380 protein-coding genes, 1 tRNA gene, 3 rRNA genes, 8 pseudogenes and 1 riboswitch (2 of these 393 running past the window's edge) are annotated in these 461373 nt (G+C 69.9%); of the genes and pseudogenes, 169 read left to right on the top strand and 223 right to left on the bottom strand.

The window, feature by feature from the left end; genetic code table 11:
• Nucleotides 1-184: the 3' portion of a nucleotidyltransferase domain-containing protein gene (locus tag HNR20_RS27300; protein ID WP_221309937.1), read on the top strand. 338 nt of this gene lie to the left of the window's left edge; only the last 184 of its 522 coding nucleotides appear in the window; its start codon lies off the left edge, out of view; its stop codon occupies nt 182-184.
• Between the two features lie 264 nt (nt 185-448).
• Here the strand turns inward: HNR20_RS27300 and HNR20_RS27295 are convergent, their stop codons facing one another.
• The 10 genes from HNR20_RS27295 to HNR20_RS27250 form a co-directional block, all read right to left on the bottom strand.
• Complete coding sequence (locus HNR20_RS27295; protein ID WP_184185500.1) at nt 449-1477, bottom strand: LacI family DNA-binding transcriptional regulator; 1029 nt, start codon at nt 1475-1477, stop codon at nt 449-451.
• A gap of 306 nt (nt 1478-1783) precedes the next feature.
• Nucleotides 1784-5182 carry a beta-L-arabinofuranosidase domain-containing protein gene (locus HNR20_RS27290; protein WP_184185497.1) on the bottom strand — a complete coding sequence of 1133 codons (3399 nt, stop codon included), beginning with the start codon at nt 5180-5182 and terminating at the stop codon, nt 1784-1786.
• 26 nt (nt 5183-5208) lie between these two features.
• Nucleotides 5209-6270 (bottom strand): WxL protein peptidoglycan domain-containing protein, encoded by a 1062-nt coding sequence (locus tag HNR20_RS27285; protein WP_184185494.1) that lies wholly within the window; start codon nt 6268-6270, stop codon nt 5209-5211.
• Nucleotides 6271-6335: 65 nt separating this feature from the next.
• Entirely contained in the window at nt 6336-6968 is a 633-nt protein-coding gene (locus HNR20_RS27280; protein ID WP_184185491.1) for a hypothetical protein, read from the bottom strand.
• Between the two features lie 24 nt (nt 6969-6992).
• Nucleotides 6993-10178: an OmpL47-type beta-barrel domain-containing protein gene (locus tag HNR20_RS27275; RefSeq protein WP_373291079.1), complete on the bottom strand. Its 3186-nt coding sequence runs from the start codon at nt 10176-10178 to the stop codon at nt 6993-6995.
• Nucleotides 10179-10246: 68 nt separating this feature from the next.
• Entirely contained in the window at nt 10247-14986 is a 4740-nt protein-coding gene (locus tag HNR20_RS27270; RefSeq protein ID WP_229687277.1) for a discoidin domain-containing protein, read from the bottom strand.
• A 96-nt stretch (nt 14987-15082) separates the two neighbouring features.
• Complete coding sequence (locus tag HNR20_RS27265) at nt 15083-17005, bottom strand: glycoside hydrolase family 127 protein (RefSeq protein WP_184185488.1); 1923 nt, start codon at nt 17003-17005, stop codon at nt 15083-15085.
• A 2-nt stretch (nt 17006-17007) separates the two neighbouring features.
• Nucleotides 17008-17793 carry a carbohydrate ABC transporter permease gene (locus HNR20_RS27260; protein ID WP_229687278.1) on the bottom strand — a complete coding sequence of 262 codons (786 nt, stop codon included), beginning with the start codon at nt 17791-17793 and terminating at the stop codon, nt 17008-17010.
• 131 nt (nt 17794-17924) lie between these two features.
• Nucleotides 17925-18842: a carbohydrate ABC transporter permease gene (locus HNR20_RS27255; RefSeq protein WP_184185485.1), complete on the bottom strand. Its 918-nt coding sequence runs from the start codon at nt 18840-18842 to the stop codon at nt 17925-17927.
• Between the two features lie 107 nt (nt 18843-18949).
• Nucleotides 18950-20191: an ABC transporter substrate-binding protein gene (locus HNR20_RS27250; RefSeq protein WP_229687280.1), complete on the bottom strand. Its 1242-nt coding sequence runs from the start codon at nt 20189-20191 to the stop codon at nt 18950-18952.
• A gap of 514 nt (nt 20192-20705) precedes the next feature.
• On the opposite strand from HNR20_RS27250, the gene HNR20_RS27245 reads away from it, so the two are divergent.
• Nucleotides 20706-21731: a LacI family DNA-binding transcriptional regulator gene (locus HNR20_RS27245; protein ID WP_184185479.1), complete on the top strand. Its 1026-nt coding sequence runs from the start codon at nt 20706-20708 to the stop codon at nt 21729-21731.
• A 42-nt stretch (nt 21732-21773) separates the two neighbouring features.
• Here the strand turns inward: HNR20_RS27245 and HNR20_RS27240 are convergent, their stop codons facing one another.
• The 3 genes from HNR20_RS27240 to HNR20_RS27230 form a co-directional block, all read right to left on the bottom strand.
• Nucleotides 21774-22817, bottom strand: coding sequence for a LacI family DNA-binding transcriptional regulator (locus tag HNR20_RS27240; protein ID WP_184185476.1), 1044 nt, complete (start codon nt 22815-22817; stop codon nt 21774-21776).
• Nucleotides 22818-23193: 376 nt separating this feature from the next.
• Complete coding sequence (locus HNR20_RS27235) at nt 23194-26475, bottom strand: discoidin domain-containing protein (protein WP_184185473.1); 3282 nt, start codon at nt 26473-26475, stop codon at nt 23194-23196.
• Complete coding sequence (locus HNR20_RS27230) at nt 26472-27914, bottom strand: family 43 glycosylhydrolase (protein WP_184185470.1); 1443 nt, start codon at nt 27912-27914, stop codon at nt 26472-26474. The genes HNR20_RS27235 and HNR20_RS27230 overlap by 4 nt, the downstream gene beginning before the upstream one ends.
• Before the next feature lie 459 nt (nt 27915-28373).
• On the opposite strand from HNR20_RS27230, the gene HNR20_RS27225 reads away from it, so the two are divergent.
• The 4 genes from HNR20_RS27225 to HNR20_RS27210 all read left to right on the top strand — a co-directional run bounded on the left by HNR20_RS27225 (nt 28374) and on the right by HNR20_RS27210 (nt 32084).
• The gene (locus HNR20_RS27225) at nt 28374-29351 is read left to right on the top strand and encodes an ABC transporter ATP-binding protein (protein WP_373291080.1); all 978 of its coding nucleotides are present in this window, start codon (nt 28374-28376) and stop codon (nt 29349-29351) included.
• A gap of 15 nt (nt 29352-29366) precedes the next feature.
• Complete coding sequence (locus HNR20_RS27220; protein ID WP_184185467.1) at nt 29367-30125, top strand: ABC transporter permease; 759 nt, start codon at nt 29367-29369, stop codon at nt 30123-30125.
• A 31-nt stretch (nt 30126-30156) separates the two neighbouring features.
• Nucleotides 30157-30939 (top strand): ABC transporter permease, encoded by a 783-nt coding sequence (locus tag HNR20_RS27215; protein ID WP_221309936.1) that lies wholly within the window; start codon nt 30157-30159, stop codon nt 30937-30939.
• A 581-nt stretch (nt 30940-31520) separates the two neighbouring features.
• Complete coding sequence (locus HNR20_RS27210; protein WP_184185464.1) at nt 31521-32084, top strand: hypothetical protein; 564 nt, start codon at nt 31521-31523, stop codon at nt 32082-32084.
• A gap of 155 nt (nt 32085-32239) precedes the next feature.
• Here the strand turns inward: HNR20_RS27210 and HNR20_RS27205 are convergent, their stop codons facing one another.
• Both HNR20_RS27205 and HNR20_RS27200 read right to left on the bottom strand, forming a co-directional pair.
• Entirely contained in the window at nt 32240-33418 is a 1179-nt protein-coding gene (locus HNR20_RS27205; RefSeq protein ID WP_184185461.1) for a MalY/PatB family protein, read from the bottom strand.
• An 80-nt stretch (nt 33419-33498) separates the two neighbouring features.
• Nucleotides 33499-34155 carry a TetR/AcrR family transcriptional regulator gene (locus HNR20_RS27200; protein WP_221309935.1) on the bottom strand — a complete coding sequence of 219 codons (657 nt, stop codon included), beginning with the start codon at nt 34153-34155 and terminating at the stop codon, nt 33499-33501.
• A 122-nt stretch (nt 34156-34277) separates the two neighbouring features.
• Here HNR20_RS27200 and HNR20_RS27195 point away from each other — a divergent pair, with 122 nt between their 5' ends.
• Nucleotides 34278-35186 carry a shikimate dehydrogenase gene (locus HNR20_RS27195; RefSeq protein ID WP_184185458.1) on the top strand — a complete coding sequence of 303 codons (909 nt, stop codon included), beginning with the start codon at nt 34278-34280 and terminating at the stop codon, nt 35184-35186.
• Nucleotides 35167-37965 (top strand): TIM barrel protein, encoded by a 2799-nt coding sequence (locus HNR20_RS27190; protein ID WP_184185455.1) that lies wholly within the window; start codon nt 35167-35169, stop codon nt 37963-37965. Before HNR20_RS27195 ends, HNR20_RS27190 begins: the two co-directional genes overlap by 20 nt.
• A gap of 46 nt (nt 37966-38011) precedes the next feature.
• Here the strand turns inward: HNR20_RS27190 and HNR20_RS27185 are convergent, their stop codons facing one another.
• From HNR20_RS27185 to HNR20_RS27155, 7 genes are all read right to left on the bottom strand, one after another.
• Nucleotides 38012-40153 (bottom strand): outer membrane protein assembly factor BamB family protein, encoded by a 2142-nt coding sequence (locus HNR20_RS27185; RefSeq protein WP_184185452.1) that lies wholly within the window; start codon nt 40151-40153, stop codon nt 38012-38014.
• Between the two features lie 47 nt (nt 40154-40200).
• Complete coding sequence (locus HNR20_RS27180) at nt 40201-40956, bottom strand: ABC transporter ATP-binding protein (protein ID WP_184185449.1); 756 nt, start codon at nt 40954-40956, stop codon at nt 40201-40203.
• Nucleotides 40953-42767 (bottom strand): branched-chain amino acid ABC transporter ATP-binding protein/permease, encoded by a 1815-nt coding sequence (locus tag HNR20_RS27175; protein ID WP_184185446.1) that lies wholly within the window; start codon nt 42765-42767, stop codon nt 40953-40955. The genes HNR20_RS27180 and HNR20_RS27175 overlap by 4 nt, the downstream gene beginning before the upstream one ends.
• The gene (locus HNR20_RS27170; protein WP_184185443.1) at nt 42764-43633 is read right to left on the bottom strand and encodes a branched-chain amino acid ABC transporter permease; all 870 of its coding nucleotides are present in this window, start codon (nt 43631-43633) and stop codon (nt 42764-42766) included. The genes HNR20_RS27175 and HNR20_RS27170 overlap by 4 nt, the downstream gene beginning before the upstream one ends.
• A gap of 63 nt (nt 43634-43696) precedes the next feature.
• Complete coding sequence (locus HNR20_RS27165; protein WP_184185440.1) at nt 43697-44851, bottom strand: ABC transporter substrate-binding protein; 1155 nt, start codon at nt 44849-44851, stop codon at nt 43697-43699.
• 75 nt (nt 44852-44926) lie between these two features.
• Nucleotides 44927-46702, bottom strand: coding sequence for a thiamine pyrophosphate-binding protein (locus HNR20_RS27160; RefSeq protein WP_184185437.1), 1776 nt, complete (start codon nt 46700-46702; stop codon nt 44927-44929).
• Nucleotides 46699-48477, bottom strand: a complete 1779-nt coding sequence (locus HNR20_RS27155; protein ID WP_229687282.1) for an aldehyde dehydrogenase family protein — start codon at nt 48475-48477, stop codon at nt 46699-46701. The genes HNR20_RS27160 and HNR20_RS27155 overlap by 4 nt, the downstream gene beginning before the upstream one ends.
• Here HNR20_RS27155 and HNR20_RS27150 point away from each other — a divergent pair.
• The 4 genes from HNR20_RS27150 (at nt 48440) to HNR20_RS27135 (ending at nt 52468) form a co-directional block, all read left to right on the top strand.
• Complete coding sequence (locus HNR20_RS27150) at nt 48440-49144, top strand: IclR family transcriptional regulator (protein ID WP_229687283.1); 705 nt, start codon at nt 48440-48442, stop codon at nt 49142-49144. The genes HNR20_RS27155 and HNR20_RS27150 overlap by 38 nt on opposite strands.
• A gap of 49 nt (nt 49145-49193) precedes the next feature.
• On the top strand, nt 49194-50384 hold the full coding sequence (locus HNR20_RS27145) for a CaiB/BaiF CoA transferase family protein (protein ID WP_184185428.1): 1191 nt from the start codon (nt 49194-49196) through the stop codon (nt 50382-50384).
• Nucleotides 50381-51184, top strand: coding sequence for a citryl-CoA lyase (locus tag HNR20_RS27140; RefSeq protein ID WP_184185425.1), 804 nt, complete (start codon nt 50381-50383; stop codon nt 51182-51184). Before HNR20_RS27145 ends, HNR20_RS27140 begins: the two co-directional genes overlap by 4 nt.
• Before the next feature lie 303 nt (nt 51185-51487).
• Nucleotides 51488-52468, top strand: a complete 981-nt coding sequence (locus HNR20_RS27135; protein WP_184185422.1) for a ThuA domain-containing protein — start codon at nt 51488-51490, stop codon at nt 52466-52468.
• Between the two features lie 123 nt (nt 52469-52591).
• Here the strand turns inward: HNR20_RS27135 and HNR20_RS27130 are convergent, their stop codons facing one another.
• The 4 genes from HNR20_RS27130 to HNR20_RS27120 all read right to left on the bottom strand — a co-directional run bounded on the left by HNR20_RS27130 (nt 52592) and on the right by HNR20_RS27120 (nt 55146).
• Nucleotides 52592-53527, bottom strand: coding sequence for a GNAT family N-acetyltransferase (locus HNR20_RS27130; RefSeq protein WP_184185419.1), 936 nt, complete (start codon nt 53525-53527; stop codon nt 52592-52594).
• Between the two features lie 125 nt (nt 53528-53652).
• Nucleotides 53653-54111, bottom strand: a complete 459-nt coding sequence (locus HNR20_RS31960) for a hypothetical protein (RefSeq protein ID WP_221311248.1) — start codon at nt 54109-54111, stop codon at nt 53653-53655.
• Between the two features lie 9 nt (nt 54112-54120).
• On the bottom strand, nt 54121-54528 hold the full coding sequence (locus HNR20_RS31955) for a DUF1963 domain-containing protein (protein WP_221309934.1): 408 nt from the start codon (nt 54526-54528) through the stop codon (nt 54121-54123).
• Between the two features lie 96 nt (nt 54529-54624).
• The gene (locus HNR20_RS27120; RefSeq protein WP_184185416.1) at nt 54625-55146 is read right to left on the bottom strand and encodes a nuclear transport factor 2 family protein; all 522 of its coding nucleotides are present in this window, start codon (nt 55144-55146) and stop codon (nt 54625-54627) included.
• A gap of 177 nt (nt 55147-55323) precedes the next feature.
• Here HNR20_RS27120 and HNR20_RS27115 point away from each other — a divergent pair, with 177 nt between their 5' ends.
• Entirely contained in the window at nt 55324-55779 is a 456-nt protein-coding gene (locus HNR20_RS27115) for a helix-turn-helix domain-containing protein (protein WP_184185413.1), read from the top strand.
• A 123-nt stretch (nt 55780-55902) separates the two neighbouring features.
• Here HNR20_RS27115 and HNR20_RS27110 read toward each other — a convergent pair whose 3' ends face one another.
• On the bottom strand, nt 55903-56970 hold the full coding sequence (locus tag HNR20_RS27110; protein WP_229687284.1) for a class I SAM-dependent methyltransferase: 1068 nt from the start codon (nt 56968-56970) through the stop codon (nt 55903-55905).
• 103 nt (nt 56971-57073) lie between these two features.
• On the opposite strand from HNR20_RS27110, the pseudogene HNR20_RS27105 reads away from it, so the two are divergent.
• From HNR20_RS27105 to HNR20_RS27090, 4 genes and pseudogenes are all read left to right on the top strand, one after another.
• A pseudogene (locus tag HNR20_RS27105) lies at nt 57074-57498 on the top strand (TOBE domain-containing protein).
• A complete protein-coding gene (gene modA / locus HNR20_RS27100; RefSeq protein ID WP_184185407.1) occupies nt 57495-58295 on the top strand; it encodes a molybdate ABC transporter substrate-binding protein in 801 nt (266 codons plus the stop codon). Before HNR20_RS27105 ends, modA begins: the two are co-directional and overlap by 4 nt.
• A 95-nt stretch (nt 58296-58390) precedes the next feature.
• Complete coding sequence (locus HNR20_RS27095; RefSeq protein ID WP_229687329.1) at nt 58391-59155, top strand: ABC transporter permease; 765 nt, start codon at nt 58391-58393, stop codon at nt 59153-59155.
• A complete protein-coding gene (locus HNR20_RS27090) occupies nt 59152-60270 on the top strand; it encodes an ABC transporter ATP-binding protein (RefSeq protein ID WP_184189117.1) in 1119 nt (372 codons plus the stop codon). Before HNR20_RS27095 ends, HNR20_RS27090 begins: the two co-directional genes overlap by 4 nt.
• A gap of 28 nt (nt 60271-60298) precedes the next feature.
• Here the strand turns inward: HNR20_RS27090 and yczE are convergent, their stop codons facing one another.
• On the bottom strand, nt 60299-61081 hold the full coding sequence (yczE, locus tag HNR20_RS27085) for a membrane protein YczE (RefSeq protein ID WP_221309933.1): 783 nt from the start codon (nt 61079-61081) through the stop codon (nt 60299-60301).
• A 98-nt stretch (nt 61082-61179) separates the two neighbouring features.
• Between yczE and yczR the strand changes: the two genes are divergently transcribed.
• Nucleotides 61180-62667: a MocR-like transcription factor YczR gene (gene yczR / locus HNR20_RS27080; RefSeq protein ID WP_184185404.1), complete on the top strand. Its 1488-nt coding sequence runs from the start codon at nt 61180-61182 to the stop codon at nt 62665-62667.
• A 90-nt stretch (nt 62668-62757) separates the two neighbouring features.
• Here yczR and HNR20_RS27075 read toward each other — a convergent pair whose 3' ends face one another.
• Nucleotides 62758-63039 carry a DNA polymerase ligase N-terminal domain-containing protein gene (locus HNR20_RS27075; RefSeq protein WP_311736886.1) on the bottom strand — a complete coding sequence of 94 codons (282 nt, stop codon included), beginning with the start codon at nt 63037-63039 and terminating at the stop codon, nt 62758-62760.
• A 51-nt stretch (nt 63040-63090) separates the two neighbouring features.
• On the opposite strand from HNR20_RS27075, the gene HNR20_RS27070 reads away from it, so the two are divergent.
• Together HNR20_RS27070 and HNR20_RS27065 are read left to right on the top strand one after the other, a co-directional pair.
• Nucleotides 63091-63624, top strand: coding sequence for a nuclear transport factor 2 family protein (locus tag HNR20_RS27070; protein WP_221311075.1), 534 nt, complete (start codon nt 63091-63093; stop codon nt 63622-63624).
• Between the two features lie 68 nt (nt 63625-63692).
• Nucleotides 63693-64244: an RBBP9/YdeN family alpha/beta hydrolase gene (locus tag HNR20_RS27065; protein WP_184185398.1), complete on the top strand. Its 552-nt coding sequence runs from the start codon at nt 63693-63695 to the stop codon at nt 64242-64244.
• A 22-nt stretch (nt 64245-64266) separates the two neighbouring features.
• Here HNR20_RS27065 and HNR20_RS27060 read toward each other — a convergent pair whose 3' ends face one another.
• On the bottom strand, nt 64267-65925 hold the full coding sequence (locus HNR20_RS27060; RefSeq protein ID WP_184185396.1) for a thiamine pyrophosphate-binding protein: 1659 nt from the start codon (nt 65923-65925) through the stop codon (nt 64267-64269).
• A 13-nt stretch (nt 65926-65938) separates the two neighbouring features.
• Entirely contained in the window at nt 65939-66700 is a 762-nt protein-coding gene (locus HNR20_RS27055) for a cyclase family protein (protein WP_184185393.1), read from the bottom strand.
• A gap of 237 nt (nt 66701-66937) precedes the next feature.
• Between HNR20_RS27055 and HNR20_RS27050 the strand changes: the two genes are divergently transcribed.
• Together HNR20_RS27050 and HNR20_RS27045 are read left to right on the top strand one after the other, a co-directional pair.
• Nucleotides 66938-67972, top strand: a complete 1035-nt coding sequence (locus tag HNR20_RS27050; RefSeq protein WP_184185390.1) for a LacI family DNA-binding transcriptional regulator — start codon at nt 66938-66940, stop codon at nt 67970-67972.
• A gap of 212 nt (nt 67973-68184) precedes the next feature.
• Nucleotides 68185-71841 carry a family 78 glycoside hydrolase catalytic domain gene (locus HNR20_RS27045; protein ID WP_184185387.1) on the top strand — a complete coding sequence of 1219 codons (3657 nt, stop codon included), beginning with the start codon at nt 68185-68187 and terminating at the stop codon, nt 71839-71841.
• A 64-nt stretch (nt 71842-71905) separates the two neighbouring features.
• Here the strand turns inward: HNR20_RS27045 and HNR20_RS27040 are convergent, their stop codons facing one another.
• Complete coding sequence (locus HNR20_RS27040; RefSeq protein ID WP_184185384.1) at nt 71906-72937, bottom strand: LacI family DNA-binding transcriptional regulator; 1032 nt, start codon at nt 72935-72937, stop codon at nt 71906-71908.
• A 225-nt stretch (nt 72938-73162) separates the two neighbouring features.
• On the opposite strand from HNR20_RS27040, the gene HNR20_RS27035 reads away from it, so the two are divergent.
• The 12 genes from HNR20_RS27035 (at nt 73163) to HNR20_RS26980 (ending at nt 86605) form a co-directional block, all read left to right on the top strand.
• Nucleotides 73163-74683: a sugar ABC transporter ATP-binding protein gene (locus HNR20_RS27035; protein ID WP_184185381.1), complete on the top strand. Its 1521-nt coding sequence runs from the start codon at nt 73163-73165 to the stop codon at nt 74681-74683.
• Entirely contained in the window at nt 74680-75741 is a 1062-nt protein-coding gene (locus tag HNR20_RS27030) for an ABC transporter permease (RefSeq protein ID WP_184185379.1), read from the top strand. Before HNR20_RS27035 ends, HNR20_RS27030 begins: the two co-directional genes overlap by 4 nt.
• Nucleotides 75731-76786, top strand: coding sequence for an ABC transporter permease (locus tag HNR20_RS27025; protein ID WP_184185376.1), 1056 nt, complete (start codon nt 75731-75733; stop codon nt 76784-76786). The genes HNR20_RS27030 and HNR20_RS27025 overlap by 11 nt, the downstream gene beginning before the upstream one ends.
• Nucleotides 76787-76824: 38 nt before the next feature.
• Nucleotides 76825-77907: a rhamnose ABC transporter substrate-binding protein gene (gene rhaS, locus HNR20_RS27020; RefSeq protein WP_184185373.1), complete on the top strand. Its 1083-nt coding sequence runs from the start codon at nt 76825-76827 to the stop codon at nt 77905-77907.
• 61 nt (nt 77908-77968) lie between these two features.
• Entirely contained in the window at nt 77969-78346 is a 378-nt protein-coding gene (locus HNR20_RS27015) for an L-rhamnose mutarotase (RefSeq protein WP_184185370.1), read from the top strand.
• A complete protein-coding gene (gene rhaI / locus HNR20_RS27010) occupies nt 78343-79524 on the top strand; it encodes an L-rhamnose isomerase (protein WP_184185367.1) in 1182 nt (393 codons plus the stop codon). The genes HNR20_RS27015 and rhaI overlap by 4 nt, the downstream gene beginning before the upstream one ends.
• 36 nt (nt 79525-79560) lie before the next feature.
• Entirely contained in the window at nt 79561-81594 is a 2034-nt protein-coding gene (locus tag HNR20_RS27005) for a bifunctional aldolase/short-chain dehydrogenase (protein WP_184185364.1), read from the top strand.
• The gene (locus tag HNR20_RS27000) at nt 81594-83027 is read left to right on the top strand and encodes a rhamnulokinase (protein ID WP_184185362.1); all 1434 of its coding nucleotides are present in this window, start codon (nt 81594-81596) and stop codon (nt 83025-83027) included. The genes HNR20_RS27005 and HNR20_RS27000 overlap by 1 nt, the downstream gene beginning before the upstream one ends.
• A 2-nt stretch (nt 83028-83029) precedes the next feature.
• Nucleotides 83030-83812: a (Fe-S)-binding protein gene (locus HNR20_RS26995; RefSeq protein WP_184185360.1), complete on the top strand. Its 783-nt coding sequence runs from the start codon at nt 83030-83032 to the stop codon at nt 83810-83812.
• A gap of 17 nt (nt 83813-83829) precedes the next feature.
• The gene (locus HNR20_RS26990; protein ID WP_184189108.1) at nt 83830-85263 is read left to right on the top strand and encodes a lactate utilization protein B; all 1434 of its coding nucleotides are present in this window, start codon (nt 83830-83832) and stop codon (nt 85261-85263) included.
• A complete protein-coding gene (locus HNR20_RS26985; RefSeq protein ID WP_221309932.1) occupies nt 85245-85883 on the top strand; it encodes a LutC/YkgG family protein in 639 nt (212 codons plus the stop codon). Before HNR20_RS26990 ends, HNR20_RS26985 begins: the two co-directional genes overlap by 19 nt.
• A gap of 65 nt (nt 85884-85948) precedes the next feature.
• Nucleotides 85949-86605 (top strand): GDSL-type esterase/lipase family protein, encoded by a 657-nt coding sequence (locus tag HNR20_RS26980; RefSeq protein ID WP_184185358.1) that lies wholly within the window; start codon nt 85949-85951, stop codon nt 86603-86605.
• A 99-nt stretch (nt 86606-86704) separates the two neighbouring features.
• Here the strand turns inward: HNR20_RS26980 and HNR20_RS26975 are convergent, their stop codons facing one another.
• The 3 genes from HNR20_RS26975 to HNR20_RS26965 all read right to left on the bottom strand — a co-directional run bounded on the left by HNR20_RS26975 (nt 86705) and on the right by HNR20_RS26965 (nt 91254).
• Nucleotides 86705-87241: a hypothetical protein gene (locus HNR20_RS26975; RefSeq protein ID WP_184185356.1), complete on the bottom strand. Its 537-nt coding sequence runs from the start codon at nt 87239-87241 to the stop codon at nt 86705-86707.
• Nucleotides 87208-90846, bottom strand: a complete 3639-nt coding sequence (locus HNR20_RS26970) for an ALF repeat-containing protein (RefSeq protein ID WP_229687286.1) — start codon at nt 90844-90846, stop codon at nt 87208-87210. The genes HNR20_RS26975 and HNR20_RS26970 overlap by 34 nt, the downstream gene beginning before the upstream one ends.
• A gap of 138 nt (nt 90847-90984) precedes the next feature.
• On the bottom strand, nt 90985-91254 hold the full coding sequence (locus tag HNR20_RS26965) for a hypothetical protein (protein WP_184185354.1): 270 nt from the start codon (nt 91252-91254) through the stop codon (nt 90985-90987).
• Nucleotides 91255-91726: 472 nt separating this feature from the next.
• Between HNR20_RS26965 and HNR20_RS26960 the strand changes: the two genes are divergently transcribed.
• A complete protein-coding gene (locus HNR20_RS26960) occupies nt 91727-94012 on the top strand; it encodes an FG-GAP-like repeat-containing protein (RefSeq protein ID WP_184185352.1) in 2286 nt (761 codons plus the stop codon).
• A 130-nt stretch (nt 94013-94142) separates the two neighbouring features.
• Here the strand turns inward: HNR20_RS26960 and HNR20_RS26955 are convergent, their stop codons facing one another.
• The 5 genes from HNR20_RS26955 to HNR20_RS26935 all read right to left on the bottom strand — a co-directional run bounded on the left by HNR20_RS26955 (nt 94143) and on the right by HNR20_RS26935 (nt 101029).
• Entirely contained in the window at nt 94143-96230 is a 2088-nt protein-coding gene (locus HNR20_RS26955; protein WP_184185349.1) for an NPCBM/NEW2 domain-containing protein, read from the bottom strand.
• 237 nt (nt 96231-96467) lie between these two features.
• Nucleotides 96468-97904: an RICIN domain-containing protein gene (locus HNR20_RS26950; RefSeq protein WP_229687287.1), complete on the bottom strand. Its 1437-nt coding sequence runs from the start codon at nt 97902-97904 to the stop codon at nt 96468-96470.
• Nucleotides 97905-98022: 118 nt separating this feature from the next.
• Nucleotides 98023-99462, bottom strand: a complete 1440-nt coding sequence (locus tag HNR20_RS26945; protein ID WP_184185343.1) for a glycoside hydrolase family 43 protein — start codon at nt 99460-99462, stop codon at nt 98023-98025.
• A 98-nt stretch (nt 99463-99560) separates the two neighbouring features.
• The gene (locus HNR20_RS26940; protein ID WP_221309931.1) at nt 99561-100154 is read right to left on the bottom strand and encodes a lytic polysaccharide monooxygenase auxiliary activity family 9 protein; all 594 of its coding nucleotides are present in this window, start codon (nt 100152-100154) and stop codon (nt 99561-99563) included.
• A 293-nt stretch (nt 100155-100447) separates the two neighbouring features.
• Nucleotides 100448-101029: a hypothetical protein gene (locus HNR20_RS26935; protein WP_184185340.1), complete on the bottom strand. Its 582-nt coding sequence runs from the start codon at nt 101027-101029 to the stop codon at nt 100448-100450.
• A gap of 485 nt (nt 101030-101514) precedes the next feature.
• Here HNR20_RS26935 and HNR20_RS26930 point away from each other — a divergent pair, with 485 nt between their 5' ends.
• Both HNR20_RS26930 and HNR20_RS26925 read left to right on the top strand, forming a co-directional pair.
• Nucleotides 101515-102759, top strand: coding sequence for a PQQ-dependent sugar dehydrogenase (locus tag HNR20_RS26930; RefSeq protein WP_184185337.1), 1245 nt, complete (start codon nt 101515-101517; stop codon nt 102757-102759).
• A 122-nt stretch (nt 102760-102881) separates the two neighbouring features.
• Complete coding sequence (locus HNR20_RS26925) at nt 102882-104237, top strand: carbohydrate-binding protein (RefSeq protein ID WP_184185334.1); 1356 nt, start codon at nt 102882-102884, stop codon at nt 104235-104237.
• An 87-nt stretch (nt 104238-104324) separates the two neighbouring features.
• On the opposite strand, the gene HNR20_RS26920 is transcribed toward HNR20_RS26925, so the two are convergent.
• The 6 genes from HNR20_RS26920 to uraD all read right to left on the bottom strand — a co-directional run bounded on the left by HNR20_RS26920 (nt 104325) and on the right by uraD (nt 109427).
• Nucleotides 104325-104918 carry a nucleotidyltransferase family protein gene (locus HNR20_RS26920; RefSeq protein ID WP_184185331.1) on the bottom strand — a complete coding sequence of 198 codons (594 nt, stop codon included), beginning with the start codon at nt 104916-104918 and terminating at the stop codon, nt 104325-104327.
• Nucleotides 104919-104986: 68 nt separating this feature from the next.
• Nucleotides 104987-106333, bottom strand: coding sequence for an allantoinase AllB (gene allB, locus HNR20_RS26915; protein WP_184185328.1), 1347 nt, complete (start codon nt 106331-106333; stop codon nt 104987-104989).
• Entirely contained in the window at nt 106306-107670 is a 1365-nt protein-coding gene (locus HNR20_RS26910) for an 8-oxoguanine deaminase (RefSeq protein WP_229687288.1), read from the bottom strand. The genes allB and HNR20_RS26910 overlap by 28 nt, the downstream gene beginning before the upstream one ends.
• Nucleotides 107667-108569 (bottom strand): factor-independent urate hydroxylase, encoded by a 903-nt coding sequence (gene pucL / locus HNR20_RS26905; RefSeq protein ID WP_184185325.1) that lies wholly within the window; start codon nt 108567-108569, stop codon nt 107667-107669. Before pucL ends, HNR20_RS26910 begins: the two co-directional genes overlap by 4 nt.
• 1 nt (nt 108570) lies before the next feature.
• The gene (gene uraH, locus HNR20_RS26900; protein WP_221309930.1) at nt 108571-108951 is read right to left on the bottom strand and encodes a hydroxyisourate hydrolase; all 381 of its coding nucleotides are present in this window, start codon (nt 108949-108951) and stop codon (nt 108571-108573) included.
• Nucleotides 108948-109427 carry a 2-oxo-4-hydroxy-4-carboxy-5-ureidoimidazoline decarboxylase gene (gene uraD / locus HNR20_RS26895; protein ID WP_184185322.1) on the bottom strand — a complete coding sequence of 160 codons (480 nt, stop codon included), beginning with the start codon at nt 109425-109427 and terminating at the stop codon, nt 108948-108950. The genes uraH and uraD overlap by 4 nt, the downstream gene beginning before the upstream one ends.
• A gap of 344 nt (nt 109428-109771) precedes the next feature.
• Between uraD and HNR20_RS26890 the strand changes: the two genes are divergently transcribed.
• From HNR20_RS26890 to HNR20_RS26805, 19 genes are all read left to right on the top strand, one after another.
• Nucleotides 109772-111331 carry an argininosuccinate lyase gene (locus HNR20_RS26890; protein WP_229687290.1) on the top strand — a complete coding sequence of 520 codons (1560 nt, stop codon included), beginning with the start codon at nt 109772-109774 and terminating at the stop codon, nt 111329-111331.
• Nucleotides 111273-112298 carry a GHMP family kinase ATP-binding protein gene (locus HNR20_RS26885; RefSeq protein ID WP_229687291.1) on the top strand — a complete coding sequence of 342 codons (1026 nt, stop codon included), beginning with the start codon at nt 111273-111275 and terminating at the stop codon, nt 112296-112298. Before HNR20_RS26890 ends, HNR20_RS26885 begins: the two co-directional genes overlap by 59 nt.
• Entirely contained in the window at nt 112280-113308 is a 1029-nt protein-coding gene (locus HNR20_RS31950) for a PLP-dependent cysteine synthase family protein (RefSeq protein WP_221309929.1), read from the top strand. The genes HNR20_RS26885 and HNR20_RS31950 overlap by 19 nt, the downstream gene beginning before the upstream one ends.
• On the top strand, nt 113305-114531 hold the full coding sequence (locus tag HNR20_RS31945; protein WP_221309928.1) for an ATP-grasp domain-containing protein: 1227 nt from the start codon (nt 113305-113307) through the stop codon (nt 114529-114531). The genes HNR20_RS31950 and HNR20_RS31945 overlap by 4 nt, the downstream gene beginning before the upstream one ends.
• Nucleotides 114528-115604, top strand: a complete 1077-nt coding sequence (locus HNR20_RS26875; RefSeq protein ID WP_184185316.1) for a GntG family PLP-dependent aldolase — start codon at nt 114528-114530, stop codon at nt 115602-115604. Before HNR20_RS31945 ends, HNR20_RS26875 begins: the two co-directional genes overlap by 4 nt.
• Nucleotides 115605-116264 carry an LOG family protein gene (locus tag HNR20_RS26870; RefSeq protein ID WP_184185313.1) on the top strand — a complete coding sequence of 220 codons (660 nt, stop codon included), beginning with the start codon at nt 115605-115607 and terminating at the stop codon, nt 116262-116264.
• Between the two features lie 19 nt (nt 116265-116283).
• Complete coding sequence (locus HNR20_RS26865) at nt 116284-117552, top strand: Zn-dependent hydrolase (RefSeq protein WP_184185309.1); 1269 nt, start codon at nt 116284-116286, stop codon at nt 117550-117552.
• The gene (locus HNR20_RS26860) at nt 117549-118310 is read left to right on the top strand and encodes a thioesterase II family protein (protein WP_184185306.1); all 762 of its coding nucleotides are present in this window, start codon (nt 117549-117551) and stop codon (nt 118308-118310) included. The genes HNR20_RS26865 and HNR20_RS26860 overlap by 4 nt, the downstream gene beginning before the upstream one ends.
• A 106-nt stretch (nt 118311-118416) precedes the next feature.
• The gene (locus tag HNR20_RS26855) at nt 118417-119742 is read left to right on the top strand and encodes an MFS transporter (protein WP_184185303.1); all 1326 of its coding nucleotides are present in this window, start codon (nt 118417-118419) and stop codon (nt 119740-119742) included.
• A 197-nt stretch (nt 119743-119939) separates the two neighbouring features.
• Complete coding sequence (locus HNR20_RS26850) at nt 119940-120152, top strand: MbtH family protein (protein WP_184185301.1); 213 nt, start codon at nt 119940-119942, stop codon at nt 120150-120152.
• A 21-nt stretch (nt 120153-120173) separates the two neighbouring features.
• Nucleotides 120174-127910, top strand: coding sequence for a non-ribosomal peptide synthetase (locus tag HNR20_RS26845; RefSeq protein ID WP_184185298.1), 7737 nt, complete (start codon nt 120174-120176; stop codon nt 127908-127910).
• Complete coding sequence (locus HNR20_RS26840) at nt 127907-129214, top strand: acyltransferase domain-containing protein (RefSeq protein ID WP_184185295.1); 1308 nt, start codon at nt 127907-127909, stop codon at nt 129212-129214. Before HNR20_RS26845 ends, HNR20_RS26840 begins: the two co-directional genes overlap by 4 nt.
• On the top strand, nt 129199-130356 hold the full coding sequence (locus HNR20_RS26835) for an acyl-CoA dehydrogenase family protein (RefSeq protein ID WP_184185292.1): 1158 nt from the start codon (nt 129199-129201) through the stop codon (nt 130354-130356). Before HNR20_RS26840 ends, HNR20_RS26835 begins: the two co-directional genes overlap by 16 nt.
• A 22-nt stretch (nt 130357-130378) precedes the next feature.
• On the top strand, nt 130379-131572 hold the full coding sequence (locus HNR20_RS26830; protein ID WP_184185288.1) for a class-II aminoacyl-tRNA synthetase family protein: 1194 nt from the start codon (nt 130379-130381) through the stop codon (nt 131570-131572).
• 451 nt (nt 131573-132023) lie between these two features.
• A complete protein-coding gene (locus tag HNR20_RS26825) occupies nt 132024-135089 on the top strand; it encodes an AfsR/SARP family transcriptional regulator (RefSeq protein WP_268240318.1) in 3066 nt (1021 codons plus the stop codon).
• A 568-nt stretch (nt 135090-135657) separates the two neighbouring features.
• A complete protein-coding gene (locus HNR20_RS26820; protein WP_184185283.1) occupies nt 135658-136827 on the top strand; it encodes an XdhC family protein in 1170 nt (389 codons plus the stop codon).
• Nucleotides 136828-136883: 56 nt separating this feature from the next.
• The gene (locus HNR20_RS26815; protein WP_184185280.1) at nt 136884-138647 is read left to right on the top strand and encodes a non-ribosomal peptide synthetase; all 1764 of its coding nucleotides are present in this window, start codon (nt 136884-136886) and stop codon (nt 138645-138647) included.
• Nucleotides 138648-138964: 317 nt separating this feature from the next.
• Nucleotides 138965-142159 (top strand): non-ribosomal peptide synthetase, encoded by a 3195-nt coding sequence (locus HNR20_RS26810; RefSeq protein ID WP_184185278.1) that lies wholly within the window; start codon nt 138965-138967, stop codon nt 142157-142159.
• Complete coding sequence (locus HNR20_RS26805) at nt 142152-143561, top strand: condensation domain-containing protein (RefSeq protein WP_184185275.1); 1410 nt, start codon at nt 142152-142154, stop codon at nt 143559-143561. The genes HNR20_RS26810 and HNR20_RS26805 overlap by 8 nt, the downstream gene beginning before the upstream one ends.
• 45 nt (nt 143562-143606) lie before the next feature.
• Here the strand turns inward: HNR20_RS26805 and HNR20_RS26800 are convergent, their stop codons facing one another.
• Genes HNR20_RS26800 through HNR20_RS32795 form a run of 5 tightly spaced genes read right to left on the bottom strand, consistent with a single transcriptional unit; the run spans nt 143607 to nt 153172 of the window.
• Nucleotides 143607-144338, bottom strand: coding sequence for a 4'-phosphopantetheinyl transferase family protein (locus HNR20_RS26800; RefSeq protein WP_184185272.1), 732 nt, complete (start codon nt 144336-144338; stop codon nt 143607-143609).
• On the bottom strand, nt 144338-149464 hold the full coding sequence (locus HNR20_RS26795; RefSeq protein WP_184185269.1) for a non-ribosomal peptide synthetase: 5127 nt from the start codon (nt 149462-149464) through the stop codon (nt 144338-144340). Before HNR20_RS26795 ends, HNR20_RS26800 begins: the two co-directional genes overlap by 1 nt.
• Nucleotides 149461-151800 (bottom strand): xanthine dehydrogenase subunit D, encoded by a 2340-nt coding sequence (gene pucD, locus HNR20_RS26790; RefSeq protein ID WP_184185266.1) that lies wholly within the window; start codon nt 151798-151800, stop codon nt 149461-149463. The genes HNR20_RS26795 and pucD overlap by 4 nt, the downstream gene beginning before the upstream one ends.
• Nucleotides 151797-152270, bottom strand: coding sequence for a (2Fe-2S)-binding protein (locus HNR20_RS26785; RefSeq protein ID WP_184185263.1), 474 nt, complete (start codon nt 152268-152270; stop codon nt 151797-151799). The genes pucD and HNR20_RS26785 overlap by 4 nt, the downstream gene beginning before the upstream one ends.
• Entirely contained in the window at nt 152261-153172 is a 912-nt protein-coding gene (locus tag HNR20_RS32795; RefSeq protein ID WP_221309927.1) for an FAD binding domain-containing protein, read from the bottom strand. Before HNR20_RS32795 ends, HNR20_RS26785 begins: the two co-directional genes overlap by 10 nt.
• Nucleotides 153173-153388: 216 nt before the next feature.
• Here HNR20_RS32795 and HNR20_RS26775 point away from each other — a divergent pair, with 216 nt between their 5' ends.
• From HNR20_RS26775 to HNR20_RS26740, 8 genes are all read left to right on the top strand, one after another.
• Complete coding sequence (locus HNR20_RS26775; protein WP_184185260.1) at nt 153389-153601, top strand: MbtH family protein; 213 nt, start codon at nt 153389-153391, stop codon at nt 153599-153601.
• A 146-nt stretch (nt 153602-153747) separates the two neighbouring features.
• Nucleotides 153748-154596, top strand: coding sequence for a 3-hydroxyacyl-CoA dehydrogenase family protein (locus HNR20_RS26770; protein WP_221309926.1), 849 nt, complete (start codon nt 153748-153750; stop codon nt 154594-154596).
• Between the two features lie 15 nt (nt 154597-154611).
• Nucleotides 154612-154860 (top strand): acyl carrier protein, encoded by a 249-nt coding sequence (locus tag HNR20_RS26765; RefSeq protein ID WP_184185257.1) that lies wholly within the window; start codon nt 154612-154614, stop codon nt 154858-154860.
• Nucleotides 154760-155782: an acetaldehyde dehydrogenase (acetylating) gene (locus HNR20_RS26760; protein ID WP_229687293.1), complete on the top strand. Its 1023-nt coding sequence runs from the start codon at nt 154760-154762 to the stop codon at nt 155780-155782. Before HNR20_RS26765 ends, HNR20_RS26760 begins: the two co-directional genes overlap by 101 nt.
• Nucleotides 155779-156810 (top strand): 4-hydroxy-2-oxovalerate aldolase, encoded by a 1032-nt coding sequence (gene dmpG / locus HNR20_RS26755; protein ID WP_184185254.1) that lies wholly within the window; start codon nt 155779-155781, stop codon nt 156808-156810. Before HNR20_RS26760 ends, dmpG begins: the two co-directional genes overlap by 4 nt.
• 26 nt (nt 156811-156836) lie before the next feature.
• A complete protein-coding gene (locus HNR20_RS26750; RefSeq protein WP_184185251.1) occupies nt 156837-157811 on the top strand; it encodes a methyltransferase in 975 nt (324 codons plus the stop codon).
• A gap of 20 nt (nt 157812-157831) precedes the next feature.
• Nucleotides 157832-158647, top strand: a complete 816-nt coding sequence (locus HNR20_RS26745) for a 2-keto-4-pentenoate hydratase (protein ID WP_184185248.1) — start codon at nt 157832-157834, stop codon at nt 158645-158647.
• 1271 nt (nt 158648-159918) lie between these two features.
• On the top strand, nt 159919-161046 hold the full coding sequence (locus tag HNR20_RS26740; RefSeq protein WP_184185245.1) for a hypothetical protein: 1128 nt from the start codon (nt 159919-159921) through the stop codon (nt 161044-161046).
• Between the two features lie 24 nt (nt 161047-161070).
• On the opposite strand, the gene HNR20_RS26735 is transcribed toward HNR20_RS26740, so the two are convergent.
• Nucleotides 161071-161718, bottom strand: coding sequence for a TetR/AcrR family transcriptional regulator (locus HNR20_RS26735; RefSeq protein WP_184185243.1), 648 nt, complete (start codon nt 161716-161718; stop codon nt 161071-161073).
• A 50-nt stretch (nt 161719-161768) separates the two neighbouring features.
• Between HNR20_RS26735 and HNR20_RS26730 the strand changes: the two genes are divergently transcribed.
• Nucleotides 161769-162698 (top strand): NADP-dependent oxidoreductase, encoded by a 930-nt coding sequence (locus HNR20_RS26730; protein ID WP_184185239.1) that lies wholly within the window; start codon nt 161769-161771, stop codon nt 162696-162698.
• A gap of 243 nt (nt 162699-162941) precedes the next feature.
• Here the strand turns inward: HNR20_RS26730 and HNR20_RS26725 are convergent, their stop codons facing one another.
• The 6 genes from HNR20_RS26725 to HNR20_RS26700 form a co-directional block, all read right to left on the bottom strand.
• Entirely contained in the window at nt 162942-163952 is a 1011-nt protein-coding gene (locus HNR20_RS26725) for a mechanosensitive ion channel family protein (protein WP_184185236.1), read from the bottom strand.
• Nucleotides 163953-164276: 324 nt separating this feature from the next.
• Nucleotides 164277-164759 carry an SRPBCC family protein gene (locus HNR20_RS26720; protein ID WP_184185233.1) on the bottom strand — a complete coding sequence of 161 codons (483 nt, stop codon included), beginning with the start codon at nt 164757-164759 and terminating at the stop codon, nt 164277-164279.
• Between the two features lie 2 nt (nt 164760-164761).
• On the bottom strand, nt 164762-165145 hold the full coding sequence (locus HNR20_RS26715) for an ArsR/SmtB family transcription factor (protein ID WP_184185230.1): 384 nt from the start codon (nt 165143-165145) through the stop codon (nt 164762-164764).
• Nucleotides 165146-165224: 79 nt separating this feature from the next.
• Nucleotides 165225-166001, bottom strand: a complete 777-nt coding sequence (locus HNR20_RS26710; RefSeq protein ID WP_184185227.1) for a phosphatase PAP2 family protein — start codon at nt 165999-166001, stop codon at nt 165225-165227.
• Nucleotides 166002-166117: 116 nt separating this feature from the next.
• Entirely contained in the window at nt 166118-167758 is a 1641-nt protein-coding gene (locus tag HNR20_RS26705) for an MDR family MFS transporter (RefSeq protein WP_184185223.1), read from the bottom strand.
• Nucleotides 167755-168222: a MarR family winged helix-turn-helix transcriptional regulator gene (locus tag HNR20_RS26700; RefSeq protein WP_221309925.1), complete on the bottom strand. Its 468-nt coding sequence runs from the start codon at nt 168220-168222 to the stop codon at nt 167755-167757. Before HNR20_RS26700 ends, HNR20_RS26705 begins: the two co-directional genes overlap by 4 nt.
• Nucleotides 168223-168328: 106 nt before the next feature.
• Between HNR20_RS26700 and HNR20_RS26695 the strand changes: the two genes are divergently transcribed.
• From HNR20_RS26695 to HNR20_RS26685, 3 genes are read left to right on the top strand one after another with little or no spacing between them, the layout of a single operon-like run.
• Nucleotides 168329-168925: a TetR family transcriptional regulator gene (locus tag HNR20_RS26695; RefSeq protein WP_184185217.1), complete on the top strand. Its 597-nt coding sequence runs from the start codon at nt 168329-168331 to the stop codon at nt 168923-168925.
• A 51-nt stretch (nt 168926-168976) separates the two neighbouring features.
• Complete coding sequence (locus tag HNR20_RS26690; protein WP_311736885.1) at nt 168977-169306, top strand: ArsR/SmtB family transcription factor; 330 nt, start codon at nt 168977-168979, stop codon at nt 169304-169306.
• The gene (locus HNR20_RS26685) at nt 169306-170022 is read left to right on the top strand and encodes a cation efflux transmembrane domain-containing protein (RefSeq protein WP_184185211.1); all 717 of its coding nucleotides are present in this window, start codon (nt 169306-169308) and stop codon (nt 170020-170022) included. The genes HNR20_RS26690 and HNR20_RS26685 overlap by 1 nt, the downstream gene beginning before the upstream one ends.
• Before the next feature lie 63 nt (nt 170023-170085).
• Here HNR20_RS26685 and HNR20_RS26680 read toward each other — a convergent pair whose 3' ends face one another.
• Both HNR20_RS26680 and HNR20_RS26675 read right to left on the bottom strand, forming a co-directional pair.
• On the bottom strand, nt 170086-170724 hold the full coding sequence (locus tag HNR20_RS26680; protein WP_184185208.1) for a vitamin K epoxide reductase family protein: 639 nt from the start codon (nt 170722-170724) through the stop codon (nt 170086-170088).
• Nucleotides 170721-171383, bottom strand: a complete 663-nt coding sequence (locus tag HNR20_RS26675; RefSeq protein ID WP_184185205.1) for a DsbA family protein — start codon at nt 171381-171383, stop codon at nt 170721-170723. The genes HNR20_RS26680 and HNR20_RS26675 overlap by 4 nt, the downstream gene beginning before the upstream one ends.
• Before the next feature lie 324 nt (nt 171384-171707).
• On the opposite strand from HNR20_RS26675, the gene HNR20_RS26670 reads away from it, so the two are divergent.
• Nucleotides 171708-172427: a DUF8817 family protein gene (locus tag HNR20_RS26670; RefSeq protein WP_184185201.1), complete on the top strand. Its 720-nt coding sequence runs from the start codon at nt 171708-171710 to the stop codon at nt 172425-172427.
• 49 nt (nt 172428-172476) lie between these two features.
• On the opposite strand, the gene HNR20_RS26665 is transcribed toward HNR20_RS26670, so the two are convergent.
• Entirely contained in the window at nt 172477-175296 is a 2820-nt protein-coding gene (locus HNR20_RS26665) for an AfsR/SARP family transcriptional regulator (protein ID WP_184185198.1), read from the bottom strand.
• A gap of 269 nt (nt 175297-175565) precedes the next feature.
• Here HNR20_RS26665 and HNR20_RS26660 point away from each other — a divergent pair, with 269 nt between their 5' ends.
• The 3 genes from HNR20_RS26660 to HNR20_RS26650 are packed head-to-tail and all read left to right on the top strand — an operon-like array spanning nt 175566 to nt 177643.
• Nucleotides 175566-176204, top strand: coding sequence for a sporulation delaying protein family toxin (locus HNR20_RS26660; protein ID WP_184185195.1), 639 nt, complete (start codon nt 175566-175568; stop codon nt 176202-176204).
• A 6-nt stretch (nt 176205-176210) separates the two neighbouring features.
• On the top strand, nt 176211-176729 hold the full coding sequence (locus HNR20_RS26655; RefSeq protein ID WP_184185192.1) for an SdpA family antimicrobial peptide system protein: 519 nt from the start codon (nt 176211-176213) through the stop codon (nt 176727-176729).
• Entirely contained in the window at nt 176663-177643 is a 981-nt protein-coding gene (locus HNR20_RS26650) for a sporulation-delaying protein SdpB family protein (protein WP_184185189.1), read from the top strand. The genes HNR20_RS26655 and HNR20_RS26650 overlap by 67 nt, the downstream gene beginning before the upstream one ends.
• A gap of 138 nt (nt 177644-177781) precedes the next feature.
• Here the strand turns inward: HNR20_RS26650 and HNR20_RS26645 are convergent, their stop codons facing one another.
• Nucleotides 177782-178702: an N-acetylglucosamine kinase gene (locus tag HNR20_RS26645; protein WP_184185186.1), complete on the bottom strand. Its 921-nt coding sequence runs from the start codon at nt 178700-178702 to the stop codon at nt 177782-177784.
• A 96-nt stretch (nt 178703-178798) separates the two neighbouring features.
• Between HNR20_RS26645 and HNR20_RS26640 the strand changes: the two genes are divergently transcribed.
• The 8 genes from HNR20_RS26640 (at nt 178799) to HNR20_RS26605 (ending at nt 186770) form a co-directional block, all read left to right on the top strand.
• A complete protein-coding gene (locus HNR20_RS26640) occupies nt 178799-179716 on the top strand; it encodes a MurR/RpiR family transcriptional regulator (protein ID WP_184185183.1) in 918 nt (305 codons plus the stop codon).
• Nucleotides 179713-180462 (top strand): sugar isomerase domain-containing protein, encoded by a 750-nt coding sequence (locus HNR20_RS26635; protein ID WP_184185180.1) that lies wholly within the window; start codon nt 179713-179715, stop codon nt 180460-180462. Before HNR20_RS26640 ends, HNR20_RS26635 begins: the two co-directional genes overlap by 4 nt.
• Nucleotides 180463-180478: 16 nt before the next feature.
• The gene (gene ngcE / locus HNR20_RS26630) at nt 180479-181903 is read left to right on the top strand and encodes an N-acetylglucosamine/diacetylchitobiose ABC transporter substrate-binding protein (protein ID WP_184185177.1); all 1425 of its coding nucleotides are present in this window, start codon (nt 180479-180481) and stop codon (nt 181901-181903) included.
• Entirely contained in the window at nt 181903-182811 is a 909-nt protein-coding gene (locus HNR20_RS26625) for a carbohydrate ABC transporter permease (RefSeq protein WP_184185174.1), read from the top strand. Before ngcE ends, HNR20_RS26625 begins: the two co-directional genes overlap by 1 nt.
• On the top strand, nt 182808-183695 hold the full coding sequence (locus HNR20_RS26620) for a carbohydrate ABC transporter permease (protein WP_229687295.1): 888 nt from the start codon (nt 182808-182810) through the stop codon (nt 183693-183695). Before HNR20_RS26625 ends, HNR20_RS26620 begins: the two co-directional genes overlap by 4 nt.
• 38 nt (nt 183696-183733) lie before the next feature.
• The gene (locus tag HNR20_RS26615) at nt 183734-184936 is read left to right on the top strand and encodes a glycosyl hydrolase (protein WP_184185171.1); all 1203 of its coding nucleotides are present in this window, start codon (nt 183734-183736) and stop codon (nt 184934-184936) included.
• A 170-nt stretch (nt 184937-185106) separates the two neighbouring features.
• Nucleotides 185107-185862 (top strand): formylglycine-generating enzyme family protein, encoded by a 756-nt coding sequence (locus HNR20_RS26610; protein WP_184185168.1) that lies wholly within the window; start codon nt 185107-185109, stop codon nt 185860-185862.
• 512 nt (nt 185863-186374) lie between these two features.
• Nucleotides 186375-186770: a DUF3224 domain-containing protein gene (locus HNR20_RS26605; protein ID WP_184185153.1), complete on the top strand. Its 396-nt coding sequence runs from the start codon at nt 186375-186377 to the stop codon at nt 186768-186770.
• 103 nt (nt 186771-186873) lie between these two features.
• On the opposite strand, the gene HNR20_RS26600 is transcribed toward HNR20_RS26605, so the two are convergent.
• The 6 genes and pseudogenes from HNR20_RS26600 to HNR20_RS32965 all read right to left on the bottom strand — a co-directional run.
• Complete coding sequence (locus tag HNR20_RS26600) at nt 186874-188214, bottom strand: OmpA family protein (protein ID WP_184185150.1); 1341 nt, start codon at nt 188212-188214, stop codon at nt 186874-186876.
• A gap of 350 nt (nt 188215-188564) precedes the next feature.
• Nucleotides 188565-189557: a hypothetical protein gene (locus HNR20_RS26595; protein WP_184185147.1), complete on the bottom strand. Its 993-nt coding sequence runs from the start codon at nt 189555-189557 to the stop codon at nt 188565-188567.
• A 50-nt stretch (nt 189558-189607) separates the two neighbouring features.
• Nucleotides 189608-189838 (bottom strand): hypothetical protein, encoded by a 231-nt coding sequence (locus HNR20_RS26590; RefSeq protein WP_184185144.1) that lies wholly within the window; start codon nt 189836-189838, stop codon nt 189608-189610.
• 111 nt (nt 189839-189949) lie between these two features.
• Complete coding sequence (locus HNR20_RS26585) at nt 189950-190693, bottom strand: CPBP family intramembrane glutamic endopeptidase (protein ID WP_184185141.1); 744 nt, start codon at nt 190691-190693, stop codon at nt 189950-189952.
• 393 nt (nt 190694-191086) lie between these two features.
• Nucleotides 191087-191791 (bottom strand): TetR/AcrR family transcriptional regulator, encoded by a 705-nt coding sequence (locus HNR20_RS26580; protein ID WP_229687296.1) that lies wholly within the window; start codon nt 191789-191791, stop codon nt 191087-191089.
• 51 nt (nt 191792-191842) lie between these two features.
• A pseudogene (locus HNR20_RS32965) lies at nt 191843-192052 on the bottom strand (GntR family transcriptional regulator); the annotation flags it as partial.
• Between the two features lie 137 nt (nt 192053-192189).
• Between HNR20_RS32965 and HNR20_RS26575 the strand changes: the two are divergent.
• A complete protein-coding gene (locus HNR20_RS26575; RefSeq protein ID WP_184185134.1) occupies nt 192190-193872 on the top strand; it encodes an MFS transporter in 1683 nt (560 codons plus the stop codon).
• Between the two features lie 140 nt (nt 193873-194012).
• Here the strand turns inward: HNR20_RS26575 and HNR20_RS26570 are convergent, their stop codons facing one another.
• From HNR20_RS26570 to HNR20_RS26555, 4 genes are all read right to left on the bottom strand, one after another.
• Nucleotides 194013-194591 (bottom strand): TlpA family protein disulfide reductase, encoded by a 579-nt coding sequence (locus HNR20_RS26570; RefSeq protein WP_184185131.1) that lies wholly within the window; start codon nt 194589-194591, stop codon nt 194013-194015.
• The gene (locus HNR20_RS26565; RefSeq protein ID WP_184185128.1) at nt 194588-195022 is read right to left on the bottom strand and encodes a hypothetical protein; all 435 of its coding nucleotides are present in this window, start codon (nt 195020-195022) and stop codon (nt 194588-194590) included. Before HNR20_RS26565 ends, HNR20_RS26570 begins: the two co-directional genes overlap by 4 nt.
• A gap of 84 nt (nt 195023-195106) precedes the next feature.
• Complete coding sequence (locus HNR20_RS26560; protein WP_229687297.1) at nt 195107-197149, bottom strand: M6 family metalloprotease domain-containing protein; 2043 nt, start codon at nt 197147-197149, stop codon at nt 195107-195109.
• Nucleotides 197150-197355: 206 nt separating this feature from the next.
• Nucleotides 197356-198246, bottom strand: a complete 891-nt coding sequence (locus HNR20_RS26555; protein ID WP_229687298.1) for a dihydrodipicolinate synthase family protein — start codon at nt 198244-198246, stop codon at nt 197356-197358.
• A 255-nt stretch (nt 198247-198501) separates the two neighbouring features.
• On the opposite strand from HNR20_RS26555, the gene HNR20_RS26550 reads away from it, so the two are divergent.
• Complete coding sequence (locus tag HNR20_RS26550; RefSeq protein ID WP_184185117.1) at nt 198502-199731, top strand: PucR family transcriptional regulator; 1230 nt, start codon at nt 198502-198504, stop codon at nt 199729-199731.
• Nucleotides 199732-199831: 100 nt separating this feature from the next.
• Here HNR20_RS26550 and HNR20_RS26545 read toward each other — a convergent pair whose 3' ends face one another.
• Nucleotides 199832-200467 (bottom strand): DUF4760 domain-containing protein, encoded by a 636-nt coding sequence (locus HNR20_RS26545; RefSeq protein ID WP_506280102.1) that lies wholly within the window; start codon nt 200465-200467, stop codon nt 199832-199834.
• A 77-nt stretch (nt 200468-200544) separates the two neighbouring features.
• Between HNR20_RS26545 and HNR20_RS32960 the strand changes: the two genes are divergently transcribed.
• Nucleotides 200545-201015: a V-type ATP synthase subunit E family protein gene (locus tag HNR20_RS32960; RefSeq protein ID WP_373291084.1), complete on the top strand. Its 471-nt coding sequence runs from the start codon at nt 200545-200547 to the stop codon at nt 201013-201015.
• 352 nt (nt 201016-201367) lie between these two features.
• Here the strand turns inward: HNR20_RS32960 and HNR20_RS26535 are convergent, their stop codons facing one another.
• Nucleotides 201368-202897 (bottom strand): hypothetical protein, encoded by a 1530-nt coding sequence (locus HNR20_RS26535; RefSeq protein ID WP_229687299.1) that lies wholly within the window; start codon nt 202895-202897, stop codon nt 201368-201370.
• Nucleotides 202898-203025: 128 nt separating this feature from the next.
• On the bottom strand, nt 203026-203568 hold the full coding sequence (locus HNR20_RS26530; RefSeq protein ID WP_229687300.1) for a hypothetical protein: 543 nt from the start codon (nt 203566-203568) through the stop codon (nt 203026-203028).
• A gap of 624 nt (nt 203569-204192) precedes the next feature.
• Here HNR20_RS26530 and HNR20_RS26525 point away from each other — a divergent pair.
• The 3 genes from HNR20_RS26525 to HNR20_RS26515 all read left to right on the top strand — a co-directional run bounded on the left by HNR20_RS26525 (nt 204193) and on the right by HNR20_RS26515 (nt 207845).
• Nucleotides 204193-206352, top strand: coding sequence for an amylo-alpha-1,6-glucosidase (locus HNR20_RS26525; protein WP_229687301.1), 2160 nt, complete (start codon nt 204193-204195; stop codon nt 206350-206352).
• Between the two features lie 227 nt (nt 206353-206579).
• Nucleotides 206580-207077 carry a helix-turn-helix transcriptional regulator gene (locus tag HNR20_RS26520; RefSeq protein WP_184185107.1) on the top strand — a complete coding sequence of 166 codons (498 nt, stop codon included), beginning with the start codon at nt 206580-206582 and terminating at the stop codon, nt 207075-207077.
• A 72-nt stretch (nt 207078-207149) separates the two neighbouring features.
• Complete coding sequence (locus HNR20_RS26515) at nt 207150-207845, top strand: hypothetical protein (protein WP_184185105.1); 696 nt, start codon at nt 207150-207152, stop codon at nt 207843-207845.
• A 202-nt stretch (nt 207846-208047) separates the two neighbouring features.
• Here HNR20_RS26515 and HNR20_RS26510 read toward each other — a convergent pair whose 3' ends face one another.
• Both HNR20_RS26510 and HNR20_RS26505 read right to left on the bottom strand, forming a co-directional pair.
• Nucleotides 208048-208542 carry a DNA polymerase ligase N-terminal domain-containing protein gene (locus tag HNR20_RS26510; protein ID WP_229687302.1) on the bottom strand — a complete coding sequence of 165 codons (495 nt, stop codon included), beginning with the start codon at nt 208540-208542 and terminating at the stop codon, nt 208048-208050.
• A 28-nt stretch (nt 208543-208570) separates the two neighbouring features.
• The gene (locus HNR20_RS26505; RefSeq protein ID WP_184185103.1) at nt 208571-210025 is read right to left on the bottom strand and encodes an alkaline phosphatase PhoX; all 1455 of its coding nucleotides are present in this window, start codon (nt 210023-210025) and stop codon (nt 208571-208573) included.
• Nucleotides 210026-210353: 328 nt separating this feature from the next.
• Here HNR20_RS26505 and HNR20_RS26500 point away from each other — a divergent pair, with 328 nt between their 5' ends.
• Nucleotides 210354-211283 (top strand): cation diffusion facilitator family transporter, encoded by a 930-nt coding sequence (locus HNR20_RS26500; RefSeq protein WP_184185101.1) that lies wholly within the window; start codon nt 210354-210356, stop codon nt 211281-211283.
• Nucleotides 211284-211330: 47 nt separating this feature from the next.
• Here the strand turns inward: HNR20_RS26500 and HNR20_RS26495 are convergent, their stop codons facing one another.
• Nucleotides 211331-212116, bottom strand: coding sequence for a class I SAM-dependent methyltransferase (locus HNR20_RS26495; RefSeq protein ID WP_184185099.1), 786 nt, complete (start codon nt 212114-212116; stop codon nt 211331-211333).
• A 47-nt stretch (nt 212117-212163) separates the two neighbouring features.
• Between HNR20_RS26495 and HNR20_RS26490 the strand changes: the two genes are divergently transcribed.
• Complete coding sequence (locus tag HNR20_RS26490) at nt 212164-212742, top strand: XRE family transcriptional regulator (protein WP_184185097.1); 579 nt, start codon at nt 212164-212166, stop codon at nt 212740-212742.
• A gap of 35 nt (nt 212743-212777) precedes the next feature.
• Here HNR20_RS26490 and HNR20_RS26485 read toward each other — a convergent pair whose 3' ends face one another.
• The 5 genes from HNR20_RS26485 to HNR20_RS26465 form a co-directional block, all read right to left on the bottom strand.
• A complete protein-coding gene (locus HNR20_RS26485; protein WP_184185095.1) occupies nt 212778-212942 on the bottom strand; it encodes an alpha/beta fold hydrolase in 165 nt (54 codons plus the stop codon).
• Nucleotides 212921-213049, bottom strand: coding sequence for a DUF4259 domain-containing protein (locus tag HNR20_RS33010; RefSeq protein WP_184185093.1), 129 nt, complete (start codon nt 213047-213049; stop codon nt 212921-212923). The genes HNR20_RS26485 and HNR20_RS33010 overlap by 22 nt, the downstream gene beginning before the upstream one ends.
• 157 nt (nt 213050-213206) lie before the next feature.
• Nucleotides 213207-214406: a low temperature requirement protein A gene (locus tag HNR20_RS26475; RefSeq protein WP_311736884.1), complete on the bottom strand. Its 1200-nt coding sequence runs from the start codon at nt 214404-214406 to the stop codon at nt 213207-213209.
• 133 nt (nt 214407-214539) lie between these two features.
• Nucleotides 214540-215472, bottom strand: coding sequence for a diacylglycerol/lipid kinase family protein (locus tag HNR20_RS26470; protein ID WP_184185091.1), 933 nt, complete (start codon nt 215470-215472; stop codon nt 214540-214542).
• A gap of 148 nt (nt 215473-215620) precedes the next feature.
• Nucleotides 215621-218509: an AfsR/SARP family transcriptional regulator gene (locus HNR20_RS26465; RefSeq protein WP_184185089.1), complete on the bottom strand. Its 2889-nt coding sequence runs from the start codon at nt 218507-218509 to the stop codon at nt 215621-215623.
• 150 nt (nt 218510-218659) lie between these two features.
• On the opposite strand from HNR20_RS26465, the gene HNR20_RS26460 reads away from it, so the two are divergent.
• Both HNR20_RS26460 and zwf read left to right on the top strand, forming a co-directional pair.
• Entirely contained in the window at nt 218660-219070 is a 411-nt protein-coding gene (locus HNR20_RS26460; protein WP_184185087.1) for a hypothetical protein, read from the top strand.
• A 746-nt stretch (nt 219071-219816) separates the two neighbouring features.
• Complete coding sequence (gene zwf, locus HNR20_RS26455) at nt 219817-221310, top strand: glucose-6-phosphate dehydrogenase (RefSeq protein WP_184185086.1); 1494 nt, start codon at nt 219817-219819, stop codon at nt 221308-221310.
• Nucleotides 221311-221411: 101 nt separating this feature from the next.
• Here zwf and HNR20_RS26450 read toward each other — a convergent pair whose 3' ends face one another.
• A complete protein-coding gene (locus HNR20_RS26450; protein WP_229687303.1) occupies nt 221412-224039 on the bottom strand; it encodes a tetratricopeptide repeat protein in 2628 nt (875 codons plus the stop codon).
• A gap of 435 nt (nt 224040-224474) precedes the next feature.
• On the opposite strand from HNR20_RS26450, the gene HNR20_RS26445 reads away from it, so the two are divergent.
• From HNR20_RS26445 to HNR20_RS26435, 3 genes are read left to right on the top strand one after another with little or no spacing between them, the layout of a single operon-like run.
• Nucleotides 224475-225635: a HesA/MoeB/ThiF family protein gene (locus HNR20_RS26445; RefSeq protein WP_184185084.1), complete on the top strand. Its 1161-nt coding sequence runs from the start codon at nt 224475-224477 to the stop codon at nt 225633-225635.
• Nucleotides 225632-226858: a hypothetical protein gene (locus HNR20_RS26440; RefSeq protein ID WP_184185082.1), complete on the top strand. Its 1227-nt coding sequence runs from the start codon at nt 225632-225634 to the stop codon at nt 226856-226858. The genes HNR20_RS26445 and HNR20_RS26440 overlap by 4 nt, the downstream gene beginning before the upstream one ends.
• Before the next feature lie 50 nt (nt 226859-226908).
• Nucleotides 226909-230280 carry a S8 family serine peptidase gene (locus tag HNR20_RS26435; protein WP_184185080.1) on the top strand — a complete coding sequence of 1124 codons (3372 nt, stop codon included), beginning with the start codon at nt 226909-226911 and terminating at the stop codon, nt 230278-230280.
• 51 nt (nt 230281-230331) lie between these two features.
• On the opposite strand, the gene HNR20_RS26430 is transcribed toward HNR20_RS26435, so the two are convergent.
• Nucleotides 230332-231396, bottom strand: coding sequence for a trypsin-like serine peptidase (locus tag HNR20_RS26430; RefSeq protein WP_229687304.1), 1065 nt, complete (start codon nt 231394-231396; stop codon nt 230332-230334).
• Between the two features lie 416 nt (nt 231397-231812).
• On the opposite strand from HNR20_RS26430, the gene pdxR reads away from it, so the two are divergent.
• Genes pdxR through HNR20_RS26415 form a run of 3 tightly spaced genes read left to right on the top strand, consistent with a single transcriptional unit; the run spans nt 231813 to nt 234487 of the window.
• Nucleotides 231813-233210, top strand: coding sequence for a MocR-like pyridoxine biosynthesis transcription factor PdxR (pdxR, locus tag HNR20_RS26425; protein ID WP_184185076.1), 1398 nt, complete (start codon nt 231813-231815; stop codon nt 233208-233210).
• A 41-nt stretch (nt 233211-233251) separates the two neighbouring features.
• On the top strand, nt 233252-233656 hold the full coding sequence (locus HNR20_RS26420) for a cupin domain-containing protein (protein ID WP_221309923.1): 405 nt from the start codon (nt 233252-233254) through the stop codon (nt 233654-233656).
• A 15-nt stretch (nt 233657-233671) separates the two neighbouring features.
• Nucleotides 233672-234487: an NAD-dependent epimerase/dehydratase family protein gene (locus tag HNR20_RS26415; RefSeq protein WP_184185073.1), complete on the top strand. Its 816-nt coding sequence runs from the start codon at nt 233672-233674 to the stop codon at nt 234485-234487.
• 62 nt (nt 234488-234549) lie between these two features.
• Here HNR20_RS26415 and HNR20_RS26410 read toward each other — a convergent pair whose 3' ends face one another.
• Nucleotides 234550-236778, bottom strand: coding sequence for a hypothetical protein (locus tag HNR20_RS26410; RefSeq protein WP_229687305.1), 2229 nt, complete (start codon nt 236776-236778; stop codon nt 234550-234552).
• Nucleotides 236779-237139: 361 nt separating this feature from the next.
• Between HNR20_RS26410 and HNR20_RS32490 the strand changes: the two genes are divergently transcribed.
• The 4 genes from HNR20_RS32490 (at nt 237140) to HNR20_RS26395 (ending at nt 240039) form a co-directional block, all read left to right on the top strand.
• Complete coding sequence (locus HNR20_RS32490) at nt 237140-237274, top strand: hypothetical protein (RefSeq protein WP_260321899.1); 135 nt, start codon at nt 237140-237142, stop codon at nt 237272-237274.
• A 172-nt stretch (nt 237275-237446) separates the two neighbouring features.
• Nucleotides 237447-238199, top strand: a complete 753-nt coding sequence (locus tag HNR20_RS26405; protein ID WP_184185066.1) for a hypothetical protein — start codon at nt 237447-237449, stop codon at nt 238197-238199.
• A gap of 338 nt (nt 238200-238537) precedes the next feature.
• The gene (locus tag HNR20_RS26400) at nt 238538-239035 is read left to right on the top strand and encodes a sigma-70 family RNA polymerase sigma factor (protein WP_184185063.1); all 498 of its coding nucleotides are present in this window, start codon (nt 238538-238540) and stop codon (nt 239033-239035) included.
• A gap of 11 nt (nt 239036-239046) precedes the next feature.
• On the top strand, nt 239047-240039 hold the full coding sequence (locus HNR20_RS26395) for a hypothetical protein (protein ID WP_184185061.1): 993 nt from the start codon (nt 239047-239049) through the stop codon (nt 240037-240039).
• 398 nt (nt 240040-240437) lie between these two features.
• Here the strand turns inward: HNR20_RS26395 and HNR20_RS26390 are convergent, their stop codons facing one another.
• From HNR20_RS26390 to HNR20_RS26340, 11 genes are all read right to left on the bottom strand, one after another.
• Nucleotides 240438-241451 carry an SdrD B-like domain-containing protein gene (locus HNR20_RS26390; RefSeq protein ID WP_184185058.1) on the bottom strand — a complete coding sequence of 338 codons (1014 nt, stop codon included), beginning with the start codon at nt 241449-241451 and terminating at the stop codon, nt 240438-240440.
• Nucleotides 241452-242467: 1016 nt separating this feature from the next.
• Nucleotides 242468-243121 carry a GntR family transcriptional regulator gene (locus tag HNR20_RS26385; RefSeq protein WP_184185055.1) on the bottom strand — a complete coding sequence of 218 codons (654 nt, stop codon included), beginning with the start codon at nt 243119-243121 and terminating at the stop codon, nt 242468-242470.
• A gap of 125 nt (nt 243122-243246) precedes the next feature.
• The gene (locus tag HNR20_RS26380; protein ID WP_184189064.1) at nt 243247-243999 is read right to left on the bottom strand and encodes an amino acid ABC transporter ATP-binding protein; all 753 of its coding nucleotides are present in this window, start codon (nt 243997-243999) and stop codon (nt 243247-243249) included.
• A gap of 54 nt (nt 244000-244053) precedes the next feature.
• Entirely contained in the window at nt 244054-244929 is an 876-nt protein-coding gene (locus HNR20_RS26375) for an amino acid ABC transporter permease (protein WP_184185052.1), read from the bottom strand.
• Nucleotides 244930-244931: 2 nt separating this feature from the next.
• Nucleotides 244932-245855, bottom strand: a complete 924-nt coding sequence (locus tag HNR20_RS26370; RefSeq protein WP_184185049.1) for an ABC transporter substrate-binding protein — start codon at nt 245853-245855, stop codon at nt 244932-244934.
• Nucleotides 245855-247306, bottom strand: coding sequence for an MmgE/PrpD family protein (locus HNR20_RS26365; protein WP_184185046.1), 1452 nt, complete (start codon nt 247304-247306; stop codon nt 245855-245857). The genes HNR20_RS26370 and HNR20_RS26365 overlap by 1 nt, the downstream gene beginning before the upstream one ends.
• Complete coding sequence (locus HNR20_RS26360) at nt 247303-248127, bottom strand: cyclase family protein (RefSeq protein WP_229687306.1); 825 nt, start codon at nt 248125-248127, stop codon at nt 247303-247305. Before HNR20_RS26360 ends, HNR20_RS26365 begins: the two co-directional genes overlap by 4 nt.
• Nucleotides 248124-248810 (bottom strand): RraA family protein, encoded by a 687-nt coding sequence (locus HNR20_RS26355; protein ID WP_184185042.1) that lies wholly within the window; start codon nt 248808-248810, stop codon nt 248124-248126. The genes HNR20_RS26360 and HNR20_RS26355 overlap by 4 nt, the downstream gene beginning before the upstream one ends.
• On the bottom strand, nt 248807-249958 hold the full coding sequence (locus HNR20_RS26350) for a pyridoxal-phosphate-dependent aminotransferase family protein (protein ID WP_260321898.1): 1152 nt from the start codon (nt 249956-249958) through the stop codon (nt 248807-248809). Before HNR20_RS26350 ends, HNR20_RS26355 begins: the two co-directional genes overlap by 4 nt.
• Before the next feature lie 540 nt (nt 249959-250498).
• Entirely contained in the window at nt 250499-250945 is a 447-nt protein-coding gene (locus HNR20_RS26345) for a GNAT family N-acetyltransferase (RefSeq protein WP_184185036.1), read from the bottom strand.
• Between the two features lie 226 nt (nt 250946-251171).
• Nucleotides 251172-252533: a glycoside hydrolase family protein gene (locus tag HNR20_RS26340; RefSeq protein ID WP_184185033.1), complete on the bottom strand. Its 1362-nt coding sequence runs from the start codon at nt 252531-252533 to the stop codon at nt 251172-251174.
• A 353-nt stretch (nt 252534-252886) separates the two neighbouring features.
• Between HNR20_RS26340 and HNR20_RS26335 the strand changes: the two genes are divergently transcribed.
• The 9 genes from HNR20_RS26335 to HNR20_RS26295 all read left to right on the top strand — a co-directional run bounded on the left by HNR20_RS26335 (nt 252887) and on the right by HNR20_RS26295 (nt 263259).
• Nucleotides 252887-253933, top strand: a complete 1047-nt coding sequence (locus HNR20_RS26335) for a LacI family DNA-binding transcriptional regulator (RefSeq protein ID WP_184185030.1) — start codon at nt 252887-252889, stop codon at nt 253931-253933.
• A 40-nt stretch (nt 253934-253973) separates the two neighbouring features.
• On the top strand, nt 253974-255569 hold the full coding sequence (locus tag HNR20_RS26330; RefSeq protein ID WP_184185027.1) for an FAD-dependent oxidoreductase: 1596 nt from the start codon (nt 253974-253976) through the stop codon (nt 255567-255569).
• A gap of 25 nt (nt 255570-255594) precedes the next feature.
• Entirely contained in the window at nt 255595-256878 is a 1284-nt protein-coding gene (locus tag HNR20_RS26325; RefSeq protein WP_229687307.1) for an ABC transporter substrate-binding protein, read from the top strand.
• A 10-nt stretch (nt 256879-256888) separates the two neighbouring features.
• Nucleotides 256889-257836, top strand: coding sequence for a carbohydrate ABC transporter permease (locus HNR20_RS26320; RefSeq protein WP_184185024.1), 948 nt, complete (start codon nt 256889-256891; stop codon nt 257834-257836).
• Nucleotides 257826-258668: a carbohydrate ABC transporter permease gene (locus HNR20_RS26315; RefSeq protein ID WP_184185021.1), complete on the top strand. Its 843-nt coding sequence runs from the start codon at nt 257826-257828 to the stop codon at nt 258666-258668. Before HNR20_RS26320 ends, HNR20_RS26315 begins: the two co-directional genes overlap by 11 nt.
• A complete protein-coding gene (locus HNR20_RS26310) occupies nt 258665-259552 on the top strand; it encodes an ROK family protein (RefSeq protein ID WP_184185018.1) in 888 nt (295 codons plus the stop codon). The genes HNR20_RS26315 and HNR20_RS26310 overlap by 4 nt, the downstream gene beginning before the upstream one ends.
• A 23-nt stretch (nt 259553-259575) precedes the next feature.
• The gene (locus tag HNR20_RS26305; protein WP_184185015.1) at nt 259576-260283 is read left to right on the top strand and encodes an N-acetylmannosamine-6-phosphate 2-epimerase; all 708 of its coding nucleotides are present in this window, start codon (nt 259576-259578) and stop codon (nt 260281-260283) included.
• 2 nt (nt 260284-260285) lie between these two features.
• Nucleotides 260286-261926, top strand: a complete 1641-nt coding sequence (locus tag HNR20_RS26300; RefSeq protein ID WP_184185012.1) for a DUF4127 family protein — start codon at nt 260286-260288, stop codon at nt 261924-261926.
• Between the two features lie 367 nt (nt 261927-262293).
• A complete protein-coding gene (locus tag HNR20_RS26295) occupies nt 262294-263259 on the top strand; it encodes a DUF4394 domain-containing protein (RefSeq protein WP_221309922.1) in 966 nt (321 codons plus the stop codon).
• Between the two features lie 142 nt (nt 263260-263401).
• Here the strand turns inward: HNR20_RS26295 and HNR20_RS26290 are convergent, their stop codons facing one another.
• The 5 genes from HNR20_RS26290 to HNR20_RS26270 form a co-directional block, all read right to left on the bottom strand.
• The gene (locus HNR20_RS26290) at nt 263402-265060 is read right to left on the bottom strand and encodes a serine/threonine-protein kinase (protein ID WP_184185009.1); all 1659 of its coding nucleotides are present in this window, start codon (nt 265058-265060) and stop codon (nt 263402-263404) included.
• 130 nt (nt 265061-265190) lie between these two features.
• Nucleotides 265191-265922, bottom strand: a complete 732-nt coding sequence (locus HNR20_RS26285) for an anti-sigma factor (RefSeq protein WP_184185007.1) — start codon at nt 265920-265922, stop codon at nt 265191-265193.
• Entirely contained in the window at nt 265919-266545 is a 627-nt protein-coding gene (locus HNR20_RS26280; RefSeq protein WP_184185005.1) for a sigma-70 family RNA polymerase sigma factor, read from the bottom strand. The genes HNR20_RS26285 and HNR20_RS26280 overlap by 4 nt, the downstream gene beginning before the upstream one ends.
• Before the next feature lie 53 nt (nt 266546-266598).
• Nucleotides 266599-267285 (bottom strand): class F sortase, encoded by a 687-nt coding sequence (locus HNR20_RS26275; protein ID WP_184185004.1) that lies wholly within the window; start codon nt 267283-267285, stop codon nt 266599-266601.
• A 16-nt stretch (nt 267286-267301) separates the two neighbouring features.
• The gene (locus HNR20_RS26270; RefSeq protein WP_506280103.1) at nt 267302-268084 is read right to left on the bottom strand and encodes a GVDTG sorting domain-containing protein; all 783 of its coding nucleotides are present in this window, start codon (nt 268082-268084) and stop codon (nt 267302-267304) included.
• Nucleotides 268085-268415: 331 nt separating this feature from the next.
• Here HNR20_RS26270 and HNR20_RS32955 point away from each other — a divergent pair.
• Nucleotides 268416-268466: pseudogene (locus HNR20_RS32955) on the top strand (hypothetical protein); the annotation flags it as partial.
• A gap of 79 nt (nt 268467-268545) precedes the next feature.
• Here HNR20_RS32955 and HNR20_RS26265 read toward each other — a convergent pair.
• The gene (locus HNR20_RS26265; protein WP_184185002.1) at nt 268546-268800 is read right to left on the bottom strand and encodes a hypothetical protein; all 255 of its coding nucleotides are present in this window, start codon (nt 268798-268800) and stop codon (nt 268546-268548) included.
• Nucleotides 268801-269327: 527 nt separating this feature from the next.
• On the opposite strand from HNR20_RS26265, the gene HNR20_RS32480 reads away from it, so the two are divergent.
• Nucleotides 269328-270935 carry a M28 family peptidase gene (locus HNR20_RS32480; protein ID WP_184185000.1) on the top strand — a complete coding sequence of 536 codons (1608 nt, stop codon included), beginning with the start codon at nt 269328-269330 and terminating at the stop codon, nt 270933-270935.
• A 116-nt stretch (nt 270936-271051) separates the two neighbouring features.
• Here the strand turns inward: HNR20_RS32480 and HNR20_RS26255 are convergent, their stop codons facing one another.
• The 4 genes from HNR20_RS26255 to HNR20_RS26240 all read right to left on the bottom strand — a co-directional run bounded on the left by HNR20_RS26255 (nt 271052) and on the right by HNR20_RS26240 (nt 276729).
• Nucleotides 271052-272584 (bottom strand): hypothetical protein, encoded by a 1533-nt coding sequence (locus tag HNR20_RS26255; RefSeq protein WP_184184998.1) that lies wholly within the window; start codon nt 272582-272584, stop codon nt 271052-271054.
• A gap of 264 nt (nt 272585-272848) precedes the next feature.
• Nucleotides 272849-273772, bottom strand: a complete 924-nt coding sequence (locus tag HNR20_RS26250; protein WP_184184996.1) for an ROK family protein — start codon at nt 273770-273772, stop codon at nt 272849-272851.
• 335 nt (nt 273773-274107) lie between these two features.
• Nucleotides 274108-275607, bottom strand: coding sequence for a Gfo/Idh/MocA family protein (locus HNR20_RS26245; protein ID WP_221309919.1), 1500 nt, complete (start codon nt 275605-275607; stop codon nt 274108-274110).
• 228 nt (nt 275608-275835) lie between these two features.
• A complete protein-coding gene (locus tag HNR20_RS26240) occupies nt 275836-276729 on the bottom strand; it encodes an SIS domain-containing protein (protein ID WP_184184994.1) in 894 nt (297 codons plus the stop codon).
• Between the two features lie 297 nt (nt 276730-277026).
• On the opposite strand from HNR20_RS26240, the gene HNR20_RS26235 reads away from it, so the two are divergent.
• Genes HNR20_RS26235 through HNR20_RS26220 form a run of 4 tightly spaced genes read left to right on the top strand, consistent with a single transcriptional unit; the run spans nt 277027 to nt 280970 of the window.
• On the top strand, nt 277027-278271 hold the full coding sequence (locus tag HNR20_RS26235; protein WP_221309918.1) for an extracellular solute-binding protein: 1245 nt from the start codon (nt 277027-277029) through the stop codon (nt 278269-278271).
• A 21-nt stretch (nt 278272-278292) separates the two neighbouring features.
• Nucleotides 278293-279219 (top strand): carbohydrate ABC transporter permease, encoded by a 927-nt coding sequence (locus HNR20_RS26230; RefSeq protein ID WP_221309917.1) that lies wholly within the window; start codon nt 278293-278295, stop codon nt 279217-279219.
• 3 nt (nt 279220-279222) lie between these two features.
• Nucleotides 279223-280149 (top strand): carbohydrate ABC transporter permease, encoded by a 927-nt coding sequence (locus HNR20_RS26225; protein ID WP_221309916.1) that lies wholly within the window; start codon nt 279223-279225, stop codon nt 280147-280149.
• Complete coding sequence (locus tag HNR20_RS26220) at nt 280146-280970, top strand: DeoR/GlpR family DNA-binding transcription regulator (RefSeq protein WP_184184992.1); 825 nt, start codon at nt 280146-280148, stop codon at nt 280968-280970. The genes HNR20_RS26225 and HNR20_RS26220 overlap by 4 nt, the downstream gene beginning before the upstream one ends.
• Before the next feature lie 16 nt (nt 280971-280986).
• Here the strand turns inward: HNR20_RS26220 and HNR20_RS26215 are convergent, their stop codons facing one another.
• Both HNR20_RS26215 and HNR20_RS26210 read right to left on the bottom strand, forming a co-directional pair.
• Complete coding sequence (locus tag HNR20_RS26215; RefSeq protein ID WP_184184990.1) at nt 280987-281820, bottom strand: class II fructose-bisphosphate aldolase; 834 nt, start codon at nt 281818-281820, stop codon at nt 280987-280989.
• The gene (locus HNR20_RS26210) at nt 281817-282770 is read right to left on the bottom strand and encodes a 1-phosphofructokinase family hexose kinase (protein WP_221309915.1); all 954 of its coding nucleotides are present in this window, start codon (nt 282768-282770) and stop codon (nt 281817-281819) included. Before HNR20_RS26210 ends, HNR20_RS26215 begins: the two co-directional genes overlap by 4 nt.
• Nucleotides 282771-283060: 290 nt before the next feature.
• On the opposite strand from HNR20_RS26210, the gene HNR20_RS26205 reads away from it, so the two are divergent.
• Nucleotides 283061-283558, top strand: a complete 498-nt coding sequence (locus tag HNR20_RS26205) for a glycoside hydrolase domain-containing protein (RefSeq protein ID WP_184184986.1) — start codon at nt 283061-283063, stop codon at nt 283556-283558.
• Here HNR20_RS26205 and HNR20_RS32950 read toward each other — a convergent pair.
• From HNR20_RS32950 to HNR20_RS26200, 3 genes and pseudogenes are all read right to left on the bottom strand, one after another.
• Nucleotides 283521-283712: pseudogene (locus HNR20_RS32950) on the bottom strand (IS110 family transposase); the annotation flags it as partial. The gene HNR20_RS26205 and the pseudogene HNR20_RS32950 sit on opposite strands and share 38 nt — an antisense overlap.
• Before the next feature lie 75 nt (nt 283713-283787).
• Nucleotides 283788-284093 carry an ArsR/SmtB family transcription factor gene (locus tag HNR20_RS32475; RefSeq protein ID WP_229687308.1) on the bottom strand — a complete coding sequence of 102 codons (306 nt, stop codon included), beginning with the start codon at nt 284091-284093 and terminating at the stop codon, nt 283788-283790.
• Nucleotides 284090-284761 (bottom strand): hypothetical protein, encoded by a 672-nt coding sequence (locus tag HNR20_RS26200; protein WP_229687309.1) that lies wholly within the window; start codon nt 284759-284761, stop codon nt 284090-284092. The genes HNR20_RS32475 and HNR20_RS26200 overlap by 4 nt, the downstream gene beginning before the upstream one ends.
• A gap of 49 nt (nt 284762-284810) precedes the next feature.
• Between HNR20_RS26200 and HNR20_RS26195 the strand changes: the two genes are divergently transcribed.
• Together HNR20_RS26195 and HNR20_RS32985 are read left to right on the top strand one after the other, a co-directional pair.
• Nucleotides 284811-286079, top strand: a complete 1269-nt coding sequence (locus HNR20_RS26195; protein WP_311736883.1) for an MFS transporter — start codon at nt 284811-284813, stop codon at nt 286077-286079.
• 136 nt (nt 286080-286215) lie between these two features.
• Nucleotides 286216-286392: pseudogene (locus HNR20_RS32985) on the top strand (IS30 family transposase); the annotation flags it as partial.
• 306 nt (nt 286393-286698) lie between these two features.
• Here the strand turns inward: HNR20_RS32985 and HNR20_RS31935 are convergent.
• Nucleotides 286699-287019 carry a hypothetical protein gene (locus HNR20_RS31935; protein WP_221309914.1) on the bottom strand — a complete coding sequence of 107 codons (321 nt, stop codon included), beginning with the start codon at nt 287017-287019 and terminating at the stop codon, nt 286699-286701.
• A gap of 36 nt (nt 287020-287055) precedes the next feature.
• Here HNR20_RS31935 and HNR20_RS31930 point away from each other — a divergent pair, with 36 nt between their 5' ends.
• From HNR20_RS31930 to HNR20_RS26175, 3 genes are all read left to right on the top strand, one after another.
• The gene (locus HNR20_RS31930) at nt 287056-287769 is read left to right on the top strand and encodes a hypothetical protein (RefSeq protein WP_221309913.1); all 714 of its coding nucleotides are present in this window, start codon (nt 287056-287058) and stop codon (nt 287767-287769) included.
• A 643-nt stretch (nt 287770-288412) separates the two neighbouring features.
• A complete protein-coding gene (locus HNR20_RS26180; RefSeq protein WP_221311062.1) occupies nt 288413-288838 on the top strand; it encodes a hypothetical protein in 426 nt (141 codons plus the stop codon).
• Nucleotides 288839-290498: 1660 nt separating this feature from the next.
• Entirely contained in the window at nt 290499-291542 is a 1044-nt protein-coding gene (locus HNR20_RS26175) for an NAD(P)-dependent alcohol dehydrogenase (RefSeq protein WP_184189034.1), read from the top strand.
• A 172-nt stretch (nt 291543-291714) separates the two neighbouring features.
• Here the strand turns inward: HNR20_RS26175 and HNR20_RS26170 are convergent, their stop codons facing one another.
• The 8 genes from HNR20_RS26170 to HNR20_RS26135 form a co-directional block, all read right to left on the bottom strand.
• Nucleotides 291715-293265: a carboxylesterase/lipase family protein gene (locus HNR20_RS26170; protein ID WP_260322435.1), complete on the bottom strand. Its 1551-nt coding sequence runs from the start codon at nt 293263-293265 to the stop codon at nt 291715-291717.
• A gap of 116 nt (nt 293266-293381) precedes the next feature.
• Complete coding sequence (locus tag HNR20_RS26165) at nt 293382-296528, bottom strand: alpha-L-rhamnosidase (protein ID WP_184184980.1); 3147 nt, start codon at nt 296526-296528, stop codon at nt 293382-293384.
• 101 nt (nt 296529-296629) lie between these two features.
• Nucleotides 296630-298813, bottom strand: a complete 2184-nt coding sequence (locus HNR20_RS26160) for a glycoside hydrolase family 3 C-terminal domain-containing protein (protein WP_184184978.1) — start codon at nt 298811-298813, stop codon at nt 296630-296632.
• Complete coding sequence (locus HNR20_RS26155; protein ID WP_229687312.1) at nt 298810-300015, bottom strand: glycoside hydrolase family 1 protein; 1206 nt, start codon at nt 300013-300015, stop codon at nt 298810-298812. The genes HNR20_RS26160 and HNR20_RS26155 overlap by 4 nt, the downstream gene beginning before the upstream one ends.
• Nucleotides 300016-300079: 64 nt before the next feature.
• Nucleotides 300080-301339 (bottom strand): extracellular solute-binding protein, encoded by a 1260-nt coding sequence (locus HNR20_RS26150; protein WP_184184972.1) that lies wholly within the window; start codon nt 301337-301339, stop codon nt 300080-300082.
• 21 nt (nt 301340-301360) lie between these two features.
• Complete coding sequence (locus HNR20_RS26145) at nt 301361-303997, bottom strand: alpha-L-rhamnosidase (protein ID WP_184184969.1); 2637 nt, start codon at nt 303995-303997, stop codon at nt 301361-301363.
• Entirely contained in the window at nt 303994-304815 is an 822-nt protein-coding gene (locus HNR20_RS26140) for a carbohydrate ABC transporter permease (protein ID WP_184184966.1), read from the bottom strand. Before HNR20_RS26140 ends, HNR20_RS26145 begins: the two co-directional genes overlap by 4 nt.
• Nucleotides 304812-305747 carry a carbohydrate ABC transporter permease gene (locus tag HNR20_RS26135; protein WP_229687313.1) on the bottom strand — a complete coding sequence of 312 codons (936 nt, stop codon included), beginning with the start codon at nt 305745-305747 and terminating at the stop codon, nt 304812-304814. The genes HNR20_RS26140 and HNR20_RS26135 overlap by 4 nt, the downstream gene beginning before the upstream one ends.
• A 242-nt stretch (nt 305748-305989) precedes the next feature.
• On the opposite strand from HNR20_RS26135, the gene HNR20_RS26130 reads away from it, so the two are divergent.
• Both HNR20_RS26130 and HNR20_RS26125 read left to right on the top strand, forming a co-directional pair.
• Complete coding sequence (locus HNR20_RS26130) at nt 305990-307021, top strand: LacI family DNA-binding transcriptional regulator (RefSeq protein WP_184184964.1); 1032 nt, start codon at nt 305990-305992, stop codon at nt 307019-307021.
• Between the two features lie 198 nt (nt 307022-307219).
• Nucleotides 307220-308092: an alpha/beta hydrolase gene (locus HNR20_RS26125; protein WP_184184961.1), complete on the top strand. Its 873-nt coding sequence runs from the start codon at nt 307220-307222 to the stop codon at nt 308090-308092.
• Here HNR20_RS26125 and HNR20_RS26120 read toward each other — a convergent pair.
• Complete coding sequence (locus HNR20_RS26120) at nt 308073-308450, bottom strand: hypothetical protein (protein ID WP_184184958.1); 378 nt, start codon at nt 308448-308450, stop codon at nt 308073-308075. The two genes, HNR20_RS26125 and HNR20_RS26120, sit on opposite strands and share 20 nt — an antisense overlap.
• Before the next feature lie 178 nt (nt 308451-308628).
• Between HNR20_RS26120 and HNR20_RS26115 the strand changes: the two genes are divergently transcribed.
• From HNR20_RS26115 to HNR20_RS26100, 4 genes are all read left to right on the top strand, one after another.
• On the top strand, nt 308629-309783 hold the full coding sequence (locus HNR20_RS26115; RefSeq protein WP_184184954.1) for an aldo/keto reductase: 1155 nt from the start codon (nt 308629-308631) through the stop codon (nt 309781-309783).
• A gap of 166 nt (nt 309784-309949) precedes the next feature.
• Entirely contained in the window at nt 309950-310660 is a 711-nt protein-coding gene (locus HNR20_RS26110; RefSeq protein ID WP_184184951.1) for a flavodoxin, read from the top strand.
• Between the two features lie 444 nt (nt 310661-311104).
• The gene (locus tag HNR20_RS26105) at nt 311105-312334 is read left to right on the top strand and encodes an aldo/keto reductase (protein WP_260321896.1); all 1230 of its coding nucleotides are present in this window, start codon (nt 311105-311107) and stop codon (nt 312332-312334) included.
• 314 nt (nt 312335-312648) lie between these two features.
• On the top strand, nt 312649-313527 hold the full coding sequence (locus HNR20_RS26100) for a helix-turn-helix domain-containing protein (RefSeq protein ID WP_194510802.1): 879 nt from the start codon (nt 312649-312651) through the stop codon (nt 313525-313527).
• Between the two features lie 41 nt (nt 313528-313568).
• Here the strand turns inward: HNR20_RS26100 and HNR20_RS26095 are convergent, their stop codons facing one another.
• Nucleotides 313569-314447: a helix-turn-helix transcriptional regulator gene (locus tag HNR20_RS26095; RefSeq protein WP_184184945.1), complete on the bottom strand. Its 879-nt coding sequence runs from the start codon at nt 314445-314447 to the stop codon at nt 313569-313571.
• A gap of 254 nt (nt 314448-314701) precedes the next feature.
• On the opposite strand from HNR20_RS26095, the gene HNR20_RS26090 reads away from it, so the two are divergent.
• The 5 genes from HNR20_RS26090 to HNR20_RS26070 all read left to right on the top strand — a co-directional run bounded on the left by HNR20_RS26090 (nt 314702) and on the right by HNR20_RS26070 (nt 319123).
• Nucleotides 314702-315739 (top strand): zinc-dependent alcohol dehydrogenase family protein, encoded by a 1038-nt coding sequence (locus tag HNR20_RS26090; RefSeq protein ID WP_184184942.1) that lies wholly within the window; start codon nt 314702-314704, stop codon nt 315737-315739.
• 17 nt (nt 315740-315756) lie between these two features.
• On the top strand, nt 315757-316590 hold the full coding sequence (locus HNR20_RS26085) for an oxidoreductase (RefSeq protein WP_184184939.1): 834 nt from the start codon (nt 315757-315759) through the stop codon (nt 316588-316590).
• A gap of 181 nt (nt 316591-316771) precedes the next feature.
• Nucleotides 316772-317170, top strand: a complete 399-nt coding sequence (locus tag HNR20_RS26080; RefSeq protein WP_229687315.1) for a DUF2255 family protein — start codon at nt 316772-316774, stop codon at nt 317168-317170.
• Nucleotides 317171-317185: 15 nt separating this feature from the next.
• Nucleotides 317186-318073 carry an aldo/keto reductase gene (locus HNR20_RS26075; RefSeq protein ID WP_184184936.1) on the top strand — a complete coding sequence of 296 codons (888 nt, stop codon included), beginning with the start codon at nt 317186-317188 and terminating at the stop codon, nt 318071-318073.
• 66 nt (nt 318074-318139) lie between these two features.
• The gene (locus tag HNR20_RS26070) at nt 318140-319123 is read left to right on the top strand and encodes an aldo/keto reductase (protein WP_184184933.1); all 984 of its coding nucleotides are present in this window, start codon (nt 318140-318142) and stop codon (nt 319121-319123) included.
• A gap of 396 nt (nt 319124-319519) precedes the next feature.
• Here HNR20_RS26070 and HNR20_RS26065 read toward each other — a convergent pair whose 3' ends face one another.
• The 6 genes from HNR20_RS26065 to HNR20_RS26040 all read right to left on the bottom strand — a co-directional run bounded on the left by HNR20_RS26065 (nt 319520) and on the right by HNR20_RS26040 (nt 325447).
• Entirely contained in the window at nt 319520-321706 is a 2187-nt protein-coding gene (locus tag HNR20_RS26065) for a heavy metal translocating P-type ATPase (protein WP_184184931.1), read from the bottom strand.
• A 366-nt stretch (nt 321707-322072) separates the two neighbouring features.
• A complete protein-coding gene (locus tag HNR20_RS26060) occupies nt 322073-322837 on the bottom strand; it encodes an ABC transporter permease (RefSeq protein ID WP_184184927.1) in 765 nt (254 codons plus the stop codon).
• Nucleotides 322834-323646, bottom strand: coding sequence for an ABC transporter ATP-binding protein (locus HNR20_RS26055; protein ID WP_184184924.1), 813 nt, complete (start codon nt 323644-323646; stop codon nt 322834-322836). The genes HNR20_RS26060 and HNR20_RS26055 overlap by 4 nt, the downstream gene beginning before the upstream one ends.
• A complete protein-coding gene (locus HNR20_RS26050; RefSeq protein ID WP_184184921.1) occupies nt 323643-324023 on the bottom strand; it encodes a DUF1048 domain-containing protein in 381 nt (126 codons plus the stop codon). Before HNR20_RS26050 ends, HNR20_RS26055 begins: the two co-directional genes overlap by 4 nt.
• 2 nt (nt 324024-324025) lie before the next feature.
• The gene (locus HNR20_RS26045) at nt 324026-324373 is read right to left on the bottom strand and encodes a PadR family transcriptional regulator (protein WP_184184918.1); all 348 of its coding nucleotides are present in this window, start codon (nt 324371-324373) and stop codon (nt 324026-324028) included.
• Nucleotides 324374-324649: 276 nt separating this feature from the next.
• A complete protein-coding gene (locus HNR20_RS26040; RefSeq protein WP_229687331.1) occupies nt 324650-325447 on the bottom strand; it encodes a GNAT family N-acetyltransferase in 798 nt (265 codons plus the stop codon).
• A gap of 225 nt (nt 325448-325672) precedes the next feature.
• Here HNR20_RS26040 and HNR20_RS26035 point away from each other — a divergent pair, with 225 nt between their 5' ends.
• Nucleotides 325673-326512 carry a LysR family transcriptional regulator gene (locus HNR20_RS26035; RefSeq protein ID WP_184184912.1) on the top strand — a complete coding sequence of 280 codons (840 nt, stop codon included), beginning with the start codon at nt 325673-325675 and terminating at the stop codon, nt 326510-326512.
• 43 nt (nt 326513-326555) lie between these two features.
• Here HNR20_RS26035 and HNR20_RS26030 read toward each other — a convergent pair whose 3' ends face one another.
• The 3 genes from HNR20_RS26030 to HNR20_RS26020 all read right to left on the bottom strand — a co-directional run bounded on the left by HNR20_RS26030 (nt 326556) and on the right by HNR20_RS26020 (nt 327774).
• Nucleotides 326556-326867, bottom strand: a complete 312-nt coding sequence (locus HNR20_RS26030) for a hypothetical protein (RefSeq protein ID WP_184184910.1) — start codon at nt 326865-326867, stop codon at nt 326556-326558.
• A gap of 6 nt (nt 326868-326873) precedes the next feature.
• Complete coding sequence (locus tag HNR20_RS26025) at nt 326874-327305, bottom strand: alpha/beta fold hydrolase (protein ID WP_184184907.1); 432 nt, start codon at nt 327303-327305, stop codon at nt 326874-326876.
• Nucleotides 327306-327420: 115 nt separating this feature from the next.
• A complete protein-coding gene (locus HNR20_RS26020; RefSeq protein ID WP_184184904.1) occupies nt 327421-327774 on the bottom strand; it encodes a hypothetical protein in 354 nt (117 codons plus the stop codon).
• A 224-nt stretch (nt 327775-327998) separates the two neighbouring features.
• Between HNR20_RS26020 and HNR20_RS26015 the strand changes: the two genes are divergently transcribed.
• The gene (locus tag HNR20_RS26015; RefSeq protein ID WP_184184901.1) at nt 327999-329210 is read left to right on the top strand and encodes a chymotrypsin family serine protease; all 1212 of its coding nucleotides are present in this window, start codon (nt 327999-328001) and stop codon (nt 329208-329210) included.
• 440 nt (nt 329211-329650) lie between these two features.
• Here HNR20_RS26015 and HNR20_RS26010 read toward each other — a convergent pair.
• Nucleotides 329651-329990 (bottom strand): annotated as a pseudogene (locus HNR20_RS26010) (transposase); the annotation flags it as partial.
• Between the two features lie 205 nt (nt 329991-330195).
• On the opposite strand from HNR20_RS26010, the gene HNR20_RS26005 reads away from it, so the two are divergent.
• The 7 genes and pseudogenes from HNR20_RS26005 to HNR20_RS32465 form a co-directional block, all read left to right on the top strand.
• Complete coding sequence (locus HNR20_RS26005; protein WP_184184897.1) at nt 330196-330588, top strand: YbaB/EbfC family nucleoid-associated protein; 393 nt, start codon at nt 330196-330198, stop codon at nt 330586-330588.
• Entirely contained in the window at nt 330588-330902 is a 315-nt protein-coding gene (locus tag HNR20_RS26000) for a type VII secretion target (RefSeq protein WP_184184895.1), read from the top strand. The genes HNR20_RS26005 and HNR20_RS26000 overlap by 1 nt, the downstream gene beginning before the upstream one ends.
• A gap of 19 nt (nt 330903-330921) precedes the next feature.
• Complete coding sequence (locus HNR20_RS25995; RefSeq protein ID WP_184184892.1) at nt 330922-331647, top strand: WXG100 family type VII secretion target; 726 nt, start codon at nt 330922-330924, stop codon at nt 331645-331647.
• Nucleotides 331648-331810: 163 nt separating this feature from the next.
• On the top strand, nt 331811-332287 hold the full coding sequence (locus tag HNR20_RS25990; protein ID WP_375791641.1) for an EndoU domain-containing protein: 477 nt from the start codon (nt 331811-331813) through the stop codon (nt 332285-332287).
• A 22-nt stretch (nt 332288-332309) separates the two neighbouring features.
• A complete protein-coding gene (locus tag HNR20_RS25985) occupies nt 332310-332567 on the top strand; it encodes a hypothetical protein (protein WP_184184886.1) in 258 nt (85 codons plus the stop codon).
• Nucleotides 332568-332888: 321 nt separating this feature from the next.
• Nucleotides 332889-333021, top strand: a pseudogene (locus HNR20_RS32470) (site-specific integrase); the annotation flags it as partial.
• Nucleotides 333022-333146: 125 nt separating this feature from the next.
• A pseudogene (locus HNR20_RS32465) lies at nt 333147-333290 on the top strand (site-specific integrase); the annotation flags it as partial.
• Between the two features lie 69 nt (nt 333291-333359).
• Here the strand turns inward: HNR20_RS32465 and HNR20_RS25980 are convergent.
• The 9 genes from HNR20_RS25980 to ald all read right to left on the bottom strand — a co-directional run bounded on the left by HNR20_RS25980 (nt 333360) and on the right by ald (nt 341918).
• Nucleotides 333360-333433, bottom strand: a tRNA-Pro gene (locus HNR20_RS25980).
• Nucleotides 333434-333627: 194 nt separating this feature from the next.
• Nucleotides 333628-335034, bottom strand: coding sequence for a ribosome biogenesis GTPase Der (gene der, locus HNR20_RS25975; RefSeq protein WP_229687319.1), 1407 nt, complete (start codon nt 335032-335034; stop codon nt 333628-333630).
• On the bottom strand, nt 335031-335711 hold the full coding sequence (gene cmk / locus HNR20_RS25970) for a (d)CMP kinase (protein WP_184184883.1): 681 nt from the start codon (nt 335709-335711) through the stop codon (nt 335031-335033). The genes der and cmk overlap by 4 nt, the downstream gene beginning before the upstream one ends.
• Nucleotides 335712-335906: 195 nt before the next feature.
• Complete coding sequence (locus HNR20_RS25965) at nt 335907-336677, bottom strand: pseudouridine synthase (protein WP_184184880.1); 771 nt, start codon at nt 336675-336677, stop codon at nt 335907-335909.
• On the bottom strand, nt 336664-337686 hold the full coding sequence (scpB, locus tag HNR20_RS25960) for an SMC-Scp complex subunit ScpB (RefSeq protein ID WP_221309912.1): 1023 nt from the start codon (nt 337684-337686) through the stop codon (nt 336664-336666). Before scpB ends, HNR20_RS25965 begins: the two co-directional genes overlap by 14 nt.
• A complete protein-coding gene (locus HNR20_RS25950) occupies nt 337679-338653 on the bottom strand; it encodes a segregation and condensation protein A (protein ID WP_229687320.1) in 975 nt (324 codons plus the stop codon). The genes scpB and HNR20_RS25950 overlap by 8 nt, the downstream gene beginning before the upstream one ends.
• A 41-nt stretch (nt 338654-338694) precedes the next feature.
• Complete coding sequence (locus tag HNR20_RS25945) at nt 338695-339618, bottom strand: ParA family protein (RefSeq protein WP_124817891.1); 924 nt, start codon at nt 339616-339618, stop codon at nt 338695-338697.
• A 180-nt stretch (nt 339619-339798) separates the two neighbouring features.
• A complete protein-coding gene (locus HNR20_RS25940) occupies nt 339799-340791 on the bottom strand; it encodes a site-specific tyrosine recombinase XerD (protein ID WP_260322427.1) in 993 nt (330 codons plus the stop codon).
• An 11-nt stretch (nt 340792-340802) separates the two neighbouring features.
• Nucleotides 340803-341918: an alanine dehydrogenase gene (gene ald / locus HNR20_RS25935; RefSeq protein ID WP_184184871.1), complete on the bottom strand. Its 1116-nt coding sequence runs from the start codon at nt 341916-341918 to the stop codon at nt 340803-340805.
• Between the two features lie 291 nt (nt 341919-342209).
• Here ald and HNR20_RS25930 point away from each other — a divergent pair, with 291 nt between their 5' ends.
• Nucleotides 342210-342482 (top strand): TM2 domain-containing protein, encoded by a 273-nt coding sequence (locus HNR20_RS25930; protein WP_184184868.1) that lies wholly within the window; start codon nt 342210-342212, stop codon nt 342480-342482.
• Nucleotides 342483-342571: 89 nt separating this feature from the next.
• Here the strand turns inward: HNR20_RS25930 and HNR20_RS25925 are convergent, their stop codons facing one another.
• The 9 genes from HNR20_RS25925 to recN form a co-directional block, all read right to left on the bottom strand.
• Nucleotides 342572-343180, bottom strand: a complete 609-nt coding sequence (locus HNR20_RS25925) for an NUDIX domain-containing protein (protein ID WP_229687321.1) — start codon at nt 343178-343180, stop codon at nt 342572-342574.
• A 76-nt stretch (nt 343181-343256) separates the two neighbouring features.
• The gene (gene pyrG, locus HNR20_RS25920) at nt 343257-345008 is read right to left on the bottom strand and encodes a CTP synthase (RefSeq protein WP_184184866.1); all 1752 of its coding nucleotides are present in this window, start codon (nt 345006-345008) and stop codon (nt 343257-343259) included.
• Nucleotides 345009-345171: 163 nt separating this feature from the next.
• Nucleotides 345172-347664 carry a hypothetical protein gene (locus HNR20_RS25915; protein ID WP_184184863.1) on the bottom strand — a complete coding sequence of 831 codons (2493 nt, stop codon included), beginning with the start codon at nt 347662-347664 and terminating at the stop codon, nt 345172-345174.
• A complete protein-coding gene (locus HNR20_RS25910) occupies nt 347664-348833 on the bottom strand; it encodes a glycosyltransferase family 4 protein (protein ID WP_184184859.1) in 1170 nt (389 codons plus the stop codon). The genes HNR20_RS25915 and HNR20_RS25910 overlap by 1 nt, the downstream gene beginning before the upstream one ends.
• A complete protein-coding gene (gene murJ / locus HNR20_RS25905; RefSeq protein WP_184184856.1) occupies nt 348830-350518 on the bottom strand; it encodes a murein biosynthesis integral membrane protein MurJ in 1689 nt (562 codons plus the stop codon). Before murJ ends, HNR20_RS25910 begins: the two co-directional genes overlap by 4 nt.
• A gap of 1 nt (nt 350519) precedes the next feature.
• Complete coding sequence (locus HNR20_RS25900) at nt 350520-351386, bottom strand: hypothetical protein (RefSeq protein WP_184184853.1); 867 nt, start codon at nt 351384-351386, stop codon at nt 350520-350522.
• Nucleotides 351387-351474: 88 nt separating this feature from the next.
• A complete protein-coding gene (locus HNR20_RS25895) occupies nt 351475-352416 on the bottom strand; it encodes a copper transporter (RefSeq protein WP_184184850.1) in 942 nt (313 codons plus the stop codon).
• A gap of 27 nt (nt 352417-352443) precedes the next feature.
• A complete protein-coding gene (gene steA, locus HNR20_RS25890) occupies nt 352444-353622 on the bottom strand; it encodes a putative cytokinetic ring protein SteA (protein WP_184184847.1) in 1179 nt (392 codons plus the stop codon).
• A gap of 119 nt (nt 353623-353741) precedes the next feature.
• The gene (recN, locus tag HNR20_RS25885) at nt 353742-355499 is read right to left on the bottom strand and encodes a DNA repair protein RecN (protein ID WP_184189009.1); all 1758 of its coding nucleotides are present in this window, start codon (nt 355497-355499) and stop codon (nt 353742-353744) included.
• 89 nt (nt 355500-355588) lie between these two features.
• Between recN and HNR20_RS25880 the strand changes: the two genes are divergently transcribed.
• The gene (locus HNR20_RS25880; protein WP_184184844.1) at nt 355589-356608 is read left to right on the top strand and encodes a helix-turn-helix domain-containing protein; all 1020 of its coding nucleotides are present in this window, start codon (nt 355589-355591) and stop codon (nt 356606-356608) included.
• Between the two features lie 81 nt (nt 356609-356689).
• Here HNR20_RS25880 and HNR20_RS25875 read toward each other — a convergent pair whose 3' ends face one another.
• From HNR20_RS25875 to HNR20_RS25855, 5 genes are all read right to left on the bottom strand, one after another.
• Complete coding sequence (locus HNR20_RS25875; protein WP_184184841.1) at nt 356690-360415, bottom strand: S8 family peptidase; 3726 nt, start codon at nt 360413-360415, stop codon at nt 356690-356692.
• A gap of 158 nt (nt 360416-360573) precedes the next feature.
• The gene (locus HNR20_RS25870; RefSeq protein ID WP_110567918.1) at nt 360574-361458 is read right to left on the bottom strand and encodes an NAD kinase; all 885 of its coding nucleotides are present in this window, start codon (nt 361456-361458) and stop codon (nt 360574-360576) included.
• Nucleotides 361459-361567: 109 nt separating this feature from the next.
• Nucleotides 361568-362458, bottom strand: coding sequence for a TlyA family RNA methyltransferase (locus HNR20_RS25865; protein WP_184184838.1), 891 nt, complete (start codon nt 362456-362458; stop codon nt 361568-361570).
• Nucleotides 362459-362496: 38 nt separating this feature from the next.
• The gene (locus tag HNR20_RS25860) at nt 362497-362769 is read right to left on the bottom strand and encodes a hypothetical protein (RefSeq protein ID WP_184184835.1); all 273 of its coding nucleotides are present in this window, start codon (nt 362767-362769) and stop codon (nt 362497-362499) included.
• The gene (locus tag HNR20_RS25855) at nt 362766-363407 is read right to left on the bottom strand and encodes a phasin family protein (protein WP_184184832.1); all 642 of its coding nucleotides are present in this window, start codon (nt 363405-363407) and stop codon (nt 362766-362768) included. Before HNR20_RS25855 ends, HNR20_RS25860 begins: the two co-directional genes overlap by 4 nt.
• Before the next feature lie 111 nt (nt 363408-363518).
• Between HNR20_RS25855 and HNR20_RS25850 the strand changes: the two genes are divergently transcribed.
• Nucleotides 363519-363857: an SCP2 sterol-binding domain-containing protein gene (locus HNR20_RS25850; protein WP_184184829.1), complete on the top strand. Its 339-nt coding sequence runs from the start codon at nt 363519-363521 to the stop codon at nt 363855-363857.
• A gap of 25 nt (nt 363858-363882) precedes the next feature.
• Here the strand turns inward: HNR20_RS25850 and HNR20_RS25845 are convergent, their stop codons facing one another.
• Nucleotides 363883-364914, bottom strand: coding sequence for an HAD-IIA family hydrolase (locus tag HNR20_RS25845; protein WP_184184826.1), 1032 nt, complete (start codon nt 364912-364914; stop codon nt 363883-363885).
• The gene (locus HNR20_RS25840) at nt 364911-365927 is read right to left on the bottom strand and encodes a tetratricopeptide repeat protein (protein WP_184184823.1); all 1017 of its coding nucleotides are present in this window, start codon (nt 365925-365927) and stop codon (nt 364911-364913) included. The genes HNR20_RS25845 and HNR20_RS25840 overlap by 4 nt, the downstream gene beginning before the upstream one ends.
• On the opposite strand from HNR20_RS25840, the gene HNR20_RS25835 reads away from it, so the two are divergent.
• Complete coding sequence (locus tag HNR20_RS25835) at nt 365862-367838, top strand: hypothetical protein (RefSeq protein WP_184189400.1); 1977 nt, start codon at nt 365862-365864, stop codon at nt 367836-367838. The genes HNR20_RS25840 and HNR20_RS25835 overlap by 66 nt on opposite strands.
• 90 nt (nt 367839-367928) lie before the next feature.
• On the opposite strand, the gene rrf is transcribed toward HNR20_RS25835, so the two are convergent.
• From rrf to tyrS, 4 genes are all read right to left on the bottom strand, one after another.
• A 5S ribosomal RNA gene (rrf, locus tag HNR20_RS25830) occupies nt 367929-368045 on the bottom strand.
• Between the two features lie 84 nt (nt 368046-368129).
• Nucleotides 368130-371238, bottom strand: a 23S ribosomal RNA gene (locus tag HNR20_RS25825).
• Between the two features lie 381 nt (nt 371239-371619).
• Nucleotides 371620-373134 (bottom strand): 16S ribosomal RNA (locus HNR20_RS25820).
• The 16S, 23S and 5S rRNA genes sit together here, the layout of an rRNA operon.
• Nucleotides 373135-373778: 644 nt before the next feature.
• Nucleotides 373779-375071 carry a tyrosine--tRNA ligase gene (gene tyrS / locus HNR20_RS25815; protein WP_184184819.1) on the bottom strand — a complete coding sequence of 431 codons (1293 nt, stop codon included), beginning with the start codon at nt 375069-375071 and terminating at the stop codon, nt 373779-373781.
• A gap of 115 nt (nt 375072-375186) precedes the next feature.
• Here tyrS and HNR20_RS25810 point away from each other — a divergent pair, with 115 nt between their 5' ends.
• Entirely contained in the window at nt 375187-375561 is a 375-nt protein-coding gene (locus HNR20_RS25810) for a PaaI family thioesterase (protein ID WP_184189006.1), read from the top strand.
• A gap of 22 nt (nt 375562-375583) precedes the next feature.
• Here the strand turns inward: HNR20_RS25810 and HNR20_RS25805 are convergent, their stop codons facing one another.
• From HNR20_RS25805 to HNR20_RS25785, 5 genes are all read right to left on the bottom strand, one after another.
• Nucleotides 375584-376921, bottom strand: a complete 1338-nt coding sequence (locus tag HNR20_RS25805; protein ID WP_184184817.1) for a hemolysin family protein — start codon at nt 376919-376921, stop codon at nt 375584-375586.
• A gap of 206 nt (nt 376922-377127) precedes the next feature.
• Complete coding sequence (locus HNR20_RS25800) at nt 377128-377769, bottom strand: hypothetical protein (protein WP_184184814.1); 642 nt, start codon at nt 377767-377769, stop codon at nt 377128-377130.
• Between the two features lie 9 nt (nt 377770-377778).
• The gene (locus HNR20_RS25795; protein WP_184184811.1) at nt 377779-378279 is read right to left on the bottom strand and encodes a GNAT family N-acetyltransferase; all 501 of its coding nucleotides are present in this window, start codon (nt 378277-378279) and stop codon (nt 377779-377781) included.
• A gap of 53 nt (nt 378280-378332) precedes the next feature.
• Nucleotides 378333-379802, bottom strand: a complete 1470-nt coding sequence (locus HNR20_RS25790; protein WP_184184808.1) for a serine hydrolase domain-containing protein — start codon at nt 379800-379802, stop codon at nt 378333-378335.
• A gap of 60 nt (nt 379803-379862) precedes the next feature.
• On the bottom strand, nt 379863-380363 hold the full coding sequence (locus tag HNR20_RS25785) for an ArsR/SmtB family transcription factor (protein ID WP_184184805.1): 501 nt from the start codon (nt 380361-380363) through the stop codon (nt 379863-379865).
• Nucleotides 380364-380488: 125 nt separating this feature from the next.
• Between HNR20_RS25785 and HNR20_RS25780 the strand changes: the two genes are divergently transcribed.
• Nucleotides 380489-381367 (top strand): universal stress protein, encoded by an 879-nt coding sequence (locus HNR20_RS25780; protein WP_221309911.1) that lies wholly within the window; start codon nt 380489-380491, stop codon nt 381365-381367.
• On the opposite strand, the gene HNR20_RS25775 is transcribed toward HNR20_RS25780, so the two are convergent.
• The 4 genes from HNR20_RS25775 to HNR20_RS25760 form a co-directional block, all read right to left on the bottom strand.
• Nucleotides 381360-381995: an FMN reductase gene (locus HNR20_RS25775; protein WP_184184801.1), complete on the bottom strand. Its 636-nt coding sequence runs from the start codon at nt 381993-381995 to the stop codon at nt 381360-381362. The genes HNR20_RS25780 and HNR20_RS25775 overlap by 8 nt on opposite strands.
• The gene (locus tag HNR20_RS25770) at nt 381992-383131 is read right to left on the bottom strand and encodes an LLM class flavin-dependent oxidoreductase (RefSeq protein ID WP_184184798.1); all 1140 of its coding nucleotides are present in this window, start codon (nt 383129-383131) and stop codon (nt 381992-381994) included. Before HNR20_RS25770 ends, HNR20_RS25775 begins: the two co-directional genes overlap by 4 nt.
• 307 nt (nt 383132-383438) lie before the next feature.
• Entirely contained in the window at nt 383439-383714 is a 276-nt protein-coding gene (locus HNR20_RS25765) for a ubiquitin-like small modifier protein 1 (RefSeq protein ID WP_184184795.1), read from the bottom strand.
• A 2-nt stretch (nt 383715-383716) separates the two neighbouring features.
• Nucleotides 383717-384802, bottom strand: coding sequence for a WD40/YVTN/BNR-like repeat-containing protein (locus HNR20_RS25760; RefSeq protein ID WP_184184791.1), 1086 nt, complete (start codon nt 384800-384802; stop codon nt 383717-383719).
• A gap of 126 nt (nt 384803-384928) precedes the next feature.
• Between HNR20_RS25760 and HNR20_RS25755 the strand changes: the two genes are divergently transcribed.
• Nucleotides 384929-385810 carry a fructosamine kinase family protein gene (locus HNR20_RS25755; RefSeq protein ID WP_184184788.1) on the top strand — a complete coding sequence of 294 codons (882 nt, stop codon included), beginning with the start codon at nt 384929-384931 and terminating at the stop codon, nt 385808-385810.
• Nucleotides 385811-385909: 99 nt separating this feature from the next.
• Here the strand turns inward: HNR20_RS25755 and HNR20_RS25750 are convergent, their stop codons facing one another.
• Nucleotides 385910-386533: a DNA-3-methyladenine glycosylase gene (locus tag HNR20_RS25750; protein ID WP_184184785.1), complete on the bottom strand. Its 624-nt coding sequence runs from the start codon at nt 386531-386533 to the stop codon at nt 385910-385912.
• 107 nt (nt 386534-386640) lie between these two features.
• On the opposite strand from HNR20_RS25750, the gene HNR20_RS25745 reads away from it, so the two are divergent.
• Together HNR20_RS25745 and HNR20_RS25740 are read left to right on the top strand one after the other, a co-directional pair.
• Nucleotides 386641-387066 (top strand): DNA-binding protein, encoded by a 426-nt coding sequence (locus HNR20_RS25745; RefSeq protein ID WP_184184782.1) that lies wholly within the window; start codon nt 386641-386643, stop codon nt 387064-387066.
• Nucleotides 387067-387481: 415 nt separating this feature from the next.
• The gene (locus tag HNR20_RS25740) at nt 387482-387835 is read left to right on the top strand and encodes an MmcQ/YjbR family DNA-binding protein (RefSeq protein ID WP_184184779.1); all 354 of its coding nucleotides are present in this window, start codon (nt 387482-387484) and stop codon (nt 387833-387835) included.
• Between the two features lie 43 nt (nt 387836-387878).
• On the opposite strand, the gene argH is transcribed toward HNR20_RS25740, so the two are convergent.
• The 17 genes from argH to HNR20_RS25655 form a co-directional block, all read right to left on the bottom strand.
• Nucleotides 387879-389342, bottom strand: a complete 1464-nt coding sequence (gene argH / locus HNR20_RS25735; protein ID WP_184189001.1) for an argininosuccinate lyase — start codon at nt 389340-389342, stop codon at nt 387879-387881.
• A 14-nt stretch (nt 389343-389356) separates the two neighbouring features.
• A complete protein-coding gene (locus HNR20_RS25730; protein ID WP_184184777.1) occupies nt 389357-390562 on the bottom strand; it encodes an argininosuccinate synthase in 1206 nt (401 codons plus the stop codon).
• Nucleotides 390559-391071 carry an arginine repressor gene (locus tag HNR20_RS25725; protein WP_184184774.1) on the bottom strand — a complete coding sequence of 171 codons (513 nt, stop codon included), beginning with the start codon at nt 391069-391071 and terminating at the stop codon, nt 390559-390561. The genes HNR20_RS25730 and HNR20_RS25725 overlap by 4 nt, the downstream gene beginning before the upstream one ends.
• A complete protein-coding gene (gene argF, locus HNR20_RS25720) occupies nt 391068-392051 on the bottom strand; it encodes an ornithine carbamoyltransferase (RefSeq protein WP_229687333.1) in 984 nt (327 codons plus the stop codon). The genes HNR20_RS25725 and argF overlap by 4 nt, the downstream gene beginning before the upstream one ends.
• Nucleotides 392048-393277, bottom strand: a complete 1230-nt coding sequence (locus HNR20_RS25715) for an acetylornithine transaminase (protein WP_184184771.1) — start codon at nt 393275-393277, stop codon at nt 392048-392050. The genes argF and HNR20_RS25715 overlap by 4 nt, the downstream gene beginning before the upstream one ends.
• Nucleotides 393274-394179, bottom strand: coding sequence for an acetylglutamate kinase (gene argB, locus HNR20_RS25710; protein WP_184184768.1), 906 nt, complete (start codon nt 394177-394179; stop codon nt 393274-393276). The genes HNR20_RS25715 and argB overlap by 4 nt, the downstream gene beginning before the upstream one ends.
• A gap of 55 nt (nt 394180-394234) precedes the next feature.
• Nucleotides 394235-395407, bottom strand: a complete 1173-nt coding sequence (gene argJ, locus HNR20_RS25705; RefSeq protein ID WP_184184765.1) for a bifunctional glutamate N-acetyltransferase/amino-acid acetyltransferase ArgJ — start codon at nt 395405-395407, stop codon at nt 394235-394237.
• The gene (gene argC / locus HNR20_RS25700; RefSeq protein WP_184184762.1) at nt 395404-396405 is read right to left on the bottom strand and encodes an N-acetyl-gamma-glutamyl-phosphate reductase; all 1002 of its coding nucleotides are present in this window, start codon (nt 396403-396405) and stop codon (nt 395404-395406) included. The genes argJ and argC overlap by 4 nt, the downstream gene beginning before the upstream one ends.
• A gap of 151 nt (nt 396406-396556) precedes the next feature.
• Nucleotides 396557-399091 carry a phenylalanine--tRNA ligase subunit beta gene (gene pheT, locus HNR20_RS25695; RefSeq protein ID WP_184184759.1) on the bottom strand — a complete coding sequence of 845 codons (2535 nt, stop codon included), beginning with the start codon at nt 399089-399091 and terminating at the stop codon, nt 396557-396559.
• 40 nt (nt 399092-399131) lie between these two features.
• Nucleotides 399132-400199 carry a phenylalanine--tRNA ligase subunit alpha gene (gene pheS, locus HNR20_RS25690; RefSeq protein ID WP_184184756.1) on the bottom strand — a complete coding sequence of 356 codons (1068 nt, stop codon included), beginning with the start codon at nt 400197-400199 and terminating at the stop codon, nt 399132-399134.
• A 219-nt stretch (nt 400200-400418) separates the two neighbouring features.
• Nucleotides 400419-401216, bottom strand: a complete 798-nt coding sequence (locus HNR20_RS25685; RefSeq protein ID WP_184184753.1) for a TrmH family RNA methyltransferase — start codon at nt 401214-401216, stop codon at nt 400419-400421.
• Between the two features lie 83 nt (nt 401217-401299).
• On the bottom strand, nt 401300-401692 hold the full coding sequence (gene rplT / locus HNR20_RS25680; RefSeq protein ID WP_184184750.1) for a 50S ribosomal protein L20: 393 nt from the start codon (nt 401690-401692) through the stop codon (nt 401300-401302).
• Nucleotides 401693-401724: 32 nt separating this feature from the next.
• Nucleotides 401725-401919: a 50S ribosomal protein L35 gene (rpmI, locus tag HNR20_RS25675; RefSeq protein WP_110566082.1), complete on the bottom strand. Its 195-nt coding sequence runs from the start codon at nt 401917-401919 to the stop codon at nt 401725-401727.
• A 20-nt stretch (nt 401920-401939) separates the two neighbouring features.
• Nucleotides 401940-402590 carry a translation initiation factor IF-3 gene (infC, locus tag HNR20_RS25670; protein WP_184184747.1) on the bottom strand — a complete coding sequence of 217 codons (651 nt, stop codon included), beginning with the start codon at nt 402588-402590 and terminating at the stop codon, nt 401940-401942.
• A gap of 484 nt (nt 402591-403074) precedes the next feature.
• Nucleotides 403075-403548: a PH domain-containing protein gene (locus HNR20_RS25665; RefSeq protein ID WP_184184744.1), complete on the bottom strand. Its 474-nt coding sequence runs from the start codon at nt 403546-403548 to the stop codon at nt 403075-403077.
• 272 nt (nt 403549-403820) lie between these two features.
• On the bottom strand, nt 403821-404666 hold the full coding sequence (hisG, locus tag HNR20_RS25660; RefSeq protein ID WP_184184741.1) for an ATP phosphoribosyltransferase: 846 nt from the start codon (nt 404664-404666) through the stop codon (nt 403821-403823).
• A 49-nt stretch (nt 404667-404715) separates the two neighbouring features.
• On the bottom strand, nt 404716-404979 hold the full coding sequence (locus HNR20_RS25655; protein ID WP_184184738.1) for a phosphoribosyl-ATP diphosphatase: 264 nt from the start codon (nt 404977-404979) through the stop codon (nt 404716-404718).
• A 133-nt stretch (nt 404980-405112) separates the two neighbouring features.
• On the opposite strand from HNR20_RS25655, the gene HNR20_RS25650 reads away from it, so the two are divergent.
• The 3 genes from HNR20_RS25650 to HNR20_RS25640 are packed head-to-tail and all read left to right on the top strand — an operon-like array spanning nt 405113 to nt 407564.
• On the top strand, nt 405113-405976 hold the full coding sequence (locus HNR20_RS25650) for an ABC transporter substrate-binding protein (RefSeq protein WP_184184735.1): 864 nt from the start codon (nt 405113-405115) through the stop codon (nt 405974-405976).
• Nucleotides 405973-406818 (top strand): amino acid ABC transporter permease, encoded by an 846-nt coding sequence (locus tag HNR20_RS25645; protein ID WP_184184732.1) that lies wholly within the window; start codon nt 405973-405975, stop codon nt 406816-406818. Before HNR20_RS25650 ends, HNR20_RS25645 begins: the two co-directional genes overlap by 4 nt.
• Before the next feature lie 2 nt (nt 406819-406820).
• The gene (locus HNR20_RS25640; RefSeq protein WP_308425474.1) at nt 406821-407564 is read left to right on the top strand and encodes an amino acid ABC transporter ATP-binding protein; all 744 of its coding nucleotides are present in this window, start codon (nt 406821-406823) and stop codon (nt 407562-407564) included.
• Nucleotides 407565-407612: 48 nt separating this feature from the next.
• Here HNR20_RS25640 and ribH read toward each other — a convergent pair whose 3' ends face one another.
• The 7 genes from ribH to rpe all read right to left on the bottom strand — a co-directional run bounded on the left by ribH (nt 407613) and on the right by rpe (nt 413904).
• Entirely contained in the window at nt 407613-408113 is a 501-nt protein-coding gene (gene ribH / locus HNR20_RS25635; RefSeq protein WP_184188995.1) for a 6,7-dimethyl-8-ribityllumazine synthase, read from the bottom strand.
• Nucleotides 408114-408115: 2 nt separating this feature from the next.
• On the bottom strand, nt 408116-409381 hold the full coding sequence (locus HNR20_RS25630; protein WP_184184729.1) for a bifunctional 3,4-dihydroxy-2-butanone-4-phosphate synthase/GTP cyclohydrolase II: 1266 nt from the start codon (nt 409379-409381) through the stop codon (nt 408116-408118).
• A 76-nt stretch (nt 409382-409457) separates the two neighbouring features.
• Entirely contained in the window at nt 409458-410144 is a 687-nt protein-coding gene (gene pnuC, locus HNR20_RS25625; RefSeq protein ID WP_184184726.1) for a nicotinamide riboside transporter PnuC, read from the bottom strand.
• Nucleotides 410144-410788, bottom strand: coding sequence for a riboflavin synthase (locus HNR20_RS25620; protein ID WP_184184723.1), 645 nt, complete (start codon nt 410786-410788; stop codon nt 410144-410146). The genes pnuC and HNR20_RS25620 overlap by 1 nt, the downstream gene beginning before the upstream one ends.
• A 1-nt stretch (nt 410789) precedes the next feature.
• Nucleotides 410790-411851, bottom strand: a complete 1062-nt coding sequence (gene ribD / locus HNR20_RS25615; protein WP_184184720.1) for a bifunctional diaminohydroxyphosphoribosylaminopyrimidine deaminase/5-amino-6-(5-phosphoribosylamino)uracil reductase RibD — start codon at nt 411849-411851, stop codon at nt 410790-410792.
• Between the two features lie 166 nt (nt 411852-412017).
• A riboswitch (FMN riboswitch) is annotated at nt 412018-412188 on the bottom strand.
• Nucleotides 412189-412265: 77 nt separating this feature from the next.
• Entirely contained in the window at nt 412266-413222 is a 957-nt protein-coding gene (locus tag HNR20_RS25610) for a response regulator (protein WP_184184717.1), read from the bottom strand.
• Between the two features lies 1 nt (nt 413223).
• A complete protein-coding gene (gene rpe, locus HNR20_RS25605; protein WP_110566069.1) occupies nt 413224-413904 on the bottom strand; it encodes a ribulose-phosphate 3-epimerase in 681 nt (226 codons plus the stop codon).
• A 254-nt stretch (nt 413905-414158) separates the two neighbouring features.
• On the opposite strand from rpe, the gene HNR20_RS25600 reads away from it, so the two are divergent.
• Both HNR20_RS25600 and HNR20_RS25595 read left to right on the top strand, forming a co-directional pair.
• Nucleotides 414159-415049: a septum formation family protein gene (locus HNR20_RS25600; protein WP_184184714.1), complete on the top strand. Its 891-nt coding sequence runs from the start codon at nt 414159-414161 to the stop codon at nt 415047-415049.
• A gap of 82 nt (nt 415050-415131) precedes the next feature.
• Nucleotides 415132-416022, top strand: coding sequence for a septum formation family protein (locus tag HNR20_RS25595; protein ID WP_184184711.1), 891 nt, complete (start codon nt 415132-415134; stop codon nt 416020-416022).
• Between the two features lie 83 nt (nt 416023-416105).
• Here the strand turns inward: HNR20_RS25595 and HNR20_RS25590 are convergent, their stop codons facing one another.
• The 19 genes from HNR20_RS25590 to pyrR form a co-directional block, all read right to left on the bottom strand.
• The gene (locus tag HNR20_RS25590; RefSeq protein ID WP_184188992.1) at nt 416106-417515 is read right to left on the bottom strand and encodes an RsmB/NOP family class I SAM-dependent RNA methyltransferase; all 1410 of its coding nucleotides are present in this window, start codon (nt 417513-417515) and stop codon (nt 416106-416108) included.
• Nucleotides 417516-417538: 23 nt separating this feature from the next.
• Nucleotides 417539-418465, bottom strand: coding sequence for a methionyl-tRNA formyltransferase (gene fmt, locus HNR20_RS25585; RefSeq protein WP_184184708.1), 927 nt, complete (start codon nt 418463-418465; stop codon nt 417539-417541).
• Nucleotides 418466-418470: 5 nt separating this feature from the next.
• A complete protein-coding gene (gene def, locus HNR20_RS25580; RefSeq protein WP_229687334.1) occupies nt 418471-419028 on the bottom strand; it encodes a peptide deformylase in 558 nt (185 codons plus the stop codon).
• A 46-nt stretch (nt 419029-419074) separates the two neighbouring features.
• On the bottom strand, nt 419075-420343 hold the full coding sequence (locus HNR20_RS25575; protein WP_184184705.1) for a cytochrome P450: 1269 nt from the start codon (nt 420341-420343) through the stop codon (nt 419075-419077).
• A 121-nt stretch (nt 420344-420464) separates the two neighbouring features.
• Nucleotides 420465-421448, bottom strand: a complete 984-nt coding sequence (locus HNR20_RS25570) for an AAA family ATPase (protein WP_184184702.1) — start codon at nt 421446-421448, stop codon at nt 420465-420467.
• A gap of 284 nt (nt 421449-421732) precedes the next feature.
• Nucleotides 421733-423712 carry a primosomal protein N' gene (locus HNR20_RS25565; protein ID WP_184188986.1) on the bottom strand — a complete coding sequence of 660 codons (1980 nt, stop codon included), beginning with the start codon at nt 423710-423712 and terminating at the stop codon, nt 421733-421735.
• Nucleotides 423709-424902 (bottom strand): methionine adenosyltransferase, encoded by a 1194-nt coding sequence (metK, locus tag HNR20_RS25560; protein WP_151487780.1) that lies wholly within the window; start codon nt 424900-424902, stop codon nt 423709-423711. The genes HNR20_RS25565 and metK overlap by 4 nt, the downstream gene beginning before the upstream one ends.
• 87 nt (nt 424903-424989) lie before the next feature.
• Entirely contained in the window at nt 424990-426198 is a 1209-nt protein-coding gene (gene coaBC / locus HNR20_RS25555) for a bifunctional phosphopantothenoylcysteine decarboxylase/phosphopantothenate--cysteine ligase CoaBC (protein ID WP_184184699.1), read from the bottom strand.
• A gap of 14 nt (nt 426199-426212) precedes the next feature.
• Entirely contained in the window at nt 426213-426476 is a 264-nt protein-coding gene (gene rpoZ, locus HNR20_RS25550; RefSeq protein WP_007075826.1) for a DNA-directed RNA polymerase subunit omega, read from the bottom strand.
• A 64-nt stretch (nt 426477-426540) separates the two neighbouring features.
• Entirely contained in the window at nt 426541-427074 is a 534-nt protein-coding gene (locus HNR20_RS25545) for a nucleoside/nucleotide kinase family protein (RefSeq protein WP_184184696.1), read from the bottom strand.
• A gap of 25 nt (nt 427075-427099) precedes the next feature.
• Nucleotides 427100-427417: an integration host factor, actinobacterial type gene (gene mihF, locus HNR20_RS25540; RefSeq protein ID WP_030335662.1), complete on the bottom strand. Its 318-nt coding sequence runs from the start codon at nt 427415-427417 to the stop codon at nt 427100-427102.
• Nucleotides 427418-427595: 178 nt separating this feature from the next.
• Complete coding sequence (gene pyrF, locus HNR20_RS25535; RefSeq protein WP_184184693.1) at nt 427596-428432, bottom strand: orotidine-5'-phosphate decarboxylase; 837 nt, start codon at nt 428430-428432, stop codon at nt 427596-427598.
• A gap of 79 nt (nt 428433-428511) precedes the next feature.
• Nucleotides 428512-429786, bottom strand: a complete 1275-nt coding sequence (locus HNR20_RS25530) for an adenosylmethionine--8-amino-7-oxononanoate transaminase (protein ID WP_184184690.1) — start codon at nt 429784-429786, stop codon at nt 428512-428514.
• A gap of 55 nt (nt 429787-429841) precedes the next feature.
• Entirely contained in the window at nt 429842-430888 is a 1047-nt protein-coding gene (locus HNR20_RS25525; protein WP_184184687.1) for a quinone-dependent dihydroorotate dehydrogenase, read from the bottom strand.
• The gene (gene carB / locus HNR20_RS25520; RefSeq protein WP_184184684.1) at nt 430885-434262 is read right to left on the bottom strand and encodes a carbamoyl-phosphate synthase large subunit; all 3378 of its coding nucleotides are present in this window, start codon (nt 434260-434262) and stop codon (nt 430885-430887) included. The genes HNR20_RS25525 and carB overlap by 4 nt, the downstream gene beginning before the upstream one ends.
• Nucleotides 434255-435418: a glutamine-hydrolyzing carbamoyl-phosphate synthase small subunit gene (gene carA, locus HNR20_RS25515; protein ID WP_184184681.1), complete on the bottom strand. Its 1164-nt coding sequence runs from the start codon at nt 435416-435418 to the stop codon at nt 434255-434257. Before carA ends, carB begins: the two co-directional genes overlap by 8 nt.
• The gene (locus HNR20_RS25510) at nt 435415-436692 is read right to left on the bottom strand and encodes a dihydroorotase (protein WP_184184667.1); all 1278 of its coding nucleotides are present in this window, start codon (nt 436690-436692) and stop codon (nt 435415-435417) included. The genes carA and HNR20_RS25510 overlap by 4 nt, the downstream gene beginning before the upstream one ends.
• Nucleotides 436689-437615: an aspartate carbamoyltransferase catalytic subunit gene (locus tag HNR20_RS25505; RefSeq protein WP_184184665.1), complete on the bottom strand. Its 927-nt coding sequence runs from the start codon at nt 437613-437615 to the stop codon at nt 436689-436691. The genes HNR20_RS25510 and HNR20_RS25505 overlap by 4 nt, the downstream gene beginning before the upstream one ends.
• Nucleotides 437612-438196, bottom strand: a complete 585-nt coding sequence (gene pyrR, locus HNR20_RS25500; protein WP_184184662.1) for a bifunctional pyr operon transcriptional regulator/uracil phosphoribosyltransferase PyrR — start codon at nt 438194-438196, stop codon at nt 437612-437614. The genes HNR20_RS25505 and pyrR overlap by 4 nt, the downstream gene beginning before the upstream one ends.
• Before the next feature lie 288 nt (nt 438197-438484).
• On the opposite strand from pyrR, the gene bldD reads away from it, so the two are divergent.
• Nucleotides 438485-438973 (top strand): transcriptional regulator BldD, encoded by a 489-nt coding sequence (gene bldD, locus HNR20_RS25495; RefSeq protein ID WP_007458348.1) that lies wholly within the window; start codon nt 438485-438487, stop codon nt 438971-438973.
• Between the two features lie 92 nt (nt 438974-439065).
• Here bldD and nusB read toward each other — a convergent pair whose 3' ends face one another.
• The 5 genes from nusB to HNR20_RS25470 form a co-directional block, all read right to left on the bottom strand.
• Nucleotides 439066-439476 carry a transcription antitermination factor NusB gene (gene nusB, locus HNR20_RS25490; RefSeq protein WP_184188983.1) on the bottom strand — a complete coding sequence of 137 codons (411 nt, stop codon included), beginning with the start codon at nt 439474-439476 and terminating at the stop codon, nt 439066-439068.
• Nucleotides 439477-439499: 23 nt separating this feature from the next.
• Nucleotides 439500-440057, bottom strand: coding sequence for an elongation factor P (efp, locus tag HNR20_RS25485; RefSeq protein ID WP_007458344.1), 558 nt, complete (start codon nt 440055-440057; stop codon nt 439500-439502).
• Between the two features lie 86 nt (nt 440058-440143).
• Complete coding sequence (gene aroQ / locus HNR20_RS25480; protein WP_184184659.1) at nt 440144-440569, bottom strand: type II 3-dehydroquinate dehydratase; 426 nt, start codon at nt 440567-440569, stop codon at nt 440144-440146.
• Complete coding sequence (gene aroB, locus HNR20_RS25475) at nt 440566-441642, bottom strand: 3-dehydroquinate synthase (RefSeq protein ID WP_184184656.1); 1077 nt, start codon at nt 441640-441642, stop codon at nt 440566-440568. Before aroB ends, aroQ begins: the two co-directional genes overlap by 4 nt.
• Nucleotides 441643-441652: 10 nt before the next feature.
• A complete protein-coding gene (locus tag HNR20_RS25470; protein WP_184184653.1) occupies nt 441653-442651 on the bottom strand; it encodes a helix-turn-helix transcriptional regulator in 999 nt (332 codons plus the stop codon).
• 79 nt (nt 442652-442730) lie between these two features.
• On the opposite strand from HNR20_RS25470, the gene HNR20_RS25465 reads away from it, so the two are divergent.
• Nucleotides 442731-443459, top strand: coding sequence for an alpha/beta fold hydrolase (locus HNR20_RS25465; RefSeq protein ID WP_184184650.1), 729 nt, complete (start codon nt 442731-442733; stop codon nt 443457-443459).
• 95 nt (nt 443460-443554) lie between these two features.
• Here HNR20_RS25465 and HNR20_RS25460 read toward each other — a convergent pair whose 3' ends face one another.
• The 3 genes from HNR20_RS25460 to HNR20_RS25450 form a co-directional block, all read right to left on the bottom strand.
• Nucleotides 443555-444058 carry a shikimate kinase gene (locus tag HNR20_RS25460; RefSeq protein ID WP_184184647.1) on the bottom strand — a complete coding sequence of 168 codons (504 nt, stop codon included), beginning with the start codon at nt 444056-444058 and terminating at the stop codon, nt 443555-443557.
• Nucleotides 444058-445236: a chorismate synthase gene (gene aroC, locus HNR20_RS25455; RefSeq protein WP_184184644.1), complete on the bottom strand. Its 1179-nt coding sequence runs from the start codon at nt 445234-445236 to the stop codon at nt 444058-444060. Before aroC ends, HNR20_RS25460 begins: the two co-directional genes overlap by 1 nt.
• Before the next feature lie 162 nt (nt 445237-445398).
• Nucleotides 445399-446016, bottom strand: a complete 618-nt coding sequence (locus HNR20_RS25450) for an acyltransferase (RefSeq protein WP_184184641.1) — start codon at nt 446014-446016, stop codon at nt 445399-445401.
• A 318-nt stretch (nt 446017-446334) separates the two neighbouring features.
• Here HNR20_RS25450 and HNR20_RS25445 point away from each other — a divergent pair, with 318 nt between their 5' ends.
• The 12 genes from HNR20_RS25445 to HNR20_RS25390 all read left to right on the top strand — a co-directional run.
• Nucleotides 446335-447408 (top strand): Gfo/Idh/MocA family protein, encoded by a 1074-nt coding sequence (locus HNR20_RS25445; RefSeq protein ID WP_184184639.1) that lies wholly within the window; start codon nt 446335-446337, stop codon nt 447406-447408.
• Nucleotides 447405-448403: an NAD-dependent epimerase/dehydratase family protein gene (locus tag HNR20_RS25440; protein ID WP_184184636.1), complete on the top strand. Its 999-nt coding sequence runs from the start codon at nt 447405-447407 to the stop codon at nt 448401-448403. Before HNR20_RS25445 ends, HNR20_RS25440 begins: the two co-directional genes overlap by 4 nt.
• Nucleotides 448400-449548 (top strand): DegT/DnrJ/EryC1/StrS family aminotransferase, encoded by a 1149-nt coding sequence (locus HNR20_RS25435; protein ID WP_229687336.1) that lies wholly within the window; start codon nt 448400-448402, stop codon nt 449546-449548. Before HNR20_RS25440 ends, HNR20_RS25435 begins: the two co-directional genes overlap by 4 nt.
• The gene (locus tag HNR20_RS25430; protein WP_184184633.1) at nt 449545-450228 is read left to right on the top strand and encodes an acetyltransferase; all 684 of its coding nucleotides are present in this window, start codon (nt 449545-449547) and stop codon (nt 450226-450228) included. The genes HNR20_RS25435 and HNR20_RS25430 overlap by 4 nt, the downstream gene beginning before the upstream one ends.
• Entirely contained in the window at nt 450225-451346 is a 1122-nt protein-coding gene (locus HNR20_RS25425; RefSeq protein WP_184184630.1) for a DegT/DnrJ/EryC1/StrS family aminotransferase, read from the top strand. Before HNR20_RS25430 ends, HNR20_RS25425 begins: the two co-directional genes overlap by 4 nt.
• A 108-nt stretch (nt 451347-451454) precedes the next feature.
• Nucleotides 451455-452735, top strand: coding sequence for an MFS transporter (locus tag HNR20_RS25420; RefSeq protein WP_184184627.1), 1281 nt, complete (start codon nt 451455-451457; stop codon nt 452733-452735).
• Nucleotides 452732-453769, top strand: a complete 1038-nt coding sequence (locus tag HNR20_RS25415) for a TolB family protein (RefSeq protein WP_184184624.1) — start codon at nt 452732-452734, stop codon at nt 453767-453769. The genes HNR20_RS25420 and HNR20_RS25415 overlap by 4 nt, the downstream gene beginning before the upstream one ends.
• Nucleotides 453770-453816: 47 nt before the next feature.
• Nucleotides 453817-454689 (top strand): DUF6492 family protein, encoded by an 873-nt coding sequence (locus HNR20_RS25410; protein WP_184184621.1) that lies wholly within the window; start codon nt 453817-453819, stop codon nt 454687-454689.
• 285 nt (nt 454690-454974) lie between these two features.
• Nucleotides 454975-456363, top strand: a complete 1389-nt coding sequence (locus HNR20_RS32785; RefSeq protein ID WP_184184618.1) for an O-antigen ligase family protein — start codon at nt 454975-454977, stop codon at nt 456361-456363.
• Entirely contained in the window at nt 456363-457172 is an 810-nt protein-coding gene (locus HNR20_RS25400; protein ID WP_184184616.1) for a Wzz/FepE/Etk N-terminal domain-containing protein, read from the top strand. The genes HNR20_RS32785 and HNR20_RS25400 overlap by 1 nt, the downstream gene beginning before the upstream one ends.
• Before the next feature lie 191 nt (nt 457173-457363).
• Nucleotides 457364-461161, top strand: coding sequence for a DUF4082 domain-containing protein (locus tag HNR20_RS25395; protein ID WP_184184613.1), 3798 nt, complete (start codon nt 457364-457366; stop codon nt 461159-461161).
• A 159-nt stretch (nt 461162-461320) separates the two neighbouring features.
• Nucleotides 461321-461373: the beginning of a glycosyltransferase family 2 protein gene (locus tag HNR20_RS25390; protein WP_260321886.1), read on the top strand. It continues 1012 nt past the right edge of the window; the window shows 53 of its 1065 coding nt (coding positions 1-53); it begins with the start codon at nt 461321-461323; the stop codon falls past the right edge of the window.

Raw genomic sequence — 461373 nt, 5'->3', positions numbered from 1 at the left:
CCGCTGGCCAAAGGAGTGCTTTACCACCGGAAACATCGCCGGCCGCCCGGTCAACTGCATCTCGGTGGAGCAGCAACTGCTGTTCCACAGCGGATACGAACCGCGTGACATCGACCGCGCTGACCTGGACTCGCTGCACAGACTCATCACGGAGGCCGGGCGAGCCGGCGATATCGTCCGATAGCGCCCGCCAATCTCTTCCTGACACAGCGCCCGATCGGCCCAGGGTCGACCAGGTACCCGTCAGGCTTCGGCGACGACAACACCTGATCCGTTCGAGCAGGCGACAGGGAGCCGGCCCGAAAGGGCCGCTCTCCTTCGTACCCCTCCCGAAGCGTCATCATGGTGCGGAACCGCGCGGCGAACCGGATCGCCTCCTGCCGGATCTGCCACACCTTGGCCCCTCCGCCGTCCGACACCGCCTGGCGACGGGCAGCAGCGCGCCGAATTAACCGACCGGCAGGGTCGACTCGCGCATCACGACTCGACTCGGGAACTCCTCCGAGGTGGGCACGCCACCATCGATGGCTTCGAAGAGCCGTTGGCCGGCAATGGCACCGAGTTGTTTGAGGTTCATGTCGATGCTGGTCAGGCGGGGCCGGGAGTGCGCGGAGATCACCTCCCAGTTGTCGAAGCCGATCACGGAGGTCGTACCGGGGACGTCGCGCCCGAGGTCCCGCAGCACCTCCAGGACACCCCGGGCGATCTGGTCACTGCCGCAGAAGATCGCGTCGACCTCGGGATGCTGCTCGACGACCATGTGCGCTGCGGCCCGCCCCCAGGACTCGTCCCACGACCCGTAGTACGGCCGTCCACCGGTCATGCTCAGGCCGGCGGCGGCGAGCGCCGCGGCCGCGCCCTCGGCGCGATCCCGCGCCGCCTGGAACCCGGGCTCGCCGGTGATGTGCGCGATGTTGCGCCGACCGCAGGCCAGCAGGTGCTCGATGGCGAGCTGACCGCCTCCCACGTTGTCGACGGTGATGGAGACGTCGGCTGGGTCCGAGGAGGGGGCGTAGACGTAGACCACCGGCACGGGGATGTTGCCGGCCAGCGGTGGACGGGCGTCGGTGCGGGATCCCACCACGATCAGGCCGTCCACCCGGCGCGACAGCAGCGCGCGTACGTGATGCTTCTCCCGGATGGCGTCACCGCGCGCGTCGCACAGGAAGACCGACACCTGGCCGGCGCCGAAGGCGTCCTCGGCTCCCATCAGGATGGGAATCGAGAAGCGCCCTTCGAGGTCGCTCGTCAACAGGCCCACGGTCCCCGTGCGGCCACTGAGCAGGCCACGGGCGAGAGCGTTCGGTGCGAAGGAGAGCAGTTCTGCCGCCTCCAACACCCGGACTCTGGTGGTCGCCCGCACCTCGCTACGCCCGTTGATCGCCTTGGAGGCGGTCGCGATGGACACGCCCGCGAGCTTGGCGACATCGGTGAGCGTGGGCGTGCGGTTGGTGGGGATTTCGGGCTCGTTGGCCATGTGGTGCTCCCTCCCGGCGACCGGCACAGGCGTGGTACGCGGCGACAGGCCGCCCCGGAGTGCCGTGACGACCACTCCTGGCGGACGAGGATTCTCAGTGCCTTTTCGGCGACGTTTCGGTGGGGGTGCGGCCCTGCGGTCCCCCATCGAAGCCCTCACCTGGGCGGAACACTACACCGGCGAACACCGGCGGCAGGTGCCAGCGATGCCCGGGCGGGTCACCTACCGAAATCTCCGCCGAAAGTCCACGGCGGCTGACCCGGTGGGGTGGCGGGGTCCAGACGGGCCCCGCCACCCCCGTCGGGGCTACGGCCTGCCCGAGTCGCCGCCGATCGCCTCGTACGGCGCCTCGATCTGGACGGTCACCGACCCACCGTCCACCGTTCCGGTGACCCTGACGGTCGCGGTCCCCGCGGGCACCGACGCCACGCGAGCGTTGAACGCCTGGTAGACGGCCTTCCCCGGGGCTACACCGGCCACCGTCCGCGAGCCGTACGGCGTGTTCAGCTCGATGGTGAGCGGCACGTCGTCGGCATTGTGGGCGGTGACGGCGACGTGGGCGGTGGAGCCGATGATCCGCGTGCGGGCCTGCACCTCGACGTTCCAGGTGGGTGCCGGCTCAAGTTCCCTGTTCGAGGCGGCGGCGTACGAGACGACGAGATCCTTCTCCGCCGCGGTGAAGGCGCCCGCCGCGACGAATGCCTCGGCGGTCTGCGTGACAGTCGAGACGAACTGTCCGTGGGTGGCGAAGGGCGCCTGGTCCCACACCAGGTCGAGGAAGGTGGGGCCGTCGGTGCCGGGCGAGGGAACCCCGGTCACCGGGATGTCGTAGTGCGGCAGGCCGTCATTGCGCTTGCGGTTGGGTACGCCGGTGTCGACCGAGCCGAACACGATGGTCGGCTCGACCCGCCGGAAGTACGACGAGGCGGCCTGGGTGTCGGCGATGTAGTACGGGCGCAGGGTGAAGCCGTGCGTGGTGAAGAGGTGGTCGCCCGCCGCGGTGGTGCTCGTGGCGGTGATCGCTGCGCGGGAGTAGTCGCCGTCGCGCTTGAGGTGCCGGTAGAGCGAGAGTTCCCGGTAGTTCCCGACGCCCGGGTTTCCCAGGATCTGCAGCAGGACCGGTCCCCAGAAGATCGACTGTGTGTCGGGACGGTCCAGCGCCCGCTCGATCCGGATGCTGAAGGGCATCCGGATCTCGATGGTGTCGCCGGTGTTCCAGGCCCGGCTCAGGGTCAGGTAGCTGCCGGGTGTGGCGGTGACGTCCTGAGCCGCACCGTTGATCGTGACGAAGAAGCCCTTTCGCGCCCAGGCCGGCACCCGCAGCTTGATGGCGAGAGGACCATTGCCCTGCACGGTGAGCCTGGTGCGGTCCTCGCGCGGGTAGGTGGTCTGCTGGGTGATGGTGAAGCCCTTCTCGGCCCAGGTCAGTGTCGACGACACGTACAGGTTGACCCAGAGCGTTCCACCGTCGGCGGACTTGAAGTAGATCGTCTCCTGGTACTTGGTGTGGTTCTCGAGACCTGTACCGCCGCAGCAGGTGCCGGTGTTGCCGTAGTCACGGGTGGCACCCGGGGTCAGCGGCTGGAAGTAGGTGACCTGCGGGTTGCTGACACTGGTGCTGTCCGCCCGCGAACCGGCGATCTGGTTGATCAGACCGCGCTCGTAGTAGTCCATGTACGCGGGATCGCTCTCGTGGAAGAACAGGTTACGAGCCAGCTTGATCAGGTTGTAGGTGGTACACGTCTCGGCACCGCCCTGGGCGATCGAGTTCGCGATGTTGCCCCGGTTCTGGAACAGCTCGGTGTTGTTGTTGGAGCCCGGGTAGTTTCCGCCCGTTCCCCCGTTGGCGTACGTCCGGTGCGGTACGACCATGCCGAAGAAGTTCTTGGCGGCCTGGAGGTAGTCCTGCTCGCCGCTGTGCTCGTATACGCGCAGGTAGCCGATGAACTGCGGCACGTGCGAGTTGGCATGCAGCCGGTCCGGACGGCGACGACCGGGCCGGGTCTGTGGCGTAGTGACGAGGATGTCGCGGTTCTCGACGCAGGCGTCGAAGAGCGACTCCCGGTTGTCGAAGCGCTTGGCGGTGTCCAGGTGCTTCGCGTCGCCGGTGAGCGCGTAGATCTCAGGAAACACCTCGTTCGCGCCGCCGGTCTCGCCAGCGATGTAGAGGTCCCACATGTAGTTGAGGTTGTCCCGGGTGATCGGGCCCGTGTAGGCGGGGTGGTTCTTGTCCCCGATGGTCAGTGCGAGGTGCGCCCACTCGGCCATCCGAACGACCACGTCGAGGGCCTTCTGGTTGTCGGTGTGGTAGTACGCGTCGAGCAGTCCACGCATGATCTTGTGCTGCGTGTACCACGGCGCCCAGGTGTTGGCGCTCAGGTCACCGCCGTAGACGGCCCACCGTGGCGGGCCGAGTCGGAGCACCGCGTCCTCGGGGATCGCGCCCAGGTAGCCGGGATGGGTCGGGACCCAGAGGGCTCCCCCGCCGCTCTGGCTGGCCACGATTCCGCCGTCGCGGCCGTTGGGCGAGGCGTCCCTGATCGTGGTGCCGTCCTCCTCCTCGAACCGGTACCAGGCGATCGACCCGCCGCCGGTGCTCCCGGCCGCGGAGTCCAGCAGCGACTGGATCTCCTGCGCGCTCAGTGCCCGGTCGAAGATGTGGAACTCGTCGACGGTCGCGTCCAGGTACGCGTCGCCGTACTGGGAGCGCCCGATCCACCGGTTTCCCGGGTTTCCGAGGTTGGCCGGGCTGAGGGTCATGTTCGGGTTCTGGCCGGCCTGTTGACCGTTCACGTAGAGGGTGCCGGTGCGCTGGGTGAGGGTGACGGCGAGGTGCACCCACTGGTTGGTCGGCAGTGCGGCGGTACCGTCGATCCGCTGTTCACCACCGCTACCGCTGACCGTGATCGCGAACCTCGGCGCGTTGCCGGTGACGCCGGCGCGGGGGGTCAGGAACATGTTGACCGTGGTGTTCTGACCGAAGTCGAACAGCCGACTCCAGTTCTGGGTGGAGGCGAGATTGACCCAGGTGGCGATGGTGAAGTCGGCGAGCTGGCTGATCGCCTCCTGGGGCAGGGTCACGTGCTGCGCCCGGCTGGGGCCGTTCAGGCGCAGGCCGCTTCCGAAGCGACCCGGCACCCGGCCGATCTGCGGGTCCTCCGGCTCCTCACCGCCCGGGTCGCCCCCGCCCAGCCGCGCGGTGATCGCGGCCTGGCACGCCGCGAGCTCGTCGACCATCCAGTCGAGCTTGCTCTTGAAGATCGGCTCGCCATGGTCGGCGTAGCCCTGCGCCAGGGCCGTCATGAAGTGGCCGGCCCAGTGGCCGCTGAGCAGCCCACCGTCCTCCCAGCCCCCGGGGACGGAGACGCCCGGCGGGTTCGGTCGGCCGGCCTGGTTGTTGAACAACACGAGGAAGCGCCGCTCGTCGAGCTGCCGCAGGTAGCTCTTGGTGCGGTCGCGCTTCTCCTGGAGCAGGCCGTCGCCCAGCGTCACGTCGCGCAGCTGGAATGGCCGGACCGGCGCGGTGCCGCCGGGACCGGGGTCGGCCGAGATCACGTTGAGGGGAGTCGGTCCGGCTGACGCCTCGGCGGCTGCCTGGGCGGCGGTCGCGGGGAGCGCGCCCGCGGTGGCCGCCGCGGTGACACCGATGGCGGACGCCTGAAGGACCTGACGTCGACTGACGGGCATCTTGTCGGAGAGAACCATTGCGGATCGTCCTTTCACGCGGGGGATCAGAAAGCCTGTGGCGCACCGTCGGCGAGAGCCGATTTCCGGGCCTCTGCCCGGCCCTCGTCCCGGGCGTCGGCGATCAGCTGCGCGAGTCGCCGCCGGCGTCGGCGCAGGGTGTGTCGTACGGCGAGGGCCAGGACGGCGAGGACGGCGGCGAGGGAAAGCTGCGGCCACGGCAGCGCCCAGATCGTCACGGTGGCGGTGGTGGGCCTGGTTTCGGCACTGGTGGGGTCGCCGCCGACGATGGCCGGGGTGAGGTCGACGCGGGTCCCGAGTCGTCCCAGCGACCAGACGCCGTCGAGGCGGCCCTCGACGGCGCGGCTGCCGCCGGGAAGTGTCTCCTCGACGTTCGTCGTGTTGCGCCGGGCGGCCAGGCCGAGTGGGCCGGCGGCGGTCGTCCGGCCGGTGCCGGCCACCGCGACGTTGCCGTCGTTCGTCGTGGTGTACCTGAGGTGGACCGTGCCGGCCGAGAAGGGGTTCCACGAACGCTCATACCGGGCGGTGAGACCGTTGATGGCTAGGGACGCGGTTACCGTGCCGCTTGCCCGCAGCATGACCCGGAACCCGACCCGGCTCTCGACGGCGACTGTGCCTCCCGCGCTCGTGACCGCGGCCGCGATGCCGGCCGGGTGGTCCCCGGGCGTGGTGTTGTGGGGCGCCGTGATGGTGAACGGCACCACCTTCGTCTGGCGGGGTCCGACGCTGACCGTCTGCTGCACCCTGATCCAGGTGCCGCCGTCGGCCGACTGCTGGTTCGACGCGAGCATATTGAAGCGGCCGTTGTCGGTGAGGTAGCCGTCGGCGGCCTTCAGCGCGAAGACCACCGTGCCGTCGCTGAAGTTCCGCACCGCCAGGTGCTCGGTCACCGCCTGACCCGGGTCGAGCGTGCGCTCGACCCACCGGCGGCCGTCCGGGCCCTGCTGGTTCGCGGGCTGGACCGCCCAGGTCAGCGTCGGAGTGGTCGGTTGCGCCGCTGCGGCGGCGGGTGCGATCGGCACGGCGACGAACACCGCGGCCAGCACGGCGAGCAGTCGCAGCGGCGTCCGCGGCGAGGTCCGGATCATCGCGGGTCCTTCGACGGAGGGATGTGACGGGTGGGGGCCGCGTCACCGCGACCCCCACCGGTGCGTCACTCGAACAGGGAGAGGGTCAACGTCGAGGTGTACGAGCCGGCGGCGACATCCGCCGGGGTGCGCAGGTACAGGTCGGCGTCCACCGAGTACGCGTCGCCGGTCACCGCCTCCGAGTCGAAGGTCGACACCAGCAGCTCCTGGTCGACCAGGCCCACGTTGTTGCCGGGCTGGGTCGGCTCGTCGAGGACGGTCACCACCTCCTCGCCCTCGGTGACCAGGCCGGTGTCGCCGCCGTCGAGCAGGCGCGGCTTCCACCCGAGATGTCCCGCGCTGATCGGCGCCTGACCGGCGCCGCCGACGAAGTCGGTGGCGCTACCCAGCACGGCCCAGGCGGCGTTGTCGGGCACCTCCTCTGGCGTACGGGTGTCGGTCACCGTCACCGTCGGCAGGCTGCCGACGAACTGACGGACGAGCAGGGTCGAGCCGTCCTCGGACAGCGCGACCGAGTCGCCGGCGATCGACATGGCGAGCACACCGGGCTCGGTGATCTCCTCGATGTCGACCGTCACCCGCACGTCGGTGCCGTCGCCGGGCTCGGCCTGGACCGGCGTCTGCATCGCCACCGTCCCGGCCAGCACCGCACCCGCGGCACCGGCCGCGAACAACCGCCTACGGTTTCCTGTTTTCATGGGCTGCTCCATCGTCGCTAGTGGTTACGGGGCCTGGCGGGGATCGCCGGCACAATCGGCGCCGGCGTGCTCTGCGGTGCGGACGCTCGTCACGTCAGTACCGTTGATGGGTGCGGTGGCCCGGACGGTCGCCGACCCGGCCGGGATCGAGACCGCCCGGGTGGCGAACGACTGGTAGGCGCTCGCACCGGGCGCTACGTCGGCGACGGACCGCTGGCCGTACGCCGTCTCCAGGAGGATGTCCACCGGCACGTCGTGGTCGTTGCGCGCCTGAACGGCGACGTACGCCCGGCCGCCGACACACCTCGCTTGCACGCTGACCGTGACGGGCAACGCGGGTTGGGCTCCCGGGTCGTCGGCGACGACCCGCCACTCGGTGATCGCGACCGCGGAGTAGGTGGTGTCGTTGCCGTTGGCCCGGATCATGGCGCGCACCCTGGGCGTGGTGACGGGGTCGAAGGAGACGGTGTTGAACGCGGTGGTGCTGGTGCCGTAGGGGGAAGCCCCGGTCACGTCGCGCCAGGTCGAGGTGGTCTCGTCCCAGTACTGCAGCACCCACCCGTCGGGCTGGGCGACGCCGTCGCCGGAGCCCTGGTCGGAGTCCCGCCAGAACTTCAGCTCCGTGCCGGTGATGCGCACCGGTCGCGCCCAGTCGTACTGGACCCACTGGGTCGCCGGGCGGGTGCCGGACCAGGTGCCCCAGAGTTGCGCCTGGCCCGGGTTGGACGGGTCGGCGCCGTCGTTGAGGGCGGTGACGCTGTTCCAGCCGGCCGTGTAGGAGGCGGTCGGGGTCGCGATGGGCCCGATGTTGCCGGCGAGCGGCCCGGACAGGTCCGCCGGGATGCTGACCGTCTTCGCGGTCTCCAGGTTCCCCGCCACGTCGAGCGCCCGGAACGACACGGTGTGCCGGTTCGAGTCAGGCGCCGCGATGGCACCGCTGTAGGTCGTCCACGCGCCGGTGCCGATGGCGTACTCGATGCGGGCGACCCCGGAGGTCGCGTCGCTGGCGGCCACCGTGACCGCCCGGGTGGCGCTGTCCACGGTGGCCGTGCTGGCCGGCGGCGTCCCGTCGATGCGTACCGGAAGGGTCGCGGGCGACGAGACGTTGCCCGCACGGTCGGTCGCGGTCGCCCGGACGCTGTGCTGACCGTCTCCAGAGACGGTCACGTCGACGGACCGCACGGCGCTCGCGACGACCGGCTGGCCGTCGTCCACCCGCGACTCGATGGTCAACCGACCGCCACCGTCGTCGACACCGGCGACACGTACCCGCACCGCCGACCGGAACCAGCCGGCACCACCAGCGCTGCCGCTGGGCGTGAGCGTCAGCGTCGGCGGGGTCTCGTCGCCCTCGGTGTCCTCCGGCGAGATGACCCGGACCTGCGCGGAGACGCGACCGGCGGCGTAGCCGAGCACGCTGCCCCCGATCGTGAACGTCCCGGGCGTCGCGACGTTCTCGGGCGTGACCGGATCCCAGAAGACCGGCAGCTGCAGCGTTTCGGCGCCGAACGTCACGGGGAGGCTGTCGGGCAGTTCGGTCTCCCCCACCTCCACCGTCATCCCGGGGGCGGTGACGGACTCCGGCTGTGCGGCGAGGACCTTCCACTCCTCCACGGCCACCGCGGAGTAGGTGCTGCCATTGGTGGACGCGTCGAACACGGCCCGGACCTGGGTCGTGGTCACCGGGTCGAACGTGGTGTCCTGGAAGCCCTGTGTGCTGGTCGGGAAGCCGCTCGGGTTCGGCACGTCGGCCCACTGGCCGCTGTCGAGATTCCAGTACTGGATACGCCAGCGGGCGGGGGCGGCGACGCCCGCGCCGGTGCCCTGCGGCTGGTCGTTCCAGAAGTCGATCTGCGAACCGGAGATCCGCATCGGCTGGTCCCACGTGTACTGCACCCACTGCTGGGGCGGGTTGTTACCCGTCCACGTCCCCCACATGTCCGGTGGCAGCGGGTTCGACCGGACGATCTCGTCATTGAGCGCCTTCACCCAGTACTGCGTGGGCACCGGCTCGTTGGAGACGGTGACCCTGGCTGCCTGGGCGATGTTCGCCCGCGGCGTCCGGTCAGGCCCCTTGACCGGCGTCGGCGTCACGAGCTTCAGCCGCGGAGGGCTCTGCGTGTCATCCCACTCGACCGGGTCGATCGCCACCGAGCGGCGGAAGTGGCCGCCGCCCACGGCGTCGGCGGTGTGGTACGCCATGTACCACTTGCCGTTGAACTCCAGGATGCCCGGATGGCTCGTCGTCGAGGAGACCGGACGGAGCATGGTGCCCCGGTAGGTCCACGGTCCCTCGGGCGACGACGCCGTCGCGTACGCGATGCAGGCGTGGTAGTTCGCCGGGGTGCACGCCGATGTCGGACCGGCGTTGTTCCCGGCGTACGCCATGTAGTAGGTGCCGTTGCGTTTGAAGGCCCAGGCCGCCTCGAAGAAGCCGGTCAGGCCGGTGACCGAGCGCTGTGTGGTCACCGGGGTCTTCATGTCCTGCTGGAGCTCGATCATCCGCAGCTGGCTGAACGAGCCCCACCAGAGGTACACCCGCTGGTTCGGTGCGGTGCCGTCGATGAGGATCGTCGGGTCGATGTTGTGGATGGTGTTGGCGGTCGGCACGCGTTGGGAGATGATCGGCCCGCCCGCGTGGTCGGTCCACGGGCCGGTGGGGCTGTCTGAGACGGCCACGCCGATGGCGAACTTGTCGGACGCCGGGCTGTCCCGTTCGTTGATCGGTACGTACCAGTAGTAGCGCCCGTCCACGCCCCGGACAACCTGGCCCGCGTACGCGCGCCCCGGCGTCGCCCAGGAGAAGACCTGTTCCGGGCGCATCAGCGACGGGTAGTGGGTCCACTGGCCGGCCTGGACATCCGTGGTACGGAACGCACCCCACTCGTTCATGACGAAGTCGTTGGTGGACGGCCCGGCCTGGTCGTGGCCGGTGTAGATGTAGAGCTGGTCCTGGCCCGTGTCGTTGCCGGGAGCGCCGCCCGGCACGACGACCGGCGCCGGATCGGCCGAGTAGTAGCTGCCGTCGCCGAGGATCGGGTTGACGGTGTTGGTGAAGGTGTACGAGTCGGCCGCGTAGGCAGGCGCGGCGACCCCGACCAGACCGGCGGCGACAAGCCCGGCGACAGCCGTCGCGGCGAGCGTCCTGTGGATCCGGCGCGCCGGCCGGTGGGTTGGTGGGGCGGCGCCGTGCACCACGGTGGTGTTCACGGTCTCGATCTCCTCACTGTTGTTTGGAGGTGGTGGCGGCGCCGGCGCGGCGCCGCCACCACGAGGGGTCAGCCGCAGGCGAGCGCGCCGAACGGCGCCTCGAACGCGACCGTCACCGGTTGGCCGTTCACGCTGCCGGTGGCCTTCACCGTCGCGACTCCGGCCGGCACCGACTCGGCGCGGGTGGTGAACGCCTGGTACGCGGACTTGCCGGGGGCGACGCTGGACACCGTGCGCGACCCGTACTGCGTGAGCAGTTCGATGCTCAGCGGCACGTCCTCGGCGTTGCGCGCGTCGACCGAGACGTAGGCGCGGGTGCCGATGCACTGCGTGCGCGCCTGCACCTCGACGTCCCACGTCGGGGTCTCCGGCGGGTCGCCCACGGTGAGGGTCAAGGTGGTCCGCGTGGCGCCGGCCTGGCTGACGTAGTCGGGCAGGATCAGGTTGCCGATGAGGGTGTAGCGACCGGGGGTGTCGACGATGTCCTCGTCGAACTCCCAGTCCACGCCGATCGCCTGGTTGTCCCGGGAGCCGTCGTTGTAGGAGACCTCCACCTTGTCCGGCAGGTGTGGCAACTCCCCCACGTCAACGGATCGCTCGAACGTCTCGGCGCCCTGGATCGAGATGCCGCCCGGCGCCGTCTCGGGCCGCACGTAGACGCGGGCCTCGGCGATGAGGCCGTACGCGTCGTTCGTGCCGTAGACCACGAACGGCTCGACGTTGGTCTCCGCGACCATCGCCGGCGTGATCTCCTGCCAGTTGAACGCGACGCTGCCCCGTGCGCCGCCGGCGTAGACCGCGTCGAGCGTGCCCGGCAGGGTGGGCACCTCGCCCACGGTGGTCCGGATGAGCACGGGCGAGCGCACCGAGTCGACGGTCTCGCCGTTGGCACGCCAGCGCAGCACGCCGGTGCCCGCGCCGCTGCCCATGAGGCCCCAGATGCGGATGCGCAGATAGCTGGTGGTGACCGGTTGGAAGTCGAAGTGGTTGTAGGTGTTGGTGACGAGCCCGTTCTCGTACGTCGAGTCCCCGGCGAGGGTCACCGGCGTCCAGGTGGTGCCGTCCGCGGAGCTCTCGATCGCGTACGTGGTGCCGGTGGGCCGGCGGGTGCCGCCGTTGTCGTCGTACCAGTAGATGTCGGTCGAGGACAGCCGTACCGGCGCGGTCCACCGATACTGGATCCACGCCGCCCGCTCGGGGCTGGTGCCGTTCTGCGGCTGGCCCCAGTTGCCCCAGCCGTTTCCGGCCCCCGGGTTCGAGCTGGTCGGGGTGGTGCTCTCCTTGACCCGCTGGTGGTTCTCCCACGACGCGGTACCGCTGGTGCTGATCGTCGCCGAGGAGCCGAACTCCGCGACCACCTCCCGCTTGGCGAGCGTCACCGCCACGGTCGCCTCGGACCGTTTCTCGCCGTCGCTGGCGAAGAGCCGGAACACGTAGTCACCCTCGACGGTGCCGGTCACCCGCGTGGTCAGTGCCTTTGAGTCGGAGAAGATGACGCCGGCTCCGGACGGGGCCGAGACGGTCTCCCAGCCGTACGTCAGCTCGCTGTCGTAGGGGATGCCGTCGTCGGACGCAGTGCCGACGAGCCGGGTGGACAGGTTGCCGTCCGCCGAGCCGTCGCGCGCGGCGGTGACCACGGGGGCCTGGTTGGACACCTCCGGTACGTCGCGTCCTGAGTCGAACACCTGAATCTCGGAGATCGCCGTGTAGAAGGTCGGGTTGTTCGTGAACGCGATGCGCAGCTTGTTCGCGGTGACGTTGTGGAACAGCGCCTCGTTGAACTTCGCCGACGGGACGGTCGGGTTCTTGAACTGGCCCGGCACCTCCTTCCAGCCGCCGTTCCCGTCGGGCACCTGCACCCACCAGCGTGCGGGTTCGCGGTAACCACCGGCCTGGCGGTCGCTGACCGCGTACACCTTCACGTTGTCGAAGGACTTGGCCGATCCGAGGTCGAGCTCGATGTAGCCGTTCTTGTCGGTGGTGCCGTAGTTGCCCCAGTACGGCTCGTTGGCGGTGACGCCGTCGGTCACGGCCGCGAGCGACACCGGCCGCTCGGTCTCCCCGATGGCGCCGGGCGTGTAGTTCATCGAGGTGCTGCTCCAGCCGGGCGTGTGGAACTGCCGCCACGGTGCCGGCCGCACGCCCTGCTGGGTGTACGACGAGCTGAGGTGGGCGCCCGACGCCAGGTTCGGCGCGTCCTCGGTGAGGTCGATGCCGGCCGTCTTCAGGTACTCGACGACGCGGGTGTCCTCGATCGGGGTGTCGACCGCGCTCGGGACGTTGGCCCCGGTCGTCGCGGTGAACGTGACGGTCAGGCCGTCCTCGGCCTGGACCTGGTTGGTACGCGGGTCGTAGGTGAGCTTGCCGAGCTTGTCGGTGCTGACCTTCTTCTCACCGTTGAGGAAGAGGCTGTAGCCGGCGCCGAGGCCGTAGTTGCTGCCGTCGGGGTCCCAGACGATGGTGACGTCCTGACCGTGGTAGCGCAGGTTGTTGGCCATGAAGTGGTCGTAGCCGAACGTGATCGGCGACAGCTCGATCTTGTCGTCGGAGCGCGGCTGGAGGCCGGCCATGTCCTCGACGAAGATGTAGTTCATGTTGCCGAGCATCACGTGGTTCGGGTTGTTGCGGTTGTAGGTCTTCGCTGTCGGGTTCCAGTTGGAGTAGTACTCCGCCTGGTTAGGGGCGCGCAGGTCCGCGTTCGGGTAGATGCTCCAGGCCATCCAGTCCAGCAGCCGCTTGGCGTACTCCGGGGTGATGTACTTCTGCTCCGGGTCGTAGTGGCGCAGCGCCGAGCGGACGCTGCGGTACTGCACGGTGAAGTTGATGTTGGAGAAGTTGTTGGAGCCGCCGATCCCGTAGGCCGTCCGGTCGTACTGGTTGGCGGTGTAGAACGGGAAGATCGGGAAGTTGTCGCCGTAGGTCAGGAACCGGAACCCGTCGACGTAGTTCTGCCACTGGTCGAACGGGATGAGGTTCTCGGCGTAGACGTCGTAGAGGTTCGACTCCCGGGCCGGGATCAGGTCGCGGGCCGACGCGGGCAGCGGGTTGGGTCGACCGTTGGCGGTGGCCGCGCTGCTGGCGCCGTGCGACGTGCCGGCAAGGAACATCCGCATGTCGGGGCTCCACAGCCGATCGAGAATCGCTGCGCGGATGTCGTTGGCACCGCCGGCCATCTCGTCGACCTTGCCCTGGTCGGCGCCGGCGATCTGGTAGAGCTGGCGGGCGGCGTCGAACGCGCCCCACACGTACGCCGACTCGGGGCGTTCGATGGTGCGTGCGCCGGGTGCGCCGGCGTTGGCCTTCGGGTAGCCGAAGGTGATCGCGTCGGCGTCGTTGCCGGGCATGTAGTTGGTGTCGTAGGCGATGAGGTTGTCGTTGTTGCCGTCGTAGTGCTCCAGCTGGCCGACGCCGTCGCCCTCGAAGTAGCGCGCGAACTTCTGGGCGATCTCCTTCCCGCCGCCGTGCACGTTGTAGGCCTCGAGCCCGGCGGTCCCGAGGTACTGCGAGTAGTGGTTGTTCCAGCTCGTGTGCCCCGGGCTGTCCAGGAAGGCCGAGGAGCCGGACAGCTCGCCGATGTTGAGGACCTGGCCGTACGGCAGGTAGGGGGTGCGCAGCCACTTGGTGTCCTGCAGGTGCATCGGCTGGGTCAGCGCGACGGCGTTCTGGTAGAGGTTCACCCCCTCGATCGTCGTGGGGTACTGGTAGACGTGGCCAGGCGCGTTGGCGTCGAGCGTGTTGTACCGCTCGCCCCACCACCGGTAGACGATTGCCTTCTCCAGCGCGGGGTCGGGCACGTCGATGTAGGGCACGTCCTGCGCCCAACGGCGGTTGAACGCGGTGATGCCGGTGCGCACGGCCGTGGCCGGCGACATGGCGGCGTACTCCTGGTAGCTCTGCACCGTCTGCGGCAGCGTGGCCGAGGAGACGGCGCCGACCACCGACAGCGACACCGTTCCGCCGGCCGGCACGGTGATCTGACGGTCGAGGTTGGCTCCGGTACGACTGAAGCCGGAACCGGTGAGGTCGACCCGGACCGAGTCCCACGCGGTGTCGACGAGCCCGTTGTTGGAGCCGCTGGTGATGGTGCGTGTGCCGGTCACCGTGGCCGTGCCCGGCCCGGCCTGGGTGGCCAGCGGTGATGCGGCACGGACGGTGAAGGTGGCCGGTGCGTCGCCGGGGTTGCCGAAGTCGATGGCAGTGACGGCGACGTTGTCCTCGGTGATGAACTTGGTCTGGTCCGCGGTGACGCCGGTGGTCCCGATCGTGTACCGGGTCCTGGCGTGGCTCGGCGCGTTGAAGCGGTTGGCGTTGACCTCGGTGACGGTCTGGCCGGGCACCGTGACGGTGTACAGGTTGCCGAGGTTGTTGGGGCCACCGACGTACGCGCTGCCGGCGAAGCCCATGCTGGTGAAGTTGTTGTTGCTCGCGCCGCGCATGTAGAGGGAGCGGCCCCGGGTCATCAGCACCGCCGACCCGATCGTTCCGGGGACGCCCAGCACGCGGTCGAGGTAGTAGTCCGTGCCGCCGGCGGCCAGATCCTTCTCGAAGATCGACTGGTGCATGTTCCCCGCGGTGAAGGGCACACCGGGCTTGAGCTGGTTGGCGACGTCGCCGACGTTGCTGTAGGCCGGGTCGCCGATCTCCATGGCATGGTTCTGCCCGTCGGTGTAGACACCGACGTCACCCTCGTTGCCCGGCAGGATCGGGCTGGCGGCGTTGGCCGGGGACGGTACGCCGACCGCCCCTCCCACCACCAGCGCGGCCAGGGCGGCCCAGAGGGGCACCCTCCTCACTCGTCTATGGATCATGTCGTTCCTCCTTGTCGTCGGTGCGGCTGAACGGGGTGGGGCGGGTGCAGGAGTTAGCGCTAACATCGGAGAGCGCCTCGCGCTCCTCAAATCTGCTCAGCGGGTTGTCGGGAGCCAGACGCGCATGGTCGAGGGCCCTCGGTTGGCCCAGTCGTGGTACGCCACCAGCGCCACCTCGTCGAGGCTTTCGCCGACCGTCGGCGCCGACTCGACCGCGTCGGTCTGGTAGGGCCAGTCGTGGTCTCGCGGGTGGACGCGCCGCAAGCGCACGGTGACCCGGCCATTCACGAGACGGGGCGGTTGGCTGGTGTCGACGCGGAGTTCGTCGACCGTCTCGACGCCGGGCACGTCCACCGACTCCAGGGCGAGCACGAGGGGGCCGTGCTCCACCGCGACGCAGCCGCGGACCGCGTCGATGCGCGCGTCCGGGTGGGTGAAGCGGGGCCCCACCGGCAGGGACAGGACGACCTCGTCGCCGCGGCGCCACGTCCGGCACTCGGTGACGAAACCCGGCCCGACCGGGCGGGTGTCTCCGGCGATGGTCAACGTCGCACCCTCGCTCGCCCAGCCGGGCACCCGCACCGTCAGCGACCAGGGCTGGTCGTCGTCGCTCTCGATCCGTACCCGGATCTGCCCGTCGTGCGGGTAGTCGGTCGCCACGCTCACCCGGAGGTCACGCCCGTCGGCGAGCCGGTGCTCGATGGTCCCCGGCAGGTACTGGTGCAGCTGGATACCCTCGTCGTCGTACGTCGCGACGTACGCCGTCAGGCTTGCCAGGGTGCGGGCGACGTTCGTCGGGCAGCAGGAGACCTCGAACCAGGGCGCCCGCAGAGAGGCCGCCGCGCGCAGGCTGGGCCGCTCGGCGTCGGGGAGGCTGCCCAGCTCGCGGCGGTGCAGGGTGTTCGTGTAAAAGAAACTCCGCCCGTCGGCCGACGGCGAGGTCGACACCACGTTGAACAGCGTCCGCTCGATGAGGTCGGCGTAGCGGGGGTCGCCGTCGGCGAGCAGCAGCCGCCACGCGAGCATCACCGAGCCGACCCCGGCGCAGGTTTCCGAGTACGCGCGGTCGGACGGGAGCACCCAGTCCTCGCCGAACGCCTCGTCCTGGTGCCGGGAGCCCTGTCCGCCGGTGACGTATGTCCGCCGGGCCACCCCGTTGCTCCACTGGTTGCGTACCGCGTCCAGCAGGCCGGTGTCCTTCAGGTCGACTGCGACGTCGGCGGCACCGGCAGCGAGGTAGTTCGCCCGTACCGCGTGCCCCCGCAGGACCGTCGCCTCCCGGACGGGAAGCTCGTCCTGGAAGTACTCCCGGCCGTACTCCACATCGCTGAGCCGGCCGTGGCCCCGCCGGTCGACGAAGAGAGCGGCCTGGGTCAGGTAGCGGTCGTCGCCGGTGACTCGGGCGAACTCCACCAGCGCGGTCTCGATCCCCGGGTGCCCGCAGAGGCCGTCGATACCGTCCGGCCCGAACGTCTCGCACACGTTGTCGGCGGCACGGCGGGCGACCTCGAACAGGCCGTCGTCCGCGCCCGGGCGCGTGCGGGCGCGGGCGACCGCGGCCTGGAGGAGATGACCGACGCAGTAGAGCTCGTGACCCCATTCGAGGTCGGACCAGCGAGGCGCCTGCCCCGGGCGACCGAACCTCGTGTTGAGGTAGCCGTCAACCTCCTGCGCCGCGGCCACCCGCCGCACGACGGCGCGGAACCTCGACTCTAGCTCCGCATCGCCGGTCCGGCCGATCTCCCACGCCATCGCCTCGAGGAACTTGTAGATCTCCGAGTCGGAGAACTCGCGGCCACGGCGGTCGCGTGACAGGTCGCCCCGCACGGCGAGGTCGAAGTTGCCGATCCAACCTTCCCGCTCGATCCAGTGCTCGATGTGCGGGAGAGTCGCGACGGCGTTGATCGATTGACGTTCGGCCCAGAATCCCCCCGTGATCTGGACCTGGTCCAGCCCGAGCGGCCGGAGCCGGCCACGGATCGGCAGGACGGGGGCGGCCGCAGGTACGGTGCCGCTCATGGTCATCCTTTCATCGCGCCGGACATGAAGCCGCGCACGTAGTGTCGTTGGAGCAGCAGGAACAGAACGATGCACGGAAGGGCGAGCACGACGACGCCCGCTTCGGTCGCCCCGTAGTCGACGACACCCTGCACCTGGCCCCGCAGGTTGGACACAGCGAGCGGAAGGGTCATGCGCTCGCTGTCGTTGATGAGGATCAGCGGTGCCATGAAGTCGTTCCACGCGGTGAGGAACGCGAACAGCCCCACGGTGATGAGGCCCGGCTTCACCGCGGGCAACAGCACCCGCCACAGCGCGCTGAACGTCGAGCAGCCGTCGACCATCGCGGCCTCGTCCAACTCGCGCGGCACCGCCTCGAAGGAGATGCGCATCAGGAAGGTGGAGAACGGGAGCTGGAACATCGTCAGCACCAGCGCGACACCGACGAGGGAGTTCTGCAGCCCCACCTGGTTGAGCAGCACGTAGAGCGGGATCAGCAACGTCGCGTACGGGACCATCAGGATGGCGAGCGTGACCAGGAACAGGATGTTCTTGCCGGGGAAGCGGAACCGGGCGAACGCGTAACCACCGAGGAGGGAGATCAGCAGCGTCAGCGCGACCGCGAGCAGGGCGACGATCGCCGTGTTGGCGAGGTAGCGCCAGATGCCGGCCTGGTAGTTCGCCAGCGTCTCGTAGTTGCCGAAGCCCCAGCCGTCCACCTGGTTCGTGCCGGCCCGTGGGCCGACCGAGGCGACCGCCGTCCAGAGCAGCGGAGCCAGGAAGATCAGCCCGACCGATCCGGAGAACACCCAGTACGGTGTGCGCAGCGCGATGCCGGCGATGGTGACGCCCCTGGGTCTGCTCCGGCGAGTTGTCCCGGCGGCGGATGGCGGAGGCCCGCCGTCGGCAATGTGGGAACGGGATACGGCGACCATCGGCGTCAGCTCTCCTCGGACCGGAAGGCGCGCAGTTGCAGCGCGTTGATGAGGACCAGGGCCAGCAGCACGATGAGGGAGAGCGCCGCCGCCACGCCGAGGTCGTTCTGCCCCTGGAACGCCACCATGTAGATGAGCTGGACGACGGTGATCGTGCTGTTGTCCGGACCGCCCTTCGTCAGGATGTAGAACTGCTCGAAGGCGAGCAGTGAACCGGTCACGCAGAGCACGGTCGTCAGCGCCAGGGTCGGACGCAGCAGCGGCAGGGTGATCTTCCGGAAGGTCTGCCACCGGCTGGCGCCGTCCGCGCGGGCGGCCTCGTACACGTCCGCCGGTATGCCCTGCAGGCCGACCAGCATGAGCACCATGTAGAAGCCGGCGTAGCGCCACACGATGAGGAACGTCGTCGAGATGAGCGCCGCGGTCGGTGAACCGAGGAAGGTGATGCCGAGCCGATCGAGCACGGGTGCCAGAGGGCTCGCGTACGGCGAGTAGAGCACGTAGAACAGCAGGGACGCCGACGCCAGCCCGAGGGCACTGGGAATCAGGAACGACGCGCGGAGCAGGTTGTTCCACCGGCTCGACTCCTGCACGAGCAGGGCCAGCCCCAGGCCGAGGGCCAGGAGCAGCACGGTCGCGAGCACGGTGTACTTGATGGTGAACACCACCGAGTCGGTGAAGAACCGGTGGTTGACGGCCTTCACGAAGTTGTCGGGAGCGTTGACCCCCTGGTCGCCGGTGAGCAGCGGCCACCTCGACACCGACATCCTGATGACGAGCAGCAGTGGTACGGCGAAGAGCGCCACGACGAACACCGCGGTCGGCGTCGCGTAGAGCCAGCCCAGCAGGGCCTGACGGCCGCGTGGCCGGGCACGGCCCCGCATCGCCGCACTGGGCGGTCGAGACGGTGCGGTGACTCTCATGGGAACCCTCTCATCAGTCGGCGGCGGACGGTCGTTGACTCGTGCGGGTCGTTCCGCCGCGGGTGGGTGCCGGGAGCCATGGGTCGGCACCCACCCGCGGCGGGCGCCTACTGCTTGAGCACCGCGGTGATCTCGCCGTTGTCCTTCTGCAGGTCGCCGCTGCCGTTGAGCACGCGGTTACGGACGAGGGTCAGCCACGGGCTGTTCGGCGCGTTGAACGCCTGCTGGAAGTTCAGCGCGACGGGGGTGTCGCCCTTGCCGGCCGCCTCGTTGATGGTGACCAGCCGCGGGTCCTCGGCGGCGTACTTGTTGTTCGCGAGATCGGCGCGGGACACCACGTCCTTGTTCTTCGCCAGCACGCCGACCTGGGCGTCCTCGGACATCATCCAGCTCAGGAAGTTCCAGGCCTGAGCCGCCTTCTTCGAGTCCTTCGACACACCGATGCCGTCCCCACCGACGAAGGTGGATCCACCACCGCTGGGGCCGGGGATCGGGGCCACGCCGACGTCGAACGGCGTCGAGGAGAGCAGCGTCGCAGGGTAGAGCATCAGACCGACCTTGCCCTCGGTGAAGGCGGCGGTCCAGGTCGGGCCCGTCTCATCGGCCGAGGCCGGCAGCACCGCTCCGGACTTCCACAGGTCGTTCCAGGTGCTGTAGACCTTCTGGGCGGTGTCGTCGGCGAGCTTGGACTCCTTGCCGTCCTCGCTCAGCACTTCTCCGCCGTCCGCCCAGACGGAGGGGAACCAGGTGAAGACCAGGCACCCGCCGCAGTTGAGGCCGGCCGCCGTGCCGTAGACGCCGTCCTTCTTCGACGCCTGGACCGCCTTGGCGGCGGCCGCGTACTGCTCGAGGGTCGCCGGGGCCTTCTCCGGGTCCAGTCCGGCATCCTTGAACAATTGCTTGTTCCAGAACAGCATCGACAGGTCCAGCACGAACGGCAGGACGTGCTTCTTGCCGTCCACGGTGCCGGCCGACAGGTGGCCCTTGTTGATGGTGTCCTTGAAGCTGAGGCCGTCGATGTTGGTGCTGAGGTCCTGGAAGAGGCCCTGCTGCACCCAGTTCGGTACGTAGACGATGTCGGCGGCGAACAGATCCGGAAGGCCGTCCGAGCCCGCCGCCGCGCCGACCTTCGCAACATAGTCGTCGTTGGGAACGACGGTCAGCTTGACCTTGTTCTTGTGGCCGGTGTTGTACGCGTCGACGAGGAGCTTCGCCTGCTTCTCCAACGGCGCGCGGGTCCACAGGGTGAGTTCGCTGCCGTCGTCGACGCCGTTGGGGCCAGCCTCGGCCGCGCTGGTGCCGCCGCCGTCGCTGCTGCACGCGGCCGCGCCCACGGTCAGCGCCGCCACGAGGACTCCTGCCAACGAACGTAGGGCAGTCCGCCTGCCCAGGGATTTCGTCATGATTCCTCCCACGGGGTTCATCGTTCGGAGGGAACCGCTGGGCGGCCCCCGCAAGACGAGATGTGATCTCCGGATTGCTGCTGCATGTGGACGGCTGGGGCGGCGACGTCGCCGTCGACCGCCTGCCGGGTCGAATCCGCCCGTGACGTGGGTGCTGCTCGCGCCGCCGTGACGGGCGACGCCTGCCATGTCGTCATCGCCTCTCCGCCCTCTCGTCGGTCCCGGCACGCGGCTCGTGCGGCACATCGTCACCGTCGTGGCTGAGGTGGTGCGCATCACGTTCCGCCGCTAGGGTGTCCCACGAAAACGGTTTCGGCAAGATGTCGTGCGGGTAAAACCCGAACCTATTTCGATCGCCTCTCGCTCTTTCGCCTGAAGCTGTCTGCGCACTACGCTGGCCGAAAACCGCAGGGCGTGCGGGCAGTTGCCGTTGCCCTGAAACGTTGCGAAAGGTTTTCGGGTGGGGCGGCGACGATCGCAGTCAGTGACGCTGAGTGATGTGGCGAGCCAGGCCGGCGTCTCGGTGGCCACGGCGTCCAAAGCGCTCAACGGTCGCGCCGAAGTCGCACCGACCACCAGGGAACGGGTGCTGCGCGCCGCCGCCGAACTCTCCTTCCAGCCCAACGCCCTGGCCGCCGGGCTGATCTCCGGACGCACCCGCACGGTCGGACTGCTGACCGACGAACTCGGTGGCAGGTTCGCCATGTCCATCCTGCTCGGTGCGGAGAACGCGCTGGGCAACGGGCAGATGTCGGTGCTGCTCTGCGACGCCCGGGGCGACGCGATCCGCCGACAGCACTACATTCGCACCCTGCTGGCACGCCAGGTGGACGGCTTCATCGTGGTTGGTGACAGCAACGAGGTGAGCCCCTCGTTGACCCAGCACATCCCGGTTCCGGTGGTCTACGCCTACGCTGAGTCGACGGACCCGGGCGACCTGTCGATCGTCGCCGACGACGAGGGCGGTGCCCGACTGGCCGCGGATCACCTGGTGTCGCAGGGCCGACGCCGGATTGGACACATCACCGGTCCGGACAGCTATCGCGCTGCGCGGGACCGGGCCGCCGGCCTGCGCACGGTGCTCGCCGAGGCAGGCTTGTCCCCCGCCGGCGACCCGCTGTTCGGTGAGTGGTCACAGCGGTGGGGCAGGCACGCGGCACGACTGCTGCTGGCGGCCCGGCCGGACGTGGACGCGATCTTCTGCGGCAACGACCAGGTGGCCGCCGGGGTCGCCGACACGCTGCGCGATCTCGGCCGCCGGATCCCGGACGACGTGGCGATCGTCGGCTACGACAACTGGGAGTTCTTCGCCGAGGACTGCCGGCCGACGCTGACCACGGTGGATCTCAATCTCGAACAGCTCGGCGCGACCGCGGTCCAGCACCTCATCGCGGCGCTGGACGGCAATGCCGGCGTCGGGGTCATCCGCCAACGCGGCCGCCTGGTGGTACGCGAGTCCACCGGGCCGGCCCTGCCCCGTAGCTGAGACGGTCGGGATCGCCGGGCGGGTGGTGCCAGATCCGTCAGGTCACGCGCTGCGTGTCAGGCCGGATCGCGTCAGTTGCGCAGGCGGAAGTTCGGGATCGGGCGGTGCTGCCGCGCTGCGCCGAAGCACCAACTCGGGCACGAGCACGTCGCGCCCCCGCAGCGGCTCGTGCGCGGGCAGGTCGAGCTGCGCCAACAACAGCCGTAGGCTGCGCCGGCCCAACTCGGCGAAGTCCTGCCGCACCGACGTCAGTGGCGGCAGGAAGTGGGCGCCATCGGAGGTGCCGTCGAAGCCCACCACGCTGACGTCGTCCGGCACCCGGCGGCCCGCCTCGTGCAGCGCCCGCAGCACGCCGAGGGCGAGTTGATCGCTGGCGCAGAAGATGGCGGTGACGGACGGATCACGGGCCAGGCGCTCGCCCTGCTCGTATCCCGTGGCAGCGCTCCAGTCACCGAGCATCAACGCGGGCACCGGCGCACCGGCGGCCAGGAGCGCGCCGCGCCAGCCCTCGACCCGCTCCGCCGCCTCCGGCCAGTCGCCCGGGCCGGAGACGTGGTGGACGGTGGTGTGCCCCAGGTCGAGCAGGTGGCGTGTGGCGAGCCGCGCGCCCTCGACGTTGTCGATCTGAGCGCTCGGAACCGCCGGACTGCAGCCGCCGCCCGCGGTCACCGAGGCCAGGCCGGAGGACGCTTGGGCGAACGCGTTGGCCATCGCGGGCTTGGGCGCGATGGCGATGATTCCTTCGACCGAATGCCCGCGCAGCCAGTCGACCGCGTCCAGCACCGACCGGTGGTCCAGGTCGCGCACGCTGGCGACGCTGACGAAGTATCCGGCGGCGCGCGCCGCGCCTTCGATCGCGTACAGCATCGAGGTCGGCCCGTAGAGCGGGCTCTCGTAACCGATGATGCCGAGCGTGCCGGAGCGGCGGGTGACCAGCGCCCGGGCCGCCGGATTCCGTCGGTAGTTCAGACTGCGCATCGCGTCAAGGACCCGTTGCCGGGTCCCGTCAGCGACGTGCGGGTGCCGGTTGATGACGCGGGAGACCGTCTGCGAGGACACTCCCGCCAGGTCCGCGACGTCGCGCATGACCGATGGGCCGGGATGTCTCGCCCCCCATTCGGGTTCCTCGCGCCGCGCCGGGGCCGACGGGACTGATCGCCCGTCACGGTCGTCGTCTTCGATCACTCTGCATCTCCTCGTCAGAGGTCTCGACGTGTGCCGTCGGGCAGTCGGTGGTCCCTCCCGGGAGCCTCGATCAGCCCTGTCACCTGATCTCTGAGAATGAACGCCGAAAAGGATTTCGGCAATGACTCTCAGGAGATTCGCAGCCAGACCTCGGATCGACAGGCAGCCCGTTTCGGGAGACCGCACCACCAGGCACGCACCGTCTACCCAATCGTCAGCGTGGTACAGGTCCGGCAGCGGCGGGCTGGGCAGCCCGCCGCTGCCGGACCCCAGTTCCTCAGCCGGTCGCCTTGATCTCCAACAGCCCCACCGAGGCCGTGCCGGCCTGTAGCACCACCCGAAGCCGGGAGGTGCTCACGGCGGGGAAGGTGACACGGTTGTACTGGTTGATCGCGGTCGGGTAACCACTGGGCCCGGGGACGTCCGCGTACTCGGTGCCCGTCCAGTACTGCAACCGCCACGACGCCGGCAGCCGCACGCCACCGTTGTCGTCGAAGAAGTACACCTCCGCCGACCGCAGCGTCTGCGCGGACGACCAGGTCAGTTCCGCCCACTGCTGCCCGGTGTTGGGCCACGTCCCCCACCGCGGATTCACCGCATCGTTCGACGACGGCGGGTCGATGCCGTCGTTGAGCGCGGCCACCGTCTCCCAGGACGAGGTGTACGACGCCGAGGGTGTCGCCGAGGCGGCAAGGTTCCCCGATGAGGGAGGAGCGCCCCCGCGGGCGTACAGCTTCACCTCGGTCAGCCCCGTGCGGAAGCCGGAGGCATGGGTGACCTGCACCCGGATCCGCTGGGTGCTGACCGGCGTGAACCGCACCCTGTTGTAGTTCGCCCGAGCCACCGCCGGTGTCTTGACCTGCGCGGCCGTGGCGACCCACGAACTGCCGTTCCAGTACTGCACGGTGTACGACGCCGGCGCCCGGTAACGGTTGCCGGCCCGGTCGTCGCGGAAGTACAGCCACGCGTCGTCCACGGTCCGGGTCTGTCCGAGGTTGACCTCGTACCAGTCCGTGGCGTTCGGTGACCCCGAGCTGCCCCAGAGCGGCGCGTTGGTGGGGAACCCATCGACGGCCGCGCCCGTGGAACTGCCGGAGGCGGTGTACGACGCCGACGTGGTCGCGCCCTGGGCGAGGTTCGGCACGGTCGACGTCAGGTCGACGCCGGCCTTGGCGAACATGTCGACCATCCGGGCACCGGTGTGGCTGACACCCTGCGGAGTCTGCAGGCCGGAGAACGCGGCGCTGAAGGTTGCGGTGCCGCCGGACGGCAGGGTGACCGCGCCGGTCGCTGGGTTGTAGAGCACTCTGGTCAGCCGGTCCACGGTGGCGACCCGGCTGCCGTTGAGGTAGATGGAGTAGCCCTGTGGCACGCCCGGGTAGCGGGTGATGCCGTCGGCCGGGTCGTCCCAGACCACGCTCAGGTCGGCGTTGCGGTAGCGCAGGTTGTTGACCGCGAAGTGGGACCAACCGATGGGGATCGGGTGCAGCTCGATGGTGTTGTCCGTACGCGGTCGCAGGCCAGCCACGTCCTCGACGACCGTCCAGTTGCTGCTGCCGAGGATGTTGTGGTGGATCCAGGAGCGGTAGGTGATCGCCGAGCCGTTCCAGTTGGACCAGAACTCGTTGGCGTCGGGCCACTGGGTGTTGCCGTTGACGTACTGCGCCCAGGCGTTCCAGTAGAGCAGTTTCTTGTAGTGCTCGGCGGTCATCCACTGGTTGGGGTAGTTGCGCAGCACCGAGGAATAGAGCCGGAACTGGACGGTGGAGTTGATGGTCGAGAAGTTGTTGCTGCCCGGGTTGCCGGCGGCTGCCGCGGCGGCCTTGTCCCGCTGGTTGGCGGTGTAGAAGGGGAAGATCGGATACTCGGCCGGGTCGTTGAACAGCCGTAGCGCCTCCCGGTAGGTGGCGGTGTTCGGCATCAGCCCGACGGCGTACGGGTAGTAGTTGTTGATCTCCTTCCAGGGCACGTGGGTGTTGGTCGCGACGTGCCGGTGCTCCAGCAGTTGCCGGCTCGGGTTCCACAGCACGTTGACGATGCCGTCACGGATCCGGTTGGCCAGGGTCTGCATCTCGGCGGCCTTGGCGGTGTTGCCAAGCACCGTGTACGCCTGCGCGGCGGCCAGGGCGTTGCTGTAGACGTACGCGCCCTCGGCCCGGTCCAGGTTGCCCGAGCGCCAGTGGAACGACACCGCGTCGGCGTCGTTGCCGGTCATCGCACCCCAGTCGTACTCGATGACCCCGTTGTTGTTGGTGTCGTAGGTGGCGAGCTGACCCTTCACGTCGGTCTCCGCGTACCGGGCGAGGTTCTGCAGCATCGCGGGCTGCCCGCCGTGCAGCTGGTATGCGCGCCAGGATGCCTCGGAGAGGTACTGGGTGTAGCTGTTGGACCAGTTCTCCGGGTCACCGGGGTTGTCCATGAAGCGGCCGCTGGCCGACGACTGGCCGACCGACAGCCATGGCCCGTACGAGTAGATCGGGTTGCGCAGGTACTTCAGGTCGTCGACGTGCATCGGCTGGGTCAGCACGATGGCGTTGTTGTACCCGGTCACGCCCTCGATCGAGGTGGGGAACTGGAAGTCCTGGCCGGGGATGTCGACGTCCAGGTGGTTGAATCGCATCAGCCACCAGCGGTAGTAGACGTTTTTCTTGATCGCCCCGTCGGGGACGTCGATGTAGGGCACGTTCTCGGCCCACCAGCGGTTGTACTCGCGTACGTGGGTGGCGAACGCGGCGGCCGGAGTGGCGTTGCGGTAGTTGGTGTACTCGGTCAGCGATTCGGGAATCTCGTCGGTGACGATCCCCAGTTGCACCTTCGTGGTGACGCTCTGCCCGGCGCCGAGGGTCACCGAACGGTTCAGGCCGCCACCGCTGACGGTGAACCCGTCGGCGGACAGGCGCGGGCGGATGGTGGTGAGGTTGTTCTTCACCTGGCGGCTTCCGGTCAGCTCGTTGCCGCTGCCGGAGGTGGCGTACGGCGAGGTGACCCGCAGTTGCACGGTGCTGCTGGCCGAGCCGGTGTTGGTGACGGTCAGGTTGGTCACCGCGACGTTCTGGTTGGTGATGAACTTGTTGACGTCGACGCGGAGCGTGCCTCCGGTGTGGACGCTGCGCCAGTGGCTGGGCGCCTGCCAGCGCTGCGCCACCTGCTCGGTCAACGTGCCGCTGCCTGCGGTGATGGTGTAGGCGCCCTGGCTGCTGATGTTGTCCCAGTAGGCGGTGTTGCCCCCGAAGCCGATGATCGACGGGTTGTGGGTGTACATGAACAACCCACGGCCACGGGTCATCAGCCAGGGGCCGGCCGGGTCGTTGCCGGGTCGGGCCAGCAGCCGATCCATCCAGAAGTCCGTGCCGGCGCTCTCCGCGTCGTAGATCGCCTGCATCGTGTTGCCGGTGGAGTAGCCGACCGGCGGCGCCGGCACCGCCGGGCCGGAGAAGGTGGGATAGCCGATGGTCTGATCGGCCAGCGCGGGGCGGCCGGACACCGCGAGGGCACCGGCCACCAGGGTCGCCGTGACGATCGCCGCCAGGCTCGCGCGTACGGGCTGAATTCTGCTCATGACAGGAACGCCATCCATTCCAGAACTCCGGTGGAGTAGCCGGCACGGGAGGTGATGTTCAACCGCAGCCGGCTGGTGCTGACCGGGCTGAACGTCGTGACGTTGTACGTGTTGGCCGCCACCCCGCAGCCGGACTGGTTGGGCACGTTGACGTAGGCGCTGCCGTTCCAGTACTGCACCTGGCACGACGCGGGCACGTCGATGCCCTGACCGTCGTCGAACCAGTAGGCGGCGGCGCGATTGATGCTCTGCGCGGTCGGCCAGCGGTACTCGATCCACTGGGTGCCCTGCTGCGGCCAGTTGCCGTACGCCAGGTTGTTGCGGTCCGCGGAGCTGCTCGGCACCCCGCCGTTGTTGACCGCGGCAAGGCTCTCCCAGGTGGACACGTACGAGGTGGAGGCGGTGGCGGTGGGCGCCACGTTGGTGCCGGCCGGTGGTTGGACGCCGCCACCCGGGTTGGGCGGCGGGCCTGCGGTGGTCTGCGCCACCGGCTGGATGCTGCCATCGGCGTTGAAGTACATCCGGTCCACGGCCACAGAACGACGGAAGTTGCCACCGCCGGGGGCGTTGGCGTTGTGGTAGACCATGTGCCACTGCCCGTTGAGCTGGGCTACCCCGGCGTGGTTGGTGGTTGAGGAGACCTGGCCGAGCACGACGCCACGGTGGGTCCACGGGCCCATCGGATTGGTCGCGGTGGCGTACCGCTGGCAGGCGTAGCTCGACGAGGTGACGCAGCCCTGGGTGTCGTTCGCCGCGTACATCATGTAGTAGAGGCCGTTGCGCTTGAACAGGAACGGCGCCTCCCAGAAGTTGGTCAGCCCTTGCGGAGTGACCACGGACCCCACCGTGTCGATCATGTTGCTCGCCAACCGCACCGCGCGGGGACCCCAGTAGCCGCCCCAGTAGAGGTACGCCTGGCCGTCGTCGTCGACGAAGACGGTCGGGTCGATGTTCAGCGGCGAGGAATTCGGGGTGCTGTCGCTGATCAGCGGCCCACCCTTCGCGTCGGTGAACGGGCCGAGTGGGCTGTCGGCGACGGCCACGCCGATGTTCATCCAGCCGGGACCGTTGCCGTTGACGGAGGTGTACCAGTAATACCGGCCGTTGCGCTGCTCGACCTCGCTCGCCCAGGCGTCCGCGCCGGCCCAACCGAAGGTGCCGATGTTCGCCCGGGCACCGTGGTGGGTCCAGTTCGCCGCGTCGGTGGTGGAGAGGACGTGCCACTCGCGCATGACGAAGTTGTTCGTACCGGCCGGCGCCTCGTCGCGACCGGCGTAGACGTACATCGTGTTGCCGACCACGAGCGGAGCGGGGTCGGCGGTGTAGATGGCGGTGACGATCGGGTTGGCCGCCGAAGCGGCCGGCACGGTGACCAGGCTGGTGACCAGCGCCGCGGCGCAGCCTACGGCCAACGCGCGGACGGCGAGTCTTCGTCGCATGGGCGTCTCCTGTCGAGGGATCGGGACGGGCGATGCCGGCGCCTCGGCAGTGGCGCCGGATACCGGCCGGCGCACAGCGGACCGGCGACGTGGGCCGCAGACATCGCGGACAGGCACTGAATGATCGACATTCATCACTTTCTGCCGTCAGCGTGCAGTACGAAAACCATTTCGGCAAGATGTCGACAAGGTGAAAGCGAACCCCTATGCGGCGTGCAATTCCCCGACGCCACGGCGCTCCGACGCCGGTCAGATGATGCTTCGGCACAAAGGAATGCGCCAGCCTCCCCCACGAAACACTTTCGGCGCGGATTTCTGGTCAGTTATGTAGACGCCCATTGAACGAGCCCGTGAGCCGCACCGAGCAGACCGGCCGCAACCAATGGCTGATCATGTCGTCTGGAAATTTCAGGGTGTTGCTCAAATCTTGCAAAGCTCTGTCTCGCTTCGTAAGCTGCCGTGGTGAGCGAACTTCCCCTGGTCCAGGCGAGAAATCTGACCAAGATCTATCCCGCGCGTGGGTCCACAGCGGAGTTCCACGCGGTCGACGGCATCGACTTCGAGCTCCAGCGGGGCGAGGCCTTCGGGCTTCTCGGCCCCAACGGTGCTGGCAAGTCCACCACCATGCGCATGATCGCCGCGACGTCGCCGATCAGCGGCGGCAGTCTGCGGGTGCTCGGAATGGACCCGACGAAACAGGGGCCGGACATCCGCGCCCGGCTGGGCGTCGTGACGCAGGACGACTGCCTTGACAACGAGCTCACCGTCCGGGAAAACCTGCACATCTACGGGCGATACTTCAGCCTGCCGCGGGCCGTCATCCGCGAACGTGCGAACCGACTGCTGGACTTCGCCCAGCTCCAGGAGAAAGCCGGCGACCAGGTCGAGACGCTGTCCGGTGGTATGCGGCGACGGCTGACCATTGCCCGCTCCCTGATCAACGAACCCGACATCCTGCTGCTCGACGAGCCGACCACCGGCCTCGACCCGCAGGCTCGACACATCCTGTGGGACCGGCTCTTCCGGCTCAAGCAGGAGGGCGTCACGCTCATCCTCACCACGCACTACATGGACGAAGCCGAGCAGCTCTGCGACCGGCTCATCGTCGTCGACCACGGCCGGATCGTCGCGCAAGGCTCCCCCCGTGAGCTCATCAACAGGTACGCCACCAGAGAGGTCCTCGAACTCCGTTTCCACCTTGACGAACGGGACACCGCAGCGGAGAAGCTCCAGACCTCGACACTGGCCACCGGCGGCACCGACACCGACGGCAGGATCGAGCTGCTCCCCGACCGGGTGCTCGTCTACGCCAACGACGGCGAGGCGGCCCTGTCCGCGGTCCACGCCATGTCGCTCACCCCGCTCACCGCACTGGTCCGCCGCGCGACGTTGGAGGACGTGTTCCTCAAGCTCACCGGCCGATCACTCATCGAGTAGCGGGAGAGACCACTGATGCTTCGCGCATTCGGATACTGGATCACGCTCTACCGGCGCACCTGGCGTGGCTCGATCGTGATCAGCGTGGTGAACCCGATGCTGTTCCTCGTCGGCATCGGCGCCGGCCTGGGCGCCCTCGTCGACGACAATGCGCCGGCCCAGATAGCCGGCGTCTCCTATGCGGCGTTCTTCGCTCCGGGCATGCTGGCCGCGGCGGCGATGCAGAGCGCGTTCCTGGAGGGGTCCGCAGGGGTCGCCCGGGCTGCGGGCTACGGGGCCTACCGGGGCGCCACACCGACGCCACTCGAACCTGAGCAGCTCGCTGGCGGGCACCTGCTCTTCATCGCCTTCCGCGTACTCATCGCCAGCGGAGCCTTCGTCGTGGTGATGGCCGCATTCGGGCTGACCGCAGGATGGCAGGCCCTCGGCGCGCTGCTCGGCGCGACGCTGACCGGGGTCGCGTTCGCGGCGCCGGCCGCGGCCTGGGCGGTCGGCGTGCGCAAGCTGCGCCACATCGACACGATGTTCCGCTTCGTCATCATGCCGCTCTACATGTTCTCCGGCACGTTCTTCGCGGTCTCGCAGCTACCAGAGTGGATCCAACCGGTGTCCTACCTGCTGCCGCTCTGGCACGGGGTCGAGCTGTGCCGAACGCTCAGCCTCGGAACGGCGACGATCACCGGCAGCTCCATCCACGTCGCCTACCTGCTGGCGCTCGCGATCGGCGGCTTCCTGATCGCCCGAATCACCTACCGACGGAGACTGCACCCATGACGGCCCACGTCCAGAACTCCGTGGAGACCTTGTGACCACCGTCGGCGCACCCGCCTGGACGAGACGCCGGACCCTGGCCCTCGTCGAACGCAACTTCATGGTCTACCGCCGGTCGATCACGCCGTTGCTCAACGCGCTCGTGGAGCCGATCCTGTACCTGTTGTCGATCGGTGTCGGCGTCGGGCTGCTCGTCGGCACGGTACCCGGGGTCGATGTCCCCTACGCCGTCTACGTGGCCCCGGCGATCCTGGCCACGACCGCGATGAACACCGCGTTCAACCAGACCAGCTTCGGCGTCTTCACCCGGATGAAGATCGAGAAGACCTACGACGCGATCCTGCCGACACCGCTCTCCGTCACCGACATCGCCGTTGGCGAGGTCACCAGCGCGATGATCAACGCGTTGCTGACGTCGATCGGATTCCTCACCCTCATGGCGGTCGGCGGGCTGGTCACCTCGGCCTGGGTGCTCCTGGCCCTACCCGCGTCGGTGCTGATCTCGTACGCGTTCGCGGCGGGCGGCCTGGCCGTCACGACGTACCTGCGCGACTTCCCCGACTTCCAGTACATCCAGCTCTTCATGTTGCCGATGTATCTGTTCGCAACGACGTTCTACCCGCTGTCGGTCTACCCGGAGGCAGTACAGCCGCTGATCCGAGCGCTGCCGCTCTACCACAGCATCGAGCTCGTCCGCGAACCGGCGCTGGGCCGGCTCAGCTGGGATCTGCTGATCCCGGTGTTCTACCTCATCGCCTTCGGGTCGATCGCGATGTACGTCGCCACCCGTCGAATGACCCGGGCGATGCTGCGCTGACGATCGTCGGCACGGGCTGTCCCCGCGTCATGGGCAGTGGGGCCAGAGGCTGCGGCACCGAACTCCCGCTGCCGCGTCCTCCGGCGGATCAACCGCTTCGTCGGTTACCCCACTGGCGCGGGCTCTGGACCGAGCCACGGCCGCCGAAGTGCTGACCCTTCCCGTGCGGCTGAGGCGAGGCGACCTTGCCCTTCGCGCGTCGGGCAGCGCGATTGGCGGGAACGGCAGGCTGGTCGGTCTCGGCCTCGGTCTCGGCCTCGGCCGTGGTTGAGGTGTCGGCATCCGCCGCGTGGGCGTCTTGAACGGGCTCAGGCTCCGGCATCGTGTCTCCCTGAATTCGTGGGGCGCCCTGCGGACCATCGGCAGCCGACGGACGCGGACTACTCGACGCCGGTGTGGGCGTCTTGACGGTATCGCAACGCCGAGCCCGTCCGATTCGCGCCCGCCACCTACAGTCGAGTGGGCCGATACGGACAGGGGTGTCTGGACGGGCGATACCGGGCTTTGCTGCCCACGACCCACCGTCCGGCGGATGCCCCAGCGGGAGACGTCCCGCGGACGTCCCCCACCGAAGGAGCTCGATGATCCCCACCACCCACCTTCCCGCGACCGACGTGCCCCGGGTCCCGCCGCCGCGCCGCAACGCGCGGATCGCCGGGTACGCCTCGGCCGCAGCCGCGGTGATCGGGTTCATCCCGCTGCACCTGGTGTGGGCGTTCGAGGTGCCGCTGTTCGCGGACGACGCCAGATTCCACGACTGGTATGCGGACGGTGGTGGCGCATACCTGTTCGCGTTGTGCGGCCTAGCGGTGCTGCCCGCGGTGCTGTCCCTCGCGCTGGTCCGGCCCTGGGGCCTGGTGTTCCCCCGGTGGGTGCCGATGCTCGCCGGTCGCCGGGTGCCCCGGCGTCTGCTGGTGATCCCGGGTTACGCGGTCCCCACCCTGCTGCTGCTGTACTCCGTCTACGCCGTCGTGCTGACCATCGTGCAGTTCGGCAGCCCCGAGGCCATCTTCAGCCCGTGGACCAGCGTCTACGGCATCATCCAGTTCATCCCCTGGTGGCTCGGCCTGTTCGTGGCCACCCGGTCCTACGCGGAACGGACCGCGCCTTTCCGCCACGACCTGGGCCAGGGGCCTGGCAGGTGACGGGTTTGGGGAGGTCGTCAGCCAAACCGGTCCACTAGGGTCGGCAGTATGTCGCGGATCCATGCGAATCGGTGGCGCGCGCGGACCTGATCAGACGGCGGGTGCGTAGCGGCGCGCTCTGGCTTGCTTCCAGGCATCGGCGCCGACGTGGCTTCTCACGCGACGGCGGTGGCCATTCGTCGTACCGCCTCGGTGATCAGCTCCGGTGCGGTGGCCAGATTCAGCCGGACGTGACCGCCACCGCCAGTGCCGAAGGCCAGGCCCGAGTTGAGCGCCACCCGGCCACGGTCGAGGAACACGGTGGCGGGGTCGTCGCCGAGGCCCAGGGCGCGGCAGTCGAGCCAGGCGAGGTAGGTGGCCTGGCCGGGCTGGTATCGGATGGCCGGCAGGTGCTCGGTGAGCAGCGCCGAGAGGAGCCGACGGTTGTCGTCCAGGCCGGTCAACAAGGCGTCGAGCCACTCGCCGCCGTCGCGCAGGGCGGCGGTGTGGGCGATCACGCCGAGGTGGCTGGTGCTGACGCTGGCCTCGAACGGAACGCGGGCGAGGTCTCCCGCCGCGGCCGGGCCGGCGATCAGCAGCGCGCCGCGCAGGCCGGCCAGATTCCACCCCTTGGAGGCGGACATCAGCGACAGGCCGTTCTCGGCGCCAGGCACTGAGAGGTACGGCACGAAGCGCGCTCCTGCGAGCACCACCGGAGCGTGGATCTCGTCGGCGACCACCCGCACCCCATGCCGCTCGGCCATCTTGGCGACAGCGGCCAGCTCGTCCGCGGTGTGCAGGACGCCGGTCGGGTTGTGCGGGCTGCACAGCAGGTACGCCGCTGGCCGCCCATCGGCCCGCGCCTGCCGGAACGCGTCCTCCAGCGCGCCGAGGTCTATCCGCAGGTCCTCGCCGAGCGGCGCCTCCACGATCCGGCGGCCGGCGTGCGCCACGAACTCGTAGAACGGCGGGTAGACCGGGCAGTTGACGACCACCGCGTCTCCCGGCTCGGTGACCAGCCGCAGCGCCTCGACGACGCCGTGCATCACGTCGGGCACCAGCGCGGTGCGCTCCACGGCCAATCCGTCCCAACCCCACCGCCGCCGAGCGAACTCGGCCAGCGCCTGCGGATACTCGATGCCGGCGGTGTAACCGGTGTCGCCGCGCGCGACGGCGTCGGTGATCGCCGAAGCGACCGGCTCGGCCAGCGGCACGTCCATCTCGGCCACCCAGAGCGGCAGCACGTCGTCGGGGTACTCCCGCCACTTGAGGCTCGTCCGTTGCCTGAGCTGGTCGATCGTGAGCTGGCGAAGGGGATTCAGCGCGTCTCGGGCACCACTCAGCACGCCACTCATGGTTGAAGCCTATTCCGCTCCGTCCCGCCCCGCGCCGAGCCGTTCCCTGGTGTCCGGGTCGGTTGGCCTGCCGGTGCGTCTCATCGCGCGGTGAGGTATTCCAGGACGACGTCACCGAGCATCGTCCGGTAGTGCTCGCGGCGTGCCGGGTCGAGCATGTCCCGGTTGAAAATCGCGTTGAAGGTGTACCGGTTGGCGGTGCGGAAGACGCAGAAGCCGCTGATCAGTATGTGCACGTCGATGGGATCGACGTCGTCGCGGAACCGACTCTCGGCGCGGCCGCGTTCGAGGATGCGGGTCAGGACGTCCAGTGCGGGATTGGCCAGGCCCGCCAGGACCTCCGAGCGGGCGAGGTGCTCGGCGCGGTGGATGTTCTCGATGCTGACCAGGCGGATGAAGTCGGGGTGCGCCTCGTGGTGGTCGAACGTCACCGCGGCGAGCCGCCGGATGGCTTGGGCGGGATCGAGGTGCTCGACGTCAAGCTGCTGCTCCAACGCCCGGACGCCCGTGTACGCGTGTTCCAGGACCGCGATGTAGAGCTGTTCCTTGCCGCCGAAGTAGTAGTAGATCATCCGTTTCGTCGTGCGGGTCTTGGCGGCGATCTCGTCCACGCGGGCGCCCGCGTACCCCTTGTCGGCGAACTCGTGGCTCGCTACCGCGAGGATCTCAGATCTGGTGCGGTCGGCGTTTCGCCCCACCGGGGTATCGGCGACCGCATCGGAGGCCTGTGCGTTCAAGGCCACTCCTTCCCATCGAGAGCCACTGTAGCGAGGGCGCTGATCCGGCCCTTCCCAACGGGCGTCGGCGTGGCGTATAAGTAACTATCTAGTACGTTCGCCCAGACCATCGGGAGGGGTCCATGACCCCGGAGGACGACGACCACCGCTTCCTCGTAGGCCTGATCGGTTCGGGGATCCGATCATCGCTGAGCCCAGCCCTGCATGAGCGGGAGGCCGACGAGCTCGGGCTTCGGTGCCTGTATCGCCTGCTCGACCTCGCCGAACGTGGGGTGCCTCCCAGCGCCGTCGACGAGGTCCTCACCGCGGTCCGGATGGCCGGGTTCGACGGTGTCAACATCACGCACCCCGTCAAACAGCTGGTGCTCACACACCTCGACGCGGTGTCGCCCGACGCCGCCGCGGTTGGCGCGGTCAACACGGTCGTGTTCACCGGCGGAAAAGCGGTAGGGCACAACACCGACATGCCCGGCTTCGCCCGCGGTTTCAGCAGTGGCCTCCCGGACGCGGCCCTGGAGCGTGTGGTGTTACTCGGTGCCGGCGGCGCCGGCGCCGCCGTCGCGCACGCACTGCTTGCCCTGGGCGCGGGTTCGGTGCACATCCTCGACACCGACGTCGGGCGCAGCACCGCGCTGGCTCGGTCCGTGGCCGACCGGTTCGGCGCCGGGAGAGCGGTCGCCGCGCCCCTCACCGCCGTGGCGGACGAGCTGGGCGCGGCCGACGGGCTCGTCCACGCCACCCCAACCGGCATGGAGGGCCATCCTGGGCTGCCCGTCGCCCCGGCGCTACTGCGCCCCGAGCTGTGGGTGGCCGAGGTCGTTTACCGACCACTGGAGACGGAGCTGATGACCGCGGCACGGGCGCGGGGGTGCCGGGTGCTCGACGGCGGACGAATGGTGGTCTTCCAGGCCGCGTACGCGTTCCAGCTTTTCACCGGAGTAGAGCCGGACGTGGGGCGGATGCTGCGTCACTTCGACGTCCTCGTTCACCAACAGGGGAGGCGGAATTCCCATGCGCACCGCGCACCGTGACAGTCCGCACGATCAGGTCGAGGAGACGCCCGCGCGTCCAGGTGCAGTCATCGCGACGGGCTGCCTCTCCGGGACGTTGGAGGACAAGCTGGCGGCCGCCGCCGCGGCTCGTTTCCAGGGAGTCGAGATCTTCGAGAGCGATCTCATCGCATCGCCCTGGTCACCCCACCGGGTGCGGCAGGAATGCGCCCGCCGAGGCCTGTCAATTGACGTCTACCAGCCGTTCCGTGACTTCGAGGCCGTCCCGCCGGAGGTGTTCAGGGCCAACCTGCGGCGCGCCGAGCGGACGTTCGACGTGGTCGAACAACTCGGCGCCAAGACGATGCTGGTCGCCTCGTCGACGTCGACGGACGCCGTCGACGACGACGACCTCGCCGCCGAGCAACTCAACCTCCTGGCCGGCCGGGCCGAGCAACGCGGCCTGCGCATCGCGTACGAGGCTCTGGCGTGGGGTCGGTTCGTCAACACCTACGCGCACAGCTGGCGAATCGTCCGACGCGCCGGGCATCCCGCGCTCGGCCTGTGCCTCGACAGCTTCCACGTCCTCTCCCGCGGCGACGACCCCGCCGGGATCAGGGTCATACCCGGCGCGAAGGTGTTCCACGTGCAGCTGGCGGATGCGCCACGGCTGACCATGGACGTGGTCGAGTGGTCCCGGCATCATCGGCTGTTCCCCGGGCTTGGCTCGTTCGACCTGCCCGGATTCCTCGGCCACGTCCTGACCACCGGCTACGACGGCCCCCTGTCGCTCGAGGTGTTCAACGACGTCTACCGCCAGGCCGACCCCCGACACGCGGCCATCGACGGCATGCGTGCGCTGGTCGCCCTGCGGGAGGCGGTCAGCATCTCCGGCCCACCAGCCGCTCGTGAACGCCTTCGCATGACCGGTCTACCGCCGGCCCCCCAGCTCGGGGGGCACGTGTTCACCGAGCTTGCCGTCGACGATCGCTCGGGTCCGGTCGTGGCGCGCACGCTGACCGCTCTCGGCTTCGCACACACCGGGCAACACCGCTCCAAGCCGGTGCAGCTGTGGGAACAGGGCAGGGCGCGGATCCTGTTGAACTTCGCGGCGCACAGGGCAGTCCCGCCAGTGACGGCGGCGGTCTGCGCCCTCGGCCTGGAGAGTGCGGATCCGGCCGGGTCGGCCCAACGGGCGGAACGGCTGCTCGCCCCGGTGCTACCGCGCCTGCGCCGTCCGGAGGAAGCGGACCTCACCTCCGTGGCGGCACCCGACGGCACGGCCGTCTTCCTCGTCCAGAGCGCGGACCGGGGCAGCTGGCTCGAAGACTTCTCCCCCACCGGCGCGGCGCCGCGCAGCGACGGCCTTTTGACCGGCATCGATCACGTCTCGCTCACCGAGTCCGTCGACGACTTCGACGAGGCCGCGATCTTCTACCGAACGGTGCTCGGTCTGCACGCTGGCGAGGCCACCGAGATCGCCGCACCGTTCGGGCTTATCCGGACCCGGACCGCCAGCGACCTGCGCCAACGGGTCCGGATCACCCTCAACACAGCGCCCCTGCGCCGCGGTGACTGGTCGCCCGCCGTCCCGAGCCCCCAACACATCGCGTTCGGCTCCGACAATGTGGTCGCCAGCGCCAGGGCGATGCGCGCGCTGGGCGCTCCGATATTGCGGATCCCCGACAACTACTACGTCGACCTGGACGCTCGACTCGACCCGCCGCCGGAACTCCTCTCCGCGATGCGGGACCTCTCGATCCTCTACGACCGCGACGAGCGTGGGGAGTATCTGCACTTCTACACCGAGATACTCGGCTCGCGTATCTTCTTCGAGGTCGTCCAGCGCATCGAGGGCTACCTCGGTTGCGGTGCGGCCTCAAGCGTCCCGGTGCGGATGGCCGCCCATCGGGAACGTCGCCTGATGACGCTGCGGGACGTACCCGCAGCCCGCAACGACGAGCGCCACGACTACTCGCTGGCCCATCTCACGGCCCTGAGCCTCTCCCCACCGGACCTGGTGGACGCCGCGGCGGACGCCGGATACCGATACGTGGGCCTGCGCCTGACCCGTGTCACCCCACAGGAACCGCACTACCCGCTCGCCACCGATCCGGCCCTCATGCGGACCACCAAGGTCCGCCTTGCCGCCACCGGGATCGAGGTGCTCGACATCGAACTGGCCCGGATCAGTCCGGACGACGACCCGCGGGCGTTCCTGCGATTTCTGGAGGCCGGCGCGGAACTCGGGGCCCGGCACGTCATAGCGCAACTGCCGGACCCGGACCGGGCCCGGAAGATCGACCGGTACGCCCAGCTGTGTGAGCTGGCCCGACCGCTCGGCCTCACCGTGGACCTGGAATTCCCGTCGTGGACGGAAACACCCGACCTCCGCGAGGCGGTGCGCGTCCTACGGGGAGCCGACCAGCCCAACGTCGGCATGCTGATCGACCTGTTGCACTTCGCACGCTCCGGATCGAGCGTGGATGACCTCCGTCAGCTCCCCGTCGACTGGTTCCACTTCGTCCATGTCTGCGACGCGCCGCCCGGGGTGCCCACGACCAACGAGGGCCTCATTCACACCGCTCGGTTCGAGCGTCTCTTTCCGGGCGAGGGTGGCATCGACGTCCACGGCATTCTCGACGCCCTGCCGCCCGGGCTGCCTTACGCCCTGGAGATCCCGCGCGCGACCCTGGTCGCTCAGGTGGGCGCCAGGGAACATGCCCGCCTGGCGATCACGGCCGCCCGCGACCATCTCGACCGCTCCGGTGCGACGCCGGTTCGGCGACCATCGGCCGTGTCACCGAGCGCCGGCCACTGACGCGGCGAGCCGCCGCCGTGGCAGGGCCACGACGGCGGCGCACCGGCTAGTAGACCTCGATCTTCCCGGTGGAGCGAGGGCTTCCCGGGTCGTTGTAGAAGTACTCGCCCACCTTGGTGAACGTGTACTGGAACGACTCACCGGGCGCGAGCCGTACGTTGAAGAGCCCTTCGAAGAACTGCGTCGCCCCTCGCACGCCGGCGTTGCCGGAGTGATTGGTGAACGTCACGGCCGTGCCGACCGGGATCCGCAGGTGCGTGGGCGCCATACCGGCGACCGCGAACGACTCCGTGGCGCCGATCTCGCCCGTGGAGGCGTTGTACGTGCGCCCGATGACGACCGTGTTCGCCACCGCAGTGCCCTCGACCGGCCCGCCGGAGACCGGCCGACGGATCACCGGGGGTGGCGGCGTCGGGGCCGGACCGAGGTCTCCGCCGATCTCGAAGGCCCAGAGGAAGTCACCGCGTGGCGCCGAGTTCCCGTACGGGATGCTGGTTCCGCCGGCGTACACCGCGAGATATTCCTTGTTGCCGACGCGGTACATGATCGGGCTGGAGCTGATCGCCGCGCCCGTCTGGAACCGCCACAGCTCGCGACCGTTGCGCGCGTCCATCGCCAGCAGGTTGCCGTCGGGCTGGCCGATGAACATCAGGTCGCTGGCGGTGGTGAGAATGCCGTTGCCGTGTGCCAGCGAGTACGGCATCCGCCGCTTCCACTTCACCAGGTTGGTCCGAACGTCGACGGCGACGATTCCCCCGGTCTGGTACTCGCCGGGCGGGCGAAGCCCGTTGCTGCTCTCGGTCAGTGAGTGCGCGGCCGCGACGTACCCGAAGCCGTTGTAGACCAGGCCGGTGCGGTGACTGAACGACAGGTGCGACCAGTCTCCGCCGCCGCCATGGCCCGGGATGGAGAGGATGGGCGTCTCCCAGTGCGGGTCGTAGAGGGCGCCCTGCACGTAGTTGGGCACCGCGCGGTTGGGGTCGCCGGGGACGGCGGTGCCCAGGGGCTGGTCGACGATCCGCTGCTCGGTCCACCCACCCTGCGCGGGAAACGGCTGGGTCGGCCACGTCTTCTGGCGTGGCTCCTGCGGCACCGGCCGCTCGACGACGCCCAACGGCGCCGTGCCGCTGAGGCGATCGAGGATGAAGAACATGCCGGACTTGCTGCCGTAGATGACCACCTTGCGGGTGCGTCCCCGAATGCTGACGTCGGCGAGGACCGGCGACATCACGTTGTCCATGTCCCAGATGTCGTGGTGGATCGACTGGAAGTGCCAGCGGTAGGCGCCGGTCCGCAGATCCAGCGCGACGAGCGAGTTGGCGAACAGGTTCTGCCCGCCCCGCGCTGACCCGTCCTGCGACGAGTTGTTGCCACGGGCGTTGCCGAACGTCCAGTAGGTCAGGCCGAGCTCGGGGTCGACGGCCGGGTGGATCCACGGTGTGGCGCCGCCATCCATCCAGGAGTCGCCCTCCCAGGTGTCGTTGCCCAACTCGCCGGGGCCCGGAGTGCCCCAGAAATGCCACAGCACCTCGCCGTTCTGGGCGTCGAGGGCGAGGGCGGCGCCACGGGGACCGTCGTTGGTGCCACAGAACAGCAGACCGTCGTGGTAGACGACGGCGACCTTCTCGATGTTGCCGAAGCCGTTGACCTGGTGCTCCCAGGCGACCTGGCCGGTCTCCTGGTCGAGCGCGATGACGTAGTTCTCGTTCGACTTGGTGAAGACGTAGCCGCCACCGACTGCCACGCCGCGTCGGGTCAGGGTGCCGCGAGTCTGGTCGTACCGCCATCTGGTCTGCCCGGTGGCACCGTCGACGGCGACGACATTGCCGAGCGCGGACTCGATGTAGAGCACTCCGCCGACGGCGACAGCCGTGCTCTGGCTGCTGCCCGAGGCGAGACCGCCCTCGATCCGGTTGACCCAGGCCCCGCGCAGACGGCGAATGTTCCCCCGGTCGATGCCGCGCAGTGCGGTGTAGTTCTGGTTGCCCAGGTTGCCGCCGACCTTCGGGAAGTCCCGGTCGCCGGGCGTATCGAATCGGGCGAGGTCGGCGGCCGATGGTCGTTGGTGACCACCACCGTGCCGTCCACCGGCTTGTGCCGGAGCGGCTGAGGCGGCGGGCGCGACCGCGGCAGCCACGGCTGTCGCGGCCACGCCCTTCAGTACATTCCTTCGATCGATGTTCGTCATCGACGGCTACCTCTCTCTGTCGACGAGTTCCACGAGACAGGACTTGTTCAGAGGCCGAGATAGATCTTGCGTACCTGGGGGTTCTGACGGAGTGCCTCGGAGGAGTCGGTCATGGCGACGACGCCGTTCTCCATGACGAGACACTCCGTGGTCACTTCGAATGTCAACTGTGCGTTCTGCTCGACGAGCAGGATGCTGAGACCGCGTTCGTTGAGCTTCTTGAGTACGGCGACAATCTCGCTGACCAGCTTCGGCGAGAGGCCCATCGACGGCTCGTCAAGGAGCATCAGCTGCGGTGCCGACATCAGTGCGCGCCCGATCGCGAGCATCTGCTGCTGCCCGCCGGACAGCGCACCGGCGAGCCGACCGCGCATCTCGCGCAGGACCGGAAACAGCTCGTAGACCTCGTCGAGCGTGTCCAGCGTCGCGCCCTTCCACCGGCGGGTGTAGGCGCCGAGGAGAAGGTTCCTCTCCACCGGAAGGCCGGGGAAGACATGCCGACCTTCCGGCACGTAGCCAATCCCGTGGCGGACCATGTTGCGGCCCGGCACACGCGTGAGGTCCACGTCACCGTATCGAATCGACCGCACGGTGCGCGGGACCAGGCCCATCAGCGCCTTGAGCGTCGAGGTCTTGCCAGCGCCATTCGCGCCGATGATGCCGACCGACTGTCCCGCCTGCACGGTGAACGACACGTCGTGGGCAGCCGTCACCCCGCCGTAGCGGACGGAGAGGCCGTCGACGACGAGCTGGCGCTCGGTGCTGACGTTGGTGCCGTCGGACGTGCCACGGGTGACTGTCATCGCTGGGCCTCCGACACGGCCGGTGCTGGCATGGCCATCGTCTCGCCGAGGTAGGCCTCGATCACCTCGGGTGAGACCGCAACCTCGTCCGGCGGCCCGTCGGCGATGATCGCGCCGTGGGCGAGGACGGTGACGTGGTCACACAGGGACATGACCATCCCCATGTTGTGTTCGATGACGACGACGTTGACGCCGGCGTCGCGAATCGAGCGGATGATGTCGCACAACTGCCGGACCTCATCGCCGTTGAGGCCTGCCGCTGGCTCGTCGAGCAACAGGAGTCGCGGTCGGGCGGCCATCGCGCGGGCGATCTCGACCCGGCGTTGGGTGCCGTACGGCAGCGCTGTTGGCTGGCTGTCGGCGAAGGCTCGCAGACCGAACCGGTCGAGCAGGTCGTCGGCCTCCCGACGCAGGGCACGGTCGCGCCGCCATACGCCGAGCGGGAGCAGGAGGTAGCGCCAGGTACCGCGGACCCGGCTCGGGTCGAGGGCAACCAGAACGTTGTCCCGCACGGTCAGCGCCGGAAAGAGCCGCAGGTTCTGGAACGTCCGCGCGATGCCGGCGTGTGCCAGGGCATGTGGCCTTGCCGCGGTGACATCGCGACCGTCGAGGAGCACGCGTCCCGCGGTCGGCCGGTAGAGCCCACTGATCACGTTGAAGAGCGTGGTCTTGCCCGAACCGTTCGGGCCGACGATGCCCCTGATCTGCCGGGCCGGCACGAGGATGGAGACGTCGGCGACGGCCTTGACGCCCTTGAAATGCATGCTGAGGTTGCGGACCTCCAGGATGGGCGCAGCGTCGTCGACCGGCGCCGGCCCGGGCTCGTACGGCCGAAACGGGCTCAGGGAGGCTGCCTGCTGCTCCGGCCGACGACGCCAGCCCAGCCGCCGCGCCACGGAGTTCAGACGGCGGGGAAGGCCGGCCAACCCGGTCGGTGCGAACACGACGGTGAGGACCACGACCGTGCCGTACGCCACCTGCGCGTAGGTCGGATAGTCGATCAGCACCTCGCGGACGAGTGCGAGTGCGATCGCGCCGACCACGCAACCCACCAGGCTCTGCCGCCCTCCGATGATCACCATGGCGAGGAGCAGGAACATGTTGGCGATGCTGAACGTCTCCGGTGCCACGTACCCGATCAGCCCGGAGTAGAGCACGCCCGCGACGCCGCCGTAGACGCTCGCGAGCAGGAAGGCGGTCATCCGCAGCGCGGGCACCTCGACGCCGACCGCGCCGGCGGCGAGGGAGTCGTCGCGCATCGCGCGCATCCGCCGGCCCAGCGAGGTGTGCACGACGAAGAGGCCGAAACCCAGGGTCAGCGCGAACAGCGCGAGCTCGACGTAGTAGTAGAGATACGCGTTGGACAGGTCGATGCCGGGCAGTTCCGGCCGCGGGATGCCCGAGATGCCCTCCGCGCCGCCAGCGACCTCGGAGTTGGTCACCCAGTTGGTGAAGGCCAGTGCGAGCCCGAGTGTCACGATGCCCAGGTAATGGGACTGCACGCGTAGCGCGGGGGTACCCACGACCAGGCCGACCGCCGCCGTGGCGAGGATGGCGAGCAGGGCAGCCATCCAGAAACCCAGGCCCGCCTTGACGGTGAGGACAGCCGTGGCATAGGCCCCCACGCCGAAAAACGCGACCTGAGCCAGGTTGATCTGCCCGGCGATGCCCATGGCCAGGCCGAGACCGACCGCGAGGATCGCGTACAGCAACATGACGTTGACGACGTGCATGGTGTACGAGTTGAGCTGGTACGGGAGCATCCAGGCGACGACCGCCAGCGCCGCCAGACCGCCGAGCCGGTACCTCATGCCCGGTTCACCGTCCTCTCGCCGAAGATGCCGGTCGGGCGAATCATGATGATCATGGTGAAGATCAGGAATGTGACAAGCTCGGAGTAGCCCTGGAAGTGCCCAGCCGCGAACGAGTCGATCACCCCGATGCTGATCCCACCGAGAATCGCGCCCGGGATGCTGCCGAAGCCGCCGAGGATCGCCCCGGCGAAGCCCTTGATGCCGAGCGCTCCGCCCATCGCGGGGCTCACATACAACAGCGGGCCGACGAGGCCGCCGGCCAACGTGGCGAGGCCTGCCCCGATCATGAACGCCATCGAGTTGCTCCGCCCGACATGGATGCCGACGGCGGTTGCGGCCTGGTGGTCCATGGCCACCGCCTGCATCGCGATGCCACGCTTCGTCCGCTGAAGGAAGAGGACCAGCAGGACCGTCGCGACGGCCGCGATGGCGAGCACGACAAGGTCGTACGTCCGGATGCGGATGCCGAGGACGTCCAGGGGTGCTGCCGGTACGGGCGACGGCACCGCACGTCCGGTCGCACCCCAGATGACGATCGCGAGCGCCTCCAGCACGATTCCGAAGCCGATCGTGCCGATCAGCATGAGGTCGAAGTCCTTGTTCTCCAGCGGCCGCAGCACCCGCTCGATGATGATGCCGATCAGCCCGGTGACCCCGATCGCCACCACCATGGCCAGAGCGAAGGGGAGTCTCACCGTGAGGTAGAACGTCGACGCAAGGTAGGCGCCAATCATCACGACACTGCCGTGCGCGAAGTTGACGAGGCCCATGGTGCGGTAGACGAGCGAGAAGCCCAACGCGACAAGAGCGTAGATCGCGCCGAGGCTCATCCCGCCGATGAACGTCTGCAGAAAGACTTGCATGCTTCTCCCCTGACCCTCTTCCGACGATCCGGGGCGGCCCCACGGGAGCCGCCCCCTCCAAGATCAGCCTTGGGTCGGGACCAACTTGCCTGCGGTGATCGTGCCGATCGAGGTCGCAAAGATCCCGACGCCCGTCTCGTCGTACGCGAAGCTGCCCAGCAGGCCCTGGTGCTTGACCGCACGGATCGCGTCGGCGAGTTCCTTGCCCGAGGCCACGTTGGTGTTCTTGAGGGCGGTCAGCAGGATCTGCGCGCCGTCATAGGCCTTTGCGCCGTGCATCTCGGCGGGTTCGCCGAACGCTGCCAGGTAGGCGGCGGCGAATGTGCGCGACGCATCGCTCACCTCGTTGCTGAGGTAGGGCGTGCTCACGATCGTCCCCTCGGTGTTGCTCGCCCCGGCGGTGTCGATGAACACGGGCGTGCCCTGCGGCGCGGCACCGGCGAAGGGAGCGGTGATACCGAGGTCGCGCGCCTGCTTGACGATCAGACCGGACTGCACTTCCTCCGCACCGACGAAGATCAGCTGCGGCTTACGCTGACGGATGTTCGTCAAGGCCGCGCTGAAGTCCTTCTGGTCGGTGGTGACGACCTGGTCGGCCACCGGCGTCACACCGCGGGCGGCGAGCGCCTTGGTGAAGGCGTCGTGTTCGCCCTTGCCGTAGGAGCCGTTGTTGGTGATGAGAGCGATGCTCTTGATCCCGCGCTTGTCGACGACGTGCTCGGCCAGCGTCTCGTCGTAGGTCAGGCTGGTCGGGCCATTGAGGAACAGGAAGGGGCTCTTGACGGCGATCAGGCCCGGCGACTGGCCGGAGGTGATGTTGGGAATCTCCTCCTGCCGGAGAATCGGCGCCATGGCGATCGTCACCGCGCTCTCGGCGGTGCCGAGCATCGCGATGTAGCCCTCGCTGGCGATCTTGCGTGCGACGTTGGTGCCGACCGTCGGATCGCCCTGGCTGTCGAAGACGCCGGTCTCGATCTGACGGCCGTCGATGCCGCCCTTCTTGTTCCACTCGTCGATGGCGAGTTTGGCGCCCTTGAGTTCCCAGGCGCCGAGCGAGCTCAGCTGGCCGCTCTGCGCGTTGGCGATGGCGATCTTGATGGGGCCGGTTTTCCCGTCCTCACCGGCGGACTCCTCCCCAGGGGCGGAGCAGGCGCCAGCGAAGACCACTCCGATGGCGAGGAGCGAGGCGGCGAACGTACGCCGATAGCGTCGAGTCATGAGGGTCACCTCGAGTCGTGGTGGGGTGGTGGGTGTTTGTGGGGTGTGCGCGGACGACGGCAGGGCGCTCGCCGCTCAGTCGAAGACCCCCCGGTAGATGTCCTTGATGTTCCAGTGCCCCGGTGTCGGGACCGGCTCGTTGATCATGGGCACGTCCAGCACCGCCGGGCGGCGTGCCTCGACGGCGCTGCGCAGGGCGGAGCCCAGTTCCTCGGCCGTGGCGATGCTGTAGCCGTCGGCGCCGCACGCCCGGCCATAGGCGGCGAAGTCCGGGCTGTACGGCAAGCCGTCGGGTCCGACGAAGTCGCAGCCGTAACTGCGCCCGAAGTTCGCCGACTGCAGGTCGGATATCGTGCCGTGGGACCGGTTGTTCATCACGACGAAGATGACCGGGGCGCCCTGTTCGACCGCCATGGGCACCGCGGGCAGTTGCGCGCCCATGCCGCCGTCGCCAATCAGGGCGACGACGGTCCGGTCGGGCTGAGCGATCTGGACACCGACCGCTGCCGCTGGGCCGAAGCCCATCGTCGAAGCGCCACCGGGTGTGATGAACCGCCCCTCGTCGGGCAGCTCGTAGCACTGGGCGACGCCGTTCTTGTTCCATCCCACATCGGTGACGAGGATGGAATCCGGCGGGAGAATCGCCCGCAGGTCGGCCAGGATCCGCTCGGGTCGCAGCGGGAACTGGGCGCTGGTGCCGCGTTCCCGGCTCTCGCTGAAGAGCGCACGACGGGTCGCGGTGATGGTCTCGCGCAGCTCGGGCCGCTGGCGCGGCGTGGGCTGTCGTTCACGGACAGCGGTGTCGATGGCGCGCACGGCGTCCGAGACGTCGGCGACGGCGCCCACCGCGACCGGGAAGTTGCGGCCGATCTCCGCCGGGTCGATGTCGATCTGGATCAGGTGCCCGGGCGGAAACTGCCAGGTGTAGCGGGGGTCCCAGGAGCTGGTGTCGGTCTCGGCGAACCGGGTGGCCAGCGCCAGGACGACGTCAGCCTCACGGGTGTGCCGGTTGGTCACCTCAAGGCCCCAGAAGCCTGGCATCCCGAGCAGGAGCGGATGGCTGTCGGGCAGGGTCCCCTTGGCCATGAGCGAATGTGCGACGGGGATGTCGAGGTGCTCGATCAGCGAGCGCAGGGCGTCGAGTCCTGGTCCGCGCCGCAGGCCGCCGCCCAGGTAGACCAGCGGCCTCTCGGCGGCCACGAGCAGGTCGGCAATCCGTCCAGCGACGGCAGCCTGCAGGCCCGGCCGCTCCGGTGTCACAAGCGGGAACCCGTCCGCGGTCTCCCGCGGGACCGGACGCGAGAAGTGGTCCATCGGCACGCTGAGCAGCACTGCGCCCGGACGCCCGGTGGTCGCGGTCGAGAAGGCGCGCTGGGTGAACCGCGCCAGGTCACCCGCTCGGTGCACCTGCCACGCCCGCTTGACGAAGGGACGGTAGATCGCCGCCTGGTCGGCGTCAGCATGGAGGTTGATCTCCTGGTGCGGATGCCGGCCGTAGTAGTAGGACGGGATGTCGCCGGCGATCGCCACCAGCGGCACCGAGTCCATCGCGGCGGTGAGCACGCCGGTGACCGCGTTCGTCATGCCGGGGCCGACGTGCAGCAGCAGGACGCCGGGTTTGCCGGTGGCGCGGGCGTAGCCGTCGGCCGCATGCGCGGCCGTCTGTTCGTGACGGGCGATGATGAACCGGATGCTGCTGCGCCCAATGGCATCGAGTAGTGCGATGTTGGTGTGTCCACAGGTGCCGAAGACGTACTCCACCCCGTACGACTCGAGCTGGGCCACCATGGCCTCCGCCGCGGGGACCGTGTCCCGGTGCGCGGCGGTGTCCACAAGTTGGTCGAGAGTCATCGCGTGCCTTCCTGATCGCCGAACAGGGACATGCCACGCAGCAGCAACGTCTTCACAACCGTGTAGTCGTCGATCATCCAGCGCGGTGATTCGCGCCCGAACCCGGAGTCTTTGACCCCGCCGAACGGGACGTGGTCGAGTCGGAAGTTGGATGAGCCGTTGACGACGAGGCCACCGACCTCAAGCTCGCGCCACGCTCTCACGATCCGCCGGACGTCATTGGTGAAAAGCCCTGCCTGCAGTCCGTAACGGCTGTCGTTGCAGGCGGCGACCACATCGTCGAAGTTGTCGTAGGGCAACACGCTGACCACCGCGCCGAACACCTCGTCGCGGATCAACCGTGCGTCGACGGGAGGCGAAGCCACTACGGTCGGCACGACGGTGGCGCCGTCCCGGCGGCCGCCGGTCGTGACGGTCGCACCTGCGGCCTCCGCCTCGGCGGCCCAGGCGACCACGCGTTCGGCCGCGTCGTCGTCGACCATCGACCCGACGTCGGTGGTCGGGTCGAGCGGATCGCCGACCGACAACTTCTCCACCTCGCCGGTGAAGGCGGCCAGGAACTCGTCGTAGCGCCCACGGTGGACGTAGATCCGCTGAACCGAGATGCAACTCTGTCCCGAGTTGCTGTATCCGGTGGCGGCGCAGATCCGGGCGGCTGCCCCGACGTCCGCGTCCTCACACACGATCGTGGCGGCGTTGCCCCCGAGTTCCATGACGAGCCGTTTGGCGCCGGCCGCACGGGCGACCGCCGCACCGGTGGCGACGCTGCCGGTGAAGCTGACGACGCCGACGTCCGGGGCCCCACACAGAGCAGCCCCGAGCCGGCCCTCACCGTTGAGCACCTGAACGGCCTCCGGGGGCATTCCAGAGTCGAGCAGGAGCGCGACGATCGCCGCGGACACCGCCGGCGCCTGCGGCGGCGGCTTGACGATCGTCGTGTTTCCCGCCGCGAACGCTGCCGCGAGCTTGTGCGCCAGCAGGTTGGCCGGCGCGTTGAATGGCGTGATCGCCAGAGCCACGCCGACCGGCGCACGGTGTGTGAAGGCGGTCGTCCCCACACCCCGGGCCCAGCCGGCGACCGGCAGGACCTCTCCCCCGATACGCCTGGCCTCGGCTGCGGCGACGGCGAACGTGTCCGCGACCCGATCGATCTCGCCCAGACCGTCCTTGACCGGCTTGCCGAGTTCCAGCGCCAGTAGCCGCGCCAGGCGGTCCCGCTGTTCGGTCGCGGCAGCGGTGGCGCGCTCCAGCACTGCGGCTCGTGCCGCTGGCGAGAGGCGGGCGGTCGTTTTCGCGCCACGGCGTGCGTATTCGAGTGCGGCGGTGACGTCGTCCTCGTCCGCCTGCCGGGCGGCGCTGACGCTCTGCCGCACCCAGGGTCCGACGCGTTCGAGTCGCGGTCCCGTCGTGACCCACTCGCCAGCGATGAGGCATCCGACCTCGACGACCTCGATCGATGGCGTACGGATGGGCTTGTCGAGCATCGCCGCTCCCTCGAGTGGACCGCGTAGTGGCACTCCTGGACCGTCCTGCGGACTAGGTGTAACGTACGGGCGGCGAGGTCCCCTGGCAATAGTTGGTTCCAAAACCGTTACGGGGACGTGAAGCCGTTTCGAAGGACGCGAGAGAGAGACCATGGCATCCATGGCCGAACGAAACTCATCAACACCGGGGCCGACACCCACAGACACCCCTGATGCGGGCGGTGTCCGCAGCGTCCAGCGCGCGATGGAAATCATGTCGCTGCTGACAGAGAGCAGACCGTCGGTAACCATCCGGGAGATCGTGGACAGCACGGGCCTCGCGAAGACGACTGTCATTCGCCTGGTCCAGACGTTGGAGCAGAACGGCTTGCTGTGGGCGACGAGCCACGGTTACACAGCCGGCCCCGGCCTGTGGCGGTGGGCCCACCTCGCCAACCGCAGCTGGGAGGTCCCGCCCGAAACCCGCCAGCTGATGCGCGACCTCGCGGCGACCCATCGCGAGACGGTCAATCTGTACGTGACCCGGGACATCAGCCGAGTCTGCGTCGCCCAGGAGGAGAGCCCACAGGCCCTGCGCCACGTGGTCCGGGTCGGCGATGAGCTGCCCATGTGGGCCGGCGCATCATCCAAGGTGTTGCTTCGAGACGCGCCGCCCGCTCTGCTCGCGCGGGTCGCCGCATCGTCGCCGTGGGGTCAGTCGCACATCGCGACGCTGCGGACGTGGCTCGACGACGCCGCGGCCACGGGCTTCGCCACCAGCGACGGTGAACGCGAACCTGGCCTGTCCGCCGTCGCCGTGCCGGTGACCGGGAGATCGGGACCGGTCGTGGCGGCGCTGTGCCTGAGCGGGCCGACAATGCGGTTCACCCCGGGGCGAGTCGCCGAGTTCGTCGAATCGCTCAAGGTCGCCGCGGCCCGCATGTCCGAGACAGGCTTCGACCACCCACTCGCCCGGTAGGCCGACGCCACATCGGCTCAGGCCGCCACTACCCACCCGAGGGGCACGCATGGACAACCGACCGCTGCGCGGCGTACGGGTCCTCGACCTGACCAACGTACTGGCAGGCCCGTACTGCAGCTACCAACTCATGCTGCTCGGAGCGGAGGTCGTCAAGGTCGAGAAACCGGGGCACGGGGATCTGGCACGTCGGCTCGGTCCGGAGCCGGCGCTCAACGAGGCAGGGCTCGGCACCTCCTTCCTCGCCCAGAACGCCGGCAAGAAGTCGATCGAGCTGGACCTCAAGGACCCGCACGATCGCGCCTCCTTCGAGGAACTCCTGAGCGGAGCAGACGTCCTGCTCGAGAACTTCCGCGCCGGCGTGATGGAACGGCTCGGGTACGACTGGGACACCCTCCGACAGGCAAACTCGCGCCTGATCTACTGCGCCATCTCCGGCTTCGGGCAGGGCGGCCCGATGAGCCAGGCGCCCGCGTACGACCAGATCATTCAGGGTCTCGCCGGGATGATGAGCATCACCGGCACGCCGGAGACGGCACCCCTGCGGGTCGGCTTCCCAGTGTCCGACTCAGTCGGCGGCCTCGTGGCCGCAATGGCTATCTGCGCGGCGCTCACCGGCCGGTCCCAGACCGGGGAGGGCGCGTTCCTTGACGTGTCCATGCTGGAGGCATCCCTGTCTGCCATGGGCTGGGCCACCTCCAACTATCTGGTGAGCGGCGTCCCACCGAAGCCGATGGGCGACCAGAACGCGACCGCCGCCCCCTCGGGAACCTTCGAGACCGCCGACGGCGCTCTCAACATCGCGGCCAACCGCCAGCGGCAGTTCGAGGTGCTGTGCCGGCTCGTCCAGCGCGACGATCTCGTCACCGACGAACGCTTCGCCGACCGCGAGGCACGGAAGGCCAACCGCGCGGCCCTGAACCAGGAGATCAACGTCGCGCTCCGCCGACGGCCGGCGGTCGAGTGGGAGCGGATGCTCTCCGCGGCGGGTGTTCCCGCGGCGCGCATTCTGACCGTCCCCCAGGCGGTCCAACTCGAACAGCTACAGGTGCGCGGCTTCTTCACCGACCTGGCCTTTCCCGGCAATGCCGACCGCACCCTGCGGGTCAGCGGCAACGGCGTGCATGTCAACGGCACTCCTCTTCGACCAGCGACACCCCCACCGCTCCTGGGAGAGCACAACGACGAGTTCGCCCTGGACGCCGACCTCGGCGCCGTCGACGAGGTCGCGGCACCGTGAGTGACGGACCAACCGTGCGGGACGTGTCGGACTGGTGGTCCACCGCGGTGTCCCGCATCGAACCTGATGTGATCGAACTGCGTGGTCGACCGGTGCAGGACCTCATCGGGCACACGAGCTTTGTCGGGACGATCTGGTTGCTGCTCCGGGGGCACCCTCCGACACCCGCCCAGGAGCGGCTGCTCGAGGCCGCGATGGTGTCCGGCGTGGATCACGGCCCGCACGCTCCGTCGATCGCGGTGGCCCGCATTGCCGCCACCTGCGGCGTCGGGCTCAACAACGCCGTCGCCACCGGGGTGAACCTCCTGGGCGACGTGCACGGCGGTGCCGGCGAACAGTGCATGGAGATGCTGGCCGAGGTCACCAGCCGCACCGTGGCCGGCGACACGCTCGATCGGGCCGCGGCCTCGGTCGTCGAGGACTGGAGGGCTCGCTCCAAGTACCTACCCGGTTTTGGACACCGCTTCCACACCGTGGACCCGCGCCGCAAGCCACTGCTGGGCCTGGTCGAGGCCGCGGCCGCCGAGGGCGTGGTGGACGGGTCGTACCTGCATGCGGCGAACGCGATCGAGCGCATTCTGGCCTCGGGACGACAGCGGCCCGTACCGATCAATGTGGATGGTTGCACGGCCGTCATCTACGGCGAGCTCGGCTTCGCTCCGCCACTGGCCCGCGGCCTCTTCGTGCTGAGCCGCAGTGTCGGAATCCTCGCGCACGCCTGGGAAGAGACGGGCCAGGGCCGACGCAACAAGGGCCCGATGCCGCCATCCATTCTGCCCACCTACCTCGGGACCGCCTGAGGCCGCCCGCACCGTGTCCGAACAGCCCTCGCTGCACTGCGCCGGGGGCCATCCGCGGTGCGCGGCATCCGTGGGAACGGCTGCAAAAGCCCTTGTCAGAAGCGGTTTGTGCCTTGCTGGCCAATCAGTGTCTCGCTATATTGGCCGTACCTCTACGCGGTACGCGCGGTCCACCTAGCGGACCTCGATGCGCTGGAGTTCATCCGGCGCCGCCCTCCCGCCCTCTACGGCCCCCGCTCCCCCGGGCCGGCGGCGCGCTCGCCGTCCTAGCCACCACCGACGCCTCCACAAAGGAGAGCAACCATGCCCCTACGGCGCAACACACTGATCAGCGCAGTCCTCGGCGCCGCCCTGACCGCAGCCGTCATGTTGCTGGGCACGTCCATCCCGAGTGCTGCCGACAAAGCCACCTCCACATCGAGCGACAGAGGCGCCGAGAACCTCGGCCGGCCCAACTACGGTGTCTGTCGCGGCCTGGACTCCGGCTGCTACCACGACTGGGGCAACTTCGACCCTGCCGCTGACGGCTACCGCGTCCTCGTCTACAGCCGGACGGCCGGACCGCGACACGCGCACATCGGGCCCGTCCTGCCACCGGGCCTCAACCCACCCCTCACCCCCGCGCACGCCGCACAGAACGCCATCGTCAAGCTGGGGACGGAGCACAACTTCGCCGTCGACTGGACCGAGGACGTCACGCAACTCTCGTCGCCCTCGCGGCTGTTCCGCTACAACGCGGTCATCTTCATGAGCACCACCCGGGACGCCCTCGACGATCCGGCGCAGACCGCGCTGCGTCAGTACATCCGCGGCGGTGGCGGCTTCGTGGGCATTCACAACGCGTTCGGCACGGAATACAACTGGGAATGGTACGAAGGCCTGCTCGGCGGAGCCAACTACTACGATCACGGACGCAACCAGCCAGGCACCGTCACGACCACGAGCCGCCGGGACGCCTCGACCGCCGGGCTCCCCACCCGCTGGGACTTCGCCGACGAGTGGTACAACCTGGTGCCATTCCCGAGCGAGGTGCGGATCCTTGCCAAGGTCGACGAGTCCACGCTGCCCGAGGGCGCAACCGGGGGCAGCGGACACCCTGGCCATGGGCGCAACCACCCGGTGTCGTGGTGCCAGTACTACGACGGCGGACGCTCGTGGGTCACCACGATGGGCCACGCCGTCGAGGCCTGGACCGACACGCCGATGACCGGCGACCAGTACTTCCTCGACCACGTCCTCGGCGGTATCGAATCCGCCATGGGCCGCACCTCGTTCTGCCGATGACACCGCGGCGTATTTAATCGGTCAAGCGAGCGGCTCAGGCCATTGCCATCGGCGTGGGTGGCAACGGCCTGAGCCGTGTCGGCACGGCGTCTGCGACCGTGACACGCGAGCCGGACGCATCGGTTAGAGCGGGCGAGAGAGTTCCATCCGGTTGGCAAAGTTGTGGTAGCCCGCCCGTTCGAATCCCTTGAACATGGCGATGTTCGCCGCGTCGCAGTCGCCACGGATCTCGGTGGCGCCGTTCTCGGCCAGGATCCGGGTCCCCCGGGCGACGACAGAGGTGCTGTAGCCCTTGCCCCGGTGAGCGGGGGCGACACCGACGAAGCTGATCACGGGGAAGGCCGGGCTGTGGGCGGGCAGGCTGATCACGGCCGGGGTGCCGTCGGCGTCGTACCCGATCTCCCACCACTGCGGCTCGTGCGCGAACTCGGTGGACTCCTCGAACAGCAACTCGGCCGCCTTACGGAGTCCGTGCTTCTGTACGTCGGCGGCGAGCAGCGCGTCGGCGGTGTCCGCGAGCAGGGCCTCCAGCAGGTCGATGAAGGGCCCAGGTCCCAGCTCGGTGAGGGAACGGAACCGCAGCCGCCCGTCCTGCGCGGGCAATTCACCGCCGGTCAGCCAGCGGAAACGCCGGCCGTCGCGGGCCACGGCGAACCCGGCCCGGCGCAGCAGCTCCGCCCGCTGCTCGGGGTGACGTTGGAACTGCGGTGCCTGGGCCGGGGAGTCCACCACGTGGCCCTGCTCGGTGGCGCCCAGCTTTCTGGCCAGATTCGCCGCCTCGGTGAGCAGCGCGAGCCCGACGGTGAGCTCCGGGTCGTCCCAGGGAGCTTCCACGAGTACGACGTCGCTGGGTACGTCGTTGCCGGGCATGGTCCAGAGCGCCACGGCGCCGATCAGCCGGCCGCGGTCCTCGGCCACCAGGCACCATTCGGGTCGAGTGCAGCGCTTGGCGAGCAGATCGGTGAGGTAGGCGCTGGTCGCGGTGTTGCGCTCGGCGTCGTCGGGGTACTGGACGAGGCCGGGGACTTCGTCGGGGTGGGCAATGCGGATCGTGGTCACAGCAGCGGTCCTTCGGTGGGGTTGTCGGGAAGCCTATGCAAGGTGCGGATCGGGAGGATCAACGGGACAACGACAGCCAGACCGCCGAGCGGGATCGTGCCCGCAGGCGACGCTGTCCGCGGCTGCTACTCACTGAACTCGACTACGGAGTAAGCCCTGTCCAGCCGGCCGGCGGCCAGGTCGTCGTGGCGGATCACAAAATTGCCGTGATAGAACTCGTCGCCCACGGGGAAGCGGGCGAGCGACATCCACTCACTCGTCAATTGGTGCTTTTCCTTCTCCAGCTGCGAATACCATTTCGCCACCGGGATGACGATCTCGCCGGCCTTCTCGCGCCCCGCAAGAGTCTGCTCCGCGATACTCGTGATCACCGCATCGTCGGCGTACCCGCCGAGGTAGGCGCTGGCGAGCCCTTCGTCAGGCGGCCAGAGGTCGTAGGCCAGAGCGCGGAGCTCGTCCAGGTGTGGCATGTCACGCTCGAGGTCACGGGCCAGTTGCTGCTGGAAGGGCGACAGGTCGTCCTCGTCCTCATCCTCGTGCGTCGCGAACCAATGGGGCAGCTCCGCGAGGAGTGTGGCGCTCACGTCGTACTGCTAGCCGACGAACTCCGAGTCGGGGGGTTCCACGACCGAAGTGTCGGTGCCTTCCGGCACAAACACGACTCGCGCGTACCTCTGTTCTCCGGTGGCACTGGCCAGGTAGTCGTTCTCGTGGTCCATGAAGAACAGCAGCGAGCCGACTGCCGGCAGGCCGAAGCCGTCGACCCTCGGCAGCGCCGCACAGTCGACCGAGAAGATGAACGGCAACGGGCCGGGTTGATCGGACGGCCAGTCCTCGTCCAGCGGCAGCCGGGGTAGCCCACCAAACTGTCCTACCGGAACACCGTCGGAGCCGCTGCTCAGCCGGATCGACAACCGGAGGTGCCTGATGAAGCTGCTGATCTCGTCGTCCGGGACGCCCAACGCGAGCGCTGCACGGCGAAACTGCCCCTGATGATCCATGGCTCAGCATCGTGCCACGCACACCAACGGCAGTTGAGGGCGTCTCCGGCCGGCGGTGGGGAGGTCGTTGGCAACGATCGCTGACCGGAGGAGCTGCTATCGAGGTGCCACTCTCGGCATGATTCTTTGTTCGCCGGTGGCGGCCATCGAGTGCATCGCGCCGCTGGCGAGCGGGATCAGCCGGGCCAGGCCCGGCTGTCCGTTGCGTCGGGCCAGGTCGGGCCCGAGGCGAGTCATCAGTAGAGTGAGCGCCGGCAACGGCCGGACGTACAGGGTGATGTCGCTGATCAGACCGTCGGCGCCCAGGCGCAGCCGCTGGGCTTCGTAGAGACGCGTCCCGCCGACCTGCGCCTCGTAGAACAGCGCCACGGTACGGCCCTCGGCGACCTGGTCGGTGAAGGTGATGTCATCGATCGCGGCCAGGGCCACGTCGAGCAAGGTGCGTACTTGCCGATGGCCTCGGAAGGTGAACTGCTCGGTGATCGGCGAGATCAGAGTGACATCAGGGCTGAGGGCGGCGACCGCACCGGCGGCGTCACGGGCCTCGCCGGCGGCCCGCCATGCGGCGACAGCGTCATAAGACTGGTCCACGGATACTCCCATGTTCGCGGTGGTCATCGAGAGCTCTGATACTGCAAGTCCCGGCCAGATCGCGGCGAGCCGCAACTGGCCGACCGATGCGTGCGATTACGCTCCGCCGCTCAGCCGGCAGTTACAGCGCCGTGCACTCGAGTAAGTATCAACGATTTTCGATTATCGTGGTGGAAGGCAGCACGGAGGCGGAAGAGAGGCCAGTTGAGTACCGACCGTGGGGGAAGCGACGGCCAGGACAGGGGTGACGTCGAAGGGGCCGCGCAGGAGGCGTTCGCTCAGTTCGTACGCCACGCGGTCGACGTCGCCCAGGACGAGCATGGTTGGTCGATCACGCAAGTGGCGGCTCAGAGCGGCCTCGGCCGCTCGACCATCTTTCGATGGCTGTCCGGTGACTGGCAGCACCACCCGGAGCTGCCCAAGGTACGCGCGTTCTGCACGGCCTTGAACCTGCCGCTCGGCGCGGCCCTGCGCGCCCTCACCCCGCTGACTCACTACGCACCGTCGCCAGAGGTGCCCGTGGCAGAACCGGCGATCGAAGAGCTCCTGGGTGCCGTCCACGACCGACTGATGGACCCTCGCACCACCGCCGTCGAAAGGGAGCACATTCGGGCCGCCCTGTACCGCCTCGCGCGCCGAACGTCGTCCCGCGCGGGCTGACACCACGTGGCCACCGGCTGTCGATCACAATTCGCCGCCCGCCCCGCTGACGGCGCGGCGCGCCTGGATGAGCCCTTTCGCCGGCAGGAACACGGCGACCGTTGGTGGCCGACTGGCGTTGGGTCAGTTCGTCTGGCGGGTGGCGGTGGCAAGGAAGCGGTGTGGCGGGTCGTCGTAGCTGGTGAGCTGCCATCCGGTGCGGGAGGTCGACCGGAGTAGCGGGGCTTCGGCGAGGGGTTCGTCGGGGTCCAGGGTGCGGCCATGTCGGGCGGCGAGAGCTGCCCGGCCGGAGGGGTGGAAGAGCACGAGACGTCCGCCGGGTCGGGTGATCCGGGCGAGTTCGCGGAGCCCGGCTTCGAAGTCGGGGAGGTGTGTGAGGAGCCCGGCGACGAAAATGATGTCGACGCCGGCGTCTCCAAACGGAAGGTGTCGGGCGTCGCCGAGGATCAGGGTCGCCGCTGCGTCGCGGCTGTGGGGGGCCGCGGCGGTGAGCATCTGCGGGGTGACGTCGAGGCCGATGACGGTGCCGTTCGGGCCGACGGCGTGTCGGAGGGCAGGCAGGGCGCGGCCGGTGCCGCAGCCGATGTCGACGGCTACCCCGGCGGGGGGTACGTGCGCTTCGGTGACGGCGGCGCGGTAGGCGGGCAGGTCGTCGCCGAACTTGGTGTCCCAGGTCGCCGCGCGAATGGCGAAGAAGGCCCGGGTCTCGCTGATGTACCAGCGTTCCCGGGGGGCGAGCCGATCGGTGAGCCGCCGGATCACCGGCCAGTTGGGGTTGTGCAGATCAATCGCGATGTCGCAGTCGGGCTCGCGACTGCCGTGGACGCCCGCGCTTGCCGCCGGGGTGAGCAGCCTGATGACCACATCCCACTTGCCGCCGGGTGGGTGGGCACGCCACCGGGGTCCATCAGCGATGGCGACGGTCTGGGGGGTCCGGTCGGTACGCCAGCTGTCCTCGTCGGCGATTGGTGTGGCGTCGCTGAGGCGGGCGCAGGGGCGCCCGATGCCGCGCAGGGCGTCGGCGAGACGGTCGGCGACGATGCCGGGGTAGGGAATGCCTCCGTCGACAACGACGGTGACGGCACCTGGGGGAAGGGCGGCGGCGAGGTGGTCGAGGACCTCGGTCCACCGGCGGGTCTGCTCGCCGGTCAGGGTCTGCCATGCCGGCATCGACGCAGGTTCACCAGCCACCAGTCCATGATGCAGATGCTGGAGGGTGCTGGCTAGTCTCGGTTGCGGATGCGGGCTGTTTGGGCACTTCTGTTGGGCAGTTGCGGCCAGCTATCGTGGCTGTGTGACGATGTTTCGGATCGGTGAGGCCGCCGAGTTGCTCGGGGTCAGCGTGGACACGGTGCGGCGTTGGGTCGACGCCGGACGCCTGGCCGCCGTTCGCGATGAGCACGGACACCGGGTGATCGACGGGGTGACGCTCGCCGGGTTCGTTCAGGCCCAGGCGGGCGAGCCGGAGGGCCGCGCGGAGGAGTCGTCGGCGCGTAACCGGCTGCGGGGCATCGTCACCGCGGTGGTCAAGGACGCGGTGATGGCGCAGGTCGACATTCAGGCCGGGCCGTTCCGGCTGGTGTCGCTGATGAGCCGCGAAGCCGTCGACGACCTCGGTCTCGAGGTCGGCTCAGTCGCAGTCGCGGTGATCAAGTCGACCACGGTGGTGGTGGAGAAGCCACGATGACCGCCGGTAGTAGAGGGAGGAGCAGTTCGTGAGGGCACGACGATTGCGTACTACCCTGGCCGCACTCACCGCGCTGGCGGTGGTGGGTCTGTCCGGCTGTGGTGGCGGTGACGACACCGCCAGTCCAGGTTCCGGGACCAGCAGCGCGGGCGTCACCGGCACGGTGACGGTGTTCGCGGCGGCGTCGCTGACCGAGTCGTTCACCACCATCGGCAAGGACTTCGAGGCGGCGAACCCCGGGGTGAAGGTCACGTTCAGCTTCGCCGGCAGTTCGGCGCTGGCAACCCAGATCAACCAGGGCGCCCCGGCCGACGTGTTCGCGTCCGCCGCTCCGACGAACATGAAGGTCGTCACCGATGCCGGCAACGGCGACGGCACCCCGACCACGTTCGTGAAGAACCAACTCGTCATCGCCGTGCCCAAGGGCAACCCCAACGGGGTGACCGGGTTGACGGACCTGACCAAACCCGACGCCAAAGTCGCGCTCTGCGCCGAACAGGTCCCATGCGGAGCGGCGGCGAAGAAGGCCCTCGATGCCGCCAACGTCAAGGTCACCCCGGTGACTCTGGAGCAGGACGTGAAGGCCGCCTTGTCGAAGGTCAAGCTGGGCGAGGTGGACGCCGCGCTGGTCTACCGTACCGACGCGAAAGCCGCCGCTGCGGACGTGGACGGGATCGAGTTCCCCGAGTCCGCCAAGGCGATCAACGACTATCCGATCATCTTGCTCAAGAACGCCCCCAACAGGACGGCCGCGCAGGCGTTCATCGCCTACGTGCTGGCCGACACCGGCAAGAGTGTGCTCACCGCGACGGGCTTCCAGGCCCCGTAACCGTGCCGGTGTCACCTTCTGACGATACGAGTGCGGCGACGCGACCGGAGACCGGCGCGTCGCCGCACCGGCGTCGCCGCACCACCAGGGTCCCGATCGCGTTGCTCATCCCCGCCACCCTCGGCATGTTGTTCCTGGTGCTGCCACTGGTGGGGCTCTTGGCGCGGACCCCATGGGCCACTCTCCCGCAGCGGCTCACCGAACCAGGTGTGCTCAGCGCGCTGCGGCTGTCGATCCAGACCGCAACCCTCGCCACCCTGTTCTGCGTCGCCCTCGGCGTCCCGCTGGCCTGGCTGCTCGCCCGCGTCCCGTTCCCCGGCCGACGCGTCGTACGCGCCTTCGTCACCGTCCCGCTCGTCCTGCCGCCCGTCGTCGGCGGCGTCGCCCTGCTGCTCGTCTTCGGCCGCAGAGGACTGATCGGCTCCTGGCTCGACTCCACCTTCGGCATCACACTCCCGTTCACCACCACCGGCGTCGTCCTCGCCGAGGCGTTCGTCGCGATGCCGTTCCTGATCATCGCCGTCGAGGGTGCGCTGCGCGGGTCCGACACCCGATACGAGGAAGCCGCCGCGACCCTCGGCGCTGGCCGCTGGACCACCTTCACCCACGTCACCCTTCCGCTCGTCGCGCCGGGCATCGCCGCCGGAGCGGTGCTGTGCTGGGCTCGGGCACTCGGCGAGTTCGGCGCCACCATCACGTTCGCGGGTAACTTCCCGGGCCGCACCCAGACCATGCCCCTCGCCGTCTACCTCGCGCTGGAGACCGACCTGGAAGCAGCGATCGTGCTCAGCCTGATCCTGCTCACCGTCTCGGTGGTCATCCTCGCCAGCCTCCGCGACCGATGGATCAGCAGCCCATGACCGCCCACACCGCCGCCAGAGGCGAACCCGACGCCGGCACACCGACGCTCGACGCCCACCTCGTCGTCGACCGCGCGGGCTTTCGCCTCGACGTCGCGCTGCACATCGGCGCTGGCGAGGTCGTCGCCCTGCTCGGCCCCAACGGCGCCGGCAAAACCACCGCCCTACGCACCCTGGCCGGTCTGATCCCGCTCTCCGCCGGGCACCTCACCCTCGCAGGGCAGGACCTCGACCGACCCGAAACACGACACTGGACCCCCACCGAACGGCGCCCGATCGGTGTCGTCTTCCAGGACTACCTGCTGTTTCCGCACCTGAACGCCCTGGACAACGTCGCCTTCGGGCCCCGCCGGCACGGCCTCGACCGACGCCACGCCCGGCAGGTCGCCGGTGAGTGGCTCGACCGGATGAACCTGACCGGGCAGTCCCGCCACAAGCCCCGCCACCTCTCCGGCGGACAGGCCCAACGCGTCGCCCTCGCCCGCGCCCTCGCCGTCAACCCGGCGCTGCTGCTCCTGGACGAACCTCTCGCCGCACTCGACGCCCGCACCCGGCTGGACACCCGAGCCGAACTACAGCGCCATCTCGCCGCGCACCCAGGCGCGACGCTGCTGGTCACCCACGACCCGCTCGACGCCCTCGTCCTCGCCGACCGGCTCGTCATCATCGAGGACGGCCAGATCGTCCAGGAGGGCAGCGCCGCAACGATCACCGCACAACCCCGTACCGACTACGTCGCCCGACTCGTCGGACTCAACCTGCACCGCGGTCAGGCCGACGGCCACAGTGTTCGACTCGGCGCCGATTTCTCCCTCACCACCGCTGACCGACACGACGGCGAGGTCTTCGTCGCGTTCCCACCGTCAGCCGTCGCCCTCTACCCGCACCGCCCCGACGGCAGCCCCCGCAACGTCTGGCCCACGACGATCACCGGCATCCAACGCCACGGCGACAACCTCCGAATCCAACTCGCCGGGCCGATCGACGTGGCCGCTGACATCACCCCCGCCGCGGCCGCGCACCTCCACCTCGCCCCCGGACAACCCCTCTGGGCTTCGGTCAAGGCAACCGAAACCCGCGTCTACCCGGCCCCCATCTCCGGACGGCAACGGTAGGAGTCCCCAGGTTCGAGCCGTGGTGGTGCTAGGCGCGACCGTCATTCCAGGCGCCGAGTCGCATCGCGTACCGGCGCCGCCTGGCCGGCCCAGGGCGTTGGATGGTGGTCTGGTAGGTGAACCAGCGCAGGAAGAACTGGGTGATCGGTCCGACGGCAAGTGCGTACAGCACGGTGCCGACGCCCAGACTCCCGCCGAGCAGCCAGCCGCAGGCGAGCACGGTGAGCTCGATCGTGGTGCGGACGAGCCCGATGGAGCGCCCGGTTCTGATGGCGGTGCCGGTTACCAGACCGTCACGGGGGCCGGGCCCGAGCCGCGCGCCGACGTAGACGGCGACGGACAGTCCGTTGAGCAGGACACCTCCGAGGAGCAGGCCGGCCCTGGCGGGAAGCCCAAGGTGGTCGGGGATGAACTCAAGGCCAAGGTCAGTGGAGTACGCCACGACGACGATGTTGGCGAGGGTGCCGAAGGTCGGCCGCTGTTTGAGTGGAATCCACAGCACGAGAGCAAGCACGCCCAGGGCGGCAGTGATCGTGCCGAAGCTGAGGGAGGTGCGGTGCTGCAGGCCCTCGTACAGGACGCTCCATGGGTTGACACCAAGCGCGGCACGAACCATGACGGACAGGCTGAGCCCGTACAGCGTGAGCCCGACCAACAGTTGCGGAATGCGCCGCAGTGGCCGTTCGCCAAGGGGGACATAGGTGAGCGCGGGCTTGGACGGGCGTCTTCCAGGTGTCCGCACGGCCATGCCGCGATCCCGGTGACGGTGCCAGCGCTTTCCCTCGTCGCCGTCCATGATCTGGTGCTGCATCCCTGCCGTCTCCGGTCCACTCGTCTGCCTTAATGCCACTGGCGGCAACTCTGTAGCATGATTGGCCGGGATAACATGACCAATCATGGGAGAGTGGTATGCCGGACTCACCCCCGTCGCAGCCTCCGGGCAGGGCGGTCCGCACCGACCGCACGCTGGGGAGCCGGCAGTTGGCCGCGATGCTGCCCGACCCGACGGCAGCGCGGCCCGCCTACCGCCACCTGGCCCAAGCGATCAGCACGCTGATCCTGGACGGCAGGATCGCGTTGCACGTCAAGCTGCCAGCGGAACGTGAGTTGGCCACTGCCCTGGCGACCAGCAGGGCGACCATCACGGCCGTGTACGACCTGCTACGTGAGAGCGGCTACGCGCACAGCCGCCAAGGCTCAGGCACCTGGACGGACCTGCCGACCGGCCGGACGCCCAGCGGCATCACCCGGCTGCTCGGCCACCAGGACACCGCGATCGACCTGGCGCGGGCGGCGCCCGGAATGGCCGAGCAGACCCTCGTCGACGCCCTCGCACACGTCGCCCCCAAGGTGGCCGAGCACGCGCACCTGCCCGGATACCACCCTTACGGCCTGTCCGAACTGCGCGCGGCCATCGCCGAACGGTTCACCCAGCGCGGCCTGGCCACCATGCCCGACCAGATCCTGGTGACCTCCGGGGCCCAGCACGCGCTCACGCTGGTCCTGGGCCTGCTGTGCCGCCAGGGTGACCGAGTCATGGTCGAGAGCCCGTCCTATCCGAACGCCCTGGAGGCCATGCGCCGCGCCCGGCTGCGCACCGTGTCCGTCCCCGTCACCGACACCGGCTGGGACATCGAGATCGTCGAGTCCACCTTGCGCCAGGTGGTGCCTCAGTTCGCCTACCTGATCCCCGACTTCCACAACCCGACCGGCTGCCTCATGCCTGAGGAGGAGCGCGTCCGCGTCCTCGGCGCCGCCCAACGCTCCGGCACCTGGCTGATCATCGACGAGACGCTGGCCGACCTCGCCCTCGACGTCCCCGTCCCGCCACCCTTCGCCTCCCACGCCGCGCGCGGCGGGACAGCCCAGGTCATCACCATTGGCTCGATGAGTAAGACCCACTGGGCCGGCCTGCGCATCGGCTGGCTACGCGCACCCTCGCGGCTGGTGACCGAACTCGCCGGCCAACGGGTCGCCACCGACATGGGTGGCTCCGTACTGGACCAACTACTGGCACTCGACCTCCTCGAGCGAGCACAGGAGGTGCGGCCACACCGACTGGAGCAGCTGCGCCATCAGCGTGCGGTGCTGGCCGCGGCGCTCGCCGAGCACCTCCCGCAGTGGAAATGGCAGTTGCCGCCCGGAGGGCTGTCCCTCTGGGTCGACCTGGGCGAACCCATCGCCTCGGCGCTCGCCGAGCGAGCACTCGACTACGGGGTACGGATCGAGGGCGGCGGTTACTTCGCCGCCGATCCAGGAATTCTCGAACAGCGCCTTCGTATCCCCTACACAACGACTCCGGATGCCCTGCGCGAGGCCGTGCGTCGCCTGGCCACCGCCCTCGCCGATGGCCGTCCGTTCTCATCCACCACGCGGCAACCACACTGGATCGCCTGACCGTCGAGCGCAGATCGAACGCCCCGCCAGCAGCGTGGGGCCAGGGATCGTGTCCGAGGGGTCGCAAGCCTGCCGACCTCGGAAGACGGTCTATCCGCGCTCGTCCGAAGGCTGCTCTTTCGTCAAGTGGAGCAGCCACCCCTCACCCGTGCGGATGAGCGCGTACCGCCGGCGGCCGGTACGGCCGTGCAACGTGAACAGCATCCGGCGGTCGGTGCGGTCGTGCTCCTCCCACGTGCCGATGTCGGCGATCGACTTGTCGACGTCCTCGTAGGTGAGGTGATCGAGGTGATGGTCGGGCACGGCGATCGCGAGCCGGTTGTCGCCGGGACTGTCCGGCAAGCCACGAGGCACCGCCCAGGAGCGCAGCACACCGCCCTCCTCGAGCCGCAGGTCAAAGTGTGGTCGTGGTTTGCGGTGGTGATGCAGGACGAAGGCGGGTGTCACTCTTGCCATTGTCGGCGGTCTCATCCTCGTTGGCGTCCCGATCCGGGCGACATCGACCTGTTCGATATCCACCTTCATGCCTCCCGGGTCGCCGACCCGAACCCGTACGCTGGCACGGTGATCGACTTTCGCGCGGCGGTTGAGGCACGCGACCCGGACGCCGTCGCGGCGACCCTGGCCGACAACGTGGTGTTTCGCAGCCCGGTGGCGTTCAAGCCCTATCCGGGCAAGGCAATCACCGCGGCGATCCTCCGCGGCGTTCTGCGGGTGTTCGAGGACTTCCGGTACGTCCGTGAGCTCAGCGGCGACGGCGGCCGCGATCACGCTTTGGTGTTCGAGGCGCGGCTGGGCGACATTGCCGTCGAGGGCTGCGACTTTCTGCATCTGGACGAGACCGGCCTGATCGATGAGTTCACGGTCATGGTCCGTCCGCTGTCCGCCGCGCAGGCCCTGGCCGCCGCGATGGCCGCCCAGTTCGAGCAGATCCAGCGTGAGGCCGCCGCCGGCTAGTGCGTAGACACCGGGTCGGCTGTTGGCACCGCACGAATCCGGGTGATCCTCGCGCTACCCTCGCCCGCATGACGCGCTACCTTGTCGTGCCCGGTCGAGGAGTTCCATTCCTCGACCACTGGTCGCGCAGCTGGGTCAGGGACAACCCGAAGTACCAATGGGCGCCTGAACCACCCGGGCCACCGTACGTCGTCGCCGAACGGGTCGCCGCGCTGCACTCCGCGATCAGCGCCAACGGTGAGCCGGCGATCCTGGTGGCGCACAGTGCGGGATGCCTGACCGTCGCCGTCTGGGCCAGTCAGCACGTCGGTCCCGTTCGTGCCGCCCTGCTGGTCACGCCACCGTACCTGGATCCGGAATGGACTCCCGACCCGTACGAGACCGTCGATGTCCTCACCGGACACGTGCCACGGGGGCCACTGCCCTTCCGCTCAGTCCTGGTCGCCAGTCACAACGACCCGAATGCCACGTTCGCGCAATTCGAAGCGTACGCGCGGGACTGGGGCTCGGAACTGTTCGACGCGGGCGCGGTCGGGCACCTGGACTCCAAGACCGGGTTCGGCCCGTGGCCCGACGGCAAACGCCTGGTCGAATCACTGACCCAGCCCGTACAGCCATGACACCGCTGACGCTCAGGCGAGCTCAGTGGCCACGGAACGCCTCCTCCAGCCACCATGAGCCGCGGGCAGCGCAGACCTTCGCGTCGATCACCAGCGGCCGGGTACGGGGACCAGCGAGCCAGCGACGTACCGGCTCGAGATCGTCGACGGTCCGGACGGTCAACCCGTCGCAGCCGTAACCTCGGGCGATCGCGGCCAGGTCGGTCTCGGGGAAGGTGACCGTGTCCAACGGGTGCCCGTCCGGGCCGAAGTGGTGCACCTCGGCGCCGTACGCGGCGTCGTCGTAGATCACCACGAGGAGTGGTAGCGCCAGCCGGACGGCGGTGACCAGTTCGGTCGCGGACATGACGAAGCCTCCGTCGCCGACCGCGGCGACGGTGAGCCGGTCCGGTCGGGCGACCGCCGCGCCGAGCGCGCTGGCCAGGCCGAGCCCGATCGACTGGAACGCCTGGGTGAAACAGAATCCGGCCACGTCTGGCACGTCGAGCCACATCGACGGGTAGCCCATGAAGTTGCCCGAGTCGACCACCACCGTCCGGTCGGGCGGCAGCAGGTCGTCCAGGGCGGCCGAGAGCGTCCGTGGGTCGACCGTCGCCGGGGCGCCGGCCCGCGCCGAGCCGCCCTCGTCCCGGTACGGAACCGTCCGCCAGCGGCCGTGGTCGCGAATCCGTTGTGCCAGCTCCGGCGTACGCCAGCCGCCGGTCCCGGCGTCCACGGCCCCCGTGGAGCCGGCGCTCAGCCGAGCCAGCACCGCGTCGGCGACCGCCGCCACCTCGCCGGCCACCGTCAGGTCGACCGGGCGGTTCACCCCGAACGCGGCCGGGTCGTGGTCTACCTGGACGACGACGGCGGAGGGCGGGATCAACTCGCCGTGCCGGGTCGTCCACATGTTCAGCGTGCTGCCCCACGCGACGACCAGGTCCGCCGCGCCGATCAGCTCGGCGGCGAGCGGGGTGGCGAAGCCGCCGGCCACGTCGAGGTTCCACGGGTTCCCGGCGAACAGTCCCTTCGCGGCGGCCGAGACCGCGAGCAGCGCGCCGCACGAGTCGGCGAGCCGGGTCAGCGGTTCCCGGGCCGCGCGGGCTCCCCGACCCGCGATGAAGACCGGTCGACGTGCGGCCCGGAGCGCGGCCAGCAACGGCTCGACCTGCCCGGCGGTGGCCGAGGTCGGCGCGACCGCAGGCGCCGGGCCGGACCACGGTTCGGTCACGGCGCTCTGCACCTCCAACGGCAGGCCCAGCACCACCGTCGCGCCCCGGGCGGCGGCCCGGTACGCCGCGCCCGCGTCCTCGGCCGCGTGCGTTGCGCGTATTCGATGGAAGTCCGCCCCGACCGAGGTGGCGAGCGCCGGCAGGTCGATGAAGAAGTTCGACCGGGGCGCGGTCGCCTCCGGGGCCAGGACCACCATCGGCGTACGGCTCTTCGCGGCCTCGGTGAGGCCGGTCAGCGCGTTGGTGACGCCCGGACCCTGGTGCACCGAGAGCAGGCCCACCGTGCCGGAGGTGCGGGCGTACCCGTCCGCCATGCTCGCCGCGCCGCCCTCGTGGGCCGCCGCCACGAACCGGGCGCCGGCCGCCACGAGCGCGTTCGTGACATGGAAGTTGCCGCTGCCGACCACCCCGAAGACATACCGTGCGCCGTGTCCGTGCAGAACCCGCCCGACCACCTCGGCTACCCGCATCGGTGGCCCGGTCCTACCGTTCGACCAACGCGAGGACCCGGCACGGGCTGCCGGACCCGGACACGATCGGCAGTGGTCCGGCGATCACCACCGCGCCGGTCGCGGGCAGTTGTGCCAGGTTGCGTAGCTGGGTCAGGCCGTACTTCTCCTGGCCGAGCAGGAACGAGTGGCACGGGAACGGCGGGTCGAACGAGTGCGCGGCGCCCGCGTCGGTGCCGACCGTCTCCACCCCGACGCCCTGGATCGGTGACTCCTCCGCCAGCCAGCGGGCGCACTCGACGGAGATGCCCGGGGTACGCCCGGCGTTGGCGTACCGCTCCGGGTCGTCGCCGTACGCGTCCCAGCCGGTGCGGTAGAGCAGCCAGCCACCGGTGGGCAGGGCGCCGTGTTCCGCCTCCCAGGCCTTGATGTGCGCGACCTCGAGCAGGAAGTCAGGGTCGGCGGCGGCGTCGGCGGCGTGGTCGATCACCACCGCCGGGGCGATCAGCTGGTTCACCGGGACCTGCGACACGTCCGCGCCCTGTTGACCGGTGACCCAGTGCACCGGGGCGTCGAAGTGGGTGCCGGTGTGCTCGCCGGTGGAGAAGTTGTTCCAGTACCAGGCTGGACCTCGGTCGTCGTACCGGCTGATCTCGCTGAGCCGGAACGGCCAGGTCTGGCCGAACTGCTCGGGCAGACCCAGGATCGGGGTCTGGTCCGAGAGCGGAGCGGTGAGGTCGACAACCTGGATCCGGCCGCTGGAAAGGGCGGCGACAAACTCCTGCAGCACCGTCATGCGGCGACGGTACACCCCGCTCACACTCCACGATGGACCTCGAACGGGTCGTGTCGGCGGTGCTCTCTCGATCAACGCGGTGGCCTTCGTCAACCGTCGGCGAGCAGCATGTCGATGAAGCGGACCGCACCTGCTCGCTGAAGACGCCGAGGATGCGAGCCCGCAGCACGGCGCGCGTCTCAGGGGAATCATGAACACACCTACACTGGGCAACGTTTCCCGGAACGAGGAGATCGGATGCCGAGACCGCCAGTGCCGACGCGCCGAGTCACGATCATCGACGTGGCCAGACATGCCGGGGTGTCGACCACCGCCGTGTCCAAGGTGCTGCGCAACGCGTACGGCGCCAGCCCGCAGATGCAGGCCAAGGTCCGTGCCGCCATCGACGAACTCGGCTACCGCCCGTCGGCGTCCGCCCGCGGGCTTCGCGGGCAGACCTACACCATCGGCGTGATGCTGCCCGACATCCGCAACCCGTTCTTCGCCGACATCCTCGACGGCATCAACGCCCAACTGGACGGCACCGACTACCAGGTGCTGATCGCCGCGTCCTGCAACAGCGAGCCGGGCGAAGCCCACGTCACCGACGCCATGATCGACCGCAACATGGACGGCGTCATCCTCATCGCCCCGCTGACCTCCCGGCAGCGCCTGGATCGCATTGCCCGCACCGTACCCACCGTCGTCGTCGGCCGGCACGGACACTCGGCGGTCTACGACACCGTCGCAGACGACGACTTCGTCGGCGCCGGCCTGATCGTCGCCCACCTCGCCGGGCTCGGGCACCGCCGTATCGCACACATCGAACATCACGAAACCGACCCGGTACGGCTCGCCGAGATGCCGAACGCCGTGCGCGCGGACGGCTACCGTCACGCCATGCACGCCCATGGCCTCGGCGAGCACATAGACATCGCCTCCACCACCTATACCCAGCAGGGCGGCTATCTCGGTGCGCAGCAGTTACTCGCCCGGCCGCAACGACCGACGGCCATCTTCGCCGGTGCCGACATCGTCGCCATGGGAGTCCTGGACGCCCTCGCCGATGCCGGCCTGTCGGCGCCCAGCGACATCTCCGTCGCCGGCTACGACAACACCACCTTCGCTGCCTTCGGACCGATCTCGCTGACCACCGTCGACCAGGCGGGCCACCAGATCGGCACCAACGCCGCCCGACTGCTGCTCGACCGCATCACCGACAGCAGTCGGCCCACAACCCAGGTGAAGCTCTCCCCCACCCTCGCCGCCCGGCGGACGACAGCTCCCCTTTAGTCCGCCCCTGCGGATCTTCGACCCGACGGGCCAGCCACACATTCATCGCCGTGAACGTCTTCACTTGACCAGCACGAGCGCGTAACCTTCTTGAAACCGTCACTGAAACGATTCATCCTACCCCACCACACCTCCCCGATCCGGGCCCGTCCACGCCCACGCCCGAGCCGGGAGACCGCCGCCCAGAAGGATGAGGACCTGGAATGATGCGCATGACGCGGCATCGCGCCGCACCCTCCGCGCTTCTCGTGCTGCTGCTCGGCCTGACGCCGTTGGTGGCGCCCGGCCCGGCCACCGCAGCGCCGGCCGCCGCAGCACTGACCGCGACCGGCCTGACCACCGAACGCGCCACCGAACCGATCGGCCTGGACGTGGCGCAGCCCCGACTCGGCTGGCAGATCGAAGCCACCACCCGGGGCGTGCTCCAGGAGTCGTACCAGGTGCGCGTCGCCACCAGCGCGGACCGCCTCAACGCCCCCGACGTCTGGGACAGCGGCCGGGTCCGGTCGCGGCAGAGCGTCCTCGTCCCGTACGCCGGCCCGCAACTGCAACCCCGCACCCGGTACGCCTGGCAGGTCCAGGTCTGGGACACCGCCGGCAACGCCTCCGGCTGGAGCGCACCCACGTACTGGGAGACCGGCGTCCGCGGTGGCGCGGGCTGGCAGGCCGACTGGATCGGCATGCCGTCGCCGACCGAGACCTGGGCCGACTACACGGTGCAGACGACGGTACGGCTGGAACGCGACGCGGCCGGGATCTACCTGCGTGCCCGCGGTGCGGCGAACGCGTACATGTGGCAGTTCTCCATCACGAACGGCAGCGCGAAACTGCGCCCGCACGCTCGGGTCAACGGCGCCTGGACGGTGCTCAAGGAAGTGCCGCTCGGCGGCGTCGTACCGGCCGACCGGCTGACCACGCCGCACACCCTGCGCATCACCGCGGCCGGGAACACCATCACCACCTGGGTCGACGGCACCCAGGTCGACGTCACCACCAGCACCGCGCACCAGACCGGCTCGGTCGGCCTGCGTACGAACGGGTTGGAGTCCGGCGTCTTCTCGAACTTCTCGGTGACCAGCGGTGGCCAGACGCTCTTCGCGGCCCCGCTCACCGACGGGCAGAACCCGTTCGGGGCGGGCACGCCCACGTCGGCCGGCCTGCGGGTCGGCGGCGACACCGAGGCCATGCTCACCGCGCTGGACGCGAACCCGCTGCTGCGCCGGGGCTTCCGCGTCGACGGTACGGTCGCACGGGCCCGGATCTACGCCACCGCGCTCGGGGTCTACCAGCTCTCACTCAACGGCCAGCGGGTCGGCGACCACGAGTTGGCACCCGGCTGGACCGACTACCACAAGCGGGTGCAGTACCAGACGTACGACGTGACCCGTCAACTCCAACCGGGTGACAACGCCCTCGGCGCCCTGCTCGGCGACGGCTGGTACGCCGGCAGCATCGCCTGGTTCGGCACCGACAACTACGGCTCCCGGCCGCACCTGAGCGCCCAACTGGTCATCGACTACACCGACGGACGCAGCGCGACGATCGGCACCGACGGCTCGTGGCGCGTCACGGGAGGGCCGTTCCTGCAGAGCGACCTGATCCACGGCGAGACCTACGACGCGCGGCGGCTGCCGGCCGGCTGGGACCGGGCCGGGTTCAACGACGCCGGCTGGAAGCCCGCCACCGTCGACGACGTCGACGCCACCAACAAGATCGTCGCCCAGGTCGACCCACCGGTGCGGGTCACCCAGGAGCTGCCGGCCCGGGCGCTGACCCAACCGACCCCCGGCACCTGGATCTTCGACCTCGGTCAGAACATGGTGGGCAAGGTGCGGCTGAAGCTCAATGGCGCGGCCGGCACGACGGTACGCATCCGGCACGCCGAGGTGCTCAACCCGAACGGCACCGCCTACACCGCCAACCTGCGCTCGGCACGGGCCACCGACCAGTACACGCTGCGCGGCGGCGGCGCCGAGGTCTACCAGCCGACGTTCACCTTTCACGGCTTCCGCTACGTCGAGGTGACCGGTTACCCGGGCACGCCCGACCTGTCCTCGGTCACCGGCCTCGTCATGCACACCGACGGGGACCTCACCAGCGAGTTCCAGACGTCCAACGCGATGGTGAACCAACTGCACAGCAACATCACCTGGGGACAGCGCGGCAACTTCCTGTCCATCCCGACCGACACCCCGGCGCGCGACGAGCGGCTCGGCTGGACCGGTGACATCAACGTCTTCGCCAACACCGCGACGTTCAACATGGACAGCCTCACATTCCTCACCAAGTGGTTGCAGGACCTGCGCGACGCGCAGTCGGCCAACGGCGCGTACCCCGACGTCGCGCCGCGCGCCTGTTGCGGGGACGGCGCGACCGGCTGGGCCGACGCCGGGATCACCGTGCCGTACGCGCTGTGGCAGCGCTACGGCGACAAGCGGGTGATCGAGGAGCACTACGCGTCGATGGTGCGGTACGCGTCCTGGCTGGAGAGCACCAGCTCCGGCAACCTGCGTACCAACGCCGGCCCGTACCTCGACTGGCTCAATCTCGAGGACCCGACGCCGGCCGGCGTGGTCGGCACCGCCTACTACGCGTACAGCATCCGGCTGCTGGCCAAGCTGGCCGGCGCCATCGGGCGGAGCGCCGACGCGGCCCGCTACACGACGTTGTCCAACGCCATCGCGCAGGCGTTCGTCAACACCTACGTATCGGCCGACGGCACCGTGCAGGGCGACAGCCAGACCGGGTACGTGCTGGCCATCGGCATGGGTCTGCTGCCCGACACGCTGCGGGGCAAGGCCGCCGACCGGCTGGTCGCCAACGTGCAACGGCACGACTGGCACCTCTCCACCGGCTTCCTCGGCACCCCGGACCTGCTGCCGGCGCTCAGCGACACCGGGCACCTCGATGTCGCCTACCGGCTGCTGCTCAACGACACCTACCCGTCCTGGGGCTACGAGATCGCCAAGGGCGCGACCACGATCTGGGAGCGCTGGAACTCGATCATGCCGGACGGCAGCTTCGGCGACGTCTCGATGAACTCCTTCAACCACTACGCGTACGGCGCGGTCGGCGACTGGATGTACCGGACGGTGGCCGGCATCCAGCCCGACGCCGCCAACCCCGGGTACTCGCACCTCACGTTCGCCCCCCAGCCGGGTGGCGGCCTCACCTCGGCCAAGGCGACGTACCGCTCGGCGTACGGCACGATCGGCAGTGACTGGGACGTCGACGCACGCGGCGACATGCGGTTGCGCCTCACCCTGCCGGCCAACACCACGGCGACGGTGCGCTTCCCGACACCTGGGCGCGAGGCGGTCACCGAGGGCGGCCGACCGGCGGAGCAGGCCGCCGGGGTACGGTTCGTCCGAATGGACGGCGCGGTCGCCGTGTACGAGATCGGGTCCGGTTCCTACTCCTTCGCGGTCGTCCCACCGACCGGGGCGTACGACCAGGTCGACCTCGGCGCTGCGGCGTCCGAGCAGGCGCACCGCCTGACCGCCTCCACCTACTCGGGCACCAGCATCGAGGCCGGACTGACCCGGCGGTACACCGACGTGACCCGTCCCGGCGGTTGGTTCGAGTTCGATCTCGTGGTCCGGCCCAACGAACCGTTCGTGTTGCGCTCGGTGGAGACGTACGACGGGCCGCAGCTCAAGGACTACCAGGTGCTCGTTGACGGGGTGGTGGCGCACACCCGCTCGTGGCAGCGTACGGCGAGCGGGCCTGGCACGGTCAGCTACCAGTTCGTCGTCAACCTGCCGGACGCGACCCGGGACGGCGTGGTGCGGGTGCGGTACCAGGACACCGGCACCGGCTACGACCCGTCGATCGCCGACGTCTGGGCGCTGCCCGTTCCGGCGGCCTGACCGAGCTGGGTGTTGCCGAGGAGCCGGGCGGGCAACCGTCCGGCTCCTCGATCGGTGTGGCCGGTCAGCGCCGGGTGCGTCGGGGTTGGTCGCTGGATCGGCGTACGACCAGCTCGGGCTGGAACACCACGTGTCGGTGCCGGTGGGTGGCGCCGGACTCGGCCTCTTCGAGCAACAGCTCCGCTGCGGCGCGGCCGAGCTGGCCGCGGGGCTGGCGCACCGACGACAGCGGCACCGCCGCCGCGCCGGCGAACTCGATGTCGTCGTAGCCGACGATGGCCACGTCGGCCGGTACCCGCAGACCACGCGCGGTCAGCTCCTGGAGTACACCGAGCGCGAGCAGGTCGTTGGCGCAGAACACGGCGGTCGGGCGCTTCCGGACGGGAAGCGCGAGCAGTTCCTCGGCGGCGCGTCGGCCAGCGGCGACGGTCAGGCTGGTGGTCACCGCCACCCGGAGGTCAGCGGTGCTGCCGCGGTCCTTCAGCGCTGCGGCGGCCCCGGCGTGCCGGTCGGCGACCTGGGCGATGGTGAGCGGGCCACCGAGGTAGGCGATGCGTTGGTGGCCCTGGTCCAGCAGGTGGTCCATGGCGAGTCGGCCGCCGAGCACGTCGTCGACCGCCACCGAGCAACGGTTCGCCCGGCCCGTTCCCCGGTCCACCAGCACCACCGGAATGCCTCGCTGGATGAGCTTGTCCAGGGTGGGCTGCGGGCCGTGGTCGACCGGGGTGATGAGCACACCGCGGACCCGCTGCTCCTCCAGCAACTCGAGGTGGCGGCGCTCCCGGGCGCTGTCCTCGCCGCTGTTGCAGACGACGAGCATGGCGCCGGCCCCCTCGATCACCTGTTCGGCTCCCCGGACCACGTCGGTGAAGAACGGGTTGGCCACGTCCAGGACGACGATCGCGACGGTGCGACTGTGCCCGGCGCGCAGTTGACGTGCCGAGTCGTTGCGTACGTAGCCGAGGGTAGTGATGGCGTCGAGCACGCGCTGACGGGTAGCGGGAGCGACCGTGTCGGGGCGGTTGAGCACGTTGCTCACGGTGCCGAGCGAAACGCCGGCATGCCGGGCCACCTCCTTGATGTTCGCCGTTGCCATGACTCCCCAGATGCTCCGTACGGTGGTCGCGGCCCGTGCCGACCGGGTCGCTCGGCAGTGTATAGCGGCTAAAACGTTTCATCCACTTCGCCACCAGCTCCGTGAACCGACCCGGAGCCCTCGCGTTAGCAACAGGGAAGAAATAGCAGCGAAACTCTTGACGCTCTCGAAGGTCGACCCCTACCGTCCATGCACGACGCATGAAACGATTCAGGAGGGGGTCGGATGACCGCCGACGCACCCGGCACGCCGGCTCCGCTGCTGGTCCTCGACGGCGTGACGAAGTCCTTCGGGGCCGTCGCCGCGCTACGCGGGGTGCACCTGGCGCTACGCTCCGGTGAGGCCCACGCCCTGGTCGGCGAGAACGGGGCGGGCAAGTCCACCCTGGTGAAGGTCCTGGCCGGCGCACACGCACCGGACTCCGGCTCGATGACCCTGGACGGACAACCGCTGCGGCTGCGCGGTCCCGCCGACGCTCGGGCCGCTGGCATCGCGGTCATCTACCAGGAGCCGACGCTCTTCCCGGACCTCTCCGTGGCGGAGAACATCTTCATGGGTCGGCAACCGCTGCGCGCCCTGCGTCGCATCGACACCGCCGCGATGAACCGCGACGCCGAGCGGTTGTTCCAGCGGCTGGGTGTCCGCATCGACCCGACCCGGCCCGCGCGTGGCCTCTCCATCGCCGACCAGCAGCTCGTCGAGATCGCCAAGGCGATCTCCTTCGACGCCCGCGTCCTGGTCATGGACGAGCCCACCGCCGCGCTCTCCGGGGTGGAGGTCGAGCGGCTCTTCGCGGTCGCCCGGTCGCTCTGCGAGGGTGGGGCGGCCGTGCTGTTCATCTCGCACCGGTTCAACGAGGTGTTCGACCTGTGCCACCGCGTCACCGTGCTGCGCGACGGCGCCTGGGTCTCCAGCGACGACACCGCCGACCTGACCGTCGACGAGGTGGTGCGGCGCATGGTCGGCCGGGACGTCTCCTCGCTCTACCCGAAGCAGGACGCCGAGCTGCGGGACACCCTGCTCGAAGTCCGTGGGCTGACCCGGGCCGGCGTCTTCACCGATGTGTCGTTCTCCGTCCGGGGCGGGGAGATCGTGGCGCTCGCCGGGCTGGTCGGCGCCGGACGCAGCGAGGTCGCCCGTGCCGTCTTCGGTGTCGACCGCTACGACGCGGGGGACGTCCTGGTGGCGGGTCGCGCCGTCCCGGCGGGGAACCCGAGCCGGGCGATCGCGGCCGGCATGGCGCTGGTCCCCGAGGACCGACGACAGCAGGGCCTGGTCATGGAGCTGTCGGTGGAGCGCAACGCCACCCTGGCCCGCCGCCGGGCGCTGAGCCGGCTGGGCCTCCTGCTCGGCGGCGCGGAGCGCGCCGAGGCCCGCCACTGGACACGGCGGCTGCAGGTGAAGGCCTCCCGGCTCGGCGCGCCCGTGGCGACCCTCTCCGGGGGCAACCAGCAGAAGGTCGTGCTCGCCAAGTGGCTGGCCACCGAACCACGGGTCCTGATCATCGACGAACCCACCCGTGGCATCGACGTCGGCACCAAGTCCGAGGTACACCGGCTGCTCTCCGAGCTGGCCGGCGAGGGCCTGGCCATCCTCATGATCAGCAGCGAGCTGCCCGAGGTGCTCGGCATGGCCGACCGGGTTCTCGTCATGCACGAGGGGCGACTGGTCCGCGAGCTGCCCCGGGCCGAGGCGGACGAGACCTCCATCATGTTCGCCGCCACCGGTCAAGGAGCGACCGCATGAGCCTCACCGACGCCGGCGCGCCCGAACGGGCCGCCGGGGACACCCCAACCGACCCCGGTCGGCAGCGCCGCACCCTCACCGAACGGCTGCTGGCCGTACGCGAGCTGAGCCTGCTGGTCGCGCTCGGCCTGCTGGTCCTGGTGACCACCCTGCGCAACGATCGGTTCCTGAGCGGCCAGAGCATCAAGGACCTGCTGCTGGGCTGCGCGATCCTGGTGATCCTGGCGGTCGGCCAGACCCTGGTCATCGTCACCCGCAACGTCGACCTCTCCGTCGGGTCGATCCTGGGTCTGGTCGCCTTCGCCACCGGCTCGCTGTTCCTCTGGGCACCCGGTACGCCCTGGCCGGTGGCGCTCGTCGTGGGTGTCGCGCTGGGCGCGCTGGGCGGCGCGGTCAACGGCGGCCTGATCGCGGTTGCCCGGGTGCCCGCCCTGGTCATCACGCTCGGCACCCTCTACGCCTTTCGCGGTGTCGACTACTACTGGGCGTCCGGCCGGCAGATCAACGCCGCCGACATGCCCGCGTCGTTCCTGCGGCTGGGCAACCAGACGGTGCTCGGCGTACCCGTGCTGTTCCTCGTCGCACTGGTCGTCGTCGCCGCCGTCGGTTTCTACCTGCGCTCCTACCGCAGCGGCCGGGAGCTGTACGCGATCGGCTCCGAACCGGCCGCCGCCCGGCTCTCCGGCATCCCGGTGGGCCGGCGGGTGTTCGCCGTCTTCGTCGCCAGCGGCGCCCTCGCCGGGCTCGCCGGCGTGTTGTACGCGGCCCGGTTCGGCACCCTCGACGCGGCCGCCGGCACCGGCCTGGAACTCCAGGTCGTCGCCGCGGCCGTGGTGGGCGGGGTGGCGATCTTCGGAGGCAGCGGCAGCGCGTACGGCGCGGCACTCGGCGCCGTGCTGTTGACCACGATCGGCAGCTCACTTGCCGTCCTGCGTATCGACCCGTTCTGGCAGCAGGCCGTGGTCGGCGCACTCATCCTCGCCGCCATCGGGCTGGACCGGCTCCTGGCCCTGCGGGTGGCGGCCCGCCTCCGAGGGAGAAGCGCGCATGGCGCATGACAGCCTGTACGCCGCACCGCCCACCGCCGAGGCCGAGCCCGGCGCGGGCCGTCTCGCCAGCCTGCGCGGGCTGTTCGGCTCCTGGGACGCGGTGATCGTCGCCGCCCTCGTGGTGGCCGTGCTGGTCGCCAGCCTGACCGTGGAGAACTTCGCCAGCGGTCGCAACGCCCAGTTCCTGCTGCTCGACCTGATGCCGCTGGCGCTCATCGCGCTGCCGATGACCCTGATCGTGATCACCGGTGAGATCGACCTCTCGGTGGCCAGCATGGTCGGGCTGTGCAGCACGCTGATGGGGCAGCTCTGGCTCTCCAGTGGACTGTCCCTGGAGCTGATCTGTGTCCTCGTGGTGCTGCTGGGCGCCGTGCTCGGCGCGGTGAACGGCCTCTTCGTCACCGGCTTCGGTCTGCCGTCGCTGGCGGTGACCATCGGCACGCTCGCTCTCTACCGGGGATTGTCCTTCGTCGTGCTCGGCGACCAGGCGGTGGCGGACTTCCCGGCCGACTGGACCGCTGCCGCGGTGCGCAACATCCCCGGTACGTCGATCCCGGTGGTGGTGGTCCCGCTGCTGCTGCTCGCAGTGATCTTCGGGGTCGTGCTGCACGCCACCGCCGCCGGTCGCGCGCTCTACGCCATGGGAAACAACGACCAGGCCGCCACGTTCACCGGTGTCTCGGTGGCCCGGACGAAGTTCTGGCTCTTCGTGGTCTCCGGCGCGGTGTGCGGGCTGGTCGGCATCTTCTGGACGCTGCGGTACGCCAGCGCCCGCGGCGACAATGCCACCGGCCTGGAGCTGACCGTGGTGACCGCCGTGCTGCTCGGCGGTGTCTCGATCTTCGGCGGTCGGGGTGCGCTGCTCGGTGTGCTGGCCGGTGTGCTGCTGCTCGGCGTCCTGCGCAACGCGCTGCAGCTCGCCGACGTCGACGCCAACGCGCTGACGATCGTCACCGGCAGCCTGCTCATCGCATCCGTCGTGCTGCCCAACGCGGTCGCGGACATCCGCGCCCGGCTGCACCGTCGACGACAGCGGCACCCCGTCGCTTCGTGATGTTCCCCCGCACACCCATCACCCCCGGAAGGATGACGATGTCCGCATACCGCAGAGGCCTCCGGGTCGGGGCCACCAGCCTCGCCCTCGCCGCACTGCTGCTCAGCGCCGCCTGTGGCGGCACCACCCGGGACAACTCCAACGACGACGCCGGCGCCGGAAACCAGGCGAGCGGCGCCGCCAATCCCGACGCCGCCATCAAGGAAGGGTTGAAGATCGCCTTCCTGCCCAAGGCCCTCAACAACCCCTACTTCACCGTCTCGGACAACGGCGGCAAGGCCGCGGTCACCGAGTTCAAGGGCGAGTTCAAGGAGGTCGGCCCCTCCGAGGCCAGCGCCTCCTCCCAGGTCAGCTACATCAACACCCTGTCCCAGCAGGGCATGGACGTGATCGTCACCTCGGCCAACGACCCGAACGCGATCTGCGGGGCGCTCAACCAGGCAAAGGCGGCCGGCGCGAAGATCGTCACCTTCGACTCCGACACCAAGCCGGAGTGCCGCCAGATCTTCGTCAACCAGGTGACCGCCGAGGGCATCGCCGAGAACCAGGTCAAGCTCATCTCGCAGCAGATCGGCGGCGAGGGCGAGATCGCCATCCTCTCCGCCACCGCCAACGCGACCAACCAGAACGCCTGGATCGCGCTGATGAAGAACGAGCTGACGAAGCCCGAATACAGCAAGATCAAGCTGGTCACCGTGGCGTACGGCAACGACGACGACCAGAAGTCCTTCCAGGAGACCCAGGGTCTGCTGCAGTCGTACCCGAACCTCAAGGGCATCATCTCTCCGACCACGGTCGGTGTCGCGGCGGCCGGGCGTTACCTCAGCGGGTCGCAGTACAAGGGCAAGGTCAAGCTGACCGGGCTGGGCACCCCGAACCAGATGCGCCAGTACGTCAAGGACGGCACCGTCGACGCGTTCGCGCTGTGGAGCCCGGCCGACCTCGGTTACCTGGCGGCGTACGCCGGAGCGGCACTGGCCTCCGGCCAGATCACCGGCGCTGAGGGCGACAAGTTCAAGGCCGGCAAGCTCGGCGAGTTCACCGTCGCGAAGGACGGGGTGGTCATCCTCGGCCCACCCACCGTGTTCGACAAGAACAACATCGACCAGTTCCAGTTCTGATCGCCCTCCCGGTCGGTGCCGGCGCACGCCGTGCACCGACCGGGGAGCCGACGGGAGAACCGTGCCCCGCGTCTGCTTCACCCTTCAGGTAGACCCCGAACGTCTGGACGAATACCGCGCCCGCCACGCGCGGGTCTGGCCGGAGATGCTCTCCGCGCTGGCCGAGAGCGGCTGGCGGGACTATTCGCTCTTCCTCCGCGAGGACGGCCTGCTCGTGGGCTATCTGGTCACCGACGACTTCGCGGCGGCCCAGGCCGCCATGCAGGCCAGCGACGTCAACGCCCGCTGGCAGGCGGAGATGGCGTCGTACTTCGTCGACCTCGACAACGGTGCCCCCGACCGCTCCATGCGGCCGTTGGACGAGGTCTTCAACCTTGAGGCGCAGCTTGCCGCAGATCCTGCGGCGCGGTCCGCCGTAGAGACGGGAGATTCATCATGACGCAGCCCGACGCGCGGACCCTCGAACGGGTCAAGCTGGCTCTGCGGTCCCAGCGCATCGAGACGCCATCCTGGGCGTACGCCAACTCCGGAACCCGTTTCAAGGTCTTCCCCCAGGAGGGGGTGCCGCGCGACCCGTACGAGAAGGTCGCCGACGCGGCCGTCGTACACCAGCTCACCGGCATCGCACCCACGGTGGCGCTGCACATCCCGTGGGACCGTGTCGACGACTACGCCGACCTGGCCACGTTCGCCGAGGATCACGGCGTCGGTCTGGGCGCGATCAACGCCAACGTCTTCCAGGACAACGACTACAAGCTGGGCAGCGTCACCAACCCGGATCCGGGGGTGCGCCGCAAAGCCATCGACCACCTGCTCGAGTGTGTCGACATCATGGACCGGACCGGCTCCCGCGACCTGAAGCTCTGGTTCTCCGACGGCACCAACTACCCCGGTCAGGATGACATCCGTGCCCGGCAGGACCGGCTCGCGGCGGCGCTGCGCGAAACCTACGACCGGCTCGGCGACGACCAACGGCTGCTGCTCGAGTACAAGCTGTTCGAGCCGGCCTTCTACACCACGGACGTGCCGGACTGGGGCACCGCATACGCGCACTGCCTGGAGCTGGGCCCAAAGGCCCAGGTGGTCATCGACACCGGGCACCACGCCCCGGGCACGAACATCGAGTTCATCGTGGCGTTCCTGCTGCGCGTCGGGAAGCTCGGCGCGTTCGACTTCAACTCACGCTTCTACGCCGACGACGACCTGATGGTCGGCTCGGCGGACCCGTTCCAGCTGTTCCGGATCATGTACGAGATCGTCCGTGGCGACGCGTTGGCGCCGGAGGCCGGCATCGCGTTCATGCTCGACCAGTGCCACAACATCGAGGCGAAGATCCCGGCCATCATCCGCTCGGTGCTCAACGTGCAGGAGGCGACGGCGAAGGCGCTGCTCGTCGACGCGGACGCGTTGGCCGCCGCGCAGCGCAGCGGTGACGTGCTCGCCGCCAACGCCGTGCTGATGGACGCGTACAACACCGACGTCCGACCACTGCTCGGCGAGCTCCGGGCGGACCTGGGCCTGGATCCGGACCCGATGGCCGCGTACGCCCGCTCCGGCTACTTCGACAAGATCCGCGCCGAACGCGCCGGCGGCCAGCAGGCCGGCTGGGGCGCCTGACCACCACTGAGAAACGCAGACTGGGGACGTGAGGACATGCAATCCGAGGTTCAGGCGCTGATCGCGCGCAGCAACCGGCTCGGCGCCGACCCGACCACGACGAACTACGCCGGGGGCAACACCTCCGCCAAGGGTGCGGCCACCGACCCGGTCACCGGCGGCCCGGTCGAACTGCTCTGGGTGAAGGGTTCCGGCGGCGACCTCGGCACCCTCACCCAATCCGGACTGGCCGCTCTGCGGATGGACCGGCTGCGCGCCCTCGTCGACGTCTACCCCGGCATCGAGCGGGAAGACGAGATGGTTGCCGCGTTCGACTACTGCCTGCACGGCCGGGGCGGGGCGGCGCCGTCCCTCGACACCGCCATGCACGGGCTCGTCGATGCCGCGCACGTCGACCATCTGCACCCCGATGCCGGTATCGCCATCGCCACGGCCGCCGACGGGCCGGAGCTGACCAAGGAGATCTTCGGCGACCGGGTGCTGTGGGTCCCCTGGCGGCGGCCCGGCTTCCAACTCGGCCTGGACATCGCCGCGGTGGCACGGGCCAACCCGCAGGCGATCGGCGTGATCCTCGGCGGTCACGGCATCACCGCTTGGGGCGGGACCAGCGACGAGTGCGAGCGCCACTCGCTGGAGATCATCCGGGCCGCGCAGGCGTACCTCGACGAGCGGGGTCGCGCCGAGCCCTTCGGCCCGGTCATCGCCGGCTACGAGCCGCTGCCCACCGACGAACGCCGACGTCGAGCGGCGGCGCTGTTCCCGGTGCTGCGGGGCCTGGCGTCCACCGACCGGCCGCAGGTCGGCCACTTCACCGACAGCCCCGGCGTGCTCGACTTCGTCTCGCGGGAGAAGCACCCCACGCTCGCCGCCCTCGGCACGTCCTGCCCGGACCACTTCCTGCGCACCAAGGTCCGCCCGATGGTGCTCGACCTGCCGCCCACCGCGCCCGTCGAGGACGTGATCGCCCGACTCCGGGAGCTGCACACCGCCTACCGTGACGACTACCGCGCCTACTACGAGCGACACGCCAACGCGGACAGCCCGCCGATGCGGGGCGCCGACCCGGCCGTGGTCCTGGTGCCCGGGGTGGGAATGTTCAGCTTCGGCGCCAACAAGCAGACCGCCCGCGTCGCTGGCGAGTTCTACGTCAACGCCATCAACGTGATGCGCGGCGCGGAAGCCGTGTCGCGCTACGCGCCGATCGACGAGGCCGAGAAGTTCCGGATCGAGTACTGGGCCCTGGAGGAGGCGAAGCTTCAGCGGATGCCGAAGTCGAAGGCCCTCGCCACACGGGTCGCGTTCGTGACCGGAGGCGGCTCCGGGATCGGCCGGGCGATCGCCCACCGGCTCGCCGCGGAGGGCGCGTGTGTCGTGGTCGCCGACCGCGACGCGCAGGCGGCCACCGCCGTCGCCGCCGAGATCGGCGGCGCGGACGTGGCGGTCGCCGTCGCGGCCGACGTCAGCGACGGCAAGGCCGTCGCCGGCGCCCTGCGGGAGGCGGTGCTCGCCTTCGGTGGGGTGGACCTGGTGGTGAACAACGCCGGGCTGTCGCTGTCCAAGTCGCTGTTGGAGACGACCGAGGCGGACTGGGACATCCAGCACGACGTGATGGCCAAGGGTTCCTTCCTCGTCTCCCGGGAGGCCGCACGGGTGCTGCTGGCACAGGGAATGGGCGGCGACATCGTCTACATCTCCAGCAAGAACTCCCTGTTCGCCGGTCCGAACAACGTGGCGTACGGCGCGGCGAAGGCCGACCAGGCCCACCAGGTTCGGCTGCTCGCCGCCGAACTCGGCGGCCACGGCATCCGGGTCAACGGTGTCAACCCGGACGGGGTGGTCCGCGGCTCCGGCATCTTCGCCGGCGGCTGGGGTGCGCAGCGGGCGGCCGTCTACGGCGTGCCGGAGGAGAAGCTGGGCGAGTTCTACGCCCAACGCACCCTGCTCAAGCGTGAGGTGCTGCCCGAGCACGTCGCCAACGCGGTCTTCGTACTCACCGGCGGCGAGCTGTCGCACACCACGGGCCTGCACGTCCCGGTGGACGCCGGTGTCGCCGCGGCCTTCCTCCGCTGATGACCGCCGTGCGACTGGCCGCTGTGGACGTGGGCGCGTCCAGTGGCCGGGTCATGCTCGCGCGCATCGGGCCGGGGATGGTGGAGCTCACCGAGGCGCACCGGTTCCGCAACGAACCGGTGCGGGTCGCGGGCACCCTGCACTGGGACGTCCTGGCGCTCTACCGGGGTGTGCTGGAAGGGCTGAGGGCTGCCGGCCCGGTCGCCGGCATCGGCATCGACACCTGGGCGGTCGACTACGGGCTGCTCGACGCCACCGGCGCTCTGCTCGGCAACCCGGTGCACTACCGCGACGGGCGTACCGAGGGCGTCAGCGACCGGGTGGCGAAGCAGCTCGGACCGGAGCGGCTCTATGCCACGACGGGGCTGCAACACCTGCCCTTCAACACCCTCTACCAGCTCGCCGCCGCCGCCGGTACACCCCAGATGGAGACCGCGCACCGGCTGCTGCTGATTCCGGACCTCATCGCGTACTGGCTCACCGGTGAGGTCGGCGCCGAGGTCACCAACGCCTCCACCACCCAGCTGTACGACCTGCGTCGCCGCGCCTGGGCGACCGACCTGATGAGCGACGCCGGGATCCGCAGCGAGCTGTTCCCGCCGCTGCGCGAGCCGGGCACCCGGATTGGTCCGGTCCTGCCCGCGCTCGACCTACCCGGATCACCCGACGTCATGTCGGTGGGATCGCATGACACGGCCTCGGCGGTGGTCGGTGTGCCGGCGGCCGGTGAGCACTTTGCCTACATCTCCTGCGGCACCTGGTCTCTGGTCGGGGTCGAGCTGGACGCCCCGGTGCTCAGCGAGCCGAGCCGGCGGGCCAACTTCACCAACGAATCCGGCGTCGACGGCACGATCCGCTACCTGCGGAACGTGATGGGCCTCTGGCCACTGCAGGAGTCGCTGCGTACCTGGGGCACCACGGACCTTCCCACGCTGCTCCGGCAGGCGGCCGAGGAACCGGCCTTCCGTTCGGTGCTGGATCCGGACGACCCGACCTTCTTGCCGCCCGGCGACATGCCCGCCCGCATCGCCCAAGCGTGTCGGCGTACCGGTGAGCCCGTACCGGACAGTCCAGCGGCCACGGTCCGGTGCATCCTGGACAGCCTCGCACTGGCGCACCGGCGCGCTGTCGAGCAGGTGCAACGGCTCTCCGATCGGCACGTCGACGCGGTGCACGTCGTCGGCGGTGGCGCCCGCAACAACCTGCTGTGTCAGCTCACCGCCGACGCCTGCGGCCTGCCGGTGCTCGCCGGGCCGGTCGAGGCCACCGCCCTGGGCAACGCGCTGGTGCAGGCCCGCGCCCTCGGCGTGATCGGCGGTGACCTCGCGTCGTTACGGTCCGTGCTACGGGAGACTCAACAGATCGTGCGGTACGAGCCACGCGGCGACGCGGCGGCGCGGGCGGCTGCCCGACGCCTCGGATGGGAGGACTGAACATGCGAATAGCCCTGTTCGTCACGTGCCTGGCCGACACCCTGTTCCCCGAGGCGGCCAAGGCGACGGTACGGCTGCTGGAACGGCTCGGTCACGAGGTCGTCTTTCCTCAGGACCAGACCTGCTGCGGGCAGATGCACATCAACACCGGCTATCCGGACGACGCGCTGCGCCTCGTGCGTCGGCACGTGCGGACCTTCGCCCCGTACGACGTGGTGGTGGCCCCGTCCGCCTCGTGCGTCGGCTCGGTGCGCCACCAGCACGCGCTGGTGGCCCGGCGGGCCGGCGACGAACGGTTGGCCAGCCAGGCCGAGGAGATTGCCCGACGCACGTACGAGCTGTCGGAACTGCTCGTCGACGTGCTCGGGCTGACCGACCTGGACGCGTACTACCCGCACCGGGTGACGTACCACCCGACCTGCCACTCGTTGCGGATGATCCGGGTGGGCGACAAGCCACTGCGCTTGTTGCGTGCGGTGCGCGGCCTGGACCTGGTGGAGCTGCCGCAGGCCGAGCAGTGCTGCGGCTTCGGCGGCACGTTCGCGCTGAAGAACGCGGACACCTCGACGGCGATGCTGGCCGACAAGATGCGTCACGTGCTGGCCACCAAAGCCGACGTCTGCACCGCCGGGGACGCCTCCTGTCTGATGCACATCGGCGGAGGGCTGGCCCGACTGCGCACCGGCGTACGGACCGTGCATCTCGCGGAGATCCTGGCCAACACCGAGCCTGCCCCCGCCCCAGCCGGGCGGGCGCAGCGGAAGACCGACGGGGTGCCGGCGTGACCGAGACCTTCCTGGGCATGCCGACCACCGCGCCGCGCGGTGTCGGGCACCTGCGCGGCGACGAGCCCTTCCCGGTCGCGGCCCGGCGCAGCCTCGCCGACGCCCAATTGCGTCGCAACCTTGGCCATGCCACCTCCACCATCCGGGCCAAGTCGGCCGCCGTCATCGACGAGGTCCCCGACTGGCAGGAGCTGCGCGAGGCTGGCAGCGCGATCAAGGCCGACACCATGGCCCGCCTGCCGGAGCTGCTGCAACAGTTGGAGACGGCGGTCGTCGCCGCCGGCGGCACCGTGCACTGGGCGGTCGACGCCGTCGAGGCCAACCGGATCGTCACCGACCTGGTTACCGCCACCGGCACTGACCGGGTAATGAAGGTCAAGTCGATGGCGACCCAGGAGATCGGCCTCAACGAGGCGCTGGAGGCTGCCGGCATCGAACCGGTGGAGACCGATCTCGCCGAGCTGATCGTCCAGCTCGGCCGGGACAAGCCCAGCCACATCCTCGTACCCGCGATCCACCGCAACCGGGCGGAGATCCGCGAGATCTTCCTGCGTGAGATGCCCGGGGTGGACCCGTCGCTGACCGACGAACCCGCGATCCTGGCGGCGGCGGCCCGTCGCCACCTGCGTCGTACATTCCTCAGCACCCGGGTCGCGATCTCCGGGGCGAACTTCGCGGTCGCCGAGACCGGCGCCCTGGCGGTGGTCGAATCCGAGGGCAACGGCCGGATGTGCCTCACCCTGCCGGACACCCTGATCACCGTGATGGGCATCGAGAAGGTCATCCCCACCTGGGCGGACCTGGAGGTGTTCCTGCAACTGCTGCCCCGCGCGTCCACCGGTGAACGGATGAACCCGTACACGTCGATGTGGACCGGTGTCACTCCCGGCGACGGGCCGCAGGACTTTCACCTCGTGCTGCTGGACAACGGCCGTAGCGCGGTGCTCGCCGACGAGGTCGGCCGTCAGGCGCTGCACTGCATCCGTTGCTCGGCCTGCCTCAACGTCTGCCCCGTCTACGAGCGCACCGGTGGCCACGCGTACGGGTCCGTCTATCCAGGACCGATCGGCGCTGTGCTCTCGCCCCAGCTCACCGGCGTCGAGGACAACGCGTCCCTGCCGTACGCCTCCTCGCTCTGCGGCGCGTGCTTCGACGCCTGCCCGGTGAAGATCGACATTCCGTCGATCCTGGTGCACCTGCGCGCGGAGCACGTGACGGCGTACCGGAGCGAGCATCGCCTGCCGAGCGCCGAGGCGGTCACCATGGCCGCCGCCGCGTACACCATGGATCACCTGCCGATGTACGAGGCCGCCCAGCGCGGGTCGCGGCTCGCCCGCTTCGCCGGCCGGCGTGGCCGGGGTCTTCCCCCACCGCTGTCCGGCTGGACCGTCGGCCGCGACCTGCCGCAGCCGCCTCCGCAGACCTTCCGCGAATGGTGGACGCAACGATGACCTCCCGCGAGTTGATCCTCGGTCGGCTGCGTGCGGCTCTCGGCCCGCCACCGGGCTCCCCCGGTGAGGTCGCGCGGGACTATCGACCGGCTGGCGGTGCCGTGCACCTCGACGTCCTGGTGCACCGGCTCACCGACTACCGGGCGTCGGTGCACCAGTGCTCCGACGACGAGGTGGCGCAGGTCGTCGACGCGATTCTCGGCGGACGGCGGGTCGTCATTCCGGCGGGGCTGCCCCGGCACTGGCTGCCCGACACCGTCGAGGCGCTCACCGACGACGGTCTCCCGGCCGACGAGATCGCCACCGCCGACGGGGTGGTCACCGCAGCGGCGGTGGCGATCGCCGAGACCGGGACCGTCATCCTCGACGCGGCCGCCGACCAGGGTCGGCGGGTGATCACGCTCCTGCCCGACGTGCACATCTGTGTGCTGCGTGTCGACCAGGTCGTCGCGGGGGTGCCGGACGCCCTCGCGCGCCTCGATCCCCGCCGCCCACTCACCTGGATCAGTGGTCCATCAGCCACCAGTGACATCGAGCTCAACCGCGTCGAGGGCGTCCACGGCCCCCGCAACCTGCACGTGGTGATCGTCCCGCGCGGTACACACCACTCCGGTGGGTAGGCCCTCGGCTGCCACACTCCCCCACCGGATTGCCATGCGCTCCATTGCATAGATATGCTCTGCGCATGCTCCCCCCCGATCAGAAGGAGCCCGGCACGACGGGATCGCGGCGCGACCTGCGGGTGTGCTTCTTCGGCGACTCGTTCACGGTCGGGGTTGGCGATCCGTCCGGTGCGGGCTGGGTCGGGCCCGTGGCCGCTGCCGCCCGGGCGCAAGGCCATGACCTGACCGTCTACAACATGGGCGTTCGCCGGGACACATCCCTGGACGTGGCCCAACGCTGGCTTCCTGAAGCCCGTGTCCGCCTCAAGGACGGGCAGGCTTTCGGGGTCGTGTTCGCGTTCGGTACCAACGACGTGGACATGCAACTCGGCCAGGTTCGCGTCCCGCCGGACCGATCCCTCGCGCTGCTTGCCGCGATGCTCGACGACGCCCACGCCGAACGGTGGCACACGCTTGTCGTGGGGCCGCCGCCCGTGCAGGACCGGCAGGCAAGCAGACGGGCAGCCGATCTCGCCGCCGCGATGGCGCAGGTGTGCGCCGCCCGGAACGTGCCGTTCGTCGATGTCACGGCGCTCTCCGCAGACCTGGCCTGGAGCCAGGAGGTCGCTGCGGGTGACGCCTACCATCCGTCCACGGCTGGTTATGCCCGCCTCGCCGCCCTGGTGGAGCCGGTTGTCCTGCGATGGCTGGCCGATATGCCAGCGCACCTGACGAGGTAATCAACACGAACGTCCCGGTCGGCCGATCGCCCCGATCACGGTGCCGAGGCACGCGGCCTCGTCATGACGGAACGAGGCGACAACTCCGAAGGCCAGTAGTCAGGCATTTGCCCGGCGGTCGTCGGCGGTGCCGCTCTCATCTTCGGTCCATTTTGCCGACAGGTCGGCAGAAACCACCTTGATAACACCACCGGTCATCTTTATTTCGTGACTACACCCCTTTTCGTGAGGCAGCAGTTCGTCGAGTTGCAGCTCTCCGAGCCGCCGGATTTCGGGCCACCCGTACTGCCCACGGGAGGCCGTTACTTCGACGCTGAAATCCACAACGTCGGCGTACGTGATCCGAAGGCCCTGCTCCCGGGTGAAGTCATTCAGAGCGAAGAACAACTCGAGCGTCAACTCGTCACTCTGGTCCGCCGCACTCATCCGGGTGGACTTCAGGTCCTTCACGCAGCGGGGACTGTGGATGTTGTAGTGCCCGGGGTCAGTGGCGAAGGCCGCGGCGCCCGGCGGCAACTCCCCCGAGTGCTGGGCAAGCCAGTCGAGGTACTCGGTCGGGTCGTGCAGGTAGCCGGTGCCCGTCCATTCGACCTTCACATACTTCACCCGCAGGCCTCGATCCGCGTTCGCTTCCACGAGTCGCCCTTGACGCTATCAGAATCCCGCAGCTGTCCGCTGCGGCGCATGTAATCGACCGCGTAACCCTTGAGAATGTTCTCCAACTCACGAGGCGGATTGGCGGGGATGGGCAGGGAGTGCTTCGAGAACCACCCGTTGCTACCGAAGAAGCCGTATTCCCTACCCTGGTAGTAGACGTGAATCTCGAAACTGGCCTGACCACCGTTGCTCTGGTATTTATCCAGCCGTCCGGTGTAGTCACCGACGAACCGTAGCGGATCCTTTTTATCCGCAAGAACTGCCAGGACTGGGGCCCGCTCACCGGCGGTTGACCCTTCGATCCGCCCTCCCGGCACGACAGGGCAACCGGTCTTTTTACCGAACTTGCGCAGTTCCCGGAGCAAATCCACGCCGCGCTTGCCACCCGCGACCCAGCCGATTCCCGGAATCATCGCGAACAGCGAGGTGAAGCCACCTTCGACGTCGCCCTCCAGGAACGCGATGACCGCGTCCAAGGCGTCGCACGGCTCGCCGATGACGGGTACGAATCCGCAGATAGTCAGGACGAGCTGGACGACGCGCTTGTCCTCCTCGTTGCTGTCCCGGTATTGCTCGATCACGCCGTCACAGATCGCACCGTGCCCGAACTGGGTCGTGCACCAGTTGTCACCACGGTTGAGGGCGTCCAGCAGCGGATCTTTGCAGGCACCGTGCAGATAGAGGGCAAGGTTGCACTCGGTGCGACCCGGGTCTGGCTGGTTGGCCCGGCGGCGCTCCTCCGCTTCCGCCCGCTGCTTGTCGACTGCCGCCTGCAACGCCTCGGTGGCGAACTGGCGTGCCTCGGCCGCGCTCTTGGCGGCGTCCTCGGCGGATTGTCGCGCGCGGGCCGCTGCGTCAGCCGCCGATGCGGCGTAGTGCTGGGCGCGCGCCGCCGAGTTTGTTGCGGCCGTGGCCGACCGCTGCGCGGACGCGGCAGAAGCCTTGGCCGACTCCGCCGCCGCAGCAGCGCGCTGGGCGGATGCCGCAGCAGCCGCCGCCGATTGCCGCGCTGCGGCCGCGGACTGGCTCGCCCGCTCGGCGAAGACCGCCGCCTGGTTCGCCGACGCGGTTGCCTGCCGGGCATATTCCGCCGCCTCGTCCGCTGCGTCGCGCGCCCGGGCCGCAGCCTCCGCCGCGCGGGCGGCATCCACCCGCGCCTGCGCCGCCACCCTGGAAGCCTCGGCCACCATGGAGCGCATCTTTGCCACGTGCGCTGCGGTCGCCTCGTCCCGCTCCCGTGCCTTGTGCTGCGCAACGTCCAGGAAGTGCCGCAGCGCGGCACGGGTGCCGGAGAGGGCGATCGTGGCCGCCGACTTGACTTCCGGTCCGCCAGCGCTCATCAGCTGCGCCACGGCGATCCGGTCGTCCTGCTCCGCCGCGGCGTACCGGCCCTTGCGTATGAACTCCAGCCGGTCCGCGGCGGTGCCGTTAAGTGCAGTCTGCGCAGCCGTCCGCATCGTCGGCCCACCGGCGGTGATGAGTTGACCGATCAGGATCCGGTCGTCCTGTTCCTTGCCCACATATTCACGGGTCGTCAGCCACTGCTGCACGTCGGCGTCCGAACCGAACAGCGCTGTCTCCGCCGCCTGCTTGATCGCCGGCTTGGTAGCCGTATCCGCCAGGTGCGCCACGATGGCGCGGTTGTCCTGGGCCTCCGCGAGCGCCAGCCCGGTCGTGACGAAGTGCCGCACGTCGAGTTCAGAGCCGAGCAGCGCGTCCTCCGCCGCGACTCGGGTCCATGATCCTCCGGTTTGCAGCAGCCGGCCGGCGACCTGCCGGCCGTTGCGCAGCACCACCTCCGCGGACGCCCCGGGTGCAGTGGCCTCGGCCAGCCACTGCCGGACCTCCGCGTCCCGACGGATTTGTTCGGCGTCGTCCCACGCGGCCCGCGCGAGTTGCGCCTCCTCCTCCTTACGGGCAGTCTCCGCATCCAGCGTGGCTTCCACCGTCTGCACGGCCAACCGCTGCGCGTCGGCCTCCCGGGCGTTCTCCTCCACCTGTTCGGCCTGCCCGGCGGCGGTCCCGGCGGTCTCGGCCGCGGTCAGCGCGTTACGCGCGTGCAGCAGCGCCTTCTGTGCCGCGTACTCTGCCTGGCCGGCGTGCTCCGCGGCCTCGTCGGCCGCTGCGGCAGCGTTGTCCGCGTGGGTGGCGGCACTGCGCGCGGCTGCTGCCGCCTGACCCGCAGCGGTCGCGGCCCTGCGGGCCTGCGTCGCCGCTTCACCCGCCGCCCGCTGTGCCTCTCCTGCCTTGCGTCGCGCGAGCGCGGCGGCCTGACGGGCCTTGGCCGCCTCGGCCTGCGACAGCCCCGAATGCGCCGCCGCGTCCTCCGCCGCCGCCGCAGCCAGCAGCGCGTTCGCCATGGCACCCGCCGCCGCGAGTACGGCGCCGTCCGACGCAGCTGAGGCCCGTTGCGATGCCTCCGACGCCTCTGCCGCCTGCCGGGCCTGTACCGCAGCGTTCCGCGCCACCTGTGCCGCGTCGCGCGCCTGCTGCGCCTTGCCGGCGTCCGTTGCCGCATTGGACGCGGCGGTGTTCGCCCGGGCAGCGGCGCTGCCGGCCAGTGCTGCGGCCCGGGCGGCCCGCGCCGCAGCTCCGGAGGCCACCCGTGCCGCGTTGCTCGCGGCATTTGCGGCCCCGATCGCCCGCTGCGCCGCGTTGGCGGCCCGGCCTGCCGCGTCGGCCGCCCGACTGGCGGCGGCAGCGGCACCCCGCGAATCCTGTCCGGCCTCCTGAGTCTCCCGCGCCGCCCGCTGCGCTGCCTCCTTCGCCAGCCGGGCCGACTCCACGGCCTGCGCCGCAGCCTGCTCGGCCTGCAGTGTCTCCTGCGCGGCGAGTGTGCCGGCCTCGCGGGCCAGCTGGACGAGTTGGGTGATGGTCTCGGTTTCCTCGTCCCGGGCGCGAGCCAGGTGCTGGCCGCGCAGCAGAAACTCGCGGACGTCCTCCCGGGTGCCGCCGAGAGCGACCTGTGCGGCGGCCTTCACCGCCGGGCCGCCGCCCGTCATGATCTGACCCACCCGGATCCGGTCGTCTACTTCACGGGAGACGTACTGGCCGGCGGAGAGGAACTCGGTGAGGTCCTCCTCGGTGCCATTCAGCGCGGTCTCCCCGGCGCGCTTGGTGGTCGCCCCACCAGCCGCCATCACCTGGCCGACCCGGATTCGCTCGTCGACGACCCAGGCCACTTCCCAACCGCCGCTGAGGAACGTCGAGCGTTCCTCCGCCGAGCCGGCCAGTGCCGTCTGGGCCGCCTGCTTGATCGTCGGCCCGCCCAGACCGCCGTACTCCTCGACGCGAACCAGGTCGTCCTGCGCCCACGCCTCGCCGAACCCGTCCTCAAGGAACCGGGCGACATCGTCGTCGGTGCCGGCAAGTGCTGCGGCCGCCGCCCGCGCGACGTTGCCGTCGCCAAGCCGCATGGCCAGCAGTACCTGGTACCGGTTGGCCCGAGTGTCATCCGGAACGTCTGCCCGGGCCGGTGCGTTCAACAGCCCGGCTCCGACCACTGTGGCCAGTAGGCCGGCGAGGATTTTTGCCCTGATCCGCGGACCGGCACTGGCCGACCGCCAGAATCGAGACTCGTTCACAAGATCCCCCGATGCTTCGAAGCGAGTGGAAACGCGATCGGCAACGGACTTGATGTCCGAGGCCGGGTTGACCAGTGGTAGCGGGCGTCGTCGGCCGACCGGAGCGCCGTCCGCGGAGGCGCCCGAATGACCGGAAGGTCAGGATGCCGTGTACGGGTAGCGAAGTTTGAGGAGGACCGCGTCACCCTCACTTGCTCCGACACAGACCGGCTGAAGCTCACCAGGATCGCCCTTTTCGGGCTTGACCACGCTCGGGTCGCCCGGGTCGCCCGGGTCGCCCGGGTCGTCGGCTGGCGGCACCGCCGTGGAGCGGAAGCTTGGGCTGCCCGGGAGCGTCAGATAGTTGCTCTGCACCAGGATGAGGTCTGCCGGCGGGTTGTTCGGGCTGGCGCCGTAGTTAACCAGCATGATTCGCCCATCGCCCATGTGTAGCGCGCTGCACCGTCGGGCAAGCACCTCGGCCGCCGCGGCGGGCTGCACCGCCAGCGATCAGGGCAGTAAGAGACCTCGAAAATACGCCCACAGCATCATCCCCCGTCCATACGCCGTGGCGACAGCCGCCCAATGTGGAATTGGCCGACCGCCTCGATCCGCCGCACTCGCCGACGAATCGACCGCAGTCTACGGATCAGGTTTCGGGTTGGCCAGAGCGCTCGATGGCTACCTGTCGAAACACGGCGGACCGCAAGTGTCAGTGCCGGCCGGCTGGAACCGGTACGTGGGACTGACACCCGCGCGATTCGCGCGTTTTCTCCTCATGGGTCTCGCCCACCTTGAAGACATGGATAGCCTTCGACCATCAGTTCGACGTCGGATCGGCCCACCTGGCTGACGGAGGAACATCTTGTTCGGTAGGCCTGCACGCGCCTGGGGCGGTGCCATGGCGGTGGCTGGGCTGGCCGCCGGAGTCCTCGCCGGCAGCAGCGCATCCGCGGTCTCGGGCGGCCAGGACGTCCCGGACGGCGGCTACCCGTTCACCGCCAAAGTGACCTTCGGAGACCTGCACAGCTGCACCGGTGCTCTGGTCGCCAGCCGGTGGGTCCTCACGGCGAAGTCCTGCTTCACCGACGGGACGGCGGCGGTCGCCGAGGGTGCGCCGAGCCGCCCCACGAGCGTCCTGGTGGGGCGGACGAATCTCGCCGGTGCCTCAGGGCATCGCCTGGCGGTCTCCACCCTGGTTCCGCACCCGACCCGCAACGTCCTGCTCGCGGAGCTGTCCGCACCGGTCACCGACGTCACGCCGATACCCTGGTCCAGCGCACCGCCCACCTCGGCGGAGACCCTGCGAGTTACCGGCTACGGTCGTACCGCGACCGAGTGGGTGCCCGACCGGCTGCACACTGCCACCTTCACCGTCGGCGCAGTAGGCGCGACGACCATGGACGTCACCGGCACCTCCGCTGCGGCCACGATCTGCAAGGGTGACGGGGGCGGCCCGGCCTTCCGCGAGACGGACGCCGGCATCGACCTGGTAGCGATCAACAACACGAGCTGGCAACAGGGCTGCCTCGGCGAGACCGAAACCCGTACCGGCGCCACCCAGACCCGCCTCGACGACCTGGGCGACTGGTTCCGGGAAACCGTCCGTCTCCAGCCCTACGCGCTGTCCAACACCGTTGCCGGAGAGTTCACCCGCGATGGACGCGACGACCTGATAGCTGTAGAGCCGGGCACCGGCAAGCTCTGGCTCTATCCCGGCACGTCCGTGGACCGGGTCTGGGGCGAGCGAATCCAGCTTGAGCCGGAGACCAACTGGAGCGGCTACCGAGACCTCGTCTCCGGTCAGTTCGACGGCGACGCCTACGACGATTTGCTCGGCATAGAGGTGTCCACCAACACGCTGTGGCTGTTCCCGGGCACCGCCGACGGCAGCGGGTTCGGAGACCGCCTGGTGGCCGGCTCGAATTGGCAGGACCTGACCGACCTGGTCGCCGGCCGGTTCAACAGGGACGCCTACGAGGACCTGGCCGGCATCCAGCTCTCCACCGGCAAGCTACTCATGTTCCCGGGCACTTCGGCCGGAGGCACACTGTGGGGCGGCGTGACGGAGATCGGCTTCAGCGGGTGGACGGCCAAGCGCGAACTGGTCGCAGGTCGTTTCAACCGCGACAGCTACGACGACCTCTTGGCGCTGGACAAGAGCAGCGGTGATATCCACATGTACCCGGGCACCCCGACCGGTGGATCGACCTGGGGACAGCTGGCCACCACTCAGACCGGAGGCAGAGGGCTGACCGCGCTCGCGGCCGGCAGGCTCAACCCGGACGGCTACGACGACCTGGTCGCCGTCGAGAATGAGCAGGTCTGGCTGTACCCCGGCACGGCCGCCGGCGGCTCGCTCGGCGCCCGTGTCCAGCCCGTCGGGCGGATTCCCGTCATGCAGCCGCACGGTCTGCTGGAGTCGGTCACCGGCGAATTCAACCGCGACGAGCACGCCGACCTGATCAGCGTCGAGAAGGGCACCGGTCGGCTGTGGCTCTACCCGGGTACCGGCGCCGGCACCTGGGGTCCTCGAGTCGGCGTCGGCGCCGGCTGGAGCGGCTATCGAGATCTCACTGTCGGTCGGTTCAACGGAGACAACTTCGACGACCTGCTCGCCATGGAAATCAGCACGGGCAGCCTGTGGCTCTATCCCGGCACGGCGACCGGCACCTTCTGGGGTAGTCGTGGTACGACGCCGGTCGGCTTCAACTGGCTGGGGCTGGAGCGGCTGACCGCGGGTCGCTTCAACGGTGACGCGTACGACGACGTGGTGGCCGTGGAGAAGTCCACCGGGAAGCTGCGCCTCTACCCGGGCACCGCTGCCGGCAGCAGTTGGGGTGCGAGCAGCATCATCGACTCCGGCGACTGGAACGCCCTCGGCGCGGTGGTGGGTGGCCGGTTCAACCGGGACGCGTACGACGACCTGATGGCCGTGGAGAAGTCCACCGGCAAGGTGTGGCTCTACCCCGGCACCGCTGGGGGCGGCTCCTTCGGCAGCAGGGTCGAGGTCTTCGGCAGCGGCTGGGCGGGCAGTAATGAGCTCGCCTCTCTCCGCTTCGATCAGGACGGTTACGACGACCTCGTCGCGGGCGAGGCAGCCACGGGGCAGGTCTGGGTCTACCCCGGCACTACCACTGGCGGCCAAGTATGGGGCGACCCCACCGAGTTTGGGCCAATCTCCTGAACGGCACGACGACGAGCTGCACTACGGCCAGGGCGGCCACGCTGCCCTGGCCGGCGTCCGACGTGACCGCGGCTCTGGCCAGGGCTTAACCCCCGGCCAGAGCCTCGGTCACACTACGACTGGCCAGGCGTCAGCAGCTGGCGTTCAGGCCGGCCCAGTTGGCGCGGTCGTTGTAGCCGCCGTCGCCGCCGTCGCCGACCAGCAGGTCGAGCACCCGGACGCCGGTCAGGTCGACGTCGACCTGACGGATGTCGTCACGGGTCAGCACGCCGCTGTCGAACAGGACCCGACCGTCGCCGACCACCTGGAAGGTCGAGGTGGCCCCCTCGGGACCGACGTTGCGTACCGCGTCGTCCAGGCCGACGGTCGCGGTCAGCCGGTCGCACTTGTCGCCCACGTAGTAACGGACCGTGGAGGGGGAGGCGACGCCGAGGCCGGTCGGGTACACCTGGCCGATCATGCTGATCGGCGACCCGCCGCCGACGCTCTGGTCGACCGTCGGGGTCATCCAACCGCTGGTGGCACTGATCCACGTGTGGTGGGACAGCACGACGTCACCGGCCGGCGGCGCCGGGGCGACCACCACCGTCGACACCGACGTCTGACGCGACGTGCCGCGCCCGAGGACTTCGTATGACGTGGTGGCGGTCAACGCGGCGTCGCCGGGAGCGGCGGTGGCCGGGAGGGTCACCGTGAAGGCGAAGGTGGTGGACCGACCTGGCGCGAGCACGATCGGCGCCCCGCTGAGTGCCCGGACCGTCCAGCCAGCCGGCGCGGCGAGACCAACCTGCGGCTTGAGTACGGGCAGCAGGCCGTCGTTGCGTACGACAACCTCGACCCGCGCCTGGTCACCGCCGCCGACCACGGGTGCGGTCCCCTCCGGCGTGGCGGAGTTACCGACCTTGGTGACCTGCGGCAGGCCGGCGGTCACGTGCGGAGTGCCCGGCAGACCGCGCGCCGGGGCGACCCGGAGCAGTGCGGCGCCGTGCGCCGGAACCGCGGCGCTGAGGGTGCCCGCGCTCTCGGTGACCTGGTTGGTCCACGCGTTCTTCACGGTGAAGCGGGCTCCGGACAGGCCGACGGACGAGGCCTTCGTGGTGATGATCTTCGAGCTCTCACCGCGGTTGAGCAGCACCACGGCGCGGTCACCGTTGGCCAGGCGCTTGACCCAGGTCTCGGTCGTGCCGGCGGGGCCGACGCGGACGGCCTGGACACCGGCAGGGTCCTGGTTGATCGCCAGGACCTCGGGGTCGGTGAGCGTGTCGATCGAGGCCTGGCTGAGCTTACGGATGTCGCTCCCGATCACCAGCGGCGCGGCGGCCGCGGACCAGAGCGTCATCTGCGTCCGGAACTCCTCCTCGGACATGCCGAGCCCGGGAGCCAGGTAGTCCGGGTCGTTGAAGTGACCCGGTCCGGCGACCTCGGGGTGCCGCGCGTTCGCGTCGTAGTTGCGCAGCACGTCCTTGAACTTGATGTCACCGACGAAACCCACGTCGGTGTAGGTCCGCCAGGACTGTGCGATCTGGGGGGCATAGGTCCAGGAGTACGTCGACTGCTGCTCCTCCGGGTAGTTGCCCCAGTCCGGGGAGGTCACCGGGTTGCACAGGTTGAAGATGATCGGCCGCTTGCTGGCGTTGTTCCGCAGCGCCTGGGCGAACTCGGTGTAGGCGGTCTTCGGGTCCAGGTCGGCGGCGATCCCGCAGAGGAAGTCCACCTTCACCGCGTCGAACTCCAGGGCGGCGAAGTGGTTCGCGTCGCGCTGGTAGTAGCCGCCGCCGCTGCCGAGCCCGCACTTGCCGGGGATGTACGGACCGGCGTCGGTGTAGATGCCCGCCTTCAGGCCCTTGGAGTGGATGTAGTCGACCAGCGGCTTGAGCCCGTTCGGGAAACGAGTCCGGTCGGCCTGCAGGTCACCGGCGGCCGTACGCGGCTCCGGGTCCTGCCAACCGCCGTCCAGCCAGACGATGTCGTAGCCGGCCTTGGCCAGGCCACGGCTGACGATCGAGTCGGCAACCTCCCGGACGGACTCCTCGGAGAAGTTGCCGCCGAGGCCGAAGTAGGTGTTCCAGCCCTGGTAGGGCGTGGGGCTCAGCACCTGCTGGGGTGCCGGTTTGGTGGTAACCACAGCGTCTTTCGCGGCTGCGGCGTGGGCCGGGGCGGGCACGATCAGCAGGCTGGCCGTGACGGCGGTCAGGGCGGTGATCAGATGTCGTCTCACACGGGGTTCCTTCGCAGCAGTGGGACCCGTACTCCTGGGTTGTTTCGATCGATCTTGCAATCGGTTACGCGTGGGTGTCAATATTATTTAATAAATTATGTTCTGCGGGATGCACGTGCTGTCCACGGGCGCACGGGTGTCGGCGTCGGTACCGCACGTACCCCCGGTCACCGAGCGCCAGCTCATGACCGGGGGTACGTGGGCCGCCGTGGTTCGGTGGCTACGTCGAGACGACCGTTAGACGGCCGTGCGCGACCACTGCTGGTTGGCGCCGGCGTTGCACGGATACTGCTTGAGGATCACGCCGTCGGCGGTCGACGCGGCGGGTACGTCCACGCATTTGCCGCTGTGTCGTGCCCGGAGCTGGAAGTAGCTGCCGTTGGCGACCATCTGGAACTGCTGGTTGGTGCCGGTGCCACAGGTGTACTGGATGAGCTCGGCACCGTCGGCGGTCGAAGCGCTCACCACATCAAGGCACCTTCCGCTGTGCCGGCTGATGATGCGCCAGTGGCCGCTGCCGGCGTCCTGGAACTGCCACTGCTGCCACGCATTGCCGCCGTAGGTGTACTGGCCGACGCGCGCGCCGTTGTCGGTGTTCGGTGACTGGACGTCCATGGCCTTGCCGCTGTGCCGCACGGCGATCCTGTAGACCGTTCCCGTCGCTGGTGGAGGCGTCGTGGGGCCACCCTCGATGGTGTCGCCCCACGCATACCGGATCCGGTCAGCGCCGGAGGTGTTGCGGACGGTCAGGTTGAGGTTGGTGCCGCTGCCGCTGAGGGAGAACATCGAGTAGCCGTCGTAACCGATGCTGCCGGGCTTGCCGCCGAGGGCGGGCCAGTAGGTGCCGCCCATGTGGTTGTCGCGCATGACCTGGGCCATGGCGCGGATGTGGCGTACGAAGTTGTCCGCGCTGCTCGCGTCGGCGTAGTTGCGGCCGTCGTGCATGGGAGCGCCGAACTCGGTCGCGACCGCGCGGGAGGCGCAGTTGCCGAGGCGGGTCTGGATGTGGCTGCGGAAGGCGTCGTAGGTCATCGCGCCGTAGAAGAAGGCGTAGTGGTGGAAGGACAGCAGCGTCGGGTTGAAGCGGGTGTCGTTGCAGATGTCGCGCAGGTCCTGGCTGTAGCCGGTGCCGCCGATGAGCACCCGGCCGGGCACCGCCGAGTAGTGGTAGCTGAGCCAGTTCGCCGCGATGTCGCGCCACTCCGCCGAGCTGTATCCGTGCGGCTCGTTCATGGGCTCGAAGTAGACGTTGGTGTTCGCGCCGTACGAGTTGGTCACCGTGGACCACATCGCGTTCCACGCGGCGAGGTTCGTGATTCTGCCGCCGGAGGCGGCACCGTCCTCCCAGTAGGCGAGGATGACCTTGAATCCGCGGGCGGTGGCGGCGTCGATGGCGCCTCGATACGCCTCCCACCATGCCGTCCCCACCGTGTGGGTGTTGATGGGCAGCCGGACGGTGTCGACCCCCATCGTGGAGGCCAAGTCGTCGTAGAGGGCATTGGCCTTGGCCCGCACTGTCGCGTTGCTGTCGGACGAGCTCAGGCCCTGCACGACGAGCGGGCTGGTGCTGAAGTTGTCACCCAACACCGCCCAGTTCATGCCTCGGAACTGGGCGGTGGCGGCGGTGACCGGCGACGACGTGACCGTGACGACGACGCCAACCATCGCAGTCATCGCGGTCACCAGGGCGATCAGTAGACGGCGCGACGACCGGGTGCTCCGCGAGAGGTGACCACGGGACGACTTGCTCCGCGTCATGACGTGTCCAATCGGTGTGGGCCGCAGTCGGAGTTCAGTTGGTCATGCGGAAGGTGGCGTCGGCGCGACTCTGCGCATCGGGGATCGGATCGAGCCGGAGCAGGTAGTTGTAGTGCCGGATGTAGCGGTCCGGGTGGCTGTAGGACTGCAACGATGTCCACGAGGAGTTGGCGAGGCCGGCGACTTGCCGGAACGTGGCGTCGGCGGCGAAGGTGGCGGTGCCGTCGTTGGCTTCCAGCCGGAAGTCGAACCCGTAGTGGCGCAGGTAGTGGCCCGGGAAGTTCACCGATTGGATGGAGACCGTGCCGGAGCCGACCAGACCCGGCACCACCCGCCACTGGCCGTCCTGGGCGGGGCTGACATTCGGGTCGATGCGGACGTCGTAATCGGCGTGCCGTACGAACCGGTCCTGGAGGTTGTACGACTGGATGCGGTTGACCGCGGTGGTGGGCCAGCGGGCCAGCAGGCGGTTCTGCTCGGCGGCGGTCAGGTTGAGGATCGAACCGTGCCGTTTTTTGGTGCCGCCCATGGCGTACGAGCCGGATGCCGGCAGTCGGAAGCCGCCCGGGCTCGACGGATCGGTGCTCAGGACGGGCAGGTAACCGCGCCCGGTGGAGTACTGGTCAAGGTAGAGAACCCACTCGTTGCGGGAGTTGAATTTCATCCACATCGGGCCTTCGACCTGTGAGCCCGTCAGCCCGATGCCGGACAGGTTCCCGAGGTTCGTCCAGGCGCCGAGGATGGAGTTGCTGCCTTCGATGGCGAGCTGGCCGTCCCGGGAGGCGCGGACGTAACGGTAGGCGCCGACGCCGGCCGGCAGCTCGACGATCTGGGTGTCGATGATCTCCTGGCTGCCACGCCGGCTGATGTAGACCTGCGGCGTGGTGATGCTGCGGAAGTTCGCCGTGCGGGCGTAGTAGATGCGGTGCTTGGTCACCCCGTTGAGCGGGACGTTCGTCGCCCAGTAGAGGACGTAGTCGCCGGTGGCCGGGTTCCAGATCGCCTCCGGAGCCCAGGCATTGCGTCCGTCCGGGATCGCGCCGGCGACGTTGAGCAGCCACGGCGCTGACCAGTTGACCAGATCGGTGGACTCCCACACGACGAGGTTGCGACTGCCGTTGTTGATGGCGGTCGACCAGTCCTGACCGCAGCCGATGCACAGATCGGTGGCGATCATCCAGTACCGGTCGCCGCCCGGCGAGCGGACCAGGGCGGGGTCGCGCACGCCGCGGGTGCCGACGGTCGAACGCAGCACGAGCCCGCCGTTGTTGAGGTCCGTCCAGCGCAGGCCGTCGGTGCTGTGGGCGAGGTAGATCTGTTGGTCGGTCGACGACTCGCCGGTGAAGTGCGCCATCACATAGCCGACGGTCGGGTCGAGCGCCGCCGCCTCCTTCGGCGTTGCCGCCGACCAAGTGGCGAACAGCAGGCACGCGGCGACCGACACCGCGCAGAACCGGGCGATGACTCTCGACATGGGTCCTTCTCCTTCGCGGAGGGTCGACGGAAGAACAATCCGGCCCAGGACGCCAAGGTCCTGGGCCGGAGTAGCGCCGCGGCTGCCGGTCTTGCCGATCAGGTGACGTTGATGTCGCTGCACCACATGTAGGTCTGGTCCATGTGCGACGCCTTCCAGATCACGAACAGGACGTGGCCACCGCTGCGGCCAGACACCGAGACGTTGAACGAGATGTTCTGCGCCGGCGCGTAGCGCCCGGTCGTCGCGATCAAGTCGATGTTGCCCCACCCGACCTGCTGGGTAGCCCGATTGAACCCCTGCTTGGTGACGTAGACCCGGAAGTAGTCAGCGCCGTGGCTGGCCTGGTCGTACATCTGGACCGTGAAGTTGGAGCTGACGTTGGTCGCCTTCCATGCTCCGGGCTGGTTCACTGTGCCGTTCCTGGAGAGGGCGTTGCTGCACAGCTGTCCGTCCGGAGTGCGGGCTTGGAACTGGCCGCCGAGGCCGTCGCGCAGCTGGCTCATCCAGTTCCACATGGTGTCGGGGTTGGCCTGGAACGCCTGCCAACACATGGGGTCCTGCTGCTGCATGGCGGGGTTCATGTGCTGGTTGCCCCAGGTCTTCCAGCACTGGTAGGCGCGACTCGCCGGGTTGATGACGGTGCCGTGGGCCTGGGCTGCGCCGACCGAGGGCAGCATACCGACCACCATGGCGAACAGCAGGACGAGCGCCTGGACGGACCTTCGGACGGTTGACCGGGATCGTCCGCCGGATTGATCGGACTTGGGTGAACGCACTGTTCATCCTCCATTCTTCGGTACGAGAGATCGATATGGGAACGCTCCCACCCAACTGTTACATCTATGAACTTAAATATCAATGCTGATCTATCTATGGTCGGATCGGGATCGAACTGACCGAGATCGCCGCTGATCCGACGCTGGATCAACGACGGGTCTGCCCGCAGCGCGGTCCACAGTCGCGGCGTCGCCGCACGGCGAGGTCAAAGCCCGGCTGCGGCGTCGTACCGGCGGCGCTGATCGGCCATTTCCGAGTCGGTCAGCGCCTCCTTGAGCGCCAACTCCTCGTACTTGTCCGGGAACATCTCTCGCAGCCGGTCGACGAACCTGACGTCGGCGGTCGCCTCGACCACCTGGATGCCCGGAGGCTGGGTGGACATGTCCATGATCACTGGACCGGCCAGCTTGACCGCCACGTCCCAGGGGCGCTTCGGTTCGGCCACCCCGCAGAGGTGGAAGCCATAAACCGTCTGGACGTCGGCGAGGACGGTGACCTCGGCCGGCTCGTAACCGTAGACGCGGACCCCGCAGATCACTGCCGGCTTCTTTTCCTCGGTGGCCACCTGCTGGGCACTGTGTCCGGCGTGGTTGTGCTGCCCCGGGTCCGCCTGTTCGAGCGTGGTGCGCATCCGGGCCAGGATCTGCCCTTGCAGATCCGCCGGCTCCGACTCCGGGCCGGCCCGGTTGACCAGTACGACCGTGCCGGCCGACACCACCAGCAGGATCACCGCCACCCACACGAAGCGGTTTCGGTACCAACCCGCGAAACTCGCTCGGGAAATCATGATTGCTTCTCACCTCGTCGCCGGTTCTGGTGCGCTGGCAGACCGAATCGGATGTCCCCGGCGCGTCAGACGTCGAGCGCGTCGGTCCGTCGGGGACACACATCGGGGGATACGTACGGCGGGCGAGGATGCCTGGACGGCAGAAGGCCCGTCGTCATGGACATGGCCCGGCGATGCGGCGTGCGAGCGTCCGCCAAAGCGGCGCGCTGCCGGCACTGCGATGCTCCCGTGCTGGCCGTTCTCAGCACGGTTGCCCCCGCACTGCGGCTTATGTGACCCATTCCAACACGCCCGGATCCGCCCTGGCAACATCGACGAGCCTCAACATGGATTCGGTCCGCCCACTCTCTCGGCACCGGCCGGGGTGGCTCCTCCCCTGGCTGGAGGGCGGCAGGACCGCATGCTGGACATCAGTGAAAGTCAATGTATTGTGGGAACGCTCCCAAATCTCGTCCCCCCACTCCACCTGCTCGAGGAGCTGAAACATGTCGCGATGGCGTTGTCGCCCGGCCATCATGCTGGCCGGGCTGCTCGGTTTGGCCCTGTCTGCTTCTCTGTTGCCACCGGCGCCGGTGGCCGGCACCGCCGCGGCCGGCACATCCCACAGCCGCGCTGCGCCACTGGCTGAGCTGACCGTGGTATCCGAACAGGTGGCCTTCGGCTTGCAGCGTCCGATCGCGATCACCGGGCTGCCGGACGGCCGGATGCTGATCGCGGAGAAGAACGGCACGGTCCGCGCCTACCACCCCGACACCGGCTTGGCGGCCGAGCCGGTGCTCGACCTGACCGCCCGGATCGACACGTCGGACAACGAGCGCGGTCTCCTCGGCATCACGCCTGCGCCGAACTTCGCGCGGACCGGGATCCTCTACGTGGCCTACACGAGCCTACCGGCCGGCGCGCTGACCCTGGCGCGAGTGCCCATCGGCGCTCCTGAGCGGGTGCAGGTGCTGCTCACCCAGGAGCACGCCGAGTACGGCAACCACAATGGTGGGCAGGTCGCGTTCGGCCGCGACGGCTACCTCTACTGGTCCCTCGGCGACGGCGGCCACACGAACGACCCGTTCAAGACAGGTCAGAACCTCGGCACCCTGCTCGGCAAGATCCTGCGGATCGAGGTCAACCGCGCCTGCGGGGCAAAGCCCTACTGCGTGCCCTCCGACAACCCGTTCGTCCGTACGCCGGGCGCGCGGCCGGAAATCTGGGTCTACGGGCTCCGCAACCCGTGGCGATTCTCCATCGACCAGGTCGACGGCTCACTGTGGATCGGCGATGTCGGCCAGGGCCTGGTCGAGGAGGTCAACCACATCCGCCCGTCGCAGCGCGGAGCGAACCTCGGCTGGTCCTGCCGAGAGGGCACCCCGGTCTTCGACCCGGGGCAATGCCGACCGGGCGTGCGATACACCGACCCGGTCTTCGAGTACGACCACTACCTCACGGAGAACTGCTCGGTGACCGGCGGCGTGGTGTACCGAGGGTCCGCCACCCCGGAGGCGTGGGGGACCTACATCGCGAGCGACTACTGCTCGACCCTCGCGTTCGCCGTGCGTCCGAAACCCAGGGGCGGCTACGAGTCCGCCACGATCGGCAACTTTCCCACCCAGCCGACCGCGTTCGGCACCGACGTGCACGGCGAGCTGTACGTGCTCAGTGACCTCCCGGGATGGCTCAGCCGGGTGCGGTTCGAGCGGGTCCAGCCAACCCCCAGCGGCGGAGCGGCGAACCGCTGAACCTCGCGGGCGGCGCTCCACACTCCCCCAACTTCCCGGGATCTGTAAACAACCCTTGATATTAAGCTTCACGAACGTCAATATGTGGAGGTCACGGGTCGCCGAAGCCTGGGGAGTGAGCCATGAGGAGCCGTCGGATTTTCGCAGTGGTGGCCGGGGCGGCGATGGCCGTCACGGCCGCCGTCGCCTTCGTCCCCAGCAGCATGGCGGCCGTGTCCTCGGCCAACGCCGTCCCGATGGTCGCCTGCACCGCCCCGGGCTGGGCCGAGGGCATCACCTACCAGGCAGGCACCCAGGTCACCTACGGCGGCCGGCTCTACCAGGCTCTGGTCACCCACACCGCGCACCCCGGAGCCGGCTGGAACCCCGCCGCGACCCCGTCGCTGTGGCGTGACCTGGGCGCGTGCTCGGGAAGCACTCCGCCGCCCACCACGCCACCACCGACGACCCCGCCGCCCACCACGCCTCCGCCCACCACGCCACCACCGACCACACCTCCCCCCACCACGCCGCCGCCCACCGGCGGGACCTGCGCGGTGAAGTCGCGGCCCGCCGGCAAGGTGTTGCAGGGCTACTGGGAGAACTGGGACGGCGCCTCCAACGGCGTACACCCCGGACTCGGCTGGATCCCGATCACCGACAGCCGACTCAACCAGCACGGCTACAACGTGATCAATGCGGCGTTCCCGGTGATCCGCGCGGACGGCACGGTCCTCTGGGAGAACGGCATGGACGCTGGCGTGAAGGTGGCCACCCCGGCCGAGATGTGCCAGGCCAAAGCGGCCGGCGCCACCATCCTGATGTCGATCGGCGGGGCCGCCGCGGGCATCGACCTGAGCTCCGCCGCGGTCGCCGACCGGTTCATCGCGACGATCGTGCCGATCCTGACGGCCTACCACTTCGACGGCATCGACATCGACATCGAGACCGGCCTCACCGGCAGCGGCAACATCAACACCCTGTCGACGTCGCAGGCCAACCTGATCCGGATCATCGACGGCGTGCTGGCCCGGATGCCGTCGAACTTCGGCCTGACCATGGCACCGGAGACGGCCTACGTCACCGGCGGCAGTGTGGTCTACGGCTCGATCTGGGGCTCGTACCTGCCGATCATCAAGAAGTACGTGGACAACGGCCGGCTCTGGTGGCTGAACATGCAGTACTACAACGGCAGCATGTACGGCTGCTCCGGCGACTCGTACCCGGCGGGCACCGTGCAGGGCTTCACGGTGCAGACGCAGTGCCTGAACAACGGCCTCACCATCCAGGGCACCACCATCCGCGTGCCGTACGACAAGCAGGTCCCGGGCCTGCCGGCGCAGAACGGGGCGGGCGGCGGCTACATGTCGACGTCGTTGGTCACGCAGGCCTGGAACTCCGTGCCCGGCCTCAAGGGTCTGATGACCTGGTCGGCGAACTGGGACGGGTCGAAGGGGTGGACCTTCGGCGACAACGTGAAACGCCTGCAGGGCCGCTGACGGGTGCTGGCGCCGGGCGTACCGTCAGCCGGCTTTGCGGCGGGCGCGGGCCCGGCGCTTCAGAGGGGTCGGCACCGTAACCGCGACTCAGTCGTCTGCTTCGGCGGGGTTGTCCCGTGGAACGTCGAGGTCGGTGCCGTCCGCGATGTCCTCGCAGGGCACGTGGGTCACCAGATCGGCATGCGCGGTGAGGTAGCGGCGCGCGCCCACGTCGCCGACCGCCATGGCCGATACCGCTGGCCAGTGGTCGCGCCCGAGCAGGACCGGATGCCCGGGCTGGCCGTGGTACGTGGCGACCGCCAGCCCGGTGCGGTCGCCGAGTCCGCGCAAACGCCGGACCGCGGCTGCGGTGACGCCGGGTGTGTCGACCAGTAGCACGGCGACCGCGTCCACCGGGATCGCCGTCAGTGCGGTCAGCCCGGCCCGCAGCGACGACCCCATGCCGGTGTGCCACTCGGGATTGTCCGTCACCGTCGCGCCGGACAGGTCGGTACGAGACCGTACCTGCTGCGCCGCCGCGCCCAACACCACGACGACGGGGTCGCAGGCCGCGTCGCGCAGCGTTGCGAGGCCACGCTCGACCAGCCGGCGACCGTCGACCACGACCAGTGCCTTCGGCATCCCGTACCGGCGCCCCGCGCCGCCCGCCAACAGGAGCCCAGCGATCCGGGGTTCGCTCACGCTACCGAGCGTAGGTGATCCGCGCGGTGCCGGGGCGCTGCGCCGGACGTCCGTGGGGCGGTCGCGGGTCACGCCGGAACGCCGGCCCGCGCCGTCAGCAGGCGCCCCCCGCCCGGGCGCGACGGCGATCCCGCGAGCCACGTACGCCGTACCACCCCGGTCAGCGTCATCCCGGCGTACGGGGTGAGGGCGTGGCGCTGACGCAGTCGCCGCGGGTCAACGGTGAAGCGTTCACGCGGCGCGAACCACACGAGGTCGGCCCGGTAACCCACGGCGATGCGCCCACGACCAGGGATGCGGGCAATGCGAGCGGGCGCGTCGGCCATCCACCGCGTGACGTCGGACAGGCCGAATCCGCGCCGCTGGGCATGGGTCCACACCAACGCCAGGGTGAGTTCCAGCGAGGCGATGCCACCCCAGGCGGCGTTGAAGTTGCCCGTGCCGGTGTGTTTCATCGCCGGCGGGCACGGCGAGTGGTCCGAGACGACGCAGTCGATGGCGCCGCTCGCCAGCGCCTCCCACAGGCCCTCCTGCTGGCGGGCGTCGCGGATCGGCGGGCAGCACTTGAACTCGGTCGCGCCGTCGGGGATCGTCTCGGCGGTGAGGGTCAGGTAGTGCGGGCAGGTCTCGACGGTCAGCGCGGCTCCAGCCCTCTTGGCCGATGCGATCGTCGGGACCGCATCGGCACTGGACAGGTGGACGATGTGCGTCCGGGTGCCGAGCTGCATTGCCAGGCGGGCGGTCAGCGCCACCGCGCGGACCTCCGCCGAGGCGGGCCGCGACGCGAGGAAGTCGGCGTACGAGGTGCTGTCCACCCCTGGACGCAGGTCGCTGCTGTCCTCGGCGTGCACCAGCAGCAGGCTGTCCACGGCTCGTACCTCACGCATGCAGGTCGCCAGTTCGCGCGGGTTGAGCGCGGGAAACTCCGGCACGCCGCTGTCGACCAGGAAACACTTCAGCCCGAACACTCCGGCGTCGACCAGATCGTTCAGCTTGCCGAGGTTCCCTGGAACGGCACCGCCCCAGAACCCGACGTCGATGGCGCACCGCTCCCGGGCGAGGGCCCGTTTACGGTCCAGCGCATCTGCCGTGGTGGTGGGCGGTAGGGCGTTCAGCGGCATGTCGAGCAGGGTCGTGATGCCGCCCGCCGCTGCGGCGGCCGTCGCCGTCTCGAAACCCTCCCAGTGCGTACGCCCCGGTTCGTTGACGTGCACGTGCGAGTCGACCAGGCCGGGTAGCAGGGCGTCCCGGCCGATGTCCACGTCGTCGATCGCCGCCAGGCGAGCGTCCCGGTCGGTGATGACCGCGATGGTGCCGCCGACGACCCCCACCGCTGCGGGTCGCTCCCCGGACGGCGTCACCACGCGGTCGGATCGGACGACCAGGTCTAGTGCCTGGTCGCGAGGCGCCGGCATGACTCCTCCAAGCCCTTGGTGAGTTGGGTGATGTCCGCGGTCTGCAACTCGCCGTCGACGACGACCTCCCGCCCGTGCACGAGCAGCCGGGCCAGCCCTGCGGGAGGGCCGAAGACGAGCGCGGCTACGGGATCGGCGATACCGGCGTGGCCCAGGGTGTCCAGACGCCACAGGGCGATGTCCGCCAGCTTGCCGACCTCCAGCGAACCGATCTCGTCTTGCCGCCCCAGGCAGTGCGCACCGCCCATGGTCCCCATCCGCAGCGCATCCCGGGCGGACATCGCCGTTGGCCCGCCATCCAGGCGTGCCGAGTACATCGCTTGACGTAGCTCGGCGACGAGAAGTCCGGATTCCTGGGACGCGGGACCGTCCACGCCCAAGCCGACCGCGATACCAGCGTCCAGCATCCGGCGCACCGGCGCGATGCCCGCGCCCAGCCGTGCGTTCGAGCTCGGGCAGTGCGCGACCGCCACCCCCTCTTTCGCCATCGTTTCGATCGCGTCATCGGACAGATGTACGCCATGGGCGAGCCACACGTCGTCGGCGAGCCATCCCAGGCGCTCCAGATAGCGGACCGGTGTCACACCGAACTTGTCCTTGCAGTAGTGCTCCTCCTGAATGGTCTCGGCAAGGTGCGTGTGCAGCCGAACACCCATGTCGCGCGCCAGCGCCGCGCTCTCCGCCATGAGCTGGGCACTGACGGAGAAGGGCGAGCAGGGCGCGATCGCGACGCGCACCATCGCCCCGGGACTGGGATCGTGGAAGTCGGAGACGGCCTGCTTCATCGCGCTGAGGCAGTCGTGGGTGTTCTCGACGAGCTCGTCCGGCGGGAGCCCGCCGCGTGAGTGCCCCAGGTCTATCGCGCCGCGGCACAGGTGCAGTCGCAGGCCGATTCGCCCGGCCTCGGCCACCTCGGCTGCCAGCAGGTCCCCGACCCGGTCGGGGAAGATGTAGGGGTGGTCGGCGGAGGTCGTGCAGCCCGACAGCGCCAGCCAGGCGAGACCGGCCGCGGTCGTGTCCCGTACGAGGTCGACGTCGATGGATGCCCACATCGGGTACAGCGACGTCAACCAGCCAAAGAGGTCGTGGTCCTGGGCCAATCCTCGTGTCGCCCACTGGTACAGGTGGTGATGAACGTTCACCAGGCCGGGGGTGGCCAAGCATCCTCGGCCGTCGATCCGAGTCACGTCTGCCCGCATCGGCAACGGTCCGGGGCCGATCTTGGCGATGCGACCATTCTCGACGACCATGTGACCGTACTCGTATTCGGTGCCGGACCCGTTCACCGTCGCTATCGCGCAGCCCTCGATCGCCAGTGGCCGGCTCGCCCCGGTCACCACGGCCACCCTTCCGCGGCGGTCCAGGCGGGGTCGCTCGCCGCCATGCCGTCGGTGTCGTTGCGAGTCACCGTTCCTTCGATGACCCCGTGGGGTTGCGCCGAGGCCACGTACACGCGCTGGGCCTTCTCCTCGACGACGCCCTGCAGCCCGTACAGGCTGAGCGCGGGCAGGTGGTGCACGTTGCTGAGGGACAGGTGAACGCGGGCGATGTCGGGGCAGTCCGTCAGCACCCGCTCGCCCATCACCAACAGCGTCTGCTGCAGCGAGGTGCTGTAGGTGTCGACGAAGGCGGAGGTCATCGACTCGCGCGCGGTCGCGTACTCGTCATCCCAGTCGGTGCCGTCGAGCGAGCGGCGCACCCAGCGGGCCCGGACCCGGCTGGCGAGGATGCGGTCGCTGGCCTCCGGCAGCGTGGTGTACCGGTCGCGGCGAAAGCCGCGAAACTCGGAGCCGGTGGTGTTCAGCAGCATGAGGCCGTCGATCCCGGCGCAGACCGAGGCGCCCGACCGGGTGGCAGAGACCGTGGCCGTGCGGCGCGCAGATTCCGCGGCCGTGAACGAGTGACGTTCACCAAGGCGGTTCCAGGCGTGCTGTACGAGGTGGACCTGGGCGCACTCCACCTCCGGATTGCCCGCGAGGAAATGGCGCCCCAACGCCAGCCCGAACTCCTCGACCGGCTCGGGCCCACGCTCAGCGGCAAGCGCGTACACGGCGTTCTTCTGGCTGTCGGTGGGCAGCAGCGTCGTGTTTTCACCGCTGCGGTACGCCCCCTCGAACGCGCCACTGAGGGCGACGTGGACGGTGAGATCCGTCAGCCGATGCTGGTCGTCGGTGCGATCCACCGCGACGAGCCGAATCTCGGCCTTGCCGTACCGGTTCTGGGTGAGGATAGCCATGTCAGCTCCCTAGATACGTGGAGTAGGAGTAAGGGCTCAGCAGGATCGGCACGTGGTAGTGCGGCAGCGACTCCAGCCGTATCTGGATGGTGATCTCGGGATAGAACGTGGGGCGACTTGTCGCCTCGAAATAGGCGCCGCTGTCGGCCACCAGCCGGTAGGTGCCCGGCCCCACCGGGGCGGACCAGGTGGTGATGCGGCCGTCGCTGCCCGTGACGCCCGTGCAGACCAGCGACCAGTCGGGCGGATCATGCCGCTCCAGACGGATCTCCACGCCGACGGCGGGGCGGCCCAGGGCCAGGTCGAGTATGTGTGTGGTCAGGGAGGTCGTCGGGCCCGCGATGGCCGCGAGGCGCGGCGAGTCCACCAGAGAGTCCGTCACGGCGTCACCACTTCGGTCAGCCTTCGCTTCATGATCTTGTTGAGTTCCTCTGCGACGACGCTTCGCTCGCGGTCCGGGTCGTTGCGGAGCCGCTCCCCCAGCCGATCGAGGATCTCCTCGCCGGACAGGCCGGCCGCGCTGACGAGGAAGACATGCCCGAAGCGGGCCTCGTACGCCTCGTTGGCCACCGTCATCGACGTGTCGCCCACCCCGGCCTGTTCGTCCCGTGACATGCGGTCGGCGGCGTCGTCGCCCCGGGGTGGGCTGCCAATGCGTGGGTGAGCCTGTAGCGCCTGGTGGATGTCGGGCCAACCCAGCCCGGCGAGGATGGCCGACGCGGCGTCGGCCAGCTGCTCGACGGAGGTGAAGGGCCGGCGACGGCAGACCTCAGCGTGCCAGCGGGTGGTCTGACAGCACGTTGCCAGTACCGCCGACGCAGCGTCGACAGGCATGGCATTGAAGGTTGCCAGCGGCACCCGTGTCGTCATCGAAGCCATGGGTCGATTCCGTCCCTCCCTGGGGTGCCCCGCAGATCCTCGACAGGCGCGGCCGTCACTGCACGGATCCGCGGGACACCCCTAGCTGATCGTTCGCGGGCAGTCTTTGCACCTCTGCTATCGCGCGGCTCTCGCCCCGCTGTTGCCCGTTCGACCACCGCTGCGGTAAGCGGACGGCGACCAGGCGAGCCAGACCGGGCGGGTCCGGTCGGCGCATCGCCCGTGATAGCGCGCCGAAGGGTGGCCGATACCGCCATGGCGAACGGTCGGCCTGCAGGAGATCAGCGACAGACCGACGCGCTTCTCCAGAAGGGAGCTGAGGGGTGACATCCCAGCAGGCCGCGGTGATGACCGGCCGTGTCGCGCTCGGACCGAGCGCCATCGTGCATGAAGAAGTCCTCGACCCGCAGTTCCGCTACGACCTTGTCCACTACTTGCCGCACTACATAGCGAGCGAGAAGGTGCTCCTGCTGGAGTACCGCCGGCTGGGCATCCTCGACGCCGGGGTCTGCCGAGACATTGGCGCCGCGTTGAGCGCCGTCACCCCGGGTGACCTCGTCGCGGATCCGACGGCCAACCTTTCCGACCTGGCGTTCGCCATCGAACGCCAGGTGTCGTCGGTCGTTACTGGCAAGCGGGCCACGGCCTGGCACGTCGACCGCAGCCGCAACGACCTGCAGGCCACCGCGCAGCTCCTCGCGGCTCGCGCCGAGATCGTCCGGTTGGTGCGATCCCTGCTGGACTGTGCCGCCGCCGCGACCCGCCTGGCCGACCGGTACAGCGATGACCCGATGCCGGGCTACACGCACCTGCAACCGGCTCAGGTCATCACCGCCGGCTTCTACTTCGGTGCGCTCGCCGAGCACATCCTGACCACTCTGCAGCTCCTGGAGCAGCTCTACGCGCGGATCGACCAGTCCCCGCTCGGCAGCGGTGCGATGGCGGGCCAGGACCTGCCATGGGACCGCGCTCGCATGGCGAACCTGCTCGGCCTGCGCGCACCGGTGCCGCACGCGCTCGTCGGCGTGGCCGGCCGTCTGTGGCAGTTGGAACTGGCAGGCACCTGCTCGACGTTCGGCGTGGTGCTCAGCCGCTTCGTCACCGACCTGATGATGTGGTGCGGCGCCGAGTACGGCTACTTCGAACTGCCTGACGAGCTCGCCGGGATCTCGTCAGCGATGCCGCAGAAGAAGAACTATCCGATCCTGGAGCGCATCCGGGGCCGCACGGCGCACCTGACCTCGTGGTACGTCGACGTCGCCCTGGCCCAGCGGTCCACCCCGTACAGCAACACCGTCGAAGTGTCCAAGGAGGCCGCTGCCGGCCAGGCTGTCGCCCTGTCCGGGCTGCGGGGCACCCTGCGGCTGCTCACCGCCGTACTGGACAACCTGCGCCTCGACCGGGGACGGGCGCTCGGGCGGAGCCGTGAGGAACACCTGGGCGCCTTCGCTCTGGCCAACGACCTCACCCTCCGCCACGGGGTGCCGTGGCGCTGCGCTCAGGTCCTGACCGGCCGCTACATCAGCGCGTTGATCGCCGACGGCAGACCGCCGGGCGAGGGGGACGCGAGCCTGCTTCGGCGGCTCGCGGCCGAAGACGGCTACGACATTCCCGACGCCGAGCGGATCCTCGCCGACGTGGCCGACCCCGTGGCTCTCCTGTCCCGCAAGACGTCCACCGGCTCCGCCAACCCGGTCCACGTCCGTGCCCTGCTGGACGGGCAGCGCGGCCGAGTGACCGAGGCGACGAAGGCCTGGACACAGCATGAGGCCGCCGCCGCCATGGCGGTCGACAGCGTCGACTCCGAGCTCGGGCTGCCCACCGGTGAGCCCCGCCCGTCCTACTTCAACGACCTCTGCCCAACCAGCCATGGTGAAGGGTGATGACGCGATGACCGAAAGTCCTCTCGCTCTCGCGCCGATCGCGTCGGAGCGCGCGCATCCGCAGGTCGGCACTGGCACGGCGCACGGCACGTTCGGCGAGTTGCTGCAGGGAGTCCTTCCCGACGACGTCGACTTCCTCGTCACGCTCCCGATCCAGCGCGGAGTGCGGGTACGCGTCATCCTCGACCCCGAAGCCACCGAGCTGACCGTCTCGCCGGCGGGCAAGACCAAGTCCCTGCTCCTGGCCCGCAGCCTGCTTCGGTCGCTGGGCCACCACGGCGGCGGCCACCTGATCATCTCCAGCGACCTCCCTGTCGGGAAGGGGCTGGCCAGTTCCTCGGCCGACTTGGTCGCCGTCGCCCGCGCGGTCGGTCAGGCGCTCGGCCAGCCCCTCGGGCCTCAGGACATCGAGGCGTTGCTGCGCGAGATCGAACCCTCCGACGGAATCATGTACTCCGACGTGGTGGCGTTCCGCCACCGGGAGGTGCGGCTGCACCGGCGGCTGGGACCGCTGCCGCCATTGACCATCGTCGGCCTCGACGAAGGCGGCGAGATCGACACGGTTCAGTTCAACCGGCTGCCCAAGCCCTTCCAACCGCGCGACAAGTGCGAGTACGCCGAGCTTCTGGACCAGATCTCGCAGGCCATGCTGCTCGGGGACGTCGCGGAAATCGGGCGGGTGGCCACCCGCAGCGCCGAGATGAACCAACGACTGCACCCCAAGAAGACGCTGCCGGCGATGGTCAGTCTCTGTAGAGCGGCCGACGGCCTTGGCGTGGTGGTGGCGCACAGCGGCACGGCCGTCGGGATCTTGCTGTCGCCCGACGAGCCCGACTACGACGAGCGTCTGCGACTGGTACACCGCGGTTGCGCCGCGCTACGACCCACCGTCTGGATCGACCAGGTCCACTGTCCTCGCGAGCCCTACCAGATCATGGAGAAGGCGACATGGCCCCCACGGATGTGATCGACGCCATCGGCCACACGCCCTTGGTCAGACTGCGGCTGGGCGAGACCTCGGGGGTGGCTGTCTACGCCAAGCTCGAGATGCAGAACCTCTTCGCGATGAAGGATCGGGTGGCACGCCGCATCATCCTCGCGGCGCGCGAGAGCGGGGAACTCAAGCCCGACGCGCCCATAGTCGAGAGTTCATCGGGTTCGATGGCGATGGGTGTCGCCCTGGTCGGCAGGGCGCTGGGCCACGAGGTGCACATCGTCACCGACCCACGGATCGACCAGATCACGCTGGCGAAGCTGCACTCGCTCGGCTGCGAGGTGCACATCGTGCCGGCGATGACGAGCGGCGGCTGGCAGAGTGCGCGGCTGGAACTGCTCGACGACCTGCTCACCCGGCTGCCCGGCGCGTTCTGGCCGCAGCAGTACAGCAATCCCGACAATCCGCTGTCCTACACGACGCTCGCCGCCGAGTTGCTCGGCGAGCTCGACCGCGTGGATGTGCTCGTGGCGTCGGTCGGCAGCGGCGGCTCGTCCTGCGGGACGGTTCGCGCGCTGCGGGAGGTCGGAGAAACCGTCCGCGCCATCGGCGTCGACAGCGTCGGCAGCATGCTGTTCCATCAGCCCGACCGGGCCGGCCGCCTGCAGAGCGGGCTCGGCAACAGCCTGATGCCGGCCAACCTCGACCACTCCGTCTTCGACGAGGTGCACTGGCTCAACGACCACGAGGCGTTCTCCGCCACCCGCCGGTTGGCGCAGGAGCAGCAGATCTTCGCCGGGAACACGTCCGGGTCGGTGTACTGCGTCCTGCGCCACCTCGCCCGGACCGCTGAGCCCGGCAGCACCGTCCTCGGTGTGTTCCCCGACCGCGGCGACCGCTACTGGGAGAGCGTCTACAGCGACGAGTACTGGCGACGTACCGGCCTGGACAGCCAGCCGATCGCCGAGGAGCCTGCCCGGGTCACCTACGGGACACCCGTGCACTCCTGGTCGTGCAGCTACCCAGGGGGGAGGCCGGCGTGAAACGCATCGTCTTCATCGAATCGAACACGACCGGCAGTGGCATGGTGGCACTCCGGCGGGCCCACGAACTGGGCTGGCTGCCGTGCTTCGTCACCCGCTCGCCGGGCCGATACCCGCAGCTCGCGGAGATCCCGCACGACCTGCTGATCTGCGACACGAACACGCCCAGCCAGCTCTCCACGGCCATCGCCGCGCGCTGGCCGGAGGGGATCGTCGGGGTGACCACCACCAGCGAGTTCTACCTGCCCGCGGTGGCCCGGGTGGCGGCCGAGCTCGGCCTGCCCGGCAACCCGTGGGAGGTCATGGTCACCTGCCGGGACAAGGCCGCGGTCCGCCGCGTCCTCGACCACCACGGCGTCGGGCAGCCGGCGTACGTCGTCGTCGGCTCGCCCGCCGAGGCCGACCGGGCGGTGGCGCGACTGGGCCTGCCGTGCGTCGTGAAGCCGGTGGACGGCTCCGGATCGCAGGGCGTGCTGCTGTGCCACGACACCGGCGAGGTCCGCCATCAGGTGTCGGACATCCTGGCCAGCAAGACCAATGTTCGCGGCCAGCCCGCGCCGCGCGTCGTGCTGCTGGAGCAGTACGTCACGGGTCCGGAGTTCAGCGTCGAGACCTTCAGCGACGCCGGCAGTGTCACCTGCGTCGGTATCACGGCGAAGACCGTGGGGTCGCCGCCGTCGTTCGTCGAGGCACGCCACATCTATCCGGCACCACTGCCAGCCGGTGTCGCCGACGAGCTGGCCGCCACGGTCGAGCGCGCGCTCAAGGCGCTCGGCTTCGAGCAGGGCCCGGCACACACCGAGGTTCGCTGGACGACGAACGGTCCCGCGATCATCGAGGTCAACGCCCGCCTCGCCGGTGGGATGATCCCGGAGCTGGTACGGCTCGCGACCGGCGTGGATCTGCTGACACAGCAACTGCACGTGGCCACTGGACGGCCGGTCGAGCTGACTGCCCGGCGCCGCGGCGTCACCGGTATCCACTTCATCACGGCGCCGGAGCGCGGCGTCCTGCGAGCAATCGACGGCCTGCACCGAGCGCGGAGCGTGGGCGGCGTGCAGCAGGTCCACCTGACCGTCGAGGCCGGCCAGGCGGTGGCGCCGCCACGCGATGCGTACGGCCGCGTCGGCTTCGTCATTGCCAAGGGCAGATCGGCCGCGACAGTCGAGCGGATTCTCGACCGCGCCGTCGCCGAGATCGCGTGGGAGGTAGAGCCGGAATGATCGAGCTGCGCAGTGACACCTTCACCGTCCCGACCCCGAAGATGCGCAAGGCGATGGCGGCCGCGCCGGTCGGCGACGACGTGTACGGCGAGGACCCGACGGTACGCCGTCTCGAGGAGGTCGCCGCCGACCTGCTCGGCAAGGAGAGCGCCTGTCTGATGCCGAGCGGGACGATGGCCAACCTCGCGGCCCTCCTGGCGCAGGCGCCGCGCGGTTCCACCGCGATCGTCGGGGCGGAGTCCGACATCTACGTCTACGAGGCCGCCGGCGCCTCGGTGTGCGGCGGCATCGGGTATCTGCCGGTGTCCGTCGAAGCCGACGGATCGCTTCGAATGGCCGAACTGGTCGACGCGCTGTCGATCGACCAGGACGATCCCCAGTTCGCCCGCCCCGCCGTGATCTGTCTGGAGGACACCCAGAACCGCCGGTGCGGCGCCGTCGTGCCGCAAGATCACCTGGGAGCGGTGTACGCGCAGGCCCGCCACCACGGCGTCGCGGTGCACCTGGACGGCGCCCGCCTGTTCAACGCCGCCGTGGCCGCCGGGCGGCCCGCCGCCGAGCTGGCCCGTGGGGCCGACACGGTGCAGGTGTGCCTCTCCAAGGGGTTGTCCGCGCCGATCGGCTCAATGCTCGCCGGGCGGGCGGACGCCGTGGCCAACGCCCGCCGGGCCCGCAAGATGCTCGGCGGCGGCATGCGCCAGGCCGGCGTCATCGCCGCCGCCGGGCTCATCGCCCTGACGGAGATGACCGACCGGCTCGCCGACGACCACGCCCTGGCGCGCCGCCTCGCCGACGGACTGGCCACCGTGAGCGATCTCGTGGTGGAGAACCCGCGTCCGCAGACCAACATCGTCATGTTCCGCGCCGCCGATCCTCGTCTCTCCTGGCAGTCGATCGTGCGCGAGGCGGCGTCGCTGGGACTGCGGGTCGGGGAACTGGGCCACGGGCGCATCCGCGCCGTGACCCACCGAGGCGTCACCCGCGAGCAGATCGACCAATCTGTCGAGATCCTCTCCCAGGCCGTCCGCCGGGCGCTCGCGGCGTCGAGTACCCGCCAACCGACAGGAGCGTGAATGACACACATGCAGCACTCGCCCACCCTCTCCGTGTGCGTCTTCTGCGGAGCCCGACCGGGCGTCAGCCCGGCGATGACCCGAGCGGCCGAGGAGGTCGGCCGCCTGATCGGCGAGCGAGGCCACCGGCTCGTCTACGGCGGCGGCGGTAGCGGGCTGATGGGCTCGGTGGCGTGGTCCGCGTTCCACGCTGGCGCGCCGATCACCGGCGTGATCCCGGCGTTCCTCGCCGAACGCGAGCGGTCGATCGCGGCCCCACCGCAGTCGGTGGAGCTGAGCCACACGATGAACGATCGCAAGCAGAGCATGCTCGGGCACGCGGACGTCTTCCTCGCGCTGGCCGGCGGCTACGGCACCCTCGACGAGGTACTCGACGTGCTGTCGCTGCGCTACCTCGGGATGCTCCGCAAGCCGATCGTCCTCCTCGACGTCGAGGGCTGCTGGGACCAGCTCGAAAACCTGGTCGCCGACGTCCACGTGCGCGGTTACGCGCAGAACAGCCTCGAACCGCTCTACGAGGTCCGCACCACGCCGACCAGCGCGCTGTCCACCCTGGAGCACCAGTGGTCGGCCACGTTCGCGAACCCGGCAGCCACCCGTGCCGTACCCGTGGGGTCCATCGACCCCGCCGGCCGCCGCCTGGCGGTCGAGCCGCTGTGACCCACCGAAGGAGATCGCAATGACCGCAGCACTGACCAAGAACGTCGCTCGGGTGAACGCCGAGCGGCTGCTGGCGACGATGGCGGAAATGTCCCGGTTCGGCGCGCAGCCCAACGGCGGCATCACCCGCCCGGGCTTCTCGGAGCCGGAGCGGAAGGCTCGCGACCACCTCGCCCGGCGCGCCACTGAGCAAGGCTTTCTCAGCACGGTGGACGCGGCCGGCAATCTGATCATCCGGCGCCCCGGCGCCGATCCGACCAAGCCCACCCTCATGCTGGGCTCGCACCTCGACAGCGTGACCAACGGCGGTCAGTTCGACGGTACGTACGGCGTCGTGGCGGCCCTGGAGGTGCTGAGGCAGCTCACCGCCGAAGGGCGAACCGGCTGGCTGGAGCCGGTCGTCGTCGCCTTCAGCAACGAGGAGGGCGCGAAGTTCCCGTACCCCTTCTTCGGCTCTCGGGCGGTGGTGGGCCAGTCGGCGCTGCCGTCCAATGTCACCCACGGCGCCCGCGAGGAGCTGGCGATCGAGCTGCGGCTCAGCGGCGGCGACATCGACCGGCAGGAGTCCGCCCGCTGGCCCACGCCGATCGGGGCGTACCTGGAGGTACACATCGAGCAGGGGCCGACGTTGGAGCGCGCGGGGGTACCGATCGGCGTCGTCGACACCATCAACGGACGCACGATCGTCGAGATCGAGATCCGCGGGCGGCAGGCGCACGCCGGCACCACCCCGATGAACCAGCGGGCGGACGCGCTCGCCACGGCGGCCCGGGTGATTCTCGTCATCGAGCGCGCCGCCCGCGAACAACGGCTGTGCTCGGTCTCCACGGTCGGCAACGCCTCGGTCACGCCGGGAGAGGCCAACGTGGTCGCCGGCGAGGTCCACCTCACGGCGGAGATCCGCGACTCCAACCGTGGCCGACTGCGCCGCGCGGAGGCGGCGATCCGGGCCGAGCTGGACACGTTCCGGGTCAGCGAGGCGACCCTGGTCCACATCGACGTCACCATGCGGACCGATCCGGTGGCCGCCGACGCCACGGTCAGCTCGGTCATCCGGGAGGCCGCCAGTTCGCTCGAGCTGGAACACCTGGTGCTGTCCAGCGGCGCCGGCCACGACGCCCAGATCATCGCCGCGGAGGCGCCGATCGGCATGATCTTCGTGCCCAGTCGCGGCGGCGTCAGCCACGCGCCCGAGGAGTACACCGATGACGAGGACCTGGTGCACGGAGCCAATGTCCTGCTGCAGTCGGCTATCTTGCTGATGGAGCAGGAAGGACTGCAGGGATGACCGGCAATGTCGCGACCAAGAGTCTGTGGCTGGTCAACCGCAGACCGGTCCCGCACGCCAAGGCGACTCTGATCTGCTTCCCGTTCGCGGGTGCGGGCGCCTCGGCGTACAGCGGCTGGCCCCGGCGGTTTCCGGATTCGGTACAGGTCTTGGCCGTACAGCTGCCGGGGCGGGAGAACCGCCTGGGCGAGGACCCGCTGGACGACCTCGACGCGATCGTCGACGCGGTCGCACCCGAGATCGCCCCGTACACGGACGGCCGTTACTTCCTGTTCGGCCACAGCATGGGTGCGCTCCTCGCGTACGAGGTGGCGCGCCGGTTGCGCGACAACGGCCGGCCCGAGCCGCAGGCGCTGATCGTGTCCGGCCGACGGGCGCCGCACCTGCCCTCGTCCCTGCCGCCGATCCGGCACCTGCCCATGGCGGATCTGATCGAGACGGTCCGCCGGTTCGATGGCACACCGCCGGCCGTCTTCGACGATCCGGAGCTAGTCGAGCTGCTCCTGCCGGCGCTGCGGGCGGACTTCGCCGTCTCGGAGACGTACGCCCATGCCCGCAACGGCGGTCCGCTGACCGCGCCGATGGTGGCGTTGTCGGGATCCGCCGACACGCTCTGCACCGTTGACGACGTCGACCGGTGGCGGGAGCACACGACGGGTCCCTTCCGGCACCACACCTTCCCCGGCGGCCACTTCTTCGTCCGGGAACAGACGAACGCCGTCCTGGACGCCGTCACACCACTGCTCGGACTCGGCTGAGCGGCTCGCAGACAAACGCACCCTGATCGCAACCGGGAGAGCCTCGTTGTAGAACATGCACTGGGATGTATGTGTGCTCACCCTCTCGATCCCCTGGAGGCCCTGAATGACAGCCCGCGGACTGCTCGCCAACCGCGATGCCCGGCTCTACCTGATCGGCCAGACCCTGTCGCTGCTCGGCGACAGCGCCATGTGGCTGGCCTGCGGCATCTGGGTCAAGACGCTGACAGGCAGCAGCGCCGCGGCCGGACTGACGTTCCTGTTCTTCAGCCTGCCGACGCTACTGGCCCCGCTGAGCGGCCTACTGGTCGACCGGGTGCGCCGCCGACCCCTGCTGGTGGCGGCAAACCTCGCCGGCGCCCTGGTCGTCGCACCACTGTTGCTGGTGAGCGACAGCGGCGACGTCTGGCTCATCTACACCGTGATGCTGCTCTACGGTTGGCTCAACGTGCTGGTGGCGCCCGCGCAGTCCGCGCTGTTGTCCACCCTGCTCCCCACCGAGCTGCGACCCAGCGCCAACGCCGCGCTGCGGACCGCCCAGGAGGGTCTTCGCATCGTCGCCCCGCTCGCCGGCGCCGGACTCTTCACGCTGGTGGGTGGACAGCTGGTCGTCCTACTGGACATGGTGACGTTCCTGGCCGCGGCGGCCTGTACAGCCGCGCTGTCGCTACGTGAACCCAAGCCCACCCGCACCGCCCACGACCTCACGGGCGGGGCGGTCAGGCCCACAAAGGCGGGGCGGCTGACCGCGTTCGGCCGCGACCTCGGCGCGGGCTTCCACTTCCTGCTGGCGAACAAGACCCTGCGCGGCGTCACGATCGGCACCGCGGTGGCCACCCTGGTGATCGGCTTCAGCGACTCCGCAAACTACGCCGTGGTCGACGGACTTCGTCAGGTACCCGAGTTCCTCGGCGTGCTGCAGATGGTCCAGGGCGTCGGGGCCATCGTCGGCGGGCTAACCGCGACCTGGGTGATGCGGCGGTTCGGCGAGATCAAGGTCGCCGCGGCAGGCGTCGCGTTCTTCGCCCTCGGCCCGCTGTTCATGACCATCGCGTTCCTGCCCGCGGCCCTCGCCGGCAAGGTGTTGTGCGGTATCGGGCTGCCGTGGATGGCCATCGCCATCCTCACACTGTTCCAACGGGTCTCCCCCAACCACCTGCAAGGCCGCGTCTTCAGCGCGCTGGAGGTGCTCACCTCCGCGCCACACATCATGTCCATCGGCGTCGGCGCGGCGCTCATCGCGTCCTTCGACTACCGGCTCGTACTCGGCGCGGAGGGCCTCGTGCTGCTGCTGTCGGGGTGGGTGCTGTTCGGTCTGGCCCGCGCCGGGGGCGCCCTCGCGCCGCCGCCCGACGAGCCGGGCCCGGCCGCACCCCAGCCACCCCCGCAGGCAACCACCGCGACGGTGGTGGCCGTCAAGGACCCCGCCTAGCAGCTGTCGGGGCGCCACACCGGAGGGCGGGAACGCGTCGCGTTCCCGCCCTCCTACGTGGCGTGCGCCCCTCCCGCCTGCCGGGCGTCGCCCGTGGCGACCGGGCGGGAAAGGCGGTCGAAAGGCCGGCGAAAGCGTCGACCGCCAGCCTCGCAGACAACCAAGCAGGGCCGCCTCGACGGCTCTCGGAGGCTGCGATGGGAGAAGACGTGTCCGAGCAGGAACAGCACTACACCGTCGTGGTCAACGACGAGGAACAGTACTCGATCTGGCCAACCGGCCGGACCGTACCGCCCGGCTGGAAAAGCACCGGCGTGGAAGGCACCAAGCAGGTCTGCCTCGACCACATCGAACAGGTGTGGACCGACATGCGACCCCTCAGCCTGCGCCAACAGATGACCGCGGCCTGAGCGGCCGGACCGGAGTCAACGATGGCCACGACGACCGACATCCCACGCACCACAACGCTGTCCGAGTCCAAGCGCGCCCTGCTGGCGCGGCGCCTGCTCGGCCAGGCCAACCACACCGCGGCGCGCACCATCCCACGCCGACCGACCGGACCGATCCCCCTCTCCCCCGCACAGCGCGCGGTCTGGCTGGCTGACCAGCTCTTCGACGGCGGGGCCGCGTACACGGTGAACCGCACGATGACGGTGCGTGGCGTGCTGGACCTCGACGCGTTGCGGCAGGCCGCCGATCTGCTGGTCGCGCGGCACGAGATCCTGCGGACCACCATCGACGGCAACCACCAGGTCGTGCACCCCGCCGGGCCAGCCTGCTTCACGGTCGTGTCTCCACCGGGGGCCACCGCGGACCAGCGCCGCGCGACCGCGCTGCACGAGGCTCGGCTCGCCGTGGCCACACCGTTCGACCTCGAAGCGGGCCCGCTGCTGCGATTCACCGTGTATCGCGTGGATGACGACGAATTCCTCGTCGTGATCTCCCAGCACCACATCATCACCGATGGTTGGTCCTGCGCCCTGCTGGCCAAGGAGCTCTGCGAGACCTACACCGCCGTGGCCACCGGCCGGCCGCACCAGGCGCCGCCCTCCGTGCAGTTCGGCGATGTCGCCGCCTGGCAGGCCGCGGTGCCGCCGGAGCGGCTCCGCGAGGACCTGGACTACTGGGCCGACGCGCTCAGCGACCTACCCGACGGCCTGCAACTGCCCCTCGACCGGACGCGGCCGCCGCGCCGGTCCGACCGCGGCGAGACGTTCGTCGCCCCGCTGCCCGCGTCGCTGAGCACCCACGTCCGAACGCTGGCCGGGCAGCGCGGCAGCACCGTCCACAACGTGCTCCTGACGGCGTACGCCGCCCTGCTTTCCCGATACAGCACGCAGCAGCGTTTCGCCGTTGGCTCCCTGCTGTCCGGGCGCGGGGCACCCGAGACCGAACACGCCCTGGGCCTGTTCGCCAACACCGTCGCGATACCGGTGAACCTCGCCGGACGACCGACCTTCGCCGAGGCGCTGGCCCGGACCAACCGCGCCGTCCGCGGCGCGCTCGACCATCAGGACGTCGCGTTCGACCAGATCGTGGCGCGCGTGGGCGCGGTGCGGGACGCCTCGCGGAACCCCATTTTCCAGGTCATCTTCCAGTGCGTCGAGGCGGCCGAGGAGACCTGGCAGTTGCCCGACGCCGTGGTCCAGCACATCGATCTCGACAACGGCACCGCCAAGGTCGACCTCACGATGATCGCCGTCAACAGCGGGACCGGTGAGATGGGGCTGGAACTCAGCTTCGCGACCGACCTCTTCGAACGGGCCACGATCGACCGCTTCTTCGCACACTTCGTCGCGCTGCTGGAGCAGGTCGTCGCGGAGCCGGACGCGCCGCTCGACTCGGTCGAACTGGTGACCGGCGCCGAACGCGACACCATGCTGCACGAGTGGAACGACACCGAGATCACCTACCCCGACCGGTGCGTCCACGAACTCTTCGAACGTCAGGCCGCCGCCACCCCGCTGGCCACCGCGATCATCGAGCAGGACGGGACGGCGGTGTCCTACGCCCAGCTCAACGCTCGGGCCAACCGCATCGCGCACCTCCTGCGCGAACGGGGAGTGGGTGTCGAGGACGTGGTCGGGCTGTGCCTGCCGCAGTCGACCGACCTGCACGCGGCCCTCCTGGGCATCCTCAAGGCCGGTGGCTGCTACCTACCACTCGACCCGGCGCACCCGGCGGAGCGCCAGCGCTACATGCTCTCGGACGCCGGCGCCCGGATCCTGCTGACGGCCGCCGACACCCAGGAGAGGTTCGCGGACTTCGACGGCGAGCGGATCTGTGTGCCCACCGAGGACCTTTCGGGGTACGCCGAGACCGACCCCGAGGCGGTCAACACCCCGAACAACTTGATCTACATCATGTACACCTCGGGCTCGACCGGCCGCCCCAAGGGAGTGCTGGTCACCCACCGCGGCGTCGCGAACTATCTACTCTGGTCGATCGACGGCTACGGCGTCCAGGGCACGTCCGGGGCACCGATGGTGGGCTCGATCGCCTTCGACCTGTCCGTACCCAACTTCCTGCTCCCGCTGATCAGCGGCCGGGATGTCACGCTCCTGCCGGAGACAGACCAGGTCCAGGCGCTGGCTGACCTGATCCAGCGCGACGGCGACTTCAGCCTCCTGAAGATCACCCCGGGCCACCTCGACGCGCTGCGCCACCTCACGCCGGCCGGTTCCCGGGTGAACTCGGTGCGCACCTACGTCGTGGGGGCCGACGAGGTCCGTCCGGAGACCGTCGCGGCCTGGCGCGAGATCGCCCCGCAGGGCCGGATCATCAACGAGTACGGCCCCACCGAGACGGTCGTCGGTTGCTCCGTCTACGAGATCGGCGATGATTTCGACCCGGCGTCGCCGATCTCGATCGGCCGGCCGATCGCCAACCTGCGGATGTACGTCCTGGACGCCCAGGGGCGGCTGGCCCCGCCCGGGGTCGTGGGCGAGCTGTACATCGGCGGTGTCGGGGTGGCCCGTGGCTACGCCGGCCGCCCGGCGCTGACCGCCGAGCGGTTCGTGCCCGACCCGTACGACCCGCTGCCCGGTGCCCGGATGTACCGCACCGGCGACCTCGCCAGGTTCCGCCTCGACGGCAACATCGACTTCCTCGGGCGGATCGACCACCAGGTCAAGATCCGGGGGTACCGGGTGGAACTGGCCGAGGTCGAAGCACGTCTGCTGGCCCACCCGGAGGTCACCGAGGCGGTGGTCGTCTGCCGCGAGGCCGGTGGCCATCAGCGGCTGGCGGCGTACGTCGTCGGAGCCGCCCGTGCGGCGGTCGCGCCCGACGGGGTCAAACGGTTCGTCGCGGCCGGGTTGCCGGACTACATGGTGCCGTCGGTGGTGACCGTGCTCGACCAGATGCCGCTCACCGCCGGCGGGAAGGTCGACCGGGGCGCCCTGCCCGAACCGGCACTGCCCGATGCCGACCAGATCGCGGCCCCCCGCACGCCCGCCGAGCAGACGCTCACCGAGATCTGGCAGACCGTGCTCGGCGTACCCCGGATCGGCATCCACGCCAACTTCTTCGACCTCGGCGGGGACTCGCTGCTGTCGGTACGCGTGGCCCGCCAGGCCCGCGACGCCGGGCTGGCGGTGACTCCGGCGCTGCTGTTCGGCCATCAGAGCATCGCCGAGTTGGCCGAGGCGGTGGCCGGCAGTACGACATCGCCGGTCGCGGCACGGCCCGGCGGCGACACGGCCCAGCCCGGGCTCGCGGCGATGCTGCGATCGGCGGACCTCCCGCCGGTGGCACAGCGCAAGCTCCTCACCCAGATCCGGCCGGCCGGCATCGCCGACCTCTACCGGCTGTCGCCGCTGCAGGCCGGCATGTTGTTCCAGACCCTGGCCGAGCCGGAGCGCGCCGCGAATGTCGAGCAGTTCGTCATCGGCATCGACGGCGACCTGCGCCCCGACGACCTCCGGTACGCCTGGCAGCACGGCGTCGACCGCCACCCCGTCCTGCGTACCACCTTCGCCTGGCGCGAACTGCCGCACCCGGTCCAGGTCGTCGCGCCCGTAGCCGAACTCGACTGGGACTACCTGGACTGGTCGCACCGGACGGCCGCCGAGTGCGACGCCGAGCTGGCTCGCCTACTGGCCGCCGACCGCGAGCAGGGCTTCGCGCTGGACCTGAGGCCGCCGCACCGGTGCCGGTTGATCCGCACGGGCCCGGCCGCTCACCTGTTGGTGTGGTCCTTCCATCACCTGCTGCTCGACGGGTGGAGCATGCCCGTGCTGGTGAACGAGATTCTCCTCGCCTACCACGCGCGGACGGGCAGGGTAGGTCCGCAGCTGCCCGAGCCGGTGCCATTCGGGGACTACATCCGCTGGCTGTGGGCGCAGGACACCGACGCCAGCATGGCGTTCTGGCGCGAGCGCCTGCTCGGCGCCACACCCACCGACCTGCCCTTCGTCCGCCCTGCCGCGACGCGGGCCGAGGCCAGCGCGGCCGAGGTGACGGCGGTCCTCGACCGTCAGCGCGTCGAGGACATCCGGGCGCTGGCCCGCCGGCATCGCGTGACGGTCGGCACCGTGCTCCAGGCCGCCTGGGCGCTGCTGTTGGCCCGCGAGACCGGCGATGCCGAGGTCATGTTCGGCACGCTGATCGCCGGCCGCGACGCCGACGTACCCGGAATCGAGCGCATCGTCGGCCTGCTGATGAGCACTGTGCCGAACCGCGTCCGAGTCGCCGCCGGCAGCCTGGGCCATTGGCTGCAGATGTCGCAGGCCAACCAGGCCGCGGCGAACGGCCACGGCCACCTCGCCCTCGCCGACATCCAGCGAGCGGCGGGCCACGCGGGCGGCCGCCCGCTGTTCGAAACGATCTTCGTCTACGAAAACTTCGACGCGCCGGCCGGACAGCGACCACCGGAGCTGGATGTCCACGTCGACAGGGCGATCCGGCAGACCGGCTACCCGGTCGTCCTCGGCGCGAGCCTGCATGAGGAGCTGACATTGCGGATCAACTACGACCGTGCCCGGGTGTCCGCCGCGGAGAGTCTGCTCGACGAGTACGTCGAGATCCTCGACGGCCTGCTGGCCGACACCGAACCCGAGAAGCTGGCCTCGCCCAGCGCCGTACGGGTCACCGGCGCGCGCACACCGCTCGAGCGCCGGCTGGCCGAGATCTGGGCAGAGGTGCTCCACCTGGTCGAGATCGGGATCGGGGACGATTTCATCGAACTCGGCGGTGACTCCATTCGCGCCATGCAGATCGTCGCCCGCGCCCGTGACATCGGCCTCATCCGCCGGCCGACTGACCTGTTCAGTCACCCGACGGTCGCCCAGCTTGCGGCGATGCCGGAACCGGACGGCACGGATCCGCCGACCCCGACCGCCGACCCGGCACCATCCGCCGGTCTCGGCCCTGCTGGTGCGGCATCGGCCGACTCGACGGGCCTGAGCGGCCTGGACGAGGCGAGCCTGGCCGACCTGATGGCCACGCTGCCCGCCGACGAGGTTGAGGGCGTCTACGCGCTCGCGCCGCTGCAGGTGAGCATGCTGTTCGAGCACCTCGCGGCTGAACGGGACATCTACCAGCGCACCTACGCCTCCGACATCGACGGCCCGCTCGACGCGGACCTGCTGCGCCGGGCGTGGCAGCACGCCACCGACCGGCACCCGGCCCTGCGAACGCGCTACCTCAGCGACGGCCTGCCCCGGCCGGTGCAGGTCGTGCTCCGGCGACACGAGGTCGTCCTGGAGCGGCACGACTGCACGCACGTGCCGGCACCGGCCCGGGCGGCCTGGATCGACCGGCTGCTGGCCCGCGAGCTCGACCACGGCGCCGGCCTCGACCAGCACCCGCCGTCGCGGTTCTTCCTCATTCGCACCGGGGAGCGGTCCCACCGCTTCGTGTGGAGCACCCATCACGTCGTGATGGACGGGTACAGCTTCAACCTCGTCTTCGCCGAGGTGTCGTCGGCGTACCGGGCGCTACGCGAGGGCCGGCCGCTGCCGGCGGGCAGCGTCCCGGTCGAGGGATACGTCCGCTGGCTGCGCACACCACAGACGACGACCGCGGACGACGGCGAGTTCTGGCGCGACATGTTCGCCGGGCTGCCGGCGCCGTCGTCGCTGCCGCTGGCCGAGCCGGTCGCCGGGTCGGCGGGCTCCGCCAGCCAGACTCGCACCCTCCCCGACGAGCTGCTGACCCGCCTTCAGGTGGCGGCTCGCCGTGAGCGGGTCACCCTACACACGCTGCTGCATTGTGCCTGGGGTCTGCTGCTGAGCGAGCACGACGGCGGCCGCGACGCGGTGTTCGGCACCACGCTGGCCGGGCGCAACGCCCCGGTCAGCGGTGTGGAGCAGATGGTCGGCATGTTCATGAACATCCTGCCGACCAGGCTGCGGATCGACCGCGCGGCGCAGCTGGGACCGTGGCTGCGCCACACGCAGGAAGAGCAGTTGGCGCTGCACGACCGCGTCGCCACCGCCCTCGGAGACGTGCGTAAGGCCATCGGCATGTCCCGCGGTACGCCGTTCACCTCGCTGTTCGTCTTCCGCAACTTCAACATCGCCTCGGGCGAGTTGACCACCGACCTGTCGGTGTCCCCCCTGGACGTCGAGGTGGGCGAGACGGGGCGCGACCTCACCCTCTCCGCCGACTTCGACGGCGGCCTGCGGGTCGGGCTGAAGTACAACCGCTCGGTCTACCGTCCGACCACCATCGAGCGCCTGCTTGACCGGCTCACGGAGCTGCTGGAGCTGCTCGCCGGAAACGGCGGCGACACGGTCCTCGGCGCCGTGCTGCCCGAGCCGGTGCCCACGGTCGCACCGGTCGAGTCGCCGGAGGAAGCGCCGCACTCCGAGGCCGGAGCCGCCTTCACCGGGCGGGCCAGGGTGCTCAAGGACATCTGGGACGCCGTACTGCAGATGCCGGACGTCGACCCGGACGAGAACTTCTTCCACGTCGGCGGAGACTCCATCCTCGCGTTCCAGGTGGCCGGGGCGGCCCGGCGCGCGCAGATCCCCATCACCGTCCAGCAGATCCTGCGGCTCCGGACGTTCACCAAGGTGCTGGCGGCCGTCGACGCCGACGATCCGGAGGCCGGCACCGACGCGCCGAGCCCCGCCGAGTCCCGCCAGGCAGTGTCCCGCCCGGCCGCGTCCGGCTCGCTGCCCGACGACCGGGAACAGGCGGTGCGGTCTGCGATGGCCCGCCACCGGGTTCCCGCCGCGAGCATCGCCCTCATCGAGAACGGCGAGGTCGCCCAGGCGTGGACCGCCGGCGTGACGAAGGCCGGTGGAACCGTGGTCGCGGGACCCGAGACGGTGTTCCAGGTCTGCTCGGTCAGCAAGCACGTGACAGCGCTCGGGGTCCTGCGCCTGGTCCGGGACGGACTGCTGGACCTCGACGTCGACGCACGCGACTATCTGTCGCGGTGGCAGCCGCCGGACGACGGCGACGGACACCCGATCACCCTGCGCCAGTTGCTCAGTCACACCTCGGGTCTGACCCGGCTGACCAACCTGGGGGTGGCCCGCACCGCGGCGTCGCCGTCCCTGCTGGACATCCTGCACGGCTCGCCGCCAGCCACCAATCCAGCGGTGCGCCGGGAGGGGCCTGCCGGGGAGTTCCGCTACTCGTGCGCGAACTTCGGCGTGATCCAGCAGATTCTCGCGGAGGTCACCGGCGAGCCGTTCGCCGTGCTGATGGACCGCGTCGTGTTCACCCCGATGGGCATGACCAACAGCAGCTACGACCAGTCGTTCCCGTTGCGCCGCGCCGGGCGGGTCGCCCTGGGACACACCGACGACGGCGGTCACCTGCCCGGTGGCTGGCACGTGGTGACCGACGGAGCCGCGAGCGGGCTGTGGACCACCGCGACTGACCTTGCCAAGCTCGCCTGCGACGTCCTACGGGCACTGCGCGGCGAGCCCGCGGTCCTGCTGGGTCCGGACGAAGCCGCGACGATGACCCAGCCGCTGCCATCCGTCTCCTACGGCCTCGGCAGCATCGCCACCGGCAGCGGCTGGTTCGGCCACGCCGGGGACGGGCCGGGCTATCAGGCACTGACCCTGGCGGGCACGGGCGGCGCCGGCGCGGTCATCCTGGCCAACCGGGCCGGTCAGCTGGACTTCGTCACCGACCTCATGGCGGAACTCGGCATCGACCTGCCGGTCAGCCGGGACGGCGCGCTCACCACCCAGGAGTCACTATGACCGCCCCGACCGTGCAGACGCAGTCCTGGAAGATGTACGCGCTGAGCGCGCCGTCGTCGGACCACCTCGACCGGCTCGCCACCCAGACGGCCGCGGCCCTGGCCGAGGGTGCTCTCCTGCCCGAGCCCGGCCACGACCGCCACCGTCTCGCCGTGATCGCTCGCGACGCCGCGGAGGCCGCCGCACTCCTGCGCGAGCCGGATCCCCGCCTCGTCTTCCGAAGCGAGGTCCATCCGGGTGAGGCGGGGTCACCCCTCCCGGTATTCCTCTTCCCCGGCGTGGGAGAGCAACGCACCGGAGTCGCCCGTGAGGCGTACCAGTGGCTGGGGACGTTCCGCGCGGTGTTGGACGACTGCGCGGAGCAGCTGATACCGCTGATCGGCAGCGATCTGCGCGAGCACCTGCTGGCACCGTCGGCGGACGACTCGGACGCCGTGATCCGCGGCGGCCCCGACCCGCTGGACGAGACGCGGCTGGCCCAACCGGCCGTCTTCGCGGTGGAGTACGCCCTCGCCGCCCAGCTGCGGGCCTGGGGCGTGGAACCCGGGGCCCTGGTCGGCTACAGCATCGGCGAGTACACCGCCGCGGCGGTCGCGGAGGTCCTACCGTTGCCCGACGCGCTGCGCCTGGTGGCCCAGCGGGCCCACCTCATCGACGGACTGCCGCCGGGCGCGATGATGCTGGTTCTGCTGGCCGAGGACGAACTGGCACCGTACCTGGGGGACGAGGTCTGCCTAGCCGCCGTCAACGCGGCCCGGTTGTGCGTCGTGTCCGGGCCGACCGCGCAGCTCGCGGCACTGGGCTCGAAGCTCGCCAGCCAGGCCGTGGTGACGATGAACCTGTCCACCCGGCACGCCTTCCACTCCTCGATGATGGCCCCGCTCGACAGACCCCTACGAGACGCGCTGTCGGCCGTCGACCTGCGGCCACCGCGCATTCCGATCGTGTCCAACGTGACCGGGGACTGGATCGCGCCGGCCGAGGTGACCGACCCGACGTACTGGTCCCGCCACATGTGCCAGACGGTGCGCTTCTTCGACAACCTGACGCGGCTGTGGGAGTTGCCCGGCGTCCTCGCCATCGAGACGGGACCGGGGCAGATGCTCACCTCGCTGGCCAACCAGCACCCCCTACGGGCGGCTCGGCCGGACGCCACCGTACTGGCGCCGATGAGCCGGCTCGCGAATCGCCGCGGCCCGGTGGCCGCGCTGCTCGAAGTGGCCGCGCGCGCCTGGGTCGGTGGCCTGGATGTACCCGTCGCCGAAGTGACAGCCGACAAGGAGGGTTCGTGGACTTCTCATTGACTCCAGAGCAGCAGAGCCTGCGGGACAAGGTGATCGCCTTCGCTCGCGCGGAGATCGGCGCGGACGCCGCCGAGCACGACCGAGCGGCGACCTTCGACCGGGAGGGCTGGGCCAGGTGCGCCGAGTTCGGCGTACTGGGCTGGACGGTCCCCCGCGCGTACGGCGGCTCGGAGCTCGACCCGGTCACCGCCATGGTGGCGCACGAGGCGTTCGCCTATGCCTGCCGGGACAACGGGCTGACCTTCGCGATCAACAACCACCTGTGGGCGTGCGTGATGTACATCGTGGAGCACGGCACGCCCGAGCAGTGCGCACGCTATCTGCCGCCGTTGGTGGACGGGTCGATGGTCGGTGCCCACGCGCTCACCGAACCGCAGGCCGGATCCGACATCCTGGCCATGACCACCCGCGCGGAGCGCGTCGGTGACACCTACGTGCTCACCGGCACCAAGTGCTTCATCAGCAACGGACCGGTGGCGGACCTGTTCACGGTCATCGCCCGTACCGGGGACGGGCCCGCTCAGGGCGCGCTCACCCTGTTCATCGTCCCGGCCGACCTGCCGGGGGTCCAGGTCGTCCGGGACATTCCCAAGGCGGGTCTGCGCGGCACGCTGATGGGAGAGATTCGTTTCGACGACGTCGTCCTCTCGGCCGATCACATCCTCGGCGCCGAGGGCCGCGGCTACCAGATCTTCACCTCCACGATCGAGTGGGAGCGGAGCTTCATGTTCTCCGCGGCCATCGGCGCGATGCGTCGGGTCCTGGACATGAGCGTCAGGCACGCGGCGACCCGGCGGCAGTTCGGCAAGCCGATCGGGGCGTTCCAGGCCGTCTCGCACAAGATCGCCGACATGCGGGTACGCCTGGAGGCCGCGCGTTTGATGCTCTACCACGTCGCCTGGCTCAAGAGCCAAGGCCGAATGGCGCTGCTCGAGTGCGCCATTCTGAAGGTCTTCGCCACCGAGGGTCTGATCCAGACGTGCCTGGACGCGCAGCAGCTTCACGGCGCGCGCGGTTACGTCAGCGACCTGCCGATCGAGCGCGAACTTCGTGATGCCCTCGCCGGGACCATCTACGGCGGGACATCGGAGATCCAACGTAATGTCATTGCGAGCCTCGTCGGCGTGCCCGCGATGTCCTGACCGCCGACGAGAGGACGAGACCATGAGCACCCTGCACACCATCCAGTTGGAGCGCGCACTGAACGGCACGCTGGCCGACGAGTTCGCCCGCCGCGTGTACTTCGCCTCCCGGAACATCGTCGACTTCGAATTCGTCGTCGAGGACCGCGGCGTCACCGGCGTCACCGTACGAACGGACACGCCCGAGGCCACCGAGAACCTCGCCCGCAAGCTCAACGTCATCCTGCAGAACGACGTCCTCACCCAGCTCGGCCGCGATGCCAAGGTCATCTGGCGCTCGGCCGAAGACCGCGCCATCGCCCCCGGGACCTTCGAGGACCTCGTGGCGGAGGGGATCGCGTTCGAGGCCGGCGAGGGACAGATCGCCCTCGGCGAGCCGGTGCTGGGCCTGATGGACGACCTGGACCGCACGGTGCGGGACTTCGTCGTCCAGGAGATGCACGGGCGGGAGTACCGCTACCCGACCCTGATTCCCGCCAAAACGCTGTACCGCTGCGGCTACCTCACGTCGTTTCCCCAGTACGTCATGTTCGTCACCCGCCTGCACAGCGACATCGACGTGTACCAGGACTTCCTGGCCAGGACGAAGTCCGCCGGCGGGCTGGACGCGCAGCTGCTCGAATCCTGCCGTGAGGTGGACTACTGCCTGCCACCGACAATGTGCTACCACACGTTCCACCAGTTCGCCGACGGTTCGCTGCCGGACGGGGTCTCGGTCGTCACGTCGCGCGGGAAGTCGTTCCGGCACGAGGAGAAGTACCGCAAGGGCCTGGAGCGCCTGTGGGACTTCACCATCCGCGAGGTGGTCTTCGTCGGCTCCCGGGAGCAGGTGCTCGCCGACCGCGAGCGCCTGATGGACCGCCTGTTGGGCCTGGCCGACGAGATGGGCCTGGTCGGCCGGTGCGAGGTGGCCAACGACCCGTTCTTCGGCAACACCGACGGGGCTCTGCGGTCCACCTCGCAGCGACTGCTCGAACTCAAGTACGAGCTTCGCCTCGACGTCGGCGCTGGCGAGACCATCGCCGTCGGGTCGTTCAACTTCCACGAGCAGATGTTCGCCGAGGCCTTCGCGCTTCAGGGAACGGCGGGCGAGCCGGTCTACACCGCGTGTGCCGGCTTCGGCCTGGAACGGTTCGCGTACGCCCTGGTCTGCCAGTACGGCGCCGACCCTCAGAAATGGCCGGAGCGGGTCCGCGCGGCTCTCGGCCGTTCCTGAGCGACGCGCGCAACGCTCGTTCGACGAGGCGCGGAGGTGGCCTGAACAGACGGCCACCTTCCGCGCGTTGCGGCCGGACGCGTGACGCTTGACGACCGAGTCCACGGTGGTCGAGCCCGCCGCGAGTCCGGATCCCGACAGGGCCAGACCGGCGAGGTCAGGCCGCATCATCCGAAAGGTCACCAGAGTCGGGCTCGTCCCACAATTCCATGTCGTGCCGGGTTCTCAACCTGGACAGAACACTTCAAGCCGGAAAGCGCCCCGGGGGCCTGCGCATACATCGACCTTGATCTCCTGCCTGCGCTGTCGTACTGTCCCATCACCATTCCGTCGGCCGCGCGAGGTCCGCGCTATCGATCTCCAATCTATCGACAGACTTTAATACCATCGACGCCGCTCGCTCTGATAACCTCGCCGTGCGACGAAATCAAACGCCTATAACGGGGGCAACGTGTGGTTTCGCATACTGGGTCCGCTTGAGCTCATCGGCGTCACTGGGCCCGTCTCACTGACCGCGGCGCGGCAAAGCATCGTCTTGTCCACCCTCCTGCTGGAGAGCAGCAGGATCGTCTCGGTCGAACGGTTGATCGACACGGTGTGGCCGGACAAGCCGCCAACCACCGCCCGAGGCCAGATCCAGATCTGCGTGTCGAGTCTGCGCAGCACCCTGGCGATGCACGGCATCGACGCGACCATCCACACCAAACAGCCGGGCTACCAGATAGAGGTCGATCCCACCAAGCTCGACCTGCTGATGTTCGAGCGCGCCGTCGCCGCCGGAAGGAAGGCAGCCAGCGGCGGGAGGCTGACCGACGCCGCACAGTCCTTCGCCGAAGCACTGTCGCTCTGGCACGGCGAGCCATTCGCCGGGATTCCCAGCCCGATCCTGCAGGCGGCCGCGGCCTCGCTGCTCGAACGCCGGATCGCCGCGATCGAGGAGTACATCGACCTACGCATGCGGCTGCACCAGCACCAGGAGACCGTGGGCGAACTGGTCGACCTCGTCGAGCGGTACCCGCTGCGCGAGCGGCTCCGCGCGCAGTTGATGCTGGCGCTCTTTCGCTGTGACCGTCGCGCCGACGCGTTGGAGGTCTACCGCGACGGCCGCCGCATCCTCATCGACGACCTGGGCCTGGAGCCAGGCGAGCAGCTACGCCTGATGGAGAAGGGCATCCTCAGCGACGATCCCGACCTGCGGATCGGCACCGGCATCGGCGGCGGTCCGCGCAGCGGCCCCGTACAGGTGCCGCGGATGTTGCCGATCGCCCAGTCCGACATGACCGGACACGCCGGGCTCATCGAAGCGATGCGCGAGCGACTGCTCTCCGATGCCAGCGCCACCGGCGTTCCGATGGTGGCGATCTCCGGCCGTGGCGGCGTGGGCAAGACGAGTCTCGCCACGCATGTGGCCCACGCACTCTCCGACGCCTTCCCCGACGGGCAGCTGTACGCCAACATGCACGGCGTCAACGCCGAGCCCGCGGCACCTGCGGACGTGATCGGCCGTTTCCTGCGGGCGATGGGAGTGCTCGCCATCAACCTGCCGGAGCAGCTCGACGAGCGCGCGGAGATGTTTCGTACCTGCGTGGCCGACCGGCGAATCCTCGTCGTGCTCGACAACTGCTCGGACGAGAACCAGGTGCGGCCCATCCTGCCGGCCACCGCTGGATGCGCCGTGATCCTCACCAGCCGGCACCGCCTCAGTGGGCTGTCCGGGGCGTACCCGGTCGAAGTGGACGTGTTGGGCCTCGATCACGCACTTGAGCTGCTGGGCAAGATGCTCGGTCGAGACCGCATCCACGCCGAGGAAAGTGCCGCCATCTCGCTGGTCCGGTTCTGCGGTGGCCTTCCGCTGGCGCTGCGGGTCGCCGGCGCCCGCCTGGTCGCCCGTCCGCACTGGGCGGTGAGCGATCTCGTGGATCGGCTGTCCGACGAGCGTCGACGGCTGAGCGAGTTGGCGCACGGCGGGCTGGACGTTCGCGCCAACCTTGCGCTGTCCTACCGGGCACTGAGCCCGCCGGCACAGCGCCTGTTCCGGCTGCTCAGCCAGGCCAGCTCGGCTGACTTCGGTGGCTGGATCTGCGCGCCGCTGATGGACTGCGACCCGATGACCGCCGGTGATCTGCTCGACGAGTTGGTCGAGGCGCGCCTGGTCGAGGTGGAACACGGCCGTGGGAGCCGGGCCCGTTTCAGGCTGCACGACCTGGTCCGGGCGTACGCCCGCGAGCAGTTGGAGGCCGGTGAGACCGAGGCCGAGCGGCTGGCAACGGCGCGCCGGCTCGTGGGCGCCTGGCTGTTCCTGGCCGAACGCGCCCACCGGGCCGAGTACGGCGGCGACCACACCGTCATCCACGGAGAGGCACCGCGTTGGCGGCTGGCCGAGTCCGTCCTGGACAAGGTGATCGCCGACTCGCTGGCCTGGTACGACACCGAGCGCCTTGGCCTGCTCGCGGCGGTACGCCTCGCGGCCGAGATGGGTCTGGACGACGCGTGCTGGGACCTTGCCCTGGCATCGGTCACGCTGTTCGAGAACCGGCGCTATTTCGGCGACTGGCGTACGACCCACGAGCTGGCGCTGGAGGTCACCGCTCGCAGCGGCAACCGACGCGGGCGGGCGGCGATGCTGAGCTCCCTCGGTTCCTTGGCCCTGTTCGAGCAACGCCATGACGACGCGCGACCGCTGCTTACCGAGGCCACGCAGCTGTTCGGTGATATCGGAGAGGACCATGGCTACGCCCTCGCGTTGCGCATGCTGGCCTTCCTCGACCGGATCACCGGGAAGGCCGATGCCGCGATGCGGGGCTTCGAGGACGCGCTGGGCCGGCTACGTGACGCTGGCGACCACGTCGCCGAGGCGCACGTGATGAGCAACATCGCCCAGCTCCATCTGGAGGCTGGTGACCGCGAGGCGGCCGCCCATGACCTGAAGCTGGCCCTCGCGGCGGCCGAGAGAGCCAACGCTCGCCGCGTACACGCCCAGGTGCTGTGCCGTCTTGGCGACCTGCACCTGACCCTCAGCGAGCTGAACGAGGCCGAGCGCGCGTTCCAGGACGCACTGGATCTGGTGCTGGTGCTGCAGGACCGGGTCGGGGAGGCACATGCCAAGCACGGCCTGGCCAGCGTGGCCCTGCGCCGGGGCCGCCACGCGGAGGCGGAGGCCATGCTCAGCGCGGCGGCGGCGCTCGCGGCCCAGCTGAACGAGGACTTCATCGAGGCGCGCATCAGTCTGACCATCGCCGAGTTCCACCAGGATCGGGGCCAGCGCGAACAGGCGCTGCGAGCAGCGTTCCGCGCGCAGGAGCTCTTCCTCGGGCTGCACGCCGACACCTGGTACGAGCGGGCCGTAGCGCTGGTCCGCACCATCGAGCAGGCAGCGCTGGAGGCGGTGCCTCCTCTCGCTGGGACTGGCCGAGACGCGCTGTCGAACGGCGCGGGTCAGACCCGCGCCGATCTGGTCGATCCGCCGGCTGCTGCGTCCGGTGAGCACCTGGCGGGGCAGGCGACCGCCAGGACGTAGCCGAGGCGCAGGCCGCGGAGCGCGGCGCGCCGACTGGTCGCACCATCCACTTGCGGGCCGAACGACGCGACAAGGCTCGTGCGCCTGGACCAGCACGCCGACCCTCAGCAGACCGATCCTGAGTAGTCCCGCTGGCATATCCAAGACCGCCAAACCGTGGCTTCACCACGCCCTTTTGCCTCGGCCGAGGTCGACAGTAGCGAAACAATAGAGATCAGTAGAGGCGAGAAAAGCCTGCTCGGACAACCTTTCGGCATCGAGAGATGGCCCCCCAAAAGGAGAATCCGAGATGTCGAACAACATCAGCGACAACGGCATCAACTTCGCTTCCCGCCGTCGAGGCGACACGATCTGGGGCCGTCGAGGCGACACGATCTGGGGCCGTCGTGGCGACACGATCTGGGGCTGACCACCGCCCCGACAAAGCTTGCACAAAGGAAGCCACCCGTATCGGGTGGCTTCTTCTGCGTCGCAGTTCGTCCGCGCGCCAAATGAGAATGGCCGACCTGGCAATCGCATCGGCCAACATTCCCCGCAAAGGCGAGACGATCGGTGGAAGGGATCACTAATGCGTGAGGTGTTGAAAGATCTGGAGCGCTGGTGGGCCGACGGGATCCCGGTGGGAATGGCCACCGTGGTGGCGACGCGGCACTCGGCGCCGCGGCCGGCGGGCGCGACGATGCTGGTCGCAGCGGACGGTACGGCGGTCGGCAGCGTCGCGGGCGGCTGCGTCGAGGGCGCGGTCTACGAGTTGGCCCAGGAGGTGATCGAGTCCCGGACGGCGGTGCTGCAACGGTACGGCGTCAGCGACTATGACGCCTTTACGGACGGCCTGACCTGCGGCGGGATCCTCGACGTGTTCGTGGAGCGGGTGGACCGGAAGTCCTTTCCGCAGCTCGCGGCGGTGTCGTACGCGGTGCGGCATGGGATCGCAGTCGCGGTCGTGACCTGCGTCGCCACCAGCGGCGAGGATCCAGCCTGCAGCCCGGGGCGGCGGCTCATCGTCTACGCCGACCATTCCGACGGATCACTGGGCAGCGCCCGGCTGGACGCCGCCGTCGTCGCCGACGTACGCGGAATGCTGGCCGCCGGCAGAACCGGTCTACTTCACTACGGCTACGACGGCGAGCGCCGGCGCGACGAGGTGACCCTGTATGTGGCGTCGCATCAGGCGCCACCCCGGATGCTCGTGTTCGGCGCCATCGACTTCGCCGCGGCCGTCGCACGAATCGGCGTATTCCTCGGTTACCGGGTCACCGTCTGCGACGCACGGGCGGTGTTCGCCACCGAGCGGCGTTTTCCGGAGGCGCATGAGGTGGTGGTCGCCTGGCCCGACCGGTATTTGCAGGCCGAGGCGAACGCCGGCCGGGTGGACGAGCGGACGGTGGTGTGCGTCCTCACCCACGACCCCAAGTTCGACGGGCCGGTACTGGATGTGGCGCTGCGCCTGCCGTTGGCCTACGTAGGGGCGATGGGGTCGCGTCGAACCCACGACGACCGCCTCGACCGGTTGCGTGAGCTTGGCCTGAGCGAGGCGGAGTTGGGCACGTTGGCCTCCCCCATCGGGCTGGACCTCGGGGCGCGGACCCCGGAGGAGACCGCGGTGAGCATCGCCGCGGAGATCATCGCGAGGCGGTGGAACGGCAGCGGTGAGCGACTGGCCTCGCGGACGGGGCGGATTCACCAAGATCCACAAGACCATCCGGCCCTTACCCGGGCCGGCGCCCACGTCGGATGAGCCCGACGATAGGCAGCCAACAACGCGGTGAAAGACCAGGTGCCGACCCTGGTGGCATGTCAGACAACACATCATCCGTGTCGGGCCTGTTCCACGCGCAGGCGGCCCGCACCCCGGACCTGAAGGCGGTGGTCGACGGCAAGGTGGAGCTGAGCTACCGGCAACTGTCCGCGTACGCCGCCCGGCTGTCGCGGCGGTTGCTGGCGCTCGGCATCGGTCGCGGCGACCTGGTCGGCCTGCGGGCCGGGCACTCCGCCGACACCATCGTCGCGATGCTGGGCATCCTCGGCGCCGGCGCGGCCTACGTTCCCCTCGAGGGGAGGCTGCCGGCGGAACGCGTGCGGCGCATGGCCGCGGACGCCCGGGTGCGTGCCGTCCTCACGGTGCCTCCACTGGACTGGGGGCTGTCCGATCTCCCGACGCTGACCTACTCGCTCCGCGACCCGGACGCCACCGTCGGGTCGGCAGTGCCCCCACCGGTGGAGGTGACCGGCGACGACCTGCTCTACGTCCCGTACACCTCAGGCTCCACCGGCCGGCCCAAGGGCGTGGAGGTGCCGCACCGCAGCGTCCCCGGCTTCTACATCGATGAGGACTACGGTCCGTGGCGTCCGGGTCTGCGCGCGATGTGCCACTCGGCGATGTCCTGGGACGGCCACGTCTTTGAGGTCTACCCGGTGCTGACAACCGGCGGAACTCTCGTCATCCACCGGGGCGACGACGGCAGCGACCCGTTGGCCGTCGCCGACGCCGCCCAGCGGGCCGGGGCGGACATGTTGATGCTGCCGACGCAGGCGTTCAACACCGTGGCGGCCGAACGGCCCGGGTTGCTCGCCGGGCTGCGCTGCCTGGTCATCGGGGGCGAGGTCGCCTCGCGCGACCACCTGGGCAAGGTGCTCGCGAACCAGCCCGATCTGACGATCGTGAACGTCTACGGTCCGGTGGAGTGCACCTGCCTCGCCATTGCCCACCAGATCACGGCCGCCGACCTGGCGCTGCCGGCGATCCCGATCGGGAGGTCGATCGGCGATCGCACGGTGCATCTGCTCGACGAGGAACACCGGCCGGTACCCGACGGCGTCGTCGGCGAGGTCTACATCGGCGGGCCGGCCGTCGCCCGCGGCTACCTGGGTCAGCCCGGGCTCACCGCCGAGCGCTTCGGACCGGACCCGTTCGGGCCCGACCCCGGCGGCCGGCTGTACCGCACGGGGGACCTCGCCCGACGGGTCGCCGGGGTGTACGACTTCGTCGGGCGCGCCGACGACCAGGTCAAGCTGCGCGGCTTCCGGATCGAGCTCGGGGAGATCGACATCCAGCTCCGGGCCCATCCGGCGGTCACCGACGCTGCCACGGTCGCGCTCGCCGAAGACAACGGGCTACGGCTCGTCTCGTACGTCGTGCCCGACGGCCCGCACGTCACCTCGTTGCGGGAGCACCTCAGGAGAGTCCTACCGGAGGCGATGGTTCCGGCCGCCGTCGTGGGGCTGGACGCCTTCCCGCTCACCCACTCGGGCAAGCTGGACCGCCAGGCCCTGCCGGCGCCGCCGGTCACTGCCGCCGGTGGTGGTGACCGGCCCGCCTCCTCCACCGAGAAGAACCTTGCCGGCCTCTGGCAAGCCCTGCTCGGCCTCGACGAGGTCGCCCGGGAGGACGACTTCTTCGTTCTTGGCGGGCACTCGCTGCTGGCCACCCGCTTGGCGCTGCGGGTCCGGGAAGCCTTCGCGGTGCCCATCACCGTACGTGACATCTACGACCAGCCGCTGCTGCGCGAGCTCGCACTGCTGGTCGACGAGCGGCGAGCGACAAGCGCGGCGGCCTGACCGCCAGAGCCACAGCCCGCCCATCGGAAAGCAGCCCGGACCGCCACCTCGGCGCGACGGTCGGGCCGCCGCATCGGTCACCCCGACGCGACGGCCCCGCTGAGAGGACAGCCGGGCCGTCGCATCGGTCACCCCGACGCGCCGGTCCTGCTGAGACCAGCTTTGTCGTCGCTTCGGTCATCCCGACCCGCCGGCATCGCTGACAACAGTCGGGCCGGCGCACCGGTCATCCCGATGCGCCGGCCCGGCTGATAAACAGCCGGGCCGCAACGGGGCCCTGCCGCCACCCATCCCCACGTCCCGAAGAGGCGTCACCGATGACCATCTCTCAGTTCCAGCCAACCGGCTCGTACGTTCGAGGGCCGGTGGCAGACCTTTCCCCATCCGATGCGACCGCGACCGCCCCGTCGGCGGCGCCTCGCGAGGTCCCGGCCCGGCCGGCGTCGCACGCCCAGGAGCGGATGTGGGTGGCCGAGCAGCTCGCCGACGGGGCGCCCGCCTACAACCTTCAGATGGGCCTGCGCATACGTGGGCACCTCGATCTGGAGGCCCTGCGGCGCGCCCTGGACGAGGTGGCGGCCCGTCACGACGCGTTGCGCACCAGGTTCGTTGTCGACGGCGCCCGGCTCACCTGCGTGGTCGACCCGCCTGCCCGGGTGCCGTTGGAGGTGGCTGACCTCTCGCCGCTCGGTGACCCGGCCGGCGCCGTCGCCGAACGGGCCGAGCGGGAGCTGGACAACCGCTTCGACCCGGCCACCGGTCAGACCTACCGGGCGGTCCTGCTGACCACGGACGCCGCCGACCACACCCTGCTGCTCACCATGGACCACCTCATCGCGGATCCCTGGTCGGTGCAGGTCCTGCACGAGGACCTGGCCCAGGCGTACGCCCGCTGGCACGCCGGCGAGCCGTCGACGGACCCTGTCCCGGCACACACCTACGGCGACTTCGCCGCCTGGCAGCGGGACTGGCTGGCCGGGCCCGAGTGCGCCGGGCAGCTGGCGTACTGGCGCGACAGTCTGCCCGCCGACCCGCCGCGGCTGGCCCTACCGTTGCGGACCGCGGCCCGCGAGCGGCAGGACATGCGCCGGTTCGCGGCGATGCTGGAGGGCGGGTTGGTCGACTCCGCCAACGCCACCGCACGGTCGGCTCGGGCGTCGCTGTTCACTGTGCTGTTCAGCGGATACGCCGCTCTGCTGGGCCGGTACGGCCAGCACCAGGAGGTGCTCGTCGGGACGCTGTGCACCGGACGGACCCAGCCGGAAACCGAACGGGTGGTCGGGTTCTTCGCGAACGCGGTCGCGCTGCGGGCCGACCTGTCCGGCCGGCCGAGCCTGCGCGATCTGGTCGGCCGGTCCCGGGAGGTCGTCCTGGACGCGTACACCAACCAGGACGTGCCCTTCGACACCGTGGTCGAGACGGTGCGGCCGGACCGGGCCAACGGACGCCGGGCGTTCTTCGACGTGATGTTCCAACTGGCGGACCTGGAGCGGCAGCCGCTGAGCCTGCCGGACGCCGTGCTGGAGCCGCTGCCGAGCGCGAGCCGGATTGCCGGCGCGGACCTGGTGCTGACGATCGCTCGGGAGCGCGACGGGTACCACTGCTACTGGGACTACGACGCCGGGCTGTTGGACGCCGCGACGATCGAACGGATGCACGGACACTACGTGCGACTGCTGGACGCGGCCCTCACCGAGCCGGACCGGCCGATCACCGAGTTCGAGATCGTCACCGCACCGGAACGTGCCGCCATCGCGGCGTTCTCCAGCCCGGCCCGACCGGTCGACGCCGGCTGGACGCTGCCGTCGGCGTTCGAGGCGGTCGCGGAACGCCGCCCGGACTTCCCGGCGCTCAGCGGCCGGGTTCGGGCCAGTTACGCCGAGCTCAATGCCGACGCGAACCGGCTGGCCCACGCGCTGCAGGCCCGCGGAGTCGGCCCGGAAGCCGTCGTGGGGCTGTTCTTCGACGACCGCGCGGACGTGCTGCTGGGCGCCCTCGGCGTGCTCAAAGCCGGTGGCGCCTACCTTCCGCTGGATCCGAACTACCCGGCGCCCCGCACCGAGTACATGGTGGACGACGCCCGGCCGACCCTGGTCCTCACCCGCGGACCGCTGACGGCCCGGGTGCCCGCCGGCAGCACCGCCGTCGACCTCGACGACCTCGGCAGCGAGCTGGCCGCCGCGTCGCCCGCCAATCCGGTCAGGGCCCTGCATCCGGACGGGCTGGCGTACGTCATCTACACCTCCGGCTCGACGGGGCGACCGAAGGGCGTCGGCGTGGTACATCGCGGCCTCGCGGTGGTCAGCGCGGGACAACGGCACGCCGTCCCGTTCTCGCCGGCCGACCGCATGCTGCAGTTCGCGTCGCCGAACTTCGACGCATCGGTGCTGGAGGCCCTGATGGCCGTCGGCGCCGGGGCGTCGCTCTGCCTGCCCGACCTCGAGGCGGTGGCGCACACCGACCTGGAGCGGATGCTGGGCGGCACCCGGGCTACCGCCGCCCTGCTGCCCCCGTCGGCGCTGGCCGGGATCGTCGACGAGTCGGTCGTCCCCGAGACGATCATGGTTGCCGGCGAGGCGTGCCCCGTCCCGCTGGCCGAGAAGTGGGCGGCGAGCCGGACGGTCATCAACCTCTACGGCCCGACCGAGGCGTCGATCGTGTCCACCAGCTACCGGGTCGAGGCTGGCGTCCAACAGGGAGCGAGCCTGCCCATCGGTCGTCCACTCCCCGGTATCCGGGCGTTCGTCGTCCAGGACGGCCACACGCTCGCCCCGGTTGGCGTGCCGGGTGAGCTGCTGCTCGGCGGCGAGGTGCTGGCCCGCGGATACCTCGGGCGGCCCGGGCTGACCGCCGAGCGCTTCCTGCCCGACGGTTTCGGCGGCAGCCCGGGCGGCCGCCTGTACCGGACCGGCGACCTGGTGCGATGGCGCTCGGACGGCGTACTGGAGTATCTCGGTCGCCTGGACCACCAGGTGAAGGTCCGCGGGTTCCGCATCGAACTTGGGGAGGTCGAGAGCTGCCTGGCCGCGTTTCCCGCGGTCCGCGAGGTGGTGGTCGTCGCCCGCGACGGACGGCTCGTGGCGTACGTCGGCGTGGCCGACGCGGTCGTCACCGAGGACGCCCTGCGGGAACACTGCTCGCGCACCCTGCCCGACTACATGGTCCCGGCGAGGGTGAGCATTGACGCCGCGCTGCCCAAGACGCCCAACGGCAAACTCGACCGGGCCAGGCTGCCGGACCTTCTCGCAGTCGACCCACAAGAGCGGGTGGCGCCGCGGGACGAGCTGGAGGAGGCGTGCGCCGAGATCTGGCGCGAGGTGCTGAAGCTCGACGTGGTCGGCGCATTCGACGACTTCTTCGCGCTGGGTGGGCACTCGCTGGCGGCGACGCGGGTCGTCGGTCACGTCCGGCAGGCGTTCAGCGTCGACCTTCCGGTTCGGACGCTGTTCGAACACCCCGTTCTCGCCGACTTCACCGCGGCGCTGGTGCGATGGGAGGAGGAGCATGGCTGAGCACGGCACGGCCGCGCCGCGCCCGGCGACGCAGCGCCTGCTCGACCGACGGGCCCGAATGGCGACCCGCTCGGTCGCGCCGGTCGTCGGCGATGCACCGTTGTCCTTCGGCCAGGAGCGCCTCTGGATCATGTCGCAGATCCAGGGTGGCACCGGCGGAGGTGGCCTGGTCAACGTGTTCCGGCTGCGAGGGCGGCTGGATCGAACGCTCCTCGACCGGGCGCTGACCGAGCTGCACCGTCGCCACGACATCCTGCGCACCGTCATCGGCCGACAGGGCGGCACCGCCGTACAGCGGGTCATCCCGCCGGCTCCGGTGACGGTGCCGGTCGTGGACGTGTCCGGCGAGACCGACCCGATGGCGGCGGCCCACCGGGCCACCCTCGACCTCGACGCCCGCCCGTACCGGCTGGACCTGGAGCCGGGCATCCGGTGGCTGCTGTGCCACCTCGGCCCGGACGACCACGTCCTCGCCCTCGTCGCGCACCACATCATCATCGACGGTTGGTCGGAGCACATCCTGCGCGCCGACCTGTCGGCCCTGCTGGCCGACGCCGGCGGCACCGGGCCGGCGGCGCCGCCCGCTCCCCGCCACCGGTACGCCGAGTACGCCGCCTGGCAACGGACCCGACTCGCCGGCGCGGAGCTCGACGGCGACCGCGCGTTCTGGCGGCGCGAGCTCACCGGAGCACCGCCCGCCATCGCCCTGCCGTTCGACCGCGAACCGGACGCCGAATCCGACTTCCGCGGCGGGGTCCTGCGCGACGAGGTCCCGGCCGACGTGGCCGGGGCCCTGGCGGACCTGGCGGCGGCCTGCGGCGTCACGCGGTTCATGGGATTCCTCGCCGCGTTCGCCGTGACGATCGGCCGCGCCGGTGGCCAGTCCGATTTCGTCATCGGCGCGCCGGCGGCCGGCCGGACCCGACCCGAATGGGAAGAGCTGGTGGGATTCTTCATCACCGCCGTACCCATCCGGGTCGACCTGTCCGACCGGCCCACGTTCCGCCAGCTGCTGGCCCGGGTACGGGAACGCTGTCTGGCCGCCATGGCGCACCAGGAGCTGCCGCTGGAGCACATCGTCGCCGACCTTCGTCCGCGTCGCGTGCGGGGGCGTCAGCCGATGGTGCAGGTGATGTTCCAGGTGTACGAAATGGAGCCGACCCCGCTGCGGGTGCCGGGGGTCGAGGTGACCGAGGACCAACTCTTCCGCGGCACCTCGTCCCTGGACCTGTCGGTGTCTCTGGTCCGCTCGTCGAACGGGTTCGGCGGCTACTGGGAATACCGCGGGGCGGTGTTCGACGTCGCCACCGTGGCGCGGATGCGGGCCGACTTCTACGAGTGCGTACGGCGGATGTGCGACCACCCGGACGAGCCCGTTCCGGCCTGGGAGGCGCGTTCCTAGGGCCACGGCCACGGCCGCGGGCTGCTGGGGCGGACGGTTCCGCTCCTACCGCAGCACCGCGGCCGCGTCGTGGTTGGCGATGACGGCAGGTTCCGATCCGAGCACCGCGACCGCGGCGCGGTGCTCGTCATCGCTGTCCAGGTCGTACACCCGCACGACGGGCAGGTCGGGCCGTCCGGGCCACGTCCCGATCCACCCACCGGGCGCGGCCGGTACGAGCTCGAGGCTGCCAACCGGGACACGCAGACCCGCACCGGTGGCCTTGACGGCCGCCTCCCTGCGCGCCCACCTCTGGGTGAAGGGCGCCGCCCGTGCCGGGACGGGCAGATCCCGCAACGCTCGCAGCTCGTCGGAGGGCAACGCGAACCGGCCGAGGGCGGCGTGGTCCAACGTCGGGTCCAACCGTTCGACGTCCACCCCGACCGGGCGGCTCCGACAGGTACTCACCACCACCCACTGCCCGGAATGGGACACCGACACCTCCATCGGCGGGCCTTGCGGGTGTGCCCGGCGGTCCAGTCGCACCTTGCCGTGCGGGCGGGGGCAGTCCGGACAGGTCCGCGTCAGGCGAACGCGGGCCGGCTGCACGCCCAGGTGCTGGGCGAACAGCCGGCGTACCAGTGTGGCGCCGGTGAGGAACCGGGCCCGGTCGTCGGGACGCCGGTAGGCGTCGTAGCGCTCCCGCTCGCCAGGCTCCAGCAGCGGCAGCCAGGCCGGGTCGGCCCGCCGGTGTTCCGCCCACCAGACGTCGACGTCGACCGCGTGCCCGGTTCGCATCAGCTCGCCAGCCGAGTCGCCTCGTCCTCGGTCATCGCCTCGATCTCGGCGAGGATGGCCTCCTCGACCCAGGACGACGCCGAAGCCACCGTGGGACGTTCGAACATCATGCCGATCGGCACGTGCAGCTCGAACGCGCCGCGCATCCGCATCACCGCGCGGGTCACCAGCAGCGAGTGCCCGCCCATGGCGAAGAAGTCGTCGTCGGGGCCGATCCGCTCGATCCCGAGCACCTCCGCCCAGATCCGGCCGACCACCTCCTGCGTCGGATTCGCGAGCGGGGCCGACTCGTCCGGCGTGGGGGCGCCCCCGGCCTGCGGAGGCGGCAGTTGCTGCCGGTCCAGCTTGCCGTTGCCGAGCCGAGGCAGCGCGGCAAGGACATGGATCGACGTGGGCACCGCGTACGGGGGCAGCACCGAGCTGAGATGCTCGCGGATCATCGCCGTGGTGGGTGGCGCGTCCGACCGCAGCACCACGTACGCCGCCAGCCGCTTGTCACCGGGCACGGCCTCCCAGGCGATCACCGCGGCGTCGGCGACGCCGGCACAGCCCAGCAGCGCCGCCGTCACCTCGCCGAGCTCGGTGCGTACGCCGCGGATCTTCACCTGGTCGTCGCGCCGCTCCAGGAACATCAGCTCATCGTCGGCGCGCCGGCGACCCCAGTCGCCCGTTCGGTACAGCCGCTCCCCTGGCCGGGTCGGGTGCGGCACGAAGGCGGCAGCGGTCAGGGCCGGGTTGTTGAGGTAGCCGCGGGCCAGGCCGAGGCCACCGATCCACAGCTCGCCGGGGGCGCCGTCCGGCACCGGCCGCAGGTTCTCGTCCAGAACCCACACCTCGTTGTGGTCGAACGGGGTGCCGATGGCGACCGACCCGGCGGTCCCAACGCCGTCCGCCTCCACGCAGACGTGGCAGGTCGAGTCGATCGAGACCTCGGTGGCCCCCCAGGTGTTGTCGAGGGTGACCCGGTCGCCGAAGACCTCGTGGAACCGCCGCACCAGTCGCGGGCGCAGGGCCTCGCCGCTGGACAGCATGGACCGCAGCCTCCCCATGGCGGCGACGTCCTCGGGCGTGATCGCCTGCAGGAAGAGGTCGAGCACGCTGGGCACGAACTGCACGTGCACCGCCTCGCTCGCGATGACCGCGTCGATGATCGCCCGCGGATCCAGGTGCAGGCGCGGCGGCAGGAGCGCGACCCGTCCGCCGGCCAGCAACGGCCAGAGGATCTCCACCGCGGCGTCGTCGAAGGTGAGGGTGGTCTTGTGCAGGACGGCGTCGCCCGCGGTGAGCGGGTGGTGCCGCTGCATCCAGGCCATCCGGTTCAGCCAGCCGCGGTGGCTGCTCGCCACGCCCTTCGGCCGGCCGGTGGAGCCCGAGGTGTAGTACACCGAGCACAGGGCGAGACTGCGCCCCTCGCCCCGGCGGTCCTGTCCGGCCGCCCCGGCCTCCGCCTCCACCTCGTCGAGGTCGTGCAGCGGCTCCAGGGCGACGGGTGTCACCACCCCGCAGCCGATGCCGATGAACGTGTCGGCGACCCCAGGGTCGACGACCGCTACCCGGGCACCGGAGTCCCCCACGATCTGGACGATCCGCGCCTGCGGCGTGTCGGTCTCGATCGGCAGGTAGGCGGCGCCCGCGTGGAGAATGCCCAGCAGTCCGGCCACCATGTCGACCGATCGGTCCATGCACAGCACCACCGGCTCGTCCATGGCCACCCCGCTGTCGCGCAGGCGCGCGGCGACCAGGGCCGCATGCCGGTCCAGTTCGGCGTAGCTGAGGGCACGGTCGGGCCCGGAGACCGCGACGGCGTCCGGCGTACGCCGCGCCTGCGCCCGGATTCCCTCGTGCAGCAGGGTTTCCAGGTCAAGTGCCGCGTCGGGGCCACGGAGGCAGGGCTCGGCATCACTGTAGGTGAGCATCGACAGGCGCATCCCCGGATCGGCGACGACCTGCTCGAGCACGGCGTGGAACTGGGTCATGAACCGTTCGATCGTGGGGGCGTCGTACAGCGCCGTGTCGAACTGCACGCCGTATTCGAGGCCCTCGTCGGTCAGGTCGAAGTTCAGCATCAGGTCGTACTTGGACACCTCGTCGGGGGTCGGCAACACCTCGACGCCGAGCCCGGGCAGCCGGGCCGGGACCGTGGGCGCGCTGTTGTACTTGACCAGGATGTTGAACAGCGGCGTCCGGGACAGGTCCCGCGTCGGCTCCATGATCCGCACCAGGTGGTCGAACGGCACGTCCTGGTGGGCGTACGCCTCGACGGCCCGGTCGCGGGTGCGCACCAGGAGATCGGTGAAGGTCGGATCGCCGGACAGGTCGTTGCGCAGCACCAGGATGTTCACGAACAGCCCGATGAGGTCGGCCGTCTCCGGCCGGGCGCGCTCGGCGACGGTCGTGCCGATCGTGACGTCCGACCGGCCGCCGTAGCGGGCGATCAGGGCCTCCGAGGCCGCCAACAGCAGCATGAACGGCGTCGCGCCGTGCCGGCGCGCCAGGGCCGTCATCCGGTCGGTGAGCTCCGCGGGGAGTTGCGCCACTCGGGTGTCCCCGCAGGTCGACCGGCGCGGCGGCCGCGGATGGTCGGGCGGCACCTCCGTGGCCACCGAGCCGGCGAGCGACTGCTGCCAGAAGTCGATCTTGCGTTCGAGCGTCGCGCCGCTCAGCTGGGCATCCTGCCGCAGCGCGATCTCGGCGTACTGGCCGGGCAGGGCCGGCCAGTCGGGCACTCGGCCACCGGTGAACGCCTCGTACGCGCCGGCCAGCTCCTCCAGCAGGATGCGGTGCGACCAGCCGTCGAAGGCGATGTGGTGGGCGGTGAGGCACAGGACGTGCAGTTGCGGACCGCAGGCCAGCAGCACCGCGCGCAGCGGCAGCTCGGACTCCAGCGTGATGGGCCGGACCGCCTCGGCGGCGACCTCGGCCGCAATGGCGTCCTCGGCCACCGTCCGGACCTCGACCCGGAAGTCGCCAGCCGGGCGCAGCACCCGTGCGGGCACCGAGTCGCGTACCTCGAACCGGGAGCGCAGCACCTCGTGCCGCTCGACCACCGCGGTGAGGGCGGCGCGGAGCGCCTCGACGTCCAGCGGGCCGGTGATCCGCAGCGCCATCGGAATGAGGTACTCGGGGCTTCCCGGGTTGAGCTGGTCGAGGAACCACAGCCGCTCCTGGGCCAGCGGCAGCCGGGCCGACCCGTCGGTCGGCCCGGCGTCATCGATCGCGCCGGGCGTCTGCGGCGCGGCGGTCAGCTGGTCCTGCGTCGCGACCTCGGCGAGGCCCTCCTCGAGCGTCGCCGCGAACCCGGCCACCGTCGGGTAGCGGAACATGTCGCGCAGCATGGTGTGCTCGGGCAACAGCGGGAATGCGTCGGCGCAGGCCATCACGATCTGGCTGGCCAGCAGGGAATGCCCGCCGAGATCGAAGAAGTCGTCGTGGATGCCCACTTGGCGGACACCCAACGCGGTCGACCAGAGGTCCGCGACAGTCCGCTCCACTGTGGTACGCGGAGCGGTGTAGGGCGACTCCCCCAGCTCAGCGGGATCAGGCGGCTCGGGCAACGCCTTGCGGTCGACCTTCCCGTTACTGTTCGCCGGAACGGCGTCGATCGCCACGAACGCGCTCGGCACCATGTAGGTGGGCAGTCGCTCGGCCGCCCACCGGGCGAGATCGGCGTGCGCGGGCGCTTCGGTGCCCGGCGCCACCACGTGGTAGGCGACGATGGCCTTGTCGCCGTTGCGCTCGCGTACCACGGCCACCGCGTCGGCCACGGCCGGATGGGCCAGCACGGCACTGCGGACGTCACCGAGCTCGATCCGGTATCCGCGGATCTTGACCTGGTCGTCGACCCGGTCCAGGAAGTCCAGGACGCCGTCGGGCCTGCTGCGGGCGATGTCACCCGTGCGGTACAGGCGCGTGCCCGGACGGGTGGCGAACGGGTCGGGCACGAAGCGCTCGGCGGTCAGGCCGGGCCGGTGCAGGTATCCGCGCGCCACTCCGGCCCCGCCGAGGTACAGCTCGCCCGCCTCGCCCCGGGCGACCGGCTCCAGGTCGTCGGTGAGCACGTGGGCCGTGTAGTTCGACAGTGGCCGGCCGATCGGTACGAGGTCGCCCGGGTCGTCGACGACGCTGATCACCGCGCCGACAACCGTCTCGGTGGGGCCGTACTCGTTGACGATCAAGGCGCGCGGCGCGAGTCGTCGCCAGTCGCGGACCGACTCTGGCGACAGCACCTCGCCGCCCACCACGAAGGAGTGGACCGAGTCGATCGGTCCCCGGCCCACGACACGCGGGCGCAGCGCCTCGAAGTGCGTCGGGGTCAGCTTGACCACCTGGAAGTCGAGATCGGGGCGGACCAGCAGGTCGGCCAGATGGTCCAGCGTGTTCTCCTCGGGCACCACCCACACCGGGCGCCCGGTGGTCAGCGGCAGGAACAGGGCGGTGACGGTCAGGTCGAAGCTCAGTGGCGAGTGCAGCGGTGCGCCATCCCGACCGCCGGTGTCGCCCAGCACCGCACCGATCGCGGTGAGGTAGTTCGCGAGCCCGCCGTGCGTGATGGCCGCGCCCTTCGGCTGACCGGTCGAGCCCGAGGTGAAGATGACGTACGCCAGCGATTCGGGGTGGTTGACCACCCCGAGGTCTCGGTCGTCGTAGGGGTCGGAGCCGAGTTCGGCCAGGGTGAGGACCGGTCGACCGTCGACGGACGGCAGGACCCGGTCCTCCTCGTCGAGGATCAGCGCCGGTCGGGCGTCGTCGAGCATCTGCCGCAGCCGGAGGACAGGCAGGTTCCGATCCAGCGGCACGTAGGCGCCACCCGCCTTGAGCACCGCCCACAGGGCCGTGATCAGTGGCACCCCCCGGCGCAGCAGCAGCGCGACCCTGCTCTCCGGACCGACCCCGCGGTCGGCCAGGGCACGGGCCAGGCGGTTGGCGCGGGCGTTCAATTCACCGTACGTCACCCGCTCGTCGCCATCGACGATCGCGAGGGCGTCCGGCCGCTCGGCGGCGAGGCGCTCGAACCGCCCCACTGCGGTGGCCGTCGCGAGCACGGCATCGTCGCCGTGCTCGCGACGGTGCAGTTGGTGCGGCGCCGGTGCCAACGGGAAATCGACGCGTGGAAGGGTCTCGGTCACGATGTCACCTCTCGGTCATGGTTTCGGTCGACTGCCGCTGCCTTGTCCGCGCCGGCGTCGGCCCACCAGCCCCACGGCTCCGGCGGGGGCGCGGTGGTGAGGTCCTGTGGGCGTACGGGCACGCGGTGGAGGTCGACGCCGGTGGCGTCGCGGACTGCCGCCACGATCGCCGGGGTGCTGGAGAGCGTGGGCGGCTCACCCGCGCCACGCAGCCCGTAGGGCGCGTGCGGATCGGGGTGTTCGAGGATCGACAGGGTCATCTCGGGCATGTCCAGCATCGTGGGGATCAGGTAGTCGGTGAAGGACGGGTTGCGGATGACGCCGTCCACCACGACCGCCTCCTCCAGCAGCGCCAGCCCGAGGCCCTGGGCCGAGCCGCCGTGGATCTGGCCCGCCAGGGACACGGGGTGCAGGACCCGGCCCACGTCCTGTACCGCAGCCAGCTCGACCACCCGGACCAGGCCCAGGTCGACGTCGACGTCGACCACCGCCCGGTGGGCGCAGACGGCGAACTGCACGTGCGAAGCGCCCTGTCCATCGGCGTCCAGCGGCACCGTCGGCCGGTGGTGGAACTCGCGGGTCTCCTCGACCGGTCCGTGCCGCAGCAGCTCGGCCAGCGGCACGTCGGCCCGGCCCGGAAACAGGCTCGTGGCGACGGCCGCCAGGCGGGCGCGGATCGCCGCGCAGGCCGCCTGCACCGCGCCGCCGGTCATGTACGACTGCCGCGAGGCCGAGGTGGATCCGGCGGACCCGACATTGGTGTCCGCGGGCAGGATCTCCACCCGTTCGACCGGCAGTTCGGTCGCGACGATCTGGGCCAGTACGGTCAGCAACCCCTGGCCGACCTCGGCGGCGGCCGTGTGCACGATCGCCATTGGTCCGTCATCGCGCAGCTCCAGCCGTAGCCGGGCGGTCGAGTGGTCGTCGAACCCCTCCGAGTAGCAGATGTTCTTGATGCCGATGCCGTATCCCACCCCGCGCCGCACGCCCTCGCCGCCGGTGGTGGCCCCTACCCCGCCGGGCAGATCGCGCGGGTCGAGTGGGTCCGCGGGCGGCGGCAGCGGCGTGGCGCGCAACGCGTCGAGGATCTCCGCGATCGGGATCGGGGCGTCCACCAGTTGTCCGGTGGCGATCCGGGACCCCTGGCGCACGGCGTTGCGGGCGCGCACCTCCAGGGGCTCCAGGCCGCACGCGCGGGCGAGGCGGTCCATCTGCGACTCGTACGCGAAGCAGGTCTGCACGGCGCCAAAGCCGCGCATCGCGCCACAGGGCGGATTGTTGGTGTAGACGCCATAGACGTCCACCAGGACGTTGGGTACCTCGTACGGGCCGACACCGAGCGAGGCGGCGTTGCCGACGACCGCCGCGGTCGACGACTGGTAGGCGCCACCGTCGAGGATGACCTCGGCGCGCACGTAGACCAGCCGGCCGTCGTGGTCCGCGCCGTGCTCGTAGCGCAGGATCGCCGGGTGCCGGTGGACGTGGCCGACGAACGACTCGTCCCGTAGGTACGCCATCCGGACCGGCCGCCCGCAGGTGAGGGCGAGCAGGCAGGCGTGCGCCTGCATCGACAGGTCCTCCCGGGCGCCGAACGCCCCGCCGACGCCGGCCAGCGTCAGCCGTACCTTCTCCGGCGGCAGGCCCAGCACGGCCGCGAGCTGGTCGCGGTCGACGTGCAGCCACTGGGTCGCGGCGAAGAGTTCCACGCCGCCGTCGGCGGCGGGCAGGGCCAGCCCGGACTCGGGTCCGAGGAAGGCCTGGTCCTGCATGCCCACCCGGTACTCGCCGCGCACCACCACCGCGGCGGGAACCGCGACCTCGCCGCGCCGGATGCGCTGGTGGCGTACGACGTTGTCGTACGCGTCGTGCACCAGCGGGGCGTCCGGATCGAACGCCGAGCGCCACGGGTCGGTCAGCGGGGTTTCCACCGCGTACTCGACCTCGATGAGCGAGAGAGCACGCCGGGCCGTCACGGCGTCCTCGGCCGCCACCAGCGCGACAGGTTCTCCCTGGTATCGAACCCGGTCGCCGGCAAGGACCGGCTGATCGCGGCGGTCGAGACCGGTCGTGCGGGCGGCCGGCAGGTCGGCGTGCGTCAGCACGGCATGTACGCCCGCGAGCCGCCGGGCCGCCTCCGCGCGGATGCCCACGATGCGCGCCCGGGGGTGCGGGCTGCGCAGGGTCGCGCCGAACAGCGCCTGCGGGTGCCGCAGGTCAGAGGAGTACGCGAACTCCCCGCGGGCCTTCAGCGGCCCGTCGGGCCGGCGAGGGCTGGCGCCGATGCCCGCCGAACCGGCCATCGTCAGCGCGACCGGGCGGCCGGTAACCGTGGTCATCGCACCTCCCGACTCGCTCGCCACGCGCAGCGCACCGCGTGGATGATGGTCACGTAGCCGGTGCACCGACAGAGGTTGCCGGCCAGCGCCTCCCGGATGTCGTTGTCGCTCGGCTCGACGCGCCGGCTCATCAGCTCCTGCGCCGCCACGAGCAGGCCGGGCGTGCAGAAGCCGCACTGGACGGCGCCAGCCGCGAGGAACGCCTCCCGCAGGATGACCACCGCCGGGACGTCGACGAGCCCTTCCACGGTCTCCACCGAGCCGCCGTCGGCCTGCCCGGCGGGCACCAGGCACGCGTTGACGCACCCGCCGTCCAGCAGCACGGTGCACGAGCCGCACTCGCCCTGCTCGCACGCGTCCTTGGTGCCGGTCAGGCCAAGGTCGTCGCGCAGCAACCGCAGCAGGCTGCGTTCGGGCGCTACGCGGTCGGCGACCACCGGCCGGCCGTTGACCTTCATCGTCAGTCGCATTGAACCTCCCGCCAGGCGCGGCACACCGCCCGCTCGGCGAGCACACCCAGTGCGTGCCGGCGGTAGTCGGCGGTGGTGCGGATGTCGTCGATCGGATCGGCCGCCTCTCGGACCAGCCGGACGAACTCGGCCACCAGCTCGGCTGGAAGGGTGTCACCGCCGACAGCACGCATCGACTCGACGAGGAAGCGTTCGGCGGCCCAGGCGCGGCGCGCGGTGGGCGCGGCCGCGCCGAAGGCGACCCGCACCCGCTGCCCGTTCGGGTGAATGGACAGGGCGAGCGAGCACAGCGCGATGGCCATGGCGGATCGGCGGCCCACCTTGGCGAACAGCTGCGGACCGGTGTGCGGCTGGACGAGGACAGCAGTGATCAGCTCGTCCGGGGCGAGTACGGTGCGCTGCGGTCCGAGGAAGAAGTCGGCGAGTGGTACCAGCCGGGCGCCACGCAGCGACCGCATTTCGATCTGTGCGTCCAGGGCAAGCAGCGCGGGATGGCTGTCACCTGCCGGCGAACCGGTAGCCAGATTGCCGCCAAGCGTGGCCCGCTGGCGGATCTGGGCAGAGCCGACCGTCCGCGCCGCGAGGGCCAGGCCGGGCAGTCGGTGCGCATACCCGTGCAGGATCGTGCCGAAGGTGACGCCGGCGCCCAGCCGGATCAGCCCGCCGGTGTCGTCCACCCGGCACAGCTCATCCACACGGCTGATGTCCAGCAGCGCCGCCGGCGCCCACCCGCGCAGGTTGGCAGCCACCATCAGGTCGGTGCCGCCCGCGACGACCACGGCACCGCGGGCCCGGGCACGCAGCCGCAGCGCCTCGTCGAGGTCGGCAGGGCGGAGGTAGTCGCTGCGAGGCGCCGCCGAGACGTCGCCCGCTTGGCCGATGAGAGTCGATGTCGGGGTCACACCGCAGTGCTACGCGGCCGTTCTTTCGCCGGGCTGTCGACGTCCTATCTCCGCCGTGCGGTTCGCGGCGGGCCGGCGTGCTCGTGCGCCCCCTCCCGCCTGCCGGTGGCCGGTGGCGACCGGGCGGGAAAGGCGGTTGAAAGGCCGGCGAAAGCGTCGACCGTCAGCCTCGCAGACAACCAAGCAGGGCCGCCTCGACGGCTCTCGGAGGCTGCGATGGGAGAAGACGTGTCCGAGCAGGAACAGCACTACACCGTCGTGGTCAACGACGAGGAACAGTATTCGATCTGGCCAACCGGCCGGACCGTACCGCCCGGCTGGAAAAGCGCCGGCGTGGAAGGCACCAAGCAGGTCTGCCTCGACCACATCGAACAGGTGTGGACCGACATGCGACCCCTCAGCCTGCGCCAACAGATGACCGCGGCCTGAGCGGCCGGACCGGAGTCAACGATGGCCACGACCATCCAGTTCTGTCAATCCGGCGCCAACCCTCGGACGCGGCTGGAGCGGGGCCTCCGGGCCCCCGGCCGATCCACCGACGGCGCTACCCGTCCCCAGCAGAGAGGTACGCGCAAGTGAAGAACATCGGCGTGGTCGGTGCCGGAACCATGGGCATCGGCGTGTCCCATCTGTTCGCCGCGGGCGGCTTCCCGGTCGTCCTGGTCGATGTCGACGAGGCGACGCTGGAGCGCGCGGCTCGGCTCATCGAGCGCAATGTACGGCTCTACCGGATGCTCGATCCGGCGTCGAATGCACAGCCGGCCGAGGTGCTGTCCCGCATCGAGCTCACCACGGATCTCAAGAGGCTCGCCGACGCGGACTTCGTCGTCGAGAACGTCACCGAGGACTGGGCGGTGAAGGGGCCGCTCTACGTCGAGATGGACAGGATCTGCCCGGAGCACTGCGTCTTCGGCGTCAACACCTCGGCCATCCCCATCACCAAGGTGGCCGGCCACGCCGGGCGGGCTGACCGGGTGATCGGCACCCACTTCATGAACCCCGCGCCGATCAAGCCTCTGGTCGAGGTCATCCGCGGCTACCACACCTCGGACGCCACCATCGCGGGCACGCGTGACGTGATCTCGCGCGCCGGCAAGGACAGCGTCGTCGTCAACGATTCACCGGGGTTCGTCACCAACCGGGTGGCCATGATGACGGTCAACGAGGCCATCTGTCTGCTGGACGAGGGTGTCTCCACGGCGGCCGACATCGACCGCCTGTTCGTCGAGTGCTTCGGCCACAAGATGGGTCCGCTGGCCACGGCCGACCTCATCGGCCTGGACACCGTCCTGTACTCGCTCGAGGTCCTGCAGGACCACTTCCGCGATCAGAAGTTCCGGCCCAGCCAGTTGCTCTGCAAGCTCGTGTACGCCGGTCACCACGGCGTGAAGACCGGCCGCGGCTTTTTCACCTACAACATCTAGAAGGAGCAGGAAATCATGAACGAGCGTCTCGGCATCATCCGCGATTTCGTTGGGAGCCACATCAATGGCCTCACCGTTGGCGACGACGAGGACATCTTCGCGACCGGCTACGTGAACTCCCTGTTCGCGGTCCAGCTCGTGATGTTCGTGGAGAACACCTTCGGTGTCACTGCGAACGGAAATGACCTCGATATCGCGAACTTCCGGACGATCAATGTCATCGATGCCTTTGTCGCCGGCAAACTCGCGGTGCCGGCCGCCTGAGAACTCCCACCAACCAAAGGAGACCGGCATGGCTGCGCTGATGACGTCAACCACGGACCCGCTTCGCGTGGCGATCGTCGGCACCGGGAACATCGGTACCGACCTGCTCCTGAAGGTCATCGACTCCCCCGCGCTGCGCTGCGAGATGTTCACGGGGCGCCGTGCCGGATCACCCGGCATCGCGCTGGCCGACTCGCACGGTGTACCCACCAGCGTGGAGGGCATCGATGCGATCGTCGACATCGCCGATCGCATCGACATCGTCTTCGATGCGACATCGGCCAGGGACGCGGCCCGGCACTGGTCGATCATCGAGCCGCTCGGCCCGTCATTCATCGACCTGACTCCGGCCAACCTCGGGAAGTTCTGCGTACCGGCGCTGAACCTCGACGAATGCCTGAACGAGCGGTATCTCGGCATGGTCACCTGTGGCGGACAGGCAGCGGTTCCAATGGCGGTCTGTGTCGCTGAGGCGACGGACGGCCTCGGCTACGTGGAGATCGTGTCGGCGAGCTCTTCCGCGAGCGTCGGCCCGGCCTCCCGAGCGAACCTCGATGAGTACGTCGTCACCACGCAGAAGGCCACCCACCAGTTCTGTGACGTCGACCGGACCAAGACCGTACTGATCATCAACCCCGCCGAGCCCGGGATCGTCATGCGCAACTCCATCACCGCCCTGGCGTCGGAACGCGTCGACATGGACGCCCTTCGAGCCGCGGTGGAGCTCATGGAGAAGCAGATCCAAACCTACGTTCCCGGGTACCGCGTCGTCGTCCCACCGGTCAGGGACTCCAACCGAATCATGATCACCGTCGAGGTCGAGGGTCGCGGTGACTGGCTGCCGCGCGCGGCCGGAAACCTGGACATCATCACGTGCGCGGCCGTGGCGGCGGCCGAGGCGCGATCGGGGAGATCGGTATGAGGACCAACGGAAGTCGCCTGTCTCTCTGCGACACCACGCTACGGGACGGCAACCACGCGGTCTCGCACCAGCTCGGTGAGGCCGACATCCGCGCCTACGCAAGGGCCGCCGAGCTCGCGGGCGCGGACGTCGTGGAGGTCGGCCACGGCAACGGCCTCGGCGCTTCCACGATCCAGGTCGGCATGGCCGCGCTCAGCGACACGGAGATGCTGACGACGGCCAAGGAGGAGCTGCGCAAGGCGCGTCTCGGTGTGCTGTCGATCCCCGGGTTCGCGACCGTCGAGGGCCATCTCAAGCCGGCCCTCGACTGCGGGGTCGACGAGGTTCGGGTCGGCGCCCACTGCACGGAGGCGGACGTGACCCGGCAGCAGATCACCATGCTTCGGGCGATGGGGATCACGGTCAAGGGCATGCTCCTGATGAGCCACATGGCGCCTGCGGCAAAACTGGCCGAACAGGCCAGGATGATGCAGGACTTCGGCGCCGAGGCCGTGGTGCTGATGGACTCGGCCGGCGCCTACACACCGCGGGACGTCACCGAGAAGGTCCGGACCGTCGTCGAGCACCTGGACATCGACGTCGGTTTCCACGCGCACAACAACCTCGGGCTGGCCGTGGCCAACAGCATGGCCGCCATCGCGGCCGGTGCGACGATCGTCGACGTCACCTCCCGGGGATTCGGCGCCGGGGCCGGAAACGCTCCGCTGGAGCTGATCGCGGCGAACCTGCACGTGCGGGAGATCGCGTCCGGGGTGGACCTCTTCGGCGCCCTGGACGCGGCCGACCTCGCCGAGGACCGGTTCGTCAAACATGTCCCCACCAACGACAGCATCACCATCACCAGCGGCATCGCCGGAGTCTTCTCCGGGTTCGCCAAGCCCGTACGCCAAGCCGCGGACCGCTTCGGGGTGGACCCCCGCGAAATCCTGATGGAGCTCGGCCGCCGACGGGTCGTGGCCGGCCAGGAGGACACGATCATCGAAGTGGCGATGACGCTGGCCGCTGATGACAAGCCCGATCCGATGTGACACTCCCAACGCTCTGGAGGCATCGAGTGAAGAATCAGTCCGCAGCCGACCTCGCCGCGGTCGCGACGCTGCTGCAAATCGGCACTGAACTGGGACTAGACCACGTGCTGGAGCCCGGTAACCCGTTCACGATCGCCTCCGCCGCCGAGGCCGCGGGGATCCCGAAGGCGGGCGTCGCCGCGTACGTCGAAACCCTCGCCGCGGCGGGCCTGGTGGTCCCGACGGACGACGCTGGCGTGTTCTGCGCGTCGCCGGACTTCGCCGAGCGCAGGCACGAGGCCGGCTACCTCGCCTGGGCGCTCACCGCCAACAGCCCCCTCGTCGAGAACGCGCGGGAGTTCATGTTCGACAGGGCGGGCTCGGCGAGGGTGCACCCTCGCGACGGGCGCCGGGTCGCGGTGAGCTCACGCTGGATCGGTGAGCGAACCTTCTACCCCGCGGTGCTCAACCGGACCCGAGCGTCCGGTGCGTCGCGGATCGTGGACCTCGGCGCGGGTGCCGGCGGACTGCTCATCCAAGCGCTGCAACAGGACCCGTCCCGCACCGGCGTGGCGGTGGACATCAGCGCCTCCGCCTGTTCCGCCGCTCGGACGGCCGCAGCTCGGGCCGGCGTGGCCGAGCGCATGGAGGTGGTGGAACGGCCGATCGAGTCACTCATCGACGACCCCGATCCCATCAAGGGCGCCGACGTCATTACAGCCTGCTTCGTCCTGCACGACATCGTCCAGAACGACGCGCTGTGTGAAGCCGTGTTGCGTCAGTGCCGCGACGCGCTCCCCCCGGGCGGAGCCATGGTCGTCGCCGACGCCGTCTCGTTCGCCGGTGGAGAGGACGAGCGCAGGTTCAGCGCGCTCTTCACGTACCTGCACGCCGCCTTCATGGAAATCTTCCTGCCCAGCGAGAAGGAGTGGCTGGAGAAGTTCCGGGCCGCCGGCTTCCGTCACGTCGAGAGCCACGCGGAGATCCTGCCCGGTGGCCGACTCTTCGTGGCGGTCAGGTAGTGAGCCCGGGAACACGCGGCATGACACCGCACCGGGCGGTTGCCGACGAACTCTGGGCGGCTGCCCGGCAACGCCTCCCGGTCCCACACATCTCCGTGCGGCATCCGGAGTTCACGCTGGACGACGCGTACGCCGTCCAGCGGGGGGTGCGCGACGCGGAACTGACCGACGGAGCTCGCCTGGTGGGCAGCAAGATCGGCGCCACCAGCGAGGCGATCCAGAAAATGTTCAACATCGACCATCCGGACTTCGGTTTCCTGACCGACCGGATGCTGCTACCCGACGGCATCCACCTGGACACCGGGCGGTTCATCCACCCGAAGGTCGAGGGCGAAATCGCCTTCGAACTGGGCAAGGACCTGACCGGCGCCGAGGTGACGGCGCAGGACGTCCTCGACGCGACGTCCGCGGTGATCCCGGTGCTCGAGGTGCTCGACAGCCGGTTCGACAGTTGGGACATCACCCTCGTCGACACGGTCGCGGACAACGCGTCGTCCGCGATGGCGGTGCTCGGCACCCCGGTCCCGCTCGGCGACCTCGACCTCGCGGCCCAGCGCATGGTCTTCGAGGAGCGGGAGGGGGACGGCACGGTCCGTAGCCGCCTCACCGCGACCGGTGCTGCCGTCATGGGCCATCCAGCCGAGTCCGTGGCCTGCCTGATCCGCATCCTGGCCAGTTACGGCGACGGCGTCCGAGCCGGCGACATCGTGCTCGCCGGGTCCTGGGCCGGCGCCGTGGACCTGGTGCCCGGCCGGGAAGTGCGGGCGTCGTTCGGTGTCCTCGGCTCGGTTTCGCTGGTCGCGGTCGGCCCAGAGCGGACGAGTAGGGGCTCCTGAGGCCGAGGAGGCGGCGAACACCCGGCCGGGCATCGTCGTCCGGCTCCGCCGCTAGGCTGGCAGGTGATTCCGGTGGACGGAAAGCCCCTGCGCGGCAGCCTTCGTCGACATCCGCGCCGACCTCGGTCGGCGCGGATGTCACATGTACGGCTCTCTGCGAAATCCCCCACGATGGATGTGCGACAGCCAGGACAGCGAGACGTCCGCCGTCAGTGGCGTGAGTCTCGTGCCGACACCGACCCCACACTTCCGCAAGACCGTGGCAACCCTCATCGCGCAAGAGACCTGCCCGCCCAGGACCCGGACGTCTTGGACATCGTCGAGCGACTCGGTGCCGATCGCGCGGGGTGGCGACGTCCCGCACACGCCCGGCACCCACGGGCGCACCGGGATGACGAACCTGGTTGCCGGAGCAGGTTTATGGGAGGTTTTCGGGGAGCGGTCCACGACCCCATAGGCAACCTTCAAGCCCTGACCAGCGTTTCCGCTGGTCAGGGCTTTTGTCTGTCGACGGATTGTCACTGGGTCGCGCCCGCCTCAGAAACTCCGCCCGCTCCGCGAATAGGTCGATCGCCTGCTGCAGGCTGCATGCCTCAGTCTCGCGTATGGCCTTGATCGTTCCGCATCAAGCGGATCAGGCTGTCACCGTCTCACCTCGGGCAAGCTCCGCCCGCGGCAGAACGCCGTGTTGCCGACATATCCTTGATCCCGGCACGGCCTGGAGTGCGAGTCATGGACGCCTGCGAGGCCGAGGCGGAACATAGCTTCCGCTGATCAGACGAGGCATCGTCTGAGTACCGGGGTTACATCCCTCCGGGCCGTGCTCATGCCTCGGACCTTCGGCCGTTTCAGGTGCTAGTCGGAGAATGGCGCACGGCGGGAACGCCAACCCTGGTGCCGGACACGACTTGTAACAGATCGGTCCGCCAGTCACACATGCCTGTGGGCAGGACTCCTGCGACTCGCACGTGCGTCGCCCCAGGGCTCAACGCCGCCGTCCGCGCACCGGTACCCGCCTGGCTGGTGCGAGCCACCAGAGCGCCTTGCGCTGAACCCGCTACACCCATCGAGGTGGTCTCTTAGGCTGCGTGGGCGGGGTGCCCGGTTCGACGATGGCCTCTCGGTGGCGCTGTACGGACTGGCCGAGGGCTCCTTTCGGCGGCCTGGCTCTACCACTACCTCAGCCGACACGGGAGCTGCCGCGACAGCGCGTGACGCCTCCGGTCTGTTCGCCGTCAACGGCCGCGCCCGGCTAGCGGTGAGGAGCACCGATGACGCACAGCGAACGGGACCGCCCGGAGATCGTTGTCGGACTGGTAGCAACCCCGCCGGACCACCCGGCCCGGGTGGCCGCGCGGCTCACCGCCGAGCTGGCCGGCAGGCTCGCCGAGCGAGTAGACGCGGGCGTGCGGTGGACCGTCCGGGAAGGTTGGGGCGAGGTGGCGCCGCGCCGCGACGGCGGCGTTGAGGCCCTGCTCAACGATCTTGCTCAACGGCGCGCCGACGACCATTGGGACGTCGCCATCTGCCTGACCGACCTGCCGCTGCACGCCGAGCGGGTGCCGCTGGTCGCGCAGACCTCCGCCCGGCGCCAAGTCGCGGTGGTGTCCCTGCCCGCGCTGGGACTGCACCAGCTGCGCGCAGCCCGTGCCGCCGTTCCGGATCTGGTGAGCCGACTGCTGACCGACGCTTCCGACCAGCGGGTGCCGCCGGCCGGCCGGGCACCGGCCGAGATGGCACGCCGGATCCCCGCCGTCCACCGAGTGGTCGGCGAGGCTGACGCCGGCGAGCGGCGCTTCGTCGCCTCCGGGCTGATCGGCCGGGCGCGGCTGTTGACCGGCATGGTCCGCGCCAACCGCCCGGGGCGCGCCCTGCTGGGCCTGTCCAAGCTGCTGGTCGGCGCGATCGGCACGGCCGTGTTCGCGCTCAGCACGAACACGATCTGGCAGATGGGCGATGCACTCGGCGGACTCCGGCTCGCCGTGATCATGCTGCTCGGACTGACCGCGTTGGTGGTCTGGCTGATCGTCGCGCACGACCTGTGGGAGAAACCAGACCGAGAGACACCGAACGAGCTGGCACGGCTGTTCAACCTGGGTACGATCCTCACCCTCACTCTGGCCACGGCGCTGTCCTACGTGGTGCTGTTCGTGGGAACAGTGCTCGTCGGGGCACTGCTGATCGACACATCCGTGCTGGAACAGACCTTGCAGCGGCCAGTCAACGTCACCGACTATCTGAAGCTCGCCTGGATCACCAGCTCGCTGGCCACCGTCGGCGGCGCGATCGGCTCCGGGCTGGAGAACGAGGAAACGGTCCGGGCCGCCGCGTACGGCTACCATCCCCGACCCGATGGCTGGCGGGACGAGAAAGGCGGGCAGTCCCCCGGCGGCAGGTGAGTGGGCACATGTACCACCGGAGTACTAGCCCACTTGGCTGCGTCCGGATACCGATGCCGGGGGTGCCAACCGCGCCACGGGCGGGAGCGGCGAGACATCCGGGGAGGCTTGGAATGCCGAGATGGCGAGAGCGGCGAAGCGCCGGGAGGCGGTGACCTGGGTAGTCGGCGAGGTCGTGTGGATACCGCTGTTGGCCATGAGCACGAGGATGACGTCGTCCAGGACAAAGTCGGGGCGCAGGCGGCCCGCTTCCTTGGCGCGGCGGGCAAGTTCGTCGATCGCTTTGAGCGCGTAAGCACGGCGCGCGTCGAAATCTACTGCATTGGGAAAGGTCGAAATGAGAGCTGCGGTAAAGCCTCGGTCGCGCGCGTGCAGTTCACACATTTTCTCGATCACGAGACAGAAACCGTGCCATGGATCCAGATCGGCAAGGCCCTCGTCGACAACGGCGCGACACGCGTACATCTGTTCTGCGAATGCCTCGGTGACCAGCATCTCCTTGGTCGGAAATCGGCGGTACAGGGTGGCGGGTGCGACCCCGGCCCTCCGGGCGACCTCCCGCATCGGCACGTCCAGACCGTCAACGGCGAAGACCGCGCGGGCGGCATCGAGGATGCGCTCGCGGTTGTCCAGGGCGTCGGAGCGAAGAGCGTGAGGCAAACGATCGGTCACGGCTCTCACTTTAGCGAGGCGGACAACGGCCTGCGTTAGCGTCCGTGTGCATGAGGGCTTTGCAATTTTCCAAGTACGGTCCCGCCAGTGTCCTTGAGGTCTCGAAGGCACCGGAACCCCACGCCGGACCCGGCCAGATACGGGTGGCGGTTCGGGCCTCAGGCGTCAATCCGGCCGACACGTACGTCCGCGCCGGTCGATTCCAGGACTGGATTCCACTCCGTCTGCCGCACGTGCCCGGTGTCGACGCCGCCGGCGTGGTGGATGAGGTCGGTGAGGGGGTGACCACGGCTCAGGTAGGCGATGAGGTTTTCGGGATCACGGACTACGCCCAGATGGGCGGAGCGAACGCCGAATACGCCGTCTTGGCCGCGTGGGCACCGAAGCCGGCCGCCCTGACCTGGGAGCAGGCCGGCGGCGCGGCGGGCAACATCGAGACGGCCACCCGAGTGCTCGACCGGCTGGGCGTCAAGGACGGCACCACGCTGTTGATCGAGGGCGCGGCCGGCGGGGTCGGTACGACCGCGATCCAGCTCGCGGTCGCCCGTGGCGCGGCCGTCATCGGCACGGCCAGCGATCGCAACCATGAGTTCGTCGCCTCGCTCGGGGCGATCCCGACCACCTACGGGCCCAGCCTGGCCGAGCGGGTCCGCACTCTGGTGCCCGGCGGGGTGGATGTCGTACTCGACTGTGCCGGCTCTGGTTCTCTCCCCGACCTGGTCGGCCTGGTCGCGAGCCCGGACAGGGTGGTGAGCATCGCCGACATCAACGCCGCGACCTACGGCGTGCACCTATCGCGCGGCTCTGGCCCCGGCGCGGACACACCGGCTCTCGAAGGAATCGCCGCCGTCGGCGAACTCGCCGAGCGGAGTCGTTTCACAGTGCCGGTCGCTGCCGTGTTCTCTCTGAAAGAGGCGGCCGCCGCTCACGAGTTGAGTGAGTCCCGCCACGCGCGAGGCAAGATCGTGCTGAAGCCGTAGGCGTACTCCACCTGCGAGAATTCGAATCCCAACGCCGGGATCGCGGAGAAGATGTTCGGTCATCCGGTCTCCGCGATCTTCGGCTGTTCGCTCCGAACTGAGCGACGATCAGGTGTTGTTCCTCTCGGACATCCTGCCGACCGGCTGCATGGGTGCCGAGATGTGCGACATCCAGCCCGCCGACGTGGTCGCGGTGCGGGTGCCCTGCCGGTCGGCCAGTTCGCGATGGACAGCGGAGGCCGTTTAGGGCTGATACTGATTGCGGGCGCGGGGCAGCCACTGGGGACGACTGTCGCGCAGGTAGCGGATCAGCCCCTCGCGCAGGTCGCAGCGCAGGTCCCAGGCGCTGGCACCGTCGGCGGCCGAGGCCTGCACCTGGATGACCACTGTCTGCGGGGTGGAGTCGACCATTTGGAGCACCCACTGGTCACGATCCCAGAGCGGCGAGGACTCGACCAGCCGGCGCGCCTCCCGGCGCAGGTCGTCCAGGTCGGCGGTGTGGTCGACATGGATCTGGATCTTGCCGACCACGCGGGACTCGTTCCGGGTCCAGTTCTGAAACGGCCGCTCGGTGAAGTACGTGGTCGGCAGGATGAGCATCCGCTCGTCCCAGAGCCGGATCACCACGTTGGTCAGCTTCACCTCCTCAACCCGGCCCCATTCACCGTCCACCACCAGCACGTCGCCGACGTGCAGACCGTCGGCGAAGGCGACCTGGATGCCGGAGAACGCGTTGCCGAGCGCGGTTCGAGCGGACAGGCCGATCAATGCGCCGACCACTCCCGCCGAGGTCAGCACAGAGATGCCGAAGAGGCGTACCGGCCGGAAGGTGATCAGGATCAGGCCGATCGCGACGATGGTGACCACGGCGACGGTGAGCCGCCGCACGGGGCGGATCTGGGTCCGGGCCCGCCGGATCCGCCGATTGGCGACCGCGTCGCCCGGCAGTCGGCTGAACGCGACCGCTTCGGCGACGTGCAACGCCTTGATCACTAGCCATGCCCCGAGGACGACCAGGACCAGCTGGACGACGTGCCGCAGGCTCCGCTGCCACCCGGCCGGCCCCGCCGGCAGCGCATAGTACAGCGCCCCAACCAGCAGGACGGCCGCCGCCGGGCGGCGGCAGGCATGCCGTAACGGCTCCAGCAACCACTTGTGACGGCCACGGGCTACGCGTCGGATGAGCAGGCCAAAAATCAGATCCACGACCGCCGCCGTCGCCAGCGCGGCTACTACGATCAACGCCGTACGCATCAGAGGCCGTTCACCGTAGTCCCGATGCCACCTTTCCTGCCCAGTCCACGTACCCAGGGTGCCACCCCGTCCAGTGGTGGGCGGCCAACATCGGCGAACAACCGCTGACCACGCCAGCAGCACCTGCCCGGCGGTCGCTTCCAACAGACGGGGCCATCTACTGGTCCGGTGCGCCGGGGGACCCGCGCGACGCATCGCGGACGCACCGGCGGTGGGGACCCGGATCGCCAACGGAGCCCCGGTCGATCGACTCCCACGGCGGCGTCGTAGGGCGGTACGGCTCCCTCGTGTTGACGATGTAGGCGTGACGACGACCGACGGGGTTCAGTTGCCCTCGGTGAACAGGTTGGCGTAGCGGGCCAGGTAGAGGGGCCAGCCTTCGTCGTGGGCGACGCCGTCGCGGACCGCGGGCCAGCCCGGGCCGTGCCGGTCGAGGTTGCGGTGCTCCAATTCGACCCGGGTGCGGTCCGGGGATTCGGCGATGAAGGTGACCTCGACTTCGCTGGTGTTGTCGGGGTCGGTCTCGACCTGCCAGGTTGGGCTGATGTCCCAGCTGAACACGACGCGCTCCGGTGGGTCGTAGACCAGGACCCGCGCCCATCGGCATACCTCGCCGTCGGCGCTGCGATCGTAGATGTGGCCGCCGACTCTTGGTTCGAAGACGGTCTCGGCGGTCGCGGCGTCGAGCAGAGTGTGCTCACGCGGTTTGAAGTCGCCGAACCGTTCCGTGAACACGGTGAAGGCTCGCTCAATCGGTGCCTGCACGATGACGTGCCGGCGCACGACGACTTCGGTGGCTTCCGTCATGACTACTCCTCGGTGGGTTGTTCGGCGATGTCCTGAAAGCCTTCGAGGGCGCGGTTCCAGTACGTGTCGAGCTGGTCTCGAAGGGCGGCGACCCCTGCGGGGTTGAGTCGGTAGACCCTGCGGGTGCCGGCGGCGCGGTCGGTAACGAGGCCGGCGTCCTTGAGCACTCTGAGGTGTTGGGAAACCGCCGGTCTACTGACCGGCAGGACTTCGGCGAGTTCGCCGACGGCACGGGGTCGTTCGGCCAGGCAGGCGACGATGGCGCGTCTCGTTGGATCTCCGAGTGCGTCCCACCCGTCATCTGCTTGGTAAGTCACCACGAACGGTAAGTTACTACTTACGGGGATTGGGATCAACCATGCACCCGTTCCGAATCGTGCGCACATCGAAGCGGTGCTGCAGACGACGCCGTCGGCGAACTGCGCCTTATGCGCTGGTCGCGGCGTCGCGGGTGAAATCGGGGTCTCAGCTGACGTGAGCGCGGCCGGGCGAGCGCTGCGGCGGCGGGCGGTACGACGGACGGTCACCGCCGGGCAGGGGCAGCACGAAGCAGACGACGGCGAGCATCACCGCCGCGACCACGCCATCGAGCCAGTAGTGGTTGCCCGTGCTCACGACGACCAGCAGGGTGGCGGACGGGTGCGCCAGCCACAGCCACCGTGTACGTCCGCGAGTCACCGCGATGAGCGCGACGGCGACGGCGATCGCCCATCCGACGTGCAGGGACGGCATGGCGGCGTACTGGTTGCTCAACGCGTCCGTGTCGGGTGGGCCGTAGACGGCGGGCCCATACCGGCGGCCGGTGTCCACCATGCCGGTCAGAGCGGTGAGCCGGGGCGGCGCCAGTGGGAACACGAGGTGCAGCGCCAGGGCCGCCCCGGTGAGACCGGCGAGTATCCGACGGGTCCAGAGGTAGTGCGCGGGGTGTCGCACGTAGAGCCAGATCAGCGTCAGCGCAGTGGCAGGGAAGTGCACGTACGCGTAGTAGCCGTTGGCCAGGTGCACCAGCAGGTCGCTGGACAGCACGGGGCGCTGGAGGGCGGCCTCGTTCGGCAGGCGTAGCAGGCGTTCCAGGTGCCAGATCGACTCCCCGTTGGCCAGCGCGGTGGAGACCCGGCCGGCCACCGCCACCCGCGCCGCCTTGTAGAGCAGGAACAGTGCGGCGACGAGCCCCAGTTCGCGCAGCGCGCGGCGCAGTGGGGCGGTTCGCCGGCTGGGAGCCGCCGGCCGTACCGCTGCCATTTCCGCAGTTTCCACAACGCCTCGATTCGGTCGCGCTCGCGTGTCGGCCCACGCCGGACAGACCGGGGCCGCTGCCGTCGGATGACGGCGGCGGCCCCGGGTCGTACGGCCAGATGTCAACGTCGGCTGGTCGCTCCGTCCGGCGTCTTGTCGACCGACACCTGGTCGAAGGCGGGCGCGCCGTCGATCGCGTCGGCGGCGACGGCCGTCGACGTGGCGGCGTCCGGCAGGTCGAGGCTGGTCCGCAGCGTGATCGGCTTGAGCAGGAGCGCGGCGATGATGCCGACGATCCCGATGGCGGCGGAGATGAGGAAGATGTGCCCGGTGGCGTCGCCGTACGCTGCCCGGACGATGTGCTGAATGCTGTCGGGCAGCGCGGTGATGTTGAGGTTGCTGCCGCCCGCGCTGTCGGAGGCGGGGATCCCGGCGGCGGCGAGGTCGTGGGTGATCTGGTCGGCGACCCGGCGGGCGAGGACGGCGCCGAGAACCGAGACGCCGATGGTGCCGCCGAGTGACCGGAAGAACGCGACGCTGGAGCTGGCGGCACCGATGTCCTTGAGCGCGACCGTGTTCTGCACGGCGAGGACGAGGTTCTGCATCGTCATGCCGACGCCGGTGCCGACGATGAACATGGCGACGCCGACCAGGACCAGCGACGTCTGGTGGTCGATGGTGCCGAGCAGCGCGAAGCCGGCCACGAGGGTGATCGAACCGGCGACGATGTACGGCTTGATCTTCCCACTCCGGGTGATCAGCCGACCGGCGACGATCGAGGACCCGAGGACTCCGGCCATCATCGGGATGGTGAGCAGGCCGGCCTCCGTCGGGCTGAAACCACGGCCGATCTGGAAGTACTGGCCGAGGAACACGGCGCCGCCGAACATGGCCATGCCGACCGCGAGGCTGCCGAGGATGGCCAGCGCGGTGGTGTGCTCGCGCACGATGCCGAGTGGGACGACCGGCTCGGCCGCTCGCGACTCGACCCAGACCGCCAGAGCGAGCAGGACGATCGTGCCGCCCACCATGGCCGCGGTCTGCCAGGAGGCCCAGGCGAACGACCCGCCGACGAACGAGATCCAGATGAGCAGCAGGCTGACGCCGGCGGCGATCAGGGTGGCGCCCAGATAGTCGATCTTGACGTTCTCCCGCCGCACGGTCGGCAGGTGCAGGGTGGCCTGGAGCAGGATCAGTGCGATCACGGCGACGGGTACGCCGACGAAGAAGCACCAACGCCAGCCGAGCCAGGACGTGTCGACGATGAGCCCGCCGAGCAGCGGGCCGCCGACCGTCGCGACCGCCATGACGCCGCCGAGGTAGCCGTTGTAGCGGCCCCGCTCGCGTGGCGGGATCATGGCCGCGATCGCCACCTGGACGAGTGCCTGCAGGCCGCCGACCCCGATGCCCTGGAACGCTCGGGCGGCGATGAGCTGGCCGCCGCTCTGCGAGAAGCCGGCGATGACCGAGCCCAGCAGGAAGATCACGATGGCGACCTGGATGAGGATCTTCTTGTTGAACAGGTCTGCCAACTTGCCCCAGATCGGGGTGGTCGCGGTCGCGGTGAGCAGGGTCGCGGTGACCACCCAGGTGTACTGGTTCTGCGAGCCGTTGAGCGCGCCGATGATCTTCGGTAGCGCGGTCGAGACGACCGTGCTGCTCAGCATCGCGACGAAGAGCACCAGCAGCAGGCCGCTGAGCGCCTCGAGCGTCTGCCGATGGTTCATCGGCTCGGTGCCGGCCGTTGTGGTGGGTGCGCTCATCGCGCGGCCTCCAGGTTGTCGTGGTTTCCGAGTGCGGTGTCGATGTCGTGGGCGAGCCGGTCGAGCGCACCGCTCAGCGCCCGTACCTCGTCGTGGGTCCAGTCGGCGAGCACCCGCTCAAGCACCTCGCCGTACCAGCCGTAGGCCTCGGTGAGGGCGGCCTGGCCGGTCGGCGTGATCGCCAGGAAGCTCGCCCGGCGGTCGGTCGGGTCGGGCCGCCGCTCGACCAGGTTGTGCGCGACGAGCCCCGCGACAGAGCGGCTGACGGTGGACGGGTCGAGCCGGGTGCGGTGCACCAACTCGCGGGCGTGGCATCCGCTGGAGAGTTGGTCGATCTGCAGGAGCATGCCGACCAGGCCCGGCGGTACGGCCGGTCGTTCGTCGGCCCGGCGCTGCTTCAGCAGCCGGACGCTCTTGGCCAGTTCGAACAGCCGAAGAACGAGTTCACGTACCGCGCTGTCCACGTCTCTCCCACACCCGAAATGGTTGCCCCACGCAAGCATCTACCGATCTTGCCCATTAGGCAAGTTTGCACTTTGAGAAGCGCGTCACCCGCGTACGCTGAGGGCGATGGACGAGACCACGGGGCTGCGGGAGCGCAAGAAGGCGGCCACCCGCCTGGCCCTGCACGAGGCGGCCCTGAGCCTCGCCGCCGAGCAGGGGTTCGACGGCCTGACCGTCGAGGCGATCGCCGACGCCGCCAACGTCTCCCGGCGGACGTTCTCCAACTACTTCTCCAGCAAGGAGGAGGCGCTCTTCCACGGCGACACCAGGCGCCTTCGCCGACTGTTGCAGCTCATCGGCGAACAACCCGTCGACGAGCCGCCGTGGGCGGCACTCAGCCGGGCGGCGCAACGCTTCACCGAGGAGTTGTTCGGCGACGGCGACCCGTCCTGGCTGACCCAGCGGCGGCAGCTACGCCAGCACCCCGGCCTGGCCGCACACCAGGTCGCGGCGTACAGCGCCGTCGAGCGCGAGTTGGCCGGCGAACTGGCTCACCGGCTCACCGGCGCCGACGTGGCATTGCGCTCCCGCGTCCTGGCCGCCACCTTCCTGGCCATCCTGCGGGTCGCCGTGCAGCACTGGATCGAGCACCCGAACAAACCACTGGTCGACACGGTCCGGGCCGCCCTCGCGGAGGCCGCCGCGGCCACCTCCGAGCGCTAGACGAATCAGTTCAGCGTTCTGTTTATTCATTGGCTGATGTACTGTCAGGCAGTGGAGACGCTCACGCACGGACAGGTCCTGGCCCGCTTCGGTCACGCCCTGTCCGACCCGGTCCGCGCCCGGCTCCTACTCGCGCTGCGCGAGGGTCCCGGCTACCCGGCCGACCTCGCCGACCTGCTGGGGACCAGCCGACAGAACCTCTCCAACCACCTGGCGTGCCTGCGGGGCTGCGGCCTGGTCGTCGCCATGCCCGAAGGCCGCCGCAGCCGCTACGAACTCGCCGACGGGCGCCTCGCACACGCCCTCGGGGACCTACTCGGCCTGGTCCTGGCCGTCGACCCGGCCGCCTGCCCGGACGCTGAATCCGAGGGGTGCTGCTGATGGGCGCGCCTCTGCCGCTGGTGGCGCTCGGTCCGTCGCCGGCCCGCCGCTCGACCCTGATCCGGCGCGTGCGTCTGTTCGTCGCCGCGACGATCACCTACAACGTGATCGAGGCGGTCATCGCCATCAGCGCCGGGACGATGGCCTCGTCGACCGCGCTGATCGGGTTCGGGCTCGACTCCGTCATCGAGGTGGCCTCCGCCGCCGCGGTCGCCTGGCAGTTCTCCGGCCCCGACCACGAACGCCGCGAACGTGCCGCGCTGCGCGTCATCGCGCTGTCGTTCTTCGCCCTCGCCGCCTACGTGTCCGTCGAGTCGGTGCGCGCGCTCGTCGGCGGCGACCACGCGGAGCACTCCACGATCGGGCTGGTCCTGGCAGCGGTGTCGCTGGCGGTGATGCCGGTCCTGTCGGCCGCGCAACGTCGTGCGGGACGTGAACTCGGGTCGGCCTCGGCCGTCGCGGACTCCAAGCAGACCCTGCTGTGCACCTACCTCTCGGCAGTGCTGCTGGTCGGGCTCGCGGTCAACTCGCTGTTCGGCTGGTGGTGGGCCGACCCCGCCGCCGCTTTGATCATCGCCGCGGTCGCGGTCAAGGAGGGCCGTGAAGCCTGGCGCGGCGACGCCTGTTGCGTCCCCGGTGCCGCCCTGCGCTCCCCCGCCGCAGGCAGCGACGCCAGCGGGTGCGACGACGGTTGCCGCACCACCGACAACCGTTGAACGGACCTACGGTGGCGGTCGGTTCCTTCGACCGCCACCGCACTGTACGAGGGCAGCGGACGGCTAGATGAGAGTGATCCAGTAGCTCCAGAAGCGGTTGAGGATCGCGAGCAGGATGATCGCGTACCAGCCCGTGAGGATCAGGCTGTGGTAGGTGCCAGCCACGGCAGCGACCCGACGTACGGGCCCGGGAAGCGCGCCACCGTGCTGGCGAAGGGTGCGCAGGGTGACGTAGAGGAAGATCGGGATGGTGACGGTCCAGACGAGCATGCAGTAGGGGCACAGGGCGCCGATGACGTAGAGGCTCTGATAGATGAGCCAATGCACGAAGACGACTCCGAATGTCGCGCCGGCCTGCAGTCCCAGCCAGAACCAGGTGGGCAGTCGCGCACCGGCCAGCAGGACGACGCCGATCGTGGCGACCACGGTGAAACCCGCGACGCCGATCAAGGGGTTGGGGATCCCGAAAGCCTCGGCCTGCGGTGTGACCATGACCGAGCCGCAGGACAAGATGGGATTGATGCTGCAACTCGGCACGTAGTCGGGGTCGGCGAGCAGGTTGATTTTCTCGACGATGAGGATCAGCGCGGCGAGCAACCCGAGCGCGCCACCGACGGCGCAGATCCAGGCGGTGGCGCGGGACAGGAAACCCTGGTCGGGTACCGCCCGCTCGGTGTGCGGGTCCACGATGGCGGCGCTCATTCGGCCAACGCGGCGTCGATAGCGGCGACGAGGTCGTCCTGGCCGCGCAGGTCGGTCAGTTGCCGGCCGTTGAGGAAGAACGTCGGGGTGCCCTGCACCCCAGCGGCTGCACCGTCGGTCTTGTCCCTCGCGACCCGCGTGGCAGTGGCGGGGTCGTCGAGATCGCGCTGGAAGCGCGGCAGGTCCAGGCCGAGCGTGCGGGCGTAGCCGAGGAACACCTCCGTCTGGGGCTGCTCCTGGTGACTCCAACTGGTCTGGTTCTCGAACAGCTGGACGTACATGTCGGAGAAGCGGCCCTGGTTCGCGGCGGCCTGGGCGGTTCGGGCGGCCAGATCGGCGTTGGGGTGGCTGGGGATCGGGAAGTACCTGACCACGAAGGTGATGCGGCCCTGGTAGGTGGCCAGGACCTGCTTGACCGCCGGGTACGCGGCGGCGCAGGACTCGCACTCGAAGTCGAGGAACTCCACCAGAGTCACCTTGCCGTCGGCGGCGGTGGCCAGCCGGTGGCTGTCCTCGCGCACCAGCACCGTCGACTCGATCCCGCCAGTGTCGGTGGTCGCGGCAGGTGGTTGGTCGGGACGGTTGACGGCCAGCAGACCGCCGACCACGAGCACCACCACCGCGATCAACGCCAAGGTCAAGCGAGCGTTCCTCGTCATTTTCCCGTCCTCGTCCGCCGTGGATCAACGTGATCGGCCCGCCCGCCTTCGAGCGACGGTGTCCGACCCGGACGGTACAGAGACGGCTGTACCGACTTGCTGTCAGATTCCTGAGACCGGGCGGGCGTCGGCGTCGACCAGACCATCTGGGCGAACACGCTCGCCGGAGCACGCCGAGGTGGGCGAACAGTTCCCGCTGACCACCGACCGCTCCCATCGGCCGGGACGCGCTGCGTTCTGGGTCATCAACCGATCGGATGACCGAAGCAGATGATCGGCTATTTCCGTGTGCGACGGACACCCTGCGACGCTTAAGAAGAAGGCATGACCAACGAGGTGACCGTTCCCCTGCTGCCGTGTGCATCCATTGACGACATCGAGGCCTTCTACGGAGTTCTCGGTTTCCGCACCACGTACAAGCAACGCAAGCCCAACGCGTGTGTGGGGGTGCAGCGGGAAGACCTGCATCTGCAGTTCTTCGAGATCGCCGGATTCGACCCCGAGCAGTCCTATGGCTCCTGTCTCGTAATCACCGCAGACATCGAGGGACTACATCAGGCATTCGCAGACGGCATGCGCGCCGCGTACGGCAAGGTACTGGTGTCGGGAACGCCGCGGATGACCCGGCCCAGGGCGCGGAAGAACGCCGACGGGTTGGGCGGATTCAGCGTCATCGACCCGGGCGGCAACTGGATCCGCGTCTTTCGGAACGCCGCCACCGCGCCCGTGCCGGCCGCCACGACTGCCGGGCGGCTGGCCAAGGCCCTAGCGAATGCTGTCGTGCAGGCCGATTCCAGGGGAAGCGTCGGACAGGCCGTTCGGATTCTCGACAGCGCGTTGGCCCGCCCGCAAGCCGACGACGACCCGGTCGAGCAGGTAGAGGTCCTGGTCTACCGCGCCGAACTCGCGATGGTGCTGCACGATCCAAAGACTGCGGGCGAGATGCTGGCCCGCGCCCAGTCCGTCACGCTCACGGAAGACGAATCCGAGAGAGCGGCATCCGCGTTCGACAACGCCGACGAACTCGCAGCAGCACTGCGGTGACTCACCATACGAACGCCTCCCTCAACTCGGCATGTACGGAGACCCGGCCTCACCCAGACGTCACCGTACGGATCTTCTCCACGATGCGGTCGGTGTCCTGGCCCAACTCGACGATGATGTCCAGCGCCTCCCGCCACACCCCACGCGCCGCCGACCGTTCGCCGGCAGCGAGATGGGTGTCGCCGAGGTGCGTGAGCGTGGCTGACTCGTAGTAGCGTTCGCCCACCTCGCGCCAGAGCGACAGGGCCTGCCGGTAGCACTCGGTGGCCTCGGCAAACTGGCCCAGGTGGTGGTGCGCGCTCCCGAGACTGTCCCAGGTGTGAGCCTGCCAGTAGCGGTCACCGGCCTCCTGTTGCAGCAGCAACGCCCGCTGGCAGTGATCCAGCGCAAGCTCGTGGTCACCGAGCTGGCTGTGGTACCAACCCGCGTTGTTCAGGGCATTCGCCTGCCCGGATCGGTGCCCGGCCGCCCGAAACAGTCGCAGCGCCTGTTCGGCGTAGCGCAGGGCGAGCCGGGGCTTGCCCCGATGCTCGGCGACGGTACCCAGGTTGAGCAGGGTGCGGGCCTGCCCGACCTGATCACCAAGCCTGCGGTAAAGCCGCACCGCGTGCCACAGGTGGTCGCGGGCCTCGCCGTGCAGACCCCGACGCAGGTGCGCGATGGAGATGTTGCGATGTGCTCGAGCCTGCCCGTCCCGGTCCCGGACCCGGCGGGCCGCCTCCAGCGCGAGCTGTTGAACGATCGCCTGGTCATGCCAGCGGCCACACCGGTCCAGGAACGTGGTCATGGCCCAGCCGAGCTGCCACGCGTGAACGTCGTACCCGTCGCCGCCAGCCCGTCGCAAGAGATCGAACAGCACCGGATACTCCTGGCTGAACCAGGTCCAGGCGGCCTCGCGGTCACTGATGACCGCTACGGTCACGCCAACGACCGCCCCTGGTAGCCGGATCGGGTCCCGATGTGGGTGCAGCCGCAGGTCGGCAAGGTGGGCGCTGCCCAGGTAGTGGTCGAACATCCGGCGCGTCACCGCCAGCCGCTCGGCGCAGTCCTCCTCGATGTCGGTTCGCTCCATGGCGTAGGCACGGAGCAGGTCGTGCATGGCATACCTGCCCGGCGCGTGTTCGGTGACCATGTGCGCGTGCGCGAGCTCGGCCAACAGTGGGCGGACCCGCGCGGCCGGAACACCGGCGAGGCTGGCCGCAGCAACCGCACCCAGATCCGGACCGGGATGCAGGCTGAGCAGTCGGAACAGGCGTGCGGCCGGACTACTCAGGGCGCGGTACGACCAGGAGAAGACCGAGCGGACGTCAGTTTCGGCGTCCATGCCCGTGAAACCCTCCAGACCACCGTGGGCCAGGTCCAGCTCCTCGGCGATGGCCCGCAGGGCGAAGTGGGGGTGATTGACCAGTCGGGACGCGACGATGGCCAGCGCCAAGGGCAGCCCCGCGGACCGGGCGGTGATCGTTGTGACGGCCGCCGGCTCGGCGGTGAGCCGGCGCGCACCGAGTCGGCGGATCAGCATGGTGTGCGCGTCGTCGAGCGGCAGCGGATCGAGCGTGATCGGATGTGCTCCCTCGGTCGTCACCAGGCCGGTCAACCTGCTGCGGCTGGTGATCAGGGTGAGGCAGCCGGGTCCACCCGGCAGCAGCGGGCGGACGTGCTCGCTGTCGCGGGCGTTGTCCAGCAACAGCAGGACCCGGCGCCCGGCCAGCAGCGTGCGCAGCAAGGCCGACTGGGCGGCGAGACCGTCGGGCAGTTGCTGTGCTGGTACCTCGAACGCGTCCAGGAAGCCACGAACTGCCTCACCGGGGTCGAGCGGCGGACCGGTCGGATGGAAGCCGCGCAGATCGACGTGGAGGTGGCCGTCCGGAAACCGGTCGGCCACGAGGCGGGCGAAGTGGACCGCCAGCGCCGTTTTTCCCACCCCCGCGATGCCGGAGAGGACTGCCACCATGCCCGTGCCGGCCCGAGTGGCCGCGTCTAGCAGCCCGCACAACTCGTCAACCTCAGCAATGCGTCCGGTGAAGGCGTACGGCGACGCGGGTAGCTGCGCCGGGACCGGCTTGGTCGGGGTCGAGGCTCCCGGCAGGCTGGGCTCCGGCCGGGAGGTGGCCGCGGGCGCCGTGACCGGTGCCAGTCGCGGGTCGGCGTTGAGGATCGCGCGGTGCAGCTCGATCAGTTCCGGTCCAGGGTCGATCCCCAGTTCACCCACCAGGAGTTCGCGTACCTGGTGATACGTCCGGAGCGCCTCGGTCCGCCGGCCTGCCCGGTACAGGGCGAGCATGAGCTGCCCGTGGGCCCGTTCGCGTAGTGGTTCCGCCGCGACCAGGTCGGCGATCTCGTCCACGAGTTCGGCTCCGCCGCCCAACGTGAGTTCAAGTGACAGGCGTTCTTCCTGGAGGCTGCGGCGTTGGTCGTTGAGCTGGGCCGCCGCCGCCTCGACCAGCCGGCCGGTCACTCCGGTGAAGGCGGACCCGCGCCACAGCGCCAGCGCCTCCCGCAGGTGGACGACCGCACCCGTCAGCTCTCCGACGGCGGCGAGCTGACGGCCCTGGCGTGCCCGATCGACGAAGACACGCAGGTCGATCTCGTCGTCCGGGACGCGCAGAGAGTACCCGCCGGAGTCGGTGACGATCTCGCCCGCCGTCGCCAGCTGCCGACGCAGCGTCGACACGCAGTTGCGGACCACCTTGACCGAGCTGCTGGGCGGATGCTCGTCCCAGATCGCCTCGACCAGCCGGGACATCGGCACCACCCGGTTCGCGTCGAGCAACAGGGCGGCCAGGATGCGTTGCTCCCGTGCCGCGCCCAGGGGAATCTGGCCATGGTCGAGTCGCACTCTGAGCGGACCCAGCACCTCGAACCTCACGTACCTCCCGCCCTCGTCCGCGCCGGTCGGGCCGTCCCTTGTGGACATGGCGCGGCCGACGGCTCGGTCGCCAGCCGAACGAGCCGTGCCACCTCGGATTGTCACACTGCCGCGAACGCATGCATAGCTCGTCGTCGAAGGCACCCGGAACCGGTCCCGTGGTGATTCGGCGCGGGGCCAGGGCGCCGCCGGGGACGAACCGGGGATCGATCGGGGACGGTCAGGCGCAGGGTGCTCCTGAGAAGTCGCTTGATGTGCGGGAGGTAGTCATGAATCACCGCAAGACCTGGCTCGGCCTGCTCGTCCTGGCCCTGGCAACGGTGTCCCTCGGCTTCGGAGCGCGGAGCCAGGCCGACCCCGGCTGGCCTGGCCCGCCGCCGCAGTACCGGGCCACCGAGGTCTCCGACGCGGTCTTGTTCAACGACGGGCCGGCGGCCTATCGGCTGGTCAACCTGAAGCGCCCGCCGACACGGTGGACGACAGCGCTGCGCTACGCCCAGGGTGCGCTCAATTCGGAGTTGACCCGTCGGGACACCTGGTCCGACACGATGATCGTGCAGCGGATACAGAGCGGCAACCCGGTCGCGGTGCGCGAAGGGCTGGTCACCCTCGTCGCGCTGGCTCGCGAGGTGTTCGACAAGACATTCGGCAAGGAAACCGTGGACTCCGCCGTGCTCGTGGTCGACGACGCCCTACTCCAGAACGCGTACGAGGTCGTCCGGGCCGACTCCTACATCGACTTGGACGAGGACAAGCCGACCCTGCTGGAGGCCGGTACCGTCCGGGCCCTCTTCGGCGCTGCTTTCTCCGGCTGGTCGTGGGACATGGCCGGCACCCCGGCGCCACAGGCCAAACTGGTGCAGGACGAACTCATCGCGTCCATCACCCGTGACCTGCGATACAAGTAGTCCACAGTGGATGACACACGGTTGGGTCGGTGGATCGCGGGGAGCGCGGTAGTCGCCGTGCTCCTCGTGGGCTACCTCACCCGCGCGGTGCTGCCGGTGGCTGCGATGCCTGCCCCACCCGGCCGGTCGGTGGCCCGCGCACTGGTGCCGGAAGGCTGGGCGTTCTTCACTCGCGATCCCCGCCGTCCCAGTCCGGTGGCGTACGCCGCGGACCGGGACGGCCGGTGGCGGCTCGCCTCGGGAGGCAGCCGCGGCCCGGCTGGCCTGGACAAGCGGGACCGCGCCCGCAGCGCCGAGATCTCACTGCTCACCCGCCGGCTGCACGGGTCCGCGTGGACAGAGTGTGACGGCGAACCCTCCACCTGCCTGGCCGCCGCCCCGGCCACCGCGGTAGCCAACACCGCCACCGTGCGCACGCTCTGCGGCGACACCGGGATCGTCCTTCAGGAGGTACTGCCATGGGCCTGGAACGACCTGCCGACCGTGCTGCCGTCCCGGGTGGCTCGGCTCACGGTGACCTGCTAGACCGGTGGCTGGCCCGGCTCGGCCGGCGCTGCCGACCGGCCCTGGCCGTCGCGCCCTGGTCGAGCGGATTCGGGCTGGCCCGTACGCTGCTGGCCACCGGCACCTGCGCCACCCTGTTGGTCAACCCGCCGGCGATCCTGCTGTCGATGGACAGCGCCGACTGCACCGGGCCGGCCGCCGCCGGCATCTGGTGTGCGCTGCCCGCCGGGCAGGGGCAGCTCGCCGGGTGGATAGGGATCGCCGTGCTGGTCGTGGTGGCCAGCGGCTGGCGGCCCCGGTGGACGGCACTGCCGCACTGGTACATCTCCTGGAGCGTGATCGCGAACCTGTCCGCGCTGGACGGCGGTGATCACATCACCGCCACCCTCAGCCTGTTGCTACTCCCGATTGCCCTCACCGACCCCCGGCGGTGGCACTGGCAACCACCCCCGGCCGGCACCGCGATCGGCGCCGGCCGGGTGGTCGCGCACGCGGCCCTGGTCCTCGTCTGGCTCCAGGTCGCCATCGTGTATCTGCACGCCTGCATCGCCAAGCTTGGCGTCACCGAGTGGGCCGACGGAACGGCGATGTTCTACTGGCTCCGCACACCCGGGTACGAGCCGCCTGGTTTCCTGCGTCCGCTGACCGAGGCGGCCACCAGTTCCGCAGTGGGGGTGACGCTGTTCACCTGGTCGGTGCTGGCGCTGGAGTTCGCTCTGGCCCTGGCCCGGCTGTTGCCCCCCGAGCTGCGCCGCGTACTACTGGTCGCCGGGCTGGCGTTCCACATCGGCATCGCGGTCGTCCTGGAGTTGGTCACCTTCGGTCTCGCGATGAGTGGGGCGCTGCTGCTCTACCTGTTGCCCGTGGGACACCAGGTCACGCTACCGGCGATCGTGGTGGCGCGGGTGCACGGTGCCCGTCGAGCAAGTGGGTAGGCGGCGCCGCGGGGGCCTGGGTTCGACGTCTGCCTGACGGGGGCCAAGTCGGGTATCTCGCCGTATGGCAACGGCCTGATCTGCGATCTACGCAGTCAGGCCGCCGCGGTATCGCGCTCCTACTTTCCCGGAACCCCGTCACACCAGCATGCGCTGGTGCAGGCGCGCCGTCTCCTCCTGGTCGGTGATCTGGCGCAGTGCGAGCCAGGCCGCGCCGACCGCTGGGTCCCGGGCGGTTGCCACCGAGCCGGCAAGGGTGGCCAGCACGGCCGTTCGCACCGCCGTGGTCCTGGTCAACAAGCTGCCGGCGAGCACGACGGGTCCGGGTGGCGGGCCCAACTCTGCGAGCGTGGCGACCAGTCGATCGGCGGCCTCGGCGGTCAAACGCTCGGCGAGGGCGTCGCCGGCCATGGCGCCAGCGCAGACCAGGGGTGCCAGCGCGGCGAATGCCGCGGGTTGTTGGCGGCCGGCCCAGCGCACGAGCTCGTCGCAGCTGGTCACGCCGGCCTGCCCCGCGATCGTGGCTGCCAGTCCGGCGTCCACGGTGGGACCCGACCAGGCCCGGGCGATCGAACGGACCGCCTGCAGGCCCAGCCACATGCCCGAGCCTTCGTCCCCCAGCAGCCAGCCGAGGCCGTCGGCGGTACGGCTGACGCGCCAGTCGTCGATTCGGGCGGCGACGGCGCCGGTGCCGGCGATGAGCACCGCTCCCGAGGGTGCCGACGTGCCTGCGGCGAAGGCCGTCACCGCGTCTCCGACCACGGTGACCCGGCAGGTGAGTCCGCATTGGCCCCATTCGGCGGTGAAGGCCGCGGCGATCCCTGGATCCGCCATGATGCCCGCGCCGGCGATGCCGGCGACGCCGCTGCGCACGGATGCGGGGTCGTGCTCTCCCAGGGCCTCGCGCACCGCCGCGCCGATCGAGCGCGCAGCGGCCGGTCCCGCAGCCGTCGGGTTGCCCGGACCCGCCGAGCCGCGTCCCACCACGGTGCCGTCCCGGGTCGCCAGGACCGCCCGGGACGCCGTGCCTCCGGCGTCAACACCCAGTACCAGATCCATGCAGAAAATCGAAGCATAGAAATTTTCTATTGACCAGACGTCGATGTGGTCGTAATTTTCATGCTCAGAGCTAATCGATGAAAAGGACGATCACTGGTGACGGGTGAAAGTGGCGGGCTGCTGGTGCGGCTCCGCATGGAGGGGCCCACCATGCCGGAGGCCCTGGCGAAGATCGCCGAGGCCATCCTCGACGATCCGGAGACGGCGGCGCACGCCAGCATCGTCGACCTGGCCGAACGATCCGGGACCTCCACCGCGACGGTCACCCGCTTCAGCCGGGCACTCGGCTTCAAGGGGTACGCCAACCTGCGCGTGGCCGTCGCGACCGAGACCGGGCGCGCAGAGCAGGCCCGCTGGGAGACCGACATCTCCGGGGACATCGCGCCGGAGGACCCGATCGGCAGCGTCCTCGACGTGATCACCGCCGCGGACACCCGGGCCATCCAGGCGACCGCCTCCGGCCTGGACACGGTCGCGGTCGAGCGGGTGGCGGCCGCGATCGCCACTGCCGGCCGAGTGGAGATCTTCGGGCTGGGCAGCAGCGGCACCGCCGGCAGCGAGATGGCGTTCCGGCTCGAACGCATCCGCGTCCCGGTGCGGTACCGCGCCGACACCCACACCGCCCTCACCAACGCCGCACTGCTCGGGCCGGGCGACGTCGCGATCAGCCTGTCGCACTCCGGTCGGACCCGGGAGGCGATCGAGATGCTGGCCGAGGCCGCCGATCATGGCGCGCTGACCGTGGCGGTCACCTCGTACGCCCGCTCACCTTTGGCCGAGGTCGCCGACGTCGTCTTCACCACCTCGGTGCACGAGACCACGTTCCGGCTCGCGGCCCTCTCCGCGCTGCACTCGCAGTTGCTGATCCTCGATCTCATCTACGTCGCCGTCGCACAGCGCACCTACGAGCGCACCGCCGAAGCTCTCGAACTCACCGTGCGGGCCGTCGACGCACACCGGATGCCGGACACCAATGCGAACCGCAAGCGAGCACGGAAGGAAAAGCCGCTGTGACGATCACAAGCGCGGACTATGTCGAGGTCATCACCAAGGCCATCGAACGTGTCAGCACCACCCAGGGCGACCGGGTGGCGCGGGCCGCCGATCTGCTGACCGCGACGCTGCAGGCCGGCGGGGTGATCCAGGCGTTCGGCTGCGGACACTCCGAGGCACTCGCCATGGAGATCGCCGGTCGGGCCGGCGGCCTCGTCCCCACCAACAAGATCGCCCTACGCGACATCGTCCTGTACGGCGGCGAGCCGACGAACGTGCTCGGTGACCCGCAACTCGAGCGCACGCCCGACATCGCCCACCGCCTCTACGCACTCGCCCCGATCAAGCCCGACGACGCGTTCGTCATCGCCTCGAACTCCGGCGTCAACGGCGCGGTCGTGGAGATGGCACACCTGGTGAAACAGCGCGGACACGCGCTGATCGCGATCACCTCGGTCGAGCACTCCGCTCGGGTCGAGTCGCGGCACGACAGCGGGCTCAAGCTCGCCGACCTGGCCGACGTCGTGCTCGACAACGGCGCACCGTACGGCGACGCGTCCCTCGACTACGGCAACGGCGCGGTCGGGGCCGTCTCGTCGATCACCGCAGCACTGCTGGCCCAGCAGATCGTCACCGAGGTGGTGGCGCGGCTGCTGGCGCTCAACGTCACCCCGCCGGTCTATCTGTCCGACAACGTGCCGGGCGGGCGGGAGCACAACAAACTCATCGAAGCGCGGTACGCCGGGCGCATCCGGCGTACCGCATAGGGAAAAGGCCCAGCTGATGAACCGTTCACCCCTGTCCGGACCGTACCCCACGAGACGAACCGTGCTGCGCGCGGCGGTGACCGCCGGTGTCACGCTGCCCCTGCTGAGCGCGTGCGTGACCAGTGGTAGCGATGACCAGGACCGCGCCGCCGGAAACACCGGCGCCAAGAGCGCCGACAACCCGCTGGGCGTCAAGGCGGACGCGCCGCTCGAGGTCGTGATCTTCAAGGGCGGATACGGCGACGAGTACGCCAAGCGCGCCGAGACGCTCTACGCCCAGAGGTACGCGGGCGCGAAGATCGACCATCAGGGCATCCAGAAGATCGGCGAGGCGTTGCAGCCTCGATTCGTCGCGAACACCCCGCCGGACGTCGTGGACAACACCGGTGCCAGCCGCCTCGATATCGCGACGCTGGTCTCCGCCAAGCAGGTCAGCGATCTCAGCGAACTGCTCGACGCTCCCGCCTTCGACGACCCGGGCAGGACGGTGCGCGACACGTTGCTGCCCGGCGTGGTCGACGACGGCACGTTCGACTCGGTGCCGCTGACGCTCAACTTCACCTACACCGTCTGGGGTCTCTGGTATTCCAAGCCGCTCTTCGCGGCGAAGGGCTGGACCTTCCCGACGACCTGGGACGACATGCTCACACTCTGCGCGACCATCAGGGCAGCCGGCATCGCGCCCTGGACATACCAGGGCAAGTACCCGGAGTACATCAACGACCCGCTGCTCAGCATGGCCGCCAAGACCGGCGGACCGTCGCTGGTCAAGGCCGTTGACAACCTGGAGCCAAACGCGTGGAAGGCGCCGGGCCTGCTCGGCGCGGCCGAGGCGTTCGCGGAGCTGGCCGGCAAGGGCTACATAATGTCCGGCTCCGAGGCGCTGTCGCACACCGAGGCGCAGGCGGCCTGGTCGCAGGGCAAGGCGGCGATCATCCCTTGCGGGTCCTGGCTGGAGAGTGAACAGAAGGGTGTCACGCCCGCGAACTTCGACATGGTCATGGCTCCGGTGCCCGCACGGACGACGGCGGACACCCTGAAGCACACGGCGGTGCAGGCGGCGAGCAGCGAATCGTTCCTGGTACCGGCGAAGGCCAAGAATCCCGCCGGCGGTATGGAATACCTACGGATCCTGTTCTCCAAGCAGTCGGCGAAGGCGTTCGCCGAGACCGCCGGGACCCTGCCCGCCGTGGCCGGAGCCACCGACGGTCTCACGCTGAGCAGCGGCCTCGGCTCGGTGCGCGACGCGGTCCGGGCGGCCGGCACCGAGACCTTCACCTACCGCTTCCGCACCTGGTACGCCCCGCTGGCCAAGGCTGTCGACGACGCCACCGGCGAGCTGGTGAACAGGCGGATCACCGCCACGCAGTGGTCGGACCGGATCCAGAAGGCGGCCGACGGGCTGGCCAAGGACTCCACGGTGAAGAAGTACACCCGCTGATGAGACACGGACGGTGGCGGTTCCTGGCCGGCGCGCTGGTGCCCGCGCTGGTGCTGCACGCCGTGTTCGTGCTGTCGCCGTACGCGCAGGCCTTCTACCTGTCGCTGACCGACTGGACCGGCGTCGCCGGCGAGGCGCGTTTCGTCGGGGCGGGCAACTACCCCCGCCTCGGCGGCGACTCCCTGTTCCTGCACGCGGTCCGGAACAACGCGGTGATGCTGGTCGTGGTGCCAACGGTCACCATCGGCATCGGGCTGTTCCTGGCGAGCATGATGCACCTCGGTGGCCGCGGTGGACGACGGGGGATCGCGGGCTCCGGCGCGTACCAGATCGTTTATTTCTTTCCGCAGTTGTTGTCCCTGGTGGTCATCGCGGTGCTGTGGGGGTTCGTCTACAACCCCAACAACGGGCTGTTGAACGGGGCGCTGCGGTCGGTCGGCCTGGACGGGTTGACCCGGAGTTGGCTCGCGTCGCCGTCCCTGGCGCTGATCGCGGTGATGGCGGTCCTGGTCTGGTCGTCGGTGGGCTTCTACGTGGTGCTGTTCAGCGCGGCGATCGACAGCATTCCACGGGAACTGTTCGAGGCGGCGTTGCTCGACGGAGCCGGCGGTTGGGCGACCTTCCGCACGGTGACGTTTCCGCTGGTGCGAGAGAGCGTGCACGTCGCGTTCGTGTACCTGGGCATAGCGGCACTGGACGCCTTCGCCGTCGTCCAGGTGATGACCGTCGGGCCCGGCGGACCGGACGGTGCGACCGAGGTGATCGGGCTGTCGCTGTACCGCAACGCCTTCCAGTACGGAAAGTTCGGCTACGCCTCGGCCATGGGAGTCGCCCTGTTCTTCGCCACGCTGACCCTGGCCGTGCTGGCGCTGCGGTCGGGCCGCAAGGAGAGGCTGGAGCTGGCATGACCGTGACCCGTGAGCGAGCGGCGGCGGTCGCTGCCCGGCCCGCCCCGGCACGTCGCGTCCGGCGCTCCGGAGCCGCCTTTCCGGTGCACCTCGCCATGCTGGCCTGGGCCGTCGTCACCGCGCTTCCGCTGCTCTGGGCGGTGGTCAGTTCCTTCAAGACCGACGACGAGATCCTCAACGAACCGTGGTCCCTGCCCGCATCACCAAAGTTCGACAACTGGTCACGGGCGTGGACCCAGGCCAGCATCGGTCGCTACTTCCTCAACAGCGTCGTCGTCGTGGGTGCCGCGCTGGTGCTGACCATGCTGTTGGGCTCGCTGGTCGCCTATGCCCTGGCGCGCTACGAGTTCCGCGGCAACCGGTTCATCTACTACACCTTCGTCGCGGCGATGTTCTTCCCGGTGTTCCTGGCACTGGTGCCACTGTTCTTCGTCGTCCAGCAGTTGGGCCTGCTGGGCACGTACCCCGGTCTGATCCTGGTCTACGCGGCGTACGCCGTACCCTTCACGGTCTTCTTCCTGCACGCGTTCTTCCGCACGCTGCCCAGCGAGGTGGCGGAGGCCGCATTCATCGACGGCTGCTCGCACAGCGGGGTGTTCTTCCGCGTCATGCTGCCGATGGCCCGACCGGGTCTGGTGGCGGTCGGCATCTTCAATTTCCTCGGGCTCTGGAACCAGTACCTGCTGCCGCTGGTTCTCAATCCCGACCCGGACCGGTACGTCCTGGCGCAGGGTCTGGCCGCCCTGTCGGTCAGCCAGGGGTATCGCAGCGACTGGAGCGGTCTGTTCGCCGGTTTGACCATCGCCATGCTGCCGGTGCTCGTCGCCTACGTCGCGTTCCAACGGCACATCCGCGCCGGTATGACCGCTGGCGCGGTCAAGTAGGTCCCCTTTCCATCCCCACCCATCGGAGGACCCGGCTCATGTCCATCGACAAACGTAGATCGATAGGGTTCGCGGGAGTAGCGGCCCTGCTCGGCACGCTGGCAGTCTTCAGCAGCGCGCCGAGTGCCTCCGCCGCCGAGTGCGGCTACCTGTTCGACGACTTCTCCTACACCTCGTCGAGCGACAGTTCCCTGACCGCGCACGGCTGGACCCCGCGCAGCTACTCCGGCGGTCCAGGCGTACCCGGGGCGACCTGGTCGCCGAACAGCATCACCTTCCCCACCGTCAGCGGCCAGAAGGTCATGCAGCTCACCGCCTCGACCGACGGCACCGGTGCCGGCACCAACCAGGCGGAGCTGTACAGCACCCAGAAGCGCTACCTCGAGGGCACGTACGCCAGCCGGGTGCGCTTCACCGACACCCCCACCAGCGGGAACGACGGCGACCACATCAACCAGACGTTCTTCACCATCAGTCCGTTGAACGGTGACCTCGACCCGACCTACAGCGAGCTGGACATCTCCGAGTACCTGCCCAACGGCGGGTGGGGCGAGACCGGCCCGATCAACTACCAGACCACCTGGTACACCTACCGCAACGACCCCTGGTACGCGGACAACATGCACTCGGAGCAGCGCAGCAGTCTCAACGGCTGGCACGACCTGGTCGCGACGGTCGCGAACGGACACGTCATCTACTACATCGACGGCGTGCAGGTGGGCGACCACTCGGGCAAGTTCTACCCGCGGCAGACGATGACGATCAACTGGAACCTCTGGTTCATCGACACCGCGGCTCACAGCGGCGGGCTGAGCACCTACATCCAGCAGGTCGACTGGGTGTTGTTCGCGAAGAACCAGGTCCTGACCCCGGCGCAGGTGACGTCGAGGACGGCGGCGTACCGGTCGGCGGGCAGCACGATCGCGGACACGGTCGCTTCCACGGGCACCTGCTCAAACCCGACGAACCCACCGACCACGCCGCCGACGACCCCGCCCACCACGCCGCCGACGACTCCGCCCACCACTCCGCCGCCAGCCGGCAACTGTTCGACCGCGCCGGAGTGGGCCTTCGGCACGGCCTACACCGGTGGCCAGACGGTAAAACACGAGAGGAGCAGGTACGGCGACCCGAGCGGCCCGCCGTCGGGCGACGGCAAGCACCTGTGGCGGGCACGGTACTGGACGCAGGGCTCCGAGCCGGGCTGGACCCAGCAGTGGGAGGATCTCGGCCGCTGCTGAGCGGCATCCGACCGCGCAGCAGTTGACAGGTTGTCGCCGGCCGGCCGCGGGTCACCGGCCACCTGGGGTTTTTCGACGAGCGGCGACACCCGTCCGGTGGTCAACTGGCCGGACGGGTGTCCCCTGTTGGGAGAGACCGCCGGGCCGCTGGGCTGCTAGCGTTCGCCGCCATGTGGAACGAGGAAATCGTGGCCGGACGCCCGGCATGGCGGCACGTCCCATCGAGGGTCGTGTTCCGGGAGGTTCCGGGCGGCACGTTCCGGATGGGACTGTCCGAGGCGGAGCTGGACGCGGTACGCGCCATCGAGCGCAGCGGCGGAGTCGAGGACACCATCGAGCCGTTCCTCAACGGGGCCGGGGACGCCCAGCCGGTCCGCGAGGTGCGGGTCGAGCCGTTCCTGATCGCCCGGCACCCGCTGACCGTGGCGCAGGTCCGGCACTGGCTGCCCGAGTACGAGGACGACTACGCCGAGTCGGACACCGGTACGGCCCGGCTCGAAGGCGACCTGAACGACCTGCTCAAGCTGTTGCCATTCCAGCTGCCCAGCGAGGCGCAGTGGGAATACGCGGCCCGGGCCGGCACCACCACGCTGACCTTCCGCGGCGACGGAAAACCCGACGAGGACCAGCTTCTCGACGACTTCGGCGACGAAACGCGGACGGCCACCGGGGAGAACGCGTTCGGGCTGGCGGCGATGGGATCGGCGAACGAGCTCTGCGCCGACGTGTGGATCCCCGGGTTCGACGGCGCGCCGGCAGACGCGCGACCACGGACCGGCGACGGACCCCGGACCGTACGCGGCGGAGCCGTGGACCTGTACCCCTGGCAGGGCTGCGACGAGTGGCTGCTGCTGCTTCCCGCCACCCGGTACGGGCACGCCGACTTCACGGCGGTACGCCCCGTCGCACCACTGCCACCCCACTAGGTTCTGTCTCGCCGATCGCACTCAACGGCAGCGTCCGCGTAGCGTGAGGTGGAACTTGCCTACTTCGGCCTGTTGCCGGCATTCGTCGGCCAAGGCTTCGGCGGCCATCTGCTCACTGTCGCGTTGCAGCGGGCGTGGGGCCTGGCCGAGCGTTGGCCACAGCTCCAGCCGGTCCGGCGCGTCTGGGTGCACACCTGCACGCTCGATGGCCCGGCAGCGTTGAAGAACTACCAGTCCCGGGGCATGAAGCTATACCGCACGGGGACTGAAGAGGCCGACCTGCCGGCGGAGTCGCCCGGAGCATGGCCCGGGGCAAACCGTCCCCCGCTTCCGGGCCCAGCTTGATGTGCAACCTCTGCTGCGCGGCCTCGGCTTAGTGGTCAACGCTCGAAGTCCTTCGGCCCTCCGCCGGAAGCCCTGAGCAGGGCTGCCGAGGGTCGCCGTCCGGGGAATGTCAGTGCCGTGTGCAAGGCTGCCCCACGCTAAATGCGATCGAGGTGAGAGGGTGCGAAATGAGCACGAAGGCTCGCGGAGCATTTGACGTCACATCGTTCGAGCCGAAGGTGCTCGACGAAGGCCCGGGGGCCGCGCTTGGCCGGGTGCGGATCACCAAGACCTTCCAGGGAGGCCTGGCCGGCATCAGTACGGTGAACATGCTGTCGGTGGCCGACATCGAGGGCAGCCCCGCTGCTTATGTCGCCGTAGAGCGATTCACGGGCGAACTCGACGGCCTCAAGGGCTCGTTCGTCCTCCAACACAGCGCACCCGGCAGCCACGGTGAGCAACTCACGATCCGCGTCGTCCCGGGAACGGGCTCCGATGACCTCACCGGGATCGTGGGAGCTTTCGAGATCATCCAGTCCGACGACGGCAGCCACTCCTATGTCTTGGAGTACACCCTGGCCTGACGCATGCCGGCGTCGCCGTCCAGACCCTCCGGGTGTCGTTGACACGCTCGTCAACGACACCCGGGAGCCACGGGGTGGTGCCAAAACATACCGCGGAATGTCGTCAGTGGATGGGAACGTCGAGTTCGCGGAACAGCCCGATCTTGACCCTGAGGGTGGCGGGGGTGTCGGGCAGGGCGATCAGGTTCCAGAACTCACGGGTCTGGCCTGGTGCAAACTTCTCGGTGTTGATGCGGACACCGGAGACGTCTGTGCATGCGCAGTAGAAGTCCACGCCGTCGTCGGTGGGGACCTCCAGGCGGCCGGGCAGGTACTGGCGGTGGGCGGCGACGTCGGTCAGGCGGATGTTGGTCGCGGCCTGGTACTTGTACGCCTCCCAGTCCTGAGCGTGGTGAAGGTCGTTGAACCAGGTCTCGGCCGATCCCTGGTTGGTGATCTTGTAGGTGAGCAGGCCGAGGCCGCCGGGTAGTCGACGCAGGCCGGTGACTCCCAGAGCGATGGGCTGGCCGTCGGCCTTGGTGGTGCCGGTCAGAGCAGACGCGCCGGGAGGAGTCGTGGGGGCCGGTTCCGGGGCAGCAGGCTGGGGTTTGGCGAAGGTCACCGTGACCCGGCGGTTGCGGCGTTTACCCTCTTCGCTGTCGTTGCGGTAAAGCGGGCGGCGAGAGCCGTACCCCTCGGTTTGGAAGCGGATGCCGTCCTTGGACAGCAGCGCCGACAGGGCGTGTTGTACCGCCTGGGCACGGCGCAGCGACAGTGGGTCGTTGATGGCGTCGTTGCCGGAGGAGTCGGCGTGGCCCGCCACCGTCACCACCGCGCTGGGTGAGATGTCGATGAGCTTGGCCGTACGGGCCATGATCGAATTGGCTTTGGGGGTGAGGGTGGCCTTGCCCACCGCGAACAGGACGTCGGAGGAGAGGTTGACCTGCAGGTCCTTGCCGTCGTCGGCGGTCTCCTCCGATTTGTCCAGGGATTCGGAGGGGAGGATGAGGCGGCGGGTGACCACAGTGACCGTCTCGGCGTCGGGGTCGGGAAAATCACCGGCCGGCGCCTCGTCGCTGATGGGCACGTTGAGCATCGGCGGGGCCACGGGGGTGACGACGGTGGCCGTCGCGGGGTTGCCCGATGGTGCGGGCAGCACCGCGTAGACGGTGATCGGCCGGCCAGGATCGATGAAGCGGCCGAGGCCGTCGCGGTCCCAGTCGCTGCACAGGCAGGGGGAGCCGGCGGGTTTGTATGGCAGGAGCCAGGTCCGGGCCTGCGCGTCGAGGATGCCGATTCCGGAGGCCCACTTGATCTCGCCGAGAGGGCGGGTGCGGTCGCCCATCTCGCCGGCCCAGGACAGGTGCTTGTCGGTGCCGGTGTTGGACAGCCGGAGCTGGGCGATGAGGTGCTTGCCCTTGACGCGGTTGAGGCCGATGACCTCGACCTTCAGGTTCTCGGTCATGGTACTGCGGGTTTCGGCCAATGCCGCCCGGGTGTCCTGACCCGTTGCCGTGGCGGTGGCGGGCGGGCTGCTGGCGGCGGGCGAGGACGCCCCTCCCCTCTTCGGCACCACCCCGCATCCAGCCACCGCGATCGTGAACACGACACTCAGGACCAGAACTTGGCCAGGCGTGGGACTGATTACCCGCTGCCTGGAACGACCGAGCTCGGTCATGGACCTCGACTGCGGTCGACGGAGTCGGCCGCGAACGGACCAGGACTGACGCAGCATTCTGCTCGTTCCTCTTTCTCGTGTACCTCGTGCCGCTGGGCCGGCGGCGGGGCACCCAGCGCGGGTCCCCAACCTCAACGTCATGGCGTCACAGTGCGGTCTGGACCCGAAGACCCGACCGGCTCACGAGGCGGCGCCCCGGACGAGCGCCAGTCACCGGCGGGGACCACCAAACTGCGGCGGGCGGCTGAGATGGCCAGAGTCGCTAGCAGCGCGGTCACGACCACCGTCACGCCGAGTGCGGTCCACGTGGCCGCGTCGGGACCGACCAGCGGCTGGCCGCGCATCGCCTGCCACGTCGTGATGGTGAACACCGCGCTGTAGCCCAGAATGACGACCCCGGTCAGCTGGGCGCGTACCCGCTCGCTGCGCAGCCAGCTGATTCGGGCCGCGAGGGCAGTGAGAAGCAGCACCGCCAGTACGAACACCTGAATGGAGTGCAAACCGATGAAGTGCGGAACGCGCAGGTCGCCGCCGACGGTGCTCCAGTTTGTGATCGGCATGCCGTCCCCGTCCGGTACCCCCACCCCGTGCTGCCCCAAGAGTGTGACCGAGTTGCCGTAGGCGTCCTCGGCCGTCCGTGGTCCAGTCGCGGCCCACCCACGGATGAAGGACGCCAGTGCCATGCCGATGACGGAGAGCCCGATCCCGACACGCAGGGACCAGGTGAGTGCCGCGTCACCGACCCGCTGGAACAGCAGCATGACAGCGATGAGCAGGCTCGCCCCGAACAACCCGACCACACCCGAGGAGAAGACCACCTGCCCGATCTGATTGAACACGTCAGTGTTGACATTGAAATGGCTATAGGTGCCGCGGGCGGCCTGCACCGCGATGAAACCGACGTCGATCAGCCCGGTAACCGCGAACACCGTTCCGAGGGTCCACATCGTTCGCCTTGCCCTGTGCAGCTTCGGCAGTAGCCAGGCGAGCGTCACGCCGTAGATGACGAACGACATGCCGAACTTCAACGGCTTCGCCCAGACCGATGCCTGCATGAGCTCACGACCGTCAATGAAGAGACCGAAGCTCGCGACGACGACCAGCGCGGACATCGCCGCCACCATGATCATCAGTGGTCGATGCCACGACCGTACCTCGGCGAGCGAGCCGGACAGCTGGTTCATACGATCTCCCTTCCGGTGTCGCCCATCCGTGCCGGTCGAACCACCTCAGGCACGTCGGGATGCTCCGCGTCGAGCACCCGGCCTGCGGTCGGCGCCAGCCACCGCGAGGGGACGATCTGACGGGCAATGGGATCGATCGAGAACGCCTCGCTGAGGACGTCCAGCACCGCGTGCCCTGCTGCGTCATCCACCTGCAGCACGGCTGCGTACGGCGTACTTGGGTTCATGTGCACATCGTATTCAGACTGCGCGGAACCCTTGTGTATTCGGCCTTGCAGATCTCGAAAAGTGACCGGATCTGGGGGCATTGAACTAGTACACTTCCGGAAATGCCGCCATCAGGGTAGGGCGGTTGCCAATGCTGCGATGGCAAGGCCATGGGTCAGCACGGCCGGCGTGAGGCCGTGACGTAGGCGCAGGAAGGCGCAGATGAGGCCTTCCCACGCGGTGAACGCCAGCAGGGGCCAACCAAGGTCGGTGACGGTGGAGGCGAGGAAGCTGTGGCAGGCCGCGAACAGCAGCCCGGACAGCAGTGCGGCACGGACAGGGCTCATCGTCTGGGCCAGCCGCGTCTGCAGTAGCCCGCGGAAGAGCACCTCTTCGAAGAGGTTGCCCGCGAGGCAGAAGAACACGATCACCGGCACTGCGGACAGCGCGACGGCACCGCCACGGTCCGCCTGTGGCCAGCGGCTGGCGATGGCGATAACGGGACCCGCCGCCACGGCGGCCCCGGCGATGCCGAGGCCGATCGCGGCGAGGTCGGGTCGTTGTCGCGGAATGAGGGCGCGTAGGCGTTGGTCGCTGGCGAGCACCGCCGCGGTGAGGACGAGGGTGGCGACGCCGAGGGCGGCCAGCAAGGTGGATTCGGTGGTGAAACGCAGCCACGGGACCACACCGTCGACGGTGCCGAGGCGCCACAGTCCGAGGGGTGTCATGGCGTCGCGGATCAGGATGAATCCGAGGATGAGCACGACAATCGACAGCAGTGGGTCACGGTGGCGGCGTACCAGAAGCAAGCAGCCGGTGACGAGTGTCAGGCCGGGCATTATCCGCAGGAAATAGGTGAGCAGGTCGGTCAGCATGTGCGGGGACGCCCTTCCAGCAAGCCGAAGCTGTGTACCGAGGGGTTGATGGCCGATGAACACCGACACGCCGAAGATGGGGAGCAGTGGACGGCCGCGCCAACTGCGCCGCTCGGCGAGATCCGTTCCACAGCGTCCTCCCGGGACATACACACCGGGCGGAGGTACACGGATGACCTCGACCCGGCACCAACTGCCAGGGTCGAAGGTCTCGCTCACCCCCGGGTAGACGGGGGTCGGATGGCCGGACCCGCTCGGCGGATCAGTATGTCGACCATCGCGTTGGGAGCTACTCCCCTTCGCATGGCGAAGGCTACCGATCTAACCGGGACCGAGAGCTCAAAGGTGATGAACAGCACCAGGATCCGGGCTCTCGGACGGTCCGTCGCGCCCTCATGACCTCACGCGGAGATGATCCTCTATCAGGGTGGCGAAGCCGTCGAGATGGCGTGCGAGACCGTACTCGAACAGCCCGTTGAGGTCCGAGGCCGTCTCCGCCGGGATGGTCGCCAGCAGTGGAAACTTTCCACTGTCGAGCGTCTGGCTGGCTCGCTTCTGTTGTGCCAGCAACCACCGATCGAGCGTGACGCCAGTTTCCTGCTCGGATTCGACCTCGGCCGCCATGGACAGCGCGACGGTGGCGACCAGTCCGTGGAGCGTGAGCGCCTCGCGGATCCGTGTCGTCATGGGCAGCCCGAGTCCGTCGAGCGCGCGCAGGATCCACTCGGTGTGCGCCATCATGTTGGGCACAAGCGCCGGACGGGTGAACGAGACCGCTCTGGGCAGCCAGAGGTGTCGCTGGCACAGAGCCCACTGTTGGTGGGCGACGAGTTCAAGCTTCGCCCGCCACCCGGGCGGTCCAGGGTCGGGCAGTTCGGATTCGCCGAAGACCTCGTCGGTCATCTGCGTCACCAGATCGTCCTTGTTCGTCACGTGCCGGTAGAGCGACATCGGGCCGACGCCGAGGTCGACGGCGAGACGTCGCATCGACACCGCGTCGAGTCCTTCGACGTCGGCGATCGCGATGGCGGCGCGCAGGACGTGCATCCGGCCCAGCGGCTGCTTGAACGCGCCGGCCTGACGCGACCGCTGGGGCATGGCCGGACTGACCGAGTGCTTTCGGCGGATGTGCCTGCTGACCACCGTGCCGGAACCGACAGTCGTTTCGACCAGCCCGCTGTCACGGAGAGTCGCCATCGCTCTGGTCGCGGTCGCTACCGCGACACCCCATCGCTGGGCGATCTGCCGGACGGAGGGTATCCGGTCCCCCGGCCGCAGGTCGCCAGTCAGGATTCGGCCGCGGATCTCCTCGACGATCCGCCGATACGGCGGATCCGGGCGCGGCGGCGGAGGAGGCATGGCTGCCCTCCGATCTACTGGCGAAGTCGTCGTCCGGCTGGACTGTACTAGGGCAATCCTAGTCTGACTAGCACACTTACTTCGTTTGACCCAACGGCATTGACTCGAATTCCCGGGTGCGGCGATACGTTGTACGCATGGCGGAAGATACACCGTACGCACTGGTGCGACCGGCGGATGTCGCAGACCGGCGGGCCGCCGCGCCCCGCGCGGGCCGGAAAGAGTGGATCGGGCTTGCGGTGCTGGCCATGCCCACGCTGCTCATCGCGATGGACATGACCGTTCTGCACCTGGCGGTTCCCTCGCTGACCGCGGACTTGCGGCCGAGCACCGCGCAACTGCTGTGGATAATGGACATCTACGGGTTCCTGGTCGCCGGACTACTCATCACCATGGGAACGCTCGGTGACCGGGTCGGGCGGCGCAAGCTGCTGCTGATCGGCGCCGCCGCCTTCGGCGCCGCCTCGGTGCTCGCCGGGCTTTCCACCAGCGCCGAGATGCTGATCGTGACCAGAGCGCTGCTCGGCGTCGCGGGTGCGACGCTGATGCCCTCCACGCTGTCCCTGATCCGCACCATGTTCCATGACGCGGCCCAGCGCACCGTCGCCATCAGTGTCTGGATGACCTGCTTCGCGGTCGGCGGCGCCCTCGGCCCGCTGCTTGGCGGATTCCTACTCAGCTACTTCTGGTGGGGCTCGGCGTTCCTGATCGGCGTCCCCGTCATGGTGGTCCTGCTCGTACTCGGTCCTGTGCTGCTGCCCGAGCACCGTGACGAGAAGGCGGGCAAGCTGGATCTGGGCAGTGCCGTGCTGTCCCTGGTCGCCGTGCTGTCCGTGGTCTACGGCCTCAAGCTGGTCGCCGAGGGCGGTGTGGGGCTGCTGCCGGTCAGCTTCCTGGTGCTGGGTCTGGCCGTCGGGGTCGTCTTCGTCCACCGACAGCGGACGCTCGCCGACCCGCTGCTCGACCTCAAGTTGTTCCGTGAGCGCACCTTCAGCGCCTCGGTGGCTCTGCTCACCGTCGGCATCCTGGTGATGGCCGGCTCGCAGCTCTTCACGCTGCAGTACCTCCAGCTCGTACACGGACTCTCCCCGCTGGTCGCCGGCCTCTGGTCGCTGCCCAACGCGGCGGGTCTGATGGCCGGTGCCATGACGGCCCCGGCCCTCGCCGCGAAGATCCGCCCCGGCTTCGTCATCGCGGGCGGCCTGGTCGTCGCGGCCATCGGACTGGGAATGCTCACGCTGGTAAGCACGACGGCAGGACTGGGCATGCTGGTGACAGCGTCCGCGATCATGGGTGCGGGTCTGGGACCGATGGCGGCGCTCAGCACCGACCTGATCGTCGGCGCGGCTCCGCCCGAGCGGGCCGGCGCGGCCTCGGCCATCTCCGAGACGGGCACCGAGCTGGGCGCCGGTCTGGGCATCGCGGTCCTTGGCAGCATCGGCTTCGGTGTCTACCGCAGTCGGATCGCGGACACCATGCCGGCAGGCGTCGACTCCGAAGCGGCGCACGAGTCGCTTGGTGGCGCGGTGGCGGTGGCCCAAGACCTCTCCGGGAAGGCCGGTGACGAACTGTTGACCGTCGCCCGTGAGGCGTTCACCCACGGGCTGCATGTCACGGCCGTCGTCGGTGCCGGCGTCGCGCTTGTCCTGGCGCTGCTGGCTGCGGTGCTGCTGCGCGGCATCAAGCCGGGCGTCAGCGGTCACGGCCCGGCCGCGGAGCGCGTCCCGCAGGCCGGGACCCCCGACGGCACGGCCACGACGGAGACCGCGGCGAACGCCGCAGCGGTGAAGACAGGGACCGCGGTCGGCAACAACATCTAACGGCTACGCGATCGCCAGGCCGTCCGGTCGCTGGACTGATGCGGATCCCCGAGTAGCTGGGCGGTGCCCTAGCGGGGAGGCCTCGGTGCGACGCCGGCCGATGCCGGGTCGGGCCGCACCGAGGTGCCTGGGCGACGGGACTACGGCTGGCCGGCCAGCACCAGCTCCCGTAGCCGCTGGTCGAGCGTCGGGGCGTCCACGCCACCCGGCCAGCCGCGGAGCAGGGCGCCACCCTTGGCAACCAGCACGACGGCCGGCGGCTCTCGCACCGCGTACGAGCGCCAGACCGTCTGCTGGTCGTCCAGGACGACCGGATACTCCACCCGGTGAGCGCGTAAATAGTCCTGGACCTCGTCGGCCTGGTCCGCGCCGGCCACGCCGACGAAGACCACTTGGTCGCGATAGCTGCGGGCAAGCTCACTGAGGGCCGCCTGGCGGCTGGCGCAGGTGGTGCACCAGGAGCTGAAGAAGGTGAGCACGACGGGACGCTGCGCCCACAGTTCGGCGGCCGCGAACGGTGTGCCGTCCGTCAGCGTGCCGGTGAACTCCGGGGCGGCCGGGGCGGTGCCGGGCGCCGGGCGCAACGCCAGGTCGGCGGGGACCGGCCCGGGCAGCGCCGCCGCCCCTCCGGCGGGCGCCGGTGCGGGCGCGGGCTCGGGTGTGCTGCATCCGCCCAGCAGCGCCGCCGCCAGCAACAGCGGCAGGAGTGCCCGCCTCATGATGGGACCACCGCCACCAGCGCCGGGCCCTCGCTGTTGTCCGGCGTCAGGTCGAGCGCCGGTCGGCCGTCCACCTCCAGCCGATAGGCGGCCCGCTGGGGTACGCGTACAGGGACGGCGAACTCGCAGTAGGTGGGCAGGCGCTCGACCCCCAGATCCTCGGCGAAGGCGGCTACCGCAGTCCCTGCCGACAGCCGCCCGCTGGCCAGCGCCGCCCCGTCCGGGTCGAGCACGCGGAACGGTGCGCGGTTGTGGAAGTGCTGGTACGGGCCGGTGCCGGCGCAGTCCACGCCCGCGGCCCGGATGTTGATGTCGCGAACCAGGACCCGGACGGTCGTCGGGGAGACCGCCTCCTGGGCGGCGCCGACGGTGCCGCAGCCGGTCGCGCCGGCCAGCAGCAGGGGTAGCAGAGTCATGATGCTTCGCCGCACGTCATCCTCCTCTCGCCCGCCTGCCGGGTCCGCGTTGGCCTGCGCCGCGGACCCGGCAGGGTCGGGGTCAATCTCGGTCGCCGGTCAGGACTTCGGGACCCGGCATTGCTTGGTCACCGTCTTGGTCGGGTCGCTCTCCGAGGTCGCGGTGAGCTTCACGACACCGGTGCTCGCCGCGGTGGCGGTGGCACCCACCGACACCTCGACCGTGGTGGCCTTGCCGAACTGTGCGGTGGCGAGTTGGTTGGGCAAGAAGGTCCGCCAGCCCTTGCCGGCCACTTCGGCTGACAGGCGGTAGACGTCCGACTTCAGGTACGCGCTGACGTCTTCCGGGTGCTGCTGCCCGCCGGCCGAGTACGAACCGGTGTTGGTCAGGTCGAACGAGCAGGTCACTCCGCGATTGGTCGGCTTGCCTCCGCCGGTCACCTCGCCCTTGCCCAGTTGCACGTCGTGGGTGCTCGGCCCACCGGTGCCGTCCAGCGAACGCACCGCCACGGTGTAGGAGAGCGAGCCGGCCGCGTCCCGCTTGAGGTCGATGACGTAGAAGTGCAGCCGGTTGGCCTCATCGACGTACTCGTACTGGCTGCCGGTGTTCGCACCGGCGTGGAACAGCGCGTCGGAGAGCTGCCGGTAGTCACCCATAGTGATCTTCTGCGGGGTGCCGTCGGGTCGGTAGAAGTCGATCATGTCGATGTCCTGTGGGTTGGCGTCCACCACCCACTGAAACGGCGCGCTGTCGGCGTTCTTCGTCTTGCTCAGCAGCACGCCACTGTCCGGGGTGAAGGAGTCCGCGCCCATCCGGTCGACGACCTCGACGGTGTAGTTGTTGAAGTTGCCACCGTCGCACAACGGCTCGGTGCTGACGCCACACGTCGGCGACAGGTCCTTGTTCAACGCGATGTTCAGGCCGCTCAGGCCCTTCGGGCCGGCGTCAACCGCCCGTGCCTTGACCTGCGCGACCACCATGCCAGAGGAGGCCAGCGACTCCCGCGACAGCCGCAGCACGTGCTCCTCACCGAGCAGGCCGATCTTGAGCTTGTCGCGCACGGTGTGCAGCGAGCCCATCGATCCGCCGTTGGTCGGCGGGATCTGCCAGCGGGTGTGCGGACCGCCCGGGCCGTTGAACGACCCGCGCGACATCATGCTCCAGATCCCGGTGTACGCCCTACGCAGCGGCACGCCGTAGGGGTTGTTGTAGTTGTCGCCGATGCCCAGCAGATGGGTCAACTCGTGGGCGTAGACGCCCATGCCGGAACTCTCCCCCTGCGTCGAGGAGCCACCGCCAGCGTTCGGCCACAGTGTCGCCGCCGCTTTCCACGAGGTCCAGTCCACGTAGCGGGTCTTCGCCCAGTTCGGCAGGGTGGGGTCCGGCGGGCCCCAGGCGTCCGGCACGTCCTCCTTGTTCTGGAAGATCATCTGCCCGAACTCCTGCCAGGTCGACGACTCGTCCTGGCCGGCGCTGAGGATGAACACCAGCTCGTACTGGTTGGCGACCTCCTCGCCGACGGCCGCCCGCCAGGCGCCCAGGCCATCGGTGCGGATGTTCTTGGCGCACACGTCCCCGCTCGGACAGGCACCCGGGTTGAACCCGTTGTCCAGCCCGTACTGGTAGGACTTGGCCGGCATCTGGTACGGCCCGAAACCGGTGAGGTCGACGCCGTAGCGGCCGTTGGAGTCCTGCATCCAGTACTCGTGCAGGGTGTGGCCCTTGTTCAGAGTGTTCGGGGTGTTCAGGAAGTCCTGGTAGAACTTCGGCACGTCCGCTCGGGGAATGTTGGTCGCGACGGACTGGGGGTTGCCGAAAACCGTCGAGCGGGCCCGCTGGGAGACCGCGAACGTCTCGTCAGGATAGTCGAGCGCCACCAGGGCGATCTTGAAGTTGCGCACCGAGCCCGGCACGCTCGGGTCGGCCCAGTTCTTGCCGGGTACGGCCTTGTAGTCGTTCCAGGTCATCGTGTCCGGGTTCTGCCAGACCTGCGGGTCGAGGACCTGGAACGGCGCGCCGCCGGCCGGGTTGGCCGGAGCCGCGGCGGCCTGCGCCGCCCCGGTCGCCACGAGCGTGGTCGCCACGGCTGCGGCGAGCACGGCCCGCCTCAGCCGGGTTCGGTGGGGGTTAGCACGGTGCACGGAACCACCTCTCGTCGGAGGAAAACGCGGCGCTGGCGTCCCGGTGAGGGTATCGAGGATCATCTGTACGCAGGCCGCGCAGCGAATCTAGGAGGGCGGGCCGGTGCCGGTCACCGTACAGATGTCGGCAGGTGGGCCGGCGACTTCCGACACCTGAAGGACCGGCGCCCACCGGACGATCAGCCGAGGCCGGCCCCGGGAGCCGGTTAGGCCGGTGCCGCGAGGGCCCGCAGCACGTCCCGGCGCACCCGATCGGCGGCAGACCCGGCCAGGGGTCCGCGCGGTGGGCGGCACCGCCCGCCGAACCGCCCGGCGCACTCCATGGCGAGCTTGACGGCCTGTACGGCTTCGGGTCGGGAGGCCCAGCCGAGGATCGGGTGCAGTTCGGCGTAGAGCGGCAGCGCCCGGCTCAGGTCGCGGGCGACGCACAGCTCGTACAGGCGTCCGGCCTGGCGGGGCAGCGCGTTGGGCAAGGTAGCGATCCATCCCGTGGCGCCGCACAGCACCAGTTCGAGCACCACGTCGTCGGCGCCGACCAGCACGTCGACGTGCGGACAGAGGTCCCGCAGACGATGCAGCCTGCGTACGTCGCCGGTGACCTCCTTGACCGCGACGATCCCGTCGATCTCGGCGACGGTCGCCAGCAGGTCCGGCGTGAGGTCCAGCCGGGTGTCGTACGGTTCGTTGTGGGCGATCACCGGCAGGCCGACCGCGGCCACCTCCCGGTAGTGGGCGACCACGTCGGCGGCGCGGGCGGCGGGCCCGTCGGGTGGCCGCGCGAGCACGCTGTGGGCGCCGGCCGCGGCGGCCTGCTCCGCCCAGCGGCAGGCCTGCCTGCTGCCGTAGCCGCCGACGCCGGGCACCACCGCGCAGCCGGACGGCGCGGCCTCTACCGTCGCCTTCACCACGGCGGCCCGCTCGTCGTCGGAGAGTGCCCGGTACTCCCCCATCGACACGCACGGCGCGACCCCGTGGCACCCCTCGGCGGCGAGCCAACGGACGTGCTCCTGGAGCTGGTCGAAGTCGACCGACAGGTCCGCGCGGAACGGTGTGGTGATGGCGACCAGCATGCCCCGCCAGGGCCTACCAGTTCCCACTCGGAAATCCCCTTTTCCGCGCCGGCGCCGCCCACCATCCACCCGCACCGTGCCCGCCCCGCTGGTGCGGTCCATACCGGAACCCTAGGAACGTCTGTCGCCCCGGTCTTCGGACAGATGCTGGAACAGTCGCATTGCCGCCCGTCTTTTTGTCGTGACTTCGACAGTGGACCTTGCGCGATGACCCACCCGCACCGGAGGGTAAGGACTCACCGCCGCGCGACCCCTGTCACGCAGCGCAACCATGGGAGTTACATGCACGGTGAGCTCCAGCGAATCGTCGACGCGGTCGCCGCCCGGGTGGGGCGACCCGCCCTCATCGAGGACCGGCGACAGCGGGTGGTCGCCTACAGCGAGCACGACGGTCCGATGGACGACGTCCGCCGGACGTCGATCCTGCGCCGGCAGACGACGCCGGAGGTGATCGCCTGGTTCCGAGACATGGGCGTGCTCACGGCGCACGCGCCGGTCCGTACCCCCGCGTGCGCCGAGCTGGACCTGCTGGCGAGGGTTTGCGTGCCGATCCGCCACGACGACCTGCTGCTCGGGTTCGTCTGGTTCATCGACGCGGACGGTTCGCTGACCGACGCCGACATCGCCACCGCGACCGGCCCCTTCACCGACCTGTCGCTGGCCCTGTACCGGGAGAACCTGCTCGGTGAGCTCGCCTCACAGCGGGAGACCGAGGCCACCCGCACCCTACTGGTGGAGAGCCGGCAGGCGCGCGAGCACGCGGCGCGGGCGCTGCTGGAGGAGGGCGTGGTGGCCACCGACGGGTCGACCGTCGCGCTCGTCGCCCAGCTCGTGCCGGCCAGCGGGCGGCAGCCCGACGAGGTGGCCCGGATCGCCCTGGAACAGGCCCTGGTCACCACCCGCCGGTGGATCGGAGTACGGGAGACGCTGCACCTCGTCTGGCACGACCATGGGGTGCTGCTGGTCTGCGGCAACCGGGTCGCCGGTCGCCCCTCGCCAGAAGCCACCGCCGGGCACCTCGACGAGACGCTGAGCACCGCGACGCGGGGCCTGCCCTCGGTGGACCGGACCGTGACCGGGATCGGCCAGCCTCGCGCCGGGTTGTCCAGCGCGATCGAGTCCTACCAGGAAGCCGCGCAGGCCGCCCGGGTCGGTACGCAACTGCCCGCGCTGGGCCGGGTGGTCTCCTGGGCCGGCCTCGGCATCTACCGGGTGCTGTCCCAACTGGACGGTCAGCACCTCGACGTCGCGGGTGTCCATCCCGGTCTGGAGCGGCTGCTGCGCGACGACGCCCACCAGGTGCTACTGGAGACCCTGGAGGCCTACCTCGACCTGGCGGGCAACGCGCATGCCACCGCCGAGAAGCTTCGACTGCACCGGACCACCCTCTACTACCGGCTCCAACGGGTGGAACAGCTCGCCGGGACCGACCTCAAGGACGGCAACGAACGGTTGTGCCTGCACCTGGCCTTGAAGCTCGGTCGGCTCACCGGCCACTACCGCACGACGTGATGCCGCCGGCCGGCCTACGCCCACGCACCGCGCTGGTTGTCGCAGTGTTGGCTTTGGAGGTGTAGGCCCGGTCCGCCAGGACCTGCTGCGGGTGTCGCCGCTATGCGATTTCGTGCTGACGTGACCAGGCTTTCGTCGAACCGTCGTTCATGCCGAGCTCGGCGGGATAGCTGCCGAAGCGCTTCAGGTTGAACTTGCGTACAGCCGTGGCCCACGGGTTGTGCGTGGCCATGTGGACGAGGTGCTCGAAGTGGGACAGGTACGTCTCTCCGCGCTGGGCACGCTCGGCGAGGATGTAGGGCTCCAGAACGCGCCAGGCTTGCCGGGAGCGGTAGCTGACCGTACCCACAAGGAGCCTCGGATCGACCGCCGCGAAGGCCAGCATCTGGCCCAGGCCGTTGTAGTACAGAGACAGCCGGACCACATGGTGGCGGGCCTCGGCCGGCAGGTCACTGACGCTGACATCGGGTGGCGGGTGGCGGACGGCCAGCTCATTGAGGACGAAGTCCTCAGCGCGTAGAAACTCGTCGCTGGATCGGTCCCTGGTCAGCAGCTCGATCGCGACGAGGGTCTGGTTGGCGGTCTGCGCCGAGCGCAGCTGGCGTAACGCGAATACGACCGTCACGACAACCGCGATCGCAGAGCCGCACGCCGCGACGACATTCGCCAGGTCAGATATCACAAGTCCGGAGGGTAGTAGGTCCAGGCGAACGTCGTTGGCTGCATCCCCGCGCATCTGACGGGCGCGACCAGGTTGACGCGTGCAGCATGCTGGAACCGGAAGCGGCCCACCGCATCACGCGAGGAGGACCTGTGCGCAAGCCGGCCAAGACTGCCGCCGTCCTGTTCGGGCTCGGTGTGGGCACCGCAGTCGGCCCATCCCTTGGGCCGGCTGCCCTCTGGTCCGGCGTCGCGTTGGCCACGCTCGGCGTCGCACTCTCCCTGGTCGGCACGACGGAATCCGACCTCATTGGGGACGGTCTGGTCGATCGTGACGAGAAGACCGAACAAGCAGGCGCCGGTACGGCCGCAAAAACCACGGAACGATGGCGGGATCGGGAACGGCCAACCCTCAGCGGCCTGAGCACTCGGGTGGAACAGATCCTCCGACTCGCCGAGGAGCAGGCCGCGGACCACCGTGCCGAGGCGCGACTCGAGGCCGAGAGAATCGTCGCCTCAGCCCGCCGGGAGGCGGAACTGATCCTGCACCGAACGAACGAACAGGGAGCCGGGCACAGGCCGGGATCCGTCTCCGATACCGCCCACCCGAACGCCGCTACCTGACGAGGCCCTGAGCGCGACGTGGCCCGATCAGGTTCAGCGGTACCCACCAGTATCGTGCGACTCGGCGTCTTGGCGCGACGTTCCTCCCGCAACTTGCTGACATCACGGACGACAACCATGGGAATCTCCAGGTCCCGCCCGGTCAGCTCGACGCCTTCGAGCAGGAGTGCGTACTCCTGGCAGAGAACATCGAGCAACTATCCCCCGCGACGGGATACGACGCGGATCGCATCCTCCTTTACCTGACCAACATGCGGCACGCGGTGAAGCGCGCCAAGGCGGTACACGGCGGCATCATCATCTGGTAGTGGCATCAGGGACGGTCGGCAACGTGCGCCCCGGTCGTCCGGTGTCAGCCCGCGGTCATCCCGTCCAGGATCTGGTGCATCTGATCCACCGTCAGGGCCGGGTTGGCCGCGGCGGCCTCGGCCAGTTCAGGATCATTGAGGAGCGCGACGATCCGCAGCGCCGGGAGAAGTGGGCTGCTTGCCATCGCTTGTCGCACGGTGACGCTCGGGTCGGTGCTCAGTCGGTCGACGAGTTCGGGGCTGGCGTGAGGGTCGAGGGCGACGAGCCGTCGTACCTTCGGATCGGGGTCGTCGGAAAATCGGGCCATCCCATCGGTAGGAAACTGCGGAAGCTCACTCAACCGGTCCCGGCCGCAGCAGTGGTACTCGAGGAAGCAGCGCAGCAGCAGTGCTGGCAACGCGGCCGGGTGGTGCTGGGCGAGCAGGACCCGTACGCCCAAGTCGGAGTCGTCGGCGAGTATCGCGACGACCTCCGCCGGCAACTCGGCGTTGCGGGCAGCTCGGCGGCGCAGCAGCGGGTTGACCGAACAGGCCCACCGCAGCGCATCGGTGAGCTCCGGCGCGGTGCCGTCGGGACATGGGATCCCACGGCAGCGCACGTCCGCGGAGCCAAAGTGTCCGTCGCCCGGCACAGTGGTCACGTCGATGTCGATACTGGCCCGCTGCGACTCGCTGAGTCCGGGATGGGTGGAGACCGCAGTTCGGACCTCGACCGCTGGGTCGGTGGCGAGCCCGACAAGCTGTTCGCCGCTCAGGTCGACGCGGCCGGCGGCTGCCTGCCGGACCGACGGGTCGGGGTTACGCAGCAGCGTCTCGACCACGTCCGGCGGGACACTCGGGTTCTCGGCCATCACCCGCAGCGCAGCCGCGTCGCCGCTGGCGAGCACCTGATCGATCAGCGCCCGGGACAGTGGACGCTGCAGGACGTACCAGAATGCGTGACAGTGCTGGTCCGGCAGATCGGCAGGTTCCATCACCTGCTCGCGGTGCGCGACGGACGCCACAGCGGCCTCCCGCACCTCAGGCACCTCATCCTCCAGCAGCGCCTGGCGCGACCGCTCGTCCAGCCAGTACAGGGAACCGGCCACGAATAGCCGCACACGCGGCCGAGGGTGCGCGGCGGCCAGCCGAAACAGATGTCGGTCATACCCCATTGCCTCGAACAACTCGCCGATCAACTCCTCGCGGCTGAACGGCATGTCGGAGGGTGAACCGTCAAGCTCGGCCAACAGCCTGACCAGCACGTCGTCAGGCAGCGGTTCCTGACCGGGTCGGCCAAACGCGCGAAGTCTCACCCGCCACGCCGGGTCGGCCAGCAGCTGGGCACGCGCCAGAGGGTCGACCTGCGGATGGGTGGCGAGCGCCCCACGGATCCTGGGCGAGGGGTGATGCAGCATCGCATCCCGCACCGGCGGCGGCAGCTCGCGGCGGCGGCGTAGCCCCTCGCACACCTGCTCCGGCCACCTCTCTACCAGCCGGAGCAGCACGTCGGTCGGCGCTGCCGGATTCCGCGCCAGCCCGCCTAGCAGCAGTGAGGGAGACGAACACCGATCCAACCAAGCATCACCGACCATCGGCTGCACCCTGGTCCAGTGCCCCGCTCGTTCTGCCACACCTGCGGCCGGAGCAAGGACGAACACCGGATGATCCCGGGCTAGCCGTACTCGATCGTCGTCGCGCTGAAGACCGGCACACCGTGAGATCAGGTTCTGTCGCGGTGGCGGCGGGCATCGATGTCGCGCAGCACCTCGGGGTCCCATTGGCCGGCGTTCCAGTCGTCGCTGGTCGGAGTGGGCGACAGCGGCCACGCCGGGTCTTGCCCGGCGACCGGCGAGTAGTGCCCGGCGCCGACTCGGTTGACTTGGGCGATCAGCCGCAGGATCCGCGCCCGGCTGTGCAGCATGCCCCCGACCAGCGCGGCGGCTCCGAGGGTGCGCAGGGCCGCCTGGCCGGACCGGACGGCTGGGGCGGCTTGGTCGGTAGCCAGCCAGGCCATGACGGCGCTGAAGACGATGCAGGAGGGGAACACGCGCGTGCCCCAGTGGCGGCTGTACGAGCGGCCGGAGGAGCCATGCGCCTCGGCGAGCTGGCGGGTGCCGCGTGCCCAGATCAGCCCGCTGACAACCAGGCCGATGATGGCGACGACCAGGATCAGGTTGGCCAGGACGAAACCAATCGCTGCGCCGGCGTCGGACGGGGGCAGCGGCCCGGAGCGGTCGATCGGGATGCTACCGAAGACGGCCACGGCGATCGCGGCTAGGGCGAAAAGTACGGCGAACCCGACTACGAACCAGGTCGCGACGTTCCAACCTGCTGTCCTTAGCGCGGGCGGCGGCGTCGAGGACCGGCACGTGTGGCCTTGGCCGAGGTGTTCGAGTTCGGTACCGCATTTCGTGCAGTGCAAAGTGTTCTCCTGAGCGGCGCGGCCGAGGCTTCGTCAGGCCAGTTGAGCTGGGTATCGCATATCTCGTCGCACGGGTAAGGATCCGCCGGGTTCGGTGCATGGTGGATCATGCCTGGTCGGTGCCGATCCGGCGACCCCGCGATCCGCGTAACGCTCGCCGACGGGCAGCGGCCCGAAAGAGCCCCGCGCCCGAGATGGGCCATAGCACGGGAAATGCACGGTCAGCGGGCGGGATGGACGACGGTCGCCTTCCCAAACGGCGCTGGCTGTCGCCGAGGGAGGATTCGTTCAAAGCCGTACCAGCCGCACCTCACCGCCCATGAGGTGACTGGCCCTCGCGGCGACCGTGCACGAGGTCGTGAGGCCGACTACCCCGGTTCGGGCGTCCACACCCGCAGGGCGGGGCTACGGTGAGTTGTGCGGTGCGCGCACGTCCCGTCTTCTTTCCCGGTCGGAAGGTTTGTCGTGGCGAACGAAGCTCGTCGGCCTACTCCGGCTGATCCGATGCCCGATGTCACGCGTCGCAGGGACATACCGAGTGAGACCGTTCGGAATCTGCCGCCGGAACTGGGGCCGGATGCGGTTGGTGTGCTCGATCGCCGGACGTTCATGTTCTCCAACGCGGCGGGGGATGTGCCTCCCGGTTCGATCGGCGGGTTGGTGCACGAGGACACCCGTCTCCTGAATCGGTGGGAGCTCACGATCTGTGGGGCTCCTCTGCTCACTCTATCTGCGAGTACGGTCGAGGATTACTCGGCGGCGTTTTTTCTGGCTAATCCCGAGCTTCCCGGTTTGCCGGCCAACGCCATCGGGATACGTCGGCGGCGGTTCATCGGTGAGGGAATGCACGAGCGCATCGAGCTGCAGTCGTACGCCGAGCAGCCGGTGTCGATTCAGGTGCGGTTGGCGGTGGGTACGGACTTCGCGGATCTGTTCGAGATCAAGGAAACTGTTCGGGATCGTTCCCACCACATCACCCGTTCACATGCTCAGGACGGGTCGCGGCTGGACTTCTCGTACCGCAACGGCACCTTCGAGGCCCGTACACAGGTGTTGGCGGATCCTCCGGCCGACCAGGTGAAGGATGACGGGTTGGTGTGGGAGTTGCACCTGCGGCCCACCGAGGAATGGCTGTGCGACCTGCAGGTCCCACTGCGCTACGACGAGATGCTCAGCATGCCGGCGAAGCGAGGTTTCGGTACGGCCTTCAACGTCGAGCACGACGATCCCCTTGCCCGTTGGCAGCTCGCCAAACCGGCCCTACAGACCGATTCCGACCTGCTGCGCAATGTTTATCGCAAGTCGGCGTTGGACCTGACCGCGCTGCGGACCGAGATGCGTCTGAAGAACGAACCGGTCGCGTTGCTGTCGGCCGGGCTGCCGTGGTTCCTGACGATCTTTGGCCGAGACACATTGATCACCGCTTACCAGACGATGGGCGGCGGGTCGGATCTGGCGCGCGGCGCGATACTCGTCCTTGCCCGTTATCAGTCCACCGAGTTTGACGACTTCACCGACCAGGAACCCGGCAAGATTCTGCACGAGTACCGGTCCGGTGAGCTGACCAAGCTGGGCCTCAAGCCCCACAACCCTTACTACGGCGCTGCCGACGCCACGCAACTGTGGCTGATTCTTCTCTCCGAATACTGGCGCTGGACCGGCGATGACGCCTTCGTTCAGCAGCTTCGCGACAACGCCTATGCCGCCCTGCGCTGGATCGACGAGTATGGCGATCGCAACAACGATGGTTACGTCGAATACGCCACCCGCTCGCCGCAGGGCCTCGGCAACCAGTGCTGGCGCGACTCCTGGGACGGCATTCTGTTCGCTAACGGCGCGATGCCCGTGCTGCCGATCGCCACCTGCGAGATTCAGGGGTACACGTACGACGCCAAAATCCGCTTCGCGGAACTCGCTGAGGGGCCGCTCAACGACCCTACCCTCGCCACTCGACTCCGTACCGAGGCGGCGGAGCTCCACCACCGGTTCAACCATGACTTCTGGATCGATGAGCGTGGCGGCTATTATGCCCTCGGCCTCGACGGCGACAACCGCCAGATCGACATGATGACCTCCAACATGGGCCACCTGCTCTGGAGCGGCATCGTCCCAGCCGAACGCGCCCCCATCATCGCCGGCCACCTCATGTCCGACCAACTGTTCTCCGGTTGGGGCGTCCGCACCACCTCCACCGACGACCGTGCCTACAACCCCATCGGCTATCACCGAGGCACCGTCTGGCCGCACGACAACTCAATCACTGCTTGTGGTCTCGCCCGGTACGGCTTCCGCGAGGAGGCCAATCGGATCATTATGGCAATGCTCGATGCCTCGCAATTTTCCGAACACCGCCTCCCCGAAGCGTTTTCCGGCTACGACCGATCCTTCGGGCGCGCGCCAGTCCCGTACCCGACCGCCTGCAATCCGCAAGCCTGGGCCAGCGCGGCACCGCTCCTCTTTCTGCGCACGATGCTCGGCACGGAACCCAAGAACGGTCGACTCACCCTCAACCCCAAGATCCCACCCGAGATCGGGCGAATCCAGATGACCAACGTATCGGCCTTCGGCGTACGGTGGGACATCGAAGCGACCACTACCCAGTCGCACGTACGACTGGCCACCTGAACCTGTCCCGGCGGCACCGGTGCGCGACCGAGCGTTCCGCCCGTTCAGCGGCATGAGCACGCACCTGATCTTGACGCATCGTAAGGCGCCCCGGGCCTGACCTGAGGTTCTGATCCGTGGCAGATCGGTAGCTGTGGCCGGCCACCGCAACCTCAAGGTGGAGCACGTCGAGAAGCAGGAGTTCCCAGGTTAGGCTCGACGCGGTTCCTGACCTCGGGGAGTTGCCGATGCGCGTCACCGCCTGGCTCCGATTACCGTCCATCCGCAGGCGCCTGTCCATCGCCGCCGTGCTGGTCGGCTGTTTCGTCTGGGCGATCGTCATCGTTGGGCTGTCGTTCGCGATGGTGGAGCACGGCAGCGGACAATGGTGGGTGATCCCGATTTTCGGCGCGTTCGTGCTGGCGATTGCGGTGCTGGCCGTCCGCTGGGTCCCTGCGGCCCCGTCTCGGGCCTACGCGGCACCGGCAGATCTGCCCGTACTCGTCGCCGCCCAGGGTCCGCCGCCGGTCGCCGTGCAGCGCAAGCCCGCCGAGACGCTCAGCTCGCGCGAACTGGAGGTGCTGCACCACCTGGCAGCCGGCCACACGAACGCGGAGATCGCCAAGATGCTTTTCGTCGCGCCCGGCACGGTGAAGGCGCACCTCAACCACATCTTCCGCAAGCTCGAGGCGGCGAGCCGTCTGCAGGCCGTTGCGCACGCCCGCGAGGCCGGTCTGCTCGACTAAACCCACTTTTAAACCGCCGGTAGACCGTTCGGCAGATGCCTTACCTGGCGGTCCCTCCTAGCGTCCGGGGGCATGAAGCAGCGTATTGATTGGATCGCGTCGTTCGCCCTCGTCGCGGCATTTACGGTCGTGGTGCAAGGTCTGTCCCTGATGGAGTTCGTCCCACTGCCGATCGCACTGCTGATCGGAGCCGGATGGGCGGTCCTCATCTGGCTCGCCGCGCGCTGGATCAGCCGCAGACCGGCGCTGAGCGCCTGGGCGGAGGACGGCCTCGTCGCGCTGGGCTGCGTAACCATGGCACTGTTCGCGTTCGGCGGCGCCATCGGGCTGATGATGCTGGGAACCGCGCTGGATAGCTCCTCGATCACCGGGGAGACGATGGTGACGATGTTCCTGCCTAGCATTCCCATCGCGATCGCGGCGAACGTCCCCACCGAACTCGTCATCATCCCGGTTCTGCTGGTCCTCGGATGGCGTCCCGGCACCCGCCGGATCCTCTTCGTCACCGCGGCCGCGCTCTATTTCGTCCACCGGATCTGGACCTACCTCGTGTTCGCCCCCGACCGCCTGGACTTCGCCGCGGCAGAGCGGTCCACGGCGGTGTTGACCGCGGCGGAGAAGGATCAGTTCACCGCAGCGCTGCATGTCGACGATCCCCGGTGGATCCTCAACCTGTTGATTTTCGCGGTCTTCCTACTTTCGGCGTTCTTCTCCCGGCTACGGGAGGTCAACGGCCCCATCGTTGCCGCGCCCACCGCCCGCGGCTGACTCGGCTCCGTAGGCCCAACGCACTGGCGAAACTTCCTGGACATCCGTTGAGGCGCTCTACGGGCGGGCACGCCGCGCACCACGAGCCCGGCGGCCTCGGGGGATCTCAGTGGCTGAACCGGAATCGTCGTGACACTGCGGGCTTGAGCTGGCCGGTTCCGGCTCGGCCGGCAGCCAGAGAAACGGTGCGCTCGCGGGCGATTCAGCCACGCCCCTCTGAGGGCTGCTCTTTCGTCAGGTGGAGCAGCCACCCCTCGCTGGTGCGGATGAGCGCGTATCGGCTGGAGCCGGTGCGGCCGTGCAGCGTGAACAGCATCCGGCGGTCGGTGCGGTCGTGCTCCTCCCACCTGCCAATGTCGGCAATCGACTTGTCGGCATCCTCGTACGTGAGGTGATCAAGGTGGTGATCAGGCACCGCGATCGCGAGCCGATTGTCGCCGGGGCTGTCTGGCAGGCCACGAGGAACCGCCCACGAGCGCAGCACACCGTCCTCTTCGAGCCGCAGGTCGAAGTGCGGTCGTGGTTTGCGATGCTGGTGCAGGACGAAGGCGGGCGCCACCCCTACCATTCTCGACGATCCCGGGGCCGACCGCCGGTCAACCGGATTCACCGCCAGGTCCGACGAACGGGCGGGTCCGTTGGTGCTCGGCGTGCGGGCAACCGCGTCCGGGTAGCCGGTGGGGACCAGGCCGATCACCTGATCCCCACCGGTCGGTCTGACTCCGTCAGCCCAGGTACTTCTCCCACGGGCCGGTGATCGCCAGGGTGAGGCCCGGGTCCTGCATGTTGACGAAGAGGACCCTGCCGTCGGCGGTGAAGGTCGGCCCGCAGAACTCCGAATCGTTGAGCTGGTTGCGGGCGATCGCGTACGTCGGCCCGCCCGGAGTCGCACTGAGCACGTGGGAGGCCCCGGTGCCGTCCTCGGCGAGCACCAGGCTGCCCCACGGGGTGACGGATACGTTGTCCGGGCCGTCGAAGGTGAGGTCGTTGTACTTGACCGGCGTGCCCTCCTCCGACGCCGTCTGGTGCGGGAAGTACGTCACCAGCTGGATGGTCTGGTTCCTGAAGTTGTAGAACCAGACCATCCCGTCGTGCGGCGCGGCGTCGGCCGGCAGGTCACCGTCTTCCCAGGCGTAGGAGTTGACCACGTACACGCCCTCGTCGGTGCTCCACACACCTTCGAACTTGCGTCCCCGGGTGACCTGTCCGTCGGCGAACTGCTCGCGCACGGACTTGTGCCGCGCGTCGCGGTCCGGCACCTCGATCCACCGTACCGGGAAGGGGCGGCCCAACTGGGCGGAGGTCAGGTAGGCGACGTCCGGCAGCACCGAGCCGTCGTCCATGATGATCTGCATTGCGGCGAGGACGCCGGCGTTCGGTGCGAGGCGGGTGAGTACGCCGGGGCCGAGCTTGACGCCCCGTGGCGCTGACCAGCGGTAGAAGAGGCCGTTGGGCCCATCGGCGTCTTCGGAGAGGTAGATGTTGGTGCGGTCCTTGTCGACCGCCAGGGCCTCGTGGGAGTAGCGGCCCAGGCACTTGATCGGCTTCGGGTCCGCGCTGCCGTCGGCCCAGACCTCGAAGACGTACCCGTGGTCCTTCTGGTAGACGCCGGACCGGTCGCCCTCTTCCCACTCGTCGCCGGCGCGGTCCTCGGTCTCCTCGCAGGTGAGCCAGGTGCCCCAGGGGGTCGGCCCGCCGGCGCAGTTGGAGATGGTGCCGGACAGGGCGACGAACTCACCCAGGTTACGGCCCGCGCGGTCGGTCTTGATCACGGTGCAGCCGCCGGCGTCAACGGCGCCCGCGTCGTACACCGTGCCCTTGACGTGCGGTACGCCGAACTCGGCGCCCGGGTCGATCTCGTGGTTCTGGATCAGGGTGTAACGGCCCTGGCCGGCGTCGTAGACGGCCATGCCGTCGTGGTCCGCCGGCGTCACGCCCTGGCCGCGGTCGAGTCGGGTGACGCCGGTCCGGGTCACCACCGTGTAGCTGAAGCCTTCCGGCAGGGCCAGGATCCCCTTGGGGTCGTCCACGAGCGGCGGGAAGGGCACGGGACCGCCCTTGACCGGCGAGTGTGGCCGGCCAGGGCTGGCCTGCGCGAGGGACGGCAGCCCACCGGCGACGGCAAGGCCCACGCCGGCGGCGGCGCCGCCCGCGAGGAAGGTACGACGGGAGGAAGGCACGCGAATCAGCTCCTGGTCAGGGTATGTGCGATAGCTGACAGCAAACTCCTGCGGGCAGACACCGCCACGTCGCCTGAGGGTTCGGGAGGTGACATCGGAGTTAAGAATCAATGCCGCTCAGCCGTCGGGCCGGTCGGAGTCCCAAAAGATCACCATGTCGAGCTGCAACCTCACCAGGATCGCGCCGTACACAGCGGACAGTTGCCGGCTAGCGGCGAGCGCCACCAGCGCGACGTGGAACTCCCGGTGCGACTCGGCGACCCCCCGCGTACCGCGTGTGCCTGTCGGTTTGTCCGCCTAGCCGACACCCGGCCCATAACCTGGCATCATGACCGAATCGGACGGGCAGTCGCAGAGCGTCCGCACGGTGATCGTGGCTGGTCTCGTCAACGTCGCCGTCGCTGCGGCCAAGGTGGTTGCGGGTCTGCTCTCAGGTTCGGCCGCCGTGCTGTCGGAAGCCGCGCATTCGTTCGCCGACACCACGACCGAGGTGCTGCTGTTCGTGGCGCTGCGTCGCGGCGGCCGCCGGGCCGACCCGGCGCGCCCTTTCGGCTACGGTCGGGAGAGCTACATCTGGGCCCTCCTCGCCGCCGTCTTCACCTTCGTCAGCGGCGCCGGCTTCTCCATCACCCACGGCGTGCACGTCATCGCATCGACCAAAGAGACCGGAGATTACACCGTCTCGTACGCGGTGCTGGCCGTCTCCTTCGTCCTGGAGTCGGTGTCCCTGCTGCGGACGGTGCGTCAGGTACGGCGCCGGGCCAAGCGCTGGGGCATCAGTCCAGCCAGGGTCCTGCGGCGCACGCCCAACACCGCCATCAAGGCGGTGTTCCTGGAGGACAGCGCCGCCCTGATCGGCCTGGGCATGGCCGGCGCAGGCCTGGGGCTCGCCGAGGTGACCGGGGACCCGGTCTGGGATGGCATCGCATCGGTCGCCATCGGTGTACTGCTCCTCGTGGTGGCCACCATTCTGGCTCGCAACAATCTCGCTCTGCTCGTCGGCCGGTCAGCAAGGGAGCCAGTTCAGGACGAGATTCGCCGGGAACTGACCGCCCTGCCATACGTGCAAGGCATCGTGGAGCTGCTGACCCTGCAGCTCGGTCCCGACGACATTCTCGTTGTCGCGAAGATCAACTTTGCCGACCACGTCAGGGCCGCTGACATCGAGGACGTGGCAGACGAGGCCAGACGGCGGCTCACCGCGCGTAACCCGGCGATCCGATTCGTCTTCCTCAACCCGACTGGCGCCGGCTCCTGACCCAACCGTCCACCGCCGGCCGGCGGTGCCCCCGCACTCGTCAGGCGTTAACGGCGGGCCAGCCAGACCGTCCGCTCGGTGCGGACGCTGAGGTCGTCGCGGCCGGCCAGGCCGGCGGCAGCCTTCTCCAGCGCGGTGAGATCGGATGATGACAGGCGCCCGTCCAAGCCGTGGCGCATCCGACGTATCGAGACCTCGGCATACCGCTCGGTGGCCGGCGGCAACGGCGGCCGCAGGTCGATGGCAAAGTGCCGCTCGGTCACCCCGGTGAAGCCGGCGTGGGTGATCCGGTCGCCCCAGTTCTCGTGCATGTGCAGGCCCGCCTCCTGCCGGCGTTTCGCCATCTCGGCGTGAGCGCGCTGCTCCACATCCTCATGCTCGGTGCCGACGAGGAAGCGCGGGAACGAGTCCAACTCGGCGATCACCAGCAGCCCGTCCGGCCGCAGCGCGTCGAACGCCGAGGCGAGCGCCTGCCCGGGGTCGGCCATGTGGTGCATCGCGGAGGCGGCCCAGACCACGTCGACCGGTCCGAGGTCGGGCCAGGACCGATCAAGATCGGCTTCGATGGTACAGATCCGATCGCCCACCCGGGCAGCGTCGGCCCGACCACGCAGGTGAGCCAGCATCTCCGGGGACACGTCGACCGCGGTGATCTGGGATCCGGGCAGGTCCCGGGCGAGCGCGAGGGACCCGGTGCCACTGCCGGCGCCGAGGTCGACGATGCGGGGGGAGTCGGCGGCCTCGCGGCCGACCCAGCCGATCAGGTCGCGGTGGTATGCGTGCAGAACCTCGACGTCCAGGTCGAGCAGCTCGATCAGGTGGTCGTGTGCCATGCGTCGACCATAGCCCCCGATTGCTCCTCCGACATATCATCTTGCGTATGAAGCAAGACAATGACCTGGAGGCCCTGGTTCGGCAGCGGATCCGTGGCCTGCGGGTGGCCCGCGGCTGGTCACTGGACGAGCTGGCCAACCGCTGCCTGCTCAGCCCGTCCACCCTCAGCCGGATCGAGACCGGCCACCGGCGGATCGCCCTGGACCACATGGCGCCGATCGCCCGCGCCCTGGGCACCACCCTCGACCAGCTGGTGGAGTCTGATGCCGACGACGACGTGGTGATCCGCCCACACAGCAACGAGGAGCGCGGCATCACCACCTGGCTGCTGTCCCGCGACAGCAGGCAGACGGTCGCCAAGATGCGGGTGACCCGCGAGGCGCCGCAGGAGCTGCGTGTGCACCCGGGGCGCGACTGGCTCATCGTGCTCTCCGGCACGATCGTGCTGCGCCTCGGCGAGCGGACGATCCTGGTCGGGACGAACGAGGCAGCCGAGTTCTCCACCATGGTTCCGCACGCATTCGGCGCGCACGGCGGCCCGGCCGAGATCCTCTGCATCCTCGACCACGAGGGCGAACGCAACCACCTGAGCCTGGAGAGCCAGCACGACCACGTGGCGTCGTGACGGAGCCGCAGCCGCCACGCAACCGCGTCAGCGGCTCAAGCGATGATCTCGGCCATCCGTCCGGGCTGCTCCAGGATGGTGAAGTGGCCGGCGTCGGGCACGACGACCGGCTTCTCGCCGAGAGCCTTCGCGGTACGCGTCCGTTCCGACGGTCGAGACCAGTCGCGTTCGCCGTAGATCAGGGTGCGGGGTGCCCGCACGGCGGCGTACTGGGCGCGCGCCGCGCCCCAGGAACGCCAGCGGTCAAGATCCCCAGATGGTCGGCCGCGGTGTCGTTGTCGAAGTTGCCGCTGCCCCAGCTTCCCATTGGTCCTCCCCCTGTCGCGCCCGCTTGTCCTGCGGATTGAACCAGGTCGGTACGACCCGGGACAGCGGGTCGAGTTCGGGCTTGCCGAAGAAGACGCGCTCGTCGGCGCCGGTATCACGCGCGCATCGCGTCTTTGCTGGGGTGCGCGGTACGCGCGTCAGTGTGGCGGCGAGGCCTGCTCTAGTGGGCGTCCGTGGGCTCGGATCGTGTCCGAGATGGCGACGCCGAGCAGGACCACGACAGCTGCTGCAGCGACTCCGAGGGGCGGCAGGCCGACCATGATCGGTGCCATGGCCGCGAGGACGAGGATCCCGATCGGCCGTGGCCGGGACACCCGGGCGAAGGCCACGTACTCGAATACGGAGCGACCGGCGAGGAAGAGCGCAGGCCCGCCGAGAATGGCCCCGACCCAAGCACGTTTGGCGTCGCCGAGTGGATCTATGAGAACGAGTTCAGAGCCGGCTGAGCTGGCGAGGATGCCGACCACCATGAGCAGGTGCGAGAACTCGGCCAACCGGCCGAGCCGGCCAGGGTCGGCGGATGCCGTGATGGCCTCTCCCAAGATTTGGCCGGCTCGGTAGAAGTAGATCCGCCACAGCAACACCGTGATGAGGAACGACACGGTAAGGGCCAACGTTCGTTGCGCCACGATCGGACCGCGGAGAAGACTCGACCCGGAAGTCAGGATCGTCTCACCAAGCGCGACGATGACGAGCTGCCAGTAACGTTCGGCCAAGTGCTCGCCCGCGACGGCCCACGGGGACATCTTCGCGCGACCCAGCCCCGGTACCGGCCAGCCGAGTCTGCCCCCCAGGTAGTCGATCGCCAGAGCCACCGTCCAGAGCGAATTGCGCGTCAACTCGGGTGCGAAGGCTCCGGCGAGCCACGGAACGGCCGACACACCGAACCAGACGAGCGCCAGCATGTTGACGCGGCGCAGGTCGTGACCCCGCACAATGACCACGAAGAAGAGGCTGCGGCCCACCTGAATCGCGACATAGGTGCTCGCGAAGAGCAGGCCGGTCTCGGCGAGAGCCCCCGAGATCGCGACCGCCAGGAGCAGGCTCCCATACATCGTCGTGATGACCACGAACTGGACTGCCGGCTGGAACGGATCGAATCTGCTGGTCATCCATGCCGTCTGGGTCCAGATCCACCAGACCGCCAGGAGCAGCAGCAGCGTCTCGCCGTTCTCCGCAAGGGAGGTGGTCAACCTATCCGCGACGTGACCCCTGGTGTAGTCCAACACCAACTCGTGCACGACCCGGGTGAGCGCGAAGACGAACACGAGATCGAAGAACAGTTCCAGGAAAGTCGGCCGCTGCGGACTCTCACGCCTGCGCAGCAGATTGGCCACTCTGTTCCTCGTCACCCGGCCCGTCCGCTTCGTCGGCTTGTCGCTAGAGCAGTCGTACCACGTCGCCGCGCTGCCCATAGGAAAGACGCACCCGATGACTGAAGAGCCTGACGGCCGACGAGGGTGCCACCGGTCAGGCGGAGTGCTCGGGGCAGCAGACGGTGAGCGCGCCGGGCACCGAGCGCACCTTGAGCTTCCGAACCGCCGTACGCGCCCCGCCGTCGAGCTCGTACGTCCGCGGCGCGGCGAAGCGGACCGTCATCCGGCGGCCCCGGGTGATCCGGACGAAGGGCGAGTCCGTCGACCGGCCGGCGGCCATCCGGCCGAGGGTCCGGGCCCAGTCGATCGCCCCGCTGGCGGTCGAAACGCCCACCTCCAGGCAGCCGTCGTCGGGTCGGGCGTCGTCGAAGGCGGGGATGCCGCCGGTGATCGTGCCGACGTTGCCGAAGAGCACACAGCTCGCCTCGCCGTCGAACCAGGTGACCCCGTCCACCCGGATACGGGTGTCCACCAGCTCGCCCCGGACGTGCCGCAGCCCCGTCCAGACGTACGCCAGCCGGCCGAGCCGGCCCTTGAGGTCCCGGTCCGCCTCGCGGATCAGGTCACCGTCGAACCCGGCCCCGGCCATCACCGCGAAGTGCTCGCCGTTGAGCCGGCCCAGGTCCAGCCGGCGTCGCCGGCCGTGCAGGCCGATCCGCACCGCCTCCGCCAGGTCCTCGGGGATGCCGAGGTTGGCGGCGAAGAGGTTCGCGGTGCCGGCCGGCAGGATCGCCATCGGGGTCCCCGTGGCGGCCAGGGTGTCCGCGCAACGCTGCACCATGCCGTCCCCACCCCACACGAAGACCAGCTCGGCGCCCTTCTTCAGCGCCTTGCGGACCTTCTTCGGCGCCTTGCGACTCTTCGGCACCTCGTACCAGAGCAGGTCGTCGATGCCGGTGCCGGCGAGGGTCGCCCGCAGCTCGTCGAGGCCGCCACCGAGGCTCTTGCGGCGGTGGGCGACCACCGCGACCGTGCCCAGCCGGGCGGCGGTCACGGGCGTGGTGGGGGCAGCGGTACTCGTGCTCATGGCCGCCGGTGTTACCCAGCCAGCCGGTCCGGTACGCCTCGCGGGTCGTCAACGACCGACCGCGTCGCGTCGGAACATCGGACCGCCGGAGTCGCCCTGGGCCGCGTGTCAGAAATCGCTTGGGCCTGCGGATGAGTTGGGGCGATCTTCAGCGGGACAGCCCCGGCTTGGGAAGCGACGTCGGATCTCGATCGAGCTGGGCAAGCTTGGCTTGAAGTTGGCCGGCGTCGGCGTGCCCGATCTCGTGGAAGATTCGCAGCGCACGTTGCCAGGTGCGGCGCGCTTTCTCGGTGGCGCCGGTGACACACTGGGTTTCGCCGAGGTGGGCGAGGGTGTCGGCCTCGTGAAACCGGTCGCCGTCGAGCCGGAACAGGTCCAGGGCCCGTTGATAGGCGATGGTGGCCTGTTCGTAGCGGCCGAGGTGGTGGAATGCGTAGCCGAGGGTGTCCCAGGAGTTGGCCTGTCCTGGGCGGTCCTCAATCTCCTCAAGCATGATGAGGGCGTGGCGGCAATGGGTGACGGCCTCCTGGTGGTTCCCGATGCGGACGTGGAGCCAGGCGACCGCGTTGAGCATCCGGGCCTGTCCGGCCCGGTGGTTGGTGGCCTGGTAGAGGTCGAGTGCCTGCCGGGCGTGGACGAGAGCCTCGCGGTCGCGCTTCTCCCGGGCGTACAGCCAGGTGAGATTGTGATGGACGTTCGCCTGGCCGGTGCGATCTCCCACCGCTTTGGTGAGGTCGAGGGCCTGCTGCAGGTGGGTGCAGGCCGAATCGTCGTGGCCCAGGTGGGCGTGGGAGAGACCGAGGAGACGGTGGATGTGTGCCTGCCCGGACCGGTCGGCCAGCCGCAGTATCCCGTCCAGTGCGGTGATCAGTTCAGGCCAGCGGCCCTGCCTGTTGTAGAAGGTGCTGAGCGTCCAGGCGAGTTGCCAGGCATGGCGGTCGAAGCCGGTGCTTGCCGCGTGTGGGATCGCCGCGAGTAGCACCGGACGTTCGTCGGCGAACCACTCCATGGCCCGGTCCGGGTCGACGAAGTCTTCGGCGGGTCCCTCGACCAGTGGTGTGGCGAGTTCGATCGGGTCCCGCCGGGGCTCCAGCAACAGGGCGGCCCGGTAGGCGCTCTGCAGGTAATGGTCGAGGAGCCGGTGGCGTGCGTCGCGACGATCGGCGTCGCAGTCGTGGGTGTGCACGAGTTCCGCGGCATATGCGGCTAACAGGTCGTGGAACGCGTACCGGCCCGGTGGATGCTCGGCGATGAGGTGGACGCGGACCAGCTCGGCCAGCAGCGGGCGCACCTGGTGCGGGTCGACCCCGGCAAGACCGGCGGCGGCGGAGACGCTGACATCGGGGCCAGGATGCAGCCCGAGCAGTCGGAACAGGTGGGCGGCGCCGACCGACAGGGTGCGGTAGGACCAGGAGAAGACGGTACGGAGTTGGGTGATGGCCTCCTCGCCATCGAAGGCGTCCAGGTCGTGGGCGTACTGGCTGAGCTCCGTGGCCAGTTCCTCGATCGTCAGACTGGGTTTCGTGGCTGCGCGGGCGGCGACGATCGCCAGCGCCAGCGGGAGTCGGGCGCACCGGGTGATGATGTCCTCGACCGCGGAGCTGCCGGCCGCGATCCGCTCGGCGCCGACCCGGCGGGCCAGCAGTTCGCTGGCCTCGGCGGCGGACGGCAGATCCAGGCGCATCGGCACCGCCCCTTCGGTGGCGACCAGGCCGGACAACACGTTCCGGCTGGTCACGAGGACGAGGCAACCCGGCGAGGCGGGTAGCAACGGTCGCACCTGCTCGGCGTCGCGGGCGTTGTCCAGCAGGATCAGAACCCGTTTGTCGGCGAGCAGGCTGCGGTACAGCCCTGTTTGCGCCTCCACGCCGGGCGGAACCTGCCGAGTCGGTATGTGCAGCGCCTCCAGGAAACCGCGTAGCGCCTCACCGGGACTCGTCGAGGAACCGTTCGGGTCGAAACCCCGCAGGTTCACGTGCAGTTGCCCGTCCGGAAAGCGGTGGCGGACCTGGTGAGCCCAGGTTACGGCCAGCGCCGTCTTGCCGATCCCAGCGGTGCCAGCGATCACGCAGATCGGCATGGACGGTGGGACCGCGGGACCGCCTGCCCGCTCAACGAGCAGGTCGCTCAAGTCACGCAGGTAGGCCGTGCGTCCTACGAAACCAGCCAGAGCGGGCGGAAGCTGGGCAGGTACCACCGACCGGGCCGGGTGCTCGACCCTCGCCGCAGACCCGGCGCGGGCCTCGGCGGTCGCGGCGTTTCCGGAGGCCTCGTCGGCATCCACCGCGGGTCCCTCGCGGTCCGTGATGATGGACGCGGCGAGGCCGCGCAGCTCCGACCCGGGTTCCAGGCCAAGTTCGGCGACGAGGATCTCGCGGGTCCGCCGATAGGCGGCGAGCGCGTCGGCGCGCCGACCGCTTCGGTGCAGCGCCAGCATGAGTTGACCGGACAACCGCTCACGCATCGGGTGCTCGTGGGCCAGGCGGGACAGCTCGGGTATGAGTTCCGAGTGCCGGCCGGCCTCGAGGTCGGCGTCGATCCGGTCGGAGAGGGCGGCGAAGCGCGACTCTTCCAGGCCCCCACATAACTGTTCCCGCAGGTCGCCGTCGGCAGCGTCGGCCAGTGCCGGCCCACGCCACAGCTCCAGCGCCGCCGTGAGCCGGGCGGAGCGCAACCCCGGGTCGTCAATCGTGCGCGCAGCGTCGACAAGCCTGCGGAACCGGTGGAGGTCCACCGTGTCGGGCTGGACCTGCAGCAGGTAGCCCTGGCCGTGGGCCACCAGCCGTACCAGCTGGTCGTCGCCACCGGCAGACCGCAGTGCGGTCCGGATACGCGAGACCAAGGTCTGCAAGGTGGTTCTGGCCGCCGCGGGGGGTGCCTCGCGCCAGAGCAGGTCGATCAGCCGGTCGGTGGTGATCACCCGGCCCGGCTCCAACAAGAGCACGGCCAGTACCAGGCGTTCCATGCGCCGGTTGAGCCGGACGAGTTCTCCGCTGGCGCTGAGCAGATGGACCGATCCCAGCAGCCGAAACTCCACGATGGACAGCTTACGGCCAGCGCTTCGACCGCTGAGGACCGGATGGTAAGGAAATGTCAAGCCTGGTAGCTCAGTGTCCCTTTGGCGAAAGCAGCGCGTCTGCTGACCAGCACAAATCGCGAGCCGTACAACGGGAAGGCACACGTACTCATGAAGCGGTCCCTCAAACTTGGCCTGGCCGCCGCCAGCGCGGCGGCGGTCATCTTCGGCACGTCCGCGCCAGTCCAGGCGAGCAGCAACCTCGGTTGGCTCTACACGGTGGGTGCGAGCGGCGGGGTGTTCTTCGACGCCGACCTGAACGGCTACCCGAACGTCGAGAAGATCACCGTCTGCGACAACAGGAGTGATGGCCGAGGGCTCATCGGGCGGCTCTACTTCGACGGCATCACCGGGAACGGGGACGGCCTCATCGACTGGATCAAGGATCCGTCGAACGACGGTGCCTGCACGAGCATGGCCTACAACATGATCGCTGAGGAAACCCCGGTCAAGGTCGAGGTCTGCGAGTACATGGGGTCCAGCGAACGACTGAACTGCGCCATCGGTTTCGCCCGGGCCTGACGCTGGATCTACACCTACAGCGGGTCCGGATTCAGCAAGAGCGGGGCGTTCTTCGACGGCGACCTGAACGGCTACCCGAACGTCGAGAAGATCACCGTCTGCGACAACGAGACGGACGGGCGTGGCCTCGTCGCCGAGGCGCGAGGGATCCCGACCGGAAACACCTACTACGTCTACGACCAGTCCAACGACGGCAAGTGCTCCTCCATGTCGGCCGACATCTTCCCGGAGGAGAAGTGGGTCACCGTCAGCGTCTGCGAGTACGCGGGCAGCAATCTGTACAACTGCAACAACGGAAACCCCTGGTACGCCTGAGCCGGTGAACGAGCCCGTCGACCGGTTGACTGGTCGGGAGCGGAACCAGGCATGCTGCACCAGCTCGTTGAGCTGATCTGCACTCCGAATACGGGGGCACCCACCGTCGGGCTCGACGGTAGGTGCCCCCGGCATCGTCTCCAGCGCCGGTCAGGGCTCGCTCTGTCGCACCCTGGCGGTCCCGTCGCCGCCGTCGGCGAGCCCGTCGACCTCCGCGGGCTGTCTAGCCACGATCATTCGTACGCCGACGGACCGTACCGAATCGCCACCGAGACGCCCACCCGCCAGCCCGGCATGCGACGCTCAAGGTCCGCGACCAACGGGCCACGCCGCGTGGCTCCCGGACACTACCGCCATAGCCGCACAATTCCTGGCATTGACAGCACGGCACCCCCGACCCCACACCCCTTGTGCCCGGAGGAACGCAGACCATGGACCACGCATCTCAGCTCATCCAGGAGCGGAGTGCCCCGCCGGCCACGCTGGTGATCTTCGGTGCCTCCGGTGACCTGACCCGGCGTAAGCTGCTGCCCGCAGTCGAGAGCCTGGCTCGGCACGAGCGGCTCCCGGACCAGTTCGCGCTGGTCGGCGTCGCGCGCACGTCGATGACCGACGAGCAGTTCGCCGAGAGCGCCCTCGGCGACCGCACCCTCGCCAGCAAGCGCCAGCTCCAGGGCGGCGTGCGGTACGTGGCCGGCGGCTACGACGACCCGGAGACCTACAAGCGGCTCGTGGAGACCCTCGACGAGCTGGACGCGCAGCGGGGCACGTCCGGCAACCGGCTCTTCTACCTGTCCACCCCGGCCGGAGCCTTCGAGCCGGTGATCAACGGACTGGCCGCCGTCGGGCTCAACCAGCCACGCGAAGGCTCCTTCTCCCGCCTGGTCATCGAGAAGCCGTACGGGCGCGACCTGGTCACGGCCCGCGAGCTCGACGGCGTCGTGCACAGCGCGTTCGACGAGCACCAGGTCTTTCGTATCGATCACTATCTGGGCAAGGACACCGTCCAGAACGTGCTGGCGTTGCGCTTCGCCAACTCGATCTTCCAGCCGATCTGGGACCGTTCCTGGGTCGACCACGTGCAGATCACCGTCGCCGAGACCCTCGGCGTCGGCAGCCGCGGCGGCTTCTACGAGGACGCTGGCGCGATGCGGGACATCGTGCAGAACCACGTGCTCCAGGTCCTCGCGCTGGCACTGATGGAGCCACCGGCCTCATTCGAGGCTGAGGGCCTGCGCAACGAGAAGGTGAAGCTGCTGCAGGCGATCCGGCTCCCCACCGACCGGGACATCGCCGAGGCCGCGGTCCGGGGACAGTACACCCGGGGCGGCACCCGCGAGGAGCTGATGGCCGGCTACCGCGAGGAGGCCGGCGTCGACCCCCTGTCGCGGACCGAGACCTACGCCGCTATGCGGCTCAACGTGGACAACTGGCGCTGGGCCGGGGTGCCGTTCTACGTACGCACCGGCAAGCGCCTGCCGGCCCGGCTCACCGAGGTGGCACTGCAGTTCCAGCGGCCGCCGCACCTGCCGATCCCGACCGACCAGCTCACCGGCCTCGATGCTGACGCGTTGATCCTGCGGATCCAGCCGAACGAGGGCATCTCGCTGCGCTTCGGTGCCAAAGTGCCAGGCCACTCCTTCCGGGTCCGCACCGCCACGATGGAGTTCTCCTACGACCAGACGTTCCTCGAGGAGTCCCCGGAGGCGTACGAGCGTCTGCTCCTGGACGCGCTGATCGGTGACGCGTCGCTGTTCATCCGCAGCGACGAGGTGCAGCAGTGTTGGCGGATCGTCGACCCGATCATCGACAACTGGGAGAAGGACAACTCGTCGATCCCCACCTACGAGGCCGCTTCCTGGGGCCCGACCGACGCCGACCGGCTCATCGGCCGGCACGGCCGCAAGTGGCGCAACTCCGCGTGACCCTGCCACAACCGACGCCCGAGGAGTGCGCCGCTGCGGCGTTGGCCGGTCGTTCGCCTCGCCGGCCGCGCGGCTTGGCGGGGGCAGATGCGCGGCAATGATCAACTGCAGCTCAGGGTGCACGTCAGGAGCTGTACCGTCGCGTACCCGACGCCGTTGCTGTCGAGGGCGGTGAGGTGGGCGCGAATATCTTCGGCCTCGGGCATGTCGAGGTCGGTGTAGAGGGTGAGCGCCCGTTGGAAGTGATCGCGGGCGGAGGTGGGGGCTCCGAGAGCGCGGTGGGTGTGACCGAGGCCGGCGTGGGTACGGGCGTGCTCGTGATACGCGCCGATCTCGACGACGATCGTGTGTGCCGCGTTGTGGTGGGCAAGGGCGTCGGCGACGTTGCCCGTGACGCGAGCCGCCTCGGCGATTCCGTTGAGTGCGCTGGCTTCCCCGTACCGTTCGCCGGTCTCGCGAAAGATGTCCAGCGACTGCTGGTGATGGCAGCTGATCTGGCCGAGGCTGGTGTGCAGCGTGCCGAGGCTGTTCAGCGTCCAGGCCGCACCGGTGTGATTGCCGAGTTGGCGGTACATGGCCAGGGCCCGCTCCAGATGGATCCCGGCGGCCCGGTGCCGCCCCAGCCGTATCTCGATGTCGCCGAGTGTGTTCAGCGTCCAGGCTTCGCCGGTCCGGCCGCCGATTCGCTGGAACAGGATCAGGGATCGTTTCACGTGCTCGGCGGCCAGCCCGTACTGGCCCAGTTGCGCCTCGACCTCACCGAGGTTGTTCAGCGCGTGTGCCTCCCCGGCCTGGTGGCCGGCCTGCCGGAACAGGGCCAGGGCCAGGCCGTAGCTGGTGGCGGCGGACCGGTTGCGGCCGAGCTGCGACTCGATGACGCCGAGGTTGACCAGTGCGCGGGCTTCGCCGACCTGGTCGCCGACTCGTCGAAACAGGGTCCGGCCCTGCTGAAGGTGCTCGGTGGCCGGCCCGTATCGGCCGAGCTGTGCGTAGGTGGCGCCGAGACTGGTCGAGGCGTGAGCCTGCCCGGCTGAATCACCGGCGCGGCGAGCGGCGATACGCGCGTGCTCGTGGATGGCGAGGGCATCAGTGGGATACCCACCGTGCAGGTACTGGAACAGGCTGGTCGACAGGCGGGTGGTGTGAGAGGGCCAGCCGTGGGCGGCGGTGTAGGCGGCGACGGCGACCAGAGCCGGGCGTTCAGTATCCAGCCAGTCGCGGGCGGTGTCCGAGTCGAGCAGAACCGCGACCGGTCCGCCACCGGATGATGCCTCGTTGCGGTGCGACCCGGCCGGGTACAGGACGTCCATTGCGGCGGCGGCGGTGGCCACGTAGTAGTCGAACAGACGGGTCAGGGCGGCCCGCCGTTCGGGTGGTGGGTCTTCGTCGCCGCACCGGCTGACGGCGTACGCGCGAATGAGGTCGTGCAGGGCGTACCGGCCGGGGGCGGCCTGTTGCAGCAGGTGGTCCCGGTGGAGGTGGTGCAGATGGACCTCCGCGTCGGACGGGCAGATGCCGTTGAGGGCAGCGATGGCCTGGGCGTCGAAATCATCGCCGGGATGTGCCGCCACGAAACGCAGCAGCCGTCGCCGGTCGGTGGGTAGCTCCCGGTAGGAGAGGTCGAAGGCAAGCTCCACGCTGACGTCGAGGCGACGCTGGTGGTGACGCTCGTCGAGCCGGTCGGCGTGATCGGTCAACGTCCAGCCTGAGGTGCTTCTGAGGTGCGCGTTGACCAGCCCGAGCGCAAGGGGAAGGTGGCCGCACCGCTGCGCGATCCGGGCCACCGCGTTCGGGTCGGCGCCGCCGGGGAGAGGCGACCCTCCCCCGGCGAGCAGCGCGGCCGACTCATCCGGAGTGAACAGGTCCACGGTGAGCCGTGTGGCGTGCGGCAGTTCGCTGAGGTCGCGTCGGCTGGTGATCAGCACCGGGCAGCCCGCAGTGTCGGGCAGCAGCGGGCGGGCCTGTTCGGCGTCGCTGGCGTTGTCCAGCACCACGAGAGTACGGGTGCCGACCAGGAGGCGGCGGTAGGCGGCAACCCGGGCGGGCAGGTCGTACGGGATCTGCTGGCCGGCGACGCCGAGCAGGCGCAGGAAGCCCTCCAGGACCGAGGCCGGGTCGGCCGGCGGTTGACCGGGGTCCGGGTGGAATCCGCGCAGGTTGACGAAGAGGATCCGGTCGAACGGTTTCCGCCGGTGCGCGGCATGCGCGGCGTGGATGGCGAGTTGGGTCTTGCCGACGCCCGCCATGCCCTGGATCGCCAGCACGACCGGGCCGCCATCCAGGTCGCCTTTGCGTAACTCCCGTCGGAGCCGGTTCAGCGGGGCGGTACGACCGACGAAGCCGGCCAGGTCCTGCGGCAGGTTGTCCTGGACCCGCACCTGCGCTGCCGCCCGGGCCTCCCCGCCGACGACGCGAAGCGCCTGCCGCCACTGCGCCACGTACCCGACGTCTGGATGCAGCGCTTCGACAACGGCGATCACCAGATCGGTGTTGAGCCGCCTCCGGCCGCCCTTGAAGCAGTCGGCGACCGTCGTCCTCCTCGCCATCACACCACCGGGCCGGCCCGTGGCCTTCCCTGCCGCATTGATCCGATTCTTGATCGTGTCGTAGGACGGGTCACCGGCCCAGACCTTCAACATCCGTAGTCGTTGGGCCACCTCGTCCAGCGAGTCGGCCGGTCCGGGATCCGGCGGCGCCACACCGCTTCTGATCGACAGCGACTCGGTCACGGCGGCTCCTGGACGGTCCTGATGTCGGACTTGTGCTCCTACTAGACCCCTGCTGTCCGGCAGCGTCACCGGATCTGTCCTTGATCCGCCGAGTGGACACGGGGGCGCCGGTGGTGGCCGTCCGGGATCGTCCGGGATTCACCCACGCCCCGGCGGCCCGCCACACACTTCACCGAGGTGCTGGTCCGGGCACCGGCGGCCTCCGCCGGTCGCGGTCGGGCCAGCCGTGGAACCCGGGAGGGAGGTGTCGCCATGAAGATCCAGATCCGTCGGCTCGAGAAGATCGAGACCACTGTCATCTGCGCTTGCAGCCCCTGCACGGACTGCTGACCCGACTGTCCTGGTCACCGCCCGCTCTGGTGGGCGGTGGCCAGGACCGCCACGACGACTGGGGGCGCCGGGCGACCCCACCAGGACCCGAAGGAGCGAGTACGGATGAGGCGACCCCGAATCAAGAGTGTGTTTCCACCCATCCCGCTGGGCGACGGCCGCATCCGCATCGGCGGCGGCGACTACGGCATCGCCTCGGAGATGGTCGACGACGAGCACGGCAACACCTGGCACCTGTTGAGCCTGCTGGACGGAACCCGGACCCGGCCCGAGCTGGCGGACGCGATGGCAAAGCACGATCCGGGGATCACCGCCGCCGACGTCGACGACTCCGTCGACGCGCTGATCGACATGGGCTTCGTGGAGGACGCCGCCGTACCCCCGCCGGCCCGGCTGCCGGAGGTGGAACGCGAGCGGTACCGGCGCAACCTGGAGTTCTTCTCCTACTTCCACAAGCCCCCGCTGACCGCGGCCGACTTCCAGCTGCGGCTGCGCGACGCCCGGGTCACGGTGCTCGGGATCGGCGGCCTCGGGTCGTACGTCGCGATGAGCCTGGCCGCCATCGGAGTCGGCGACATCCTGCTCGTCGACGACGACGACGTGGAACTGATGAACCTGAACCGCCAGGTGCTCTACACCGACGCCGACGTCGGGCAGCCCAAGGTGACCGCTGCCGTCCGCCGGCTGACCGAGATAAACCCGCACGTGCGGATCAGCGCGCGCAACGCGCGGGTCGACGGGGTGGCGGCCGCCCGCGCCTGCATGACCGGCCGGGACCTGGTGATCTGCGCCGCCGACCGGCCCCGACTCACGCTCTACCAGTGGCTGAACGAGGCGGCCCTGCGGGAGGGCACGGCGTGGATGCGCGGCTCCAACGACGGGCTCACGGTCAGCCTCTTCCTGCACGTTCCCTACCAGACCGCCTGCTTCCAGTGTGTCGAGCAGGACGCCGCGGCCAACCACCCGGAGTACGCGCCGATGGCCGAGTATGTCGTCGGGGTGATCGGCGACCGGACCATCAACCCGTGCAACGCGCCGATGGCCGGGATGATCGGCAACCTGGCCGCCCTGGAGGCCGTCAAGCACCTCACCGGCATGGCGGAGCCGGTCATCGTCGGCCGGAAACTCGTCGTCGACGTGCACCGGATGGAAACGCAGTTCGCCGAGGGCACGCTGCTCGACGACTGCGCCGCCTGCGGCCCGGACGGCCGGGTCCCCCGCCCCGGCGACCTGCGGGCCACTGTCGCGTCCGGGTCCGCGACGTGACCAGCACGCTCGCCGACACCACCGTCGTCCGGCTGTATCCGCTGCACATCGGCGAGAGCGAGGACGGTGTGTGCGAGGTCGGCCGGGTCGAGACCGGCGACTTCGTCGAGCTGCCGGCCGAGGGCGTCGACCTCGTCCGGTGGCTCGGCGAGGGACTGCCGCTCGGCGAGGTCCGCCGGCGGTTCGCCGACCGCTACGGCACCGAGCCGGACCTCGCCGACTTCCTCGACGGCATCGCGTCCTGCGGATTCCTGCGGGTGGACGCCGCGACGGGCGACGCGGGCACGACGACGACCGGGGCCGGCACCCCGCCGGCCGCCGGCAGCGAGGTGTCCCGTCGGGGAGTGGCGCTGCTGGCGAACCTGCCGCCGCACCGGGTCTCCTGGCTGCTCGCGCCGCCGATGCGGCTGCTCTACGTCGGCAGCTGGCTGACCGTACCGTTACTGCTGGCGCTCGTTCCCTCGCTGCGGCCCACCCCGGCCGACGCGTTCCTGCTGGACGGGGTGCTGGCCAACGCCCTGGTCGTCGCGATGGTGGCCTGGATGCTGGTGCTGCTGCACGAGTTGGCGCACGCGGCCACCGTGCGGGCGTTGGGCGTCACCGGACGGCTCTCCATCAGCCGAAGGCTGTGGTTCCTGGTGGCGCAGACGGAGATGTCAGCCGTCCGGTCCGTGCCCCGTCGCCGCCGTTACGCCCCGTACCTGGCTGGGCTGACCTGGGACCTGTTGCTCATGTCGGCCTGCCTGGTGCTGCAACTCGCCGGTGTGCACGAGCGACTGGTCCGCGGCGTCGTTTACACGCTCACGCTGTCGGTGGTCTACCAGTTTCTGGTGTTCATGCGCACCGACATCTACTACGTCCTGGGCAACTGGCTGCGGCTGGGCGACCTGATGGGTGACACCCGGCGATGGCTGGCCAACCAGGTGCGTCGACTGGTCGGCCGCGACCCCGGGCACGACCTCGGCGGTGTGCCGGCCCGGGAAGTACGGATCATCCGCTGGTACGCGCCGTTCTACCTGCTGGGCTCGCTCGCCGTGACCGCGGCGCTGCTGGCCCTCACGGCGCCCGCCATGGTCACGATGGTCCGGCTGGCCATCGACGGACTCGTCGCGCCGGTCGACGGGCTCGCCTTCTGGAACGGCGTCGGCTTCCTCGCGCTCGTCGCCCTGCAACTCGCCACCTTCGGCTGGGTCCTCGTCACCGAACGTCGTACCGCCGCCTGATCGGCTCGTCCACCGCAGCGCACCGCCACCCGGAAGTGAGGACACCTACCGTGCACCTGACCGCGCCGCACCGACTGCTGGCCGCCCTACTGACGCCGGCCCTGGCCACCGGACCGGTCGCCGCCATGGCCGCACCGGCGGCGGTCGACGCCGGGCCGGTCCGGGCCGTCATCGTCGTCCTCGCCGATCAGCACGACACCGCTCCCGCGCGGCTGCTCGCCGACCGGGCCGCCCGGATCACCGCCGACCAGCAGCCGATGCTCACCGACCTGCGCCGCGTCGGCGCCACCCGGGTGACGCCCTTCCGCCTGGTGAACGCCATCGCCACGACCCTGCCGGAGCGGGCCGTCGCGGAGCTGGAGACCCGTCCCGGGGTGCGAGCCGTACTGCCCGACAGTCCACTGCGACTGCGCCAACCGGTCGCGCCGAGCCGGCCCGCGCCACCGGCCGGCGGGACCGCGATGGGTGCCCGCAGCTGCGCCGGGCCGGGTGAGCCACCGCTGACCGAACCGGAAGGGCTGGCGTTGACGCGTACCGTCGGATCCGCCCAGGGGCCCGGCGCCCACGACCTGGCCGACGGCTCAGGGGTGCGGGTCGGCGTGCTCGGCGGGGCGATCGACCCGGCGGCGGCGGAGTTCGTCCGCGACGGGCGGTCGGTCGTGGCTGGCTACGCCGACTTCACCGGCGACGGCCTGGACGCCCCCTCGTACATCCTGGAATCCTTCGGCGACGCGAGCGTGGTGGCGGCCCAGGGCGTCGGCGTCTACGACGCCGGGCGGTACGCGCATCCGGCGCACCGCTCCGACGGACCGTGCCTGATGCGGATCCTCGGCGTCGCACCGGCCGCCACCGTGCACGTCGCCAAGGTGTTCAGCAACGTCGCGGCACCCACGTCGGTTGTCCTGCAGGGCATCGAGTGGGCGGTGCTCCATGAACGCGTCGACGTGCTGAACGAGTCGTTGGTGGGTTACGGCTACCCGGACACGGCCGCGAACGCGCTGCGGCTGGCCAACGACGCGGCCGTCGCCGCGGGGGTGACAGTGGTGGTGGCCACCGGGGACGCCGGGCCGGACGGCACCCTGGGTTCGCCGGCCAGCGACCCGGACGTCATCGCCGTCGGCGCGAGCACCCAACTGCGCGCGTACGGCCAACTCGGGTACGGCGGTTCGCCGCTCGGCGACGGCGGCCACCGGTCCGACTCGGTGTCCGCGTTGAGCTCCGGCGGCACCGCGCAGGCGGAACCTCGCACCGTCGACCTCGTGGCACCCGGCGACACCTCGTGGGCTGCCTGCTCGACCGACACCGCGCGCTACCAGAGCTGTATCTCCTTCTTCGACGGCGGCAGCCCCAGCCCGTTCTTCCTGTTCGGCGGCACCAGCGCCGCAGCGCCGTTCGTGGCCGGGGCGGCGGCGTTGGTGATCCAGACGGTACGCCGGCACACCGGCGGCACACCGACCCCCGAGCAGGTCAAACGCATCCTCATGAGCTCCGCGACCGACCTGCGGCAGCCGGCAGACCAGCAGGGGGCCGGGCGGGTGGACACCCTCGCGGCGGTGCGGCTGGCCGCCGCCCTGACCGACCACCCGGACTCCGCCGCCCGGCCCGCCGACGCCGCTGCCGGATCCGCTGGTCGGCCGGCCTCGGGGGACCTGGCGGGGCTGCTTGTCGCCACCTCGACGGCGAGCGTCACCGGCGCGGCGGGGCAGGTCACGCCGGTCGCGGTGCACCTCACCAATCCGGGCGGGCGCGCCCGTCGCGTCACCGTCGGCCTGCGGTCCGCCGCGCCGGCCCGCAGCCTCGCCGCCGGTCAGGTGACGCCGGGGGCGGGGACGGCCTTCGCCGACTCCGACGGCGTACCGGCGAACGCCCGCCGGGTGCCGGTCACCGTTCCGGGCGGGACCGACCAGCTCCAGGCCGCGGTGGCCTGGGACCCCCGGTCACATGCCACGCCGGTCGCGGTGAGCGTCTTCGATCCCGCCGGCCGGCTCGCCGGTTACTCACTGCCGCTGGGCAACGGGGGGTACGGGCGGGTGACGGTGGCCCGGCCGCAGCCGGGCCGCTGGACCGTGGCGATCTGGACCCGCGACGACGGGTCACCGCCGGTGGATGCGGTGCGGTACGACGTCACCGCGCTGCGGCTGACCGCGCGAAGCGGCCCCTCGGTCGTCGTGCCGCCCGGCGGTACGCGGACCGCCTGGCTGCCGGTCCGCCTGCCGACCACGGCTGGTGACTCGTCGGCCGCCGTGACCGTCGTCGCCGGCACGACGGGTTACGCGGCGCTTCCGTTAGGACTGCGGGCGCTGGTCCCGACCGGTCCCACCGGCGGCAGCTTCGGCGGCACCTTCTCCGGCGGCAACGGCGCCCTCGCCGGGTGGGCGCTGCTCGGGCAGCGGCGCAGCTTCCAGTTCGACGTACCGGCTGGGAAACCGGCGCTGGCCGTGTCGGTGCACGCCGGCGACGACCCGGGGCTGGAGGTGTGGGGCTTCCTCGTCGACCCGGCCGGGATGCCGCTCGCGGCCAGCAGCTCGCGCTCCGCGGGGACCACGGCGCCGCCCCGGCTGGACCTGGTCCGGCGTGCCCCGCAGCCAGGTCGATGGACCGTGGTGCTGGTGCTCACCGCGCCGACCGCCACTGTCCGGACCAGCCAGCCGTTCCACGGCCGGGTGGGGTTCGCCCCGGCGTCGGTGGTGGCGACCGGAGTGCCGGCGGGCGCCGTGCTGCCGGCGGGTCGTCCCGCTGAGGCCACCCTCACCATCACCAACACCGGTACGGCACCGGCGTCGTACCTCGTGGACGCCCGGCTGGACGCCATGGGCGAGGTGCCACTGCGGCCGGTGGCGTCGGCCACGTATCAGACACCGGTGTCCGCCGTCGATGTCTACCCTCGCTTCGCGGTCCCGTCCGGCACGACCCGGCTGCGGATGTCGGCGGATTCGACGGTGCCGCACGTGCTGGACACGCAACCGTATGGCGAGAACGGCTACTACGTCGGTGACCCGGACCTGGCCGGGACCGCCGGCCGGCGCTCGGAGGTGGTCGTCTCGTCGGCGGAGGTGTCGGCCACGACCTGGATCTGCAACGCCAACCGGGCCGGCCCGTTCGGCGGTGCTCCCCAGCCCTCGGCCCGAGTGGACTGCGCGGCGACTGCCCTGACTCGACTCTTCGACCGGCGGGTCACCTCGTCCACCGGCAGTTACTGGCGGCGGGTGGTCGAAGGGTCGACCGACCCATCCACGCCGCTGACGCTGGCGCCGGGGCAGAGCGGCCGGGTCATCGTGATCTTCAGCGCGGACGAACCGGTGGGAGAACCGGTCACCGGTTCGTTGACGGTGACCACCCTCGACGCCCGTACCGGGTTCGCCACGGAGGTGGCCGCGGTGCCCTACGCGTACACGGTGTCTGGTGGTGAGGTCGAGCGGTGAGGATGGCGATGGGCCGCCAAGGCGCAGAGCGCGCGTCGGCGGCCCACCGTCTCAGCCGTTGTCGATCAGGCTGGCGATCTCGTTGTAGATCAGGTGCGCCTTCGCGCCCTGGTTCGACGGACAACCGCCGAGGTGGTGCAGGGCGATCACACGGTGGCTGGCGTTCAGCACGGGTGAACCCGAGTTGCCACCGGAGGTGTCACAGCTGTAACTGATGTTCCAGGTGTTGTAGTTCGCGTTCCGGACGGCGCAGGTCGCGCCGTTCTGGGTGTCCTCGTAGATCGACAGCCGCTTCGCGCTGCCGTCGCCGTGCCCGGGGACGTAGATCCGGGTGCCGTTGCTGGTGGCGGTAGTTGCCAGGTACAGCGTGCCGAATCCCTGGATGGTGGCGAAGTTGTTGACCGAGAACAGGGTGTAGTCCAGCTGGTTGGAGCCGCCGCTGCTCACCCTGTAGAGGGTGGCACCGCTGACCTTGGTGCCGGCGCCGGGATTCGCGCCGCCGCAGGTGGCGCACTGGTAGTTGAACTGCATCTCGCTGCCGCTCACTGCGGACTGCGTCGAGAAGCAGTGCTTGTTCGTCAGCATCCGGTTGGTGTTGCCGACCCGCCAGGTGGTGCACAGTCCACCGCCGCTGATCAGCAGCCGCGCTACCGCCCTGCCGCGGGCGTACTCGGTGGGGTGGCTGTTCTGGTAGCAGACCACGTCCCGGCGGGCGTCGGTGCTGCACACGGACTGGGTGGAGAAGTTGTGCGCGGCGATCTCCGTGCGGTCGTATCCGCGCCAGAACCGGTCAATGGTGGCGGCGCTGCCACGTGAGGGGCGGCTGCTGTGCAGTGTCACCACCGCGGTGTCGCCCTCGACCGACATCGCCCAGAAACCCGGCTGCCCGTCGGTGGTGTAGTCCGAACCGGTCGCCCGGTTCAGGTGGCGGTCGTACCGGTAGCTCTCCTTGCCGTCGCGGCTCGACACGGTGACGTAGTCGCCTTGGGCCAGCCGCAGTGAGCTGAAGTGCACCTTGACGTAGGTGGCACCGGGGTGCTGAATGATCTGCGTCCCGCCGTTGGGGGCGTAGGACAGGGAGCTGTCGACGGTGCGGAGTTCACCGATCGTGGTCACACCCTCAGCCGAAAACTGGTTCGATTCCGGTGCCCGCTCGGATTGTGGCGCGAGAGGGGCAACCGAGTACGCCTCGGCGGCGGGTACCGACAGTAGGCTCAGCCCAAGTGTGCAGGCAGCGAGCGCGACCGCCCCCGTTCGTAGGCGGCGCAGGGCATGTTTCATCTGTCGCTCCTTCTCAGGAATCAGCACCGAGACGTGCCTTCGGCCTTCATACCTGAGAACAAGCAAGACATGTAATCCCATCTATGTCATAGCTGCCTGCTCACCGCCCCAGCTCTCGCGGCGCGAAACCACGGTCGCGCTGGTCACCATCGACGCTTCGCCCGCCGGAAGCACGTCGAGGTCGATGGATCTGGCACGTGAGTCGTCGCCGAACCAGCTAGCGCTGCTCGCACAGGTGAGATCGTTGCTGGGTGGCGAAGTCGCTTGACCTGCATCTGGAGTTCGATCGGGGTACGAATTTCCCGGGTCGCTCCCTGGAGAGCGCGTTACGAGAAGGCATCCGGGCCGGCCGGCTGCGAGTCGGGGCGCGCCTACCCGGAAGCCGGAGCCTGGCCAACGACCTGGGCTTGGCCCGGGGCACGGTGGTACAGGCATACGCGCAGCTGATTGCGGAAGGGTGGCTGGTGACGGCACCCGGCTCGGGCACCCGGGTCGCGGAGGTGCTCCATGATGTGCCCGGCTCGCGCCGCCAGCCGCGACCATCGACGACGGCCGGGCCGGTGATCGAGTTACGGCCAGGGATTCCCGATCTCGGTTCGTTCCCCCGCACGGCCTGGGTCGGCAGTGTGCGCCGGGCGCTGGCGACGGCGTCGCGCGGCACGCTGGACTACCCCGAGCCGACGGGGCTGCCCGTGTTGCGGGCGGCGGTGGCCGACTATCTCGCGCGTACCCGTGGTGTTCTCTGCGACCCGGACGCGGTGGTGATCACGGCGGGCTTCACCCAGGGCCTCTCCCTGGTGGCGCGGACGCTGCACCGGCGCGGCGTACGCGCCATCGCCACCGAGAACCCCGGCCTGGCCCCTCATCGCACGGTGCTGCGCGCCGCGGGCCTGACGGTCACCCCGCTCACCGTGGGCGCGGGCGGGGCCGACCCGGACGACGTGACGGGTCAGGCCGCGCTGCTCACCCCGGCGCACCAACATCCGACCGGGGTGGTCCTCAGCCCAGGGCACCGGTACCGGTTCATCGCCTGGGCGCGGGAGCACGACGCGTTCCTGATCGAGGACGACTACGACGGCGAGTTCCGCTACGACCAGCGGCCGGTGGGCGCGATGCAGGCGCTGGCGCCGGAGCGGATCGTCTATGCCGGGAGCACGAGCAAATCGCTGGCGCCGGGCGTACGCCTGGGCTGGTTCGTCGTACCCGAGTCACTGCGTCGCGACCTGACGGCGACGATCATGGAGGCCGGCGCCGCAGTCTCCGCGATCGACCAGCTCGCCATGGCCGACCTGCTCACACACGGCGACTACGACCGGCACATTCGCCGCATGCGCCTGACCTACCGCCGCCGCCGGATCGAGCTGGCCGACCGCCTGGGCGAGGTCACCCCTACCCCACTGGAGGGCATCGCGGCCGGCATGCACGCGCTGCTGCCGCTGGCCTCGGTGGAGCAGGAACACTGGCTGATCCAGGCCGGGCGCCGCCAGGGACTGCACCTGATCGGCCTGCACAGCAACAGCTACTGGCACGATCCGGCGGATGAGAGGCAGGCGGCAGCCCTGGTCCTCGGATACGCGGCACCACCAGATCATGCCTGGAAGGCAGCTCTGTCCGGACTCTGCGAACTGGTCCATCAGATCGGGCGCTAACCGGTACATTCTGTTGATCCGGTCGGAGATACGTTCGATTCATGCAGACCATGGAAATCGGAAACAACGAGATCGTGCTGCTCGGCACGGCCATGCCTCCGGAGCTGCCGGCGGGCTCGCACGTGATGACCGCGACGATCGAACTACCCCCGGGCGACCCGGGCACGCCGCCGCACCGGCATTCCGGTCCGGTCTTCGGCTACATGCTCGAAGGCGAGATGATCTTCGAGCTGGAGGGCGAGCCAGAACGGGTCATCAAGGCCGGTGAGGCGTTCTGGGAGCCTGGCGGCGACGTCATCCACTACCAGGCCGCCAACAACCTGCCCGATCGGGTGAGCAAATTCCTGGTCGTCATGGTGTGCGCGCCCGGCCAGGAAATGCTGGTGATGATCAGCCCTGAGGAGCTCGAACAGCGTAGGGACCGCCGCTCGCCCCGGCCGAACTGACGGAGGCACACAGTCATGCGTATCGTTCTCGCCGGTTCGACCGGCGTCATCGGCCGCCGGCTCGAGCCGCTCCTGAGCGCGCAGGGGCATGAGGTCATCGGGCTGGCCCGCAACGGCCCGATCGCCGTCGACGTGCTCGACCGGGACGCGGTGGTGGCCGCCGTCCGTGACGCCCGGCCTGACGTAGTGATGCACCAATTGACCAGCCTGAGCACGGGCGACTTCGCCGCCAATTCGCGGCTGCGTCAGATCGGGACCCGCAACCTGGTCGACGCGGCGCTCGCTGCCGGGGTACGCCGGTTCGTGGCACAGAGCATCGCCTGGGCGTACGAGCCCGGCACCGAGCCGGGCACCGAGAAGACCCCGCTCGACGTCGGCGCTCCAGAGCCGCGGCAGACCACTGTGGCCGGTATCTCTGCGCTCGAAGCCGCCGTCCAGGAGACGCCCGAGTGGGTCGTGCTGCGGTACGGCACTCTCTACGGCCCGGGCACCTGGTATGCCCGCAACGGTCTGATGGCCCAGTTCGCCGCCGACGGCAAGGTCCCCGCTGACGCAGACGTGAGTAGCCTGCTGCACATCGACGACGCCGTCGCCGCGGCGGTCGCCGCCCTGGAGTGGCCCGCCGGCGCGGTCAACGTCTGCGACGACGAGCCCGCCGCCGCCTCGGAGTGGGTGCCCGCGTTCTGCACGGCGGCCGGGGTCCCGGCACCCGCGGCGACGGTAGGCGAGCGGCACGGCTGGGCACGGGGCGCGAGCAACCACTACGCCCGCACGCACCTCGACTGGCTCCCGACTTATCCCTCCTGGCGAGAGGGATTCGCCACCCTGTGATCAGTCACTCCCCCGCGGAGCGCCCTCGCCACCTCGGTGCTGGTGGTGCCGCCATGACGAGATCATTGCCCGGGCGGTGGGTCGGCCGGACGCGCTCCTGGACCTGTCGGCCCGCGAAGGCGCTCGATCAACGCCTGCGCCACCTCGGCGTACCGCGGCTCCGATCCGTAGGACCGGTGTCCCTGGATCGGTGGCGGGACGCTGTCGCCCGGTGGAGGCACCACATCGGCGGGGTCCCGCAGCCGGTGGTCCACCGTGGCCGCCGGGCCGTCGGCGGTGACCGGCACGATTGTCCGGTGAGCCGAGAAAATCCAGCCGCCGATCGGGTCGGTGTCACGCCACAGGTTCACCCACCGCCACTCGACTCGTACGCCGACCTCCTGCAGCACCTCGTCGTCGACGTAGGCTGGGAACAGCCGCGCGTAGAGTCGGCGAAGTGGCGACGCGTGGGTGAGCAGGGCGACGCGGCTGCTGACCTCAGGCGATAACTGGAGCAGTGTCGCGGCGGCCAGGACCGAACCGTGACTGTGCGCGGAGAGCAGCACGGCGTTGCCGCGTCCGACCAGGTACGTGATTCGTCGGGTCAACTCCGGCACGGCTCGTTCGGCGTAGCAGGGTGGCGCGAACGGGTGAGCCGCCCGGGGCCAGAACGTGCCCAGGTCCCACAGGACACCCACGTGGCGCCTGAATTCGAGTGTCCGATAGGCGAAGATTCCGCCGACGGCCAGGCCGAGGATGATCGCGGCGATCGCCCAGCTACCGAGCTCGATGGAGAAGGTGATCAGGTCGCCCGGCACCCGCGCGTACCGCTGCACCGATTCGCTCGGGAGCAGCTCCAGCAAACCGACGGTGGTGGTGGCCGTGCCGATCCCGGCAAGGCAAGCATAGACCACGGTCAATGGGGCCAGTCTTTCGGTGATCCGAGCCCGAGCTATCGCCTTCTGCACCTGCCGTAGTCGGGTCGCTGCTCCGGGCGGACGGTCCGGGTAGTCGCACGCCACAATCTCCGCCGCCGCGCGGAGTCGTCGGCGTCGGGAAATCAGGATGACCGGCACCGCTATCACCAGCGTGAACAGTACGGTCCGGAGAAAGCCGAAGATCGCCCAGGTAAACGCCGGCGGCAGACCGGAGGCCAGGCCCTCGCCGGTCGGCTCGTCGCGGTCCAGGAAATCCGCCACCCGGTAGACCAACTCGGCGGAGACCGCCACCGCCAGGCTGACCGCGCTGGCCGCGATCACCAGCGCGCCCAGCCCGAGCAGCGGGATGGCGCCCGGCCGCCGGTCCGGACGCCAGAGCAGTGCAGCGGCGAGGGCAGTCAGCAGGGTCGTCTGGGCAACAAACAGCGAGGTGAGGATCGAGCCGTAGCCGGGTAGGCCGCCCCCGTCGGACCACGGCGCTGTGCTGGCCAGGACGTGGGCCGTCACCACGAGGGTCAGGGCGACGGCGACCGTCCGCACCGTGCGCGTGATCCGGTCCAGTCGCTGATCCACGGCCCGGTCGATCAGCGGGGGTATGCAGAGCAGGACTACACAGCTCGCCAGAACCGTCCCAGTGACTACGGCCAGCACGATCGTGCTGGCGGAGGCGCCGGTTGCGGCTCGGGATGCGAGCAGAATGACGTCCAGTGTCGCGAACGCGGCCGCGACGTTAATCGAGCGCAGCCGACCCACCAGCGGCTCGGCCTCCCACTGACCAATCTCGCCGAGTCGATGCCCGGAGACCCCTTCCGCGGGAGCGCGAAAAGCGTCGAACACCCTCCCTGGCCGCGCGCTTGCCCGCCAGAGCAGGCCGATGGCAGCAGCCGGAACCATCGCGAGTACCGCCAGCCGCAGGCCCACCGGTTGCCCACCCAACCAGGACAACCAGATGCGCCCGGCCAGGCAGCGTGGCGAGCCCATGCACTTCCACGCGATCAGGTCCAGCGTGACACCGGCGAAGGCAAGCACATACAGCGCGGTGAGAGTGAGCGCCAGTAAGCGACACAGGGATCTGACCATCGCATCAGAGCCAGCGCTCGCCGGACGCATCCAGATCGCCAGGTTGGCCAGCATGAACGGCAGCAGGAACACCAGCGACAGCGTTCGGACCACCGTTCCGGAGGGCAGGTCCGCCCAGCGGTACGCCTCCAGCGTCACCCGTCCGCCGCTGCTGCACGAACAGTCGCGGCGGGGACGGTAGAAGCCCCCACTGCGGTCGCCCGCGACCTGCTCGACCTGCGGCACGTCCAGAACCTGGCTGGCGCTTGCACTGGCGGCCCCATGTACGCGCAGCTCCACCACATCGTCGGACACACTCGGACCGCTCAACCACGCTGATGCACCCGCCATCGGCCCCCCGGAGCACTTCTGTGGCCAGCCGGGTGAACCCGGACGCCCCTCACCACTCGCGGCTGCGTACCCCATCGGGCCACGAGCAATCTAGGTGATCTCACCCGAGGCCCTGCTGCTGGTCGGCTGCGATTCAGTAGGGCGACACGAACCATTGCCCCACCACCGGCGATGCATTTCCCACCGCCGGCAGGAGCTGGAACAGCGTAGGGTCGGCGTGCAGTGGAGGATTTCGCGCCCGCGCGCGGGTCTTCCGTCACCTGCACGCCGCGATCAGGCGAGTACCACACTGCACGTTCACCGACCTGCTCCAGGAGGTTCGATCATGTCCAAGGACTCGACGAGCAAGGCGAACGTCAAGAAGAAGGGTAAGACGATCAAGGAGAAGCAGACTGCGAAGCGCCTGAAGCGCGACGAGCAGAACGGGCACTCCTCAAACATCGTGTCCACCGGGCGCTGACGCCGGCAGCATCGCTCAATCGTCCGAATGCAGCGATGAAGGTGGGGGCTGACGATCGTCGGATCCCCACCCGCCGCTGCTGCCGTAGAGCCGCGGCAGAACCGCCCGGTTGGTGCACAGGGTTGACTTGACTGCCCGGCGTTGTGTGGAACGTGTCTGGCAAGATCGCGGAATGGCATCACCACCGCGCTGGCTCAGCCGTTACGAGCGGGGGCAACGGGAGCTGGTCTGGCAGGAGTTGCGTCAGCTTGGCGGCGTGGTTCTGGAGCCCGAACAGGCGCACGAGGCGCAGCTGGTCTGCGACGAGATGGCGCGCCGTGCCCGCCAGAACATCGAGGCGATCGTCGACCAGTTGTCCACTGACGGCTACCGCTTCCACACCAACGACGATGAGCAGACGCCCGTACGACCGCATACCCCGCCGAGCGCGGACGCGGACGCCTACGTCGATTGGCTGGCTCAACGGTTCGCCGCCGTCCCCATGACCTTGTCCTCCTGGGTGCGCATCGTCGGGGACGTCTGGCTGGTGGGCACTCACCCGGCGTGGGCCAGCTCGGCGAGCGCGGACCCGCTCGTGATCGAGCTGGAGGGGACCCGCTATCCCGCCGGGCAGTCACTTCGGGAGTACATCGAGGACGAGTGGGCCGACCGGAACGAGCGGCAGGCCGACGACCCCGACAACGGCCTGTTCGTGCTCCCCGCCGCGCCCGACCGCTTTCACAAAGGCAACGTCAGCGGAGGCGAACCGTACGGCTTCGTCCTTCCGGACGGGTGCGTCGACGGGCTGTTCAGCTGGGAGACGACCATGCCGTTCGTCTCTTACCTGAACTGGGTCTTCAGCGAAGGTGGGTTCCCCTGGCCGTCCGGCGACGATGACCAGTGGCAGGTGAGACACCGACTCGTCCGGGACCTGCTGCCGCTATAGCCCCTTCGCGCTGACCGGCAGTGCGGGTGTCGGTGAGCACTTCGGGCGGGCTGACCACTTCGCCAACCTGCACCCAGACTGCTCCCAACTGCAAGGCCGGGCCACGCAGCAGCTCCTAACGCCGTGACCTGCGCGTACTCCCTCGCCAGGATGCCGCGCCTTCTTGCTGCGGCAGCTGCGGTAAGCCCGCCCGTAGCCAGCGGTTCCGACAACGCCTTGCTGCTTCGGGACTGCGGTGCCGTCGATCAAAGGTTCGCGTAGGGTTCAACCCATTTGTCACCGCTAGCCTCATGATCAACGAAAATTTTTCCGCGGGGGGTAAATGGATCGGGGCGCTGATGCGTAAACCCCGTGTGGAACGAGAACGGACGGACTTCGCGGACTTCTATCAGCGGTCCCGAGACAACTGCCTGCGCGCCGTACTAGCTGGTACGGGCGATCGCGCGCTGGCCGAGGATCTGGTCGCTGAGGCGTACGCGCGAGCCTGGGCCTCCTGGCCAAAGCTGAGCCAGCATCCGGCACCGGCGGCGTGGGTGGTGCGCACCGCCCTCAACACCCGGGTGTCCTGGTGGCGGCGACGCCGGCGGGAGGTGGCCCTCGACGGCCACGAGCGAGCGTCTCTCATCGAGGACGACTTCGACACGAATGACGCCCTGCTGGCCGCCGTTCGCCGGCTGCCGCAGCGGCAGCGTGAGGTGGTCGTGTTACGTATCTGGCTCGACCTGGACACCAGGTCCGTGGCTGCAGTGTTGGGCATCTCCGCCCAGACCGTAGCCGTCCATCTTTCCCGTGCCACCGCAACCCTGCGGGCGCAGCTCGCGCCCGCAGCCCGTTAGGAGATTCGATCATGAACGACAATGAGGTGTGGGACGCGGTGAAACAGACCCTTTCCGACGTACAGATGGATCGCCCGGTCGAGGCGATCGAGCAGCGCGGCCGGGCCCAGCGACGCAAGCGCCATGCGCTCGGCCTGGCCGCTGGTGGTGGCGTCGCGGCCGTAGCCGCTCTCGCACTGGCCCTGCCCATGGCCACGGGATCCGGTACGGCCCCGACGCCGACCGGCCCAGCCAATCACGCCGGGGCCGCCTCCGAGGCACCAGCAGGCAACGTCAAGCTCGTGTCCCTGGCAGCCAACCTCACCGCAGACAACGCCTCGCTGCCGGGCGACGCGTCGCTGATCATCGAGAAGGTCGATGTCCGTCGGGGCACCGTGCCATCTCGTACCCGGTACCACCTGTACACCGACAGCGGCGAGTACTACTACACAGAGGCCAGGAACGAACTCCCACGGGTGATCGTTCGTGGCGAGAACCTCGGCAACGGCTTCCACACCCGTGGGGTGGCGGCGGCGCGGTACGCGGCAACCGGTGACCTCGCCAAAGCCCGGGAGCAAATGATCAACTCCGTGTACGACGAGGGAAAGCCCCCTATCGGCGCCGAGCAGGACCGACTTGAGATCCTTCGGAAGAAGGGGGTCGCAAACCCGTCTCCGCTTACCGATGAGGACCGGGAGCGCATCGCCGCCAACCACCTCTGGGTCAACAGCGTTGACGTGCTCTCCGCAGGGGGTGGCGACCCGAAGGTACGGGCGGGCGTGCTTCGCCTGGCCTCCACCATCCCCGGTGTCACCGTCGTGGATTCGACGACCGACGGGCAGCCCACCCTGACCATCACCGCCAAGGTGTGGACGGACGACACCCAACACGTGCTGACCATCAACGCCCAGAACGGGGTACCGGTCAGTTCCGAGGTGAACTCCCCGGAGACGGGAACCTCCTCTGCGGGAACCTTCAAGGTCTCCCGCGTGACGGTGGCCGACGTCAAGGCCGGCAGGTTCTGACCCTCGATCCGTCACCGTGCGCGCCGTCCGCATCACTTGGACGGCGCGCACGGACCGCGCCAATATTGGCGCCAGCTCAATGCCTGGCCGAGCGACTCCCGGCCACATTCGTCGACGCCGGCATCGACGCAGGTGCTCGGCTCGGCAACGGTGTACTCGTCCGTGATCGGCAAGGCGTGGGGCGGTTGACACATCCAAAGCCGAGGATGTTCGAGTCGCCGACGAGGACCATGAACGTGAACACCCGACGGAGCGCGCGTTGAGGGCGTTGTCGCGACCGGAGTCGCGGCGCCGAGGCTCCAGCGGGGTGCTGGGGCCTCGGCGCCCTTCGCCTTGCTCGACACAGCGGGGGACACTACAGCCTGCGGGTGTTCGACCGCCGGAGCGATCTCGGTCGATCAGGCCTGCAGGTGTACGCGGCGGCGCCGTGCAACGAGCACCAGCGCGATGCCGACCGCGACGGCGACCGCGGCCGCGCCGACGAACAGCATGGTGTTGTTGTCGCCGGTGACCGGCAGGCCCGGGCCGGCGCTCGATGACGCCGACGGCGACGCCGATGCCGACGCCGACGCCGACGGCGACGGCGACGCCGATCCCGACGGCGACGCCGATGCCGACGGCGACACCGACGGCGACGCCGACGGTGAGACGCTCGGCGAGCTCGCGGCGACCTTCTTCGCCGGCACGAAGACGCTCGGCTCGTCGCTGTCGTCGGCGCGGACCTGCGCCAGAGTGTGGTCGTCCTCGCCGTTCTCGCCGGCAAGGATCTTCCAGCCCGCCGGGGCGGTGAAGGTCAGCAGGACGTCGCCAGCTGGGAGGCGGGCGAAACGGAACAGGCCCTTGGCGTCCGTGATGGCCTCGGCGTACTTCGTCTTGCCGTCGGCACTGGTGGCGACGACCTTTACACCCGGGACGCCAGGCGTCCGGGGCGTCCACTCCGCGCCAGAGGACTGACCCTGGAAGACGTAGCCGCCGAGATCGTCGAAGACGCCCGCCACCGGCAGCCGCACGCTGGTGATGTTGTCGGCGTCGTTGGCCTCGCCGTTGTCGGCGCCAAGCGCGAAGGCAACGAATCCGTAGCCGGACTGCGACGCCACGTGGTTGGTCTTGCCGGTGATCTGAACGGTCTTGGTGGCGCCGGCGGCGAGGTCGAAGCCGGTCGACAGCTCACCGTAGGCCACACCGTCGACGCCCTCGCTGTCGCCGCCGGTGTAGTGCACGTGCTTGGCGCCGACGGAGCCCTTGTTCTTCACCGTGACGGTGATGGTGAAGGTCTCACCCTCGGCGTAGTTGGCCTTGTCGGCGACGGAGGTCACCGCGATATCCGGCTTGGGGTCGGCGGCCAGGGCGGCCGTTGCCGGAAGGACGGCCACGAGCACGCCCACGAGGGCGGCGGCGGCAAGTTTGCGCATGGAGGTCTCCGTAATGGGGGACGGGAATCAGCGCGATGTTAGCGGCTGGGCTAGTCGCTCCGCTGTCCCAAGATCGAAGACGTGATCGAAAAGGTATCCGATCACGGTTAGCTCGATGATCGAGTGAACGCTCAGCGGCTACCTGTTTCATTGACCTGCGACCGTGGCCCGGCCAGGCTACGGTCGAGGCCCCCGGGCTGTCGCTCTCATATCGGCTGCCCACTCTGGTCGTGTGGCCCTCTGTTGGCCTGCGCGACCCGGAAGAGGGTCACCGCCAGCACTCCCGGCCACACACGTAGAGCGTCGTCGACTGCTGCGCAGAACCGCCGAGTACTCCGCGGTGAAACAGGACGTCGCACCCACCCTGACCTGGGGGAACGTGGAACCGCAGGTAGGGGTGGGTGAAGTTTAAGCAACCTTGGACGCCGTTGGGCGCAGTTCAAGGCCGTTCAGGGCGCCCCGCGGCTCCCAAACTGCTCCCCCGATCCACGATTCGCACCGGCTAGTCGAAGCCCCGATTGTCACGGCCCATAGTGAAGCCCTCGATCCTCGAGTAGCAGGGCGTGGGCCCTCACCCGACTGGTGTCAACGCCGATTGAAATTTGCCCCTCTGTTCCGGTCGCCACCCGGAACCACGGGGTCAGTTTCACGCGGTGCCGGCAACGGCGCGGGTCTGCTCGGGTTGGCCGTGCGTGGCGCGGTGCCCGTGCCGGCCTTGCAGGCACCGCCTCCCTCTTCTAAGTCCGGGTGGCCGGTGACTGATCGACATCGCATTCCTCCGCCACCACGGTCATCCGCCTCAGCCGGAACCGAACCGCAATGATCGCCCACCATTTCGCGGTGGTCCCGTTACGGCACCGAAGGTATCCAGTTTGGCGTAGACAGACTCCTTATCTGTGGGTGCCCGCCATCCCCCGAACGACAGAGATTCCGCGTCCCTGCGGAAGCGGCGCGACCGCGAACAACAGAGCGCCCGGCCGAGGAACGTTGGTTCCTCAGCCGGGCGGGGTGAAGGGTCAGGACTGGGTGTTTCCCCGGAACACGGGGTCGGCAGAGTCGTAGAAGCGCAGCCGAACATCGCGAGCCGCCGAGAAGTGGACGTTCGCGCGTTCGCCCGCTACTTCGACATCGCGAGCCAGGATCGCCTCCAACAGCGCCTCGTGCTCGTCGCGGGAGTCCTGGTATCTCCCAGCGTGGTGAAGCGCCGTCGCCGGATAACGGCGGAGGTAGAGGTCGAGGCGCTTCAGGAAGTCGATCAGTGCGCTGTTGTGCGTGGCCGCCCAGATTGCTTCGTGGAACTTCCGGTTCGCGGCGTTCAGCGCGGCCACGTCGTCGGGCGGAACGTCTCGCAGGATCTCGTGCAGTCGGATGAGCTGCATCCGGTCGAAGCTGGTGTGCCGCTCCGCGGCCCCACGGGCGGCCGCGGCCTCCAGCGGAATACGTACCTCGTAGATGTCGAAGAGTGCCTGGGCACTGCGACCGGCAACGCGGAGTTGCCGCTCTGATGACTCGACGAGGCCGTCACGCGTAAGCAGGCGCAGCGCCTCCCGAACTGGTGTCCGGCTGACACCCAGGCGCGTCGCGACCGTCGTCACGACCAGCGGCGCCCCGGCTTCGAGTTCGCCGCTGATGATGTCGTCCCGCAGCCTCGCGTAGACGTCGGCGGCCAACTCTCTCGAACCGCTGGTCACCCCTTCGTCCCTCTCACATGTCTGCCTTCATTGCTCGACGGGAGCCTTAAATCCAACTCTGCAGGAGAGCCGATCTCCATCACGATGCGCGATACCATCCCCGTTTATAGCACCTTTGAAAGGAACGACTGCGTGCGGCCATTTTGCGGTCGGGCCAGAACTTGCTGCGGGTCGCCGTACTCGACAACGACTCCGTCGTCCATGAACACGACCGTGTCGGCGACCTCCCGGGCGAAGCCCATCTCGTGGGTGACGACGACCATGGTCATGCCCTCTGCCGCCAGCGACTTCATCACGTCCAGGACCTCGCCGACGAGTTCCGGGTCCAGCGCACTGGTCGGTTCGTCGAAGAGCATCAGCTTGGGCTCCATCATCAGGGCGCGGGCGATGGCAACGCGCTGCTGCTGGCCGCCGGAGAGTTGGCTCGGGTAGCTGTCTGCCTTGTGGGCGAGACCAACCCGCTCCAACAGCCGCTGAGCCCGCTCAGTCGCCAACTGCCGCGAGTCCTTCTTGACCCGTACGGCGGCCTCCAGGCAGTTGCCGAGAACGGTCAGGTGAGGGAAGAGGTTCCACTGCTGGAAGACCATCCCCACCTCGGCACGCTGCCGGCACACCTCCCGGTCACGCAGTTCGTGGAGCTTCTCGCCGACCTGGCGGTATCCGATGAGATCGCCGTCGATCCAGATGCGGCCGGCCTGGATCTTCTCCAGGTGGTTGATGCAGCGCAGGAACGTGGACTTCCCCGAGCCGGACGGTCCGATCACGCACGTGACCTCGCCTCGGGCTACCTCGAGGGAGATCCCCTTCAGAACCTCAACCCGGCCGAAGGACTTGCGTACCCCCTCGGCGCGGACCATCGGGCCCGACAGGCTCGACGATGCGATTTCGGTCGTCAATGTCGTCTCCACTGTTCAGGCACCGGCCACCGCAGCCGGCGCCGGTTCGTCCCGCCGTGGCTTGGTCGAATGCGCCGAAGACCGCCCGATGTGCCGTTCCAGGCGGCCCTGCAGGAATGAGGTGATCGAGACCAGCAGGAGGTACCACAGGCTGGCGACGATGAGCAGGGCGATGATCTCGAAGTTTCCGGAGTAGATGTTTTGCGCGGTCGAGAGCAGGTCTCCCCCGGCGATGAACGCCACGAGCGAGGTGTTCTTGAGCAGAGAGATGAACTGGTTGCCGGCGGGCGGCACGATCACTCGAAGTGCCTGGGGAAGCACCACCCGGCGTAGCAGGAGTGCTCGGTTCATACCGAGGGCCTGCGCGGCCTCCACCTGGCCCCGGTCGACGGCCGCGATGCCACCGCGGACGATTTCGGCGTTGTAGGCGGCCTCGTGCAGCGTCAGGCCCAGGATCGCGGCGACGAATCCGGTGATGACGTCGTTGGTCTCGACGACGAACGGCGTACCTGGGATGCCGATGTGTGGGAACAGCAGCCCGAGGTTGAACCAGAGGACGAGCTGCACGAGCAGGGGGACGCTGCGAAAGACCCAGACGTAGATTCCACTCAGCCAGGACAGCACCCGGCTGCTCGACAGCCGCATCACGGCGAGTCCGATTCCAAGCAGCAGACCGGTGATCTCGCAGATCACCGCCAGTTTCAGCGTCACCAGCAGGCCCTGCAGGATGGCGTCGGAGAACTGGTAATTCGCGATGACGTCCCAGTGCACGTTGGGACTGGAAGCGAACGTCCATACGAGGAACGCCGCGACCAGCACTGCGACCACCGTCAGCGCCCACAGTCCGGGCCGCGGGACCGGTTTCGCGCGGATCTCATTCTGGGCAGCCATGGTCAGCTGGTGCTCCCCTCCAGCGAGTCGCCGCCGTTGACGACGACCTTGTCCACGGCGCTGTCCTGGACGTCCCACTTCTCCAGGACCTTCTGGTAGGTGCCGTCCTTAATGATCTGCTCGAAGCCGTACTGCAGCGCGGCGATCATCTCTTTGTCGCCCTTCTTCACCGCGACCGCGTCGTATGAGGTCGCGAACGGCTTCCCGGCGACTTCGAGCTTCCCGCCGGACTCCTTCGACTGGTAGGCGGCCTTCCCGAGGTTGGCGATGTTGGCGTCAGCCCGTCCGTTCGTCAGCTGCAGAAGGGCGTCGGCAACCGTCGGGAACTTCAGGATCTTGACCTGCTCCTGGCCCGCCTGGACGCACTTGGCCGACTGGGCCTCGGCGAGGTCCACGGAGATGGTGCCGGTGACCAGGCTGAGATTCTTTCCGCACATGGCGTCCTGGGAGTCGACCTTGCCGGGGTTTCCCTTCGGGACGATGAAGACCTGACCCGATTCGATGAAGTCGACGAAGTCGACCTGCTTCTGCCGCTCGGCGGTGTCGGTGATGCCGGACATCGCGATGTCGTAGCGGCCGGCCTGCAGGCCGGTGATGAGGGAGGCGAACTTCGTGTTGACGAACGTCGCCTTCACGCCGAGTGCCTTGGCGACCGCGTTGCCCATGTCGACGCTCACGCCGATGATGGTCTTGCCGTCCGGGCCGACGAAGTTGTTGGGCGGAAGTTGGGCATCCGTGGCGATGGTCAGGATTCCCGCCTTCTGAACGCTCTCGGGCAGCAGGGTGCTCACTGGACCGGGGGTACTGGTGGAGCTTGCGTCGGTCGTTTGGTCGGTCGATCCGCAGGCAGCCGCCCCGAGGAGCAGGGCCGCGCTGGCCAGGGCGGCGGCGATGGAGTACATGCGTTTGGGAGGTTGGTTGGTCATCAGTAGCCTTTTCTGTCCGGTGACCCGTGACTGGGGGCAAGCTGCCGAAGGCCCGACATGAGGTCGGTCATCGACGTCTGTGGAAGCCGCTGGAGCGCCATTTCGAGTGCCTCCACCTGCGGCGCAGGCAGTGCGGTCGAGGCGTTGGAGCGGAACTTCATGAGGTGCTCGTCGGCGGTGAGCGTGCGAGCGCCGAAACCGCGGTTGACTGGGATTGCGATCTCCCCCACCTGGCCCTGCTGGGTGCCGTAGCGCAGGACGCAGGAGATCCTTCGGGGGAAGGCGGCGGTGGCGGTGTCCGATTCGACCATGCGTACACGTCCCGCGAGCGCCCGCCGCTGCGGCTCGACCGCGGCGGCGTCGGTGAAGTCCTGCAGGCCCACCCCGAGCCCACCGCCCCCGAGCATCGCGGCCGCGAAGGCGTAGGGACCGCTGAACTGGGCCTCGTAGCCGGTGGTCGGACTGGCCTTTTTCTCCGGCGGTTCGGCGATGGTCCGCAATGTGGGCTTGGCGACGCCGGCCTCGACCCAGTCGAGTTCGTCGGCGGTGATGCCGCGCTCGCGGAGCATGAGCGCAGCGTCGATCACGGGGTGCGTGTAGATGTTGCAGGGGTACGGCTTGAAGCCGACGTCGCCCAGCGTCCAGCCGGTCCCCAGGTCGCCGGTCAGGGCGGCGAGGTCGACCCGGTCACCGCAGTGAGCCTGCAGGAACCCGAACCGTCCTTCAAGAACGGTGGGCGGGCCGGTGAGCCCGGCAACGGCGAGTTCGGCCGCCACCGTGCCTGCGTGGGCAGCCCATCCGCAGTGGATCTTCTTCACTGTGCCGCCGGTGCGGTTGGCCTCCAACAGGCCAGCGCCCATGCTCGCCGCGAGCCCGATCGCGTGCCCGATGACGTCCTGATCGCCTCCGAGCAGCATCGCGACCGCGACGGCGGATCCGAGGGTGCCGCATATCGAGGTCGCGTGCAGGCCGCGTTCGAAGAAGACGGAGTTGCCGAGTGCGTCGTCGTAGCCTGCCATGCCGAGCCGGTTGGTGATCTCGATTCCGACCGCCGCGGCCGCCACGAGGGCGTCGTAAGAGGCGTCCACGGCTTCGGCGGTGGCGATCACCGCCGGAATGACCGAGGCGCTGGGGTGCAGGACCGACGGCAGGTGGGTGTCATCGAAATCGAGGGCGTGGGCCAGGGTTCCGTTGTGGAAAGTCGCGGAGGCGGTCGGAACACGCTGGTTGAGCCCGATAGCAGTGGCGTGCGGGGCGCCGCCCCAGGTGCGCACGACGGTCGAGGTCACCGGGAACACGGCTGTGGTGGTGGCCGCGAGGGAGTTACCGAGAACGTCGACGATCCTGCCGTGGATGTCTTCGCCGAACCGCTCCACCAGCATGGGGTTGGCGCGCTGGTCCGCGGCAAAGCGGGCGAGCAGGTGCGCGATCGGTTTGTCGTAGGAGGTCATTGTGCCGTCACCGCCAGCGGACGCAGGGGCGATCCCGTGCCGCCGAGGATCTTCAGCGGAATCGCGACGAACAGGAACTCCGCGATGTTGTCGGCCGCGAGCTTTTCGAGGTCGAGCATCTCGATGAGGTAGATGCCGCGTTCGACGAGGAGCAACCGGTGCACGGGCAACAGCGAATGCCCCTGCCCGGCGGAGATCTGTTCAACCGATGTGGTGTCGCCGCCAACGGCCACCACACCGGTGTCGGCGAGCCAGGCGGCCGCGTCGGTCGTGATGCCGGGTACGCCGTCGTGGATGCCGAGGAACCGTTGCGGGTCGGCGAAGTGGCGGGACCAGCCGGTGCGGACAAGCACGATGTCGCCGGCGCGTACCTCGACGCCGGCAGCCGCGGCCGTGGTCTGCAACGTGGCGGTGTCGACCGATACTCCGGGGGCGAGGACTTCGACGCCGGCAGTTGCCGCGACGTCCAGCAACACACCTCGGCGCAGGAACGGTGGGATGGTCTCGGCGCCGTGCTTGGTGAACCGGCCAGTCTGCTGGGCGGCTGCCGCATCGACTCCTCCGTGCAGGCATCCCGCGTCGGAGAAGTGGGAGAGCGCGTCGATGTGGGTGCCGACGTGCCCACCGGTAATGATGAGTTCGCTGGCCGAAGAGGTGCCGTCGGCGCGGTTCTGGTCACCGTGGCGGCGTTGCAGCGCCATCCGGAAGCCGGGGTGGTTGGGTGAGCAGGCCATCCCTGTCTGCAGGGTCTGGGCGAGGTCGTAGACCTTGCCGGCGGACAGGCTTGCCAGGACTGACGCCAGGCCGGGACTCGCGGTCACGATGCCTTCCCGAGTACGCCGCGCCGGATCAGTTCCTCGTCGATGCCGGCTCGTCGGGGTGAGCCGCCCCGGATCTCCTGAAGGCGTTTGGCCTCCCGTCGCTGGATCGCCTGTGCTTCGGCAAGCACGGCGTCGACGTCCTCTTGGGGGACGATGACCACGCCGTCGGCGTCGGCCACGACGAGGTCGCCCGGAGCGCAGACCACGCCGCCGATGGCGACCGGTCGCCCGATCTCGCCAGGCCCCTGCTTGAAGGGACCGGCCGGGCTCACGCCGAAGGCGAACACGGGCAGCCGTAGCTCCGCCAGGGACGCGACGTCGCGGACGGCTCCGTCGAAGACCAGGCCACCCACGCCGAGCGCGGCGGCGCTGTGCGCCATCAGCTCTCCGAACAGAGCACGGGTGAGGTCTCCCTGGCCGTTGACGACGATCACGTCACCTGGCTCGGCCATGTCGATCGCCTTATGGATCATCAGGTTGTCGCCGGCCCGGGTCCAAACGGGCAGGGCCGACCCGGCGCATTGTGCGCCTGGCCAGACGGCCTGAATGCGCGGATCGACCACGCCGAGCCGGTTCATGGCGTCGCCGATGTTGGGCGACGGCACGTTGGCGAAGGCGGCGACGGTGGTGGGGTTGGGTCGGGTCCACTTTGAGGTGATGCGAAATCCCGGCGTTCCGCTCATGCTGCGACCTCCTCGAGCTCGCGCTCCGTGGCGGCGATGGCTGTGGCTACGTCCACCGTGTGGCCCTGCTCCTGTACGGCGCCGGCGAGCTGCCAGACGTCCAAGCGGATGTCGTCGGGTCGGCAGTAGCCCATGGTCCCGATCCGGATGACGGTTCCGTCGAGCCGAGAACGGCGAGCGCCGGCGATCTGCGTGCCATAACGGTCGCGCATCGTGGCGACGATCTTGGCGGCGTCGACTCCCTCCGGCGCGCGGAGCACGCTGACGCAGGGCGACGCAGCGTCGGCGTTGGGATACAGCGACATCCCGAGTTCAGCGACGCCAGCCGCCAGTGCTCGGCCCAGGTGTGCCTGTCGCGCGAAGGTCTGGGTGAGGCCGGTCTCGTGCACCATCCTCAGCGCCTCGTGCAGGGCGCGGACGAGGTTGACGGCCGGGGTGAAGGTCGCCTGTCCCTGCGCCGCCATGTCGCGCGCTCGGCGCAGGTCGAAGTACTCCCCGCGCGGATCCACCTTGTCAATGCGCTTCCAGGCCTTCTCCGAGGCAGTCACCAGGGCAAGCCCTGGCGGGCACATCAGACCCTTCTGCGAGGCAGAGACGACCAGGTCCAAACCCCAGGAGTCCACCTCGATCGGGAGGCAGCCGAGGCTGGACACGGCGTCAACGACCAGCAGGGCCGAGGTGTCCCGTACGACGTCGCTGATCGCGGCCAGGTCCGTGACCGCCCCGGTGAAGGTGTCGTTGTGTGCCACCAGGACGGCGACGAACTCTCCACCATCCGAAGCGGACAGACGCCGACGCAGCGCCTCGGCATCGGCGCCACCGCCCCAGGAGGAGGACAGCGCTTCAACGGACGCGCCGAGCGAGGTGGCGAGGCGGCCGAAGCGTGCCCCCCAGTGACCGTTGTCGAGGGTGAGCACCCGGTCGCCAGGCCGCAGACTGTTGGCGAGCACGGCCTCCAGGGCACCGGTCCCGGACGACGTGAGCACGATCGGGTTGGCCGCCGTGGTCCCGAAAAGCGGCTGCAACATGGCCGCCGTGTCGTGGAGGAGCTCCTTGAACTCCGAGCTGCGGTGATAGATCACCTGCTGGCCCAGTGCCCGTAGCACCCGTGGTGGGACTGGAGTTGGTCCCGGAACCCGAAGTCGCATGCGCTACCTCTCATCACTTTGCATCCATGCCTGTATACAGCCGCGAACAGTCGTATGCAATAGGTTGCCGGTGCAATACACGGACGGTCTGAGCAAGTTGTGGAGGTGCGTATCCCGTGTGTCCAGAAGGGATTACACGGCACGCTGCGACTCCGCCGCCCCGGCCGGCCCTGTGCGGTGGGGCCGCGATCGGCGCTGCCGCCCATGTCTGGCTCGAGGCGACCAGCCGCTCAGTCGGGCTACGACCAGTGGCAGGTTCGCAGGTAGTCAGCGCGCGGTCGGCGGGAGCACAGCGACTCATTCACCTCGCGCTACTTCTGCAAGACACACGGCAGCGTCGCTCCGGTCGCCATCGAGCTGCCCTGGCTCGACGTTGGACGGCCCGTGCGACAGCTGGGCCGCACAACCGGAACGTCGACGGCCGACACTGGCCTTGGGTGCCCCGCCGCTACCAGTCCGCTACCCAGCCCCGCATACGGCTGCACGCCCGCGCAGGAATACACGAACCCCATCGTGGTCGGGCATCGGTGGCTGTTTCCGTCAGGGCAGATCCCGGCGCAGGATGTAGTTGAAGCCGAACTCTGTCTCCGTGGAGCGGACGTCGATGTAGCCGAGCCGGCGGTAGAAGCCATGCCCTGTGATGCTCGCTCCGGTTTCCATGTGGTCGTAGCCGTCGATCACGGCCAGCGCCTCGATGTGGCGCATGAGGCGGCGTCCTATGCCGCGACCGGCGGCCCGTGGGTGCACGAACATGGTGTAGACCTTGTTGCCGTCGCGGGACACCGTGCCGACGATCCCGTTCACTTCGGCGACGAACATCTGCCGTTGCGTGGCGAGTTCCTTGATGCGTTGTTCGGTGAAGTGGTCGCACATCCGCTCGATGACCTCGCTCGGATAGTCGCGACTGTTGACCTCACGCAGGCAGCGTTCGATGAGGCCCGCCACGGCGGTGGCATCGATGTTGTCGAACCGTCTTATCGCCGCCATCGGTCCATCTTGCCCTCATGAGGCGCCAAGACGCCGGGGCGAGAAGCCGGAGTGCCCCAGGGCCATGATCTGGTGTCCTGTGTTCGGCAGATCCGGATGCCGGCGCTATCCCGTTTCGGCTACGGTCCGTGATGTGCGTCGACGGCGGACGGCCCGCCGAAGAAGACCGACTGTTGCACGCCCGGCAGTGCGCCCACAGGTGGTAGGGCGCACTGCCGGCGACGATCTACCGGTTGCCGCCCTGGTCATGCGGGACGGTCACGGTGACGGTGCAGCCGACCGGCCGTCCGATCTCGTCGTGGCCGGTGTACGTGAGGTGGTACACCCGGTCCCCCGCGTTGCCGGCTCGTTCGGCCCGCAGCTTGCCACTCGTGTCCGGCGTGCCGATGGCGAAACCGCTGACGTCCGCGGCGTCACCGCCGGTGACGCTGGTCAGGGTGAACGCGTTCGGGCCGAGCACCCCGTCGTGCAGGTCCACGCTGACGTTGACGTCGACCAGCTTGTGGTTCGGCGGCCACAGGACCGGTCGGTCCGGCACACAATCGAGCTGCCGTACGGGCAGCGGGTTTGCCAGGGTGGCGGTGGCGTGTCCGATGGTCGCGGTGAGCCGGCTGCCGGCCTCGTAGTACATGTGCGCGGTACGTCCGTCGAAGTAGAACGTCGGCGCGGCCGAGCGGCCGAGGTCGGGCGCGGCGGACATCGAGTCGTGCACGATGCCGAGGTGGATCTCCTGGTCGAAGTCCTGTCCGACGTCCACCGCGTGCATGTTGCCGTCGGCGGCGTGGAAGATCACCAGGTTGCGGTCGTCCCAGCGCAGGAAGAACGGTCCCGAGGCGTTCGGGCCTTCGATGCCCTGCGGAGTCACGATCGGTTCCGGCTGCATGGCCCAGGTCCGCGCGTCGTTGGAGACCGCCCAGCGGATCCGCCGCGAAACGGGCCCGGTCGGTCCCGGCGCCCCAGCGGTCGGATTGTCCATGAAGAGCATCAGGTACCGGGTGCCCAGGCGGGGCACGGACTGCTCGAACACCCGGGCGTACGAGGTCTCGCCACCGGTCGTGTCGTTCCGGCTGACCGCGGTCCCGCCGTAGCTGAAGTGGATGCCGTCGTCGGAGGTCGCGTACCGGGTGATGGAGTTTTCGCCGTGGAAGTAGAGGAAGAGCTTGCCCTCGCCCTCGATCCACACCGCGTGCGGCGAGGAGACGTGGCTGACCGTGGAGTAGTTCGGCAGCCAGGTGTTGCTGATCAGGGGGTTGGCGACGTATTCGGTCCACGGGCCGTTGATCGAGTCGGAGTACGCGAGGGCGATTCCGCCGGGACGCTCGTGCGGCGCGTAGTACAGGTAGTAGGTGCCGAGCGGGTTGGGGAAGTAGTCGGCGGCCCGGATGACGCTCGGGAAGATGAACTCGTTCGTCGGGTTGTAGGCGAGGGTGCCCTTGTCGAACGCGGTGCCCTGGTAGGTGAACTGGGGGAAGTCGAGCGCGGCTTCGGCGGCCGCCGGCCGGGCGCCGGCCACGGCGGCGACGAGCAGGCCGGCGCTGGCGGCCGCCAGGACAGCGCGTCGGGACGACGGTGCGGATGGTCTCGTCATGCGGCTTCCTCTTCGGTCGGTCGGCTCGGCGGTACGAGCGGCGCAGAGTGACGCTGAGTAAGAACACAGGCGACAGCGCTCGGCGGATGCCGCTGGCATCACCGAGCTAATACGTATTAGCGCCTATATTTCTCGAATGTTGCGCGCTCGACGGCGCTCCTGTCAAGAGGTGGCTCGCGCCCCGCCGGTCCGCCCGCCAACCGATCGGGAGCCCTACCGCTAATGCGCATTAGTCCAGGGGGTTCATCTCCACGAAATGTTGCGGACACCCCTTGACACATGCCGGCCCACCCACCAAGCTGCTTCCCAACACCGAGCGCTAATACGCATTAGCCGCACCGGAAGGACCCGACGTGACCGCTTCCCCTCGACGCGTCACCCAGCGTGACATCGCGCGGATGGCCGGTGTCAGTCAGGCGACGGTGTCGCTGGTGCTCAACAACCGGACCGACGCCGAGGTCCGCATCGCCTCGGAGACCCGGGACCGGGTGTTGCGGGTCATCGCCGAGACCGGGTACGCCGCCGACCCCGTCGCCCGCCGGCTCGCCTCACGGTTCAACCGGATCATCGGCGTCTTCACGTACGAGCCCGCCTTCCCCAGCGGCAGCCGGGACTTCTTCCACCCGTTCCTGCTCGGCATCGAGGAGTACGCCGAGAGCGTCGGCTGCGACCTGCTGCTGTTCACCAGCGCACCGGTGCTGGACGGCCGGCGACGAATCTTCCACCAGGACAACCGGCTCCGTCTGGCCGACGGGTGCATCCTGCTCGGACGCGAGATCGACGGCGCGGAGCTGCAACGACTCAACCGCGACGGATATCCGTACGTCGCCGTCGGGCGCCGCGACGACGCCGACGGTCCGGTCCCCTACGTCGGCGCGGACTACGCCTCGGCGGTGGCCCAACTCGTCGAGGTGGCGCTGCGGCACGGCCACCGCCGCCTGATGTACCTGAACATGGGCACCAACGCGGAATCCTCCGAGGACCGGCGCCGTGGGTTCCGCGCCGCCGCGACGACCGCAGAGGCCGCCGGGGAGATGTCAGCGCTGTCCGGGGAAGCCGACACGACCGTCGACACCCTGCTGGCCCACGGGACCACCGTCGTCTTCGTGGAGGACTTCGCCACGGCGGTCGCGCTGGAGTCGGCCGCCCGTCGGCGCGGCCTGACCGTGCCCGGCGACCTGTCGATCGTGACCCTCGGCGACCCGACGGTCCCGGTCCCCACCGACATCGCGTTCACCGGGTTCCGCATCCCCCGCGAGGAGATGGGCCGACAGTCGGTCGAGGTGTTGACCGGCGTCATCGATGGCAGCGCGGCAGGCCTCCAGCAACGACTTCTCGCCTGCGAACTCGTCGAGGGCAACACCCTCGGCACCCCTGATCCGGCGGTCGACCGGCACTAACGCGGTCGACCGCGCAACTGGAAGGAAACACGTGGTACTCATGCGTACGGACGTCCTCGTCGTCGGGGGCGGACTGGGCGGCGTCGCCGCGGCGCTCGCCGCGGCCCGGGCCGGAAGGTCCGTCATCCTGACCGAGGAGTTCGACTGGCTCGGCGGGCAACTCACCAGCCAGGCCGTCCCACCGGACGAACACTCCTGGATCGAGCAGTTCGGCGCCACCGCCAGCTACCGGGCGCTGCGTAACGGCATCCGCGACTACTACCGTCGCCACTACCCGTTGACCGAACGGTCGCGGGCCTGGACCGACCTGAACCCCGGTGCGGGTTGGGTGAGCCGGCTCTGCCACGAGCCGCGGGTGGCCGTCGCCGTCCTGGACCAGATGCTCGCCCCGTACCTCGGTTCGGGCCGGCTGCGGGTGCTGCAGCCGTACCGGCCGGTCGCCGCGGAGACCGACGGGGACCGGGTGACCGGCGTGACGCTGGCGCACCGCGATCGGGACGAGCGCATCGACGTCGTCGCGCCGTACGTCCTGGACGCCACCGAGACCGGCGAGTTGCTGCCGCTGACGGGCACCGAGTACGTCACCGGGTTCGAGTCGCAGGCGCAGACCGGTGAGCCGAGCGCCCCGGCCGAAGCCCAGCCGATGAACATGCAGGCGGTGTCCGTCTGCTTCGCCCTCGACCACGTCGACGGCGACCACACCATCGACCGCCCGGCGGGGTACGACTTCTGGCGCGACTACAAGCCGGACTTCTGGGGTGACCGGCTGCTGTCCTGGAAGTCACCGCACCCGCGCACGTTGGAGATCGTCGAGCGCAGCTTCACCCCCAACCCGGATGACGACCCGCTGAGCGTCAACGCCGATCAACGCGTCAATCCCGGTGACGGCAACCTGTGGACGTTCCGGCGGATCGCCGCGCGGCGCAACTTCACCGACGGCGCGTACGGCAGCGACATCACGCTGGTCAACTGGCCGATGATCGACTACTTCGAGGGTCCGGTCATCGACGTGCCGAACGCGTCGTGGCACCTGTCGAAGGCCCGCGAGCTGTCGTACTCGGTGCTCTACTGGCTGCAGACCGAGGCGCCCCGCCCGGACGGCGGCACCGGCTTCCCCGGCCTGCGGCTGCGCGGCGACGTGACCGGCAGCGCGGACGGCCTGGCCCAGGCCCCGTACATCCGTGAGTCCCGCCGGATCCAGGCCGAGTACACCGTGGTCGAGCAGGATCTGTCCCTGGCGGTCCGGGGCGACCACGGCGCGGTCAGCTACCCGGACGCGGTGGGCGTGGGCATGTACCGGATCGACCTGCACCCGTCGACCGGTGGCGACAACTACATCGACGTCGGATCCTGCCCGTTCGAGATCCCGCTCGGCGCGCTGATCCCACAGCGGATGGAGAACCTGCTGCCGGCCGGCAAGAACATCGGCACCACCCACGTCACCAACGGCAGCTACCGGCTGCACCCGGTCGAGTGGAACGTCGGCGAGGTCGCCGGCCTGCTCGCCGACTTCTGTCTGGCGCGGGGCGAGTCTCCGCGTGCGGTCCGCAACACCCCCCGTCTGCTGGCCGATTTCCAGGACCGCCTGACCGCGGCCGGCGTGGAACAGCGCTGGCCACAGATCGCGGGCTACTGAACACACCCCCGGTGAGGAGAATATTGTGAGAGCAGGAAAGGCCCTGCGCGGCGTCGCCGTTGCACTGGCCGGCGCGCTCGCCCTGACCGCCTGCGGCGGCGGCGACGACGCCGGCGACAGCGGTCCGGCGAAGCTGCGGATGACCGTCTGGTCGGCCAACGAGGCGCACCTCAAGCTGTTCAACGAGATCGCCGACGAGTACCGCAAGAGCCACCCGGACGTGGCTGAGATCAAGTTCGACCCGCTGCCGTTCGACACCTACACCACGACCCTGACCACCCAGATCGCCGGCGGGAACGCGCCCGACCTGGCGTGGGTGTTCGAGAACTCCGCCCCGGACTTCGTCACCTCGGGCGCGCTGCTGCCCCTCGACGACACGCTGAAGAAGGCCGAGGGTTACCAGTACGAGGACATCTCCCCCGCCACCCTCAAGCTCTGGCAGAACGACGGGAAGCTGTACGCGTACCCCTTCTCCACCTCGCCGTTCGGGGTCTTCGTCAACACCGACATGCTCAAGAAGGCCGGGCAGAAGACCCCGGCGGAGCTGATCGCGGCCGGTCAGTGGACCTGGGACAACGCCCTGACCACCGCCGCCGCGACGGCGGCGGACTCCGGCAAGGCCGGCCTGGTCATTCGGGACTTCGACTACAAGGGCTGGGACAACCTGTCCACCTTCTGGACCGGGTGGGGCGCCCAGGCGTGGAGCGAGGACGGCAAGACCTGCGGCTTCAGCAGCCCGGAGATGGTCGACGCGATGACCACCCTGCACAAGGCCACCTTCACCCAGAAGGCGCTGCCTGGGCCGGGCACGACCGCCGACTTCTTCGCCGGTGACTCGGCCATGACGATCACCCAGATCTCCCGCGCCTCGCTGCTGAAGGACGGCGGCTTCGGGTGGGACCTGGTGCCGCTGCCGGCCGGGCCGAAGGGTGACTACGCGGTGGTCGGCCAGGCTGGCCTCGGGGTGATGAAGAAGAGCCCGCACGCCAAGCAGGCGGCCGACTTCCTGGCCTTCTTCACCAACCCCACGAACTCGGCCAAGCTCGCCCAGTTCTTCCCGGCGCCCCGACAGTCGCAGCTGACCGCCGAGACGCTCGCCAAGACGAACCCGAAGCTCAAGCCGGAGCAGCTGCAGAAGGTCGTCATCGACGGCATCACCAACGGCGTGGTCAAGCCCAACCACTCCGGGCAGGCCGAGCTGAGCCAGCAGGTCCGTGCCGGCCTCGACCCGCTGTGGCAGCCGAACGCGGACGTGAAGGCCGTGCTCGACGGCGTCTGCGCCAAGATCCAGCCTCTGCTGGCGAAGTAGGGCAACGATTATGACCCAGACGGACACCAGGGTGGGCTCGGCTTCGGCCGGGCCCGCCCCGGGCCCGGCCCGGCCGTTCTGGACCAGCCGACGCCGGGACCAGCTCACCGGTTTTGTGTTCATCGCCCCGCAACTGCTCGGCAGCGTCGTCTTCGTGATCCTGCCGCTGATCCTCGTGTTCTGGTACAGCCTGCACGAGTGGAACGTCCTCGCCGGGACCTTCGACTTCGTCGGCACCGAGAACTACCAGGGCCTCGCCGACGATCCCAATCTCGGCGCGGTGCTGCGCGCCACCGGGCTGTTCTCGATCGGCCTGGTGGTGTTCAACCTCGGCCTGGCCCTGCTGCTGGCCGTCCTGCTCAACCAGAGGCTGCGGGGCACGATCGTGTTCCGCACACTGTTCTTCTCCCCCGTGGTGGTCTCGCTGGTGGCCTGGACCATCGTCTGGGGCTTCCTGCTTCAGGACAACGGCGGGATCAACGGGTTGCTCGACACCATTGGCGTGGACGGGCCGAACTGGCTGCGCGGCGAGGGCACCGCGATGGTGTCCGTGATCGTCGTGCAGGTGTTCAAGAACGTCGGCCTGAACATGGTGCTGTTCCTGGCCGCACTGCAGGGCGTGCCGGCCGATCTGTACGAGGCCGCGGAGGTGGACGGGGCGAGCCGGATGCGCCAGTTCGGGCGGATCACCGTACCGCTGATCAGCCCGACGATCCTGCTGACCTCGATCATCACCGTGGTCGGGTCGCTGCAGGTCTTCGCGCAGATCGCGGTGCTCACCCAGGGCGGACCCGGCACCTCGACGACGGTGCTCGTCTACTACCTGTACCAGCAGGCCTTCCAATTCCATCACTTCGGCTACGGCGCGACGCTGTCGATCCTGTTGTTCGTCATCGTGCTCGCCCTCACCGTGCTGCAGTGGCAGATGCGCAAGAGGTGGGTCTTCCATGAATCGTGACCTGTCCCGGCGGACCAAGCTGGTGCTCTACGGGGTGCTGCTGGTCCTGGCGATCCCGTTCGTCTTCCCGACCTGGTGGATGGTCACCTCGTCGCTGAAGCCGGTGTCGGACATCTTCGCCTTCCCGCCGAAGCTGCTGCCGACCCACCCGCAGATCGACGCCTACCGGCGGGTGTTCGAGTTGCAGCCGTTCGGGCAGCAGTACCTGAACAGCCTCTACATCGCGCTGGTCGTCACGGTCGGCACCATGGCCGTTGCGGCGCTGGCCGGATACGCCTTCGCACGCATCCGGTTCCGGGGCCAGAACGTGTTGTTCCTGGTCGTCCTCGCGGGCCTGCTCATTCCCAGCGAGGTGACGATCGTGCCGCTGTTCCAGATGTTCTTCAAACTCGGCCTGGTCAACACCCACTGGCCGCTGATCCTGGTGCCGATCTTCGGCGCGCCGAGCGTCCTGGCGACGTTCATCATGCGGCAGTTCTTCATCAGCCTCCCCGGTGAGCTGGAGGAGGCGGCCCGGGTCGACGGGTTGGGACGCTTCGCCACCTTCTGGCGGATCGCCCTGCCGCTGTCGCGGCCGGCACTGGGCGCGGTGGCGATCTTCACCTTCCTGCACAGCTGGAACCTCTACCTGGAACCGATCGTGTTCCTCTCCTCTCCGGAGAAGTTCACCCTGCCCCAGGCGCTCACCCAGTTCGTCGACGCCTACGGCGGTCCCATGTGGGACGTCCAGATGGCTGCGGCGTCGATGACCGCGCTGCCGGTCCTGGTGGTCTTCGTCATCGCCCAGAAGCAGTTCGTCGAAGGGCTCGCGCACACCGGCCTCAAGGGATGACGACACCGGTTGTCGGCATAGACATCGGCGGCACCAAGACGGCGGCCGCGCTGGTCGACCGGGTCGGGCAGGTGCTGGAGCGCCGCGAGGTGCCCACGCCTGCCCGGTCCGGGCCCGGGGCCGTGCTGGACGCCGCCGCCCGGCTGGCCACCGACCTGCTCGGCGCGAGCACCGGGCCGGTGGGCGTGGGCACCGCCGGCACGGTCGACCCCGCGACCGGCGGCATCCGGTACGCCACCGACAGCCTGCCCGGCTGGACGGGAACCCCGGTCGCCGACGCGTTGGCCGCCCGGCTGGGTCGAGGAGTGCGGGTCACCAACGACGTGAACGCCGCCGCGCTGGGCGAATGCTGGGCCGGCGCCGGACGGGACCGAGCCCATGTGCTGCTGGTGGCCGTCGGCACCGGGCTGGGCGGGGCGGTCGTCCGCAACGGCCGCGTCGAGGCCGGTGTCCGCGGCGCCGCCGGCGAGGTCGGGCATCTGCCGGCCCCGGGTGCCGAGCGGCTGCGGTGCGGGTGCGGCCGGTACGGGCACCTGGAGGCGATCGCCTCCGGCAGCGGGCTGGCCGCCGCGTACTCCATCGAGACCGGCACCCACGTCACCGGGCGGACCGTGGCGGACCGTGCCGCGGCCGGGGACGGTGTCGCCCAACAGGTCGTCGAGCGTGCCGGAACGGTTCTCGGCGCGGCCCTGGCGGGGTTGGTGGCCCTGCTCGACCCGGACGCTGTCCTGGTGACCGGCGGGGCGGCCGGCGCCCTGCTGCCCGCCGCGTCGGCGGCCTACTCGGCCGAGGTGCCCGCGGGCTGGGCCGACGTTCCGCTGCTGCCCGCCACGCTGGGCGCTGACGCCGTCGTGGTCGGCGCCGCCCGACTGGCCATCGACTGACCCGACATCGGAAGGACCAACAGGTGAACCTGCTCGACGACCTGGCCGGCGGGCTGGTGGTGTCCTGCCAACCGCTGCCCGACGACCCTGACGACCCGATGCGGGACCCGTACGTCCAGGCCCGGGTGGCGGCCGCGGTGGTACGCGGCGGCGCGGTCGGGGTCCGGGTCAACGGGCCGGACGACGTCCGAGCGGTACGCGCTGCCGTCGACGTTCCGGTGATCGGGCTGTACAAGCACGGCACGGCAGGCGTGTTCATCACCCCGACCGCGGCCCACGCGCTCCAGGTGGCGCTGGCCGGGGCGGACATCGTCGCGATCGACGCCACCGACCGCCCCCGACCGGACGGCCGCGCCTTCGCCGACACGGTCCGCCTGCTCCGCGAACGGACCGACGCACTGATCCTGGCCGACGTCTCCACCACGGCCGAGGGCGTCGCCGCCGTCGAGGCCGGGGCGGACGCCGTCGCCACCACACTGTCCGGTTACACCCCGGCCAGCCCACCGACTGACGGGCCCGACCTCGGGCTCGTGGAGCGACTCGTCGCACTGCTACCCGTGCCGGTGATCGCCGAAGGGCGGTACCGCACCACGGAACAGATCGGCCGGGCCTTCGAGGCGGGTGCGCACGCGGTGGTGATGGGCAACGCGGTCACCTCACCACTGTGGATCACCCGCCGGCTCGTGCCGGCCACCCCCCGCGCGGCGAGCGCCTCGACAAAGATGGAGTGAACATGAGAAGGCGTACCCTCCTGGCCACCGGCGTGGCCGGGCTGACCACCGTGGCCATCGGCCGACCCGCACTCGCCGGGCCCGCCAAGCGGCAGCTGACCGTGGCACTGGTCCCGTTGGACGACCGGCCGGTCAACACCTACGCCCCACAGATGACCGCGGCGAGCGCCGGCGCCCAGGTGCAGCTGCCGCCGCGGGACCTGCTGGGCCGCTTCTTCACCCCCGGCGACGGGGCCGCCATCGCCCGCTGGCTCGGCACCACCGACCACGTCGACGGGTACGTGATCTCGGTCAGCATGCTCGCCTACGGTGGCCTGATCGCCTCCCGCACCGCCGCGCCGACCCTGGCGGCGGCCCTGGAGAACCTGGCCTCGATCCGAAGCCTGCGCTCGACCCGGCCGGGTGCGGTGATCGAGGTGCACGACACCATCCAGCGCCTCGCCATCACCAGCACGGGCACCGAACTGGACACGTACCGCGACCTGCTGGTCACCTGGGCGAAGCTCTACGACCAGGTGGTGAACCTCGGGCAGGAGGAGCTACGGGCCCAGCTCGACGCCACCCGGGCGCGGATCCCCGACCAGGTCGTCGAGGACTATCTCGCCGCGCGGGCCCGCAACCACCAGGTCAACCGGCTGATGGTCGAGTGGGTCGCCGACGGCACCATCAGCCACCTCGTGCTCTCCGAGGACGACACCGCGCCGGTCGGCCTGGCCCGAGCCGAGCGGGTGGAGTTGGAGGCGCTGGTCGCCCAACTCGGCGTCGGCGACCGGGTGGAAATCTTCCCCGGCGCCGACGAGGTCGACGCGTTGCTGGTCGCGCGGGTGATCGCGGCCCGTACGGAACCCACCTACCGCGTGGAGTACGCCGGCGTCTCCGGCGAGGACTGGACCGCCCAACTGGAGGGCATCCCGTTCGCGGAGAACATCCGCCGGCACGTGGCCACTGTGGGGGGCCGGGTCGTCAACGGCGACGCGGACATCGTTCTCGCCGTGAACACCCCCTCATCGGCACCCGGGCAGCGGGCCGCCGACCTGGACGCCTTCGTCGGGCGGATCGGCAAGCTGCTGGCCGCCGGCACCCCGGTCATCGTGGTGGACCCGCTCATCGTCAACAAGGCGGACCACGAACTGGTCGCCCGGATGGAGAACCGCCTCGATCTCGCGGCACTGCTGTCGTACTCCGGGTGGAACACCGGCGGCAACGCACTCGGTCTGGCGCTCGGCCACGGCACCGCCCGGTGGGTGTACCTCCGCTCCTCCGGTAGCGGGTTCGGCGTGCCCGACCTGCGCGGGCCCGGCCAGGCGCACGCCGAGTACCTGCTCTACCGGTTCGTCAAGGACGACCCGTGGAAGAACATCGTGCAGGTCGAGGCGTACGCGCACGCGCGGGCGCAGGGCTGGGACCCGCTCGCTCTCACCCCCGAGCAGAAGATCTACTTCGACGGCTGGGTGAGCGAACGGCTGGTGCCGCTGACCGAGCGGTACTTCGCCGACCACTTCGCGGGGCACCGCATCGTGCTGGGACGGCGCGGCGCGAAGACGTTCACGGCGACCCTGGCCCGCTTCGAGTCGGCGCGTGTCGAGCTGCCGTGGGACCGGCTCTTCGAGGTGGTCCTCGAACCTCGGCTGCGACTGTCCTGACAGGCGACCGTCTGATGCTCCCGGTAGGACCGTGGGAGCATCAGACGGTCCGTTCGCGGCGTACGAGCGCCTTCGCGACAACGGTCGGCTGGATGTCGATCGTGCCCTCGCCGACGCTCATCAGGAGTGAGACCCGGTAGAGGTACTCGACCTCGAACTCGGTGGAGTAGCGGTAGCCGCCGCGCGATCAACACGTCGAGCGCGGTTGAAAGCCCCTTGTGGATTGCCTTGTGCAGAAGGTGCGAAAGTCGGAGGAATGGATGAAAGCCGACAGTCAGTAAGGATCGCCCGTCCATAGGCTCTGACCAGGGAATTCATCCCTGCACCGCCGCCGGCAAGGCGTCGGATTCCGCCAAGGAGTCCGCCGGTGCCTCTGATCAAGGAAGTGCCTCTCATGCACCGTACGCTTCGCCGAGGGCTGCTCATTGCCACCACGATGACGGTCGCCATCGTCGGGATCACCTCGACGCCAGTCACCGCCGCCGCCCAACCAACCCAGAGCACGGCAGCAAACATCTTGCCTCGCGGCCTACCGTCGCTGACCAACGGGACCTGCTCTCTTCTGTGGGACCTGCTGAACGCCGGCAGCCGCAACGGGCTCGTCGCCATCGGCCTCACCGCCAATCAACAACTGATCAAGTTCGCCGCCAGCCGCCCCGCCCTGGCCTGCACCATCGGCCCCGTCGACCTGCCCGGTAGCGAAGCTCTCATCGGCATCGACTTCCGCATTCAAGACGGACTGCTCTACGGCGTCGGCAGCAGCGGCGGCATCTACACGCTGAACACGCGCACCGCCGCCGCCACGAAAATCAGCCAACTGACCGCCGCCCTGAACGGCGCCTCGTTCGGCGTCGACTTCAACCCAGCCGCCGACCGACTCCGGATCATCAGCGACACCGGCCAGAACCTGCGCCACAACGTCAACCCGGGCGGCACGACCATCGTCGACGGTCCCCTTATCTATCCGCCCAGCACCGCAGCCGTCGGTGTCACCGGCGCGGCCTACACCAACAACGACCTCAACCCCGCCACCGCCACCACCCTGTTCGACATCGACACCACCCTCGACCAGGTCGCGCTGCAATCCCCCGCCAACTCCGGGCAACTGGTCGCCACCGGCGCGCTCGGAGTCAACGCGAACCCGCAAGCAGGCTTCGACATCCACAGCCCTCTGCGCGGAGACCGCGCCGTGGCCAACAACGCCTATGCCGTCCTCAACAGCCTTGCCGGCTCCCGGCTGTACAGGATTGACCTACTCACGGGCGAAGCCGAGACCACCGGCAACTTCATGAATCATGTGGTGCTCGACCTCGCCCTGCTCCTACGGCAGTAGCGAGCACGGACGGGCAGGTCGCTTCGGCAGGCTGCGGTGATCGCCGGAGCCGGTGTCGGGCAGGCCCCGCCCTTCCACGGTCGACCACTCCTGGGTTACCCACCTCGACGTCGACGGCATGTCTGCCCGGCCATCCGCGGCCTCAGTCGAGGCGGAAGCTCGAGAAGGCTAGTCGTTGGAAGGGTTCGGTCGCGATCCACTGGCTGTCCAGGTTGATCCAGGACAGGCTGTAGGCGCGGGTCTTGCTGTCGTTGACCAGCAGTCGGCGGGCGTGCAGCCGCGCGCCGCCGGCCTGGTCGGAGGTGTACTCCCATTCGGCGGCCCCACCCGTGCGGATGACCGGCCCGATGCTGATCCTCTGGTAGCCGGGTAGCACCCCCGTCTTCAGCGCCTCGTGCTCCGCTGCCTCCCACCGCGTCGACGGTATGGAGGAGACCGCGGCGGCGGGGTCGACGGCGATGGCTTGCGGCTGCACGGGGTCGCGGAAGCAGACCGTCCCACCTTCGGTGTGCCGAGTCCAGCCCACGGGCACCGCCAAGCGGAAGCCGATCGGGTCCTGATGCCATGCCCACCCGTCCGGCAAGGCGTTCGGCAGCGGCGCGGCGGGCTCCTGCAGAGGCTCGGCCTCGTTGGAGGCGGCATCGTCCAGGCAGAGGTGGGCGGGCGGCGCCGTCTCGGTCGGCTTCATCGCGCCGGCCGCCGCACCACCTGGTGCGGCGGCTGGCGTGCCGTCCTGGCCGCGCAGGCCGCCGATCACGGCGCCAGTTGCCGTGACGACAACGGCCACGACCGCCACCAGGCCCGACACGGCGCCAGTGAATGCCCAGCCGGTCCTCCGGTCGCGGCTGGCCGAGGCTCTGACTGGAATGGCCGTGGTGTCGATTCCGTCCTGCGCGATCGGGAACACCGGGGTGGCGGGGCGACGTAGGGCGGCGGGCGTGCGCCGCCAGCGGCGCGGCCGCGGCCCCGGCGCAGGCTCGATGGGTACGGTTGCCGCAGCCACCTGCTCGAGTCGGTCGCGTGCCTCCTGCGCGGACAGACGTTGACGGGGGTTACGCAGCAGGAGGCCGGTGATCGTGGGTTCGAGCGGCAGGACGCTCATCCGGTCGGGCGCCTCGGTGGCCAGTGCGGCGAGGGTGGCCAGGGTTGACGACCGGCTCCACGGTGGGCGGCCCTCCGCTGCCAGGTAGAGCGTCGCGCCGAGTGCCCACAGATCGGTGGCGGGGGTGGACCTGCCGTCGCGGGCGCGCTCCGGTGCGACGTACTGGATCGTCGACAGGCTCCCCGCGCTGATGATCGCCGGGCTGCGGCTGTCGAAGATCGACAAGCCGAACCCGCCGAGCATGACCCGCCCGTCCTCGGCAAGCAGCACGTTCTGCGGGCGCAGTTCCCGGTGCACCACTCCCGCCGCGTGGGCGGCGCCCAGAGCGGCGAGCAGGTGCAGACCGACCCGTGCTACCTCGGTCGGCGCCAGCGGGCCGTCGGCGGCGACCACCTCGGACAGCGTCCTGGAAGGTACGTGTTCCATGACGAGCCACAGGTGCCCGGCGGTGCTCAGCACGTCCCACATCTCCACGACGCCCGGATGGCTCAGCCCGGCCAGTCCGCGAACCTCGCCGAGCGTGCGCTCCTGCAACCGCGACCGCTCGGCGTCGCTCGCCCAACTCGGTACAGCGATCTGCTGGAGCGCGACGTGCCGGTCGAGCACCTCGTCGCGTGCCAGCCAGACGCGTCCGAGGGTCGCGGCGTCCCCGATCAGCAGGAGCCTGCGGTACCGGCCGGCGAGCAGCTCGTCATCCATGTGAGTGATTCGGAGCGGAACGCCGCACGGATGGGTCGGCGACGAGAAGGACACCGACTGCCGCAGCGAATGGTGTCGGGATAGCGAACGGGCCGGGCCGGCCGACGGTGTGACCGTTGCCGGCCCGGCATCAGCTCAGCTCGACCGTGCCCACGATTCGGGTGGGGGCGACGGAGCCGCCGACCGGTTCGTTGGACACCCCGAACGTGCCCGCCTGCGCGACGGGACCGATGACCGTGGTTGTCGCCCTGACCCCCTCGGCGAGTCGCCCCACCGAGCGGGCCGGCTCGGCGTCACGGATGAGCCACAGCTCGTAGATCCGCCCGGGGCCGGGATCGGGCAGATCACGCAGCAACACCACACTTCGGTCGCGCTCACGGGACACCACCACGGTCGCGGCGCCGCCGGGCTCCAGCGACCGCTCGAACACCCGGGCGTCCGGGGCGTCGAGCACTGCGGCGATCTGCCGGGCCTGGTCGCTGCTGGCCTGCTCGTCGCTGATCCGATCGTTGCTCACGGTCCAGGTCACCGCACTCGCCCCACCCGCCACGAGGACCGCTGCGGCGGCGGCCACGGTGAGCCGACGCCACCTGCCTGCCTGCCGTCTGTCGCTGGCACCCGGGACGCTGACGCGCAGCTGCGGGGTCCGGGCCGCCTGGGCGAGGGTCCGCTCTCGCAGCCCCGGCGGTGTGGCCTCGACGACCGTGTCGTCGGCGAGCCGTGTGACGGTCTCCCGCAGCTCGGCCACCTCGACGCGACACGGCTCGCACTCGGCCAGGTGCCGCTCGAACGCCACCCTCTCGAGGTCGTCGACCGCGTCGAGGACGTACGCACCAACGAGGGTGTGAACATCGGCGTTCATGCCCGTCCCTCCATCTCGATGCCCAGGCAGTCGCGCATCCGGATCAGCCCGTCACGCATCCGTGTCTTCACCGTCGGCAGCGGCGTCTGCAACTTCTCGGCGACCTCGCGGTAGGTGTGGCCGCCGTAGTAGGCCAGGGTCACCGCCTCTCGTTGGACCGGCGTCAACCGGCCCAGGCACCGACGGACCTGCTCCCGCTCCAATCGGGCGGTGACGTCCTCGACCACCTCGTCATAGGGAACGTGCGTCTCGGTCGCGGCGACCCGCGAAGCGCGGTTGGTGTGGGCCTGCTCGGCGCGTACCCGATCCACCGCCCGGCGGTGGGCCATGGTGAGGATCCACGCGGAGGCCGAGCCGCGACCGGCGTCGAAGCGGCCGGCGGTGCGCCACACCTCGACCATCACCTCCTGCGTCACCTCCTCCGCCTGCGCCGGGTCGCGCACCACGCGACGGGTCAGCCCGAGGACCCTGCCCGCCACAGCGTCGTACAGCATCGCGAACGCCGCCTCGTCACCACGCGCCACACGAGACAGCAACTCGTCGGTGCTCGGCGGGCTCACGGCGTCCGGAGGCACCGACCGCAACCGCCGCGCCTGTTCCGGGTCACCGCTCATTCTCGGCATGTCCTCTCCTGTGCTGGCGACGGTTCGATGCGCCGCCGACGCGTACTCGATCGTCAGGCGGGATGAGCGTGCGCGAGGCGGGCGTAGACGATGACATTGTCGCGGTAGTGCTGCGTGGTGTCGTCGAACTCTCCGCCGCAGGTGATCAGGCGCAGCGCGGCGTGGTTGGTCGCCCCGTACACCTCATCGGTCGGGAATCGGTCCTTGGGATACTGCTCGACCTTCGTGACGGTGAACATCGCGGTGCTGCCGTCCTGACGGTCGACCGTGATCCCGGCGCCGACGGCCAGCTTGCCCAGGTCGAAGAACGTCCCCCGGCGGCCCTTCCAGTTGACGTGGCCGGCCAGCACGGCCGGGCCGAGCGCCCCGGGCGCCGGCGCCTTGGTGAACCAGCCGACCTCGGTGGCGTTGTCCGGCACCTGCATCGCGCCGTCGGCCTGCAGGCCGAGGGTGACGATCGCCGCGGTGGCCTTCAGCGACGGGATCGACACCCGCCTCGGTGTCGAGCTGGCCATCAGAGGCCCTGCGGTCAACTCGCCCGGCTTGGTCGCCGGGACGGGCGACGCGTTCGCGGCTGGTGCCGCAGCGGACGCGTCGGGTCGAGGTGGCTCCCCGTCCGGGCCGGCGACGGCGAGACCGATCGTCACGGCCGCCGTCACGGTGAGGATGCCGACCACCGCCAGGAGCGTGAAACGCCCCCGACGGCGGCCGGCCGGCACTGGTGTATCGCCGGTGTCCATGACGAATGCGTCCGGCTCAGCGCTCGCCGGCGAACCGGCGACGCGCGACGACCGCACCGGCGGCGCCAAGCAGCGCGAGGCCACCGACGGTGTACATCATCATCGGCGATCCACCAGCAGTGCTGCCGTCACCAGTGGCGACGCCTCCCGCAGGAACGGACCCGGCGGCCGCGCCGCTGACCATGCCGCACGTCGCGGGGTCGGTGGCCTCTGCGGGGATGCCGTTGACGCCGATGGACTTGGCGAACGTCGACTCGCCGAGCGCCTCCATGTCGTACTTGCCGTTCTTGTTGGCGTCGATGCCGTGCTGCACGAGGTGCAGGTCCTTCAGATGCTCGATCGTGCCCTTGGGCAGGTCCGAGGCGGGGATGGTGCGCTCGTAGCTGAGGTTGCCCTGCGCGTCGGCCTTCGGCATCCGGTCCACCGCCAGGCCGCTGGCCTTGGTCGTGTCCCCGGTGGTGGTCAGCGAGATGAAGATGTCGCCATACATCGGCAGGCCCTCTTCGGTGCTGACGTAGCCGTTGCCGTTGGTGTCGGCGGACTTGTCCGGGCAGTGGAAGTCCATGCCGTTGGCCGCGCCGTGCACGTGCTGGGCGTGCGGCGAGTTCGGCGTCATGCCTTTCGACCGGATCATGACCTTCAGGTCACCGCCGTTCGTCGCGGTCAATGTCGCGGTCCCGGTGGCGCCGGTCTCGTTGAGGTCCTGCAACTGGACCTGCACGCTCTCGTCCGCGTGTGCGACGCCCGGGAACGCTAGGAACATCGCGGCCGCGGGTATGGCGAGCAGGGCTCGGGACATTCTCACAACAAATCTCCGTCTCCGCCGGATCGGCGTTGGCATTCAGGTGCTGTCGGGAGGGATTCGACGCGGGGCGGCCGCCGGATTGGTGCCGGACCGGATTCTTTTCCGGTCCGGGCGTGCTGCCCGGTCCGTCGTCGCGCTTCTTCCTCGCCATCGCCGCCGACGGCGCGTCAGATGAGGCCGTTAGCCCTGATCACATTGCGGTACCAGCCGGCGCTGGCCTTGGCTTCGACGCCAAGGCCGAGGTGGTCAGGCTCAGCGGACTGGTCAGGGCCACGATTCAGTACGCGGGCCGCGGCGCCACGACCGCAGCGAGCGGCTCCAGGCCGCGCACGCCGTCCTGATGGTCACCGCGTTCTTCGTTGAGCTTGCCGATCGTCCGACCACGGCCGGTATTCGCGAGCCCGGCTTCACCCGGGAGGACCACGGGCGACGCGGCGACGTCGGCCGCATCAGGTTCAGTAGGAGTACCCCACCAGAGGTATCGGCACGGCGAGCGGATCGGACTGCCCATCCCACGTCAGGAACAGCTCCCGACTTGGGGCGACCGGCACGAGCGACCATGCGGCCGTTATCTCCAGTTCGCCGCCAGGGAGCACCCGTCCGTCACCCACGTCGAGATCAACAAATCCGTCGGAAATTTCACCGGTCGGAATCCGCTGCACTCCGGTTGCCGTCTCAACCCCGACGTTGATCAGCGCATAGTTGTACATGCCACGCAGCTCGATCCGCCACGCTACCGCTGGCGGTGAGGGAGGCAACATAGATTCGGCCATGCAGGTCCCTCTATCGATCACGGGTCATCGGATCTGATGCCGGGCCGTCGCGTTGACCTGGCCAGCATCAGATCCACCGATCCAAGATGTCAACCTTACTGAGCCGCATCAGATCCACTGAGCCAGAACAGCAGCCCGACGACCCCTTAACCCCCAGGACGACTCGCCACACGTCTACGCACGTCGCGCACGCGTCGACGACGTCACCATCTTGCGGCAATGGTCATGCGGCCGGCCGGCACCTTGCCGGCGGCCCCTTCGACCGCGGCCGCCAGGACCGGCCGCGTGTAGCGGGGACCGCTTGCTGTGGCGGTCAGCGCCGTTCGCGTCCAGGACACGAGCCAGCCGAACGTTGTCGCCGAGCCGCGTACCTGCAGGCGGTTATGGGCCGCGTGGCCCATTTCGCACTACCAGCGACGAACTTAGATTGCTGGATATCGCAGCCGATTCCGATTGGAGGACACATGGTGGTGTCTGGGTTGTTAGTACGACGCCTTGGCGGCGTCGCCGCCGTGGCGGTGTTGCTGGGGACATTCGCCGTCGCCACACCCGCGCAGGCGACGTCCAGCAATAACAGTGTGGAGAAGCTGACCAAGTCCGTCACGCTCTCCGGCGTTCTGCGGCACCTCGTCGCACTTCAGGCGATCGCTTCGCTCAACGGCGGCAACCGCGCGTCCGGCGGGCCCGGATACGACCGCAGCGCCGACTACGTGGCGACGATGATGCGGCTCGCCGGATACCACGTGACCCGTCAACCGTTCCAGTTCAACTTCTGCGAGGACACCGGCTCGTCGTTCGTGCAGAACGCACCCACCCCGACGACCTACGCCGACCAAGTCGACTACGACGTGATGGACTGCTCGGGCAACGGCACCACCACCGGCCTGGTCGTGCCCGTCGACCTCGCCCTGACCACGCCGAACAGCAGCACCTCCGGGTGCGAGGCGAGCGACTTCACCACCGCGGTCAACGGCAACATCGCCCTGCTGCAACGCGGCACCTGCCCGTTCGGGCAGAAGGTCGCCAACGCCGAAGCAGCCGGGGCGACAGGCGTGATCCTCATGAACCAGGGCAACACCGCCGCTCCCGACCGCCAGGACCTCTTCCTCGGCACCTTGGGCAACCCGGTCGGCATCCCAGCCATCTCGGTGTCGTACCCCCGCGGGGTCGCGTTCAACGGCACGCCGAACCTCAACGTGACGATCACGACCGAGACCATCGCCGAGGTCCGTGACACCGAGAACGTCATCGCCGAGTCGCGGCACGGCGACCCGAACGAGGTCGTGACGGTCGGCGCCCACCTCGACTCCGAACCCGACACCGCCGGCATCAACGACAACGGGTCTGGCAGCGCCGGCATCCTCGAGGTCGCCCTCCAGATGCGCAACATCAAGACGAAGAACAAGGTCCGGTTCGCCTGGTGGGGCGCCGAGGAGTCCAACCTGGTCGGCTCGACGTTCTACGTCAGCAACCTGACGGCGGAAGAGCAGGCCAAGATCGCCCTCTACCTCAACTTCGACATGATCGGCTCGCCCAACTACACCTTCGGCGTGTATGACGGCGACGACTCGGCTGGCGAAGGCTCCGGTCCCGGACCGGTCGGCTCAGCCCAGATCGAGGCAGTCTTCCAGCGGTTCTTCGCGTCTCGCAGCGAGGCCACCGCCGCCGCGGACTTCACAGGCCGGTCCGACTACGGTCCGTTCATCGCGACCGGCATCCCGGCCGGTGGCCTCTTCACCGGGGCCGAGGTACGCAAGACCGAGGCGGACGTCGCGCTCTGGGGCGGTGTCGCCGGCGCCCAGTACGACCCGTGCTACCACGCGCCATGCGACAGCCTTGCGCCGGAACGCAACGGCGCCGACGCCGACCTCTACCGCCAACTCCGGCAGGAGTACCGCCTGTTCGGCAACGTCAACACATTCGCGATCGACACGAACGCTGACGCCATCGCGACCGCCGTCGCCACGTTCGCACAGGACACCTCCACCATCCCAGCCCGCCCGGCAGCGGCGGCAGTGGCGACCCGATCGGCGGCCGTCCCGATGACCGCTCAGGGCGACTGGCTCCAGTAACAACAGCGCCCATCAGGAGAGTCCGGGGGCTTCCCACGAGCGGGAAGCCCCCGGATTCTCGCTGGAGGTAGCTTGTACCGCTCGAAAGTCGGTCAGAGCTACGCCACCGAGGCTGGTTACCGTGACGGGGTCGGCCGTGGGTGTCGGGGGGTGTCGACCACGACGGTGAGTGCTTCCTGCCAGAGATCGAGGTCTTGCTTCCCGGCGTCAGTGACATACGGAGGCACGCCCTCGACCTCTGGGACCAGGTCGGACATCAGCAACTGAGGCCGGCTGGGAACGCGGACCAGCCCGGCCACGACGAGGGTGAACGCCAACAGACCTGTCGCCGTCGAGGTCGCCCATGCCCACCCGATGCCCTCACCGCTGATGACGAGGATGCCCGTCACGGCCATCGGCAGTGTGTACGCCAGGGCCAGGAGCACACTCACCGTGGCCAGGCCACGCTGATAGGGCGGAACCAGGAATCCTGACCGGCGCCGGGCGGCCCGAATTCGCAGCGCGACGAAGAAGAGCGCTACCGCGCCGAGCGCGGTCACCAGCCACGGAGGAATGGCACTGCCTGTGGCGCCCACCGCGGCACCGACGACCGCGGCCTCTGGGCTGACCCTGCGCAGAAGCTGTCGCCTGAAGGCCGGCGCCTTGTCCATTTGATGACGCAGCGCACGCTGGTGCTCGCGGTTTCGGTTGCGCTGAACGATCTGGCGCACCATCAGCCGGGCCAGCAGGTCGGCGAGTTCCCGGGTCCGCGCGGTCACGGCGCGGGCTCGCACCTGGGCCGCGAAGGCGAGCAGTGTGCCCTTGTTCGTAAAGCTCCAGTACTGCATCCAGCCACTGCGCCCGACCAGCACCTTGCAGATCCGGCCGATGACGATCTGCCGAAGGTAGGCATCCTGCGCCTGGTTGAAGACAGCCCCGCCGCGCATAGGCGTCGGGGCGCGCTTCTGCTCGTAGGCATCGACCCAGTCGTAGGCGTCGGTCAGTACCTCGCGCAACGCATCGGCCTCGGGGTGCTCCCAAAGCTGGGCGTAGCCGAACTCGATGAAGTGGTTCAACGCCGCGGCGTAGGGGGTACCGCCCTTGGTCGCGACGCGATCACCGAGGACCCCGACGTCGGCGAGGTCAGGGCCGCCGAAGTACGACAGTCGCAGCTGGGGCCCTCGGCGCGACGCCTGTGCGATCCAGTCGATGACGGCGGATGCGCTCGACAGGTCGGGCAGGTCGCCGGGTTCGGCGGTCGGCCGTCCGGTGAGCAGCTCGCGGCGCGCCGCGTTCGCCGCCGCGCCCACACTTTGCGGCAGGTGTCGCCGGGCAATGAAGCCCGCGAGTGACCGCACCGACGCCGGTAGGCCGTCGGTGCAGGCCAGCTCGCTCGTGTGATCGACGAGCGCGCGCAGCGCCTTAGGCTCAACTCGCCAGTCGATCCGCAGCGCCCCGACGTCGACCGGGAACTCCACATCACGGCCGGCCAGGTACTCGTCCTCCTCCAACTCGGAGAGAATCCAGCAGGTCGTGACCGCGACCGAGAAGTTGACGAACCAGTGCTCAGCGCCCAACCGCCGGATGGCAGCAGCGCCGAACACTTGCTCTGCCGCGAGGACGATTCGCCGATCGCCCGCCCAGGTGCCGGCCGTCCCGGTCTCGCGCACCAGGCGTAGCAGTTCGTGGACTGTTCCGTACCGTCGTCGCATCGCTGGCGCGCCTTCCGACCGGTGTCCACAAGGTCCTCATGCCACGCTAGGGCCGGGTAGCAAACGAGCCCTCTGGCGGACGGCCGCCGGCATCCAGCAGACGATGTACTTCGCCTGGACAATCAGCGAATGGCCGGGCTCCGGATCTGCCAGCCACCGCACATACTCGGTCGGATGTACGCGCCGGCCGCGATGTTGAAGGCGAAGCCGTGATCCGCTCGGTCACGACGCCTCCAGGTAGTCGAGCGCGAGTAGGGCGGCGCCGAGGCTGCCGGCCCTGTCGCCGAGTGCGGCCCGCGCCAGCCGCGGCTCCCGGTGAAACGTAAGCCGCGCGCGCAGCGCCGCCCGAAGCGGATCGATCAAAACGGATCCAGCCTCGGCGAGCCCGCCGCCGATCACCATCACCTCCGCGTCGTAGAGCGTCTGTCCGGTGAGGAGCCCGTCGGCGAGCGCGTCGACCGTGTCGCGCCACACCTGCCCAGCGAGTTCCTCCCCGGCGGCGGCCCGCGCGGCGACATCGGCCGCGGTAGCGGGAGTACGGGCCAGTTCCCCGTAACGTCGGCCGACCGCGGCCGCCGAAGCGACCGCCTCCAGGCAGCCGAGCTGGCCGCAGCCGCAGCGCGGCCCGCCGGGACGTACAACGATGTGACCCAGTTCGCCAGCGGCGCCGTGCGCGCCCGCGTAAGCCGACCCGCCGACCACGTGAGCGCTGGCGATGCCGGTGCCGATCGCGACGAAGAGCACGTGCCGGCTACCCCGCCCGGCGCCGAGCCGGGCCTCGGCCACGCCGCCCACCCGCACGTCGTGCCCGAGCGCCACAGGCAGCCCGAGCCGCGCGACCGCCAGGTCCCGCAACGGTACGTCCCGGAAGCCGACGTTCGCCGACCAGACCGCCACGCCGGCAACCTCGTCGATCACCCCGGGCACCGCGATGCCCACCGCCACCGGAGTCAAGCCATCGGCGCGGGCCTTGTCGGCCAGCCCTCCGGCGACGGACAGAACGGTCTCCATGACCGCCGCCGGACCCCGATCAGCGCCGGTGGCGTGCCGTTCGGTGTAATGGCTGGTCCCATCGGCCCGGACCAGCGCGGCCTTGATGCCAGTACCGCCCAGATCCAACGCGACGACCACCGCGCCTTCGCTCACCGCTTCCCCTCGCCACACTCGCACCTGAGCCTGCTGGTCCGATGACTGCGCTCGCTCACGCCGTCCGGTCGCCGACCATCCTGGTGATCGCCGTCTGATAGGCCTTGTCGCCAAACGCCTCCACCATCCGCTGCTGTGAGACAACGGGGGTGCGATTGGGTGGTGGACATGCGGCCGGCGGATCCGTAGGTTCGCCGACTCGGTGGTCGTTGGTTCGCTCTGACGACGCTCGCGGCGGTCCACTGCTCTTCGGGCGACCCAGGGCACCGGGGTCGGGCACGGACAATATCGTTCGTGCCCGACCCGGGGAGCGTCACCTCAGCCCGCGCCTATGCCTACCGGCGCGGCCGGCCGTCGCCGTCCAGCCACGGGTCCTCCGGCCGCGGCCGGTCGAACGTGGGGCGTGCCTGCGTCCAGTGGCCGCGGGTGAAGTCGGGCACCTTGACCGACTTGAAACCCTTGCCCTTCAGCGACTCGTGGCTGAGCGGGATCACCGAGCACCACGCCGCGGAGTCGTAGACGTCGATGTCGGGGGTCATGCCCAGGCGCATCAGCTGGACCATCCGGAAGATGGAGATGAAGTCGCCGCCGCCGTGCCCACCGTACTGGCTGGCCAGGTTCTGCAGGGCCGGCCAGATCCAGTGGTCGTGCTGGTTCATGATCGCACTGAAGGCACTGCCGGTCCGCCACGCGTGGTTCGTGTGACCGAGCGACTCCAGGTAGATCCGGGCATTGTCCAGTTCCAACGAACCCCGGGTCCCGGTGAGCGTGGTCTCCCGGCTGTACGGGTGGGGCGAGTTCACGTCGTGCTCGACCCGGATGAACCGGTCGTTGACGGTCTTGATGAAGACCTGCTTGCGGTCCCCGGAGATGTAGGGATCGTCGTCCCAGGAGGGGTGGTCCGCGCCGACCCGCGGGTCCTCCTCGCGGAACAGGGCCAGCGCCTTGGGCCGCGAGGCTACCGCGACGAGTTCGTCGAAGCGGTCACCGCGGTTGATGTCCAGGCAGGCCGAGACCGGCCCGAGCCCGTGCATCGGGTAGTGAGCGGCGTTCATCCGGGTTTGCCAGCGCCGCCGCCAGTGCTCCGGGTAGTAGGCACCTCCGAAGGTGTACGGCCAGCGCAGGTCGTGGACGTAGCCACCGGAGGCGTGCTGCAACTCGCCGAAAAGCCCCGCCTTGGCCATGTTGAACATCTGCATCTCGGGGCGGAAGTAGTTCACGTTCTCCAGCAGCATGCAGTGCTTGCCAGTGCGCTCGGAGGTACGGACCAGGTCCCAGATGTCGTCCAGGTGCGGCGCGATCGGCAGCTCGATGGCAACGTGCTTGCCATGCTCCATGGCGGCCTTGGCCATCGGGTGGTGCCACTCCCACGGCGTGGCGACATAGATCAGGTCGATGTCGTCACGGCGGACGAGCCGCTCGAAGTCCTCCTCGCCGTTGGAGTAGCCGACCGGCTCCTTGTCCTGGAAGCCCTGGGCCATGACTCGGCTGATGGTCTCCGCGACGTGGTCGGGCCGGATGTCGCAGACCGCGGTGATCGTGGAGACGGCGGCCCACCGCATGGCCTGGTCTCCGCCGCGGTTGCCAAGGCCGATGATGCCGACGCGCACCTCGTCGAAGCCCTCAAAGGGCACGTTGACCATCGACTTCTCTTTGCCCTTGATCCGGGCAGGTTCGGCCGCGGGTGCCGCACTGGCCTCCGCGCCCGGAAGTAGGGCGCCGCCCAGTCCGGCCGCGGCGCCCAGCGCGCCCACGCCCTTCAGGACGTTGCGACGCGACGGGTGGGACCCGGCCGCCGCGGTGGGCTCGTTCGGGATGGCTTCGTTGGGACTCACGTGGATCAGCTCCTCTGCGGGAATGTGACGCGTCACGCGAAATTTCAAGCAGTATTGGTCACTCCACTTGCGAGCGCAATGGCCGATCGGAGATCTTCTGCTTGAAGGTGATCGTTTGACGCACGATCCTGGCACGATTGCTTAACCATGCTGGCCGACGCGGTAGCCAGTCAGCGCCGGACCACCTGGCCCGGCTACCTCCGGCAGCTTGGCCCGGGTGTCGAGCGGTCAGCCGGCGAGAATGACCGACCGGGACAGGTTGCGCGGCTGGTCGGGGTTGAGCCCTGCTGCCCCGGCTCTCAGCAGGCACAGCTGTTGGACGCGAACCAGATCGGCGAGCGGATCCACATCGGACCACTCGAAATGTCCGCCGGTGGCCCGGACCTGGTCCGCCAGGCCGACGGGGACCTCTCCGAACGCCCAGACGACCCGACCCCGCGCGGTGATGCTGAGCGGACCGTGCCGGTACTCCATGGCGGGGTAGGACTCGGTCCACAGTTGGGTCGTCTCGCGCAGCTTCAGGGCCGCCTCGTGCGCGAGCCCGACCGTCCAGCCGCGTCCGAGGAAGGTGATCTGGTCGGCCGTCGCGGCCGGGCCCGTCGCGTCGGCGCCCTTGTCGAGAATCTGCCGTGCCTGTTCGGCGACCGGACGTAGGTCGTGACCGAGGGCCGCCCGCAACAGCGCGAGGGTGGTCGTCGCGAAGCGGGTCTGTACGACCGAACGCTCGTCGACGCCACTCAGCACGACCGGACAGGCCAGGCTCACCGCCGGGGAGGATGCGTCGGCGGTGATGACGGTGGCCGGCGCGCCCTCGCGGCGCTGCCTGAGGACGTCGAGCACCTCGGTCGTGGTGCCCGAGCGGGTAATGCAGAGCACCCGGTCGTAGCCACGGCCGAGTTGGTGTTCACTGGCCGGCCACGCGTCGGTGATGCCCTCGCCGGCGCTCTCGCGCAGGGCCGCGTAGGCCTGGGCGACAAATAGCGATGTTCCACATCCGAGCACCGCGACTCGCTCACCAGGCTGCGGAAGGTCCATCGCCACGGAGGGCAGCACGTCCAGGACGCCGAGCCAGTCATCCGGCTGGGTCTTGATCTCGGCCGCCAGGAAGGTTCCTTCACTCATCGGGTGCCTCGTCCTCGTGGTTCATGCCAGCGGGTTTGAAGGGCCTCCAGAATGGAGCGCTCTGATCGAACCTGTCAAGAAGGCCGCAGAACCAATCAGGAACAGGCATCGAGGCAGGAGGTGACGGCGCACGGTCTGAGCAGCAGTTACCGCGAAAAGCCTTGACGTTGCTCGCGGCGGCACCGCAGAATCCCCTCAAGCCACGGCATGATCGTGCACGGTTCCGATGGAAGCCGGTCATGAACGATCACAGCCAGCCAGGATTCCGATCACGACTTTGGCGATGTCCCTGCGCCGGTGGAGGCGGAAATGAAGAAATTCGTGCGTTCGTGGGCAGCCGTAGCAGTTGCCGGCCTGACGCTGACAGGTTGCGGCTTCGGCGGCGACGACGGTCAGAGTGAGGGCGGCAGCACCCTGTCGTTCCTGGTGCCCAGCTACAGCGACGGCACCAAGGCGCTCTGGGAGGGCATCATCGCTGACTTTGAGGCGGCACACTCGGAGATCAACGTGGAGCTGGAGATCCAATCCTGGGACAACATCAACGATGTTGTCCGCACCAAGGTCCAGTCGAACGCGGCACCGGACATCCTCAACATCGACGCCTTCTCAGGTTTCGCGGCGGACGACCTGTTGTACTCCGCCGACGAAATGGTCTCGGCGAACACCGTGGCGGACTTCCAGCAGTCCTTCGCGGACAACGCCTCGATCGACGGCGCCATGTACGGCCTGCCACTGATCGCCTCGGCCCGCACCATGTTCTACAACACTGAACTGTTCGAGCGGGCCGGCGTCGCGGCACCGCCGAAGACGTGGGACCAGTTGCTCGACGCGGCGAAAAAGGTGGCCGGTCTCGGCGACGGCGTCTACGGCTACGGCATGCCGCTGGGCAGCGAGGAGGCCCAGGGGGAAACTTCAATCTGGACCTTCGGCAACGGCGGATCGTGGACCAACGGCTCGACCATCGCAGTCAACACCCCTGCGAACCTCGAAGCCGTCACGTTCATGAAACGCATGATCGACGAAAAGGCCACCCAACCCGACCCCGGGGCGTCCGATCGGACCCCCATGCTGGACGTGTTCATCCAGGGCAAGATTGGCATGGTCGTGGCGCTCCCGCCTACCGTCGGGCAGATCGCGGAGAAAAACCCGGGCCTCAAGTACGCGAGCGCTCCGATCCCCACCAAGGACGGTCAGCCGATGACCCTCGGGGTCGCCGACCACCTGATGGCGTTCAAGAACAAGGGTGACAAGCAGGAAACGGTCAAGACCTTCCTGGACTACGTGTTCAGCGCACCGGTCTACACGAAGTTCGTCGACACCGAGGGATTCCTGCCCACCACCAAGTCCGGTGCAGCGGCACTGGCGGGCAAGAAGGAGATCGCGAGCTTCCTCGAGGTCCTGCCGAACGCCCGGTTCTACCCCAGCACGAACCCGCAATGGGCGACGACGCAGGGCGCGATGCAGAGCCTGATGGGACAGATCGGGCAGGGCAAGGAGCCCGGGGCGGTGCTGGATGAAATCCAGGCCAAGGCCAACGGCTAGAGCCTGCGCGGGTTACGAATGATGACCAACCAACTCATGGAAGTGCCGGCACCCGCGATCTCGGCGCGCCGTCAGGCGCGCCGAGACCTTGTGGCGGCACTCCCATGGCTGATGCCGGCGCTGACGCTGATTGTCACTATCGTCCTGTTCCCGGCCGGCTATCTGGTCTGGACCTCGACTCGGAACGTGTCGCCAGTGGGCGTGGACCGCGGCTCGGCCGGGTTCGACAACTACGTGACGCTGTTCGACTCCCCCGCGTTGGGCAGGGTGCTGCTCAACACCGCGATCTGGGTGGTCGGCGTCGTCGTGGTGACGCTGCTCGTCTCTATGGCGCTCGCGCAATTCCTTGACAAGGCCTTTCCTGGACGCCGATTGGTTCGACTCGCGGTCATCGTCCCGTGGGCGGCCAGCGTCGTGATGACCGCGACCGTCTTCTACTACGGACTCGATCCCTTCTACGGCGTCATGAACCAGTTCCTGGTCGACCTCGGGATTTTGAATACTGGGTTCGGCTTCACTCGACAGCCGGTGCCGGCCTTCCTGGTGGCCATGGGAGTGGCGGTGTTCGTCTCGCTGCCGTTCACCACGTACACGATCCTCGCCGGGTTGCAGATGGTGCCGCGCGAGGTGGTGGAAGCCGCCTCGGTGGACGGCGCCGGATCGATCCGGACCTACTGGAGCGTGATCTTCCCGGTACTGCGGCCAGCGATCGCCGTCGCCGTCCTGATCAACATCATCAACGTCTTCAACTCGCTGCCCATCCTCCGCACGCTGACCGGCAGCATTCCCGGCTACGACGCGGACACCACCACAACGTTGATCTTCAAATACATCCAGCAGGACCGCCAGGTCGAGACGGCGAGCGCACTAAGTGTCGTGAACTTCGTCATCGTGCTCGCGGTCATCGGTATCTACCTCCGGGTTGTCCGGCCGATGAGGGATGAGTGAGTCTTGGCGACGACGGCAACAAAATCTCAGGACGATGAGCGCGCCGAGAAGTCGGTGCGCGCCAGCGGAGGCATCGGTCGCACCCGGAGCCGTGGCGGGCAGCGCCACGGCGGGCGCCGATGGTTGATGTCATTGGCCGGCGCGGTGGTGGCGTTGTTCTTCCTGGCACCCTACCTGGTGATGTTGATCGGCTCGTTCAAGCGGCACTCGGAGATCCTGCGCATTCCGGCCACCTACCTGCCGACCGAATGGGTGCCATCGAACTACGCGTCGATGTGGTCCACGCCGGAGACGCCGCTCGCCTACAACCTCGTCTCCACCATAATCATCTCGGCCTGCGGAACACTGCTGGTCCTGGTGGTGGCCATGCCCGCCGCCTATTACACGGCCAAGCACCGCTTTCCCGGACGACTGGCGTTCCTGCTCCTGGTGCTGGTGACCCAGATGCTCCAGCCGACCGTACTCGCGGCGGGACTGTTCCGGCAGTTCCTCGCGATCGGCATCGATGACACCTGGCTCGCTATGATCCTCGTCAACGGCGCGTTCAACCTCAGCTTCGCGGTGTGGATCATGCACAGCTTCTTCGCCGGGGTGCCCAAGGAGATAGACGAGGCGGCAATGATCGACGGTGCCAGCAAACTGCAGACGCTGCGGCGGGTAACCCTGCCGGTGGTCTGGCCGGGCATCGTCACCGCGATCATCTTCACGTTCGTCGCGTGCTGGAACGAGTTCGCCGCCAGCCTCGTCATCTTGACCACGGCGGAGAACCAGCCGCTGACCGTAGCCATCACAAAATTCGTCGGTCAGTACGATTCGGCGTGGCAATACGTCTTCGGAGTCTCTATCGTCGGCATCGTGCCCGTGATCATTCTCTTCGCATTGGTTGAAAAGCGCCTGGTGGCAGGTCTCACGGCGGGGGCCATCAAGTGAGCACGGTCGAGGCCGCCGCCGACCGGGCGGACGGCCGCGACCGCCCCCAGCGCCTGCAGGCGCTGCTCGACATCCTGGGCGCACGCGGCAGGCTATCCGTCGCCGAGGCGGCCAGCGCCCTGCAGGTCTCCGAGGCGACGGTCCGCCGGGACTTCACCACCCTGGCGGAGCAACAGTTGGCGGCTCGGACGCACGGCGGCGTCGTGGCCACGTCCGTCTCGTACGACCTGCCGGTCCGCTACCGGGGCCGGGGCGACAATGGCGCCAAGGAGCGCATCGCCGCGATCGCCTGCGATCTCGTCGAACTGGGCGACGTGGTCGCGTTCAACGGTGGCACCACCACGTCCGCGACGGCCCGACGACTCGCCGCACGGGTCGACCTCGCCCAGGCCGATCAGCGGCCGGCCGTCACGGTGGTGACGAACGCACTCAACATCGCCACGGAGATGGTGCTGCGACGCCACGTCCGTACCGTCATCCTCGGCGGTGTGGCGCTGCCCCAGTCGTACGAGGTGACCGGGCCGCTGGCCACGATGGTGCTGAACGAGCTGTGGCTCGACGTGCTGATTCTCGGGGTCGATGCGTTCTCCCCCGACGGGGGCACGTCCTGTCACGACGAAGGCGAGGCCGGGATCGACGCGACGATGGTCCGGCGGTCCCGTCGGGTCGTCGTCGTGGCCGGCTCGGAGAAGCTGGGTCGGCACTCCTTTGCCCGGATCTGCGACGTCAACGCGGTGGACACCCTGGTGACCGACGACGGCGCGGACGCGAAGGTCGTCGCCGACCTGCGCGCCGCCGGGGTCAACGTGCTGCTGGCCTGAGGCCGGCCCCGCGCCGTCACGGGGCGAGCAGGGTGACCAGATGGGCGACCTGCCTGGCCACCGCATCCCTGCCCGGACCGAAGTACTTGCGCGGGTCGACCAGGTTCTCGTCGGCGGCGAGCGCACGCCGGACCGCACCCGTAAGGGTCGCGTTGAGATGGGTCGCGATGTTGATCTTCGACATCCCTTGCGCGACTGCCGACCGCAGGCCTGCCTCGGAGACCCCGGACGAGCCATGTAGGACCAGCGGCACCGGCACCTTCGCCGCGATCGCGGCGATCAGGTCGTCGTCGAGGACCGCGTCGCGGATCAGCATCGCGTGCGAGGAGCCGACCGCGACTGCGAGCGCGTCGACGCTGGTGGCGGCGACGAAGGCGGCCGCATCGTCCGGATCGGTCCGTACGCCGGGCTTGTGCGCGCCGTCCTTGCCGCCGATCTCACCGAGTTCGGCTTCGACCCAGACCCCGCGCGAATGACACCAGGCGGCGAGTTCCGCGGTCAGGGCGACGTTCTTCTCGTACGAGTACCCGGACGCGTCGATCATCACCGAGGGCACGCCGAGTTCGACCGCCTGCTCGACGAGGTCACGCCGGGTGGCGTGATCCAGGTGTACGCAGACTGGCACGGACGCTTCCGCCGCGATCCGGAGGCAGGCCAGCGTCAGCGGCGCCAGGCTGCCGTGGTAGCGGGCCGTATTCTCCGATAGCTGCAGCACAACAGGGCGTACCGCACGTTCGGCGCCGGCCACGATGCCCTCGGCATGCTCAAGCTGGATGACGTTGAACGCCCCGACGGCCCGGCGGTCCCGCGCCGCCGGGATGACGAGTTCCGCCATCGAAGCCAGCGTCATGCTTCCTCCACTTTCACCTGATCACGCCAGCGCCGGTAGGCGCGGACGTCTACCTCACCGGCGACCGGACGGAGCACCGCTGCCGCCGACAGCGCCACCGCGTCGACGAGCAGGCCGCGCCAGTCGACGGCGTCCAGTGACCCGGCGGCCGCGAGCTGCCGGGCGACGGCCGCACAGGCCGCGTCCCCGGCGCCGGTCGCGTTCCCCTGGATCCGCTCCGGCGGCGCAGCAAGCATGGCCCGATTCGGTTGCACCACAGCCATCCCCTCGGCGCCCAGGGTCAGCACGACGGCGGGAACCTGGCCGGCGGGGGGCAGCAGCCGGCGGGCCGCCCGCACGGCCTCGGCCGGCGTCGAGGGCCGGTGGCCGACCAACTCGGCCATCTCGTCCGCGTTCGGCATCAGCACCGCCCCGCCAGCAGCCGCCACCGCCTGCAGAGCCGGGCCGCTGACGTCCACGACGGCCGGTACTCCGGCGGCGATCGCCGCGTCGACCAAGCGGGCCGGAAGCCCCGGGTCCACGCCGGGCGGCAGGCTGCCGGAGACGACCAGCGCGTCGGCACCGGCCAGGAGCTGACTCACGTGCCGGGTCAGAGCGTCGGCGGCGGCCGGCGGATCCACCGGTGCGTAGCCAGGCTCCCACAACGACGTCGTCACTCCGTTGGTCTCCTGTACGACCAGCGTGCGCCGGACGTCCGGCAGTACGTCGAGCAGGTCGGCCGGCACGCCGGCCCGGTCGAGAGCGGCCTGCAGGGCCACGCCCCCCGGACCGCCGCACATGCCGGTGACGAGGACCCGCTCCCCCAGTTCGTGCAGCACCCGACCGACGTTGACGGCCTTGCCACCGGGGCGTTCGCTGACGGTCCGCACCCGCTGCACCCGGCCCCGGTGCAGCTCCCCCAGCCCATAGGTCACGTCGAGCGCTGGGTTCGGCGCAACGGCGAGAATCACGTTTCCCGCTCGGTCATCGCGACTCCTCGTCAGGGTTTGGCGCCGGCTATCCAGCATGGAGTTTCATGCTCGATATTAACAAGAATCTGTCGCTATCGCGCACCCTCTCTGCCCGTTCGGCTCGGGTCGACACTCCGCCCAGCTGAGCCAGACGTCCACAGTGGCTGCTCGCCTCGCTCCGAGCGCTGGTCAATACTGATCGCCATCCGCCGGATGCCGGCAGTATCGCTCACAGGAGTTGCCACGCGCCTCCTTCACACCGTCGTCGACTGGTCCCACGATGGCGAGCGGTGGTCCTTCGACTTCGCCAGCTGGGACCGTCTGGTCGAGGAGGGGACCGGGCCGGCGTCGGCCCGTACATCCATGCCTTCGGGCTGCTGATGTTCCGCGGCTACCAGCACGTCGTCTACACCGACACCCGGACCGGTCAGCGGGTGGACCAGGAGGTCTCACTGGGTGGCGCGGAGTGGAATGACGCCTGGTCGGCGTTCCTCGTCGCGTTCGAGGACCACGTATGGGATCGGGGCTGGCTGGACCGGACCTACCTCGCCTTCGACGAGCGGCCTGCGAGCGAGATGCAGGTGGCCGTCGACCTGGTCCGGGAGGTCGCACCGGTCTTCGTCGACCAGATCGCGATCGCCGAATCCCCGAGCGCCGACGCGTTCGCGCAGGACCTGTCGCTCAACTACTCCGACGTTGACGACTGGTCGCAGGAGATGATCGACCGGCGCCGGCGATGGGTGGGGTCGGTCAGGCGGGGGTGCTGGCGGGTGTGGTGGGTCGGGTGAAGGTTTTGCCGTCGCGGACGAGTGCCCAGAGGACATCGACGCGTCGTCTTGCAAGGGCGATCATTGCTTGGCGGTGGTGTTTCCCTTCGGCGCGCTTTTTCTCGTAGTAGGCACGGGATGCGGGGCATTCTCTGAGGGCGGTGAACGCTGCCATCCAGAGGATGTGGCGCAGTTTTCGGTGGAGGCGCCGGGGCCCGAGCCTGCCGTTGACTTCGGCCGCTCGGTCGGATCAACGCTCCGGCTGCCCTGATCCAGCCAAGAGGCGGTCGCCCAGCTCGGAGCGGCGGTAGAGGACCGAACGGCCGTGGCGGCCACTGACCAGGAGCCCGCCTGCGCGGAGAGCGCGTAGGTGCTGGTTCACCGCGGTGGTAGTGACGCCCAGACGGGTCGCGAGTTCGGTGGAAGACGCGGGGGTGTCCAGGCGGGCGAGCAGGCCGGCTCGGTGGGCGCCGAGCAGGGCGGCCAGGGCTCCCGGGGCGGGCAGGGGCTCGGGCTGCCACAGGGTGCCGGAACCCCGGGCCAGGTAGATGATCATCGGAGGCTGGTCGGGGGAGTGGGGGCCGCCACTGCGGGGGTCCACATGGTGGGGACCAGGGTGAGGCCACCCAGGGTCGGGCGGGTGTAGTGGACATTGGAGTGCAGGCGTACCTCCACGGTGTCACCGGTCATGGTGACCCGTTCGGACAGGCCGGCGAACATCGTGGCCAGGCCGTGCTGGGCGATCTCGCGGCCGCGGTGCGTGACGTCGCCCTCCAGCAGGGCGCGCATCCGGGGCCAGTGGGCGGCGAAGCACCGGTCCCAATAGCCGGCCAGGGCGGTGACCACGCGGGAGAGCGCGCCCGGCTCGCGGAGTGGTGGGGGGATGCGCTCGTCGGCGCGGTAGAGCAGGCGCAGGTCTCGGCGGACCACATTGGGTGGGGTGGCCGCGATGGTGGCGAGTTCGTCCTCGATGCGGGTCAGCGGTGAGCGTGGTTGCGGGGTCAGGAAGTCGGGGGTCCACAATCGCTCGTCGATGAGGGCCAGCAGCATCTCGGTGTCGAGGGCGTCGCGGGCTTGCTGCAGGCGGCGGATCCACGGTAGGTGGATCGGGAAGCGGCCCGGATCGCGCCAGCTTCGCAGCGACAGAATCAGTTCGTTGAGGGGCGAGACGGCGAACCGGACACTCGCCAAGTCAGGGCCGACGAGCCTGTATCGCACTGGCATGAAGTAGAACGCTACATCAATCGTAACCTCCGGCCGGGCCGGGTGAGCTGTGCCCGTGCCTTTGAAACGAGTCTTGATCTGGGCCACTGTGGCTACCTCGACAGCCAAGGGGGTGATGTTCAGCGTCAGCGTGCTGTTTTTCACCACGGTGGCCGGAATCAGCCCGGCAACCGTCGGGGTGGGCCTCACCGTCGCCGGGGCCGCGGGAGTGGTGACGGCGTTCGCGTCCGGGCGGCTCTGCGACCGGTTCGGGCCGCGGCGGGTGCTGATCGTTGCGGCCACGGCACAAGGCGGTGCGCTCGCGGCGTACTGCCTGACCCGCGACGCCGGCACGTTCGTGCTGGTCGCCTGCGTGGCGGTCGGCGCCGAGAGCGTGGAGCGGACCGCGCACGTCGCGCTGCTGGCTCGAGCGTTCACCGGCCCGGCCCGGGTGGGGGTGCGGGCCTGGCTGCGGGTCGTGGACAACGTGTCCATCGCGGCTGGGTCCGGATTGGCCGCCGTGGCGCTGGTGGTGGGTAGCCGATCCGCCTATCTGGCGGCGGTGCTGGCGGCGGCCGTACTCACGTTGGTCGCTCTTGTGCCTCTGCGGGCTCTGCCCGTTCTCGTAGGGGGCGGTGGTGACCGGCTGGCGGAAGGCGGCCGGTCACCGCTGGGCGATCGCCGGTATCTGACTGCGACCGCGTTGCACGCCGTGGTGAGTGTGCAGGCCTTGCTGCTCACCGTCGGGATGCCGCTGTGGGTTACCGGCCATACCGCTGCGCCGGACGTGACTGTCGCGGTGCTGTTGTTGCTGAACACCGGCTTGGTCTCGGTCCTCCAGGTCTGGTCGACCCGGTTGGTCGGCGACGTGCCATCGGCCGGGCGGGCGGTCTTTCACGGTACGGTCCTGCTGCTGGCGGCTTGCCTCTGCTACGCGGCCGCCGGATACCCGAGCGGTGCCGGGTTCGCCGTCGCGTTGCTGGTGGCGGCGGTCGTGGCGCACAGTCTCGGCGAGATCGCCTCCGAGGCCGGCGGCTGGGAACTGGCCTTCGAGTGGGCCGATCCGGCCAACTCCGGCGCCTACCAGGGCGTCAGCCAGGCAGGCGTGGGCATCGGCCTGGCTGTGGCGCCGGTCGTCGTCACGTCGGCGGCGGTCGGACTCGGGCCACCGGGGTGGCTGCTGCTCGGCAGCATGTTCCTGGCTGCAGGCGCGGGAACCCGGGCGCTGAGCGCTCGTCGGCGGGTGCCGCAACGCGCGCTGAGCGCGGAGGAAAGGTCAGCTCGCGCCGATGGTGAGGACAATCTTGCCGGTCACCCGGCCGGTGTCGGCTCCGCCTGAAAACTGACCACGTGGTTCCGGGCGGGTTCCAGTACTTGTCGCAACACACCTGATCTCGTGAGGCGTGTTGATGGGACGACGAGGACGCAATCGCCGGCTCGAGGTCGAGGCGGAGTACTGGCGGCTGCTGGGCGTCTACGACGGCGACCTGGCGCACGCGCGGGCGCGGGCGCGGCAGCGTGCCCGGCGCCCGCGGGGCGGTCGGCTAGTCGCCGACACCGGTCTGCGCGCCGTTATCCAGGCCAAACTGGAAGAGGACTGGAGCCCGCAGCAGATCGTCGCGTGGCTGCGACAGGCATTCGCCGACCAGCCGTCGATCAGTGAGCACGCTCACTATCGCCGTGCCTGTCAGCGGCATGTGCGTGCGGGAAGCCAAAGGCGTAGAGCCGTGCCAGCGTGGAGCTGAGTGGGCACGGATCCTGGGAGTCCAGCCGCAACTGCTTCCGGGCTTCTGTGGACGGTGCTTCTTTGCACGGGGCCGGGAGGTCAACCAATCCGGCGCGGGGTTGCTGGTCGGTCGAAGTGCCTGGCATGATCCGGACATGATCGAAAGAATCGAGTCCTCCGTCCGCCGGTGAGCGTGACACCCGAGCCTGGACTGCTCGGACCCCACTTGTCGTTATTTGATCATGCGCTGCGGATGCATCGCGAGGATCCCGACGCGCCTCTTCTCCGTGACGGTGAGCCGTATCCGGATGATGGACAGCATCGAGGTCGGAAGTCCCGTCCTCGCGAGCCGAAGGATCGGCGCCGCGGCGGTGCTGATGTCGCCGCCGTTTTGGACACGCATTTCGCCGATCGGTCCGCCGTTCCAGGCGATCTTGCCGGAGCGTTCCATGACATCTACGTTCCGATCCATCCCAATGAACACATCGCGGCTGCGGCCTGTCGAGTGGACGCCGAACGTGTTCGAGCAACCGGTCGATGGCTTGTCCAGCACGCGACCGATCGCTGCGCTGTAACTGTTGGTCTGGCGTTGCTGACCACCGTGTGGGATGACGACGACATCGAGTTGATCAAAACGATCGGGATGCTGTCGAACCACTTCGGCCCACTGGCAGCCCGCGCACTCGAGCGGCGGTCGTGGTGCGGGGGCTCGGACGCATTGCTGTGGCTGGCCGAGCGGGTCACGGGCTGGGGACGGGTCTATGTCGTGGAGTCCCTGTGCACGATCGGCAGCACCGCAGCGCGGCCATGGATGCTGCGACGCGCCTGTGATGGCGACTACCTCAACCGCTACTTCGCCGGAGAGGTCGCCACTGCGGCGCACCTGCAAGAGGCGATCACCGCGGCGAATCCTGACAGCGAGTTGGTCGATCACACCGGCCTGCTGCTGACCATCATGGCCGACAGCGGCGGCACGGGCATCACGCTCGAGCACTACCCGCCCGCCTCCGCCGTTCTAGAGGCCCACTGCGAACACGCCGGCCGCCTAGAGCCGTCGGTAGAGCGTTTCGTCATCGCCGCGCAACTGGCTGAGCATCTACATCATCCAGCGGCGGAACGAATAGCTTGGCCCGAGGGCGGACGAGAGCGCGTTCTGAGCGGCTATCTTTCCCTGCTCGATCGCGACGACTGGTGCTCGGTCGCTCGCGCTGGGCTGGCCGCTGGTGATCACCGTGTTACCTGGCTTGTCGAAGCGCTGGCACCAAGCCTTGGGCTTCGAGCGTTCACCGTGAACGACGAGTAACGTCCGGAGGAGAGGCCGGCGGGGAGCACGTTCGCGGTTTCCTGCCGGCCTGCCCGGTCGTCCTCTTGATGGCCTTGTGATAGTCCGCTCCGGATGACGGGCCGCTGGTGCTGGAGTGCCATGCCGAGGCTGACCGGGCGGCTCAGGGAACCACCGCCCGGAATGTGGGCGCCGGCCCCGCCCAGGCCTGCCGTGCCACCAAGGCCACCGCCCCCGGTACCCAGGCCGGTCGTGCTGGGCAGACCCCCGCCGGCACCGGACCCGGAGTTCACCCCGGTGAGGGTTCCCGTACCCCCACCTGCGCTGGCCAAGCCGCTGCTGTACTCGCCGACCATCGCGCCGCCACCGAGGTCGCTGCCGCCGCCCGAGGCCCGGGCTGTCGCTCTCATTGCGGCTCGTTCCGGAAGTCGGCTGGCGGTGGACAGCAGCTACAGAAAGTGACGAATCCGCTCAAGGCGCCGGGCACAGGTGGCGGCATGTGCGGGATAACAGCTGGCGAGGCTGGCAGCTCGTGAGCCATGGTTGCGCGGTGATCACAGTCCAGCGGGTGCGGGTGCGGTGGAGCGCAGCGGCACGCGGTGCTCAGCACGCCAACCTCCGCCGTGGCCTGAACCGGCCGGTGCCACTTCCTGCCTCACTACCGATGTGCGACGTGGCCGTCCACGAGGTGCTTTATGACGAGGCGGCCGGCCACGTGCGCCACGACGAGGTGCTCAGTGGAGGCATAGAGCGAGCCCGCGACGTGGGCTTGTGGCTCACCATTGAGGGCTCCACGACGATTGTTGATCGGCTACCCGGCCGTGCGGCATATCCACGCGACCGTGGCACGACCCGCCTGTTCACACTCTCGCCGGGGCAGGTGGGCCGCTACCGGGCCAACTTCCGGTTCACGTTCACTCAGTGCGCCTGCAACCCCAGCTGGTTCTACGAGGATTGGATAGTGCACGTCGGCAACGGCCCAGTAGAGCCCGACGGGTTCATCCATCGCGAGCCGGACCATGATGCCGACAACCGCGTGCATCTTTACGGCGGATCGGTGAGGCCGACCGCGGGCAGCCCTCACCGGTAGCACCGGTTGGAGCGCGGCGACAGCGGAGCGCGTGCCCAGCTCGTGCCTACTGCCGGTCTGGTCGGCGGCGTCAGAACCAAGTCCATGGGCGGGCGAGTCGCCACAGCCACCCAGGCCAGCGCGCACGTTGAGGGTGCAAGAAGAGCTCGATGTCCTCCAAGGCGTCGGTGGCAGTACCCCTAACATGAGGTCGGACAGGCCGTTCACGCTAGGCGGCGAGGACGCGCCCCTCGTCGAGCCGACGGTAGACCCTTGCCAGGTGTCCAAGGCAGGTGGCGGCGAGCGCCTGCACCTGGTGGTCATTGTGATTCAGCAGAGCCAGGTAGAGATCCTGCGACTCTTTCCAATTGCGTGACGACTCGGTATCACGACGTGCGTGACACTCCGCGTCCTGTCGTCGGTCGCCGTCTCGGCGGTCGGTCACGGCCGGCCATCGGGATCAGGGCGTTGCAGTGATCGCCCGGCTGGAAGCATGGGCGGATGAGGTCGAGGCTACGCAAGCTACACATCGACGGCCGGGAGTTCACCTGGAAGGCCGCCATCCGATCCGCATCTGGCCCGGACGGTCGTCTGCACCGCTGCATAAGGCTCCGCGTATGGGGTTCAGGAAAAAACGGTCGCGTCCTACAAGCCGACTTGACCGAGCTGCCCTCCTCAGCACCCACCGCTGCCTCTGGCTATGCGTACGTCGAGACCGACGTGCACGGCAGTGGGGAAACGTATCCGTTCCCGACAGCTGCGGACGTACGCGTTCTTGTCTGTTACGGGCTGAGCGCTGGCTGGACACCGCAGGCGTCGGGTGGGACCTTCCAAGTCACCCCGGCGGCTGAACTTGAGCTGCCGGGATTCGCCATCACCGATCTTCTGTGGGCCGTCGACCAGCACCGCTAGTGCTGGGCGCAGACCGACGGTGTCAGGTGCCCGTAAACCCGCTTGGCCTGGCCGGCTGCCGTCGGCCGCGTGGGCTCGTCGGCCGCGGCATGCACGCTCATCAGCGTGTACGGACGTCACCTGCTTCTGCGGCGCGATCCACTCGTGCTGACGCCATCGAACTCGCCGAAGAGGTCACTCGGCAAGAAACCCTGGCCAGACGGATGCTAGTGGGATTTGAATCTCAGCTTTCGGGATCCATACCGACAGCAGCACGGACGGCCCAGAGCGGTACGTCGATGGGGCCGATTCCTCTTCAATGGGCGCCTGAGGGTTCCGCGACGACAGTCGGCACCGGCCAGGGGCGGCGGTCATCCGCGACGGCCCGGTGCCGTTGTAGATGGGCGTCAGGTGGACGTCACCGGTGAACGCCGCGGGCCGGTGTCTTGACCGTTGGCCGGGGCGACTGCAGTTTCATGGCGGTTTCCCCTGCTGTGGGAAGAAGCCTGATGCGCAGACCGACGATCGCATCCAGCACGTGCTGCAGGCATACCCAGAAAAGGGATGTTCTGGTATCACAACCTAGAGCAGGGCTCTTATCACCAGTCTCACTGCCCGCCAGTTGGTGGTGCCAGCAAGGTGGTCGCAGCAGAGAAGTAGCCTGATCGGTCGGAGCGACACCCGGCGCTGCTGAGGGGTACCAGCAGTACGCGCCTTGTCAGAGACTCCCAGCGCTGCCACGGCTGTGGTGAGGTGCAGGTAGGTCAGCATCACGTCACCGGAGGACATCATCTTCACCGTCAACGCCATCGCCGCGCCTTCTGCCACCGAACCGCTCGTGCGTACCACGATCGAACGGCGGGACCTGGGCCCTCGCGATGTTCTCATCGAAATCCGCTACGCCGGCATCTGCCACTCTGACATCCACACGGTGCGTGGCGACTGGGGCAGCGTTCCCTACCCGCTCACCGTTGGCCACGAAATCGTCGGCCGGATCACCGAAGTCGGCGCCGACGTCACCCGCCACGCGGTCGGCGACCGTGCTGGTGTTGGCTGCATGGTCAACTCGTGTCGCGAGTGCGAGAACTGCCGCACTGGAAACGAGCAGTACTGCTTCAAGGGCAACACCCAGACGTACGCGAGCATCGACCGAGACGGCACCGTGACCCAGGGCGGGTACTCGACCCACGTCGTCGTGGACGAGGACTTCGTGCTGCGGGTGCCGGAAAGCATCCCGTACGAGGCGGCCGCGCCGATGCTGTGCGCGGGCATCACCACGTACTCTCCGTTGGCGCACTGGAACGCCGGTCCCGGCAAGAAGGTCGCCGTGGTGGGCCTGGGTGGTCTGGGCCACATGGCTGTCAAGATCGCCGCGGCGATGGGCGCCGAGGTGACGGTGCTGTCACAGACGCTGGGCAAGAAGGACGACGGCCTGCGCTTCGGAGCCGAGCACTACTACGCCACCAAGGACCCGGCGACGTTCGAGGCGCTCAAGAACAGCTTCGACCTGATCATCAACACGGTCAGCGCACCGATCGACATGGCCAGCTACCTCGGTCTGCTGCGTCTGGACGGCACGCTTGTCAGCGTGGGTGCCCCGGCGGAGCCCCTGCCGGTGCCCGTCTTCGCGTTGTTCGGCAACCGACGGTCGTTCGCCGGCTCCAGCATCGGCAGCATCGCCGAGACCCAGGAGATGCTCGACTTCTGCGCCGAGCGCGGCATCGCCCCCGAGGTCGAAGTCATCGACGCCGAGGCAGTCAACGACGCGTACGAGCGGGTGCTCGCCTCGGACGTGCGGTACCGGTTCGTCATCGATATCGACACCCTGCGCTGATCCTCTCCGGGGTGCCAGGGTCCGCCGAACGGCGGCCCTGGGCCGGGGGGACCGGTAGCCGGCGGATCCACCTGTCGTCACCTCTCTGACGTGGCGGTTCAGGCGACCGCCGATAAGTGCTCCCTAGCGAGATGTCCCGCCAGGAAGCACCGATCGGTCGATACCTCGCTGTTCAGGCCCGGCGCTGCCAGAAGAGCCGCTCCTTCTTGTCAGGGTCGTAGGCGATCCCGCAGTCAGTGTCGATCCACATGGTGGCCCGGTCCTTCGGCGTGTAGGCGGGCCATCTCGGCACGCCCCTCGCCGTGGGGTGGCCGTAGTGGGCGAAGCCGGCCCACAAAGCGCTCATGTGCCGGGCGGTCGCCCGCTTGCCCGGTAACTGGTCCAAGCCGACGTTGGCGAACTTCATCGGGATGTCCGAGGCGTGCGGCGAGCCGAGCGGGAAGTCGGTGCCCGGCACCACGGTCGGATCCTGGTACGCGAGCTGGTACATGAACACCGGTGCGGCGTGCTGCGCCGCCTTAGCCTCGGCGATCTTGATCGCGTCGCGCCAGATCGGTGATGTGGTGATCGCGAAGTAGAGCTGGGCCGGTGTCGCTTTCGGGCGCGACCGACGGAAAGTCGCGATGATCCGGTCGAGTTCGGCGCCCTGGTAGGTGCCGCTGAGCCGGCTGCGCAGGCCGGCCTCGTCGAGGCGGAAGACGTCGGGCGGCCCGAAGAGGCTGAAGAACACCGTCTCGTCGCGGCAGGTGCCGACCATCAGCGGCTTACCGGCCGACCACGACGGGGCGCCGTCGGCGAAGGGGTGCCGCGGGATGACACCTCCGTCGACGAAGGCCCCGAACCCGGGTAGCGGAGCGGGGTCACCCCAGGGTGCGACACCGTTCGCGGCCTCGGACACCTGGATCTCGAGCAGGCGCGCGGCCGGGATGTCGGAGAGCTTCGGGATGTCGTTCTTGGTCAGCCCCAGCAGGTGAAGCGTGCGCTCGGCACGTACGGTGGCGCCGTCGCGGGTGGGAAAGCGCAGCGGGGCGACGCTTTCGATCGAGGCCTTGTGGAACAGCCGTGCTGCCTCCGGCATGGTGTGGACGGCGGCGGTCTTGGCACCGCCGCCGCTCTCGCCCCAAACCATGATGTTGTCCGGGTCCCCGCCAAAGTTGTCGATGTTCTCGCTGGTCCAGCGCAGCGCCGCGAGGATGTCCAGCATCCCCTGGTTCGCGGCGTAGTCGCCGTCGGCGAGATCGCCCAGGAACAAATAGCCCAGCAGGCCGAGCCGGTGGTTGGACTCGACCACCACCACGTCGTAGAGCTGCGCGAGACGGGTGCCGTCCTGGCCCGTGGCCGAGCCCGAGCCGATCATGTAGCCGCCGCCGTGGTTGTAGAACATCACCGGCCGCCGCTTGCGGTCGGCGGCGGGGGTCCAGATGTTGAGGTAAAGGCAGTCCTCGGACGGTGCGGGCATGCGGCCGTTCCCCGTCGGGCCCATCTCACCGCCCACGACCTGGAACGCCGGGTTGGGGAAACTGACGGCGTCGCGAACGCCGGACCATCGTGCGGGCGGCTTCGGGGACTTGAATCTCAGCTTGCCGAGCGGCGGCTGGGCGTAGGGCACGCCGAGGAACTTGACGATGCCGTCTTCGCGTTTCCCACGCACCTTGCCGTATCGGGTTGCCGCCTCGTCGGTTCTCCCGTGCCCGGCGGCGTGTACCGGCAACGGCAGACTCATCGCGGCGACCGCGGACAGCGAACCGCCGAGCACTGTTCTGCGGGTCATTCTCGAACTCATCAGGCCTCCCGGTTCGGCGCCGCCCGGCGCATCAGAGCCCCGGGCGGCGCATGGCATCAGGAACCGGTGCGCACCGTAAAGGAGTGCGACCCGGACGGGACGGTATAGACGACGTACGTACCTTCGGAGCGCTGGAACAGCGCACGGTTCGATGCCGCGACGAGACGCTTGTCCGCCGCCGGCACCCACACCTCGGCCTGAGTGTTGGCGGGGACGGTGACCGACAGTGAGAAGCGGCTGTCCGTCTTGGTCCAGGACGATCGGGCCCAGCCGGCCGGGGTCTGATAGGACCCGCTCGCCTTCGTCAGGTCGCCCACGGGTTTCGGCTTGAAGACCAGTCGGTCGTACGCTGTCGAGCCCGCGGCCGCCTGAATGCCGGCGATGCCGGCGTGGAACCACTCCTCGATCTGGGCCAGGATCATGTGGTTCTTGGAGTCGCCGCGGTTCCAGCGCTCGCCCATGGTGGTCATGCCGCCCGGGTTGGCCGGGGTCGACTGCATGAAGTAGCCGTAGCTGGGCTGGTCGTCCTGTTGCAGCGCCTCCCACAGCACGTCGTCGCGGTCGCCGTTCATCAGGGCCCGCACGATCGGACCCATGCCGATGGTGCCGCCGCTGAAGTGCGGGCCGGTACCGTTCGGGTGGAAGGCGTAGATGAGCTCGACCAGCGCGTCGAGGACCCTGCCCCGGCTGCTGTCCGGCACCAGACCCGCATCGAGGGCCAGGGCCTGCGCGGTCTGGGTGGCGCCTTCGGTGCCGGCGTTGCCGGCGGCGGTGTAGCGGCCGAGCGACTCGTTGAAGAATGCCCGGTTGAATGCCGCCTTGATTTCGTCGGCGAGCGCCGCGTAGCGGGTGGCATCGGCGGCGTGGCCGGTCAGCGTGGCGATCTGGGCCATCGACTGGATCGTCAGGTAGTAGCCCCAGGTGCCGGTGATGCGGCCGGAGGTTGTCTCAGCGCCGACCCAGTCGGCCAGGGCCGCGTCGACGTAGTACCCGTCCACCACCTTCTGCCGCTGGATGTAGTCGACGAAGCGCACGAGCCGGTCGTAGGACGCGCTCATGGTGGCGGTGTCGCCGTAGAGCTGGTGCAGGATCGACGGGACGAGCACGATCGCGTTGCCCCAGTTGATCTCGTCGCCGAAGCGTCCGCTGTAACCCCAGTCGTAGACCGGGGTCTTCAACGCGACGTTGCCCACCATCGGAGTGTCGGCCAGGGACTGACCCTCCACGAGGTGCCGCATGGTCGTGCGCATGAAGGCGTTGAGCTGGAAGTCGCGGTGGATCGCACCCATCGGCATCGTGTAGTCCGCCGGGTAGGACAGCTTTTCGCGACCGGGACAGTCGGTGAACACGCTCATGATGTTCGCGGCGAACGAGTACCGCGACATCGTATGGATCCGGTTGACTCGGGCGTTCGACGACGAGAAGGTGCCGGCGACCGGGGTGTCGGCCTGCAGGCGTACGCCGGTGATCAGGTCCTTGGTGGGGGTGAAACCCTCAGGCAGGCCGGTGACCTGGACCCACTGCATGCCGAAGTAGTTGAAGTTCGGGTGCCACGTCTCGGAGCGGCCGCCGGCGGTGGTGTAGGTGTTGAACAGGTCGACGCCGCGGGATCCGCCGCCGCCCATCAGCGACGCCTGGTTGACCGTGCCGTCGGGATTGAGCGACTCGGCCGGCGCCACCTTCACCGTCGTACCGGCTGGGAGGCGGTCGAGCTTGAGGCGGGGCCAGCCGACGATGTTCTGCCCGAAGTCGAACACCCACGTGCCGGGCGTCGGGTTGGTGACCGAAACCGGCTTGAACTCCTCCTGCACCGTGATCGGCTCGGCGGTGCGGGCGACCAGCTTCGTGGCCAGGTTCGGCGGCGGCGCGATCCCGGCCGCGATCCAGCCGGTCGCCGCGCCGTCGCGGCGGGATGCGGACGGGCCGAGGTTGGCGCCCGGGGTGTTCCAGCCGGGCTGCTCGCGGCGGGCGTCGTAGTCGGAGCCGGAATACCAGGCGTCGGTGACCAGCGGGCCCAGGGTCGTACGCCAGGACCGGTCGGTCACGATCGTCTCGCGGCTGCCGTCGCGGTAACGGATCTCCAGGCGGCCGATGAACCGCGGGGTGACGGCCGCCCCGGCGGAGGCGTCGCTGGCGGCGATGCTGTTACCCGAGCCGGTGACCTTCGCCCCAGCGGTGTGCGCCACGGTGAGCGCCGGCGTGAAGGTGATGCTGGTGGTCCCGATCGCGGTGATGGTGCGCGACTCGAGTCGGTCGCCCCCTCCCCCGGTGTCGACGTTGACGGTGCCGCCGACGTGATAACCGGTGACGTCGTTGACCTCGACGACGGTGCTTCCGGCCGAGGCGTCGGCGGCCAGTGTGCCGCTGCCTTTGAGCTGGCTCTGCCACCAGGAGTACGGAGAGGTGCGCCCGACGGCCGGGTTGGTGACGCTGCGGCGCACGTAGGCCGGGCCGTTGCCGAGCTCGACCCCGATCGCGTTGGCGCCCGATCGCAGCGTGGACGTCAGGTCATAGGTGCGGTACTCGCTGGACAGCTGATAGTTGGAGTTGCCCGGGGCGAGGACCTCGTCGGTGATCTCCCGGCCGTTGACGGTGGCGTGGTGCAGGCCGACACCGGAGAGGTAGAGGCGGGCGTCGGCGACCTTCTTGTGCTTCGGCACCGCGAACTGGCGGGCGAAGATCGGCATCGGCTGGTTCTCGGCCCGGTCGGGGTAGTCGATCCAGCGCGCCGCGCCCCAGTCGGTTGGGTTGAGCAGACCGGTGCTCCACGTGGAGGGGGCGGACCAGGCTGACTGCTTTCGGTGGGCGTCCCAGACCCGTACGCGCCAGGCGACGGTATCGCGGGAGCGTAGGTCCCGACCGAAGCGCACCTGCTGGCTGTCGCCGGAGACCTTGCCGGTACGCCACACCAGGCGCCCGGTGTGCAGGTCAGCGACGGTGGCGGCAGCCTGCACCTCATACGCGGTCTGCCGATCGGCGGCGCAGACACGCTGCTTGCAGTTGCCGGTCTCGTCCATCTGCCACGCGAGGGTGGGACGGATGTTGTCGAGGCCGAGCGGCGAGTCGTAGCGGCCGTCGACACTGAGTTGCACGACGCGGACGTCGCCTGCGGATCCGGAGTGGGCGTTGGCCGGCACGGCGGCTCCGAGGGTGAGCAGTAGCGCTGTCGTCAGGAGAATCGCGGATCTTCTGATCGGGGGCATCAGATTCCTTCTCTGTCGTTGGTGACAAACAGTCCGGGTTGGGGGGCCGGGATGCGACGTCGAGCAGCGAGCTGTTCGATTACGGGTTCACGGGGACCTCCTTACGACGGCAGGATCGCGGTCGCCTTGTCGAGGGCTGGCCGGTCGATGCCGAGGCCGGGGAAGACGGTGAGGACACGCAGGGGGAAGTCGCCGAGGACGGTCAGGGTCTCGTCGTCGCCGAGGATGCCGTTGGGTGTGCCGTCCGGTCCGGTGCCGACCGCTTCGCGTAGCGCGGCGGAACCGTCGGGGTCGGCGAGCCACTCGCGCAGGGTTGCGTCGGCGTTGAGTGCGGGCCTGGTCGGTGGCGCCGGAACGTCGAGGGTGGCAGTGGCGCGTAGATCCCGCGACGAGGCGCCCACGCTGATCTCGATCGTGCCGCCCTCGAGAACCCAGCGCCGATGGGCGGGAGACCAGTACGACAGATCTCGCTCGTCGAGCACGAAGGTCACGATGGTTGCTTCGCCGGGTGCGAGGTCGACCTTGGCGAACGCCTTGAGCTCGCGTTCCGGGCGGGCTACCCGGCTGCTCGGGGCGGCAATGTAGAGCTGAACGACCTCCTTGCCGCGGCGGTCGCCGGTGTTGATGACCGTGACGGTCGCGATACCGGGCTCGACGACGAGATCCCGGTACTCGAAGGTTGTGTAGGACAGGCCGTGCCCGAATGGGTAGGCGACCTCCCGGCCGACCGCGTCATAGCCGCGGTAGCCGACGAAGACGCCCTCGCCGTAGCGGACGTGGCCCTGCTCGCCGGGGAAGTTCAGGTAGGACGGGACGTCCTGTAGGCGCAGCGGCAGGGTCTCGGCGAGACGTCCGCTCGGATTCGAGGCTCCAAGCAGTAGATCGGCGACGGCGCCGCCGGCGGCCTGACCGGAGAGCCAGGTCTCCAGGATCGCGGGGACGTGCTTGTCCCACGGGGTCATCCGGACGGCCGAGCCGTTGGACAGGACCACGACGAGCCGGGGGTTGGCCTCGGCGAGCTGTTCCACGAGCGCTGTCTGGGCGGCCGGAAGGTCGAGGTGCTCGCGATCGGCACCCTCGGACTCGTCGCCGGCGGCCAGCCCGAGGAAGAGCAGCACGGTGCTGGCGCGGCGGGCCAGAGCCACGGCCTCGGCCGGGTCGTCGCCCGCGGCGAACTCCACCCGCAGCCCGGCCGCGCGCAGCTCGTCGAGGGGGATGTCGACACAGGTTGGATTGACTTGCGAGCTGCCGGCCCCCTGGAAGCGCGGGTTACGGGCGAACTCGCCGATCACGGCGACGGTGTCGTCTTCGGACGGTTGAAGCGGTAGCAGATCGCCGTTGTTCTTCAGCAGCACCGCGCAGCCGGCGGCCACCTCGCGCGCCAGTGCGTGGTGTTCTGCCACGAAGTCGAACTCGGCGGGCTGCACGTCCTTCGGCGCCCGCTCGATCAGACGCAGCACGCGTTCGACGGCGCGGTCCAGGACGGCCTCGTCGAGGGAGCCGTCGCGGACCGCGGCCACCAGCGCGGTGTCGCTGACGCCGAGGTTCGGGGGCATCTCGAGGTCGAGGCCAGCGGCCAGCGCCGCGACCCGGTCGTGTACGGCACCCCAGTCGGAGACGACGACACCGTCGAAACCCCACTCGTCGCGCAGCACGTCGGTGAGCAGCCACCGGTTCTGCGAGGCATGCACGCCGTTGACCCGGTTGTAGGCGCACATCACCATCCACGGCCGAGCGCGGGTGACGATGCGTTCGAAATGCGGCAGGTAGATCTCGCGCAGCGTGCGCTCATCGACATCGGCGCTGACCCGCAGACGATCGGTCTCCTGGTTGTTCGCGGCGAAGTGCTTGACGCACGCCCCGACCCCCTGGCTCTGGACCCCTTCGACATACGCCTCGCCGAGCACCCCGGTCAGCAACGGGTCCTCGGCGAAGTACTCGAAGTTGCGGCCGCACAGTGGGGACCGCTTGATGTTCACGCCCGGCCCGAGTACCACAGAGACTCCCTGGGCGCGCGCCTCCGCCCCGATCGCCTCCCCCACCCGGCGTACGAGATCGGGGTCCCAGGAGGAGCCGAGCGCGGACGCGGTCGGAAAGCAGGTGGCGGGCAGGCTGCCGGAGATGCTGGCCTGGTTACCATCCGGCTGGCGGCGCAGGCCGTGCGGGCCGTCGGCCACCATGACCTCGGGGAGGCCGAGGCGCGGAATCGGCGCGGTGTGCCAGAAGGTCGAGCCGAGGCAGAGGGCAACCTTCTCTTCGAGGGTCAGCTGTGACAGCAGGGTCATCGAAGTAACTCCAGGTCGAGCCCGCTGGTGCTGGCGACGCGGGCGAAGGCATGGGCGCTGGGCTTGGGGTGGCGGGTGAAGCCGTTGTCCCGGTCGACGGCGATCAGCCCGAACTTGGGCCGGTAGCCTTCGCTCCACTCGAAGTTGTCGAAGGCCGACCAGTGCAGGTAGCCGCGCACATCGACGCCTTCGGCCAGGGCTTGCGCGACTGCGGCGAGGTGGCTGTGCAGGTAGGCGACGCGTTCGGAGTCGTCGGTGGTGGCGATGCCGTTCTCGGTCACGTACAGCGGCAGGCCGGTGCGGGCGGCTCGGTGCAACATCTGGCGCAGACCATCGGGGTGCACGGCCCAGCCCATCTGCGTCGTCGGCGTGCCCTCGGGTGGCACGCCGAACCAGGTGGGTGAGGACGGGTCGACCCACTGCTTGCGGTAGTACTGCACGCCGAGCCAGTCGCCGCGGTCCGGTCCGGTGAGCCCGTCGAGATAGCGGTCGACGATCTCGTGCTGCATCAGCTCGTGGAGCGTGTGGCAGGCCTCGTCGTCGCGGGCCGGGGCGAGCAGCGGCAACTGCAGCGCCAGGCCGGTGAGGCTGTCGGCCTCCTTGCGGACGGCCCGCACGCAGTCGAAGTGGGCGCCGAGCAGCGCTCCGCCGACCCGTCTCCAGAGGACGGGGTTGGCGATGCCAGGTGGGTGGTAGCCCTCAAGGTAGCCGTGCAGGGCAACCATCTGCGGTTCGTTGATGGTGCAGACGTACGGCATCAGTTCGCCCAACTCGGCGGCGATGCGGGCACTGTAGCGGGCGAACGTCGCGGCGGCGTCCGGGGCGAGCCAGCCGCCGCGGGCCGCGAACCAGCGCGGCAACGTGAAGTGGTGCAGCGTGACGAAGGCGGTCAGACCTTCGTCGCGCAGGGCGGTGAGGACCCGCCGGTAGTGGGCGATGGCGGCCTGGCTGAACTCACCGGGCGCCGGTTCGATGCGCGACCATTCCAGCGAAAGGCGGTGGGCATTGTGGTCGAGCGAGGACAGCAGGGCGAAGTCCTCGAAGTAGCGGTGGAAGTGATCGATGCCATCGCCGGAGGACTCGACGGCCGCACTGGCCGGGTCGTGCTCGAAGTCCCACCAGTCGTTGTTGGTGTTGCCGCCTTCGACCTGGTGGGCTGCGGTGGCGCTGCCCCAGAGGAAGTCATCCGGGAAGTCGGTCACTGGTGTCCTTTCGAAAGGGGCGGCGGCCTCCGTGCCGGGGCAGGGCACGGAGGCCGCGGGGTGGCTACTCGCCCTTCTTGTATTCGGTGTCCATGTCCTTGAGCACGTCATCCGCCGTGGCCTGGTTGCTGAAGACCTCCTGCAGGCCACTGAGCATGGTTTGCTGCACCTTGGCGTTGGGCCACAGCTGGTCCATGAACGGCACGGTCTTGTTTTCCCCGACGAAGGTGGTCAGTTGCTTGAGTCCGGGGTCGACGGTGGTGCCGGCGTCGGGCAGGGTCGGCAGGCTGCCCTGCTTCTCGTTGAACAGCTTCATGCCCTCGGGCGACATGACGTAGGTGATGAATTTGAGCGCCAACTCCTTGTTCTTGGCCTTGGCGTTGACGCCGTAGCCCGCGCCCGCGGCGGCTGGCATGAGGAAGGTGGCGGCGTTGTCGGTGGCCGGAAGCGCGGTCATCGTGAACTTGCCGTTCGGGTTCTTACCCTTGAGCAGGGTGATGATCCAGTTGCCCTGGATGATGCCGAGCGTCTTGCCGGTCGCGGCCAGGGTCTGGCTGGCCTCGTAGCTGGTGCCCAGAGGGTTCTTCTGGAAGCAGCCGGCCTTGTCCATCTCGGTGTACTTGGCCATCGCCTGGGTCCAGGCGGAGCCTGCGAACGTGGTCTGCCCCGCCGCGAGTTTGGTGTTGAAGTCCTTGTCCTGGCCGAAGACGACGGTGGCGGCGAGGGCGTAGAGCACGAGCTGGGTGACCCAGTTGTCCTGGATGCCCAGCGCATAGGCGGGGGTGCCCTTGCCGGCGGCGTCGCGGCAGAAGCTCATCAGATCCGTCCAGGTGGTCGGCGCCTTCAGGCCCGACTTACTCAGGGCTTCGTCGTTGTAGACCGCGCCGATGCCGTTGAGCCCGAACAGAGCGTTGTAGGTCTTGCCCTCGTACTGCGCGACCTGCTTGAACGAGTCGGGCAGTTTCGCCGCCCACGGTTGGTCGGACAAATCAAGCAGATAGCCGGGCTTGGACAAGACGTACGTCGCACCGGGGTTGCCGTTGCCGGGCCACACGGTCATCACGTCGGGCGCCGTGCCGGAGGACAGTTGGGTACGGATTTGGGCCTGGTACTGGTCGGCGCCGCTGGTCGTGAAGTTGACCTTCACGCCGGGGTTGGCGGCCTCGAACGCCTTGACGACGTCCTCGATGGAGCCCTGGTCGACCGAGGCGAGCGTCAACGTGTTCTTGTCGTCGCCGCCGGCGTTGGTGCCGCTGCTGCACGCTGCGGCCAGAGTGACCGCTGTCAAGGCGGAGACCAGTGCCGCAAATCTACGAGTCTTCATGATCGCTCCTGCGGTTGGAGATCAATAAGAGGTGGCGGTGAACGTGTACCGGCCGGACGTCAGGCGCAGGGTGGCCCCGCGGGCGGACGGCACGGCCGTGACGGGAGCGTCGTCGTGACGGACGCTGCCCGGGTCGGGGGTGGGAATCTCGAGGACGGCGGTGCTGCCGGGCGGCACCGCGACCTCGACGGTGAGCTGGCCACCGTCGAGGTCCCAACCGCAACAGACCAGCCCACGGGCGGTCTGCTGCGCGGCGCGGGCCCAGGTGAGCGTGCCGCCGGGTGTGGGCCGCAGCAGGAGCTCTTTGTAGGCGACCGAGCCGGGTGCTTGGTCGATGCCCGCGACGCGGCCGAAGAGCCAGTCGCCGACGCTGCCGAGGCTGTAGTGGTTGAAGGAGTTCATCGCGGCGGACTGGAACCCGCCGTGCTCGGTCCAGCCGTCCCAGCGTTCCCAGATCGTGGTGGCGCCGTGCCGGATGGAGTAGCCCCAGGACGGGAACTCCTGCTGGTGCAGCAACGCGTAGGCGAGGTCCTCGCGGCCGTGCTCGGTCAGCACCGGGCACAGCAGCGGCACCCCGACGAACCCGGTGGTGAGCCGGTTTCCACGCTTCTCCACGTCGGCCGCCAGGTGATCGGCCGCCGCGGTTCTCAGCTCTTCCGGCAGCAGATCGAAACCCAGGGCCAACAGGTATGCGGTCTGGGTGCCGCCTTCGACGGTGCCGTCGTGGCCGACGTACGCGTCGACGAAAGCTGAGCGGATCTTGTCGTGCAAGGCCCGGTACTCGCCCGCCTCGGGCCGCCCGAGCACATCCGCGGCGTCGGCGACGATCCGGGTGCTGTGGGCGAAGTAGGCGGTGGACAGGACGTCGCGCGGGGTTTCGGCGTCGACCTGCAGCCAGTCACCGTACGAGTTGCCGGTGCGGTGCCGCCACAGCAAGTCGGGGTTGTGTCGCCGGATGTGCTCGACCCAGGCGGCCATCGCGTCGAAGCTGCGCTCGAGCGTGCGCCGGTCGCCGTAGGTGCGCCACAGCAGCCAGGGAATGATGACGCCGGCGTCACCCCAGGCCGGGGCGCCTTCGCGGTCGAGCACCATGATCGGTGCGACGTCCCGGAAGGCGCCGTCGGCGTTCTGCCCGTCGACCACGTCGCGCAGCCAGCGGGCGAAGAACGCGGACACGTCGGCGTTGCGGGTCGCGGTAGGCGCGAAGACCTGGGCGTCGGCTAGCCAGCCGAGCCGCTCGTCGCGCTGCGGGCAGTCGGTGGGCACCGCGACGGAGTTGCCCCGCTGCCCCCACACGATGTTGGCCTGCAACTGCTCGACCATCGGGTCGGAGCAGGTGAACGTCCCGGTGAATGCGGTGTCGTTGTGCAGCACCCGGGCAATCACGTCGTCTGGGTCCAGCTCAGCGGGATAGCCGCTGATCTCGGCATAGCGGAAGCCATGAAAGGTGAACTGGGGCTCGAACACCTCGTCGCCGCCGGCGGTGACGTACGTGTCGGTGGCCGCGGCTCGGCGCAGATTGTCGAGGTAGAGCTCGCCGTCGGCGAGGACCTCGGCGTGGCGCAGCACGATCCGCCGGCCCGGCTCGGCACCGCGGACGCGCAGCCGCACGCGACCGACCAGATTCTGGCCGAAGTCGACGATGACGCGGTCCTCGCGGTGGTCCACGATCGTCGCGGGTAGTTCGGCGGTGATGCGTATCGGATCGTCGGGTTCGGCGACCAGTGGGCCGGGCTCCGTGTCGAGCACGGCGACGAGTTGGAAACCGTCGCCATCCCACGAGGACCGGCGGGCGTCGACGAACTGTCCCATCAGCAGGTCGGCCGCGCGGATCGGACCCGGCCGCTCGCCCCAGCCGCGGTCGGTCACGATCACCTGCCGGGACCCGTCGGCGAAGTCCAGGACGAGTTGAGCCAGGTAGGCTGGCGTGACGCCGTAGTGCCGGGCGGGTTGGCTCGGGTCGAAGCCGACGTGGCCGCTCCACCATCCATCGGCGACGATCGCGGCCAGGACGTTGGTCCCGACGTGCACCTGCTCGATGACGTCGTACGTCTGGTATTGCAGACGACGGTGATATTCGGTCCAGCCCGGAGCGAGCTCGAGTTCGCCGACCCGCTGCCCGTTGAGGCTGGGCTCGTAGACGCCGCGCGCGGTGGCGTACAGGCGGGCCCGGACCGGCTGCGCCGAGATGTCGAACGATTGCCGTAGGTACAGGGGCGCTGCGGCGGGATCGGGGAAGGATCGTTCCTCGTCGGTGGGCGGGTCGACCAACGGCAGGTTGACCGGGTCGCGGCCGATCCACACGGCGCTCCAGTCGTCGCGATGCAGCAGTCCGGTCTCGAACCAGGTCTGTGCGGCACCGGACGCCGCGCCGAACTCGTCCCAGGTCTCGACGCGCCAGTGGTAGCGGGTGGCCGACTGCAAGGCAGGGCCGTCCCAGGCGACGAGCAGCGTGTCGTCGCTCATTCGACGCCCGCTGTCCCAGATCAGCCGACCGGGCTCGTCCAGGTCTCGCCCCCGCAGGGCGGCGGTGATCCGGAACGCGGTCTGAGCGGCGCCACGACGGTCGCTGCGCAGTTTCCAGGAGAGGCGCGGGCGGGTTTCGCCCAGCCCGAGCGGCTCGGTGAGCTGTTCGGTCGTCAAGCCGTACGGAGTCATCCCTTCAGCCCTCCCGCGAAGCCGTTGATGATGCTGCGCTGCAGCGCGAGGTAGACCGCCAGCACCGGCACGATGCTGATCAGCAGGGCGGCAAAGATGAGGTTCCAGTCCGAGACGAACTGACCGACGAAGCCCGCGACGGCCACCGGAACGGTCTGCTGGTCGCTGCCACTTAGGTAGAGCAGCGGCGTGAAGAAGTCGTTCCACACTGCCACGGCGTTGAGCACCAGCGCGGTGACCGTGATCGGCTTGAGCATGGGCAGCACGACGTAACGGAACGTCTTGAAGGGGCTGGCTCCGTCGATCGCGGCGGCATCCTCGAAGTCGCGGGGCAAGGCGCGCAGGAAACCTACGTACAGGAAGGTCGTGAACGGCACCTGGAGGCCGGCGTAGAAGAGCACGAGCGACCAGACCGAGCCGAGCAGTCCAAGGTCCCGGACCGTCTGGTAGAGCGGCAGCGACGCCAGCTGGAACGGCAGGATCAGACCCAGCATGATCAGCAGAAAGGTGCCGCGTGACCAGCGGGCCGTGCTCCTCGCCAGCGGGTACGCGGCGAGGGCCGACACGGCCAGCACGATGAGCACGCTGACGGTGGTGACCAGCACACTGTTGATCAATGCGCCGCCGAGACCGGCCTCGCGCCACGCGCCGGTGAAGTTGTCGAACGTCGGCGACGTCGTCGGGCGGATCGGCGACGACGTGTCCGAGGGTTGCCGGATCGCCAAATTGACCAGCACGTACACCGGGAAGGCGAAAACGATGCCGACAGCGACCATCACCATCTCGAGGACGAACGTACGTTTCGTGTAGCGGTTCATGACGCCGCCTTCTCGTTGCGGTTGAGCACGGCGAACTGACCGGCAGAGACGACCGCGACGATGACGGTGAGCACGACGGCGAGGGCGATGCTGTAGCCGAAATCGCCGAGGGTGAAGGCGTCTTTGTAGATCAACGTCGAGATGGTGTCGGTGGCGTGCCCCGGACCACCACCGGTGAGCGCGTAGACCTGGTCGAACAGCTTGATCCCGCCGATGATCGACAGCATCAGATTGATGGTGATGGCGGGCGCCAGGAGGGGCCGGACGATCGACCAGAAGCGGCGCACGGCGGCGGTGCCGTCGATCGCGGCGGCCTCGTAGATCTCACGGGGAATCGACTGCAGCCCGGCCAGGAAGATGACCATCGAGTAGCCCGAGAACTGCCACACCACGACGAGAACGACCATCCAGAGCGCGAGGTCCGGGTCGCCGAGCCAGTCCTGCTGCCAACCGTCCAGTCCGACCGTGCCGAGCAGGCTGTTGACCGCGCCGTCGGGGCCGAGCAAGTTACGCCACAGGTAGGCGGTGACGATCGGCGTGATCACCGCGGGGGCGAACAGCAGCACCCGCAGGAAATTCCTCGTCTTGATCATGCTGTTGACACCGAGGGCGAGCAGCAGGCCGATCCCGTTCTGGATGAACGTGATGGCCACCGCGACCAGCAGCGTGTGCCACACCGCCTGCAACGCATCACCGTCGTCGAGCATGTCGATGAAGTTGCGCAGGCCGATGAACGCGAAGTCCGGGTCGAGGCCGTCCCAGTCGGTGAAGGCGTAGTAGACGCCGCGGGCACTGGGCACCAGCACCACGAACGCGAAGAGCATAAGCGCCGGCAAGATGAACCACCACGGCGGCGCGACCCGGCTACGCCGCCGTGGCGGCTGGGCGGAAACGGCCCGGCCGGGAGGGCGAACCTTAAGATCAGCTGTCACGAGAACCCTCTTGAATGAATCGTTTCAACAAGCCTGTTGACTGGGCTTCCTTCAAAGAAGAGCAGGGGAGGGGTGTGCCGTGTGATGTGAGCAACGTTTTCCACGATGTTTCGCCGACACTACGAGCAGATGCCAACCCCGTCAAGACCGCCCGTGGTCAACGTTATTCAAGGGCTACGCAGGTTCTGCTAGAGCCCCGCCCGCTCTAAGGTGGGTAACGTTTCTCGCGCTTAGGAGCTCGCATGCACCCATCCCGCCGCGTCACGATCATCGACGTCGCCCGGCACGCCGGGGTGTCCACCACTGCCGTCTCCAAGGTCATGCGCAACGCGTACGGCGCCAGCCCAGAGATGCAGGTCAAGGTCCGCGCCGCCATTGAGGAGCTCGGCTACCGGCCCTCGGCCGCAGCCCGGGGCCTGCGCGGGCAGACCTACACGATCGGCGTGATGCTGCCCGAGATGCGCAACCCGTTCTTCGCCGACATCCTCGACGGCGTCACCGAACACCTCGACGGCACCGACTACCAGGTGCTCATGGCCGCCTGCTGCAACGACGAGGCGGGCGAAGTTCGGATCACCGAGGCAATGATCGACCGGAGCATGGACGGCGTCATCCTCATCGCCCCGATCTCCTCACGCCGCCACCTACAAAAGGTCGCCCGCGCCGTGCCCACGGTGGTGGTCGGCCGGCACGGGCACTCCCCCGACTACGACACCGTCACCGACGACGACTTCGCCGGCGCCGGGCTCGTCGTCGACCACCTCGTCACGCTCGGCCACCAGCGCATCGCCCACATCGAACACGCCGAAAGAAATCCCGTACGCCTCAAGGAGATGCCGAACGCCCAACGCGCGGACGGCTACCGCCACGCCATGCAGGCCCACGGACTCGGCGACCACATCGACATCGTCTCTACGACCTACACCCAGCAAGGCGGCTACCTCGGAGCCCAGCAGCTCCTGGCCCGCCCGCAGCGCCCGACCGCCATCTTCGCCGGCGCCGACATCGTCGCCATGGGGGTGCTCGACGCCCTCACCGAGGCCGGACTGTCCGCGCCCCAGGACATCTCCGTCGCCGGGTACGACGACACCATGTTCGCCGCCTTCGGTCCCATCTCCCTGACCACCGTCGACCAGGCCGGACACCAGATGGGTGTCAACGCGGTCCGACTGCTGCTCGATCGCGTCGCCATCCGAGGCAGGCCGACCGCCCAGATCAAGCTCTTCCCCACCCTGGTCACTCGGCGCACCACCGCCCCGATCGTCTCCCCTTGAGATCGAGGAGACTTCGAGACCGTCGAGCGTGGTGATGCCGACGCGCGAGCTCACGCGGCCTCGCTTTCGACGCGACGGCACCCGGCGCTCAGGAATCGTGGAGAGCGACGGCGCCATGGCGCCGTCGTCGACGAAAGGGGCGCCTGACGTCGCCCAGCACACACCAGCAGCGATGCGACCTCGAAAGGCAGCCTTGTCGTGAGTGTTTCAACGACGGCACGAAGAATTACCGGCCCGCACGGTGAGATACCGCTGCGCGTCTACGCACCTACGGCAGGCGAGCTGTCAACCAGTCCTCGACGGGGTCTGGTGTGGGCGCACGGGGGCGGCTTCGCCGGAGGCGACCTCGACATGCCTGAGAACGACTGGGTCGCTCGACAGCTCGCGCGACGGGGACTCGTGGTCGTCACGGTGGACTACCGGCTCTCGCCGCTACCGGACGGCGAGAGCACCGGGGTGCCGGAGGTGCGGCGTTTCCCTTACCCGGTCGCGTCCGAAGAGGTGACCGCGGCCTTCACCTGGGCCACGACCTCCGACCCCGCTGTCCCCGCCACCAGTTGGGCCCTCGGTGGTGCCAGCGCGGGCGGCAACCTGGCCGCTGGCGCGGCGCTGCGCCTGCGTGACACCGGCGGCCCACTTCCCGGTGCGTTGGTGCTGGCGTACCCAGTGCTTCACGCCGCATTGCCGCCGGTGCCGCCGGAGCTGGTCGCCAAAGTGCGAGCCCTACCGCCACCATTCAACTTCGGAGCCGAGCAGATCGCGGAGATGAATCTGGCCTATGTGCAGAAGCCGGACGCCTTGGCCGAAGCCTACGCGTTTCCCGGCGGCCATGACCTGTCCGGGCTTCCGCCGGTCTTCATCCTGAACTGCGACTCCGACAGCCTTCGGGCGTCCGGACAGCAGTTCGGCGCCGAACTCGCTGCCGCGGGCGTCGAAGTCGTCGTGATGCGTGAGCCCGGCACCCGGCACGGCCACCTCAACGATCCGGACGATCCGGCGGCGTCGCGCAGCATCATCCGGATCGCGGACTGGCTGACCCGATTCAGCCTTCTCAGTCCGTCCCGGCAATAGCCGCAACGACGCCTGCCCGGTAGCCGCCGCTGCACGGACCCCACGGCAACGTCCGCCACCGGGCACGTTGCTCAGCCATCCAGCTTTGAGGTCCTTGACCTCGGATTTCGTCGCTCACCCACGCAAGGCTGTCCTCGGTGGGTCTCGGCGGCAGGTCGACTGACGCCGAGACCCACCCGTACGGGGCGGCGTTCGAGCCGAGCGACAGCTGCGCCACCGGGTCGCTGATCAGCAGGTCGCCGGACCAGATGGCACGGTCGCGCTTCGCGCCGTCGAAGATGACTGGCACGTTGAAGCACGATGCGACGCCGGTCGGCACCATGTCGAGCTGGGCGGTGTAGGCCCCGGCGTACCACATGCGGTTGAGCTGGTCGTCGCTGGACTTATACCAAGCCGTCGCGGGTTCTGCATGGGCCTAACCGTGATGTGGGGGTTGCTGTCGTTACCCCTCTCAGCAGGGGCTCCCTGATCGTCGCAACCGGGGGTTGCATGGGACTGCGAAACCTGCTCCTGTCGCGACAACGAGAAGGTGCTCAATGTCTGACAACAACAGCAGCCGTCGCCGGTTTCTGGTGGGTGCGGCCGCCCTAGCCGCAACTCCCACAGTGGCCGGCCTCGCCGGTCCCGCTCCCGCGTCGGCCGCCGGCCGTGACGGCACGGTTGGAAAGGTCACCACGCTGACCAGCCGCCGCCGGCTGGGCCGCCTCAAGGTCTCGAGCATCGGGCTGGGTTGCCAGACCATGACCGGGAGGCTGTATGGGCCGGTCAGCAGCCGCGAGGACATGATCAGGATCATTCGGACGGCCGTTGACCAGGGCATCACCCTGTTCGACACAGCCGAGGCGTACGGGCCGTTCGAGTCCGAGCGCATCGTCGGTGAGGCCCTGCGGCGGGTGCGGGACCGGGTGGTGATCGCGTCGAAATTCGGCTGGAACATCGACCCGGACACCGGCCAGCAACTCCCGGGTCTGAACAGCCGCCCGGAGCACATCAAGCGCGCCGTCGACGGCATGCTCGGACGCCTGAGGACCGACCACATCGACCTGCTGTACCAGCACCGCGTGGACCCCGCGGTGCCGATCGAGGACGTGGCCGGGGCGGTCAAGGACCTGATCAGGGCCGGGAAGGTGCGGCACTGGGGGTTGTCCGAGCCGGGCCCGCTGACAGTACGCCGTGCGCACTCGGTGCAGCCGCTGGCGGCGATCCAGAACGAGTACAACCTGATGTGGCGCGGCGCCGAGCAGCAGATCCTGCCCCTGTGTGAAGAGTTGGGGATCGGATTGGTGTGTTGGGCCCCCCTGGCCTACGGCTTCACCACCGGCACGATCAACCCGTACACCCGTTTCGCCCAAGGGGACTTCCGTGCGTTCGTGCCGCGCAACTCGCCGGAGAACATGACCGCCAACATGCCCCTGGTGCAACTGCTGTCGCAGTGGGCCGTCCGCAAGGGCGCGACGCCCGGACAGTTGTCGCTGGCCTGGCTGCAGGCGCAGAAGCCGTGGATCGTGCCGATCCCGAGCGCCACCCGCACCTCGCACCTGCTGGAGAACATCGGCACCGAAGAGGTCACCTTCACCCCCGACGAGCTGCGCGAGTTCACCGCCGCGCTCGACGCGGTCCAGATCCACGGCGAGCGGTTGCCAGCGGGAGTGCTCGCACTGTCGGGCATCGAGGCGCCCCTGCCGCGCTGACACACACCGACGGCGGGCCGGGAGGCCGCGATGCCCCCCGGTCTGCCCCGCTTCAGTGTGCTGCCCCGGACCCGGCAGCGGTTCTGGGGCCGGGTCCGGGGCAGCATTTTGCTGGTCCACGACTCGCGACGAGTCATTCACCTAGCATTTGGTACAGGGAGGGCTGATGGATGCGAGGAGCACGTACCCCCGCCGCGCGCTGCTGCGAGGCGTCCTTCTCGGCACTGCCGCGACGGCGTCCGGTCCGGTGCTGAGCGCCTGCGCCGATTCACCACAGGCTGCTCCGTCGCCGGCGCCGACCTCGGCCAACAGCGCGTCGCGCAGCGCTCCGGCCTCCTCCTCGTCGTCGGGCAGCAGGGTGCTGCTGGCCTATTTCTCCCGCGCCGGGGAAAACTACTTCAACGGCGGCCGCCGCCGCTTGACCGTCGGCAACACCGAGGTCGTCGCGGGCATGATCAGCCGGCTCATCGGATGCGACGTACACCGCATCGAGGCCGCCGACCCCTACCCCGACGACTACGAGCCGACCGTCGCCCGCAACGTGCGGGAACAGAACGCCAACGCCCGTCCGGCCATCGCCAATCCACTCGACTCGATCGACCGCTACGACACGATCCTGCTCGGCAGCCCGATCTGGAACGTCCGGGCACCGATGATCATGACAACGTTCGTCCAGGACCTGACCTTCACCGGCAAGACGGTCCACCCGCTCACCACACACGCGATGAGCGGACTGGGAACCACCGAACGCGACTACGCCGCCACCTGTCGGGGTGCGACTCCCGCCGAGGGCTTGGCCGTGCGCGGCGAGGAGGTCGCCAACGCCGAACCTGACCTCACGGCCTGGCTGCGCCGCATCGGCCTGCTCACCCGCTGACCCACCCGAGCATTATCGCCAGGCTGCGCAGTGGGGCGGGTCGCGGACACCAATCCGGCCTCTCCGCCCTCACTGGAGGTATCGGTGTCGTGGTTCCGTACGGGGTGTCCCACTCGGTCTCCCGCACCAACGTGTTCGAGCGATACCGTCGCTAGACGTGGCCGCCGGGCTCCCCCGGAGCAATTCGCCAACAGCCATGCTCCTCGCTGCCCAAAGCCGAGCGAGACAAGTCGGCGAGTCAAAGCGGGGAAGGCACACCCAGTCAATGGAACCCGACCGAGAGACAAGGGCAGCGGTCTGTAGATCACCAATCGGGGCATAGTCCTCGATCGACTCAGACACGCCCCCTCCCCTAGTCGGGATCCACAGGCCTCTCAAACCTCACGTGGGGGTCCCTGCTTGTACCCCTCTCAGCAGGGGCTCCCTCTTCGTCCGAGATGGAGGTTGCATAACACGAAGTTGCGCCCCCGGATCGTTGACGACGAGAGGTGCCGTATGTCTGAGAAGAGAAACAGCCGTCGCCGGTTCCTGCTGGGTGCGGCCGGCATTGCCGCGGCTCCTGTTGTGGCAGGGGTGGCCGGTTGCACCTCGAACGAGGAGCCGTCCGCCGATCGCACTTCCGCGCCTACCGGCGGTGGAGGCACGGTCGCCACGACGGCGACCACGCTGGCCGGCCGCCGTCGGCTGGGTCCGCTGGAGGTCTCCAGCATCGGCTTGGGCTGCCAGACGATGCCCGGAAAGCTGTACGGGCCGGTCAGCAGCCGCGACAACATGATCACCATCATCCGCGCGGCTGTCGACCAGGGAGTGACCCTGTTCGACACCGCCGAGGTGTACGGGCCGTTGGAATCCGAACGCATCGTCGGTGAAGCCCTTCAGCCGGTTCGTGACCGGGTGGTGATCGCGACGAAGTTCGGCTTCGAGGTAAACCAGCAGACCGGCGAGCGAGGCGGCCTTAACAGCCGTCCCGACCACATCAAGCAGGCCGTCGACGGGATGCTTCAGCGCCTGCGCACCGATTACATCGACCTGTTGTACCAACACCGGGTCGACCCTCAGGTGCCGATTGAGGACGTGGCGGGCACGGTCAAGGAGCTGATCACCGCCGGTAAGGTCCGGCATTTCGGCCTCTCCGAGCCTGGCCTGCAGACGATCCGCCGCGCTCATGCGGTGCAGCCGCTGACGGCGATCCAGAACCAGTACAACCTGCTGGCGCGCGACCCGGAAGACCAGGTCCTGCCGCTGTGCGAGGAGCTCGGCATCGGCTTCGTGCCCTGGGCGCCGCTCGCGTACGGCTTCACCACCGCCACAATCAATCCCACCACGCGATTCACCGAGAACGACTTCCGGGCGAGTGTGCCCTGGTTCTCGCGGGAGAACATCACGGCCAACATGGCGGTGGTGCAATTGCTGCAGGACTGGTCCGTACGCAAGGGCGTCACACCCGGGCAGTTGTCGCTGGCGTGGCTGCTGGCTCAGAAGCCGTGGATCGCGCCGATCCCGAGCGCCACCCGCACCTCGCACCTGCTGGAGAACATCGGCACCGAAGAGGTCACGTTCACCGGTGATGAGCTGCGAGACTTCACCGCTGCGCTGAACGCGATCCGGGTCCAGGGCGAGCGAGTCCCGGCTCCGGTCCTGGCTGGCACGGGAGTCGAAGCGCGCAGGCCGTGACCTGCGCCCGGTCACTGACCTTGTGTGCACTCCCACGGGGGCGCGTCGGCCACGACAATCCTGGCGGCGTCCGTGGTCACGTGGACGTCCACCTTAGGGCCGGTCTCCAACACGGCGACCGCGGCGGTAAGGCACGCGAGCGCGGCGACCAGGGCAGTTCGCATTCGCGTGGCACGGCTCCTGACGTCGGGCCCATCGCCGATGGAAGGGCCATGATCCATGAAAGCCGTCGGTCCGGCAGCCAGGGAGTCCCTGTCGAAAGGTGTACGGACAGGGCCTCCCTCGCGCCGGCGGGCCTTCGTAACGTGGGCAACGTGGACAACGGCACTGCGATCCGCGACTTTCTGATTTCCCGCCGTGCGCGCATCAGCCCGCAGCGGGCGGGCCTGTCGACGCGCGGCATCCGCCGGGTTCCCGGGCTGCGCCGTTCCGAGGTCGCCGCTCTCGCCGGGGTAAGTCTCGAGTACTACACGCGTCTGGAGCGCGGCAACCTTGCCGGGGTCTCCGACAGCGTCCTGAACGCTGTCGCCCGGGCTCTGCAGCTCGACGAGGCCGAACGCACCTTCTTGGCTGACCTGGCCCGCAACTGCGGACCGGCAACCCGTCGCCCTCACCGGAAGCCGCACGGCGCTGCGGTGCGCCCGAACCTGCTGCGCATGCTGGACGCACTCAACGGTTCACCCGCGTTCGTGCTCAACGGCAGCGCTGACCTGATTGCCGCCAACACTCTCGCCCGGGCCTTGTTCGCTCCGCTCTACGAACGCGCCGACCCACCCAACCATGCCCGGTTCGTGTTCCTCGACGGCCGGGCCCGGCAATTTTGGATCGACTGGGACCGGATCGCCGACGACACTGTCGCGCTGCTGCACGTGCAGGCCGTCCGCTGGCCGTATGACAAGGCTTTGGCCAATCTGATCGGGGAGCTGACCACTCGCAGCGATCTGTTCCGTGTCCGGTGGGCACGCCACGACGTGCGCGCCCACACGACGGGGATCAAGCGCCTGCACCACCCGGTGGCAGGCCCGATGGAGCTGACCTTCGAGGTGCTGACGCCGGCCGCTGACGACGACCAGGCGCTGGTGGTGTATGGCGCCGAGCCGGGCAGCGCCACCGCGGACGGCCTGCGGCTGCTCGCCGACCGGGTAGCGACCCGCGGCGAACAACCCGACGATCGTGACACTGGGCGTATCTGAGGGATGCCGTGACCAAGCCGTGAGCCAGGAACCGGCCGCCGTCAGTCTCTCGCCGGAGCGGTTTTGGCCTTCTGGGTCGCGGCCCAGGTGGCGAGCAGTTCGAGGCCGTCGCCGGAGGGGGTGCCCGGCTCGGCGGAGTAGGTAAGGATCGTCAGCCCGTCGTTGCCGGGCAGCTCGAGCGCTTCGAAGGCCAGGTCCAGCTCGCCGATGGCGGGGTGGCGGAGAAGCTTGGTGCCGTGGCGGTGGACGTAGACGTCCTGGGCGGCCCACATGGTCCGGAAGGGTTCGCTGCGCATGGACAGCTCGCCGATCAGGTTCATCAGCTGCTGGTCGTCCGGGTTCTGAGCAGCCGCGATGCGCAGCGCGGCGACGGCGGAGTGGGACACCTGCGCCCACTGCGGATAGAACGCCTGGGCGTGCGGGTTGAGGAAGTTGAATCGCATCGAATTCACCGGCAGAGTCGCCCCAGCGGCGAACATGGGTGCGTAGAGAGCCATGCCTAGAGGATTTGCGGCCAGGATGTCGAAACGGTGGTTGCGCAGGAACGCGGGCACGCCGGTCATCGAGTCCAGAACCCGGCGGATCGCCGGCCGGATCTCGGGAGTCTTGTCGCGGCGGGCGCGAGCGCGGGCCGGCTGGGGCCCCGCGGCGCGGGCCAGGTGGTGCAGGTGCGCGGTCTCCGTCTCGTCCAGTCGCAGCGCGCGCGCAACGGCGTCCAGGACACTTTCGGAGGCACCGCTGAGGTTGCCGCGTTCCAGACGGGTGTAGTACTCGACGCTGACCCCAGCCAGGGCGGCAACCTCGCCGCGGCGGAGTCCGGCGACTCGGCGGCTGCCGTACGCGGGGATACCGGCCTGTTCCGGGGTGACCTTCGCGCGACGGGAGGTCAGGAACGCCCGCACCTCGCTGCTGTTGTCCATAAACCAAGGTTAAGCAATTCACCTGGCGCGAAAGGGTCACTGTCATTACCCCTTTACGTGGTGCCTCCCTGCTCGCCAGCGGCAGGAGTTTCCTGGACAAGGAGATCCAACCGGAATTTTGTCGGCACCCTCTCCAACCTGCAGTGGGTCATCACCGATTACACGCTGATGTCCTCCACGCTCCTGCTGTTCGCCGTCATAAGCCGCCCCGATCGGGGCAGGCGCTCTCCATCACTACGAGGAAAGAACTCATCATGCGTGCCACTCTCTACGGCGGCCCTGGCGACATCACCGTCGGCGAGCGCCCTGACCCGCACCTCGAGAAACCCACGGACGCGGTCGTGCGCGTCACGCTCGGCTGCGTTTGCGGCTCCGACCTGTGGTACTACCGCGGTGTCAACCCGCACGCTCTGGGCCCGATCGGCCACGAGTTCATTGGGGTTGTCGAGCAGGTCGGCGTTGACGTGACCACCGTACGGCCGGGGGATCTGGTCGTCGCGCCGTTCACCTTCTGCGACGGCACCTGCGCCAACTGCCGGGCCGGCTGGACCGGTAACTGCCTCAACGGCGGTTCGTTCGGCAACCACGGCGTCGACGGCGGCCAGGGCGAGTACGTCAAGGTTCCGTACGCCGATGCGACGTTGGTCAAGGTGCCCTCCGGCGACTACTCCGACGCGGTGATGAAGTCGTTGGTGGCTGTGTCGGATGTGATGTGCACCGGGCACCACGCCGCCGTCAGTGCCGGTGTGAAGCCCGGAGACACCGTCGCGGTGGTCGGTGACGGCGCGGTGGGCCTGTGCGCGGTGATCGCGGCCAAGCGTCTGGGCGCGGAGCGGATCATGTCACTGAGCCGTAACCCGGTCCGCCAAGCCCTCGCCCGGGAGTTCGGCGCGACCGACATCATCGCCGAGCGCGGCGACGACGCCATCAAGCTGATCATGAACATGACCGGAGGACTCGGCGTCGACGCCGCCCTCGAGTGCGTGGGCACCGGCCAGTCGATGGCCACCGCCTTCGGTATCGCCCGGGTCGGCTCGATCGTCGGCGCCGTCGGGGTACCGCACGACTCCACCGTTCCGCTGCAAACGGTCATCTTCCACAACGTCGGCCTGCGCGGCGGTGTCGCCCCGGCCCGCCGCTACATCCCCGAGTTGCTCGACGACGTCCTGCACGGGCGGATCAACCCAGGGCGGGTCTTCGACTACGAAACCGGCCTGGACGACATCAAGGACGCCTACGACGCGATGATCGACCGCCGCGCCACCAAGGCGCTCGTCCGCATCGGCGTTTGACCGCGGAGAGGAACCACATGACCACCTGGTTGATCACCGGCTGTTCCAGCGGCCTGGGCCGCGCCCTCGCCGACGCGGTTCTCGCCCGCGGCGACAACGCCGTCGTCACCGCCCGCGACGCGTCCACGGTCAAGGACCTCGCCGACAGCCACCCCGAAACGGCTCTGGCCGTCGCCCTGGACGTGACCGACCCGGCGCAGGTCACCGCCGCCGTCGAGCAGGCCGAGGACAGTTTCGGCAGCATCGACGTGCTGGTCAACAACGCCGGCTACGGCTACCGCGCGGCGGTCGAAGAAGGCGTTGACACCGACGTGCAGGAGTTGTTCGCCACGAACTTCTTCGGCGCGGTAAACGTGATCAAGGCGGTGCTTCCGGGCATGCGGACGCGGCGCAGTGGCACGATCGTGAACATCTCCTCGATCGGAGCGCGCTCCTTCAACCCCGGCTCCGGCTACTACTCCGCCAGCAAAGCAGCGCTCGAAGGCATGTCCGCCACGCTGCGCAAGGAGGTCGAGCCGCTCGGGATCAGGGTCACCACGATCGAGCCCGGCGCCTTCCGCACCGACTTCGCCGGTCGGTCGCTGACCCAGTCAGCCACGGTCATCAACGACTACGCCGCTACCGCCGGCAAGCGTCGCAAGGAGAACGACAACACCCACGGCACCCAGCCCGGCGACCCGGCCAAAGCCGCCAAAGTCCTGATCACCGCCGTCGAAGCCGGCCATCCACCGGCCCTGCTGCTGCTCGGCTCGGACGCGGTGAAAGTCATCGGCGATGCCCTCGACAGCCAACGCGCGGAGCTCGAGGCCTGGCAGGAGCTGAGCGTCAGCACCGACTTCCCACAAGAGTGACGCCGACGACGGTCACGAGCACTCGCCGCACCATTGTTGACCGGCCGGTCCCCGGCTCGAAGCTGCGCTGGGGGACTCTGCCGGTACCCCTTTCGGCAGAAACTCCCTGCAACCCGAACACCGATGTTTGCTGACACCAGGCTGGGTACGTCACTTGTCGGAAGGGCCTGGAGGAAGAGTTGTGGAACCCGAAGTTGTGACGACGTCCTGGACAGGCGAAGAGCTGACCACCATCGGCCGCGCTGAGGAGCTGCAGCTCGCGTCGCGGCGCAGCGACGGCACACCCAGCCGGTGGGTGACGATGTGGGTTGTCCGCGCCGGTGACGAGCTGTACGTCCGCTCGGCCCGCGGCCCAGCCAACGCCTGGTATGCGCGGGCGGTGTGCGCCGGCGCGGGGTGTATCCGCGCCGGCGGCCTGGAACGCGACGTGGTGTTCACCAAGCCCGCCAGCCCCGACGTCCATGCCGCCATCGACGTTGCCTACCACACCAAGTACGACCGGTACGGGCCCACCATCGTGGGTTCCGTCGTGGGAGAGAAAGCGCACGGGGTCACCCTCCGCCTGCTCCCCCAGAACTGAGAGGAAACGCTTTCCATGTCCACCGCTTCGCAGCTGACGCTGAACAACGGCGTCACGATTCCCCCCATCGGCTTCGGTGTCTTCCAGACCCCGCCGGACGAGACCCGCGACGCCGTGCAGGCGGCCCTGTCGACCGGCTACCGGCTCATCGACACCGCCGCCGCCTACGGCAACGAGCGCGAAGTCGGCGAGGCCATCACCACGTCCGGCGTCGACCGTTCCGATGTCTTCATCGAAACCAAGATCTGGATCAGCGACTACGGGTACGAGCAGACCCTGCACGGCTTCATCAAAAGTGCCCGCAAGCTGGGCGTCGACCAGATCGACCTGCTCATCCTGCACCAAGCCCTGCCGGCGCAGTTCGACAAGACCCTCGACGCGTACCGCGCCCTGGAGAAGCTGCTGGCCGACGGCAAGGTCCGCGCCATCGGCGTCAGCAACTTCATGGTCGAGCACCTGACCCGCCTTCTCGACACGGCTGCCGTCGTGCCGGCGGTGAACCAGTTCGAGGTGCACCCCTATTTTCAGCAGCGCGAGGTGGAGGCCTTCGGTGCCCAGCACGGCATCCTGTCGCAGGCGTGGTCGCCGATCGGCGGCGTTACGTTCTACCGCGACGGCGAGCACACCAGCACGCTGCAGGACCCGGTGATCGGGGACATCGCCACGGCGCACGGCAAGACGCCCGCGCAGGTGATGCTGCGCTGGCACCTGCAGCAGGGCCGCTCGGCGATCCCGAAGTCGACCAAGCCGGCCCGGATCGCGGAAAACTTCGGCGTGTTCGACTTCGAGCTCACCGGCGAACAGCTCGCCGCGATCGACGCCCTGGACACCGGCAAGCGCGGCGGCCCCGAGCCGGAGGCCATCACCCTCGAGAGCTTCGGCCGCGAGATCCCCGAAGCCTGATCCAACCGACCCCGCTGCCCGCCGAGGCAGCGGGGTCTTCGACGCAGCACAACACGGAGGAACACCATGCGTACCGCGAAGCTCAATGAACTCGAGGTCACCCGCATCGGCCTTGGCGCGATGGGAATGTCACACGGCTACAGCGGCGCCGGCAGCGACGACGCCGAGTCGATCCGCACCATTCACCGCGCGATCGACCTCGGCGTCACCCTCATCGACACCGCCGAGGTCTACGGCCCCTACGTCAACGAGGAACTGGTCGGCAAGGCCCTGCAAGGCCGCCGCGACCAGGTCGTGCTGGCCACCAAGTTCGGCCTGATCTCGCACACCGGCCGTGGCGCCGGAAAGCCGGACAGCACCCCGGACAGCATCCGCAGCGCAGTGGACGGCTCACTCAAGCGCCTCGGCACCGACCACATCGACCTGTACTACCAGCATCGGGTCGACCCGGACACCCCGATCGAGGACACCATGGGTGCCCTCGCACAGCTCGTGCAGGACGGCAAGATCCGGTACGTCGGCCTGTCCGAGGCCTGGGTCGACACCATCCGCCGCGCACACGCCGTGCACCCGGTCACCGCGCTGCAGTCGGAGTACTCGCTGTGGACGCGCGACCAGGAGGAGATCCTGCCGCTGCTGCGCGAGCTCGGCATCGGCCTGGTCGCGTACTCCCCCCTCGGCCGCGGCTTCCTCACCGGCGCCCTGCGCACCCCGGCCGACGTCGAGAAGCTCGACGACGGCGACTTCCGCAAGAACCACCCGCGCTTCACCGGGGAGAACTTCCAGCGCAACCTGCGCCTAGCCGACCAGGTGAAGGCAGTCGCCGATCAGGTCGGCGCCACCTCGGCCCAAGTGGCACTGGCCTGGCTGCTGGCCCAGGGCGACGACATCGTTCCCATCCCCGGCACCAAGCGGGTCAGCCGGGTGCAGGAGAACGCCGCCGCGGACGCCGTCACGCTCACGCCCGAGCAGATCGTGACCCTCACCGCGCTGCCCGTTGCCGAAGGTGGCCACCACACCGACGAGCAGATGCAAATGATCGAGCGTTAAACCACGCCGGCTAGTCCCGTCAGAGCTACCGGATTGTCCGGGCAGCGCTCACGATCAGCATGGAAGCACCCGGTCGGGGCTCGACGCCTCCTTGGGACGCGGCCGCAGGGCCTGCTCTACGATGGCGGCGCTGTGGTGCAGCCCGAGCGCAGCGTCCCCGTCGGGCGATCTTTTCGCGATGGCTAGCCGGCAGCTCGTGATTCACCTTGGCAGCCGGCGGCCAGTGATTCTGCGCGACTGGGCCAGTTACCGGTCGACCGGCGGCCCAGTACGGGCCGGCGGGAGCGCGCAGACGGCCAGGGCCATCTCGGCAACGACACGCGGCGCGTCGATCGGATCAAGCCTTCCTGCCGCGACGTCGCCTGCTCGTGCGGGCGAGCAGGAGCGTGCCGAGGGCTACCGTCCGCGCTTCAGACCTGAATCATCCGGGTGGCGGAGCTGCACGCGGCGCAGCAGTTGGGCGTTGAGCGCGACCACGATCGTCGAGGCGGACATCAGCACCGCGGCGACCGCGGGACTCAGGCTCACTCCGGCCCAGGCCAGAGCACCGGCGGCCAGCGGCAGGGCGACGACGTTGTAGCCGGCGGCCCAGGCCAGATTCTGGATCATCTTGCGGTACGAGGCGCGCGAGAGCCGGATGACTCCGGTGACCCCGCGCGGGTCTGAGGAGGCGAGCACGACACCCGCGGATTCGATCGCGACGTCGGTGCCGGCGCCGATGGCGATGCCGACGTCGGCGCGGGCCAGCGCGGGAGCGTCGTTCACGCCGTCGCCGACCATTGCCACCCGCAGCCCTCGGCGTTGCAGCTCGCCGACCGCCTCGTCCTTGTCGGCGGGCAGCACCTCGGCGAACACTTCGTCCTCGCCGGGTCGGAAGCCCAGGTCGGCGGCGACCGCCTCGGCGACCGGCCGCGCGTCCCCGGTGATCATGACGATCTTGCGGATGCCCTGTTGGCGTAGGTCGGCGATGGCTTGGCGTGCCTCGGGGCGGATCTGGTCTTCGAGGGCGAGGGCGCCGATGACGTGTGCCTGGTCGCCGTCGAGACGCAGCAGGTGCAGTACGGCCGCTCCCCGTCGGGACCACTCGGCCCGGTGCTCGTCGAGGTCGCCGGGCGCCGTGGCGCCGAGTTCGCGCAGGAGGGCGGGTCCGCCGACGGCGTAGCTGACGCCGTCGACGTCGGCGCGCACCCCGCGGCCGGTCAGCGACCGGAAATCGGTCGCGGTTCGCCGGGTGCCCTGCTGGGCGGCGGCGGTGACGATGGCCCGTGCGAGGGGGTGTTCGCTGTCGGCCTCGACCGCCGCCGCGAGGGCCAGTACGTCGGTTTCGCTGACGTCGCCGGTGGCGGCGACACCGGCGACGACGTGCTCGCCGCGGGTCAGGGTGCCGGTCTTGTCGAACAGCACCGTGTCGATGGTGCGCATGCGCTCCAGGGCGAGGCGGTCCTTGACCAGGATGCCGCCCTTCGCGGCCACGGCGGTCGACAGGGCGATCACCAGCGGGATGGCCAGCCCCAGCGCGTGCGGGCAGGCGATCACCAGCACCGTGACGGTGCGGACGACGGCCTCGTCGAGGTTGCCGACCAGTGTCCAGATCAGCAGCGTCGCGGCGGCGGTGGCGGTGGCGATGTAGAACAGCCAGGCCGCGAACCGGTCAGCGAGGACCTGTGCCCTGCCGCTGGACTGCTGGGCCTGCGCGACCAGGCGTTGGATGCCGGCCAGGGCGGTGTCCTCGCCGATGGCGTCGACGCGTACCCGGATGGCCGCGTCGGTGGCGACCGTGCCCGCCACTACCCGGTCGCCGCGTTCGCGGCCGACCGGCCGGGACTCGCCGGTGATCATCGACTCGTCCACCTCCGCGCGGCCGTCGGTGATGCGCCCGTCGGCCGGCACCCGCCCGCCCGGACGGACCAGGACCACGTCGCCGACGCCCAAGTCGCTGACCCGCACCTGTTCGGGCTGACCGTCACCGCCGAGGCGTTCGGCGTCGTCGGGCAGCAGAGCGGCCAGGGCCGACAGGGCGCCCCGGGCCTGGCCGATGGCCTTCATCTCCTGCCAGTGCCCGAGCAGCATGATCGTGACCAGAGCTGCCAGCTCCCACCAGAAGTCCAGGTCGAACACGCCCAGCGCGGTCGCCGCCGAGGCCACGTACGCGACGGTGATGGCCATCGCGATCAGCAACATCATCCCCGGCGCCCGGTCACGGACCTCCCGCACCGCGCCCTGCAGGAACGGCCACCCGCCGTAGACGAACACCACCGTGCCCAGCACCGGCCCCACCCAGTCGACGCCCGGAAAGTCCAGCCGATAGCCGAACCAGTCCATCACCATGTGACTGGTCACCACGATCGGTACGGTCAAGACCAGACTCAGCCAGAACTTGCGGCGGAACACCTCCGGGTCATGCCCGGCGTGCTTGTCATGCCCGCCGTGCTCGCCAGTGCCGGCATGGCCGGCGTGGGTGCTGGCCTGAACAGGCTGCCCGCCCAGGCCCTCGCGACTGCTTCGATGACCACCGTGGCCGCCGTGTCGGTTCACCGCCTCACCCGGGGATTGCATCGGATGGTGCTCGTCCTCGTGCGACATCCTCATCGCCTCCTCACCCTCAACATACCCCCCGGGGGTATGGCCGTCCAGGTGTGTCGACGTTCCGCACGTCACCCACGTGAACTCAGCATCTGTCCGCGACAGGGCGGCTTCGGAGCCCAGCCGGTCGGGGTTGTCGCCAGCGGTGGTGAGCAGTTGGGCGGCGACGTCGGGACCGACACCAAACAGGGCCGAGGTGCGGGGCGCTGTTTCCGGACGATGGGGGCCACCTGCCGGTCGAGGGCGGTGATCTCCTCGGTGAGCGACTCAGCCCTCGGCCAGCCTGATGCCGCGCTCAGAGTGGCAGACCTGCGCAGGGGACAGCGCCGCATCCATACAGATGCGGCGCTGTCATCTTGCGATCGGCTAGCTGATCTTCTTGCGGTAGATCGCTGTCGCGGCGACGTAGGCGGCCACGAGCATGCCGGCGCACCAGACGAGGGCGATCCAGATGTCGTTGCCGACGGGTTGCTGCGCGAAAAGCACACGGAGGGTATTCACGATGGACGTTACCGGCTGGTTCTCGGCGAACCAGGCGACCGGGCCAGGCATCGAGTCGGTGGGGACGAACGCCGAACTGATGAAGGGCAGAAAGATCAGCGGGTAGCTGAAGGCGCTCGCACCGTCGACGGTCTTGGCGGACAGGCCCGCTATCACGGCGACCCAGGTGAGGGCGAGGGTGAACAGGATCAGGATGCCGGCGACGGCGAGCCAGTCGGCTACGGATGCGCCGGTGCGGAACCCCATGATCAGCGCGACGCCTGTGACGATCACGATCGAGGCCAGGTTGGCGACGAGTGAGGTCAGGACATGCGCCCATAGCACGGACGGTCGTGGGATCGGCATCGACTGGAAGCGCTCGAAGATGCCGCCCTGCATGTCGAGGAACAGGCGGTACGCCGTATAGGCGATGCCACTTGCGATCGTAATGAGCAAGATACCCGGGAGCATGTAGTTGATGTACGACTCGTCGGTTCCGGTGTTGATGGCACCGCCCAGCACGTACACGAAGAGCAGCATCAGCGCGATCGGGGTGACCGCCGTGGTGATGATGGTGTCCGGGCTGCGAAGGATGTGACGCAGCGAGCGGCCGGTGAGGGTTGCGGTGTCGCTGAGGACGTGGGCGGTCATCGGGATTCCCTTCCTGCGGGCATGGCTGCCTCGTCGGCGGTGTCACTGGGGTCGGCGACGAGGGCGAGGAAGACGTCCTCGAGGGTCGGCTGCTTCTCGACGTACTCGACCTTGGTGGACGGGATGAGTCGCTTCAGCTCGGCGAGAGTGCCGTTCTGGATGATCGTGCCTTTGTGCAGGATCGCGATCCGGTCGGCGAGCTGCTCGGCCTCGTCGAGGTACTGGGTGGTCAGCAGGATGGTTGTGCCATCGTTGGCGAGCTGCCTGACTGCCTGCCAGACCTCGATGCGGGCCTGCGGGTCGAGTCCGGTAGTCGGCTCGTCGAGGAACACGATCGGCGGGTTCCCGACAAGACTCATCGCGATGTCCAGCCGCCGACGCATGCCGCCCGAGTACGTCGCCGCCCGGCGATTCCCAGCATCAGTGAGCGAGAAACGGGCGAGCATGTCGTCGGCGATCGCACCCGGATTCTTCAGATGGCGGAGCTTCGCGACCAGGACCAGATTCTCCCGGCCGGTGAGCACTCCGTCGACCGCGGCGAACTGGCCGGTAAGGCTGATCGACTTGCGTACGTCGCCCGGGGCCGAGGAGACGTCGAAGCCGTGGACTGTCGCGGTGCCGGTGTTGGCCTTCAGCAACGTCGACAGGATCCGCACCAGCGTGGTCTTTCCGGCGCCGTTCGAGCCGAGCAGAGCGAAGATGCTCCCGGCTGCCACGTCGAAGTCGACGCCCCGCAGCACGTGCAGGTCCTTGTAGGACTTCGTGATGGCCTGCACCCTGATCGCGGGTTCGCGCGTACTGGTGGTCATGCGCTCTTCTCCTCGCCATTGTCGCCTGCGGCGGCGTCGATCGCCTTCCGGAGGCGAACGCGTTCCTTGTCTATCCACTGCTTGCCGGCGTACGCCTGCAGGAATGTCTCGGCGAACTCGACCGGGTCGTCGCCGACGATCGCGCGGACCGGTGTTCCGTCGGCGACCGCACGCTCCCAGAGGTCGACGAAGTCGCCGAGCATCGTGATGAGCGTGTCGCCGTCGAGGATTCCTCCGTGGTACATGAAGTACCGCTGAAGAGCCTCGGCCGCGTTGCGATAGGGCCCCGGCAGAGCCTCGATCCGGGCCATGTGGTGCTTGTACTGCCTCTTCTGATCGAGTGACCCGACAAGCGTCTCGATCCACTTCGCGGCCATGCTCATGCTCCTTCGTCGTGTTGGTTGTCGTTGTGGTGGAGTTGCTCGATGCGTTCCGCGAGGACGCTCCACGTCCTCCAGAACTCGGCGAGTTGCTCTCGCCCCTTCGCGTTGAGCGAATACACCTTCCGCGGGGGCCCTTTCGCGGAGGGGACCTTCTCCACGTCCACGAACCCGCGCTGCTCGACGCGGACGAGCAGCGCGTAGATGGTGCCTTCCGCGATGTCCGAGAATCCGCGGTCGCGCAGCCACGCGGTGATCTCATAGCCGTATGCGGGCCTGCCGGCCAGGATCGCCAGGACTATGCCTTCGAGAGTGCCCTTCAGCATCTCTGTCATCTGGCTGCCCATGCCCTCATCCCCTCGCTACCAAGCGACGCTTACTACCGGTAGACTGTATCGCTAGCTACCGGTAGATAGCAACACCGACTACCGAGGGATTTCAGAACGGGGCCACGCGACACCGGAATCCAGCGACGACGGTGCGGGCTCGGGGGGCGAAGGCCCACTGCGATCAGACAGAGTGCGAGCAGCGTGAGCCATCTTTTTTGGCCGTTTCATGACAAACCTTCCTTCGGTAGTGCGCGGCGGCTTCGGTGCCACCCGGTTCTGGGGTTGCGGACGCGACTACGGCAGGGCGAGCTCGTAGCGGCGTGTTCGATCGGAAGGGCGGAAACCGAAGTGCTCGCGGACAGCGAGCAGGTGGGTATCGCCCTCGTCGGTGAGAGTCTCGATCTCGTCGACGTGCGGGTGGACCTCACGCAGTCGTTGGATGAGAGCGGCGTTGACCCAGACGCCCAGCCGCCGTCCGCGATGGTTGGGGAGCACCGCGGGCCCGTACTGGCGGGCGCGGTTCGGGGAGAGCGCGCCGACGACCGCTACCGCGTAGGCCGCTAGGTCGCCGTCCGCCTCGGCGGCGGTCAAGACAGCATCACCGGTACGGCCCGGACTGTGGCGCAATTCCTCGACACGGAGCATGGCCGGAAGAATCCCGGTCCGGTGGATCAGTCGGTATCCGGAGGGCTCTGCGTCGACCATCTCACCCAGCCAGGCCCAGTGAACATCGCAGTAGGTGAGGAGGTCGAGGCGCGTGGATCCGGCGTGCCGGAACCCGTGCCGAAGACAGAACGCCTCCCCCGGCGCACCCGCGGCGACGTCCGCGAACAGGCGAGGCTCGGCGGTGTACGCCCGGACGGTGGCCAGCAGCCGTGAACCGATGCCACGACGCCGCCACTCCGGCTCCACGTACAAGGTCAGCTCGGAGGCACCCGGCCGGGTGACGGGGGTCGGAGCCGGCAGGAGGTCGTGCCAGAACGGGATGATCGGCCGCAGGGCGGCCGACCCGGCCACGGAGCCGCCTGGCACCACGGCCTGCCACCGCGAGACACCGGGGCAATCCGGCACCGCCACGATGTCGCTCAACATTTCGCTCACGGAACCTACGATCGCCGCACGCGCGGTGCGCAACAACGCCAAAGATCGAACCGCCGGTTAAGCCGCCGGTTATCGATCGACGGCCTGTCCTGCCTGCACCTCGATCGTGGTACGGATCACGGTCGAGAGACGCGCCCTCGTCACCGCCTTACACTTCGGTGTTGCGCCGGCCAGCGACGGGAATCGGACGCGTTGCAACCGGAGGGAGACGGCTCGGTGGAGCTGCGTGACATCGAGATCTTCCTGACCCTGGCCGGGGAGCTCCACTTCGGACGGACAGCCGAGCGGCTCCGAGTGTCTCAGGCGCGGGTCAGTCAGTCGATCAAACAGCAGGAGCGCAGGATCGGCGCAGCCCTGTTCGAGCGGACCAGCCGCACCGTGCGGCTCACCCCGCTCGGCGAGCGGCTTCGCGACCGACTCGACGCGGGCTACCGCGAGATAATGGTGGGCATCGAGGAGGCTGCCGCCGCCGCGCGCGGGCAGATCGGCACGCTGACCGTTGGCACTATGGGCCCCCATCACCAGGAGATCGCGGCCGTCTTCGACCTGTTCCGGCAGCGGCATCCGCAGTGTGCGTTGCGTACCCGCGAGATTCTTCCCAGCGACCCGTTCGGTCCACTGCGCGCCGGCCGGGTCGACGTCGGGATACTTTGGCTACCTGTCCGCGAACCCGACCTCGCCGTCGGGCCGCATCTGCACACCGAGCAGCTGGTGCTGGCCGTCGGCTCCGATCATCCACTGGCTGGTCGGGACCGGGTCTCGATGGAGGAGCTCGGCGATCACCCGGTAGTGGGTCCCGAGGGGCCAATTCCGGGCTACGTGTGGGAGGCGCACACGCCGTCCGTGACACCCGCAGGCCGGCCCATCCGATCCGGAATCACCGTGGACACTCTCGAAGAGGCCTTCACGGCGATCGGTGCCGGCCTGGTCATCTCCCCCGTCGGAGCGCATGTGGCCGCCTCCCGGGTGCGCCCGGACATCACGTTCGTGCCCGTCGACGACGGGCCGGTCCTGCGGTACGCGCCGGTGTGGCGCAGCGCCGCGAGACCGGGCTGATCCGCGCTTTCGTCGAAGCCGCCAGGGATGCGCAGAACACCCCTTAGCAAGCGCAGGAGACAACTAACACCGCGGCGCAGGGGACCGCTCCGCGGTCAGACGGCGGCTCCACGGCCAGGTCGACCGGGCGGTGGCTGCCATTACAGCTTTCACCTTCGATTTCGATGCCCACCGCGTTGGCCCGGACGAGGTCGCGGAAGATTCCCACCGCCTCCTCGGCAGCCGCCACCGCCGCGCTCACCTGCCCCAGCTCGGCGTGGCGCAGGCTGACCGTGTTCAACGCCAGCGCCAGGTTGGCAAGCGCCCCGGCGAGACCTCGCTGGCCTCGCGCCGACCTGCTACCACCGGTGAGCACGAGGGCTCAAGCGGCGGCGAAGCTCACGACCAGCCGGGCGAGTTCGGCAGGTTGATCCTCCGACACGAAGGTGGACGAGTCGGCGACCGTGACCAGGCGGGCGTCGGGCAGGGTCGCGGCGAGTCGTTCGAAGAGCTGGGCACGGAAGATCCGATCGTCCTCCGCGCGGACCAGCAACACCGGCTTGCTGAATCCGGTCAGTGCCTTGGCAGCGGCCAGCGTGTACCTGTTGTGCACGCCAACGATGAACCGCTTGGTATCCCTGCGGATCTGCCGGCTGCCGTAGCTCGGCCGTAGGTAGGAGTCGATGATCTCGGCGGGGATGCCACGCTTGGCCAGCCAGCCGTCGTAGGCGACATACGCGGTTTCCGCGGCCGCGTCGAGGTCGGTGGCCTTCCGGTCGGTCCGGAAGACCCAGCGCGGCTCTCCACTGGTCACCCTGCGCCGTACTACGAACGAGCCGCCAGGCTGCAACCTGCAGCCGTGATACACGATGCCGGCATGCACGAGACTGCCGTCCGTGGTCTCCACGCCAGGGCCGGCGAAATGTGTCTCACCCCGGCACCCACGAGTACGGGAGCAGGCGACGGAAATCACGCTCCGTCGGTTCACGCGGACGCCCGGCAATCGGCGGATCCTTGAGGTTGGCCGCGGTGAGCCAGGCTTCAATCGGTTCGGGCGTCCACTCGCGCTCGCGGTCGATCTCCCGAAAATAGGCCCGGCTGCCACGCCGGATACGAAGCCTGCTGCGTTCCCCGACATGCCCGGCGGGTGCGACGGCCGGTAGACCGTCGGCACAGCGCACCAGAGACGCCGGGGCGGACAGGATGAGCTGCGCGATCTGCGCCCCGTCCTCGATCGAGAGCCGGACCAGAGACTGAGGACGTTCCTCCCACTCGGGCCGCATCAAACTGACCCGAACCGATCGCTCATCGGTTGCGACGACGATGTCACGGCCGCCCCTGTCGTCCGAAGCAGTCCACTGCCGAAGACGGGCATTCGGGCGAGGGTCGCCGACGATTGCAACCGGGTCAGCGGCCGGCGCGGATGTGGTCGGCGGTCCGTCCTGCGGCATGGCCCGGCCGAGGTGGGGAATGGAGCGACGAGCGGGGTCACCGAGAGGGGGCCGTCATGCACGAGATCACCTCGCGAGAACAGGACCAGTTGCTCAGGTTCATGCGTCGGCACCGAAAGCAGCTGATGTCATTCCCGAACGTCCGTTCTGTCGACATCGGCTTCGAGTTCAAACGCAAGCGCCCTTCGGACCGGCTGGCAATCCGCGTTCACGTCACCCGCAAGATGCCGGACAGCAGCCTCACCCCGTCGGAGCAACTCCCCGACGAGATCGAGGGGGTGCCGGTCGACGTCATCGAGAGCAATCCCGTACCGAATGTGGATGTTCGGCACTCTCGGCACGATCCTGTCCTCGGCGGCATCAACGTCGGAAACCTCAAGGTCGGAGGTCCCGGCACCGGAGACCCGGGGACGCTGGGGGCCATCGTGTTCGAACGGGGCACGCTGCGGCCTCTTGCGTTGACGAACTGGCACGTGGCGGTCGCTGATCCGCCGGTCGCGATGGATCCGATCATCCAACCCGACCCGGTTGCGCCCGATCCGGAGCCGCCGAACAACTTCCTTGGCCGCCTGCTGCGCTGGGACCAGGGTCTGGATGCCGCCGTGAGTTCGATCGGCGAGCAGGACGGCAGTCGCAGCCGGAACGTGTCCACCGACATCGAAGGGCTGCCACTGCCGGCATCCGGTAGCAAACCGCACGTCGTCGGCCTCAAGGTGCTCAAGTCCGGGCTGCGGACCGGAGTCACCGGGGGCACCATCGACGGCACGGACGGCATCGAGTTCTCGGTCGTTCCCGACGACTTCGCATTGCCTCAGGGGGTGCTCAGCGATCACGGCGACTCGGGGGCGTTGTGGCTGGACCGGAACACCTTCACGGCGGTCGGACTGCACTTCGCGGGTATCAGCAGCCCAGAGGTCCGGGCGTGGGGGAAGTCGTTGTCCAGGATCTGCGACACGTTGAACATCTTCGTGCTGGACGTCGCAGCCATCGGCACCCCGTGGATCGGCGGGCACTGCCGTGTGCTCGCCTCCACCCGCGCCCATGCTCCCTGCAATCTGCGAATCGTCTATCCCAGCGGGCGCACCAGCCACGCGAGAGGACTGGGTGCGGCGACCGCCGATGCCCAGGGGCTGGTCAGGTGGCAGTGGCGCATCGGGTCGAGCACCAGGCGCATGCCGGGCGTCAAGATGAGCGCACATCTGACCCTGGACGGTGCGGAGCATCTCCTCCTCGCAGAGCTCGAAGGCGCCACGGATCTGTCGGGATGAATTGGAAGGGCGCCAACGGGATCGCAGGCTGCGTGGGTCGGCGCGGACAGGATCAACACCTGGCCGTGGCGGACGCGTGGGACGAGCTGGCGAGCTAGCCGTAGACGATCTTGCGTGAATCCTCGACCCACACGACGTGGATCCGGTCCCTCCGGTAACGGGGGGTTTTCGGGGGCGGTTCAAAATCCTATAGACAAAATTAAAGCCCTGACCAGCGTTTCCGCTGGTCAGGGCCTCTTGTCTGTCGGGACGGCCGGATTCGAACCGACGACCCCTTGACCCCCAGGACGGATGGTCGAACGTCCGCGCACGTCACGCCCGATGGGGAGCGTTCGGCGGCCCCGACTGTCTACTCGTGCGGCGCATGGACGCGCACGACGTGTGGTCCCCGACTGGTCCCCGGCTCCAGGTCATCGTGCTGGAGAGGATGCAGCGGTCGGGAGCGACGACGGGTCCTCGGCGCGGCCGGCCTTCTCGCGGGCCTGGCAACAGCAGGTCATGGATGGCCTGGTCGGTGCCGTCGTCACGCCAGAGTCTGAAGTAGTAGTACACCGCTGACCGGGGCGGCAGGTCGTTCGGAAGGTACATCCACTGGCAGCCGGTCCGGTTCTGGTAGAAGATCGCGTTCACGATCGCCCGCAGCGGGTAGCGGCCCTCATGGCCTGATGGTGACGGGCGTTTCGCTTTCCACGCCTGCAGGAACGGATCGATCAACGCCCATTGCCGGTCGGACAGGTCACTTATAGCCCACTCAGAATCCGAGAGAGCCCCGGTGTCCATGGCGCCGCCCTGATCGTCCCCGGATGAGAGTCCCACCGTCCGATCCGCCGCATCGCCGTCCTGGGCACCACCCACAACCCCGAGCACACGCCCTGCGTCCGGTCACCGCGTCGGCCGCATCCCGCGCTCGGCAATCTTGGCGTGGTGGGCCGCGGCTACACTCACGCGTCTACATCCCCTACTCGGCAACCGAAACGGAGGCGCGATGGGTAATCCGCTGTTGGACGCCGAGGATGCGCGGGAACGCCTGGAGGCCTGGCAGGCCAATGCCTCGCGCCGGGCCGCCGACACGCAGGCCGCCGCTGCCGGCTTGCGCGCGCTGCGGGTTACGGCCACCGACGCCCACAAGATCGTCGAGGTCACCGTCGACTCCACGGGGGCGATGGCCGACGTCCGGCTCTCCGCGCGGGTGCAGCGCATGAGCCTGGAGCAGACTCAGCAGGCGATCATGGGCGCCTACCGCAACGCGCGGGTCAAGCTCGCCGAGGCCGCCGCCGAGGTCGTACGGGAGACGGTCGGCGCCGACTCGGCGACCGGCCGGGCCCTGCTGGCCGGATTCCGGACCGGCGACACCGAGGACGAAGAGGGGCGTTACTGATGCACGGTGGGTTCGAGGTCGACATCGAGGCCCTGCGCGCGCACGCCACGGCCATGTTGGCCATTCACGACCGCTTCGCCGCCGTCAAGGCCGCGAGCGGCACCATCTTCCAGGCCGACGAGGCGTACGGGCAGCTCTGCCAGTTCTTACCGCCCATCCTGGAGGGACGCCACCGGGACCAGGACAAGGGCGTGGGGATGCTCGCCGAGAACATCGAGCTGCTCGCCGCGGGAATCAAGAAAACAGCCGACGCCTATCAGCGGGCCGAGGAGTCGACCACCGACGGCTTCAACTCCTTCCACTCCGCGACCTGAGCCGGCCCGGCGTCCTCTCATGAGCAACCCACTGGTCGCCACGACCTCCGACATCCCTTCGACCAGCGCCGCGCACCGCGACGGCTGGACCGGCCTGCCGCTTGCCGACGACTACATGGGCATCAAGGACGCCATCGACTCCGGCAGCTGGATCGACGGCTCAATCGCGGGCTTGGGCGCCGCTCTCGACGGGGCGGCCATCGCCATCGACCCATTCAGCACGCTCCTGTCGATGGGCATCGAGTGGGCCATCGAGCAGGTCGAGCCACTGAAGCAGGCACTCGACTGGCTCGCCGGTGATCCCGAGACCATCGAGACGCACGCCATGACCTGGGACAACATGGCTAATGAGCTGTTCTCCATCGCCGAGGACCTCAAGGCGCGGCTGGTCGGCGACCTCGACGGATGGCAGGGCGCCGCCGCCGACGCCTACCGCGACATCCTCACCATCAACATCGACGTCGCCGGGATCTTCGCGGGCACGGCCGCCGGCATGGGTGCCGCGACCCGTGGCGCGGGAACCGTGGTGCAGATAGTGCGGGAGGTCGTGCGCGCCTTCATCGCCGACTGCATCGCCAAGGTCGTGGTGTGGCTGGCCGAGGTGGTCTTCTCTCTGGGCTTCGCCACACCGCTTGTCGCCTCCCAGCTCGCGGTCGCCGTCGTCCGCTGGACCGGCCGCATCTTCGGCTGGCTGATGGGCCTGATCGCCAGCCTCTCCGCCCTTCGCGCACTCCTCGACGTCTAGGCGGCCCTCGATGCGACAACTCATGGCGGCTCTGCGGACCACCGCCGTTTTGGTGGTCCTGTTCGCTGTGGCGGGCCTCCACAACAAGCACCCCTCAGGCCCCACCCCACCGCACGGCGGTGACGGCGATGGCCCCAAGCGTCCCAAGTTCAGCCCCGGCATGATGCCCAAGCGCGTGGGACCAGCCCAGCAGCACGGCATCCAGCGCGCCGAGGAGGGCCGCCCGAAGGGTGCCGACACATCCGAGCCCGAGGCGCCCAAGAGGACCAACCCCTGGGACGACCCCGAGTTCACCGACGCCAAGTACGACATGCACCGCTTCGGTCAGATGGGCGAAGGGGCGATGGACAAGATCTGGGACGGCGACGGCCTGGGCAATGGCAACCACAAGCCCTCCTCCACCGAGCCCGGCAAGACGCTCTTCCCGCCCGGCACCACCAAGGCGCAGGTCGAGGGCTGGTTCAAGAGCATCGCCACCAACCCCGACAGCCGCCCTCAGCCACGTGCCAACGGCGACGGCTGGCGCGTCACCGGCACCCGCGACGGCATCACCTGCATCGTTACCCTGGACATGGACGGCAGCATCTCCGGCGGCTTCCCCGTCAGCGGCCAGGGCGTCACCACCAACTCAAAGGCCTAGCCACCGAACCCACGGGAGACCCATGGAAGTCAACGATTACTACCGGCGCAGCCGCCGGATCACCGACCAGCTCGCACCCAGGATCAGCCCGAATCACCGGCCGTTCGTCCTGACCGCCGCCGGCGCCGGCGCCTGGGACCTGGCGATCACGGAGCTCGTCGGCGCCCTGTCGGAGGAGGACGTCGTGATCACCACGGCGGAGAAGGACGCGCTGCGGGAGCTCATGGAGTACCTCCGGGAGCCTCTGACCTACCTGGAGCAGATCCGGACCTCGGGCTGACGGCCGAAGCGTAGATCGGGCCCCTCCCCGTCGGGAGGGCCCGTTCGCGTGTACCGGTACTGGCCGCTCATAGCGGCCCACATGACCCGACGGAGACGGACGCTTCGCCTTCCACGCCCGCAAGAACGGATCAATCAACGCCCACTGCGCATCGGTGAGATCAGTCGAATAGGCCACACGTCCCATGACCAGGCCCAACGCGACACCAGCACGCGGATCTCAGCGCACCGGCCACGTTCATGACATCGAGCGACGACACAACATCTAACAAGCGTCCAAAGTAGACACGATTTACTAGCCAGTCATGGCACCTGGGGCAAGATCCGCACGCAGAAACTCGGAGCCAATCGGTTCCGCTCACGAGCGCGGTTCCGCGACTACGACGGTAAGACAGACCCGCGACATCGAGGCCACCGGCACCACCGGGCCGGCCGCGGAACGGGCGTTGAAGGTCGTCATCGCTGCCGAAGCCCAGCTTCGGATCAGACGCAAGCACCTGCCCGACGAACGGCAGGCCGGGGACTGCCGACCACGACCAGATTGGTTCGGTTCAGGTCGACCATGCCCGGTGGTGGCACGACCGGCATGAGCCTTGAGCAGATCGCGGATCTCTGCGGCCACTCCGGTACGACGGTTACTGAGAGCGTCTACCGGCATCAACTACGGCCGGTGCTCCTGGGCGGTGCAGTTGCCATGGACCGGACCTTTGACGCTGAGGCGTAGTCACTCAGTTAGTCACCCAGGTATGACAAAGGGGCCGTCTCGATCTTCCGAGATGGCCCCTCACCTGCGTCGGGACGGCCGGATTCGAACCGACGACCCCTTGACCCCCAGTCAAGTGCGCTACCAAGCTGCGCCACGTCCCGCCTCCGCGTGGTTTCCCCCGCGGCAGCCGGTACAGCTTAGCGCAGCACTCCCGGCGCGTCCGCACAGGCCCCACCTGGGTCGAGGCGACCCGGAAACCACCCACCGCACACCCCCTAAAGCGTCCTAGGAGGGTGGGGTAACGGAAATGCCGGATGGGTCGCGTGGACCCATCCGGCATTTTCGAGACGACTGGTTAGCCGTGTGCCTTGCCTCGGCCGCCGGGGCCGAGCTTCTTACGGGGGCGGACCGAGATCTCGATGGGGCTGCCCTCGTACCCGAATTCCTCGCGGAGCTTGCGCTCGACGAAGCGCTGGTAACCGGCGTCCAGCGGGCCGGTGGTGAAGAGCACGAACCGTGGCGGCGCCACCCCGGCCTGCGTCGCGAACAGGATGCGCGGAGCACGACCGCCGCGCACCGGGTGGGGGGTGGCCTGCACCAGCGCGGTCAACCACTGGTTGAGCTGCGCGGTCGGCACCCGGGTTTCCCAGCTAGCGAGGGCCTTGTTCAGGGCCGGAGCCAGCTTGTCCACCGCGCGGCCGGTCATCGCCGACAGGTTCAGGCGGATCGCCCAGGGGATGCGGCGCAGCTCCCGGTCGATTTCCTTGTCCAGGTAGTACCGGCGGTCGGCGTCGACCAGGTCCCACTTGTTGAACGCGATGACCATTGCCCGGCCGGCCTCGGTCACCATCGACAGGATCCGCTGGTCCTGCTCGCTGATCGGCTCGCTGGAGTCCAGTAGCACCACGGCGACCTCGGCGGCCTCGATCGCACCGGCGGTGCGCAGGCTCGCGTAGTACTCGGTGCCGCTGGCCTTACCGACCCGCTTGCGCAACCCGGCGGTGTCCACCAACTGCCAGGTCTGACCGCCGATGCTGACCAGGCTGTCCACCGGGTCCACAGTGGTGCCCGCCACCGAGTCGACAACCGCCCGCTCCTCACCGGAGAACCGGTTGAGCAGGCTGGACTTGCCCACGTTCGGCCGCCCGACCAACGCCACCCGGCGCGGTCCACGCGGCCGGTTCTCCACGATCGCCGGTGCTTCCGGCAACGCGGCGAGGATGGCGTCCAGCAGGTCGCCGGAGCCCCGCCCGTGCAGCGCGGAGACCGTGAACGGCTCGCCGAGGCCCAGCGACCACAGCGAGGTCGCCTCCATCTCGATGGAGGTGTTGTCGGCCTTGTTCGCCACCAGGATCACCGGCTTGGCGCTGCGGCGCAGCATCTTCACCGCGGCTTCGTCCACGTCCGTGGACCCCACCATCGCGTCGACCACGAAGAGGACCACGTCGGCGGTCACGACGGCCGTCTCGGCCTGCGCCGCGATGGCCGCGGCCCGGTCCTTCGCGTCCGGTTCCCAACCGCCGGTGTCCACCACGGTGAACGCCCGGCCGTTCCACTGCGCGTCATACGGCACCCGGTCGCGGGTCACGCCGGGGACGTCCTCAACGACCGCTTGGCGGCGGCCGATGATCCGGTTGACCAGAGTGGACTTACCCACGTTGGGGCGACCGACCACGGCCACCACCGGCTGCGGGCCGGCCTGCTCCTCGACGGCGACGTCGGGCTCACGCAGCTCGACCCACCCCGCACCATCGCTACTCATGCCACGCCCCGCTCGGTGAGCAGGTCACGCAACCGCGCCACGACCTCGTCGATGCCCAGCTCGGTGGTGTCCAGCACCACCGCGTCGGGCGCCTGCGCCAGCGGGTTGACCTTGCGGGTCGAGTCGAGCCGGTCCCGTCGGGCCAGGTCAGCGGCGGTGGCCGCCACGTCGGCGGCGTCCTCGGCGCTACGCCGCGCCGCCCGGGCCGCCTCGGAAGCGGTCAGGAAGACCTTCAGGTCAGCGTCCGGAGCGACGACCGAGCCGATGTCACGACCCTCGACCACCATCCGGCCGGCGTTGGCGATCATCTCGCGTTGGCGGGCGACCAGCAACTCGCGGACCGCCGGCACCGCGGCGACGGCGGAGACCGCCCCGGTCACCTCCGGGCCCCGGATGTCAGCGTCCACCCCGACCCCGTCGACGGACACGGCGTAACCCTGCGGGTGGGTGCCGATGTGCAGGTCCACCTCGCCGGCGACCTTAGCCACCGACGCGGTGTCGGTGAGATCCACGCCGGAGCGCAGCACGGCCCACGTGATCGCCCGGTACATCGCCCCGGTGTCGAGGTAGCGTGCACCGATGCCGACGGCGAGGCGCCGCGACACGGTGGACTTACCCGAACCGGACGGCCCATCCACAGCGACCACACATCGCCCGGCCCGTACGTTTTCCTCCACCGTGTCCTCCTCAGCCCGTACCTCACGGATCGCCCGGTGCTCTGGCGCCGCAAGCGGTTGTCCATCCTCATCAATCATGCCCGGGGTCCGTGACGGACCCACGCGCGACGCCACCGGAGGCGACCCACGCCACCCCCAGCGGCCGCGTCTCGGCCGTTGCGGAGCCTACCGGCACCCGTACCCCGGATTCCGGGGTCAGTCACCCACCGCGTTGAACAGGGCGGCGACCTCCGCGTTGGTCAACCGCCGCATCCGCCCGGTCCGCAGTTCACCCAACCGGATGGGCCCGATCGAGGTACGCACCAGCCGGGTGACCGGGTGGCCGACCTCCTCCATGAGCCGCCGGACGATGTGCTTGCGCCCCTCGTGCAGACTCAGCTCCACCTGGGCGGACTTGCCCAGAGTGTCCACCACCCTGAACGAGTCGACCTTCACCGGCCCGTCCTCCAGCTCGACCCCGGCCAGAAGCCGCTTGCTCAGGTTGCGCGGAATCGGCCCGACCACCTCGGCGAGATAGGTCTTCAGCACCTGGTACGAGGGGTGCATCAGCCTGTGCGCGAGGGTGCCGTCGTTGGTGAGCAGCAGCAGGCCCTCGCTGTCCGCGTCGAGCCTCCCGACGTGGTAGACCCGCTGATCCAGCCGGGCGCCGATGAAGTCGGACAGCTCGTTGCGTCCCTTTTCGTCCGCCATGGTGGTGACCACGCCGCGCGGCTTGTTCATCGCCACGTAGACCAGGCGGACGTCGACCTGGAGGCGTTCGCCATCCACGTGGATCACGGCGACGGCCGGGTCGACCTTGTCGCCGAGCTTGGCGACCCGCCCGTCCACGGTGACCCGGCGGCGGAAGATCAGGTCCTCGCAGGCACGCCGGGAACCCACGCCGGCGGCGGCGAGCACCTTCTGCAGGCGCTCAGCCCCCTCGAAGACAGGGGCGTCGGGTTTGGGGGAACGGTTATCGGGTCGCATCAGCAAGCTCTTCTACGTCGTCGGGCAGGAAGGGTGCGAGGGGCGGCAGCTCGTCGACGGTGTTCAACCCGAGCTTCTCCAGGAACAACGTGGTGGTCCGGTAGAGGAACGCCCCGCTGTCCTGTTCGGTGCCGCACTCCTCGACGAGGCCGCGGGTGACCAGCGTACGGATGACCCCGTCGCAGTTCACACCCCGGATGGCTGAGATTCGCGAACGGGTCACCGGCTGCTTGTAGGCGACCACGGCGAGCGTCTCCAACGCTGCCTGGGTCAGCCGCACCGATTGCCCGTCCAACACGAACCGTTCGACGTAGGTAGCGTATTCCGGCCGGGTGTAGAGCCGCCACCCGCCGGCCGCCCGGCGCAGCTCGAACCCGTGCCCCGCCGCGGTATAGCCAGCGGCGATCTCGTCGAGCATCGGCCCGACCCGTTCGGCGGGCTGCTCCAGCACCTGGGCCAAGACCAACTCGCTGACCGGCTCGTCGACCACCAGCAGGATCGCCTCCAGGGCGCCCCGCAACTCGGCGTCGGACAATTCGGGCGCAGGCTCCGGCACCACGGGCGCCCGCCGCCGGCCCGCCAGCTGCCGTCGGGGTACGGCCTGCGCGTCCGCCGCCTCCCCAACGCTGCCGGCCGAGTCCCCACCGGCACCGTCCAACTCGCCGAGAACAGCAGCCTCTAGCGTCTCAGCGGCCTCAGCCGGCTCACCCGGCTCGTCCGAGAATTCCGGCCCGGGGAGCGGAAGGTCCCCTCCATGATCTGCCGCAATGACGGGTGGAACGGCGTCGGACGGGGCGGTGACGGACGTGTCCGGCGGCACGTCGGAGGCACGCTCGTCGACGCCGCTGTTGTCGACGTCACTGTCGTCGACGCCGTCGTCGGCGTCACTGTCGTCGGTGGCTCCGGCGGGGGTGGAAGCGGGCGGGCGGGGGCGCTCCCACGGGGGGATCCAGGCGGCGGCCTGATCGGCCAGGGAATCTCCGGAGTCCCGGCGTTCCTCGTCACTCATCCCCAGCACCCTCCGTCGTTCCCGTCCCGTCCGATCCGCCGGCCTCCCCCACCGACCCACCGCCCGCATCCGGCTCAACTGCCAAAGACTCCACAGCCAAAGACTCAGCCGGGGTGCCGGCGTACTCGTCGACGTGCAACTCGGTGTCGCCGTCGGCCGGGCCGGTCCAGCGCACGGTCAGCTCCTCCAGGGCCTGCTCCTGCACGAAGGACACCAGGCCCTCCCGGTACAGCTCCAGCAGCGCGAGGAACCGCGCCACCACCTCCAGGGTCGCCTCGCAGTCGGCGCAGAGCAGCGAGAACGTGGCGGTGCCGGCCCGGCGCAGTCGGGCGCTGAGGATCGCCGCGTGTTCTCGGACACTGACCCGGACCATGTGCACGTGGGCGATGGAGACTTCCGGCACCGGTTTCGGGGTCATCGCCTTCACGGCCAGCTTCAGTAGCCGCTGGGGGCCGATGCCGAGCACCAGGTCGGGCAGCGCCTCGGCGTAGCGGGCCTCCAGGCTGACCGCCCGCGGGTACCGCCGGCCGCCGACGGCCTCCAGCTCGGCGATGTGCGCCGCCGCTTCCTTGTACGCCTTGTACTGCAGCAGCCGGGCGAAGAGCAGGTCCCGGGCCTCCAGCAGGGCCAGGTCGGCCTCGTCCTCCACCTCGGCGGAGGGCAGCAGCCGGGCCGCCTTCAAATCGAGCAGGGTCGCGGCGATGAGGAGGAACTCGCTGGCCTCGTCCAGGTCCCAGTCGTCGCCCATGGCCCGGATGTAGGCGATGAACTCGTCGGTGACCGTGTGCAGGGCCACTTCGGTGACGTCGAGTTTGTGTTTGCCGATCAGTTGCAGCAGCAGGTCGAACGGGCCGGTGAAGTTGGCCAGCCGCACCGTGAACCCGGTGGCGACCGGGTCGGTGGGCGGCACACCGTCGACCACGGCCGCGGCGGCGGTATCGGGCGGGTCGAGGGGTGGCGCGGTCACCGGACGACCGTAGTCCACGAGGCGGGCACCGGGAGTTCCGGCTACCGCTCCGACTGGGCGGCGATCACCTCGCGGGCCAGCTGACGGTAGTTCCGCGCCCCGGAGGACGCTGGGTCCATCGTCGTGATCGGCGCACCGGCCACGGTGGACTCGGGGAACTTCACCGTCTTGGTGATGACCGTCTGGTAGACCTTGTCGCCGAACGCCTCGACCACCCGCTGCAACACCTGACGGCAGTGCGTGGTGCGGCTGTCGTACATGGTGGCGAGGATGCCCTCGAGCTCCAGGTCGAAGTTGAGCCGCTCCCGCACCTTGTCGATGGTGTCCAGCAGCAGCGCCACACCGCGCAGGCTGAAGAACTCGCACTCGAGCGGGATGAGCACGCCGTGCGCGACAGTCAACGCGTTGATCGCCAGCAGGCCGAGTGAGGGCTGGCAGTCGATCAGGATGTAGTCGTATTCCTTGCGGACCGTGCGCAGCACCCGGGCCAGGGCCATCTCCCGGGCCACCTCGTTGACGAGCTGGATCTCGGCGGCGGAGAGGTCGATGTTGGCCGGCAGCAGGTGCAACCCCGCGACGTCGGTCTTGATGACGACGTCCTCGGCGAGGATGTCGTCCTGCATGAGCAGGTTGTAGATGGACAGGTCGAGGTTGTGCGGGTTGACCCCCAGCCCCACCGAGAGGGCGCCCTGCGGGTCGAAGTCGACCAGCAGCACCTTGCGGCCGTACTCCGCGAGGGCCGCGCCCAGGTTGATGGTGGTGGTGGTCTTACCGACGCCGCCCTTCTGGTTGGCCATGGCGATGATGCGCGCCGGGCCGTGCCGGTCGGTCGGCATCGGCTCGGGGATGGGCTTGCGCATCGTGTAGGCAGCCGGGTCCGCAGGACCCAGGTCCGCGCCGAGCGTGGCCTGCTGCTCGCGGAGCTCCGACGTCCAGGTCTCGGCACGGTCACCGTTGCCAGCCATGTGCTCGTTGCCCCCTCCCGACGACCCACCCGGCGTCGGAGCCGTCCGACGTCCTTCGCGGCGCCGCTGCGCACCCCGGTCGTCTCGCTCCAGGAGGTCCGCGCCGATGCCGACTGTACGCCACCGACCAGCAGGGGGTTCGGCACCGGCCCGGCGTGTCGGAGCCGACCGCGACCGGCCTCAGCCGCGGGCGCGTGGGTGGGCGGTGGCGTACACCTCGCGCAGCCGTTCGACGGTGACCAAGGTGTAGACCTGTGTCGTGGTCACGGATGCGTGGCCGAGCAACTCCTGGACCACCCGGACGTCGGCGCCGCCGTCGAGCAGGTGGGTCGCGTACGAGTGGCGCAGGGTGTGCGGGGACACGGCGGTGGGCCCGTCGACGGGCAGCCCGGCCCGGCCGGCGGCGCCGCGCAGGATGCCCCAGGCGCCCTGCCGGGTCAGCGCGCCACCGCGGGCGTTGAGGAAGACCGCCGGAGTGCCCCGACCGGCGGCGGCCAGGGCGGGACGGGCCCGGACCAGGTAGGCGCGCACCGCGTCGACGGCGTACCCGCCGATCGGCACCAGCCGCGCCCGGCCGCCTTTTCCGCGCAGCAGCACGGTGCCGTCGTCGGTGTCCAGGTCGTCCACGGCGGCGCCGACGGCCTCGGAGATCCGCGCGCCGGTGCCGTACAGGAACTCCAGCAGCGCCCGGTCGCGCAGCGCGAGGGGCGCGTCCTCGCCGGTCGCGGTGATCGGGCCGGCGGTGTCCAGCAGCCGGATCACGTCGTCGACCGGCAGCGCCCGGGGCAGCCGCCGCGGTGGGGTGGGTGGGCGCACGTCGCGGCTGGGGTCGGCGCCGGCCAGCCCTTCGCGTAGCGCGAAGCGGTGCAGGCCGCGTACCGCGCTGGCCGCGCGGGCGGCGGAGGACACCGCCAGCGGCGGGTGCGCGTCGTCGCCCGTGCGCAGCCGCGCCAGGTGCGACTCGACGAGGCCGGCGCCGACCGACGCGAGGTCGGCGACGCCGGCATCGGCCAGGGTCGCCAGATAGCGGTCCAGATCCCGGCGGTACGAGGTGAGGGTGTTCGCCGACAGGCCACGTTCGACGGTGAGGTGGTCGAGGTAGCCGCGCACGGCACGGCGCAGCGCCGGCGTGGGCTCATCGCCCACGCCGGCGGAGTCCGTGCTGCCGGTCAGCCCGCCACCGCTCAGGCCAGCGCGTCGGCCAGCGGGAGCACGTCCATGCCGTGCGCCTCGGCGACCGGGCCGTAGGTGACGTGCCCGTCGTGGGTGTTCAGGCCCAGCCCCAGCGCCGGGTCGCGCCGCAGCGCCTCACGCCAGCCGTGGTTGGCCAACTCCAGGGCGTACGGCAGGGTGACGTTGGTCAGGGCGTAGGTGCTGGTGTTCGGCACCGCGCCGGGCATGTTCGCGACGCAGTAGAAGATCGACTCGTGCACCTTGTAGACCGGGTCGGCGTGGGTCGTGGGGCGCGAGTCCTCGAAGCAGCCGCCCTGGTCGATGGCGATGTCGACGAGCACGCTGCCCGGCTTCATCCGGGAGACCAGCTCGTTGGAGATCAGCTTCGGGGCCTTGGCGCCGGGCACCAGCACCGCGCCGATGACCAGGTCGGCGTCGAGCACGGCCCGCTCGACCTCGTAGGCGTTGGAGGCGACGGTCTGCAGGTGGCCGCGGTAGATGGCGTCGGCGGAGCGCAGCCGGGCGACGTTCTTGTCCAGCAGCAGCACCTCGGACTGCAGGCCCAGCGCGATCGCGGCGGCGTTCAGGCCGGAGACGCCGGCGCCGATGACGACGGTCTTGGCCGCGTACACCCCGGAGACACCGCCGGGCAGCACGCCGCGCCCGCCGCCGGTCCGCATCATATAGAAGGCGCCCACCTGCGGGGCGAGCCGGCCGGCCACCTCGGACATCGGGGCGAGCAGCGGCAACGACCGGTCGGGCAGCTCGACCGTCTCGTACGCGATGCCGGTGACCTTGCGGTCGACCAGCGCGTCGGTGCACTCCTTGGAGGCGGCCAGGTGCAGGTAGGTGAAGAGCACCTGCCCGGGACGCATCCGGTGGTACTCCTCGGCGATCGGCTCCTTGACCTTGAGCACCAGCTCGGCGGTCTCCCACACCTCGTCGGCGGTGGCCAGGACCTTCGCGCCGGCGGCGGCGAACTCCTCGTCGGTGATGCTGGAGCCGACCCCGGCGCCGGACTCGATGAAGACCTCGTGGCCGCTGCGGGTGAACTCGTTGACGCCCGCTGGCGTGATCGCCACGCGGTACTCGTGGTTCTTGACCTCGCGTGGGATTCCGACCTTCACGATGCAGACACCTCTCTTCGGGGCTGCTCTCCCCCGACTGCTCGGTGCCGCAATGGCCCCTTTGCCACCGCGGTCACCGGTCCCGCCGGCGGCAGTCTAGGCGCGTGCGGTGCCGCCGCGAGCCAGCACAGTGCCATCCGGTGCCCGGGTGTCCTGACGATGTGTCAGGGCACCGCCTGGATTTCCCGGTCGATCATCGCCTCCACCGTCAGGACAGGTTCGACCCCTATCGTCCCATCTGCTGGGTGGCGGTGCGGACAGCGCAAGAGTGGATCACTATCGTGTCCGCGCATGACCACTCCCCCTTACCAGCCCGGGTACCCCCAACCCGGGTACCCCCAAGGCGTCTCGGACAAGAGCAAGGTCGTCGCGGGCGTCCTCGGGATCCTGCTCGGCTTCTTCGGCGCCGGCCGGTTCTACATCGGTGACATCAAGATCGGCGTGCTGCAGCTCGTCGTCAGCGTGTGCACCTTCGGCTTCGGCAGCATCTGGGGTTTCATCGACGGCATCCTCATCCTGGTCAACGGCGGCACTGACGCACAGGGCCGCCCGCTGCGCGACTGACCGACCACACCGACACCACAGGGGCCCCGCGGTTGACCGCGGGGCCCCTGTGCGCGTACTCCCCTCGCCAGCTGAACCGGCGACGGCGCTCAGCGTGGCAGCGGCGCGTCCGCCCGACGCAGCGCCGACCAGCCGGTGTCCCGGGCGCGGGCCGCGGCCAGCAGCCCGGCCACCGCGGACGCGTTGGTGATCTCACCGGCCAGGACCATGGCGACAGTCTGGTCCAGGTCGAAGCGGACGACCTGCAGGTCGGCCTCCTCGTCGTGGCGCTCGTGGCGCTCGCCGGCCGGCACCGCGGCCAGGTCCCTCGCCAGGAAGACCCGCACCAGCTCGTTGGTGAACCCGGGCGAGCTGTGCAGGTCGACCAGCACGTCGATCCGCGCGGCGGTGAGGTCCGCCTCCTCGGCCAACTCCCGCAACGCGGCCGCCGGCAGGTCCTCACCGGAGACGTCCATCAGTCCGGCGGGCAGCTCCCACAGGTGCCGCCCGACCGGGTGCCGGTACTGCCGGATCAGCACCACCTGGCCGGCGTCGTCGAGCGCCACCACGGCCACCGCCCCGACGTGCCGGACGAGGTCCCGCAGCCCGGTCCCGCCGCCCGGCATGGTCACCTCGTCGGTGACCACGTCGAAGATCCGCCCCCGGTACCGCTCCTCGCGGGAGCGCACCTCGTAGCGGTGCTCGCTCCGCTCGCTCACGCCGTCGCCTCGCTGCGCTCAGCGGCGGCGCGAGGCGCCACGCTGCTGAGCCTGATGGTTCGCTCGCTCCGCTCGCTCACGACGCGGATGACGCCTTCGTCGCGGCGCCGTTGCGGGCGGCCTTGCGCGTCGACGGGGCCTCCGCCGCGGCGTCCAGGTCGACCGGCAACTGGTCGGCCTGCGAGTACGCCACTGCGGCCTTGACGAACGACGCGAACAGCGGGTGCGGACGGGTGGGGCGGCTCTTCAGCTCCGGGTGCGCCTGGGTGGCCACGAAGAACGGGTGCAGGCCCCGGTCCAGCTCGATGAACTCCACCAGCCGGCCGTCCGGCGAGGTGCCGGAGATGTGCAGGCCCGCCTTGGTCAGCGCGTCCCGGTAGGCGTTGTTGACCTCGTAACGGTGCCGGTGCCGCTCACTGATCTCGGTGCTGCCGTACGCCTCGGCGACGATCGAACCCTCGGTCAGCGTCGCCGGGTACGCCCCGAGCCGCATGGTGCCGCCCAGGTCGCCCTTGCCGGCGACGATGTCCTCCTGGTCGGCCATCGTGGCGATGACCGGGTGCGCGGCCTGCTCGTCGAACTCCAACGAGTTGGCGCCGTCCAGGCCGGCCAGGTGCCGGGCCACATCGATCGTCATGCACTGCAGACCGAGGCACAGGCCGAGCAGCGGGATGCCGTTCTCGCGGGCGTACCGGGCGGTGCCGATCTTGCCCTCGATGCCGCGGACGCCGAAGCCGCCGGGGATGAGGATGCCGTCCACGCCGGCCAGGGCCGCCGCGGCGCCGGCCGGGGTGACGCACTCGTCGCTGGGCACCCAGCGCAGCTGCACCCGGGACCGGTGGCCGAACCCGGCCGCCCGGATCGCCTCACTGACCGACAGGTACGCGTCAGGCAGGTCGACGTACTTGCCGACCACCGCGACGGTGACCGTGTGCCGGGGCCGGTGCACCCGCTCCAGCAGGTCGTCCCAGCTGGTCCAGTCCACGTCCCGGAAGGACAGGCCGAGCCGACGCACCACGTACGCGTCGAGCCCCTCCCGGTGCAGCACCTTCGGGATGTCGTAGATGCTCGGGGCGTCCGGGGCGGCGACGACCGCTTCGGTGTCCACGTCGCAGTAGAGCGACAGCTTCTCCTTGAGCTTCACCGGGATCTCCCGGTCGCAGCGCAGCACGATCGCGTCCGGCTGGATACCGATGTTGCGCAGCTGCGCCACCGAGTGCTGCGTGGGCTTGGTCTTCAGCTCCCCCGACGGCGCCAGGTACGGCACCAGCGAGACGTGCAGGTAGAAGCAGTTGTCCCGGCCAAGGTCGTGGCGGACCTGACGGATCGCCTCCAGGAACGGCAGCGACTCGATGTCGCCGACCGTGCCGCCGACCTCCGTGATCACCACGTCGGGGAGCTGGCCGTCCTCGTCCGGGTCGGCCATCGCCAGGATCCGCGACTTGATCTCGTTGGTGATGTGCGGGATGACCTGGACGGTGTCGCCCAGGTATTCACCGCGCCGCTCCTTGGCGATCACGTCGGAGTAGATCTGACCGGTGGTGACGTTCGCCTTACCGGACAACGCCCGGTCCAGGAAGCGCTCGTAGTGCCCGACGTCGAGGTCGGTCTCGGCGCCGTCCTCGGTGACGAAGACCTCACCGTGCTGGAACGGGTTCATCGTCCCCGGGTCGACGTTCAGGTAGGGGTCGAGCTTCTGCATCACCACGCGCAACCCGCGCGCGGTCAGCAGGTTGCCGAGGCTGGAGGCGGTGAGGCCCTTACCCAGCGAGGAGGCGACGCCCCCGGTGACGAAAATGTGCCTGGTCGTCCGTGCTGATGGGGCCAAGGCCTGCTCCCGTGTCGTCTGTCGCGGTCATGCAGACCGCCGTGCTTGATCAACAAAGTGATCACGCGATCCACGGGACTCGACGGTAACACCTCCCGGGCGGGTACCCGCAGGCCGCACCCCGGCTGCGACACCACCGGGCCACCCGGAGGAGGCCCGACGCTCAGGGTGCGGCAACCTCGGTCGATGATCGGGTGACCTGCCGGGGCGGCACCGGCACCGTCGGCGTGGCGTCCGACGCCGACCCGCTCGCGGTCGGCTCCACGGCGTCGGTCGATCCGCTCGCGGTCGGCCCCGTCGGGTCGGTCGATCCGCTCGCGGTCGGTCCCGGCGGGTCGTCGTCGGTGGCGGAGGGGCGGTCGGCCGGGTTGTCCGGCGGTGCGACCGCCTGTGCTGCGCCTGCCTGTGTTGCGCTGGCGGGCGGGGCGCTGATCGGGCGGGGGTGGACCGCGCCCAGCGGCCCCCCACCACCGGTCGGTCCGTCACCACCGGCGGCCCGGCCAATCCCGCCCGACCCCGAGTCGTCGTCGGAGCCGTCCGCGCGGGAGCGGCCGGGGACCGGGCGGGTCCGGTCGGCGGCGTGTCCGAGGACCCGCAGCGACGCCAGGGCGGCCATCGGCACCACCAGGGCGGCGGCAGCGCCCATCACGTCCAGCGCCGCGCCGTCGAGGACACCACCGAGCACCGCGGCGACGACGGTGCCGGCCATCGCGGCCCGCACCGCCGGGTAGATGCCGAACAGCCGCATCAGCCCGCCCCACGGCTGCAGCAGGGCGAACCACACCAGCAACCCGCCGGCCAGGGCGAGCACGGTCAGCGGGCTGTTGACCAACGTCTCGAAATTCTCCGTGCTGGATCGGTGCACGGTGAACCCGCCGGTGCCGTCGCTGAGCGCGGAGAGGAACCGACCCAGGCTGCCCCGCTCCGCCGCCGAACGGCGCAGGTCCACCACGGCGAAGCCGATGCCGACCGCCAGGGCGGCCATGGTGGCCCAGGCCAGTCGGCTGATCGTCAACCAGCCGCCGGCGCTGATCACGGCGGCGACGCTGACGCCGGCGGTGAGCGCGATCGCACCGACCGGGTCGGCGCCCAGGTACGGGCTGCCGACCACCACCACGGCAAGGCCACCCACGGCCACCATCACCGCCGGACGCCAGCCGCGGTGCACCCGTTGCGCGAGCCAACCCCCGGTGAGCAACGCGCCCGCGAGGAACGCGCCCAGCCCCACGGTGCTCAGCCCGGCGTAGCGGCCACCCTGCAACGCGGAGTAGCCCACCACCCCGTTGAGTTGGAGGCTGGACCCGGTGAGCACGTCCAGCCCGACGACGAGTGTGGTCAGGCCGGCCACCGCACCGACCGGGCCGAGGGTGCCCGCGTACCCGGGGGCGAACCGCACCGCCGCGGCGCCGGCGGCCACCAGCAGCGCGGTGACCCCGGCGAAGATCCAGCCGGGGTGCTCGCCACGCCACCAGGGCACCGCGTCGGCGAGCAGCGCCGCCGGGACCGTCAACGCCGCGGCGACCAGCAGCACCTCCACCACGGCCACGATCCGCCCGGAGACGGGGGTCGGGCCGGCCGGTCCGGCGTGCGGGCGGGCCCGGCGCAGCAGCGGCAGGATCGCCAGGGCCAGCAGCACCTGCACGGCGGCGAGCAGCGTGAAGAACCTGCCGGAGATGCTCCGCTGGGCGGCCGCCTCCCGATCGGCGTCCGCCGGGGCGTCGATCGCGTCCGCCAGGTCGGTGGGACGACCGCCGGTGCTGATCGCCGGACGGCCGAGGAAGAGTCGCTCCGGCATCGGGCGGCCCAGCGCGGCGAGGGCGGTCGGTGCGAGGTCGACAAGTTGCAGGTAGCCGTCCCGGCCGGTGCTGGCCGAGGTGAGCCACCCCCGCTCCCAGCCCGGCCCGTCGGCGACCGCCACGTGCAACCGCGACGGCTGGGCGGTGTCGGAGATCCCGGCGACCAGCACCAACGACCGCGGTGGCCGGGCGGCCAGCACCCGGGCCAGTTGGGCGTCCGCCGCGCGGGCCTCCTCGGCGCGTGACGCCGGGTCGGCGCCCTCGACCGTGCCGAGGTCGACGATGCTCAGGACGCACGAGCCGAGCAGCGCCCGCGGGTCGGCCGGCAGCGCCGAGGCGTACCGGTCGACGCGGCCGAACGGTCGGGCCGCCGCCACGGCCGCACCCGGGCCCACGGCGACGGAGCAGCGGACCGACTCCGACAGCGATCCGGGCATGGCACCCCAGGACAGGCGCTGCTGGTTGTACTGCACCACGCTCTCCTGGTCGGGCAGGTTCGCGCCGATGCCGTCGGGTTGCTCCACCGCCACCCCGGCCGGCGGGCACCCGTCGGCCACCCGGCTGCCGTTCCACGCGGCGAAGCTGCCCGCGCCCAAGGTCAGCCAGCCGTCCACCGGGCAGGTGGGTCGGTGCGCGGAGCGCACCGACAGCGAACCGATCGACCCTTCCTGGGCCATCCGCCACAACGTCGGGGTGCTCTGCGGATCCACGTCCTCCCAGCGCAGCCCGGCGACCCCGGCGAGCACCACGAAGTCGGCGGTGTGTTGCGGGACGCCCCGGGGTGGGCGGGCGGCCAGCGCGGTGACGCCCAGCGCCACCACGAGCACGGTCAGCAGGGCGGGGGCGATTCGGCGCAGCATCACCGGTGTCCCGTTCTCGGGGCGTCGGAGTCCGGGGTGGCCGCCGGACCGGTGCGGTCGGCGCTCACCTCGGCGTAGAGGGCGGCCAGCGCGGCCACCGTGTCCGTCTCGGTCGGCCACGTCGCCGCCCGTTCGGCGCCGCGTCGGCCCAACTCGGCCCGGGCCGCCGGGTCGTCCAGCAACGCGCGCACCGCGGCGTCGACCGCGTCCACATCGCCGGCGGGGACCAGCGTGGCGGCGTCGCCGACCAGCTCCGGCAGCCCGCCGACCGCGGTGGCCACCAGCGGTACGCCGGCGCGCAGCGCCTCCTGGGCGAAGAGCTGCCGCGCCTCCCAGTCGCTGGTCACCACCGCGAGGTCGGCGCCGGCGAGCAGGTCCGCCACGTCGGTGCGGTGCCCCAGCAGGGTCACCGGAGCGCGGGCCGCGGAGGTCCGCGCGGCCAGCGGCAGATACGCCGGCCCACTGCCGGCGATCACCACGACCGGCGGCGGGGTACGCGTACGCCAGCGGGCCGCCGCGTCGATCAGCACGTCGTAGCGTTTCTGCGGGTGCAGACGGCCGACCGAGACGATCAACGGCTGGTCCGGGCGTACGCCGAACTCGGCGCGTACCGCCGCCGGGCGTCGCCGGGGCGCGGGCAGGGTCGGCGCGGCGACCGGGGCGAGCCGGGCGTCGGCGGCGCCCAGCGCGGCAGCCCGCCGCACCAGGTCCGTGGACGCGCCGAGGGCCACCCGGGCGCCCCGGGCCACCACGCGTTCCACGAGTCGGGACACCCCGCCGCGTAGGCCGCCCGCGAGCACCGCGTTGTGCCAGGTGACGATCAGCGGGGCGGCGGGTCGGGCCAGCACGGCGACCAACCCGGCCCGCAGGCCGTGCGCGTGCACCACGTCGACGCCGGCGGCGGAGAGCACCCGACGCAGGGCGAGCACCGCGCGGGCGTCGGCCGGGGTTGGGCTGGCCGGGATCTCCACCGGCTCGAAACGGGCGCCGACACCGACGAAGTCGAACTGCTCCTGGGTTGCCGCGGGCCCGCAGACCAGGACGGTGGCGCCGCCGGCGACGAGGCCACGTGCCACCGAGCGGACGTGCTGGCCGACCCCGCCGGTGCTGGACGCGAGTACCAACGCGACGGTGCCCGACCAGCCGGCAGGCAGATGTGCCTCGCTCATCGAGTCGCCGTCTCCTTCCCGTCGCCCCGCTCCGGGGAGCTCGCAGGGGGCGTCGGCGCGCCACCCCGTGGCCCTCGCCGGCGCAGACGCCGCAACACCCCGGCGAGCAGTGGCTGGACGTCCCGCCGGTCGACGAACCAGACCACGGCGAGGAACACCGCCCCGACCAGAACCCCGGACAGCATGCCCTGACCGAGTGCCACCGCCATCGTCGGGGTGCCGCCGCCCGGCGTGTCGAGCCATCGGGTGAGGCCCAGACCGGCGAGCGCGGCGAGCACACCGGCGAGGCCACCGGCCGCCCCGGCCCGTGCCGCGCCGGCGAGTGCCAGCCGGCCGGCGCTGCGCGCCACCGCCATGAGCAGCAACGCCCCGAGCAGCAGCATCCCCACCGAGTTGGCGGACGTCACCGCGAGCACCCGATCCCGCAGCGGCAGCAGCGCACCGAGCAGCAGGACGACGGCCGGCACCACGAGGAAGCCGACGGCGGTGGCGAGCGTCGCCGCGCGGGTCTCTCCCCGGGCGTAGAGCGCGCGGGTGAGCACCGCGAAGAGGCCGTAGCCGACCAGGCCCGGGGCGTAGCCGATGATCGCCGCGGCGGCGCTCGAGGCGGCCGGTTCGGAGAAGAAGAAGTGCCCGACCGGCCCGGCGGTGCCGATCAACGCGGCCGTGCCGAGGCAACTGAACAGCAGCACACCGCGCACGGCCGGTGCCAGGGTCGCCCGGTAGGTGTCCTCGTCGCCGGCGGCGCGGGCCGCCGCCAGGGTCGGGTAGGCCGCGATGGCCAGCGGCACCGCCAGCACCGCCCACGGCAACAGGTAGACGGTCTGCGCCAGGTTGTAGACGCCCGGGTTGCTGCGCGCACCGGCGGTGACCTGGTTCAGGCTGACGATCAGGGCGATCTGCTGCGTGGTGACGGTGACCGCGCCGGCCACCGCCAACCCGCCGACCCGGGCCCGCGCGTCGGCGGGGAACCCGAACCCGGCCCGCAACCCCAGGCGCAGCCGGCGGACCGGGATCAGCAACGACAACGACAGCACCACCACGCCGAGGGTGGTGCCGGCGGAGAGCAGCACCTCGCCACCGGGGCTCACCCCACCGACGGTGGCGTACCGGCCCTGCGTGGCGGTGAACCCCAGGTAGACGACGATCACGGTGAGGCTCGACAGCAACGGGGCGAGCACCGGCCAGGCGAACCGGCGGTGCGCCTGCAGCACCCCGGTGAGCACGATGCCGACCCCGTACAGCGGCAGTTGGGGGGCGAAGACCCGCAGCATCCGCACGCCGCTGTGCTGCTGGGCGGCGGTCAGGTGATGGCCCAGCGACTCGACGATCGGCCCGGCGAACAGCACCACCAGCACCGCGAGCGGCACCAGCAGGGCCAGCGTCCAGGTCAGCAGCGCGCCGGTGGTGCGGGCCACCGCCGTGCGGTCACCCGCGGCGACCGCGCCCGCCAGCAGCGGTACGACGAGGCTGGCCAGCGCTCCCCCGGCGACGATCTCGAAGATGAAGTTCGGCACCGCGTTGGCCACCACGTAGGTGCCGCCGAGGTCGGTGGGCGCCAGGCTCCAGGTGAACACGGCGGTGCGGCCGAAGCCGGCGAGCCGGCTGGCCACGGTGAGGACGGCGATGAGCGCGGCTGCTCCGGCCAGCCGGCCGGCGCCGGCGAGGGGGGCCGGTCTACTCACGTCAGTCGGCGCGTCGGCCCAGTGCGTCGAGCTCGCGCAGCCCCGGTGTCCGCTGGATCACCGCCGTGAAGCTGACCTTCTCGCTGGTGGCGGTGAGGCCGGCGAGCACGGCGAGTAGACCGGCCCGGCCGAGCGGGCCGGTCCGGGCGGCGAGCGCGACGCCGAGCAGCGCCCCGAGGGCGTTCGCGCCGCTGTCGCCGAGCATCACGTCCTCGGCCAGGTCGTCGTGGAGCAGGCCGGCGGCGGCTCCGGCCGCGCCGGCGGCGATCCCGCCGTGCGGGCCGCCGGTCAGCGGCGCGGCGAGCAGCAGCCCGGACTTGATGGCCCGGCCGGGCCGCAGGTCGAGCAGGTTGAGCAGGTTGGCGGTGCCGGCGATCACGCCGGCGCCGAGCAGCACGTCGACGCCCCGACCGAAGGCTCCCTGGCGCTGGCGGCGCGGGTGCGCGGCGACCCGGGGGTCGGCGGCGAGCAGCGCGGCGGCACCCAGCCCGGCGGCACCCACTCCGACGACCTTGATCAGGCCGGCGGTGACCCGCCCTTCGCGCAGCGCGGCGAGGTGGCCGGCGAAGCCCTTGGCGGTCTTCTGCTCCGGCCGGGCGCCGACCACGTCGTCGTAGAGCCCGACACCACCGGCACCCAGACCGGCGACCAGGGCGGCCCCACCGGCGGCGCCGCTGGTGGCACCGAAGGCCCCAGCGGCGGCCGCACCGGCGGCGAGCGCCGGCCCGGCGGCCAGGGTCACCGTGCGGCCACGGAAGTTGGTGCGCTGCAGCGTGGGCCCGACCGGGGAGGTCCGCACCTCGCGCAGCGCGTACCGGGCCGCGGCGGCACCGGCACCGGCGAGCAGCAGCCGACCCAGCGTCCTCACGCCGCCGCCCCGCCGTGCCTCAGGTCGGCTCGCGGCGCTCGCGCACGCGCCGCCTCGTCGGTTACGGACACGGGGGTACGTCGTTCGCTCACTGGGGCAGTCTAGGCAGCAGGGACGGGGCGTTGTCGCCGACGCCGTACTGTCCGGCCTTCTTCTCGGTGAGTTGCTGCACCAGAGCGAGGCTGGTGACCAGCTGACCCTGGACGGTGTTGGCGTTGTCGACCGTGGAGATCGTCTGGGCGAGCACCGGGTCACCGCGGACCACGGACACCAGGTTGCCGCCGGCGGAGCCGTTGCCGGCCACCACGATCGACCCGGTGCGGTCGAACTGCTCGGCGATCTTGACGACCGACTCGTCCCGCTTCTCGGAGTCCTTGTCGACGTACGGCTGACCGCTGACCACGACGACCGCCTCCGCCGAGCCGGTGACCTTGTTGTTGTCGGTGGTCAGGTACCCGGCGTTGTTGTACGCGGCGAGCACCGCCCGCCGGTCGGCGTCGCTGACCGGCGTGGTGCCCGTGGCCCGGTCCAGCAGGACGCTGGCCAGCAGCGCGCTGGAGGTCTCCACCCCGTGCCCGTTGCCCGGCAGGCCGGTGGTCTGCGCCGTCGGGCGGGCGGCGGTGACGGCCAACTCCAGCAGGTTGGAGTTGTTGTCCGGGTTGATGAGTTTGTCCTGCAGGTCGACGCGGCCGGTGATGGTGGCGCCGGCCTGCTGGAGCTTCTTGAGCACACCCTCGGTGTGGTCGCGCCCGTTCGGCAGCGTGAGCACCAGCACGCGCCGCCCGGTCAGGGTGCCCGGGAGGACGACCTGAGAGATCTCCTCGGCGAACTCCTCTTCCAGCCCGAGCTGCTTCTCCATGTTGTTGACCTGCTGGCGCCAGTACTGGTTGTCCTTACGCAGCCCGGTGACCTGTCCCTCGAGCGAATCGGCGACCGGGCCGTTGAGGGCGGCCGTGCCGACCACCAGGCCGATCGCCAGAGCTAGGAAGACCGCGGTGAGGGACACCACGTGGTAGCGGAAGTTGATCACGCTTGCAGCCTCTTGATCGGTCGGGAACTAGAAGAGCCGGTACAGCTGGAACACGAAATTGTCCCACCACTCGGCGACCACGCCCAGGTACGCCTTCCCGACGGTCGAGACGGCCACCGCGGACGCCATCGCCGCGATCGCCGACAGCACCAGCAACAGCAGCGACGAACCGGAGATGCTCTGCCGGTAGAGCCGGCTCACACCCTTGGCGTCGACCAGCTTGCCGCCGACCTTCAGCCGGGTCAGGAACGTCGAGGCCATACCGCCGCGACCCTTGTCGAGGAATTCGACGAGCGTGGCGTGGGTGCCGACCGCGACCAGCAGCGAGGCGCCCTTCTCGTCGGCGAGCAGCATGGCCAGATCCTCGCTGGTCGCCGCGGCCGGGAAGGTCACCGCCGGTACGCCGAGGCCGTTGACCCGGGGCAGGCCGGGCGCCCGCCCGTCCGGGTAGGCGTGCACGATCACCTCGGCCCCGCAGCGCAGCACGTCATCGGTGACCGAATCCATGTCCCCGATGATCATGTCGGGGGTGTACCCGGCCTCGACCAGCGCGTCCGCGCCGCCGTCGACACCGATCAGCACCGGCTTGAACTCCCGGATGTACGGGCGCAACACGTCCAGGTCGGCCTTGTAGTCGTAGCCGCGCACCACGATCAGACAGTGCCGACCCTGCATCTGGGTCTCGATGTCCGGCACGCCCACACCGTCGAGCAGCAGATCGCGCTCCTGGCGCAGGTAATCCATCGTGTTGGCGGCGAACGCCTCCAACTGCACCGACAGACCCTCCCGGGCGTCGGCCATGGCCTTGGCGACCGACTCGGCGTCCTGCAGGCTCCCGTGCGCCACCGGCTCGGCACCGGCGAAGACCGTGTTGCCCTCGATGCGCACCTGGTCGCCCTCGCGGACCTGCTCGAAGACACCCTCCCCGAGGTCGTCGAGCAACGGAATGCCGGCGGCGATCAACACCTCCGGGCCGAGGTTCGGGTAACGACCGGAGACCGACGGCTTGGCGTTGAGCACCGCCGCGACACCGACAGCGACCAACGAATCGGCCGCCACCCGGTCCAGATCGACATGGTCGATCACCGCGATATCACCCGGGCGCAGCCGACCGACCAGGCGTTTCGTCCGGCGATCAAGGCGCGCGGTACCGAGGACTGTGCCCGGGTCGGAGCTCCGGTTCCGGCGCAACGTGGGTAGACGCATCGTGACCATCCTGGCATGTGAGGCAGGCTTTTCTGTCGCGACATGCCTGAGCAGGGCCGCCTACCCAGGGAAGCACACGTCGGCACAAGCCGTTGTGCTTGCGCTCACAATACGCGGCGTCACAGCCGCCTTTCCTTGGCGGCCACGGCCAGAAGCTCCTCAGCGTGGGCGATACCCAGATCCGAATCGGGCAAACCTGCCAACATCCGCGCCAACTCCCGGGCCCGCTCGGTGTCCTCCACCACACGCACCCCGCTTGTCGTCACCGCGCCACCGGTGTCCTTCGCCACCACCAGATGCCGATCGGCGAACGCCGCCACCTGCGGCAGGTGCGTGACGACCAGCACCTGGTGGCTACGGGCCAACCGGGCCAACCGCCGGCCGATCTCCACCGCCGCCTGACCACCGACGCCCGCGTCGACCTCGTCGAAGACCAACGTCGGCGGGCCACCCGAACCGGCGAAGACCACCTCGATGGCGAGCATCACCCGGGACAACTCACCGCCCGAGGCACCGCGCTGCAACGGCAACGACGGTGCTCCCGGGTGAGCCAGCAACCGCAGCTCCACCTCGTCACCACCGTCGGAGGTGACACCCACCTCGACGCCGTTGACCGACAGCGTCGGCTCGGCCCGCCCAGCCGGTCGGGGCACCACCGCCACCTCGATGCGCGCGTGTGGCATCGCCAGACCCGCCAACTCGACGGTGACCTGGTCGGCGAAACGGACCGCCGCCTCCTGCCGGGACACCGACACCCGCCCGGCCAGGTCGGCCACCTCGACGGCGAGCCGCTGACCGTCGCGCTCCAACTCGTCGAGCAGATCGTCGGACGTGTCCAGATCGGACAGTCGGGTACGCGCCCGATCCGCCCACGCGATCACCCCGTCGACGTCGTCGGCGTACTTGCGGGTCAACGCGCGCAGCGCCGCCCGCCGCTCGTAGACGTGCTGCAACCGGGCCGGGTCCGCGTCGAGCGTCGCCAAGTAAGCCGACAGCTCCGCCGACACGTCGGTGACCAGCGTCGCCGCCTCCTCCAGGCGGGCCGCCAGCTCACCCAGCGCCGGGTCGGTGCCCGACTGCGCCTCCAACGTCCGTCGGGCGGTGCCCAGCAGCGCCGCCGCGTCGGGCGCCTCGTCGGTGGCCTCCGCACCGCCCGCCACGCACTGCTGCGCGATCTGCGCGGCCGTCCGCAGCCCCTCGGCGTGCTCCAGCCGCTGCGCCTCGGTCTTCAGCTCGTCATCCTCACCCGGCTGCGGATCGACCCGGGTGATCTCGTCCAGGCCGAGGCGCAGCAGGTCCGCCTCCTGGTTGCGCTCGCGGGCGTTACGTCGCCGGTCCGCCAGGTCGTCGACCACCCGCCGCCACCCGGTGTACGCCTCGCGCAGCGCGTCGAGCAGCTTCTCGTGCCCGGGGCCGGCGAACCGGTCCAGGGCGGCCCGCTGCTCGGCCGGGCGCAGCAACCGCAGCTGGTCGGACTGACCGTGCACGGCGACCGCCTGCTCGCCGACCTCACCGAGCATCGACACCGGCATGCTCCGCCCGCCGACGTGGGCGCGTGAGCGCCCCTCCACCGTCACCGTGCGGCTCAGCAGCACCGAGCCGTCCTCGTCGGGCTCGCCACCGGCCTCGGTGATCCGCGCGTGCACGGCGTCGGCGACCCGCCCCTGCAGGCGCAACCGCCCCTCCACCACCGCCCGGCCGGGCTGGGCCCGGACCCGCCCGGCGTCGGCCCGGCCGCCGAAGAGCAGGCCCAGGCCGGTCACCACCATCGTCTTGCCCGCACCGGTCTCGCCGGTGATCACGTTCATGCCGCCGGTCAACGGCAGCGTGGTGTCGTCGATGACGCCGAGTCCGGTGATGCGCAGCTCTTCCAGCACAGCCACCGACAGTAGACGCGAGGCCCGACAGTTGACCAGCCGACGGGCCCGGGTGCGGCCGACACCCGGCCGACGTAGTGTTCTGCCCCGTGTTGGACGTGATCGGCCTGACCACGGCTGAGGAGGAGCTCTACCGCTGCCTGCTCCAGCTCACCACGGCCCGCATCGACGAGTTGGTCCGCCGCCTGGACCGGCCCCGCGAACAGGTCGTCGCCCAGGTCGAGGCACTGCGCGCCAAGGGCCTGGTGCAGCCCACCGACAACGATCCGAACGCGCCGCTGCGCCCGACCGCCCCGGACGTCGCCCTCGGCGCGACGCTGCTGCGCCGCCAGGAGGACCTGGAGGCGGCCCGCCGGCGGGTCACCCAACTGGCCGAGGAGTACCGGTCCGGGCTACGCCGCCACGACGTCGACCACCTCGTCGAGGTGATCACCGGCGCGCGGGTGCTCCGGGACCGTCTGCGCGATCTGCAGAATGCGGCGCGTACCGAGGTGCTGTGGTTCTGTCGGGCCAACCCGCTCGCCATGGCCGGCCCGGAGAACGTCGAGGAGTTCGACGCGCTGGCCCGCGGCGTCAGCTACCGGGCCATCTACGAACGTGACCTGCTGCTGGAACCGGGCGCGTTGGCCGACCTGGCCAAAGGCGTCGCCGCCGGCGAGCAGGCCCGGGTCCTGGACCGACTACCGGTCCGACTGGCCATCGTGGACGCCCGCATCGCCATCTGCCCGTTGGTGCCCGACCGCGACGGCGGCGAACCCAGCGCCGCCGTGATCGGCCGCAGTCAACTGCTCGACGCGCTGCTCGCCCTCTTCGACAGTCACTGGCGGGTGGCCACCCGGCTGCGGCTCGACGACCCCCTCGCCGTCACGGCGACCGAGAACCGACGGCCGGACCCCGCAGACCATCCCAGCGACGGTTACCAACCGGACGCCGACGAGGCGCGGCTGCTGTCACTGTTCGTGGCCGGCGTACCGGACAAGTCCATCGCCTCCCAGCTCGGGGTGAGCCGGCGGACCGTACAACGGCGCATCGCCGACCTGATGGCCGCCGCCGGTGTGGACACCCGGCCGGGGCTGGCGTTCCAGGTCGCCCGACGCGGCTGGCTCTGACGCCGCAGGGTCCGCCGTCGGCCGACGACGGACCCTGTCCGGGCAGGGGCGGGACGGCTCAACCGCCCCGCCCCGCACAACTCAGCGCAGCCCGTACGCCTGGAGCACCGTCTGGTCGACGACGTTCCCCGCCCGGTCGGCGGCGCGCACCCGCAGCGACACCGTTCCACGCCCCGCCGGCACGGTCGCGGTGTACCAGGTGCCCGACCCCTTGGTCGGCGCGTTCCGCCAGGTGACGCCCCCGTCGAAGGAGACCTGCACCCGGACGCTGGTGCCGGTCGGCGCGGGCACCCCCACCGGCTGACGCAGCGTCACCCCCAGCTCGTGCGGCCGGTTGCCGCGCACCGTGCCGAGCAGGTCGGCCGGCACCCGGTAGTCGACCTGCAGCAGCGACAACGGCTTCGCGGCGTCGCCCGCCGGTCGCGCCGAGGTGAACTCCCAGGCCGTGTCGGTCCGGGTGGCGTAGCCCCACTCCGGCGAGGAACGCTTCGTGGTCAGGTCCAGCCGGTAGCGGGCCTGCCCCGCCGTGGTCGGCACCGGGGCCCACCCACCGGACAGGTCAGCGATCTGCTGCCCGTTGCGGCTGAGCCGCGCCTCGACGGTGTCCGACTCCTCGCTGCCGCCGGCCACGCTGTAGTGACCCTCGGCGTCGACGAACTCGGCCACCCGCAGGTCCAGCGTGTCCGCGGTACGCGTGGGCACCGGCGCCCCACCGCCAGCCGGCACGGCCGGCCGGATCACCGGGGCGTGCCAGCTCTCGGTGACCCGGTCGGCACCGGCGTAGCGCCGGGGCTGCTCGGTCAGGCCGCCGGTCAGCTGTCCCCAACTCATGAACATCACCTTGTGCAGGACCCGGTGCTGCCACCAGGAGTCCCCGGCGCTGACGAACTCCTGCCGGGTACTGCCGGCACGCACCAGCCGCTGGTTGTCGTTCCAGGAGGTCTCCTGCCACGGACGCCAACCGAAGCGCTGCTCGCTGGCCCACTCGCCGCCGACGCCCCCGTAGTGGCTGGTCGCCTCGGCGGTGTTCTGCGCGGTGACCTTGTGCGTGATCCGCTCCGGGACCCGACCCTTCGAGACCTGCCACACGTCGTACAGGTACGGGCTCTCCACGGTCAACGTCAGGTCCAACGTCGTACGGCCACGCTTGGCGGCCGCGATGACCTTCTGCCCGTCGTCGTACGCCACCGCCAACGCCGGGACGGGCAGCCGGTCGCCCAGCGGCGTCCACGACGTCCACGCGCTCTGGTCGGCCGGCCGGACGATGAGCACCGTCTTCGCGCCGGCCGCCGCGGCCGCGGCGATCTGCTCCTCCTCCGAGGCGTCCGGGCTGGTGGTGAGCAGCGCCGCGGCGCCACGCACCCGGGCAAGCTCCCCGGGGGTGCCGGTGCCGGCCCAGACCAGCGGCAGCTTCCGCCGGTCCGACGGCGCCGGCGAGTACCCCATCAGGTTGATGTCCAGCGGACCGGACACCCCGCTGATCTTCGCGTCCACCATCGGTGCGACCAACTGCCAACGCGACGAGAACTCGAACTCGCCCTTGCGCACCGGGCGGGTCGGCGTGACGTTGACCTGCTGGACGGTACTGAAGGTCATCACCCCATGGTCGATCTGCCGGCCGTTGCCGAAGACCCGGTGCTCGTAGAAGCTGATCGTCGCCCGCTGCTCGGAGGGCTTCGGCGTCTCGATCCGCACCGGAGTGCCCTTGCGCGGGTCGAGCACCACCGTGACGTCCCGGTCGACCACCAACTCCGGGTCGGTGACCAGGGTGAGCTGCTCGTCCAGCGGAGCGCCGTGCTCGATCAACGCCTCGACCAGGTACGGGCCCTCCTCGACCTGCAGTTGCACCTCACCGCCGACCCAGCCGAGCCAGTCGGACTCGGGCTGCTCACCGAAGAGGGTGAGCACCGACGCGAGACCCGGCTGCCCCTGCATGTCCAGCGCCCGCACGGTCACGGTGTGCAACGGACCACTGAGGGTCAGGGCGACCGCGGTACGCACCACGACACCGTCCGCGCCCGTCGCCACCAGCCACCCGCCGTGCAGACCCCGGTCCAACTTCGCCGGGTCCGCGCGCAGCGGCACGGCGACGCTGCCGCCGGCCGGCACGCTCACCTCGGCGTCGCCGACCGAGACACCGTCGGTCTCGACCGCGCGGGTGTCCAGGTTGCGCAGCTCCAGGGCCAGCCGCAGGGTCTGCGGGACCGCGGTGCCATTGGTGTACGTGACGGTCCGCTCGGCCGCAGCGCCACCGGTGCTGAGCCGGCCGAAGTCAGCGGTCCCGGACGAGTACACCCGCTGGCCGAGCGCCCGGGCCACATCGACCCGACCGCCGCCCTGCTCGAAGACGGTCAGCGCCGGGTTCGCCTTCGTGGTGCTCACCAGCGCGTCCTTGAGCCTGCCGGCGGTCCAGTCAGGGTGCTCCTGCGCGAGGATCGCCGCCGCCCGGGACACGTGCGGGGTGGCCATCGAGGTGCCGTTCGCGGTCGTGTACGCGTCGCCCACCGGCGTACCCATGCTGGTGCCGGCGGCCCGCGCCGCGATGATGCCGACGCCCGGCGCGGTGATCTCCGGCTTCAGGCCGTTGTCACCGAGGCGCGGGCCCCGACTGGAGAACGCCGCCAGATTGTCGTCGCGGTCCACCGCGCCCACGGTCAGCGCCGCCGCGGCCGCGCCGGGCGACCCGACGGTACGCGCCGCGCCCTCGTTGCCGGCCGCGACCACGAACAGCGCCCCGGTCTCGGCGGTCAGATCGTTGACGGCCTGACTCATCGGGTCGGTGCCATCGGTCGCGGAGCCACCGAGGCTCATGCTGACCACCTTCGCACCGGAGCGGGCAGCCCACTCCATCCCCGCGATGATGGACGAGTCGTAGCCCGACCCACTGTCGTCGAGCACCTTGCCGATCAGCAGCTGCGCGCCGGGCGCGACGCCCTTGCGCAGACCGCCGGACGCCGCGCCACTGCCGGCGATGGTGGACGCCACATGGGTGCCGTGGCCGTGCCCGTCGCGGGCACTGCCACTCTCGGAGAAGTCCCGCGCCTCGGCGATCCGACCGGCCAGGTCGGGGTGGGTCGCGTCGACACCGGTGTCCAGCACGGCCACCTTCACGCCGGTACCGTCCCGGCCGGCCGCCCAGGCCGTCGGAGCGCCGATCTGCGGCACGCTGTGCTCCAGCGCCGGGCGGACCTTCCCGTCCAACCAGATCCGGGCGACACCGGCGCCGAGCGTGGCCGACGCCCCGGCGGCGACACGCTGCCCCGGCGCGCCCCGCAGCGACGTCCACAGTCCACCGAGGTCACTCTTGCCGACCCGCACCGCCGCGCCGTTGATGCTCTCCAACGGCCGGGCGGCGGTGGCGCCGGCGAGCGGCCGGACCCGACCGGCCGCCGGCTCCTGATACCGCACGATCAGCGGCAACGCGCCCTGCGCGGCGTCGCCGTACCCGTCGGCGGCCAACTCCTGCACGTCGAACAGGTTCGGGTCGAGGACCCCCGTGGACAGGTACGGCATGACGTCGCTGGGCAGCACCCGCAACCCGCCGTCGACCTCCACGGTCTGGAAGGTGATCCGGTCCCGACCCGGGCCGGGCCGGACGCTGGCGGTGACCCGGCCGGGCGCGGCCTGCGCCAGCTCGACCTGGTCGCCGGTGATCAGGGTGATGCGGACGGGCGCGACGCCCGAAGCGGGCGTGCCCGAGTGCGGGTCGGTGGGCCGGGTGGGCGGGTCAGCGGACGCCGGTGCGGCGAGGCCGACCACCAACGCGCCGACCGCGCCGACGGCGAGCCAGCGGGGGGACCAGTGCATGCGATGCGCTCCTCTACTCCTCCAGGCCCGCCATCCGTAGATGAGGGCCGATCGGAGTCTGCGACGGAGCCCGTCGCCAGGTCACTAGTCGTCAGCCGCCGCAGCGGCGACATGTCGTCAGGTGGACAACTGACGTCCACCGACGGTGTGTGACACGGTCACCGGCGGCTGCCGCGCCACCCGTGCACGGGAAGGTCGAACTTGGCGACCAGCCGGTCGGTGAACGGGCGGGCCCGCAGCCGCACGATGCGCACCGGCAGCGCACCCCGACGCACCGTCACCCGAGCACCGGGTGGGAGGTCGTAGACCCGCCGCCCGTCGCAGGAGAGCACGGCCAGGGTGGTGAACGGGTCGACGGTGATCACGAAGGTCGACGTCGGGGCGGTGACCAGCGGGCGGCTGAACAACGCGTGCGCGCTGATCGGCACCAGCAGCAGCGCCTCCACCTCCGGCCAGACCACCGGACCGCCACCGGAGAACGCGTACGCGGTGGAGCCGGTCGGGGTGGCGCAGACGACACCGTCGCAGCCGTAACGGGACAGGGGCCGCCCGTCCACGTCGACGAGCAGCTCGAGCATCTGCGCCCGCTCGCCCTTCTCGATGCTGATCTCGTTCAGCGCCCACGACTCGATGGTGGGCCCACCGTCGAACTCGGCGGTGACGTCCAGGGTGAGCCGCTCGTGGACGGTGTAGTTGCGGCCGACGACGTCACGCACCGCCGTGTCCAGGTCGTCGATCTCCGCCTCGGCCAGGAAGCCCACCTTGCCGAGGTTGATGCCGAGCAGCGGCGCCTTCGCCGGTCGGGCCAGCTCGGCGGCGCGCAGGAAGGTGCCGTCCCCACCGAGCGCGAAGACGATCTCGGCGCCCTCGGCGGCCTGCGGGCCGGCGACCGGCACCACCCCGGGCAGATCGAGGTCGTCGGCCTCATCGGCGACCACCCGCACCTCGAAACCCGCGGCGATCAGGTCGGCGGCGACCGACCGGGCGTGCTCGGTGCTGCGCCGACGGCCCGTGTGGGTCACCAGCAGCGCGGTCCGGCTCATCGGGCCACCCGCCCGTCCGGGACCGGGCGGCGTGGCACCACCGTCACCGTCGCCCCCGCACGGCCGCGTGTCCCTCCACGGGCCATTGCGGCGCCCTCGCTACACGCGTTCACCCTGCGACCTCCTCCGCCGCCACGTCCGGCACGTCACCGGCCATGGTCGGGCCACCCGGCCCGTCACCGGTCATGGTCGGGCCCTCCGGCCCGGCCGCCACCACCGCCCGCACCCGCTCCGGGTCGGCCGCTGGTGCGCCCCGGCGCAACCATACGAAGAACTCCACGTTGCCGCTCGGCCCAGGCAGCGGGCTGGCCGCCACGTCGGCCAACCCCAGGCCGAGCTGCGCGGCCGCCGCCGCCACGTCCAGCACCGCCTCGGCACGCAGCTCCGGATCGCGGACCACACCACCGGAGCCCACCCGGTCCTTGCCGACCTCGAACTGCGGCTTCACCATCAACGCCAGGTCACCGTCGATGCGAGTGCAGGCAGCCAGCGCCGGCAGCACCAGCCGCAGCGAGATGAACGACAGATCGGCCACCGTCAGGTCGACCGGGCCACCGATGACGTCGACATCGAGCGTACGGACATTCGTGCGTTCCAGGACGCGGACCCGCTCGTCCGTACGCAGCGACCAGGCGAGCTGCCCGTAGCCCACGTCGACGGCCACCACCTCGGCGGCGTCGGCGCGCAGCAGCACGTCGGTGAAGCCACCGGTCGACGCGCCGGCGTCCAGGCAGCGCCGCCCGGCCACGCTCAGCCCACCGGGCCCGAACGCGGCCAGCGCGCCCGCGAGCTTGTGCCCGCCCCGGGAGACGTACTCCTCGGTCGGGTCCGCGCCGGTCACCAGCAGCGGATCGGCGGGATCGACCATCGCGGCGGCCTTGCGGGCGGTAACCCCGCGCAGCTTGACCCGGCCGGCCTCCACCAACGCGGCAGCCTGCTCCCGGGAGCGGGCCAGACCGCGGCGGACGAGTTCGGCGTCCAGCCGGTTACGACGTGCCATGGGTGGTTCTCCGGTCTGCTCAGGCCTGGTCGTCCCGCTCAGGTCTGGTCGATGGTGGCGAGGGTTTCCCGCAGCGTCTCGTAGGCCGCCTCGTACTGCGCGATCTGGTCGGCCGGCGCCAACGTCGCCGCGTTGGCCATGGCGTGCACGGCGGCGTCCACGGCCGGGTGCCGCGCCTCGTCGTCCCCGACGTCCGGCAGCGGCCCGGGCCGGGCACCGGCCGGAGGGCCGGGCCGGGCGGCGAACGACCCACCAGCCGGCGGGCCCGGCCGGGCTGGGAACGACCCACCGGGCGGACCGGGGCGGCTCATTCGGCGTCGTCCGGCCGCTGCTTGCGGACCGCCTTCTTGGCGGGCATGGCCGCCGGGGTCGGGGCCTCGTCGTCGGTCCGGCTGATCGTCGCCGGCGGCTTCTTCACGATGGCCTTCTTGGCGACCGCCTTCTTCGCCACGGCTTTCTTCGCGACGGCCTTCTTGGCCACCGGGGCACCCGCCGAACCATCGGACGACACCAGAGCATCGCCGGGCTGTGCGGCGGCGGTCGGGTCGGCCTGCTCCGTCGGGCCGACGGCCGGCGCGTGGGCCGGCTCGGCGGTGGTCGGCGCGTGGGCCGGCCCAGCGGCGGTCGACGCGCTCGCCGGCTCAGCGGCGCGTGCCTCGCGGAGCTGCCGTTCCAGGTCGTGCACCCGCCGGGTCAGCTCGGCCACCTCGTCGGCGGTGGCCAGACCGACCGCACCGAGAGCCCGGTCGACCTCGAAGCGGACCAGCTTGGTCAACGCCTCCCGGTTGGCGGCGCCGGTGGTCACCAGCTCCTCGCCGAGGGCCTGAAGTTGGGCGGCGGTCGCGCCGCCGGAGCCGACGAGACGACGTGCCACGTCCTGGGCCTTCTTCCGCGGCGCCTCCGCAAGGCCCATGGCCAGCTCGAGGTAGGCGCGCCACGCGTCCTGCATGCCTGAGTCCTTCCACGGGGCGAGGTGTGCAGGTGTCACGCTACCGGGCACCCCGGACTGTCCTGTGCGGTACGGTGCCGAGGACGGCGTGGCGATCAACGAGGGGGAGACGTGGCCAGCGTGGACGAGTGCCGGCAGGCATTGCAGGACCTGGCCGCCCGGCTTGATCACAACGCCGAGACGGTGCGCGAGCGGATCGACCTGGACCGGACGCTGGCCTGCCGCATCACCGACCTGGACACTGCCTTCCACGGCCGGATCACCGGCGGTCGGCTGGTCGAGTTGACCGACGGCGACGACCCCAAGGCCAAGATCGCGCTGAGCACGTCCAGCGATGACCTGCTCGCCCTGGTCCGCGGCGACTTGGACGTCACCGGAGCGGTGACCTCCCGCCGGGTGTCGATCAAGGCGAACCCGTTCGACCTGCTGAAGTTGCGCAAGCTGCTCTGACGAACGCCGGGTCAGTTGACCCGGCTCACGCGGCAGCAGCCAGACCGAAGCTCTCCAGAGCGTGGGCCGCGTCCGCGCCCATCGGGCGGATCTTCGGCAGCGCCGGCTCCGCCGCCGACCAGGCCGCCCCGCAGAGCGCGGCCAGCGCGTCCAACGGCCGACCCGACCCCGCCAGCTCGAGGATGCCGTCACGGTCGGTCACGGACCAGCCGCCAGCGTTCGCCGGGCCCGGGACACGCACGGCGGCAGCCGGGTCGAAGAGCCCCGCCAGGTCCCTCGCGACGTACGTGGGCCGCCGCTGCGGCCCGGCCGCCAACAGATCCGGTACGCCGCTGACACCGGTGAGCACGAGCAGACTGTCCAGTCCGGCACGGCGGGCACCCTCGATGTCGGTGTCCAGCCGGTCGCCCACCACCAGGCTCCCGCCACCACCACTGCGCCGAGCGGCGGTCTCGAACAGCGCCGGCTCCGGTTTGCCGACCACCACGTCAGGATCCCGCTCCAGCGCCGTACGCAGCACCGCCACCAGCGAACCGTTACCCGGCAACGGTCCCCGCCCGCTGGGCAGGGTCCGGTCGGTGTTGGTGGCGATCCAGAGCGCACCGGCCCGTACCGCGACCGACGCTTCGGCCAACTCGGCCCAGCCGACCTGCGGGCCGTACCCCTGCACCACCGCGGCCGGGTTCTCGTCGGCCTTGGTGACCGGGGTCAGGCCGACCGCGCGCAGTTCCGCGCGCAGCGCCTCCGCGCCGACCACCAGCACCGGCGCGCCAGCGGGCAGCCGGTCACGGAGCAGCTCGGCCGAGGCGGCGGCGGAGGTGAGCACCTCCTCCGGCCGGGCCGGCACACCCATCCCCGTCAGCAGGTCGGCGACCTCGCTGGACCGCCGGGACGCGTTGTTCGTGGCGTACGCCACCGCCCGCCCCTCGGCGTGCAGTCGGGCCACCGCCTCGACGGCGCCGGCGATCGGCCGGTCGATCAGGTAGATCACCCCGTCCAGGTCGAAGACGACCAGGGTGTACCCGTCGACCAGCCGATCCCCCGCGCCCGCGTTCACCGCTGCGTCGACCCCGACTCGTCGTCCCGGGCCGGCACGGTCCCGTCGGCGCTCACCGCGTCGCCGGACGTCACGCTGCTCTCCGCGCTGCTGTCCGCGTCCGCGTTGCCGCCCTGGTCCGCGTGACGATCCTCGTCCTCGTCGTCGAAGCCCTCGTCGTCGTTCGGACGGCCGACCGCGTCGTCCTCCTCGTCGTCGTCGAAGTCCTCGTCCTCGCGGTCTTCGTCGTCGTCTTCGTCGTCGTCGTCGTCGTCTTCGTCGTCTTCGTCGTCTTCGTCGTCTTCGCCGTCGTCGTCGTCGTCTTCGTCTTCGTCGTCGTCTTCGTCATCGGCGTCGTCTTCGTCGTCCGCCAAGTCAGCGTCCGGTCGAACCGGCACCGCGCCGGGTACGCCCGGGCCTGCGGCCATCTCCTCGGCGGCCTCGTCCTCGTCGTCACCCTCGATGACCACGCCGTCGAGTTCCAGCAGCCGCTCGGCGGCGTCGGTCTCGCCCTCGGTGTCCACGTCGGCGGCGCGGGAGAACCACTCGCGGGCCTCCTCGCGCCGGCCCACCGCCAGGAGTGCGTCGGCGTAGGCGTAACGCAGCCGGGCCGTCCACGGCACGGTGGCCTCACTGGTCAGGTCCGGGACCTGGAGCATCGCCACCGCGGCGTCCTTCTGCCCGAGGTCACCCCGGGCGCCGGCGGCGACGATCAGCAGCTCGATCGCGACGGCCTGATCCAGCTTGTCCCGGTCGGCGCCGCGGAACAGGTCGATGGCCCGCTCCGGCCGACCGAGAGCCCGCTCGCAGTCCGCGAGGACGGCCAGGTGACTCTGCAGCCCGCTCATCCGGTGGTACGTGCGCAGCTCGGCGATCGCCGTCTGCCACTCCCCCGCGTGGTACGCGGCCAGACCGACCGCCTCACGGACGGCGGAGATACGCGACGCGAGCCGCCGGGCGGCCAAAGCGTGCGCCAAGGCCTCGGCCGGGTCCTCGTCGATCAGCTGACCAGTCGCGACGAGGTGTCGCGCCACCGTCTCGGCGACGGGCTTGTTCAGCGAGAGCAGCTCAGCGCGAACGTCCTTGTCGAGATCGGTCGCGACGATGTCGTCCGGCAGCGCCGGGGCCGAGGTACGCCCGCCCCCGGACGACTCGGAGCCGCCAGCGCGGTCGTCGCGGCGGAACTCACCCTCGCGACGCGGCCGCTCGTCGGCCCGGAAACCACCCGCACGCTCGCCACCACGGAAGCCACCTTCACGGTCGCCGCCCCGGAAGCCACCCTCGCGGGGAGCACCCGAACGCGAGCCGTCGCGGTCACCACCGCGGAAACCACCCTCGCGGCGATCACCGCCACGGAAGCCACCCTCACGAGGCGCGCCACCCTCACGACGGTCACCGCCGCGGAAGCCACCCTCACGGTCACCACCACGGAAGCCACCCTCACGAGGCGCGCCACCCTCACGACGATCGCCGCCGCGGAAGCCACCCTCGCGGTCACCACCGCGGAAGCCACCCTCACGACGGTCCCCGCCACGGAAGCCGCCCTCACGGGGCGCGCCGCCGTCGCGCGGCCCGCTCGGCCGGGAGCCGTCACGGTCACCACCGCGGAAACCGCCCTCACGACGGTCGCCACCGCGGAAGCCACCCTCACGACGGTCGCCACCACGGAAGCCACCCTCGCGGTCACCACCACGGAAGCCACCCTCACGAGGCGCGCCGCCCTCACGACGGTCACCGCCACGGAAGCCACCCTCGCGGTCACCACCGCGGAAACCGCCTTCACGGCGGTCGCCGCCACGGAAGCCACCGTCGCGCGGAGCGCCCGAGCGCGAGCCGTCCCGGTCGCCGCCCCGGAAGCCGCCCTCGCGCGGAGCGCTGGACCGCGAGCCGTCCCGGTCGCCGCCCCGGAAGCCACCCTCGCGGCGGTCACCACCGCGGAAGCCACCCTCACGGTCGCCGCCCCGGAAGCCGCCCTCACGCGGTGCGCCAGGCCGAGATCCGTCGCGGAAGCCACCCTCACGGTCGCCGCCACGGTAGCCACCCTCACGGTCCCCACCACGGAAACCGCCCTCGCGGGACGGGCCGGAGCGAGAACGGTCGCCACCCTGATAACCGCCCTCACGACGATCGCCACCACGGAAGCCACCCTCACGGTCGCCACCGCGGAAGCCACCCTCACGACGGTCACCGCTGCGGAAGCCACCGTCGCGGGGCGCGCCCGAGCGCGAGCCGTCCCGGTCGCCGCCACGGAAACCGCCCTCACGCGGAGCGCCCGAGCGCGAACCATCACGCTCGCCGCCGCGGAAGCCACCCTCGCGGCGGTCACCGCCACGGAAACCGCCGTCGCGCGGAGCGCTGGACCGCGAGCCGTCCCGGTCGCCGCCACGGAAACCGCCCTCACGCGGAGCGCTGGACCGCGAACCATCACGATCGCCGCCGCGGAAGCCACCCTCGCGGCGGTCACCGCCACGGAAACCGCCCTCGCGGGGCGCGCCCGAGCGCGAACCATCCCGGTCGCCGCCACGGAAGCCACCCTCGCGCGGAGCGCTGGACCGCGAACCATCACGGTCGCCGCCACGGAAACCGCCCTCACGCGGAGCGCTGGACCGCGAACCGTCCCGGTCGCCGCCACGGAAACCGCCCTCACGCGGGGCGCCCGAACGCGAACCATCACGGTCACCGCCGCGGAAGCCACCCTCGCGGCGGTCGCCACCACGGTAGCCGCCCTCACGCGGAGCGCTGGACCGCGAGCTGTCCCGGTCACCACCACGGGAAGCAGAGTCACGGCCGCCTGCGTAGCCACCTCGGGCGCCGCCGCCGCTGTCGCGGTCTCCCCGGTACGGGGGCCGGTCTCGGTCTTCGCGGCGCGGGCCGCGGTCGCGTCCGCCCGCACCGTCAGTACGGTCTTCGTAACGACGGGGACGGTCTCCGCCCTGCGGTCCTGAACTCACAGGTACATCCTTCCTGATTGCGCCACCAATGGCGCTACGCAGTCGAGGGCCGACCCGGATGGGGCGGCCCTCGACTGGAAGATTGTCCGGCGGCGTCCTACTCTCCCACACCCTCACGAGTGCAGTACCATCGGCGCTGGAGGGCTTAGCTTCCGGGTTCGGAATGTAACCGGGCGTTTCCCCTCCGCCATGACCGCCGTAACTCTATCGACATATCAAACAACACCAACCATGTGGTCTGTTGTTCGTTTATCGAGAGTTGCACAGTGGACGCGTAGCAGCTTAGTAGTCAAGTCCTCGGCCTATTAGTACCGGTCAACTGAACCCGTTACCGGGCTTACATTTCCGGCCTATCAACCCAGTCGTCTAGCTGGGGGCCTTACCCCACAAAGTGGGTGGGATACCTCATCTTGAAGCAGGCTTCCCGCTTAGATGCTTTCAGCGGTTATCCCTTCCGAACGTAGCTAACCAGCCGTGCCCTTGGCAGGACAACTGGCACACCAGAGGTTCGTCCGTCCCGGTCCTCTCGTACTAGGGACAGCCCTTCTCAAGTATCCTACGCGCACGGCGGATAGGGACCGAACTGTCTCACGACGTTCTAAACCCAGCTCGCGTACCGCTTTAATGGGCGAACAGCCCAACCCTTGGGACCTGCTACAGCCCCAGGATGCGACGAGCCGACATCGAGGTGCCAAACCATCCCGTCGATATGGACTCTTGGGGAAGATCAGCCTGTTATCCCCGGGGTACCTTTTATCCGTTGAGCGACACCGCTTCCACTCGCAAGTGCCGGATCACTAGTCCCGACTTTCGTCCCTGCTCGACCTGTCAGTCTCACAGTCAAGCTCCCTTGTGTACTTGCACTCAACACCTGATTGCCAACCAGGCTGAGGGAACCTTTGGGCGCCTCCGTTACCTTTTAGGAGGCAACCGCCCCAGTTAAACTACCCACCAGACACTGTCCCTGAACCGGATAACGGTCCGAAGTTAGATACCCAAATCAACCAGAGTGGTATTTCAAGATTGCCTCCACCCATACTGGCGTATGGACTTCACCGGCTCCCACCTATCCTACACAAGCTAATTCGAGTACCAATGTCAAGCTATAGTAAAGGTCCCGGGGTCTTTCCGTCCTGCCGCGCGTAACGAGCATCTTTACTCGTACTGCAATTTCGCCGGGCCTGTGGTTGAGACAGTGGGGAAGTCGTTACGCCATTCGTGCAGGTCGGAACTTACCCGACAAGGAATTTCGCTACCTTAGGATGGTTATAGTTACCACCGCCGTTTACTGGCGCTTAAGTTCTCCGCTTCGCCCCGAAGAGCTAACAGGTCCCCTTAACGTTCCAGCACCGGGCAGGCGTCAGTCCATATACATCGAATTACTTCTTCGCATGGACCTGTGTTTTTAGTAAACAGTCGCTTCCCCCTGCTCTCTGCGGCCATACAACGCTCCACCCGCGCGGGGCTTCACGTCTCCGGCCCCCCTTCTCCCTAAGTTACGGGGGCAATTTGCCGAGTTCCTTAACCACAGTTCGCCCGATCGCCTCGGTATTCTCTACCTGACCACCTGTGTCGGTTTGGGGTACGGGCCGCTAAGAACTCGCTAGAGGCTTTTCTCGGCAGCATAGGATCACTGACTTCACCTGAATCGGCTCGGCATCACGTCTCAGCCTATATGTGTTGCGGATTTGCCTACAACACGGCCTACACGCTTACCCCGGCACAACCACCGGCCGGGCTCAGCTACCTTCCTGCGTCACCCCATCGCTTGACTACTACCCATCAGGTTCCCACGCTCCCCCTCCTCAACCCGAAGGTCTTGGAAGGTTTGGGTGGTTAGCACAACGAGGTTCATCAGGGACGCTCTTTCGCGGGTACGGGAATATCAACCCGTTGTCCATCGACTACGCCTCTCGGCCTCGCCTTAGGTCCCGACTCACCCAGGGCGGATTAGCCTGGCCCTGGAACCCTTGGTCATCCGGCGGAAGGGTTTCTCACCCTTCTTTCGCTACTCATGCCTGCATTCTCACTCGTGCCGCGTCCACAACTGGGTCACCCCGCTGCTTCACTCGCGGCACGACGCTCCCCTACCCATCCACACACCTGCACAAGGAATCAAGTCCAAGCGAGGATAAAATGTGAATGCCACAGCTTCGGCGGTGTGCTTGAGCCCCGCTACATTGTCGGCGCGGAACCACTTGACCAGTGAGCTATTACGCACTCTTTAAAGGGTGGCTGCTTCTAAGCCAACCTCCTGGTTGTCTATGCGACCCCACATCCTTTTCCACTTAGCACACGCTTAGGGGCCTTAGCTGGTGATCTGGGCTGTTTCCCTCTCGACTACGAAGCTTATCCCCCGCAGTCTCACTGCCGCGCTCTCACTTACCGGCATTCGGAGTTTGGCTGATTTCGGTAAGCTTGTGGGCCCCCTAGACCATCCAGTGCTCTACCTCCGGCAAGAAACACGCGACGCTGCACCTAAATGCATTTCGGGGAGAACCAGCTATCACGGAGTTTGATTGGCCTTTCACCCCTAACCACAGGTCATCCCCCAATTTTTCAACATTGGTGGGTTCGGCCCTCCACGCGGTCTTACCCGCGCTTCAGCCTGCCCATGGCTAGATCACTCCGCTTCGGGTCTAGGACACGCGACTGAATCGCCCTATTCAGACTCGCTTTCGCTACGGCTCCCCCACACGGGTTAACCTCGCCACATGCCACTAACTCGCAGGCTCATTCTTCAAAAGGCACGCCGTCACCCCGCAAGGCTCCGACGGATTGTAGGCGAACGGTTTCAGGTACTATTTCACTCCCCTCCCGGGGTACTTTTCACCATTCCCTCACGGTACTTGTCCGCTATCGGTCACCAGGAAGTATTTAGGCTTACCAGGTGGTCCTGGCAGATTCACGGCAGATTTCAGGGGTCCGCCGCTACTCGGGAACACCCACAGAAGGTCAGCAACTTTCACCTACCGGACTTTCACCGTCTACGGTCAGCCATTCCAGACTGTTCGACTAGCCACTAACTTTGTAACTTCTCGAACAAGTGTCAGCTTGTTCAGCAGGGTCCCACAACCCCAACCACGCAACCCCTGACAGGTATCACACGCAGCCGGTTTAGCCTCGATCCGCTTTCGCTCGCCACTACTCACGGAATCACTAAATTGTTTTCTCTTCCTGCGGGTACTGAGATGTTTCACTTCCCCGCGTTCCCTCCACACACCCTATGTGTTCAGGTGTGGGTGACACCACATGACTGGTGCCAGGTTTCCCCATTCGGACACCCTGGGATCACAGCTTGGTTGACAGCTCCCCCAGGCCTATCGCGGCCTCCCACGTCCTTCATCGGCTCCTGGTGCCAAGGCATTCACCGTTCGCCCTTGACAACTTGACCACAAAGATGCTCGCGTCCACTGTGCAATTCTCAACAAACGACCAACCCACAACCCGATCCGCCCCACACCAAACCCAGTCCTCAGACCAGCGGTATGTGGGGCCAGGCCATGCCTGGTAACCTCGCGAAGCGTTCACGCTCCACTCAAGGCTCTGAAACAACAACCCAGAGGTTGTTCTTTCAGGACCCAACAGGGTGCTTACATTCCTCCTCAGCCGCACCGGAAGCAACCGTTCCCACCACTCCGAAGAGTGGCTGTACTAGGCGATCCCGGCCGTTGCCGAGGAAAAACTTGCCAGTGTCTCCGCCATCTGAGCACCCCGACCCAACATTCGTGGGCCGCGGGCTCCTTGCACCCTTTCAGGTGAAGGTGCTCCTTAGAAAGGAGGTGATCCAGCCGCACCTTCCGGTACGGCTACCTTGTTACGACTTCGTCCCAATCGCCAGCCCCACCTTCGACGGCTCCCTCCACAAGGGTTGGGCCACCGGCTTCGGGTGTTGCCGACTTTCGTGACGTGACGGGCGGTGTGTACAAGGCCCGGGAACGTATTCACCGCAGCGTTGCTGATCTGCGATTACTAGCGACTCCGACTTCACGGGGTCGAGTTGCAGACCCCGATCCGAACTGAGACCGGCTTTTTGGGATTCGCTCCACCTCACGGTATCGCAGCCCATTGTACCGGCCATTGTAGCATGCGTGAAGCCCTGGACATAAGGGGCATGATGACTTGACGTCATCCCCACCTTCCTCCGAGTTGACCCCGGCAGTCTTCGATGAGTCCCCGCCATAACGCGCTGGCAACATCGAACGAGGGTTGCGCTCGTTGCGGGACTTAACCCAACATCTCACGACACGAGCTGACGACAGCCATGCACCACCTGTGACCGCCCCCGAAGGACCTCACATCTCTGCGAGTTTTGCGGCCATGTCAAACCCAGGTAAGGTTCTTCGCGTTGCATCGAATTAATCCGCATGCTCCGCCGCTTGTGCGGGCCCCCGTCAATTCCTTTGAGTTTTAGCCTTGCGGCCGTACTCCCCAGGCGGGGCGCTTAATGCGTTAGCTGCGGCACAGGGAACCGGAGAGGCCCCCCACACCTAGCGCCCAACGTTTACAGCGTGGACTACCAGGGTATCTAATCCTGTTCGCTCCCCACGCTTTCGCTCCTCAGCGTCAGTATCGGCCCAGAGACCCGCCTTCGCCACCGGTGTTCCTCCTGATATCTGCGCATTTCACCGCTACACCAGGAATTCCAGTCTCCCCTACCGAACTCTAGCCTGCCCGTATCGACCGCAGGCTTGGGGTTGAGCCCCAAGTTTTCACGGTCGACGCGACAAGCCGCCTACGAGCTCTTTACGCCCAATAAATCCGGACAACGCTCGCACCCTACGTCTTACCGCGGCTGCTGGCACGTAGTTGGCCGGTGCTTCTTCTGCAGGTACCGTCACTCTCGCTTCGTCCCTGCTGAAAGAGGTTTACAACCCGAAGGCCGTCATCCCTCACGCGGCGTCGCTGCATCAGGCTTCCGCCCATTGTGCAATATTCCCCACTGCTGCCTCCCGTAGGAGTCTGGGCCGTGTCTCAGTCCCAGTGTGGCCGGTCGCCCTCTCAGGCCGGCTACCCGTCGTCGCCTTGGTAGGCCATCACCCCACCAACAAGCTGATAGGCCGCGAGCCCATCCCAAGCCGAAAAACTTTCCACCCCCAGCCATGCGGCCGAAGGTCCTATTCGGTATTAGCCCCGGTTTCCCGGGGTTATCCCAAAGCTTGGGGCAGGTTGCTCACGTGTTACTCACCCGTTCGCCGCTCGAGTACCCCGAAGGGCCTTTCCGCTCGACTTGCATGTGTTAAGCACGCCGCCAGCGTTCGTCCTGAGCCAGGATCAAACTCTCCAACAAAAAATTAGTTGAACAGCATCCTGACAACAAACAAATGTTGCCAAAGGAATCCCAACCAGCCAGCAAAAACTGACCAGTCCGGGGTATAAATCATAATTGGCACTGGCTTTACAAGCACCCTGTTGAGTTCTCAAAGAACAACCACACACCAAACCAAAGCCCCACACTCAGTGGAACCCCGATCCGGGGCTTTTCGTTCTGCGTCCCTAGCGCTTTCCAGCGCCAGGCACTTTTACTACGTTACCCGCTCGTTTCCGCCGTGTCAAACCGGTGTTTCGCGGTTCGTCGTGCTTCACCCGATAATGCGGGCACCATGTCTCGACCGGCTTGCGCCGCTCTCGTCACGGATTCGGCAGGCCGGCCGTCGCGATTTCCCGCGACCCGCCCGGTGCCCTGCCGGTTGGTAACACTACCCGGTCGGTTTCGCGGCACCAAATCCGCCTCGCGGCGTTTCTGGCGGCACCTCCCGGTTCGGGATCCGGTGGGCATGCCCGCCCGACCCCGAGGCCGTTGGCCTGCGCTCCGGCCGTTTCAGGCTTTCGCCTGTTTCGTCCGTTCCGCGCTGGCAGAGAGAAAGTTACGCGTCCGGCGGGATGATCGTCAAATCCGCCGGACGCGTCCCCGGTCACATCGTCGACGGACGGCTATTCACCCAGCTCAACGCCCGCGAACGAGCGTTTGCCACGGCGCAACACCAGGTATCGCCCATGCAGCAGATCAGTCGACGAGACCTCGGCGTCCACCTCGGTCACCCGGTTGTTGTTGACGTAGGCGCCGCCCTCAGCGATCACCCGACGGGCCTCCTTGAGGCCACTCACGAGTCCGGACTCCCGCAGCAGGCCCGCCACATCCGGCAATTCGCCGGAGAGACGCACCAGCCCGGCCTCGGTCAGCGCCGCCCGCAGCGTCTCCGGGGCGAGCTCGTCCAGCGATCCACGCCCGAAGAGCGCCTGACTGGCGGCGACCGCCTGCCGGGTCTCATCGGGGCCGTGCACCAGAGTGGTCAGCTCCTCGGCGAGCGCCCGCTGCGCCAGGCGGGCCGCCGGCCGCTCGGCGGTCGCCTTCGCCAACTCCTCCAACTCGTCGCGCGTGCGGAAGCTGAAGTAGCGCAGGTAGCGGTCGACCTCCCGGTCGTCGACGTTGAGCCAGAACTGGTAGAACGCGTACGGGCTGGTCATCGTCGGATCGAGCCAGACGGCGCCACCCTCGGTCTTGCCGAACTTCGTGCCGTCGGACTTGGTGACCAGCGGCGTGGTGAACGCCTGCACCGGCCCCGCGCCACGTCGCCGCACGTAGTCGACGCCGGCGGTGATGTTGCCCCACTGGTCGGACCCGCCGAACTGGAGCTGGCAGCCGTGCCGGCGGTGCAGCTCGAAGAAGTCGTTGGCCTGCAACAGTTGGTAGCTGAACTCGGTGAAGCTGATGCCCGTCTCCAACCGCGCCCGCACCACCTCCCGCGCGAGCATCTTGTTGACCGGGAAGTGCTTGCCCACGTCGCGCAGGAACTCGACCACCGACATCTCGCCGGTCCAGGTCAGGTTGTTGACCAACTGTGCCGCGTTCTCGCCGGTGTACGACACGAACGGGGCCAACTGGTCGCGGATCCGTTCGACCCAGCCGGCGATGACCTCGGGTGGGTTGAGTGTCCGCTCGGCGCTCTCCTTCGGGTCACCGATCTGCCCGGTCGCCCCGCCGACCAGCAGCAATGGGCGGTGGCCGGCGAGTTGCAGCCGGCGGGCCATGGTGACCTGCATCAGCGAGCCGACGTGCAGGCTCGGCGCGGTGGGGTCGAAGCCCACGTAGTAGGTGGCGCCGCTCCCACCGTCGAGCAGCTCGCGCAGCTCGTCGAGGCCGGTCGAGTCCTGAATGAGGCCACGCCAGAGCAGGTCGTCGGTCAGGGAGTCCCGCCCGGGCGGCGGGAGGCTACTGTCGGTCACGGTCACCGATTCTCCCCCATCGCCGGCATCGACCCGTACCGGGTTTCGCGCAACCCGCCGAGGTTAGGCTTGCGCCCCGTCGATCAAGGAGGGGTTCGCCGTGGAGATACCGGACATGACAGGTGGTTTCGTCGCCCTGCTCGGCCTGAAGTTCGAGGAGGCGACCGCCGACCAGGTGGTCATCAGCTGGCGGGTCCGCCCGGAGCTGCACCAACCGTTCGGCATCCAGCACGGCGGGGTGTACTCCTCGGTCGTGGAGACCGCGGCCAGCGTCGGTGGGGCGCTCTGGCTGGCCGACCGGGGCACGGTCGTCGGGGTGTCGAACCAGACCGACTTCCTGCGGCCCGTCCGGGAGGGCGAGCTGACCGCAGTCGGCACCCCGGTGCACCGGGGTCGTAGCCAGCAGCTCTGGCAGGTGGACATCACCGACGCCGACGAGCGCCTGGTCGCCCGAGGTCAGGTCCGCCTGCAGAACCTCTCGCGAGACTGAGCGCCGGCCTTCTCGGGACGGGTCAACTGCGGGCCTCGTCCAGCACCGGCTCCGCCGCCTGGTCGGCGTCGGTGTCGGTGTCGGCGTCATCGGGTACGCGGCTGACTCGTACCTCGGTGATCGCCCGGTGGTCGATGCCGGCCACCACCAGCACCCAGCCGTCCAGCGTCACGTCCTCCCCGGCGACGGTGGGTATGTGCCCGAGTCGGGCCAGCACCAGCCCGGCGACGGTGGTGTAGTCACCGGCCGGGCGTGACGGCAGCTCGACGCCGATGTCGGGAAGGTCGTGCACCGGGAAGGTACCGGGGAGCAGCAGCGCACCGTCGGGGTCACGGCGAACCGAGGTCACGTCCCGGTCGGTCTCGTCGTAGATCTCGCCGACGATCTCCTCCAGGATGTCCTCCAGCGTCACGATGCCGTCGACGGCGCCGCGTTCGTCCACGACGAGCGCGATGTGCTGGCGCTCGGCCTTGAACTGACGCAACGCGTCCACCACCGGCAGCGAGTCGGGCAGCAGCATCGGGGGCCGGGCGATCTCGTCGACCGGGCGGTCGTCGGGCACCCCTACCAGGTCGCGCAGATGGATCACGCCGGCCGTGTCGTCCAGGCCGCCGTGGCGCACCACCGGCGCCCGGGAGTGCCCGGTGGCGGCCAGCACGAGCCGTGCGGCCTCCGCGGTGGTCCCGCTGTCGAGCGTGAAGACCTGCAACCGGGGTACGAGGACAGCCCGCAACCGCCGGTCGGCGATCTCCACGGCGCCGGCGATGATGGTGCGCTGCTCCTTGGTGAAGCCGTGGTTTCCGGCGACGATGTCGCGCAGCTCGTCCGGGCCGATCTCCTCCGGCTGGTGCTTCGGGTTGAGCCCGACCAGGCGGACCACCAGGTCGCTGGTGGCGCCGAGCGCCCAGACGGCCGGGCGGGTGAGGCTGGCGAGCAGGTCGAGTGGGCGGGCCACCAGCAGCGCCCACCGCTCGGCGGACTGCATGGCGATCCGCTTGGGTGCCAGCTCACCGAAGACCAGGGTGACGAAGGTCAGCGCGAGGGTCACCATCACGATCGCCGCGGTCTCGGCGGCGCCGCCGAACACCCCGAGCAGCGGCACGAGAGGCTTGGCCAGCGAGACCGCCGCGGCGGCGGAGGCCAGGAACCCGGCCAGGGTGATGCCGATCTGGATGGTTGCCAGGAAGCGGTTCGGGTCCTTGGCGAGGCGAGCCAGCACCCGCCCCGCCCGGCTGGTCCGCTCCAACCGCTGGATCTGACTGTCCCGCAGTGACACCAGCGCCATCTCGCTGCCAGCGAAGAGCGCGTTGATCACGACCAGGATCCCGACCAGGGCCAGTTGGCTTCCGTAGCTCTGCACGCCCGGTTCGCTCCCTCTCCGGTGGTGGCACCGGCAGGTACGCGCGGCGCCCCGCCGGTCGGCGAGCCCGCCCGGCGTAGGCGTGTCTTTGCCCCGTGCGGCGCCGGCCGAATCCTGCCCGGCGACGCCACGCCGCAGGGGCGGCCGGTGAGGCAACGCCGCTTGGGCGGCTGACGACGCTACGGCCGTATCGACGGCCGGTGAGGCTACGCCGGATCGGCGGCCGGTGATGCGGGCAGATCGAGGACGTACGAGTCGCCCTCCGGGCGGAAGCCGAGCCGGTGGTAGTACGGGGCGACCATCCGGGGTGGGCTGACCACCCGGTGGAAGCCTCGCTCGGTGAACAGGTGGCTGCGTCGGTAGACGAACTCGCCCGGGGTGAAGTCACGGAACTTCGGGGTCACGTAGTCCAGGTCGATCTGGGCGACGCCGTGCGCCTCGGCGTGCGACAGCACCACCCCCACCACCTCGTCGGCCGTGACCACCAGGAACGCGGAGCGTCCCGTGACCTTCGGGTCCCAGTGGAAGTCAGGGTTGAACCGGGCGATGTCGGCGGCGTGCACCCGCAGCGTGTGCGCGAGGAACTGGTCGCCGACACCGACCTCCACCACCTGGTAGGTCTTCTCGTCGTGGCGGGTGGCGAGCATCCCGCGTAGGTACCAGATGTTGATTGCCGCGAGCACGACGTTGAGCCCGACCATGGGCCAGACCTCGAGCGCGGCGTTGTAGCCGATCAGCACGACGCTGCCGACGAGGTTGAGCGCCCGCAGCCGCAGGACGCGCGACTGCAGCAGCGACCAGACCAGCACCGCGGAGCCGGCCCAGCCGACGAGATCCAACCAGTTCACTCCGCGAGACTAGTGCCCGCCCAGGTCAGGCCCGTCGGCGGGCAGCTCCAGCAGCCACTCCCCGACGTCTTCTCCGCGGCCGTTGGCGTACCCCGAGTCTTCACCGATCACCACGAAGCCGCACTTGCGGAGGACCGCCAGGGAGGCGGCGTTGTCCTTGGCGGTGCGGGCGTGCACCGGTCGGGGCAGCTCGCGCAGCAGAGCGTCCAGGGCTGCGGTGGCGTGACCCCGGCCCCAGCGGGCCGGGTCGATCCAGTAGCTGACCTCGGTCTGGTCGCCGACCGGGAAGGCGGAGACGTACCCGACCACCTCGCCGTCGACCTCGATGGTGCGGACCGTGTTCGCCGGGTTGGTGAGCACCCGGGCCCAGTGCCGGGCGAACTCGCGCCGGTCGGTCGGATCCTTGGGGCCGAACGCTGCCATCCGGTTGGCCTCCGGGTCCTGCTGGTGCAGGAAGAACTCCACAAGGTCGTCCTCGCGGACCGGGCGCAGCCGCAGATCGGGTGTCATCCGACGAGGGTACGCAGTGGCAGTGACAGTCTGGGACCTCTGGCCGGGCGGGCTCACGTACTGACGGCCGCGACGGCCAGCGCGGCGGCGAACAGGGAACTCGCCACCGACAACAGGCGACGCCACGGCACCCGCGCGTCGACCACCGGCAGGGCACGCCACCGGGTCACGGCGAGGGTCGTCGCCGCTGCCGACAGACCGACCCCGAGTGGCCAGAGCCAGGCCGGCACCACCGACCAGTCCCCCATGCGGTGCCCCAACCCGAGATAGGCGAACGCCCATACCGCCGCCGTCAGCAACGTCGCGCGGTCCAGGTCACGGCGGCGGGCGGTGCTGAGCAGGGAGAGGCCGCCGAGAAGGGTGAAGACCACCGCGAGACCAGCACCGAGCCAGACCTGCACCGCCGGCGACGCCTCGGCCTCCTGCGCTGGCAGCCCGAGCAGCCGCAGACCGATCGGCGCGACGTCCATGTCGGTGTTGCCGAGCACCACCACCGCCCGGCCGGTGACCCGCTCGAAGCCGAGGTAGGACCGGAATCCGCCGGTCCCGCCGTTGTGCCAGACCACCTCGTGGTCGCCGTGGCGGGTGGTGAACCAGCCGTACCCGATGCGGGTCTTCCCGTCCTCGGTGAAGCGGGCGGTGGCGGCGTCGGCGCCGGGCGCGGTGCCGGCGAGGGTCCCGGCGGCCAGCCTGCCCAGGTCCTCCACGGTGGACCACATGCCGACGCCGGCCGGCGCGTACCCGGCTCCCATCCAGGGGTCGAGGGGCCGCCCACCCGCTCTGCTGCCCTGGGCGCGGCCGGCCGGCAGATCGTCGGCGCGGGTGGTGGTCACGGTGGCGGCCATGCCGAGTGGCCGGAGCAGCCGCGCCTGCAGCAGGTCGGGGTACGCGACGCCGGCCTTCGCGGCGAGCGCGTGACCGAGCACGGACGGGCCGAGGTTGGAGTAGTGGACCTCGCCGCGCCCGTCGCCGGGGGTGACCCGGTCGGCGGCGCTGCGGACGGTGTCGATGCCCTGCCCGGCGTACGGGTTGCCACCGGAGACGTTGGACCAGAGGATGCGGGCCCAGCCCAGCAGGGAGCCGGGGGCGAGCCGGGGCAGGCCGGCGCGGTGGCTGGCCAACTCGGCGAGCGTGACGTCTCCGGCGGGGCCGGTGACCGTGGGCCAGGTGGCGCCGAGGCGGTCGTCGGGGCGGACCCCACCGGCGGCGATCTGGTCGGCGAGGAGCATGCCGGTGAACGCCTTGGTGACCGAGCCGATCTCGAACGGGGTGCCCGGCTCGACGGGCCGGCCGGTGGGGTCCCGATCGCCCAGGCCGGCGGTGCGGATCCGACCGTTCTCGACCAGGGCGACGGCGAGCCCGCGGTGCCCCGCCGGGTCGGGCACGGCCGCTCGGGTGGCCCTGGCCAGGTCTGGATCACCGGTGGCGTGCGGGCCGAGTCGGGCCACCCGGGGCATCAGCGCGACCCCGACGAGGACTGCGGCCAGTGCGACGACGAGAGCGGTGACGGTCGTCCTGCGCATGGTGCTCCTTCCGGTTCCACCGTGGTGGTGGCTCGGGCGACCGGCGCTTCGGGTGCGGGATCAGCGGCCGGCGGCGGTGAGGATGGCCAGCAGCGGCACCACGCGTTCGGCGGGAACCGCGTAGCGGCCTCGGCCGACGCTGCGCAGCCAACCGGCAGCGGTGATCTGACGCAGGTGATGGTGAAGTTGGCCGGTGGTGCCCAGCTCCTCGATCTCGGCGAGCTCGCTGGTGCTCTGCCGACCGCCGAGGACCTCCCGCAGCAGCCGCAGCCGCACCGGGTGGGCCAGCGCGGAGAGTGTGCTGGCCAGCTCCGTCCAGTCGGCGGCGAGCACGTCGTCGACGGTGCGGCCGTACTGCCAGTCGTAGTGCTGGTCCGCGACGCGGACGGTGCCGGTGTAGAGGACCGCGCCCGCGCCGTCGGGCGGCAGTCGTTGCTTGAGTCCGTCGAGGGCCCAGAAGGTGCCCTCGGCGGCGGGCGGCTCTGGCGGTGCCGACGATCGCTCGGTCAGCGCGGCGACCTGCGTCTCGAGCGCGGCGAGCCGCTCCTCCACTGTGCTCATACGACGATAGTACGAACATACGTACTTTCGTGCAAGCGCCGCGTCGGGTGCTGACTCGGCGGCGCGTCCGGCGCCGGGGCGGGGGTGCGCGGTCGACAATGACCGGACCGACCCAGGGAGTGCCGATGAATCGACCCGTCGTGGTGGGCGTGGACGGATCGCCGTCCAGCCTCGTCGCCGCGGAGCACGCGGCCAGCGCCGCCCTGCTCCGGTCCCGCCCGCTGCTCCTGGTGCACGGCTACCTGCATCCGCGCGGCTACGGCGTGCCGGTCAACCCGTACGACATCGGGGTGCCGGTGCCCTCCGAGGAGGCGCAGAAGATGTTGGAACGCACGGCGGCCGACCTGGCTGACCGGTGGCCCGGCCTGGTCGTCGAGGTGCGCCAGGTCGCCGGTGGTCCCGGCATCACGATGGTCGAGGAGTCCCGCGGGGCGGAGTTGGTCGTGGTGGGCAGTCGAGGGCTGGGCGGGTTCGCCGGTCTGCTGCTCGGCTCGGTCGGCGCGCAGGTGGCCGCGCACGCGCACTGCCCGGTGCTGGTGGTCCGCCCGGATGCGCCGCCGATCCCGATGGACGCCCCGGTGCTGGTCGGCGTCGACGGGTCCGAGTCGTCCCGGCTCGCCGTGGGCTACGGCGGCGACGAGGCAGCGCTACGGGACGTGCCGCTGGTGCTGGTGCACGTGGGCCCACCGAACGGGCACCGGGCGGTGCCGGAGGAGATCGAGGAGTCGCAGGCCGCGTACCAGGCCGAGGCGGTGCGGCTGCTGGCCGACGCCTCCACCACAGTGCGCGCCGCGCACCCCGACCTGGTGGTGCGCGAGCATCCGGTCCGGGCAGCCGGCGCGGCCCAGGGGCTCATCGAGGCCAGCGGCACGGCGTCGCTGCTGGTCGTGGGCACCCGGGGCCGGGCCGGCTTCACCGGTCTGCTGCTCGGCTCGGTCAGCCAGGCGGTGATCCAGCACGCGCACTGCCCGGTGCTGGTCGCCCACCCGCACCCGGTCAGCTGACCGCGGCGTCCCCGCCCCGGCCGAGCATCTGGAGGAAATCGGTGGTGAGGGCGAACGGGTCGGCGGGGCCACTGGCCGGCGGCCGACGCTCGATCTGGTCGGTCAGCTCGCCGGCGGCGCGGCGAATCCGAGCACGCAACGCGCCGTCGGCGGTGCCATCCGCCCAGTCCTCCGGGGCGGCGAAGACCGCGGTCGGGACCACCACCGCCCGCAGGTAGGCGAACATCGGACGGACGGCGTGCTCCAGGGCGAGGGAGTGTCGCGCGGTGCCGCCGGTGGCCCCGATCAGCACTGGCCGGTCGACCAGCGACTCGGCGTCCAACACGTCGAAGAAGGACTTGAACAGGCCGTTGTAGGAAGCGCTGAAGATCGGGGTGACGGCGATGATCCCGTCCGCCCCGGTCACCGCGTCGATGGCCTCGCGCAGCGCTGCCGGCGGAAACCCGGTGAGCATGTTGTTCACCACGTCGTGGGCGTACTCCCGCAGGTCGACGACGTGCAGCTCCACCTCAGAGCCGCGCCGGACCAGCTCGTCGCGGGTAGCCGCGGCGAGTTGGTCGGCGAGCAGCCGGGTCGACGACGGCTGACTCAGCCCCGCCGAGACCACAGCCAGGGTGCGGTGGGTCATCGGGCCACCTCCGGCGCCTTGCCCGTCACGTCGTCGACGGCGTGGACGGTGCTGTCCTTGGCGCCGCCGGCCGCGGCGACCATCGAGGCGTGGGTCGGCGCCTCCGGCACGTGCGCCGGGCGCAGCGCGGCGAACTCCTTGCGCAGCACCGGCACGACCTCCTCGCCGAGCAGGTCGAGCTGCTCCAGCACGGTCTTCAGGGGCAGGCCCGCGTGGTCCATCAGGAACAGCTGCCGCTGGTAGTCGCCGACGTACTCGCGGAAGCCCAGCGTGCGGTCGATGACCTGCTGCGGGCTGCCCACGGTCAGCGGCGTCTCCCGGGTGAACTCCTCCAGCGACGGCCCGTGCCCGTAGACCGGGGCGTTGTCGAAGTACGGCCGGAACTCCCGGACCGCGTCCTGCGAGTTGCGCCGCATGAACACCTGACCGCCGAGGCCGACGATGGCCTGGTCGGCGGTGCCGTGGCCGTAGTGCGCGTACCGCTGGCGGTAGAGCTGGACCATCCGCTGGGTGTGCTCCTTCGGCCAGAAGATGTGGTTGGCGAAGAAGCCGTCGCCGTAGTACGCGGCCTGCTCGGCGATCTCCGGGCTGCGGATCGAGCCGTGCCAGACGAACGGGGGCACGCCGTCGAGGGGGCGCGGCGTCGAGGTGAACGACTGCAGCGGTGTGCGGTACTTCCCCTTCCAGTCGACCACGTCCTCGCGCCACAGCCGGTGCAGCAGGTCGTAGTTCTCGATCGCGAGGGGGATGCCGGCGCGGATGTCCTTACCGAACCACGGGTAGACCGGGCCGGTGTTGCCACGGCCCATCATCAGGTCCACCCGGCCGTCGGACAGGTGCTGAAGCATCGCGTAGTCCTCGGCGATCTTCACCGGGTCGTTGGTGGTGATCAACGTGGTCGCGGTGGACAGCAGCAGACGCTCGGTGCGCGCCGCGATGTGGCCGAGCATGGTGGTCGGTGACGAGGGCACGAACGGCGGATTGTGGTGCTCGCCGGCGGCGAAGACGTCCAGACCGACCTCTTCGGCCTTGAGCGCGATGGCGACCATCGCCTTGATCCGCTCATGCTCGGTCGGCTCCCGCCCGGTGGTCGGGTCAACCGTGACGTCGCCGACGGTGAAGACTCCGAACTGCATGACCAGCTCCTCGCTTGTCGAACCGGGTCCTTCGTGGTTACCCGGACGCAGCTCACAACTTATTTGACGACGCAACTATTCCGAACGCGGCACGGCCCGAGGTGGCGTCGGTCACTCCGGGAAACGGACGACCAGCCGGCAACCGACCTCGCCGGCCAGGGACGGGCCGGACGAAGCGCCATGGACCGCCCGCCCTTCAGATCCACTCCATATCCGCGACATTGCGGTATCCGGAGCCGGGACACCGCCACATCGCCGACCCGCACGATGCCGTACCAAGGGCGAACGCGGGTGGCCCGCGGTCGCCTCAGCCGCCGGCGACCGACGGCAACACCTGCACCTCGGCGTCGTCGCCGACGGGGGTGGCCAGACCGCCCGAGTGCCGGCAGTCCTCACCGTCGACGAAGACGTTGACGTAACGGCGCAGCTCACCTCGCTCGTCGCGGATCCGTCGGGCCAGCCGCGGGTGCGCGGTGGCCAGCTCGTCGAGGACCGCCCGCAGTGTCCCGGCGGCGCTCACGTTCAGCCGACTGGCACCACCAGCCTCGCCACGCAGCGGGCCGGGCAGCAACACGGTGACCACGCTCAGACCGCCGCGGCTCGGACGCAGAGCACGTCGGGCAGGTGCGCCGCCACCAAGGACCACGAGTCGCCCTCGTCGCGGCTGGCGTAGACCGAGCCGGAGCGGGTGCCGAAGTAGACCCCACCGGGGGTGGCGTCATCGGCGCACATCGCGTCGCGCAGCACCGCCGGATAGAACGGCCCCTCGGGCAGCCCCACCGACAGCGGCTCCCACTTGCCGCCGGCGTCGACGGAACGGAACACCCGGCAGCGGTGGTCGGTCGGGAACCGCTCGCCGTCGGCCACCAACGGGAAGGTCCAGACCACGCCGCCCCGCCCCGGGTGCGCCACCATCGGGAAGCCGAAGTCGCTGGGCAACCCGTCGGCGATCGAGGACCAGGTGCGGCCGTCGTCGTCGGAGCGGTAGACGCCGTGGTGGTTCTGCGCATACAGCCGTTCGGGGTTGCCGGCGTCCCGGGCGACCTTGTGCACACACTGGCCGAACTCCGGCCACTCGTCGGGAAAGAAGTAGGCACGGATGCCGGTGTTGCCCGGGGTCCAGCTCGCCCCCGCGTCCTCCGAGCGGTAGACCCCGCCGGTGGACATGGCGACCAGCAGCCGGGCCGGGTCACGCGGGTGGGGCAGCACGGTGTGGATGGCCTGGCCGCCGAATCCGGCCTCCCACTGCGGACGGTGCGGGTGGTCCCAGAGGGAGCGGACCATCTCGAAGCTGCGGCCACCGTCGGTGGACTTGAACAACGCCGACGGCTCGGTGCCGGCCCAGACGACGTCCGGCTCGTCGGGGTTGCCCGGCATCAGTTGCCAGACCCGCCCGAGGGAGACGCCGGTGTCGGCCGGGAACGCGACCGGCGCCTGGTCGGGCTCGTCCCAGGAAGCGCCGAGGTCGTCGCTGGTGGCGACGCTGGGCCCGAAGTGTGAGCTGGTCACCCCGGCGAGCAGCCGCGGGGTGGCGCGACGGGTGTCGACCGCGACCGCGTAGACGCCGTTCATCGGGAAGTGCGGGCCGGTGATCTCCCAGCTGTGCCGGTCATCGGTGCTGGTGGCGAGAAACAATCCTTTGGCGGTGCCGATCGCGAGCAGCGTTGCCATAACGTCCTCCGAACCATCCTTGGGCAGATCCAGTGATTATGGCCACACCCACCGACACAATCGCGCGCTCACACCTCGACGGCCGCTGCCCCTCCGCTCGAACCGTCGAACTCCTACGATCGCGGGATGCGCTCGGCGACGTTCCTGCGGGAGTGCCTGCTCCGGGCCGGGATGCGCGATGTCGTCACCGTGGAACCGGCGACGGGAGGGCTCGCGGCGCTCGCGGGCATCGCCACCCGCCGGGACGCGCCGCCGGTGTTCGTCAAGGCCTTCACCGACGCGCCGACCGACGACGTCTTCGTCGCGGAGGCCGAAGGGCTGACCGCCCTACGCGAGCTCGGCGGCGTGGCGACACCCGAGGTGATCCTGGCCGGCCGAGAGCTGCTTGTCCTGTCGGTGCTGCGCCCGCAGCCGCGCGGCGAGACCTTCTGGGAACAGTGCGCACACGCGCTCGCCCGCATGCACATGAGCACGACCCATCCCCGCTTCGGATGGCACCGCGACAACTGGCTGGGCCGCCGCCGCCAGATCAATGCGTGGGAGGACGACGGCTTCACGTTCTTCGCACAACACCGGCTGCTGCGGTGGCTCAGGCAGCCCCGCGTCGAGGCGGCACTCGATTCCGCGGACCGGGCGGCGCTGGAACGGCTGTGTCACCGCCTGCCCGACCTGCTGCCGGACCGGCCGGCCTGCCTGACGCACGGCGACCTGTGGGCACAGAACATCCTGGCCACCCCCGACGGGCGGCCCGCGCTGATCGACCCGGCCGTGTCCTACCTGTGGGCCGAGGTCGACCTCGCCCATGTGTGGTCCACCTCGCCCCCGCCCGAGGCGCGACGGTTCTTCGAGGTCTATGCGGAGCTGACTTCGCTCGACAGCGACTGGCGGGCCCGCATGTCGATCGTCCAACTGCGACAACACCTCGCCGTACTGGCCCAGTTCGACGACGACTGGGGCGCGGCGGACCAGATCCGTGCCACCCTTGCCCCGTTCCGGTCGCGAACCTGACCAGAGGCTCGACGGCTGACCGGTCCGCCCCGCCGGGCCCCGCCGGCACCGCCGTGACAAAGGCTTCGGTCTCTGCCGGCACCTGACCGATGAGTTGGACTACCTCGCCGGCTTCCTCGTGGGCCGTCGACGGGGCACGTGGCGCCGGTAGCTACTGACGGTGGGATCGTCGGTGATCCAGAAGCGCCACGGGATGTCATGCGCCGCGGCCACCCCGACCCGCGGGCCGGCAGAGATGGCCGACCGCGGGACCGGGCGCGTTGGCGGCGTCAACAGAAGCGGACCGTTGCCGTCGATCATGGATGTGCCATTGGCCGCGGCGGTGATCCCGAGGGCGACCACCAGCCGTGCGGGCCCGCGTGCGAGGTCTCGATCGGGTACGTCCCCTCGGCGCTCGCGGGCGATGTCCACGCCGTCGACGACCTCAGCCGCTCGCAGCAGGACGGCCGCCGCCTCCCCCTCGCCGCCGGACACAATGTTCAGACACCAGTGCATGCCGAACACGAAGTAGGTGTAGGCGTACCCGGCTGGGCCGAACATGACCGCGGTGCGGGGGGTGGAACCGCGATGAGCGTGGGACGCAGGGTCCTCTCCCGTGCCCGCGTACGCCTCGACCTCGGTCAGCCTGACCCGGACGCCCCCGGCAGTGATCTCCCAGCCGAGAAGCCTCTGTGCCGTCTCGGGCACCTGAGCGGCGGGGGCGTGCAGCCACGAGTAGTCCACCGGTACAGGAAACGTCGGGCAACGAGGATCGGCAAGTTCGACCCGCTTTGACCGAGTGGTTTCAACATTATGTTGACAAGGAAGCGTTGATAGGGTGTGCTCGGGGCATGACGACGGACGATCCGTTCACCGCACCTCACCCGGCCCGTGCCCGCGCCCACCGCACCTACGAGGCACTCCATCGCATCAGCGAGCGGCACGCCGGCACCGAGACCCAACGCGGGCGCTGGGCCCACCCGTACGTGCTCGACCCGTGGGAGGCGGTCGCCCTGGTCACCGCGCTGGCCGCGGGCGGAGCCGAGCGGGAGCCGGCAGAGGAGCCGGTCGACGCCGCCGACCTCACCGCCGCGCTGACCCTGCTGCCACACGTCCGCGCCGAGTTGGACGCCCTGGAGGCCGGGCTCTTGACGCTGGCCCGTGACCGTGGGCTGACCTGGCAGGCCATCGCGTACGGGCTGGGCCTGGGCAGCGCGCAGGCGGCCCGGCAGCGTTACGAGCGAGTCGCCGCCCGCTCGGCCGAGCAGACCGACTGACCGCCATCCCGCTGCGGGCTCACGCGCGCCCCGGTCCACCGCCTGCCCCGGTCACCGCCAGAGTCGCCCTCCGCTCCCGCCGACCCGGGCTCGTCGGGACGTCTGGCCGCTGACAACCCCCCGCTCACACCAGGAAGTCGGACGTCTACCCGCGGACAACCGTGCTCGCACCGGCAAGATCGTGCTCGAACATGGAAATAGGGGCCTCCGCCGCAGTTGAGGCCACTAGATCCTGGATCGAGCACGATCTTGCGGAGCGGGCCTAGCGCGCGGAGCGCGCGGAGCGCGCGGAGCGCGCAGGCCGAACCCGCCGAGCAGGCCGAGTTCGCGGAGCAGGCCGAGCCGGGTGGATCGGCACGCCGCGTGCCTACCGGTCGCCGGGCGGGCAGACTGTGCCCACGACGAGGAGGCACCCATGGAGCGCGCGGAGATGCTGGCGTACTGCCTGGCCAAGCCGGGAGCGTGGCTGGACCAGCCGTGGGAGGGCGACGAGGTGGTGAAGGTGGGCAGCCGGATCTTCGCGTTCCTCGGCAACGGCGCGGGTAACCCGACGGTCGGCATCAAGTGCGGGGCGACCCGCGAGGTGGCCGACGAGTGGCTGCACCGGTACCCCGACGACGCCAGCGTGATGGCCTACATCGGCCGGTCCGGGTGGAACACGCTGCGTCTGGACGGCGGAATCGACGGCGAGGAGTTGACCGAGGCGGTCGACGCGTCGTACGACATGGTGGTGGCCAAGCTCCCGAAGCGGGAGCGCCCGACGGCCTGAACCGGCCGTGGCGCCGGCGGCACGCGCCGACGCCACGGTGCCCTCAGCGCGGGACGACCCGCTCGGTGGACCATTCCCGCCAGCCGGCCAGCCGGTCCGCCGCGGCGGCGAGCTGGTCGGCGACCGGACCGGGGCCGGTCGAGCCGGGGGTGGTCCGGGCCGCGAGGGCCGAGCGGACCGAGAGCACGTCACGAACCGACGGGTCGAGGTGCTCGCTGACCGCGGCCAGATCCTCGTCGGAGACGTCCTCCAGCTCGCATTCCCGAGCGGCGCAGAGCGCCACCAGCCGGCCGGTGATCTCGTGCGCGTCACGGAACGGCACGTTGCGCCGGACCAGCCAGTCAGCGACCTCGGTGGCGAGGGAGAAGCCGACCGGCGCGGCGGCGACGAGCCGGTCCACCCGGACCGTCATCGTGGAGATCATTCCCGCCAGGGCCGGGAGCAGCAGCTCCAGGGTGTCGACCGCGTCGAACGCCGGCTCCTTGTCCTCCTGCATGTCCCGGTCGTAGGTCATCGGCAGGCCCTTGAGCATGGTGAGTACGGTCACCAGGCCACCGATCAGCCGGCCGGACTTACCGCGGGCCAGCTCGGCGATGTCCGCGTTCTTCTTCTGCGGCATGATCGACGACCCGGTGGCGAACGAGTCGTCCAGCTCCACCCAGCCGAACTCGTGCGAGGTCCAGAGCACGACCTCCTCGCCGAGCCGGGAGAGGTGCACCCCGATCATGGCGGTGGTGAAGAGGAACTCGGTCACGAAGTCGCGGTCGGCGACGGCGTCCATCGAGTTGGCGAACGACGTCCGGAAGCCCAGCTCCTTGGCCACGGCCACCGGATCCAGGGGCAGCCCGGAACCGGCGAGGGCGCCCGCGCCGAGTGGGCTGATCGCCGCCCGGTGGTCCCAGTCGCGCAGCCGCTCCAGGTCCCGCAGCAGCGGCTGCACGTGGGCGAGCAACCAGTGCCCGAACGTCACCGGCTGGGCGTGCTGCAGGTGCGTCATGCCGGGCGCGGCCGTGTCGACGTGCCGCTCGGCCTGCTCGACCAGCGCCTCGGCCAGCTCCACGAGCCGGCTGGCCACGCCCCGGGCATGGTCGCGCAGGTAGAGCCGCAGGTCGGTGGCGACCTGGTCGTTGCGGGAACGGCCGGCACGCAACTTGCCACCGAGGCTGCCGAGGCGCTCCAGCAGACCGCGCTCCAGCGCGGTGTGCACGTCCTCGTCGTCGATGGTGGGGCGGAACGACCCCGAGGCACACGCGGCCTCCAGGTCGTCCAGGGCGGCCAGGATCCGGCCCAACTCCTCGGGGTTGAGCAGGCCAGCGCCGGCGAGGACCCGGGCATGCGCCCGGGAACCGGCGATGTCGTACGGGGCCAGGCGCCAGTCGAACTGCACACTCACCGACAGTCGCGCGAGCGCCTCGGCGGGGCCGCCAGCGAACCGGCCACCCCACAGGCTCGTCCGGTTGGTGGCGGCGCTGTTCTCGGTCAGGCTCTTGTCGTCCACGTCACCCATTGTGGTTCCCACGATCAGGCACCGCCGACCCGGGCGTCCCGCGCGGACGCCATCCGGCTCGGAAGGCCCCACAACTGCACGAAACCCTTCGCCAGGGACTGGTCGAAGGTGTCGCCGGTGTCGTAGGTGGCCATCCCAAAGTCGTAGAGGCTCGCCTCGGAGCGCCGACCGGTGACGGTGGCCCGGCCGCCGTGCAGGATCATCCGCACCTCGCCGCTCACGTGCCGCTGCGCGTCGTCGATGAACGCGTCCAGCGACTCCTTCAACGGCGAGAACCACAGGCCGTCGTAGACGAGCTCGCCCCAACGCTGGTCGACGCTCTTCTTGAACCGGGCCAGGTCCCGCTCCACGGTCACCGCCTCCAACTCCTGGTGGGCGGTGATCAGCGCGATCGCGCCGGGAGCCTCGTACACCTCGCGGCTCTTGATACCGACGAGGCGGTCCTCGACCATGTCGAGCCGGCCCACGCCCTGGGCGCCGGCGCGCCGGTTCAGCTCCAGGATCGCCTGGTACGGGGTGACCGTCTCACCGTCGATCGCCACCGGCACGCCGCCGTCGAAGGTGATCACGATTTCGTCGGGGTCGCGGTCCTGCGCCGGGTCGGCAGTGTACGAGTAGAGGTCCTCGATGGGGGCGTTCCAGATGTCCTCCAGGAAGCCGGTCTCCACCGCGCGACCCCACAGGTTCTGGTCGATCGAGTACGGAGACTTGGCCGACACGTCGATCGGCAGGCCCCTCTCCTCGGCGAAGGCAATCGCCTTGTCCCGCGACCAGGCGAAGTCCCGGGCCGGAGCGATGATCTTCAGGTCGGGGGCGAGCGCGTTCAGGCCCACCTCGAACCGGACCTGGTCGTTGCCCTTGCCGGTGCAACCGTGCGACACGATCGTGCCGCCGTGCTTACGCGCCGCGGCCACCAGGTGCTTCACGATCAGCGGCCGGGACAGCGCCGACACCAGCGGGTAACGGTCCATGTAGAGGGCGTTGGCCCGGATGGCCGGCAGGCAGTAGTCGGCGGCGAACTCGTCACGCGCGTCGATGACCTCGGACTCCGCGGCGCCACAGTCCAGGGCACGCTGACGGATGGCGTCGAGGTCCTCGCCGCCCTGCCCGACGTCGACCGCGACCGCGATCACCTCGGCGCCGGTCTGCTCGGCCAGGTACGGAATGGCGACGGAGGTGTCCAACCCTCCGGAGTACGCAAGCACGACCCGCTCGGTCATGGTGTGGTCCCTTCAACGGTGTCTTCCCGACGGGCCCAGCCGGCGAGCTTGTCACCGAGTGCGGCCCCGCCGACGGCCTCGCGGGCCACGACGAGGATGGTGTCGTCGCCGGCGATGGTGCCGACGATCTCGGGGAGGCCCGCTCGGTCCAACGCGCTGGCGAGGTACTGGGCTGCGCCCGGCGGGGTGCGCAGTACGGCGATGTTGCCACTGGAGTCGACCCCGTTGAGCAGCTCGCGCAGCAGCCGTACCAGCCGGGCCGGCGCCGCCTCGGCGTCGCGCAGCGGCCGTTGGCCGTCCTCGGGGATCAGGTAGACGGCCGGGCCGTCGCCGCCGCGCACCTTGACCGCACCCAACTCCTCCAGGTCGCGGGAGAGGGTGGCCTGGGTGACGCCGACACCGTCGGCGGCGAGCAGGTCAGCCAGCTCGGTCTGCGACCGGATCGCCCCGTCGCGGATCAACTCGACGATCCGGGCGTGCCGGGCCGCGCGGGTCAGTGGCGCGCTCATTGGAGCTCCCCGATCGTGGTGTCGCCGGCGGTGGTGTCGCCGGTCGTGGTGTCCCCGGTCGTGGTTCGGAGCAGGAACGTCAGCAGTGCCTTCTGGGCGTGCAGCCGGTTCTCCGCCTGGTCGAAGACCGCGCTCTGCGGGCCGTCGAGCACCTCGTCGGTGATCTCCTCGCCGCGGTGTGCGGGCAGGCAGTGCAGCACGATCGCGTCCGGCGCGGCCTGGCCGAGCAGCTCCTTGTTGACCTGGTACGGCAGGAATGGGGTGATCCGGTCCAGCCCGTCGGCCTCCTGGCCCATCGACGTCCAGGTATCGGTGGCCAGCACGTCCGCGTCGCGTACCGCCTGGGCCGGGTCGGTCAGCACCCGCACCGACCCGCCGGTGCCGGCGGCGATCCGGGCCGCCCGCTCCACCACGGCCGGGTCGGGCGCGAACCCGTCCGGCCCGGCGATCCGCACGTGCATCCCGGCCATCGCCCCGGCCAGCAGGTACGACTGCGCCATGTTGTTCGCGCCGTCCCCCACGTACGTCAGGGTGCGGCCGGCCGTGCCGCCGCACCGCTCGCGCACGGTGAGCAGGTCGGCCAGCAACTGGCACGGGTGGAAGCCGTCGGTCAGCGCGTTGATCACGGGCACGCTGGCGCCGCTCGCCACCTCGGCGATCCGGTCGTCGCCGTGGGTCCGCAGCACGATGGCCGCGACGTAGCGGGACAGCACGCGCCCCGCGTCCGCGAGGGACTCACCCCGGCCGAAGTGGGTGACCTGCGTGTCCACGACCAGGGGGTGCCCGCCCAGTTCGGCGATCCCGGCGTCGAACGAGATCCTGGTCCGCAGGCTCTGCTTGTCGAAGAGCACCGCCACCGAGCGGGGGCCGGCCAGTGGCCGGTGACCGAACCGTTCCGCCTTCATCCGCGCCGCCAGGTCCAGGACCGTGGACTGCTCGGCGGGCGAGAGGTCGTCGTCGCGCAGGAAGTGCCGGGTCATGCGGTCGTCCCCGTCGTGGTGGTGGTCGTGGCTGACGTGAGCTCCGCACCGGCCGCCGCCGGGGAGGTCGCGTCCAGGGCGGCGGGCAGCGCGGCGACGAAGGCGTCCGCCTGGGCGGCGGTGAGGATCAGTGGCGGGGCCAGCCGGATCGTGTCCGGCTGCACCGCGTTGACCAGGAAGCCGGCCTCCCGCAACGCCTCGGCGAGCACCGGCGCCACCGGCGCGGTGAGGGTCACACCGAGCAGCAGCCCGGCGCCGCGTACGCCGCCGATCAGCGGGTGACCCAGCGCCTCGATGCCCCGACGCAACCGCTCACCGATCCGCTTGACGTGGTCGAGCAGCCCCTCGTGGGCGATGGTCGCCACCACGGCGAGCGCTGCCGCGCAGCTGACCGGGTTGCCGCCGAAGGTGGTGCCGTGCGAGCCGGGGGTGAGCAGGTCCGCGGCCCGGCCGAAGGCCAGCGTGGCCCCGAGCGGCAGCCCGCCACCCAGGCCCTTGGCCAGCGTGACCACGTCCGGCTCCACGCCCTCGGCCTGGTGCGCGAACCAGTGCCCGGTACGCCCGATGCCGGTCTGCACCTCGTCGAGGACCAGCAGCGCCCCGTGTCGGGCCGTGATCCGGCGCGCCGCGGCGAGGTAGCCAGCCGGCGGAACGATCACGCCGTTCTCGCCCTGGATCGGCTCCAGGATCACCATGGCGGTGGCGTCACTGACGGCCGCCTCGAGGGCGGCCACGTCGCCGTAGTCGATGTGGGTCACCTCGCCCGGCAGCGGCCGGAACGGATCGGCCTTGGCCGGCTGGCCGGTCAGCGCGAGGGCACCCATGGTGCGGCCGTGGAAGCCGCCCCAGGTGGCGACCACGTGGGTGCGCCCGGTTTGCCGCGACAGCTTGAACGCCGCCTCGTTCGCCTCCGCGCCCGAGTTGGACAGGAAGACCCGGCCGGGCCGGCCGGCCAGCGCCAGCAGCAGCTCGGCCAGGGCCACCGGCGGCTCCGCGGCGTAGAAGTTGGAGACGTGCCCGAGGGTCGCGACCTGCTTCGACACCGCGGCCACCACGGCCGGGTGGGCGTGGCCGAGGGCGTTCACCGCGATGCCACCGAGCAGGTCGAGGTATTCCCGGCCGGCGTCGTCGACCACGACGGAGCCGGCGCCCGAGACCAGCGCCAACTGCGGCGTGCTGTAGTTGCCCATCATGGACTGCGTCCAGCGCTGCACCAACGTGCTCATGACACGACCGTCCCGTCTCCCGGCACCACCATGGTCCCGAACCCTTCCGAGGTGAACACCTCTAACAACGTGGAGTGCGCCACCCGACCGTCGACGACGTGCGCGGCGGGCACTCCCCCACGCACCGCCCGCAGGCAGGCCTCCATCTTCGGCACCATGCCCGACTCCAGGTGGGGCAGCAGCTTGGCCAGGTCGTCCGCGGTGATCTCGGAGACCAGGCTCGAGGTGTCCGGCCAGTCCGCGTACAGGCCGGCCACATCGGTGAGCACGACGAGCTTGCGGGCCTGCAACGCGATGGCCAACGCGGCGGCGGCGGTGTCCGCGTTGAGGTTGTGCAGCACCCCGTCCACGTCCGGCGCCACCGTGGAGATCACCGGGATCCGACCAGCCTCGATCAGGTCGGTCACCGCGGACACGTCGACCGACTCGACGTCGCCGACCTGGCCGACGTCGACCGGCAGCCCGTCCACGTACGCCGGGCGGCGCACCGCGGTGAACAGCCCGGCGTCCTCACCGGACAGGCCCACGGCGTACGGGCCGTGTGAATTGATCAGCCCGACCAGTTCGCGGCCCACCTGACCGACCAGCACCATCCGGACCACGTCCATCGCCTCGGCGGTGGTCACCCGCAGACCACCCCGGAACTCGCTGGCGATCCCGAGCCGGCCCAGCATGGCGGAGATCTGCGGACCACCGCCGTGCACCACCACGGGCTTGAGGCCGGCGTAGCGCAGGAAGACCATGTCCGCGGCGAACGTCCGCTGCAACTCGGGATCGGTCATGGCGTTGCCGCCGTACTTGACCACGACCGTCGAGCCGGAGAAACGCGCCAGCCACGGCAGCGCCTCGATCAGCGTCTCCGCCTTGACCTGAGCGCGGGTGAGGTCCTTGCTGAGACTCACCGCGCCAGCCTTCCGTTCGCGACTGCGGGACTCCGCTGCGCTACGTTCCTCGCGCTCACGATGAGTAGGCCGAGTTCTCGTGCACGTAGGCGTGGGACAGGTCGTTGGTCCAGATCGTCGCCGCCGACGTGCCGGCGTGCAGGTCGATCCGGATGGTCACGTCCCGCCCGGTCAGGTCGACCTTCGAGCGGTCCTCGGCAGCCGCGCCGCCCCGGCACACCCACACCCCGTTTACCGCCACGTCCACCTCGTCCGGCTCGAACACGGCGGCGGTGGTGCCGACGGCGGCGAGGATCCGACCCCAGTTCGGGTCGTTGCCGAACAGAGCGGTCTTGACCAGGTTGTTGCGGGCCACCGTGCGGCCCACCTCGACCGCGTCGTCCTCGTCGGCGGCGCCGACCACGTCGATGGCGATCTGCTTGGTGGCGCCCTCGGCGTCGGCCACCAACTGCTGGGCCAGGTCGTGACAGGCCGCGGTGACGGCAGCGGTCAGCTCGGCCGGAGTCGGCTCGATGCCGCTCGCACCGCTGGCCAGCAGCAACACCGTGTCGTTCGTGGACATGCAACCGTCGGAGTCGACCCGGTCGAAGCTGACCCGGGTGGCCGCGCGCAACGCCTCGTCCAGCGTCGCCGGCCCGGCCACCGCGTCGGTGGTCAGCACGCAGAGCATGGTGGCCATGCCCGGCGCCAGCATCCCGGCGCCCTTGGCCATGCCACCGACCGTCCAGCCGCTGCCCCGGGCCACGGTGGTCTTCGACCGGGTGTCCGTGGTCATGATCGCCTCGGCGGCGGCCGGTCCGCCGTCCCGGGACAACCCCTTGATCGCCGAGCGGACGCCCGGCAGCAGCTTCGGCATCGGCAGCCGCTCACCGATCAGCCCGGTGGAGCAGACCGCGACCTCACCGGCGCCGAGGATCAGCCGCGGGCTGACCGAGGTCAGCGTGGCGGCGGTGTGCTCGGCGGTCGCGTGGGTGTCCTGGAAACCGCCCGGGCCGGTGCAGGCGTTGGCGCCACCGGAGTTGAGCACCACGGCGCGGACCACACCACCCTGCACGACCTGCTGGCTCCAACGCACCGGCGCGGCCTTGACCCGGTTGGTGGTGAAGACGCCGGCGACACCGGCGTCCGGGCCGTCGTTGACCACCAGGGCGACGTCCGCGCCACCGCTGGCCTTGAGACCGGCGGCCACGCCGGCCGCCCGGAACCCCCGTGGGGTGGTGACACTCACGGAGCAACTCCCCAGATCGACAGGCCCGTCGTCTCCGGCAGACCGAGCATCAGGTTGGCGTTCTGGACGGCCTGACCGGCTGCGCCCTTGCCCAGGTTGTCCAACGCGCTGAGCACGATCAGACGCCCCGAGTCGATGTCGACGGTGGCCTGCAGGTGACACGAGTTGGAACCCAGGGTCGCCGCGGTGTGCGGCCAGCGGCCCTCCGGCAGCACGTGCACGAACGGCGCGTCCGCGTACGCCTGCGCCAGCACCTGCTGCGGGTCGACACCGCGCGCCGGCACCGCCGTGACCGTGGCCAGGATGCCACGCGGCATCGGCGCAAGGACCGGGGTGAACGACAGCCCGGTCGCGCCGCTGGCCTGCTTGATCTCCGGTACGTGCTGGTGGGTGCCCACCCGGTACGGCGACAGGTCCCCCAGCACCTCACTGGCCAGCAGGTGCGGCTTCGCCGCCCGCCCCGCGCCGGAGGTGCCGGAGGCGGCGACCACCACCACGTCGGCGGGGCTGGCCGCGCCGTCGGCGATCAGCGGCGCGAGCGCCAACGTGATCGCGGCGGCGTAACAGCCGGTGTTCGCCACCCGGGTGGACTCGGCGATCAGCTCCCGCTGGCCGGGCAGCTCGGGCAGGCCGTAGGTCCACTGCCCGGCGTGCGTGCCGCCGTAGTACTGCGCCCAGGCGTACGGGTCGGCCAGCCGGTGGTCGGCGCCCAGGTCGACGATCCGCACCTCGGCCGGGAGCTGGGCCGCGAGGGCCGCCGACTCACCGTGCGGCAGGGCCAGGAAGACCAGGTCGGCGTCGGCCAGGGCCGTCGGGTCGGTGGTGCCGAGCACCAGGTCGAGCCCGGTGAGCTGCGGGTGCACCACGTCGACGCGGTGCCCGGCCTGACTGTGCGCGGTGGCAGCGACCAGATCGAACTCCGGGTGCCCGGCGACCAGTCGCAGCAGCTCGCCTCCGGCGTAGCCGCTCGCACCGGCGACCGCGACTCGGATTCCCATACTCACCTCCGCATGACTATGCAGCGAAGATTAACAGCGGCGAGCTACCGACTGCAACTTAATACAGGCCGCTGCATGGAAATGGAGAGGATGGTGCGGGTCACACCCGGTCTGTCCCGCGTCGGGTCATCCCGACGCGGGACAGAAGACCTCAGGCGCCGCGCAGGGTGGCGCCGAGACGCTCGGCCGCGACCGCGACCGCCGCGTCCCGGGCCGCGACCGCCTCCTCGACGGTGAGCGTCCGGTCCGGCGCCCGGAACGTGAGCTTGTACGCCAGCGACCGCCTGCCGGCACCGAGCTGCGCGCCCGAATACACGTCGAACAGCCGCACGTCCTCCAGCAACTCACCGGCGCCCGCCTCCAGCGCCCGGCGCACCTGCTCCGCCGGCACCGAGTCGTCCACCACCAGGGCCACGTCGATCAGCGCCGGCGGGAAGCCGGAGACCGCCGGGGCAGGGGTCACCCCGGCCGCGGGCAGCGCGTCCAGGTCCAGCTCCATCGCGCAGGTACGGCGCGGCAGCTCCAACGCCGCGACCACCAGCGGGTGCAGCTCACCGGCGTGCCCGACGACCGCGCCGTCGACCAGCAGCTCGGCACAGCGGCCCGGGTGCCACGGCGCGTACTCGGCCGCCCGCACCTCGACCCGCTCGCCCAGGACACCGGCGGCGTCCAGCACGTCACGGGCCGCTTCGATGGCGTCCGCCCAGCCGGCCGGTCGGCCCGCACCCCACCATCCGGCCGGGTCGAAGTCGCCGGCGAGCACCGCAGCGACGTGCACCGGCTGCGCCGGCACCACCGCGTCGGCGGCCGCGAACTCCGCATCGGTGGGGCGCCGGTCCACGCCCATCGCCGGCGGGCTGCCGGCACCCACGCGCGGGTGGAAGACCGCCCCGATCTCGTAGAGGGCGAGGTCGCGGTGACCCCGGCCGAGGTTGCGCTTGAGGATGCCGAGCAGCGGGCCGAGCAGCGTGGTGCGCAGCAGCGGCTCCTCCTCGGACAACGGGTTGGCCAGCCGCACCGCCGGTCGGCGCGGGTCGTCGGCCGGCAGGCCGAGCAGGTCGGCCAACCCCGGCGACACGAACGGGTGCGCGAGCACCTCCACGTACCCCCGCTCCGCCAGCGACCCGGCGACCGCCCGGCGCCGACGCTGCCGCGGGGTCAGGCCGCGTCCCGGGGGCGCGGTCGGCAACACCGACGGCACCCGGTCGTACCCGTCGAGGCGGACCACCTCCTCGACCAGGTCGGCCGGGTCGGTCAGGTCGGGCCGCCAGGTCGGCGGGGTGACGCTCAGCGTCGCCCCAGCGCCGACGGTGCCCGGGTCCTCGGCCAACCGGTCCGCGCCCTGCGCGACCGTGCAACCGACCCGCTCCAGCAGGGCGACCACCCGCGCCGGCGGGTACTCGACCCCGATCCGCCGGGTCGGCAGGTCCACCGGAAGGATGATCGGGCTACGCGGGCGGACGTGGTCGATGTCCAGGATCTCCGCGCTCGCGGAGCCGCCGCCGTGCTCGGTGAGCAGCCGCACGGCACGCTCCAACGCGACCAGCGCCACGGCCGGGTCGACGCCCCGCTCCCAGCGCTTCGCGGCCTCGCTGAACAGCTTGTGCCGGCGGGCCGTGCGCCCGACCATCGCCGGGTCCCAGTGCGCCGCCTCGAAGAGCACGTTGGTGGTGTCGGCGACGACCTCACTGGTCTCACCGCCCATCACCGCGGCCAGGGAGATCGGACCGGTGTCGTCGCAGATGACCATGTCGTCGCTGGTGAGCACCCGGTTGACCCCGTCGAGGGTGGTCAGCTTCTCCCCCGCCTCGGCGCGACGGACCACCAGCGACCCGGCGATCCGGTCGGCGTCGAAGGCGTGCATCGGCTGGCCCAGTTCCACCATCACGTAGTTGGTGATGTCGACCGGCAGCGAGATGCTGCGGATGCCGGCGGTGACGAGCCGCTGGGCCATCCAGGATGGCGTGGGCGCGTTCGGGTCGACGCCGCGGACCAGGCGGGCGGTGAACCGGTCGCAGCCGACCGTGTCGCGGACCTCCACCGGGTACGCCGGCGTCTCGGTGCCGCTCGGCGCGGGCACCAGGGCCGGGTCGCGCAGGGGCACGTCGAACGCGTGCGACAGCTCCCGGGCCAGGCCACGCAGGCTCAGCGCGTACCCGCGGTCGGGGGTGATCTCCAGATCGAGTACGACGTCGTCGAGGCCGACCACCGGCTTCGCGTCGTCGCCCGGCTTGGCCGTCACGTCCGGCCCCAGCACGATGATGCCGGAGTGGTCGTCGCCCAGGCCCAGCTCCTTCGCCGAGCAGATCATGCCCGCGGAGTTGTGCCCGTACGTCTTCCGGGCGCCGATCGCGAAGCCGCCGGGCAGCACACCTCCGGGCAGGATCACCACGACCCGGTCACCCGGGGCGAAGTTCCGGGCCCCGCAGACGATCTCCTGCGGCTCGCCGGTGCCGTTCGCGTCACCCACGTCGACCCGGCAGAACCGGATCGGCTTCTTGAAGCCGGTGAGCTCCTCGATCTCACGCACCTCACCGACGACGAGTCGGCCGGTGACGGTCTCGGCGAGGTCCACGACGGACTCGACCTCGATACCGAGGTCGACCAGGGCCTGCTCCAGGTCACCGACGGGCAGGTCGGCGGGGAGGTCGACGTACTCCCGCAGCCAACTGACAGAAACTCGCATGACTTCAGACCACCGTTCCCGTGTCTCGTACCCGCATCGCCTACGCCCCGGTCCCGAGCGCGCGGCTGAACCGCACGTCGCCCTCGAAGAGATGGCGGATGTCGCTGACCCCGTGCCGGACCATCAGGGTCCGGTCGATGCCCATGCCGAAGGCGAAGCCGGAGTAGACCTCCGGGTCGACGCCGCAGGCGCGCAGCACCCGCGGGTTGACCATCCCGCAGCCGCCCCACTCGACCCACTGCGGGCCGTCGCGGTGCTCCGGGAACCACACGTCGAACTCCGCCGACGGCTCGGTGAACGGGAAGTAGTGCGGCCGCCACCGGGTCTTCGCCTCCGGGCCGAACATCGCCCGGGCGAAGTGGTCGAGCGTGCCCCGCAGGTGCGCCATCGTGATGCCCTTGTCGACCACCAGGCCCTCGGCCTGGTGGAACACCGGGCTGTGGGTGGCGTCGATCTCGTCGGTGCGGTAGACGCGGCCGGGCACGATCACGTAGATCGGCGGCTTGCGACTGAGCATCGTGCGGGTCTGCACCGTGGAGGTGTGCGTGCGCAGCACCAGGCCGGAACCCTCCGGTGCGATGTGGAAGGTGTCCATCAACCCGCGCGCCGGGTGGTCGGCGGGGATGTTCAGCGCGTCGAAGTTGACCCACTCCAGGTCGACCTCGGGCCCCTCGGCCACCTCGTAGCCCATCCCGACGAAGAGGTCACTGATCGACTCCATCAGGGTGCTCAGCGGGTGCCGGGCTCCCCGGGGACGCCGGTCGTAGGGCAGGGTGACGTCCACCCGCTCCTCGACCAGCACCCGCTCGGCCTGCTCGCGTTCCACCACCTCGGCGCGGTCGGCGTACGCGGTCTCGATCGCCCGGCGGGCCTCGTTGACCCGCTTACCGGCGTCGGACTTGGCAGCCGGCGGCAACGCGCCGATCTCCCGGCGGGCCAGCGAGACCGGTGACCGGTCACCGAGGTGCACCGAGCGCAGGGCGGTCAGCGCGTCCGGGTCGGTGGCCGCTGTGAACGCCTTCGTGGCGTCCGCGACGGCCTCGTCCAGGGCGGCGGGGTCGAGCAGGGCGACCTGCTTCGGGTCGTACGGATCGTTGCGGTAGCTCATGGCGTACGGGCACTCCCTCACGGCGGCGCCAGCCCTCACCGGGGCGGCTAGGCGAGTCTACGGACGCGCGGCTGTGCCGCAGCCCGCCGGTAGGAGTTGCGCAGGGAGCAGGTCAGGCCCGCCGCCCGCCGACACCGGCGGGCTGGCTAAACGAACGCCGTGGCGCGTTCATGGACGGACGCTCTCCCCTGCGGTCAGTCGCGCCGGGCTCGGTCACCCTCAGCGCTGTGCTCTCGCTGAAGCGTACAGGCAGACGGCGGCTGCGGCAGCCAGGTTGAGGCTCTCCGCGCGCCCGTACAGCGGCACCCGCACGCGAGCTTCGGCTGCGGCGGTCAACTCCTCGGGCAGGCCGTGCGCCTCGGAGCCGAACAACCACGCGGTGGGCCCGACGAGCCGGCCGTAGTCGGTCAGGTCGTCCAGGTCGCTGTCGCCGTACCCCGTGGTGGCGAAGATCGACAGCCCGGCGGCGCGTAGCGCGTCGACCACCGCGACCGGGTCGGGGGCGCGGACCACGTCGACGTGGAAGAGGCTGCCGGCCGAGGCCCGCACACACTTGCCGTTGTACGGGTCGACGGCGTCGCCGGCGAAGATCACCGCACCCGCCCCGGCCGCGTCGGCGGTGCGCAGCACCGTGCCGGCGTTACCGGGGTCGCGGATCTCGGCGAGCACCGCCACCAGTCGGGGCGCGCCCGCGATGGCCTGCTCCAGCGACACGTCGAGGTGCCGGCAGACCGCGACCAGCCCCTGTGGGGCGACCGTCTCGGCCAACGCGGCCAACGCGTCGTCGGTCACCTCGGAGACCGGCACGTCGGCGTGGGCCGCCGTGGCGGCCAACTCCGGGTGCCGGTCGAGGGCTGTGGGCGTACCGAAAAGCTCGGTGACCACCCCCGGCCGCGCGAGGGCCTCGCGGACCGCCTGTGGGCCCTCGGCCAAGAAACGGCCGGTGGCGTCGCGGTCCCGGCGGCGCTGCAGCCGGCGGGCGGCGACAACCCTGGGTGTACGCGGGGTGAAGGCCATGATGTGCGCTCCTCCGGCACGATTGAGGCGCCCCCCGGGCGGTGGTACCGACCCGGGAGACGCCTCGCTCTGGTGCGTGGGGATCAGGCGGCCTGAGCCGCCGCGCCGCCGGTGCCCTCGGCCGTGACCGCGGCCCGGGCCAGCTCGACGATCGCCGCGAAGGCAGCGGCGTCGTTGACGGCCAGGTCGGCCAGGATCTTGCGGTCGACCTCGATACCGGCCAGACGCAGGCCCTGGATCAGGCGGTTGTAGGTCATCCCGTTCGCCCGGGCGCCCGCGTTGATCCGCTGGATCCACAGCTGCCGGAAGTCGCCCTTGCGGTCGCGACGGTCCCGGTAGGCGTACTGCATCGAGTGCAGCACCTGCTCCTTGGCCTTGCGGTACAGCCGGGAGCGCTGACCGCGGTAACCGCTCGCGGTCTCCAGCAGGGTACGACGCTTCTTCTGGGCGTTTACAGCCCGCTTGACGCGTGCCATCTCAACTCCTTATTAGGTAAAGGTGGCGCGCGTCAGCGGCCGAGCAGCTTCTTGATGCGCTTGACGTCAGCCTTGGCCACCTCGACCGTGCCGGTCAACCGGCGGGTACGGGTGGAAGACTTGCCTTCCAACAGGTGGCGCTTGCCGGCCTGCTCGGCCACGATCTTGCCACGGCCGGTCACCTTGACCCGCTTGCCCATACCCGTGTGGCTCTTCATCTTCGGCATGTGGAACGTCTTCTCCCCTGTTACTCGCCGCTGGTGTCGGCGGCGAGGCCGGTGTTACCGGCTGCTGCGGTCTCGCCGACCGCCGCGGTCTCATCGGCTACCGGCTCGGCGGACTCGTCCGCTGCCCGGTCCCGAGGTGCGCCGCGGGACGCCGTAGCGGCGACCGCGGAGGCCTTGACGGCCCGATGCGGGGCGAGAACCATGATCATGTTTCGGCCGTCCTGCTTGGGGGCGGCCTCGACGTATCCCAAATCCGTGATCTCGGATTCGAGCCGGCGCAGGAGCCGGTAACCCAGCTCCGGGCGGCTCTGCTCGCGACCGCGGAACATGATCGTCACCTTGACCTTGTCGCCCGCCTTGAGGAACCGCACCACGTGACCCTTCTTGGTCTCGTAGTCGTGCGGGTCGATCTTCGGCCGAAGCTTCATTTCCTTGATGACGGTCTGCTGCTGGTTACGCCGCGCTTCGCGCGCCTTCAGTGCGCTCTCATACTTGAACTTGCCGAAGTCCATGAGCTTGCACACCGGCGGGCGCGCCATCGGCGCAACCTCGACCAGGTCCAGATCGACGTCCGCGGCCAGCTGAAGGGCGCGCTCCAGCGGGACGATGCCCACCTGCTCACCCTCGGGGCCGACCAGTCGGACCTCACGTGCCCGGATCTGCTCGTTCACGCGTGGTTCGACGCTGATGGGGCCTCCTCGAGTCGTTTCTGCTCAGGTGCCGACCCCCGCGGCTCCCAGGTGGGAACCGACCCGGAAAACAGAAGGCCCCGGCGTATGCCAGGGCCCGCTCGACCGGTCGGCACGATCACAGGATCGCGCATCCGACGCCGGGACATGCCCGGAACCGGTGACCGGACCCGGCCACCGAAGAGGCGACTCGGGTGGGAGCAGGCGCTCCGCTTTCAAAGGCTGCCTGCTCGCACGCGGAGACAGCCTGGTCGACTCGACAACACTACACCCGAGCCCCGGCCGCCCCCAAACCGGGCACACCAGGTCACCCAGGTCACGCTGGACCCACACGCCCGCCCCGCCCTGCGGGTGCGGGTGCCGCCGGCCAACCGCGCGGTTTCGGCGATGTTGCCCGGATTCGGCCCGCTGGAATGTGCGGTATGTGCGCCGGACGCTCGGCCGGGGCGAGGGTGGGGTGGTTAGGTCAGCGGCCGCTGGCGCGCTCGGCGAGGCGGGCCTGGTGCGCCTGGTGCAGTCGGCGCAGCGCCCGGACCCCCTCGACGGCCAACTCCTTGTCGGCGGCCTGCAGGGCGATCATCGGCAGCAGGTCGTCATCGTGCAGCTCCAGGCTTGCCCAGGGCGCGCTCCGGTCGAAGCGGACACTCCGAACGACCTCCCAGGGCAGCTCGTACGAGCTGATGACGTTGCGCACCCGGACGCCACGCGCGTCAGCCTCGACCTGCGGGCGGGTGAACAGCAGGAGGCCCAGGGCACCGAAGATGCCCAGGCCGATCATGGCGATCTGATCACCGCGCTGGAAGCTGCCGTAGCCGTCGCCGGTCGGCCCACTCAACGAGGTGGCAACCAAGCCGAACACCACTACCAGCGCGATCGCCGCGGACCAGCAGACCAGCCGGATGCGGCGGGGCTTCAGGCGGATCAGCTCGGTTTCACTCACCCCACCAGTCTGCCATCCGCCCCCGCCCGTCGAACGCACCACCCGCCGAGCGCGCTCGATCCTGGATGTAGTGGTGTCGGAAGCGCGTGAGGCCACTACTTCCATGCTCGAGTGCGATCTTGCCGCTGCGGGCGCGATCGTCAGGCGCGTCACCCCACGGCAGGCCCCGCCGGCTGGTAGGTCGACTCAAGTTCGCCGAGGTGGGGGTGTCCTTGCGGGCGGACACCCCCACCTCGGCGATCCTGAGTCGATCAAGAAGGCGAGGCGCGTGGTCAGAGCCGGCAGGCGTGGATGTTGGTGACCAGGATGGCGCGGGCGCCCAGCTCGTACAGCTCGTCCATGATGCCGTGGACGTCGTCGCGGAGCACCATCGCCTGCACCGCCACCCAGCCCTCGCGGTGCAGCGGCGACACGGTGGGCGACTCGATGCCCGGGGTGAGCCCGCTGGCCCGGTCCAGCAGACCGGCCGGCACGTCGTAGGCGAGCATCACGTAACGGCGGGCCACCAGCACACCGTGCAGGCGGCGCAGCAGCTGCTCGGCCTGCGGTTGGGCCGGGGCGCCGGCGCGCCGGACCAGCACCGCCGACGAGCGCAGCAACGGCTCACCGAAGACCACCAGGCCCGCCTGACGCAGGGTCGCGCCGGTCTCCACCACGTCCGCGATCACGTCGGCGACACCGAGGCGTACGGCGTTCTCCACCGCACCGTCGAGGCGGATCACGTCGGCCTTGACGCCCGCTTCGCCGAGGTGCCGCTCGACCAGGCCGGGGTACGCGGTGGCGATGCGGTGCCCGCCCAGGTCCTGCACGGAGGCGATGTCGTCGGGGCGGGCGGCGAAGCGGAAGGTGGCCTGACCGAAGGCGAGGTCGACGACCTCCTCGGCCGGCGCGGCCGAGTCGATCAGCAGGTCCCGGCCGGTGATCCCGAGGTCGAGGTCACCGGATCCGACGTAGGTGGCGATGTCCTTGGGGCGCAGGTAGAAGAACTCGACGTCGTTGGCCTCGTCGCGGCAGACGAGGTCCTTGGGGTCGGTGCGCTGGCGGTAGCCCGCCTCACGCAGCATCTGGGCGGCCGGCTCGGCCAGGGTGCCCTTGTTGGGGATGGCGACACGCAGCATGACAGGAGTGCTCCTTCGATCCGGATGGCGATCAACGGGTTGGGGGCACTCACAGATGTCGGTAGACGTCCTTGAGCTCGAGACCACTGGCGAGCATCAGCACCTGAACCTGGTAGAGCAGCTGGGAGATCTCCTCGGCGGTACGCTCCGGCCCCTCGTACTCGGCGGCCATCCACGACTCGGCCGCCTCCTCGACGACCTTCTTGCCGATGAAGTGCACCCCCTTGTCCAGGGCGGCGACGGTGCCCGAGCCCGGGGTGCCGGCAGCGGCCTTGGCCTGCAGCTCGGCGAACAACTCCTCGAACGTCTTCACGGGAGACGATTCTTCCAGCCGACCGACCGACGCCCCGCGTCCGGGTCCACCGAAACCCAGCCAGCGGACAATTCCCTATCAACACGGTGGGATAATCTTCGATCGATGCGCATGGAGCTCTACGCTGTCCGCCATGGCCAGCAGCTCACGTCTCCTCGCGCTCAGCCTCGCCGGTGCCGTCGTCGCAGCAACCGCCGGGTGCGCGCCACAGGTGGAGAAACCGATGCCAACTGTCACCACGTCGCCGTCCTGCGCCAAGGACAGCCTGCCCACCCGTACGCCGGGCAAGCTCACCATCGCCACCGACCAGCCCGCGTACGAGCCGTGGTTCTCCAAGGACAAGCCGGACAACGGCGAGGGCTTCGAGTCCGCCGTCGCGTACGCGGTCGCCGAGAAGCTCGGCTACGCCCGCGCCGACGTCACCTGGACCCGGGTCAAGTTCGACACCGCGATCGCCCCGGGGCCGAAGGACTTCGACTTCGACATCAACCAGTTCTCCATCACCGACGAGCGCAAGCAGGCGGTCGACTTCTCCGCCCCGTACTACCTGGTCCGGCAGACCGTCATCGCCTTGAAGTCCTCGAAGATCGCCGGCAAGAAGTCGTTGGCCGATTTCCGCGACGCCCGGCTCGGCGCCCAGGTCGGCACGACCAGCTACCAGGCGATCACCGACGTGCTCAAGCCGGCCTCGAAGCCGCAGGTCTACAACAGCAATGACGACGCCAAGAAGGCCCTGCAGAACGGGCAGATCGACGGTCTGGTGGTGGACCTGCCGACGGCCTTCTACATCACCGGCGCGGAGATCACCGATGCGACGATCGTCGGGCAGGTGCCGCAGGTCGGGACGCCCGAGGCGTTCGGGTTGCTGCTGGACAAGAACTCGCCGCTGACCTCCTGTGTGACCGGCGCGGTCGGTCAGCTCGGTGAGGCGGGCACGCTGAAGCAGTTGGAGGAGAAGTGGCTCGCGCAGGTGGCGGGGGCGGCCGAGCTGCGGTGACGCTTCTGCAGCACGTCCCCTCCGAGGCGCAGGTGCGGCGTTCGGCGTACCGGCATCGGCAGACCGTCTACAGCGTGCTGGTCGCGGCGTCCTCGACGGCGGCACTCGGCACGCTCCTGGTCATCGCGGTGACCGGTGCGCCCGGCTGGGACCGGGTCCGGCAGTCGTTCCTGGATCCGACGATCGCCCGGGACGCGCTGCCGGCGGTGCTGAGTGGGCTCTGGCTGAACGTACGACTGCTGGTCTGCTGTGCGGCCGGCGCGCTGGTGCTCGGGCTGGTGATCGCCGTACTGCGGACGCTGCGCGGCCCGATCTTCTTCCCGGTCCGGGCACTGGCCGCCGGCTACACCTACACGTTCCGCGGCCTGCCGCTGATCATCGTGCTCTACCTGCTCACCCTCGGCGTGCCGGGGCTGCGTCTGCAGGGCATGCCACCGGTGCTGGTGCTCGGTGGGATCGCGTTGATCCTCACCTACGGCGGCTACCTCGCCGAGGTGTTCCGGGCCGGCATCGAGTCGGTGCATCCCAGCCAGCTCGCGGCGGCCCGGTCGCTGGGCCTGACCTACCGGCAGACGATGCGGCACGTGGTGGTGCCACAGGCCGTCCGTCGGGTGGCACCGCCCCTGCTCAACGACGTGGTGGCGTTGCAGAAGGACGTCGGGCTGGTCTCCCTCGCGGGTCCGATCGACGCGGTCCGTGCCGCCCAGATCGCCACCGCCCAGACGTTCAACTACACGCCGTACATCGTGGCGGGGGTGCTCTTCGTGCTGCTCGCGATCCCGCTGATCGCGGTCACCGACTGGGTGACGCTGCGCGCGGCCCGCCGACAGTCGGGAGGCTGACCATGGCACTGCTGCGCTGCCGGGGCCTGCGCAAGGAGTTCGCCGGCCACGTCGTGCTCGACCAGCTCGACCTGACCGTCGCCGAGCACCGGGTGGTGGCCCTGATCGGCGCGTCCGGGTCCGGCAAGTCGACCCTGCTGCGGTGTGTGAACCTGCTGGAGGAACTCGACGACGGCACCATCGAGCTGGACGGGGAGGACATCTCCGATCCCCGCGTGGATCCGGACCGGGTCCGTCGTCGGATCGGGATGGTCTTCCAGGCGTACAACCTCTTCCCGCACCTGAGCGTGCTGGAGAACATCACCCTCGCGCCGCGCCGCGTACACCGGCGGGCCCGGGCGGAGGCCGAGGCGCAGGCGCGGGAGTTGCTCGACCGGGTGGGCCTCGGTGCCAAGGCGGACGCCTACCCGGACGCACTCTCCGGCGGTCAGCAGCAGCGGGTGGCGATCGTCCGGGCGCTGGCGAACTCACCTCGACTGATGCTGCTCGACGAGGTCACCTCCGCCCTGGACCCGGAACTCGTCGGTGAGGTGCTGGCGATGATCCGGGACCTCAAGGCCGACGGCATGACCATGGTGCTGGCCACCCACGAGATGGGCTTCGCGCGCGAGGTGGCCGACGAGGTCTGCTTCCTCGACGGGGGGCGGGTCGTCGAGAGCGGCCCGCCGGAGCAGGTGCTCGGCGAGCCGACCCAGCCCCGCACCCAACAGTTCCTGCACCGCATCATCCAGGCCGGCCGCCTCTGAAGCCGGCCGGCCGGCCTTGGAGGACAGCCGGCCGTCTTCGAGGACGTGTCAGCCGCCGAAGCCGACCCGCTGGGCGTTGCCCGCCGCCACGGTCCGAACGGCCAGCGCCGCGTCGAGCGCCGCCACGGTGGCCGCCCAACCCTTGTCCTCCGCCGAGCCGGGCAGACCCGCCCGGTCCCGCGCCTGCTCGATGTTCTCCACGGTGAGCACCCCGTGCGCCACCGGCTTGCCCTCGTCCAGCGCCACCCGGGTCAGCCCGTCGGTGACCGAACGGCAGACGTAGTCGAAGTGGGCGGTGCTGCCACGGACCACCACGCCGAGGGCGACCACCACGTCGCAGCGGCGCGCGAGGGCCTGGGCGACCACCGGCAGCTCGACCGAGCCGGCGACGCGGGCGACAACGGAGCGAGCCCCGCACGCCTCGGCCGCCGCCACCGCACGCTCCAGCATGTGGTCGGTCAGGTCGCCGTGCCACCGGGCGGCGACGACCCCGACGGTCAGCCCTGCGGCGTCCACCGCGTCGACTCCCGGCTCACCGAAACCCGCCATCGTCATGCTCCGATCTCGTCGTTGGCGACCGGACGCCCCAGCGGCGCCTCGGACACCTCGTCCAACTCGTCCAGCAGGTGACCCATCCGGTCCCGCTTGGTGCGCAGGTAGCGCAGGTTCTCCGGGTGTGCGCCGGCCGGCAGCCCCTCCCGGCCGGTGATGGTCAACCCGTACCCCTCCAGCCCGGCCCGCTTGGCCGGGTTGTTGGTCAGCAGGCGCATCGAGCGCACGCCCAGGTCGTAGAGGATCTGCGCGCCGGTGCCGTAGTCGCGGGCGTCGGCCGGCAGACCCAGGTCGAGGTTCGCGTCGACGGTGTCGCGGCCCAGGTCCTGCAACTGGTACGCCTGCAGCTTGTGCAGCAGCCCGATGCCGCGCCCCTCGTGCCCGCGTACGTAGAGCACGACGCCCCGACCCTCCCGCGCGACCCGGGCCAGCGCGGCGTCCAACTGCGGTCCGCAGTCGCAGCGCAGGGAGCCGAACACGTCCCCGGTCAGGCACTCCGAGTGCACCCGGACCAGCACGTCCTGGCCATCGCCAAGGTCGCCCAGCACCATCGCGATGTGTTCGGCGGGATCGTGCTCGGCACGGTAGCCCAGCGCCCGGAACACCCCGTGCCGCGTCGGCATCCGGGCGTCCGCGACCAGCTCGACCTGCTTCTCGGTACGCCGCCGGTAGGCGATCAGGTCGGCGATGGTGATCAGCGTGAGGCCGTGCTCGGCGCAGAACTTCTCCAGGTCCGGCAACCGCATCATGGTGCCGTCGTCGTTGACCAGCTCACAGAGACCGCCGGCCGGCCGCAGCCCCGCCAGTCGGGTCAGGTCCACGGCCGCCTCGGTGTGCCCGGGACGGCGCAGCACCCCACCTTCCTTGGCGCGCAGCGGCAGGACGTGACCTGGGCGGACCAGGTCAGCCGGACCGGCGGCAGGGTCGGCGAGCAACCGGGTGGTGTGGGCGCGATCGGCGGCCGAGATGCCCGTGGTGACGCCCGCGCGGGCGTCCACGGTCACGGTGTACGCGGTGCCCGTCCAGTCCTGGTTCTGGTGCACCATCTGCGGCAGATCGAGCCGATCGCAGTCGACGCCGGTCAGCGCGACGCAGAGGTAGCCCGACGTGTACCGGACCGTGAACGCCAGCAACTCCGGCGTGGCCAGCTCGGCCGCGAAGATCAGGTCGCCCTCGTTCTCCCGGTCGGCGTCGTCGACCACGACGACCGGCCGACCGGCCGCGATGTCCGCGATCGCCTGCTCGATATCCCCGAAGCTGGTCATGCCGCCACTCCGCTTCGCTCCGTGACGTCATGACCGACCACGGCGCTGAACTCGATGATTCGCTCGCTACGCTCGCTCATGCGACGGCCTCCGTGTAGATGGGACGGACCGGCGCCGGCCGGGTGGCGCGCGAGGTGCGCCACCAGGCGGCGAAGCCCCAGACGCAGATGGCGCCGTAGATCAGGTACATGACCGCCGACGGGTAGAACCCGCCGCGCAGCAGCAACGGCACGCCGACCGCGTCGACCGCGATCCAGAGCAACCAGAACTCCACCCAGCCGCGGGCCATGCCGTACGTGGCCAGCAGGCTGCCGGTGAGGATCCAGGCGTCGGGCAGCGGACCCCACGAGCCCAGCGCCGCGAGCACGGGGTACGCGGCGGCGGTGCCGACCACGGCGGCCAGCAGCATCACCAGACGTTCCCGCCCGGTGGCCCAGCGCGGGACGACCGCCGCCTGCGTGGCATCGGCGCGACGGTTCCGCCGCCAGCGCCACCAGCCGTAGACGCTGACCGCGAAGAAGAACACCTGCCGGCCGGCCTGGCCGTACAGATCGTGCTCCTGTGGGGTGGCGAACACCCCGCCGAGGAACACCGTGAGGAGCAGCGCGTTACCGATCATCCCGACCGGCCACGCCCAGACCAGACGGCGCAACCCGAGCAGCGCGGAGATCAGCCCGAACGCGTTGCCGACGATCTCCCGGGCCAGCACCGGCGAGCCGGCAACGTGCACCTGGGCGTCCAGCAGCCAACTGAGCGGACCCATCAGGCCACCTCGCCTGTGCTCGAGGCCACCGGGTGAGCGTCGGTGCCGGCGGACCGGCTGCCGAGCAGCCGCTCGACGTACTTGGCCAACACGTCGACCTCCAGGTTGACCGGGTCGCCGGCACCCTTCGCACCGAGCGTGGTCAGCTTGAGCGTGGTCGGGATCAGCCCGACGGCGAACTCGTCCTCGCCCACCTCGGCCACGGTCAGCGAGACGCCGTCGATGGTGATGGAGCCCTTCTCCACCACGTACCGGGACAGGGCGATGGGCAGTCGGAACCGGACGGTCTCCCACTGCTCGGCCGGCTCCCGGGAGATCAGTTCACCGACCCCGTCCACGTGGCCCTGCACCAGGTGCCCGCCGAGTCGGCTGCCGAGGGCAGCGGCCCGCTCCAGGTTGACCGGGTCGCCGGGGCGCAGCGCGCCCAGCGCGGAGCGGCGCAGCGTCTCCCCCATCACGTCGGCGGTGAAGGTCCCGTCGACCACCTCCACGACGGTCAGGCAGACGCCGTTGACCGCGATGGAGTCGCCGTGCCGGGCGTCGGACGTGACCAGCGGACCGCGAACGGCGACCAGCGCCGAATCGCCCGCCGTCGGCGTCACCCGGACGATCTCGCCCAACTCCTCGATAATGCCGGTGAACATGTCAGCCCTCCCTTTTGCGGGGCAAAGCGGTGATCCGGAGATCCGGACCGATCTGCGTAACGTCGACGAACTCCAGATCGATGGCCTCAGCGATGGTGGTCACTCCCGCGTCGACCAGGGCGGTCGGTCCGGCGCCGAGCAACCGCGGCGCGACGTACCCGACGATCTTGTCCACCAGGCCGGCGGCCAGGAACGCGCCGGCCAGCCGGGGGCCGCCCTCCAGCAGCACCGCGCGGACCCCGCGCTGGTGCAGCGCCGCGAGCAGCGCCGGCAGGTCGACCCGGCCGTCCGGGCCGGCGCCGACCTCGTCGGCGGTCGCGATCCACGTGCGCGCGGCGCCGTCGCGGACCCGGGCGTCATCCGGGGTACGCCCCGAGCTGTCCACCACCACCCGCAGCGGCTGCCGGATCGCCAGGCTGCCGTCGCGCAGGTTGCGGGCGGTCAGCCGGGGGTCGTCGGCGAGCACGGTGCCCACCCCGGCGAGCACCGCGTCGACCGTGCCGCGCAGTGCGTGCACGTCGATCCGGGCCGCCTCCGAGGTGATCCACATGCTGGTGCCGTCGGCCGCGGCGGAGCGCCCGTCGAGCGTGGCGGCGTATTTCCAGATGACGTACGGCCAGCCCCGGCGCATCGAGGTCAGCCACGCGACGTTGCCGGACTCGGCCTCCTCGCCGCGTACCCCCAGGTCGACTCGGACCCCGGCGGCCCGCAGGGTGGCGGCGCCGCCGGACGCGACCGGGTTGGGGTCGGGCACGGCGATGACCACCCGGCCCACCCCGGCCTGGACGAGCGCGGAACTGCAGGGGCCGGTGCGACCGGTGTGGTCACAGGGCTCCAGAGTGACGACCGCGGTGCCGTTCTTGGCGCGTCGCCCGGCCTGCGCCAGGGCGACGATCTCGGCGTGCGGCCCGCCGGCGTACGCGTGGAAACCCTCACCCACGACCTGGCCGTCCTCGTCGAGCAGCACACAACCGACGACCGGGTTGGGACTGGTGGTGCCGAGTCCGCGTGCCGCCAACTCGATCGCCCGCCGCATCGCCTCATCGACGGAGACGCTGACCATCGCCCTGCCCCTGCCCTCTCACTCGCCGGTCCGCGCGCGGGCGGTCAGGGAGGCTGCGGCCATGGGGCCGCGGGCAGGCGGTGGCGGATTCCGGGAACGGCACAGCCGACCCGGAGGGTCGGCACGGCACGCTGAAGCCAGCGGCCGGCTCGGACCCGTCCGTCCCGCGCGCTGTCTCCCATCCGGACTGTCTGGGGGCGGACGAACCGCTCCCAACCGTCGGCCCCGGATTTTCACCAGGTCCACCGGACGGCAGAGCCGTCCGGGTCGCGGGCTGACCACGGTTGGACCGTGGATCACCGCCGGTTCGGAATCTCACCGAGTCCCGCCAGCGCGTGGTGGGTACCTCGAAGTCTTACACGCCGATCCGGGTGCGTCGCCACCTAGGCGAGCTACTTCACAGCGGGATCACGCTCAGGTGACCCCGCGGCGCCGGTCCACCGCCACGTACGAACCCGGTTGGCTCTTGGCCACCGTCTTCATCTCCGAGGCCACCGCGATCGCCTCGAGGGGGTCGGTGAACCGCTTGCCGGCGTCGGAGAGGGACACCCCGATCGAGAGCGTGACCAGGGCGGCGCGGCGGATGTTGCCGCGCCGGTCCTTCAGCTCGACGAAGCCGCGCTCCCGGTCGGTCGCGTCGTAGAGCGTGTCGGCGGACTTCTCGAAGTCGACCACCGCGCGCGACGTCAGGGGGCGGACCTGGTCGGGGGCGCAGACGATGACGAAGTCGTCGCCGCCGACGTGGCCGAGGAAGGCCGGTGGCAGCCCCACCGCCACCACCGCCCGGTGCAGGCTGCGGGCCAGCGCGGAGATGAAGTCGTCGCCGCGGACGAAGCCGTACCGGTCGTTGACGCTCTTGAACCGGTCGATGTCGATGTAACCGACCGCGTAGTCCACACCGTGCCGGACCCGGTCACTGATCTCCCGACGGATCCGGCTGTTGCCGGGCAGACCGGTCAGTGGCGACACCTCCCGGAACTCCTTGTTGCGGCGCAGGGTCGACGAGACCCGGGCCACCAACTCGGCGGTGTCGAACGGCTTGACCAGGTAGTCGTCGGCGCCGGCGCTGAGCCCGTGCACCTTGTCGACGGTCATCCCCTTCGCCGTCAGCATGATCACCGGCAGGGCGGAGGTCATCGGGTCCGCGCGCAGCCGCCGGGTCAGCTCCAGCCCGTCGATGCGGGGCATCATGAGGTCGACCACCGCCAGGTCCGGCCGCTGACGCTCGATGACCTCGAGGGCCTCCTGGCCGTCGCTGGCGTGGATCACCTCGAAGCCGTGCAGCCGCAGGTTGAACTCGACGAAACGAGCGATGTCCTCGTCGTCGTCGACGACGAGAATGATGTCCTTGCGGTCGCCGTCGGGGTCCATCTCAGGCCTCGGGAGCCGCGCGTTCCGCCAGTGCCCGCAGGTGCCGTACCGCCTCCGCCGGGTCGGCGGCGCCGTACACGGCGGTGCCGGCCACGAACGCGTCGGCGCCGGCAGCGGACGCCTGTTCGATGGTGTCGGCGGCGATCCCGCCGTCCACCTCGATGCGGAGCTCCAGGTGCCCGGCCGAGACGTGTCGGCGGGCGGTACGCACCTTGTCCAGCAGTTGCGGGATGAACCGCTGCCCGCCGAAGCCCGCCTTGATCGTCATGATCAGCAGGGTGTCGAAGCTCGGCAGCAGGTCCAGGTACGGCTCGATCGGGGTGTCCCGGTCGATGGCCAGCCCGGCCTTCGCGCCGGCCGAGCGCAGGTCCTTGGCCAGCGCCACCGGGTCGTCGGACGCCTCCGCGTGGAAGGTGACGTTGTACGCCCCGGCGTCGGCGTAACCGGGGGCCCACCGGCGCGGATCCTCGATCATCAGGTGCACGTCGAACGGCATCGCGGTGACAGCCCGCAGGCTCTGCACCACGGGCAGCCCAATGGTCAGGTTCGGCACGAAATGGTTGTCCATCACGTCGACGTGCAACCAGTCCGCGGCGTCCTCGACGGCACGGACCTCTTCGGCGAGGCGGGCGAAATCGGCGGCCAGGATGCTCGGCGCGACGATCGGCGGCGGTACGGTCACGGGGCCAGTGTACGAACGCGGTCACCTACATCCCGCATGGCGGCACCAACTCCGACGCGCTGTGATCCGGCAGTGACCAGTGGTGCAGAATAAGTCGGTCCGGACCGCCGAATTCGGACGAATAGACATGAGTGGCTAGCCGATCGACGGAAACACGACGACACTCCAAGCGGGACGGTGCCGTAGGCTGCACGCCCGCCGGGGTTTCGCCGCGGGGCGCGGTGACCGGCCGCCAGCTCCCGGAAGGGCGGACGATGCGACGGTGGTTTCCAGCGCTGGTGCTGGCCGGCGTCACGACGATGCTGCTGGCCGGCTGCGCGCCGACCCGTGGCGCGGACGGTGATCTCACCGACGACTGGCCGGCGCTGCGGGAGCCGACGCCGTTCGCCCCCGCCACCGACACCTGCCTGCCCCGGATCACCGCGATCGTGCAGGCGAGCACGTACGAGACGGTGGACTGCGCCCGTAACCACGTGGCCGAGGCCATCCACGTCGGCACCTTCGTCGGGCCCGACGCGCTGGCCGAGGCCCGTCCCGAACCCGGATCGGCGGCGCTGCGCAGGGCCCGTGCCGAGTGCGACCAGCGGGCCCGGGAGATGCTCGGCGGCGACTGGCACACCGCTCGCCTCACCCTGTCCCTCGCGCTGCCCTCAGCGCCCGCCTGGTCCGGCGGAGCGCGCTGGTTCCGCTGCGACCTCAGCGAGACCGGCAGCATCGACAACACCCGCGCGGTGAACCGCACCGGCAGCCTGCGCGGCGCGTTGATCGGCGACACCCCGCTGACCCACCGTTGTTTCGACCCCAAGCTGATCGGCGACAACCTCAACTACATGGCGCCGGTGCTCTGCACCGAGCCGCACCGCGCCGAGTTCGTGGGCGTCTACGACGAACGGGACGTGAGCTGGGCTGAGTTCACCCGCTCCGCCGAGCAGGCGCACAAACGCTGCATGGAGTTGATCGCCACGTACGCGGCGGTGCCGAACGACGGCGACCTGCCGTACCGGGCCGGGTCCATCTACTACCCACCGTCGCAACGGGAGTGGGAGGACGGTGACCGTGGGGTGCGCTGTTTCCTGTGGAGCGACGACCGCAAACTCACCCGTTCGATGCGCGGCGCCGGCCCCAAGGGACTGCCCGCGATCTGAGCATCGGTGCCGTATGCTGCTGCGCCGTGGCGCTACCTACCGGCGGGGTCCGGCTGGAGGCCACCGCAGCGGGAGGTCAGGAATGCGACGGTGGTTGGCGGCGTTCGCCGGGGGTGCGGCTCTGGCCCTGGTGCTGACCGGGTGCAGCACACCGGCCGGAGTCGACCGTGACCTCATCGACGACTGGCCAGCGCCCGTCGCGGCGCAGCAGTTCGTACCCGCCGCCGACGTCTGCCACCAAACCCCCCAGCAGGTCGGCTTCCTGACCGGTTACAACCCGACGGCGTGCACCGAGTCGCACCTGGTGGAGACCATGCACGTCGGCACGCTCACCGGGCCGAACGCCGAGCCCGGCACGCCCCCGCAGCCCGGCTCGGCGGGCCTGCGGGCCGCACAGACCGCGTGCGACACCCAGGTCAACAAGGCGGTGGGCGCCGACTGGCGTTCCGGTCGGCTCGGCCTGACCGTCGTGCTGCCCTCGCCGCAGGCCTGGACGGGCGGGGCCCGCTGGTACCGCTGCGACGTCACCGAGATCGCCAGCATCGACGACACCACGGTGGGCGTGCGCACCGGCAGCCTCCGGGGCGCGCTGTCCGGCGCGGCCCCGCTGGCGTACCGCTGCTTCAACCCGAAGCTGGTCAAGGACGACATCGACGAGATGGTGCCGGTCTCCTGCACCGCCAAGCACCACGCCGAGTTCGTCGGGGTCTGGCAGGCCCCGGAGGTCAGCTACGCCGAGTTCTCCCGCACCGTCAAGCGGACCCACCGGGCCTGCCAGACGATGATCGCCAAGTACGCCAAGGTTCCGGACAACTCGCAGCTCGACTTCCGCGCCGGCACGATCTACTACCAGCCGTACGAGGAGGAGTGGAAGAACGGCAACCGTGGCGTGCAGTGCTTCCTCTGGATCTCCGACCGGAACCTGACCCGCTCGATGAGGAACGCCGGCACCAAGGGGCTCCCGATCACCTGAGCGAGTTGAACGGAAGGGCCCCCGGCCAACGCCTGGCGTTGATCGGGGGCCCTTCCTGACATCGGACTCGGTGCCGGCGCGGCTCAGCCTCGGCGCAGAACGGCGAGGAACATCGCGTCGGTGCCGTGGCGGTGCGGCCAGAGCTGCACGGTCGGCCCGTCGCCCAGACCGGGCATGCCGGCCGGCAGCAGCGGCCGGGCGTCCACGAAGTCCACCGGAACCCCACTACGGCGCGCCGCCTCGGTCACCGTCACGTGCGTCTCGACCGTGTGCGGCGAGCAGGTGACATAGGCGACCAGCCCACCCGGGCGGACCGCCCGCAGCGCCGCACCGAGCAGCTCCCGTTGCAGCCGGGTGAGCGGCGGCAGGTCGGACGGTTGCCGGCGCCAGCGCGACTCCGGCCGGCGACGCAGCGAGCCGAGGCCCGTGCACGGGGCGTCCACCAACACCCGGTCGAAGTGCTGTTCCGGGAGCTTCGGGTCGGCGCCGACCTCACGGCCGTCCATGGCCAGCACGGCCACCGGCAGACCCCGGGTCGCCTGGGAGACCAGCCGGGCCCGGTGCTCGGCCACCTCGACCGCGGTCACCCGCGCACCACGCTGCGCGGCCAGCGCGCCGAGCAGACCGGCCTTGCCGCCCGGGCCGGCGCACAGGTCCAGCCAACGCCCGTCCGGGCCGTCCAACGGCGCGTCGGCGAGTGCGGCGGCCACCAGCTGGGAGCCCTCGTCCTGGACGTGGGCACGGCCGTCGACCACCGCCGGCACGTCGCCCGGCGCGCCGCCGGGCAGATAGACGGTGTACGGCGAGAAGGCGCCGGGCGCCCCGCCGACCTGGTCGGCCAGCTCGATCGGGTCGATCAGCCCGGGTCGTGCGCACAGGTGCACCGGCGGACGCTCGTTGTCCTCGATCAGGAGGCGGGCCGTCTCACCGAGATCGCCGCCGAGCGCCTCGGAGAAGGCCCGCACGATCCACTGCGGATGGCTGTACGCCAACGCCAGGTGCCCGACCGGGTCGGTCTCCATCGGCGGGGCGAGCTTCGCCACCCAGGCGTCCGCGTCACGGGTGGACACCTCGCGCAGCACCGCGTTGGCGAAGCCGGTCGCGCCCGGTGCGACCGATCGAACCAGGTCCACCGTCGACGAGACCGCGGCGTGCGCCGGCACCCGGGTGTGCAGCAGCTGGTACGCCCCGAGCCGCAGCGCGTCGCGTACCGGCGGGTCGATCCGGGCCACGTCCCGGCCGGCGGCGTCGGTCAGGATCGCGTCCAACGTGCCCAGGTGGCGCAGGGTGCCGTAGGTCAGCTCGGTGGCGAACGCCGCGTCCCGGCCGAACAGCCCCTCCTCGCGCAGGATGGTGGGCAGCACCAGGTTGGCGAACGCGTCGTCGCGGTGCACCGCGGCCACCGCCTCGTACGCCGCGCGGCGCGGCCGGTCCACGGTTGGCCGGACCGGACGGCGGTCCCCGCCACGACCGGCCGACGGGCCGGAGCGCATCGGGCGCGTCCCCTCCGGGGCCGTCACGCGAAGTCCTCGCCGGTGCCCACGCGGACACCGCGCGCCCAGTCCGTCGCGCCCATGGCCCGCTTGCCCGCGGCTCGGACCTCACCGAGACGCACCGGCACGGTCGCCGTGCCAGCCAACACCCGGGACTTCTCCACCAGCAACTCCCCCGGCTTCAACTCGGGGCCGTCGGGCACCGGCACGACCGGGCCGAGCTTCACCCGCTCGCCCCGGAACGTGGTCCAGCCGCCCGGGGCCGGGGTGCAGGCCCGCAGCCGGCGGTCCACGGCGAAGGCCGGGTCACTCCAGCGCACCCGGGCGTCGTCCACGGTCAGCTTCGGCGCCAGCGACACCCCGTCGGCGGGCTGCGGCTCGGCCCTGGCGGTGCCGGCGGCGATCGCGTCGAGCACCGCCACCAGCAGACCGGCACCGGATTCGGCGAGCCGCTCCAGCAGGTCACCGGAGGTGTCAGCGGCGCGGATCTCGTCGGTCAGCGTGCCGTAGACCGGGCCGGTGTCCAGGCCCTGCTCCAGTTGGAAGACGCTGGCCCCGGTCAGCTCGTCACCGTGCAGCACGGCGTGCTGCACGGGTGCGGCGCCACGCCACGCGGGCAGCAGCGAGAAGTGCAGGTTGATCCAGCCGTGTCGGGGGATCTCCAGGGCGGCCGGCGGCACCAGCGCGCCGTACGCGACGACCGGCACACAGTCCGGTGCGAGCTCGCGCAGCCGGTCGAGGAACTCGGGGTCGCGGGGGCGGGCCGGCGTGAGCACCTCGACACCCTGCTCGTCGGCCCACTCGCCGACCGGGGAGCGGGACAGGCCACGCCCGCGCCCGGCGGGCGCGTCGGGCCGGGTGACCACGGCGACCAGGTCGTGCCCGGAGGCGGCGACGGCGGCCAGAGCGGGCACGGCGACAGCCGGCGTACCGGCGAAGATCACGCGCATCGGGGTCACCGCCCCAGACCGAAGGGGTCGCTGATGTGCGGGCTCAGCTTGACCGTCGGCGGGGCCGCCGCGTCGTACCACTCGGCCTGGCGGATCGCCTTCATGGCCTCCTTGCGCCCCTGAGAGTCCAGCCGGTCGAGGAAGAGCACCCCGTCGAGGTGGTCGGTCTCGTGCTGGACGCAGCGCGCCATCAGACCGGTGCCGACGATCTGCATCGGGTCGCCGAACGAGCTGAAACCCTTGGCGATGACGTTCTGCCGACGCTTGGTGTCGAAGTAGAGCCCGGGGATCGACAGGCAGCCCTCCGGGCCGTCCTGCTCCTCCTCGTCGGGAAACTCGAGCACCGGGTTGATCAGGTGCCCGAGCACGTCGTCGACGTCGAAGGTGAACACCCGCAGGCTCACGCCGAGCTGCGGCGCGGCCAGGCCTGCGCCGTTCTGCTCACGCATCGTGTCGGTGAGGTCGGCGACGAGCCGACGCAGCTCGGCGTCGAAGTCGACCACCGGATCGGCCGGCGTGCGCAGCACCGGATCCCCAAACAGACGGATGGGCTGAACGGTCACGCGGGATGGCTCCTTCGACAGGTGGGACGGGCGGTGCCGTACCAGTCTACGGAGTGCTCGGACGCGCGCCGGCCGGCGTACCTCGATCGGCCACCGCCGGTGTGCCCAGTGTCACCGTCAGGCTCTCGTAACCGCGCAGGGTCAGCCGGGTGCGGTGTCGGGGCGTCCCGGCCAGGGCCAGCTCGGGCAGGCGGCGCAGCAGCATCGGGAAGGCCAGCTGCGCCTCCAGCCGGGCCAGGCCGGCACCGAGGCAGTAGTGCGGGCCGGCGCCGAAGGAGAGCGGGTGTGCCTGGTCACGGGCCGGGTCGAAGCGCTGCGGGTCGGGGAAGCGTCGCGGGTCCCGGTTGGCCGCGCCGAGCAGCAGCAGCGTCGTGCTGCCGGCCGGCAGGTCGACCCCACCGCAGGTCACCGGCGCGGTGCTGGTCCGGGTGGTCAGCTGCACCGGGGAGTCGAAGCGCAGCAGCTCCTCGACGTACGCCGGGGCGAGGTCGGGGTCGGCGCGCAGCGCGGCGGCGGCCTCGGGGTGACCCAGCAGCACCACCAGGCCGTTGCCGAGCAGGTTGGTGGTGGTCTCGAAGCCGGCGACCAACAGCAAGACCAGGTTTGCCAGCAGCTCGGCGCCGGTGAGCCGGTCCCCGTCGGCGTCGTGCACCTGCACGAGCGCGGTGGTCAGGTCGTCGGCCGGCGCCCGCCGCCGGTCGACGACCAGCTCGACGAAGTAGTCGCGCAGCTCGGTGGCGCCAGCGTCGGCGACCGCCAGCTCCTCGGGGGTGATCTCCGGCTCCAGCACCCCGGTCAGGTCACCGGCCCAGCGGCGAAACATCGGCCGGTCCGCCGGCGGCACGCCGAGCAGCGCGCAGATCACACCCACCGGCAACGGGTACGCGAAGTCGGCCAGCACGTCGACCGGCTCACCGTCGGAGGACCGGGCCACCATCGCGTCGAGCAGCTCCACCGCCTGGGCGTGCACCACGTCGCGCATCCCGGCGACCCGGCGCGGGCTGAACGCCCCGGACGCGAGCCGGCGCATCCGGCTGTGATCGGGTGGGTTGGTCCGCAGCATGGAGCGGGCGATCGACGACACGGCGGGGCTCTGCCGCCAGTTCGGCCAGAGCTGATCGCGCCGCTCGTCGTCGAGCACCCCGAGGCGGGGGTCGCGCAGCAGCTCGTCGACCTCCGCGTAACCGGTCACCGCGTACAGGCCCGGCATGGCCTGCACGACCGGCCCGTGCGCGCGCAGCTGCTCGTACGTCGGGTACGGGTCGATGCGCCCCTGCGGCGACATGAGCAGGGTGAGCGCCTCGGCAGCGTCCATGACCGGCCTCCCTCGTCGATGCGTCGGAGGCTCCATCATCGGAGGTGCCGGCCCTTCCCGGCAGCCCCCGTCGACGCGGGCGCCCCTGCGCCGGGTTCATTCCGGCGCGGGGTGTGACCCGTCAGGCGTTGGCGCCCGGGTCCCCGGCGAGCACCGCGTCGCCGCGGAGCAACTCGGGCTCGGGCAGCGGCAGCTCGATCTTGTGGGCCGCCTCCCAGTCGTAGACCAGGCCGGGACGCACCTGAGCGGCGAAGTAGTCGATCGCGCTCATCCCACCCACCACCGGCTCGTCGACCTCGGCGACCAGTTGGGCGGGGACCAGGGAGAAGCCGTTCTGCAGGGCGGCGCTGAGCCGGCGGTGACCGTCGACGACGAAGAAGTACTCGCCGGTGAACCCGATCTTCAACGGCTCCAGCGCCTCGTCGCCGGCCTCGGCCACGTCGCCCACGAAGTCGGTGTCCCACAGACCCCGCAGGGTGGCGATGTCCTCGGTCGGGTAGACGCGGGACGGGTCGAGCAGCAGCAACGGCGGCCCGTCGCGCAGCACCTCGGCGCCGAGCGTGCCCTCGTACGCGGCGACGATGTGCTCGATCACCTCGGCCGCGGAGGCCCGGGTGGTGTCGCAGATCAGGTCGTAGTTGCGCAGGCGGGCCTTGTCCACCCCGTAACGGATGATGAACCGGCTGCGCTCGCTGGCGCTGCGCTCACGGAGCTTGGCCTTGGCCTCCTCCAGGGTGGCGTAGCTCTCCGCCGGCCCGGAGGGGCGGGCGAGCACCCGGCGGGCCGCCTCACCCGGCTCGGTGATCATGTGGACCTTGAGCGCGTCGGTGAAGAAGTGCCAGGCCAGCCGGGAATCCATGATCAGCGGCTCACCGGAGGCGGCGATGTCCCGCTGGAGCTGGTCGACGTAGCCGTCGACGGCCTGGTCGAGCTCGGCGTGCAGGTTGAGCTGCAGTGCGGTCATCTGCCGCTGCTGCGCCATCTCCCGGTAGAGGTCTCCCACACTGACCCGGCGCATCCCGAGCCGCTTGGCGATCTCGACCGACACGGTGCTCTTGCCGCTGCCGAGGTCGCCGTTGAAGACGATCGATTGTCCAACGGTCACGACTGGTCCACCCCTGATCACCGGCTCACAGACATCATCGACATCGCGTCCGAGCGACGCGTTCCCGCCATCCTGCGGCGGCGGCCCCAGCTCGGCGCGGCAGACGCTCCGTCGCGACCTGGAGCCGTCGTACGCCTCGACATGACGGGCGATGCTACCACTCCGGCGCCACCGCCCTGCCGGACGCCGTGTGCGAGGGTGACCCCCACGGGCCGGGCCCATCGACGCCGACACCTGCGAAAACAGGAGCAGCACAAGGGCGGCAGCGGCAGCGGCCGAAAGCGTCAGAACAGGCTCAGCGGGTCGACCTGGAGGCGAACCGGGTCGGCGGCCTTGCGGGCGGCGCGAGCACCGGCGGCCGAGTGCAGCGCCTCGGCGAGCGCGGCGGCGCGGGCCCGGGGCACCCGGACCAGCATCCGCTCCCGCCCCTCCTCCGCCGGCACCGGGCCGAGCACCTCGGCGTCGGCGGGCAGCCGCGCCGCGGCGAGCAGGTCCGCCACCGCCTCGGCCGGGCCGGTGACGCTCGCCATCCGTACGGCCGGCGGGAAGCCCAGCTCCCGGCGCTCGGCCAACTCCCGGCCGGCGAACCAGGCGGCGTCCCAGCGCAGCAGCGCCTGCACCGGGGCGAGCGCGCCGTCGGCGACCACCACCACCCGTCCGGTCGGTGCCGGGCGGGCCAGGGCCGCGGCCGCCAGCCAGCGGCGCAGCGCTTCCTCGCCGGCACGCAGGTCGGCCCGGGTCAGCAGGGCCCACGAGTCGAGCAGCAGCACCGCGCCGTAGCCGCCCTCGGCGACCGGCTCGGCACCCGGCGTGGTCACCACCAGGGCCGCGCCGCCGGGCACGTCGGTCAGCACCTCCTCGCGCCCCGAGGTGCGGACCGGCACGCCGGGGAACGCCCGGCCCAGTTCCTCGGCGGTCCGCCGGGCGCCGGTCACCGCGGCCCGCAGCCGCCGTCCCCCACACTCCGGGCAGGCGTACGCGGCGGCCACCCGAGCGCACCACCGGCAGGCCGGGGTGCCGCCGGCCGAGGGCAGCGCGAGCGGGCCGGCGCAGTGCGCGCAGCGCGCCGGGGTGCGGCACTCGGCGCAGGAGATCGACGGCAGGTAGCCGCGTCGGGGCACCTGCACCAGCACCGGCAGGTCCGCCCGGATGGCGTCGCGGGCGGCCGTCCAGGCCAGGCTGGGCAGCCGGGCGGTGGCGGCCCCGGGGTCGCGCGCCAGTTGCGGGTCGTCGCCGGTCGGCGCGATGGCCGGGATACGGGCCCGCACGGTCGCCCGTTCGGCGACCACCTCCCGAGCCCAGCCGGTCTCCAGCAGCAACTGCGCCTCGGCGGTGCGCGCGTACCCGCCGACCAGCGCGCCGGCCTCGGCGAGCTGGACTCGGGTGAGCAGCACGTCGCGGGCGTGCGGGTAGGGAGAGCGGGGCTCGGAGTGCAGGTCGTCACCGTCGTCCCAGATGGCGACGAGGCCGAGCCGCTCCACCGGGGCGAACATCGCCGCCCGGGTACCGATCACCACCGGCACCTGCCCGCGACGGGCGGCGAGGAACGCCCGGTAGCGCCGGGCCGGCCCGAGCGCGGCGGAGAGGCTGACGTGCCGCCCCGGGCCGAGCACGCTGGTGAGCGCCGCGTCCAGCCGGTCGAGGTCGCGGGCGTCGGGTACCACGACGACCGCGCCGCGCCCGCCGGCGACGGTGGCGGCCACCGCGTCGGCGTAGCGGGCCGCCCAGTCCTCGCCGGGCAGCGCCGACCAGACCGCGCGGGGCGCCCGACCGTCGGTGAGCGCGCGCAGCAGCGCCGGGCCCGTCGGGTAGTCCCGCCACCCGCGGGGGTCGACCGCGTCGGCCGCGGCGGCTTCCACCGGGGTCGGCTGCTCGTCCTGGGGCTCCTTCTCCACCCGCGCGTGCCGTGGCGGCACGGCGAGCCGGAGCACGTCGGCGAGGCTGCCCGCGTACCGGTCGGCGACCGCGCGGGCCAGCCGGGCGACCTCGGGCGACAGCACCGGCTCCGGCGAGACCACCTTCTCCAGGTACGCGAGGCGGCCGGTGTGCCCGGAGTCGTCGGCGCGTGACAACAGCCATCCGTCGACGAGCTGCCCGGCGAAGCGCACCTTCACCCGGGTGCCGGGCACCGCCGCCTCGTCCAGCTCCGCCGGCACCAGGTAGTCGAACGGCCGGTCCAGATGCGCGAGCCCGACGTCCACGCAGACGCGCGCGACCGGCGACCCGTCCGCGGGTCGCCGGTCGCTGCGCCTGGTGGCGGTCAGGCTCCCGCGGCCGACTTGAGGTCGGCGGCCCGGTCGGTGCTCTCCCAGGTCAGGTCCGGCAGCTCCCGGCCGAAGTGGCCGTAGGCGGCGGTCTGCTGGTAGATCGGGCGGAGCAGGTTGAGGTCCCGGATGATCGCGGCCGGCCGCAGGTCGAACACCTCGGCGACGGCCTTCTCGATCGAGGAGACCGGCACGGTCTCGGTGCCGAACGTCTCGATGAACAGGCTCACCGGGTGCGCCTTGCCGATGGCGTAGGCGACCTGCGCCTCGCACCGCTCGGCCAGACCGGCGGCGACCACGTTCTTGGCCACCCAGCGCATCGCGTACGCGGCCGAGCGGTCCACCTTGGACGGATCCTTGCCGGAGAACGCGCCGCCGCCGTGGCGGGCGTATCCGCCGTACGTGTCGACGATGATCTTGCGGCCGGTCAGCCCGGCGTCACCCATCGGGCCGCCGATCTCGAACCGGCCGGTCGGGTTGACCAGCAGCCGGTAGCCGTCGGTGTCCAGACCGAGGCTCTCCAGCTCCGGTGCGATCACGTGGTCGCGCACGTCCGGGGTGAGCAGCGAGTCGAGCGAGATGTCCGCGGCGTGCTGGCTGGACACGACCACGGTGTTCAGCCGGACCGGGCGCAGCCCCTCGTACTCGATGGTGACCTGGGTCTTGCCGTCCGGCCGCAGGTAGGGGATGGTGCCGTCCTTGCGCACGGCGGCGAGGCGGCGGGCCAGCCGGTGCGCGAGGGCGATCGGCAGCGGCATCAGCTCGGGAGTCTCCGAGCAGGCGAAGCCGAACATCATGCCCTGGTCGCCGGCGCCCTGCGCGTCCAGCGCGCTCTCCGACGCCCCGGTACGCAGCTCGAAGGCGTTGTCCACACCCTGCGCGATGTCCTCGGACTGCGCGCCGATGGAGACGCTGACCCCGCAGGAGGCGCCGTCGAAGCCCTTCTTCGACGAGTCGTAGCCGATGTCGAGGATGGTCCGGCGGACGATCGTCGGGATGTCGGCGTACGCCTTGGTGGTCACCTCACCGGCGATGTGCACCTGGCCGGTGGTGATCATGGTTTCCACCGCCACCCGGCTGTGCGGATCCTCGGCCAGCAACGCGTCGAGGATGCCATCGCTGATCTGGTCGGCGATCTTGTCCGGGTGGCCTTCCGTGACCGATTCGGACGTGAAGAGGCGGCGTGTCACGGCACTCCTAAGCGTGTGAGGTCGTTCCGCGGCAGTCTAATCACCACTGCGGCCGGTGTCGGGATCGGTCGCGCCCTGTACCACCCGTCAGGAGCGGCCGGGCAGCCGCGCCACGACGAGATCCCAGACGGTGTCGGCCACGGCCTCCTTGGCCTGCTCGGGCAGCCGGCTGACCGAGCCGTCCGCGCCGATGACCGTCACCGTGTTGGTGTCGGCGCCGAACACCAGATTTGGACCAACCTCGTTGACCACGATGAGGTCGGCCCGTTTCCGGGCGAGTTTCGCTCGGCCGTTGGCCTCGGCGTCACCGGTCTCGGCGGCGAACACCACCAGCAGTTGCTCCGGTCGTTTGCGCTGGCCGAGCTCCGCCGCGATGTCCGGGTTCGTGACGAGCTCGATGGTGGGCGCGACGCCATCGTCCGACTTCTTGATTTTGCCAGGCGCGTACGTCGCCGGGCGGAAATCGGCCGGAGCCGCCGCCATCACCACCGCGTCGGCCTCGACGGCGGCCTTCAGCGTCGCCTCCCGCAACTCGGCGGTGGTGCCCACCCGGATGAGGTCGACACCGGCGGGGTCGGCGAGCGAGACGTTGGCCGCGATCAGGGTAACCCGGGCGCCCCGCGCGACCGCCGCGCGGGCGAACGCGTAACCCTGCTTGCCCGAGGAGCGGTTGCCCAGGAAGCGGACCGGGTCCAGCGGTTCCCGGGTGCCACCGGCGGTGACGACCACCCGGCGACCGGCCAGGTCGGCGGGGGCGGAGTCGCCCCGGGCCAGGACCCGACGGGCGACGGCGAAGATCTCCGCCGGGTCGGGCAGCCGACCCTTGCCGGTGTCGACGCCGGTGAGCCGGCCGACGGCCGGCTCGATGACCCGGACGCCCCGGGCGCGCAGCGTGGCGACGTTGGCCACGGTGGCCGGGTGCTCCCACATCTCGGTGTGCATGGCCGGGGCCAGCAGCACCGGGCAGCGGGCGGTCAGCAGGGTGTTGGTCAACAGGTCGTCGGCGAGCCCGTGCGCGGCCTTGGCGAGCAGGTCGGTGGTGGTCGGCGCGACCACCACCAGGTCCGCCTGCTGACCGAGCCGGACGTGCGGCACCTCGTGGACGTCGGTCCAGACGTCGTCGGCGACCGGCTGGCCGGAGAGCGCTGCCCAGGTCGGCGCCCCGACGAAGCGGAGCGCCGACGCGGTCGGTACGACGCGGACCTGGTGACCTGATTCGGTGAAGAGTCGCAGCAGCTCACACGCCTTGTAGGCGGCGATGCCGCCGCCGACCCCGAGGACGATCGAGGCGGACATCGGCCGGCGAGGGCTTACGGCTGGTCGGTCGGCTCGGCGGTGAGCAGGCCCGCGTTGATCTCGCGCATGGCGATGGAGAGGGGCTTCTCCTGCGGGGTGGTCTCGACGAGCGGGCCGACGTACTCCAGCAGGCCCTCACCGAGCTGGCTGTAGTAGGCGTTGACCTGGCGCGCGCGCTTGGCGGCGAAGATGACCAGCGCGTACTTCGACGTCGTCTTCTCGAGGAGCTCGTCGATCGGCGGGTTGGTGATGCCTTCGGGGTTGGCGATGGATCCCACGAATTAACCTCTGCGTCTTTCGAGCCGCGCGGACGCGGTGCTGAGTCTCAACGGCGGCCGGCTGTCAGCCGCGCACGCGCGACCAGGCCGGATCCGGATAAGAAGAACCGAGTAAGCCTACCAGCTCGCTGACCACCCGCTCGGTGAGGTCATGTGTCAGCGTGTGCTCGAAGGCAGCCGCCACGGTGACGTCGGGTTCGTACCCGGGTGGGCTCAGCAGCACCAGCCGCGAATCGGGCAGACGCGCACGGACCAGCGGGGCGCCGGGCAGGTCGAGCGGCAGCAGCACCGGCTGCCCGGCGTCGAGCCGGGCGCGCAGCGGTGGGTACGGGGTGCCCCGGTGGTACACGCCGATCCGGGACCACTCCAGCAGCTCGCCGGCGGCGAGCCGGCGATCGAACTCGGCGGGGGCGAGGAAGACCCGGTCATCCCCGTCGATCTCCGACTCCCGGCGCGGCCGGGTGGTTGCCGGCACCGGGATCCACACGGACGGAGAACGCGCCCGGACTAGCTCGACGACACTCTCCCTGCCGGAACCCGAAGGTCCAGCCAGGACAGTGAGCCGAGCCGCCGGGCGCGCCTCGTCATCCGTGCTCACTGCTTGTTTCTACACGCTGCCAGGTTCAGTTGGCGGCGAACTCTCCAAGCAGTGCCTTGCGCTGCTGCTCGCCGAGGCCACGCAGGCGACGGCTGTCGGCGATCTTGAGCTTCTCCATGATCTGGGTAGCCCGGATCTTGCCGATACCCGGCATGGCCTGCAGGACGGCCGAAACCTTGAGCTTGCCAACGACGTCGTCGCTCTCGGCGCGCTCGAGGACGGCGCCGAGGGTGGTCTTGCCCTGCTTGAGCTGCTCCTTCAGCTGAGCACGGGCCTTGCGGATCTCCGCGGCCTTCTCGAGCGCGGCAGCGCGTTGTTCGGGGGTCAGTGACGGGAGCGGCACCAGTTCTCCTCAGGTCCCTATCGCGGCGGGCGGGGCGCACCGCCGCATCTGTGAAACGTGGTGTCGCTGTGAACCAAGGGGTCCATGGTTCCCAGCGCGGGGAAAACTAGCGGCCAACGGAGCTTTCGGCAACGTGGGGGCCGCATGATCACCGTAGAGTGACCGACCCATCAGTCAGTCACCGGGCAGGCAGAACGGCCCGACAGTCGACCAACACCCGGTCCGCGGCGGCCCGCAGGGCGGCGACATCGGGGCCTGCCGAGAGCACCTCCCGGGAGTACGACGGGAGCACCGAGGCGAGGCTCGAACCGAAGACGGTACGCAGATCGGCGGCACCAGCACCCTGTGCGCCGAGCCCTGGGGCGAGCAGTGGGCCACCCACGCCGGAGAGGTCGTGACCGGTGTCGCCGATGGTCGCGCCGACCACCAGACCGAAGCTCCCGAGCGGAGTCGCACCCCTGTTGAGCTGGGAAATCTCGTCGATCACGGTTTGCGCCACGGTCCGGCCGTCGGCCGTGCGGGCCTGCTGCACGGCCGCGCCCTCGGGGTTGGAGGTGAGGGCCAGCACGAAGACGCCGCCGCCGTGCTCGGCGGCCAGCTCGAACATCGGTGCCAGCGAACCGACCCCGAGGTAGGGGCTCGCGGTGACCGCGTCGACATACAACGGGCTGGATGGATCAAGGTACGCGGAGGCGTACGCGCTCACCGTCGAGCCGATGTCGCCGCGTTTGACGTCGAGGAGAACGAGCGAGCCAGCATCTCGCAACTGTCGGATAGTTGACTCAAGAATCGCCACACCTCGGGACCCGAAACGCTCGAAAAAGGCCGACTGAGGCTTCACCACCGCAACCCGGTCACCGAGGGCTTCCACGACGGTCCGGGTGAACCGGTCGAGCCCCTGAACGTCGTCCGCGAGGCCCCAGCGGGCCAACAGACCGGGATGCGGGTCGATGCCCACACAGAGCGGCCCCCGGTCGGTGATCGCCCGGTGCAGCCGGGTACCGAAGCTCTCCATCGAGAGTGTTCCCCTCTCCTCGTCGTCGTCCGGGCGGCAGCCCCGCCCGGGTAACCGTCGACCCGGTGACCGGGACGACTCAGCCGGCCGCCACCGCCGCCGCCACCCCGGCCGCGATCCGGGCCAGGTCGGCGTCGTCGGTGACGTACGGCGGCATCGTGTAGATCAGGTCGCGGAACGGGCGCAGCCACACCCCCTGGTCGACCGCGGCCACGGTGGCCGCGCCGAGGTCGACCTCGTGATCGAGCTGGACCACCCCGATCGCGCCGAGCACCCGCACGTCGGCCACCCCCGGCGTACCGCGCAGCGGCTCCAGGCCGGCGCGCAGGCCCGCGCCGACCCTGGCCACCTGGGCCGACCAGTCCCCGGCCCGCAGCAGCCCGATGGAGGCGTTCGCCACCGCGCAGGCCAACGGGTTGCCCATGAACGTGGGCCCGTGCGCCAGCACACCGGCGGCGGAGATACCCCGGGCGACCTCCGGGGTGCAGAGCGTCGCCGCGAGCGTCAGGTAGCCCCCGGTGAGTGCCTTGCCCACACACAGCACGTCCGGCGTCACTCCGGCGTGCTCGGCGGCGAACATCGCACCGGTACGGCCGAACCCGGTGGCGATCTCGTCGAAGATCAACAGCACCCCGTGCGCCCGGGTCACCTCACGCAGCACCCGCAGGTAACCCGGATGGTGGAAACGCATCCCGCCAGCGCCCTGGACGACCGGCTCGACGATCACCGCGGCCAGTTCGTCGGCGTACTGCTCGACGGTCTCCACCAACGCCGCCACGTACGCGTCGTCCGGCGGGTCGGTGAAGCCGCCCGGTGGGACCGGGGCGAACACCTGCCGGGGCAGCACGTCGCCCCAGAGGTGGTGCATCCCACCCTCCGGGTCGCAGACGCTCATCGGGTGGAACGTGTCGCCGTGGTAGCCGCCCCGCCAGGTCGCCAACCGGCGCCGCTGCGGCCGACCGATGGCCCGCTGGTACTGCAGGCACATCTTCACCGCCACCTCGACACTGACCGAGCCGGAGTCGGCCAGGAACACGTGCTCCAGACCGTCCGGGGTCAGCTCGACCAGGGTCCGGGCGAGCTGCACGGCGGGCTCGTGGGTGAGCCCACCGAACATCACGTGGCTCATCCGGGCGAGCTGGTCGGTCACCGCCGCGTCCAGCACCGGGTGTCGGTACCCGTGGATCGCCGCCCACCAGGACGACATCCCGTCCACCAACTCCCGCCCGTCGGCCAGCCGCAACCGCACCCCCTCGGCGCTCTGCACCACGTACGGCGGGTTCGTCGGTGGCAGTGCGGCGTACGGATGCCAGACGTGGGCCCGGTCGGCGGCCAGGATCTCCTCAGGTGTCACGCGCGTTCCTTCCAGGCGTCGACGGGCCGGCCGGTGGGTCCGGCTCGCCGGCCGGTCACCGGCCGGCGACCGGATCCGGTGCCACCGCTGTGGTCGTCGCGCGCGCGGCGGCGCGCACCAGGGCCGGACCCCGGTAGATGAAGCCGGTGTAGAGCTGCACCAGGGCGGCGCCGGCGTCGAACATCCGCGCCGCGTCGTCCGGGTCGAGCACCCCGCCGACACCGATGATCGGTAGCCGGCCGCCGGTCTCCCGGTGTACGAAGGCGACCACCTCCCGAGCCCGCCCGGTCAGCGGTCGACCGGAGAGACCACCGGCCTCGGCGCCGCGCTCGGCGTCCACCGTGGCCAGGCCGGTACGGGCCAGCGTGGTGTTGGTGGCGATCACCCCGGCGGCGCCCCGGGCCAGGCAGACCTCCAGCAGTTCGGCGATCGCCGCCTCGGTCAGATCTGGTGCGATCTTGACCAGCACCGGCTTCTCCCCCACCAGCGCGCCGAGCAGCGCGTCCAGGTGCGAGCGCTCCTGCAACGAGCGCAGCCCCGGAGTGTTCGGTGAGGACACGTTCACCGCGAAGTAGTCGCCGTGCCCGCGAAGCGCCCGGTACGAGGCGAGGTAGTCCTCGACCGCCTCGTCGAGCGGGGTCACCTTGGACTTGCCCAACGAGATGCCCAACGGCACCCCGAGCGGGCGCGGCAGCGCCGCCAGCCGGGCGGCCAGCGCGGCGGCCCCGGCGTTGTTGAAGCCCATCCGGTTGACCACGGCCTCGCTGGCCGGCAGACGGAACAACCGTGGCCGGGGGTTGCCCGGCTGGGCGTGCGCGGTGACCGTGCCGACCTCGACGAAACCGAAGCCGAGCGCGGGCCACGCCGGCAGCGCCGCACCGTCCTTGTCCATGCCGGCGGCCAGCCCGACCGGGTTGGGGAACCGCACACCGAACACCGTGCGCGGCGCGTCGACCGCGTACCGGGCCCGCAGCGCCGCCAGCGCGGCCGGCCGCCGCGACAGAGCGGTCAACCGCCGCAGCGTCCACTCGTGCGCCGCCTCAGCGTCCCCACCCCCGAGCCGGAACAACCAGGGCCGAACAACCCGCTCGAACAGGGTCACTGGGCTGCCCGGAGGGTGGCGTGCAGGTCCTGCAGGGGGCGTACCTGCATGTCGCCACGGATCCGCGCCTCGATGCCCATGACCGCCGCGGCCGCGCCGGGGACGGTGGTGATGCAGGGGATGTCCGCGGTGACTGCCGCGCTGCGGATCTCGTAGCCGTCGGAGCGGGCACTGGCACCCGAACCCTGCGGCGTGTTGATCACCAGCGCCACGTGGCCGCCGCCGATCAGCGACACCGCGTCGTCGCCCTCACCAGCCTGGTAGTGCTTGCGGATCTGCTCGCAGGCGATGCCGTGCCGGCGCAGCACCTCGGCCGTGCCGGTGGTCGCCACGATCTCGAAGCCCAGATCGGCCAGCCGCTTGATCGGGAAGATCATGCCGCGCTTGTCGCGATTGGCCACCGAAACGAAGATCTTCCCGGTGGTCGGCAGCGAGCCGTACGCGGCCGACTGGCTCTTGGCGAAGGCGTGCCCGAAGTTGGTGTCGATCCCCATCACCTCACCGGTCGACTTCATCTCCGGCCCGAGCAGCGAGTCGATCCCCTTGCCCGCGCGGGTCCGGAAACGCTTGAACGGCAGCACCGCCTCCTTGACCGCGACCGGCGCGTCGGCGGGCATGGTGCCCCCGTCCCCCGTCGCCGGCAACAGGCCCTCGGCGCGCAGTTCCGCGATGCGGGCACCGAGCGCGATCCGGGCCGCCGCCTTGGCCAGCGGAACCGCCGTCGCCTTGGAGACGAACGGGACGGTCCGCGACGCGCGCGGGTTGGCCTCCAGGACGTAGAGCACGTCGTCCTTGAGCGCGTACTGCACGTTGAGCAGGCCGCGGACGCCGACGCCACGGGCGATGGCCTCGGTGTAGCGGCGGACCTCGGCCAGGTGCGAGCCCGCGAGGGTGATCGGCGGCAGCGCGCAGGACGAGTCGCCGGAGTGGATGCCGGCTTCCTCGATGTGCTCCATCACCCCACCGATGTAGACCTCACCGTCGGCGTCGCAGAGAGCGTCCACGTCGATCTCGATGGCGTCGTCGAGGAACCGGTCCACCAGCACGGGGTGATCCGGGGAGATGTCGGTGGCCCGCCCGATGTAGTCGCGCAGCGTCGGGTCGTCGTAGACGATCTCCATGCCCCGCCCGCCCAGCACGTACGACGGCCGGACCAGCACCGGGTAGCCGATCTCGTCGGCGATCGTCTTGGCCTCGTCGTACGAGGTCGCCATGCCGTGCGCCGGCGCGCGCAGCCCGGCCCGGGCCAGCACCGCCCCGAACGCGCCCCGCTCCTCGGCCAGGTGGATCGACTCCGGGGAGGTGCCGACCACCGGCACACCGGCGTTCTTGAGCCGCTGCGCCAACCCCAGCGGGGTCTGCCCACCGAGCTGCACGATCACCCCGACCACACCCGGCCCGCCGGCCGCCCGGCCGGACGAGTCCTCGGCGTGCCAGACCTCCAGGACGTCCTCGAAGGTCAACGGCTCGAAGTAGAGCCGGTCGGCGGTGTCGTAGTCGGTGGAGACCGTCTCCGGGTTGCAGTTGACCATGACCGTCTCGTAACCGGCCCCGGACGCGGCGGCCCCGCCGATCGGCGCGCTGCGCAGCGCCTGTACCGCGTGCACGCAGGAGTAGTCGAACTCGATGCCCTGCCCGATCCGGTTCGGGCCCGAGCCCAGGATCAGCACCTTCGGCCGGTCCGACGGCACGACCTCGGTCTCCAGGTCGTAGGTGGAGTAGTGGTAAGGAGTCGTCGCCTCGAACTCGGCCGCGCAGGTGTCCACGGTCTTGTAGACCGGGCGTACGTCGAGGCGGTGCCGCAGGGTCCGAACGCCGTCCTCGGCGGCCAGCTCCGGGCGCAGCGCGGCGAGCTGCCGGTCGGACAGGCCGGCCCGCTTGGCGCGACGCAGCAGCTCGGCGTCGAGCACCGGCGCGTCCACGATCTCCGTGCGCAGCTCGATCAGCGCGGCGATCTGGTCCAGGAACCACGGGTCGATTCCGCCGGAGGCCTCGGCGACCTCGGCGATCGACGCGCCGAGGCGCAGCGCCCGCTCGACGGTGTAGAGCCGGCCGTCGTGCGGGATCCGCAGCGCGGCGAGGGTGTTCTCCCTCGTCGCGTCGGCCGGGTCAGGCACGGTCCAGAAGCCAGCTTCCCTGGTCTCCATCGAGCGCATCGCCTTGTTCAGCGCCTCGGTGAAGTTGCGCCCGAGGCTCATCGCCTCGCCCACCGACTTCATCGTGGTGGTCAGCTCCGGGTCCGCGCCGGGGAACTTCTCGAACGCGAACCGGGGGATCTTCACCACCACGTAGTCCAGGCTCGGCTCGAAGGCCGCCGGGGTCTTCAACGTGATGTCGTTGGGGATCTCGTCGAGGGTGTAGCCGATGGCCAGCTTCGCGGCGATCTTCGCGATCGGGAACCCGGTCGCCTTGGAGGCCAGCGCCGAGGAGCGCGACACCCGGGGGTTCATCTCGATGACGACGATCCGGCCGTCGGCCGGGTTGACCGCGAACTGGATGTTGCAGCCGCCGGTGTCCACCCCGACCTCGCGCAGCACGGCGATGCCCAGGTCACGCAGGCGCTGGTACTCCCGGTCGGTGAGCGTCATGGCCGGGGCCACGGTGACGCTGTCGCCGGTGTGCACACCCATCGGGTCGATGTTCTCGATCGAGCAGACCACCACCACGTTGTCGTGCCGGTCGCGCATCAGCTCGAGCTCGTACTCCTTCCAGCCGAGCACGCTCTCCTCGATGAGCACCTCGTGCACCGGGCTGGCGGACAGGCCGTCGCCGGCGATGCGGGCGAGGTCCTCCGGGGTGTGCGCCATGCCGGAGCCCAGGCCGCCCATGGTGAACGACGGCCGGATCACCACCGGCAGGCCCAGCTCGGCGACGGTCTCCTCGACCTCGTCCATCGAGTGGCAGACCCGGGAGCGGGGCACCAGCGCGGTCGGGTCGTCGACACCCAGCCGGACGCCGGCCTTCGCCACGATCTCCTTGAACAGCTGGCGGTCCTCGCCCCGGTTGATCGCGTCGATGTTCGCGCCGATCAACTCCACGCCGTACTTCTCCAGGACGCCGGCGGCGTGCAGGGCGACCGCGGTGTTCAGCGCGGTCTGCCCGCCGAGGGTCGCCAGGATCGCGTCCGGGCGCTCCTTGGCGATGACCAGCTCGACGAACTCCGGGGTGATCGGCTCGACGTAGGTCGCGTCGGCGAACTCCGGGTCCGTCATGATCGTCGCCGGGTTGGAGTTGACCAGGCTGACCCGGATCCCCTCACTGCGCAGTACCCGGCACGCCTGGGTGCCGGAGTAGTCGAACTCGCAGGCCTGCCCGATGACGATCGGCCCGGAGCCGATCACCAGGATGTGCTTGAGATCGGTCCGCTTAGGCATTGCTGCGCCCCTTGCTGTGGTTCCGGCCTTCGATCAGCTCGGCGAATCGGTCGAAGAGGTAGTCGGCATCGTGCGGGCCGGCCGCCGCCTCCGGGTGGTACTGGACGGTGAAGGCCGGCACGTCCACGGCGCGCAGCCCCTCGACCACGTTGTCATTGAGGCAGACGTGTGACACGCGTACGCCGCCGAAGTCGGTGTCGATCACCTGGTCGGGGACCACCGCGCCACCGCCCGCACCGGGCACCTGGACGGCGAAGCCGTGGTTGTGGCTGGTCACCTCCACCTTGCCGGTGGCCCGGTCGAGCACCGGCTGGTTGATCCCCCGGTGGCCGTAGCCCAGCTTGTAGGTGCCGAAGCCGAGCGCCCGGCCGAGGATCTGGCTGCCGAAGCAGATGCCGAACAGCGGCACCTCCCGCCGCAGCGCCTCCCGGGCCAGCGCCACCGGAGCGTCGGCGGTGCCCGGGTCGCCGGGCCCGGGCGACAGGAAGATCGCGTCGGCGCCGGTGGCGAGCAGCTGGTCGATGGTCGAGGAGGCCGGCAGCACGTGGGTGGTCACCCCGCGGGTGGCGAGCCGACGCGGAACGTTGCGCTTGATGCCCAGGTCCAGAGCGGCCACGGTGAAGCGGTGCTCGCCGAGGGCCTCGACGACGTACGGCTCGGCGGTCGTCACCTCGGCGGACAGGTCCGCGCCCACCATCTGCGGCGCCTGGCGGACCCGGGCCAGCAGGCTCTGCGGGTCGTTGTCGATGCTGGAGATGCCCACCCGCATGGCGCCCCGCTCGCGCAGGTGCCGGGTCAGCGCCCGGGTGTCCACCCCGCTGATGCCCACCACACCCTCGGTGGCGAGACGGTCCTCGAGACCGCCGGTGGCCCGCCAGTTCGAGCCGATCCGGGCCGGGTCGCGTACGACATAGCCGGCCACCCAGATCCGGCTGGACTCGTCGTCCTCACCGTTGACGCCGGTGTTGCCGATGTGCGGCGCGGTCTGCACCACCACCTGGCGGTGGTAGGACGGGTCGGTCAGGGTCTCCTGGTAGCCGGTCATGCCGGTGTTGAAGACCGCCTCGCCGAAGGTCTCCCCGACACTGCCGTACGCCTCACCGGGGAACGTGCGTCCGTCCTCGAGCACGAGGATCGCGGGCCTGCGCTTTGTCACTTGACAGCCTTTCCGTCCAGGACCGTCGGCTCGCCACGCAGGAAGGTCGCCACGATGCGACCCGGCAGCGTCATGCGGGCGTACGGGGTGTTGCGACTGCGACTGGCCAACTCCGCCGGCTCGATGGTGCGGCGGGCGGCCGGGTCGATCAGGGTGAGGTTGGCCGGCACACCGGGCGCCGGGTCGACGCCGTGCCCGGTGAGGCCGGCGATCCGGGCCGGGGTGCGCGACATCCGCTCGGCGATCAGGTCCCACTCCGGGCCGAGCACGTCCAGCGCGATGGAGAGGGCCGTCTCCAGACCGAGCATCCCCGGCCGGGCGTAGGCCCACTCGCACTCCTTGTCCTCCACGGCGTGCGGGGCGTGGTCGGTGGCGATCACGTCGACCACGCCGTCGGCGAGCGCGGCACGCAGCGCGGCGATGTCGGCAGCCGTACGCAGCGGCGGGTTGACCTTGAAGACCGGGTCGTAGGTCTCCGCACGCTCGTCGGTGAGCAGCAGGTGGTGCGGGGTGACCTCGGCGGTGACCCGTACGCCGCGCGCCTTCGCCTGCCGCAGCACCTCGACGCTGCCGGCGGTGGAGACGTGGCAGACGTGCAGTCGGCTGCCCACGTGCTCGGCGAGCAGCACGTCCCGGGCGATGATCGCCTCCTCGGCGACCGCCGGCCAGCCGATCAGCCCGAGCCGGGTGGAGACCTCACCCTCGTGCATCTGGGCGCCCTCGGTGAGCCGGGGCTCCTCGGCGTGCTGGGCGATGATCCCGTCGAACGCCTTCACGTACTCCAGGGCCCGGCGCATCAGCTTCGGGTCGGCGACGCAGTGCCCGTCGTCGGAGAAGATCCGCACCCGGGCCGCGGAGTCGGCCATCGCGCCCAGCTCGGCCAGACGCTCGCCGGCCAGCCCGACGGTGACCGCGCCGATCGGTTGCACGTCGACCAGGCCGGCCTCCCGGCCGAGCCGCCAGCCCTGCTCGACCACGCCGGCGGTGTCCGCGACCGGGGAGGTGTTGGCCATCGCGCAGACCGCCGTGTAGCCGCCCAGCGCCGCCGCCCGGGAACCGGACTCGACGGTCTCGGCGTCCTCCCGACCGGGCTCGCGCAGGTGGGTGTGCAGGTCGACGAGGCCGGGCAGGGCGACCAGCCCGGTGCCGTCGATGGCGGTGGCGTCCGGCGCGGACAGGCCGGGGCCGACCTCCGCGACCAGGCCGTCGCGGATCAGCAGGTCGGTCGGCGGGCCGCCGACGACACTCACGCTGGTGATCAGGTACGCGGTCACCGGTTGTTCCCTCCGAGCAGCAGGTACAGGACGGCCATCCGCACGGAGACCCCGTTGGTGACCTGTTCGACGATGGTGGAGCGGGGTGAGTCCGCGACCTCGGGCGTGATCTCCATCCCCCGGTTCATCGGGCCGGGGTGCATGACGATCGCGTGCTCGGGCAGCCGGCGCATCCGCGGGCCGTCCAGCCCGTAGCGGCGGGCGTACTCGCGCGCGGAGGGGAAGTAGGAGTCGTTCATCCGCTCCCGCTGCACCCGCAGCATCATCACCACGTCGACGTTGGGCAGCACGGAGTCGAGGTCGTAGGAGACGGCGGTGGCTGGCGCCAACGCGCCGGCGATGTCGACCGGAATGAGGGTCGGCGGGCCGACCAGGGTGACCTTGGCGCCGAGGGTGGAGAGCAGCAGCACGTTGGAGCGGGCGACCCGGGAGTGCAGCACGTCCCCGACCACCGCGACCGACAGGCCGGCGAGCCGGCCCAGCCGGGCCCGCATGGTGTACGCGTCGAGCAGCGCCTGGGTGGGGTGCTCGTGGGTGCCGTCGCCGGCGTTGACGACCGACCCGTCGACCCAGTTGGCCAGCCGGTGCGGCGCGCCAGAGGCGGGGTGCCGAACGACGACCGCGTCGGCGCCCATGGCCTGCAGGGTCAGCGCGGTGTCCTTCAGGCTCTCGCCCTTGGTGACGCTGGAACCCTTCGCGGAAAAGTTGATCACGTCGGCGCTGAGCCGCTTCGCCGCGGCCTCGAAGGAGATCCGGGTGCGGGTGGAGTCCTCGTAGAAGAGGTTCACCACGGTCCGGCCGCGCAGCGCCGGCAGCTTCTTGATCTCCCGGCCGGCGACGGTGGCCATCTCGGCGGCGGTGTCCAGGATCTCGGTGGCGGTGTCGGCGTCGAGGTCCGCACCGGAGAGCAGATGCTTGATCATGAAGGGCTACCCCCGTACAGCTTGACCTCGTCGACCCCGTCGGTCTCGGCGAGCGTCACCTTCACGCTCTCGGCGAGTGAGGTCGGAATGTTCTTGCCGACGTAGTCGGCGCGGATCGGCAGTTCCCGGTGGCCGCGGTCGACCAGGACGGCGAGTTGCACGGACGCCGGGCGGCCCACGTCGTTGAGCGCGTCGAGCGCGGCCCGGACGGTGCGGCCGGAGAAGAGCACGTCGTCGACGAGGATGACCCGCTTGCCGTCGATCCCGCCCGGCGGCAGTTCGGTCGGGCCCACGGCGCGAGTGCCCTGCCGACGCAGGTCGTCGCGGTACAGCGTGATGTCGAGCACACCGACTCCGACGGCGACGTCCTCGAAGGTGCTGATCCGGGCGGCGAGCCGCCGCGCGAGGGGGGTCCCCCGGGTGGGAATCCCAAGAAGCACCGTGTCAGCGGCACCCTGGGTCTTCTCCAGGATCTGGTGGGCGATGCGGTCGACCACGCGTTGCACGTCGGCGCTGGCGAGGATCACCTTCACCGAGGGTTGTCGCGGTGGTGACGAGCGGGCAGCCGGTGGGTATGCCACGGCGGACCTCCTTCCCCGCCTCACGGGACGGGTCGTTAAAGGATGTCGGGCACCTCCGGCCGGACCGCGCAGCGGACCTGACCGGGGCTTCACGCCACGTTACCAGTGGTCACCGCACCGATGGACGGCGGCCGCTGACCACCGGGTCAGCCCCAGGAAATGGGGAAAACTTCCCGGACGCTCCCCAACGGTCGGGTCACGACCACTTGACCAGGTGTCGCATTCCCCGTACCGTCACGCTCCGTAGCGATCGACGGGAGAACCCCGAGCAGCACTGGGAGTGTCCGAATGCCCTCTGAATACGCCAAGTCTCTGGGCGCCCGCCTGCGCTCCATCCGCCAGCAGCAGGGTCTTTCCCTGCAGGGTGTGGAGGAGAAGTCGAACGGGCGGTGGAAGGCCGTGGTGGTCGGCTCGTACGAGCGCGGCGACCGGGCCGTGACGGTGTCCCGTCTGGCCGAGTTGGCCGAGTTCTACCGCGTCCCCGTCTCGGAGCTGCTGCCCGACGGCAGTGGTGTCCGTCACGAGCCCACCAGCAAGATCGTCCTGGACCTGGAGCGGCTCTACGACGAGGCCTCCGAGGACCTGGCCTACGTCGCCCGCTACGCCCGCGCCATCCAGCAGCAGCGCGGCGACTACAACGGCCGGGTGCTCTCCATCCGCGCCGACGACCTGCGGGCGCTCGCGATCGTCTACGACGCCTCGCCGTCGGGCCTGATCGAGCGGCTCACCGAGCACGGTGTGCTGGTGGCCGACCCCCGGGCGTTCTTCGCCTCCTGAACCATCGCTTGACCGAAAGGGCCCGTGCCGTCCGGCACGGGCCCTTTTCGTTCGTGGCGCTGGCGCCGCGTGGTGCTGGCGCTCGCGCTGGCTCAGCGGGTGGCGTACTCGGCGATCCGACCGAGCACTCCGTTGAGGAAGCGCGGCGAATCGTCGGTCGACATCTGCCGGGCCAACTCCACGGCCTCGCTGATCGCCACCGCGTCGTCGATCTCGTCGACGTAGAGCAGCTCGTAGACGGCGATCCGGGCCAGATTCCGGTCGACGACCGGCATCCGCTCCAGCGTCCAACCCTCGGCGTAGCTGGCGATCAGCTCGTCGATCCGGTTGAGGTGCTCGGCAACACCCTCGACCAGGCCCACCGCGTAGCCCAGGTGCTCCGGTCGGGGCTGCTCGATCCGCTGCACGTAGCCGGCCAGCACCTCCACCGGAGGCTTGTCCCGTAGGTCGGCCTCGTAGAGGACATCCAGCGCCCGCTTGCGCGCCTTGCGGCGCGCCGGCATCTGCTGCTTGGAACCCTCAGCCATCAGGCGCGGCCGAGGTAACGGCCGTCGCGGGTGTCGACCTTGATCTTCTCGCCGGTGGTGATGAACAGCGGCACCGGCACGGTGGCACCGGTCTCCACGGTCGCCGGCTTGGTGCCGCCGGTCGAGCGGTCACCCTGCAGGCCCGGCTCGGTGTAGGTGACCTCCAGCACGACGCTGGTGGGCAGCTCGATGTAGAGCGGCACACCCTCGTGCTGGGCGACGGTCGCCTCCGCCTCGGGCAGCAGGTAGTTGGCTGCCTCGCCGACGGTGCCACCGGGCACGGTGATCTGGTCGAAGGTCTCCAGATCCATGAAGACGAAGTCCTCGCCGTCGGCGTACAGGTACTGCATCGTGCGCTTGTCCACGGTCGCGGTCTCGACCTTGGTGCCCGCGTTGAAGGTCTTGTCGACCACCTTCCCGGACAGCACGTTCTTCAGCGTGGTGCGCACGAAGGCACCACCCTTACCGGGCTTGACGTGCTGGAACTCGACGACGGCCCAGAGCTCGCCGTCAAGGTTGAGAACCAGGCCGTTTTTGAGGTCGTTGGTGGAGGCCATTTCCTGCCTTGATCATCAATTGGCGGACAGACCTGGCAAGTCTACAAGCTGCGTCGAATCGGACGGCCCCCGCTCGGGGCGACCCCTCAGCGGGCGGCCAGGTGGTCCAGCGCGAGGCGATAGCCGTCGATGCCGAGACCGCAGATCACCCCGGTCGCCACCGCCGACACCACCGAATGGTGCCGGAACTCCTCGCGCGCGTGGATGTTGGAGAGGTGCACCTCCACCAGCGGCCCCCGCAGCATGGCGCAGGCGTCCCGCACGGCGTACGAGTAGTGCGACCAGGCGGCCGGGTTGAGCACCACCGCGGCGCCCTCGTCAGCGGCGGTGTACAGCCAGCCGAGCATCTCGTGCTCGGCGTCGGTCTGCCGGACCGTCACGTCCAACCCCAACTCCTTGCCCGTGGACTCGCAGAGCGCGACCAGGTCGGCGTAGGTGGTCGCGCCGTACACGTCGGGCTCGCGGGTGCCCAGCCGCCCCAGGTTCGGCCCGTTCAACACGTACACCCTCACGGGGCGACCTCCTCGTAGGCGGCCTCCAGCAGCGCGTCGTCCGGGCCCTCCAGGATCGCCGGCCGGGCCAGCCCGTCGAGCACCACGAAGCGCAGCCGGGCACCCCGGGCCTTCTTGTCCACCCGCATCGCGGCCAGCAGCTGCGGCCAGGCGTCGGCCGGGTAGCTCACCGGCAGGCCGAGCGCGGTCAGGGCGACCCGGTGCCGGTCGGCGGTCGGGGCGTCCAGCCGGCCGGCGAGCCGGGCCAACGCGGCCGCGTAGACCAGGCCGACGGAGACGGCATGACCGTGCCGCCAGCGGAAGCCCTCGTTCTGCTCGATCGCGTGGGCGAGGGTGTGACCGTAGTTGAGCACCTCCCGTACGCCCGACTCGCGCAGGTCACCGGCGACGACGTCGGCCTTGACCCGGATCGCCCGCTCGATCAGCTCCCGCGTCGCCGGCCCCCGCACGTCGGTGGCCGCCACCGGGTCGCGCTCGACGAGGTCCAGGATCGCCGGGTCGGCGATGAAACCGCACTTGACCACCTCGGCGAGCCCGGCCGCCAGGTCGACCGCGGGCAGGCTGTCCAGGGTCGCCAGGTCCGCCAGCACACCGACCGGCGGGTGGAACGCGCCCACCAGGTTCTTGCCGGCGGCCGTGTTGATGCCCGTCTTGCCGCCCACGGCGGCGTCCACCATGCCCAGCAGCGAGGTTGCCACCGGCACCCAGCGCACCCCCCGCAGCCAACAGGCCGCGACGAAGCCGGCCAGGTCGGTCACCGCGCCGCCACCCACCCCGACCACCGCGTCGGTGCGGGTGAAGCCGGCCGCGCCCAGGCGATCCCAACAGGCGGCGGCCACGTCGATCTGTTTGCCCGACTCGGCGTCGGGCACCTCGATCGGCAGCGGCTCGACACCAGCGGCACGCAGCCGCTCGCCAACCGCGTCCGCGAGAGCCTTGAGCGGGGGCGCGTGCAGCACCGCCGCCCGGGTCGCGCCGGGCAGCAGGCCGGGCAGCGCGCCCAGCAGGTCGCGTCCAACCAACACGTCGTACGGCCGCTCGCCGCCGACCGGGATCCGGGTCACGTCGTCCATCGCCGGCAGCCTAGTCCAGCGGGCGGCGCGGCGACGGCGTCTGCCCACCTGCTGGCCGGGCGGCCCATTCCGCCAGCAAGCGCGCGTGCTCGGCCACGGCGACACGCAGCGCGTCCGGGTGCCGCACGGTGAACGCGCAGCCCAGCCCGGCGAGCAGCGCGGCCATACCGGGCAGGCTCTCCGCCCGGGCCCGCAGCAGCACTCCGGCGGTGGTGGCGGTCAGCTCGGCCACGCTGGGCGGCACACGGCGTTGGGCGGCGACCAGATCGGTCTCCAGCAGCACCTCGACCTCGTGCGGGTAGGGCACGCCGGCCAGCGACCGGGTCACCCAGGCCACCGGGTCGAAGCCGTCCGGCACGGTGAACGTCGCCGCTGCGGGCGTCACCGTGCCGATCCGGTCGAGCCGGAAGGTGCGGACCTCCCCGCGCCGGTGGTCGTGGCCGACGACATACCAGCGGCCGGCGTGGAAGACCAGCCCGTACGGGTCGAGCTCACGGTTCGACCGCTCACCTCGCCAGGAGCGGTAGTCCAGCGCCACCCGCTGCCGGTGCCGGGTGGCCGCGGCCAGGGTGAGCAGCGTGCCGGACGCCGGTCCCCGCTCCGGCTCCCGGCGGCGCAGGGTGAAGCCGAGGTGCTCCTGCACGGCGGTCATCCGGTCGGCGAGCGTCACCGGCAACACCCGGCGGATCTTGGCCAGCGCGGTGGCGGTGGCCGGCAGCTCGGTGGCCAGTCCGACCCGTTCGGCGACGACCAGGCCCAGCAGCACGGCCACCGCCTCGTCGTCGGTGAGCATCAGCGGCGGCAGCTTGTACCCGGGGTGCAGCCGGTAGCCGCCGTAGCGGCCCCGGTCGGCGATGACGGGGATGCCCAACTCGACCAGGGTGGCCGCGTACCGGCGCACGGTCCGCTCGTCCACGCCGAGGCGCCCGGCGAGTTCGACGGCCGTCGACCGGTGCCGGGTCTGCAGCAGTTCGAGCAGGGCCAGCACCCGGCCGGCGGGATGAGACACAGACCACTCCTCGAAACCGGGCGGATTCTGTCCGGTTTCGATCGTACGGTCATGCGGTAACCGAGAGAAGGAGCGACAGATGGCGACGTTCGTGCTGGTTCCGGGTTTCTGGTTGGGTGCCTGGGCGTGGCGGGAGGTGACCGCGGCGCTGCGTGCGCAGGGGCACGAGGTCTACCCGATGACGCTGACCGGGGTGGCCGAGCGCGACCACCTCGCCGGGCCGGAGGTTGGCCTGGACACGCACACCACCGACATCGTCCGACTGATCGAGGTCGAGGACCTGCACGACGTGCTGCTGGTCGGTCACTCCGGCGGCGGGATGCCGGCCGCCCAGGCGGCGGACCACATTCCGGACCGGATCGCTCGGGTGATCTATGTGGAGAGTGGGCCGTTGCCGGACGGCGTCGCGCAGTTCGACACGGTGCCACCGGAGGAGCAGCAGCCGCTTCGCGACGCGATCGGCACCGGGCACCTGCTGCCGCCGCCAGCCTGGGATCCGGCCGCCGACCCGACCAACCTGGCCGGCCTGGACGAGGCGACGCTGCAACTGCTGCGTGCACGGGCCACCCCGCACCCGCTGGGTGCGGCCACCGACCCGGTGCGGCGCACCGGCGGGCGCCCGGTGCCGACCGCGCTGGTCGCCAGCACCTTCCCGCTGGCGGTGGTGCGGCAGATGATCGGCGAGGGGCACCCGTTCTTCACCGGGCTGGCCGGCGGCCAGCTGTTCGAGCTGCCCACCGGGCACTGGCCGATGCTCAGCGAGCCGAAGGCCCTGGCCGACGTGCTCGACACCGTCGCCCGAGGCTGAGAGGGCCCCGGGCCGGCCGTCGACGACCGTCCGCGACGACGTCGGCTACCGGCCCGGGCGCCGGCCGGGCCGGTAGCTCACCGGCGCGGGCGGGGTCAACGGGACAGCAGGGCGGCGATCTCGACGACGATCGCCGCCGGGGTCCGACCGTCGGTGGTCACCGTCGTGGTGGCGACCTCGTCGTAGAGCGGTCGACGCTGGTCCATCAGATGCTTCAGAGTGGCTCGCGGATTGATCGCCAGCAGCGGTCGGCCGGCGCCGAGCCCGACGCGTTTCACCGCGTCGGGCAGCTCGACGGAGAGGTGCACCACCCGGTGACCGATCAGGGCGGCCCGGGTCTCCTCGGCCAGCACCGCGCCACCACCGAGGGCGAGCACGCCGGTGCCGGCAGCCAGCGCCGCGGCCACCGCGGCCCGCTCCAACTTGCGGAAGTGCTCCTCACCCTCGTCGATGAAGATCTCCGGGATCGGCTTGCCGGCCATCTGCTCGATGTCGACGTCGGTGTCGCGGAACTCCACCCCGAGGGTGGCGGCGAGCGCCCGCCCGACGGTGGTCTTGCCGCAGCCGGGCACGCCGACCAGCACGACGACCGGTGCCATCAGCGGATGACCAGGGCATCGAGGTAACCGGCGAGGTTGCGGCGGATCTCCGGGATCGAGTCTCCGCCGAACTTCTCGGTGGCCGCCTCGGCGAGCACCAGCGCCACCATCGCCTCGGCGACCACCGCCGCGGCGGGCACCGCACAGACGTCGGAACGCTGGTTGATCGCGGTGGCCGGCTCGCCGGTGGCGACGTCCACGGTGGCCAGCGCCCGGTTCAGCGAGGAGATCGGCTTCATCGCGGCGCGGACCCGCAGCGGCTCGCCGGTGGTGATGCCACCCTCCAGCCCGCCGGCCCGGTCGGTGACCCGACGGACGCCGGTGGCCGACGCGATGATCTCGTCGTGCGCCTCCGAGCCGCGGGACCGGGCCTGCTGCCAGCCGTCGCCGATCTCCACGCCCTTGATCGCCTGGATGGACATCAGCGCGGTGGCCAGTCGGGCGTCGAGTTTGCGGTCCCACTGCACGTGGCTGCCCAGCCCCGGCGGCACCCCGTACGCCAGCACCTCGACCACGCCGCCGAGGGTGTCGGCGGCCTTCTTCGCGGCGTCGACCTCGGCGACCATCAGAGCGCTGGCCTCGGGGTCGAGGCAGCGCAGCGGGTCGGCGTCGATGCGGGCGGCGTCGGACGGGGTGGGGCGCAGCCCGGGCTTCGCGGCCACCGGACCCAGCTCGATGACGTGCGAGACGATCTCGATGCCGAGCGCCTGACGGATCAGCGCCTTGGCGACCGTGCCGACGGCAACCCGGGCGGCGGTCTCCCGTGCGCTGGCGCGCTCCAGGATCGGCCGGGCGTCGGTGTGGCCGTACTTCTGCATGCCGGCCAGGTCGGCGTGGCCGGGCCGGGGACGGGTCAGCGGGGCATTTCGGGCCTGCCGGGCCAGCTCGTCGGGATCGACCGGGTCGGCGGCCATCACCGTCTGCCACTTCGGCCACTCGGAGTTGCCGACCCGGATCGCCACCGGGCTGCCCAGGGTGACACCGTGCCGCAGGCCGCCGAGCACCTCGACCTCGTCCCGCTCGAACGACATCCGGGCACCACGGCCGTAGCCCAGCCGCCGGCGGGCCAGCTCGTCGGCGATCTCGGTGGAGGTCACCTCGATACCGGCCGGCACCCCCTCCAACATCGCGACGAGGGCGGGACCGTGCGATTCACCTGCAGTCAACCAGCGCAACACAGCGATCAGTCTGTCACGGCCGGCCACCGCCCGGACACGCTGCCCGCCGCGTCCCGCCCGGTGGACGCCGCCGACTCGACAAGGAACCCAAGATCACCTCGGCGCGCCGGGAAGTCCGGTCGGCGGTGACGTCGTCGACCCAGGTCACAGGTCTGCCCGCAGTCACACCTCCGTCAGCACACCACCCGACTCCCGGTACTCACGGCCCGTGCGCGGACAGACGAACCGGCCGTCGCCCTTGTCGGCCAGCGGCTCGCCCGCCCGGCCCACCCAGCCCACCCGGCGGGCCGGGACGCCGACCACGAGTGCGAAGTCGGGCACGTCCTTGGTGACGACGGCGCCCGCGGCGACCAACGCCCATCGGCCAACCGTCACGGGCGCCACGCAGACGGCACGAGCTCCGATCGCCGCGCCCTCTCCCACGGTGACCCCGACCGCCGTCCAGTCGTCATTGCCCTTGAGTCGGCCCTCCGGCGTCACCGCCCGCGGGTACTCGTCGTTCGTGAGCACTGCCGCGGGCCCCACGAAGACGCCGTCGCCCAGCACGGCAGGCTCGTAGACGAGACCGTAATTCTGGACCTTCACGTTGTCGCCGAGGCGTACGCCCGGTCCGACATAGGCGCCCCGGCCGATCACGCAGTCGCGCCCGAGGCGGGCGTTCTCCCGCACCTGCGCGAGATGCCAGATCTTCGTGCCGGGCTGGATCGTCGCGCATACATCGACATCGGCGCCGGGCGCGACGAACACGTCGTCCCGGTGCGGCTGCACAGAATCGGTCATTGCGCTCCTCGTCGCGAGTTCGGTGCCCATCACTGTAGGAACGAGCGCACGCGGCCGGCTGCCGTTGAGGCGGCCGGTGTCACGCGCCCGTCGGCTCGAATTGACGCGACCGACAGCCGGCACGCCTGGGCCGAAGGTATGGGTTCCCCCGCAGCGGCTCGCCGAAATCCGACACAGCGCTGTCCCCGCCGATCGGCGGCCGGTAGCTTCCCGGGGCGGACGAGGTCAACGGGTGCCAATCCTCGTCGGACACTGCGTTGTGTCGGACGTCGGCTCTTGGGTGCCCACCACGAACCGCCGTAGACGAAACGGATCGCCGTGACTTCTTCACCTGCCGCCTCCGACAACCCCATCGGGATCGCCGTGGTCGGCGCCGGTTACTGGGGCCCCAACCTGGTTCGCAACTTCCAAGGCTCCACGGCGTTCCGCCTTCGCTGGCTGTGCGACCTCGACGTCGAACGGGCCCGCCGTGTGCTCGGGGACTACTCGACCGTGCAGGTCACCGACGACCTCGACACGGTACTGGCCGACGACGCGGTGCAGGCCGTCGCGATCGCCACCCCGGCCGGCACCCACCTGCCGGTGGCTTTGGCCGCGCTGCGCGCCGGCAAGCACGTGCTGGTGGAGAAGCCGCTCGCCGCCACGTACGACGAGGGCCGCCAACTCGTCGAGGAAGCCGACCGGCGCGGTCTCACGCTCATGTGCGACCACACCTACTGCTACACCCCGGCAGTCCTTCGCATCCGCGAGCTGCTGCACGCGGGGGAGCTGGGCGAGCTGCACTACCTCGACTCGGTTCGGATCAATCTCGGCCTGGTCCAGCGGGACATCGACGTGATCTGGGACCTGGCGCCGCACGATCTGTCGATTCTGGACTTCGTGCTGCCGCCGGGCGTCGCGCCGGTGGCCGTCGCCGCGCATGGTGTCGACGGCATCGGCGCCGGCCGCAGCTGCGTTGCCTACCTCACGCTGCAGCTCAACACCGGCGCGATCGCGCACATCCACGTCAACTGGCTCTCCCCCGTCAAGATCCGCACCGCCATCATCGGTGGCTCCAAGCGCACCCTGGTCTGGGACGACCTCAACCCCAGCCAGCGGCTGGCGATCTTCGATCGAGGGGTCGACGTGGCGACGCCCGACGAGCTCGGCGCCGAAGAACGCCACGACATGCTGGTGTCCTACCGCTCGGGCGACATGGTCGCGCCGGCACTGACGGAACGCGAAGCGCTGCGGACCATGGTCGAGGAGTACGCACGCGCCATCCGCACCGGGTCGCCCGCGCTCACCGACGGCCGATCCGGCCTACGGGTTCTGCAGATCCTGCAGGCAGCCTCGCACAGTCTCACCAAAGGCGGCGTGATGGTCGATCTGGAAGGAGGGTCCGAACGATGAGTGCGGCGGTTTCGGTCAAGAATGCGCGTGCCCTGGTGACAGGCGGAGCCGGCACGATCGGCTCGCACGTGGTCGACCTGCTCGTGCAGGGCGGCGCCAGCGAGGTCGTCGTCCTCGACAACCTCGTGCGCGGCCGGCGCGAGAACCTCAAGTGGGCGCTGCGCGACGATCGGGTGCGCGTGGTGGAGGGCGACATCCGCGATGTCGACCTCGTCCGCGACGTCACCCGGGGCAAGGACCTCGTCTTCCACCTCGCCGCCATCCGGATCACGCAGTGCGCCGAGGAGCCGCGGCTGGCCAACGAGGTCCTCGTCGACGGCACGTTCAACGTGCTGGAGGCGGCGGCCGCCGAGGGCGTCCGCAAGGTGGTCGCCTCGTCGTCGGCGTCGGTCTACGGCCTGGCCGAGGAGTTTCCCACCGGCGAGCGGCACCACCCGTACAACAACGACACCTTCTACGGGGCCGCCAAGGCGTTCAACGAGGCCATGCTGCGCAGCTTCCACGGGATGTACGGGCTGGACTACGTGGCCCTGCGGTACTTCAACGTGTACGGCCAGCGGATGGACGTCCACGGGCTGTACACCGAGGTGCTGATCCGCTGGATGGAGCGCATCGACGCGGGCCTCGCCCCGCTGATCCTCGGCGACGGCACCCAGACGATGGACTTCGTGGACGTGGGCGACATCGCCCGCGCCAACATCCTGGCAGCCGAGTCGGCGCACACCGACGAGGTGTTCAACATCGCCAGCGGGGTCGAGACCAGCCTCAACGAGCTTGCCCACACGCTCCTGTCGGTGATGAAGAGCGACCTGTCCCCGGAGTACGGCCCGGCGCGGAAGGTCAACGGGGTCACCCGGCGACTCGCCGACACCTCCGCCGCCGCGCAGGCACTCGGCTTCCGGGCGGAGATCGGCCTTCGGGAGGGCCTACAGGGGCTGGTCGAGTGGTGGCGCGCGGAGCAGCCCGCCCGCGGCGAGTCCCAGGAGGCGCGATGACCGTCGAGGCGGCACGCCGCATCCCGGTGATGCTCCCCGCGCTCGGCGAGGAGGAGGCACTGGCCGCGGCGGACGCCGTCCGCTCGGGGTGGGTCGCCCAGGGCCCCCGCGTCGCGGCGTTCGAGGCCGCGTTCGCCGCCAGCGTCGGTGCGGCCCACGGCGTCGCCGTCAGCTCCTGCACCACGGCGCTGCACCTCGCGCTCGTCGCGGTCGGGGTGGAGCCCGGTGACGAGGTGATCGTCCCGTCGCTGTCGTTCATCGCCACCGCCAACGCGGTCCGCTACGTCGGAGCACGGCCCGTCTTCGCCGACGTGGACGTCGCCACCGGCAACGTCACGGTGGCGACGCTCGACGCGGCCCGCACCCCACGCACCAGGGCCATCATCGCCGTGCACCAGGGCGGCGTGCCGGCCGAGGTGTCCGCGCTGCGGACCGCCGCCGACCGCTGGGGCGTCTCGCTGATCGAAGACGCGGCGTGCGCGGCGGGCTCGATGGTGAACGGTGGTCCGGTCGGCGCCGGGGCGTTGCTCGCGGCGTGGTCGTTTCACCCGCGAAAGCTCCTCACCACCGGCGAAGGCGGGATGATCACCACCGACAACGCGGACTGGGCGGCGCGGCTGCGCCGGCTGCGCGAGCACGGGATGAACGTGTCGGCCGCGGACCGGCACGCGAGCACCCAACCGATCCTCGAGGCGTACCTGGAGACGGGCTACAACTACCGGATGACCGACATCCAGGCCGCCATCGGCCTGGTCCAACTTGCCAAGCTCAGCGACATCGTGGCGCAGCGCCGCAGCCTCGCCGCGCGGTACCACGAGTTGATGGCCGACGTGCCCGGGGCGCTCGCGGTTCGCGACCCGGCGCACGGCCGCACCAACTTCCAGACCTTCTGGGTGCTGCTCAGCGACGAGTTCGGCGTCGGGCGGGACGAGACCCTCGCCGCGCTCGCCGCCGCCGGGGTGTCCGCCCGGCGCGGCATCATGGCGTCGCACCTGGAGCCGGCGTACGCGAACGTCGACCCGGCCCCGCTGCCGGTGACCGAACGGATCACGCGTGACTCGCTGGTGCTGCCCCTGCACCACGCGCTCACCGAGGACGACCAGGACCACATCGTCGGAACACTTCGTGCGCTGGCCCGCCGATGACCACCGATCTCGTGATCGTCGGCGCCGGAGGAATAGCTCGGGAGACGGCGGCCACCGCCGCGGCGATCAACGCGGCAGCGCCGACCTGGCGGCTACGTGGCTTTCTCGACGACGACCCAGCCCTGCACGGCGTGACCCGCGCCGGGTTGCCGGTGCTGGGCCCGCTGGACGCGATCGCTGACCTGCCCGATGCCGCCGTGGTGGTCTGCATCGCCAACGCACGCGACCCTGGCGTCCGCGAGCAGGTGGTGCGGCGGCTGGACCTGCCGCCAGCACGGTACGCGACCGTCGTCCACCCGTCGGCCGAGGTGCCCGCCGGCTGCACGCTCGGGCCGGGCTCGGTGCTGCTGGCTCAGGTCGTCCTGACCGCCGACGTCACGGTCGGCGCGCACGTGGCCATCATGCCGCAGACCGTGCTCACCCACGACGACGTCGTCGCCGACCACGTCACGATCGCCTCGGGCGTGCGGATCTCCGGTTCCGTGCGGATCGGACGCGGCGCCTACCTCGGGGCCGGCGCGCTGATCCGCGAATCGCTCACCATCGGCGCGAAGTCGCTCGTCGGCATGGGCTCGGTCGTGCTCAGCGACGTACCCCCCGACGAGGTGTGGGCGGGCAACCCGGCCCGCTTCCTCCGTCCGGTCCGCCAGCCAACTCTGCAGGGAGTGCTTCCACGATGATCGCGATTCCGTTGGTGGACCTGCAGGCCGCGCATGCCGAGGTGGCGGAGGAGGTCGCGGTCGGCTTCAAACGGGTCCTGGCGGACACCGCCTTCATCGGCGGCCCCGAGGTGGCCGCCTTCGAACGCGAGTACGCCGCGTTCGCCGGGGTGGACCACTGCGTCGGCGTCGCCAACGGCACCGACGCGCTCGAACTGGCGCTTCGCGCCGTCGGCGTCGGACCTGGCACCGAGGTGATCCTGCCCACGAACACCTTCATCGCCACCGCCGAGGCCGTCGCCCGAGCCGGCGCGCGACCGGTGCTGGTCGACTGCGATCCCGACTCGTACCTGATCGACGTCGACGCGGCGCTGGCCGCGATCACGCCGGCCACCCGGGCGATCGTCCCGGTACACCTCTACGGCCAACTGGCCCCGGTGGAGCGGCTACGGGACGGCCTGGCCGGGCGCGACGTCGCCATCGTCGAGGACGCCGCACAGTGCCAGGGCGCCACCCGGCACGGACGCGGCGCCGGCGTCGACGGCATCGCCGCGACCAGCTTCTACCCCGGCAAGAACCTGGGCGCGTACGGCGACGCGGGCGCCGTGGTGACCGCCGACGCCGACGTCGCCACCATGGTCCGCACCCTCGGCAGCCACGGCGGCCTGCAGAAGTACGTGCACGACGTCGTCGGTGTGAACAGCCGACTGGACGGCCTGCAGGCGGTCGTGCTCCGGGCCAAGCTGGCCCGGCTGACCAACTGGAACACGCTGCGCCGCGCCGCGGCCGCCCGGTACGACGCGTTACTGGAGTCGGTCGACGTGGTCCGCCCGACGACCCTGCCGGGCAACGAGCACGTCTGGCACATCTACTGCCTCCGGGTCCCCGGCGACGGCACCCCGGCCCGCCGGGACCGGGTGCTGGCGCGGCTCAACGCGAGCGGCGTCGGGGCGGGGATCCACTACCCCGTGCCGGTGCACCGCACGGGAGCCTTCGCCGGTCTCGGCTACCCGCAGGGGGCGTTCCCGCACGCGGAGCGGATCGCGACCGAGCTGCTCTCGCTGCCGATCTACCCACAGATCACCGCCGAGCAGCAGGAGTCCGTCGTCGCCGCGCTGACCGCCGCGCTGGCCGGCTGACCGTCTCTCGTTGCCCGGGTCGGCGGCGACCCGGGCGGCAGACGGGCAGGCTTCGCCGCCGGTGACGGCAGGCGGTGCGGACGTGGCGGGCCTGGGGATGGAGATGTCGTGTACGTGACGCTGCGGGACCGGCCGGACGATGCCGGTACGAGCCGGACCCGCATCGCCGTGCGCCGCGTGTCCGGGACGGTTGTGCTGCTCGGCACGGTCAGTCTTCTCACCGACGTGTCGTCGGAGATGGTGGCATCCATCCTGCCGCTCTACCTGACCGCCGTGGTCGGCCTGAGCCCCATCGCGTACGGCTTCCTGGACGGCATGTACCAGGGCGTCAGCGCGCTGGTACGGATCGCCGGCGGCTACGTCGGCGACCGCGGGCAACGACCGAAGTGGGTGGCGGTGACCGGGTACGGCGCGTCCGCGCTGAGCCGCCTGGCGATGCTGCCGGCGGCGGGCTTCGCGGCGATAACCGCGGTGGTCACCGTCGACCGGTTGGGCAAGGGCCTGCGCACCGCGCCCAGGGATTCCCTGATCGCCGCGGCGTCGCAGCCGGACGTGCTGGGGCGGGCCTTCGGCGTGCACCGGGCGCTGGACACCCTCGGCGCCGCCATCGGTCCACTGGTTGCCTTCGCGCTCTTCGCGGCCGTACCCGGCAGCTACGACTCGATCTTCGTCGTCTCGTTCGCCTTCGCGATCGCCGGGGTGGCGGTGCTGGTGCTGCTCGTGCCGGACCTGCCGACCGCGGCCGGCGCCGCCCGCGCCACGCTGCGCGAGGTGTTCTCGGAGATCGGCGGTCGAGGTCGACGGCGACCGCTGCTGGCCGCCGCACTACTGGGCCTGCTGACCATCGGCGACGGCTTCCTCTACCTGCTCCTGCAGGAGCGGGACGACTTCACCGCCCGCTACTTCCCCCTGCTCTACGTGGGCACCAACGTCGCCTACCTGGCGCTGGCCGTACCCCTGGGTCTGCTGGCCGACCGGGTCGGCCGCGGCCGGGTGCTCGTCGCCGGCCACCTGGCGCTGCTGGGCGGCTACCTGCTCGCGGCGCTGCCCAGCAGCGGCGTCGGCGGGACCCTCGCGGTCCTGCTGCTGCTCGGCACCTTCTACGCCGCCACCGACGGCGTGCTGGCGGCGTTGGTGAGTCGCCTTGTGGCCGCCAGGGCACGGGGAAGCGGAATCGCCGCCGCCCAGACCACGGTGGCGCTGGCCCGGTTCGCCGCGTCGGTGCTCTTCGGTCTGCTCTGGACCGTCCAGGGTCCCCGCCCGGCGCTGCTGCTCTTCGCCGCCCTGCTGGCGGTCGCCGTGCCGGTCGCCGCCTGGCTGCTGCGGGGCATCGATCGTCCGACCTCGGCGACGCGCCCCGACGCTCGACCCGGCGAAGTGCCGGCATGAGCGGGCGGGTGGGTGGGCTCGGGCCGCGGGCGCGACTGACCGCGCTGGCGGTGGTGCTGCTGGTGGCCTTCCTCAGCGCGGGCGGCTATGTCTGGCGGGCCCGGCAGGACCTGACTGCCGTGCAGGCGACGGCGACCGGCGCGCCGACACGCGACGACCTCGCCGTGGTGCGCGACGTGCCACACCTGGTCTTCCGGAACACGGCTCTCGGCGCCGACTACGGCCGGGTGGCGATGGTCCCGCTCTCGGCGCCGGCCGGGCCACGCGCGGTCACCGACGCCTCCTGCGAGCGGGTCTACGCGACCCGGGACGAGGCGATCTGCCTCTCGGCCGACCGGGGCCTGCTGACCACGTACCGGGCGCGGCTGCTCGGCGCGGACTGGTCGGTTCGGCGCGACCTGCCGCTGGTCGGCACACCGAGCCGGGCCCGGTTGTCGCCGGACGGGTCGCTGGTGGCGACGACCACGTTCGTCTTCGGGGACTCGTACGCGAATCCGGGGCAGTTCTCCACCCGTACGGTGATCAGCCGGACCGCCGGTGAGGTGATCGGGGACGTCGAGCGGTTCCCACTCGTCGTCGACGGCGCGGTGGTGACCGCGGTGGACAAGAACCTGTGGGGGGTGACCTTCGCCGACGACGACCGGTTCTACGCCACCGCCGCATCCGGGGGAAAGACCTGGCTGGTCGAGGGGAGTCTCGCGGCCCGCCGGGTGACCGCCCTGCGGGAGGACGCCGAGTGCCCGTCGCTCTCGCCGGACCGGACCCGGATCGCCTTCAAGAAGCACGGCGACCTGCCCCCCGGCCGCTGGCGCCTCGCCGTCTACGACCTCGCGACCGGCACCGAGACGCTGCTCGCCGAGACCCGCAGCGTCGACGACCAGGTCGAGTGGCTGGACGACACGAGAATCATCTACGCGCTGCCCCGCAGCGGTGCCGGGACGGCGACCAGCGACATCTGGTCAACCCCGGCGGACGGCCGGGGCGCCCCCGAGCTACTGGTATCCGACGCCTGGTCGCCGGCGGTGGTCCGGTGAAGACCGAACAGCCGGGCCCGCAGCCGGCCGACAGGAGGACTCCTGGCATGTCACGACTGGACATCATCACCCCCAGCTTCGCGCCTGACTTCGACCGCTGCGCCGACCTGCACCGCTCGGTGCTGGCGCACTCGCCGGATTCGATACGCCACCACATCATCGTGCCGCGCGCCGATCTGGCGCTCTTCGGTCAGTTGAGCGGGGCGCGCGCGGTGATCCACGACGAGGCGGACTTCCTGCCCCGGTCCTTCCGGTCCCTGCCGGGCGGGAAGTTCTCGGTCAACCTCCGCCGCCCGTTCCCCCCACTGCGCGGCTGGATCCTGCAGCAGATCATCAAGCTCGCGGCCGCGGCCCGCTCCGACGCCGACGTCGTCGTGCTTGTCGACTCGGACATCCAGTTCGTCCGGCCGTTCTCCGCCGACACCTTCCGTCGTGACGGGGTGGTCCGCTTCTATCGCAAACCCGACGAGGTCGACGAGCGGCTGCCACGGCACGTGATCTGGCATCAGGTCGCCCGGTCCCTGCTCGGTGTGCCGGCGGCCGTGCCGCCCTACCCCGACTACGTCTCGTCGCTGCTGGCGTGGGATCCGGCCGTCGTACGGCGGCTGCTGGCCCGGGTGGAGTCGGTGACCGGGCGCCGGTGGGCGGACGCGATCGGGGCCAACCTGCACTTCTCCGAGTGGACGCTGTACGGCGTCTATGTCGATGAGGTTGCCGGTACGGGAACGAATATCGACTCCTTCCGCGTCGAGGACACCCTCTGCCATGCCTACTGGGAGGAGACCCCATTGGACGATCGCGCGATGCAGGAGTTTCTCGGCGCCATCCAGGATCACGACATAGCGGTGATGATCTCCGCCAAGTCCCGTACGCCTACGCCGCTGCGTCGAAGGGCACTGGCCAACCTCTCCCTGGCCTGACCACGGACGACCGTGCGATTTGCGAGAGAGGTCCGGTTACGCAGACGGTCCAACGCGGTGGTCGAACCCGGCCGTCCGGCGTGCTGAGCCGTGAAACAGGACGATTCCGCGGGTCACGCCAGAGCGGTACGCTCGGGCCAGCCCTCCACTGAAGGATCCCGATCCAAGGGTAGGAACGAGAGCATGGTGCGGCGATTCAACGGATCGACGACAACCATGACCGGCGACGCCAGGCGCGTGAACGGCGGACGGGCTTCCGGAGGGCGACACGCCGAGCCCTTCCGCGTGGTGCGACCGCAGGGATCCCGCCAGGCCGCCTTCATGCTCCAGCTCTTCATCCTCAGCGCCTTCATCTTTCCGTCGGACACGGTGATCCGGATCGTCGGCGCGCAGGGCTATCTGGCGAGCCTCGTATCCCTCGTCCTCTTCCTGGCCTGGGCGGTGACGGCGCTGCTCGGCCTGCACGATCCGGTCCACACCCGCTATCCCGTTCGCGGGGCGTTGGCGGTGCTGTGGATCTGCGCGCTGCTCTCCTATGCCGCCATGCCGCTGTTCACGCCGGACGAGACCCAGCGGCTCAGCGCCGACCGTTGGATGCTCCTGCTCGTCGGCATGTCCGGGGTGATCCTGGTGACCGCCGAGCACCTGCGCAGCCCCGCCGATCTGCTGCGGGTCATTCGGACCGTGGTGTGGGGCGGCGCGTTCTCCGGTGTCGTGGCCACCCTCCAGTTCTGGTTCCTGTGGGACCTCAAGCCGTTGCTGCGCCTGGCGCTGCCGGGATTCGAGTCCGGCGAAGCGTACGGCTCGTTCCAGGGCCGCGACGCGCTCGTCCGGGTCACCGGGACGACCATCCATCCGATCGAACTGGGTGTGGTCGCCGGCATGCTCCTGCCGTTGGCGATCTGGCTCGGTATTCATGACCGGGAACGCTCGACCACGCGGCGGTGGCTGCCGGTGGGGCTGATCGGCATGTGCATACCGATGTCCGTCTCCCGGTCGGCGATCCTGGCTGTCGGCGTCGCGATGGCGACGTTCATCATCTGCGTGCCCGCCAAGCAGCGGGTCTGGCTGTTCGCCTTCGCGCCAGCCGCAGTCGTCGGCATCTTCGCCACCACACCGGGTTATCTGCGAACGATCATCGGCTCCATCACTGCGGGCTCAGAGGATGCCTCGATCACCAACCGGCTGGACAACTATCCCCGCGTGGTCGCGCTCGTGCAGCAGGCCCCGTGGCTGGGCCGGGGCGGTGGCACGTTCCTGCCGGAGGACGCGACACGAATTCTGGACAACCAGTACCTGAAGACCGCCATCGAGATGGGCGTCCTGGGCCTGGCCGCGCTCGTGCTGTACTTCCTGGTCCCCGCGATCACGGCACTGCAGGCGCGGACCCGGGCGACCGATCCTGAGTTGCGCTCGCTCTGCGGCGCGCTTGCCGGCGCCTGCCTCGCCGCAGCGGTCGGGGCCTACACGTTCGACGCGTTCTCGTTCGCGCAGTTCGCCTCGGTCCACGCCGTTGTCCTCGGGCTCTGCGCCACCTGCTGGCTGGCCGTCCAGCGGTGGCCCGCGCAGACCCGGATCTTTCCCGTGTCGGTGACCGCGGCGCCCCCGCGGCCAACAGAGCCGGCACCGTCCCCGGCTGCCCGCCCATCTCCTGCCGCAAGAATTGAGCCCTGATGGATCTCCTGGCCCTGTTCACGACCGTGCGACGCCACAAGCTGATCGTGCTGGCAGTGTTGGTAGTGCTGATCGCCGGGAATGCCTTCGTCGCCTTCGGGATAGCGCCGCGGTACGAGTCGCAGGCGCAGTACGTGCTGATCGCCCCACCGCCCCAGCCGAGCGATGCCGCGATCGCCCGGGACCCGTCGCTCCTCAAGGTCAACGCGAACAACCCGTACCTGCGACTGCCCAACCCGTCCGTGGTGGTCGACGTCCTGGCCCAGCGGGTGTCGGGCGGCCTGGTCCGCGAGGGGTTGATCGGCCAGGGGGCCGACAAGGACTACACGATCAGCTCGACCAACGCGATCGGCTCGGGCCTGGTCATCAACATCGTCGGCACGGGCAGCTCCCCCGACTCGGCCGTGAAGACCCTCGACCTGGTGTCCGAGAGCATGGAAAAAGAGCTGTACGACATGCAGAAGGTCGACGGCGCGGACGACAAGTACCTGTTCCAGGCGCTGCCCATCAACCCACCGACGGATCCCACGCGCAAGGTCACCGGGACCATCCGGTCGATGATCGCGGTGTCGGCCGCCTGTCTGGTGCTGCTCTTCGGCATGATCTCCGTCGCCGAGGCCGTCGGCCCGCGCCGGACGAAGCGGGTGGTGCCGATCGACGATCCGGATGCTCCGCGAGAGGCGACCGAGCCGACGAATGCACCCGTCGTACCGCAGCGCGCCAACACCTCCGATCTCACTATCGTGTTACCCCGTGTGAAGGGGGCCGAGCAGCAGGGGCCGGCGAGCCAAAGGCCTGCGCGGGACTAGTTCGTCCTGCTCATCGACCTCAGCTGTCAACCATCTGACGCAGCGTGCCTGATCGGCTGGCTGCTGGCGGCCACCCGGTGTTACAGCCAGTGTGGACGGCCGTTGGCAAGAGATGAGGGGTTCTCTACTTTTCAATATTGAGCCGCCCGGCAGGCGCCGTGACGTCTCGTAGCGAGAGGTGGGTGCCCGAGATGGCGATGACGACCCAGCCACTGATCCGGACCGCGCTGCCGGGCACACTGCCGCGAAACGGCGGTTGGGCCACCACGGGTGGTGTGCACCGCCGAATGCGCCCCGGCTTGGCGATCCTGGTCGCCATCAGCGTCATCCTCGCCGGAGCCATCGCCGGAACGATCGCCGGCCCGACGCCGGCCGCCGCCGCCACCTGCGACCCGAATCCCGTGGTCTGCGAGAACGCCCAGTCGGGTCAACCGGCCTCGGAGTGGGACATCGACGGTTTCGGCGACTGGACGATCCAGGGCTTCGCCACCGACATCAGCGTGAACCGTGGCCAGCGGATCGACTTCAAGATCGACACCGCGGCGACCGCGTACACCATCGAGATCTACCGCCTCGGCTGGTATGGCGGCGCCGGCGCCCGGCGGATCACGCCGGTGACACCGTCCGCGACACTGCCGCAGCACCAACCGGACGACTGCATCACCAACAACGACACCCAGATGTTCGACTGTGGGAACTGGCAAGTATCCGCGTCGTGGCAGGTCCCCGCGACCGCCGTCTCCGGCGTGTACATCGCACGGTTGAAGCGCACCGACGTCGACACCGGCAGCGCGAGCCACATCACCTTCGTGGTGCGCGACGACAGCAGCACGTCGAGCCTCTTCTTCAAGACCTCCGATGCCACCTGGCACGCCTACAACACCTACGGCGGCGGGAACTTCTACGAGGCGCTGCAGAACGGCCGGGCGTTCGAGGTCAGCTACAACCGGCCGTTCTCCACCCGAGGCAGCAGCAACGGTCGCGACTTCCTGTTCAGCAACGAGTACCCCATGATCCGCTTCCTGGAGCGCAACGGGTACGACGTGAGCTACACCACCGACATCGACACCGACCGACGCGGCAGCCTCATCCGCAACCACGACGTGTTCCTGTCCGTGGGGCACGACGAGTACTGGTCCGGCCCGGAGCGCACCAACGTCGAGGCGGCCCGCGACGCCGGCGTGAACCTGGCCTTCTTCAGCGGCAACGAGGTCTACTGGCGGACCCGGCTCGCGCCCAGCGTGGACGGCACCAACACCCCGCACCGCACGCTGGTCTGCTACAAGGAAACCTGGGCCAATGCCGACATCGACCCGACCAACGAATGGACCGGCACCTGGCGAGATCCACGGTTCATCCAGCCCGGCAACGGCGCGGGACAGCCGGAGAACGCCCTGACCGGCACCGCCTACATGAGCAACAACACCGATCTCGCGCTGCAGGTACCGGAATACCAGGGCAAGTTCCGGCTGTGGCGGCACACGGGCCTCGCCAGCACCGCGCCAGGCCAGACGGCGACGCTCGCCCCGCACACGATCGGTTACGAGTCCGACGAGGACGTGGACAACGGATTCCGGCCAGCGGGTCTCATCCGGCTCTCCACCACGACCGGATCGACACCTGAATACCTGCGCGACTTCGGCAACACGGTCACCCCGGGCACCACCACCCACCACCTCACGATGTACCGCGCGCCCAGCGGAGCCCTGGTGTTCGGCGCCGGGACCGTCCAGTGGGCGTGGGGTCTGGACTCGGTGCACGACGGCACCACCTCGCCGGCCGACAGCCGAATGCAGCAGGCCACCGTCAACCTCTTCGCCGACATGGGGGTTCAGCCGGCGACACTGATGCCGGGCCTCCAGGCGACGTCAGCGTCCACCGACACGCTGGCACCGACCACCACCATCACCGCACCGGCGAACGGCTCGACGGTCACCAACGGCTCCCTGGTGACCGTGCGGGGCACCGCCGCCGACCTGGGCGGTGGCCGGGTCGCGGGCGTCGAGGTGTCGACCGACGGCGGCGCCACCTGGCACGCCGCCGACGGCACCACGTCCTGGTCGTACAGTTTCCACTCCGGCGGCGCCGGCACCCAGGTGGTCCGGGTCCGGGCGATCGACGACAGCGTCAACATGCCGTCGACACCGTCCACGGTCACCCTGAAGCTGGCCGGGCCCAGCACCCTCTTCGGATCCCGCGTGCCAGACAACCCGGCGGTCAACGACAGCTCTCCGGTCGAGCTGGGCGTGCGGTTCAGCTCGCAGGACGACGGCTACGTCACCGGCGTGCGCTTCTACAAGGGCGCGGCCAACACGGGTACGCACACCGGAAGCCTCTGGACGGGCACAGGCACCCGACTGGCCACTGGAACGTTCGTCGGGGAGACCAGCGCCGGCTGGCAGACGCTGGCCTTCGCCAGCCCCGTGCCCATCACCCACGGCACCGAGTACGTCGTGTCCTACACCGCCCCCAATGGTGGCTACGCCGCCGACCCACTGGCGTTCAGCGGTCGCGACGTGAACTCCGCGCCGCTGATCGCACCCCGATCCACCCCGTCGCGCGGCAACGGCGTCTTCGCCTACGGCAGCGGCTTCCCGACATTGACCTACAACGACGTCAACTACTGGGTGGACGTCACGTTCATCGACAGCGCGGCCGGCCCGCCGAGCCCGGTGGCGACCACGCCGTCGGCGAACGCCACCACAGTGCCGATCACGGTACGTCCGTCCGTGATCTTCTCGAAGCCGTTGAACCCGACGTCCATTCAGTTCGCCCTCAAGAACCAGGCGAACGTGTCCGTCGCCGGCACGGTCGGATACGACGATGCGACCAAGACGGTGACCTTCACCCCGTCGGCTTCGCTGGCCACCGCGACCACCTACACCGCCACCGTCACCGTGGCCGACAACCAGGGCAACCCGGGTGACGAACCCACCGTCTGGTCCTTCACCACCGACGCGTACGCCGCCATCTACACGATGTTCCCACTGAACGCGACGCCGCAGTCGGCGGCGGACAGCGACCCCAGCGCGGTGGAACTGGGCGTGAAGTTCGTCCCGTCGACAGACGGACGGATCGTCGGGGTGCGCTTCTACCAGGGCACCGGCAACAACGGTACGCACACCGGCAGCCTGTGGACGGCCTCCGGCACGCTGCTGGCCCGTGCCACGTTCTCCGGCGAGTCGGGCTCCGGCTGGCAGAGCGTGCGGTTCGACAGCCCGATCACGGTGACCGCCGGCACGACGTACGTCGCGTCGTACTTCGCGCCCAACGGCCACTACGCCTCGACATCGAACTTCTTCTCGACGCTCTGGACCAACGGACCGCTCAGCGCGCCGCCGACAACGGCCAACGGCGTCTACAACTACGGCAGGCACGCGTTCCCGCAGAACTCGTACCAGTCCAGCAACTACTGGGTCGACCCGCTCTTCGTGCCGGACGCACCGCCGGACCCCGGCCCGACACCAACACCGACACCGACACCGACGTCCAGCCCCAGCCCGACTCCCCCGCAGGGTCCGCCGGTCAGCCTGTTCAGCGACACGGACACACCGCAGCATCCGAACTGGAACGACTCGAACTCGATCGAGGTCGGCGCGCGATTCACCGCGGACGTCAGCGGGTCGGTGACCGCGGTGCGGTTCTTCAAGGGGCCGGACAACAACGGACTGCACACCGGAACGCTGTGGACCTCGAACGGGGACCTACTGGCGACGGCGTCGTTCACGAACGAGACCGGATCCGGATGGCAGGTCGCCACATTCTCGCAACCCGTCAACATCACGGCGGGCACCACCTACGTCGTCTCCTACTGGACCTCGGTCGGGCAGTACGCGGTCAATCTGAACGCTCTCGCGGGCCAGGGAATTGATCGTGGACCACTGCACATACCGGCGGGTGGCGCCAGCTTCCGCTACGGCGGCGGCTTCCCCGATTCCGCCGTCTCGCACAACTTCTGGGTGGACGTCGTATTCCGACCGAACACCTGACGTAGTCAACTACCGGACACCAGCTCGAAGCAGTCGGAGGTTGTGCGTCGGCGCGGACGTACGGCACCTTGAGGAGCGGCGCGACCATGCTTGCGCGGATCTCTGTCCACAGGCGATTGAGGGAGTCCTGGTGAGCCTGGCCGACGTGGGCGTCGCCGCATGGTGACCCGGGAAAGGCCGCGCCCGTTGCGGCGACGGCCGACCGTTTCCGT

It is taken from the genome of Micromonospora parathelypteridis (genome assembly GCF_014201145.1).
Classification (GTDB): domain Bacteria; phylum Actinomycetota; class Actinomycetes; order Mycobacteriales; family Micromonosporaceae; genus Micromonospora; species Micromonospora parathelypteridis.
This window is presented reverse-complemented; position numbering and strand designations above follow the sequence as displayed.

What these genes read in the sequence shown, in the direction of transcription:
- HNR20_RS27145 (WP_184185428.1), top strand. Translation starts at nt 49,194, where the DNA reads ATGGACAACCGACCGCTGCGCGGCGTACGGGTCCTCGACCTGACCAAC.
- HNR20_RS27295 (WP_184185500.1), bottom strand. Translation starts at nt 1,477, where the DNA reads ATGGCCAACGAGCCCGAAATCCCCACCAACCGCACGCCCACGCTCACC.
- HNR20_RS26180 (WP_221311062.1), top strand. Translation starts at nt 288,413, where the DNA reads ATGTGCGACGTGGCCGTCCACGAGGTGCTTTATGACGAGGCGGCCGGC.
- ngcE (WP_184185177.1), top strand. Translation starts at nt 180,479, where the DNA reads ATGAACCGTTCACCCCTGTCCGGACCGTACCCCACGAGACGAACCGTG.
- HNR20_RS26875 (WP_184185316.1), top strand. Translation starts at nt 114,528, where the DNA reads ATGATCGAGCTGCGCAGTGACACCTTCACCGTCCCGACCCCGAAGATG.
- HNR20_RS25590 (WP_184188992.1), bottom strand. Translation starts at nt 417,515, where the DNA reads ATGCGCTCCGGCCCGTCGGCCGGTCGTGGCGGGGACCGCCGTCCGGTC.
- HNR20_RS25865 (WP_184184838.1), bottom strand. Translation starts at nt 362,458, where the DNA reads ATGGCACGTCGTAACCGGCTGGACGCCGAACTCGTCCGCCGCGGTCTG.
- HNR20_RS26310 (WP_184185018.1), top strand. Translation starts at nt 258,665, where the DNA reads ATGACGACACCGGTTGTCGGCATAGACATCGGCGGCACCAAGACGGCG.
- HNR20_RS27150 (WP_229687283.1), top strand. Translation starts at nt 48,440, where the DNA reads ATGTCGCTGCTGACAGAGAGCAGACCGTCGGTAACCATCCGGGAGATC.
- HNR20_RS25965 (WP_184184880.1), bottom strand. Translation starts at nt 336,677, where the DNA reads ATGCGACCCGATAACCGTTCCCCCAAACCCGACGCCCCTGTCTTCGAG.
- HNR20_RS25745 (WP_184184782.1), top strand. Translation starts at nt 386,641, where the DNA reads ATGACGACGGACGATCCGTTCACCGCACCTCACCCGGCCCGTGCCCGC.
- HNR20_RS25810 (WP_184189006.1), top strand. Translation starts at nt 375,187, where the DNA reads ATGACAGGTGGTTTCGTCGCCCTGCTCGGCCTGAAGTTCGAGGAGGCG.
- HNR20_RS25915 (WP_184184863.1), bottom strand. Translation starts at nt 347,664, where the DNA reads ATGCTGCGCCGAATCGCCCCCGCCCTGCTGACCGTGCTCGTGGTGGCG.
- HNR20_RS26400 (WP_184185063.1), top strand. Translation starts at nt 238,538, where the DNA reads ATGCGTAAACCCCGTGTGGAACGAGAACGGACGGACTTCGCGGACTTC.
- HNR20_RS25785 (WP_184184805.1), bottom strand. Translation starts at nt 380,363, where the DNA reads ATGAGCACAGTGGAGGAGCGGCTCGCCGCGCTCGAGACGCAGGTCGCC.
- HNR20_RS26935 (WP_184185340.1), bottom strand. Translation starts at nt 101,029, where the DNA reads ATGATTTCCCGAGCGAGTTTCGCGGGTTGGTACCGAAACCGCTTCGTG.
- HNR20_RS26170 (WP_260322435.1), bottom strand. Translation starts at nt 293,265, where the DNA reads ATGAGTCTGCCGTTGCCGGTACACGCCGCCGGGCACGGGAGAACCGAC.
- HNR20_RS27050 (WP_184185390.1), top strand. Translation starts at nt 66,938, where the DNA reads ATGCCGAGACCGCCAGTGCCGACGCGCCGAGTCACGATCATCGACGTG.
- HNR20_RS26515 (WP_184185105.1), top strand. Translation starts at nt 207,150, where the DNA reads ATGAAGCAGCGTATTGATTGGATCGCGTCGTTCGCCCTCGTCGCGGCA.
- HNR20_RS26095 (WP_184184945.1), bottom strand. Translation starts at nt 314,447, where the DNA reads ATGGACAACAGCAGCGAGGTGCGGGCGTTCCTGACCTCCCGTCGCGCG.
- HNR20_RS31955 (WP_221309934.1), bottom strand. Translation starts at nt 54,528, where the DNA reads ATGGATCATCAGGGGCAGTTTCGCCGTGCAGCGCTCGCGTTGGGCGTC.
- argH (WP_184189001.1), bottom strand. Translation starts at nt 389,342, where the DNA reads ATGGGTGACGTGGACGACAAGAGCCTGACCGAGAACAGCGCCGCCACC.
- HNR20_RS25910 (WP_184184859.1), bottom strand. Translation starts at nt 348,833, where the DNA reads ATGAGCGAGGCACATCTGCCTGCCGGCTGGTCGGGCACCGTCGCGTTG.
- yczE (WP_221309933.1), bottom strand. Translation starts at nt 61,081, where the DNA reads ATGCAGCACCAGATCATGGACGGCGACGAGGGAAAGCGCTGGCACCGT.
- HNR20_RS27195 (WP_184185458.1), top strand. Translation starts at nt 34,278, where the DNA reads ATGACCCCGGAGGACGACGACCACCGCTTCCTCGTAGGCCTGATCGGT.
- HNR20_RS26620 (WP_229687295.1), top strand. Translation starts at nt 182,808, where the DNA reads ATGACCGTGACCCGTGAGCGAGCGGCGGCGGTCGCTGCCCGGCCCGCC.
- HNR20_RS25640 (WP_308425474.1), top strand. Translation starts at nt 406,821, where the DNA reads ATGGCACTGCTGCGCTGCCGGGGCCTGCGCAAGGAGTTCGCCGGCCAC.
- rhaS (WP_184185373.1), top strand. Translation starts at nt 76,825, where the DNA reads ATGTCCGCATACCGCAGAGGCCTCCGGGTCGGGGCCACCAGCCTCGCC.
- HNR20_RS26275 (WP_184185004.1), bottom strand. Translation starts at nt 267,285, where the DNA reads ATGGACACCGGCGATACACCAGTGCCGGCCGGCCGCCGTCGGGGGCGT.
- HNR20_RS27005 (WP_184185364.1), top strand. Translation starts at nt 79,561, where the DNA reads ATGCAATCCGAGGTTCAGGCGCTGATCGCGCGCAGCAACCGGCTCGGC.
- HNR20_RS26740 (WP_184185245.1), top strand. Translation starts at nt 159,919, where the DNA reads ATGACGCACAGCGAACGGGACCGCCCGGAGATCGTTGTCGGACTGGTA.
- HNR20_RS27120 (WP_184185416.1), bottom strand. Translation starts at nt 55,146, where the DNA reads ATGACCACCGCGAACATGGGAGTATCCGTGGACCAGTCTTATGACGCT.
- HNR20_RS26745 (WP_184185248.1), top strand. Translation starts at nt 157,832, where the DNA reads ATGACACCGCACCGGGCGGTTGCCGACGAACTCTGGGCGGCTGCCCGG.
- efp (WP_007458344.1), bottom strand. Translation starts at nt 440,057, where the DNA reads ATGGCCTCCACCAACGACCTCAAAAACGGCCTGGTTCTCAACCTTGAC.
- HNR20_RS26940 (WP_221309931.1), bottom strand. Translation starts at nt 100,154, where the DNA reads ATGGTGGTCGGTATGCTGCCCTCGGTCGGCGCAGCCCAGGCCCACGGC.
- HNR20_RS26705 (WP_184185223.1), bottom strand. Translation starts at nt 167,758, where the DNA reads ATGAGCGCACCCACCACAACGGCCGGCACCGAGCCGATGAACCATCGG.
- HNR20_RS32480 (WP_184185000.1), top strand. Translation starts at nt 269,328, where the DNA reads ATGGTGGTGTCTGGGTTGTTAGTACGACGCCTTGGCGGCGTCGCCGCC.
- HNR20_RS26005 (WP_184184897.1), top strand. Translation starts at nt 330,196, where the DNA reads ATGGGTAATCCGCTGTTGGACGCCGAGGATGCGCGGGAACGCCTGGAG.
- HNR20_RS26315 (WP_184185021.1), top strand. Translation starts at nt 257,826, where the DNA reads ATGAATCGTGACCTGTCCCGGCGGACCAAGCTGGTGCTCTACGGGGTG.
- HNR20_RS26500 (WP_184185101.1), top strand. Translation starts at nt 210,354, where the DNA reads ATGACCGAATCGGACGGGCAGTCGCAGAGCGTCCGCACGGTGATCGTG.
- HNR20_RS27065 (WP_184185398.1), top strand. Translation starts at nt 63,693, where the DNA reads ATGACGCGCTACCTTGTCGTGCCCGGTCGAGGAGTTCCATTCCTCGAC.
- HNR20_RS27030 (WP_184185379.1), top strand. Translation starts at nt 74,680, where the DNA reads ATGAGCCTCACCGACGCCGGCGCGCCCGAACGGGCCGCCGGGGACACC.
- HNR20_RS27230 (WP_184185470.1), bottom strand. Translation starts at nt 27,914, where the DNA reads ATGCGACGAAGACTCGCCGTCCGCGCGTTGGCCGTAGGCTGCGCCGCG.
- HNR20_RS26330 (WP_184185027.1), top strand. Translation starts at nt 253,974, where the DNA reads ATGCGTACGGACGTCCTCGTCGTCGGGGGCGGACTGGGCGGCGTCGCC.
- HNR20_RS25410 (WP_184184621.1), top strand. Translation starts at nt 453,817, where the DNA reads ATGTCACGACTGGACATCATCACCCCCAGCTTCGCGCCTGACTTCGAC.
- HNR20_RS26380 (WP_184189064.1), bottom strand. Translation starts at nt 243,999, where the DNA reads ATGGTCCGCGCCGAGGGGGTACGCAAGTCCTTCGGCCGGGTTGAGGTT.
- HNR20_RS26055 (WP_184184924.1), bottom strand. Translation starts at nt 323,646, where the DNA reads ATGACCACCAGTACGCGCGAACCCGCGATCAGGGTGCAGGCCATCACG.
- HNR20_RS26445 (WP_184185084.1), top strand. Translation starts at nt 224,475, where the DNA reads ATGAGGCGACCCCGAATCAAGAGTGTGTTTCCACCCATCCCGCTGGGC.
- HNR20_RS27255 (WP_184185485.1), bottom strand. Translation starts at nt 18,842, where the DNA reads ATGAGAGTCACCGCACCGTCTCGACCGCCCAGTGCGGCGATGCGGGGC.
- HNR20_RS26265 (WP_184185002.1), bottom strand. Translation starts at nt 268,800, where the DNA reads ATGTACAACTATGCGCTGATCAACGTCGGGGTTGAGACGGCAACCGGA.
- HNR20_RS27160 (WP_184185437.1), bottom strand. Translation starts at nt 46,702, where the DNA reads ATGACTCTCGACCAACTTGTGGACACCGCCGCGCACCGGGACACGGTC.
- HNR20_RS26115 (WP_184184954.1), top strand. Translation starts at nt 308,629, where the DNA reads ATGTCTGACAACAACAGCAGCCGTCGCCGGTTTCTGGTGGGTGCGGCC.
- pheT (WP_184184759.1), bottom strand. Translation starts at nt 399,091, where the DNA reads ATGCGAGTTTCTGTCAGTTGGCTGCGGGAGTACGTCGACCTCCCCGCC.
- HNR20_RS26240 (WP_184184994.1), bottom strand. Translation starts at nt 276,729, where the DNA reads ATGAGTGAAGGAACCTTCCTGGCGGCCGAGATCAAGACCCAGCCGGAT.
- HNR20_RS27290 (WP_184185497.1), bottom strand. Translation starts at nt 5,182, where the DNA reads ATGGTTCTCTCCGACAAGATGCCCGTCAGTCGACGTCAGGTCCTTCAG.
- HNR20_RS26375 (WP_184185052.1), bottom strand. Translation starts at nt 244,929, where the DNA reads ATGGCTGCCCAGAATGAGATCCGCGCGAAACCGGTCCCGCGGCCCGGA.
- HNR20_RS25860 (WP_184184835.1), bottom strand. Translation starts at nt 362,769, where the DNA reads ATGAGCCGCCCCGGTCCGCCCGGTGGGTCGTTCCCAGCCCGGCCGGGC.
- HNR20_RS26290 (WP_184185009.1), bottom strand. Translation starts at nt 265,060, where the DNA reads ATGGATGACGAGCTGCTCGCCGGCCGGTACCGCAGGCTCCTGCTGATC.
- HNR20_RS26670 (WP_184185201.1), top strand. Translation starts at nt 171,708, where the DNA reads ATGACCAACGAGGTGACCGTTCCCCTGCTGCCGTGTGCATCCATTGAC.
- HNR20_RS26805 (WP_184185275.1), top strand. Translation starts at nt 142,152, where the DNA reads ATGGCTGAGCACGGCACGGCCGCGCCGCGCCCGGCGACGCAGCGCCTG.
- HNR20_RS26520 (WP_184185107.1), top strand. Translation starts at nt 206,580, where the DNA reads ATGCGCGTCACCGCCTGGCTCCGATTACCGTCCATCCGCAGGCGCCTG.
- HNR20_RS26985 (WP_221309932.1), top strand. Translation starts at nt 85,245, where the DNA reads ATGGTGGACGCAACGATGACCTCCCGCGAGTTGATCCTCGGTCGGCTG.
- HNR20_RS26725 (WP_184185236.1), bottom strand. Translation starts at nt 163,952, where the DNA reads ATGCGTACGGCGTTGATCGTAGTAGCCGCGCTGGCGACGGCGGCGGTC.
- HNR20_RS25400 (WP_184184616.1), top strand. Translation starts at nt 456,363, where the DNA reads ATGGATCTCCTGGCCCTGTTCACGACCGTGCGACGCCACAAGCTGATC.
- HNR20_RS25725 (WP_184184774.1), bottom strand. Translation starts at nt 391,071, where the DNA reads ATGAGCGCGCCACTGACCCGCGCGGCCCGGCACGCCCGGATCGTCGAG.
- HNR20_RS26960 (WP_184185352.1), top strand. Translation starts at nt 91,727, where the DNA reads ATGGCGGTGGCTGGGCTGGCCGCCGGAGTCCTCGCCGGCAGCAGCGCA.
- HNR20_RS25715 (WP_184184771.1), bottom strand. Translation starts at nt 393,277, where the DNA reads ATGAGCACGTTGGTGCAGCGCTGGACGCAGTCCATGATGGGCAACTAC.
- HNR20_RS25430 (WP_184184633.1), top strand. Translation starts at nt 449,545, where the DNA reads ATGACCACCGATCTCGTGATCGTCGGCGCCGGAGGAATAGCTCGGGAG.
- HNR20_RS26320 (WP_184185024.1), top strand. Translation starts at nt 256,889, where the DNA reads ATGACCCAGACGGACACCAGGGTGGGCTCGGCTTCGGCCGGGCCCGCC.
- HNR20_RS26060 (WP_184184927.1), bottom strand. Translation starts at nt 322,837, where the DNA reads ATGACCGCCCACGTCCTCAGCGACACCGCAACCCTCACCGGCCGCTCG.
- HNR20_RS27270 (WP_229687277.1), bottom strand. Translation starts at nt 14,986, where the DNA reads ATGATCCATAGACGAGTGAGGAGGGTGCCCCTCTGGGCCGCCCTGGCC.
- carB (WP_184184684.1), bottom strand. Translation starts at nt 434,262, where the DNA reads ATGCCTAAGCGGACCGATCTCAAGCACATCCTGGTGATCGGCTCCGGG.
- HNR20_RS26140 (WP_184184966.1), bottom strand. Translation starts at nt 304,815, where the DNA reads ATGAACCGCTACACGAAACGTACGTTCGTCCTCGAGATGGTGATGGTC.
- HNR20_RS26645 (WP_184185186.1), bottom strand. Translation starts at nt 178,702, where the DNA reads ATGGATCTGGTACTGGGTGTTGACGCCGGAGGCACGGCGTCCCGGGCG.
- HNR20_RS25435 (WP_229687336.1), top strand. Translation starts at nt 448,400, where the DNA reads ATGACCGTCGAGGCGGCACGCCGCATCCCGGTGATGCTCCCCGCGCTC.
- HNR20_RS27055 (WP_184185393.1), bottom strand. Translation starts at nt 66,700, where the DNA reads ATGACGGTGCTGCAGGAGTTTGTCGCCGCCCTTTCCAGCGGCCGGATC.
- HNR20_RS27205 (WP_184185461.1), bottom strand. Translation starts at nt 33,418, where the DNA reads ATGAGTGGCGTGCTGAGTGGTGCCCGAGACGCGCTGAATCCCCTTCGC.
- rhaI (WP_184185367.1), top strand. Translation starts at nt 78,343, where the DNA reads ATGACGCAGCCCGACGCGCGGACCCTCGAACGGGTCAAGCTGGCTCTG.
- HNR20_RS25505 (WP_184184665.1), bottom strand. Translation starts at nt 437,615, where the DNA reads ATGATCAAGCATCTGCTCTCCGGTGCGGACCTCGACGCCGACACCGCC.
- HNR20_RS26110 (WP_184184951.1), top strand. Translation starts at nt 309,950, where the DNA reads ATGGATGCGAGGAGCACGTACCCCCGCCGCGCGCTGCTGCGAGGCGTC.
- HNR20_RS26775 (WP_184185260.1), top strand. Translation starts at nt 153,389, where the DNA reads ATGGGAGAAGACGTGTCCGAGCAGGAACAGCACTACACCGTCGTGGTC.
- HNR20_RS26390 (WP_184185058.1), bottom strand. Translation starts at nt 241,451, where the DNA reads ATGCGCAAACTTGCCGCCGCCGCCCTCGTGGGCGTGCTCGTGGCCGTC.
- HNR20_RS26215 (WP_184184990.1), bottom strand. Translation starts at nt 281,820, where the DNA reads ATGACGCTGGCTTCGATGGCGGAACTCGTCATCCCGGCGGCGCGGGAC.
- HNR20_RS26660 (WP_184185195.1), top strand. Translation starts at nt 175,566, where the DNA reads ATGAATCACCGCAAGACCTGGCTCGGCCTGCTCGTCCTGGCCCTGGCA.
- HNR20_RS27185 (WP_184185452.1), bottom strand. Translation starts at nt 40,153, where the DNA reads ATGACGAACATCGATCGAAGGAATGTACTGAAGGGCGTGGCCGCGACA.
- HNR20_RS25600 (WP_184184714.1), top strand. Translation starts at nt 414,159, where the DNA reads ATGCGACGGTGGTTTCCAGCGCTGGTGCTGGCCGGCGTCACGACGATG.
- HNR20_RS25730 (WP_184184777.1), bottom strand. Translation starts at nt 390,562, where the DNA reads ATGACCGAGCGGGTCGTGCTTGCGTACTCCGGAGGGTTGGACACCTCC.
- HNR20_RS26925 (WP_184185334.1), top strand. Translation starts at nt 102,882, where the DNA reads ATGAGGAGCCGTCGGATTTTCGCAGTGGTGGCCGGGGCGGCGATGGCC.
- HNR20_RS26415 (WP_184185073.1), top strand. Translation starts at nt 233,672, where the DNA reads ATGCGTATCGTTCTCGCCGGTTCGACCGGCGTCATCGGCCGCCGGCTC.
- HNR20_RS26420 (WP_221309923.1), top strand. Translation starts at nt 233,252, where the DNA reads ATGCAGACCATGGAAATCGGAAACAACGAGATCGTGCTGCTCGGCACG.
- HNR20_RS26070 (WP_184184933.1), top strand. Translation starts at nt 318,140, where the DNA reads ATGCGTACCGCGAAGCTCAATGAACTCGAGGTCACCCGCATCGGCCTT.
- HNR20_RS26930 (WP_184185337.1), top strand. Translation starts at nt 101,515, where the DNA reads ATGTCGCGATGGCGTTGTCGCCCGGCCATCATGCTGGCCGGGCTGCTC.
- HNR20_RS26230 (WP_221309917.1), top strand. Translation starts at nt 278,293, where the DNA reads ATGACCAACCAACTCATGGAAGTGCCGGCACCCGCGATCTCGGCGCGC.
- hisG (WP_184184741.1), bottom strand. Translation starts at nt 404,666, where the DNA reads ATGCTGCGTGTCGCCATCCCCAACAAGGGCACCCTGGCCGAGCCGGCC.
- HNR20_RS25995 (WP_184184892.1), top strand. Translation starts at nt 330,922, where the DNA reads ATGAGCAACCCACTGGTCGCCACGACCTCCGACATCCCTTCGACCAGC.
- HNR20_RS25985 (WP_184184886.1), top strand. Translation starts at nt 332,310, where the DNA reads ATGGAAGTCAACGATTACTACCGGCGCAGCCGCCGGATCACCGACCAG.
- HNR20_RS26345 (WP_184185036.1), bottom strand. Translation starts at nt 250,945, where the DNA reads ATGGCGGCGATAAGACGGTTCGACAACATCGATGCCACCGCCGTGGCG.
- HNR20_RS26990 (WP_184189108.1), top strand. Translation starts at nt 83,830, where the DNA reads ATGCCGACCACCGCGCCGCGCGGTGTCGGGCACCTGCGCGGCGACGAG.
- HNR20_RS26015 (WP_184184901.1), top strand. Translation starts at nt 327,999, where the DNA reads ATGCACGAGATCACCTCGCGAGAACAGGACCAGTTGCTCAGGTTCATG.
- HNR20_RS25855 (WP_184184832.1), bottom strand. Translation starts at nt 363,407, where the DNA reads ATGCAGGACGCGTGGCGCGCCTACCTCGAGCTGGCCATGGGCCTTGCG.
- HNR20_RS26020 (WP_184184904.1), bottom strand. Translation starts at nt 327,774, where the DNA reads ATGCGGCCCGAGTGGGAGGAACGTCCTCAGTCTCTGGTCCGGCTCTCG.
- HNR20_RS26785 (WP_184185263.1), bottom strand. Translation starts at nt 152,270, where the DNA reads ATGCGACTGACGATGAAGGTCAACGGCCGGCCGGTGGTCGCCGACCGC.
- HNR20_RS26625 (WP_184185174.1), top strand. Translation starts at nt 181,903, where the DNA reads ATGAGACACGGACGGTGGCGGTTCCTGGCCGGCGCGCTGGTGCCCGCG.
- HNR20_RS26865 (WP_184185309.1), top strand. Translation starts at nt 116,284, where the DNA reads ATGACCGCAGCACTGACCAAGAACGTCGCTCGGGTGAACGCCGAGCGG.
- HNR20_RS27090 (WP_184189117.1), top strand. Translation starts at nt 59,152, where the DNA reads ATGACCGCCCACACCGCCGCCAGAGGCGAACCCGACGCCGGCACACCG.
- HNR20_RS27180 (WP_184185449.1), bottom strand. Translation starts at nt 40,956, where the DNA reads ATGACAGTCACCCGTGGCACGTCCGACGGCACCAACGTCAGCACCGAG.
- HNR20_RS26720 (WP_184185233.1), bottom strand. Translation starts at nt 164,759, where the DNA reads ATGACGGAAGCCACCGAAGTCGTCGTGCGCCGGCACGTCATCGTGCAG.
- HNR20_RS26355 (WP_184185042.1), bottom strand. Translation starts at nt 248,810, where the DNA reads ATGAGCGGAACGCCGGGATTTCGCATCACCTCAAAGTGGACCCGACCC.
- HNR20_RS27220 (WP_184185467.1), top strand. Translation starts at nt 29,367, where the DNA reads ATGCTTCGCGCATTCGGATACTGGATCACGCTCTACCGGCGCACCTGG.
- bldD (WP_007458348.1), top strand. Translation starts at nt 438,485, where the DNA reads ATGCCCTCTGAATACGCCAAGTCTCTGGGCGCCCGCCTGCGCTCCATC.
- HNR20_RS25760 (WP_184184791.1), bottom strand. Translation starts at nt 384,802, where the DNA reads ATGGCAACGCTGCTCGCGATCGGCACCGCCAAAGGATTGTTTCTCGCC.
- HNR20_RS26950 (WP_229687287.1), bottom strand. Translation starts at nt 97,904, where the DNA reads ATGACTGCGATGGTTGGCGTCGTCGTCACGGTCACGTCGTCGCCGGTC.
- HNR20_RS26675 (WP_184185205.1), bottom strand. Translation starts at nt 171,383, where the DNA reads ATGACGAGGAACGCTCGCTTGACCTTGGCGTTGATCGCGGTGGTGGTG.
- HNR20_RS27040 (WP_184185384.1), bottom strand. Translation starts at nt 72,937, where the DNA reads ATGGCAACGGCGAACATCAAGGAGGTGGCCCGGCATGCCGGCGTTTCG.
- HNR20_RS26680 (WP_184185208.1), bottom strand. Translation starts at nt 170,724, where the DNA reads ATGAGCGCCGCCATCGTGGACCCGCACACCGAGCGGGCGGTACCCGAC.
- HNR20_RS27060 (WP_184185396.1), bottom strand. Translation starts at nt 65,925, where the DNA reads ATGCGGGTAGCCGAGGTGGTCGGGCGGGTTCTGCACGGACACGGCGCA.
- HNR20_RS26870 (WP_184185313.1), top strand. Translation starts at nt 115,605, where the DNA reads ATGACACACATGCAGCACTCGCCCACCCTCTCCGTGTGCGTCTTCTGC.
- HNR20_RS26085 (WP_184184939.1), top strand. Translation starts at nt 315,757, where the DNA reads ATGACCACCTGGTTGATCACCGGCTGTTCCAGCGGCCTGGGCCGCGCC.
- HNR20_RS27280 (WP_184185491.1), bottom strand. Translation starts at nt 6,968, where the DNA reads ATGAAAACAGGAAACCGTAGGCGGTTGTTCGCGGCCGGTGCCGCGGGT.
- HNR20_RS27045 (WP_184185387.1), top strand. Translation starts at nt 68,185, where the DNA reads ATGACGCGGCATCGCGCCGCACCCTCCGCGCTTCTCGTGCTGCTGCTC.
- HNR20_RS25930 (WP_184184868.1), top strand. Translation starts at nt 342,210, where the DNA reads ATGACCACTCCCCCTTACCAGCCCGGGTACCCCCAACCCGGGTACCCC.
- HNR20_RS26595 (WP_184185147.1), bottom strand. Translation starts at nt 189,557, where the DNA reads ATGATCATGGTGGCGGCGATGTCCGCGCTGGTCGTCGTCGCGAGCTTC.
- HNR20_RS26065 (WP_184184931.1), bottom strand. Translation starts at nt 321,706, where the DNA reads ATGTCGCACGAGGACGAGCACCATCCGATGCAATCCCCGGGTGAGGCG.
- HNR20_RS25440 (WP_184184636.1), top strand. Translation starts at nt 447,405, where the DNA reads ATGAGTGCGGCGGTTTCGGTCAAGAATGCGCGTGCCCTGGTGACAGGC.
- HNR20_RS27170 (WP_184185443.1), bottom strand. Translation starts at nt 43,633, where the DNA reads ATGCAAGTCTTTCTGCAGACGTTCATCGGCGGGATGAGCCTCGGCGCG.
- HNR20_RS26855 (WP_184185303.1), top strand. Translation starts at nt 118,417, where the DNA reads ATGACAGCCCGCGGACTGCTCGCCAACCGCGATGCCCGGCTCTACCTG.
- HNR20_RS26715 (WP_184185230.1), bottom strand. Translation starts at nt 165,145, where the DNA reads ATGTGCGCACGATTCGGAACGGGTGCATGGTTGATCCCAATCCCCGTA.
- HNR20_RS27155 (WP_229687282.1), bottom strand. Translation starts at nt 48,477, where the DNA reads ATGGTTACCGACGGTCTGCTCTCTGTCAGCAGCGACATGATTTCCATC.
- HNR20_RS26765 (WP_184185257.1), top strand. Translation starts at nt 154,612, where the DNA reads ATGAACGAGCGTCTCGGCATCATCCGCGATTTCGTTGGGAGCCACATC.
- coaBC (WP_184184699.1), bottom strand. Translation starts at nt 426,198, where the DNA reads ATGTCCGCCTCGATCGTCCTCGGGGTCGGCGGCGGCATCGCCGCCTAC.
- HNR20_RS26610 (WP_184185168.1), top strand. Translation starts at nt 185,107, where the DNA reads ATGTGGAACGAGGAAATCGTGGCCGGACGCCCGGCATGGCGGCACGTC.
- HNR20_RS26270 (WP_506280103.1), bottom strand. Translation starts at nt 268,084, where the DNA reads ATGTCCCGAGCCCTGCTCGCCATACCCGCGGCCGCGATGTTCCTAGCG.
- HNR20_RS26840 (WP_184185295.1), top strand. Translation starts at nt 127,907, where the DNA reads ATGACCGCCCCGACCGTGCAGACGCAGTCCTGGAAGATGTACGCGCTG.
- HNR20_RS27000 (WP_184185362.1), top strand. Translation starts at nt 81,594, where the DNA reads ATGACCGCCGTGCGACTGGCCGCTGTGGACGTGGGCGCGTCCAGTGGC.
- HNR20_RS25595 (WP_184184711.1), top strand. Translation starts at nt 415,132, where the DNA reads ATGCGACGGTGGTTGGCGGCGTTCGCCGGGGGTGCGGCTCTGGCCCTG.
- HNR20_RS25630 (WP_184184729.1), bottom strand. Translation starts at nt 409,381, where the DNA reads ATGACCAGCTTCGGGGATATCGAGCAGGCGATCGCGGACATCGCGGCC.
- HNR20_RS26050 (WP_184184921.1), bottom strand. Translation starts at nt 324,023, where the DNA reads ATGGCCGCGAAGTGGATCGAGACGCTTGTCGGGTCACTCGATCAGAAG.
- HNR20_RS27025 (WP_184185376.1), top strand. Translation starts at nt 75,731, where the DNA reads ATGGCGCATGACAGCCTGTACGCCGCACCGCCCACCGCCGAGGCCGAG.
- HNR20_RS27285 (WP_184185494.1), bottom strand. Translation starts at nt 6,270, where the DNA reads ATGATCCGGACCTCGCCGCGGACGCCGCTGCGACTGCTCGCCGTGCTG.
- steA (WP_184184847.1), bottom strand. Translation starts at nt 353,622, where the DNA reads ATGCGTCTACCCACGTTGCGCCGGAACCGGAGCTCCGACCCGGGCACA.
- HNR20_RS27210 (WP_184185464.1), top strand. Translation starts at nt 31,521, where the DNA reads ATGATCCCCACCACCCACCTTCCCGCGACCGACGTGCCCCGGGTCCCG.
- HNR20_RS25425 (WP_184184630.1), top strand. Translation starts at nt 450,225, where the DNA reads ATGATCGCGATTCCGTTGGTGGACCTGCAGGCCGCGCATGCCGAGGTG.
- HNR20_RS25460 (WP_184184647.1), bottom strand. Translation starts at nt 444,058, where the DNA reads ATGGCACCGGTCGTCGTGCTGGTCGGCGTGCCCGGCTGCGGCAAGACC.
- HNR20_RS26810 (WP_184185278.1), top strand. Translation starts at nt 138,965, where the DNA reads ATGACCATCTCTCAGTTCCAGCCAACCGGCTCGTACGTTCGAGGGCCG.
- HNR20_RS26965 (WP_184185354.1), bottom strand. Translation starts at nt 91,254, where the DNA reads ATGCTGGTTAACTACGGCGCCAGCCCGAACAACCCGCCGGCAGACCTC.
- HNR20_RS25775 (WP_184184801.1), bottom strand. Translation starts at nt 381,995, where the DNA reads ATGACCCACCGCACCCTGGCTGTGGTCTCGGCGGGGCTGAGTCAGCCG.
- HNR20_RS25465 (WP_184184650.1), top strand. Translation starts at nt 442,731, where the DNA reads ATGGCGACGTTCGTGCTGGTTCCGGGTTTCTGGTTGGGTGCCTGGGCG.
- HNR20_RS26130 (WP_184184964.1), top strand. Translation starts at nt 305,990, where the DNA reads ATGCACCCATCCCGCCGCGTCACGATCATCGACGTCGCCCGGCACGCC.
- HNR20_RS25740 (WP_184184779.1), top strand. Translation starts at nt 387,482, where the DNA reads ATGGAGCGCGCGGAGATGCTGGCGTACTGCCTGGCCAAGCCGGGAGCG.
- HNR20_RS26615 (WP_184185171.1), top strand. Translation starts at nt 183,734, where the DNA reads ATGTCCATCGACAAACGTAGATCGATAGGGTTCGCGGGAGTAGCGGCC.
- HNR20_RS26845 (WP_184185298.1), top strand. Translation starts at nt 120,174, where the DNA reads ATGGCCACGACGACCGACATCCCACGCACCACAACGCTGTCCGAGTCC.
- HNR20_RS26300 (WP_184185012.1), top strand. Translation starts at nt 260,286, where the DNA reads ATGAGAAGGCGTACCCTCCTGGCCACCGGCGTGGCCGGGCTGACCACC.
- HNR20_RS25795 (WP_184184811.1), bottom strand. Translation starts at nt 378,279, where the DNA reads ATGACACCCGATCTGCGGCTGCGCCCGGTCCGCGAGGACGACCTTGTG.
- HNR20_RS26145 (WP_184184969.1), bottom strand. Translation starts at nt 303,997, where the DNA reads ATGACTCCGTACGGCTTGACGACCGAACAGCTCACCGAGCCGCTCGGG.
- HNR20_RS26340 (WP_184185033.1), bottom strand. Translation starts at nt 252,533, where the DNA reads ATGACGAGACCATCCGCACCGTCGTCCCGACGCGCTGTCCTGGCGGCC.
- HNR20_RS26370 (WP_184185049.1), bottom strand. Translation starts at nt 245,855, where the DNA reads ATGACCAACCAACCTCCCAAACGCATGTACTCCATCGCCGCCGCCCTG.
- HNR20_RS27165 (WP_184185440.1), bottom strand. Translation starts at nt 44,851, where the DNA reads ATGACTCGACGCTATCGGCGTACGTTCGCCGCCTCGCTCCTCGCCATC.
- HNR20_RS25870 (WP_110567918.1), bottom strand. Translation starts at nt 361,458, where the DNA reads ATGAGCCGGACCGCGCTGCTGGTGACCCACACGGGCCGTCGGCGCAGC.
- HNR20_RS26495 (WP_184185099.1), bottom strand. Translation starts at nt 212,116, where the DNA reads ATGGCACACGACCACCTGATCGAGCTGCTCGACCTGGACGTCGAGGTT.
- HNR20_RS26815 (WP_184185280.1), top strand. Translation starts at nt 136,884, where the DNA reads ATGTCAGACAACACATCATCCGTGTCGGGCCTGTTCCACGCGCAGGCG.
- HNR20_RS26995 (WP_184185360.1), top strand. Translation starts at nt 83,030, where the DNA reads ATGCGAATAGCCCTGTTCGTCACGTGCCTGGCCGACACCCTGTTCCCC.
- ribH (WP_184188995.1), bottom strand. Translation starts at nt 408,113, where the DNA reads ATGGCGGGTTTCGGTGAGCCGGGAGTCGACGCGGTGGACGCCGCAGGG.
- HNR20_RS26200 (WP_229687309.1), bottom strand. Translation starts at nt 284,761, where the DNA reads ATGCCAGTGCGATACAGGCTCGTCGGCCCTGACTTGGCGAGTGTCCGG.
- argC (WP_184184762.1), bottom strand. Translation starts at nt 396,405, where the DNA reads ATGGGAATCCGAGTCGCGGTCGCCGGTGCGAGCGGCTACGCCGGAGGC.
- fmt (WP_184184708.1), bottom strand. Translation starts at nt 418,465, where the DNA reads ATGCGCGTGATCTTCGCCGGTACGCCGGCTGTCGCCGTGCCCGCTCTG.
- HNR20_RS25945 (WP_124817891.1), bottom strand. Translation starts at nt 339,618, where the DNA reads ATGGCTGGCAACGGTGACCGTGCCGAGACCTGGACGTCGGAGCTCCGC.
- HNR20_RS26040 (WP_229687331.1), bottom strand. Translation starts at nt 325,447, where the DNA reads ATGTTGAGCGACATCGTGGCGGTGCCGGATTGCCCCGGTGTCTCGCGG.
- HNR20_RS26535 (WP_229687299.1), bottom strand. Translation starts at nt 202,897, where the DNA reads ATGGTCGGTGATGCTTGGTTGGATCGGTGTTCGTCTCCCTCACTGCTG.
- aroB (WP_184184656.1), bottom strand. Translation starts at nt 441,642, where the DNA reads ATGGACGACGTGACCCGGATCCCGGTCGGCGGCGAGCGGCCGTACGAC.
- HNR20_RS26585 (WP_184185141.1), bottom strand. Translation starts at nt 190,693, where the DNA reads ATGCTGACCGACCTGCTCACCTATTTCCTGCGGATAATGCCCGGCCTG.
- der (WP_229687319.1), bottom strand. Translation starts at nt 335,034, where the DNA reads ATGAGTAGCGATGGTGCGGGGTGGGTCGAGCTGCGTGAGCCCGACGTC.
- HNR20_RS26850 (WP_184185301.1), top strand. Translation starts at nt 119,940, where the DNA reads ATGGGAGAAGACGTGTCCGAGCAGGAACAGCACTACACCGTCGTGGTC.
- zwf (WP_184185086.1), top strand. Translation starts at nt 219,817, where the DNA reads ATGGACCACGCATCTCAGCTCATCCAGGAGCGGAGTGCCCCGCCGGCC.
- dmpG (WP_184185254.1), top strand. Translation starts at nt 155,779, where the DNA reads ATGAGGACCAACGGAAGTCGCCTGTCTCTCTGCGACACCACGCTACGG.
- HNR20_RS26280 (WP_184185005.1), bottom strand. Translation starts at nt 266,545, where the DNA reads ATGCCGAGAATGAGCGGTGACCCGGAACAGGCGCGGCGGTTGCGGTCG.
- yczR (WP_184185404.1), top strand. Translation starts at nt 61,180, where the DNA reads ATGCCGGACTCACCCCCGTCGCAGCCTCCGGGCAGGGCGGTCCGCACC.
- HNR20_RS27235 (WP_184185473.1), bottom strand. Translation starts at nt 26,475, where the DNA reads ATGAGCAGAATTCAGCCCGTACGCGCGAGCCTGGCGGCGATCGTCACG.
- HNR20_RS26710 (WP_184185227.1), bottom strand. Translation starts at nt 166,001, where the DNA reads ATGGCAGCGGTACGGCCGGCGGCTCCCAGCCGGCGAACCGCCCCACTG.
- HNR20_RS26575 (WP_184185134.1), top strand. Translation starts at nt 192,190, where the DNA reads ATGGCGGAAGATACACCGTACGCACTGGTGCGACCGGCGGATGTCGCA.
- HNR20_RS26045 (WP_184184918.1), bottom strand. Translation starts at nt 324,373, where the DNA reads ATGGGCAGCCAGATGACAGAGATGCTGAAGGGCACTCTCGAAGGCATA.
- HNR20_RS26545 (WP_506280102.1), bottom strand. Translation starts at nt 200,467, where the DNA reads ATGCGCGGGGATGCAGCCAACGACGTTCGCCTGGACCTACTACCCTCC.
- HNR20_RS26600 (WP_184185150.1), bottom strand. Translation starts at nt 188,214, where the DNA reads ATGACCGAGAACCTGAAGGTCGAGGTCATCGGCCTCAACCGCGTCAAG.
- HNR20_RS25620 (WP_184184723.1), bottom strand. Translation starts at nt 410,788, where the DNA reads ATGTTCACCGGCATTATCGAGGAGTTGGGCGAGATCGTCCGGGTGACG.
- ribD (WP_184184720.1), bottom strand. Translation starts at nt 411,851, where the DNA reads ATGGTCAGCGTCTCCGTCGATGAGGCGATGCGGCGGGCGATCGAGTTG.
- HNR20_RS26160 (WP_184184978.1), bottom strand. Translation starts at nt 298,813, where the DNA reads ATGACCCTGCTGTCACAGCTGACCCTCGAAGAGAAGGTTGCCCTCTGC.
- HNR20_RS26945 (WP_184185343.1), bottom strand. Translation starts at nt 99,462, where the DNA reads ATGTCGAGAGTCATCGCCCGGTTCTGCGCGGTGTCGGTCGCCGCGTGC.
- HNR20_RS25875 (WP_184184841.1), bottom strand. Translation starts at nt 360,415, where the DNA reads ATGCACTGGTCCCCCCGCTGGCTCGCCGTCGGCGCGGTCGGCGCGTTG.
- HNR20_RS26395 (WP_184185061.1), top strand. Translation starts at nt 239,047, where the DNA reads ATGAACGACAATGAGGTGTGGGACGCGGTGAAACAGACCCTTTCCGAC.
- HNR20_RS26550 (WP_184185117.1), top strand. Translation starts at nt 198,502, where the DNA reads ATGCACGGTGAGCTCCAGCGAATCGTCGACGCGGTCGCCGCCCGGGTG.
- pucL (WP_184185325.1), bottom strand. Translation starts at nt 108,569, where the DNA reads ATGGCTATCCTCACCCAGAACCGGTACGGCAAGGCCGAGATTCGGCTC.
- HNR20_RS26820 (WP_184185283.1), top strand. Translation starts at nt 135,658, where the DNA reads ATGCGTGAGGTGTTGAAAGATCTGGAGCGCTGGTGGGCCGACGGGATC.
- HNR20_RS26460 (WP_184185087.1), top strand. Translation starts at nt 218,660, where the DNA reads ATGAAGCGGTCCCTCAAACTTGGCCTGGCCGCCGCCAGCGCGGCGGCG.
- HNR20_RS26580 (WP_229687296.1), bottom strand. Translation starts at nt 191,791, where the DNA reads ATGCCCCAGCGGTCGCGTCAGGCCGGCGCGTTCAAGCAGCCGCTGGGC.
- HNR20_RS26685 (WP_184185211.1), top strand. Translation starts at nt 169,306, where the DNA reads ATGGGCGCGCCTCTGCCGCTGGTGGCGCTCGGTCCGTCGCCGGCCCGC.
- HNR20_RS26405 (WP_184185066.1), top strand. Translation starts at nt 237,447, where the DNA reads ATGGCATCACCACCGCGCTGGCTCAGCCGTTACGAGCGGGGGCAACGG.
- HNR20_RS26830 (WP_184185288.1), top strand. Translation starts at nt 130,379, where the DNA reads ATGAGCACCCTGCACACCATCCAGTTGGAGCGCGCACTGAACGGCACG.
- HNR20_RS26860 (WP_184185306.1), top strand. Translation starts at nt 117,549, where the DNA reads ATGACCGGCAATGTCGCGACCAAGAGTCTGTGGCTGGTCAACCGCAGA.
- pucD (WP_184185266.1), bottom strand. Translation starts at nt 151,800, where the DNA reads ATGACCACGGTTACCGGCCGCCCGGTCGCGCTGACGATGGCCGGTTCG.
- HNR20_RS25395 (WP_184184613.1), top strand. Translation starts at nt 457,364, where the DNA reads ATGGCGATGACGACCCAGCCACTGATCCGGACCGCGCTGCCGGGCACA.
- HNR20_RS25770 (WP_184184798.1), bottom strand. Translation starts at nt 383,131, where the DNA reads ATGCAGTTCGGAGTCTTCACCGTCGGCGACGTCACGGTTGACCCGACC.
- HNR20_RS27070 (WP_221311075.1), top strand. Translation starts at nt 63,091, where the DNA reads ATGCAGGACGAAGGCGGGTGTCACTCTTGCCATTGTCGGCGGTCTCAT.
- HNR20_RS25450 (WP_184184641.1), bottom strand. Translation starts at nt 446,016, where the DNA reads ATGACCGATTCTGTGCAGCCGCACCGGGACGACGTGTTCGTCGCGCCC.
- HNR20_RS32475 (WP_229687308.1), bottom strand. Translation starts at nt 284,093, where the DNA reads ATGATCATCTACCTGGCCCGGGGTTCCGGCACCCTGTGGCAGCCCGAG.
- HNR20_RS25780 (WP_221309911.1), top strand. Translation starts at nt 380,489, where the DNA reads ATGAATCGACCCGTCGTGGTGGGCGTGGACGGATCGCCGTCCAGCCTC.
- argF (WP_229687333.1), bottom strand. Translation starts at nt 392,051, where the DNA reads ATGACCCGGCACTTCCTGCGCGACGACGACCTCTCGCCCGCCGAGCAG.
- HNR20_RS26605 (WP_184185153.1), top strand. Translation starts at nt 186,375, where the DNA reads ATGAGCACGAAGGCTCGCGGAGCATTTGACGTCACATCGTTCGAGCCG.
- rpmI (WP_110566082.1), bottom strand. Translation starts at nt 401,919, where the DNA reads ATGCCGAAGATGAAGAGCCACACGGGTATGGGCAAGCGGGTCAAGGTG.
- HNR20_RS25990 (WP_375791641.1), top strand. Translation starts at nt 331,811, where the DNA reads ATGCCCAAGCGCGTGGGACCAGCCCAGCAGCACGGCATCCAGCGCGCC.
- HNR20_RS26285 (WP_184185007.1), bottom strand. Translation starts at nt 265,922, where the DNA reads ATGAACGCCGATGTTCACACCCTCGTTGGTGCGTACGTCCTCGACGCG.
- pheS (WP_184184756.1), bottom strand. Translation starts at nt 400,199, where the DNA reads ATGAGCTACCGCAACGATCCGTACGACCCGAAGCAGGTCGCCCTGCTC.
- HNR20_RS26800 (WP_184185272.1), bottom strand. Translation starts at nt 144,338, where the DNA reads ATGCGAACCGGGCACGCGGTCGACGTCGACGTCTGGTGGGCGGAACAC.
- HNR20_RS26365 (WP_184185046.1), bottom strand. Translation starts at nt 247,306, where the DNA reads ATGACCTCCTACGACAAACCGATCGCGCACCTGCTCGCCCGCTTTGCC.
- HNR20_RS27175 (WP_184185446.1), bottom strand. Translation starts at nt 42,767, where the DNA reads ATGAGGTACCGGCTCGGCGGTCTGGCGGCGCTGGCGGTCGTCGCCTGG.
- HNR20_RS26980 (WP_184185358.1), top strand. Translation starts at nt 85,949, where the DNA reads ATGCTCCCCCCCGATCAGAAGGAGCCCGGCACGACGGGATCGCGGCGC.
- HNR20_RS26695 (WP_184185217.1), top strand. Translation starts at nt 168,329, where the DNA reads ATGGACGAGACCACGGGGCTGCGGGAGCGCAAGAAGGCGGCCACCCGC.
- nusB (WP_184188983.1), bottom strand. Translation starts at nt 439,476, where the DNA reads ATGCCGGCGCGCCGCAAGGCGCGCAAGCGGGCGCTGGATGTCCTCTAC.
- HNR20_RS26000 (WP_184184895.1), top strand. Translation starts at nt 330,588, where the DNA reads ATGCACGGTGGGTTCGAGGTCGACATCGAGGCCCTGCGCGCGCACGCC.
- HNR20_RS26150 (WP_184184972.1), bottom strand. Translation starts at nt 301,339, where the DNA reads ATGAAGACTCGTAGATTTGCGGCACTGGTCTCCGCCTTGACAGCGGTC.
- HNR20_RS26120 (WP_184184958.1), bottom strand. Translation starts at nt 308,450, where the DNA reads ATGTGGTACGCCGGGGCCTACACCGCCCAGCTCGACATGGTGCCGACC.
- HNR20_RS31950 (WP_221309929.1), top strand. Translation starts at nt 112,280, where the DNA reads ATGGCCCCCACGGATGTGATCGACGCCATCGGCCACACGCCCTTGGTC.
- HNR20_RS25415 (WP_184184624.1), top strand. Translation starts at nt 452,732, where the DNA reads ATGAGCGGGCGGGTGGGTGGGCTCGGGCCGCGGGCGCGACTGACCGCG.
- HNR20_RS26570 (WP_184185131.1), bottom strand. Translation starts at nt 194,591, where the DNA reads ATGAGGCGGGCACTCCTGCCGCTGTTGCTGGCGGCGGCGCTGCTGGGC.
- HNR20_RS25575 (WP_184184705.1), bottom strand. Translation starts at nt 420,343, where the DNA reads ATGGACGCTGCCGAGGCGCTCACCCTGCTCATGTCGCCGCAGGGGCGC.
- HNR20_RS26650 (WP_184185189.1), top strand. Translation starts at nt 176,663, where the DNA reads ATGGGCCTGGAACGACCTGCCGACCGTGCTGCCGTCCCGGGTGGCTCG.
- HNR20_RS26590 (WP_184185144.1), bottom strand. Translation starts at nt 189,838, where the DNA reads ATGAACCCAAGTACGCCGTACGCAGCCGTGCTGCAGGTGGATGACGCA.
- scpB (WP_221309912.1), bottom strand. Translation starts at nt 337,686, where the DNA reads ATGAGTGACGAGGAACGCCGGGACTCCGGAGATTCCCTGGCCGATCAG.
- HNR20_RS27190 (WP_184185455.1), top strand. Translation starts at nt 35,167, where the DNA reads ATGCGCACCGCGCACCGTGACAGTCCGCACGATCAGGTCGAGGAGACG.
- HNR20_RS26470 (WP_184185091.1), bottom strand. Translation starts at nt 215,472, where the DNA reads ATGAGCACGAGTACCGCTGCCCCCACCACGCCCGTGACCGCCGCCCGG.
- HNR20_RS26090 (WP_184184942.1), top strand. Translation starts at nt 314,702, where the DNA reads ATGCGTGCCACTCTCTACGGCGGCCCTGGCGACATCACCGTCGGCGAG.
- HNR20_RS26490 (WP_184185097.1), top strand. Translation starts at nt 212,164, where the DNA reads ATGAAGCAAGACAATGACCTGGAGGCCCTGGTTCGGCAGCGGATCCGT.
- HNR20_RS27240 (WP_184185476.1), bottom strand. Translation starts at nt 22,817, where the DNA reads ATGCGCGACGTCGCGGACCTGGCGGGAGTGTCCTCGCAGACGGTCTCC.
- pnuC (WP_184184726.1), bottom strand. Translation starts at nt 410,144, where the DNA reads ATGGGTCCGCTCAGTTGGCTGCTGGACGCCCAGGTGCACGTTGCCGGC.
- HNR20_RS27135 (WP_184185422.1), top strand. Translation starts at nt 51,488, where the DNA reads ATGCCCCTACGGCGCAACACACTGATCAGCGCAGTCCTCGGCGCCGCC.
- HNR20_RS25755 (WP_184184788.1), top strand. Translation starts at nt 384,929, where the DNA reads ATGCGCTCGGCGACGTTCCTGCGGGAGTGCCTGCTCCGGGCCGGGATG.
- HNR20_RS26730 (WP_184185239.1), top strand. Translation starts at nt 161,769, where the DNA reads ATGAGGGCTTTGCAATTTTCCAAGTACGGTCCCGCCAGTGTCCTTGAG.
- allB (WP_184185328.1), bottom strand. Translation starts at nt 106,333, where the DNA reads ATGCCGGCGCCTCGCGACCAGGCACTAGACCTGGTCGTCCGATCCGAC.
- rplT (WP_184184750.1), bottom strand. Translation starts at nt 401,692, where the DNA reads ATGGCACGCGTCAAGCGGGCTGTAAACGCCCAGAAGAAGCGTCGTACC.
- HNR20_RS27035 (WP_184185381.1), top strand. Translation starts at nt 73,163, where the DNA reads ATGACCGCCGACGCACCCGGCACGCCGGCTCCGCTGCTGGTCCTCGAC.
- HNR20_RS33010 (WP_184185093.1), bottom strand. Translation starts at nt 213,049, where the DNA reads ATGGGAAGCTGGGGCAGCGGCAACTTCGACAACGACACCGCGGCCGAC.
- HNR20_RS26350 (WP_260321898.1), bottom strand. Translation starts at nt 249,958, where the DNA reads ATGCGACTTCGGGTTCCGGGACCAACTCCAGTCCCACCACGGGTGCTA.
- HNR20_RS25790 (WP_184184808.1), bottom strand. Translation starts at nt 379,802, where the DNA reads ATGCGCAGGACGACCGTCACCGCTCTCGTCGTCGCACTGGCCGCAGTC.
- HNR20_RS27265 (WP_184185488.1), bottom strand. Translation starts at nt 17,005, where the DNA reads ATGAGCGGCACCGTACCTGCGGCCGCCCCCGTCCTGCCGATCCGTGGC.
- HNR20_RS32490 (WP_260321899.1), top strand. Translation starts at nt 237,140, where the DNA reads ATGTCCAAGGACTCGACGAGCAAGGCGAACGTCAAGAAGAAGGGTAAG.
- pyrF (WP_184184693.1), bottom strand. Translation starts at nt 428,432, where the DNA reads ATGGAGAGCTTCGGTACCCGGCTGCACCGGGCGATCACCGACCGGGGG.
- HNR20_RS25610 (WP_184184717.1), bottom strand. Translation starts at nt 413,222, where the DNA reads ATGGACCCCGACGGCGACCGCAAGGACATCATTCTCGTCGTCGACGAC.
- HNR20_RS25685 (WP_184184753.1), bottom strand. Translation starts at nt 401,216, where the DNA reads ATGGCCTTCACCCCGCGTACACCCAGGGTTGTCGCCGCCCGCCGGCTG.
- HNR20_RS26075 (WP_184184936.1), top strand. Translation starts at nt 317,186, where the DNA reads ATGTCCACCGCTTCGCAGCTGACGCTGAACAACGGCGTCACGATTCCC.
- HNR20_RS25650 (WP_184184735.1), top strand. Translation starts at nt 405,113, where the DNA reads ATGGCCAGCAGCTCACGTCTCCTCGCGCTCAGCCTCGCCGGTGCCGTC.
- HNR20_RS26165 (WP_184184980.1), bottom strand. Translation starts at nt 296,528, where the DNA reads ATGCCCCCGATCAGAAGATCCGCGATTCTCCTGACGACAGCGCTACTG.